The sequence below is a fragment of the Paenibacillus sp. FSL H8-0332 genome (genome assembly GCF_037963835.1).
Taxonomy (GTDB): domain Bacteria; phylum Bacillota; class Bacilli; order Paenibacillales; family Paenibacillaceae; genus Paenibacillus_AQ; species Paenibacillus_AQ rhizoplanae.
On sequence record NZ_CP150145.1, the window covers coordinates 4,727,043 to 5,188,415 of the forward strand.

Sequence of the window (461,373 nt, forward strand, 5' to 3'; positions counted from 1 at the left end):
CACACACATTTGGTCCACGTGCCTCACTGCTGCTCATTGTGTTCTGTTTTTCGCATACATTTGGTCCGCTCACCTTCGCGCCAGCACAGTGCTTCCCAACCTCATACTCTCCTTACCCACTACAGACGGATATTACAATTACTGTGTGTACAAAAAGCACCCCGACGTATCGGCGATTGGGGCATTTGTGCTTCATTTATACACATATAGACTTAACCTTAAAACTAACAACAGTAATCTTGCACAAATTGCAGCATTTCCCCCAACTTATACACTCATAGCTGGAATTGTTGCACAAAAGGTAGGAATCCTCCTCTAACTAAGCATCCTGGCCTGCACATTCCTGCATTTCCTGCAACAATCCCCTGGCAAGCCCCGGTTTCGGGGTAGCCAGGTTGCATAACCTGCAACATTTGAGTTATTTGAGGGCATTTGCTCTAAACGAGTGCTCCCGTAAGCGGGCACTTTAGAAATAGCAATAAGACCGCCCATAGTTAACCGGGCGGTCCGTTGCTTCATGCTGCTATTCCCCGGCCTCGGGGGAAATCACACCTTTTTTGAGAATAATATTCCCGTATAGCGCTTCTTCCCCTGTAATTAGAATGGCGTAGCTGTGCTTGGAGCGGGCATAGAAGTCAAAACGCTCTTCATACTCCACCTGCACCGCAGGATCATGCCGGGTGAGAATCTCCTTGTACGTGTCCCATATCACAGGGACTGTGGGGTCTCCCTCCACTACGGCCATGAAGGCCGCCTGAGCCGGAGCATAATGATCCAGCGGGAGCAGCTCCAGAATCGCATCAAGCAGCCGGGGGATACCAATCCCGTCAGCCCGCAGCACCCGGGAATGCAGCGCATGTCCAGGATAATTGGCATCCGCCAGCACCAGCTCATCCCCGTGGCCCATCTCCATCAGGGTGCGTACGAGCTCGGGGGAGAGCGATTTGGGTATTTTTTTGAGCATAGCTAGGTCTCCTCTCGGCTTCATTACATCCCGTAGAATGATCTCAGCGCTACCAGCTCCTCAATCCGGTGCGGCGGCAGCTCACGCTCTCCCCCGATCATGCGGGTCAGGAAGGTTAGCTTCGCCGTATACTCAAGCCGCTCCATGTTCATATAAGCAGCCATTACATCCTTACCCCAGGTCAGGGCCCCGTGGCTCTCCAGCAGCACTGCGGTCTTCTTGCCCAGGAAGGGAGTCAGCGAATCCGGGATCTCTTCGGTCGAAGGTGTCCCGTATACCGCCAGTGGAATGTCCCCCATGGCTATGACGGATTCCGGCATCATCATTTTGTCCAGAGCTTCGCCCTTGATGGCAAAAGCGGTAGCATACGGCGGATGTGCATGAACCACCCCGCCCATCTCCGGCAGCTCGTTATAGATCTTCAGGTGCATCTTCACTTCCGTGGACGGCCGGTAGCCCTCCGCTGCATCCAGGATCTCTCCCTGCAGATTGACTTTGACCAGCATATGCGGCTGCAGATAGCCTTTGCTGACTCCTGTGGGCGAAGTAATGACTTCTGTGGCCGACAGGCGCGCGGAGATATTGCCGTCATTGGCCGCGATGAAATCCTTGTTGAACAGATTCCGGCCGATATCGCAGATTAAGCGCCGTAGTTCTTCTTCATGATTATTCATAATTGCCCCCTTGATTGCTGCTTGATTGCTGTATGAAGCTTGTCAGTTCTGATGTGAAAAAGACGGCTGGTAACGGAGCGTTGAGCAGGACCGGGCTGCCACCCTGCGGACCTCTGCGGGATCGACAGCACCAAGCGCCGTCAATTGCACCAAAATGTTGCCGATCGCGCTCGCTTCTACCGGTCCGGCAATAACGTCTTTGCCGGTGGCATCTGCCGTCAGCTGACATAGCAGCTTGTTCTGAATACCGCCGCCGACCATGTGAATGCAGCGCACCGTACAGCCGGTGAGCACCTCCAGCTCGCGGATCGTATCCGCGTAAGACCGGGCCAGGCTCTCCAGAATCGAGCGGATGATCTCCGCCCGGGTCTGCGGCACCGGCTGTCCGGTGCGGATGCAGTAGGATTCAATCCGCAGCGGCATATCGCCCGGTGTGCTGAAGAGCGGATCGTTCGGGTCCAGCACGGCAATGCACGCCTTGGACCGGTCCAGTTGCTCCGCCAGCCCGGCGGCTTCCTGATGGCTGAGCGATTCCCCCGCTTCGGCCCAGCTCCGCTGGGTCTCCTGGAGCAGCCAGAGGCCGGTGATATTCTTCAGCAGCCGGTTCGTGCCGCCGAAGCAGCTCTCGTTGGTGAAGCCGCTGGCCCGGGCGGCATCGCTTAATACAGGCTCCGCCGTCTCTAGGCCCACCAGCGACCAGGTTCCACAGCTGATGAATGCAGCATCCTGCAGTGTGGGGCTGAGTCCGGCGGGCCGGTCAGGATCGGCGGGGCTTGGGTCTGGGGAGCTTGGATCGGCGTTGCAAGGATCAGCGCTGCCAGGGCCGACACAGCTGGAATCGGCATAGCTGGAGCCGAAGCCGCCGTAAGGAATGGACGCCACGGCGGAAGCCGTATCATGCGAGGCTCCAGCGATGATCTGGAGCGGGCCGCTGCCCAGCTCTTCCTGGAGTGCGGGCCGGAGCTCCCCCAGCACCGTGCCTGCCGGAACCAGCCGGGGCACAAGCGTCACCGGCAGCCCCAGCCTGCGCAGCACTTCGGCTGCAGGCGCTGTGGACTGCGGATTCAGCAGGCCGCTGGTGCTCCAGATGGTCTGCTCGGCCACGGCCACACCGCTGAGCATATAATTGAACAGATCCGGCATCAGCAGCAGCTGTCTGGCGGTTGTCCGCAGCTCCGGCTTCGCCATAAGATCGGCAAACAATTGATACACCGTATTAATCGGGCTGGACTGGTTGCCCGTCAGCTTGAATTGCTCTGCCGGAGGCAGCGCAGCCTCTAGTACTGAGGCGAAGTCCGCCGCCCGCTGATCCCTGTAATGATGCGGAGCGTCCAGCAGCCCGCCCTGCTCATCCAGCAGGCCATAGTCGACTCCCCAGGTATCCACGCTCAGAGAGCGCAGAGGGCCATACTTTGCCGCAGCTGCTGCAATCCCTTGCTTGATCTCCTCAAGCAGCCGCTGCACATCCCAGTGCAAATGTCCGTTGACCTCTACCGGTCCGTTAGGGAAGCGGTGAATCTCCTCCACCGTCACCTTTCCGTCCCTGTAGCATCCCAGCATCACTCTGCCGGAGCTGGCTCCCAGGTCGATGGCCAGCAGCCGGATTCCTTGGTTACCGGTTACCTCCATAACTTGCGTCTTCGCCTCTGTCATCTTCCCACCTCTTCACGTGGAGGATTAGTAGAGCGGGCCAAAGTTGCGGCAGGCTCTGTAATCGGCACTCTCCAGATTCTCTGTGCCGAACAGCGACCAGACGCGCGGGCGGAAAATCCGCGTTTCTTCCACGTTATGCATACTGACCGGAATCCGCAGGATCGAGGCCAGCGTAATGAGATCTGCGCCAATATGTCCGTAGCTGATCGCCCCGTGATTGGCACCCCAATTGTTCATCACATCGTAGACAGACTGGAAGGAGCCATGACCGGTCAGCTTCGGAGCGAACCAAGTTGTCGGCCAGGTAGGGTCTGTGCGCTGGTCGAGCGTGTCATGAACCTCTCCCGGCAGCTCAACAGTGTAGCCCTCTACCAGCTGGAGTACAGGTCCCAGCCCCTTGACCAGATTGAGCCGGGCCATAGTGACCGGCATGCCGCCTCGTGTCAGGTAGTCTGTGGAGAAGCCGCCTCCGCGGAAATATTCCTGGGAAGCCGGACGGAACTGGGTCTGCGCGATACAGGCCGCCGCCTCTTCATCCGTGATGTCCCAGAACGGCTTGATCGCCGGCTTGCCATCAATACTCTGCTCGCCGGTGCCGTCCAGCGCTGCCGAGCCCGAATTAATCAGATGCAGCAGACCGCCTGCCGCCGCGCCTTCCAGCTCATAGCCGGTCACGCGTTTCACGGCAGCGGGACTCCAGAAGGTGCGCACATCGGCAAAAATCTGCGCCGTATTCGTCAGCAGATAATTGAACAGCATTGTCACCCCGTTGAGGCTGTCATTCTCGGTGGCAACGATATAAGGCGCCCGTCTGCCGTTCCAGTCGAACGAGGAGTTCAGAACCGTCTCCATGAAGTCGCCGTTCGGGAAATGGTCGGTCCATTGCCGCTGGCCCTGGAAGCCGCCCAGCAGGGCATTGTGACCGCTGGCTTCCTCCTCGAAGCCGAGCTTCGCAAGCTGCGGATTGCCGGTCATGAGATCACGGGCAATCAGCGTCATTTTGACAACCGTCTCCCACTGCTCTTCCTTAACCTCTTCACTGAGCTGCAGATGCTGCGGGTTATTATCCGCCCCCACACGGCAGTTGTCCTTCACCCAGGCCAGCGCCCGCGCGAATTCCTCGGGATCATAGATCCCTTCCTCAAATCTGCGTACAAATTCAGACATATCGATGTATTCATTGCGCATGCCGAGATATTCCTGGAAGAACTGCTCATTCACGATGGAACCGGCGATCCCCATAGACACGGAGCCCATCGACAGATAGGATCTCCCCTTCATCAGAGCGGCCGCCAGCGCTGACTTCGCGAACTGCAGCAGCTTCACCTGCACATCCGCCGGGATTTCCTCGCTGCTGGATTCCTGGACATCCTCTCCGTAGATGCCGAAGGCCGGGATGCCTTTTTGCGCGTAAGCAGACAGAACTGCCGCCAGATATACCGCCCCGGGGCGCTCCGTTCCATTGAATCCCCATACCGCATGCGGAATTGTTGCATCCATGTCCATCGTTTCCGAACCATAACACCAGCACGGGGTAACTGTAATAGATACGCCTACACCTGCACCCGCGAACTTCTGCGCCGCAGCCGCAGCCTCCTTCACGCCGCCAATCGTAGAATCGGCAACGATACATTCCACAGGTGAACCATCAGGATACCTTACATTCTCCTGCAAAAATGCCGCCACGCGCTGCGCCATGCCCATCGTCTGCGCCTCCAGCGATTCGCGCACCCCGCGTCTTCTGCCGTCAATCGTCGGCCGGATTCCAATCTTCGGATATTTTGCTGTCACTGCTGTTCCTCCCCGGATCATGAGTTAATGGTATGAGAACATTACACTGGAGCTCCAGCTCCGATTAGTAAGCGCTACCAAATACAGCCTCTGCAGTCTGCACACTTTTGTCTTTCGCCGCAGGTTTTCCATTTCTTCTACATCATAGAATCACTCACCTTCAAAGTCAACACTATTCCACACTTTAAATTTGTTTTTTGTGTGGTTTTATGTGATATAATTACGATAAACTGTGGAATCGTTTTTGATTGTGGGATTTATGTTAGGCAGCAGATTATAGTAAACTGTATACAACTACATAACGTAAGGGTGGGCATGATATGAAGGCTTTTGAACGGCGGGATCTGGTCATTAATGAGCTCTACAGGCATAGGAAGGTTCACGTTGCGGATCTGGCGCAGAAATTCGGTGTATCGGAAGAGACGATCCGGCGCGATCTCGACCGGCTGGACAAGGAGGGCATTGCCAAGAAGAATTACGGCGGGGCGATTCTGAACGCTCACACCAACGAGGACCCCTCCTACTCGCACAGGCATCAGGTCAACATTGAAGCGAAGCGGATGATTGCGGTAAGGCTGCTGGAGCTGATTAATGACGGGGACAGTGTGATGACGGACACCAGCACTACGGCTTTTGAAGGATTGCGGAGAATCGTGGACGACAAAAAAAATCTGACCATCATCACCAATTCCCTGGCGGTATTGTCAGAATTTCAGCATTCCGGGCAAAAGCTCATCTCCACGGGGGGCCTGCTTGGGCCGGAGACCAGCTCTTTCGTAGGGCCTACGGCCTCGCAGACCATTCTGAAATATAATGTGGATGTGGCGATTTTCAGCTGCAAGGCACTCTCCATGACCGGCGGACTCTGTGATTCCAACGAAGCGGAGACCGAGCTTAAGGTGCTGATGCAGCAGCAGGCGAGCAAGGTGGTCCTTCTGGCTGACCATTCCAAGTTCGACCGGATCGCCTTCATCCGGCTGTTCAGCTTCGACAAGGTCGATTATATCGTCACCGATCAGCGGCCGTCTGAGGAATGGATCGAGTTCCTTGCCAAATATCAGATTTCCCTGCTCTACCCTGCTGATTCACAATAAGTCTTAACGTTCACTTTTAAAAGCTTGCGCCGACACGTACACGAACCTTTCCGCTCTGGCCATCATATGGAACTTCTGCTCCGGAAAGTGGCGGTACAGGTGATCCACGAAATAGCCCGGATTCTCGGCGTTGCCGGCGAACAGGTCATAATGCAGCGGTACCACGGTCTCAAAACCAGAGGTCGCCGCGAACTCCGCCGCTTCCCGGTAATTCATATTGCCGACGATATTGCGGCTGCCCCGGTAATAATCGCGTCCATTAATCGGGAGCAGCGCCAGATCGATCTTCCGGCTGCCTACCTCCTCAATGAGCTCAGGGAACAGCACGGTGTCCCCGGCATGATACAGCGTGACCCCGTTCAGCTCCAGAATGTAGCCCACGTACTTAGGATGACCCTGTTCATCGCGTTCAAGCTGTTCGTGCGCCGCTGCCACCGGATATACCTTCAGCCCTGCTGCGGGCTCTGCCTCCTGACCGGGCAGGGCAGCAGCCAGACGCTCCTTGCCGATGCCCAGCTCCTGCAGACGCTCCAGGCAGACCGCCGGAGCCATGAACTGCGCCTGCGGATTCAGTCCGGCAAGCACGGGGAGGGCCTCCTCATCCAGATGATCCGAATGGTCGTGGGTAATCAGGCAGACCTCCATATTCGTAATCTCCCCGGGCTGGACCGGCGGCGGGAAAGTGCGGTCCGGGTTCGGCGATACATAAGGATCAATATAGACGGTCACCTCCGCCCCCTTGACAATGACGCTGGCTTGTCCGAGGAACCAGACCGCCAGGCAGCCGTAAGGCACCTCGGTGCTGCGGATTTCTTCGATCAGTGCTTGTCCTGCTAATGGCATAACGGGTTGCTCCCTTCCTCTTCTATCTCTCATTCTTCACAGCTGTCTGTTACATCCCTGTTTAGTTTATACCCGGCTGAAGCCAAATGGAAGCGCTTGTCCAAATCCCTGCTTGTTACCGGTGCCAAATGATGGGTACAATTATTAGATAATGTACTTCACATAAGGAACAGGTAAAGGACAGGTGAAATGAATGCAGAATTACGGATTCGCCAGAGTCGCCGCCGCTTCCCCGGAACTCCGGGTGGCTGACTGCGTATTCAATGCAGACCAGATTATAGAAGTGATTAAGACCGCGCATGCCCAGGAGGTGGAGTACCTGGTACTCCCTGAGCTGTCCATTACCGGCTACAGCTGTGCGGACCTGTTCCTCCAGCCCCGGCTGCTGGAATCCGCGATGCAGGCGCTGCTGCGGATTACAGCCGCGACGGCAGAGTACCGGATGATTGTCGTTGCCGGTCTGCCGGTCTCCATCAAGAGCAGGCTGTTCAACTGTGCCGCTGTCCTCCAGCAGGGCCGGATTCTGGGGATTGTGGTTAAGACCTGCATTCCCGGCTACAGTGAATTCTACGAGCCGCGCTGGTTCGCGGGAGCCGAGGAGCTGGAGGTGTCCGAGCTGCGGATCGGCGGATCGGTGGTGCCGGTGGGTAATGATCTGATCTTTGCCTGTGAGAGTGACGGGAACCTGTCGTTCGGTGTGGAGATCTGCGAGGATCTCTGGGTGCCGGTGCCGCCAAGCAGCCTGCTGGCCCAAGCTGGTGCGACGCTGCTGTTCAATCCGTCGGCCAGCAACGAGCTGGTCGGCAAGGCCGATTACCGCCGCCAGCTGGTCGGCGGCCAGTCTGCCTCCTGTGTGGCCGGTTATGTCTATGCCGGCTGCAATACCGGCGAATCGACGACAGACGTAGTCTTCGGCGGACATTCGCTGATCGCGGAGAACGGCCAGCTGCTGGCCGAATCGGAACGCTTCACCCATGAGAGCCGGATGATTAGCGCCGACATTGACCTGCCGCGGCTGCAGTATTCCCGCACCGTGATGGGAACGTTCCGGGCAGGCAAGGGCGGACGCAATTACCGCGAGATTCTCTACGCTACGCCGCTCAGCGGCAGCACCCGGCGGGAGCTGAAACGGAACGTAGGCGTCAACCCGTTCGTGCCGGGCAATCCGCTGCAGCGGGACGAACGCTGCCAGGAGATTCTCTCGATCCAGACCTCCGGCCTGATGAAGCGCATCCGCCACATCGGCACCAAGCAGGCTGTGATCGGCATCTCCGGCGGCCTCGACTCTACGCTTGCGCTGCTGGTTGCTGTGCGCGCCATGGAGCTGCTCGGGCGTCCGGCCAGCGATGTGCTGGCAGTCACGATGCCGGGCTTCGGCACGACCAGCCGCACGTATGACAACGCCGTAGGCCTGATCAAGGCGCTCGGCGCCTCCATGAAGGTCGTTGACATCAAGGCGGCCTGCCTCCAGCACTTCGAGGACATCGGCCACGACCCTCAGGTGCATGACCTGACTTACGAGAACGTACAAGCCCGCGAGCGTACCCAGATTCTGATGGACCTCGCCAACAAGAACGGCGGGATTGTCATCGGTACAGGCGACCTGTCCGAGCTGGCGCTAGGCTGGTGTACCTATAACGGCGACCATATGTCGATGTACAGCGTGAATTCGGGCATTCCGAAGACGCTGATCCAGTATGTTGTCGCCTGGTATGCGGACCATGAAGCCGACGAGACGGTCAATAAGTACCTCTACAGCATCATTGAGACCGGAATCAGCCCGGAGCTGCTGCCGCCGTCGGCAACCGGAGAGATTGTCCAGCTGACCGAGAATATCCTGGGGCCTTACATTGTGCATGACTTCTTCCTATATTACATGCTGCGTACAGGCGCTTCTCCCGGCAAAATGCTCTACCTCGCCCAGCACGCCTTCGGCGGTGCTTATCCCAAGGAGCAGCTAACCGCCTGGCTGAAGGTGTTCGTCACCCGCTTCTTCACCCAGCAGTTCAAGCGCTCCTGCCTGCCGGACGGACCTAAGGTCGGTACGGTCAGCCTCTCGCCGCGCGGCGACTGGCGCATGCCAAGCGATGCCTCAGCCGCACTCTGGCTGCAGGAAATCGAAGAACTGTAGCTCCTGGCCGGTGCAACACGGCCGAAGACAAAGAGGCGTCCCCCATCATCGCAGGATGATCAGGGACGCCTCTTTTTGTCAGCAATCAGCTTCACTCGTACTTATTATCCAGAATCAAAACTTCATCGCTGCCGAACGGGGTCTGAATCGTTACCGTCTCTCCCGGACACGCCAGAATCAGCCCTCTGCCCATGGGCGACCAGAGTGAGATGCAGAATTCATCCAGCTCAGCTTCACCAGGAATTACAATCCGGTACGGCTCATCAAGCGTCTCCTGCCCGATCCGCAGCGACACCCGGGACCCGACCAGCACCATAGAACGTTCAAGCGCATCGTTGTCACCGGACAGAATCCGCTCCACCGTCTCCTGATAGCTCTTGATCATCGTCTGTACCTCTACCCGCTCAGCCGGAGAATCCCACGTTCCCCTGTTCAGAATGGAGAATTTATGCTCATCGAAATAGACCAGCTGTTTCACCAGCTCCTCGCGCAAGGACACTGTTCCGAGACTATGGCTCATAGTAGATTTCACCTACCTTCTTCATCAGGTCATGCTCGAAAATATGCTTGTTCCTGCTCATAGCCCTCAGTCCTCCCATATAAGAAAATAGATCCCGCGCAGGGACCTATTCTCTATGATAGCATCTTTCTATGGAAAGACAATCTCATGTACAGGAGATTGCGTGATCCGGTTCAACGCTTCACAGAATCGGCAGATTTCCCGGACGTTACAGCAGCGGCCCGGCTGTACATATTCAGATCCTGCAGCTTAATCAGCACCTTGCCGAACCGTCCGCCTTGGCGGACAACGACTTTGTGCTCCGGGTAGGCGGTGTGCAGATAGTCCGTAACTACCTTGCGGGTAGCCTCTCCCCCGTCCAGATGATGCAGCGGCAGCATCTCCATCACCTCAGCTGCTGCTGCTTCCAGCGATAGCTCCTTGCTTTTCGCTTCGCGGGTAATGATCGTCTCATAGGAATAGCCCTTCAAATATAATAATTGGGTCAGATAGGCCATATCCGAGGATTCCGCATGAACCTCCCGGCCGGTCAGCAGCGGCAGCACTTCATTCATCAGACTATGCTCCTGCACGCCTGCCGAGGTGCTGATATAGCAGTACTGCCGGGCACAGCTGATCACCTTCTCCGTGCTCTCCCAGTCGAAGACCGCCGGACACATGGACACGAAGACCAGATCGAAGGCGTTCAACCAGCCGCGTGCGGCAATGTCTATATTCTCGAATGCTTCATGCACCAGCTCGACCTGGCCCGGAGCCGCGCCGGCAGTGTTCTTCAGAAACAACTCTGCTAAGGGAACATTCGGCTCTACCGCTGTAACCTTGGACCCACGCTCGATAAAAGGAACCGTGAACCCGCCCGAAGCCGCGCCCACATCGAGGACAGTCAGCCCGTTAAAGTCCACGCCCTGGCCTTCCATCCAGCCGATAATCCGCTCGCTCCGGTCCCGCCCGGCACTGCTGAAGACCTCTTCATTGAACACCTGCGCTTTATGATCGAAGCTCGTGTGCGGGTTCATGCCCATCGCCTTGAACTTGTTAGCCATTGCCTTGGGATCTTCCTTCCAGGCCTTCTCCCAAACGCTTGCATCGAATAATCCTTTATTCATTACTAATTCATCCTCTCCTGATTGTCCTGATTGTCTTAACTGCACTGCAATTACACAAACTTAAAAGACTTTGGATATCTATAATACCCGCTAAGTTGCAACGGCTATACCGCCCCTGAAGGGACGGTATCCGTTACAGCGGGAAATAGCGGCACACAGAAAGACACAGCATAATTCCAGAGCTTAATGGCTGGCCAGCATCTTCGCGGCAAGCTCGGACATCATTTTGTTACGCAGATAATCCTCCATCTGCCCTTCGGCCTTGACCATCTCCTGCTGAATCAGACACTCACTGGGATGGTCCAGGGTGCAGTCGAACAGCGATGCTGTGCCTTCAATGGCATGGATGATATCCAGGAACGAGATTTCGTCCCCCTTGCGCCGCAGACGATACCCGCCATTCGCCCCGGATGCAGACTCGATGAGCCCGGCCTTGACCAGCTTGGTCAGAATCTTGGACAAATACGTAGGCGATACATTCTGCCGCTCGGCAAGCTGCTGCACGCCCATCGGCTTATCGGGAGTGTGCGCCACCAGGAACAGCATCGTGTGCAGAGCGTAGTTCGTTGCTTTGGAGTATTTCATGTCTTATTCCACCTTACCTATGGACTATGTCCGTAATTACAGACTTCATTTATCTATGATAGCCCTTATGCGGGGAGATTGCAAGGGGCAGGAGAGGGGATGGGGGAAGATAACAAGTGAATAAGGCTTTGTTGTCCTTTAGGCAGCCCGCTTACGTCCGCACCGGCACATTGTGTTCACACTTTCCAGTACAACAAAAAAAACAGAGCCCCGTACTTCCAAAGGCTCTGCATCACAGCAGTATTAGTGGCTGAAATAGCCCTATCTACACTCCGCTTACTTTTGCATAGGATACTGGAATCTGTATTCCCCGGAGCCGAGTGTAACCTTCACCGTCTGTACCAGCTGCTCAGCGGAATGAATGCCGGGGACCTGCTCAAGCTGCTGTCCATTCTGCATCCCGCTCTCCGACACTTCAGCCAGCAAGGCATCCGGCAACAGCACCGTAGCTGAGGTATTTGGTGGAACCACGGCGGTCAGCTCGATTGTCCCGGAGTCTATTGTCCATTCAGAACGGATCGTCCCGTACATGGATTCCAGACTGGCGGCAGCCGAAGTGAGTCCGCCTCCCGGATGTGGCTGGATCAGGAACTGCTTATAGCCCGGCCCCTCCTCTGTCTGCTCGATCCCGGCCACATGGCGGTACAGGAAATCCCCTACTGCCCCATAAGCATAGTGGTTGAAGGAATTCATCTCCTTGCTCCAGAAGCTGCCATCCTCCTTAATCCCGTCCCAGTGCTCCCAGATCGTAGTTGCGCCCCGGGTAATCGGGTACAGCCAGGATGGATAGTCCGTCTGGAGCAGCAGCTTGTAGGCAGCCTCGTAATGTCCCGCATCCGCCAGCACCAGATTTAAGTAAGGCGTGCCGACGAAGCCTGTCGTAAGGTGATAGCCGCTCGCTTCCAGCAGCTGAATAAGTCTCGCTACCGTACGCTCTTTCGCTTCCCCCTCCACCAGTCCGAACATTAACGCCAGCACACAGGCTGTCTGGGTAGCCGGACCTTCCTCCCCTGCTGGTAGGATATACGCTTGGTTGAACGCATCCTTGACCCGGCAATGAAGCTGCGAGTATTTCTCCACATCTTCGGTCCGGCCCAGCACCTTCGCCGTCTTCTCCATCAGCCGGACCGAATAAGCATAGAAGGCGGTTGCGATATAATTCCGGTCCGTAGCACCCACATGACTGTCTGCCTTGGCATCCAGACCCAGCCAATCTCCGAAGTGGACGCCGGTATTCCACAGCAATCCCCCGCTTCCCTGGCGGTGGATATATTCCACCCAGCCCTGCATACTGCTGTACTGCTGCTCCAGAATCCGCTTATCCCCATAACACTGGTAGATCGTCCACGGACAGATGACCGCCGCATCGCCCCACGCCGCAGAAGAATGTGCCTCCTCCCCCAATACATGCGGAATCACGTAGGGAACGCCGCCATCCTCCCGCTGATCCGCAGCCAGATCCCCCAGCCATTTGCTGAAAAAAGGTGCCACATTCATCAGATACGCCGCCGTGCGGATGAACATCTGTGCGTCGCCGGTCCACCCCAGCCGTTCATCCCGCTGCGGGCAATCGGTCGGCACATCGACGAAATTGCCCTTTTGCCCCCAGAGGATGTTGTGCTGGAGCTGATTCAGCAGTGCACTTGCGCAAGAGAAGGTGCCGGTCGGCTCCATATCGGAATGCAGCACCACGCCTGTGAAGTCCTGCAGATCCAGCGGGTCCGGGAAGCCGAGCAGCTGGACATACCGGAAGCCCTGGAAGGTAAAACGCGGCTGGAAGCTCTCCCGGCCTCTGCCACCAGCGATATAAGTAACGGTCTGCCTGGCCGTCCGGAGGTTGTCGGTATACACATTGCCCCCCTGGTCCAGCACCTCGAAATGCCGCAGCTGATATTCCTGACCCGCCGCGCCATCTACGGTGAACCGCAGCCAGCCGACCATATTCTGGCCCATATCGAGTACCGTCTCCCCCGCCGGAGTGCGGATGAGAGCAACAGGTGCCAATTCCTGGACCGCCCGGACCGGATCATTCTCCTGTGCAAGCAGAATATTCTTGTCATATGGAAGAATCTCAGCCGGTGTCCACAGCGTGTCGTCATATCCCGGCAGGCTGAAGCCGTGCTGCGCCAGGCGGGCGTCATAGGTCTCGCCGTGATACAGCTCCGACATCAGAAGGGGGCCGGGCAACACCTTCCACTGCGGGCCGCTCCCTATGATATGCTCCGTGCCGTCCTCATAAGTGAGATGAAGCTGCAACAGCAGCGCTGTGCGGTTGCCATAGATATGCTTCCTGTGCTCCCAGCCGAGATTCCCTTTGTACCAGCCGTTCCCAAGCCAGGCACCAGCCGCATTGTCCCCAAGGGTAAGCAGCGGGGTCACATCATACGTCTGGTATTGCAAGCGATGGCTGTAACTGGTCCAACCAGGATTGAGATAAGTGTCTCCGACCCGTGCTCCGTTCAGCTCCAGCTCATACAGCCCGAGACTGGTCACATAGATCCGGGCCCGGGCGACCGGCCGGTCCACCTGGAAGTTCCCGCGTAGCAGCGGGCTTTGCTCTGCGTCTTCCGCAAGGCAGGCCAGCGGAGCCGTAATCCATTCAGCGGTCCACTCCTCCGGCGAGAGCAGCCCCATCTCCCACCAGGCCGCCCCGGACCACTCCGTGGGACGATTGTGCTGATCCCATATTTTCACCCGGTAATAATAACGTTCCTTAGACTGCAGCTCCAGCTCCTTCAGCTCAATGTGCAGGGAGTCCCCGGACTCCACTCTGCCCGAATCCCACCATACGCTCCCGAAGTCCGCCGCGCCTGCCACCTGTAATTGATATGCCTGCTGCCTTATATCCCGCTCATCCGCACTCACCTGCCAGCTGATTCTTGGATTACGAATATCCAGCCCCAGCGGATTCTCCTTATACTCCACACGTAATTGCCCAACTGCGATCATGAATTCCACCCCGTCCTATTCTAAGATTGGCCTTATACATAGGAAACGCATTCCATTCCAATTATAGAACCCCCGATTGCCCCTGTAACCTGTATAATAGGGAAGAGTTACTATTCCAGCTACACAGAAAGGTAGTCCTATGATTAAAGTTCAACACCTATCCTTCTCCTTCCCGCAAAAAGAGCTCTACACTGACATTTCGTTTACGCTCGAAGAGGCGCAGCATTGCGCTTTTATCGGAACCAGCGGCAGCGGGAAAAGCACCCTGATCGACATCCTGATGGACCGGGACAGATATTTGTTCGACGGCAGCATTGAGATGGAGCCTGATTGCAGCATCGGGTATGTCAGCCAGTTCGCCAAGCCGGATCTGTCTGCCGACACCACCGTGTTTGAATATATAGCCGGACCTTTCATTAAGCTACAGGAGGAAATACAGCTAATCTGCACAGAGATGGAGACCTCGGCGGATATTGAGCCGCTGCTGGAGAAATATCAACTGGCTCTGGACGCTTTTGAGGCCTTGGGCGGAGATGATTACGAGAGCCTTATTCACAAAAAGCTAAATCTGGCTGACCTCATGAAGCGCAGGGAGCTTAAGGTATCCGAGCTGAGCGGCGGGGAATTCAAGCTCGTTCAGGTCATGAAGGAAATGCTGAACCGTCCTGACTTCCTGATTATGGATGAACCGGATGTATTCCTGGACTTCGAGAACCTGAATGCGCTCCGGCAGCTGATTAACTCTCATAAGGGAATTCTGCTGGTGGTTACGCACAACCGTTATCTGCTTAACCATTGCTTTAACAAAATCATTCACCTCGAGAATAAGGAGCTTCAGGAGTTTGACGGCCGCTATCTGGAGTACAACCTCTCCCTGCTTCAGACCAAAATAGAGCTGCAGGAGCTGGCCCTCGCTGAACAGGAAGAGATTGAGCGCAACGAAAACATCATCGACAACCTCCGGGCGATCGCCACGTATAATTCAGAAGCCTCCAGAGGGAGAGCGCTGAAAGCGAGAGTAAGGTTCCAGGAAAGACTGGAAGCCCGCAGAATCAAAGCGCCGTTCGTGGACATTAAGCAGCCGCAGATTCATTTGGGGATGGTGAATGAGCCGCAGGACGCCGCCGCTCCTGTTGTGACAGTCCAGGAGTACCGGGCGGCCTTCGATGAGCTGCTGCTGGACAAGGTTAGCTTCGAGATGAATGCCAGTGATAAGGTCGCCCTGATCGGTCCGAACGGTACCGGCAAAACAACTCTGCTGCGCGATATTGCACGGGGCCAGCACGACTCTATAACACTCAGCCCGGAGACTAAGGTAGCTTATCTGTCCCAGCTTCAAGGCGAAGTGCTGACGGATTCCAACACCCTGCTTGAAGAATTCATTGAGGCCGGTATGGCTACCTATGATGAGATCCGCTCCCATCTGGCAGGCTACGGCTTTGAAGGCGAGATCGTGAACCAGAGAATAGAATCCCTGTCCGGCGGCGAAAAAAACCTGCTGCAGCTGGCCAAGGTATCTGCCCTGAAGGCCAATGTCCTGCTGCTCGATGAGCCGACAAGCCATCTGGATACCTACACGCAAATCGCTCTGGACCAAGCCATCCAGGAGTACAAGGGCGCGGTTCTCATGATCTCCCATGACTTCTATTCCGTTGTCAACGGGATGGATTATGTACTGATCATTGATGATAAGACGGTCCGCAAGATGACGATCAAGAAATTCAAGAAGATGATCTATGCCCGGCATTTCGATAAAGATTATCTGGAGCTGGAGCAGAAGAAAAAAGCTGCCGAAACCAGAGTAGAACTGGCGCTGAAGGATAACAATTTTGAGCTTGCCAAAAGTCTGGTTGCTGAGCTTGAAGAGCTGATTAAGCTGATGTAAGCGGACAGGAACAGTTATATGTTCAAAAAAGGCCGCCAATTTCGGCAGGGTGTATGAAAACTCCCCTGCCGAAATGGCGGTCTTTTAGATGTGCATTATTCTGCCTGGACGGGCAGATCAGACGCAAGAATTAGGCAAAAGCTACATGAACCGTATGGATCTCATAAGGCTTGAAATCAAGCCGGATGGCGGGTCCGTCCATTGTCTCTGTGTCCAGCGGGCGTTCCATCAGATCGCGCAGCTGCCAGGAGGAGACGGCATAATCGCTGCTGACATTCGCCGTGCAGCGTGTTCCGGTGAACTCATGCAGCCGGACGATACAGCCGCTGCCGTCTTCGGCCAGCTTCACGGCATCGATGGCAATGTTCGGGGCATCGCAAGTGATCAGGGATTTGCCGGCTCCGGCGGTGTAGGCTCCTTCCACGGCCAGAAGCGGCTGGTTCAGCGCCCACGCTTCCTGTACCGTGCCCGCAGCCACCCAATCCCCTTCATGCGGAAGCAGGGCATACGTAAAGTTGTGCTCTCCCTGATCCGCCAGCCGGTCCGGGCTGGTTGCCGATTTGATCAGCGACAGCCGCATCGTATGATCTTTGATGTCATAGCCGTATTTGCAGTCGTTCAGCAGGCTGACCCCATAGCCCCGCTCAGACAGATCGGCCCACTGATGGCCCACACTTTCGAACCGCGCGTAATCCCAGCTTGTATTCCAGTGGGTCGGCCGCTTCACATTGCCGAACTGGATATCATAGGTCGCTTCCGTAGCCCGCACGGCAACCGGGAAGGCCGCCTTCAGCAACTGGTGCTGCTCATGCCAGTCTACATAGGTCTCGAAATCAATCCGCGCGCTTCCGGCATAGACCTTGACCTTCTGGACAATGGTGGAATCCATGTAGTTCCAGACGAATTCCAGCACCGCCTGAAGCGGTCCGTATTCGGTCAGCTTGACGGAGCGCAGCTCGCTGATGATCCGCATCTTCTCCTGGTAGAACAGATCGATATCCCAGGCATCGAACATCTTTGGCTTATCCTCAAAGACCTGCAGCACATTGCCGCATTCACCCGGTGCCAGCACCTCGCGTTCTGCGCTGCGGTCGAAGATCCGGCTAAGCTGTCCAGATGCATTCCACTCCAGAATATAATAAGGAGTCGTTAGTGTGGAATCCTGCCAGTGGAAAGGAACGGTAGGTTCTGGCTGAGCAGCTTCGGAACCGCCAGACTCAGCGGCCACAATCACTGCGCTCCCCATTGCCGGGACCGCCGACGTCTCCACCAGCCACTGCCCGCCGGAGCGCTGTGCAGTAAGCCGGTTACCTTCAGCGTCTGTCCAGACCGCATTCTCTGCACCATGAGGTACGGCGGCCAGCCGGGGAGCGGTGAAGAAGGCGCTGTTAAACAGCGTGTATTCTGTCTGCACCGGGGTTTCCGCCGGAGTGAGGCCGGCTTGCACCGCAGGGGAACCCTCGGCAGACGCCGGAGAGAGAACAGCAGATGCTGCAGGCGAACCCTCGGCAGACGCCGTAGGAAGACCAACATGCGCTGCAGGCGAACCCGCAGACGTCAGGCCGACAAGCCCTGCTGCCGCAGCCTCCCGCGCTGCCAGGCCAAGCTGCTCTGCTTCGGCATATTCCACCCGGGAATCCTGGTACACCTCATGAATGGAGGAGCCGGGAATAATATCGTGGAACTGGTTGCGCAGAATGATCTGCCAGCCTTCCAGGAGCGCGTCCGCAGGATACTGGCCGAATCCGCCGCTCTCCGCCGCCCAGAGCATCTGCAGCCATTCCGATTCGCGGTATAGCAGCTCCAGCTTGCGGTTCATTTTTTTATTATAGGCCTGGCTGGTATAAGTTCCCCGGTGGTACTCCAGATATAGCTCCCCGTCCCAGGTATGCACATACTCCTCCGTAGCATCTATCGTCTCATGGAGACGCTCGAAGTACTCCGCTGCCCGGCCCGTCTTCACCTGCGGAAGACCCGGCATCGTATCCAGCCGCCGCCGCATCTCCAGCATCTCACGGTTCACACCGCCGCCCCCGTCCCCGTAACCATAGGACAACAGCAGCTCACGGTTCAGGTTCTTGTCCCGGTACTGTTCCCAGATGCCCTGCACAGAGAAAGGCTCGATCAGGCCGTTATAGGTGTAATACCAGGCACCCGAATCCGGGCCCTCCGGTGTGGTGATGAAATGGGTCAGCACCTCGCTGCCGTCAATCCCTCTCCAGTTGAACGTGTCATGCGGCATCCGGTTGTACTGGCTCCAGCTGATCTTGGTGGTCATGAAGGTGTCAATACCCGACTTGCGCAGAATCTGCGGCAGCGCCCAGCTATACCCGAACACATCCGGCAGCCATAGGTATTTGCACTCCACCCCGAACTCCTCACGGAAAAACTTTGTCCCGTAAAGAATCTGCCGCACCAGCGACTCACCGCTCGTCAGATTGCAGTCCGCTTCCAGCCACATTGCCCCTCCGGCTTCCCAGCGTCCCTCTTCCACACGCTCCTTAATCTCCTGATAGATCTCCGGGTAGTCCTGCTTGATATACGCATAGAGCTGAGGCTGCGTCTGCAAAAAAATGTACTCCGGGAACTGCTTCATCAGCCGGAGCACCGTCGAAAAGGAACGGGCCGCTTTCTCCCGGGTGTGAGTAAGCCGCCATAGCCAGGCCACATCGATGTGTGTATGGCCGATGGCGGTTACCGTTACCGGATGCTCCTGCTCCAGCCGGGACAGGTCTGCGAGCAGGCTTGACTCGGCCTCCTGAACTGAAGCATAGAACGCTGCGCTTCCGGGTCTGGACCAGTCCAGCAGGTTGAAGGCCTTGTTCAAAGCGGTTAGCAGCTCATGCTTCTGAATCTGGCTGTCTTGCAGCTGCTTGATCGTACCCAGCGCTGCCCGGCCGGTATAAAAGAGATTGTCAGTGGACTCATCCAGATAGGCCAGCTCCGACCGCTTGATCTTGTGCTCCTGCGGGATCAGCTGACCGTCACCGTTCAGTCCCGACCATAAGCGGAACGTGAGCTCCAGCTCCCGGCCGGCCGCGCCGTCTTCCAGGAACACTTCCTGATGGTTGGAGTCCACGCCCTGATAAGGCTTCCCGTCCAGGTACAGCAGCGATTCGAACCCGCTGTTATTGCCCCCGCCGGTGCGCCCGAAATCGAATAGCCCGACAACACGTTTCCCCTGCCATTCGGCAGGCACGGTTACCTTGCGGTGCAGCCACAGATAAGCATCATAGCCGGTCCAATGCTCCCCGGTCCGCAGCTTCCTCCCCCCGTCAAGTGTAGGCGGATAGGCACCATTAGCCCCCTCCAGATCCTCAGTAACCTGCCAGTCTTCAAGTGTAATCCCCTCACGGTACCTGTAACTCTCCAGCTCTCTCAACCGCGCGCCAAGCTTCTCTTCTGTCCAAAACATATTCGTTCTCCTCCTTCTTTATAACACGTGTTATTAAACAAGCAGAAAATGGGGGCGGGGTGAGATTAGGTGCACTTGTGCTCCTCATTCCAGCGCATAAGCCCACTTTCGGCTAATTCAGGGGCACTAATGCACCTCATTGGCTCACCGCACTCCACGCCACCAACCAGACTATCTCCACTACCTCCAGCAGCTAACGCTTTAGTTTCACTTCCACCACAATCTACGCGCTTTCTCCCGCCCTCAACACGGCCGGGAGCCAGATTTTCCCGGCCTGACCAGCCTTGTTGCCGTTCCCTCCGCTCATCTGCGCGAGCAGGCAGCGGACGGCTTCCTCCCCCATGCTCACATAGGGGATCTCTACGCAGCTTAAGGAGGGCAGGCTGAGCCGGTCGCCTTGAATCGTGTTGTCTGCTGCCATAATACGTACGTCTTCACCGATCCGCAGGCCTAGCTTATGAGCGGCCCGATACAGATCGGGAATTGCGCTCGACCAATTAACCAGGAGCGGGGCATGGGGCTGGCCGCTTCCCACCGTAAGCTGCTGGAGACAATGTGCCCACGCGTCTCCATGCTCCTCCAAACGAATGATCACCGGCTCCATCCCACGTGATGTACACCAATTTGTATAGGCCTCCCGGCGGTTCCGCTCTGCCCAGTTATCCGGGTCAAGCGCATGATATACCTCGGCGTAGACCGGACCCGGCTGCTGTACCGTACCTTCCCGCATCAAATAATTCATTGCGGTCTCCACACTGCCTGAATAATCAGCCAGTACAGAGTGTACATCCGGCACTTCCGCATACCCTTCCACGGAGACGTAGGGGACTCTGGCAGCGCTGACACTAGAGGCCCATTCCTCGCCCTGGTAGCTGGTGTGGTCCAGGGTGACAATTCCGTCGATCTTCCGCTGGTGATACAATTCCAGCAGCTCGGCCCTGCCGCCCGCATTCCCCCTGGGGCGGGGGGAACAGAGAAGGATGTGATAACCGCTCAGCTCACATTCCCGCTGCATGCCTTCCAGCAGCCGGGTGAACAGCGGGTGGCGGGTATCTCCATAAGCAGCCAGCGTCATGCTTCTTCCTGTCTTCATGCTGCGCGCTCCGGCATCCACATGATAATTCAGCTCACGGATGGCTTCCAGCACAGCTTCGCGCGTATCGGCTCCAACGCCAATGCCGGGCGTATCATTCAGCACCGCAGAGACTACACTGCGGGACACGCCCGCCCGTTTGGCTACATCGAAGCTGGTTACTCTTTTTTTGCTCATACTAATCAGCACCTCAAGGGAAGTATAACACGTGTTATAAAACAATGTATAGCGGCTTAATCCGCTTACCCATCCGCACAAAAAAGCCCCGCAGCCCATCATCAACATCATTCATGGCACGGGGCAACTTATTTATTTCTGCAGCTCCTGATCCTTTTGCTTCAGCAGGTCGGCGTATTCTTCCTTGTACTGCTCCAGCTTCTGCTTGAGCTCAGCATTGCCGGGACTCGTCTTCAGCAGGCTGCTGGTGGTGAGGATGTTAGTGACCACGGCATCGATTTTGTCGTCAATAATATCAATTTTGCTCTTGGCCGCAGTCAAGGCTGGATCAGGTGTGCTAACCGGCACAGGACCAACCAGCGAGCTTTTCTCGTCGGACAACGGAGGAGCGGCTTGACCTTTATCATCCAGGCTAATCGTTTTGCCTTTCACTGTCACTTGGAATCCGGCCAGTTCGCCGATGGCGCGCACGGGCGCATAACTCTTGCCGTCAATAACAATAGCCGGATCGGCCAGCTTCTTCCCATACACATTTACCGTATACTCCGCCTGAATGGCCTTTCCTACCAGGGTTGCCGAAGCGCCCAGCGCCTGCGCACCCACCATTAGTATCGCTCCGGCAATGACTCCGGCGACAATCTTTTTCATAAGAAATTCACTCCCTGTATAAGACTATGACTATTATTCTATCATTTTATTGCGGCGGGTGCTTCTCTTCGGCAGAAAACAGCCAACTGTTATTTTTTCCAAGTGAGCTAAAAGCAGCTTAAGGATTGACAACGCGGCTATTCCTCTCTATCATACATAATTAAATGATAATGATTATCATCGTCATTAAAATACATACTCTCTTAAGGAGCACTGCACATGTCTAGCATTACTAGCGCCAAAAAATCATTACTCCCGTTAACCCTGCTTCTCTTCACCTTGATCCTGGCCTCGTGCGGCCTGCCAAACAACACAACTACTGCGACAGCTCCTTCAGCCGCCGCCACAAGTCAGGCAACCGTAGCGCCTGAGGCCAGCCAGGCAGCTGTCACGGAAGCGGCTGCTGCAACACGGATGTATACCGATTACAAGAAACGGGAGGTTAAGATTCCAACCCAGCCCCAGAAGATTGTGTATGTAGGCAGTAATCCGGGTGACCTGCTTGCACTAGGCATTAAGCCTGCGGGAGCTTCGCTAAGCGTCATCGGCACACAGGTGGCTTACCCCGATCTGCTCGAAGGGATTGAAGATATCGGCTACCCTTTTTCCCCTGAGAAAATCCTTGCCCTATCACCAGACCTGATTATCTTCGACGACTGGGATGAGACCGGTATTGAATCACTAAGCCAGATTGCTCCGACCGTGGTTGTTGGACTTGACGGCACCTTCCCGACGGAGGAGCGTGTCCGGCAACTCGCTGACTTGTTCGGCCGTACGGAAGCTGCGGACCGCTGGTTCAATGATTATAAGACGAAGGTTGCCTCCGTGAAGAAGCAGCTCAATCTAACTGAAGGTGATACAGCTACTTCCCTGCTGGTGCTTGGCTCCGAGCTCTACATTATGGGCGGCAAAGGTCTGAACGAAACGCTGTACGGACAGCTTGGCTTCAAGCCGGCAGAAGGCGTCCAGAAGCTGGTCGATGCCGGCGAACGGTTCGTAACTATCTCCGATGAGGTGCTGCCACAGTATATTGGAAAGCATATGTTCCTCCTTACCGACACCAGCAGCAAAACAGTTGCGAGACAGAACGCACTTATGGACAGCGGCCTATGGAAAGCGATCCCTGCCGTCAAGGAAGACCGTGTATACACCTTCGACAGCAAATATAACTTCGATGATCCGATTACCCTCGACCGGCTGCTGGATGAGATCGTGGAGATTTTCAGCAGCAAGGGTACAGAGTAATTAGAAAAATATCGCGCTCGAGAATTGTGTTCGGTTTTTCGATCATAATTCACTGTACAGCAACGCAAAAAGGACAGGCTGCCCTGTCCTTTTTCACGTTTCACTGCCTATGCTTGGTCACACTATACCTCGATCCCGCCTACCCTCACCGAAACCGCACCCTTCGCAGCGATGGCAAGGGTCAGCAGTTCTTCCCCCTCCAGCCGCACAGCCACGGTCTCTGGGGTCTCTCCGTCGTTGAACAGGACGACTACGATGGACCCGTCGCGGTTGCGGAACGCAACGGAGCGCACCTGCTCATTGCTGGCGGCAGACTCCAGGCGCAATGCCCCGGGGCGGATCACCTTGCTGAAATGTGCCAGTGCATAGTAGTCCAGGGTATACGTCAGCTCCCGGGTCTGCTGGTTGACCGTCACTACCCCGCGGCAGGTGCTCTCCCCGAAGCCGGGCACCGTAGGGCCGTTCTGTTCATCCAAGGCCATATTCCATAGCACGAATGATTTGCTGTGATTCCGCAGAATCTCAATCCCCGTGCGCATCACATTGGAGAAGGCCTGCTCGAACGGGGGAATCCATTCCCCGCCGGAGCCTTCGGTGAAATGGACCTCGTGCTCCGGGTAGGCCGCCTGCACCTCTGACTGCGCGGACGCCGCACCGCCGTACCAGTGCCAGGCTACGCCGTCCACGTCTGCCCCGGCTTCCTCCAGCACAGACAGCGGATAATCCGGCCGGTCCCAGTTATGGTCGTAGCAGAAGATTTTGGCGGCCACCCCGTGCTGTCTGAACGCAGGCTTCAGATAGTCCCGGATGAACTCCCGCTGCTCCTCCGGCAGCATCAGCATACTGGGGTAATGCTGCGGCTCATAGAGCGGCTCGTTCTGCACAGTGACAGCATAAACAGGTAAGCCATGAGCGGCATAGGCCTGAATATAGCGGACAAAATAATCCGCATATACTCCGTAATACTCCGGCTTCAGCCGCCCGGCGATCATCGAACCGCTGGTCTTCATCCAGCCCGGCGCACTCCAGGGTGAGGCCATCAGCTTCAGCTCAGGATTAAGCCTGAGTGCCTCCTGCACTAGAGGAATGATGTCCGTCTCGTCGTGGGCGATGGAGAAGCGGGCTAACTCCGGATCGCTCCCGCCTTCAGGCAGGTCGTTATAGCTATAGACCGTTCTTGCATAATCCGATGCGCCCATGGGATTACGGAGGAAGGACAAGCCGATTCCCGCCTGCGGATCGAACAGCTTCTGCATAACCTCAGCCCGCTGCCCGGCGTCAAGCACCTGATGGATCAGGTAGGCGGACGAGTCGGTGAAGGAGGCCCCGAAGCCATCCATCTCCTGATAGGTCTTGCTCGCATCAATGTCTACGGTGACCGTAACTCTACCAGCAGGAGCCTGCGGCAGCGCCGCAGCGGGCTGTTCCACGAACAGCCGGTCCTCTCCGCTGGACTGGTACACGATAATTTCATTCATGTTCTTTCCCTCCATCCTGTTATTTTAAGAAAGGGCCCAAAACGGGCCCTCCCTTGCGCCTTGCCTACTTAATGCCCAGCTTTTCCTTATTGGCCTTCATCTTCTCACTGCGAACCTCTACTATCTTGCTCCAGTTGTTCTTGTCGAGGAATGCTTTATGATCGGCCAGCGTACTGTCAAAAGCAGCCTCGTCCTTGGCACGGATCATACTGACCAGTGTGGTGTTCCAGTTCGTATTAATGGCCGTCTGGCCGCGGGCCTCCGGCGTTCCCTGATCCGGGTTAATGTTCTCCAGGATGAAATGCGGCTTCAGCTTGCCCTTGCCCCATTCCTGCATCTGCTTGATCGACTCGGGGAAAGCATCCTTGCTCAGCGCTTTGTGGCGGTCATGTCCGAAGAACATGAATTCGCCCATCCGGTAGTCCTTCTTGAACTTATCCGCATTATTAAGCTGCAGGTCCTTCACTTCCGGCAGCAGCTCAACTGTACCGTCCGGGTTCGATTTATATGTCACGCCTTCAACCCCGTAGTTCATCAGCTTCTGTCCTTCTTCGCTCAGCAGGTACGTGAAGATTTGAATCGCTTTGGCCGGGTCCTTGCAGTTCTTGGTGATGTAATTGATCATCCAGCCGGTAATCCCGGATTGATTCAGGGTCGGCTGATGCCCTACGGTGCTCTGCGGCCCGTCAACAGCCATGTACTCCTTACCAGGATTGGCGCTCATGAAAATCTGCAGATTGCCGCCCTGCTGAGGTGTACCGTCGAGCAGCATGGCCGCATATTTGCCGGATTTCACCTTTTCCTCAAAGCCGGTTCCGTCATCCGCGAAGCTGTCATCACTGATCGCCCCGTCTCTGTACACGGCATTCAGCGTCCGCAGCCAGGTCAGATAATCCTCATCCAGATTGCGGTTGTAGAACTTGCCATCCTCCGTCTCCAGCGGAACGCCGATGAAATCCTGCAGCGCATCCCCGAGCGAGCCGGTCCCTTCCCCGATGGCATTGAACCCGAAGGGGATCATGTCCGGGAATTTGCTCTTAATTTCATTCATTGTCTTCTGGAAGGCCTCCGGGGTCCCGAAGTCAGGGCTACCCAGCGCTTCATACACATCCTTGCGGATGACAAAAGCCGTCTTCGCCGGAATATTGCCGCTGTCATAATCTGCCTGTGTATTGGAATAGTTCGGATAACCGTAGGTTTTGCCGTCCTTCAGCTGGAACCAGTTCAGCGTGTCGGCAGCAGCCACCTTGTTGAAATACGGGTCATACTTCTCCGCCAGCTCATTGAGCGGAAGCGCCCAGGTGGAGGCCTTTTGCACAACCGGGGAATTGGAGTCGAAGATCGTCAGCAGATCCGGCATATCGCCGCCCGCGAAGAACGTATTCAGCTTCGTATCGTCCCCGGTAATGAACTTGATATTGATGTTCAGATCCTCTTTGATCTTCTTGGTGACTACATCCTTGCCGAAGTCCGTATTCCACCAGTCTGCGTTCACATACCAGGTTAAGTCCGTAGTCTCCTCTTTCTTATCGAGCTGCCAGGCCGGAGTCTCCGGGTCTACCGTATACCGATTGTCCAGGGACACCTCTACCGCCTTAGTGGAGCCGCCGCCCGAGCTGCAGCCTGCCGCCACCAGCATAGCCGCCATCAGGAGCAGCGCGGGTTTTAGCGTTTTTGTGCCGAGAACTTTAGTCATCTTGATCATCTTCTTGACCTCCTATAATGTAGTGAACCTCTTCTACTCCTTGACCGCTCCCAGCATCATGCCCGAGATGAAGTACCGCTGAAGAATGGGATACATCGCAACAATCGGCAGTGTGGTAATGACAATGGTGGCCAGCTGAACTCCTTTGGTGGTGGTCTCAATGACGACGGAGCCTCCGATATTCTGCATGGACTGGGTCTGCGACTGCACAATAATCTCATACAGCTTCATCTGCAGCGGGTAGAGCGCCTGATCGGTGATGTACAGCTTCGTGGTCATGAAGTCGTTCCATTGTCCCACCCCGTTGAACAGGGCGATCGTTGCCATCGCGGGCATGGACAGCGGAATGAAGATTTTGAGGAAAATATGCCAGTCGCCTGCGCCGTCAATCTTGGCCGACTCCTCCAGCGAATCCGGCACGTTCCGGAAAAAGTTCATCAGAATCACCACATCGTAATAACTGAATAATGCGGGGATAATATAGACCCAGAAGCTGTTCAGCAGCCCGAGCGATTTGATAAGCAGATACGTCGGAATCATTCCGCCGGAGAAAAACATCGTGATCACGCCCATCGCCACATACAGCTTGCGGCCGCGGATGTATCTTTTGCTGAGACCGTAGCCGATCATCGCGCAAAAGAATACGTGGGTGATCACCCCGAGGAACGTCTTGGCGACCGAGACAACGAAGGATTGCCCGATCGTGCTGTCATTGAAGACCGCCCGGTAATTCTCCAGCGAGAATTCCTTGGACCAGAAGATGAATCCGCCCTCGGCAAGCGCCTTACCCGAACTAAGGGAGGAGATAATTACGTTCCATAAGGGAACGAGGATAATAACCATGAAGCAGACCAACAGCATCTTATTCACCGCATCAAAGATCCGGCTGTCGAGACCTTCCCGTATGACCTTCCGATTCACTCTAGCGCCCCCTCTACAACACGGATTGATTATCGTTCAATTTACTGGTGACCTTGTTGGCCATAAGCAGCAGGATTACCGACACAATGGAGACACCGAGGCCGACAGCCGTAGCATAGGAGAAATCGCCCTGCGTCATCCCCATGCGGTAGACATAAGAGTTGATAACCTCTGCTTTCTCCCGGTTCTGCGAGTTCATCAAGACCAGCGTCTGATCCAGATTCGAGCCGAGTAGTCCGCTTACCGTCAAAATCAGATTCAGGCTGATGATCGCCTTCATGTTCGGAAGGGTGATATTCCAGATCTGACGCAGCCTGCCGGCTCCATCAATCCGGGCCGCTTCGTAGTAGGTGGGGTCAATCTTAGCCATAATGGCCAGATACAGAATGGTGCCCCATCCGGCTTCCTTCCAGATATCGGACAACGTGGCAATCCACCAGTACTTGCCTGCATCGAGCAGGATGTTGGACGGCTTCGAGATCAGCCCGAGGTTCAGCAGCAGCTCATTGAACAAGCCGGAAGTGGAGAACCAGGTAATCAGCATCCCGCCCAGTACGATCCACGACAGGAAATGCGGCAGATAGGAGATCGTCTGGACGATTTTTTTGAAGCGGCCCATGTTCAGCTCATAGATCATAATGGCGAGAATAATCGGAATGATGAACCCGATCCCAAGCTTAAGGAAGCTAATGCCCAGCGTATTGATGACCGCATCCCAGAAGTATTCGTCCGACAGAATAATCCTGAAGTTGTCCAGACCCACCCAGGGTGCAGTAGACAAGGTATCAATGACCGTGTAATTTTTGAAGGCAATGCTCAGACCGTAGATCGGTATGTAGCAGAAAATGATCATAAAAATAATGCCCGGCAGCACCATCGACTGAATCTCCCACTGTCTTTTGTAATCGGTTACAAATTTTTTGATCCGCTGCCCCATAGGTTTCTTGGCGGACGGCGGGAACGCTGGCGGGATGGAAGCTGATGTAGCAGACGCTGATGTTTTATTCATGATCTTGTCCCCCTCTCCATTGAGATATCCAGTTGGTGCTCAAGTTGATGCCCAAAGCAATAAAAACGTTTTTATTTTGGCGCAAAAAATCCCCCTCCTGTAAAATCAGTTTCACACGCAGCCCTCTATTTGCGGTCCTTCCGCTCCAGCTTCACATGACTTGAGCCTCTTACGACAAGCTCGCCCTGCAGCTTCTGTGCTGAACCCTGCTCCTTGTCTTGAATCATGCGGACCAGATGATCAATCGCCAGCATGCCCTGTCTTGCAATCTGATTCCTTACCGTTGTGAGCGGCGGCGAATAATAAGGGGCGATATCAATATCATCGAAGCCCATCACGCTGACATCCTGCGGCACTTCGTAACCGTAGCTCTTGAGCGCTTGAATACAGCCCATTGCACTGATATCATTGCCGGCCAGGAAGGCGTCAGGGACTCTCGCGGGATGCAGGCGGAGGTAAGACTTCACGGCATTATAGGTGCTGTCCTCCTCAAAATACCCCTGAAGGATAAAATCCTCCTCCACCGGAAGCTGGTATTCACGCAGCGCGGCCAGATATCCTTCCTTCCGCTGCACGCTGTCGAACATCGTATCCACGCCGGAAATATAGGCAATCCGCTTATGCCCCAGGCTGATTAAATACTTCGTAGCCTCATAGCCTGATTCATAGGAATCAAAGATAATGCTGCCCATCCCCTCATCCTCCAGCACCCGGTCCAGAAACACCGCCTTAATCTTGTCTTTCTTCATAGCGATAATGTCCTGTTCGTCGATGCCCAGCTCCTCATAGATAATGACGCCATCCACCCGCCGTCCGAGGATATTGCTCATAATGACTTGTTTGTCCTTGGTGACGAATACATTCAGGCCATAGCCCAGGCGGTCGCATTGACGGGACATGGATTCTACCAGCTTGTAGAAGTACGGACCGGACACACTTGTTGTGAAGAACCCCAGCATCTTCGTGGTCCCTGATTTCAGCAGCTTGCCGTTCAGATTCGGCACGTAATTCAGGCGCTGGGCCACCTTCAGTATATGGGCTTTGGTCTCCGGGCTCAGCACATCCACATCATTCAGGGCGTTGGAGACCGTCGAGATGGAGACCCCGGCTTCCCGTGCGACATCTTTGATCGTTATCTTAGCCATATCAATATTCCTTTTTGATAAAAACGTTTTTATTGACTCTAAAGTAACATGAAACCGCTTTAAATACAACACTTTTTCTCATTAGCTATATTCAGCCACCTTTTCATCTCATTTTACTATAAGACAGCGGGATTTAGCTATGCGGGAGTGAGGGTACGGCGCTGCTTCATGCCAAAGAAAGGCCTTGCTTAGCTTGGCAGGCCTTCCTTTGGCATATCATATTATTGGGTCAAGCCCACACGCCGGTAACGCATCACTCTGCGGTACATGGATTTATCCTTGAGCTGATTAAAAATATAGGGATCGGGATTCATATTTACTTCAATAATCCACGGCTTCAGTGAGCGGTCTAGTCCGACGTCTACACCGAACTGCCGGTGGTGCGGATAAGTCTTCTTCAACTGCTGCGCTATGCGTGTACCCAGCCGGTTCATTTCCCCCTTAAGCTGCACAAGCTGCTGCGCAGACAGATGGGTGGAGAGCAAATGCTCCACTGCGGTCGGTTTGCCGCCGCTGTGGTAATTGGTCACAATTTTGCGCGGATGCCCCAGCCGCCCGATAATCCCCGTAGCTTCCCATACGCCCTTGGGACTGAGCTGCACCATCACCCGGATATCGAAACGGCGCCCGTGATGCTTCAGCAGGTGGATGCCTTTTTGCAGCAGATAGCTCCTCTTCCCGATTCTTGTCGCCAGACTGTGATGAAAAGCCTCAAACGTAGCGAACCGGCGCACGGTCTCCTCATACTGATACATATATCCCTGCCGGTCCTTCCGCTCCGCGCGGATCACACCCATGCCATACGTTCCTCGTTCCGGCTTGATATAGATCATTCCATAGCCGTGTATCATCTGCTCCAGATTACGCCGGTTAAATCTCCGGGTATCGGGGATGAAAGCCTTGATTGTCTCGTTCTTAAGCAGCAGTTGTGTCTTATACCATTTGCTCTGACCTGACTGAACCTTTTTGGCTGTCACTTATGCACTCTCCTGTCCGGGCTGGGAGCCAACGCTCCGTTTTAACATAAAATTACATATTCACTGCATCCTATGCCGCCGGAGGTGCCGTGGAATATATCATTTGCCCCGTATAGAAAGATTAACTTGTGCAGGATAATTGCCCTCTCCATAGCAGCTCAGCAGGCATACGCTAGTGAAGACGATCAAATGTCAATATATGTATGGAGATGAATCTATGTCCCTTGCTGCTGTAAGTGTAACCTCAAGCGCTCCACCGATTGATGTCCTGATTCCTGCTATCGAAAAAGATCTCGCCACCCTCCCTTATGTGATTGATAGTCTTCGCCGTTATGTCCAGCATTCTATCAGCAATATCTATATTGTCTCGCCGGAGAATAGTAGAATCAGACAGCTGTGCTCCCGGAAAGCTTGCGTCTTCGTCAATGAAACCACAGTCCTCCCGTTCACCAAAAAAGCGATCCGCTATTCCTCCTCCCGCTGGAACCGGTCAGGCTGGCTGTATCAGCAGCTGCTCAAGATGAACGGGGATCAGGTGTGCCGTGAGAAGTATTTCCTGGTCATTGATGCAGATACGGTGCTCATCCGTCCCCATCGCTTCCGTTCCGGCGGGAAAAGCATCTTCTATTGCCGCAACTGGAGCCAGCCGGAATATTTCCGCACCTACCGCAAGCTGCTCGGTACCCCTGCGCCTTCGCCCAAGTCGTTCGTGACCCACTACATGCTGTTTGATTCCGCGAAGCTGGCCAGTCTCAAACGGAAAATTGCAGCCCGTCACGGCATGTCCTGGCACGCGGCTATTCTGCACTCTATCAACAAGAAGCGGCAGTTCGGCTTCTCTGAATTCGAGACCTATGCCAACTACGTGTACAGCTTAAACCGCACCTCTGTGCTGCTCAAAAATGCCAATAATAAAGCGCTGAAAACCCCGGCGGGCTCGCTGACGCAAGCCCAAATCCGCAAGTACGCCGGGACTTACCGTTCGCTCTCCTTCCATCAGCGCAAGGGATACTCCACTCCGGGCAAGCCTTAAGGAGGCAAGAAACGTGATGCATACTATTCTTCTGTGCGGCGGCTCCGGCCAGCGGCTGTGGCCCCTGTCCGGCAGCATCCGCTCCAAGATGTTCCTGCAGCTGCTGCCTGCACCGGGCGGGGGCACAGAATCCATGATCGGGCGGGTATGCCGTCAGCTCAGACAGGCCGGACTGGATGAATCCCTGTTGCTCGTTGCCCATCAGGAGCAGGTAGCCCTCATACAGCGGTATACCGGGAGTAAATATCCGATAATCGGAGAGCCGTGCAAGCGCGGCACTTTTACTGCTGCCGCGTTAGGCGCTCTGCACTTGCTTGCCGCCGGAAAGGCACAGCCGGAGGACATCATCTGTATCGCTCCGGCCGACATGTTCGCGGATGATGATTTCTTCCGGCAGTTCCATCAATTCGAGGCTATTCTGGCAGATTCTGAGGCCGAACTCCTCCTGCTTGGAACTAGTCCTTCTTATCCCTCAGAGCAATACGGCTATATCGTGCCAGTACAGGAGGACGCTGGCGGGTATGCTCGGGTGTTATCTTTTGCAGAGAAGCCGGATGCGTCTACTGCCCTGGAGCTGATGCGGAAACAGGCTTTATGGAATTGCGGGGTATTCGCTTCGCAACTAAGCTTCCTGCTGGAGCATCTGGAGAGGCTGGGGCTGCCCGTGGAATTCGCAGCATTAACCGGGCAGTATCCAGGGCTCCCGGTCCGCAGCTTCGACAACGAAGTGGCAGAGCGAAGCACCAAGGCTGTTGTCGTCAGGCATGAAGGAGAATGGTCCGACCTGGGAAGCTGGGATACGCTAACGGCGCGGCTGCCATCACAGGTCATTGGAGTAGGCGGGCTATGGGGAGAATGCGGAGACAGTCACCTTATTAACGAGCTGGAGGTGCCGCTGCATGTCATTGGTGTCTCCGGTATAGTCGCCATTGCCGGTCCCGAAGGCATCCTGATCGCTGATAAGAAGGACGCTAACACCATCAAGGATATTCTGGCGGAGAATTCAGTAACGGAGCCGAGGTATGGTGAAACGGGCTGGGGCAGCTATACTGTTATAGGCCGGGAATCAGACGGCTCCCAGCTTGTCCTTACGGTAATGCTTACCCTGCTTCCGGGCCATGACCTCCCTGAAATGACCTGTGAGCATTGTGCCAAGTCCTGGATGATTGTGTCCGGTCACGGAGAGGTATGGGTGGATGGGTGCGCAGCCGAAGCAGCGGCAGGCGGGATCTATACAATAGCCCGGGGGCAACGGCATACGGTCAGCGCCTGGAGCGCAATGAAGCTCATTGAGGTGCAGATAATCGAAGCGGAGGATAACCAGCGGAGGCAGGACTGCTGACACAACAAAGAGATATCCTAAACGGCCTTGGCAGGCGGTTTGGGATATCTCTAATCTACGCTAATTATAGGATTTGAAACACCGGCTGATCCTGAATGTAATGCACCGGCACCTGCGGGAACTGCCCGGCCAGCCGCGCTGCCAGCAGCTTCATTCCCGGCGCTTCGCTCTCGGCATGGCCTAGCATGATAAGTGCCCTGTCCTTGCCCTGGCGGACCGCATCGCGGATATACTCAGGCACCTCCCATTCGGGGCCTTCACCTGCGATGACCAGATCAAGCGACTCCTGCTCATACATCGGAATGACTGCATGTCCATTCCCCCGGTAACCGACCAGTACACCCACTCTGGAGCATGTCGCGGAGAGGTTCCCGGCAGCGCGGACATAAGGGATATTCAGCTTCTGCTTCAGATACTCTGCAACCTCTGAAACGGTCATCTCAGGAATAGAGAGGATCGACACCTCGGGCAAATGCCGCTCTACATATGCTTCCCATTCCAGCTCCTCCAGCAGCCCTTCGACGATTCCGTCCAGCGTATAACGGTGTATCGTGTCATGGAAGCGGTAGATGCCTACCCCGCTGCTTGTAATCAGTGCAGACTTCTGCCGGTAGACGGAATCCTGCTCCAGAGCGCTCCCGTGACCTTGGTGGCTATAAAATACACCTTCATGCGTGATCACCAGATTGGCGCCAAGCTGGGCCGCCTGCTCCACCACATATTGCGAAGCGGCGAAGGCAGTCACGATTCCCTGCACTTCTGTTCCCGCAGCGTCCGGCGTAAGCTTATCCACCGTATTCACGGGCAGCTGTACGCCTGCATTCAAGTGCTCCATCACATCATTGAAAGTCAGTGCCATGAGATCTTATCCTCCTTGGTGTTACTCAAATGAGTTCATGCCTCACCCTGTCAAGAGACAGGACATTGCCGTCCGGTACGCAGACGCTCCCTTAGTAGATGGTCCGGCCTAATGCATCTGCAATCCCGCTCTTGCGGTAGAAATACGTATTAATCTGATCACGCCATTCCTTGGCATGAGCCGCCTGCCCCTTCAGGCGTTCCTCCACCTGAGTGTACAGGCCGTCTGCGATACTGCCCTTCAGTCCGCCCCAGGCGTCCAGCAACCCTTCGGCACGCTCTGCACCTTCGAAATGCGTATCGTAGATATGCTGGATCACGGTTTTGCCGGAATGCAGCACATGAGTGTACGGCACATGGTGGAAGAACAGCAGCAGCTCATCCGGGCAGTCCTCCAGCGAATCATAACGCACGGCGTTGCTGCCCATGTACTGCGCGCAGTAGCCGGTGCCGGTCGCCACGGTACGGTCTACCCCGATGCCCTGATGATCGGCATAGTGATAAGTGCCCCACATTGAATATTCATAGCCGTCCACATTCGGGCCGTAGTGATGCTCGGGATTAATCATCCAGCCTACGCCAAGCGGCGATGTATAAGACTCATAGATCTCCCAGGAATCCAGCAGAATCCGGCTGATCACTCCGGCAACCACTGTGTCCGTGCCAAATGTCAAGGCGATCCATTCGGCCGCAATCTCCTCCGCACTCAGCTCAGGATTCCAGGCCAGCCGGCCGAAGCCGTAGAGATTCGCCTGGGACAGCAGATGGCCGGTCCAGTTGCGGTCATTGCCCACATTGGATACCGCTGCAATCCCGCTCAGGCGGTTGCCCCACAGCGATCCGTCCACGATCCGCTTTACCGGGGCCGGTCCTCCCTTGGCCTGCGTATCGAACTCCATAATCTCCTTCCACTGCGGAACGAGATAGCAGACATGGCGCTGCTGTCCGGTATATTCCTGGGCGATCTGGAATTCGATCACCTGGTTAGTCCGTTCCAGCGCGCCGAAGAGCGGGGATACCGGCTCTCTGACCTGGAAATCCATCGGGCCGTTCTTGATCTGCAGAATAACGTTATCATGGAACTGGCCGTCCAGCGGCCTGAAATGATCGTAAGCCGCTCTGGCCCGGTCCGTCTTACGGTCACGCCAGTCCTGCTTGCAGTTGTATACAAAGCAGCGCCAGATGACAATGCCGCCATAAGGCTCCAAGGCCTCCGCCAGCATGTTGGCCCCATCTGCATGGTTCCGCCCGTACGTGAACGGGCCGGGACGGTTCTCCGAATCGGCCTTGACCACGAAGCCCCCGAAATCGGGAATAGCAGCATAGATATCGGCTGCTCTCGACTTCCACCATTCCTGCACCCCTGCATCCAGCGGATCTGCCGTACCCACTTCCCCTTCATGCATAGGTCCTGCAAAGTTCACGCACAGGAACAGGCGGATGCCATAGATGCGGAAGATATCTGCGATTCTTGCCACATCAGGCAGATAGGTAGAGATAAACAAGGTCTCCAGCGCATGAACATTCACATTGTTGATCGCTATCGCGTTAATACCGGCGGTGGACATCAGCCGCGCATAGTCTGTAATTCTGTCCATATCCTTCGTGAACTGGTTATTCTCATACAGGAAGGATCTGCCGGAATAGCCGCGCTCCACGCTGCCGTCGAAATTATCCCAGTGATTAATCATCCGCAGCGAATTCACAGGATTCACTACTTCATCCAGATTCTCAATGTCTTTCCCGCTGGCGATCAGGCGCAGAAGATGGAAGACGCCGTATAACACACCTGCCTGGGAGGAAGCCCCTACGGCGATGCACTTACGGGACTGGCTGGTACGGATGGCGAACCCTTCTGCTCCTACAGATTGGACGGTCTTGTCCTCGAACAAGCCCTGGATCAGAGGGTGCCCCCCCGTGAAGGTACCAAAAGCCACACCGAATTCTTCCGGCTGCGGCTTGGAGACTGCTTCAAGGTCCAATAGCGAGGCAATGCCTCTTGTCCATTCCTGAAGTGCAGCCTGGAGGGTCTCCCCGCCTTCTGTAACGGATACCGCTCCGCACCATTTCGCATATTGCTTATATAAGGGGCCTTGTTGAAGCTTAGGATAGCTTAACCACGCATTGTATCCGCTGTCATATTGTGCAGCCTGCTCATTCCCGGATTGTTGTCTCATATCCATATCTCCTTTGCATCTATCTTGTATACTAGATTTCATTCAGGTTCATCCTACCACGCAGCCGCAGCCCCGGAACATTGTCAAATCACGCTAATATTTACCCAAATCAAGCGGAATCCTGTATACTAATAACAAGTATACATCCCTATCAAGAGAACGCAAAGTATCAGGGGGCGATCCTATTGGTTGCAGCTTTTGAACCGCCGGTCCCGGGGCAAAGCCTTAGTGAAACTATCATCCCGGATGTGAAAACCACGCTCAACCTGTTCGGCATGCATCTGCGCAAGGTGAGCGGGGAATGGGATTATCCGCAGCACGCCCATCCCCAGTATGAATTCAATTATGTGCTTGAAGGAGAGCAGCAGCTCACGGTCAACAACCACAGCTACCTCCAGCACGCCGGGGATCTGGTCCTCTTGAGGCCGGGCGATATCCACTCCAGCCGCAGCGGAAACGGCGGAGCCTTTACTTATTTCTGCATCCATTTCGATATCGATGACAAGCTGTTCATTTCACTTCTCAGCCGGCTGAATCATGTATTGTTCACCTCAGAGAGCAATGTTGCCCACAGATTAGGACCGCTCCTTAGCAGGCTGGTGGAGATTTCCACCTCCGGCTCCGGCAGCATCACGATCTCCCAGCGCATGAGGCTGCAGTCCGCCGTCTTCGAGCTGTTCGCCCAGCTCTGGGAGGTCTTCTCTCTGGAGGCTGACAATTCCTCCCCGGGTACTTATGAGCGAATCGAGCTGGCCCACCAGATCCGCAGCCGCCTCCAGAGCCTGGTCTATCAGCAGTTCAAGCAGGAGGTACCCTATGACAGCCATTATGGCGTTGACGACATCGCGGCTGAGCTGGGGATCAGCCCCTCGCACTGCTACCGGGTCTTCCGCCAGGTATTCGGCCTCTCCCCCCGCGTCTACCTGTCTGAGCAGATGCTACATGAGGCCAAGGTGCTGCTGGATGACCACAGCCTGAGCGTCAGCCAGATCTCCGGCCTGCTCGGCTACCGCGATATCGCCCATTTCAGCAGACAGTTCAAGCGCTGGAGCGGCCAGTCGCCGCGGGAATACCGCGAGGGCAGGAGCTAATTGCGGAATTCCCCGCTCAGAGGGCAGCCGCAGGAGTAAGTAGAGCGCGAAGCCTCTACAGCCTTATATTTAGTAAAAGCCTGCCTTCATGGATCATGAGGGCGGGCTTTTTGCGCTATTGCGGGCGATGCTTGATGAAGGCCCGCCCTATTTTTTGATATACGTGGCGAAATGCTCCTGGAGGTTCTTGGAGTCGATATCCGCCCGCAGATGGTGATGCAGCAGCTCGTCGATCCCGGCGGTGTCTCCCTGCACAATATAGTCGAGAAGCTGCTGATGCTCCTGCTGAATCGCCGCCAGCTTCTCGTCCTTCAGCATATGCAGCTTGCGGTAGCGGATGTAGTGTACATTGAACTGCTGGAGCACACCCCACAGGAACTCACGCCCGGCCAGCCCGAACATCGTGCGGTGGAACTGGTCATCGAGCTGCAGGAATACCTCCGCCCCCTCCGCCTGCTCGATACACTTCTGCTGCTGCGCGAGGTTGTCCCTCAGTTCATGCAGCCCTTTTAGCGGGATATTCCCGGCCAGCGACTTCATGATCTCCTTCTCCAGTACATTGCGGAGATAGATGATCTGCTCCACCGACTCCAGATCTATGTACGATACGAGATTGCCCTTCTTAGGATAGATATCGACGTATTGCTCCAGGGACAGCTGCTTCAGCACATCACGGATCGGCGTCCGCGACAGCTGGAAGCGCTCGGACAGAGCCGTCTCACTGATCATCGCCCCCGGCTTCAGCTCAAGGGAGAGAATCTCCTGCTTGAGATAGGCCATTATTTCTTTTTTGGAAGTCATGGAATAGACCAACTTTCTGTACGGGATTGTTCTTCCCCCCATTATATAGAAAAGGGATATGAATTTCATTGACAAAGATGAACACATATTCTATGATCATTACGAATCGAATCTTGTATACAAGATTATCGCATATGAACCGATGTTTTTGTAAGGTCAATTGTCACAAGGCTTCGGATAGTTATCATTTGTATTTATGCTTATCTACTAAGGAGGAAAATGACAATGAATATGACTTGGAGATGGTACGGCGAGGGCAACGACAACATTACCCTTGACCACATCCGTCAAATCCCGGGCGTTATGGGCATCGTCTGGTCGCTGCACCACAAAGTGGCCGGTGAGGTCTGGGAGATGGAAGACATCCAGAAGGTTGCCGATCAGATCACAGCTAAAGGCTTCAGCACAGCGGTTGTTGAAAGCGTCAACGTCCATGATGATATTAAGATCGGACTGCCGTCCCGCGACAAATACATTGACATCTATATCGATACGATCCGCAAGCTCGCCAAGGTTGGCGTGAAGGTCATCTGCTACAACTTCATGCCGGTGTTCGACTGGACCCGTACTGAGCTGTACAAGGAGCTGCCGGACGGATCGAACGCCCTCTTTTATGAAAAGGCTGCCATTACCGATAATCCGCGCGAGATGGTGGACCGCATCCTGAAGGGTGCCGGACAATTCACGATGCCCGGCTGGGAGCCGGAGCGTCTGGCGAAGCTGGATGAGCTGTTCGCGTCCTATGCCGATGTGACCGAGGATGTGCTGTTCGACAACCTGAAGTATTTTCTGGAGCGCATCATTCCGGTATGTGAAGAAGTGGATATCAAAATGGCAATTCACCCGGACGACCCGGCCTGGCCGATCTTCGGACTGCCGCGCATTATCCGCAGCCGCGATTCCATCCGCCGCTTCCTGGACATGGTGGACAGCCCGTATAACGGCCTGACCTTCTGCACCGGCTCACTGGGAACGAACCCGGAGAATGATCTGCCGGCGATGATCCGCGAGTTCCATGACCGGATTTATTTTGCCCATATCCGCAATGTGAAGGTATTCGAGAACGGAGATTTCATTGAGGTATCCCACCGGGGCCGCGATGGCAGTGTGGATGTTGCGGAGGTTGTTAAGGCGTATCATGAGAGCGGCTTCACCGGTTATGTGCGTCCGGACCATGGCAGACATCTCTGGGGCGAAGAGAAAAACTGCCGTCCGGGTTACGGTCTCTACGACAGAGCGATGGGCATCATGTATCTGCTCGGCGTATGGGACAGCCTGGAGAATGTCAAGGGGGCCAAGTAAATGCTGAGTCTGAGCAGAAGCAGCATCGCGGACCGGGAAGCCTGGGAAGCCGCAGGGGTAGAGCTGCCGCAGTTCGATTTCGCAGCGGTAGCGCAGAATACGTTAGAGAAGCCGGAGTGGGTTCACTTCGGGGCGGGGAATATCTTCCGGGGCTTCGTGGCGAATGCGCACCAGAAGCTGCTGGACAGCGGCAAGGCCGACACGGGCATTATCGCCGCCGAGACCTTCGACTTCGAGATGATCGACAAGGTCTATAAGCCTTACGACAATCTGACCCTGCTGGTCCTGATGAATGCGGCCGGCGACTTCCAGAAGCGGATCATCAGCAGCATCGTCGAAGGCATCACCGCAGACAAGACGCGGGAAGCGGATTACAGCCGTCTGACTGAGATTTTCGAGAATCCCAGTCTGCAGATGGCCAGCTTCACGATTACGGAGAAAGGTTATTCCCTAACGGGGCCGAACGGCCAGTATCTGGGCATCGTGGAGAAGGATATCTCCGGCGGCCCGGAGCAACCGGTTCATGCCATGAGCATCGTGGCTTCCTTCGCCTACAAGCGTTATCTGAAGGGTCAGTATCCGATGACCTTCGTCAGCATGGACAACTGCTCGCATAACGGTGACAAGCTGAAGAACGGCATGGTTACGATCGCTAAGGAATGGGCGGCGAAGGGTCATGTAGAAGAGGGATTCGTGGCTTATCTGGAGGATGAGCAGAAGATCACTTTCCCGCTGTCCATGATCGACAAAATCACCCCGCGCCCGTCCGAATCCGTCCAGGCAGCATTGCTGGAACAGGGCATCGGCGGCATGGATGTGATCGTCACCTCGAAGAATACGTACACTGCTCCCTTCGTTAACGCGGAGATCAGCGAGTATCTGGTCATTGAAGACAAATTCACGAACGGCCGTCCGGCGCTTGAAGCAGCCGGTGTGATCTTCACGGACCGTGATACGGTCAACAAGGTGGAGACCATGAAGGTAACTACCTGCCTCAACCCGCTGCATACGGCGCTGGCGGTAACCGGCTGTCTGCTCGGTTACACGCTGATCGCCGATGAGATGAAGGACGCTACACTGAAGAAGCTCGTAGAGACCATCGGCTACAAGGAAGGCCTGCCGGTTGTTGTCGATCCCGGCATTCTGAGTCCGAAGCAGTTCCTGGATGAAGTGCTGCAGGAACGGTTCGCCAATCCGTTCATTCCGGATACCCCGCAGCGGATCGCTACCGATACCTCACAGAAGGTCGGTATCCGCTTCGGCGAGACGATCAAGTCGTATATCCGCCGCGAGGAGCTTGACCCGGCGCAGTTAACGGCCATCCCGCTGGCGATTGCAGCGTGGTGCCGGTATCTGCTCGGCGTGAACGATGAAGGTGCTGCGTTCACGCTCAGTTCGGACCCGCTACTGGATTCGCTGCAAGCGCGGCTTGCGGGAATTACGCTGGGCGCGGATGCTGCGAAGGCCGTTGGCGTGCGCGCGGTGCTGGAGGACCAGGCCATCTTCGGCGTAGATCTGTACGCCGCCGGACTCGGCGGGACTATCGAGGGCATGTTCACCGAGATGCTGGCTGGTCCGGGTGCGGTAAGGGCTACGCTGGAGAAGTATACCGCCTGAGAGTGGGCGGGGGGGCGAGCCGGCGGCTGAAATGTCGGGGACTGGATCGGTCGGAGGCCCGCCCGCCAGGTAAATCAAGGGCATTAATGCTCCTCATTTCCGCATTTGAGCTCGATTTGGGGAATTCAAGTGCATTTATACACCTCATTTCCGCGATTGGGCTCGATTCGGGAAATTCAAGTGCATTTATGCACTACATTTCCGCAGTTTGGCTACCCGGCCAGGTAGCCTATATCTATATCACACCAAAAAGACCAGGCAAAATCACCTGGTCTTTTTGGTATTTATGTTTCATCAGCCGGAAGGCGGCTGTAAGAAGGGTCTGTTCTACTCCTGCTCCAGATACTCAAAATAATCAAAATCCGCCGGATGCAGCGTGCCGCTGAGGTCCTGTGCACACATGCCGATGAAGGTGCCGGTGAAGCGGATGTAGGCCGGGAAATCATCGGACAGATGATAGATTTCCAGGGCTGGGCCAATCTTCTCCCAGGAAGTTTCGCCAACCTTATAATAGAACTGGGCGAATTCGCCGTCGATGACGACCTTAAGCGCAACACTTACTCCGGCAGGCAGCGGGACTTCTGGAGTAAGTGTATCTTCATAGACCCCGTCCTTGGAGCGGATGATGCCTAAGCATCTCCCCAAGATTTCATCGTGCGTGATCCGCAGATAGAGGTAATCCTTCGTATCATAATAGACGATCAGGCCGGCCATCTGCTGGAAATGCTCCGGCTCGAAGTCAACCGAGGTCTCGGCGCTGCAACGGAAGGCCTGCTGGCGCAGGGCGACCAGGCTCTGGCGGTGCATGGAGCTCATGGATTCCCTGCCCCGCAGGCGCAGGTATCCCGGACGCTCCTGAAGCGAGAGCCAGGACTCATCCGCAGGCACCCGCAAGGTGCTCCAGCGGACATCCAGCTGCGGAGCCTCGAAGTCGTCGCGCGGAGCAGCTGCAGCAAAAGGATGCGCCGGGAGATCCGGGCCTTCCACCGTCAGCGCCGGAGCATTCCCGCCCCCGGACAGGGCCAGCCAGCCGTCTTCTGTAAATTCGACCTGCTGGATCGCCGTCTCCCGGCCCAGGTTGCAGTAGTTATCCTTCACAGGACGGCCGCACAGATGCACCATGTACCATTCGCCGGTTTGCGTCTCGACCAAACTGGCATGACCCGCCTTTTGCAGCGCCAGCTCCGGGTTACCGGCAGAGGTTAGTAGTGGATTAAACGGAGCGGTCTCGTAAGGACCGCCGATCTGCCTCGACCGCGCTACGGTTACCGCATGATTATACTGCGTACCGCCCTCAGCCGTAATCAGATAATACCAGCCGTCCTTGCGGTACAGATGCGGGCCTTCGGTTAGGGCCAGCTCTGTTCCCTTGTAGATCGGAGTAACCGGTCCGACCAGGCGCTGCTCTACCACCGAATATTCCTGGAGCACAATCCCGGCGAAGCTGTTGCGGCCGGTGCGGTGATCCCACAGCATATTGACCAGCCATTTGCGCCCGTCCTCGTCATGGAACAGCGAGGGGTCGAAGCCGCTGCTGTTCAGATAGACAGGCTCAGACCAAGGGCCTTCGATATTTTCGGCCGTCACCAGATAATTAGGCGTATCCTTGAAGGCACCCTGGCGGCTTTTGACATCGGTATAGATTAGATAAAAGAGTCCATTGTCGTACGTGAGGCAAGGTGCCCAGATGCCGCCGGAATCCGGGTCCCCTTCCATATTGAGCTGCGAGCTGCGGGTCAGTGCATAGGTCAGCGGCCGCCAGTTCACCAGATCGCGCGATTGATGAATCCGCACACCGGGGAACCACTCAAAGGTTGAAGTAGCAATGTAATAGTCATCTCCAGCCCGGCAGATCGACGGGTCCGGATGAAATCCGCGCAGAATTGGATTATGAATCAGATTTCGGCTCATAGTTTCTCCTCCAATGCTTGCCGTCCTGCTTCCAGTAAGGCAATGATTTTGTCAGTATCGTAAATGCAGCCCTTCCAGGTTCCGCCGCTGGCCGCTTGAAGCGCTGCCCATAGCCGGGTATCCTCCGGCAGACCCGGATCTACCGCCAAGCCCGGATGCGGCGTCCGCGAAGCCAGAATCAGCGTCCCCGCTTCCTTGGTCAGCGGCTCATCTCCCTCGCCCACCAGATTCACGCTTCCCTCCAGGTTCACCGTATCAATGCGCACCTCCACCCAGTCATTATCGCGCAGCTTGCCGAGCGGGCCGCCAGCCAGCGCTTCCGGACCCATGTGACCGATGCAGGCGCCGGTGGAAACGCCAGAGAAGCGGGCATCCGTGATCAGGGTGACATACTTGCCGTAAGGCAGATGCTTAAGTGCCGAGGTGAGCTGGTAAGTCTCCTCCATCCCGGTTCCGCTCGGTCCACGGCCGATGACGGCCAGAATATCCCCCGCTTGGACCATGCCCAGCTTGATGCTGCGGATGGCGGCTCTCTCTGTGGTGAACACCTTCACTCTTCCGGTATGGCGATAGACGCCCTCGCTGTCCAGAACGGCAGGGTCAATGGCTGCCGATTTGATGACCGCTCCCTCCGGGCAAAGATTCCCGACCGGGAACGTCATGGTAGACGCCATACCCTGGCGCTTCGCTTCCTCCGGGCTCATGATGACAGTATCCGGGTCCACACCATCTGCTTCCAGCAGCCGCTGTCGCAGATCGGTCCGCCGCTGTGAGGTCTCCCACCAGTCCAAATTCTCGCCCAGTGTCCGTCCTGTAACCGTGAGTACAGATTCGTCAAGCAGCCCCAGCTTCCGCAGATGCAACATCACCTCAGGAACGCCCCCTGCCAGGAATACCCGAATTGTTGGGTGAGGCACCGGACCATTCGGCAACACGCTAACGAGGCGCGGTACCATCCGGTTCACCCGGTTCCAGTCCTCGACGGTCGGGACCTTCAGCCCGGCGGCATGGGCGATGGCCGGCAGATGCAGCAGCAGATTCGTTGAGCCGCCGAAGGCAGCATGCAGCACCATCGCATTCTGTATGGACTTATCCGTAAGAATGTCGCTCATGACGATTCCATTCTGATCCAGATGCTGAAGGGCCCGGGCCGACTGGCGGCCGATGTTCTTCCAGATCGGTTGCCCCGAAGGAGACAGGGCCGAATGCGGCAGCGCCATGCCCAGCGCCTCCGCGATCACCTGGGCGGTTGCAGCGGTGCCGAGGAACTGACAGCCGCCGCCCGGCGTCGCGCAGGCCCGGCAGCCGAGATCCGCCGCTTCTTCCAGGGACAGCTCCCCGTTACTGTAGCGCGCCCCAATGCTCTGTACCTTACCCGCGTCCTCCCCTTCCACCGGCGGCAGAGTCACGCCGCCGGGCACGATAATTCCCGGCAGCTTATGCATACCGGCAAGGGCCAGTAGCATAGCTGGCAGTCCCTTGTCACAGGTGGCTACTCCGAGCACACCTTTACGGGTAGGGAGTGAACGGATCAGCCGCCGCAGCACGATGGCCGCATCATTGCGGTAAGGCAGGGAATCGAACATACCTGTGGTTCCCTGGGAACGGCCGTCACAGGGATCACTGACATAACCGGCGAACGGAATCCCCTCATTCGCGGTAAGCTCCTCCGCAATCTCCTCCATCATCACGCCAATCTCCCAGTGACCGGTATGATATCCGAGCGCCAGCGGAGTACCGTCCTCGCGCCGGATGCCGCCCATCGTTCCGAGAATCAGATACTGGGGCCGGTTCAGCAGCAGCGGATTCCAGCCCATCCCGGCATTCTGTGTCATACCAAAAATCTCCCCACTCGGCGCATTCCGCAGCACCTCCCCGGTGATCGGCAGCTGGCCTGCCGGCCCTTCCGCAGCGGTATGTACCGGAACAGCTTCAATGATGTCTTCCTTCATAATCTCTTGTACGGTCAATTTCATATGAATCCCTTCTCTCCCTCAGAATGAATGTGCCCAGATGCCTATGACAACGAGAGCTTCCCCGCAAGTAGGGTCACCTCCCGGATTGCCGCTTCCTGCTTCGCGGTGAAGGCATGCTGAAGCATCGAAGTGCTGACAGCGGCAACGGCCTTGCCTGCGGCATCCAGTACCGGCGCAGCGGCGCAGCTGATGCCTTGAATGATCTCCTCCTGATCCAGCGCATAGCCGGTCTTGCGGATCGCAGCCAGGGCTGCGGTGAACTTAGACCAGTCTGTGAGCGTGCGGGAAGTGACCGCAGGCAACATTTTACCCGGATAACGCCGCTCCAGCTCTTCCTCCGGCAGCAGCGCCAGCATCATCTTGCCCATCGCCGTCGCATGTGCCGGAAACCGCATCCCGGGACTGGACTCCAGCCTTACCAGGGACTGCCCCTCCTGCTTGGCCAAGTAAATAATCTCATCGCGGTCCAGCACCGACAGCTGAAAGGTCTCCCCCACCGCCCCGACACTCTGCGCCGATTCTGCCAGGAACCGCTCTACCAGATTCATATTTTGCTTAAGCGAATCATTGTAGACTGTATTATAGTAGGAGATCCCGGCGCCAAGCACATACCGCTCGCCCGCATCCTTCACCACCCACCCCAGAGTCTCCATTGTGCGCAGCAGCGAGAACATCGAGCTTTTGTTAATGCCGGTCTCCTCGCAGAGGTCTGTCATTTTGAGTGCTCCGGTCTGTCTTGAGATGGCCTTAAGAATCAGATCAGCCCGTTCCAATGCCGGAACCCAGTACTTCTGGTCCACACCTTCATTCCCCTCTCATAAATCCATTGATTAAGCCTTCCAAGTTCACTATAATAATCATATGTTTATAATACCAAACCAGGAGGCAAAAATAAAATGAAACTTAGCCACCCGAATGCAGGTGTCATTCCTCCCGTTCCGACCATTCTGGATTCCGCCGGAAAATTCGACCGTGACGGAATGAAGCTGCTGATCGACAGCCTGATCGCCAAAGGGGTTCACGGTCTGTTCTTCCTTGGAACGGCCGGAGAATTCACCCTGTTCACCGCAGAGCAGCGTGAAGAGATCGCAGAGTTATGTCTGGAGTATACGAACGGCCGTCTTCCGGCCTGGATCGGCACCGGCAGCAACACGGCCCCTGAGACCCTCCGGCTCTCCCGCCATGCCGCTGAGCATGGTGCTACCGGCATCGTCATTATGAATCCGTATTACTACAAGCTGAGCGGGGACGCTCTGTTCGCGCATTATGCCGCTGTTCTGGAAGCGGTCGATATGCCGCTCATGTTGTACAACTTCCCGGCCATGACCGGCCAGGATCTGTCTCCGGCCTTCGTGGCCCGCCTTGCCGCACATTATCCAAATGTAGCGGGCATCAAGGATACCGTGGACCAGCTTAGCCACATCCGCCAGATGATCATGCAGGTTAAGGCGGTTAGTCCGGACTTCTCCGTCTTCTGCGGCTTCGACGAATATTTGCTGCCAACACTGGCTGCCGGTGGAGAAGGGGCGATCGCTGCCAGTGCGAACTTCGCTCCGCAGCTGATGCTTGGCGTGTACGACAGCTTCAAGAAGGGAGACCTGGCAGGCGTCCTTCAGTTCAACCGGCAGATTATTGAAATTCCGGCGCTGTATACCATTGATGACCCATTCATTGCTTCTATTAAAGAAGCTGTCCGCTTGTCCGGTGTTCCGGTATCTACCTTCAGCCTGGCTTCGCCTGGGGTATGGAGTGCGGAGCACGAGGAGAAGCTCAAGCAGATTTTCAGCCGGGCGGGTATTGCTCAAGGGTAAACGATATTTATAGTGCGGACTCATTCATTCATGTTTTTCAAAGTCAGCCCATCTATCAAGGTCAGTGATAAATGGATTTAGTACATCTAATTTCTGGTTGATGGGTATGCTGGGGAATCTAATTGGAAAAAGGGCATTTAATTCAGCCCATCCCCCCACCAACCGCAGGTTTCCGGGTGAACAAATGTACTTTCTCCATCTAAAATCCCCCAATGTGCGGTTTAGTGAGAATTAAATGCCCTTTTTCCACTTCTTACCTTGGGAGTAAGGTTGCGGCACCCCGTCAATAAAAGAAATTGCCCCGGAGGATCATATCCACCGGGGCAATTCTATGCAACGCAACTATTAGCTACATTCCAATATTCACTTACCTCTGCTATTCACTAGGTTCCGCTACATTAAACTCCGCTGCTCCATTCACTTAACTAATCTTACTGCCCGCTAAGCTTCAGCAGCCTGGCGATATTCTCGCAGGTCCGCTCGACGTTGGCGGGGCCGTCAGCCAGCAGCTTCTCCAGGCTCGAAGCGCCGGGAACGATGCCGAAGACGGCATCGATTCCCTCGGCGTAGAGCGTCTCGATGCCCTCGCCGATGTAACCGGCCAGGGCGATGACTTTTTTGCCGCTGGCCTTGGCGGTGCGGGCTACGCCGTACGGCGTTTTGCCGAATTTGGTCTGGAAGTCAATCCCGCCTTCACCCGTGAAGACGAAGTCCGCCTGCTCCAGCTTCTGCTGAAGCCCTGTGTATTCAATCACGATCTCGATTCCCTTCTGCAGCGTGGCCTGCGTGAAGATCATCAGACCCGCGCCCAGTCCCCCCGCTGCACCGGCTCCAGGAAGGTCGCGGACATCCTTGTGAAGCTGCTGCTTCACCACCGCCGCATAATGGGCCAGATTGGCGTCAAGCTGCTGCACCATGCCGGGCGTGGCCCCTTTTTGCGGACCGAATACGGCTGAAGCCCCCTGCTCCCCGCAGAGAGGATTGGTCACATCGCAGGCAACGATGAGCTGAACCTGCTGCAGTCTCTCATCAAGCCCGCTAACGTCAACACTCGCCAGCCGCCCCAGGCTGCCTCCGCCGCGCGGAAGTAAGTCCCCCGCATCATCCATGAATCGGGCGCCGAGCGCTTCGGCCATTCCGGCACCTCCGTCATTAGTGGCGCTGCCGCCGATGCCGATGATGATTTTGCGGATACCACGGTTCAGACATTCCAGAATCAGCTCGCCCGTTCCATAGGTGGTGGTAATTAGCGGATTCCGCTCCGCCTTGTCCACCCGCTGAATACCGCTGGCCGAAGCCATCTCGATTGCCGCCGTCCGGCCGTCACCGAGAATGCCGAATTGTGCCATCACCGGCTGCCCCAGCGGTCCTGCAACTTCTAAATCATGAATCTCTCCGCCGGAAGCGTCAACAAGGGACTGTACAGTCCCCTCCCCGCCGTCAGCCATCGGAATATGGATGTAGGTTGCTTCAGGGTAAATCTTGCGGAGTCCGGCCTCCATCGCTGTACATACTTCTTTCGCGGTCATGCTCTCCTTGAAGGAATCCGGCGCCAGCACAAAGGTTCTCTCTCTCATTTCCACACCTCATCTATAATATTGATCTTAGAGAAAAATCCGTAAACCAGCGTGGCCGTGCCCATATTCAGAATGGCCTGCCCGAAGGAGCCGGTAGCAACAATAACACCCGTGGATGTTGATGCGGTAGCCGCAGCCATCAGTATCCCGGAGATCGGTACCAATCGGGTTGGGAGAAAAAGAATATTGATGAACGGACGAAATGCATTGTGCAAGTGACCAACGGATTAAGGGGTATACGGGATCATTGCTCCATCAGTGTGGTTAACAGTTTTTGCTGATTGCGGTACTCCAGCGGGCTTACGCCTTCGCTTTCTCTGAATACTCTGTTAAAATTCTTGGTGTTCCCGAAGCCTGACCTACCGGCAATTTCATAGATTCTATCCTCCGTATCCCGCAGCAGCTCCTTCGCCTTATTGATCCGCAGCCGCTTCAGATAGCTTACAAAATTCTCTCCGGTGTAATCCTTGAAAGCCTGGCTGAAATACGAGTAGTTAAAGGACACTTTGCTTGAAACCATCATCATGTTGATGTTATGCGAATAATTGTCGTGGATGTATTGTAGGGCATGCTCTATCCCCTCATTCTCCTTCTGTATGGGTATGATATCGGAAGTAGGCGAAAGAAATGAATCTTCCACTGTAGGACGTTTTTGGATTCTTGAATTTGTCACAACGGGAGTAATCCATTAATAACAAGACTACATAGAAATTAACGCTAATTCTCTAATTAACTCCATTAGATTACCGCAACTCGTCACACTATCTGATGATTTTCTCATTCGGTTAAATCTTTGAACAGGCATGAAAAGTTAGCTTAACGACGGTGCTTAATGCGCATGAGTGGCGGTAAATAAAAAACAGGTCAATCATGGTAGCATCTGACCATAATGACCTGTTTGATGTAACGGAATAGGGATATTTAGGTTAGTAAAACTTCATATGGGGCTGATCAGGGTTAAGTCTATTTGAGCATTGCTACCCATTTCACTCGGCACTGGTAGCCAATTCCTCTTAGCCACTTACTTCACATTTTTCTAACATCCATTTCTTTGCTTCACCTGATTTCAACAAAATCGGCTTCTCCAACGTACCAATATTAATACTTTTAATATGAGCTTCTTCTATACCTTTAATATTTTTTAAAGTCACTCCGCTTAATAATGTTTCTTCAAATGTCGCTACACTTATATCTATATTTTCTAGTCTTGCACAACTAAAATCCGTTAAGTAAAACGATACATTAATCAAATTACAATCTAGTAAATATGTATTTCTAAATATTGCTTCCCAACAATCACCTTTACTAAATCTGCTGTTTTTAATGACGCAGTTGGTAAAATCAGTATATCTAAGATCTGATTTATAAAAATCACATTTATCTAAATATGCATTTTTAAATGTTGACGAGGCTAATAATGATGTGTGAAAATCAATATTTTCCAGTCTGAGATCATCAAAAGTACACTCAATTAAATATGCTTGTTCAAGCAATATATCGGATAAATCAATACTCCTTAAGTCCACTTCATCTAACTTTAACATTTCGCCTTCTTTACCAATTGTCTCAACCCACTTTTTATGCAAATCAAACTTCCTATTAAGATTCCCTTCCATTTTCCCACTCCTTAAGGATACCATATTATTTTATCTGTTACTCCTTCTTCATCAATTGCTTTCTTGAGTTGTTCAACATGCTCAGGCTCCATTTTTCTTGTGTCAATAATTACGTTGTTCCCATTATCAAATTCTTTTTGTAGCTTTTTCATACCTTGTTTGATAGTAAAGGCACCCTTTTTGGGATTTGTTATAGGAATTCCATTGTCACCACTTGGGTATGATTCAAAGCTTTTCACGTCCCACTTTAAACCTGAAGAAGTATCAATAAACTCTGCTCCATTTTCTGCTTGAGGATCACGTACTAGCTTTCCCAATTGACCTCTTTCTTCTACTGCTAATCCAACTTCCTTTTCCCTGATATTTTTAGGTTCTATTTTCCCATTACTTGCTGGATCTCGAGCTAAGTCATCCAATTCCTTCTGAGTTCTACCGCCCGTATAATTTTCAGCCTTATCATAAGGGTTAGGTTTGTTACCTTCTCCCGTCCCCTCAACTCTACCCCCAGTCCCCTCCAACCCATCCACATACCGCTGCTGCACCGGCGTCTTCGGCAAGGCTGGAGTACCCTGAATCTCCCCTATCTTGAAAACAAACCCTTCCGGCGTCTGTACCACCGGGCCCAGATTCGGAAGCTTCTGCTTGATCCCTTGCAGGGTATCCTTCGCCGCTTGGCTGACGACGTCTTCTACCTCGCCCAATACTTTTCCTACTTTGCCGGCCTTCGTGACCTGTAGTCCTGGGACAAGGATGGATGCGACTGAACCCAGCATTTTCGCTTTCTCTTCCGGGGTGCCTTCGTCAAATTGATGATACGCCATCTTCGCCGCTTCCACCAGCACTTCCGGGTGTTCGATGAGATATTGCGCTTGCTGCTTCATTTCTGTGGTGGTTTTGACCGGGTCTACCACTAGTTTGAAGGCAAAGGTTGCCGTGTCCGCTACACCCATGACAACCTCTTTCACCAAGCTTTCGGTAAAAGCCAGCACCACATCCCCCGACTGGCGTATCCGGCTCTCCACTGTCGTAAGCCCGTAAGTCTCATCCAGCCACCCCACATAACTGGTGTACATCGGGGTGAGATATTCATTCGGCACATAGACTTTCGCCTGATAAAAGTCCCAGGTGGTCTCATTTTCCTTGTTGTCTGCGGTAATTGGCGTGCCATCCGGCAGGGTAAGCGGCGGCCCGTTCAATCGCCGCTCCGCTTCGATCTGCTCTTGAACCTGTTTAAGAGCCGCTGCGAGCTGGATCTCCTGCCGCTTGGCTGCAAGCTGACCCCGCGCATAGGCTCCAGCGGCGGTCTTCTCCATCGCCAGCCGCAGAAGCAATAAATATTCTTCGTTATGTAGTAACGGTACCTTGTCCGCTGTAATCGACGGATCATACTCACAGGCTGTAACCGCTGGTTGTCTGTAGTGGGCGCTTAGATCCTTACCGGCTTCATAGTAGATCTTGGCTACGCCTAGAGAGGCCAGCTTCTGCCGGGCTTCTTCGGCCTGTGCATGAACAGCCTCCATCTGCGACTGGTTTCCAAATGCCTGATACACCTTGAAGGCCATCTGTGCCTTGGCGATCTGATTCCGCGCCGTAAAGATATCCGTCAGCTTACTTTGTGCAGCTATACTCTCTACGGTCAGCAGGCTGGAGGTCTGAATGACCTTCCTGAGCTGCTGCACCACCGGGTCCCTGCTGAGCTCATCTTTTCCTGATAGAGCGGCAATCGAAGTGATGAGGTTCGTCGCACTTCGCTGCACAAATTCGGGGATGGAGAACCGTCCGGCGGCTGATTGCAGCCCCAAGCTTCCGAAGGCCGAGAGCAACAGGTTAAATTGCCCTGTCAACTTGTCCGCCTGCCGTTTATTCTCTTCCTGCAATTCCGAGACGCCTCTCAGGGCGACCCGGATAATATCCTCTAATTTCTCTGCTTCTACAGTTAATTCATTGATCAGGACCTGGGCCCTAACCATATGATCGCCCATGGGAATGCCACCCCAGCTACTGGACTGGCCCTTCAGTTGGAGATATAGCCGGTTGGTGTCCTGGCTCACCTGGCCGATCTTCGACTGCAGGCGCCTGACTTCATCTTCGTTAAATACTAGCTTCGTGGAAGACACGATGGTCCCCCTTCCTTCTCCAGAATGGAATTCCAATATCCCACATAAGGATTCAATATTTATCCAATATTGCTGTGCAGATCCCTTTATTATCGGAATTCGGAGCGGTAAAGTTTATCAAAAAAATATTTTCATGACATATATTGGCTGCCGATTTCGCGCTATACTCTATTGTAAGCGTTATTACAAATGTGCTAACGGAGGGGATTTCATTCGTGTATACCCGTATCATCACCTTCATGAACAATCTGAAGCTCAGGACCAAGTTCTCCCTCTCCTTCGAATATGGAAATGAACAATGCACTGAAGCAGATAACGGCGAATGTCGACCGTGTGAAAAAAACGACCAGCGAAATGCTGAACGTTCCCGTGGATATCGTCTACCGCCTGTCCAATGACAACCGTCTGGAGAGAGCTTAGAACCATTATCGTCGATGAAAACGATAATATTGTCGCCTCCAACCGGGCGGGCACCCTCGGCAAGCCACTGCATGAAATCAACCTTAAGCCACTGTCCACCCTTGTCGGGCACGGGCCTGCAGATATCACGATTGACGGGCAGTCCTTCAAAATGCTGATCGACGACTGGCACCCCGAGGGCAGCCTGAACAGCCTGCGGATTATCTCTATTTTCTCCGTTGAGAGTATTGTGAGTGAGCCTAACCGGATTATTTCCCTGGCTTATTCCGTCATTATCTCCTCCCTAATTCTTGCAATCATCCTAATCTACTACTTCTCCCGCCTGCTCACCGGACACATGCTGCATCTCAGCAAACTATCCTTCTGATTAATTCATCAATTTTGTGTACATGGGGCTACCCTTAATCCGTTCTTCCTGATAAATAATCGGCCATAGCTCGCTGACCCGCGGATTGTTCACGAAGAAACGGACACTCGCAATATAGGGATTATTGAACAATACGCTCTGTAAGTAATTTAACGAATAGTCCATAAATTGCTTGATCTCTTTGACTCCGGGTTCCGCTTCAGCGGTCACATACTCCCCCAGACTCCGGTCTGAAATGAGCATATGGAATGACTTTTCCATCACCTCAAGCTTGCTCATGATCGCCTGCTTCTCGTTATGGATCTGGTAGCGGTTCTCTTCAATGATGTCATCGACCGTATCCTGATAGAAATCAGCAAACAAATAGTTAGAGATCACAATGACCGGGACCAGAATAATGACAATATACGCCCCGATTAACTTCATATGAATAGATAAATCAGCAAACCAACTTTTCAACTTCCCTGCCGAGCTTCTGATGCTGGCCATCTCCTGCCCTCTTCTCCTCCAATTGTTCTAATATCATTATTATATTTCATTACTTTCCTCATCATAAGGCTTCAAAGTTCAGTCAGGGTTGCAGGATTTTAGGTATATTGCTTATAGGGAGGGAATGGGGGTAGACTTTTTAAGACCAGAAAGGGGACAAAAAAAAGCCAACTATGGCTAAAGGGCCGTAGTTGACTTTCTTTATAATTTTAAGAGGCGGTTATCCCTTTCCCTCTACCCCCTCCATAAACCGCTGCTGCACCGGATTCTCCGGCACTGGGTGGGGGATACTCATTAGAAACTGCGTTAAGAAAAAGGTCGCACGACCGCTTTTAGCTCGTATTGTGGCGTTGTTGATTGTACTTATTCAATGTTGAACTTTTGTTTGACTTCCATTAATCTAGCTTCAACCTCATCCTTAACCATTGGATTCCGTACTAAGTAATCCATACTTGCTTCATTTAGATACTGATAGAAAGTTGGGTAATCCAATACAAGGGTCTGATCTCCCTCTACCGCAGGGTAGTCAAAAAAATAACAAACTCCCGCATCTCCAAAATAACCCTCTTCCCACTCCTCTAACTCACCAGCAAAAACACACCAAACACACTCACTACCCCCAAACCCATTTCCATTGCAGTAGTTTTTAAGTGCATCTAAAAAAATTTTCCCCTCCAGGTGTCGATAATACATATCCAATAATTCTTTCTCTGTTAATTTGACACTCATCAAATCATCCTCCTAGGAATCATTCTGATAGGTTCGGAAAGAAATTAGTCACCTTTCCATTTTCATTAAGGTATCCTGTGAATTTCAAGCCATTCGATGCTGTCCCTCGAATTTCCCTACCCACAACTTCTCCGTTCATCATTGCTTCTTTTCCCCATTGTATGATTTGATCATTCGAAATTAAGGTTGAATCATATACAGTCTTAGGATGTGGAATATTTTTATACTGATCAGGTATTACTTTCAATTCCCTATCAAGTGCCGGAAGTCTATACTGAATTTGATAGACTCCAGGAATTTTGGGGTGTTGCGTTTTAGAAACAATAAGGTCATCAAGTTTCCAACCTTGATCTGTTAAAATCTTTTCAAAACTAGCTAAATTGTGACCTCCAACAACGCCCTTATTCCCTTTCCTTACAATACTTTGTCCATTTATTAGATGATCGTCAAAACCGTTTACATACTCGAATTTATTTTTGGTCAACCATGTAACATTATCATCGACATATTTTGACCGAAAGTACTCGTCCCATTCTGTCCCTGTTCGAGGGATCTTACTAACATTCCCCGTACCCTCAATCCCACCCCCACCACCCTCCAACCCATCCATATACCGCTGCTGCACCGGCGTCTTAGGCAAGGCTGGAGTATCGGGGATCTCCCCTATCTTGAAAACAAACCCTTCCGGCGTCTGCACTACCGGGCCCAGATTCGGAAGCTTCTGCTTGATCCCTTGCAGGGCATCCTTCGCCGCTTGGCTGACGACGTCTTCTACCTCGCCCAGCACTTTACCTACTTTGCCGGCCTTCGTGACCTGTAGTCCTGGGACAAGGATGGATGCGACTGAACCCAGCATTTTCGCTTTCTCTTCCGGGGTGCCTTCGTCAAATTGATGATACGCCATCTTCGCCGCTTCCACCAGTACTTCTGGATGGTCAATCAGATATTGCGCTTGCTGCTTTATTTCTGCGGTGGTTTTGACCGGGTCTACCACTAGCTTGAAGGCAAAGGTGGCCGTGTCCGCCACGCCCATGACGACTTCTTTCACCAAGCCTTCGGTAAAAGCCAGCACCACATCCCCCGACTGGCGTATCCGGCTCTCCACTGTCGTAAGCCCGTAAGTCTCATCCAGCCACCCCAGATAACTGGTGTACATCGGGGTAAGATATTCATTTGGCACATAGACTTTCGCCTGATAAAAGTCCCAGGTGGTCTCATTTTCCTTGTTGTCTGCGGTAATTGGCGTGCCGTCCGGCAGCGTGAGCGGCGGCCCGTTCAACCGCCGCTGCGCTTCAATCTGCTCTTGAACCTGTTTAAGAGCCGCTGCGATCTGAATTTCCTGCCGCTTCGCCGCAAGCTGACCCCGCGCGAACGCTCCAGCAGCGGTCTTCTCCATCGCCAGCCGCAGGAGCAGTAAATATTCTTCGTTATGTAGTAACGGAACTTTGTCCCCCGTGATTGAAGGATCATACTCACAGGCGGTAACCGCTGGTTGTCTGTAATGGGCGCTTAGGTCCTTGCCGGATTCATAGTAGATCTTGGCTACGCCTAGAGAGGCCAGCTTCTGCCGGGCCTCTGCCGCCTGTGCATGAACTGCCTCCATCTGTGCCTGAATTCCAAACGCCTGATACACCTTGACAACAAAATAAGGGCCATTGACGCTTACTTTATTCTCATCCTCCATCGAAGTGGTGCATTATACAGGAGCGATTGATTACATGTGAGTGAGAAAATGAATTTATCAAAAAACAGGTCAGTAATGTGTGATATCTAACCATAATCAACCTGCTATGTATTTGGAATAGCGTTATTATACATAGGTTATATGTGTTATTCGTTGAATGATGGATACATTAGACACTGGGGGTGATCTATCTCATTTACCCGTCATACACATAGAGGATAAAAAAGACCACAACACGGGGGCTAGCTCGCATTGTGGCATTGTTGGTTGTATTGCGCGATCTTGTTAGTGGAGTTGTAAATTTGCTCACATAAAATACTTTGTTGAAAACAGTGAAGAGCTAACCTTTAGTATAAATTATCAAAGAAATCGTTAAAACTATTAGATAAAAAATACATGTTGTCCATTTCTTCATCTGACTCCATATCATGCATCCATAAATATATTTTTCCAAAGTACTCCTTACTAACCCCTATACAAATCTCATTTCCTCCTGGATCACTACCGATTGAAACAAATCCTTCAGGTAATTCACCATCTAAAACCTCAAACACTTTCGCCAAGTTTCCTTTCATATCACCGATTCCGTAAAATTTATTTACTACACTTTCACCCTCTTCATCAGAAATCTTAAAAGTTGATGCTTCAGGATACCCTCCATTATACTTAAGTAAAAAATCAATATACTGCTCAGGAAGACTAAGAACATATTGACCTTCAAATTCACGGATTTCATTTATATTTATTTTCTCGTTTGTTCGATCCATATTCGCCATAATTACTCTCCTTCTTTATTTTTTCCATTTACTGCAGACTGACCTCCAATATGTCTAAATTCTCTATGAATGTCTTCATCGACAAGAATCAGTGTCTTTCCATCTTCATGATGATGCCACGTATAACCTTCGGGGGGCTTATTCATTGCTGGCACCGGTGGATCAGAATTCTTATTAAGCCCTGCTTCTAGATTTGCCTTTTTGAAATCTTCTTGAGGATTTTTTGGTACAGTAACATCAATTGTTTGTGGTTTAACAGCAGGGTGAAAATATGGTGAAAAATCAGGATATCCATTGGGATAACTTACTGATTGTCCCTCTTTATTGGTATAAGTCCACGTTCCCTTCTCATCAATCGAGATTTTACCACCTTTGTTCAACCATTTCTCAGGGATAGGCGAATTCATAGGTTTGGTTGCAATTATTTCTTTAGTAAAATCTGACAGTTCTAATCTACCTGTCTTTTTACCCGTCCCCTCAACCCTATCACTCTTCCCCTCCAACCCATCCATATACCTCTGCTGCACCGGCGTCTTCGGCATGGCTGGAGTACCCTGAATCTCCCCTATCTTGAAAACAAATCCTTCTGGCGTCTGTACCACCGGACCCAGATTCGGAAGCTTCTGCTTGATCCCTTGTAGGGCATTCTTCGCCGCTTGGCTGACGACGTCTTCTACATCACCCAGCACTTTCCCTGCTTTGCCTGCTTTGGTGATTTGTAGACCGGGGACGAGCATGGAGGCGACCGAACCCAACATCGCTGCCTTCTCTTCAGGTGTGCCTTCGTCAAACTGATGATACGCCATCTTCGCCGCTTCCACCAGTACTTCCGGGTGTTCGATGAGATATTGCGCTTGCTGCTTCATTTCTGTGGTGGTTTTGACCGGGTCCACCACTAGTTTGAAGGCAAAGGTTGCCGTGTCCGCTACACCCATGACGACCTCTTTCACCAATCCTTCGGTAAACGCCAGCACCACTGCGTCCGCCTGACGAACCCGACTCTCCCATTTCGTTAGCCCGTAAGTCTCATCCAGCCACCCGGTATAATTGGTGTATACTGGGCCGAAATGTTCACCAGGCACGTAGACTTTGGCCTGATAAAAGTCCCAGGTGGTCTCATTTTCCTTGTTGTCTGCGGTAATTGGCGTGCCGTCCGGCAGCGCGAGCGGCGGCCCGTTCAACCGCCGCTGCGCTTCAATCTGCTCTTGAACCTGCTTAAGAGCCGCTGCGAGCTGGATTTCCTGCCGCTTGGCTGCAAGCTGACCCCGCGCATACGCTCCTGCAGCGGTCTTCTCCATCGCCAACCGCAGGAGCAGCAAATATTCTTCGTTATGCAGTAACGGAATCTTGTCTGCCGTGATTGAAGGATCATACTCACAGGCGGTAACCGCTGGTTGTCTGTAGTGGGCGCTTAGATCCTTACCGGCTTCATAGTAGATCTTGGCTACGCCTAGAGAAGCCAGCTTCTGCCGGGCCTCTGCCGCCTGTGCATGAACAGCCTCCATCTGTGCCTGATTTCCGAACGCCTGATACACCTTGAAGGCCATCTGTGCCTTGGCGATCTGATTCCGCGCCGTAAAGATATCCGTCAGCTTACTTTGTGCAGCTATACTCTCTACGGTCAGCAGGCCGGAGGTCTGAATGACCTTCCTGAGCTGCTGCACCACCGGGTCCCTGCTGAGCTCATCTTTTCCTGATAGAGCGGCAATCGAAGTGATGAGATTCGTCGCACTTCGCTGCACAAATTCAGGGATGGAGACCCGTCCGGCGGCTGGTTGCAGCCCCAAGCTTCCGAAAGCCGCGAGCAACAGATTAAATTGGCCTGTCAGCTTGTCCGCCTGCCGCTTATTCTCTTCCTGTAGCTCCGAGACGCCTCTCAGGGCGACCCGGATGATATCCTCTAATTTCTCCGCTTCTACGGTTAATTCATTGATCAGAACCTGGGCCCTGAAGATATGGTTACCCATGGGAATACCGCCCCAGCTACTGGACTGGCCCTTCAATTGAAGATATAGCCGGTTGGTGTCCTGGCTCACCTGGCCGATCTTGGTTTGCAGGCGCCGGACTTCATCTTCATTAAATACTAGCTTCGTGGATGCCATCTTCACCCTCCTGCCGTACACCGCACTTAACAGTAATTTATGTTACACAATTTCATATTCACAGAATCATAGACTTACAACTTCTTGCAAATATACGGAGTTCTAAGATGATTCATTAACTCGCTTGAAAGATACTTTTTCTGGTATTGATCGAAGTTTGTATTTATGATTACGTTACCATCCAAGAAGATGTCGTCGGGCCAAATGTATGTGGAAAACCGAACACAATGTGCTTCCGCGAAGGGAATCGAACCAATGTATGCCAAAAACAGTATACATTGTGCCGGTGCACAGGCGTGTGGTCCGAATGTATGCCAAATACAGCATACATTTGCTGGTGCGCAGGCTTGTGGCCCGAATGTATGCGGAAAACAGCATACATTTGCTGGCACGCAGGCATGTGGCCCGAATGTATGCGGAAAACCGAACACAATAGATGGCCCCCCTTCCTTCTCCAGAATGGAATTCCAATATCCCGCATAAGGATTCAATATTTATCCAATATTGCTGTGCAGATCCCTTTATTATCGGAATTCGGAGCGGTAAAGTTTATCAAAAAAATATTTTCATGACATATATTGGCTGCCGGTTTCGCGCTATACTCTATTGTAAGCGTTATTACAAATGTGCTAACGGAGGGGATTTCATTCGTGTATACCCGTATCATCACCTTCATGAACAATCTGAAGCTCAGGACCAAGCTCTTCCTCTCCTTCGGCAGTGTTGTCCTGATCCCGGTGCTGATTGTGGGGGTGTTCCTGACCAGTGAACTGCGGAATATGGCGATGAATAATGCGCTGAAGCAGATTACGGCGAATGTCGACCGTGTGAAAAAACGGACCAGTGAGATGCTGAACGTTCCGGTGGATATCGTCTACCGCCTGTCTAATGACAGCCGGCTGGAGGAGGCCGCGAATCACCGGTACGAATCGGTCTATGATGTGGTGCAGGCCTACTGGGATTATCCCGACTTCCGGGATTTCGTCCGCCTCTACAAAGAGGTCTCCAGCATCCGGCTGTATATCGACAACCCGACGGTGCTTAACAACTGGGAGTTCCTCCAGGCTGACGAAGCAGTTACCAGGGAGCCGTGGTACCAGCTCGCCCTCGCCCAGAAGGGGCTGGCGTTCTGGAGTTACATTCCTGACAGCCGGAACGGCCAGTATTATCTCAGCCTGATCCGCAAGGTCGACTTCCTCAAGCAGCGCACAACCGGTGTGCTGGTCGTGAATGTCAATTCGGATCAGCTGAGCAGTATCCTGAAGCAGGAGACCTTCGAGACCTTTATCGTCGATGAGAACGACAATGTTGTCGCCTCCAACCGTGCAGGTACCCTAGGCAAGTCGCTGCAGGAAATCAACCTCAAGCCGCTGTCCACACTTGCCGGGCACGGGCCTGCGGACATCACGATTGAGGGGCAGTCGTTCAAAATGCTAATCGACGACTGGCATCCTGAGGGCAGCCTGAACAGCCTGCGGATCATCTCTATTTTCTCGGTAGAAAGTATTGTAAGTGAGCCGAACCGGATTATTTCCCTGGCTACTTCCGTCATTATCTCCTCCCTATTTCTTGCAATCATCCTAATCTACTACTTCTCCCGCCTGCTCACGGGACGCATGCTGCATCTCAGCAAGCATATCTCCAAGGTTGCCTCCGGCAATCTGGAAGCCCGGCTGGTCATTGACGGTAAAGATGAGATCGGCCAGCTGGCCCGGCAGTTCAATCACATGGTCCGCAATGTCAACGACCTGATGAGCGAGGTTCAGGAGTCCAACCAGCAGAAGAACGCCATCCTGCTGAAGCAGAATGAGATCAAATTCAAAATGATGGCCAGCCAGATCAACCCCCATTTCCTGTTCAATGCGCTGGAGTCGATCCGGATGAAGGCCCATACCCGCGGCCAGACCGATATTGCGCAGGTCGTCCGGCTGCTGGGCAAGATGATGCGCAAAAACTTAGAGGTCGGCGGAGGCAGAATCACCCTGCAAAGTGAGCTGGAGACCGTGAACTGCTATCTGGTCATCCAGAAATTCCGCTATAATGACCGGCTGGCCTACGAGCTGTATGTAGATCCGGCAGCGAATACCGTAAGGATTCCGCCGCTTATTATTCAGCCGCTGGTGGAGAATTGTGTCATTCACGGCCTGGAGAACCGTATGGACGGCGGAATGGTCCGGGTAGACATCCGGGTAGAGGAAGCCCTGCTTAAGGTTCAGGTCTCCGATAACGGAACCGGAATCTCACCGGCCCGGCTCGCAGAGCTGCGGCAGATGCTGGACAACAACGATGACTATGAGACCCACAGTATCGGTATGCGTAACATCCATCTGCGGTTGAAGCTGACCTATGGCCCGGAATACGGCCTGGTTCTGGCCAGCCAGAGCGGATATGGCACACAGATCAGCTTCGCCATCCCTTTTAAGGAGTGATTCCTATGTATAGTGTGTTAATTGTTGATGATGAATTGTCGATCCGCGAAGGACTTGTCACTCTGCTGGATTGGGAGAGCCTGGGCTACCGGGTGGTAGATACAGCGGCCAATGCGGTTGAAGCCCGGCATAAGGCTAAGCTGTATTCCCCCGATCTGATGATTGTCGATATCCGTATGCCCGGAAAGGACGGCCTGGAGCTGATCGGCGAGCTGCGGGAGGATCACGAGGAGCTGCATATTCTCATATTGAGCGGCTATGCCGACTTCAGTTATGCCAAGCGTGCGCTGTCTTACAATATCGATAACTATCTGCTTAAGCCAGTCGATGAGGAGGAATTGCAGCTGTATCTTACCGGCCTGGCCACCGTACTGAATGCGCGGCTGGCACACCGCAAGAATCATGAGGCGGTTAAAGTCTGGAGCCGGGAGATGCTGGTTCAATCCCTGCTGATGGAGAGCAGTCTGCATCCCGCCCCGGCACTGATGGAGTCGGCGCTGGAAGCAGGGCTGCTCTGGGAATCCTACCAGATCGTGCTGATCCGGCTACTGCTGCAGGATCATGCGGACAATGGACCTTCCAGTAGCGTCAAGTCCCGGCTGACGTCCAGCTTCGAGGACAACCGCCGGGGTATCGTCTTCGCGCTCGATTCTTATCTTGGGGTGCTGCTGGAGCCCTCTTACCAGAAGGAGCTGATAAGCAAACGGATGGCTGAGCAGATCCGTGAAGCCGCTGCCGCAGAGGGACTGGAGTGCATCATCACCGCCGGGGATATGGTGGGCAGTCTGAGGGAGCTGCCGGTCTCCCATCAGTCGGCGCTGGCGCGGATGAAGGATCACTTTTTCTATGATGAGCCGGGGATGATCGGCCCCGATTCCCTTAAGCTGAAGCAGGGGCTGCCTGCGAACCCCCAGGATACGGAGAGCAGGCTCGCCCCGGTGATGGACCGGTTGTATTTCGCCCTGGATACCGGCAATCTCCTTGTAATCTCTGCCCTGATCCAGGAAGCAGGAGACCTCATGGCTGCTGCCGGCTCATCCGAGATGGCGGTGAAATCCTACTATGTCCGGGCTGTCACTTCCATGTCTGGCAAGCTCTCCGTTCATTATAAGGAGCTTAGCGCTGCGCACAGCCGGATGGAAGAGCAGATTCAGCAGATCTACAGGCATACCTCCCTCCCCCAGCTCCAGCGTTATATCACAGGTCTGCTGGAGGAATATGCTGGCGGGATTATCCGCGACGATATGGATGTCCTGATGAAGCGGATGGTCGATCTGATCCACCGGCACTATGACGAGAATCTGAAGCTGGAGACGCTGGCCGATGTGTTCACCTATAGCAGTGCCTACCTGGGCAAGCTGTTCAAGAACACTATGGGCTGCTCCTTCAACACTTATCTGGATACGATCCGCATCGAGAAGGCCAAGGAGCTGCTGGACCAGGGCTGCAAAATCCATCAGGCAGCCAGCAGCGTCGGCTTCAGCGATGTCGATTATTTCCGCGAGAAGTTCAAAAAAATCGCAGGCATTTCCCCCTCCGCTTACCGGAGAAAGGAGCCGGAGGATGCTTTTTCAGAAAGCGCTTACGAAAAGGACTGATTTCCCCCTGTTTTTACACTTAAATCTTCGGGTGTTTCCCGGCCTGGCGGCAGATTATGATAAAGCTATATCGAAGGAGGGACATAAATGAAAGCGATTACCACCACGATGAAGCCGGAGCCGAAGAGATCCTCCGCCAGCTTCTGGGGGAAATTCCGGCAGCAGAAATACCTCTATCTGATGGCTGTTCCTTTTGTCCTCTGGGCCTTTGTCTTCAGCTATCTTCCGTTATGGGGGTGGATGATGGCCTTCCAGAAGTATAAGCCGGGCAAATCCTTTTTCGAGCAAAAATGGGTCGGCCTCCAGTACTTCCGGGAGCTGTTCCAGGATGAGCAATTCTTCAACGCCCTGCGCAATACGCTGGCCATGAGTATCATGGGACTGCTGGCAGGCTTTATCATTCCGATTATCTTCGCTATTCTGCTGAATGAGGTACGGCTGCAGGTGCTGAAGCGCTTCGTTCAGACGGTGTCGTATCTGCCGCACTTTGTGTCCTGGGTGGTTGCTGCCGGGATCATTACCAAGATGCTCTCCACGGACAACGGCGCAGTCAATGACCTGCTAATGGGCCTTCATATCATCAGTGAACCGATCCAGTTCATGGCCAAAGGCAATCTGTTCTGGGGCATTGTCACCGCATCGGATGTCTGGAAGGAGACGGGCTGGAACACCATTATCTATCTCGCCGCCATCTCGGGCATCGGGCCGGAGCTGTACGAGGCAGCCAGGGTGGACGGAGCCAGCCGGCTCCAGCAGGTGCGTCATATCACTTTTCCGGGCATCCGGGGGACCATCGTTATCCTGCTAATCATGTCCATCGGCCATCTGATCAGCATCGGGTTCGAGAAGCAGTTCCTGCTCGGCAACAATCTGGTGCGTGACTACTCGCAGACCCTTGACCTGTATGCGCTGAATTACGGGCTGGGGATGGGACGATTCTCCTTCGGGACGGCGATTAATATTTTCAACTCCGTGGTGAGTGTGATTCTGCTCTTTACTGCCAACGGCATCTTCAAAAAAATAACCAAGGAAAGCATCATATAGGAGGCCCTGCTCATGATTAAAAAACTGGCTGCGGCATCCTGGTCGGACCGCATCTTCGATTTGGTTGTTTATCTGGCGATTACGGTGGTAACTGTTGCTACGCTGTACCCTTTTCTGAACGTGCTGGCAATCTCCTTCAATGACTCGACGGACAGCATCAAGGGCGGGATTACGATCTACCCCCGGGTGTTCACCTTCAAGAATTATGAGACGATCTTCGCCTTCTCCGGCCTGATTACCGGGTTCAAAATTTCGGTGCTGCGGACGATTATCGGGACTCTGCTCGGACTGGTCAGTGCGTCCATGCTGGCCTTCACCTTAAGCCGGGTAGACTTCCAGGCCCGTAAGTTCGTCTCCACCTTCCTTGCATTGACGATGTATGTATCGGGAGGTCTGATCCCCTTTTACATTCTGATCAAGGATCTGCATATGATGGGCACCTTCGGCGTGTATGTCCTGCCTGGTCTGGTAAGCGCCTTCAATGTGTTCGTGATCCGCTCCTTCATCGACGGTCTGCCGTACGCCCTGCAGGAATCCGCCAAGCTGGACGGAGCCAATGACTTCACCATTTACTGGCGCGTCATTCTGCCGCTGACCAAGCCTGCCCTGGCGACCATTGCCCTGTTCCTGGCCGTCGGCCAGTGGAATGCGTGGATTGATACCTATCTGTACAACGGCTCGAAGGACTCGCTGACTACCCTGCAGTTCGAGCTGATGAAGGTCATCCAGAGCACCACGACCAACGCGGATAATTTCCGCGGGCGCAATATGACTGAGGTCATGGCCCAGATCTCCCCGGAATCGGTCAAAATGGCAATCACCATTGTCGTCACCGTTCCCATTCTGATTGTCTATCCGTTCCTGCAGCGCTATTTCGTCAAAGGCATGACGCTGGGTTCAGTTAAAAGCTAATCTGCTAAAGCGGTATCATCAGGCTGACGCCTGTGAATACAATATGATTTTCACCAGACAAAGGGAGGGTTTCTATTCATGACAAGAAAGACGGCGAAACCGGTTGTGGCGCTGATGGTACTGACCTTGCTGCTCAGTGTGCTGGCAGGCTGCGGCGGAGGCAATAATAACGGCAACAAGAATACGGCTGAGAATACCGGGGCCAAGGCTACGAACAGCGGCAATGCCACGGCAACAGCTGAAGCTACGGCAGCGGCTGAGGACTTAAGTCCCCTGACACTCTCCTTCTTCGCGGAAGACCCTAATCCGAACTGGAACAATATGAAGGATGAGGTCAGCACCGTCATTACGCAAAAGACCGGCGTCACCCTCGATGCCGAATTCGCTGTCGGTGATCCGCAGCAGAAGATTGCTCTCATTGCAGCTGGCGGGGAATACCCCGACATTATCTCGGCTAAAGGCGACATCGGCAAGCTGGTGGACGCCGGCGCGGTCCTGGATCTGACCGATCTGATCGATAAGCATGCCCCTAACATCAAGCGAGTGCTCGGCGACAATCTCGCCCGGGCCAAGTATACGAACGAAGACCAATCGATCTACGCGATCCCCACCTGGGCAGCGGTGGATGAGAAGAAATTCGTAGCGGGCGGCGGCTTCGAGCTGCAGCACCGGGTCGTGAAGGAAGCCGGATACCCTGAGATTAAGACCGTCAAGGATTATGAGAACGTCATTAAAGCGTACCTGGATAAACACCCTACCGATGAGAACGGCAACAAGAACATCGGCGTCTCCCTGAACGCAGATGACTGGCATATGTACATTTCCGTAACCAACCCTGCGGTAGCCACTACCGGCGGCTCCGATGACGGTGAATATTACGTCGATCAGGAGACTCACGAAGCGATCTACCACTTCCGCCGTCCGGAAGAAAAGGAATATTTCCGCTGGCTGAACCACATGAACGATATCGGCCTGCTTGACAAGGAGAGCTTCGTGCAGAAATACGACCAGTACAAAGCCAAAGTAGCGACTGGACGTGTGCTCGGCCTGATTGACCAGGACTGGGACTACAATGACGCGCAGCAAGCCCTCAAAACAGCCGGCAAATTCGAACAGACCTACGGACACTATCCGGTCACTCTGACGGATGAATACAAGGAAACCAGCTTCTGGCCTACCGGCTTCATGGGCGGCTACGGCATCTCCATCTCCACCACCAACCCCGATCCAGTGCGGACGATCAAGTTCCTGGATTTCCTGGCTTCTGATGAAGGTCAGATCCTGAACAATTGGGGGATTGAAGGCAAGCACTATAAAGTGGAGAACGGTAAACGCGTAGTTCCGCAGGAAGTTCAGGACCGCATTAATAACGACAACACCGCCTTCACGAAGGAAACGGGCATTGGCTTCTACTGGAACATGATGGTTCACTATGGTGATGGTGCCAAGGATTCCACGGGCAACTACTACACCAAGAACTTCCCTGAGCAACTGGTGCTGGGCTATAGCGATGTTGAGAAGGAGACGCTGGCAGCTTACAAAGCTACTACTTGGAAGGATCTGTTCCCGAAAGAGGAAGAATTCAAGGAAAAAGCGTACGGCGCTGCCTGGAACATTGCTATCCCGGGTGAGGATGAGGTCTCCATCTTGGGCAACAAAATGAAGGATATTACGTGGAAGCGCATCCCGCAGGCGATTCTGGCCAAACCGGCTGAATTCGATAAAATCTGGGATGATTACATGGCCGATCTGGAAAAAGCCGGCGTTAAGAAAATGGAAGCTGGCTATACCAAGTATGTCCAGGATCGTGTGGAGCTGTGGAGCAGCAAATAAGATTCCATAAACCTTGATCGAAAAATCTTAGTAATAGAGTAATCGCCACTGCGGAGATTTTGGACTTCCGGTCGCTGTTGTTTCCAGATTTCTTGATTTATGCCGCTGGTTGCGGTAGAAATCCGGAAACAAAGGCGAACGCTACGCTCCTACAGTTCCAAATTCTCCTCCGTCGCTCCCTCCTATTTACTAAAGTTTGTAGTTCAACCTATATTCCATAGCAGAACAACACCCGTGCGGGAAATCGCACGGGTGTTGTTTGCTGCGCTATAAGGACAGCTAGTAGAGTATCAGATTTAATTCTGTGAATAGGATAGGGTTGAATCCCGGAGGTTCCGAACCACAGAACTACGCCGCCCGGCCGAGTTTGCTCCTAACGGACCTGAGAGACCCTATTCCCAGGAAAACGCCACTTTTTGCGGGTTAACGGACGGAGTGGACCTTATTGTCTCTCTAAAGAACGTTTAGGAGTGGAATATTAGTTAATAAGGGCCGTGTCCGCAGCTTGCCCAAGTTGTGACTCTCCTTCGAAATAAGCGCGTCTCAGTCCGTAACGCCGAGCCAAACGCCCGAATGAACAACTCCCCTCTTCCTCTGGGAATGGTACTTGAAGGGGAGACCTCCACTCCTGTACTCCTTCAGGCATTATAGAGCTTCGTCCACTAGTTTAAATCTGATGCTCTACTAGCTATGCAGCTCGCGGTAAGTTTCGTTGATCATTTCGGTGTATATGGAAGGCGGGTATTCCTTCACCTGATTATAAGCGATTTGGGCCAGCCGCAATGCTTCCTCCTTCATGCCCCGGCGCATACAAATCTGTGCGCGGTAAGCATAAGCTGTCAACAGGTTGGCGCGGTCAAGCGGGTGGTAGACCTGATCCCCCGGCTCTGCCTTGGACAGGCTGATCAGCGCTTCATCGTCCCGGCCGAGATGAACCCAGGCGATGCCGCACATGAGCTGGACGCTGGATGCATACGGTCCATCCTCCTGCGGGTACTGCTCCGCCAGCGCAAGAACCTTGCTGTATTCTCCCTTAGCTACCGCAAGTCTGATCTCACCGATCTCCACCAGCTTCAGCGAATCCTGAGATTCGGTGAATTCTGCGAATGCTCTGGCCTTCTTCATGGCCTGCTCTGCCGCCAAGGTCTCTCCTTCGGTCAGCGCCAGGATGCCGAGCACCCGGTACAGATGATCTGTCATATAGTAGATTCCCTCTTCCCGCGATACCTGAAGCGCTGCTTGTGCAGCTTCACGGCTTCCCACATAATCTCCCAGGGCAGACAGACTAATACTCTCGGCATACTGAAGATCGATTTCAAAGATAAAATCATTCCCCACCTTATTATCCTCGTACTCCTTGCGGACCCGGCGAATAAGCTCCAGCCCTTCCACGTATCTGCTCTGTGCGAAATTCAGGGCATAGGAAATATACTGTACCTTCGCCCGTTCCACGAATAAGCCGAAGCGTTCATAGATCAGCGCTGCCCGCGCAAGCTCCGCTTCCCCGCCTCCGGCGCCTGTATAGAAAAGGGAGCTTACATAGAACTCCAGCAGACGCGCAGCGTCAATCGTCATCGGAAGCGTACGCTCCGTTAGCGGCTGGAGCCGCTGGATGACCTCTCTGTAATTCTTCGCCTTAAACTCCGCCTCCATCTCCCGGACAAGCGGGGCCAGCTCCGCCTCCTCTTCGCCTTCAAGGAAGTAGCCCGGATCAACTCCCAGCCGGCCGGCCAGAACTTGCAGGCTGTTCATTGAGGGCAAGGCCCGGCCATTCTCGATTTGACTCAGCATGCTCTTGGTCATATGGTCTCCGGCGAGGTCCGTCTGCGTAAGCCCCTTAGCCTTGCGCAGTTGCTTGACTTTCTCTCCGATGGTTTGTCTGGTGGTCATCTGCTTGCCAACTTTCCAGGTAGCTTTTCTTTTCAGTATAGCTTACCTATACCCTAAGAGAAAGCTGGAAGTACATTAAAGTTAAATTATATTAAACTTTTTGTTGCATTTCTGAACTTGTACTCATACAATAAGTTTAATTAAATTTAACTTTTGACCAAGGGAGTGCTAGTATGTCTCAAATAACATCCGCAACCCATGATAAGACAGCGACTAACCGTAACATATTCCTCTTCTTCGGCAGCAAACTGGTCTCTGTTCTCGGCTCCAGTATGTACACCTTCGTAGCCGGTCTGTACATTCTGAACGAGACCGGTTCTGGGAGCAGCTTCGCTGTTACACTGCTGTGCGGTCTTCTGCCCGGCATCCTGATGTCCCCCTTCGCCGGTGTGCTCGCCGACAGAGTTAGCCGCCGCAGGCTGCTGATCGGCTCGGATCTGGCGAGTGCCCTGATTATGTCCCTGGCCTTCCTGTTTGTCGCGCTGGAAGGAATGTCTGTATGGCCTATCTATCTGTCACTCATTCTATTATCAATCTGCTCTACCTTTTATAGTATCTCTGTCTCCTCCTCGATGATGATGCTTGTAGACAGCGGCTCCGTCCAGCGGGCCGGATCACTGAATCAGATTGCCGGATCAGCAGGCCACCTGCTGGCTCCGATTCTCGCCGGCCTGCTGTATGCCTTTCTCCCGCTACAGGATTTCATGCTGTTGAATGCAGCAGGCTTCACCGTTTCGACTGTGATGGGCTGCATGCTGAGATACAAGCCGATTCCACGGCTTCGAGCTGCCAGTGAATCCGCCGAAGCCGCAGGTCCCCGGCCGCTCCGCGAACGTCTGGGCACTGCTGTTAACGGGGTCCGCACGAATCTGAAGGAAGGCTTCGCTTATGTGATCCGCCGTCCGGTCCTCCGTTCCCTGATGGGGATTGTGTTCTGGATTAATTTCTTCGTCGTCGCCCTGAATGTTGTGCTGCCCTACGTTGCAATACAGACGCTGGGACTCTCCTCAAGACAATATGGAGTCCTCGAAGCGATGCTGGCGGCAGGCGTACTACTGATGTCGCTGCTGCTTGCTATACTTCCCCAGAGCAAGAGTCCGGTGAAGCCGATCCTCGGAGGCTTAAGCGCGCTGGGAGTGTTATTCCTCGCACTGGCGGTTCCGCTGCTGCTGCATTTCACCCCGAAGGCCACCTTCCTTCTCTTCCTGCCGCTGCTGGTCCTTATCGGCGTCATGATTATGTTCATTAACATTCCGATTCAGGTCTATCTGCAGCAGACCATCGAGGAAGAGTACCGTGGACGCGTATTCGGGCTGGTGGAGGGCATCGCCGGTTCCATCGCTCCGCTCGGAATGCTGCTCTATGGAGTCCTCCTCGACCGGATTCCAGGCTCGCTCATTTTGCTCGTCTCCGGTGCAGCTATTCTGACAGTCACGCTGGCCGGACGGAGAGGTTTGCTCCGCAGCGGTACCGCCGAGCAGCAGGCTGCTCAGGGGAAGACAGAGCAGGCGGAAGCCTGAATGTCTGAATTGACCATAGCTGGCAAGCTGTCCAATTGATACGCTTAACGCAGCGGAATTCATTCAAGGAGGCGGAACGTTATATGTACGCACACCACAGGCAGACGCTGGAGAAGCTGGCGGAGAAGCTGGAGCAGGACCCTTCTTGTCTGGCGGCAATCACCAGCGGATCTGTAGCCAAGGGAACCGCCAGCGAGACCTCGGATGTAGATGTTCATTTGGTCTTGACCGATGAAGCCTATGCAGAATATGAGCGAAACGACAGGCTCTCCTACGTGGACCGGGAAGTCAGCACCTATGAAGGCGGATATGCCGATATCAAGGTGATCAACCGCCGGTTTCTGGAGCTTGCCGCCCGGCGCGGCAATGAGCCGACGAGGTATGCTTTTACCCGTGCAGAGGTGCTGTTCTCCAGAATTCCGGAGCTGGATGAGCTGGTGGCCCGGATTCCCGTCTATCCCGAGGAGAACCGCGAGCGTAATTTGCGGGAATTCTGCGCTCAGATCTACCTGTACGGGCTGCATTTCGCCAAGCAAGCGGGCCAAAAAAATGACGCCTACCTGCTCGCTCATACGGCGGGCCAACTGGTGTTTTTTAGCGGGCGGATGATTCTGGCGTATAACCGGCTGCTTTTTCCAAGCCACAAAGGGCTGCTGGATGCAGTCGATACTGCGGAAGCCCAGCCGAAGAATTTCCGTACGCTGGCAACAGAGCTGCTGCAATCGCCCAGTGCACATAAGAGTGTGCGCTTCGCCGCGAAGATGCTGACTTTCTATAATCATGGCTTGTCCTTCGAGCAGGCACTCGGGATCTATGTGCTGAACAACGAGCGTGCCTGGATGGAGCAGCCCATTTCCTTACAGGACCGCTAGTGCAGCGCCAGAATTATATTTATGGATTGGATCAGTAAAGCGGAACTAAATAGTGAAACAGCAAACAGCGACCCCCGCAAAGGGAATCGCTGTTTTTTGTTGCTATAATGAATGCACCTCAGAGACCCGGCGCCGCTGCGCCTCGGCCATGATCCGGGCTTGCAGCTGTACCCGTTCCCAGGTAGCATCAAGGCCCTCGGCCTGTTGCCCGTTCATGATTGCTGCAAAAGCCTCTAATTGCCCCACATAATAGTTCAGCGGAGCGAATTCGCATAGGGTGGTGCGGTTGTCCGGCAGATCATGCCGGATTTTGAGCTTGTAGAACCCTTTGATCGGCCGGAAGAAATCCGGGACCGTCAGCACGGTATGGTCGAAATACAGGGTATGTGAGGCCCGGTATGGCAGCTCAAAGGAAGTGAGACACTCGGCCCTCAGCCCGTTCTTGTATTGCAGCGCTGCCTGAAAGGTCCAATCGCAGCCATCCGGCCCGTCAAAGGCCGACTGCGCCAATATCTCCTCCGGCTGAAGACCGGCAAGGGTCTGCACGAACTGCAGCCAGTAGCAGCCCAGATCGGCAAAAGCGCCTCCGCCCTTCCCCCTGACACTCCGGTAATTGTCGGCATGCCCGTTCTTGGCAGGAATGGAGATTCGGGTGCTGATCCTGCGCAGCGCGCCGAATTCGCCAGAATCGACGATGCCCTTCAGCGCCTGCTGCCAGGGGTGACAGGCAACCATCAGACCCTCGGCGAGCTTCGGAGCCGCAGGGTTATTCTTCGCCAGCCTTAACTGCTCCGCTTCTTCAGGATGGAGACAGATCGGCTTTTCCACCAAGACATGCTTGCCCGCATTCAAGGCCCGGATCGCCCACTGCGCATGAAGCTCATTGCTGAGCGCAATATACACTCCATCCAGATCGTCTAGCTCCAGTAGCTCATCCAGGCTACCTGCCACATAGGGAATCTGGTACGCCTCCGCCATGGCCTCCGCTTTCGCCAAGGTACGGTTGGCAATCGCCGTGATCTTCACCTTGTCTACCATCCGTGCCGGCTCCAGCATCGCTGGAACAGCGATACTCGAGGCACCCAGAATGCCGAGCTTATAGGCAGGCTGCTCTCCCCCGCTGCTCATATCTGCGCCAGCGCAGCATAGGTGTTCAAGTACAGCACATTGCATTTGGAGCAGGCCGGGGACAAGCCTTCATCCAGAATCCGCCGCAGCCGGTCGTAACGCGCTGAATTCCATATTTCGGTCAGCGTCAGCTCATTCACATTGCCAATCGCCAGCTCACCAAAAAATTTACATGCACTCACCATGCCGTTCGGGGCAATATCCACACGGGTGCTGAGCGCCAGACATTTGGAGGTACTGCGGGATAGCATCGGCTTCCCGGCCACGAAGTCCTCAATCTCATCAAAGTCCAGCCCCGGCTGATAGCGGATTCGGGTATTGTGCCAGGTGTTGCTGTTGATCCGCCGCAGATCTTCGGTCAGTCTGGTGATATTCTCCGGCTGGATATGGTATTTGAACGCATGCCAGCTGCTCCGGTGATCCGGCGGTAGCTCGGCCAGCCACTGGAAGTGTTCATCGTAGAAGCGGTCCATCGCAAGGCTCGTGTCTTCCGAGATATACCAGGGGAAGCAGAGGAGAACCAGATCTACACCCTTGCGCTCAAAAAACTCCACCAGCTCGTACAATCTGCCGATCATATTATCATTTATGACGTTATGAATCGAGATCCGGCCACGAAAGCGGCCCTGCTCGCGCAGCTCCAGCAGCCGTTCGACAGTTTGGACCACCTTGTTAAAAGACCCTTTGCCGCGCAGAAAATCATGCTCCTCCTCGAACCCCTCAATCGGAATCAGCAGCTCCAGATTGTCGGAGATGGCACATAGCTCCTCTTCAAACTTCGGAATCATATAGGCATTGGTGCAGATTGTGGTGTCCCGGGGATGCTCCTGTAGCAGCTCCAGAATCTCCTTGGCCTTCCGGTGAAACAGAGGCTCGCCTCCCCATAAATACAGGCGGGACTGCGCTTCATCCGTCTCCTCCAGCAGCCTCTGGATCATTCCCAGATCCATATCCAGGTTCTGCTCGGCGGTATCCATATCATGATGGTAGCCGGATTCATTCCATTGATAGCAATGCTTGCAGCGGAGATTACAACGGTTGGTTAGCTTGAGGGACATAATCTCCGGCATAACGGTCCGGAAGCCCGGATCAAGCTTGCGTTCTCTATGCGGGACCACGACATTTCGAATCGTACGCTTCAAAGCTTCAAAGGACTTGGCGTCCAGGCTCACTCTACTGGTAGGTTGCATTAGCTTCTCCCTCCTGCTGTGGATAATTGTTCGGCATAGCTTGCCGCATAATCCGGGTATTGGCCTCTGGCGGCTCTGAGGTTATCCGCCAGCTTGCGCAGTTCATCATAATCATATCCTGACGCGGCCCACTCCCCGTAAGTGATGCCGTAACCAAGCCCGACCCACAGATCACTGTTGATCTTCTCGTGCGGGCCGAAGGGATCGAGCAGCACCAGCGGTGTACCCGAAGCCAGGGAATCAATCAAAGCGCCGCCGCCCGGCTTACTGATGACTGCGGACGCCTGCCGGATGACTCCGTACATCCCCTCCCCGTAGCTCTGGCAGGGCGGGAAATGCCCAGTCCGGTTACCGGTTACCTCTGCAAACGGCGGGAAGGTATACTGCCCGCTGCCATCCTTCGTCCAGGTGCGCCACTGCGGATCATTCATATAATAACGTCTGCCGCGGACAGCGCCGCCAATCTCCTGAATGCTGTAAGCGGCGATATCCAGCTCGTACCCCGCCGACTCCAGCGCATCAAACTTCTCGCGGAAGGTTCCGATTCCCCAGCCTCCCCCATGTACGACCAGCCGTCCGTTCCTCGCCGCAGCAGGCAGGGCTTCCGCAGATCCGGCATCGATGCTGTACAGAATCTCCTGCTTCCCGGAATCATACAGACCTACTTCATGGTAGCCTTCCGCGTAACCCGGATTCAGTTTGCGGAGATTCTTCCACGATGGCGACAGGTCAACGTCGATATACAGCAAATCGGCATATACCGTCATACCTGCCATCTCACGGTACCGGTCCATGACATGTACCCAGTGCCCGGACAAGACGATGAAGCGCTGCCGTTCCTCTTGCTTCCATCGCTCCAGCAAATGTTCAACGGCTGCAGGGTCAAGGCTGCTTCTTATATCGGACGGTATTTTCTGTGAGGTCAGGGCGACAGCAAAGCTCTGCTGGTATGCCCTGCGGCTGTTGTCTGTCTGCTCCTTTTTGTGGTCAGGCATTAAGGCCTCAAACACCTCAACCTCTGCCTGAAGGCCCATCGCTGTGAACTTCCGTTCCAGCAGCAGACCGGGGACATAGAAGCCCAGGCCAAAGCCTGAGCATAGAATCGTCACGGTGTTATTCATTGGAGGGCTCCTTTCTTTATCGCAGGATAGTATAGCCTGTGCGCATGAGAGACTCGTCCAGCGTACGGATGAGGCTCTGCTTGCTGTCTTCACTCCGGTAAGTCAAGGCCGCATACAGCTTGCCCTTCGTGGAACCGGCAGTACGGGCCGGGTCCAGCGGCTGGAGCGCGCTTGAAGTCAAGGGCATCACACCTTCACCCGCACCCAGCTTGAATAAAATCCCCGTCTCCTCCATCCGCTCCAGCAGCTCCTCATAATGAACTTTGCCCTTAGCCGCCAGCGGCACCTGTATCAGGCAGGTGTGCATACCCTCTTGCTTGAACCGGCGGTCCACATGATGCTTAATCAGACTCATCGACTTGCGGGCATTGATCTCTACCAGAGGCGCCAGGCTTCCGTCACGCAGCTGCATCGAATCGACACATACCTCACCGTAATATCCGTCAGAGTACAGCTCCCGCCCTATGCTGTGCATAGTCTCCCAGTAGCCTTCCTTATCCAGCTTGTCCAGCAGAGACGGCTGCGGGGAGTGGGATTCGCCGAAGGCGAAGCCCTGGTTCACCAGCTGCTGAACGGACAACAGGGTGATCCGGCCTTCCGGATCAATCTGAAACTGGCAGGAGAAGTCTGTCTCCCGGTCCAGCAGGGGCTCAAGGACAAACCGGATTCTTTTGCCCTGATTGCGGCTTGACTCCAGATGCCCGGCCATCCGGCGCAGCATACGCTCCGAATCCACCAGCTGATTTCCTTTACCGGATACTCCATACTCGTCCTTGATCAGAAAAGCTCCCTTCTCCAGCAGTGCTTGTCCCGACTGCAGCAACTCCTCCATACTGTGGACCACTACCGCAATATTCGGCAGCCCGAGCCGGTCCCGCATCGATGTAGAATAGCTCTTGGTATTCACTGCCCGTACAATCTCTTCATCCGGCAATGTGGGCAAAAGCTTGTACCGGCTAACCGCCTCCTGCGTCCCGGGAAGCACAGCAAAGGGCTCCAGCAGCGATCCTTCCGGTATTAAGCGGCCAGGTTCCTGCCCGGCGTCCATCCGGCCCAGCAGTTCAAATACATTCAGCGTCTCCTGTGGGGGAACGGGCTCCTTTGCCTCAAGACTGAGCGGCTCCATATTGGTGCTGAATGAATAACCGAGCGATTGCAGATAGTCATATTGTGCCCGGTTCATCCCCTGGCGGGTTAAGAGAACATCGCCGCTCCCGCAAAAGACAAACAGCATTTCATCCATCGCCTGCACGATAGCCAGCGCCTTCGCATCGGGAATGGCCGGCAAGGAGGCCAGATCCTCCTCCCGCCAGTACCGCTCCGACTCCAGGCTGCCGCAGTGCACAGCGTTCCTCATTGTACGGCAAGCCCGGCCACGTAAGCAGAGAACCGGTCAACCGATTTCAGGTGCTCCAGATCAAAGGTGTCGAAATCTACCTCTATATTGAATTCATCCTCGACTCTCAGAATAAAATTAATGATCTGCAGGGAGTCAAGCGCCGCGTCCAGCGTCAGGTCAGAAGCTCCGTTCAGCGTCTGAAGCAAACCAGGCTCCTCCTTGATTTCGGCGATAATCTCAATCACTTTTTGTTGCATTGTGTCTACCCCTTTCAGGTTGCATAATTGGAATGAATATCATGAATATACCAAATTTTAAGTTGTTAATATATGGTTGAATGCGCCAAAATATTGAGATATACTAGGATGGATTCCAGTTGCTAACATAAGGAAGCAGGAAACGGAGGTTTGTTTATGGAAGCTTTTCCGGTATTTACGGGGGACTATTTATTCGACTCCTGTTCCCCCGTACAAATGCTCCTGACTCAAAATACGGTCACTTCCGTACGTCATCAGCACGACTTCGTAGAACTGGCCTACGTGGTTCAAGGGACAGGCATTCATCTGGTTGGTGAGGATAAAATGCAGGTGACGCAGGGGGATGTGCTAGTGATTCCGCCGGGGGTGTCCCATGTCTTTCATCCGCAGGATATGAGCGGTACCGAGCCGCTGCTGATCCTGAATTGTATGCTCAGGCCCGGGCTTGACAGGTTGCTCAGAGAACTGCCGGAGCCCTTGCCCGAAGAGGTCCGCTTGCCGCTGCTGAAGCTTCTGAAGGTGCGGCAATGGTTCGGATACAGGGAGAAGAACAAGGAAATTCTCTTCCTGCTCGGGCGGTTGCAGGGGATGCTGAACTCTGGCCTGCTCATGAATGAGCAGCAGCTATACCCGCCGCTGCTGGAGCTGGCGAAGCTCATTATGCCCGCAGCAGACATCCCCTTCGCCGAACGCCCGGGGCCTCAGTATGACCCGCTGCATGATGTCATCTTATATATGATCAGTAACTATAGTGAGCGGATCACGCTGAATGAGATGAGCTGCCACCTTGCGATAAGCTCCCGCCAGTTCCAGCGGCTGCTCAAGAATAAGACCGGCAAATCCTACATCCAGATCTTCCAGGAAATCCGGATGAAATACAGCTGCCTCCTGCTCCTGTTCACGAAGCTTGGCGTGCAGTCCGTCGCCCTCGAGGTCGGCATTTATGACATGAAATATTTCTACCGGCTCTTCCGCGAATTCAGCGGCATGACTCCCGCTTCTTATCGTGACCAGCTGCACAGCCACTTCAGCTCGGCGAAGGAGATGATGAGCAGTGTTGAACATTGCTCCTGTTAAGAGTACCCACTACCCTAAGCTGCGCAGCTGCATTGATGACTGCATCCAGTCTGTAGCGCAGTGGCAGGGACTGGACAGCAAAGGCATGTACGGCGATGCCTGGCAGATGTTCCTGGATGAGCCGCAAGCCCCGGACCAGCCGCTGATTGAGCGGATACGGCTGCCCCGGATCAACACCGGCTACCTGTCTGCGTATCATGGCCTTACCTTCAGTTATATAGAACGGACTGAACCGGCAATGGATAGAAACTATATGACTGGCTTGCTGGAGAATCAGCTGTCCTCAGGCATGCCGGTTCTGGTCGGCTTCGATTCCTATGACTGTCCCTGGTGTGTAGCCTACCGCAGACTGCATACGAGCCATGCCTGTCTTGCCGTAGGTCTGGACCGGGAGAAGAACCTGATCTATCTGACGGATGCTTACTATGAAAAGGAACTTGAGGTGGTGGATTTCAGCATCCTTGAAGGGGCTTGTCATTTCTACGCCTTATTCGGGCGGTGCGAAACCTCCCGTTCCTTCATAGACTGGCAGACCATCCTTCAAGAGGTGCTTACCAGCCCTGCCCAACAGATTCGGCCGGATCAGGTGGGCGTCCAGCTCAGAGCGTATGCCCAGGCCTATCTGGAGACCGGGATACAGCCTGATAACACAGCCGAAGCCAGTTCAGCCTTCAAAATCTATGCCAACGCCCTGCCGATCAGCCGAATCCGGTTCAGCCAGTTCCTGCAGCTGCTGGAACGCGAAGGCCCGGCGCCTGCTCTCTCCCGGGCGGCTGAAGGCTACCGTCAGGCAGGCGAAAAGTGGGATCTGGTGAATCAGTTCATGATTAAGGGGATGTGCTCAGGCAACAAGCCCGCCGCACGGGTGAAGCTTCACAGGAATATGAGTGAGATCATCCGCCTGGAGGAGCAGCTTCTGGAGGAGCTGGTAGATTTGACGATGACGGCTCTGCCTCGCAGATAGATCCTCTACCCTACGACACAAATAGAGCAGCGGCCCCCCAACCGGGAACCGCTGCTCTTCTTTTTCAACCTAACTATCCTGTTATTCTGCTACTTGCGCACCGAGAGGACGAACCGCTCCAGCGCGCTTATATCCGTAATGCTCTGATTGCAGCCCTGACTATCCATACATACGTACTGGCCCACGAACGCAAAATTATCTGCCGCCGCAATCTCCGGCTTGGTCTTGACGGTCAGGAAGGCAAGCTCCTGCTGCCGGTTGCAGAACAGGCAGTAGCCCTTCTTGTGCTCCGGCAGCATCCGGCCTTCCACACCAATGAACTGCCCTTCATGCGGATAGACGATGAACAGCTTGTTCGTTGCGATATCTGCCCAGGCCAGATACGTGACATAGCGGAAATCAAACGACTGCAGGTCAGGCAGCTTCATCTTTTTATTCTTGGGAAACAGCTTCTGAATCTGCTTGAGCGTAATCGGCGGAAACGGCTCCAGATAAGGCTCCAGCCCGCTGGTATACTGCTGGAAGTCCTCTGCCTTCTCGAAGGCGGAGATTGCCCGCAGCATCTGCTCCTGACCCTCGGTCAGTGAAGCGAAGGCCCCCGTCACGTTGAGCTCGGCGCTGTATCTTACGGTCTCCAGGACACGGCGGTCCGCTACCGAACGCAATGTTTTCAGCACAAAATCTGCTTGTTTCTTAATATAATTATATTGATGGTTTCTAATAAATGTTGGTTTCACAGCTCTTCAGCCCCTTATTATGATTGATTAAAGCAATAAGGTGCAGAGCCTGCGATTAGAAACGATAATATCTGTTTGGGCGATCAAGATTGTCCTGCCGCACCCCACGCAAAGTATCGCCCCGGATCAGGCTCTGCATGAGGACTCCCTAGCTAATGAGCAATTCGTTGCCATCCGTGTAACCCCCTGTCCACTAACCTGCCAAAAGTATAGCAGGAAATTACGGACGGAACAATTCCAAATCCTATAGGGGTGCACAGCAGATACCATGGGATGACGGCGGCATGGTGGAGCTATTTTATAACAGGAGTGTATTGAAAGATTCCGCATCCAGCTTCAGCTTGTAATGCGTGCCGTCATTCGAGAGGGTGACCGTCCGCGATTCCTTGAACGGATTGGCAATGACGAGGACCCGTCTGCTCTCCGGCGTCTCGAAGGCGACTGCATTGCCGGTCCATTTGCCCTTGAGGCCGATTCTGCTGGAGCCGGGACCCACGAAATGAGCGAAATGCTTCATGACATAGAACTCGGGATTGTTCACTGCCTTAACGCCGCCCGGGTCTACAGTAATCATGGCGTTCTGTTCCCAACCCCACGTACTGCGCCCCTTCGGCAGCAACACCATATTCCAGTAAATATACGCGTTCACACCATTAGTGAAATAATGCTGGTACAGGCTGAATATATATTTGGCATAGAACCAGGTGTTCTCCCCGTCCCCGCATTCGTTCTCCGTCTGCATATAACGCAGTTCAGGATAAGCCTGTACCGTACGCTGAATGCCGTATTTGCCCGCCCACTGGTAGCCGACTCCCTTCACATACTTGTAAGCTTCAGGATCACTTAATACGGTATGTGCATAGGCATCGAAGCTGCTGTCCTTCTGCTTCATCCACTCGTCCCAAGGCTCCGGCGCATTGATCGTGCCCAGCCAGATCTCCGTAGCAAGTCCATGCTGTTCAAAAGCCGGCCCCAGATAATCACGGATGAATTCCAGCAATTGCTCGCCGGTCCATACACAGGACGGGAATTTCTGATCGGCCACTACCTCGTTCTGCACGTGCACCTGATGAATGGTAATTCCCTCTTCGGCATAAGCCTGGACGAACTTCACGAAGTAGAGCGCATAGGCCTCCAGAATATCCTTCTCCCAGCGCAAGGTGCCGTAATTGTAGGCGCGCGGGAATTTCATCCATGTGGGCGGACTCCAGGGGGAGGCGAATAATTTCAGCTCCGGGTTCAGCTTGAGGGCTTCGCGGATATAGGGGATCAGATACTTGCGGTCCCGCTCGATGGAGAAATGCTCCATGGCGTAATCGCCATCGGTCTCATTCAGGCTGTACCATTCCAGGGCATAGTCGCTGGCCCCGATCGGCAGGCGGCAAATGCTGAACCGTTGATCCCCGTCCGGGTGAAACAGCGAATGCAGCACAGCGCTTCTGTCCCCGTCTGCGAGGAGATTCAGCGCCTCGAACCCCAGCTCATTGAAGCATCCGCCGAACCCTTCGATATTCTGATGCAATTGTCCGGTGAACGCCAGATCCACTGCTTCGGCAGTGGTGGCTTCCAGGGGATGGGATACCCAAGGCTCATTTTCTGTACTCGATATCCATACTTGTCCTGTTCCGTCCACGCTTCTGCCTCCTAATGCTGTAGATTATTTAATAATCATAACGCCCCAAGCACCAATCGTAAGTTCCTGATCCTGCGCCACCGGGTTCCCGGACAGCAGTTCCGTTCCGGCTTCGTACGGATATTTGAAGCTGAGCGGCTGGGCGGAGTAGTTGTAGTAGTAACGGATGGTATGGCCCTGGCGGTTCACACCGGACTTCACGATGAGCGGGAACGACAGCTGCTGGTCCGCTCCCCATAACTCGGCCAGCTGGAGCGTATCGCGCAGGATCTCCGCAAGTGCGGCAGGTCCGGTCATACAACCAATGTAGGTGGCTGTTCCTTCGCCGAAGGTATTTCGGGTGACGGCTGCATATTCGCCCCACTGGGGATGATCGTAGCTGGCCAGCACCTCTGCTGAACCGGGAATGATCATCTCCATCCAGATGCGGACGGTGTGAACGCCTGCTTCGGCTCCCTCAGGGAACAGCTTGCCGGTAAGTCCAGTAACCGCATTCGGCGTGGCAAAATGACTATAAGCAATCCCGCAGGCCTCATGAATAATCCCGGGCTGTGCGGTATGACGAACCTTCACCTGTTCATCGGTGAACCCGCTCTTGAAGGAATAAACCACATGGCCGCCGCTGCGAACGTAGTCATTCAATTGCTGGAGCGCCTCATCCGAGACAGCGTATAACGCAGGAACCACAACCAGCTCATACTCGCTGAGGCGCGGGCTGCCCGGCTGGATGAAATCGCAGGCGATGTTCATTTTATAGAGTTCATCGTACATCCAGCGGACCACATCGTTATAGATCAATCCGCCGGGCAGCTTGAACCATTCGATCGCCGACAGTGCTTCATTGCTGACCATAACAGCCACCTTGCTGGTCTTCTTCAGTCCGATCAACTGGTCGCTTAACCGCTTGAAGTCCGCGCCGATAGTCTGGGCTTCCTGATATACCGGATTCGGCAGGAAGTCATGGCTGAGCAAGCCCTTCCAGTAGGTCTCGAAGGAATTATGAATCGAATGCCAATGCCAGTAGGCGACCATCGAAGCGCCTGAGCCCAGATGGCTGAACGCCAGCTGCCGCAGCTGTCCTGGATATGGCGTCCACTCCGGGAACGCTTGCGCCTGGGTCTCCAGCACGAAGTAGTTATCCTGCTTCAGCGAGCGGATTAGATCTCCCCCGAAGGCAATCTCTGCACCTGTAAGCTGATCCTGGGACGGGTGATAAATATCTGTACCGGCAATGTCAAAAGGCTGCGAAGCCGCAAAATGATCCACCGAAGGCTGAACACCGAACGAATAGCCCCGCCACTCGAAATCGAAGTTATGTGTGGTGAACTGCCCCGGCTGCTTATACTCATTCACAATTCCGACCTGCCACGCCAGGAACTCATTCACCAGCCCACGCTGGAATCGGGCGAATTCCGCCCCCAGGCTGCCGTTGATTGTCCCTACCATGGACGGGAAGTCCTCCCAGCTGTCGATCCGGTTACTCCAGTAATCCAGACCGAACTGGTGGTTGATGGCTTCGAGCGTTCCGTAGGTTTCCCTCATGTATTTAATGAAGCTAAGCTGGACGTTCGGTCCGGCTGTCTCATAATGTTTGGTCTCATTATCGATTTGGTAGCCAATTACCGCAGGATGTCTATGTACCACAGCCATCAGCTTGCGGATGATACGCTCCGCGTAGAACAGATACGCCGGACTCGTGATATCCATAATCTGTCTGGCGCCATATTTGCCTTCCCCGTTCACAGTCACGGCCAGCACCTCCGGGTGCTCCTTGACCATCCAGGCCGGCACCGCATAGGTAGGCGTTCCGACAATGACATGTATTCCGGCCTCATGCATCGCATCCAGCACTCTACGTACAGAGGAGAAGTCGAATACCCCGTTCTGCGGCTCATGCGTGCTCCAGGTGGACTCGGCAATCCGGACGGTATTAATGCCCGCATCCTTCATCATTTGGATGTCCTGCGTAAGACGGTCATAAGGCATGTATTCATCATAATAAGCAACGCCGTATAACAAGTGATCCATTATAAGCCTCCTAAGAGTTTTGATAGCATATACATCCTGAATTTCTTCGCAAAACTGGCTTCGGAAGCATACGCTTAGAGTTTTGATAGCATACGCTTAGAGTTTTGACAGCATACGCTTAGAGTTTGGTCCGCTTTAAGATCAGCCTTTTACCGCGCCCGCTGTCACGCCCTTGGTAATCTGTTCGTTGAAGAGAGCGTAGATGACAATGGCCGGGATCGATGTCAGCACCATAACCGCAAATTGTGAGCCGTAGTCTGAGGAATACTGGCCGGCGAAGTTCATGACCGAGAAGGGCAGCGTCTTCAGCGCATCCTTGCTGAGGAAGGTCGATGCCATGATGAATTCATTCCAGCAGTTCAGGAACGTTGTAACGATGACCGTAACCAGTGCAGGCGCGGTAAGCGGTGCAATGATCTGGAAGACAATCCGGTAAATATTCGCGCCGTCTACTACAGCGGACTCTTCCATAGCTTTTGGAATACTCCGCATGAAGCCGGTCAGGATGAAGGTCCCCAGCGGTACAGACACTGCGGTGTAGGGCAGGATCAGCCCGAGATAGGAATCCGTCAAGCCCAGCGCCTTGAAGATGGCAAAGTTAGGCAGGAGAGTCGCATGGATCGGAATCATAATCCCCAGCAGGATAATGGTGAAGAAGATGGGACGCAGCTTCCACTGCATACGGGTAAAGGCATAGCCCAGCGTAAGGGACAGAATCACCGTTAACAGAATGGTCACTGAGGTAACCAAGACACTGTTAATGAAGTAACGCAGGAATTTGCCGTCCACCCAAGCATTGATATAGTTCTGCCACTGCGGATCACTTGGCCATTTCAGGACGCTGGAGGAGTAGAACTCATTGCTGCTTAAGAATGAGAAATCAATCAGCCAGATGAGCGGGAACAGCTGGACCAGGGCGACGATCAGGAAGAACACCCATAGTATGGTTTTTGTGCTTTTTGTCATGGTGATTCCTCCTTAGAATTCCGTCGCATCACTGCGGGTCAATTTATTACTGAGATAGGTGGCTAGCAGGCAGACAATGATGAACAGAATCGAGATGGCGTTGGCATAACCATATTGGCTGGCCGAGAACGCCTTGTTATAGAGATACACAGCCAGGAATTGGGTGGAATCGCCGGGACCGCCGTTAGTGGTCAGGAACACGGTTTCCATCTGTTTCAAGGCGGTAATCATAGCCAAAGTAATCTGCACCGTAATAACCGGTGACAGCAGCGGAACGGTAATCCGCCAGTGCAATCGGAAGCCGGAGGCTCCGTCCAGTGAAGCGGCTTCATACAAATCATCGGGAATGCCTTTGAGTCCTGCATAATAGAACAGCAATCCCCAGCCGAAGCCGGCCCAGATCAGGATGAACAGCATGGAGATCAGCGCGGTGCTGCTATCCCCCAGCCAAGCGTGCTTAAGGAAGCCGAGTCCCAGGGAATCGAGCATTTTGTTGAAGGCGCCGAAGGTAGGGTCCAGCAGGGACAACCACATTTTTGAGATAACGACTACAGAAATGACGCATGGGATGAAGAAAATCGTTCTGAACCACTTCTCTGCCTTACCGCCCAGGCGGTCCAGCATTATGGCAAAAAAGATGGCAATCGGATGTTGGATCAGGATAAAGCCCAGACCGAGCAGTACGGCATTTCTAAGTGCCAGCCAGAACCGTGAATCGTGGAACAGCAGCTCCGTATAGTTGGCGAATCCGATGAATGCCGAGGGCGTTCCCGGAGACAGGGTGTCTCGGAACGAGTAATACGCGCTGAGTACAATCGGCACGAGAAAGGTCAGGGAGAACAGGAGAATCCCCGGAAAGACGAATAGAAAGATTGCCATTTTGTTATTAAATACTTTTTGCATGGAAGTCACAGCTCCATCCTTAAGATTAGAGAGGGGCAAGAATGCTTCCCGCCCCGTCTCCTTTCACTCTCTATAGTGGTGATCTATTATTGGTATCTGTTATTGTGTTTCCGCAGCCTTCTGAAGATCAGCCAGCAGCTGCTGCGGTGTTGATCCGCCAGCGAAGAACTTGCCGAAGGCATTCTGTGCATCATCCTTGAACTTAGGCGTTCCGGAGTCAAGAGCGATAGAACCTGCTGTGCTGGTTGCTCCAGTCAGAACCTCTGTCAGTTGCTTCTGCAGCTCGCTCTCTTTGCCGCTAAGCTCATACTTCTGTGCCGGTACAGCCGCTCCGGTATCCCATACAATCTTGGCCCACTGATCGGCGGACATCATATAGTCGAAGAACTTCTTGGCTTCTTCAGGATGCTTCGAGCTGCTGACCAGCGAGTATCCGCCGCCGTTCCAGGCCAGAAGATCGGTGTCCTTGCCTTTGCCGCCCTCGACAACCGGGAATTTCAGCACATTCACATTGTTGCGGAAGTCTTCCGGCAGCTTGTCATTGGTAGCCATACCCGCTTCCCAGGAGCCCATATACCACATGGCTGCACGGCCTTGCGTGAACAGGTTCTGCGAGGCGCCGTAGTCTGCTGTCATGAACGATTCCTGGAACAGCTTGGTGTCTCTGGCTTCTGCCAGCAGCTTAGCCGCAGCTAGGAAGTTCTCATCTTCGGTGAAATTCTTCTTCTTCGCTACCGCATCCAGCATCAGGTTCTGATCACCGGTGAGGCGTACGACAAGATCCTGGAAGAAGGCCGCGAAGCTCCACAGGTCCTTACCATTCATCGACATCGGCTCAATGCCTTTGGCGCGGAACTGCTTGCCTGCTTCCAGTAACTCGGCGTAGGTAGTCGGAATCTTGATGCCATTGTCATCGAACAGTTTTTTGTTATAATAGATCACTTCATAATCACTGTTGCGGGGCAAGCCATAGAGCTTGTCGTTGAAGGTGAACGATTTGTACACGCCCGGCAGGAATTTGTAAGTATCTCCTTCGTATTCCGCAGGGTTCAGCTCTTTCACATAGCCGGCTTGTACCAGTGTATTCAGCTCTGCTCCGCCGTGAACCATCGTGACGTCCAGCGATTCGTTGGAGGCCATGTACGCCTTCAGCTTGTTTTTGAACGGCTCCTCGGCGAGGGTTTCGATATCGATCTTGACATTGGGATTCGCTTTGATATAGTTGTCGATTACCATTTGCTCTGCCAACCCCTGGCCGGATTTACGGTCGGGAAGGTTCGAGAACAGACGCAGCGTTACTTCCTTGTCCGCAGAGCCGGTTGTGCCGCCGTTCGTGCTGCTGCCTGCATTATTGTTCTTGTCATTGCCGCCTCCGCATGCGCTAAGCACCGAGACTGCCGCAAGGGCCGTAACCAGCAGTATATTACGTGTGGACTTTGAATTCATAACCATGTGATTTCCCCCTATTTGTTATTGATCGTGGGTTGCCTTCTTTGTTTCTGAACACATCGTACCAGAGCACCTGAGTCAGGGTCAGTAGAGAAAAAGAGAGTAATGTTGAAAATTGTCGACTTCGCTTGCCAGCTCCCTTGTGTATACCCGGCATTGCGCATAAGATAAAAAACAAAAAGGTTAGTGATCCTGTGCTGCGCTACTACTTGAATATGAACCTGCGATACAAGATAACCATACTGATCTTCCTGCTGATTACCGGGGTGGCCTGCACGCTGGGCGCCTACTCTTATAACATCTCCAAGCAGCAGATCATTAACAAGGTGAGCAACTCCAACCAGAGTGTGCTCAAGCAGATTGACAGTAATCTCGCCCGTATGCAAAAGACGTTAGCCGACTGGGTCACCGTATTCAGCCTCGCTCCAGTCGTCCAGGACACGCTGAGAAGCAATCCCCCGGATTCGGCGAAGATCGAGAACCAGCTCTATAACGGACCCACCGCATCAATCATGAACCAGATGCTGGTGACCGGAAACTTCGACTATCTGGCTCTGTACGGCAGCTTGTCCGAGCCGTTGTTTCAGGTTGCTACCGATGACAGCAGCGGTGCGTATAGTTTGAGCAAAATTACCTCAAATGATACTTATAAACAGACCGTTGCCTTAAACGGTGCCTCCTACTGGTTCCCGCTGACGGAAGAGAATAATGTATTCATTCAGAGCAACCGCAATGACAAGCTCGGCATGACCCGGATTATCCGCGATATTGTGAACGGAAACCGGATCGGCTTTGTGTTCGTCGGCATTAATCTGGAGACCATCCGCAGAACCTATCTGACGAATCTGTATGACAAGGATCACGGCATCCTCATTCTGAGTGAGCGGGGCGAACAGCTGCTGTCGGCAGGCAAAGAGACCTATAGCCCCGAAGCTGTAGACTTCGTGATGAAGCAGGCCAAGGCCGGTATTCTGTCCGGCAACACCATCGTCAGCCTGGAGGGCAAGGATACGCTGCTGAATTACAACATCAACGAAGATGGCTGGATCACCCTATACAGTGTTCCGCTCCGTTCGCTGACTGGGGAGCTTAATTCCATCAAATCGGCAGTGCTCGTGATGGTATTAGCCAGTCTGGTGCTTAGTGTTCCTCTGCTGATGTTATTCTCCTCCTTCCTGACAGCGCCGATCAAGACGCTGCTGCTGTCCATGCGGCGCTTCCAGAACGGGCAGTTCGAGGAGAAGGTGGAGATCAAATATTGGGATGAGATCGGCCAGCTGAGCCGGGGCTACAATAATATGGTCGGCAACATCAAGGCGCTGGTCGACGATGCCTATCTGCTGAAGCTGAAGGAGCAGGAGGCAGAGCTTAAGGCGCTGCAATCGCAGATCAATCCCCATTTTCTCTACAACATGCTCGACACGATCTTCTGGGAAGCAGAGGCGGCAGGACAGGACAAGATCAGCGAGATGGTGATCAACCTCTCCCGGCTCTTCCGGTTAAGTCTCAACCAGGGCAAGAGCTTCACCAGCGTAGCCAAGGAAAAAGAGCTGATTGAGCTGTATCTGTCGCTCCAGAAGATGCGGTTCCAGGAATCTCTCGACTATGTGATTGACATTCCTGAGGAGCTGTACTCCTATGTCATCCTGAAGCTCAGCCTGCAGCCGTTCATTGAGAACGCGCTGATCCACGGCATTGAACGCAAGCGCGGCGGCGGACGGGTAAGCATCAGCGGACAACGCACCGGAGATCAGCTGAGGTTCGTGATTGAGGATAACGGGGGCGGCATGAGCAGTGAGACGCTGCAAAAGATTCTGGCCATGCCTGACGAGACCGATGTGTACACTGCCCGGGATGTCGGCGGCTATGCGGTACAGAATGTCCAGGCACGGCTGAAGCATTTTTATAAAGGTGACTATGCCTTGAACTATACCAGTGTCCCCGGAGAGGGTACGCGCGTGGAGATCGTAGTTCCGGTTATAGTAAATGACATGCAAGAATAGACAAAGCAGGGTGAATAAACAATACGTATACAGATCGGAGGGGATGTCCCTTGTATAATATGATTATTGTGGACGATGAGGAGCGGGCGCGGGTAGGCATAAGGACTCTGATTGACTGGCAGTCGCACGGCATCCATATTGCAGGCGAAGCCAGAGACGGCCTGGAGGCCCTTGAACTCCTGGATACCTATGCCGTCGATATCATGCTAACGGATATCCGGATGCCGCAAATGGACGGCCTGGAGTTAATCAAGGTTGTCTCCGAGAAATACCCCAGCGTCAAATCGGTCATTATGAGCGGATTCGATGATTTCGCCTATGCCCAGCAAGCCATAAGATGCGGGGTCAGCAACTATCTGCTGAAGCCGAGCCGCCGGCAGGAGATTCTGAGCACCGTTCTGGCCATCACGGAGCAGATTCAATCGGAGAAGCTGGAGATTACTACGCTTGAGCATCTGCGGCAAGGCTTCCGGGAGAGTCTGCCCCTGCTGAAGGAGAAGACGTTAAGCCAGCTCATTCTCACCGAGAGTCCCGCGTATTCCCGGCTGCTGGCTAATCTCAAGATGAACCAGCTGGTTTTTCCCTATCTGCTGTACGGCATCATTCTGCTGCGGATCGACAATTTCCAGCTGCTGCATGAGAAGTATATGCATGAGGATACGGAGCTGCTGAAGTACGGGCTGAAGAATATTTGCGAGGAGTCGCTGCCGGAGGCTGTGCTATGTGTTGCCTTCGAACATCAGGACGATATTGTGCTAATTCTGAATATGGACGAGCTGCCGGATCAGGAGGAATTAAGTGGTTTTATCCGGATTATTCAGGAGAATATCGCCAGCTTCTTGAGGTTCACCGTATCCGCCGGGATCGGAAGTATCGACAAGAATATTGAGCATCTGCGCCACTCCTTCGTGGAGGCCTGCCTGGCCTTGAATACAACCAACTATACCGGCATCGCTAAAATCGTGGAGTACAGCGGAGAATTCGATGCCGAGTCCTCTCAATCCTCCTATCCTCTGCATGAGGAGCAGGAGGTGCTGAAGGCGGTACGCGGCGGTTCCCCAGCGGACATCGCCGATAAGCTGACGCTGTTCAACGTGGCCCTGCAGCCTGAGACGGTGTCCAGGGACCAGGTGATCAAGTCGAGCTTCGCGCTGTTCTTCGCCCTGTATAAATTATGTATTGAGAACAACGTCAACGTGAACAAGGTGTTCGGGCAAAATCTGACTGAGCTGATCCATGTCCTGTCCCGCTCCAGTCTGGATAACCTGTTCCAGTCGCTGTTGGAGACGGCCCAGCGGGTCAGTGAGCATCTGACGTCCAAAAAGAACAGCAACAAGCTGCTCGAAGCAGCCAAGAGCTATATCGGCGAGCACTTCATGAAGGATATCAACCGCGAGATCGTCGCCAGGGAGATCTATATTACCCCCGGATATTTAAGCCTGCTGTTCAAGCAGCAGCTTAAGATCAGCTTCATCGATTATCTGCATAAGGTCCGCATCGAGCATGCCTGCCAGCTATTCAAAGATCCCGGAATGAGGATCGAGGATATCGCTCTGCAGTCCGGGTATAACGATACGAAATATTTCTATCAGGTGTTCAAAAAGTATAAAGGCGTCACGCCCAATCAGTTCCGCAGCAATACGGAATGAGGGGAGCGGTTACAAAGGGTTCGCCGTGTCCCGATTAAGGCACCGTTGATAAGTGCTCGCCAAATGTATTCGGTTTTCCGCATACATTTGGTCCATGAGCATTGAAGGCCAGCTGCCTCTCCAACCGGAGCAGCAGCTGGCCTTCTTGCATGATGACGCTAAGAAGCCGATGCTGAACTATTAACCAAACTGCTGTGCTATTTACCAGAATGCTGTGCTATTGTACCGGAATGCTGATCTCTGTTCCGCTAGAGGTGAGCACCGTAATTCGCTCTCCGGCGAACTTGACCTTAAGCAAGGCTTCAGGGGTCTGCCCCAAAATCAGAGCGGGATTGCCTCCCCCATCCGCTGGCAGGTTCGCCGAAGGGTCGCCGTACACAGCCGAGGCCAGCCAATGAACCCCAGGCTCTAAGGAGACCGTTAAGGTTGGCAGTACCGTACGGGGACGAAGCAGGTTCGTATTCGCACTCGGCCAGATCAGCTCGGCCTTGGAGTAGCCGATCAGCCCCTTGATGCCGCTCGTTCCCCATGCTGTAGCTGCCGCTACGCCGATTCCGCTGAGCTGCTGGGCAGGCTCCGCTTCCTGGCCCAGCGCGAACCCGCCCTCGGCGGCATCCAGCGCCCGCCCTGTCTCCAGCCGATGAATGCGAATATGCCAGGGCAGACCCGCGATTACCCACGTGCGCACCTCAACGTCAGCCCAAGGCTTCCAGACCGACCGCAGGACGTTGTCCGTAATCTCCGATTCCAGATTCCGGCGCCGTACCCGGTAGAGGTTATCTCCTCTTTCGCTTAGCGCAAGCATGGAATCATAGGCTCCCTGTGACAATCCCCATTCTGAGCGGGGAACGCTGAACCCGAAGCCCGTGGAATAGACGAATTTCTCGTATTTGGCCGAGGTATGGGTATGCTCATTGGTGGACAGATGCCCGCTGTTGAAGGCGGCCACATGACCGGAAGCCGCTTCGCGGACCAGAACCAGATGCGGCGGATGCTGCACACTCACACCCGGAAGCTCCGGCAACGGCAGCTCCGGTTCGCCCCAGAACGGATGCTCCGTGCCAAGAGCGAGCGGCAGGAAGGTCTTCATCGCCCAGTAAGGCGAACCGGGAGCATTATAATTCTCTGCCACGACCAGATTCGGATACGTGTATCCTATCGTCAGCACACCTGCTGCATCGAAGATGGGCTGGCGGAACCACCAGCGCAAGTTACGCAGGATGATGCCTTTGACCACACCGGCAGGGAAGCCCTCCACCTCTGCATATGCCAGGGCACTCCAGAATGCAGACTGGGCGAACCGGTAGGCCAGACTGCGGCCGTAAGGAAGCGCTGCGCCGTCCGGGGTGAACCAGCCTATGAATTCGGCGGCGAACAGACGGGCGCGTTCTTTGAACAGATTGGAACGCTCCGGGTCTTCCCGTTCCATCAGCTTCGCATACAGCAGCGAATAGTAATGAATAGCGAAGGGTCCATAATAATCACAGTGTCCGTTAACGCCGTCGCTGTACCAGCCTTCTCCCAGATAGAACGCATCCATCCGTGTCAGGTTCTTCTCTAGCTGCACTGCATCATAGGGCCGTCCTACCGTGCGGAAGCCGACATTCACCAGCACATTGAAGAACAGCCAGTTGCAATCGTAGCAGGGACGGGAATTGATCTGGTTCAGCCAGTTGTATAAATGCTCCTGCTCCAGCGGAGCAAGCGGGGACCAGATATGCTCCGGTACAGCCGCCAGCGCGAAGCCGAAGGCGGCCATCTCGACCAGACGCTGGTCATAGTCCCTTACATCGCCCCAATATTCCTCATGGGCCGGATCGGTGCCGTGCCGGATGCCGTCCAGCACAGTGGCCCATAGCTCACTGTTCCCGCCTCCGGCGAGCAGTGGAATTAGTCCCCAGAGCACCCGGGAGAAGCCCTCCATTCCGGCGGTGGCTGACGGATAGCTCGCTCCCGTAATCCCGATCTCAAGTCTGGCGCTTCCGCTGCTATAGAGCGGCCGAAGCGGCTCTGTCAGCTGCTCAAGGGCAGCCAGCAGGTCGTCCCGGGTCTTCAGCGGATTGCTCTGAATCCCCAGCTTGCCTATCGCCGGATCGCCTGTCCCCAGATTTCCAATTACCGGAGTCAACTTGTTGTTCGTCATTATCATACTCCTCCTACTCCCAATAGAACGGGCCTGCTCCCTTGATCCGGGCCAGTGCCTCAACATAGAAGAAATCGCCGTAGATCAGCGGCACATCAATGTTCCGGTCCTCAGGATAGTTACTGGTGCCGTGAAACAGCAGGCCTTGTTCGCCGGGATTGTCCCAAGTTCCGTAGTTGCGGTAGAGAGATTCCGTAATTCTAAGCGCCCCGTTCCGGTAAACATGAGCCTCTGATTCTTCCACCAGCCCGGCCAGCAGCAGCAGACCGCTCGCCGCGCAGGAACCGGCTGAAGTATCGCGGATCTCGCCAACATCGCCGGGAGCGCGGAAATCCCAATGCGGCACCTGATCCTCCGGCAGCCGGGTCAGGAAGAAATGCGCAACCTGCTTGGACGCATGCAGGTAGCACAGCTTGCCCGTATGGTGATAGGCCAGCGCCAGCCCGTATAGTGCCCAAGCCGCGCCGCGCGACCAGGCCGATTCCGGCGCATAGCCCTGTCCGCCCAGCTTCTCTACCACTTCGCCCGTCTCCGGGTTGAAGTTGACAATATGATAGACGGAGCCGTCCGGCCGGATGAAATGCTCCAGCACCGTATCCATATGCGCCTCCGCGATATGCCGGTAACGCGGGTCTCCGGTGACCTCGGAGGCCCAGAACAGCAGGCTGGTGTTCATGCTGCAGTCAATAATGGCAACCCCGCTGTTGTCCTCGCCTTCTCTCCAGGGATTCCAGGCCCGGATATATCTGCCCTTCAGGTTGAAGCGGGCGGCCAGATAGTTGGCGGCCTTCAGCCCGCGGACCCGTGATTCTTCACTGCCCGTCAGCTTGTAATTGGCAACGCTGGTCAGCAGCCACATGAAGCCAAGGTCATGGTCCAGCTTCACATAGCCGTCCAGCACCTCATCCAGCCGCTCCTCGCAGCGCTCGGCTACTGCCTTCAGGCTCTCATCGCCGCTCCCGGCATAGAGCTGCCAGAGCAGGCCCGGCCAGAAGCCGGCGGTCCACCAGCTTGGTACCTCCAGGACATACTTGCCGCCTTGACTGGCATGCGGGAATTCGGCCCCGATGCTGATACTGTTCGTTCTCGTCTTCTCCAGCGCCTTGCTCCAGGCCTCATCTACCCATGTCTGATCTATGGTTCTGCTCATTTGAATCCCGCCTTTGTGTGAGTAATGTACCCGTGCCGTGCGTCTTACATAAATTCAAAAGTAAACACCAACACGCCCTCTGCTCCGGGCTGGAGAACCTGGAAGTCCAGGCTATGCCACACTGTGTCCTGGCCATAGTGGTCCTGGTACACATGTGCGGTAATCTCCGGCCGGACGATCTGCGGATCGTAGGTTACCTGGACGCCATGTCCATCAGCGCCCGGTAGCAGTACTTGCCGTGGACCGGTCAACTCCGGTCTGCGCCACGTTACGAAGCGTTCCGTCCAGCTTGCCGGGGTTCCGTCATAGCGATAGGTGTCGGTCAGCTCAAGACGGGGCAGCTCCTCCTTATGCCAGACCAGCGAACGGACCAGGGATTGCAGTCCGGCTACCGGGTACGCCCGGGCCAGCTCCAGCGTCAGCTCATCCTTCACCGCCGCTGCTGATGCATGCAGCACTGTAGTCTGGAACTCCCGTCCTGCCCCCTGGTACTGGCCGTCAATAATCGGCACGCTGTGGCCCTGCGACCCGTTGCAGTCATAGCCGTAACGGCCGGTCCCGAAATAGTCCGCCGTGTACTCTCCGCTGCCCAGATCGGCCGCAAAAATCTCCCCCCGGCCGCTCAGAATAAATTGGCCCAGGTCATTATGGTTATGCGGCTCGTCGTTGTGGCCGCCCTTGGCCGCGAAGCCGAAGGCACCCGCAGCAGAGACATGACGCGATACGAGCCAAGCGGCATCGGGCAGATAGCTGCTGCCAGCCTCCCAGGACTGGTTCTCCTTCCCGGCTCTTGTCCAGATCAGATTGCGCAGCGCCGGTGCGAAGCGGCTGCAGTGATCCTCCGTGAACGGGGCACGCAGTGCAGACGGCGGGCGCAGGACATCCGGATAGACATCCGCCAGATAATGGGAGAGTCCCATATGCACCCGCACGCGGGGTACTGAATCGGAGAAATTGGCGACATAGCTGCCATCAATGAAGCATTGCTGCTGGAAGCGGGCGATCTGTGCCACCTTCTCCTGCTTGAACCAGTCCAGCCTGCCTCCGCTTCTTGCACGGAGCAGATCGCTGTAATAAGTGAAATAACCAAACCCGTAATTCCAGTAGCCCAGCCCCTCCTGGCAGGCCCCGTCTTCCCCAAATCCATGCAAATAATAATTCATACTGCTCTCTGTCTTCAGGAGGATCTCCGCCAGCATATCCTTATCCTTCACTAGCAGTAGTGCAGCCGCACCCACAGAACCCGCACAGACCGCCGCCCAATTGTGAGTCGAGGTCTCCCAGAAATATGGGCCATGCGCCAGGAACGGCCGGAAAATTCTACGCTCCACCTCACTCCGTATCCGGGAGCGGAGCAGCAGCGGGAGACGCTCCCCGAGCAGCAGCAAACACTCGCTTAAGGTAAAGCCTGTCTCGGAGGAGAACAGATCGATATGCCGGTTGATCTCAGCAACATCATGCTTCTCTGGAAGATGGGCGGGAACACACCACGTGTACTCATCGCAGATCGCCCATAGAATATCTGCAAGCTTCTCCAGAGCTGCTGCGTTCTCCGGCTCCAGCAGACTAAGGAACACATACGTATTCAGCCTTCTTCTCCGTTCAAAATAAGGCCGCTCATACTCCAGTCTCGACCCCGTCTGCCGGAAAAGGGTAAACAAACTATACGTCAGCAGCGGTATAGGCTGCCCTTCCAGCCGCTGTGCTTCTGCACGAATCTCACTAACACTGGCCTGCAAGACTTCAGAAGATGCCGCCTTACTCCAAAAAGCTGCCGAATCCCCTTGCGGATAATATAAGCTGAGATCTGCCGGCTTCATGTTCTCTACGATTGCCTTAAGTTCCTGTACGTTCATGCCTGAGCTTCCTCTCCTGTTCAGTCTGGCTGTATCCCTTATTCCAAAGCATGGTCCCGCATCACATTCTCGCCGTCTGCGATTCTCCGTGCCGTCCATTTCATGTCCTCTCCCGACCAGAAGGGATCAGCAGGAGGCAAGCCCAGCGGCAGGAAGACAGCAGCGCACAGATACAAACTGCCCGTATTAATGTAGCTCTCGGCCAGTTCCGGCTGATAACCGTAGATGCCCGGACGGAGCCAGCCGTTCTCATCCAGTGTGCCCGGATATTCCATGATCCGGCGGATCACGGCGGTCAAAGCGCAGCGCACCTGGGCCGGAGGCAGCGAGTCTTCGAGAAAATGCTGGAGCGCCGCCTGCGACAGCAGCTGAAATGCCCCGAACCGGTAGACAATCGAGCGCCCGAGGAACGGATATGTTCCGTCCGGGGCGATGCTGCGCTCCAGCACGGATGCATATCTCTGCGCCCGCTGCAGGACCAAGGGTCTAAGCCGGGCATACTCCTCATTCTCTTGTTCGAAAAGGGTAACAACATCCACCAGCATCGGCTGAATCACGAAGCTGTTGTAATAATCCCAGTGGAAGTCCTTCCCGTCCCCGTAGACTCCGTCACCCTTGTACCAGTCCATGAACATGTGGACTGCGTAACCGACCCGCATCCGGTCATACTCCGGGTCCTCCAGCAGGTATAAGGCTGCCTCCACCATCGCACTGAACAGCAGCCAGTTGCTGCCGCTGGGAGCGGTCCTCCGTGTCTGCTTAAGTGCAACAATCAGATGGCCTTTGACCCGTGCGTCCAGTCTGGATGTAATCGCTTTCGGTGCACGCACCAGAGCATGAGCCAGAAATGCCGCATCGACCAATGGCTGGCCTTCAGTCTTGAATTCCATATAGTCAGGCGACTGCGGATCGACCGCCGCATCGATCGCTCCCAGCATCAGCCCGGCATAACGGGCTCTTAAGCGCTCTTCTTCACCCTCAAGCCCCTGAAGCTCCAGCCAGGGAGCCATTCCGCAAGCCAGCCTTGCAAAAGCTTCCAGATGCGCAAACTGGCTGCGCTCGCTATGAAACTCCGTAGGTAACCACTCTTTCAGTTTCCGTGCGGCGAGCGCCTCCAGGACCGGCGTTCCAATCCGCAGCATCGTATCCAGCCAGTATTTACGCTGTTCTATCCCACTCATCCTAGTTCCACCCTCTCAGGTATTCTTCTTCTCTAGTGTATTGTGGTATTATTGCAATGTCTTTGCGAATAATGATGATTTATTGCGTATGTTGTGATCAACAAGAAAGGGGCTGTGACAATGAAGCATGCCCGGTATTATGAAACGTTCGACGGCGATATTCTGGCCGGTATCGGCAATTCTCCGATCTCGCCGACGAGGGATTTCCATATCCATGACCACTATGAAATCTTCCTGTTCCTGGGCGGCAGCGTGAACGGCTTCGTGGACCAGTACAGCTATCCGCTGGAGCGCGGCGACGTCCTGTTATTCAACAATCATGAGATTCATAAAATCATCAACCGCTCTCCCGAGCCTTATGAGCGGCTGACCATTCATTTCAAGGCACCGCTGGTCTATCCATTCTGTACGGCGACCACGAATCTGCTGGCCTGCTTCCAGAACCGCCAGCCCGGGGAGAATAACCTGGCCCGGATGGAGGAGCCGCTGCTCTTGGAGTATACCGCCCTCTCCTCCCGGCTGATTGCAGCCCTGGAGCGCAAGCAGTACGGCAGCGAGGTGCTGGCCCTGACGTATCTGATTCAGATTCTGGTGCTGATCAACGAGTTGTACAGCCGCACCCGTGCCGCCGTGCCCAGTATGATCTCCTCCCATATTCAATCTGCGATGAGCTACATCGACAACCACCTGCACCTGAATCTGTCGCTGGCGCATATCGCCGGGGAGCTGAATCTGGATAAATACTATCTCAGTCATCTGTTCAAGCAGCAGACCGGCGGAACCGTCTACCGTTATGTCCTGCTCAAAAAGATCGCGTTATCCAAGCAGCTTCTGTCCGCCGGCAACTCCGTGTCCGATACCTGCTACCTGTCCGGCTTCAATGATTATGCCAATTTCATCCGCACCTTCAAGAACATCACGGGCATCCCGCCGGGAAAATACGGCAAATAAAGACGGCAGCGCCTCTATTAGCTGCGCTGCCGTCTATGCGTAAGAATTACTGATTTTGTTGTTGCGGGATTAGCCGTGACTCCAGAGAAGTTTTGGACTTCCGGCCGCTGTTGTATTAGGATTTCCTGATTTGAACCGCTCTTCGCGGTAGAAATCCTAATACAAAGGCGGTCGCTATCGCTCCTCCAGTTCCAAAATTCCCCTCCGCCACTTTTCCCTTGACTCAAATTTTTAAAATCGATCTTTATACCGGCTGCCGCTACCGCTCCCCTCCCTTATACTCTGTAGGGCTAACGCCCGTATACTCCTTGAATACCTTGGAGAAATAGTGCTGGTCGCCGAAGGACAGCAGCTCCGACAGCTCCTTCACCTTCAGCTCCGGCCTGAGCGTGATCAGCCGGCAGGCTTCGGCAATCTTCAGCTGCATCGTGTAATGCACGAAGGTCTGGTGCGAATATTTCTTGAAGATCCTGCTCACATAGGAGGGACTTACATGAAACTTAAGCGCCACATCGGTGATGGAGAGCTGGGAGTACCTATGCTGCTGTAAGTACTGCTCGAGCTGCCCGAACAGCTCCTCGCCGCTCTTCTTCCGCTGCCGGAGCTCGGCAATGCCATCCGGCAGCTCCTTGGCAGTGCTTTGCTGCTCCTCCTGCTGCTCCTCCAGATGAGCGACCAGCCGCTGCATCACTTCGGCAAGCTGCTGCCGCTCCACCGGCTTCAGCAGATAATCGAATACCTGCAGATTCAGCGCTTTGCGCGTATACTCAAAGTCGCTGTAGCCGCTGATCAGCACCGCCTTAAGAGCCGGATTCACTAGCCTGCACTCCCCGATCAGCGCCAGCCCGTCCAGCTTAGGCATGCGGATATCGGTCAGCAGGATATCCACCGGGTTAGCCTTGATGTATTCCAGGGCATCCAGCCCGTTCGAGGCGGTAGCGGCGATGCGGACAGGCAGCTCCATGGACTGCATAAGAGCTTCGATATTCCGCAGAATCGGCTTGCTGTCCTCGGCAATGATAGCGGTATACATAGCGGTCCCTCCCCGGTTCTAGTAGAAGTCTTTACTCATAGATGCGATAATCTGGACCGTAGCCCCCTTTTCCCCGTCCAAGTGGTTGTAGATGTTGAAGAACAGCCGGTTCCTGTACATCAGCTTCAGCCGGTTCACCGTATTCACAATCCCCATATTGCCAATTCCTGAGGTATCATGCCGAAGCTCATTGACCCCGGAATCCGAGTCCTCAATATTGTCCAGAATCTCCCTGATCCTGCCCGGCGCGAAGCCTTCCCCGTTATCCCTGATTTCGATGGCCCACAGGCCGTTATATACCTTCACCCGCACCTCAATCCGCCAAGGAGGGTCCGTATTCTTAAAAGCATGCTCGATACAATTCTCCACGAATGGCTGAATCACCAGCCGGGGCAGCTCAATCTGCTCAAGCCCCCCGTACCCGTCAATCTCCCACTCCAGGTCATCCTCGAAATTATGCTGAATCAGGGACAAATAATGCTGCGTATGCTTCAGCTCCTCCGTCAACGCCACATGCTGATAAGGAGAGGACACAATATAGCGCAGACTGTCCGAGAGATGCTTGCACATTTCGGTCACCACGCTATTCTTCCCTTCCTGGGCGGCAATGCTGATCAGATACAGGACATTGTGGATAAAATGGGGCGCGATCTGGGCCTGTAAGGCGGAATTCCGCGATTTCACTTCTTCGTGCAGCGCAAGCTTTTCCCGTTCGATAGATTCCTGTAACCGTTCCAGCAGCTCCTGAAAAGCGCTATTCAGTTGAATCAGCTCATTGTTGTGGGTACGCGGGCCCGCCTTCATATTCAGGTTGCTGTAGTTCATCCGCAGAATCTGGCTGCGCAGCTTGCGGATCGGAAGCAGCAGGTTCCGGGTCGAGAAGTAGATGAAGATGAACGAGAACAGAATCAGCGCTGTGATCAGCAGAATAGAGATGTATTTCACCGAATTGACCGGGCCCAGCACCACACTCCTGGGATTAACCACAAAGGTAGTCCAGCCCGTCTCGGCAGAGCGGTGGTAAGCCACATAGTTCTGGCCGCTGCTCAGATAGATTCCGTTAGCTGCTGCAGATTCAGAGGGAGACGCTGCGAATTCCGGGACCTTCTCCCCTTCACGTAGTGCCGGAGAGCTGGAGACCAGCCGCTGCTCCTGATCCATAATATAGACCTTGCCGCCCGCCAGGCCCGCAGCAGATCTGTTCAAGTACCGCTGGTCCAGCTGCACCGCCAGATAGCCGAACACCTGACCATTCTGGTTCCTGATCGCCCGCACAAAAGATAGGGTATCCGCCCCCTGCCGGTACAGCGCGTAACCGCTTGCATTCCAGGTCGGCAGCTTGCTGCTCTCTTCCAGAAACGGCCTTAGCGACGCCGGGCTATCCGCGTATCCGATATAAGAGGCAACCCGCTCCCCTGTCAGATCATAGATCATCATATCCTCAATGTTCAGACTCGGCCCCAGTGCCTGGAACATGATGTCTTTAAGCCTGCGGCTTCGGGTCAGCCCTTCAAGGGTAAGCTGTGAATAATCACTGGCAGACAGGAGCGTGAACACCTCTTTGTTCGACAGAATCCGCTGAGAGAGCTGGTTCTGGTTATTGATATAGAGGTTCAGCTGATCGCTGACCTGGACAGCCGCCAGCTTCATTTCGTTCTCTGTCTTGTCCTTGAGCGGCTGGATCACCATATAATTCACATAGACCAGGAAGCAGCCCAGCACAATCAGCAGGAGCACCATGAAGGTGAAGAAGAACTTCGTTTGCAGACTGGCCTGAACCCTGCCTCCGCGCAATTTCTGAACAATAGTCGCCAAACCCGAGCCCTCCTTGAACCTTATGATGCTCTACTTTACAACCAAACCGGCAAATCGACAAGCACCCCTACGAGTTCAGAATATTACACAGAAAGTGTCAAGTACAAACATGTACCTTGCGCGGTACTCATTCTATAATCAAAAATGTAAACGGATTCAATCCACAGAAAATTTCACTACGGGGGCGATCACATGAGTACGCAGATGAAGAAAATCGCAACAGGCCTGCTTGCTGGAATCATGACCTTATCGCTGGCGGCATGCGGGTCTGACAATTCAGGCTCCGGCAATGCTTCGGCTACCAACAGCGGCGGAAACGGAAACAGCGGCAGTGGCAGCAGCAGCGGCAAAAAGGTAACCATCGAGCTGGCCATCTCCAAAAGCTCGCAGGATTCGGCGTTCGTGGCCCAGGATGTGCTGGATGAGTTCGAACAGAAAACCAATATCAAAGTGAATCTGCAGCTGCTTCCGGCAGAGCAGACCGCCACCGTACTTCAGACCAAGCTGGCCGTTGACGAGGTGCCTGACCTGATTCAATACAATCTAGCGAGTGCGACAACAGACCTTAACCTGGAGCGCAATTTCGAGATTCTGGATAACGAGCCTTGGGTGAGCCGGCTGCTGAATAAGGATGTGCTCTCGGCTTACGATCATGTCTACAGCTTCCATTACAGCCAGGATACAGGGATGCAGGGAGTCGTCTATAACAAGGATATATTCGCAGACCTGGGTCTTGCCATACCGAAGAATTATGAGGAATTCCTGGCTGTCTGCGAGAAAATCAAGGCCAGCGGCATCACGCCGGTCTTCATGCCGTTCAAGGATAACTGGGCGGCGAATATCTGGCCGGCTGCCGCTTTTGCCGACTGGGCGGCCAAGAACGAACCTTCCCTGTTCGAGGACATTAATGCCGGCCGCAAAAAGTGGTCCGATGTTCCCGAGTTCGCCACCTTCCTGGACCAGCAGTATGAGGTCTACAAGAAAGGCTACACCAACACTGACATCCTCAGCGACAGCTACGATATGGCCGTGGGCAAATTCCTGAAAAAGGAAACTGCCATGATGTTCATGGGAGACTGGCTGATCGTGAATGTGGCCGAGAAAGATCCGAATGTGCATCTGGGCCTGTTCGCCATCCCTTCCTCTGAAGATGCAAGTCTGGGCGCAAGCCCGCTGGGCGGCCAGTTGTTCATTCCGAAGAAAGCCAAGCATATGGATGAAGCGAAGAAATTCCTGGAGTTCCTCGCCACCAAAGAAGTTGCACAGAAAATGGTTGACAGCCAAGGTTCCGTCTCCAACTTCAGCGATGTCACTACGCCGAAGCTTCCCGATTACAAGCAGGAAATTGTCGATCAATATATCACACCGAAGAAGACTACGCTGACTACCGATGCTTACATGATCGTGGACCGCAGCGAGCTGTACCGTCTGCTTCAGGATGAGTTCGCCGGCGGTCTGGACGCTGCTGGCGTACTCAAGGCCTGGGATGAGAAATTCAGCCAGCTGATGAAGGACAAAGGCGTAGAGGGCTTTTAATTAGAGCGGATAACCATTACAACAGGCAGAATAAAGTCCGTCCGGGGCTTTATTCTGTTCCTGGCTATAGAGGAGTGTGAAGAGATGAAAGTATCCAAGAGACTATACTCGTATTACCTGATCTGGCCTGCGCTGTTGATCTATTCTGTGTTTTTCGTGCTGCCTGCGCTAACCGGACTCTTCTATTCCTTCACCGACTGGCGGCTGGACCGGGAAGCAGTCAAGTTCATCGGCTGGGACAATTTTGAACGGATTTTCACAGATAGAACACTACTACTTGCTATGAAAAATACAGCGATCTTCGCCATCGTTACCGTGCTCGGCAAAAATCTGCTCGGCATCGTGCTTGCGGTCGGCTTGAACATGAAGCTAAAATCCAAAAATCTGCTGCGGGCTATTTTTTACTCTCCGTCGATCCTAAGCGTTTTGGTTATTAGCATTGTGTTCACGCCCATGCTGCGCTCCGACGGAACGATTAACCGTATCTTCGAAGCTGTGGGGCTGCCTTCGCTGAGCCAGGCCTGGCTGACCAATCCGGCTATCGTCATCTGGACCGTAGCCTTCGTGTCCATCTGGCAGCATACCGGCTTCCAAATGGCGATCTACCTGGCCGGACTCCAGTCGATCTCCAAAGAATATTATGAAGCCGCCACCATTGACGGCGCCGGTTCCTGGCGCAGCTTCCGCAGTATCACGATTCCGCTGCTGCTCCCTGCGATCAACATCAATCTGATGCTTACCTTGATCGGCGGCCTCAAGGTGTTCTCCGAGGTATTCGTCCTCACAGGCGGGGGACCCGGCAACGCCTCCCAGGTGGTCGGTACGATCATCCTGCGCTCGTTCGGAGAGGGAAGCTGGGGGCTGGGCACAGCCGTCAACACCCTGCTCTTCGCTGCCGTAACCATCATCGCCATTCCCCTGCTGATCTTCATGCGGCGTAAGGAGGTATCGGAATAATGAGCTTTTCACGTAAAATGGCCTGGCGCAACTATGTGGTTGAAGGCCTACTGATCCTGGCCTCCCTGCTGATTATCCTGCCGCTGCTGATTATGATGTTCGGAAGCTTCATGACAAGCGCCGAGGTGCTGAAGTTCTCCTTGCGGCTCCCGGAGAAGTGGAACTTCTCCAACTATACAACGGTCTTCCGTGAAGGGGGACTGGGACGCGCGTTCCTGAACGGGATGCTGATTACCGGCGTCTCTTCTATTCTGAATATCTTCACCTCGTCGGCGGCCTCCTTCATTCTGGTGCGCCGGGAGACCAAATGGTCGAATTTCCTGTACATGTTCTTCTTCATGGGCTTGATCGCGCCGATGTCCACGATTACCACGATCCGTGTCGTACAGTGGATGGGCTTCTACGGCAGCATCACCAGTGTTATTCTGATCTACGCCTCGCTCAACACGGCGTTCAGCGTGTTCCTGTACAGCGGATTCATCCGCTCCATTCCGAAGGCGCTGGATGAGGTTGCTTTTCTGGAGGGCGCAAATACGTTCGATGTGTTCTTCAAGATCGTCACCCCGCTGATCGTCCCGGTGAACGCCACCGTAGCGATTATGGTCTTCATGTCCGTCTGGAACGATATCACCATTCCGCTCTATTTCCTGACCGACAGCTCGGACTGGACGATGCCGCTCTCGGTATACAATTTCTACGGTAAGTATAGCCGGGACTGGAACCTGATCTTCGCGGATCTGGTATTAACCTCCCTTCCCGTGCTGATCCTGTATATATTCTGCCAGAAGTACATTGTTAGCGGACTTACTGCGGGTGCGGTGAAGGGGTAACCTCTGCCCTTTTTGTGGCTTTCTTGGACGAATGGATTATTCGGGCCGGAGCATCAAGACATAACATACAGCAGACAACCTGATGCGGCCTCCGGACAAACCGGCGCGCCTGCCCATCCGGTTGTCCGTACGCCGGGCCCGGCGAGTCCACTAACCAGAAAGACATGAAAGGGGTTTTCATTCGTGAATACGAATATGGCAAACCGCAGAAGAAATCTAGCATCAAATATTAATCCTTACGTGTTTGCGAGTTATGAACTTACCTACTATTTTGGCTATGTCGCTGTCATTGATCCTGTATACAATAAGGTCATCAAACGGATTCCAGTAGGCCTTAACCCTGGTCCTATGTGCCTGAATTCAAGTGAGGATAAGCTTTACGTAGTAAATACGGGCCAGGATTCGGTCACTATCATTGATGCGTATACCTTTGACATTATCAAAACCGTTCACATTGGCTCTTCGTCCACCTATAGCGCTCCTGTTGCTATCTTCGCTGCTCCTAACGTGAACAAAGTCTATGTAGCCCATTCGGGTGACAAGGCCGTTACAATTATTGACTCCGTCACAGATACGGTTATTAAGCAAGTGGATTTGCCTAGCGGAAGCGGATACCCTTTTGCCTTTGCCGGTAAGGTGAACAGTCTCTTTGTCTTTGTTGCATGTAAGTCTAAAGATAATGATAAAGGCAATGTTGTCGCCATTGCTGTTGACGATGACACCGCCCATCCAGTTGGGGATGATACTCCGCTTGAATTTGACGGGATCCACAATCCCTTGACCGTGTACCCAGGCGGAGTGGAGCTAGTCACACTTGGGCCGACTGGCATGTTGACTCATTTTGAACCACTTACAATTGGTCCCTCCAAAACTTCAAGTCTGCTGGACAATACGGTATCCGGGATCTATCTGGATAATGATATGTTATTTTGCACCTCGCGAGAAGATAGAGCCTATCTGAAAAAATTCAACAACCTGTTCATGGACCAGCAAGGAAACATCACCCATGATCAATTCACAGAAATCCCCAGTTACAAAGGCCAGGATAAAATCCGTGTTACAAGTGATCAAAGTACGATTTGCATCACCATTCAACCCACCACTTTCCCGACAGGTGGTCTGCAAATTTACGATGTAAACGCTGCTAGCTCACGGTTTGTTCCGCTCCCTTATGTCGGTGATTTAGCACTTTACGATTACATCATTGCCTATGTAGGACAACTGACTTCGATTCAACCGATTGATTTGGGAAATCCAAGTAATCCCATTCCTGCTATTCCGATTGGCACAAGTCCCTCAGACCGCGTCAACGTGAAGAACATTATTTCCGGTTATAGCAATGAATCCTTGTAATGCACATTTAGTATAAAAATTGAGCTGTCGCTTCAAGTCGAGCTGGACTTGGGGGCAGCTCTTTTTTTTACCTTACTGGACATTAGGACTATTCGGGCCGGAGCATCCAGACATAACCTACAGCAGACAACCTGATGCGGCATCAAGGCACAGGACCGGTTCGTCTGCCCATCCGCTTGTCCGTCCGCCGGGCCCGGCGAGTCCACTAGCCAGATCTGCATGAAAGGGGATTTTATCTATGAATATGAATCGAACAGCAAACCGTAACCGAAATACACGGAGCGGCCTTTCTTATGTCTATGTGTCTTATGTAAGTATTAATAATAATGGATATGTCGCTGTTATTGATCCCACTACCGATCAGATCATCAAACGGATCTCGGCAGGCTATAATCCTACCGCTATGTGCTTGAGTCCCTCTGGAGATAAACTTTACGTGGCGGATGGCCTTGCGAATATGGTCTATGTCTATAGTACAGATACCTTTAACCTTATAGGTTCAGTTCCAGTTGACAACAAACCTGTTGCTATCCTCGTAGAGCCTAGCGGCAAAAAAGTCTATGTAGCCAACTATGGATATCCCTGCCTGACGATTTTTGATGCCATTACTCTTAGTTTCATTGGAAATCTTTATTCTGTAGACACGATGTCTTTCGCCATTTCGTGCAATGAGAATAGCCCTTACGTCTACGTTGCCTGCAACGAAATTCATCCAACAAGAGATTCTACTCTTGCCATTAGAATTATTAATAATGGACCTAATGTGGCGCTTGGCCCAGCAGGACCGGGCACTATACATGACTCGACCCGAAACTTCTTGACCGTTCACCCCAATGGACACACACTGGTCGAGCTTGGAAATATTGGAGCCCTTGATTTTCTTAGTCCTGATAATGGTTTAGTTGCAGCAGCACCGACTAGTTCGCTGGACAATACGGTATCCGGGATTTATCTGGACAACGGCTTGTTATTCTGCACGATGCGAGAAGAAAGGAACTTTTTGAAATTATTCAAGAACCTGGATATCGATGTGAATTCGAAAATCACCTATGATGATTACAAAGAAATCCCCAGTTACAAAGGTCAGGATAAAATTCGCACTTCGCTTACGCAAAAGTATATTGGCGTCACCATTCAAGCCACGGATCACCCGACGGGCGGGCTGCAAATCTACGATGTAGACCGTGCCACTTCCCGGTTTGTTGAGCTTACTTCCATTGGCGATCTTGCATTCTTCTCAGACACCAAAGCTTATGTGGGAGGATCTACCTCGGTTCAACCCATTGATCTGACCAGTGCAAGACCTCTAAATCCGATTACCATTGGGACAACGTACTTCAAAGTGAAGAATGTTATTTCCGGTTATAGCAATCAAACCTAAGGGTCATGTACGTTAACGTGGAGCTGTCTCTTCAAGTCGAAACTGACTAGAGGACAGCTCTTTTTTTGCCAGAAATGCATTGTTAGCGGACTTACGGCGGGAGGGGTGAAGAGGTAATCTCTGCCCTTTTTGTGGCTTTATTGGACAAATGGATTATTCGGGCCGGAGCATCCGGACATAACATACAGCAGACAACCTGATGCGGCATCCGGACAAAAACGGCGCGCCTGCCCATCCGGTTGTCTGTCTGCCAGGCCCGGTGAGTCCACTAGCTAGAAGCATATGAAAGGGGTTTTTCATTCGTGAATACGGATATGGCAAACCGCAGAAGGAATCTATCATCAGTTCATCCTTATGTGTATGCGAGTTATGAAGTTGGCTTTGATTTCGGATATGTCGCTGTCATCGATCCTGTACAAGATAGGATCATCGAACGGATTAGGGTGGGCAGCGTGCCTGGTCCCATGTGCATGGACCCCTCTGAGAAAAAGCTGTACGTCATTAATACCCGTGAAGATTCAGTCAGCATCATTGATCTTGATACCTTTAAGGTTCTCAATACCGTTCACATTGGCAATCCGTTCGTCAAGTTCTATCCTAATTCTATCTTCGCTGCTCCTAAGGGTAACAAAATATATGTAGCCCAATCAGATCCGGGCATTACCATTATTGACTTCCTCACAGATGAGGTTATTAAAGATGTGCAACTGGCAGGAGGGATTAATTGGCCTTTCGCCTTTGCTGGAAATGAGAACAGCTCCTTTGTCTATGCTGCCTGCCGGAGTAATGATGTTATCGCCATTTCCATTGACGACGATACCGTTCATCCCTATACAGACGGAATGGAGCTTACCTTTGACGGGAGCCGCAATCCCTTGGCCGTTCATCCCGATGGACACACCCAAGTCACGTTTGGACCTGCCGGTATGCTTACCTATTTTGACGAGGATTCTATTGGGTACTCCAGTACGTCAAGTCTGCTGGACAATACGGTATCCGGGGTCTACACGGACGACAAAAGATTATTCTGCACCATGCGCGAAGACAAAAACTATCTGAAAGTAATCGGTAATCTGGCCATTGATAAGAATGGAATCGTCACCCATAAGAGTTTTGCGGATTTCCCCAGCTACAAAGGGCAGGATAAAATCCGTCTTTCACGTACACAAGCTTATCTTGGCGTTACCGTTCAACCTACGGATTCCCCATTAGGCGGTGTGCAAATCATTGACTTACATGAAGGCTATAACCATTTGGTTGAACTTCCTTATGTCGGCGATATGGCGTTCTTCGATGATACCAAGATCTATGTGGGAGAAGGGACCTCCATTCGTCCAATTGATGTGGCAACCGCAACGGCGCTGCCTGCTATCGTGCTTGGGGTCGTCACGGATCGCCTCAAAGTCAATAATATTATTTCCGGTTATAGTAATCAATCCTTACAGTAAACAATTATACGGGTCAAAGAAAGGGGATTTCATCCATGAATCCGAACAAGGCAAACAACAGGAATTTACCCCCAGGTGACCCTTACGTCTATGTGACTTATGAAATTGACTATGCATTTGGATATGTCGCTGTTATTGATCATTGATACGGATACCTTTAACATTATCAAAACCGTTCGTGTTGGTACTGTTGGCAGCAGGGTTACCAATCCTGTTGCTATCTTCGCTGCTCCTTACGGTAACAAAGTCTATGTTGCCAATTCCGGAGATCATAACGTTACGATTATTGATACCAACACGGATACAGTTATAACCAATGTGGACGTCGGCCAAGGCAGACCTTTCGCCTTCGCGGGCAATGAGAATAGCGACTTTGTCTATCTTGCCTGCAAGGTTGCCGATAAAAAAGATTATGTAATCGCCATTACCATTGACGATGACAACTTTACCCGGTACAATTTGGGATTTGAACTTACCTTAGAAGAGACCCGCAACCCCTTAACTGTTCACCCGGATGGACACACGCAAATCACCCTTGGAACGATTGGCATGATTACCTATTTTGGAGATGATGAGATTGGCTTGCCTAACACGTTAAGCTTGCTGGACAATACGGTATCCGGAGTCTATCTGGACAACCAATTGTTATTCTGCACCACGCAAGGAGAAAGAGCCTATCTGAAACGATTTACTAATCTGGACATTGATTGGGAGAATCACATCACCTATGATAATTTCAGAGATGTCCCCAGCTACAAAGGTCAGGATAAAATTCGTGTGTCGCGTACGCAAGGCTATGTTGGCATCACCATTCAGCCCACTACTCTCCCAACCGGTGGCCTACAAATCTATAATGTAAACAGTGCCAGTTCCTGGCTTGTTCCGCTCTATTATGTCGGCGACCTGGCGTTCTTCTCAGACACCAAGGCTTATGTGGGGGAAGCAAATGCGATCCGTCCGATTGATCTGGCAACCGCTACGGCCCTGCCCGCTATCCCGATTGGGTTCCCGAACGACACTCGTATCACCGTCAAGAATATTATTTCCGGTTATAGCAATCAATCCTTATAGCGGATTAATCGACAGTAGGTACAACTTTCAAGCAACCGCTACCCACTTTCGGCGGATTCGGAGGGATTTATCCCTTTCATTTCAGTATGTATACGCAGAGCAGCGGTTCCCCAATACTGGAGAACCGCTGCTCTGTTTGACTTGTATAGTTAGTATGGAGTTAAGCCGGTAACTTAGAGATGCAGCTTATACACCCAGCTTACCTATGCCCCAACAGATTAGCGATGACTTGCGCACTCTCGGCGCGGGTCATGGTCTCCTGCGGCGCGAATTGCTGGTTGCCGCGTCCTTGGATCAGGCCGGCCTGTTCAGCGGTAACGGCAGCGTTCTTCGCCCAATCCTGAATCCGGGAATAGTCACTGAACGAGCTTCCGGCTGAATCGCCTGTCTGGCTTCCCGGGAGGGTGGCGTACGCCCGGACGATCATGACCGCCATCTCCTCGCGGGTAATGCGTTCATTAGGAGCGAAGGCATCCTTGCTGCGTCCGAGCACGATGCCCGCTTCATGTACTGCCGCCACGGCTTCGGCGTACCAGGACTTGGCATCCACATCAGCAAATGCGGATGGGCTTGCCGCCTTAAGGCCAAGCGCACGTGTAATCATCGCGGCGAATTGCGCCCTTGTAACTTCTCCATGCGGCTGGAACTGGCTGCTGGAAATCCCTTCGATGATATGCTTTGCAGCCATAGACTTAATAACACCGCTGGCCCAGCTATTGCCGCTGACATCCGAGAATGTCTTGTCATACTCCAGCACCGCATACTGGCTGAAATGCTGCACACCAGCGGTAAGTTTACCGTCTGTCAGCGTGCCGCCCATGTATTCCACGGCACCGCTGGCAGCAATATAGTAGACGCCGAGTAAGCTGCGGTTAGCATTAGGATCAACCGTGAAGGTAATCGTCAGCGGCTGGTTAAACGTTGTGACCGGTACGGCAGTGCCGTCCGCAGCCACAGCCTCCAGGCTGAAGCGGATTACATCGCTTGCCGCCGATAACCGGACGGACCCGTTAACCGCCGGGTTGTTCATCAGCTGCTCCGCAGCTGCTCTCGCTGTCTTCACGGCAGAGAGTCTGATTGCCGTTCCCTCCGGCTGTCCTCCAGCTCCGGCGGCCTTCTCCCGGATGCTCTTCAGCACTTCCGGACTCAGCTCAACGGCAACTGTGTTCCAGGCAAAACGCAGGGTATTCTCTCCAGTCATTCCGGCTAAACCCGCTGGAAGCAGCACGGATTCTGTAGCATCTGTAAGGTGAACGGTTATAGCTCCGCCAGCCGGTGCCGGGAAATCAGCCGATGTAAGAACCTTCTCCGTCTGCGGAGAAGGGGACGGTGCTGCAGTTGGCGAAGGCGTTACGGCCGGTTCCGCTGTCCATACCGGCGCCTCTGTAGGAGCCGGTGTTGCTGTCGGAGCGGGAGTTGGCGTCGGGGTTGGAATTACTTCCGGCGGCAGCTCCGCTTCTTTTACAGTGACCGTTCTTGTCACTTCAGCAGCCGTATTGCCCGCTGTATCAGTCACATTATAATGATACACATAGCTGCCTGCTGCTGAAGTATCCAGCGTCAGCACGGTCTTCCCATCCTGCGTAATCGTTGCAACGATACGGTCTGTAATATCGCCGTCACGGTCATCTGCCGCTGTAGCTCCGGCATCCGTATAGTTTGAACCCTTCACCAATTGAACGGATGCTTCACCAAGTAAGGTAATTACCGGCTTCGTTACATCCGGATCGAGCGCAACCACTACCCGTCTTGTCACTTCAGCAGCCGCGTTGCCCGCCGTATCACTGACATTGTAATGGAAGGTATAAATACCGACCTTGGACGTATCAAGTTCATCAAGTTCAGTCAAGCCATACACTTCGCTGGTGACCGTTGTCGAAATACGGTCCGTTATATCTCCGTCCTGATCATCATAGGCTGTTGCTCCCGCATCGGTATATTCCGCACCAACCGGTAGATTAACTGTCGTCTCACCATTCAGGGTAATCACCGGCGGAACCCTATCCGGTACCGGCAGCGTGATTGTACCGCTGGCAGTACCTTCTGCCGATGCTTCTCCCTTGCTTAAGGTTACCGAGAAAGTGAAGCTGCCCTCTGTGTCCTCCGTTGCTCCCCGGAATGCAGACAAGGTAATGTCCCCCAGGGTAACCCCGGTGTCCTTGAAGCCCGGCATCCCGCTAATGGTCTGCACCAGCCAGCTCCTTACAGCTTCTTCACTATTCGCTTGCGCCTTCTTGACGCTGTAAGACGCTCCTTCAATCATGCTCTTCGCTTCAGCAACAGCTTGCTCATTGTCCACACTGGTCTTATCTCTTGCTACAGCCAGATAGCTGATCAGAGCCGCCTGACTGAACGTATTGTTCACCGAATATTTCACTGTACCGCTGGCCGGCAGCGTGAAATCATGCTGAGCCATGACCCCATTCGGGCCTGCTACCAGGTTGGTCTGGGCGGTCTCATTCACGGTCTTACCCCCGGCATCCACATAGCTGAGTGTAATATCCATGGTCCGGCTGGCATTGTTCCACCAGTCCAGATGGTAGGAAGTAATTGTGTATTGGCCCGCAGAGAGCGGCAGATTGTAGACGAGCGGCGTATTCTTCGTATTTGAGCTGTATACCCCTGTCTGGGCCTTATCGGTAGTGACTACAGCACCGCCCAGCCCCTTAGGGTTATAGTTCGCCCCCGTGTTGGTATGTCCCCATACCGTGTCATCTGCCGACAGCTGGTCTGCTTTGTTATTCAGCAAGCCCTCGCCTGCGAAATTCCTGATCGTCGTATATGGCGGGGTGTCGCCATCCGCCGAGACTCCAGGGTCCAGGAAGTACACAAGCCCTTGTGGCACAACCTCCACATAAGCCATGGTCTTCAAGCTTCCGTAGGAGCCGGTTACAGCCACCCTTTCAAAAGGATTGTTGAAGCTGACCGCTTCCAGATTCCACTTCACGGCCACCTGTAATTTCGTGCCGTCTGCACGTGTGGCTTCCACCTTGGCGGGAAGCTCCGGCAGCTGTCCTGCATAGGTTGCCATATCCGCGATAGCGGCAAGCTCTCTCACATCTCCCGTAGTCAGCAAATTCCGGGCAAAGGTCAGGCGGGCTTCAAGGTGCTCAGCTCCTTCCTGATCCAATCTGTACAGAACCGGATCACTTAGTGCTGCCTGGGCTGCGCCCAGTGCATGAACGAAGATATTCCAGTCCTTCTCGGGGGAATCATCCTCCCTGCTGATCTCCAGCGCAGCATTTACCGCCTGCTGAAGTCCCGCTGTATCCGGGCTGCCTGCTCCTGCCCCGCTGATAATCCCTACGGAATCCACGGCCAGGGTTCCGCTCAGCACTTTGATCTGAACGGTATGCTCACCGTATTTCAGTCCACGGAGCGTGAAGGCCTGATACAGCTCCCTCGCTGCCGCCGTACTGCCCGAGACCACTTGGGTCTCCCCGTCTACTACAGCTTCCAGCTTGGCTGAGCCGTCATTCGGTCCGAGAATATCAAGTCCTGTGCCGGTAAAAGTATACTTCAGCACCGCACCAGCCCCTTGGCTGGTAGAGAGGGACCGCTGATACACATACATGCCTTTGCCATTCTCATGGGCCCAGGCACCCTCGTATGCCAGCTTCGCCCCAGGTGACTGCGCCAGATCAAACATCTCCAGATTATCCAGTTGTTCGGCATAGTAAGGGGTATAACCGTCTACTTTCTCTACCTTCAAGTTATCGAAGCGCACATGATAGAAGCCGCTGGCGAGCTGTATGCGCCCGGAGAGCTTCGGATTCGGATCGGTATAGGAGGCAAGCTCAACCTGATCCAAATAAGCAGTCACCGTGTCACCGGCCACCTGAATGGCAATGTTATGCCACGCGTCATGTGCGGTATCAAATCCGTCAATCTTCACGCCGCCAGAGCCGGTGGCCGCATTGCCGCTGGCGACCACGGTGCCGCTGGACAGCAGCTGCCATCCACCATCGAACCAGAATTTGAGCGCATAAGGCGTGCCGTTAATCGTCTGCGGACCGCCCTGATATCTGGCTCCGACCGCTGCGTAATTGTTCCCGCCATAAGTGCTGTTCTGTTCAAAAGAAACATCAGCGCTGGCCTTATAGTTAGTCCAGCGGTAATCGCCGATGACCGTGACCGGATCTCCTCCGTTCCAGGCCCCGCCCACGCCGGTAGTTACCTGGTCCAGCTGCTGTCGCAGCACATAGTTATCCGTGCCGTCTACCAGATACCCCTCGAATGCGCCGTTGAGGTCCTGGGTATAGCGCGGAATTACACTCTGCGGCCCGCCGCGTGAGCTGACATAACTCTCTTCATCTGTAATTGCACCGCCCTCTCCGATAACAGGCACGGTTCTGTCTCCATAATTGAAGTCATCCGCATACAGGATCTGATCCTCCGTATTCTGTACGAACCCGGTTGCATCGGTGTCAAGCACCGTACGTTCTCCTTCAACCGGAAGCGGCGTAACGAACTCTTCATCCGTGCGGTTATCCAGTGTGGTTACGGTTACAATCGAGAACGGCTTCACACGTATGGTATATAGGCCGCTGCCATCGGCATGGGCATCACCAAGAGGCTTCATATAATTGCTGTTAAAAGCCTGACCTTTGTCCGCCGCGCGGGTCTCCCACACCTCCAGCGAAGGATTTCCGGTATAGCCCATGTTCACGGCCTGGAGCTTGTAGATCTTCTCATACTGGCTGTCATTGATGATTACAGTCGAGAAATCCTGCTTGTCAGGAGCGGCAAGCGTCATATAACTCGGAGTACCGTTGCGTCCGCTGACCGGATTCGTGCCCGTTGCTCCGGTATAGCTGGCCGCAGGAACGGCTCTCCAGATGGCAGCCGTATTGTCTTCATTCTCCCAGCCGGTCTTGGCGAATCCGTTAAAATGCTTCAGAATGACCAGCCCCGCGTCATAATGAATGAAGCCCGACCACGGGTCACGCGCACTGAGCAGCTCTTTGAAGGAATATTGTCCGCCTTCATAGAAGGAGCCAATCGCCGGCTGATAGATGAAATGCGTCCGGCGGGAATTCACGAAGCCCTTGATAATGGTATTGCCCATCTCCAGCGGCCCGCCGGTGCCGCCAATTCCTGTCCCTGCCTCTGACGGGTCCTTCATATTATTATTAGGACGGAAGGCCGAGTTGCTGAAGGTGGCCTGTGCCTCACTGTTCCAGATTTCCTTGTCGAACTCATCGGCAAGCCGTTTAAAATTTCCTTTGCTGTCATCATCGGTATTGTAATGGAATCCGGCAGCAGCTACCGCCTCACGCAGCGACAAATCGTTCACCATGGCATCCCCGAAGGAGCCGATGCCGACCTCGTCGGAAATCACCAGCTGGATGCTGTGGTACAGCTCTTTCTCCTGATCGTTTTTGAAATCTTCAGTATCATTCTTGACCCTCTCGCCATACTGCTTCGTCCAGGCCAGATCCGGCGCGTGCTCATTGATATGGGGATTCACATAATCCACCATATAGCCGTATTCGCGATATGCGGCCAGAATGGTCTTTTTGTACCAGGTATAAATCTTGTCGTTATTGTTAGCCCAGGCTGGAGCATTCCAGCGCAGGAAGCTCACCTTGACCGCCGGATTGACGGCCTTGGCATCCGCCGCAAGCTGGAAGCCGGGATGCCGGGCCACATTGGCCTCTTCATCCTCCGTACGCATCGTTGAAGGGTCAGGACCGGTAGAGTTATTGCGGTCATTGCCCATTTCAATCTTGACATGGTCGATCAGCGGGCGGTCACCGCCGAACAGAATCTTCAGCATTTGGGCATAGGCCTCTGGCTGCTCAGACTTATAGTCCATTAGCAGGGCACTGGTGCTGTTGCCGCTGAGTACGCCGAACCCCTTGAAGGTCAGTCCGTTGACATTATCCGGCCGGATATCGTTCCCATCGAGCAGAATCTTGGTTGTAGAAGCTGCGGTCTGGCGGGCGTCATCCATCACTTGCTTGATCGCGCCTCTGGCAACAGCGAACCAGCTAAGAATCGGCTTCTCGCCGGAGACATTAGCATAGGTCAGCGTCATCGGACTGCTGGTGTCAATATCTGCGGGAATGGTAAATTCACCGGAAATAAATTTTGTCTTATTCGTGTTGAACTGAGCAAACGGGATCGTCCTGGTCTCCCCGCTGCTATTCTGGTATTCCAGCCGGGGCTGAATGACCCGGTCACGGCTGCCGTACCAATCATAGAAACCGCTGTTAAGTGTATAGGTTCCGGATTGAAGCGCTTTCAGTTTATAAATAATATCGTTGCTGGCAGGGTCTGCGCGCAGCCCGACAACCCATAGGCTTGGATCAGTGGCAGGATCGGTAAGATTACCGTTCTTGGAATTTTTCACTTTATGGATAGAATCATCGAATCCCCAGTCTGTGGTACCGGCGACATACTTCTGGTCCGGTGACAGGTTAAGCAGCTCACTGCCGGTCAGTGTTCTGACCGCTTCGTATAGAGGTGAAGCAGAAGGACCATTGCCAAAAGAATCGCCCCCTCTGCCGCTGTCCACAAAGTAGACCAGCGGACTGCTGGCTGGCGGAACCACCTCCACACTGGCAACCACCGGTCCGCCGTTCGCGGTTCCGGTAACTGCCACCGTATCATACGGTACATCGAAGGTATCTTCGCCGATGTTCCAGTTCACCGCCGCAGCCTGACCTGCAATCTCGATGCTTGCCGGAAGTGTCGTACCTGCGGTAGTCTTGGTGCCCATATAAGCCGCAGCATAGACCGTATCGACGACAGCCGCCGACGCCGACGGTAGACCGAGGGCAGGGAACATCCCGGCTACGAGTGTAGCGGACATCAGCACGGAGAATAGCCTTTTCTTCACGCGGTTCTTTCTGTTCATTCATTAATCCTCCTCTTTCTCAATTAAGTAAGCGCATTCAACATGTCGGTAGAAGAATGTTTGACCTGGGCAGACCTTCGTCTAAATTCACAATGCGGGTATACAAATACCTGGCAGACTGCGAAAAACTGCAACTGCCAGGCTGTTACTCTAACCAGTACAACGTCAGATTTAAACGGGTGGATGGGGCGCTATGATGCCTGAAGGACTACAGGAGTGGAGCCAAGGAGTGGAGTCAACCCCTTCAGGTGCCATTCCCAGACGAAGACGGGAGTTAGTCCATTTGGGGCGTTTGGCCCGGCGTAACGGACTGAGGCGCTCTTATTCCGGATGAAAGTCACCACTTGGGCAAAGTAACGGACCCCATGGACTTTATTCTTGGAATTTCTACTCTAAACTTCTCGTAGAGAGACGATAAGGGCTCCTCGGTCCGTTAACCCGCCAAAAGTGGCGTTTTCCATGGAATAGAGTCTCTCAGGTCCGTTAGAAGCAGACTCGTCTGGCCGGTCGTCTGGCCGGTATAGTTTCGTTTTACGGAACCTCCAGGGTCTGACCCTATTCACAGAATTACAGCTAAAGCAAATTCATTCAACAATACAGTAATTGATGTGTTCAGTTCTAAGAGAACAAGTTCAATCTCTATAGTTCAATCTAACGCTCCACTATCCCTTAATCCCCGAAGCAGCAACGCCCTGCACAAAGTACTTCTGAAGCGCCAGGAACACAATCACTACCGGAATGATCGACACCACACTCGCCGCCATAATTAAGCCGTATTCCGCCGAGTACTGTGAGATGAACATCCGCAGACCGATCTGGATCGTCTTGAGCTTCGTGTCTGTCAGGTAAATCATTGGCCCCAGGAAGTCATTCCAGGTGGCGACGAAGGTGAAGATGGTGAGTGTGGACAAGGCCGGCTTGGACAGCGGCAGCATGATTCTTGCCCAGATTCCGTATTCACTGAGTCCGTCGATCCGGGCGGCTTCACACAATTCATCAGGTACACCCTGATAGAATTGACGCATCATGAACACGCCGAAGGCTGAGAAGGCTTGCAGCAGAATGATTGCCAGGTGGGTATTATTCAGCCCCATGTAGCGCATCAGAATGAATTGCGGCACCATGTAGGCCTGCCAAGGAATCGCGATGGTAGCGATGTACCCCAGGAAGATCACATTTTTGCCCCGGAAGTGCAGCTTGGAGAAAGCATACGCCGCGAAGCTGGAAGTCAGCAGTTGCAGAATGGTAACAATAATTGATAATTTCGCTGTATTGTAGATGAAACGTCCGAGCGGAATCCGTGTCCAGATATCCGCGAAATTCTCCCAGCGCGGATTCGCCGGAATCCACTGCATCGGGAAGGAGAAGACATCCTTGTTCAGCTTGAGCGAAGACGACAGCATCCAGATATACGGTACCAGCATCGCCAGCACGGTCAGAATTAACAGGGCATATACAAGCACCATTAAGCTGATTCTAAGTCCTTTACTTTTACCAACCATATCTTATAGATCCCCCTATTGTCCGTATTTCTTCTCGCCGCGGAACTGGACGATGGTGATGCCGAGTACCAGCAGAAAGAGTACAATCGCCATGGCACTGGCATATCCGTAATCAAGCGAGCGGAACGCCGTGTTGTAGATCTGATAGACCATAACCCTAGTAGAGTTATTGAGCTGGTTATCGGCGCCGGCAAACAGGTTGATAAAGATATCGTAGACCTTGAACGAGTTGATGACCAGAATCATCAGGACAAAGAAGGTGGTTGGTGCCAGCTGCGGCACAGTCACGTTGCGGAATCTTCTCCACGGGCCTGCCCCGTCCAGCTCTGCTGCCTCGTACAGCTCCGGGTTAATACCCTGGAGGCCAGCCAGATAGATGACCATGTAGTACCCCATATTTTTCCACACTGTGAAAAGCACTACCGTAAACATCGCCCACTGCTTATCGGCCGCCCAGCGGGGCAGGTCCTCCAGCGGAATACCGGTAATCGTATGCAGAATGTTGTTAATCGGACCCATGGTCGGGCTGAAGATGAAGTTCCATACCGCCGCAACGGCTACCAGCGAAGCCACGTAAGGGAAGAAGAAGACCGTTCTCATGAAATTACGGCCCATAATCTTCTGATTGAGCAGAATGGCCAGCGCCAGCGCTACAATCATGGTCAGCGGCACGACTCCGATGGTGTAGACAATCGTGTTCCACAAGGCTTTGTGGAAGGTGGTATCCGAGATCAGCCGGGTGAAGTTGTCCAGCCCGATGAACTTCATTGGATTGGCCCCGTCCCATTTCACAAAGGCCAGAATAAAGGCAAAAATCATCGGTACCAGGGTGAACAGGGCAAATCCGATAAAGTTCGGCGCAATAAAGCTATACGCGACCAGGTTATCCCGGAGGCCGCGCGACAACCGGCTTTTTGGGCTCTTATTTGTACGCAATAGGGTTTCGTTCTGCATTTGTTCTCCTCCAAACCTTATATAACATCCCCGCAAAGTAGGGATTACTTCGAAGCCTGTTAATGTGAGTGCTGTGATGTCCTCTATTTATATGGAAGGCGGGCCTTCGCCCGCCCTTCATTCAGGACACTAACGTTACACGTTCACATTAATTGTTCAAAAGCTGGCCAACACGGTCATTCATATCCTTCAAGCCTTCGTCAATCGTAGCGTTCTTCGTCATGATGTTGTCATGCGCTTCATTCAGAATAACCTCAATGTCCGCACTCTTCTCATGAATCGGCATTTCCAGATAAGTCTGAACGGTATTCAAAGCAGCCTTGCTGTTCTCGTCAGCCGGGAAGCCTTCGATGGAAGTGATAGAATTGATAACCTCATCATTCTTGATCGCAGGAATCGTACCGGTCGAAGCAATCACCTTGGCACCTTCTGCCCCGGTTACGAAGTTCATGAAGTCAAGCGCTGCTTCTTTGTGTTTGGACTTCTGGTTTACGGCCAGGGAAGTAATCGTTCCCAGCGTAGTTCCGGCTTCGACGCCGTCAGGGTGAGGGTATTTCACGATGCCCCATTCCGCAGATTGGGATTCGCCGCTCTTCACCTTCTCAATCTGGGTGGCAATGAACCAGCTGCCCATGTTCATCATGGCTACGGAGTTGTTGTAGAATACGCCGGAGTAATGCGTGCTGGAGGTCTTCAGGGTAGCATAATCCATGACGATGCCGTCTTCCTGCTCTTTGAGAATCCGCTCATAGGTAGGCTTCAGGAAATCATAGTTGCCGCCGACCACGGTGTTCTTGCCGTCCAGAATCCCGAACAATTGAACTGCGCTCCGCCAAGTATGGTAGTGGGCGCCGTATACTTTTTCCGATCCGCTGCCGGAGGTCATCTTGCGGGCCAGCTCATCATATTGGTCGAAGGTCATATCATTAGTCGGATAATCCACGCCTGCTTTATCGAACAAGGCTTTGTTGTAGTAGATCAGCCAGAAGTCACTGCGGAACGGAAGCGCATACACCTCGCCGTTCACTTCAATCTGTTCTACCGTACCGCCGTATAACGAAGGATCGATAGATTTGTCACCCATATAGGTCTTCAGCGGCTCCAGGTGATTCTGCTTCACCAGGTTCGAGTAGCCGGGAATGTCCTTGATCGTCAGGACGTCCAGATCTGCCCCGCCTGAGAGCTGTGTGCTGAGCATGGTCATATAGTCGGTGGACCCAAGATCCACGTATTCAATGGTCACGTTCGGATGTGCTGCCTTGTAGGCATCGATCAGCGGCTTGTAGTATGCAGTCGCTTCCCAGTCCCACAGCGCCCATTTCAGCGTCACTGGCTCCTGGCTTGGTTCGGAGGAAGCGGTTGCAGCGTTGCCCGAAGCAGGTGCGGCAGTGGCAGCTGCGTCTTTCGTATTGTTATTGCCGGAGCATCCGGCCAGCATGCTCACGGAGAGCGCGGTGGCAAGGGTCATGCCGTAGAATCTTTTCAAGTTCATGTAAGTATCCCCTTTATCTTCTGATGGTCTATCCATAACCGGCCCATTTGTTTACCTGGCCTTAGTTCAAATTGTAAGCCTTTTCAGATCCCATGGGGATGCAAAATCAAACACAGTTCATTCACTATTCTGTGCTCTTCTCCGCACGGCCTGCCCCAAACCTGTAATTTCTTATCCGAAACCTGTAAAATCCTCAGCTTCTCCCCCCGGCTCTATAATGAAACGCAGGAATATGCTATGGTAATTGAAAACGCTTTAAATAGGTCCTTATTCATGAAGGAGTGTTCACCACGGTACGTAAATCTACTATTAAAAGCCGCATTATTCTGCTCATGACCGCTTTTGCGCTGTTGATTGCGACACTGCTGTCTTGGTTCAGCTACGAACTGATTACATATTATCAGCGCAAAACGACGATCCAGGCGACGGAATTCAACCTCCAGCTCGTCTCGCATATTATTGAACAGGATCTGATTGACCTGACTACGCTGGCGATGACCAGCAGCACGAACTCGTCCACGAACACCCTGCTTACCGAATATTTCGGTTCAGTGGAGGCCAGCCCCAAGCAGGCGCTTAATGTGTTCAACGCTATGCAGGAGGATCTGCGGATCAACCGTTCGTATAGCTATGTACGCCGCCTGATTGCTACGGATAACAGCGGAAAGTTCCTGCAGGTGGAGAATTTCGGCACCTCCATTCCGCTTACGATCCACAATATCGGTCAAGTGACCGGTCTGACGAATGAGGCTGAGGAGCAGTGGAACCGGGTCATTAAGGACCCGCTCTCCAATTCCTACGGAATTCCCTTCGTGTTCCCGATCTATGGCCGGGGGGCCACCCGGGTGGGAACCGTCTACCTGCTCGCGAATACCTCCGTCATTACGGACAAGCTGAAGGGCTATGCCCTGCCGGAGCACTCCCGGCTGCTGCTTACGCTCGGCGATCATCATTATCAGCTAACCGGCGATCAGGTCAAGGCCATTGAGGAACCCTATGAGCCGGTAGCCTATACCAGTGACAAGCCTGTCGGCCCCGATACCGAGCTGTCCATGGTGAAAATGCAGGATGATGAGGAAAGCCATATCGTGGTATCGTATCCGGTACGCAGCGGTGTCATGCTCTCTCAGACCTTATCCAGCGACCAGTTCGCGCCCCGGAGCAATATATGGATTCTCGTCCTGCTCGGCGTCTGTCTGCTCGTGCTTGTCTTAAGCGCGATCATTACGCTGTATTTGACCCGCACGATCAGCCTTCCGGTGGAGAAGCTGAAGAAGCGCATGGACAAGATTGCCCAGGGCAACTTCCTGCTGGACCGCAATATTGAATGGAACAGCGAGCTGGGCGATGTCGGCCGGGGCATTAACCGCCTGTCCCAGGATATCGTAGCCCTCATGGACAGCCGGCTCGCGGACGAGAAGCAGAAGCAGGAGCTGGAATACCGGATGCTCCAGAACCAGATTAATCCGCACTTCCTGTACAATACCCTGAATTCGATCAAATGGATGGCTACGATCCAGAACGCCACCGGCATTGCGGAGATGACGACCTCCCTGTCCCGGCTGCTCCGCAGCATTGCCAAGGACAACCGGCGGCTGATGCCGCTGAAGGATGAGCTGAGCCTGCTGGAGGATTATTTCCTGATTCAGAAATACCGGTACGGCAGCACGGTTACCATGATCACAGAGATTGAAGAGGAAGCGCTGCTTGGCGGGCTTATTCCGCGCTTCACGCTCCAGCCCCTGGTGGAGAATGCGATCTTCCACGGCATCGAGCCCAAGGGCAGAGGTGATATTGTTGTCCGGGTCACGAAGAGCGGATTCACGGATCTGCTCATCACGATCGAGGACAATGGGGTCGGAATGACGGCGGAGCAGATTGCCACCATTCTAACCGTTCCCGGGGACGAAGCTACGGGGATGCTGGAGAATATCGGGCTGCGCAGTGTGAACGAACGGCTGCAGCTCGCTTTTGGCGGGGAGTACGGCTTGTCCATTGAGAGCGAGGTCGGCCGCTACACCACGATGAAGCTGCTGCTGCCCTTCCGGCAGAGAGAATAGCTAAGAATCCCCCACAAAGTGAGGCCTTAGCTTCGATGAGTACTCAGGTACTTTGCGGGGACCCCAAAACAATAGCATACTGAGCAAGGATGTGATGAGCTTGATCAAATTATTAATCGCAGATGATGAAGCCCTGGTCTGCATCGGACTCCAGTCCATGCTGAAATGGGAGCAATATAATATTGAAATTGTCGGCATCGCCCACAACGGCGCGCAGGAGGAAGAGATGATCGACACCCTCCGCCCGGACATCGTGATCAGCGATATCAAAATGCCGATTAAAAGCGGCCTCGAGGTCGCCGGCTCGGTCCGCCGCAAGTACGGGCGGCTTCCGCTGTTCATCATGCTGACCAGCTACGAGGAATTCCAGTATGCGCGCGGAGCGATTGAGGTCCAGGCCACCGATTACCTGGTGAAGCTGGAGCTGACCCCGGAGGCGTTGGCCGAATCGATCCGCCGGGCCATTAGTATCCTGGAGGAGTACCAAACCATGGAGAGCTATCCGAAGCTGGTCCACCGCGGCAATCTCCAGGCCCAGCGCGATAAATTCTTCGTCCGGCTGTTCAACAATCTGTTCGAGAACAAGAACCAGTATCTCCTGCAAAAGGAGGATCTGGAGGTGGACCTCTCCGCGCCGGCCTATCTGGTCTGTACCTGCCGCATTCTCGGGCCGGACACCGTCCCGCCGCGCGGGGATAAGCTGGTGGCCTTATGCTCAAGCACTGTACAGATGGCGAAGGATACGCTCTCGTCGCTCAGCGCCTGTTATGTAACCAGTCTGGATCTGCGCAACTTCGCGCTGACCTTGCCTGTGCCGGGCCCGGACCCGCAGCTCTGGATGCCTGACATCCAGAAGCTGCTGGCGGACATGGCCTCCGTGCTGCATAATTACTTCAATGTGACCATTATCGGGGCGATTGGCTTCGCGGCGGAAGATCCTTATCTGCTGCAGGGGAGCTATCTCGCTGCCCGGAAGGCACTGCCCGCCGCTGTGAAGGAACGCTCCTTCGTCTTCTTCACGGAAGGCGAAGCCCCCCTGCAGGAGCATCTGCTGTTTGATTTCTCGGAATCGCGGCTGGAGATCCGCAGAGCTTTTGAAGAAATGGATACCCGCGCCTTGCACAGCATCATCTCCCGGATGATCGAGATCTTCGACGGACGGGCCGATCTGCTCGTTCCCGCCACCGATGCCGCCTGCAATATTCTGTATATGGCGACCTCCCTGCTCGCGGACGGGGAGAACATGGTGGAGCAGATCTTCGAGCAGGAGCCGGAGGGCTACCGGGCGATCTACCAGATGCATACGATTGAGGAGATTACCGGCTGGCTCGTCCAGTTCCGGGACGGCTGTGTCCGAATGCTTGCCACCCGCAGACAGAGCTATAAGGAGCAGGTGGTGAAGAACGTCCAGGAGTATATCAAAAGAAATCTCGGCACCAAGCTCTCGCTCCATCAGGTGGCGGATGTGTTCAACTTCAGCCCCAACTATCTGAGCCACCTGTTCTCCAAGGTCGCCGGGGTGAACTATGTCGAGTATATCACAGAGACCAAAATCACCGCCGCCAAGGAAATGATGGTCCGCGGCGAAGGCCGGATCTACGAAATCTCCCAGAAGCTCGGCTATGAGAGCGCCTTCTATTTCAGCAAGGTGTTCAAGAAAGTCACCGGGCTCTCTCCCCGGGATTATATACAGCAGATTGATGGGAATACGGGAGGAAATTAAACGAAGGACGAAAGGAAGAAAATTCAAATGAACAAAGGGCAAATCGTATTTCTAAACGGAGTGACCAGCTCCGGCAAAACCTCAATAGTTGAAGCGATACAGTCGAGATCGCCGGAATTTTTTTATGTGGTAGCCAATGATCTTTTCGAAGAAACGATCGGGGAGCGTTACCTGCGTGAAGATTACTGGAAGTATCTTAGTGAAGCTATTATCATGATGTATCATACCGCCAAATTATTCTCGGATCATGGCAAGCATGTGCTGATTGACGGCATCCTGGTGGAGCGGCCCGGACTTACGCCTCATTATGAGAAGGTGAAGGATATTTTCGCCGGCTATCCGTTAACTGTGGTAGAAGTATTCTGTCCCTTGGACATCTGCCGCCAGCGCAATCTTGCCCGTGAACACAGAGGTGAAGGCCAGTCGGAGGAGCAGCACAAGCTGATGGCCCGTGACATCGAATATGGCTTTAAGGTGAACACGCATGAGAACACTTCTGAAGAGTGCGCAGATCTGATTGTGGGGCATTTATTCGGTGAGCGTACCGCAGAATGATAGGGATAAGATAACGTAATAATGTGGAAAAGTGGACAGGGCTGCCGGTATAGGCAGCCTTTTTTTATTTGCGTACAAACGGAATAATAAGCTGAGGCCTAGCTGTTTCCGAAGAACAAGAGCTGAACAACAAAGCAAAGCCCGCTTCGAGCTTGTTCCAAACTCCTCTTAAGCTTAATCGGCATCTGGCGGACTCAGATGACGCTATAATGCGAAAAAACCAACTTTTCTTGTATTTGCGGACTCAGGAGCGCTTATGTTGCCATTTGAAGCTATAAATGAGGAGTAATGGGTTAGTTAACGGCCTCTGAGTCCGCCTAGCCTGCCTAATGGTGTAATTTGGCGCTGATAAGGGCTTTCAGGTCCGCGAGAATGGGGCGATCAGCTACATCGATACGGCGATACAGCGATATGGCAATACGGCGGTACGGAGATACGTAGATGGGCGGCGGGGCGGTGATCCTGCGTCCAATCCCCTCCCAATGTAAGCGCTCCTCAAAATCTGCTTGAAAGAACCTTCAGCTGATGATAAGATAAATGCGAAGATTTAGTAAATTTATTAACTAAAAAGGCGTGATCAGCATGGCAACGATTAAAGACATCGCCCGGGAAGCCGGCGTATCAGCCGCAACCGTATCCAGAGTGCTAAATAACGACCTGTCCCTGGCTGTCAGCGAGGAGACACGCAGCCGCGTATTCGCCGTGGCCGGGCAGCTGGGCTACAAGCCCTCACGGGTACGGCAGCTGAAGCGGGAGAATGAGCTGGGCAGCAAGACCGTCTCGCTTCTGCTCTGGTGTTCACCCGAAGAGGAACGGGACGACCCTTATTATGGCTCCATCCGGCGCGGCGTGGAGCTGCGCTGTGAGGAGCTGGGCATCCGGCTGGGCCAGACGCTGCGCGGTCACAGTACGCCAGCCCCGCTCCGGCCTGCGGGTGACGGGCTTATCGTAGTCGGCGGGAGCTTCCAGCCGGGAGAGCTTGCGAAGCTGCACGCGGACGGGGGCACCACGGTGCTTGTCGACCATTACTCGGAGCGCACGGAATATGACTCCGTGCGGACACATTTCCGGCAGGCTGTCGATCAGGCACTGGGCCATCTGCTGGAGCTCGGTCACCGCGAGATCGCCTTCATCGGAGGCGGCAGCGAGGAGGAGCGCCGCAGGCATCATTACACCCGGATTATGCAGAGCCAGGGCTGCTATGATCCGGCGCTGATCCGCACGGGAAGCTGGACTAGTGCTGACGGCTACCGGATGATGAGCGAGCTGCTGGCAGGGGTAAAGCGGCCTACGGCCTGCTTCGCCGCCAGTGATCCGCTGGCGGTCGGCGCTCTGCGCGCCCTGCATGATCACGGGATACAGGTGCCTGCCGGGATGGCTGTCGTCGGCTTCGATGATATCGAGATGGCGGCCTATGTTCAGCCTCCGCTGACAACGGTCCGCGCCTATCCCGAGCAGATGGGCAAAGCTGCGGTTCAGCTGCTCGCCGAGCGGTTCGAAGGACGCGAAGCCCCTTCGCATTCGCTGATCGGCACGAAGCTGATTGTCCGCGAGACCAGCGGCGGAACAATGGATTAACGCAGCCCGGCTGCACAGCAATCTTGATTGCCTTTTCCAAGATATCCGGACCTTATCCCATCACACAAGGAGTGTTAAGATTATGAACATTTATGCAGATGAATCGCAAGGGCTGTTTCACCTTCAGTCCAAAGACACCAGCTACATCATCCAACTGGTAGAGGGTTACCCTGCCCATGTCTACTGGGGCGCACGGCTCCGTCATGATGACAGTCTGGCCGGAGCACTGGAGCTGCGTGAACGCGCCTCCTTCTCACCAACCCCGCTGCCGCAGAAGCCCGCCCTCTCGCTGGATGCCCTGCCTCAGGAGTATCCGCAGTATGGGACGAGTGATTTCCGACGGCCGGCTTATCAGGTTCAGCTTGCGGACGGCACGCGGATCTCAGAGCTGCAATATGCAGGCTATGTAATCACGCCGGGCAAACCGGCACTGGATGGTCTGCCTGCGGTCTATGCAGAGAGCGAAGCAGAAGCGCTCACGCTTGAGCTCACCCTGAAGGATGACTACGCCGGTCTGACGGTCAGACTGCTCTATACGGTGTTCGCTGACCATCGGGCGATTACCCGCTCTGTGCGCTTCGAGCATAACGGCGATGCCCCGCTCCGGCTGGAGCAGGCGCTTAGCGCATCGGTGGATTTTGCCGATTCCGCTTATGACACCCTGCATCTTAGCGGCGCATGGGCCAGAGAACGCCATGTTCAGCGCCATCCGCTTAACCCCGGAGCCGCGCTGTCCCTGGAGAGCCGCCGCGGATCAAGCAGCCATCAGGTCAACCCGTTCCTCGCACTTCTGCGCCCGGGTGCAGATGAAGACCAGGGTGACGTCTATGGCTTCAGCCTCGTCTACAGCGGCAGCTTCAGCGCTACGGCCGAGGTGGAGCAGTTCGGACAGACCCGTGTAAGTATCGGGATTAATCCGTTCGACTTCTCCTGGCTGCTGGAGCCGGGCCAATCTTTCCAGACCCCGGAGGCCGTGCTTGTCTATTCCAGCGAAGGCATCGGCGGCATGTCTCGCACCTATCACCGGCTGTACCGGACCCGGCTCTGCCGCGGTGTTCACCGTGATCAGGCCCGGCCGATTCTGGTCAACAACTGGGAGGCGACTTACTTCGATTTCGATGCGGACAAAATCGTAACCATCGCCAAAGCAGCAGGCCCGCTCGGCATTGAGCTATTCGTCCTTGACGACGGCTGGTTCGGCAGACGCGACAAGGATAACAGCTCACTCGGCGACTGGTTCGAGGACCGCCGCAAGCTGCCTGAAGGTCTGGCGGATCTGGCCGGCCGGGTCAACAAGGAAGGCGTACAGTTCGGTCTATGGGTGGAGCCGGAGATGGTCTCGCCGGACAGTGAGCTATACCGCAAGCACCCGGACTGGTGCCTGCATGCCGAAGGACGCCGCCGCACGGAAGGCCGCAACCAGCTGATCCTGGATCTCTCCCGCCCGGAGGTATGCGACTATCTGTATGAGACGTTAAGCGCGGTCTTTTCCAGTGCCCCGATCCGCTATATCAAGTGGGACATGAACCGCAATATGACAGAGATTGCTTCGGTGAAGACCAGCCCTGAGCGGCAAAAAGAAACCGCCCACCGCTATATGCTCGGCCTGTATAATCTGCTGGAACGCCTGACCTCGCGCTTCCCTGACATTCTGTTCGAGAGCTGCTCCGGCGGCGGCGGCCGGTTCGATCCGGGCATGCTGTTCTATATGCCGCAGACCTGGACCAGCGACAACACCGATGCGGTTGAGCGTCTGGCGATTCAGTACGGCACAAGCATCGTCTATCCGGCCAGCAGCATGGGCGCGCATGTATCTGACGTTCCGAACCATCAGGTGGACCGCATTACCTCCCTCGCTACGCGCGGTGATGTGGCAATGAGCGGTAACTTTGGCTATGAGCTGGACCTCACCAAGTTCACCGAAGCCGAGAAGGACCTGGCCGCCCGGCAGATTGCCCAGTACAAGGAGATCCGCACACTGGTACAGCAAGGGGATATGTACCGTCTGCTGAGTCCGTTCGAGGGCAGCGGTGAGACCGCCTGGATGTTCGTCAGCGAGGACAAGACCGAAGCCTTCGTGGCTTACTTCCGCGTACTCGCGAGACCTAATCCGCCGATCTCACGCCTTACGCTCAAGGGGCTGAACCCGGAGCTTGATTACGTAATCGAAACCGGAGCTGCCGGCAGCAACGAGCATGTCCACGGCGGCGCAGAAGCTTCTGCGGACGCTGGAGGCGACAGCTCTGCTCCGTTCCAGACGGCCTTCGGCGGCACACCGCTCGGCGGCGACCGCCTGATGCGTATGGGTCTGGTAGTCTCCGACCTGCGCGGAGATTACGCAAGCTGCACTTACCGCCTGAGAGCGGTGCAGCGCTGATCTACAGCTTCAGACATACCACAGGCGTCAGCCTCCTTTTGGAGATTGACGCCTGTTTTTTGTGGAGAGATGCAGTCAGGAAGGCGGCTTGCTGCCGGTTCATTAACTACTTACTACCTGCCTCTCCTCCTACTCCTATTCCTGCTCATGCTCCCGGCCAAGTAACCCGCTAAGCACCTCTGTGACATTCATGCCGGTCAGCGTCTTGGTCAGCTCAGGCACCTGCGCCATGATTTTGGCGATATCGCCGGTAATTTTGTTCACGCCTGCGGACGCCCCATCCTGGGAGATGACGGTGATCTTATCTACCTTGGCCAGCGGGGAAGCGATTTTCTCAGCCAGCTCGGGCAGGATTTTCAGGAATTCCACGGTTAAGGCGGCTTGGGTGAACTGTTTGTACGCCTCGGCCTTCTTCTGCAGCGCTCCCGCTTCCGCAGCTCCGGCGAGCTGGACGATCTCCGCATTCGCCTTCCCTTTTGCCAGATCGGCCTCCGCTGTTGCCAGTCCGCGCTTGGTCGTAGTAGCTGCTTCGGCTTCCGCCTCCAGAATCTGCCGCTGCTTGGCGGCTTCCGCTCTCATAATCGTCGCCTGATTCTCCGCCTCCGCAGGCTTGATCACCGTTGCCTCCAGCTCCCGCTGTCTCAGCTCGACCTCGATCTCCCGGACTGTGCGGTTGGCTTCAGCCTCCATCTGAGTGATTTTCACCTGTTCCGTAACCAGTGACTGCTTGATCTTGTTCTGCTGCAATTCATACGCCAGATCCGCCTGCGCCTTCTTCACCTCGGTCTCCAGCTTGAAGTCCGCCTGCTTAATGTTAAGCTCCTTCTCGAACAGGGATTCCTTCGCACGGGCAGCGGTTCCCGCTTCTATGGTCGCCTGATGGGCATTGGCTTTGGCAATGGAGGATTCCTTCTCCGCTTCGGCCTGTTTGATCTGAATGTCGCGTTCGGCTTCGGCCTTGGCAATACTGGCGTCGCGGCGGATACGCTCAATTTCGGGCACCCCCATATTGTCGATGTACCCTTTGTCGTCGGTAATCTTCTTGATGGTGAAGCTGACCACCTCCAGCCCCATTTTGTCGAGGTCCTCCGAGCAGGTCTCCCGCATCTTGCTGTTGATCTCGTCAGGGGTCTTGAGTATAGATTCTACGGTGAGCTGGCCGATCAGGCCGCGCAGATGACCCTCCACCGAATGCAAAATAATCGTCTCACGGTCCTCTTCAGGCCGGTCAATGAACTGCTCACTGGCGGTTAGAATGGCCGTTGGATCGCTTTTAATCTTAATCTGGGCTACCGCCTCCAGGTTCAGCTTGATGCCCTGGCGGGAAAACATGGCCTGCGCCGGGATAACATCGAAGCTCATCAGCATCATGGAGATGGTTTTATTGTTCTGAAAGCCGGGGATGACGAACGTCCCGCCACCCTGGACCACTCTTTTGCCGCCGAGGCCGTATACGATCATGGCCTGATTGGGCGGAACCTTTTTATACGCGGTCACAATACTGGTTAACGCCAGCAGAATCACTACAACAATAGCTCCGGTTATATATAAAATTAACATTTGCTCCGACACTCCCCGTTAGTTATGTTCCATTTCCCGTTCGAACAGGGTGACCGCTGCGATCCCCTTATCCGTCTTCACAATAATCACCCGATCGCCCCGCAGCAGCGACTGACCGGATTCGGCCCGCACGCCGATGGAGCGCATGGTTCCGTGCAGCACATACTTCATCTCTCCCACGGCCCCATCCGCTGCGGCAATGCTGATATAGCCGAGCTGGCCGGCCGGCTCATAATCGAGTTCACTCATACTGCTGTCATACCGGGTCATCACCCGGGCCAGCACCGTGTAGAGCAGGATGCCCGGCAGCAGGGCGATCAAGGTACAGACCAGCACCACGGCGAGCAGCTGCATCCCGCTGTACTTGACAAGCATATACCCCGTGCCGCCCCAGACGGTGACAAACACCATCAGTGGTAGAATCGGCAGAAAGCCCGGCCCCCCGGCATCCCCTCCCCCAACATGCAGGTGGCCTACCAGGCCGTGTCCATGAATGCTGCCACTGAGGATAAGCAGGAGGCCCACCCAGAAACAGACGATAAATACAGTAGCGATGGTAACCCCTCCTTTCAATGAAATATGACTATAAGAAAACTGACTGTAGTGGCGATGCGGAAACTGACTATTGTGGTAAATAAAAAGACTAATTCGAATTTAAAATGACTAATTAATGTTGTTATATGATTTAATTGTGCTTCTCTCCGTCACAATTGCACCTAATTTCCACTTTGGGCTGCTTGGTCAGTTGGGGGCAAAGACGCATACTTGGTTCAGGTGCACTAGTGCTCTTCATTCGCTCGTTTAGCTAACATTTCCGGGATTCTGGTGCACTTGTGCTCTTCATTCGCTCGTTTAGCTAACATTTCCGGGAATCAGGTGCACTTGTGCTCCTCATTTACTCGTTTAGCTAACATTTCCGGGATTCTGGTGCACTTGTGCTCCTCATTTACTCGTTTCTCTTAAGCCCCCTAATCAAAGTGGAGACCTTGACATGTAAGAGGTACACTAAGAAGAGGGAGTGGAGCCGATGAGAAGCAACAAGTTGTATGACGAACAGCGGATCAAAGTAGCCCAAGAAGCGATCAATGGAACCAAGGTTTCCTTCCTGGCCCGAAAGTATTCCGTCTCTCCCAGCACCATTGCCAATTGGGTGAAGTTCTACAAAGAACGATTTGGAGAAGAGGCCACTCCGTCCGTCCAAGAACGGATTGAAGATGCGGAGCGTGTCCAAGATCTGGAGACGAAGATGGAGACGGCCATTAAGTTATTGGGTGAAAAGGATCTGGAAATCGAACTGCTGCGTGAACTCTTAAAAAAAGCCAACCCCGCTTACAAGACAAACTCGAACTGGCCGACGAAGCGATAAAGCGGGGTTATTCGGCTACACTGGTTCTACGTATCGTGGAGGTTCAACCTTCCACCTATTATGCGCATAAAAAACGTTTCCTGGGGCTTTGGAGTGCCCCGGATGCGGTCGTGACTTCGGGTCGTCCGATCCCCGCCTATTCCCTCACTACCGGCGGTCTGCGGGTCAGTGACCTACAGATCGAGGAGTGGCTGAGTGAGCTGGTAGAGGGCGAGGAGAACGGCTATGGCTACCGGAACCTGGCGTATGCCCTATCGGTCCAGCAGGGCTTAATCCTCAACCACAAGAAGGCGTACCGGCTGTGCAAGAAGCTCGGATTGCTTCAGAAAAAGCCGGTGAGGAACCTAAAATACCCTCGACGTTTAGCGCGAAATCGAGTGGTCACCGGCCCCAACCAACTCTGGCAGATTGACATTAAATATGGATACATTCATGGCTACGACCGCTTCTTTTTTATCTTTGATATGATTGATGTGTTTGACCGCTGTATCGTCGGCTACCACGTGGGCGCGAGCTGTACAGCGAAGCAAGTCTGTGCCACGTTAAGGGAGGCGCTGGGCCGACGTTTACAGCCTGGAGATCCCTCACCGGTGATCCGTTCCGATAACGGCCCGCAATTCCTAAGCGACGTCTTTGGCGAGCTGTGTGCGGAAACGCAGCGTCCTCTGGAGCATGAGCGGATTCCTCCAAAAACGCCGAATATGAACGCCTACATTGAGTCGTTTCACAGTATTTTGGAGAGAGATTTGTACACGAAAAGGTACTTTGAAACGTTTGAAGAAGCCTATGAAGCGGTCGCAGTTTATATTAATTTTTACAACGAGCGCCGTTTTCATGGCAGTTTGCAGCGCATGAGCCCCAAGCAATACCACGCCGCATGGAAAGCAGGCAAGCTAAAACCGATAGAAATAAAGCTGTAAACAAGATCCTGCGAAAACACGAGTTTTTAGCAGAATGTCTCCATAATTAGGTGGCCGAACCGGTTTAGCTAACATTTCCTGGAATCAGGTGCACTTGTGCTCTTCATTTGCTCGTTTAGCCAACATTGCCGGGAATCAGGTGCACTTGTGCTCTTCATTTACTCGTTTAGCTAACATTTCCGGGAATCAGGTGCACTTGTGCTCTTCATTTACTCGTTTAGCTAACATTGCCGGGAATCAGGTGCACTAGTGCTCTTCATTCGCTCGTTTAGCTAACATTTCCGGGATTCTGGTGCACTTGTGCTCTTCATTTGCTCTCGCACCTGCCTGCTCTTCGCCTCCCAGCAAACTCTCGCCACCATCAGAGGGATTTATCCCTTCATTTCCACCTCCAGCCCACTTCCAACTGATTTAATGGGATTTATGCCTTTCCTGCACAGCAAAAAGACCACAGTAGCAGCAGGGCTCTCCGTGGTCGGTTAATCGATCATGGCGCTCATCCTCTCTCTTCGAGGCTTACGGGGTTAGCTGACGGATTCGGGCAGCGAGATTGCCCTACCTCACCGGAGCCATAATAGCACACTGGCAAGGATTCACCCCGGGTACTCAGCAGCCAATCCTTAAGCCGTTTGCACCAGTTGGTTCCCCCGTTCCCGTTACGGAATTCAGCCATTTCAAGAACAGTGTCATTTCATTCGGTTGTTGATTGAATCTTACGCCTGCAGCCATTTAATGTAAAACCTCACGGATGACAAAAGAAGTCAAAAATGCTGTCCCTTCACGAATGAAGGCGCATTCTTCAGCTCTGCTCTTATCCGCCCGGGGATTTGCTCGTGCTATCGTCTGTTTACACCAATGTTACTCTTCCTCTCACGTACTACTCACTTACTCACCTATTCTTCTCCTACTCTCCTACTCTCCTACTCTCCTACTCTCCTACTCTCCTACTCTCCTACTCTCCTACTCTCCTACTCTCCTATTCTCCTACTCTCCTACTCTCCTACTCTTACTCCCACAGTAACTCTCACTCACTCATTTGCTCACTCATTTACTCAATTGCCTCCCACTAACTTCTCATTATCCTCACAACTATTTCCCACTCCACTCCCTTCCCCACGCCCTCCTACCTTAATCCCCTAACCCCCCACCTTTCTTCCCCACTCCACTACTCCAAATTTGAAACATTCACATTTCCGTCACTCGATGCTCATTGTGCAATCTTTCCCTTTGAGCAATAATAGAACCTATAGATTCTATAGAGCTTATAGATCCCAGAGAAAGGAGGAACATTGAAATTTGAATTCCAAACTGAATCTGCGGGACAAAAAAAAGGAAGCCACCGCCTACGCTTTATCCGTTGCGGCCTTCGAGCTTGCGCTTGAGCATGGCATGGACGGCTTCATTGTGGATGATGTTGTTCAGAAGGCCGGTTATTCCCGGCGGACTTTTGCGAATTACTTCTCCTGTAAGGAGGAGGCAGTCGCCGCCTACTTCATCGGCAGTGCCAACAAAGAAGATGATAAAGCCCTGCTTGCCGGGCTTCCGGCGAATGCTACACCGCTGGACGCTCTATACAATCTGCTACAGCTGCAATTTACCTCTGAGTTCCTGCATAAATTGCGGCAGTTCGTCTCGCTGGCGAATCAGTACCCATCCCTGGAGCCTTATATTCTCAGCGTATTCCGTCGTCTGCAAATCGCAGCACAGGAAGTGCTTGAGCAGTTCTCCCACGGGCGCTATTCCGACGGGTATACCCATCTGCTGGCTGGTGCCGTCTATGGTGCCTTCGTACCTATAGTGGACGGACGGCTCAATGTTATGCTCCCGGGTGAACAGCAGAGCGAAGGCTCCGATGCCATGCCTTTTGATCAGTACCTGAATTCCATGTTTGCTTATTTACGCAACGGCTTCTAAATTCACAGATAAAGAGGAGAAACCACTACATGTCTACCTTTCTATACCGCTTAGGTAAATCGGCTTATGCCAAGCCTTGGGCCTTCATTGCAGTCTGGATCATTGTACTCGGAGTTGTAGGCACCCTGATTGGAGTCAACGGCATTCAATCCAGCTCCGAGATGAAAATTGAAGGCACAGAGTCGCAAAAAGTGCTGGATAAGCTGACAAAAGAGCTGCCCGCTGCGGCCGGAGGCCAGGCTAGTATCGCCTTCACGGCTCCGGACGGAGAACGTCTGGATACGCCTGAGCGTACAGCTCTGCTTCTAAAAGCTATTAATGATGTATACAACATGGAATATGTCATCAATCCTGTAGAGCTGGCAGCACAAGCAGCTGCTGATCCTGCCGCCGCTGCTGATCCTGCCGCCGCCGCTGGGCAAGCTGCCGCCGATCCTGCCGCTGTTTCGGGCCAAGCCGATCCTGCCGCTGCTGCTCAGGCAGCACCGTTCGGTCCGCTGATCGTTGACGGCGCTCCCGTTCCCGGCGTGATGCTGTCGGCTAACGGCAGTATTGCCCTATTCCAGTTCCAGTTCACGGTTCAACAGACATCTCTGCCATCGGAGGTGCCGGATAATATCATCGATACCGTAACTGAGGTTGAACAGTCCGGTTCAGGCATTACCGCGATTCCAAGCGACTCGCTCAAAAGCATGCCGGCCATTGGTTCCACGGAAGCGATCGGCGTAGCCGTTGCTGCCATCGTATTGTTCCTGACGCTGGGCTCGGTTGTCGCCGCAGGCTTGCCGCTGTTGACCGCGCTTCTCGGAGTCGGCATCAGCGTCGGAGGTGCCTTTGCCCTCGGCAGCCTGATCCAGATGAACGATATTACACCGGTTCTTGCCGTGATGATCGGTCTCGCGGTAGGGATCGACTACTCGCTCTTCATTGTGAACCGGCAGCGCCGTCTGATCCTGGATGAGAAATTAAGCGCAGCAGAAGCAGCAAGCCGGGCACTCGGCACCGCCGGCAGCGCTGTATTCTTCGCCGGTCTGACCGTAATTATCGCCCTGTGCGGCATGCTCGTCATTGGCATCGGCTTCTTATCGACAATGGCACTTGTGGCTGCGGCCAGTGTTCTCATCAATGTATTGCTGGCATTGTCCCTGCTGCCTGCGCTGCTCGGCCTGGTCGGTGAACGGATCGTAACCGCCAAGGCCCGGACCAAGCACAGCATAGCCGCCAAAAAATCCCAGAACAGCTTCTCTCACCGCTGGGCAAATGCTACGGTGAAATATCGCTGGGCCATCATTATACTCGTGGTGCTGGTTCTGGGCACAGCCGCAATCCCGGTGACCAAGATGGAGTTGGGTATTCCATCCGGCGCCTCGGCGAACCTGGATACTCCGGCCCGCCAGAGCTATGATGTCATCTCCAAAGGGTTCGGCGAAGGCTTCAATGGCCCGCTCCTGCTCGTAGCAGAGCCGAAGAATCCGACTGATACCCTCTCGATGCAGGTCGTAGGCAAGCTGGTGCAGGAACTGCAAATGCATGATAACGTTGCACTCGTGTCCCCGTTGGGCTTGAATCCCACCGGCAAGCTCGCCATTATCAGCCTGATTCCGAAGACAGGGCCCACAGATACCGCAACCAGAGACCTTGTACAGGAGCTGCGCGATCCAGCATCCAGCCTGACCACCGGCAACAATATTAATCTTGGCGTGACCGGCTTCACGGCCATCAATATTGATATGTCCTCGAAGCTGTCCGATGCCTTCCCTGTGTACATCGGGATCATCGTTATCCTGTCGCTGATCATACTGCTGCTGGTGTTCCGGTCGATTATCGTACCTATCAAAGCAACCGTCGGCTTCGTGTTAAGTATTATTGCCACCTTCGGCGTAACCACCGCCGTCTATCAATGGGGCTGGCTGCATTCGCTGTTCGGCTTCGATACCGGCGGACCGCTGCTGAGCTTCATGCCGATCCTGGTCACCGGTATTCTGTACGGACTCGCTATGGATTATCAGGTCTTCCTCGTCAGCTCGATGCGAGAAGCTTATGTCCACGGCCGCCATGGCAAGGAGAGTGTTATTCACGGCTATGATCTGGCCAGCCGGGTCGTACTGGCCGCAGGTGTGATCATGGTATCCGTCTTCGCCGGCTTCATCTTCGCCCCGGATGCAATGATTAAGCAGATCGGCTTCGCCCTGGCCTTCGGTATCCTGATCGATGCCTTCATCATCCGGATGACGCTCGTTCCGGCCGTCATGGCCGTCTTCGGCGACAAAGCCTGGTGGCTGCCGAAATGGCTGGACCGCCTGCTGCCGAATCTCGATGTCGAAGGCGATAAGCTGATCGCCAAGCTGAATGCTGAGAGCGGACAAAACAAGTAGAAACGGCTTTGCCGTCCTAGTAAGGACGGTACCGTTTCAGCGAGAAATAGAAGGATAAATTATCGTGTAAAACATATAAATTCTTCTATTTGCACTAAAATCGCCACACAAAGTGGAGACCTGGCTTCGATGAATACTCAGGTACTTTGCGGGACCCCAAGACCTGTACATCTCCCCGGAATAACGGACGGCACTCCAGCCGTTGTCCCGGTACAAATAGAGCCTGCGGCATCGTCCGCAGGCTCTATTTTGATATAATGGCTATAATTGAATTCAGATACTAAGGAGGTATACCCATGAACATCATAGAACTGGATCTTGCTCAGAATCAGCAGGAAATCTCCAGACTGCTAGAGGAACACAGCCGCCGCATGGACAGCAGCATTCCGCCTTATCAGCGTGAGGTACTCTCCCTCGCCGCTTACGAGAACGGCATCTTCGTTGGCGGCATTACCGGGGAACTGGTCTGGAATATCCTGAACGTGCACTTGCTGGCCGTTGACCCCGGATACAGGGGGCATGGACTCGGGAAGGCTCTGCTGGAAGAGCTTGAAGCCAGAGCAGCGGGGCGCGGCTGTAAGGTTAGTGAATTAACCACCATGAGCTGGCAGGCACCGCATTTTTATCAGAAGCAGGGGTATGAGATCTTCGGTGAAATCAAGGATTGTCCGCATGAAGGCCAGACGAAATATTATCTCCAGAAACGACTGAAGACCGGGTCCCCCTCTTAAGGAGGTCCCGGCGCTTCGTGCCATCCCGTTCAAGCCACACTGAAAATAACATGTTTCCCGGCGGCCAGCGCCTTCCCGTAGAAGTCCAGCAGCCCTCCAAATTCACCCTTCACTCCCTCTCTCAGCTCCTCCGCTACACCACCCGTCTTCAATTGATCCAAGTCCACCTGCTGCATCGCCGCAATAATGTCCTCCAGTTCATCCTGCTCCGTGCAGGCGAAGAACCCGTCCTCCTCTTCCAGCTCAAACACATGGACGCCGACAACAGCTTCACTTAACGGGTCGCCTTCGATAGGTTCACTGGCCGAGACTCCGGTTAGCGCAAGATGCAGCTCCTCCCACAGCTTGTCGATATCGTAGTATTCACTCCCGCCTTCAATCAGCTTCTCCAGCGTATCCATCAGCTCCGGCCCGTCCATCTCCATCATGTGCTCCAACGTATCCTCATCCACCATGACATATTGACCCAGCATCCCCATCTGTCATTCCTCCCTCAATAAAATACAGCTGTCCACGCTCCACTCTCCTTACAGAATAGGCGACAGCAGCCGGGAAATCCCCTCTTTCAGCTTGATCATCAGTGAGCGCTGCGCATAACGTTTGGCGGTCAGCTCCGAGCACAGTCTGACATCATTCAGGAAAATGTCCTGGAGCTGCTCGGCAATCGCCCGGTCATACACAATGGCATTGACCTCGAAGTTCAACCGGAAGCTGCGCGAATCGATGTTCATCGTCCCGACAGAGGCAACCTCCCCGTCTGCGACAATCGTTTTGGCGTGCAGGAAGCCGTTCTCGTAGAGCAGGATTTTGGCCCCGTAGTTCAGCAGATCTCCGGCATACGCCCAGGTGGCCCAGTACACGAACGGATGGTCAGGCTTGCTCGGGATCATGATCTGCAGATCGACTCCGGAGAGCAGGGCGATTTTGCAGGCATCCATGAAGCTTGTGTCCGGTATGAAGTAAGGGGTCTGAATATACACGCTCTCCTTGGCTGACAAAATCAGCTTAATATACATGTTCTTAAGATGCTCCGTCGCCGAATTGGGGCCGCTGGTAATGATCTGGACGGGGCTTGTCCCTGTGTGCTGCTCCATGTTGAAGACGAATTCCCCGTAATCCCCGCGCTCATGACTCCCGGCCTGATGCCAGTCGAGGATGAATCTGCCCTGGATATGGCTGACTGCGTTTCCGGTGATCCGGAGATGAGTGTCCCGCCAGTAGCCGAACTTCGGAACCTGCCCGAGATATTCATCCCCCACATTGAAGCCGCCGATATAGGCGATGCTTCCGTCAATAATACACAGCTTGCGGTGATTTCTGTTGTTGATCCGGAAGTTCAGCGGCTTCAGCAGGGACGGGAAGAACACTTCTACCTCCCCTCCTGCTGCACGCAGCTCCCTGAAAAAATGCCGTGAAATCCGCTTCGAGCCGACTTCATCATATAACAGCCGCACCTTCACGCCTTCACGCGCCTTCAGGATCAGCTCGTCCCTCAGCTTCGTGCCGAGCTGGTCCGGCTGAATGATGTAATACTGAATGTTGATCTCTGCGCGGGCGGAGCGGATATCCTCGAACAACGCGGCGAACTTCTGGTGGCCGTCACTGTAAATGACAATCTCATTATCGCTGGATAACAGGCCGTGCGACGAGCGGATATTCATGTTGATGAGCTGGGCATAGTTCTGCATCAGCTGCGACCTGTCATCCACCCCTTCCGCAAAGGCCGCCAGTTGCTTGTCCGCTTCGGCCTGGACATATTCCTGCTCTTCGATGAAGAGCTTGTAGAAATTCTTCTTTTTGAGATTGCGCCCGAAAAAGATATACAAGACAAATCCCAGAATCGGGATGAAAAACAGCACCATCAGCCAAGCCCAGGTATACCCCGCCTCCCTGCGCTCAATGAACAGAAAGCCCAGTGCCAGAACGATGTTAATGAGGGTAACGACTGTGGTTAGACTTGCAAACTCCATGCTCTTACCCCTTTCCTCTCTGTCTCTCTCTGCTGCCTAAAAATCCTCCAGCACCTTGGACCTGTCGCCATGAATCCTGTCCAGGTGCTCCTCTCCCCAGTAGCATAACAGGTCCAGCGCGGGCTTCAGCCCCCAGCCGTAGGCCGTCAGCTCATACTCCACTCTGGGTGGAATCTCCTGGTAGATGGTCCGCGAGATAATCTCATCGCTCTCCAGGCCTCTTAACTGGGCGGTCAGCACCTTCTGGGTTAAGCCGGGAATGAGCCGCAGCAGCTCGGAGGTGCGCTTCTGTCCGGTCATAAGATGGTAGATAATTAACGGCTTCCACTTGCCGCCCATCACTTCCAGCGCCGCCTCAACGCCTACTTTGTACTTTTTGGGAACGCTATCGCCATTCTGTTCAGTCATTGCTTCTGCCTCCATTATGTAGGGTACCTCAAAGTTCCTATGGAACATACACCTTCCTATAGAACAGCAAAGTGCGTACTTCCAGATTATTTTATTCCTGTTTATAATAGCATCAGCCACGGAACATGGCTACAAACCTGCTGTTAAGAAAGGTAGTGAAGATACAAGCATGAGCGTATTAATCGTCGTATCGCACCCAAGACAAGATTCCCTGACCTTCCAGGTCGCCCGCCGTTTCGCAGAGGGACTTACCGCAGCCGGACACGGCTATGAGATATTGGATTTGCATGGAATTGGCTTTGACCCTGTTCTGCAGGGGAGGGAGGAACTCAATATGACCGCAGGTGAACAGGAACAGCCCTATTCTCCTGAATTAGAGCGGGAAATGGAGCGGTTGCGGCAGCATGACGGCCTGGCATTTGTTTTTCCGCTGTGGTGGTGGCATCTATCGGCCATGCTGAAGGGGTATATCGACCGGGTGCTGAACAACAGGGTTGCCTACGGCACAAGTAACCTGCATGGTTATCGTGCCCTGTGGCTGGCTCTGGCAGGCGTATCGGAGGAGCAGATGAAGAAACGTAATTATGATGAGGCCACCACACGTCTGCTGAACGTGGGAATTGCCGATTACTGCGGAATCACAGACTCCAAGGTCGAATTCTTTTACGAGACCCTGGATTCGCCGCCCGCGCATTATGAAGCACTGCTTGAACAGGCCTATCAGGCGGGATTACATTATGGCAAGGGGGAGAACTGACACATCACAGGAATGAGGGAAATCACAGCATCACATCAAATTCACTAACATAAACTGCGTTGCCAGTCACTTCTATAGTGTTGCCGTTATCTGACACGGACACCTGCACTCTACCGTCCCTGCCGATCTCAAGGCCCTGCTCAATCAGCAGCTCGAAGGAGGAGGCTTGTCCTTGTCCGCCGATGTACCTGGAATAATAAGCCCCCATCACCCCGGAGGCGGTGCCAGTAACCGGGTCCTCAACCGTCCCTGAGAAGGGGGAGGAGAAATGGCGGGCGTGCATATGTGCCTCAGGATCATACGTCTCCAGGCAGAACGGGTGAATGGACGAGCGGGGCATCTCCTTCAGCACCTCAGGGAACCGCTTGTTGTCCGGCTGCATTCGGGTGAAGGCGTCAAGGCTTGTGATCGGGACCAGTAAGGTCCACGTTCCGGTGCTGCCGTACAACACGGGGAGCGTCCCGTCTATATCACAGGGTTCGAGGCTGATCAAGCGGGCCAGGTCTTCAAGTGATCCGTTGAAGGGTTGGAACTGCGGGCTGGCCTGCCTCATCGTCATATAAAATCCGCCGTGGTCTTCTGTGAAGCGGATGGGCAAGATTCCTGCCTTGGTCTCAATGGTCAGCTCTCTGGCGTCTCCAAGCAGCCCCTTTGTCTTCATGGCATACAATAACGCCATGGTCCCGTGGCCGCAGAGATTAATCTCATGCCCTGGGGTAAAATAGCGGATTCTGAGATCCGCCAGGTTGGATTTTAACGGAAACGCCGTCTCATTGAAACCCACCTTCGCTGTGACCTCCTGCATTTGCTGCTCCGTGAGACCCTCGCCGTCCAGGACAACCCCTGCCGGGTTCCCCTTGTTCGGAATGCTGCTGAACGCATCGTAATGATAGACTTTGATGTTCTGCACACCTGCACCGCCTGTCTTTTTTGAGTAATATGATAGCATAAATGTATATAAAGTGAATTTAAGATATTTAGGCATTATGATATGTTCGGTTTTCCGCATACATTCGGTCCTTGGACGCTGCGTGTGCCCAATGTAGTCGGTTTTTCGATTACATTTGCACCACGCGCCTCCACCACGCCCAATGTGGTCGGTTTTTCGATTACATTTGGACCAAGCGCCCCCGCCACGCCCAATGTGGTCGGTTTTTCGATTACATTTGGACCAAGCGCCTACGCCCCTGCCCATTGTGTTCGGTTTTCCGCATACATTCGGCCCGCGCATCCCGTCCCTGCCCATTGTGATCGGTTTTTCGCTTACATTTTTCCCACGAACCCCGCGCTAGCTCATTGTGTTCGGTTTTTCGCATTCACACACAAAAACAGCAACGGATCTCCTAAAGACTAAATAGGACGATATCCGTTGCTGCAATCATAGAAAGCTATTCGATTTGTCTACTCAGCCGCATCTTGCTTCCCCAACCAAGCCAGCTCCGCCATCGCCCGCAGCGGGCCGCGGAGGCCTGCCGCCACTTCCGCTTCGGTCTGCGCCTCCGGCTTGTCACTCCAGATGGAGAAGGTGGTGCCGATGAGCTCACGCGGATACACTCCAGTATACTCCTGCTTAGCTTCCCCGGTACGGGCCGGGAACAGGCCGGGATGCCAGGAGGCGCGGATTTTCTCGCCTGTCGGATACGTATAGCCCGCATGTTCACCCAGCACGTAATACAAGTAGCCATCGTTGTAGTTGATCACCTGATGACCCTTGGAGAGAATGTCTTCCACCGGGGCCATCATCGGGTGCCACTTGGTCCAATACGTGATTTGAATGGACGGCTTGGGCGCGACCCGCTGGGTCTGATCCGCACGGTACAGGCCGTCATTCCAGGCGCGGACCGTCCAGCCTTTCGACTCCAGATGCTCAGCGACCTCATTAAGGTAATCAATATACGTGTCCACGCCCGTTCCGCCGCTGATGTTCAGCACATTCCGGGCATACTCGGCGAGCTGCGGATACTTATCGAATTCCGCGAAGTTGATGAATTCATCCCCGCCAATATGAAAATAGCGGCTGCCCGCAAACAACTCGGCGTATTCGTCAATCAACTCCAGCACGAACTGGCGGGCAGCTGGATTCGTAATATCCAGCGCCCCCGGAGCCGGGGCTCCGGCTGCATCCTTAAGCAACCACTCGGGATGAGTGCGGAGCGCCTGTCCCAGATGCCCCGGTGAATCCAGTGAAGGGATAATGTCGATATGATACCGCCGGGCGGCATGGATAATGGCTGCCATCTCCTGTTTGGTTAGAGCTTGCTCCGACACTACCTCGGGATGGCTCTCACTCATCAAGCGGAAGCCTTCGTTCTCCGAGAAATGAAGCTGCAGCGTATTGAGCCGGAGCTGAGACATCTCTCTGATTCTGTCCAAGATCCAATCTTCGGTATAGAATTTACGGCCGATGTCGATATGCAGCGCCCGTTCCGCCACTGCAGGAGAATCGCTCATGGTTCCGCAAGGCACGAAGCCGTCTGCCGCCAGCCTCTGCAGCAGCATCCGCAGTCCATACATCACCGCCCGTTCACTTGACGCGGTAATCTTCGCATAACGTCCGATGTCAATGACGTAAGCTTCCTGGCTGTCCAAGTGGCCCGCTGCTTCATGCTCCATGAGCTCAATGACGATATCTCCTGAAGCGGCTGACTCACACTGTCCATAGAGAACAGCCATAAGCTGATCCGCCGGCGTCAGACTGCCAATGAATTCCGTGAGAACAATGAAGAGGGTGTCATTCAGAACCCTGTTATCCTCTGATCTGGCATTGTCTGCAATCCGAACCCTGGACTCTGCAGACAGACGCCATGGCTCCCCGGATGCCGCCGATATATGCTGCTGCACAACTGTGAGCGGGCCGTTATTCGAGGAGTACTTATCTAATGGTTTATCCATATTATCCCACCTCTTCCCCTTCGCCTGGATCAGCGCAGCCGGATGCCAACCGTTGTAATCTCATGCCCGCCAAGCGGAAGCTTAAGCGAGGCGTTTCCTTCAGGCTGAAGCTCCTCACCTTCTGCTTCCAGTATATTCGAAGTATAGAAGGCAGCGGCCGGCAGCGCGGATTCCAGCTCCAGCTCACAAGGTTCAGCGGTCAGGTTGAACCAGCGGAGCAGCACATCGCCGCGCTCTTTGTTCAGCTTCATAGAGGAGAACGCAGCAGTCCCGCCACTCCAGTGGACAGCCGAATATACGGCGGGAATTGACCCTGCATGAACCTCTGCCTGCGCACAGGTCCACGGAATCTGGAACTGGTAGGCAGCAGCAGCGGCACCGGAGGTTACGGCATCCCCGCTATGCGGCAGGAGCAGCAGATCTGCTGTTTGTTCTCCCAGGCACTGGGCTTCAGGCGTAGGGAACCAGCCCCAGTCACCCATCTCACCGACACTGCGGAGCAGCGTCACGGCGATCGTATTGCGGCCATCCCGCAGAATCTCGTATTCATGTAATCCGAGGTTAGCGACCGTCAGGCCTACGTTCTCCCCGGCAACATCCACGAAGCACTGCTGATGCTGCGCATTGCTAGGATTCTGCCATTCCGGCGCCGGCTCGTTCGGACGCTCCGCCAGCTCGAACATCGAATCTACGCGGTGTGAGACTGCGGCCAGATCCGCAGGGAAAAGCATCCGCAGACGGTGGTCCTTAGCCGCATTATCGATGAAGCTCTTCACTTCCAGCCCTTTGCCGTTGCGTTCCAGTCTTAAGACGGTCCGCAGCTTCAAGGTTACCGTGGCGGCAGCGCGCTGCGCCAGCCGCTCCGGGTAATAGACCAGCGCCCGCTGCTCTTCTTCCAGCAGGGCATCGGCCGAAGCCGGAATCTCCCATTCACGGGCGATTTCGATGGAAGCCCGGTATGGCGTATCTTCAATAACAGCGATATCTGCGTTAAGGCCGAGAGTCGTCAGCGGTACTTCGCCCGCAGGCTGTCTGTACATATATTCGTTCCCGATGTCACCTGTGTTCTCATAGACACCAAGGTCACGGTAGATCTTGCCGCTCGGCTTATGCTCCAGTGTGAAGGAGCCGTCAGCCATAACCTCTACCCGCAGCGTATCGTTCTCCAGCACGCGCGCGCCGTGAACCAGCGAAGCCGGAACGGAAGCCATAGCTTCCAGGTTCGCCGCCGGAGCGCTTCCGGCAACATCAGCGGCGTTCGCTCCAAGAGGGCGAACCCAGGCATAGGTGCGTAGCCCTAAGGCAGGCACAGCCGCCGCCTCGAAGGTCAGCCGCACCTTGCGGCAGCTATAAGGCTGGCGGAATCGGTCATCTGGCAGATCATAGCCGAAGGACAAGCCGAGATCCTCAACCGTACAAGGAATCGGCTGGCCTTGTTCATCGACCAGGACCCGTCCGTCCAGCTCAACAGCCTTCATCCGCCGGGCATTCTCATCCAGCGGCAGACCGTCACGCAGATACTGGCGGGCTGCATCCAGCTCCACGGTCACGGTACCGGTGCGGCTCCAGCCGCTGGTATTCGTTACAATGAGCGGAAGTGCCTCTTCGCCGTAAGCGGCGAAGCCGGAGGTGTCCACCGCTGCGGTGATGGCCTGCATACTGCCTTCCACAATACCTTCGGCCGTGTGATAGCTTTTGTCGAAGCGGGTAACCATCTCGCGGTGCACCTCATCCACGCTGCAGCCGCAGATGGAATCATGCGGATGGTTCTGTAGCAGCGTCTTCCACGCATAATCCAGCAGATGATGCGGATACTCCCCGCCGTGCAGTCCCGCGATAACGGCCAACGGCTCGGCCACCTTCTCCAGCATGGCCTGGCCGCGTTGGTTGAGCTGCTTCAGATATACCCGGGCGGAAGCGGTATTGACCAGCGTGCCCCAGCCGTCCGTGCGCTGGCTCCGCAGCTCGCCCTTCACCGTGGACAGGCTGCGTCCAGCCAGCGAAGCTTCCACAGCCCGGATGTAGTCCGGGAAGTTGGAATGAACGAAGTTGACCTCCGGGTGCAGCTTCTCCGCCATGCGGATGGCCTCCGGCAGGTCGGTCTGCAGCGGCTGGTGATCACAGCCGTTCATGAACAGCAGCTGATCGGTCGCCGCATACTGCCGGGCATCGCCCAGCTTGCGCTCCCAGAAGCGGCGTGCTTCCTCTTCATCCACGGGAACCTCATTCCCGTTGGAATACCAGTTGGCGAACAGGATGCCCAGCACCTGCGAGCCGTCCGGCCCTTCCCAGACCAGCTCCGAGAACGAGGATTCATAGCCGTCATCGGAGACCATATTGTTGAAGCCCGTAGGCTTCACTCCGCGCCCGAAGAAGGCGTTAGTGATGCCAGCCTGCTGCATAAGCTGCGGAATCTGTCCGGTCAGGCCGAAGGTGTCCGGGAAATAACCGATTTTGGACACTTCCCCATAGACTGCCGCGTCCTGATGTCCTAGCTGTAAGTTACGTACATTGGCTTCCGGGCTGGTGAGATAAGCATCCTGCAGAATGTACCAAGGTCCGATAAATATCCGGCCCTCACGGATCTGCCGTACCAGCCGCTCCCGGTTCTCCGGGCGGACCTGGAGATAATCCTCGATGATAATTGTCTGGCCGTCGAAGAAAAAGCTGCGGAAGTCCGGGTTCTGCTCCAGCGTGTCCAGCAAAGTGTCCACCAGCTCAATCAGCCGGATGTGATGGCGTTCATAAGGCAAATACCATTCCCGGTCCCAGTGCGTATGCGAGATAATATGTGCCGTCTGTTGTTTGGTCATAACCTGTTACCCCTCAATCTCCAGCGGATATTCATCCATATAGCTGATCAGCTCATCCACAGTCGTGAACGCCAGTCCTGTTACGGTATCCGCACAGCCGTAATAGATGGCAATCCGCCCGGTAGCCGCATCAGTCAATGCCGCGCAAGGGAATGTTACATTTGGCACATCGCCTACACACTCATACAGCTCTTCCGGGCCGAGAATGTAGTTGCGCGAACGGGCCTTCACCTTCCAAGGCTGATCCAGATCCAGCAGCGCGACACCCATGCGGTATACGAATCCGTTACAGGTGTTGATAACGCCGTGATAGATCAGCAGCCAGCCCTTGTCAGTTTCAATCGGAATCGGACCGGGGCCAATCTTCTTGGACTGCCATGCCGAAGCATCACCATCCACCGTACCCATCACATAGCGGTGCTTGCCCCAGAAGGTAAGGTCAGGACTCTCACTGTAAAAAATATCGCCAAACGGCGTATGCCCGGTATCACTCGGACGGCTGAGCATGGCATAATTGCCGCCGATTTTACGCGGGAGCAGCACTCCGTTGCGGTTATACGGCAGGAAGGCATTTTCCAGCTGGTGGAAGGTTTTGAAATCGAATGTGTACGCTAGTCCAATCGTTGGGCCGTGATAGCCATTGCACCAGGATACATAATATCGGTCGTCAATCTTGCAGACGCGTGGATCATAGCGGTACTCGCGCTTGATGATCTCTTCATCGCCCTCGAATACGATAGGCTCATGATTGATGTTCCAGTTCACGCCGTCTTCACTAAATCCCGCAAAGATATCCATGCTGACCGACCGCGAATCACAGCGGAACACCCCTGCAAAGCCGCCCTCAAAAGGAATGACCGCCGAGTTAAACACACTGTTCGAGTTCGGAATGGCGTTGCGCGGAATGATCGGGTTAGCGGAATATCTCCATACCGGGGAATTCGTGCCTTCAGGCTTCTCCTGCCAAGGAATGTTCGGTAGTGCTTCTCCAATAATTGTACTCATGATCAGGTCTCCTTTATCTGTGAAAAAGTATGTTTGTCTTAGAGAATATCTTCCTTCAGCGCCCGCAAAATAAGCTGCGAGAACAAGCTGTTCGACCAGGCGAACCACTTGCGGGTGAACACGGACGGATCGTCGGCGTGGAAGCCTTCATGCATATAGCCGGTATCGGCATCGGTCGCTTCCAGCATAGCAATCACCGCCAGCCGCTCTTCCTTGCTGTCTGCCGTGATGCCTTGCATCGACAGCGCCATATGCCAGATGTAGCCCGCAGGGGTATGAGGACTGCCGATTCCCTTGGCGGCCTTGCCCTCGAAGTAGAACGGATTCTCGCTGCTCAGCGCGAACCGTCTCGTATTCTGGTAGACCGGATCGTCATTGTTCAAATAACCCAGGTACGGAATGGACATCAGACCCGGCGTTCCGGCGTCATCCATCAGGCTGTAATTGCCATACCCGTCTGTCTCGTAGGCGTAGATCGGTCCGAATTCAGGATGGCGGTAGGTGCCGTACAGCTTGATGCCGTGATCGACCTCCTGCTCCAGTTCCTTCAGCTCAGCCAGGAAATTCAGGTCCCGGAAGACCCACTCGGCAAAATCCTGCATCTGCCGCAGCGCCACCACGGCGAACATGTTCCCCGGAATGTTGTAATGGAAGTCGCAGGCGTCATCACTGGAGCGGAAGCCGGACCAGATCATGCCGGTGTAATTCACAGGCATTCCCAGGCCGCCGTTACGGATGGAATCCTCCATAATCCCGTTATTCCGCGTGAAGCGGTACGGGGACTCTTCGGCATGATGCTGCTCGCGCTTGAACAGGTCGGTGATGACGCGGAGCATTTTTTTGAAATCAGAGGTGAAGAAATCGGTCTGCTTCGTCTCTTCCCAGTAAGCATGGGCCAGCCGGATCACGAAGCACAGCGAGTCGATCTCGAATTTGCGCTCCCACACCCAAGGCGACATCTCCGTTACATCGGCGGCATTCCAGTGCCAGTCATTGGCCGATTCATTGAACGCGTTGGCGTAAGGATCGATCAGCACGTACTCCGTATGGCGCTTGATCAGCCCGCCGATAATCCGCTGCAGGTCAGCATCTTCCGCGGCAAAAGGCACATAATGAATGACCTGCTCCACCGAATCGCGCAGCCAGCAGGCGGGGATGTCCCCCGTAATGACAAAGGTGGTTCCGTCATCAAGCAGCTTGGTAGTGGTCTCCAGTGTATTCGGGAAGCAGTTGCGGAACAGGCGCTGCAGCTTAGGCCGGTGGGCCAGCTTCGCTTCGGCGTCGGCCAGCACGGCCTGAATGGATGACGGCAGCGTAAGCTCCGGCATCTCGATGCGGGGAAGTCTGAATTGTTCCAAGGTAGTAGTCTCCTTCTCGCTTAATCTATAGTAGGATGAATAATCTTAATCGTCTTAATCTCGAACGGATGGAAGGCCAGCGTCAGCATGCCGTCTTCATCCGGCAGCAGCTCGGTCTCTTCCTCCAGCGCATTGGACAGATAGATAGCCGAGTGCGGCAGCGGCCAGCTGATCCGCACGGTCTCGCGTCCACCGGCTGATTCATACAGCCGGAGGATGCTGCCGCTTCCGTCTTCCGCCAGCTTGACGGTATCCAGCACTACCTGCTTCCCTTCGTAGGAAAGGAAAGAACCAGTGGACGGATGTTGGCCTTTACTTGCCTCACAGGCTACAGCATACGAAGCATGGTTCAGCTCAGCGGCTTTGCGCTGGGTATGCGCCGAACGCCAGTCTCCGGTATGCGGGTAGAGCGAATAGGTGAATTCATGCTCTCCCTGATCGGCCGAATGATCCGGCCAGCGCGGTGCGCGCAGCAGAGACAGACGGATGGTGCTGCCCTGCGTGTCGTAACCGTATTTGCAGTCGTTCAGCAGGCTGACGCCATAGTCATGCTCCGACACATCAGCATACCGGTGCCCGCAGACCTCATACTGCGCCTGCTCCCAGCTCGTGTTGCGGTGCGTGGTCCGCTCCAGTGCGCCGAACGGAATCTCATAAGTAGCCTTGCTGGTCACTACATCAATCGGGAAGCCAACCTTCAGCAGCTTGTGGGCTTCGTGCCACTGGACCTTTGTCTTGAAGTCGATCCGCTTGTCGGTGTGGTACAGGATCAGCTCCTGGTGTATTTCCGATTGGCCTAGACTCCAGCGGAAGCTCAGCACATCGCAGACCGGACCTGCGGACATGAGCCGCTTCTCCAGCAGAACTGCTGCTCCGGCAGGCTGCTCCTCATAACGGCTGTCGATATCCCAGGCATCCCATAGAATCGGACGGTCATGGAAGAAATGCAGCCGGTTCAGCGCTTCGCCGGACTTCACAATCTCACGCCCGGCTTCCTTGTCGTACAGGCTGATAATCTCGCCCAGCTCATTGAACTGGAGCCGGTAGTAGCCGGTCTCCCAGCGATCATCGAACGTAGCGGAGTCCGCCGCAGAAATTGAGTTATTGCCTGCATCCGATGCGTCCGCACCCTGCTGCTCCTCTTCCCGCAGCCATACGGTTGCATACCCGAATGCCGGAACCTCCGGCACCCGCACACGCAGCACCATTTGCTTTCCTTCTGTAGTCATCTCTGCCGGAAGCTGTGTTCCGTTCCCGTCATATATAGCCGGAGCGGTTAGCGCTGCTCCAGGAGCAAAAGCAAGCTCGGCCACCATATCCCGGGTCCAGCCCAAGCCGTTAAGGATGACATAAGGCTGTCCCTCTCCACGGGTATCAATATCCGATACGGCTGCCTCCATGACGGACTTCAGGCTGCCCTCCCCAAGGGCGAAGATGTTCTTGTATTCCTTATCCGAAGTCTCATAGACCTCGGGAATCGACGAGCCGGGGATTATATCATGGAACTGGTTCAGAAGAATCAGCTTCCAGCCTTCATGCAGGGCCTCGCCTACCTCTTCCCGCCGCTGCGGGGTCAGCTGGTGTCCAGTCAGAGTCTGCCATAGCTCCGCTTCCCGGTACAAAATTTCAGCCTTGCGGTTATTGCGCTTGTTCCGTGCATGGGTCGTATAGGTTCCCCGGTGCAGCTCCAGATAGAGATCGCCCTGCCAGACCGGCAGCTCCGGTGCTGCCTGCTCGATGCCGGCGAAGAAATCTGCCGCCGTGCTGTAGCCGGAGGCAGGCTGACCGACCATCAGCTCCGAGCGCGACAGGTATTCAAGCATCTCCCGCGTCACGCCGCCGCCGCCGTCTCCGTGTCCGTAGAGCAGCATCTGTTCGCTGTGAACGGCTTTTTCACGATAGGACTGCCAGTGCTCGTGGATATCCTTCGGCAGCGTATTCTCATTCACGCCATGGTTCATATAAGATAATAGCGCTGTCCCGTCGATGCCGACCCAGTGGAACAGATCATACGGGAACAGGTTGGTGTCATTCCAGCCGAGCTTCGTGGTCATGAAGTAACGGACCTTGCCGTGCTTCAGGATCTGCGGCAGGGAAGCGCAATAGCCGAAGGTGTCCGGCAGCCATTCAATCTCGGATTGCTGTCCGAACTCCTCCTGGTAGAAGCGCTGCCCGTACAGCATCTGCCGCATCAGGGATTCCCCGCTCGGAATATTCAGATCCGGCTCGACCCACATGCCGCCGACCAGCTCCCAGCGGCCTTCCTGAATCCGCGCCTTCACCTTCGCGTACAGCTCGGGATCATTGTCCTTCAGATAAGCGAATAGCTGCGGCTGGCTCTGGGCATAGCGGTATTCCGGGTACTCCTCCATCAGGGCATGTACCGTAGAGAAGGTCCGGCTGGTCTTCCGCACCGTCTCCCGGGTAGGCCATAACCAGGCGATGTCGATATGCGACTGCCCGATCATATGAATGAAGCCTTCGCTGTTGCCGCCGATGGCCTTTACTTTTGCCGCCAACTCCTGCTCAATCGCCTGTATTCCACTGCTGTCCACCGCGCCTGCCGGTCCCAAATTCACATAAGCATCCATCGCCTGATGCAGCGCCTCCAGCATGCGGACGCGCCGGAAGTCCTGCTCCGGCAACAGCAGCATTGAATCCCGGATGACGGTCACGGTGTACATCAGCGACTGTACAGGCAGGTTCACTCTGACAAGCGCTGCGGTGATCGACCGGACTGGCGGCTGAATGACCGCCTGCTTATTGAGCGGATCATCCGGCTCAGGGATCGGATCATAGAGCTCAATCTCAATCTCAGGGTGTCTGCCGCCCGTCTCCGGGTTCAGCGTGGCATAGGTATGATTGCGGTCAATCCCCTGCTGCGAGGCTCCGTTCACACGCAGCAGCCCTTCGCCGCCGGAGTGGAAGATTAACCCGGTATCCGCATCGGTCCAATCCGCCGGGATATCCAGGGTCGTGCGGAAGTAATAGGTGGTGCCTTGCACGCTCGGAAACAATCCGAACGATTCACTGCCCGAATACGGCTGTGATTCGTCGTAGTGGCCAGGCTGCCGGTAGACGGTGGAGAAGACCTTCCAGTCATTAAGCACCCGGTATTCCAGCCACTGCGCTTGCGAACATTCCCGAATGAACCGGTTAATCCGTTCGATGTTTATCTGCTCCATCTTTAGTCCTCCATGACCGCAAGATCGGTATCCAGCGTATCATTCACATTCCTGCCGACACCGATGCGGAAGCTTCCCGGCTCGACCACCAGCTTATAGTCCGTCCCGATATAGCTCAGATGCTCTGCACTCAGCGTGAAGCTCACCTTCTGCTTCTCTCCCGGCTCCAGCACGATTTTGCGGAAGCCCTTGAGTTCCTTGGCCGGTCTAGTCACCTTACTGACCAGATCGGAAATATATAGCTGCACGACCTCCGCACCGCTGCGGGAGCCTGTATTCTCCACTTCCACTGTAACCTCAGCCGTTCCGTCTGCTGTGATCACCGCTGGCTCTACCTGTAGTCCGCTATAGCTGAATTCGGTGTAGCTGAGTCCGAAGCCGAACGGATAACGCGGCTGCGAATTCCCTTCCAGATAGCGTACTCCCCGGGAACGTTTGCCTAAGTAATATACTGGCAGTTGTCCTACATCCTCAGGGAGGGAGAGGGTCAGCCTGCCGGACGGATTGACATCCCCGAACAGAATGTCGGCAATGGCGTGGCCGCCTTCCTGCCCCGGATACCAGGCTTCCAGAATAGCATCCGCCTGCTCATCGATCCACGGCTCGGCAATGGGACGGCCGTTGATATACACGACGACTACCGGCTTACCGAGCGCCTTCAGTTCCTTCATCAGTTCCAGCTGAACGCCGGACAGATGAAGCGACATGCGGTCGATGCCTTCGCCGCAATCCATATCGCTAAGTGCATTTTCCGTCACCTTCGAGGCTCCGGTCCGCAGATCAATGCTGCCTTCGCCGAAGTCACGGGCACTCGACCCGCCCAGGGCCAGCACAATGATATCCGCTTCGGCTGCTACCTTACGCGCAAGCTCGAAGCCCTCGGTGGAGCTGTCTTTGATCCGGCAGCCCGGCGCATAACCTATCCGCTCCGGCTGCGAGGCAAGCTTGGCCCGTATCCCGGCCAACACTGTAACCACCCGGTCACGCGGCTGAGGGGAGGTGTAATCGCCAAGCTGATTGTAGCCAATATCCGCGTTCGGCCCGATAACCGCAACCGTCCCCTTGTCCTTAGACAGCGGAAGCACTCCGTTATTCTTCAGCAGCACAATTCCCTCTGCCGCCACGCTACGTGCCAGCTCCGCATGCTCTGCACTGCCGATTACCTGCTCTGCCACATCGGGATCGGCATAGGGCTGTTCAAACAGGCCCAGCCGGAACTTCAGCTCCAGCACACGCGCTGCCGCCTGATCTACCAGCTTCTCGTCGAGCCGCCCGGAGCGCAGTGCCTCCAGCAGATATCCGCCGAACATGACGCCAGACATCTCCATATCAATTCCGGCGGTGAGTGCCTGTACGGCTGCATCCTCCCCGCTGTCCGCTGTATCATGGCCCGAGGCCAGCATATCGATCGCGCCGCAATCAGTAATGACCATGCCCTGGAAGCCCCATTCGCCGCGCAGAATCTCTTCCAGCAGCTCCCGGTTCGTGGTACAAGGTACTCCGTCAATCTCGTTATAGGCCGGCATGATGGAGACCGCACCGGCTTCCACCGCTTTGCGGAATGGGTACATATCGACTTCGAGGAGCTCCCGCTTGCCAATATGTGCCGGACCGGCATTGCGGCCGCCCTCTGAGCTGCCATAGGCTACGAAGTGCTTGAGGGTCGCTCCCACACTGGACGCGCTGTCAAGCCGTTCGCCCTGTAGTCCTTCCACCGATGCTACGGCATATTCACCGATGAGATACGGATCTTCCCCGAAGCATTCCTCGGTCCGGCCCCAGCGCGGATCACGCACCACATCCAGCACAGGGGAATACGTCACGGCTCCGCCTTGAGCACGGGTCTCCCGCGCAACTGCCCGGGACATCTCCCGGTACAGGTCCACATTCCAGGTGCTGCCGATCAGCAGCGGAACCGGGAATACCGTGGCCCCAATGGCCATATGCCCATGCGAGCATTCCTCGCCAATCATGAGGGGAATGCCCAGCCTCGAGTGCTCCAGCGCATAACGCTGGATCGAATTCACAGCCTCCGCTCCGGCCCGCGCATCCAGCCCGCTCTCCAGTGTAACTCCTGTCCAGGGATCGGCCCGCAGGGTTCCGTATAATGCGCCGACACCGCCTTCGCGGATCTGGCGCTTGAATTCTTCAGTCAGTTCAATCGTTCCATCTGTATGATCATAGGTCTGCCACCCGAACAGCTGTACCAGCTGGCCGACCTTCTCTTCCGGCGTCATCAGCCCGAGCAGATGCTTCGTCCGCTCCTTGACGGGCTGTGTACGGTCTCTATATAACATCCTGGCTCCACCCTCTCCTGTAGGTATCATTCTATATAAAATTGCATTCAAAGCTTGGTCGTTACTGCGGTGAACATTTGGACTTCCGGCCGCTGTTGTCCCCAGATTTCCCCTTACTCTTTAACCGCCCCGACCGTAAGACCCTGAATGAAGTAACGCTGGAAGAACGGATACGCGAAGATAATCGGTCCGGTTGCTAATACCACCATCGCCATACGCGAGGTATCCTGCGGCATGTTGCGGAGGGCCTCCAGGCTGAGCGAGCTGTTCTGCGAGTTCTGCAGAATGAACTGCATACTGGTCTCAATCCGCATCAGCATCGACTGCAGCGGCACCAGATTCGGATTATCAATATAGAGCAGGGCATTGAACCAGTCATTCCAGTACCCCAGGGTACTGAACAGCCCGATTGTAGCGAGGCCCGGCAAGGACAGCGGCAGCACGATTCCCAGGAAGGTGCGGAACTCTCCGGCGCCGTCGATTTTGGCCGATTCGATCAGCGCATCCGGCACACTTGTAATATAGAAGGTACGCAGAATCATAATGTAAAAAGCATTCACCGCCAGCGGCAGCACCAGCGCCCAAATGCTGTCCTTCAGGCCCAGCATCTGTGTTACCACAATATAGGTCGGAACCAGCCCGCCGTTAAACAGCATGGTGAAGAAGGAAAAAAACGCGAAGAAATTGCGGTATTTGAAGCTTTTACGTGAAATGGCATAGGCATAAAGTGAAATAATAAGCAGGCTGACAATCGTACCAATGACCGTTACCGCAATGGTCACTCCGTAAGAACGGAGCAGCGTGTCCCCTGAGCTAAATACATATTTGTAGGCTTCCAGACTCCATTTGGCCGGGATTAACCGATAGCCGTCCCGCGCAAGCGCCCCTTCGTCCGTGAACGAGATGAGGACAACGAACAGGAACGGGAAGATACACAGGATGGCAAAGCCTCCGGCGATACAGTTGAAGATGGTATTGAGCACCGGCGACAGCCGATGGAAATCGCGCGATTTCACAGGATTAGCAGACATTTGGATGACCTCACTTTCCTTCATTTTCCCTAGAATAATGCACTGTCCTTATCGAATTTGCGCACGATGTAATTAGAGGTAAGAACCAGCACGAACCCGACCACTGATTGATATAAGCCCGCAGCTGTACTCATCCCGATCTCGCCGGTAGTCTTGAGTCCACGGTATACATACGTATCGATTACGTTGGTCACGCTGTAGAGCGTCCCCGAATCTCTCGGCACCTGATAGAACAGCCCGAAGTCGGCATAGAAAATCTTCCCGATCGCAAGCAGCGTCATAATGATAATGATCGGCTTCAGCATCGGCAGCGTGATACTGCGGATCTGCTGGAGCTTGCTGGCTCCGTCGATCATCGCGGCTTCGTACAGGGACTTGTCTATGCCCATAATGGCGGCAAGATAGACCACGCTGTTATAGCCGACGGCCTTCCAGAGGAATACGAATATAATAATGAACGGCCAGTATTTCGATTCCGAGTACCAGGAGATATTACTGCCGAACATAGCGTTAAGCAGGCCCCGCTCCGAGCTCAGGAAGCTGAACGCGAAGTATCCCACAACGACCCAGGACAGAAAGTACGGCAGGAACATGCCTGTCTGATAGAACTTGGCCAGTTTCTTATTGGCAATCTCGGACAGCACCACCGCCATCAGCACGGACAGAATCAGGCCCAGGATGATGAAGGCTATGTTATATAAAAGAGTATTGCGTGTGATCAGATAGGCATCATTGGTGCTGAACAGAAACTTGAAATTATCCCAGCCGACCCACTTGCTGTTGATGATGCTGGCCCAGAAGCCATCCCGGCTGAAGCGGTACTCCTTAAACGCAATAACCGTACCCACCATCGGCAGGTAAGAGAAGAATAAAAACCACAGCGTGCCCGGCAGAACCATAAACAGCAGCACTTTATTTCTCAATATATCCTTGGCGGACTTTCCTATTTTCCCCATACTTCTAGTTCCTCCTATGCCGGAAAATTCTTCCGTTAGTACAAAAAGATCGGGCCAAGTCTAATCACCCGCCCGATCCTTTAATAGAATGCTACTTATTATTCGCTGCTTTCCAGGCGTCGATCTGTGTTTGAGCTTCGGCAATAATTTTATCCAGACCGGCTGCTTTGAGTTTCTCGTTAGCCTTGGTCAGGTACTCTTCCGAATCTACAGATCCGGTCATCAGCGGTGCCCAGAATTCTTCCTTCACGTTCTGGACGGCGGCGATTTCATTCGTCACCTTGGACGTATCGAAGTTGAAGCCGAGCAGCGGTGCGTTGATACCGGCATCATTGAACTTCTTGAATTCTTCCCATTTGTTCTCAGGGTCGCCTTCATTCAGATAGTTGATCATGATGTTACCCAGGGAGAATGTAGGCATATCGTAGTTCTTCGCATCCGGGAGGTTCTTGATCATGTTGTCGCTGATCTTCTCGTAATGTACTCCTTCGATACCAGAGTCAATCATGTTGCGCAGCTTAGGATCAGTGTTAAGCAGGTTCAGGAATTCCATCGCTTTCTCAGGATACTTGGAGTTGGCCGAGATAGCCTGCATGGAGCCCATTACCGACCAGTTGTAGATATAAGGCTGGCTGGCTGGTGTGGACACGACCGGATACCCGTAGCTTACGGACCACAGATTGTCGGCCATCGGCTGGGTGGATGCACGGTCAGTGAACCATTTGCCGGCTTTGTACAAGTCATCTACCGACGAGGTAGTCGCTACTTCAGGGGAGATATAACCCGCCTGATAGAATTTGCGGACCGTCTTAAGCGCTTCCTTGAGCTCAGGTGTATCCAGGATGTTGACCACTTTGTAGTCCTTGGTGTCCATATAGACAGCCATCGGCATCTTCTCGATCACATAGTCAAAAGGCATGATCGGCATGAAGTCTTTGACCATCGCGTAAGGAGTGATTCCAGGCTCGTTTTCCTTGATGGTTTTGAGCAGCGGCTCCAGATCGGCCATTGTTTTCACGCTGGTCAGATCAAGCTTGTGTTTGTCGAGCAGCTCTTTGTTGAAGCGGAAGACTTCTTGCGCCGGAAGCTCTTTATTGGCCGGAATCGCATAGTTATGTCCGTCTACCTTGGAGCCTTCCAGGAAGGCCGGATCAATCGTATCCACAATGCCCTTGCCCTGATTCTTCAGCAGCTCATCGAGCTCCAGGAAGGCACCCTTACGTGCATTCTGCACATAATCGAAGGCCCAGGAAGAGGTGAACAGAATATCCATTGGCTCGCCCGAAGCTGCCATAACCTGCATTTTTTGCGTGTAGTCCCCGAAGTCGAGCATTTTGATATCGAGGGTTGCGTTGATTTTCTCAAGCGTGTATTTATTTACTTCTGTGAGCACCTTGTCCATATCTTTCTGCGGTGGCCCGATCGTGTACCAGATCAGTTCTACTGGCTTTTCGGTAGCCTCCGAGGCTTTGTTGCCGCCTGAAGCTGCTTCCCCGCCTGCATTGTTCTTACTGTTTCCCCCGCACGCCGTTAGCGCCAGTGAAACGGTTAAAAGCGTTGTCAACAACAAGGAGAAGTGTTTCTTTGTCTTACTCATTTGCCGTACCCCCTTTTAATTAGCCGTCCGGAAAGTTCAGGTCTGCCGGTCATTTCCGGCTGCTGGTTTCCTTGGGCTATACCTTAACTTTATAAGATGAAAGCAGTTTCAAATAGAAGAGAAACTATATATTTTCAGGTATGAAATAAAGAAAAATAACTCCGTACCTAACATATAATTTCTTTTCTTTTCAAAAAGAGCCGCCTTCAAAGGAGCCCCTTGAATTCCGTCGGCGAGATCCCGACATATTTCTTGAATTGCTTGTAGAAGTATCCCATTTCCCAGTATCCCACGCTTCTTGCGATTTCATGCACCTTCAGGTTCGTCGTGCGGAGCTGTTCCTTGGCCTTATCGATCCGGTAGCGGTTCATATATTCCGCAAAGGATTCGCCGGTCGTCTTATGAAACAGCTGTCCCAGATACACCGGATGAATGTTAAACATAAAGCCCAGCTTCTTCAGCGACAGATCCTCACTGTACGATTTCGCGATATAATTCAGCACCTGGTTCACCACTGGGCTCTTCAGCTCCCGGTCCAGCAGCTCGATGATGCCTGCCGAGGTCTGCCTGAGCGCAGCGGACAATGCGGGCAGCGAATTCGCCCGGCGGATCGCCGTCAAGCCCTCGGCAATACACTCCCGCTCCGTTTCACTGCGGATATCCTTAATCAGCACGCGGAAGAACAGAATCCATTCCAGCGAGATCTCCTCCAGCATTGCTGGTGTTAACCCGTCCATACTTGGGGCTGCAAAGTATAGCTCCAGCTGCTCCAACAGCCCCGCCACATTCTTGGACATAATGAGCTTGGCATAATCGCTCCAGTCCCCGGGCAGGACCGATTGCAGATCCTCCTTCCGGTCCCTCAGCTGCTCATAATAGATAATGCTGCGCTCCGGGTGAATCTCCAGGAACTCCTGTGCCTGCTTCGCCTGCTCGTAGCTGGAAGGAGCCGCGTCCACCCCGTATACAGGCGAGCCTACTGCTGCGCGCAGCTTCTCTCCGCCGGTGCACCAGCCGGTAATCTCCTCCAGCATGAACGCCATCTCCGCCGCACCGGCGGAGGCTTCTTCATAGTTATGTATCAGCACCAGATCATTGTCCGAATCCCAGAACATGAAGAACGAAGCCTCGGCTTCGGCCAGTTCGGATACCCTCTTCCTGAAGGTATCCGTTGCCGGTTCTACCTGTAGCAGGGCAACCTGCACATAACGGCTTGTGAGCGGCAGGCCGATCAGATTCAGCCGTTCGGAGCGCTCCTGCGGATCAATCTGCCCCCGCAGCCAGCGCAGCAGCACATTATCCTTCAGCACGGAATTCGTATATTCCCACCACTGCATATCCAGCCTGGAGACGTTGAGCTTCTCCACAATCGTCTCCAGCGTCTGCTGGAATTCCTCCAGATTAATCGGCTTCAGCAGATAGTTCTCGATCCCGAGCGACAGGCCTTCCTTCACATACATGAATTCATCGAAGCCGCTCAGCACCACCACCTTCAGATCCGGGCGGAATTCCCGGACGGCGCGGATCAGCTCAAGGCCGGTCATCACCGGCATGGAGATGTCGGTAATCAGAATATCGGCGGGAATCTCCCGCAGCTGCTCCAGCGCTTCCTGCCCGTTCTCCGCCTGCCCCGCAATCGTGAGGCCCAGCTCCTCCCAATCCAATATATCCTGCAGGCCGCTCAGAATGAACGGCTCATCATCCACAATAAATACCTTATACATCTGCGTTCTCCTCCTTCAGCGGGTATGGAAAAGTAATCGTAACCACTGTTCCGCTGCCCTCCTCACTCTCCAGCTCTACGCCGTAGGGCTTGCCGTACATCAGTCTCAGCCGCTCATGAATACTTCGCAGCCCGAACGACTCGGACCCGGACAATTCGCCGTGATCCTCCAGCACTTCGCGGAGCCGGGCCAGCCGCTTCTCCGCAATCCCCTTGCCGTTATCCGTAACCGTGACCCGGATATTCTCCGGCTCCGCTGTGATCCCAATATGGATCACATTATCAGTCTGCCCTGTCCGCATGCCGTGCAGAACATAGTTCTCGATGACCGGCTGCAGCGACATTTTGAGCACAGGAAGCTCTTCCAGCTCCGGGCTGCATTCGATGGTATAAGCGAACCTGTCCTTGTACCGGATACGGAATAATTCCAGATACAGGCGGCAGGCCTCCAGCTCATCCTTGAACGTATATTTCAGCTTCGGACGGACGTACGACTTGAACAGCATGGACAGGCTGTAGATCATTTCCCCCACATCCTTCGCTCCGCTCGAAATCGCCCGCATCCGAATAACCTCTAATGTATTATACAGAAAATGCGGATTCACCCTGGCCTCAAGCGTAGCGATCTCCGTATGCTTCTGTTTGATTTCCGCCTTATAGACCTGGTCGATATACTGGTTCAGTTCATCCAGCATGCTGTTGAAGCTTTTGGCAATCTGGCCTAATTCATCTTCCTTGCCGTCCACAATCCGGGTGTTCAGATCCCCGTTCTTGACTTTGCGGGTGAAGCGGATAATGCGGTGGGTCCGTTTGGCAAAATTAGAAATGAACATCGCCGGCAGCAGCACGGCAAACAGAATACAGACGAGTGCGATGGACACAATGGTGCTCCGCGCACTGCTATAGGTCTCGGCCAGCTCCTTTTTCGAGATCAGGCTGACCACCGTATACCCCGCCTGACTCTGCGTCTGACTCGTAACGACCATTCCTTCTATCGTAAAGTCCTCACCAGCGTTAATCCCTTGCAGCTTCGGCAGCTTCCGGCCGTACCCCTTACCCGAGGAATCGAAGATGACTTCATTCTGGGCCGAGAGCACGAGGAGATCGCCTTTGAAATCCTGTTTATAGTTATTCATGGCTTGCCAGATCGCCTCGGAGTCGAAGTAGACCAGCAGCTGGCCGATATTGAGCAGCGAGGACTTATTATTGATGGGTATTTTCACAGAGAACAGTGGAGCTGTCGGCATCCCTATACTTTTCAGCACCCAGATATTCGGAACAGAGACGACACTCTCCTCACCCAGCACCATCGAATCGGGGACAAAAGAATGCGCCGCATTGGTCGAGATCCGCTCGAACTGCCTGCGGTTGTCGTAATAATACATCACCTGCTGGTTGGCGCTGTACAGGATCAGGCCGCGGATGTCGGGATCATCGTCAATCTTGTTCTGGAAATACTGAATGGCGTTCGAGGCGGACTGTTCTCCCAGCAGATAACGGTCCAGCCGGTGCTCGATATAATCACTTAAGGGATTCTCCAGCAGGAAGGTCGTATTACTGGCCAGACTCGCGTCCCTGTACACATCACGGAGCATATCCTGAACGGATTGATATTTGTTCTCCACATAATTGCTGATGCTCTCCATACTCTTGCGCTGGATATCCATCTGGCGCTGCACTGCCGAATCCGAGATTAGCAGCAGCACCAGATAAGAGAAGGCGATAATGGTGGCTATGAAGATGCAGGACACGATCAGCGTGAAGCGCAGGAACATATTGTCTTTAAAATATTTGCGGTACAGCGAAAGGCTTCGCATCATTCACCTCCTTACATAGTTGATAGCCTTGCAGGCACGGCTGGCCGGGATACACAAGAAGCGCTCCCCCCTGCTAATTTTGCCAGAGGGTGAGCGCTTTGTGTATGTTGTGCAGGATGGGCGGTACCTATTCCCCGTTACTTAACATTACTGGCCTCTAAGATATACAGGCTGCGATTTGTTGCCGCTGTAATCCTCCATGACCACTGTAACTACTGCTGCGGTAGAGGTGAAGCTCAGCGCGGCTTTGGTCGTGCGGCCACGGATAATCATCGGCTTCATGCCCGCAGTACCGGACAGATAGGTGACCGGGAACGACCGGTTCTGGCCGTCTTCCTTAATGTACATATACCGCCAGTCCCGGGTGCTTGGCATCGGCAGATTCAGCGTATTGCCGTTCCACGACCAGTTCTCTGCATAAGGCTCGGACACCTTGTCGGTGAACGTTCCGTTATAGGTTATTTTATCGGTATTTCCGGCTTGAACGGTAACCGTATACTCATCCCCGTTCACCGGCATATTCTGGAACAGCGCTGAGGTCGCCCCCTGCGGCACGGTCAATTCCTTCGATACCGGCTGCGGTGTGGTAGTCCAGTTCACCGACTTCACTGTAACCTTGATACTGCCCTGAGCTGCGGCGGGATTCGTCCACTTCACCAGGAAGTCTCCATTTGCAGCGGATTCGGCAGTCACCTTGGATACCGCAGCATTCAGGTCGAAGGACAGCGTCGCCGGATCACCCTCCAGCCCGTCTGCACCTACCGCCGCCACTTTCAGCACGCCGGATTTGGCCGGAAGCTTCTTGATATAGAAGGTCTCATCATATTTTCCGCCCATATAGATATCGTTCACGTAGACGTTATATTGCTTCACCTTAGAGTAGTCGGTGTCCATACTCCATTTCACGATCATCTCATCCGTGCCCGGCAGCGCCTGGGCTATGGAGAGACCGGCTGGAGCCGCAGGCCGGACTGCCGAGCCGTCATGAACCCGCAGCTGACCGATGTTCATCTGGTAATTGGCTATTGGAGTGGCTCCAGGGGCGAATACCAGGCCGAAGGCCGCAATCTCCCGTCCGGCATAAGCGCCAAGATTAAGCTCGGCCGTGGTCCAGCCCGTGGTATGCTTCCCGCTATTCGCAACAGGAACCTTCACTACCTGGGCAGGCTGGTCACGGAAGATCAGTCCGGCACTCAGGACAGAGCCATCATCGGCAGACGGCTTATTGTAGACGATGGACAGCTTAGAATCAGCTTTTACGGCAAGATCGCTCTTGTAGAGACGCAGGAAGTTCTCGCTGTTCAGATTCCCGCTCACCGCCAGCGAGCTCCCGCCGTTGTAACCGCCAAGCTGCTGGTAGTTCATACGCGAATTGGCGGTCTGGTTATAACCCGGACCATAATCGAAGTCCACGTTCAGGCGGTTGCCTGTAGTATCCTGCCACCATTGCCAGGTGACCGGAACATCCTGCAGGCTCACGTTCGACCACTCCGCTGCGCTGGATACCGCTCCAGCCTTGTAATAGGAGAGGCCGTGGCCGGTATTGAAGCTCGTATAGAAGTTTGAATCCTTCACCACCGAGCGCTCGGCAATGACCGAAGCAATCCCCGGCCAGTAGCGGTTATCGGCATACACATCGGCTACCGTATTATTGGAAGACACCGCTGTATTCTTCGGATTCACCTGTGGTCCTGACCACCATAGCTGCTCGCGCAGGTTCGTCATCCATTGGTAGTTATTATCCGTACGGTTCGAGATCGGCCAGGACTTGTTCATATCCTCATCCAGACCGGCATGGACAAAGTCCGCGCCCAGTGTCGCCAGGCTGGTCCGTGGAATTCCCCCGGACAGCTTGCTGCTAAGCGCTGAGCCCTGCACGCTCTTGAAGCGGTCGCGCCCGGCTTCAAGGCCCGCGAAGCCGGTCTCAAAGAGATTGTAGCTCGTCCCCTGAGCTGCGTTGAGGGTATTCAAGTAATTCGCTGCTGAGGTAATCTGCGAGCTGCCCATGCCATAATCGAAGAAAAACGAATTCGAGACTGGCTTGTTGGCCGCTTTATCGTAGAGCATGGAGATATTATTGTTATTGAAGGTTCTGGCGAAGACATTGGCTCCCGTGGCGGTATTCAGAGAATCATACCACTGCACATACAGCCCGCCATCCTGTAGCGCTTTCATAAAGGCGATATAATCGGGAATATCCGCTGTCGCCACATTCGGATTCTGCTCCTCCTGATTCAGGAAGTACCCGTCATACCCGAAATATTCGGCCATTTCAATCATTTTCTCAGCTACCGGGAACTTCCCGGCTGCGTCCTTGACGATCATCTGCTTATAGGTCTGCTGCCCCCGGTCATTGTTCGAGAAGAACACCCCGGCCAGCGACATAACCCCATTCTTGTGCGCGGCATCCGTGTACGTGGGATTCGGAATGTTCAGCATGCCGAACTCGAACCATTTCTGCTGCCAGTCGGACTGGGCCAGATCGTCGTAATATTCCGGCGGTGTATACGCCGTTGCTGTTCCATGCCAGTAGGAATAATAGTCAATGTATTGCCAGAAGTTGAAGTGATACTGGGCGAACTTGTTAGTGTACGGGGCATTCTCGATAAAAGCATTACCATAATCGCCCGCAACATTCATCATCTGCACCGCCGGATTCAGCGCCGGATTGGCCTGAGTCTGCTGGAAGGGCGCTATCCGCTGCTGCAAGGGTACCCTGGAGCGCAGCAGTGCCGCGTCCTGATCTCTCTGCGGACTCCAGTCCGCAATGTGCTGGCTGGTATAGCCATGTACGCTAGGCTGATTTGCACCGTGTGCGCTTTCACCTTTGAACGGCCAGGTATCTCCGGCCATGGCTGTCTGCGGCAGCAGGGTCACCAGCAGCGCTGTGCCTAATACCGCTGAAGTCAGCTTACGAATTCTGTGTGTTCGGGATGTAGCTACCATTGTTCACTCTCCTCATTCTTCAGATTAATGAGAACGCATTCATAACAACCGGCTTCTTGACCATCGAAATCATCACACTAACTACTCGCACTAACTGATTACACATACTAAATAACATTGCAACTTACTAATTAACAATAAATTCCATTATCCTCCTATTTATTGTTCATCCAAGTTTACTATATAGCAGCTCAAACCCAATTTAATAGAAGCCAAATTAAAGATTCGCGGGTCAAATTAAAGGAAAGTAGTGTGGTATCTCGTAATGAGTGATTGGGGGCTGGCTCTGCTGATTGCTACTCTACACCTCTTCTCCTGCGATCTGCTCTACTCCTACCCTCCAGCCTTAGTACTTGCCGGAAGCAAGTGGAGAAACAACAACTAAAATTGGCACTTTTGCTGTTTTGGGAGAATTAGCAGGAATTAAGTGACGTTTTTCCAACTATTGTTCTGGAATGTTCCATTCCTCAAACAGCAAGTGGAGAAAATCCAACTGTATCCCGTATAGCCGAACCCGACTAACATCTCCTCATGCCAAACACACCCACGCTGCCCAATGTATTCAGTTTTTCGCACACATTCGCTCCACTCGCATCTTGCCCACGACAAAAAGCAGCCCGCCAGGAGCTGCCTCATGTCTTATCCTATGTTACCTCATTCCACGCTATTCTTGTAACCCTATCTACTCTGCTAATCTATCCGCCAGCTTACTCCGCATCCGGATAAGGATTGATACTCTGGATCGTGCCGTCTTCGTTGTATTTCAGCTCGGTGTATTTCACGCAGCGCTTGTGGTTGACGCCTTCCGACAAGGAGCTGTCGTGATAGAACAGATACCATTTGTCTTCCACTTGCACAATGGAATGATGGGTTGTCCAGCCGATAACCGGTGAGAGAATCTCGCCCTTGAACGTGAACGGTCCCATCGGATTCTTGCCGATTGCATACACGAGCTTATGCGTGGTTCCTGTTGAGTAGGACAGGTAGTAATCGCCGTTATATTTGTGCATCCACGGGCCTTCAAAATATCTGCGCTCCTCATCCCCGGCCAGAATCGGATTCCCCTCTTCATCCACAATAGAGATCTCGGCAGGCTTGCCCTGGAAGGACAGCATATCGTCGCTAAGCAGCGCAACTTGCGGTCCAAGCGCCGGCTGGTCGGCAGCCGGTCCTTCCGCATCCGACACGAAGCTGCCGGTCTGCCATTTCTCCAGCTGGCCGCCCCAGAGTCCGCCGAAATAGATATACGCCTGGTTGTCCTCATCCACCAGTACGGCCGGGTCAATACTGAAGCTGCCTTCCATATAATTCGGTTGCGGGGAGAACGGGCCTGCGGGAGACTCCGACGTTGCCACACCAAGACGGAAGATGCCGTCATGGTCGCGGGCCGGGAAGAACAGATAGTAGGTGTTATTCTTATAAGCGGCATCTGGTGCCCAGAGCTGCTTGGAAGCCCATGGAATATCTCTCACATGCAGCGCTTCGCCGTGATCAACCACCGGGGAATCGAAGCTGTCCATCGAGAGAACATGGTAGTCTTCCATTTTATACTGGTCGCCGTTATCATTGCTCGGCTCGTCATGATCCAGATCGTGGGAAGGATAGATATAGATTTTACCTTCATAGACATGGGCGGACGGGTCCGCTGTATAGATGTGAGTTACGATCGGTTGATTAGGCTTAGGGGGTTGTTGCTGATTCATAAGGCATCTCCTTTGATATGGGAATAATAGAATCCTTCATAATAAGCAGGGCTGGCATCCTCTGTACCGTTGCCCGAGGCGTGTACGCCGAGGCAGACACCGGTGAAGCCGCCGTTGACCTCCGGGGACAGGACCGATACATGAACCTTCTCCGGGACTTCATGCCAGGACACCCCATCTGCCGAATAGGAGCAGTGGTAGTGATGGCCGTCGCAGCGGAGGCGAAGCTGAACGGCACCTTCACCGCTTACCTCATACTGGTGAACCTGCCGCTCCTCGCCGTTCTTCACTACAAGCTCCATCACCCGGCGGCCGCTGCGGCAAGTAAGTCCCCAGAAAAGATATCCGCGGTTGTTAAGCCGCGCAGCCAGTCCGGCATGCTCGCCTTCGGTCACCGGCGTGAAGTCAAGGCTGACGCCCAGTTCCATCCGGTGATGCTGCTGGCGGAGGCACGCGAACACAGCCGGTGCTTCATCGTCCAGCGTGTAAGCATTCCCGCGCACGGTGAGGCTATCTTCCCGCTCGGTCCAGGAATACCGTTCCGCTTCATAGGCGCGGAGGAAGGCCCACTCCGGCCCGAAGCCGTCCCCTGGCGTAAAGCGCAGCACAAGGCTGTCCAGGCTGGATTCACCCTCTGCAATAACGGTGCCTTCATTATTGTCAATCATCGGCCAGCCGTCCTCCGTCCAGGTGACCGGAGCCAGGAAGGTCTCCCGGCCCAGCGGGGAATAGCGGCCTTCCACCGGGCGCATGCCCAGGAAGACGGCCCACCACTGCCCGGACGTATCCTCCACCAGATCGGCATGTCCAAGGCATTGTACCGGGTGGTCATTCAGTCCCCGGTGGGTCAGGATCGGCTCCGGCTTGTCCTCGAACGGGCCGTAAGGGCTGCTGCTGCGGGCAATAATCTCGCGGTGATCGCCCGCCGTGCCGCCGGAGGCGGTCATCAGGTAGTAGATGCCCTTGATCTTGTACAGATGCGGGCCTTCGACCCACGGGCCGTCATCGCCGCTCCAGATGTTAACCGGCTCCGACAGCACTTCACCGGACAGCGCATCAATCTCATACTGGATAATGTGCGACTCATAGCCTGCACCGTTCTGCACCGTAACATAGGCACGCCCGTCATCATCGAAGAACAAGGAAGGGTCAATGCCCCCGTGCGGCAGCAGAATCGGATCAGACCAGGGCCCTTCAGGCTTGTCCGCAGTCACATAGAAATTGCCGATGCCTCTGACATCTGTAGTAATCATGTAGAATCGCCCGTCATGATAACGGATGGTGGCGGCGTAGATGCCAGATGAGCTCTTGGTCGCCCGCAGATCCAGCTGGGACTGGCGGGTCAGCACATGCCCTATCGGGGTCCAGTCGATCAGGTCCCTGCTATGGAAGATAGGCACACCCGGAAAATATTCAAAGGTGCTGTTAATCAGATAGAAATCTTCATTCACACGGACCACACTGGGGTCCGGATAATACCCGGCAATAACGGGATTCCGCACATTCATGGATTGCATCATACCCTCCTCTGGAATGAAAGCAAGCGTTTACAATCGCTAGTGTTATTTTACAAGCCCGAATTGAACTTTCCTATGCGCAGACTAAAGAACTTCCCCTGAAAAAATGTACAATTCCCGTCTACAATCGATTGTACTGGAAAAAAGCACCGTTTGCTCGTCATTTTGCTTGAGGAAATGGTCATTTTTTGCGGAGTTTACCGTCTGCCCTATAGTAGTCTCAAAAGTTAACAAAAAGCCGTCCCCCAACCATAATCTGGATTGAGGGACGACCCTGATCTTGCTTATTTAATGGTTATGTGATGCTTATACTTACGGATTAATCAGATTCGATTGAATCAGCAATCTGCGGATCGCCGCCGATGCCTCGGCACGAGTAATATTCTCGTTCGGCGCAAGACGCTGTTCGTCTCTGCCCAGAATAATGCCGGACGCCAGATTCTGCTTCACATTAGCAATCGCCCATTTGGCTACGGATGCAGAATCGGCGAAGGACTTCAGCAGCTGCTGAGTCTGCTCTTCGCTGCGCGAAGACTTCAGCTCTGTAATACTTAAGGCTCTGCTGACAATCGCCATAGCTTCCTGTCTGGAGATGTTGTTGCCTGGTCTGAAGGTTCCGTCCGGATAACCGGTAATCAGGCCGTTCTCGATGGCAACCTGAAGCTCCAGCCCGTACCATCCGTCTGCGGAGACATCACTGAACGTGACTGGCTGCTCCCCATGGGTAACAATGCCAAGCGCTCTTGCCAGCATAGCAGTGAACTCAGCCCGAGTGATCGCCCGCTGCGGTTCAAAGACCGCTTCCTTCGTGCCGCTCGCCACCAGTCTTGAGCCTATATCATTCACATCCGGCTTGCTCCAGTGCTTCACCACATCCGGGAATTCGAGCGGATTCCAGATCAAGCCGAATTCCCCGCTCTCCAGACTGTTGATCCTAGCGTAATAACGTCCGTCTTTAACGGTTACATAGGTTGGCTGATGATAGATTCTACCATCCCGGTACAGTACGCCAGTCGTAATCTTCATATCTGCTGGCACTTGAAGCTCGTACTTCGCCCAGCCGTGGCTGGTTACCTGTACCGTCTGTCCCTGATACTTCGCCTTAATAGAGAAGTTCACCAGAGTGTTACCAGGCTGCACCTTCTGCTTCGCGGCTGCAAGCTTGAAGGCCTCCAGGTTGCCCGGAGCAGAGGCTGCCAGCTCGACATAGAAGACAATGTCTTCCGTCTTCATATTCGCAAGGCCAAACTGCTTGCTGACCTCTGTCAGATCGATAGCAGCAGCATCCAGTCTAACCTTACCTTGACCAGACTCCACCACGATCTCTCCGCGCTTATTCTGCAATTCCTTCACTTGATCCGCAGTCAGCTCTACACTGGCCCAAGGAACTATCTCGCCTTTTACCCCAGGGACAGTTGCAGGTGCAGTTGTAGGTGCGGGTTCAGTTTCTTTAACAGGCTCCGCAGCCTTATCTGTAATCCGCACAATCTGGAAGGTACTGAATTTGTTAATCTGAATCTCCAGCGCTACAGGCTCGCCGCCCCGATTATACACAACTTCTGGAGTGTAGAATGTAATCTCGCCATCGCTGTGTTCAACGTACACCCGCAAGCTATCCAGGAAGGCGTCGCGCACCCCGGAGCTTTGCAGCGGAATCTGCTTAGCGAACTCGGATAACGGCAGTTGAATCTGGGTATTGATCTTGCTATAGTTCGTCTCAATCTCGCGAGGCGAACCCAGATTCTGAAGTGTCTTGTCACTGGCCAGCCCCAGCTTGGAGGTACCATTCAGGATCGCGTTGCTCTGGACGTTCGCCTTCGCCTGCGCGTTCTTCACCGGTACAATCCGGAAATACAAGTCGGTAGTGGTGGCATCGAGCTGTGCCAGGCTGGCTGCATCCAGATGGATCGAACCGTGTGCAGTTACAATGTCCAGTGAAGCCTTACGCCCGGCCAGAATCGAAACGGCGGTGGATGGAATTTCAACTGCAATCTCATCCGCACGAGCAGCCATATCGTCCACGTGGGTGATAGTTACACTCCGGTTGGCTGCATCCGGGTCATCCGGATTCACGCCTTCCACAAGGTTATATACTTCATTCTCATCAATCACAATGGTGTCAATCTTCGTTCCATCTGACAGGTTCGTTCTAAGAATCATCACGCCCTGCTCCAGCGGCTTGCCGTCATTAAGGGTGGACAGTCCAGCTTGTCTGGACGTTGCTTCACGAACGGCACCTTCCTTGACTACGCCTTTCGCCTTCACAATCAGCAGGTATTGCTTCACTGCACTCTTACCGTTCCGGGTGAAGGTAGCGGTCAGAATGACATTCGTATCCTGGGCCGGAGGCGTTACATTGCCCTTGGCCTCTTCCGCATCCTGCTGGACGGCAATCACCGAAGGCAGGCTTGAGGTCCAGGTAATCTTAGTGTCGTATTTGCCAGTCTGAAGCAATACGAAGGCTTCAGTGACACTCTCCCAGGTATCTCCCTCAGCGAACGTTGCCGCAGGATGGATTCCTGTAGTTCTGGCCGCTTCCTCTGCCGCTTCCTGGTCACTGAGTTTTTTGATCAGAAGGGTAAACTTCTTGACTATGGTCTCGCCCGGATGCTCCGGGTCTGCGAGCTGTACAGTAAGCTCTACCGTAACATCCTCTTCATCCGGCCCCGGTCGCTTAACCCGTCCGGTATTCGTCAGAATATCCGGCTTGTTCGAAGTCCAGGTCAGCACAGATCCGGTGTCACCGGTCTTAGGCAGGAACAGATTCCGGGTCACCGACTCCTCTGAATCTCCAGGAGCATAACCGATCTTGATATTCACCTCATCCTGAGGAAGATCGACCGTGCTCGTTCCTTTGACCGTAATGTAGAAGTCCTGCTCCCGGAAGAAGCCTTCCTTCGCAACACGTGCTGTCAATCTTACCACTGTATCCTTGAGCGGACGCTGAACTTCACCAGTGCTGCTGACAATATCGCTGCGGTGGCTCGTCCATACGACCTCGGAGTCATAGTAGCCCTTCGAGATCAACTCAACATCCTGCGTTACACTCTTGGCCGAATCCTGTCCTTTATAGCCGATTCTCAGCAGCTTCATAGCTTCATCAAGCTGATCGTCGATGCTCTCCCGCTTAGCCTTCACGGTCACTACGAACTCTTTGAGATAGGTCACACTGCCTTTGGTCACCGTTGCTGTCAGGGTAACCTTCTGGTCTCCATCTGCATAGGCAGGGCGCTTCACGCCACCGTCCGGCGTAATAACCGATTCCTGGGAGGAGGTCCAGGTGATCGTGCTGCCGCTGGTGCTTTCGGTAATCAAGTCAAGATCCGTCAGGACCTGCTCCTGCTTCTCATTATCTGCCCGGATCATGTCCCAGTTCAGCTTGGCCAAGGTCTCATTTACAGACTCTTCGTCCGTCATTGGACGCTTGATGACCGTGAGAACGAATTCTTTGGTCAGCACGCTGTCTCCCTTACGGATGACCGCTGTTAAGGTTACCGTCTGGTCCCCTTTTGAAAAGGAAGGTGGTGTTACCGTTCCGTCAGTGGCAATCACCTCTTCATCCGAGGAGGTCCAGGTGATCGTGCTGCCATTCGTCCCATTCTTCGGCAAATACACCGCAGAGGTTACGGATTCCTGCTTCACATTCTCCTCGCGGATCGTATTCCAGGTAAGCAGGTAAGTGTCTTCGGTTACCGATTGTTTGTGGGTTCCGGCCTGCTTTTTGACAATCAGCTCGAAGGTCTTCGTTAGCTCGGATGCCCCATTCTTCAGCACCGCAGTCAATGTAACCGGCTGATCGCCTGTATTGAACAGCGGTCTTGTCACCGTCCCGTCTGTGGCAACGACCGTTCCATTGGTGGAGGTCCAGGTAATCGTGCTGCCGCCCGCTCCTTTTAGAGGTAAATCTAATCCGCTCAGCACAGAGCTCTGCAGGGCATTGTCCTTACGGATTAACTCCCAGGTTAAGGCTTCCATATCGCGTTTCACCAGTGCACCAGCACCCGGTAACTGCAGATCAACGTTATTGGAGGTCACCAGCTTAACCCCGTCTACAATAATAGAAGGATCTACCGTGACTGAAGCAAAAGCAGATGCCTCGTATTTTCCAGCCGCCTGACCGCTGAAATGAATCTCCAGTACCGTGCCGCTAATTCGCACCACGCTGAAGCTTAAACCTTCAGGCATATTATTGACGTTTACGCCGCCTTCGACCTCTTCAGTAAATAATCCGTTACGCAGGGTCACCGTCAGCGTCTCTGCCGCTGAGCCGTCACCTGCATCTTGAATTACATCAGGAGACGCGGCAATCGCGGCCGGAGGAGAGCGGAACAGAATAGCGAAGGTTCCCGACGGAATGCCTGCTAGCGTAACCGCTGCCCGATCCACGCTGTCAGCAGATTTATGGCTGGTTGCCTGTCCGGCAATAGCTACCGTAATCTGTGTCGGAGAATCCACGGTAATCTTGCCCGGCGTAAGGCCCGGCGGCCAATTCACCGCTTCGATGGCATCCATAACCGACTCATCGAAAGAACCGTTCTTCAGTTCAAGAACAAGCACATCCCCGATCGTGCCATCATTCAGATCTGATTCATAGAGCTGCGGTGTCTTGACCACCAGATAAGGCTCTTTGTCCATGAAATCTAATTTGAAGGTGTTCGTGCTTAAGTCCGCCGGGCTTCCTGCAAGCTTGCCGGAAGCTACGGTTACATAAGCTCCGTAGACATCGCTGGTCACCGTAGCTGAACCTGTGAACTTCAGTGTAAGCTCCGTATCAGAGACTCGGGTCACTTCCGTGCCAAGACCGGCTGGAAGACCATGAATCAACACATCCTCTGCACCAACCGTTTCGGCGAATTTTCCGCCAGTCAGCGTCACGCCAAGCGTTTCAGTGATTTCACCCGAGCCATAGACCGATTCGGATACAATCCCTTTATTCAGGCTAAGCGCCGCAGGATCTCTGAACGTTACACTGAAGGTCTTGGTCGTCAGACCGGAGGAGATCCCCAGCAGATTCTCCTTATCAACCGTAACGGACAGGTTCTTCGTTGTCGCATCCTTGCCGTGATCAACCGCCGCACCAGTCAGTGTGAAGTTAAGCTCCGTATCACTTAGCCGGGTTACTGCGAAATTAAGTCCTTCCGGCAGATTGTTGATACGGATATGGCTTGGATCAATAGGAGCAACAAGGGTTGCACCGACTATTTTTACCTTCTGGTTACCGGTAACTGTCCCATCATTCGCCTTGGCTTCCACCAGCTCGGTGCTGGCGCCTTCATCCAGCTCAATGTCAGAGATGACTTCACTGAAATCCCTCTCATCGAGACTCGTGTAATAGGTGAATTTCTTGCTCGCGTTCGGAGCCAGCGTACCGGAATCCCAGGTCATGGTAATCCCTGCATCAGCCTTGACTTCCTCGTTCTTCGCCTTCGGACTGTTGTAAGCTTCCAGCGCATAAGGGTTTATATTGGTAAACCCGAAGACGGAAGCCTTAGCCCGTGGATCACTGGAATAGAAGAAGATTGGGGCTCTTGAATTAAAGGCCTTGTACAGCGGATCATTATCAGCAATCGTACTCGCCTTCACGACTGCAGCGCGATCTTCCTCAATGGTGTGGGTCACAATATTAGAGGTGACATATGCCCCTCCTTGATCCACCGTATTATCCGGGTCCATTGAGCGCATATACCGCGCCCCGTCCCAATTCTTATCTGTAAGATTGGTAATAGTCACATCATTGCGGTAGAATTTCTGGTTCTCCCCAAAGCTGATTACCTGCTTAATCTCCATAGTGTCAGTCCATGTGGATACCGTAGTCGCACTCAGAATTCCTTTATCCGTCTGCGAGGTATTTACAACGGTGGTCGGCATATCCATCGAGCGCATCTGCGCTGAATTGGACTTCGCATATGTATTGTCGCCGATCTGGTAGCCTACCGCGAACCGTTCTTCAGGGGTGCCCGGCAAATAATAATCGACTGGCAGATCTTTGCCTGTTCCATATCCGTCATGATCCGCACTCATTCCCAGATAAGGTCTGGAACTCGTTCCACGGAAATTAGCGGGCTTACTGCCCATCGTACCGAAATTCCCCCAGTTGCTTATCCCCAGTTCAATGAATTTGCCTCCCAGGAAAAGCTCTGTTCCGCCTTCCCCGCCATAGGCAGCCCTTGCTCCCCAATCTGTTGAATCTGCATGTACAGCCAGGGGTGCAGGAAACATAGACAGGATCATTGTGGGCACCATTAGCAGTGCGAGCAGCTTCTTACGCTTCATTGTCTCACTCCATTCTTCATCATTGAAATGCAAGCCTATACCTAATAAAAGCAAATCATTCTCACAAAATTCTCACAAACGATCGAAAATTGTCGGCAATTCCTACAAAAAGTCATAAAAAAGAAGCAGAGCGCACGATTATACGTGAACGCCCTGCCTTATGGTGCTTCATATTCAGCTAGGTCAGGAATGCTTATCCGCCAGCCTGTTCCTGAGCATTCACCGCCTAACCCTTCTGGCAAAATCCACAAATTGAAATTTGTCCAGCCGGTGCCGGGATTCCGTATATTGAAACAGCACCGTATTCTCCAGATACACATAGTTCCGCACCACGACGATATGCAGGTATTGCTTCAGGTCCAGCAGGCGCTGATCCTCCCCGGTCGAGGGCTCAACGGAAATCAGCTTTTTGGCATAACTGATCTTAAGACCCAGATCCGTCTCCAGATATTCATAAATAGAGCCTGCTGCGATCTCCTTGCTGAGGAAGGGAACGATATCGGACCGGAAATAGTCCTTGTCCAGAATAATCCGCTCGCCTTCAATCTCTCTGGCACGGATCACCTTCCACACCGGAGTCTCTTCGGCGATATGCAGTTGTCTGGCCAGCAGGGAGCCTGCCGGCTCCAGGACCGTCTCCTCCACCAGTGTCCGCGAGGGAACCCCCAGCGTCCCGGACATTTCCTGAAATGAAATCAGTCCGGTCACCGGGAAATCCAGCCTCGTCATATCCAGCACGAACGAGCCTTTGCCTTTGATCTTGTTAATATAGCCCTCACGGAACAAGAGATTCAGCGCCTTGCGCACCGTCTCCCGCGAAGTCTTATAAGCCTCCGCCAGCTCACTCTCGGAGGGCAGCTTGGTTCCGGGCGCAAGCTGGCCGGAATGAATACGGTTGCTATATTCCGTATAGATCTGTAAATATATATTCTCTCTCATTTATAATCACCGCCCTATATTGTAACACGCCCTGGCTGCAGGACAGAGTATATAATTCTTATAATTGTAGAAAAACAGCCCCGCAGGGCTGTCCTCCATTCCTTATATTGTATGCCTGATCCGCTCAGCTCAACCCTTCAGGTGAACGGTCAGAATGCTTGTCTGTTTCGCGGTGGCAGGTCCGGTCCGCTCCTCAATCCGCTCCACCATCTCCTGCCCGGCAGGGATAATGATTGGAGTGATTAATGGATATCCTGCGGCGCGGATGGCCTCCATATCGAATTCCAGGAGAAGCTCCCCGGCTTGTACCTTATCGCCACTCTCCTTGCGCGCTTTGAACCCTTCGCCTTTTAGCGACACGGTGTTAATCCCGACATGGATCAGCACCTGGACTCCGCTGGCGTGCTCCAGAATCAGCGCGTGCTTGCTCTTAATCACATGGGCAACGGTAGCATCGAATGGAGCGAATACCTTGCCCTCCGATGGTTCAATGGCAATCCCGTCACCCATTTGCTTCTCGGCAAAAGCAGGATCAGGAACCTGCTCCAGCGGTACCGCAGTTCCGCTCAGCGGTGACGCCAGCTCCAGAATATTCACTGGCTCCTGCTCCTGCGAGCCTTGAACGGAGCTGCGGCTGTTCAGTTCCCCGCTTTTGGCCGCAGGCTTAGCATCCGTCAGGTCTGTTGTCTCTGACGGGCTTTTCGCTGCACGCTGCACAACTGCCCGGCCATACAGCACCGTGGCAACAAACGGCACAATCAGTACAATCGCCATCCCGATGAAGAATACGCCCCACTGGTTAGGGAAGATCGACAGGAAGCCGGGAATCCCGCCTACCCCAATGGAAGTGGCCCGGACCTGATTCACGGTGAGCAGCACACCGGCTATTGCGGAGCCGATCATTCCGAAGATGAACGGATAGCGGTAGCGGATATTCACCCCGAAGATCGCAGGCTCAGTGACTCCAAGGAAGGCCGAGACGGAGGAGGTCACCGCCAGCCCTTTCGTCTTCTGTTCTCTAATCACGAACATCATAGCGAGTGCGGCCGCCCCCTGGGCAATGTTGGAGAGCGCCAGCATCGGCCAGAGGAAGGTACCACCTTCGCTGCCGATTAGCTGAACATCCACGGCCAGGAAGGTGTGATGCATGCCCGTAATGACCAGCAACGAATAGAATCCGCCGTAGATTAAGCCGCCGAGTATGGCGAAATGATCGAAAACATAGATCAGCCCGGAGGTAATGGCATTCGCAATGCCGAACGTAACCGGTCCGATGATGGTGAAGGCTAGGAACCCTGTAATCAGCAGAGTCACGGGTGCGACCACGAGCAATTTGATCGAATCATGGACCCGCTTATCCAGGAATTTCTCAATGCTGGCCAGAATATAGGCCGATACCAGGACCGGCAGGACCTGCCCCTGATAACCGATCCGCTCCAGATGCCAGCCGAACAGATTCCAGGTTGGAACCGTCCCTTCCGTAGAAGCGTTAGCATAGCTGTAAGCACTTAATAAGTCTGGATGCACCAGAATCAGACCCAGCACAATCCCAAGCAGCGGACTGCCCCCGAAGCGGGTCACGGCGGCCCAGCCGATCAGCGCAGGCAAGAAGGTAAACGCCGTGCTGGCAATCGTATTGATGATCGCTGCAATATCTTTCCACTGCGGATAGACATCCACCAGTGACTGGCTGAAGAAGATCCCCGGGCCGGTCAGCAGGTTATTGATCCCCAAAAGCAGACCCGCCGTAACGATGGCCGGAAGAATTGGAATGAAAATATCGGCCAGTGTCTTGATCGCCCGCTGAAGCGGGTTCTGCTTGCGGGCAGCGGCTGATTTCACCTCATCCTTGGAGGAGCGGGAGCCGCCGGTCAGTTGAATCATCTCGTCATATACTTTATCTACCGTGCCCGGACCGATTACAATCTGGAATTGCCCCTGGGAAGAGAATTGTCCTTTCACGAGGTCATTTGCGTCCAGCGCCGCCGAATCTACCTTACTCTCGTCATAGAGTGAGAATCTTAGCCGGGTCACACAATGCGTCGCAACCTCAATATTCTCCTTGCCTCCAACCGCCCGGACAATCTCTTCAACATTTTTGCGGTCTATAGCCATATTTTCACTCCTCGCGTAGTTGATAAATGCTTAGTTGATATTGCTTTTGTTGATATTGCTTCTATAAGTATATTTCCTTAGGAATGGCTTCCTCAGTTCTGACTAATCAGCCACATATATGAGGCGTACGGGCTTAACCGCAGCTCTTGCGTGAATGCAAGATCCTCTCCCGTATTGCCGAGCAGAAGCTTGTCTTGACCCGCTGCGCTTAAGTCTGCCCAGTGATGATCCGCGAGCCGGAAGGTGATTTCCTTACTGCTGAAGTTCGAGACCACCACCAGCGCCTCGCCGTCCCCCATCCGTGCATAAGCGAACACCTCGGGATGTGCTTCGTCCAGTCTGCGGTAGATGCCGTCGGTGAAGACCGCATGCGCCTTTCGCAGAGCGATCAGCTTGCGGTAGTGATGGAAGATGGAATCGGGCAGTTCCCGCTCCTTCTGCACATTGATGTCCGGATACCGCTCATCCACTTTTAGCCAAGGAGTCCCGGTGGTGAAGCCTGCATTCACGCTGTCATCCCACTGCATTGGCGTCCTTGAGTTGTCCCTTGAACGTTCCTGCAGAATCGCGAGGGCCTCCCCGGGGCTTGCTCCCTGCTCACACAGAATCCGGTACATATTCAGCGACTCGATATCACGGAATTCTTCAATACCCCGCCACTTGGGATTCGGCATCCCGATTTCTTCACCCTGATAGACATACGGTGTCCCCTGAAGTCCATGCAGTGTGGTCGCCAGCAGCTTGGCGCTCTCCTCGCGGTACGCCGTGTCATCTGTGAACCGGGAGAGCGCGCGAGGCTGATCGTGATTGTTGAAAAATAAAGCGTTCCAGCCCCCGCCCTCCTGCATCCCGCTCTGCCACTCGCTGAACAGCCGCTTGAGTGCTTCGAAATCATAAGGCATTAGCTCCCACTTCCGGCCGTTCGGATAATCCACCTTCAGATGATGGAAGTTGAAGGTCATAGAGAATTCACGCCGCTCAGGATTGGAATAACGAATGCACTGCTCAAGTGTCGTAGAGGACATCTCACCGACCGTAACCAGCTCATGCGGGCCAAATACCTCGTCGTACATTGCCCGGATGTATTCGTGGACCCGTGGACCGTCTGTGTAATACTTCCGTCCGTCGCCCGGCGGCACACTCCCGTCATCATCCGGGAAACGCTGGTCCTTGGAGATTAAGTTAATGACGTCCATACGGAAGCCGTCCACCCCTTTGCGGGCCCAGAACAGCATCATCTCGTTCACCGCTAGGCGGACCTGCTCGTTCTCCCAGTTCAAATCCGCCTGAGTCTTGTCGAACAGGGTCAGGTAATATTGGCCTGACGCCTCATCGTACTGCCAGGCGGGACCGCCGAACTTCGACTGCCAATTGTTCGGTACTCCTCCGCCTGGCGCCGGGTCCTTCCAGATATAATAATCGTGGTACGGATTATCCGGGCTGGAGATCGCCTGCTTGAACCACTTATGCTCTGTCGAGGTATGGTTGACTACGATATCCGTCATGAGCTTCATTCCGCGCCGGTGCAGCTCCTCCACAAGCTCGTCAAAATCCTCCATCGTACCGAAATCCGGGTTAATCCGCTCATAGTCGGCAACATCGTAACCGTTATCATGTCCGGGCGAGACATATACCGGCTGCAGCCAGACGATATCAATCCCCAGCTCCTGCAAATAATCCAGCTTCTCCGTCAGACCTCTTATATCTCCTGTTCCGATACCCGTCGTATCCTTGAAACTCTTCGGGTACACCTGATACACTGTGGACCGCCGCCACCATTCCGAATGCCGGGCTTGGCTCAAAGTTAGCACCTCCATGTAGATTTCTGTGTTGTCCTCCAGCAAAAATCGCTTTATTGTCATTCATTACACTTGTATATACAAGATCAAACACCTCACACAGTGTAAACCTGTATATACAGGTTGTCAATATGGCTGACTATTGGAAGATGTTGCAGAGTTGACTAGCTGACTATTGGAGGATGATGCATAGTAATACTGACTGCCATGAGCGAACTGCAGTCGCAGCATTGCTGCCGCCAGCTCAAATCAGGTTACCAATTATCCTTGCGGAGTATAATTAGCAGGTGAATTAACGGGTGATTTAGTGGGTGGATCAGGGAGTGGATAAGTAGCTGGCCCAGCATGGGATTAACGGGTGATTTGGTAGATGGTGGAGTGGTAGATAGTTAGTTACTGGGTAGGTAGTTGATTGGTAGTTGGCGGCAGGAAGCTCGCGGATATAAGGTCAGCAGGTGGAAATTGTACATTTAAATTCCGTCAAATAGGCTTCAGAGGGAATTTAATTGGATAAATAGGGCATTTGAAGCAAAATTAAATGTACTTTTTCCACTCGTTGTCCTACTTTTGTATTTCTGCGTTAAAGCAAGTGCCCTTTTTCCACTTGCTTCAAGCAGGCCGCAACGGAGCGGTGGCGAGGCGAGGGACAACGACTTTGTTCCGCAGTTGGCGCGACGAAGTGCACAGCTGATTGCCCTCCCCCTTCTCCATTCGTCTACTTCTGGCGGCATCCGGCATAATGAGGTGCACTATTGCTCTTCATTGCCTCTTTTAGCCCGCTCTCACTGAATTCAGGTGCACTATTGCTCCTCCTTAGCTTATTTAGCACGCGTTAGGTGAATTCGAGTGCACTCTCATAATTTCCCAAACAATAAAAAAACAGCGCCCCCTCCCCGAATGCCGGAGACAGAAACGCTGCCTATTACTAGCCCTCTTTACCTCACCGTACCTCTTTATACCTCTTTGAATCTCTTTGAATCTCTCTGTATCTTTCTATACCTCTTTTATCTCTTTATAACTCTATAACTCTCTTACTCTCGTTTACTCCAAATATCCCTTAATCAGTCCCGGAGCCAGCGGCTTCGGCTGCTCGCAGGTGGTGGTCAGCTCGGCATAGCGCTTCGAATCGGAGCTGGTATGGAAGGCGTGCATGATCTCCAGCACATGATTCGCCAGCTCGCCATTTGCGCGCGGGGTCTCTCCGGTCTCGATGCAGCGGGCCATATCTGCCACGCCAATGCCCCGGCTGTTGCCTTCATAGCTGTGAACCACCGGGATTTCCTTGAATTCCGGACTATGGGCCGGACGCAGCAGGATGGGTCCGCTGAAGGTATTCGGGTCCGGCACAATCAAGGTGCCCAGCGAGCCGTAGACTTCGATTCGCGGCAGCGTGCTGTGCCAGACATCGAAGCTGGTAATCATCGTAGCCACGGCACCGCTGGCGAACTGAATCGTTCCGGCCACATGCGTAGGCACTTCGACATCCACCACCTTGCCGAACTTCTTCTCACTCGTAATCGTCCGGGTGGGGAAGGAGGTTTTGGTCATGCCGCATACCGTAGTGGCCGGACCAAGCAAAGATACCAGAGCCGTCAGATAATACGGTCCCATATCGAACATCGGGCCGCCGCCGGCCTGGTAATAGAACTCAGGGTCCGGGTGCCAGCTCTCATGTCCGTGGCAGAGCATGAAGGCTGTCGCCGCTACCGGCTCTCCGATATATCCGTCCGCGATCAGCTTCGCGCAGGTCTGCAGGCCGGCTCCGAGGAAGGTGTCCGGCGCGCAGCCGATGAACAATCCTTTTTCCTTAGCCAGCTCCACCAATTCGCTCCCATGTTCAAGCGACAGGGATAGCGGCTTTTCCACATATACATGCTTGCCTGACAGCAGCGCCTGCTTACACACCTCGAAGTGGTAATTGGGCGTGGTCAGATTCACGACAATCTCAATCTCCTCCGAAGCCAGCAGCTCCGCTGTCGTCCACACATTCGGAACCCCGTACTGTTCTGCGGCCTGCTGCGCCCGCTCCAGGTTAAGATCCGAACAAGCGTAGACCTCTGTATTCTTGAAGGTTCCCGTCAAATTCTCAAAATAAATGCCGCTGATATTCCCGCAGCCGACAATCCCGATTTTTACTTTACGCACGCTGTTTCCCACCTTGTCCTTCGTTTATTTGGCTGCCCACAAGAAGCCCCGGCGCATCAGTTCCTTGGCCTCCGGGATATCGAACACATCCGCATGATGTCCAAGCGCGTTATAGAATACCTTGCCCTGGCCCCATTTCTTCGTATAGACCACCGGCATTGTGATTACACCATTGGCCGAATGCTCCCCTTCACTCATTACAAAAGTAGTGGTAGCCAGTACATTCACCGCCGGATCGACATGCAGATAATACTGCTCCGACTTCACCATGAAGTCCTGCATGCCTTCTACAATCGGGCTGGAGCCGGATTTCACGATGTTCACTTCATAATCCACCCCATCGTTGAAGGGATGTGCCACCCATTGCGATCCGGTCAAAAATTGCCATTCCGTATTGGTACGGAAGGAGTCGCACATCCCGCCGTGACAGCCCGCGATGCCTACACCGGAAGCCACAGCCGCCAGAACCGCCGAGCACTGCTCCCCCTTGATTTCGCCCATGGTCCAGACCGGTACAATCAGGTTCAGTGCCTTCAGCGCCTCCGCATCATTGAAGCTGTCCAGCGTATCAGAGACTTCAACCTCGAAGCCTTCATTCGTAAGGATATCTGCAAAAAGCGCCCCTACCTCATTCGGTTCATGCCCGTCCCATCCACCTTTTACAATCAATGCCTTCTTTGCCATATCAAACTCTCCTTTTTGTCCTATTTATCCAAGTTTGGGTTATAGATTGATTCAGATCAGGTCTTCCTGAAGAAATTGTAATCCATTACGAGCCTTCTTGCTCGTCATTTTGCTTGTAGGAATGGTCATTTTTTGCTAAATTTAAGACTACATTATGCACAAAGCATCTAATCACTGAAACCGCTTCCTGCTGAACATCCGGGAAGGACGAGAACAGGAGTAACCATGAGAGCTTTTCACGAGAACCGGACGTATGGAACAGCGTTCCCCTTCACTGCCTTTGTGAGCCGCAATATCGATTTCCTGGCCCACTGGCACCATGATCTGGAGATTGTCTATGTACTGGAGGGTTCGATCCGGATGGGGATCAACTCCGAGACACGGGTGCTGACCGCAGGAGATCTGGCCGTATGCAGCAGCGGAGATATTCATTATTATGACAGCAAGAACAGCGAGTCCAAGCTGCTGCTGGTGATTTTCAATCCTTCACTGATCGGGTTTCCTGCGGGCTGGCCGCTGAATATGCGGCTTACCTCCCCTTTTGTGGACAAGACCCAATCTGACCCTGTTGAAGGCAACCCCCGGCTGCCCGCGATTATGCAGGAGCTGCTTAAGGAGCATCTGGAGAAGCTTCCGCATCACGAACAGCTGGTGACCGGCCTCCTGCACGAGCTGTGTGCGCTCATTCTGCGGCAGATGCCGCTGGATATCGTCAATCCGCACAAGGATAAGCGGCGCATTACCAATATGAAGATTATGCAGGAGGTGCTGGAGTACCTGGATGTCCATTACATGCACCCCATCACCCTGGCCGATGCCGCCCGTCACGCCAATATGAGTCTGTTCTACTTCTCCCGCTTCTTCAAAAGCATCTCAGGCATGAGCTACGTAGCGTACCTGAACAGCATCCGCGTCAACCAGGCGGAACGGCTGCTGCTGGGCACCGATAAAAGCATTCTGGATATCGCCCTGGAATGCGGCTTCACCAATATCCGCACCTTCAACCGTGTATTCAAGCAGGTCAAGCAGCGGACACCGAGCGAGCTGCGTTAACTTGAAATAGGCTAAAGAAAAAGTAACAGCCTGCACAGGAGAGTATCCTTGCGGGTTTTTTGCGGTTATATGGGGTTTCCTAAGTCCACACCAAACCAGTAAGTCTGAATATTACTATATTAATCATTAAGTGTGCTGCTGATGGAACGAAATTCAAATATACGGACAGGAAGTGATCAAGCAATGGCCTTTTTATCAACAGGACCGATCGAAAATAACCCGGTTAGCGGAGTGAGGCCTACTCAGCAGGTTACCGTTAAAATCGATAATCGCAGCGTGAGCTCGGCGTTCTCTGTATCTATTCAGGGGTATTATCTAAATGCGGGAACAAGGGTCTTGTACGTTAGCGAAGTTGTCCAGCTTGCAGCAAATCAAGTCATTACGAAGAATTATTATGCTGATTTTAATGGTTTTGAATTTATATTTGTTACATCTGATAGTGTGACTGAGTTGAGCAATGTCGTTCAAATTTCGGTGTGGGGCAAGAGTAGTACTGGTCAACTGGTCACCGCTCACCGCTTAGTATCTGAAGAACTGCTTGGAGAACATAACGGTGGAGGGACCACGGGGCCAACCGGACCTACCGGTCCAGGGGGAGGGGCTACGGGGCCAGCCGGAGTGACCGGACCTACGGGGCCTGGGGGAGGGGCAACGGGGCCAGCCGGAGTGACAGGACCTACCGGTCCAGGGGGAGGGACCACGGGGCCAACCGGAGTGACCGGACCTACCGGTCCAGGGGGAGGGGCTACGGGGCCAACCGGAGTCACCGGACCTACCGGTCCAGGGGGAGGGGCTACGGGGCCAACCGGAGTCACCGGACCTACGGGGCCTGGGGGAGGGGCAACAGGTCCGACGGGAGTCACCGGAGTCACTGGTGCTACCGGCCTTACCGGCGCTACCGGAACCACCGGATTCACTGGGGCTACCGGCCTTACCGGCGCTACCGGATTCACTGGCGCTACTGGCCTTACTGGCGCTACCGGCCTTACCGGCGCTACCGGATTCACTGGCGCTACCGGATTCACTGGCGCTACCGGCCTTACCGGCGCTACTGGCCTCACTGGGGCTACTGGCCTTACCGGCGCTACTGGCCTCACTGGGGCTACCGGAATCACAGGGCCGAATATATTGGCCACTCATGGTCGATTTGTACCGGTCAATAACACAACAGTAACTAATAACACCACGGTTAATATCCCGTTCAATACGGTATTTGCTCAGGGGATTACCCTTGGAGGTACCGGAGGTAACCAAAGTGTAGTGATACCAGAAACAGGCATTTATTTTGTTGCCTACAACATTCGATTGTACATTAGTGATACCTCTGCAAGTGCTGATATTATAACTGTTTTACCTACCTTGAACGGTACAATTACTCCCTTCCCCTCTTATCTGTATAAAGCAGACGGAGGAACTACAGGACCTGGCGGCTTGGCGCTGGCGGCCAGTGGTCTGATAAATGTAACCACGGCCGACTCAGAGCTTATTTTCCCAGTCTTAGCACAAGGAATTACGGGATTAACCTTGCAAATCACAGGACAATCTGATACTTACAGTAATGTAAGCATATTTAGAATCTCTTAAATGTAGGGCTAGAAAATGAGCAAAGGCGGTTCAACCGGTCCAATTCCTCCAAATGCTCGTACACCGCAGGAAAGTTATCATCCCCTGCCTGTGCGGGCTTTCTTTATGTAGGGAGATTGAACAAGTAACCCTTGCCCTTTCCCCGAAAACTAACTACAATACACGTATTCCAATAAGCAATGACTCAGGAGGCACTCTACCTTGAAGGCTCAGTCCCGCAACTCTGCAAGCAAACGCAATACCGTTTATATCATGCAACTTGTCACTATCTTCTTGGGCTTTGTCGTCTTTGGCATCTCGGAGAATATTAAAGGGCCCGCCATCCCGCGGATTCAGCTCGCCTTCAACCTTAATGAAGGCCAGCTCGGCACCCTGCTCTCGCTGAACGCGCTGGGCTATCTGATCGCCTGCTCGTTCACCGCTGTTCTTGTCCGCAAATGGGGGATTAAGGCAGTCACTATTATTTCATTCGCTTCCATGGTCCTCTCGGGGGTATTGATCTACCTGTCGCACAGCTATCCGCTGTTTGCTTCCTCTTACTTCCTGATGTATATCGGGAACGGGATGCTGGAGATTGGACTGGCGATTCTGGGGGCACGCATATTCGTCAAAAACACGGGGATGATGATGAACCTCTCCCACTTCTTTTATGGATTAAGCTCAACCGTTGCACCGCTGTTGGCTACCGGGGTAATGTCGCTGAGTATATTCGGGCATACGCTGGACTGGCGGGGGATGTATCTGGTCATGCTGTCGCTATGTCTGCTGCCGATCCTGTCGGCGCTGCGCAGCACGTTTCCCGGCGATGATCTGCCGAACGAGGACCGTACCTCCTTCCGTACCCTGATGCGTGATCCCGCGCTCTGGATGATGGTGATGATCCTGTCCTTCGGCGTGGTATCAGAGCTGGCAGTGGGCGGCTGGCTGGTTAACTTTTTGGAAAAAGCCTATGCCTGGGACACCGTCCGCGCCTCCGGTATGCTGTCGGCCTTTTTCCTGCTATTCTCTCTGGGCCGGCTCTTGCTCGGCGCGCTGACAGACCGGATCGGCTTCGTGCTCTCGCTGATTATCTTCTCCTGCTTCTCGGCGGTCTGCACCTTCGCCGCCCTGGCCGGCGGGGAGCGTCTCGCCTTTCTGTTCGCTCTATCCGGGGCCGGGATTGCTATTATCTATCCTACGGTTATGGCCTTCATCGCACGCCGGTACCCGAACGGGAGCGACACCGCGATTACCTTTGTCGTGACCTTGATGGGCCTCGGCAGCGTCATCGGCAACTACATTATCGGCTGGGTGATTGAAGCCGTCAAAGCATTCTACGGCTCCACTACCGAGCTTGGTCTGCTACGCGGACTCCAGGCGGGGTACGGGTTCATCGGTTTATGCGCCGCCGTCTGTTCCCTGTCTGGCATCGCGCTGTATGTGTATTTGAAGCGGCGGCGGGAATTGATCTGATAGATTTATAAAGAGAGTAATGGCCCTGCAAAGGAGAGTCTCCGCGAAGGGCCGTTACTTTCTTTTATATGCATTTATATCAAATGTCACCAACCCCAAGAGTAGGCCACTATACGTTTCCGCAAGAAACGCTGCGCATATATTGAATAGTGCCCTAATCCTAAGGAGGTGCCTCATGTCCAATCCCAATATCCCAAACATCACGCCCTCAGTCACATTATCAAGGGATGATGTCGTTAGTTTGCTATTCTCTTCCATTGCCATGGAAGAACTTGGATTAGCCCATATTCTAAATGCAGAAGGTGAGAAAATCCAGTTCGCTCTGGGTACATTGCCAGGGCTCACCGGTCCACCTGCCACACTCGCTCAGATCCTTGAAGTAAATGATAGTACGCGAGCCATGCTGAATACCATTTCACGCCAGGAAATGCTGCTGGATTCCAGACTGACAACCGCTGCTAATCTTCAAACACTGTATGGACCTACCGGACCTACAGGTGTTACCGGGCCTGCCGGGGCCGTCACCAGCGTTAACGGCCAGACCGGAGATGTCGTACTTGATGCGGAAGACGGTGTCTTCCCTATTAACAATAAGGAATTTTCCGGAAGTTGGCTGAAAGATTTCAACCAGCCCGGCGTTTACAGCTCGGGTAACTCGGGCGGTCCGTCACCCCAGGACGGCCCGCCAGCCCCAGGAGAACCACCTCTGCCTCACCCCGCTGTCTGGACGATTTATGTCTCTCGCGTCGGCGACTTCGTACAGCAGCTCTATATTTCCAATCCAGCGCTCTATTACCGCAGCAGCCAGGATGGCGGTAACAACTACGGGCCATGGATTCCCATCGGTGAACAAGGACCCACAGGCCCGACAGGGGCTGGAACCACGGGAGCTACTGGTTTTACAGGCTTCACTGGATCCACCGGAGAGACCGGCGCTACAGGCCTCACCGGCGAGACCGGCGCTACGGGACTCACTGGAGAGACCGGCGCTACAGGCCTCACCGGCGAGACCGGCGCTACGGGACTCACTGGAGAGACCGGCGCTACGGGACTCACTGGAGAGACCGGGGCTACAGGCCTCACTGGGGAGACCGGGGCTACGGGACTCACTGGAGAGACCGGCGCTACAGGCCTCACTGGGGAGACCGGGGCTACGGGACTCACTGGAGAGACCGGCGCTACAGGCCTCACTGGGGAGACCGGGGCTACGGGGCTCACTGGAGAGACCGGCGCTACAGGCCTCACTGGGGAGACCGGCGCTACGGGGCTCACTGGAGAGACCGGCGCTACAGGCCTCACTGGGGAGACCGGGGCTACGGGGCTCACTGGAGAGACCGGCGCTACAGGCCTCACTGGGGAGACCGGGGCTACGGGGCTCACTGGAGAGACCGGCGCTACAGGCCTCACTGGGGAGACCGGCGCTACAGGCCTCACTGGGGAGACCGGGGCTACGGGGCTCACTGGAGAGACCGGCGCTACGGGGCTCACTGGAGAGACCGGCGCTACAGGCCTCACTGGAGAGACCGGCGCTACAGGCCTCACTGGAGAGACCGGCGCTACAGGCCTCACTGGGGAGACCGGGGCTACGGGGCTCACTGGCGTCACCGGACTCACCGGTGTCACTGGCCTTACCGGCGTCACCGGACTCACCGGCGTCACGGGACTCACCGGTGCTACGGGACTCACCGGTGTCTCAGGAACCATGCATCCTCCAATGTTGTATGTAGGATCTAATGGGACTAATAAATATGTGTCTGTTATTAACGCCTTAACGAACGAAATCGTTACAAGCTTTGCAATTACAAGCACGTACTACGGAAGTGCGACTATAGATACTCAGCGTCATCTTCTTTATTACTCTAACGCCACCAACATTATTCAATATGACGAAATTATGAACCAGATCACAGCAACTTATCCTGTTGGAGGACAGCCGCGAGGGATGGCAATTGACACGCTTACGAATACGCTATATGTGGCTAATTCCCAAGCTGCATCAAATAATATTTGGCAAATAGATATTACCACAAGTCAGGTCACAACCATCGCTAATGTCACATCTTTTCCTGTTCAGATTGATATCAATCCACTGAACAATAGAATTTATATTGCGGGTGACTATGTTTCAGTTATTGATGGAAACAACAATACAGTTGTTACGACATTCTCTCTCCCTAGTACCGGCAGACCTCATGGAATTATAATCGATCCCCTGCGTGACCAGCTGTGGGTAGCCAATTATGCAGACCCCGGCATTGTGAATGTTATTAACTCGAATACACATGCCATTATAGGAACAATTACTGTTGGACGGAATTGTTCTAATATTGCCGGGAATTTGCTGACTAACCGCTTCTATATATCCAATTACAGTAGAGATTATGTTAGCGTCATAGACGGAAATGCTCCATATGCCGTCATCGGCACGATAACAGCAGGTACCAATCAAGACTCTCCTGCCGTGAATCCATTCATCACCTTATTGCGGAACAGTGTACAATCTAATCTGGTCTATGTAAGCATTGGTGCGTCTAATAATGTTGCAGTTATTGATCAGAATACCAATAAGTTGCTTGCTACCATTCCGGTTGGTAACACCCCTCTCTGGAGTGTTATTGATCCGTTTATGTCTTAACAGCGGAGGTTAAGGTATGGCATCAATCAGTTTATGTCTAATCGTCAAGAACGAAGAACAGAACCTGGATCATTGCCTCTCTTCCATTGAAGGTATTCCCGATGAGATTATTATCGTCGATACCGGCTCCACAGACCGCACCAAGGAGATTGCAGCGAAGTGGACGCAGCATATCTACGATTTCGAGTGGATTGACGATTTCTCTGCTGCCCGGAACGAATCCTTTAAATATGCTACCCAGGAGTATATTCTGTGGCTGGATGCCGATGATATTTTGACTCCCGAGGACAAGGTCAAGTTGGAGCATTTAAAAAACACGCTCACGGAAGACATAGACGCCGTCTCCATGAATTACGAAATTCCGCAGGACAACAGCCGGAAACTCATCAGTAATACCACGAGGCTGCGGCTACTCAAGCGTACCAAAGGTTTCATCTGGCAAGGCATCGTACATGAGGATTTAGCTACAGATGAGACGTATCATTTTATAAAATCAGATATCACTGTTACCCATACTAAAGTAGTGAACGCTTCAGGTGGCAATTCCTCAAGCAGAAATATGGACATCTATGAACGCCACTTGGCGAAAGGCTACACTTTCAGCACATCTGATATGCTAAATTATGCCAGGGAATGTCATTCCCGCAAGCAATATAAGCAAGCCATCCATTATTATGAGCTGTGCAAGGATCACCCTGAAATAACTCTGGAGAACAGAATTTTCATCCTTCACAAGCTGGCAACCTGTTATGTATACAACAGCCAGACGGAGAAAGAACTCGAACTTACGCTTGAAGCTCTGTCCATGGATGTGCCCTACCCCGCCTTCAGTTGCCGGATGGGAGAGCATTTCCTGAAAGCAGGTAATCTGGAGGCTGCAATATTCTGGTATCGTTCGGCTTATTTGTCCCCGCCGGGTGAACGATACGACTGGTCTGTTGTTGATAACGTCTACCACACCTGGCTTCCCCATCAACAGCTCTCCCTATGCTACCAGGCGCTAGGTGACAAGGCCCAGGCGTTACATCATCAGCAATGGGCTGAATTTTATAGTAAAAGATAGTGCTGTGTGTAAGGCTGTTTAAGTCTTAACACAGCTATAGAGACAATCCCGGAAGCTTAATTATTCCTGGACCTGTCTCTTTTTGTTGTCCATCTCCCCTATATTGCAGTTTCAACCCCTAAGTCCGCACCAAACCGTGAAGTCAGAATATTACTATATTAAACGTTAAGTATGCTGGAACGAAATCCAAATATACGGACAGGAAGTGAAGAATCTTGGCCTTTTTATCAACAGGACCTATCGAGAATAATCCGGTAAGCGGAGTAAGGCCTACTCAACAGGTTACCATTAAAATTGTTAACAGCAGTGGTGGCTCGGCTTCCTCAGTAACCATTAAAGGTTATTATCTACAAGCTGGAACAAGGGTCTTGTATGTCAGCGAAGCACTCAACATTGAAGCAAATCAAGTCATTACAAAGAATTATTACGCTGATTTTAATGGTTTTGAGTTTAATTTCCTTACACCTGATGATTCAACTAGTGTGAGCGATCCAATTCAAATTTCGGTCTGGGGCAAAAATAGTGCAGGTGCGCTGGTAACCGCACACCGTTTGGTCTCTGAAGAGCTGCTTGGAGAACAGGACGGCGGGCAGGCAGGAGCCACAGGGCCAACCGGACCCGCTGGACAACAAGGCCCTCCCGGAGTAACGGGACCGACCGGGCCAGGGGCAGGAGCAACTGGAGCCACCGGACCTACAGGAACGGCGGGGCCTGGTGGTGCGACTGGGCCGACTGGTTCAGGAGCTGGGGGTACGGGACCTACGGGAACGACTGGGCCTCGTGGTGCGACTGGGCCGACTGGTTCAGGAGCTGGAGGTACAGGACCTACGGGAACGACTGGGCCGCGTGGTATGACTGGACCAACCGGTACAGGGTCTGGGGGCACTGGCGCTACCGGCCTTACAGGCGAAACCGGCGCTACGGGCGAAACTGGGGCTACAGGCGAAACCGGCGCTACGGGTGATACTGGGGCTACAGGCGAAACCGGCGCTACGGGCGAAACCGGCGCTACGGGCGAAACCGGCGCTACGGGCGAAACCGGCGCTACGGGTGATACTGGGGCTACGGGTGATACTGGGGCTACGGGCGTCACCGGACTCACCGGACTCACCGGCGTTACCGGCGTTACCGGCCTTACAGGACTCACTGGTGCCACTGGTCTCACCGGTGCTACGGGCGTCAACATCATTAATAATAATGCCCTGTTTTCTCCAACGGGTACAGTGCCACCAGCTCCAACTGCGACACCATTTGTTGTAGATTTTATCAATGGAACTGGTATCCAATTTAATGCCGGTAACGATACGCAAATTACGCTTTCACCTAACAGTTTATATTTTATTTCTTATACAGTCAGAATTACTTATGCACCCGGAAATGCTGATATTACCGGTGCACAAGCTCTTCTATTCCTCAATGGCAACGCGGTACACTTGTCCGCACTCGACAAATTCGCAGCTCCGACTGGTGCTCCAACAACCCCCACAGCTCTCTCATTAAACAGCAGTGGATTATTGCAAACCGGTACAGGTACTCAAACCTTGAGCTTAAATTGCAATATTAGTTCAGGGACTACTTTAACTAGTCATTATATCAATGCAGATTGGTCCAACTTAAGTATCATTCAAATTATGTAATGGACACGCAAAGGAGCGGTTCTCCGTTCTTGGAGGATCGCCCCTTTGCCTTTTCAGGTCGTGCGCCATCGCTCTTCCCTTTTTACAAATATGCCTTAAGATTATCCAGCACTACCGCATACCCGTTAGCATACATATGCACACCGTCCATCGTATACTCTTCCTTCAGATTCCCTTCCGCGTCGGTCAGTCCCTCATTCACATTAATGAACTCATATCCGTGCCTGAGCGACAGTTCCTCCACGGCACGGTTCGCTTCCAGCAGCGCCGCATTGGTTCTCGTTCTGAAGTAATTCTCTCGCATCTCCTCATCCATTCCGGGGAAGTCGGCCTTGGCATTCACCGGATAATACGCCATGACGTACACCTTGCACTCCGGCAGCCTCTCTCTAATCCGGGTCAGAATCTCATTGTAATTCGCAAGCAGCTTCCCGAGCTCATACTCCCCATCCGCTGAGCTGATGTCGTTGGTGCCTATATTAATGAACAGCCTCGAAGGCGCAAGCGCAAGCACACATACCTCCAGCGCTTCGAGCAATTCCCGGGTCACATAGCCCGCAATCCCGCGGTTATAGATAGCCGTCTGCTTCTCCAGTGTCTGCTGCAATTCATTTACCGGAAAAAACTCCATCAGCGAGGAGCCCGCCAGTACGGTCTGCCCTTTTAGCGCCAAGGTGTTCAGGATGCTGTACTTCTTCACCTTCTCCTCTTTCTCTCTCTGCCACTGAATCTCCATCATCTCGTCAAGCTCTTCCTGATTCAATCTAATCTCCTCCGTTTCTGCTGCTCTGTTATTCTACCATTGTTATCTTTTATCCCTCAGCTTGCAGCCCGCCCAAATTGTGTCAGAAATATGGAAATTGATCTTCATGTAAGGTTTATGTTCTATGCACACGTGTTCTGAATAGGTTAGATATCGGGTGCTGTCAGAGGTGTACATCTGGCTGGTATGCCCGCAAGGGACCGGTGCGCCGGACCTAATTCTACAGTTGAAGGGCGGAATGTTTTTGAAAAAGGTAGTTGGCTTGCTCCTGTCGGTTGCATTGTTGTCTTCGTTCTATGTTGCCAGTCCCCCCGAGGTATCTGCCGCAACGCCCATTGTGGTGAATTCGACGATTGTCGTACCGGCCGGTGAGACGTATAACGGCAATGGCCAGACGTTCGTCGCCAATCCGAATACGCTGGGAGACGGCAGCCAGGCAGAGAACCAGAAACCCATCTTCCGGCTGGAAAAGAATGCTACACTCAAAAATGTAATTATCGGTGCTCCCGGCGCAGACGGGGTGCACTGTTACGGGAATGCTACCATCTCCAATGTGACCTGGCAGGATGTCGGCGAGGATGCCCTGACACTGAAGGCTTCCGGCACAGTCAATATTACAGGCGGAGGTGCGTACAAAGCCTACGATAAAGTGTTCCAGGCGAACGCTGCGGGCACCATCAACATCAAGAATTTCAAAGCGAATGATATCGGCAAGCTGGCCCGCCAGAACGGCGGCACCTCCTATGCCGTGAACTTCACCCTGGACAACTCGGATATCTCGAATGTCAAGGATTCCATCTTCCGCACAGACAGCAGCAGCAGCGCCGCCCGGATCACCAATACCCGCTACCGCAATGTGCCAACCCTGTTCAAGGGTTTTGCCTCGGGCAAGACCAGCCAATCGGGCAACACGCAATATTAAGGTAAAATAAGGTCAGGGAAGCTAGTGTGAATACACCAGTCTGATTCCTGCAGCAGACCACCTTTAACAGTAACCGTCTCCATTTCCGGCTCCGCCGGGATGGAGGCGGTTTCAGTTCAGACGGACGGCCAAGCACACATGAACACGATAATATCCGGGACGGAGGAATAGATTTATTTTGGACACATCTGCCTTTCTCAACTCTATCGACATACGCTCACATGATATGCTATTATGATAGCCTGATAACGTATTAACGAACTAAAGTAATCAATGCGCCAGGCAATCTACTAGGGGGATTAGAGAGATGAAGAGACAGGGAATATGGGTTCTATTAACCATCATGGCTATTGTACTAATTACAGGCTGCTCAGGATCCGGTTCAGGCGGCAAGGACGGGAAGCTGGTGATCGGCATAGACGACAAGTTCGCCCCGATGGGCTTCCGGGATGATGACAATGAGCTTGTCGGCTTCGATATTGACTATGCGCGAGCGGCTGTCAAGAAGATGGGCAAGGAGGTTACCTTCCAGCCGATTGACTGGTCCGCCAAGGAATCCGAGCTGAACAGCGGCCGGATTGATATGATCTGGAACGGATACACCATCACGGACGAGCGCAAGGAGAAGGTGCTGTTCACCAAGCCTTATCTGGAGAATAGCCAGGTGGTAGTCGTGCTGGCGGGTTCATCGCTGTCTGCGCTTAAGGATCTGGCCGGCAAAGAAGTCGGATTGCAAAGCCTCTCCTCTGCCGCCGATGCCCTGGATGCCAGTCCGATCAAAGCCGAGCTTAAGGACGTGTCCGAATACCCCGACAATGTCCTGGCTCTGACAGACCTCAAGTCCGGCCGTGTGGATGGGGTAGTTATTGATGAGGTTGTCGCCAGATATTACATAGCCAAAGAGCCGGATACGTATAAGCTGATGGAAGAATCACTGGCTCCTGAGCAATATGGTATTGGAATCAAGAAGGGCAATGATGAACTGCTGAAAGAGCTGCAGAAGGCGCTGGATGAGCTGAACAGTGACGGAACCGCCGCTGAGATCTCAACCAAGTGGTTCGGAGAGAACAAGGTATTGAACTAGATGCTATCGTTTAGGAGCCGGTTAAGACATGGATATCGATTATATTATTAGAATTTCCGGACCGATGCTTGAAGGCGCCCGGACCACGGTGCTGCTGTTCCTGATCGTGATCGTGCTGTCCATTCCGCTCGGGATGGTGGTCACTCTGATGGCCAAAAGCACGCTAAAGCCGCTGGCCTGGATCGCACACGCTTATATTTACGTCATGCGCGGAACGCCGCTCTTGCTGCAATTGTTCTTCTTCTGCTTCGGTTTGCCGCAGATTCCCGTAATCGGGCAATATCTGGTTATGGACCGTTTTGTAGCGGCCAGCCTGGGCTTTATTCTCAATTACGGCGCTTATTTCGCCGAGATTTTCCGGGGCGGGCTGCTCTCGATCGATAAAGGTCAGCATGAGGCGGCCAAGGTGCTCGGACTTAGCCGGTGGCAGACGCTGCGCAAGGTCATTCTTGCCCAGATGTTCCGCGTGGCGCTGCCTGCGGTTGCCAATGAGTCGATTACACTGGTCAAGGATACCGCTCTGCTGTATGCCGTGGCCGTACCGGAGCTGCTGAATTTCGCCAAGACGGCGGTGAACCGTGATTTCACTGTCACTCCTTTTGTCGTAGCGGGCGTCATTTATCTGCTGATGACACTGGTGCTGACCTTATTCTTCAAGCTGCTGGAGAAACGTTTCAAATTTGAGTAGAAGGGCTGTTTGGCTATGAGTAGCATGATTGAAGTACGGCAATTGAAGAAGGACTTCGGCAGCCTCAGCGTGCTGAACCAGATAAGCTTTGACGTGAAGCCCGGCGAAGTCGTTGCGGTGATCGGACCCTCAGGCTCCGGCAAAAGCACCATGCTGCGCAGTCTCGTACATCTGGAGGAAGTCACCGGAGGCAGCATTTCAATCTGTGGGAAAACCCTGGTTCAAAACGGGCGCTACGCCAGTACAGCGGAGATTAGAGACATCACTTCAAGTATGGGGATGGTGTTCCAGCATTTCAATCTGTTTCCGCATCTCAGCGTAAGGGACAACCTGGAGCTTGCCCCCAGAACGCTGAAGCGGGAGAGTGTGCAGCAGATTACGGCGAAGAGCCGGGAGCTGCTCTCCAAGGTAGGCCTCTCCGACAAAGCAGACGTCTACCCCTCCACGCTGTCGGGCGGGCAGAAGCAGCGGGTCGCCATCGCCCGGGCGATGATGCTCAGCCCGGACATTCTACTGTTCGACGAGCCGACCTCGGCGCTCGATCCCGAGCTGACCGGCGAGGTGCTGCGTGTCATCCGCCAGCTTGCCGAGGAGAACATGACGATGATGATCGTCACCCATGAGATGAGCTTCGCCCGCGATGTCGCCGACCGCGTCTTCTTCATGGACAACGGGGACATTGCCGAATCCGGCACACCCGACGAGATCTTCGGCAGTCCGAAGCTGGAGCGGACACGGGCCTTCCTGACCCGGGAGTAAGTATAGTGGATGCTTATAAGGACTTGGTTAATGCGAGTCCTGATTAGAACGCGGCGAGCAAAACGTGCAGCTTGAACGCCTTATTTAATCATCCCCAGTTCGATCACTTGGATAATCAGGAATGGATCTGGCAGGTTGTTCATCTGTTGCAAGAGCAATCTACCGATGAACGTGTATTGAGTAAGATGTTTAAGAAAACATCGAAGTAGCTAATTACATTTCAAAGGAACTTATAAAAAAACAAACACACCGGAAATCATCATTTATGGATTGATTTCCGGTGTGTTTGTTTTAGTTTGTCGCATTAACGCATAGCTATGGGCGCAGCGGAGGATGCAAGTGGATTTAGTCCATCTAATTTTGCGTATAGATACACTTTTCAAACATTAGTTGGATAAACAACACTTACTCGAGCCGACTTTCGGCGAATCCTTATAATTGGGAAGATTAGATGTACTTTTTCCAACTGCTTCCCCGTAACCGTCCATTCGGCGCGAAATAAGTGCCTTTTTTCCATCTCTGTCCCAAGCTCGGCCCAACCCCACTCTTACTTCAACCTACTCGCTCTTACTTCACCCGACCCACACTTTCTCTGTCACACTCACGCGCTAATCCGCCCTTAATCTACCTTATTTCACTCCACATTCTCCCCCGCATCCGAAGGCGGCGCCGTGCCCCCGGGCACCGGCTCCAACGGTCCCATCGGCGCTGCCGGCTCCGGCTCCTCCTCCCAGCGCGTGCGGATGAAGAGCTGATAGAGCTTGACGATGATGATTTTGAGCATCATATAGACCGGAATAATGACCAGAATGCCGATAATTCCGCCGAAATCGCCGCCGGCCAGGACGAGGATGATCGTGGTCAGCGGGTGGATATCCATGCTTTTGCCGAAGATATATGGGGCCACCAGGTTATCCTGAATCTGCTGCGCAACGAGCACGACCACAATTGACCAGACCGCCGTAGACGGGGACTCGATCAGACCGAAGATGAAGATCGGCACGGTAGACAGAATGGCTCCGATAAAAGGGATGAAGTTCATCAGCACCGCTACCATTGTCAGCAGCAGCGCATACGGCAGGCCGATGATCAGGAACCCGATGTACATCAGGACGCCGAGCGCCAGATTGACCAGCACTCTGCCGACGATGAAGCTGCCCATCACGCCGTCAATCTCGGCAATCACCCCCGCGCCCTCCTCGTGATACCGTTTGGGGAAGAAGCTCACGAGCTTATCGCCGAACTTCCCGCCTTCCTTCAGCATGTAGAACAGCAGGATCGGAAAGGTGAACAGCACAATCGCAAAATTAGAGACAAAGGAGAACAGCCCGGACACATAGCCCGTTGCCAGCGAGAAGCCTGTATTCAAATAGCCCATTAATTGGCTGGACAGGTTCATATTCTCGGGAATCAGACCCGACAGCAGCTCAGTGTTCTCCAGCTTACTTAACTGCTCTCCAACTGCTCTCAGCACCCCCGGCATATTGTTGCCCAGGTTCAGCAGCTGACTTTGCAGCGATGGCCAGACGCCTACCGTGAAGCCCAGCAGCAGAATAGCAATGACCAGATAGACCAGCAGGATCGCCAGCGTCCGCTTCAATTTGCGCGAGGACAGGAAGTCGATCAGGGGCCGAAGCAGATAATAGAAGAATACGGCCAGCATTAACGGCACCATCACAACATTGAACAACGAGATAATAGGGGTAAAAATAAAGTCTACCAGTGAGCTGACATAGATAATTCCCAGCACCAGCAGCACGGCAATACAAATGCGGATGAACAAATTCAATTTGGCCATAGTGGGCTCCCGTTCCGTTATTTTGAACAGCGTTTCTTGTTCACTTAAATATAGCCGGGGTTTCTTAATTCAAACTAAACCAAGTCTAAAGATAAGCTAAAGATTCGGGATGGAGTGAACGCATGATCACAATCGAAACGGAAGTCCCGCTAGAATGAAGCAGCCGTCAGTGCAGGTTAGCCGATGGTCTCCACCACGTTACCCTCTTGGTCTTTGATGTAGGTCTTTCTTACCTGCACCTTCAGTTCTTTGGCGGTGGACAGCCGGAATTCGCCTTCCTTGGGCTGGAGCTTCGTTTCCAGCTCCAGGATAGCTGCTTCACTCAGGCTGATACGGACGATCTCCCCGTCCTGTACACAGCCAGTCTCTTCAGCCGGTTCTAGCAAGATCTGTAGCTTCGGGCAGGTTAACCTCAGCGGCTTCCCCTTCAGCAATCGTCCGCGCAGCAGGCTGGCTACTGACGCGGCCTGCCGAGCCCCAATGGTCAGGACCGCCGGTGCGGTGCCCAGCAGACGGCTTTTTGCAGGCTCGAAGCCCAATTCATCTACATACAGGATACCCGTCTGGGACCCGTCACGCTCGATGCCCAGGCGAACTGCTTCCTTAATAGCCGGAAGCCGGAGCAGCGAATCCCGGGCAAGATCAGTGATATATGCGGGGAGCATCTCCTCGCTGGCGTGCAGGAATGAGGTCGTATTCCAGGTCATCATGGCTTCCAGTTCATCTGCTGTAATTCCGACCATCTGCAGAAATTCAACCCGCCCATTGGGCGTATCCACAGCTGGAAGCTCCGGGTCATCAATGAAAGCCAGCGCAGTCAGCCGGGTGTCCGCGCCCAGACAGATGGGACCGTTCGCATCCAGATAATGACCAGAGGCAAAAATATTCCCGCTGGAGAATACATACCGGGCCATATTCTGGAGCAGACTGATCCCCCAGGCCGGAGGCTCCTGTTCTCCGGCACTACGAGCCAACCGGAAGGTCAGCTCGAAGCCGTACCCGCTGTATTCGAGGTTCTCCGACTCCTTATCGTACAGCTCAGAGAAACCGAAGGTTACGAAATGCCAATGCGGATAAGGCTGCTGCGCTTCATAGGCGCTGATTCCGCTCAGCGGGTCTTTACCCCCCAGCCTATAAGGCAGCATTGCAGCATAATGCTTCGGCTCCTGCTGTCCGTACAACCTCTTCATCTGATCTTCAATGGCATCCCAGCCGGTTGCTTCCACTTCTTCCTCGCTCATGTTCGTACCCTCCAGTCTAAGATTTATGTATAGCCGGAGCACCCGCCCCCGGCCTTTAATCTCCCATTGATTACCCGTAATTCCGCTGGCATAACCAGCGCAGCCTCCCCTATAGACGCGGCAAAAAAACGGCAAGCTCATTCGTTGAGCTTGCCGTTTCAGTAATTAGTTAATGCCAACCAGCAGGTTCTTGCGGGCTACGCCGCTCTTAACTGCCGCTTCGGCTACAGCCATGCGAATTCTCTCTACTACACGCGGATCGAAGGCGTCTGGGATGATATATTTCTCATGCAGCTCAGACGGGTCAATCACTGAGGAGATCGCCTCTGCTGCTGCCAGCTTCATGTCTTCATTGATATCCGTAGCTTCACAATCCAGCGCTCCTCTGAATATTCCAGGGAAGCACAGAACATTGTTAATCTGATTCGGATAGTCAGAACGTCCGGTCGCCATGACTCTTACATGCGGCGCAGCAATCGCGGGATCAATCTCCGGCATCGGGTTCGCCATAGCGAACACAATCGGATCTGTAGCCATGTTCAGCACATCTTCCAGCTTCAGCACATCCGGTGCAGAGACTCCGATGAAGACATCCGCGCCTTTGATCACATCGGACAGACTTCCGATTTCAAGATAAGGGTTCGTAATCTGGGCGTAATCGCTCCAATGGCTGCGCTCATAATCCGCAAGCCGGTTAATCGCGCCCTCCCGGTCCACGCCGATCAGGTTCACCGCTCCGGCATGCAGCAGCATTTTGGAGACGGAGATGCCTGCTGCACCTATGCCGTTGACTACGATTTTGACATCCTTAATATCCTTGCCGCATACCTTGAGTGCGTTCAGTAGTCCGGCAGTTACGACAATTGCCGTACCATGCTGATCATCATGGAAGACCGGAATGTCCAGCTCGGCTCTTAGTCTGGCTTCAATCTCGAAGCAGCGCGGAGAGGAAATGTCCTCCAGGTTAATGCCGCCGAACGTCGGGGCAAGTGCTTTTACAATCGCAATAATCTCTTCAGTATCCTTGGTGTCCAGGCATATCGGCACGGCGTCGACGTCTGCGAACTGCTTGAACAGCGCCGCTTTGCCCTCCATAACCGGCATGGCTGCCTTCGGCCCGATATCGCCAAGCCCCAGTACAGCCGTGCCATCAGATACGACAGCTACGGTATTCTTCTTCGTGGTTAGCTCATAGGCCTGGGACTGATCGTCGGCAATCGCCTGACAGACCTTCGCTACACCCGGCGTGTAGACCTTGGACAGGTCGTCTTTGCACAGAATCGGATGCTTCAGGGTAGTTTCGAGCTTACCGCCTTTATGCAGCAGCATAATTTCTTCTAATAGTTCCATGAGTAACTCCTCCATTCAACTGGTTAACCGTTTGTTCCATTCATCTCAGATCTTTCTATATATAGCGGAGCTTCCTGCATCCGGAACCTTACCAGACCCGTATGCAGGCCCGTCAACTTTGCATTACATATACTCCCTTAGTCATTCTCCGCGATAAGTATCGGATTGGCAAGATAAAAGCTGACACCTGAAAATTGTCCACGATTTCGACACGATTGGATGCGATTTCATGTGATTCAGGCGTATCGTCTACTGATTGAGCACCCTGATCAACCGCCCCATACAGAGATGAGCAGCGTGGCTACAACTACTGTAATCGCTCCGCCGATACGGGTGGAGATCTGTGCGAACGGCATCAGCTCCATGCGTCCCGAGGCAGACAGAATAGCTACATCGCCTGTTCCGCCAAGGCCGCCGCGGCAGCCGGTAACAATGGCCGCTTCAACCGGGTACATGTTGACCCATTTGCCGGTAAAATAGCCCGTGATCGTCATCGCCACGATAACGGTAGCACAGACAATAATATAAGGAAGCGAGATCAGGGCTGCGACATCCTTCAGCGGAATGTACAGCATCCCCAGGCCGACCATGAGCGGCCAGGTTAAAGTGCCGGACACAAGCTTGTAGAGCTGATAAGCGCCCTGCTCGATTTTGGACGGGAGCAGCTTGGAAATCTTGAGTAGTGCCGCTGCGAAGATCATCAGGATCGGACCTGGAACGCCGACAAACGGCGACAGCAGATGACCGGTGATGAACAATCCGCAGGCGAACAGCAGGCCCGCGCCCATCAGCAGGAAGTCCGGCTTTGCACTGTCATACGTGCTGCCCGCCAGCTTCTGGCCATCCTTCGATTTCACCAGGACACCGTTCCCGGTGATGGACGGATTTTTGTCAGCCATTCGCTTGAGCAGTCCGGCAACAATAATTGCAAACACATTACCGATAACCGCCGCTGGAATCATCTGAGCTACATAAGAACCAGATTCCCCGCCTAGGATCTGCGAGAACGCGATGGACAGCGGGAGAATGCCTTCACCGACGCCGCCGCCGATAATAGGTACGATAATGTAGAACAGTGTCCGGTGTGCACTATAGCCGAGCAGCATGCCCACGCCCATCCCCGCAGCCACTGCGGCGAGGGTTCCGGCCATCATCGGGATGAAGATGCGGATGAAGCCGTTAATCAGCGTGGTCCGGTTCATCCCTGTAATACTTCCGGCTACCAGAATCGAGATGTACAGGTAGAGGAAGTTCGACGTTTTCATCAGCGTGTTGACCGATTCGAGCACCGAAGGATCAAGCACATTCCAGAAGACCAGGAAGGATGGGATCATTAGGGAGAGGATCGCGGGACCGCCGATATTTTTCAGAATCGGAAGCTTGAAGCCCAGATCACTGAGCAGCACCCCCAGTACAATAATTACTGCAAAGCCGCCGATCATGTCGTTTGGCAGTTCACCAAGCACAGAAGCCGCAAAAATAACGAGTGCAAAAACCACATACAATGGGAGCGGAATAACGCCTACCTTTAAGTGCAGAACCTTCTGGACCAAATTTGGTTCACCTTGCTTCAGTACATGCTGCTGTTCCGGTACCGAAAGTGGGGGTTGAATTGCTTTTTGCATGTTTACCTTACCTCCTTAACTCTTTTACAAATTCATCATAGCTGCTTTGAAAGCGCTTTTGTTTTTATGAAAGTAATAAAGGGATTTTGTAAATTATTAAAGTAAGCGCTATCAGGAGAGGGCAGGTTACTTCAGGTGCATTAGTGCCCCTCATTTCGGGCTTCCGCCCCACTTTTGGCCAAGTCAAAGGGATTTATCCCTTTCATTTCAACATCCAGCCGACTTTCAGCCCCCAGCCCACTTCCGCTGTCTCCGCAACACAAAAAGCTCCGCCGCAGGTTGTGCGGCAGGAGCTCCAGAATTAGTTAGTATTCTCAAATATACTTAGTAATTAATCCCTTACCGTTCGGAGCGAGCCGGTATTTCTGCACAGGCCTGCCGATACTCCCGTAGACGAGGTCCATCTCCAGCACGCCCATCTCGGTTAACCCGATCAGGTATTTGCCGGCGGAGACGCGGGAGATGCCGGATACCGCCGAGATATCCTCAGCGGAGAACAGCTCGCTGCCGCAGGCCTCCACGGCACGCCAGATGGTCTGGAGCGTCTGACGGGTGAAGCCCTTGGCCAGCTCCTGCGAGGACGTCCGTTCCTGCTTGAACCGGGACAGCCTGTCCAGCTCCGACTGGTTCAGCCGCTCCTGGCTGCGGAACAGCTTGTTCTGCTCCCGGTATCCGTTCAGCGCGGCCCGGAGCCTGGAGAACTCGAACGGCTTGATCAAGTAGTCCACCGCCCCGTTCTGCAGCGCTTCTTGGATGCTCTCCTTGTCGCTCGCCGCCGAGATCACGATGACATCGATCTTCACACCTCTGCGCCGGATCTCGGACAGCAGCTCCAGCCCGTTGCTCTCCTTCATGTAAATATCCAGCAGAATCAGGTCGTAGGCCTGCTTCTCCAGCATACCCAGCACTTCTTCCGCCGAGCTGGCCCAGCCATCGGCACGGAAGCCCTCCACCTGCTGCAGATAAAACTTGTTCATCTCCGACACCATGGGATCATCTTCAACAATAAGTACTTTTATCATAATGGCTTATCATCACTCTTCATGGGCTCTCCACCCTTTTTATGGTTTATCTTAATTCTTCGCTCTATACGGGATCTCCACCGTGAATTCGGTGCCTTCCCCTTCCCGGCTGTTATACGTAATCGTTCCGCCCAGCTTGTCTACACTTCGCCGTACCAGATACAGCCCTACGCCCCGGTCGCCGCCTTTGGTCGAATAGCCCTGTTCAAACAGGTGAGCTCCATTCTCCGCAGCTATGCCTGTCCCGTTATCACTGACCTCGAGTGTAAGCTGGTTGTCCTTATGCCGGAACCCAATCTCGATCTGCTTGTTGTCCGCACCTTGGAGCGCTTCCAGCGCATTGTCCAGCAGGTTGCCCGCTATCGTGACCAGCTCCCGCGCCACCTCGTGATCCGCCGCTTCAGGCAGCATGCCGTCATCCCGGATAACCAGCCGTACATCGGCCTCCCGGATTCTGCTGAGCTTGCCGAGCAGGAAACCGACCATCACCGGGTCTTTGACCTGCCGGACCACCGAATCAGCCTCTGTCTGGATGCTCTGTACAATATCCGTAAGATATTCCTCCAGCCGGCTGTAGCTGCGCATATTGGTCAGCCCCATGATGACATGGAGCTTGTTCATGAATTCATGGGTCTGCGCGCGCAGCGCCTCGGCGTACAGGGAGATGCCGGAGAGCCGCTCCATCAGAATACTGATCTCGGTCTTATCCCGGAACGTGGCAATAGCGCCTTCGATAATTCCGTTCACCCGGACCGGAACCACATTCACCAGCAGCGTGATGCCGCTCTGCTCCACTTCCTTATCCTGCAAGGCTTCCCCTGTCTCCAGCACCTTCTCCATCCGCAGCAGCGGCCAGAACTGCCCGGCCTGCCTGCCTACCGGTTCCTGGTTCAAGCCGACACTGCCCATCAGCCTCCGGGCTTCGGCATTCACCAGGGTAATCCGCGATTCCTTATCGACGGCCAGAATTCCCTCCTTGGTCGATTGCAGCATAGCGCTGCGCTCCTCCAGCAATTTGGCAATTTCTCCCGGCTCCATGCCGAACATCATCCGCTTGATTTTGCGGGCCAGCAGGATGGCACCGAATATCCCCATCAGCCCGCCGACCAGGATGCCCGAATAGATAATCCAGCGGTTCTGCTGAACAGCAGAACGGACGCTGCCAAGCGATATGCCTACAGCTACTGCTCCAACCTGCTTGCCGTCAGGGGCGAAGATCGGTGAGAACGCTCTCACAGAATAACCGAGCGAGCCTTCAGCCACGGATATGGTCTCCTTGCCATGCAGCGCATCCGTCTCATCCCCGCCCATGAAGTGCTTGCCGATCAGGGCCGGATCGGGATGGGAACGGCGAATACCTCCCATATCCATCACCACCACGAATTGAACGTCATTGATGGCGCTGATATCGGTTGCATAACGCTGGATGCTGCCGGAATATGCCTCTGCAACCAGTTCGTCCACCACCCCCGGTGTACGCGAGACCGTGCGGGCAATGGTGATGGCCTTGTTCTCCAGAGAAGCCCGGGCCTCTTCGGAGAATCTCATGCCGAACATCACATACACAATCAGCAGCACCAGCACGACGATCAGGCAAATCATCAGGGTGATGGTGGTCTGAAGGCGCAATCTTTTTGTACCAATTCTCACAATGCTCCACCTTCAGGAAATTTTTCTCGATTATAACGCAAAAGCACTCAAAGCGCGATAATCACAATTCTAAGTAAATTCTGCTATGACTCCGTAATCACCGACTGGTTCCGCCCTCTGCTCTTCGCCAGATACAAGGCCTGATCCGCCTTCACAAGCAGTCCCGTAAAGTCCGCAGCATGCGAAGGATAGTGGGCGATCCCCTGTGAAATCGTAAGCTGCGCCGCAATCGGCGCCTGGCTCCGCTCGACAGCAAGACGGATTCGCTCAGCAGCGCTGAAGGCCTTCGCAGGCGTAGTCCGGGCCAGCAGGATAACGAATTCCTCCCCGCCGTAGCGGTAACAGACATCATCCGGGCGAAGCGAGGTCACAATAACCCGGACAACATGCTTCAGAACTTCATCGCCCAGCTTATGGCCATACGTGTCATTGACAAGCTTGAACTTGTCTACATCCAGCATCACCAGTGAAAAAGGAACCCCGGAGCGCATCCGCTGGCTGATCGTATGCTCCAGGGACCTGCGGTTCATCAGACCAGTCAGCACATCCGTTTCGGCTTGATGAGTCAACTGCTCGGTCTGCTGCTGGATATTGGCCAGGGCAAGCAATACACCGTCTGTCAGTAAATATGCTTCCCGGCTCCAATACCGCTTCGCTTCCTGTAATTCTATCTGCTCCTTGCCCATTCTGCTCACGACATCTGCCAGATAGACGAAGGGACGCGCAAACTTGCGCGCCAGCAGGATAACGCCCAGCAGTAGCAGAATGAACGGTATGGAGGAATACCCGATCAGGGTACGGAAATGCCCTATCAGCTCCTGATGAATCCGGCTAATCGGGGAGACAACCACAATGCCCCAGCCATTAGCGGGCACACTGGAATAACCGGCCAGCATCTCGATGCCCCGGGTGTTCGTGACACTCTGTTCTCCGCTTTGCTTATTCATCAGCTGCTGCACAACCTCATTACTGCTGACATCTGTGCCAATCCGCGCCTTATCCGGGTGATACACCAGATGCCCTTCGGAATCCACAATATAATAATAAGACCCCGAGTCATCCTCCTGTCCATTGTCAAAAATCTCAGACAGAACGTTATTCTCCTGAAGGTAGATGGTGCCGCTAAGCATTCCGGCGTAGGTCCCCGCAGTATCGAAGATGGGCTGGCTCAAAAATACAATTAACCGCTTGGTATTGGCCGTCAAATAAGGGGAAGAAATATACGGCTTGCGGAGCGCTAATGCTTCCTTACTGTTCGTTGAGGTGATGTGCTTGCCTGTAGTCCCTAAGCTGGCAGGTGAAACATTGCGAATGAGTCCGCTGGCATCAACCACCGTGATGGAATTGAAGAAATTGCTGCTGCTGCGCATCAGATCCAGAGAATCATTCACTTCCTGCGGCGGCATAGCTTCTATGTCAGACAGTCTGGCGGCGTTGTATTCCAGAGTCCCGTGCATGGACTGAAATAAGGAATCCATCGTCTTGGACATCCGGTCAGCATTGAGGTAATTCAGATGAAGCGTGGTCTCCATTAAGGACCGCTTCTTGGACTCATACGAACCGAGCAGAAGAATACTTGAAGTTAGCAAAACCACCAGCGTCACCAGACCTGTGAGCAGCGTGGTAAGGCTCAGCTTTTGACTTTGACGAAGCTTGCGCTTCAACCTTATATACAAACCCGCAATCCTCCTTGGAACAAAAAACGCAATGATATATCCATCATACCGCAAATACTGATAATGTTCGACAGCGGATTTATGGCAGAACAGGCGGCGAATATCACCCGGACATAGCAGAATAAGCCCGCAGCAGCAGGGCTCATCTTCAAGCTTTTAGTTACAGTTCAGGTTCACCCTGCGCCTGCAAAATCTCATCCACCCGTTCCTTGGCACCCTCCCAGGAGGTCATCAGCGGAAAAGAGTATTTCTCCCGTGCCCTCAGGTTCCACGGATGCGGAATACAGAGCACCTTCTTCCCTGCCTGAACGGCGGGCAGCAGGTTATGCGGGCCGTCATCAATCAGCAGATCGTAGCCGATCAGATGCTTCCGCTTGCAGGTGAAGAAATTGTCGGCCGGGATGTACGGCATGTGCTTTTGCAGCCAGTTCCATTTCTCCAGCACCGTCTTCGGGACAGCGGCCGTCACAATAATAACGTCATAAGCGTTGTGCAGCTTCTCCATCTCTTCCACCACATATTCGTCGAACAGCTCCAGCTCCTCGTAGAGGCCGGGTCTGCCGAAGAACAGGTCCATGGTGCTCTCCGGATGACGCAGATGGTCCGTGTTCCAATCCATCATATCTTCGTAGCGTAGCGGATGTGTAGGAAACTCAATGTTATTGTGGTATATCGCACGCTTCACGAGATGGCAGATCGTATCGTCCATATCAACGGCGATGATCGGTTTGCGCATTGAATCTCCTCCATGTACACTTTCATTCATTTTCATTTATTATAGGCAACCGGGGAATAAGTGTCCAGACATCAGCCAGACTCAACATCAAAAAGCACATGCCTCCTTCACAGGGACACATGCTGTGCTGCCTATTCCTATCCACTTTTTTCCCCTTTATCTCCGCGACCGTCCCTTGACCAGGTTGATCACGAACAGGACCGCTGCGACAAACAGCAGAAGATGAATCATGTTGCCCATGAAATTAAAGATAAGGCCTAACAGCCATACTACCACTACAAGTCCGATTAATCCCCACAGCATATGCTTACCGCCTTTCTCTTCCGGTTTGATTTGTATGTACTTTACCCTTGTGGAGGGGAATTTAAACGGCTGGTCCGGCAGATCCGTCTGTGGAGACAGCTGTTTTTTCAGGTATTAGGACATTGCTTAATTGCGGGACAGGCTGTTATACTGTTTCTTAAATAATACAACTGTATTGTAAAAAAGGAGACGAACCTATCCCCATGACCCACTCTTCAAGTCACCCGAAGAACACAGCCCCGAAACTGCGGAGCAGACTGCTTAAGCTGCTGCTGTTCCTTCTATCTGCCGTCCTGCTTCTTGCAGGATCAGGGTTCCTATATGAAGCCATTGCCGCAAGCTCCGCTCTTAAAAGCTATCCTGCACCGGGTCAGCTGGTGGATGCCGGAGGCTATAACCTCCATATTCGCCAGTTAGGCACAGGAGCTCCCACTATTATTCTTGAGGCAGGCAGCGGTGAAACCAGCCTGTCGTGGGGAGATATTCCTGAACAGTTAGCTGAACATGCTACCGTTGTCACTTACGATAGGGCCGGGTATGCCTGGAGTGAGCAGGCGGATACGGAACGCTCAGGCGCCAATATCGTGCGTGAGCTGCATACGGCACTGAAGAATGCAGATTTTCCCGGCCCCTACTTGATGGTCGGCCACTCTCTCGGCGGCATGTATGCCCGGCTGTTCACTCAGACTTACCCGGACGAAGTAACCGGACTGGTGCTGATCGATGCCAGACCCGAGAATGACGACCGCGAGACGAAGCCGATTCTGGCTGCCGAGAATATGGCCGGCAACCCCAGCGCTTCCCTGCTGAGCCTGCTCAAGCGATCCGGGGCGCTTCGGCTGTTCCAGGACCAGCTCCTCGCAGGCCTGGTTGCGGAGCAGGACCGGGCACAGTTCATTAACGTTATTTCCACGCCTGCCTATTTCGCTGCCAAGGAGCAGGAAGCAGCGCTGGCAAGCTCTACCGAGGATGTGATCCGTGGACAGCACTTCGGCTCGCTCCCGGTGAAGGTGATCGCCCGTGGCCTGCCCCAGGACTATGCCTCCTTCGGAATCTCCGGGGAAGGCGGCCGCAGGCTCGAAGCCATCTGGCAGGAGGGCCAGCGTAATATGCTGAAGCTCTCTTCCAATAGTGAGCTTATAGTCGCCGAGAATAGCGGCCATATGGTCATTCACGACCAGCCGGAGCTGGTCGTCCAGACCATCCGCAGGATGCTCGCCACAGGGAAGTAACCTTAATTGAAGCAAATTGTATTCAGCAGGATATTTCATGCTGTACTCATTAAGGGTACATCGGCTTGATTGCATTCCAGTTGGCATGCATATACGAGGTTACCGGAGAACAGCCCTTGGGCATCAGAATGCCAAGCCCATAGCTATGCTCGAATTGAACTGCATAGTACTGCATCTGAAGCTCTCCCCACAGGCGGTGCACGCCGAAGTCGTCTTGCATAGCCGCAATATCATGGAACAGAATAACGCCGTTATCTGCCAGCTTCGGCAGCCATGACTCATAATCATGCTTGACCGCCTCATAAGTATGGAGACCGTCAATATGCAGCAAGTCGATGCTTCGGTCTGCAAATTGAAGCAATGCCTCGTCGAAGGTCATGCGCAGCAGGTGGGAGATTCCAGAGTAATAGGTGTTTGACGAAGATTGTACCGACTGATAAATAGATTCATCATAGAGCCCCGAATGCTGGTCGCCTAGCCACGTATCGACTGCGTAACATACCGTTGCAAGCCCATGATCCTTAACGGCCTGACAGAAGGCGAAGTGAGAAGCGCCATAATACGTCCCTAATTCTACGATTTTACCAGGCAGCATATGACAAACCAGGTCGTAAGCGAATCTGCGATGTCCTTCCCAGGCGGTATTCAGATTTGTTCCCCGCTCATCCGTTTCAAAAACAGGTCTTCTGCTATTCCATACCGTCATGTATGCTCCCCCCGCCCCAATAGATATACGTTAGTGTATTCGGAGCGAGTGGGATTGGCTTGGATATCTGTAACCGCCAAATCTGCTAAATTTTCAGATTGTCCGGATTCCCGCGCCAAGTAGAAACGGTACCGTCCTTTAAAAGGACGGTACCGTTTCAGCAAGAAATTCTACTTCGCTACCCGTAATCCGCAATAATCCATAATCAGTTCACTGAACAGCATATTCGACCAGGAGAACCACGGACGGGTAAATGCTGTGGCATCGTTGACAGAGAAGCCTTCATGGGTCAAGCCTGTGCCTCCATCCGTATCCTGAATCAGCCGCAGTAAGCGCTCTTTCTCGCTGCGCTCCGGTGACGTAAGTCCTTGCATGGACAAGGCGATGTGCCAGATGTAACCCTCCGGGGTATGCGGACTGCCTATTCCTTCAGCAACCTGCCCTTTATAGTAATAAGGATTGTCCTCGCTAAGGATAAATCTGCGGGTATTCCTGTACACCTCGTCATTCTCGTCGGTGTAGCCCAGGTAAGGCAAGGACAGCAGGCTTGGAACATTGGCATCATCCATAAGGTTGTAATGACCTAGCCCGTCTGTCTCATAAGCATAGATTCTCCCATAGACCGGATGATTATAGATACCATGCTCCTGTATCCCCTGATTGATCTCCTGGCCCAGCTTCTGCGCCGTTGCCGCAAGCTCCTGATCCCCGTATATCTCTTGAGCGATCTCTTTCAGATAGCGAAGGACCACCACAGCGAACATATTGGACGGCACCAGATAACCATACTCACAGCAGTCATCACTTGGCCGGAAGCCTGACCAGGTCATCCCGGTATAAGCGGTTTCGCTTCCTTTGCCCTCCCGGGTCAAGGTATCCGTGAGCGGTGCATCCAGCCTCTGGAACCGGTAGCCCGACTCCGTCTCATGACGCTGCTCCACTCTCCACAGCTTCATAATTTCAAGCGCTGCGTTGCGGAAGGTCTCATCGAACTGCGTGACGCAGCCGCTGTTCTTCCAGAGCAGATAACTGAGCTGAATCGGATACGCCAGCGAATCAATCTCATACTTGCGCTCCCAGATCCATGGGCTCATGGCGGTAAGATCCGATTGGTGTCCGTGTCCGTTCGCCTCTTCATTGAAGGCATTGGCATACGGATCAAGCAGAACATAATTCATCTGCCGCTTCACCAGACCCGCAATCATTGCCTCCATATTAGGGTCTTCTGCGGCAAGCAGCAGATACGGGCGAACCTGGGCGGCGGAATCACGCAGCCACATAGCTGGTATATCACCTGTTATAACGAAGGTGGTACCATCCGCTTTCTGCGAAATGGTGGTGCCAATAGTATTGATAATGCACTCCTCGAACATCTTGGCCAGCTTGGAAGAGTCTGGCAACTCCCCTTGCACCTTGCCGATCAAATCATACACAGACTTCGGGATTTCATTCTGTAGCTTCACGGGTGTATGCTGCACCTCTAAATGGTATATATCAGTATTTCAAACGCTTTCATTATAGTAAACAATTAATATTAATATGTCAATATATTAATGGTATATTTATAGAGTTTAATGTCCTTGGTATATATAGTATATTCAGTCGAAAACTGAACAAAAAAAGCCCCCGCATTGGAGGCTTTGATCTTACTCCCGCAGTTGGGCTTTCAAGAATTCCAGGTACTTTACTCTGACAGGTCAGTCCTTGCGGACCGGTGCTGTTGACTTGCCCTCCCCCACTCTATATTCATGATTAGGAATCCGCTCACGCAGCGTATGAAAGATCATTTCGTACATCGGCCTCGAGCCTGAGTCATTGGCCATATCAAGCACCTCCATTACCGCTTTCTCTTGGAAAGGCACAACCTAATATACCATGTTATATTAGTGATGTGAAGAATGTTATTTCCGGGACACCGGATAGTAAGCCTTCCCTCCTAACATAATAAGCATACTGATTAAAGGAGGAGCGTCACAATGTCAAAAGAACGTCTACGGATTGCCGCCTTGGGCGGCGTCCATGAGATCGGCAAGAATATGTATATCCTGCAATATGGTGACGATATTATCGCCATAGACTGCGGGTCCAAATTCCCTGATGAGAGCCTGCTGGGCATTGATCTGATTATCCCAGATATCGCTTACCTGCTGGATAACCGGGATAAGGTCCGGGCCCTGATTGTTACCCACGGGCATGAAGACCATATCGGCGGCATTCCCTACCTGCTTAAGCAGATGAACCTTCCGCTCTATGCCTCCCGCCTGACCCTTGGCCTGATCAGGACTAAGCTCAAGGAGCACGGTCTGCTCCGGGATGCCCAGCTTCACCGTATTGATGCCGATTCCGAGCTCACCTTCGGTGAGGTGACCGCCACCTTCTTCCGGACCAACCACAGTATCCCGGACTGTCTGGGAGTGGTGTTCGATACCCCTGAAGGAACGGTTGTCCATACGGGAGATTTCAAATTCGATATGACTCCAGTGAACAAGCAATACCCGGATATTCACAAAATGGCTGCGATCGGCATGAGAGGCGTCCGCTTCCTGCTCTCCGAGAGCACGAATGCGGAACGTCCCGGCTTCACCCCTTCCGAGCAGCTGGTCGGTGCGCATATGGAGGAGGCCTTCAAGCAGGCGGAGCGCCGTATCTTCGTCTCCACCTTCGCCTCCAATGTCCACCGGCTTCAACAGATTGTGGATGCTGCCGGAGTGACCGGACGCAAGCTGGCCTTACTGGGCCGCAGCATGGTGAATGTTGTGGGCGTGTCCAGGGAGCTGGGGTATCTGATCATCCCTGATGGAATGCTGGTCGAGCCTGTAGAGGCCGCGAAGCTTCCGCCGCAGGAAGTGGCTGTTCTGTGCACAGGCAGCCAAGGTGAGCCGATGGCTGCGTTATCCCGGCTGGCGAATGCAAGCAACCGGCAGATGGAGATCCAGGCCGGAGACACCGTGCTGCTCGCAGCGAATCCGATACCGGGCAATGAACGCAATGTATCGCGGATCGTGGACAATCTCTATATTCTCGGAGCTAAGGTCATCTACGGCTCACGCAGTGAGCTGCATGTCTCCGGCCACGGCAGCCAGGAGGAATTGAAGCTGATGCTGACCCTGATGAAGCCGGAGTACTTCATTCCGATCCACGGCGAATACCGGATGCTGCACCATCACCGGCTATTGGCTGAAGGGGTCGGGGTGGAGGGAGATCATATTTTCCTGCTTAAGAACGGCGAGGTTGTAGAGTCGGCAGGCGGAGTGGTGCGCCAGGCGGGACGGGTCACAGCGGGGCAGATTTTCGTGGACGGGCTGGGGATTGGCGATATCGGCAATGTGGTGCTGCGGGACCGCCGCCAGTTGTCGGCAGACGGGGTGCTGATTACTGTAATTACCCTAAGCCAGGCTGATGGACGGCTGCTCAGTGAGCCGGATACCATCTCACGCGGGTTCATCTATGTCCGCAATTCAGACAGCCTGATGGATGAGATTAACCAGCTCGTTAAGGCCACTCTCCAGAAAATGAGTCCAGCGGATCTCGGCCAATGGAATCTGATCAAGCAGACGCTGAAGGATACCCTTAGCAAGTTCCTGTATGAGCGGACGAAGCGCCGTCCGATGATCCTGCCGATAATTATTGAGGTGTAGGGGAGAAGAAAATACTAGATGTTTGAAGTCGAGGCGTAATCGTCACTGCGGTGAACATTTGGACTTCCGGCCGCTGTTGTCTCCATTTCCTGATTTAGACCGCTGTTTGCGGTAGAAATCCGGAGACAAAGCGGACGCTACCGCTCCTACAGTTCCAAATTCCCCCTCCGTTCCTTTCGCTTGTCGCATTTTTCTTTAGTGTTTTTTATTTTATGGTGTAGAAGAGAAATCAAATCACCTTACGAGTGAAGGATGCTGGTGCCTTCTCTCACCGACCGCTTGTATGGAGCATTGTTGCAATTATTGCAGGAATCCTCTATACCTATTACTGGATGAAGTGGAATGTTGCATGAATTGCATAAATTTCGGTGATTAGAGCAAGTTTGCGCTGGATTTGTTGCATTTTGTGCAGGAGTTCAGCGTAGACCGCTTCTATGGGGCAGGATTGTTGCACTTCGTGCAGGATTTCTCTACAATTGTTACTGGCTGTAAGCATGGAGCCCATCGCTCATCGTGGCAGCATCCACTGTATTCAGTTTTTCGCATACGGTACCGTTTCAGCGAGAAATAGAAGGATAATTTATCGTGTGAAACATATAAATTCTATTTCAAATAAGGGGCGCCTCATATGGGGCGCCCCTTCAACCATAAAAACATACACACATGCCTTACTTACCACCTACCGAGCCCGTTGGCGCAAAGGACTTCCTTTCTTCGCCAACGAATTCCGCTCTGTCCGGCCTTCCCCTTCGGAATCCTCCTTGTTGGGTCTTACCGCGAAGAAGCTCAACAGTCCGCCGACGGCCCCGACGCCCGCCATAGTGAAGAACAAGGTCCAGTGTCCCCGGTTCATCAAGAGGGACACCACCGGCGGGCCCAGCGCGACCCCGATGAATCTCATGCTGCTGTAGAGGGAAGTAATCGTGCCCCGGTTCTCCTTCTCGATGCCTTCGGTAATCAGCGCATCCATGCAGGGCAGGACCACCCCGATCCCGATTCCACTTAGACTCAGGAATCCGACCATGTAATAGATGTTCTCATTGAAGCCGGTAATCAGCGTGGCAGCGGTCAGTAAGGCCATGCCGCCGAAGCCGAGCCATTTCATGAGCAGCTTGTTTTTGCCGATGATCTTACCGCTTCCGTAAGAGGCCAGACATAGCAAAGCAAGCGGAATGGCCAGTACAAAGCCTTTGTACGCCCCGTGCAGGTTATATTTCGATTCGAGGATTTCAGATAAATAGAACAGTACCCCGAAGGTGGCGAACATGCAAATGCCGCCGATGGCGAAGATGGCGTACAGCCAGCGGCCCTTCTCATGCAATACACTCTTAATGCCGCCTAGGAATTCCTTAAGGCTGGTCTTCTCCGCTTCCTCCTCCGCCTTGGGCTTCTTAACGAGGAAGGTCACAAGAATACAAGAAAACAGACACAACACAGGAATGGCGATAAAAGGCGCATACCATAGCAGCGTCCCCAGATAAGCACCCAGGATCGGGCTTACCACTTTTCCGAAGGTATTGGAAGTCTCAATAATTCCGAGCCCTTTGCTCACCTCCTTCTCATCCTTGAACAGATCACCCACGAAGGGAATAACGATGGGAAAAGCGCCTGCGGCACCGATCCCCTGGACGAAACGTCCGGCAAGAATGATCCAATACGCGCTCACTCCTGTGAAGAACCAGGCAGCGGCGACACAACCGGCACCGCCCAGGGCGGCCAGGATCAGGCTGGGCAGAATTACTTTTTTGCGCCCGAAGCGGTCCGATAAATAGCCGGCGATCGGGATCATTAGGATGGCGATTAGGCCATAGACCGTGATGATCATGCTGACTTGAAACGCGCTCACCCCCAGCTCCTTGGAGATCTGGGGCAGAATCGGCAATAGCATCGAATTGCCCAGTGTCATAATTAGCGGAATGGAGGCAAGCGCGATTAATGCCCCTTTTGAACCTTTTCCCCCTTGGGATTCTTTTGACCCGTTCATGGACGAACCACCTTCTTTTATATTCGCATCCTGCTTATTGTCGGTCTAACGGCTGTATTTATACCCCAAGAACTCTGCCCTTTACAATCAGATACCAGCCGTAACACAACGAACAGGCCAGTACATAGGATACGAACGTCCAGCCCAGGTTCCAGCCGTGAGCATACCTTACTTTGCCGCTAATGACTAAACAGAACTCAAACAAGGTTTTGCCGATCGTGAAGAGCAGAATCAGCAGCAGCGGATTTAGGGAAGACCTCCTTACCGTATAGATGAGCAGACAGGAGACCACCGGAAATACCCCCAGATTATAAGGAAGATACGAAATAACACCAGGCCCGGTCGGGGTGATGCTCCACCACTTCATGTGGTACCCGATCTCATCGAAGGCAAAGGCGATTACACTGGCAATCGGTGCGATATGAAGGATAACTGCGCTGTCTTTTCTGAGAAAATAACTGCCAATCCTCCAGGGAATGATCCAGCCGATAATCACGTTGATAAGCATTGGGTTCGATTCCTCCATCCGGCTTCACATCTGCTTATTATGGCATAACGAGGTGCCCCTTATCCGTGTAAAACAATTCACAACAATGCGCTGTAATATCTCCGTTTCCGGCAGGACATGCTACTCCATGTTCAAATCCAACCGTAAAGGAGCTTACACTTATGACAGGAATTCTAGGCGGCAACCCCAAGGATGAACCGATGCATTATGGAGAGATCTTCACTCTATGGGAGACCTCAATGGCAGCGAAGGGCGCTTTATCTGGCTACAGAGCTCATATGTATCATGCCGGAGACAGCGATCTGAAGAAGATTCTGGCTGCCATGATCGACCAGGCGGAGCTGGAGATCAGCGAATGCGACTCGCTGCTGGCTGAGCAGGGCATTGCTGCTGCTCCGGCGCTCCCGAACCGGCCTGAAGCGAGACTGGAGGATATTCCGGTGGGCGCACGGTTCACGGACCCAGAGATTGCGGCCATGGTTGCAGCCAGTCTGGCGGTTGGGATGGTTGCCTGCAGCCAGGCTATGGGGCAGTCCATCCGTGAAGATATCGGCGCATTGTTCGCCAAATATCATCTGACCAAGGCAGCCATCGGCGTGAAGAACCTGCATCTGCTGAAGAAAAAAGGCTGGCTAATCCCCCCGCCGCTGCTCGTGAAGAGACCTGAAACGGTCCACGCGTAACGCAGCAGTCCCCGGATTGATAGAGAGAAGAGGCCCGCAGTCATGCCGCGGGCCTCTTGCCTTGTCATATTGCTCAAACCGTTCTAGTCCTCCACACATTTCTTCACTGCTTATCTACGCCGTGAATCCACTGTAATTGGGTATACGCCTTCATAGGAATGCCCGATGTATTAAATACATCCTTGTCATTCACATATTTATGTTCATAAGTCACCGAATACTGCTTCTCCTGCTTTCCATTGAATTCTGCGTAGGTTTCAAGCTTCACTGGCAGACCCAGATCTGTATCGAGCGTTGCATATTCATGGACAACCACTTTGCTGCCTTCCGGCTGCCGGTCATCCTCCAGCATGTCCTTGCCGGAGAGCTTCACCAGCTTAGTCCCGTCCTTGGCTGTTGTAACGCCTTCGTTCTTCCAGCCCGCCCGGGCGAATTCAGCTTGCCGTTCAGCGAAGGATTTCCAGGTGTCCACACTAAGGGCTTCCTCAGTCGTCAGTTTAACGAATTTCCCGCTTACCGCTTTCCCGCTCTTGTCTCTTGACACCTCTACCCATTTCGTTCCCTTCTCCTGCAGATAATGGCTGACCGGATGGATCGTGCCATCGTCTTCTTTGGCCATCATGTCGATTCTCTTGTCCTGCGTGAGCGGATCAATCCAAGTCTCTACTACGGCGTTGACGCTGCCATTGTCCAGATAGGAAATTTCCTTGGTGTATTCAATCCCCTGATGCGTCTGCGCTGCGGCGAGCCGGGGAGCGGTGATTGCTTTTTTGACAGGCTGAGCTTCGGTCACAGCGTGCATTGTCAGATCTGCTGAGGCTGCGAAGGCTCCTGTTGCTGTAACCGCCAGGGATGCCATAATCGTGGATGCAATCAATATTTTTTTCATAATTCTGATCTCCTTTGAGTGAATGTATCAGAAACGGCCGGCCGCCTCTGTAATCCAAGAATATCAGGCGTCTGCATCCAATCCTCATCATAAGCCCATCATTTTAGCATCATTTGCAAGGTATCAGGGTGAGGACAAAATGATCGTGAACTGCTTACCATCATTGGCCAGAAAAAAAGAATAGGAGACACTATGCGTACCATCGGTATACTTATGAATTGCCAAAGGCTCAACCTGCGAGTCAGGGGCCCTGGGTCTGATTAACTCACCGGCGGAAGCCTCTGCATCGGACGTTACAAGCGTTAGCCCTGTATAAGTCTGCCAATGCAGATAAGCATTGCCGATATCGATAGCCAGCGCCTCGGCGTCCGAATTGATGTTCAGCTCATATATTGTATGGGTCTCCGCGTCCATCGTAAAAGAAATCCGGTACGAGTTAACCGGCATGGTTATGGCATAGAACGTAACGACCCGCTCCGGCTTCGTCGTATCGTAGACCGTAAAGGAAGACCCCTCGTATCCGCTATTGCTCAGGCCATCCGCAAGCCCCGGCAGCACCTTCGCTTCGCTCAGCCTCTCTAGTTCAGCCAAGCACTCCGCACCAAGCTTCTTCATCTCTGCCCCGGATAACTGTGTATTCTGAACGACTACGATGTTCGGGGACCCCATACTCTTCTCATAGAGGAGATGCATCTTGTCTATCATGCTGTAGGACGCGGTCTGGCCGCCTCCTTGATCTTCAAGGGTTCGGATATGGATCTGTCCCAGCACCCGCTGATCATTGATCGTGGTGAACAGCAGCGGAAGCAGGGCAGAGCAGGCCATTAATAACAACGGCACAAGATACAGGCTCAGCCTTCTGAAGGCTCTCATCGGGCACCTCCCTTAAGCAGAATAGAGACGGAGGTTCCCTGACCAGGGACACTGTTAAAAACCATCTCAGCCTGATGAATATCGATAATCTGCGAAGATAGGGTCAGCCCCAGTCCCGCGCCCCCCTTGGCTCTGGACCGCGATTGATCCGCCATATAGAAGGCTTCTGTGATTCTGGACAGCTCTTCCGGCTCCATCCCTGTCCCGTTGTCCGCAATCGTGATCCTGTACCCGCCCTGATCAACCTTGCCTGTAAAAGAAATACGTCCGTCACGCTCGACCGATTTCCTTGCATTATCCAGCAGGTTAAGGCACACCGTCTTCATCAGATCCGGTTCGATCAACAATGGCGCCTCCTCGGCAGCCAAGGTCAATTCTATCCCCTCGCGGCCAAGTATAGGTGAGATTACCGTTTGCACGGATTCAAACAAGTGGGAGGCCGGGACTCTTTTCATCGTGAACTCCTGTTTCTTCAGCACGATCAGCTCCATTAAGGTAAGCGACAGGGCTTCCAGTCTTCTTCCTTCCTGAAAAATATGATTGGCATAACGGATCACCAGCTCCTGATCCATATTCCGCGAACGGAGCATATCGGCGTATCCGATGATAGAAGTCATGGGCGTCTTCAGCTCATGCGCGAAGCTGGCAATGAAATTCTCCTGCCGGTGTGCCGCCTCCTCCAGCTCCCCCATCATCCGTTCCAGACTCTTCGACATCCGGCCGAAGGCCTTGGAGAGCTGACCAATCTCGTCATTGCTGCTAGGGAAGGACGGAAGCTGGAAATCCCCCTCTGCAATCTTCAGGGTAGCCTTGGCCAGCGTATGGATCGGCCTTGTCAGCCAGTAAGCAACGAACGAGATCAGAAGGAAGCTGAGACCAATCATCCCGGCGATCAAGCCGTAGAATATCTGGTATTGATTCTCCCGGCTAGTGAAGATGGAGGTGATATCGCGGTAGGTCTCCAGATAATAAGTCTCCCCGCCGGATTCCAGCGAGCTGGCCACCCGGATGAAGTATTGCCGCTCGCCCGCAGGCACGACCTCATGCGCTTGGGTATTACGCTCCAGCTTGCGGAGCAGTTGATGGTCCATTGCCGGCGCCCCGGTTGAATACAGGGTTTCATAATTACTGTAGCTGATGCGGAACGGTACGATGCCGCTCGAAGTGCTTACGGTAATGGACTCCAATGCGCTTTTCATCCGGCTGTCCGGCTGCCCCCGTACTGCAAGCTTCAGGGCCGCCCGCAGAATATCGTTCTCACGGATGGAATAGCCGGTCTCCTGCTTCAAGGCAGACTGAAAGAGGGTGTTGATCATAATGGTGCTGCCCAGGCTGAACAGGAACAGCGCAATAATGCTTGTACTGAAAAAAAACTTCCAGAACAGCTTCATGGATTCACCACAAACCGGTAGCCTACCTTATAGACAGCAATGATTTTATCCTCCCAGCCTATTTTTTTGCGCATTCGCTGCACATGGAGGTCAACGGTCCGGCTGTCGCCCATATAATCGTCGCCCCATATTTTCTCATAGATCTGCTCCCGGAACAGGGCGATGTTCTTGCTCCTTACGAAGAGCAGCAGCAGCTCATACTCCTTCAAGGTCAGAGAGATCGTCTCCTCTCCTCTGTTCACAGTCCTCGATAAGGTGTCGATGGTGATATCGGCGATTTCGAGGTAGCGGTCACTTTTTTTGTTGCGGCGCAGCACGCTTTCGACACGGGCCAGCAGCTCAATGATCTCAAAGGGCTTCACCAGATAATCATCCGCTCCCAGCTTAAGCCCCTTCACCCTGTCCTCCACGCCCGCTCTTGCCGTAATGCAGATCACGGGAATATCCCGGGGCTGGATATACTCCAGCAGCTCATACCCGTTAATCACAGGCAGCATAATATCCAGCAGAATCAAGTCGAAGCTGCCGCTCTCGATCAACTCGGCCGCCGCAGCCCCGTCATAAGCACAGATGCAATGGTACCCGGCATCGGTCAGATTAATTCGGATCAGCTCGGAGATATTCTTCTCATCTTCCACAATAAGGATAGTAATCATTCATCGTTCCCCTAACGCCACAGAATAAGTATAGTTATACTTCAGAATTGTATCATAGTTGCATCACGTAGCCGCCGCACAGAGCAAGATAACCCCACAAAGCATATAAATTTAGCAAGAGGCCCGCGATTCTTCGCGGGCCTTCTTCGGGTCTGGTTGTCCTATTATCGCCTTCTGCGGAATATGCTAATTATAAAAAGGAGGAGGACAACATTAACATATTCATAGGTTATATGGTTCTCGGGCTATCCCTGTCAGCCCCCATCGGGCCTATTAATGCCGCCCAATTGGACAAGGGGCTGCGCGGAGGCTTCCTTCCAGCCTGGGCGGTGGGCCTCGGGGCGGTCTGTGCCGATGTAGTCTACATGCTGCTGGTGTATTTCGGCATGATTCACCTGCTGGATGCCCCGTTCGTGAAGGCCTTCCTGTGGCTGTTCGGCTTCTTCGTCCTGGTCTACAGCGGTATGGAGAGCATCAGGCATTCGGGGGAACTCTCAGCAACAGAGGTGCGTCGAAGCGGAGCTTCCTTATCCAAATCCTTCGTGTCCGGGTTCCTGATGTCGCTGTTCAATCCCCTCTCCATCCTGTTCTGGCTGGGCATCTACGGTTCCATCTTAGCCAAGGCGGTTAACGAGTACCCGATGCAGCAGCTCCTGATCTACAGCGGCGCCATTGTCCTTGGCATTCTGCTATGGGATGTGACTATGGCCGCTGCCTCCAGCATGTTCCGCAAATTCCTGACTCAGCGGGTGCTGAAGGCCATCTCTGTCTTGTCCGGTCTGTCACTGGTCGGCTTCGGCTTCTACTTCGGGATTCAGGCGGCCCGGCTGCTGTTCTTTCATTAGATTTTGTTCTTCCGCAGCCGGATGCCCTTAATCCGGAAGCCTGGTCCACCCGGCAGCGTGTGGAAGCTTCCCTTATGCGCATCTGGGCGCTGTTCTTTCCCTGCTGCCTCGTGCTTGCTGCGGTAATGCTGCACGATCCAGTCACTCAGCGCAATCAGCGCTACGATAAGCAGGCTGATATAGAAGCCAGGGCGGCTGAGCTTATGGAACAGCGTTCCGCTGACCGCAGCCAGAATCAGCACCAGCCCGCTCCAGCGCTTCACGCCGCTGAGAATGCTTGGCTTAAGCAGCTTGGCAGAGGAGAGCAGGATGAACGCCCAGTTATAGAGAATCATCAGCCCGGCGGCGGTGGTGATGTATTCGTACACTTTTCCCGGCAGCAGCAAGGCCATAATTACCGTACCCGTCAGACCACCCGCAATCAGGCACAGCGCCAGGAACGGATACTCGTCCTTCCACTTCTTCGAGAATACCTTGGGCGCATCCCCCTCCTGGGCCAGCGTAATCATCATCGAGGTAATCGCATACAGCGACGCAGTCATCGTGGAGAACCCAGCAATAATCAGCACGCCGTTGAACAGATGCGGCACGAAGGCTAGATGGTCGCTGCGCAGAGCCAGAACGAAGGGACTCTCCTTCGGGTTAAAAGCGCTAAGCGGTACCATAATGACCGCCAGTCCAATCGATAAAATATACACCGATGCCAGTCCCAGCAGCATTACCTTCCCCGCCTTCGGCGCTTCCTCCGGCTTCTGTAGCCGGTAAGACATAATCCCGAGCACCTCGATCCCGCCATAAGCATAGAAGGCAAAAATAAACGCAGACCATAACCCGATTCCCCCCGAAGGAAACAACGCCTTATAGCTCATTGGCACCTTCGGGGTGAACTTGCCGCCGCCAATCCAGCCCGCCAGCAGCGCGGCCGCAATCACCAGGAACATAAGAATAGCCGCCACCTTGATGACGGCCAGCACGTTCTCCACCCGGTCGAAGCCCTTGTTGCCGAAGAACACAATCCCCAGAGCGACCACCGCATACCCCGCTGCAAAAATCCACATCGGCACGCCCGGGAACCAGAACCGCGAGAAGATCGACAGCGCCGTAAGCTGGCTGCCCATAATCAGCAGCTCCGAGAACCAGTATAACCAGCCACTGCCGAACCCCGCCCAGCTGCCGAAGGCCTGCTTGGCATAGGAGCGGAAGGAGCCTTGCTCCGGCTGCGCCGCCGTCATCCGCGCCAGCGCATCGAAGACCGCATAGGTTCCAACCGCTGCAAGCAGGTAGACCAGCAACACCGCTGGTCCGCCCATCGAGATCGCCAGCCCCGAGCCGAGGAAATACCCGGTCCCTATCGTCCCCGCAATGCCCAGCAGACTGAGCTGCCACCACTTCAGTTTCTTGTCGTTCTCTGCCGAACCAGAAGTCTTCTTCATGAATTCCGTCCTTATCTTGTCAGTATTAGAGAGGTCTCTAAGACTCTATAATTCCCTCCGGCCGGAGATTCATGAATTTTTATTTCGGCATAGTTGACCGTAACCGGACTCAATGCTCTGTAGTGATGTGTAACGGGGCTGATAACCAATTTGTGAAGCTCGATCGTTAAGCGAATAATAATTATTTTTGGAGCCTGTAATAGAGTTATGGTTGGGGTTATCTTGAATTCCATACTTCAGCCCATGGTGCTCTGCGAAGTAATCCAGAATCTCGAACTTCAATGCAGGCTTCAGCGAATATACATCATAGGCATCATTCCGTATCTTTTCTTGCATACACAGCTTGATGAGCTGGACGAAATCTTCCGAATGCACATAATCTCTTACAATGTTGTCTGCTGAAGTCTGTAGAGTCTCTCCCGTCTTAAGGTGATGAATGATATCCGTCAGCAAATAACGGGATTCCAAATCAATGAACGCGCTGAAAAAACCGAAGATCCGTAAGTCCACAATACGGTACTGGCTCAGACTTCTGTGCTTAGCCTCCATGTTCAGCTTGGTGATTCCGTAAAATTCCTGAGCGGACAGATGGTTGGGATCAAGCTTAAGCCACTTCCCGTCTATAGCAGGCTGATCGAAGTCAGACCCGTACACCGCTCCGCTGCTCAGATTGATGTATACAGCCTCCGGGTTCTTGTGCAGATAGTCCAGAATCAGATTGTCGTATTGCTCGGTAATCTGAAAGACCTGGAACGGATGGCGTATGAGGTCACGCGGATCTCCGATACCTACCCCGTTAATAATCACATCGTAGGCCGCCAAATGAGCAAATTCATTATATTCACAGAGCGTGGCCCCTTCCTCAAGCTGGTTCTCCTCCAGGAAAAGAGCCATCCTGTCCCTGGACCGCGAGAATAGATACAACTCATACTCCTGCGTCGCTCCAAGACCGAGAATCAGATTTTTGGCGATATGACCAGTGGCTCCCAGAATGGCAACAGGCTTACGCTTATGGTTCATCATGACTGCAGCACCGAGATCTCCCGCAGCTTCAGCAGGCCATCCTCATAATAATCTTCATTTGCATAATAGTCCGTGTAATACCGCTCCAGGTTGGACACATCGCTGTGGAATTTATTTCTTACAATGGTTCCATACAACGGTAGAATCACATTATAAAAGCGTTTCTTTTTTTCCTCATGGATGGTCTCTCTCTTCAGAGTACGACCTTCATAATGGTGTAATGCATCCAGGAAATGTTTAATGCATACCTCACCTATGTTGTATCCCTCCGGAGCTATACCTGCATTAAGATGAAAATTATGATTGATCATACAAAATTTAGGATCAATCATTAGAATTTCATAGAACCAGTAGATTTGATTAATACTTGTATAAGCATATTTGCTTTTATCCTCAATTTGATCCCACACTGATCTTTTCATAGTATTCATAGAAATTTGCATTGCATTATTACTCGTATGAGCCAGGAATAAGTCACCGCCCTCTAAAGTATATACCCGGTTATCAGGAAGGAATGGCATCGTGTGAATCAGTGCACAATCCAAATGCTCCAGAAGAATTCCGATGAAATCAATCAGCGCTCCATTCAGCCAGTAATCATCATCTCCTTGTAGTTTAATGAAGCTGCCTTTAGCCAGCGTACTGACATAAGCGATGTTCAAGTCACCGCCGATATTCTGTTCATTGCGGCTATAATGAAAACTGGAGTACAGGTTAGCGTAGACACGGCCTACTTCCAGTGTATGATCTGTCGAGGCATTATCGGAAACCACTACTTCCACTAAATCCTCATTCGAGACCTGTTTATAGATGGATTGCAGATTATTACTAAGATGTTGGACGCGATTGTAGGTTGGAATCACGATCGACAGCAATGGATGTTCTATGCGGCGGGCAAGTGCGGACTCTCTCTCCGTATCACTGTTCACTTTAACCCACTCCAGTAACTCAGGAACGAATACTTGGGTAACAACAGCCGGATTACCCGAGACTCTGCAAAAGCTTGGAATATGATCCACCACAACACTGTTAGGCTCAATAATACTGAATTTCCCGATCTTGACCGCTCTGTTAATTACAACGTGCGCACCGATTATGCTTCCATCACCCACTATCAGTTCTCCACAGGTATTACTATTATTCGCGGGCTGTGCCCAGGCTGGATAACCCGGTTGATCCGCATCCGCTGTACTGTCCGTTAAGCTGACATTAGGTCCAATCTTCACATTCCGGCCGATGTGGACTTTATGGCTGCACTGCACATGTAAACCTGCCTCTATCCGGCTCCCATCCCTGATTGTAAGCTCTGGAGTGCTGCCCGAAGCCGATTCAAGAATGTTCCAGTAATACCCGCCCTGCACCGTTACATTTCTGCCTATTGAAATACAAGATGGATTCGATATGTAACCCGGCTCTTTGAGAAGTGATGGTGAATTAGTCAAGAGAACCCCTCCTTTTTAAGACACTTTACATATACGTACTCACTACCGGCACAAGTTATGAGTCCAACTGAACCGGCAGGGCAATAGCGAATTTCAATACATACTATAAAGCAGGCAGCTGTAATCACGGCTGCCTGCTTCTGCGTTACTCTGACCTGCTCCGTCCTTCTTCCAGTACCTGCTGTAATTGTCTTCTTGTGCCCAGCAAAACCTGATTACCCGGCAGGTAAGCCAAGGCCTGCTCATTATGCTGCCAGGCCTGCTGCCACTCTCTTGCGGCTGCGAAGCAGCGGCTGACCAAGACATGGGGCAGCCAGGTGTAATAAGCTTGGGAGACAGGACGTTCCCCCAGTCCTGCCGTCTGCCGGTTGATCGCCTGGAGATACCAGAAGATCGCGTTGTCCCACTCCCGGCGTTCCTCGAAGAACCCGGCAATACCACAGCAGACATCGGGCTGGGGCAGTCCATAGCCGAAAGAACGAAAGAGGCTGTTCAGCCTAAGCTCTGCTTCGCATTTCTGCCGGTAACACTCGGACAACCGCAGACAAGCTGTAATCTGTTCCCCTCTGAAGCCGCTTGGTTCACGCAACAACTGTTCATAAGAAGCCTCTGCTGCTTGATAATCCCGGGCGTTGAAGCATTCATTCGCATAGTGGAAGAGAAGCTTTCCTTCGGCCTTGCCTTCTTCAGTAATCCAGCGCTTCAGAATCTGCAGGTTGCGTTCCGTATGGATAGCCGACGGCCGATGGTCAATATAGATATCTGTATTCATGGCTGTGCCTGCTCCAATATCCAGCTCCTCATGGACCCGCCCTTGCCAACAGAAATGCCCGCGTCTGACAACCCGGGGGCGGATCTCAGAATGCACTGGCACTAAAGCAGAATCACCTTGGGCAGGCAGGGGAGATAGCCGGGTTCCCATTCGGATTACATCTACCCCCTCCTGTTCCTGCGCCAGCTGTTGCTTCAGCCGGGCCAGCTTCTCCGCTTCTGGAGCAGCCAACAGCTCATCCGCATCCATCCAGATCACATAGGGCATCGTCGCCTGTTCGAAGGAATAGTTGCGGGCGGCTGCGAAATCCTCATCCCACGGATATGTGAATACCTTCCCTGTATACCAGCCCGCAACAGTCATGGTCCTGTCCGTTGATCCCGTATCTACAATAATGATCTCATCCATCAATTCTCTGACCGAATCCAGACAGCGCCCCAGCACAGCTTCTTCATTCCTCACAATCATACATAGACTGAACAGCCCCTGCTGTTCTGCTTCCATCTCCCTAGCCTCCTGGCTCTAATCAGATATATAAAAAAGAAGCCATCCTGCAAAGGATGGTCTTAAGCTTGTAGAAAAGAAAAGTAAAACAGGTCCCTTCCACGATCAGGTTAGACGGTGAACAGACCATATAACGCCTGGAGTTGCAGCACCTAGATTCACATCAAGCGCTACTCCAGCCGATTGATAGACGAGGGTGATCACATCATTTGCCGCAAGTTCTACTTCTCCCGCCAAGGTGACAGTACCGCTTCTAAGGAGTGTTCTAAGGGTTAACGTTCCTGTAACAGCCACATCCAGTACCGGTAATAATCCGGTGACCAGATCAGTAGCTGGAGTTGGTGTAGTTCTTCGGACCACTAATGAAGGATTCACATCTGCACCTAATGCAGCAGGGATAGCTGCAGTAAAGGCAAAGTTGACAGTAGCCTCAATAGAATATCTACCCGCCTCTGGAACGGTATATTGACCCAAAACAGCATCAAATGCTGCATTGCCGTAATAAGGTGCCGTCTCTTCCCAACCTCCAACTGTGGCCGTGGTGCCTGTCACCAAGGTTGGCAGAAATACTGAGAATCCTTCAGTTGCCAAGATTGGACCTGTCATGCCCGTAGCTCCGGTAGCTCCAGTTTCCCCTGTAAGACCAGTTACTCCTGTAAGACCAGTTACTCCTGTAAGGCCGGTAACTCCTGTAAGGCCGGTAACTCCTGTGGCTCCCGTTTCCCCTGCTCCTGTAGCTCCTGTTAAGCCAGTCACTCCTGTAGCTCCTGTGTTTCCCGTGGCTCCGGTTTCCCCTGCTCCTGTAGCTCCGGTTAAGCCTGTCACTCCTGTGACTCCTGTAGCTCCTGTGACTCCCGGGTCTCCTCCCCCTGGGCCCGTTGGTCCTGTTCCACCTGTAGCTCCCGTGGCTCCGGTTTCTCCTGCTCCTGTAGCTCCTGTAGCTCCTGTTGCCCCAGTAGCTCCCGGGTCTCCTCCCCCTGGGCCCGTTGGTCCTGTTGCCCCAGTAGCTCCCGGATCTCCTCCCCCCGGGCCCGTTGGTCCTGTTACTCCTGTAGCTCCTGTAGCTCCCGGATCTCCTGCCCCCGGTCCTGTCGGCCCTGTTGGTCCTGCTGGTCCTGGCTGTCCATTTAATCCTGGAGACCCGGCCGGTCCTGTCGGTCCCGTCGGACCTGTCCCCCCTCCGGCCCCGCCGCCGGAATTCTCTCTAAGCAATTCTTCTGCTACCAGCCGGTGTGCTGTTACCAGTTGACCCGACCCGTTCTTGCCCCACACTGAGATTTGTACAGAATCAATCAGATTAGCTGAACTCGGCGATGTAATAAATATGAATTCAAAAGCATTCAAGTCAGCATAATAATTCTTCGTAATGACTTGATTCGCTGCAACATGGAGTAATTCACTTACGTACATCACTCTTATGCCGCCGTTCAGCTGATAACCCTGAATTGTTAAGGAGTATGCCGAGTCTGCGCTGCGGTTATCAATCTTAACGGTAACCTGTTGGGTCGGTCTCACCCCGTTGACCAGATTGTTCTCAATAGGTCCTGTTGATAAAAAGGCCATTATGTGATCACTTCCTGACAGATTTAGATTTCATTCCAGTATGCGCCAGGATTAGTGCGGTATCGGCAGATGAACTTTCCCCCTTCAGGCCTCCGCATTCATTCAGCAGCATACTTAATGATTAATATAGTAGTATTCAAGCTTACAGGTTTGGTGTGGACTTCGTGGATGGACTCCCTAGAACGGGCTTCATCTCCCTTCACCAAATCTCCTCTGCTCTGTGTATGCCACTATATGCATCAAGTCCGGAAGTTGTTCTTGTATTACGTTGGAATGTCTTCCTCATCCAGAAGGCCGATGCACATGATTTGTCTCAGCTCTTCCCTGTCCAAATAGGGATACATATCCTCAATCGGCCGGTTCACCACCAGCTTAGGATGGACATTCGTATCCTTATCCAGCTTCACTTCCAGAAATGCCGGTCCTTCCGTACTCAGGAACTGATCAAGCGGATGAGTATCAGCCATGGTAATCATATGATAGGCCGGAATTCTATAAGCACTAACAATATCCAAGAACGAAGGATTGGGATTCACCGTCGATTGTTGTCTGCCTGCGAGATATAAATCCTGGAACTGTCTTACCATCCCTAGTGAGCTATTATTCATAACCACGATCTTAATGGGCAGATTCAGCCGGACCACCGTGTCCAGCTCCTGTATATTAAGCTGGAACCCCCCGTCTCCTGCAATCACAAGCGTCTCCTCTCCTGAGGCCAGACAGGCACCGATGGCAGCAGGCAAGGCGAAGCCCATAGCCCCCATTCCGCCGGAATTCAACAGCCTTTGATTCGCGGACAGTCTGAAGGATTGCGATGCCCACATCTGATGCTGTCCTACATCCAGACATATCGCATGGAACTGCTCAGCTCTGGAGGATAACAGGCTCATGAACCGGTTCGGTTCAATCTCATCAGCCTGCGGAGTGAAGGAATAGGTGGGATATTGTGCCTTGAGCCGTGTAATATACGCTAGCCATGCTGTAATGTCCGGCTTGATATACCCGGTTAGGGAAGTATTCATCCGCTCCAGAAAAATATCCAGACGGGAGTGAATAGCCAGGCTTACGCCAACCTTACAGTTAAGCTCATTAGGATCAATATCCACGTGAATCTTGTCAGCACCGCGCCCGAAGGTATCCGGTCTGGTTCCAGTCTGTCTGCTATCCAGCCTTGAGCCGAGGATTAGCAGCAAGTCACAATTCGCCAGGATCAGATTGCTATAGCGGTTGCCGTATGACCCGATCAGACCGGAGTATTGCGGATGGTCATGCGGGAGGGCATCCACCCCCATCAGGGAGGTAACCACAGGGATTCCCGTAAGATCAGTGAACCGGGTTAATGCCGCCGCTGAGTTACCGGCCCTCACTCCGCCGCCAGCCAGAATCAGCGGCCTCTTGGCTGCCCTAAGCCGCGTCAAGACATCTGCAGCGACGGCGTCACTTATGTCCCCGGCATCTTGCATAAGTAGCCGGTACTCTTCGCTATCGTTGAAGCTGGGTAACCCGTCTGGCTCTACATCTGCCCGCTGAAGATTCATCGGAAGATCTAACAGCACCGGACCGGGCCGGCCGCTCTGCGCCAGCGCCACAGCCTTTTCCAGCTCATATCTGATCTGATCCGGCTCCGTCACCATAACTGCATATTTGGTTAACGGCTTCGCTACACTGACAATATCTGTTTCTTGGAACCCAATCTGCCTTACCGGAGTATCGAATTTGTACTCATACGTATTCACTTGTCCGGTGATGAACAAGCAAGGGACGGAGTCGAAATAACAACTCCCTATACCGGTCAGCAGATTCAAGGCCCCCGGCCCGCTCGTAGCCATCGCCACACCAAGCTTCCCATTCATTCTGGCATAAGCTTCTGCCGCGAAGGCGCCTGCTTGTTCATGACGCACAGAGACGCACTCGATGTCCTCCCTAACCGAGATGGAGTCAAGTAAATGGACAATTGCCCCGCCGATGAACTCGAAGACATGCGAGACACCTTGCTGCTTGAGATAATCAATGACATAATCGGATACCTTCAATGTATGCTCCCTCCTTCATATATCTTATCCGCCCGCAACAAGAGATTCTTCCGCTATGCTGGACAAGTATTGTCCGTAGGCCAGCTTACGCAGCGGCCGGGCCAGCTCCAGCAGTTGCTCTCTGGTGATGTAGCCTTTATTGAAGGCAATCTCTTCGATGCAGGCCACGTAGAGCCCTTGCCGCTTCTGAATGGTCTCGACCAGATTGGCTGCCTCCAGCAGGGAATCCGGCGTCCCGGTATCGAGCCAGGCCATCCCCCGGCCGAACAGCTCCACGTTCAGTTGCCCCCTGCTTAGATATTCCTGGTTGACATCCGTAATCTCAATCTCACCTCTCCGGGAGGGCTTAATCTGCCTGGCGATCTCCACAACCTGCTGGTCATAGAAGTACAAGCCCGGTACTGCATAATGGGAGCGGGGATACAGCGGCTTCTCTTCCAGTGCAACCGCCTTTCCTGTGTTATCGAATTCCACAACACCGTAGGCGGAAGGGTCTTGTACCCGGCATCCGAAGATCGTAGCACCTTCCCCCCGCCGGACAACCCTCTCCAGAATGGAGCTGAAGCTCTGTCCATAGAAGATGTTATCACCCAGAATCATGCATACATGATCCGTGCCGATGAACTCTTCCCCGATCAGGAACGCCTCGGCAAGCCCGCGGGGCTGCTCCTGCACTGCATATTGACAGGATAGTCCGAGCTGTTCGCCGCTCCCCAAAAGATCCTGAAATAGCCGGATGTCCCTTCCGGTGGAGATAACCAGAATCTCCCGGATACCTGCCAGCATCAGGACAGACAGCGGATAATAGATCATCGGCTTGTCATACACCGGCAGAATCTGCTTGGAGATCGATTTCGTCAGCGGATGCAGTCTCGTTCCCGAGCCACCCGCCAGAATGATGCCTTTCATCCGTCCACGCTCCCAGTTCTTATCATTTCTACCCTTATCCACTTGTTATAGAGTTGAAGATCAACACCCTGGTTTCTGGAACCGGAAGGGTTGATCTTCATTAACATTATTAAATCACTGTGCTATGCTTCTATTTGCTCTGTGTCTTGTATCGCCCGTTAGAAAGACTGTAAAATACCGCTGAAATATCAATGTTATCTGGATTATAATTAATAGTTCGGACCGAGAAATCCGCTATGCTAATTAAATAAAAGGTATTAAATCCCATAAAAACTAAATATTTGCTATCACTAGTAAAATTCGCAAAACCTATTAAGACATCATTCAAAGTTGTCGATGGAATCTGCTGTATCATCTGATCGCTGGTCGAGATCAGTCTAATCTGAAAAGACCCAGGAGGTGTTCCCAGTACACATATCCATCGTTCATCCGGTGACATAATGATCGAATACGAACTGAAGGGACCCGGCAAACTGTTTGTTAAGTTACCCTGTCTGTCGAAAATGCTAACATTCATCGGGATAAAGGCATTCTGATTTTCAGGAAAGCCATTGTCCAGGATATAGGTTTCGCCGGATTTTAGCTGCCGAATCCCCCATGTGCTGTTATTACTGTTCGATGGCTTTAAGCCGGTATTACTGAAATTCCCAATCTCTGCGTAGATGTAGAAAGTGTTTCTCATGGCCGGGGTCATCCGCACTTCCATACTATCAGATGTAACCACTAGCGGATTGGATAAAGCCGGCGTTTGTAACAACGCAACCGGATAAGCTCCGAATATATCCTCGGTAGTCTCCCCCGTTCCAATCTCATACGCATGAACCTGATTTCCGAGGGTGAAGAAAAAAGCGTACCGGCTGTCAGGAGAAACTGCTGAGTACTTCACAGAGGAGGTCATGGAGAGAATATTAATAGGACTCCCATTGGACAGATTAAAGACAATCGTCTGCGAAGTGTTAGTGGATATAAATAGATAGCGCTGATCAGGTGTCAACAGCAGATCAACTACAGATGCGTCCAGGTTTAAAACCATGGTCCAATCGACGGCACGGGACTGAATATTGAACCGGTACAATTTATCTTGTAGCCCATAGTAAATGTATTTGCTGTCCGCTGAGGCGGCAAAAGTCGCTATCCCTGCGTCAAAATTGATACTAGGATCCACGGGAATATACTGTACGGTACCCGATTGAGCCTCCACGACACAAACCCCACCATTAAACAGAAAGTAAGCCGTTGCCTCGCTGACAACATAAGGTGTCCCGCTGCCCATTACCTCTGCCGCCAGATACCGGTTCTCCATGATCAGCGAGAGGGCACTCGGTATACTAAAGTCGATTTGCACTTGAACAGAATAGACTCCCGGTCCGGCTTCGGGGATATGCGTCAGGCTGAACGGGAATTGTACACTGGCTCTTTTGCCGGGATCAGCTTCACCGCTGCCGTAGCCTTGGACGATGGACCGGAATTCAAATGAGCGGATCACTGCATTATTGTAGAGAACATTGATTGAAAGAGGAATTCGAACAGCTTCTGCCAGCGGGAGATAGGAGACGCGGAGCTCCCCTTGCAGTTGTACGCGTTGTCCGGCCTTCGTCTGCAATGTATCCAGGGTAAGAACCGTTTGTAGCTCAGAGGTCAATACCTGTGAATCAGCACGATATTGATATAAGGGAGAGGGCACGGATTCTCCTGTCGATCCGGTTGCGCCGGTAGAACCTGCCGGTCCCGTCGGGCCTTTGCTGCCGGTCCCTGTCGGTCCCAGTGCGCCCCGCAGACCTTCCGCTCCTTGTAAGCCTGGTGATCCTTTGACACTATACCCTGTAGTCCCTGTTACGGCTATTCCGGTTGCACCGGCAGGGCCAATTCCGGTGAGCCCTGTCATCCCGGTCGGACCAGTCGGGCCGTAGCCTGCTGGGCCTGTGAAACTTGCGGGAAGCCCCGGTTCGCCTGTATCTCCTGTCGGACCGGTCGCTCCGTATCCTGTTGCCCCTGTCACGCCCTTGTTGCCGTAATCACCGCCGCCGCCTCTCGTACCTTGGGTGCCCGTCGTTCCAGTCGGGCCGGTCGGACCGGTATGCCCAGTGGCGGCTCTAACGGCATGAACAGCAGCTATCCCTGCTACGGCTCTGCCTATAGATGGATCGGCCTTGACGTTAATGTAGCTGACGACCCGGGCCCGTATAGTGTACGCATACGTTCCCGGATTCGCCGAATGATTGACCGTAACTTGTAAGGTTCTGGCAGTCTCTTCCGTTCCGGTATGGGACAGCGTGACCAGTTGAGTCTGCAGCACACTTCCAGAGAGCATCGTCAACAGTTCAATCCGCAGCAAGGATGGACCGGAAGACACTGCCTGGAAGACAACAGGAATCTGGAACGTTACATGCGCCTGAGGCTGCACTGCAACTATGTCAAGGGTCTCCGCCAGGTGAATAGCCGGTCCCGGTGTTCCCAGGGGAAGAGTGGTTAGATTCGACATCACTTCACCGCCTTTGATATTCTCTGCAACATCAGATGCTGTCAGGTATTACCGTTGAAGATAAGGTGCTTTGATTAATATAGACATTCCCTTGGTCTTGTTGATCACCAACAACCAGTATTGATAACGATATAGTCGTTGCTGGGCCATCATACATAACGTAGATTGGTAAAACCTGTGCAGTTCGAAATAAATCCGTTTGTTTCTGCCAATAATCTGTATACAGATACAATGTGTTCTGGGCAGTATCCGTAAGTGTAATTGTCATTTCCAATCCATTATTCTCTATAATTGAGTTACTCCAATATTGGATTTCTACCATCCCCTCTATTTGGCAACGGCTGCCTCCAGGATCTACCGGGAGAGATGCAATCAATACATTTGTATTGAAATTCACCGTAATAAAAGGACTGCTCCTTGTGTAAGTTAATATTGGAATATATGCATCACTTACTCCCGCTCCAGTTGGGCCTTGGGCACCTTCTGGTCCAGGTTCTCCCTGCTCACTGCCCTCTCCGGGCGGACCCGTGAAGCCTGTGGGCCCAGTTCCACCATCGGGCCCAGTCTCCCCTGTTATTCCAGGACCGGTGGCTCCGACGTCCCCCATACCTGTAACTCCTGTTGCTCCTGTGACTCCTATTCCGGTGGCTCCGGTGGCTCCGGTAGGTCCATTGAGTGCTCCTATATAGGCTGTTGCCCCTGTGGGTCCGGTAGGACCTGTCAGGCCGGTTGGGCCTGTATTCGAGGAGCCATCCTCTCCCATTCTCCCGTCGCCACCAGACAGACCGGTACGTCCGGTGAGGCCAGTGGGTCCTGTTGGGCCTGGAGGACCTATAGGACCGTTAAATATAACAGGCCCTGGTCCCGTCTGGACCAGAGGGGAGCCGACCCGAATATCCGAAGCGATGTTCTGATAATGCAGCAGTTTCATTCTCAGCTCGTATTGGTGAATACCTGCAGGCAGTTCATCGGTGAATCTGACGGTGGCTTCAGTCTGAACAAGGCCGGCTGCCAAGGCTGTTGATTCTATCGATACACCCCGCGTTTCAACAAGTGCATTAGCCCTCCATAGTTCAACATTTAAATGCAAATGATAATAACCAGGGGACAGCATATCTAGAAGCATTGGAATCGACATCTGCACTTGCGCAGATGCATACGGCTGTTCCACATCCGTCCGGATATCCGTAAGCACAAGCTCATTGCCGCTTTCAAGAGGAAGCGACGAATAGATGGCCATGTATATTCAACTCCTTTATTACTCAGATGCTGTTCTTTTGTACGATTCTTGAACAGATAGTTCAGTTCCCTCTTAGGAATACCTTCGCAGTTGCATTGAAGGATTCATAGCTGATAGTTGTGTTGGGAGTTATCGTACTAGCTGTAGCCGACAATGTGTAGCTGTGAAGGCCTAATGGCGGATTATCATCAATGGCGTAGAAGAACAGCGATTGTTCGGAAGGAATGGAATTAGCTGATGGATCATTCGAATAATTATAGAACAACATCCAATTAAACAAAGCGCCTTCAGGAAGGTTGACTCCATCACGTTGTATCACATAAACAATATTATTGCTGTATTCGTAATCAGGGGGATTCCCGTAGCTGATCTGTAGAGTGCCAGCTACAACTACACATTGATCAGTCGAGGTAATCAGTACTGGCGGAAGTTGGCCTACAAGTTCACTCTCTTCTGGACTGCCCGACAGCAGAGCATCACTCACAACTACCGGCAATGCACGGCTGGGTCCGGTTACACCTGTGGGGCCAGTTGTCCCTGTTCTTCCGGTAAATCCTGAACCAGGGCCTGTGTACCCGGTCTCCCCCCTTGCTCCAGTCGTTCCTGTCGGGCCCTGCAGTCCATATCCGGTCATACCCGTGGCTCCGATTCCTGTCATTCCGGTTGGACCGGCAGGTCCCACCCCGGTAGTTCCCGTAGGGCCCGTTGGTCCGGTTGCGCTTCCCGATCCGGTTGCCACAACCACGCCCGTAGCTCCAGTAGGTCCCTTAGGTCCCTTCGTTCCCATGATGCCAGGGCCGGTTGTACCGGTCGGACCGGTGCTCCCAGTCAGACCTTTAGGCCCCCGTGTACCACGTGGACCTTGCGGACCCGTTGATCCGGTCGGACCGATATCATCCTCGTCAGCCGCGACTCCTTGTACAGAGACTGTAGGGAGACCTGCCAGCGGATTCGCCGCAATATTCTGTGAAGACAGAACCCGCAGCTCCACTTCAAAGGATTGCCCCCCTTGACCGAAGCTCCCTGTAATACTTGCATTCACATCCGCAATTAGCGCTTCCCCTGCGTTGCCGCTGCCGATATAAGGCTCGGTCAGAGTCTGAAGCATCGTTCCATCTTTCAGAACAGATAGCCCGATGATCAGATGATAGTTGCCGGACAATGCCGGCTTGAACGATAGAGGCACACTGAAATTTATTTGGAAGGAGGGATGACTCTCTTCCAGCAATACCGGACTTCCCAGCCGGATTGCCGGTCCCGGACTTCCCAGTTGCACCGGAATCAATGATGACATGTGAACACAACCCTTCTATCCACTTTATAATTCACCTTGTCCATTTGGTGTAAAATGGATCAATCCCCACCGGTTCCCTAACCGTAGGGATTGATCTGAGCATTACTCGGGCAGCATGATCCACATTTTACTTACTTTGCGTTTTGTACGCTCCACTGGATAGGGTGTAGATCAGCGGCTGATTAGCAGGTTCTGGCGGAAGGTCAAAGGTTCTGACTGAACGATCCTCCAAGCTTATCGTGTAAATATGTTGAGTTCCTATAACAACTAGAAAACGGCTGTTTCTTGTGAAGTTGACTCCTCCCCGGAAGTTTTGATCCGTTAGTAAGGGGAGTGTACCTCCAAATAAATTATCGGTATCAAGTAAAAAGAGCCCATCTTCACTTTGGATGCAGACAAACTGCTCATCCGGTGATAGAACCAAGGAATATACTAGTGTGTGAAGTGCTGCGTAAGAAGGAATATCGCTGTCAGAGGGACCAAGAAGACTGGCTTTAGAAATTTGCGGCAAGGTATTTGGATCTGCCCCGTTATCTATTGTTATAAATTTTCCGTTCTGCAACTGCACAATTCCCCATGCGCCGTTGCTACCAATTAATGTCTTGAGACCTTTGTTACTGAAGTTGCCAACCTCTGCGTAGGCATAAAAGACATCTGGCAGACCTGGAGTAAACCGTACCTCAGTACTGTCAGGTGACACTACCAGCGGGTTGGAGTAGCCTGGATACAACTGAGGCTGAATAGTATACAATCCATTGAAGATATTCCGCTCCAGTGTTCCCAGGGCAATGTTATAGGCATGAACTTCACCCGTATAGATATAGAAGAAAGCATAGCGGCTGTCTGGAGAAGCAGCGGAGAAGAGAACATTCGATTCCAGAGGCAGCGTTCGGACGGTAACCCTGTTCACCAGATCATAGATCTGCACCTGAGGACTGGCTTCATCCGAGATGAATAGATATCTCTGGTCAGGCGTCAACAAGAGATCTGTTGCCTGCATATCCTGATTCAGATCGATTCCCCAGTTCACCACTTGAGCCTCTGTATCGAACTGGTACAACCTGTCTTGTACCGCATAGTAAATCTCACTGCCTGCTGAAGCGGCATAAGCTGCGTTCCCGTGGTACTGGATATTGGGGTCCATCGGAACCGATTGGGTGGGACCAACCAATGCATTGATAGTCTGTACCCCGCCCGCAGCCAGAAAATAAGCGGATTCTTCATGGAAAAACGAGGTATCGCCATCGGTCACCTCTGCCACAAGATACCGGTTCTCCACCGTCATCGACAAATCATCTTGCACTTGCAGTTCAGTTGAGTTCTGCTTTAAATTCACAGTATATACTCCTGTACCGGGTCCAGGGTTATGCGTCAGGCTAAAAGGAATCTGAATGCTCGCCCGTTCTCCGGGATCAGCTGTGCTCCCATAACCCTGGACAATAGTCTGGAAGTTAAACAAACGAAAAATGGACATACCGTTTCCAGAGTTATAAGCAAAACCAACAGTAATAGAAATTCTTGAACCTGTTGAGCGCGGGAGATACGTGATACGGAAATTCCCCTTTAATAGAACGCGTTGTCCAGCCTCGGTATGCACCGAGTCTAGTTCGATAAAACTTTGCGTGGAGTAACTCAACGCCACCGGATCGGTACGATATTGATATTGAACAGGAGGTAGCGGTTCGCCAGTTGAGCCGGTTGCACCTGTCGGGCCAGCCGGCCCCCTTGGGCCCGGGCCCATGGTCCCTGTCGGTCCCGGTGCTCCTTGCAGACCTTGCTCTCCTGGCGCCCCCCTCTCTCCCTTCACACTCGTACCTGTCGTTCCTGTCACAGCATTACCGGTTGCACCTGTCAGGCCTACTACGGTCAAGCCCGTCGCCCCGGTTGGACCAGTGGGCCCAGTGCCGATTCCGCCAGTGACGCTTGCGGGAGGGCCTGGTACACCTGTATCTCCTGTAGGACCGGTCGCTCCATATCCTGTAGCTCCTGTCACGCCCTTGTTACCGTAACCGCCGCCCTGACCCCTCTGACCTTGCGTACCGGTCGTTCCAGTAGGACCCGTCGGACCGGTAATACCCGTGGCGGCCCGAATTGCCTGAACAGAAGCTATCCCTGCAACGGCTCTGCCTATAGAAGGATCGGACTTGATGTTAATATAACCGACTACCCGAGCTCGTATAGTGTAGGCATACGTTCCCGGATAAGCCGGATGGTTGACCGTAACTTGTATCGTTCTTGCAGTCTCCTCAGTTCCATTATGGGACAACGTAACCAATTGAGTCTGCAGCACACTGCCGGAGAGCATCGTTTCCAGTTCAATCCGCAGCATGGATTCGCCTGGAGAACTGCTCTGGAACACAACAGGAATATGAAAGGTCACATGTGCCTGAGGCAGAGCTGCAGTGATTTCGAGCGTCTCCGCCAGGTGAACAGCCGGGCCCGGCGCCCCCAATGGGAGAGTAGTTAGATTCGACATTATTTCACCGCCTTAGATATTTTCCGCAATACTAATTGTCATTTGGAATAACCGTGGAAGTTAGGACAACAGGGAGTATATTGATACTCCATTGGTCCTGAACATCGCCAGTAATCACTTCAGTTAGTGTCAAGGTAGTCTGGGGGCCATCATACATAACAGTAAAGGGGAAAGCCTGCGCGAATGTAAAAGTATCAGAACCTGGACTCGGCCAATAATCAGTATACTCATACAATTTGTTATTAGCAGTATCAGTAAGTGTGATGGTTAAACGTATTCCAGCAGTATTTGAAAAATCATTTTGCTTTAAAATAACTATGTTTACAATTCCTTCCACTTGGCAACGCCCGTTTCCGGGATTAACCGGGAGTGTGGCGAGCACTTGAGGGGAATTCACATACCCTACATAATGGTCTGATACTTTGTAAATTAATGTTGGAATGGATGCTCCATTCACCAGGGCACCTGTAGGTCCCCTGGCACCTTCGGGCCCAGTTTCCCCCGCTTCACCGCCTGATCCAGGCGGACCGGTGACGCCCGTGGGTCCTGTCAGACCCTCTGGTCCGGTGTCACCTGTAATTGCCGGACCGGTCGCTCCGGTACTTCCCACACCAGTAAGTCCGGTTGCCCCTGTAATCCCTACTCCGGTGGCTCCTGTTGCACCGGTGGGTCCAGCGAATCTTCCTACATATCCGGTTGTCCCTGTTGGACCCGTTGGTCCCGTTAGCCCGGTCGGGCCTGTAAGCGAGACGCCATCCTCTCCCATTCTCCCGTCGCCACCAGATAGACCGGTACGTCCGGTTAGACCAGTGGGGCCTGTTGGACCTTGAGGACCTATAGGACCGTTTAATATGACGGGTCCCGGACCGGTCTGTAACCGGGGGGAGCCCACCCGGATATCAGAAGCGATATTCTGATAATGGAGCAGCTTCATTCTTAGCTCGAATTGATGAATGCCTGCGGACAGTACATCACTGAACCTGACCGTGGCTTCAGTCTGAACCAGTCCTGCAGACAGTGCTGTGGATTCTATGGATACATCACGCATCTCAACAAGCGCGTTAGCCCTCCATAGTTCAACATTTAAGTGCAGATGATAATAACCAGTGGACAGAATATCCAGCAGCAATGGAATCGACAACTGCAATTCCGCAGATGTATACGGCTGTTCCACGTCTGTCCGGATATCGGTAAGCACCAGCATACTGCCGGCTCCAAGGGGGAGCGATGAATAGATGTTCATATTTATATCAACTCCTTTATTTCTCAGATGCTGTTCTTCTGTTACAGTTTCATATCGGGGCAGTCTCAGTTCCCTCTTCGAAATACCTTCGCAGTTGCATTGAATGTTTTGTACGCAATTGTTGTATTGTCAGACAGCGTATTGATCTGAACAAACAACGTATAGTTGTGAAGACCCAGCGGCGGGTTCTCATCAACCGCATAGAAGAATAGATTTTCTTCGGAGGTAAAGGAACCAATCGTGGGAATAAGCGAATATTTGTAACCTTTGGCCCAAAGGAAGGAACCGTTGGTTTCAAGTTGCTGACCATCTCGATACACTCTATATGAAAGCGTGTTGTGGTAACGGTCGTCAGGAGGATTCCCGTACCCGAAATGAAGAGTACCCTCTATTACAATACATTGATCTGTTGAGTTGATCTGTATTGCAGGAAGTTGGCCCACTATTTCACCTTCGATGGGACTGTTCACCTGCAGAATATTGCTCACAACGATTGGTAACGCCCTGCCAGGTCCGGTTATACCAGTGGGTCCTGTCAGCCCCGTATCTCCGGTAATATTTAATCCGGTCCCTGGATTCCCAGTCACGCCAGTGGGTCCGGTAATTCCTGCCGGTCCTGGCACCCCATATCCGGTCATACCAGTGGGTCCGATTCCGGTCATTCCGGTTGGACCGGCGGGTCCTATCCCGTCAGGTCCTGTATGGCCCGTTGCGCCTGTCGCGCTCCCCGCTCCGGTTACCACCACTTCACCCGTAGCCCCTGTGCGTCCCTTTGGTCCCTTCGTTCCCATGATGCCAGGACCCGTTATACCGGTCGGACCGGTGTTTCCCGTTGGACCTTTCGTACCTTTCGTACCATACGGACCTTGTGGACCGGTTGGTCCTGTTGGACCGATATCATCAGCAGCAACTATATCATTTTGCACAGAGACTGCCGGGAGGCCAACCAGCGGATTCGCTGCGATATTCTGGGAAGACAGAACCCGGAGCTCCAGCTCAAAGTGTTGCACCCCTTGGCCGAAGCTTCCTGAAATATTTACATTCAGATCAGCAATAAGAGCTTCCCCGCTGTTACTGCTGCCGATATAAGGCTCAGTAAGGGTATGAATGATATTGCCGTCTTTCAAAACAGATAACCCGATGATCAGGTGATAATTGCCGGACACTTCCGGCTTGAACGACAGAGGCACACTGAAATCGATTTGGAAGTAGGGATGACTTTCTTCCAGCAATACCGGACTTGACAGCCTGATTGCCGGTCCCGGACTTCCCAGTTGCACCGGAATTAATGATGACATGTGGACACAACCCTTCTTTCACTTTCATATTTGCTTGCCATTTGCGAACGGCAGAACTATTCAATCAACACCCCAATACCAGTGTATGCTGCCTATAGTTTGTCCAAGTCCATGTTATGCAGAATACTTCATGGACCTCTGAGGTCTGGCAGCACTTAATATCCTATGCTGATGAATCTATGGGGGTCTGGATTATTCGGTCAATAGCTCTAAAAAGGCGGATTACTGATTAATTATCAATTTCCACACGCAGGAAAGCGCCAGAATTAAATTCTGGCGCTTCTCACTACAAATAGAATGATTTAATTAATCCTGATCAATTGAATGTTGGCAAAGAAGACGCCCTCACCTATAACGTCATTAGTATTATTAACTAACGCCACACCCTGTTCGGCTGTTGTCCCTATGATACCGGCTCCCGCTACGGTTGCAACTGCCGTATTGTTTAGTGTTGAGGACGCTATAGAACCAGTAACACCTTCTATGAGAGCTCCAGACGCCAGATCTACGGTCCACAATTGAAATTCCATGGTGTCCAGGCTATTATTCTGAGCATTGACATAGTATTGGACCAGAACTGTTGAATCAGCAGGCAAAGTGAAAAACTGATTTGTATCATTTATAGTAATAGCACCGCTTTCCGGTCCGGTTACGCTCCAGGTCACCATTTCATCAAATCCAACTTGAAACTCAGTAGAGACAGCAGAGAAGAAATCTGCGAAGAAAGCAACCCCCGTTAAGCCAGTCATCCCGGTCATACCAGTCATCCCGGTTTGGCCCGTTACACCAGTCAGCCCGGTAACTCCCGTTAAGCCGGTCAACCCTGTAGCTCCCGTTAAGCCAGTGGCACCCGTTATACCGGTTATGCCAGTCTCTCCAGTTAATCCGGTCAGTCCAGTTAATCCCGTAGCTCCGATAGCACCCGTCTCCCCGGTTAGCCCTGTTAATCCGGTCAGTCCGGTTAGTCCGGTCAGCCCTGTAGCTCCCGTTAAGCCAGTCTCTCCTGTCGGACCCGTTATGCCGGTCACTCCGGTCAGTCCCGTCATTCCCGTAGCTCCGGTCTCTCCGGTCTGGCCTGTAATTCCTGCCGGACCTGCGATACCTTGAATTCCCTGTTCTCCTTGAGGTCCTGGAGGCCCGCCCGGATTCCCCGTAGCCCCCGTTGCACCCGTAGGCCCTACCATTATTGAAGCATTAAGCACCGTCTCCAGCTTGTTGGTAAGAATGAACTCCTTCTTGACAATGTCCCGCATCATATTTCTCACACTTTCGTTCATAGCAAGCACATCGCCTATTGTTGCATCAGGAGCTGTAACTCCAGGTAAGGTACCCAGGATATATTGCAGCTTCTCCCCTTCTGCATTGATAATATGGCTGAGTCCCAATTCTTCCATTGCAATGGAGGACAGCAGCAGGTTAACGGCATCATCCCTCGCAATGCTTATAGTGGGGGTGATATTAGGCAGATTCGCCTGAGACATGTAATCAACTCCTCTATGATTAGTAGGTTACAACAATTTAAGAATGGATATCGAGGCATTAACATCTGTAATTGTACCGGCACCACTATTAATCATAACTAGTGTATTAACTGCTTCAGCAGTAACGGTGGGAAATACACTCCCCCCCAATACCAGATTTGAAGTGGGAGCAACTGCTGTATGATAGGATATTGCGTCACTTGCCGGAAGGGTAGCCCCATTAAGCGTAAGGGCAACGCTAAAATTCTCCCCTGTCGGAGTAGAAGCATTAGCTGAATAATGAACGTAGTAGGTTGCCGGTTCCTCCACGCCTAAAACAACGTTATTTTGCAGATTGAAACCGCCTATGCTACGGTTGATGCTGGAGCCTGTGGCATACGCATCGGCATCAAAGACTATTGGACCTCCTGGACCTATCGGACCTCCTGTTGTAAGAGTAGATAACCACCGGTCGATAGGCGGCTCTCCTGTTTCTCCGCTTGCTCCGGTCAAACCGGTTACTCCTGTAACTCCTGTTAGACCTGTCAGGCCAGTAGCGCCAGTCGCTCCCGTTTCCCCTGTAACTCCGGTTTCCCCTGTAACTCCTGTCAGACCCGTCAGGCCAGTAGCACCTGTCGCTCCCGTTTCCCCTGTAACTCCGGTTTCCCCTGTAACTCCTGTCAGACCCGTTAAGCCGATCGCACCCGTCTCCCCTGTAAGGCCGGTAGCCCCGGTCAATGCAGTCAACCCAGTGGCCCCTGTAATACCTGTAGCTCCCGTTACTCCTGTAGGTCCTGATATGCCTGTGAAGCCGCTAACGCCCGTGGTACCGGTCGGGCCATCGTCTCCAGTCTCTCCTATTTCACCTGGCAGACCTCTTGGACCTACCGGTCCCTCGTCTGGACCTGTTACTCCTGTGGCTCCGGTACCACCATAATCAACCGGTGCTGCAAGCAGACTCTCTAACTGGCTGGTCTGCAGCCAGGCGCTTTTCACCGTCTCCCCCAGCAAACTACGGACGCTATCAGTGATGTCCTGAAGATTAGAGATGTTCACCACAGGAGCAGTTACTCCAGGCAGAGTGCCAAGCGCGTATTGCATCTTCTCCCCTTCTGCATTAATCACATGGCTAAGCCCTAACTCTTCCATGGCGATGGCTGACAGCATCATATTAATGGCATCGCTACGAGAGAGTGTAATGGTAGGTGTAATGTTAGGCAGATTAGCTTGAGACAAATCAATCCTCTCCTTTCCTGTTTAGAATAGTCCATCATATGCTGTTCGCTTCGATTGGTTCGGCAATTCGTCCAGGCTATGTAAGAAAAACTGATATGTGTTACAGTTCTTATTATGGAAACAAAATCACCCTTACGGGTGAATGAGATTACCTGCGTGCCACTTATCCACAACAGAAGAAGATCATAATTTCCTATACAATGAGAAAAGACCAGCCCGAATCAGGCTGGTCTTCGTGAAAGTCACATTCATTAATCACTCATTAGAGGAAGCTCAACTCAACTGAACGATAGTAACCTTAGCAGGGAAGAAACCATAAATGACTTCATCCATATTAACAGTCACAGCAGTCCCTTCATATACAAGTGCAAGTTGGATTGCTACTGGTTCATCCGCTTCTAAAATATATGTTCCATTAAGATTAGAAGGAACAGTGTTTATTGGAGCGGTAACGATTGATGTAGATTCTGGTGTACCATTATTAATCAATTCCAGACCTGCTGGTCTTGTATCAGAGGATAGGATAGTGGCTTGATACATTATCAAATAGTTTCCGGATTCTACTACAAACTCATTAGTATCAGTAATTCCCGGTCCTATAGAAGTACCACTGCTTGATGTATAAACGATGCTAAAGTGTGGAATAGGGAAATGATCACTTGTTGCCACCGTATTTCCCTCTGTCAGAACAAACTGAGCGTAATTCTGGGACAGAACACCAGTAGGACCTACAAGACCAATACCTGTTGGTCCGGTTGCTCCCGTTAACCCAGTGACACCAGTCGCCCCTGTTGCCCCTGTAAGACCCGTCGCTCCGGTATCTCCCGTAAGACCTGTTGCTCCTGTTTCTCCCGTGGGACCAGTTGCTCCCGTTAACCCAGTGACACCAGTCGCTCCTGTTGCCCCTGCTAATCCTGTAACCCCTGTTACACCAGTATTACCATCCTCACCTTTTGAACCTGGGCCTCCATTTATTCCATCTTTACCCGCTTTCCCTGTTGTGCCCGTCACTCCGGTCATACCTGTTGGACCTGTTGGACCAGTCGCGCCTGTATGACCAGTCGCACCTGTTTCAACAACACTTAATCCAGTAACTCCTGTTGGACCAGTCACACCTGTAACTCCAGTGGCTCCCGTCTCACCTGTAAGACCCGTTGCCCCACTCTCTCCAGTAAGTCCTGTGAGTCCTATTGCTCCGCTCTCTCCTGTAAGCCCCGTCGCTCCCGTTTCACCCGTAAGCCCCGTTGCTCCAGTCTCTCCCGTAAGACCTGTCGCTCCACTCTCACCTGTAAGACCCGTCACCCCAGTCGCTCCTGTGAGTCCGGTCGCTCCGGTCTCTCCCGTCAGACCCGTTGCTCCCGTTTCACCCGTGAGCCCCGTTGCTCCAGTTTCACCCGTAAGCCCCGTTGCACCGGTCTCTCCTGTAAATCCCGTCAGCCCCGTCGCTCCACTCTCTCCTGTGAGTCCCGTTGCTCCACTCTCACCAGTCAGCCCCGTTGCTCCCGTTTCCCCGGTGAGCCCCGTTTCTCCTGTAAGACCTGTCGCTCCACTCTCGCCTGTAAGACCCGTCGTTCCGGTCTCTCCCGTCAGCCCTGTCGCTCCACTCTCTCCTGTAAGACCCGTCGCTCCGGTCTCTCCCGTCAGCCCTGTCGCTCCACTCTCGCCTGTAAGACCCGTCGCTCCGGTCTCTCCCGTGAGTCCAGTTGCTCCAGTCTCTCCTGTAAGTCCTGTTGCTCCAGTCTCTCCTGTAAGTCCTGTTGCCCCGATCTCACCAGTCAGACCTGTCGCTCCGGTCTCTCCCGTGAGTCCAGTTGCTCCGGTCTCTCCCGTGAGTCCTGTTGCCCCGATCTCTCCTGTAAGACCCGTTGCACCGGTCTCTCCTGTAAGTCCCGTTTCTCCTGTGAGCCCTGTCGCTCCAGTCTCACCGGTCAGCCCCGTTGCTCCAGTCTCTCCGGTGAGTCCCGTCGCTCCAGTCTCACCAGTCAGCCCTGTCGCTCCGGTCTCTCCCGTGAGTCCCGTCGCTCCAGTAGCACCAGTAAGCCCAGTCGCTCCCGTTTCTCCGGTGAGCCCCGTCGCTCCGGTCTCTCCCGTGAGTCCTGTCGTCCCAGTCTCTCCGGTCAGCCCCGTCGCTCCAGTCTCTCCTGTGAGCCCCGTCGCCCCAGTCTCTCCCGTCAGCCCCGTTGCACCGGTCTCACCTGTCAGACCTGTTGCTCCGCTCTCTCCTGTAAGTCCCGTCGCTCCAGTCTCACCAGTCAGCCCCGTCGCTCCGGTCTCTCCTGTCAGCCCCGTCGCTCCAGTCTCTCCGGTGAGTCCCGTCGCTCCAGTCTCACCAGTCAGCCCTGTTGCTCCCGTCTCACCTGTAAGACCTGTCGCTCCCGTTTCTCCGGTCAGCCCTGTTGCTCCGGTCTCTCCGGTCTCTCCCGTGAGTCCTGTCGCCCCAGTCTCTCCAGTCAGCCCCGTCGCTCCAGTCTCTCCTGTGAGCCCTGTTGCTCCGGTCTCTCCTGTGAGCCCTGTTGCACCAGTCTCACCTGTAAGCCCCGTTGCTCCCGTTTCTCCGGTCAGCCCCGTTGCTCCGGTCTCTCCCGTCAGCCCCGTCGCTCCAGTCTCACCTGTAAGACCTGTCGCCCCCGTTTCTCCCGTGAGCCCTGTCGCTCCAGTCTCACCCGTAAGACCCGTCGCTCCAGTCTCTCCGGTGAGTCCTGTCGCTCCAGTCTCACCCGTCAGCCCTGTCGCTCCAGTCTCACCTGTCAGCCCCGTTGCTCCAGTCTCTCCTGTGAGCCCCGTCGCCCCGGTCTCTCCTGTAAGTCCCGTCGCTCCAGTCTCACCAGTCAGCCCAGTCGCTCCCGTTTCTCCGGTGAGTCCCGTCGCTCCAGTCTCTCCTGTGAGCCCCGTCGCCCCGGTCTCTCCAGTAAGTCCCGTCGCTCCAGTCTCACCAGTCAGCCCAGTCGCTCCCGTTTCTCCGGTGAGTCCTGTCGCTCCCGTTTCTCCGGTCAGCCCTGTTGCTCCGGTCTCTCCTGTGAGCCCTGTTGCACCAGTCTCACCTGTAAGCCCCGTTGCTCCGGTCTCTCCTGTGAGCCCCGTCGCCCCCGTTTCTCCCGTGAGCCCTGTCGCTCCAGTCTCACCAGTCAGACCTGTCGCACCAGTCTCTCCCGTGAGTCCCGTCGCTCCGGTCTCTCCTGTAAGCCCCGTTGCTCCGGTCTCTCCCGTCAGCCCCGTCGCTCCAGTCTCACCTGTAAGACCTGTCGCCCCCGTTTCTCCCGTGAGCCCTGTCGCTCCAGTCTCACCCGTAAGACCCGTCGCTCCAGTCTCTCCGGTGAGTCCTGTCGCTCCAGTCTCACCCGTCAGCCCTGTCGCTCCAGTCTCACCTGTCAGCCCCGTTGCTCCAGTCTCTCCTGTGAGCCCCGTCGCCCCGGTCTCTCCTGTAAGTCCCGTCGCTCCAGTCTCACCAGTCAGCCCAGTCGCTCCCGTTTCTCCGGTGAGTCCCGTCGCTCCAGTCGCTCCTGTGAGCCCCGTCGCCCCGGTCTCTCCAGTAAGTCCCGTCGCTCCAGTCTCACCAGTCAGCCCAGTCGCTCCCGTTTCTCCGGTGAGTCCTGTCGCTCCCGTTTCTCCGGTCAGTCCTGTTGCTCCGGTCTCTCCTGTGAGCCCTGTTGCACCAGTCTCACCTGTAAGCCCCGTTGCTCCGGTCTCTCCTGTGAGCCCCGTCGCCCCCGTTTCTCCCGTGAGCCCTGTCGCTCCAGTCTCACCAGTCAGACCTGTCGCACCAGTCTCTCCCGTGAGTCCCGTCGCTCCGGTCTCTCCTGTAAGCCCCGTCGCCCCGGTCTCTCCCGTGAGTCCCGTCGCTCCGGTCTCTCCCGTAAGACCTGTCGCTCCCGTCTCTCCCGTGAGTCCCGTCGCTCCGGTCTCTCCGGTGAGTCCTGTCGCTCCGGTCTCTCCCGTCAGCCCCGTCGCTCCAGTCTCTCCTGTAAGCCCCGTCGCTCCGGTCTCACCAGTCAGCCCCGTCGCTCCGGTCTCACCTGTAAGACCTGTCGCCCCGCTCTCTCCTGTAAGCCCCGTCGCTCCAGTCTCTCCCGTAAGTCCCGTTGCACCAGTCTCACCTGTAAGACCTGTCGCTCCCGTTTCTCCGGTGAGTCCCGTCGCTCCAGTCTCTCCGGTCAATCCCGTCGCTCCGGTCTCTCCTGTAAGCCCCGTTGCTCCGGTTTCTCCCGTGAGTCCTGTCGCTCCCGTTTCTCCCGTCAGTCCCGTCGCTCCAGTCTCTCCCGTGAGCCCCGTCGCCCCGGTCTCTCCGGTGAGTCCTGTCGCTCCCGTTTCTCCCGTCAGCCCCGTCGCCCCGGTCTCTCCGGTGAGTCCTGTCGCTCCCGTCTCTCCTGTAAGACCCGTCGCTCCGGTCTCTCCGGTGAGTCCTGTCGCTCCCGTCTCTCCTGTGAGCCCTGTCGCCCCGGTCTCTCCTGTAAGTCCCGTCGCTCCAGTCTCACCCGTAAGCCCCGTCGCTCCAGTCTCACCAGTCAGCCCTGTTGCTCCCGTCTCACCTGTAAGACCTGTCGCTCCCGTTTCTCCGGTCAGCCCTGTTGCTCCGGTCTCTCCAGTCTCTCCGGTCAGCCCCGTCGCTCCAGTCTCTCCTGTGAGCCCTGTTGCTCCGGTCTCTCCTGTGAGCCCTGTTGCTCCGGTCCCTCCTGTGAGCCCTGTTGCACCAGTCTCACCTGTAAGCCCCGTTGCTCCGGTCAGCCCCGTTGCTCCGGTCAGCCCCGTTGCTCCGGTCTCTCCCGTCAGCCCCGTCGCTCCAGTCTCACCTGTGAGTCCTGTCGCACCAGTCTCTCCTGTGAGCCCTGTTGCACCAGTCTCACCTGTAAGCCCCGTTGCTCCCGTTTCTCCTGTGAGCCCCGTTGCTCCGGTCTCTCCCGTCAGCCCCGTCGCTCCAGTCTCACCTGTGAGTCCTGTCGCACCAGTCTCTCCCGTGAGCCCCGTCGCTCCAGTCTCACCAGTCAGCCCTGTCGCTCCCGTCTCTCCCGTCAGCCCTGTCGCTCCAGTCTCACCAGTCAGCCCAGTCGCTCCCGTTTCTCCGGTGAGTCCCGTCGCTCCCGTCTCTCCGGTCAATCCCGTCGATCCGGTCTCTCCTGTAAGCCCCGTCGCTCCCGTTTCTCCGGTGAGTCCCGTCGCTCCCGTCTCTCCGGTCAATCCCGTCGATCCGGTCTCTCCTGTAAGCCCCGTCGCTCCCGTCTCTCCTGTAAGTCCCGTTGCTCCAGTCTCACCAGTCAGCCCCGTCGCCCCAGTCTCTCCCGTGAGCCCCGTTGCTCCCGTCTCTCCTGTAAGTCCCGTTGCTCCAGTCTCACCAGTCAGCCCCGTCGCCCCAGTCTCTCCCGTGAGCCCCGTTGCTCCGGTTTCACCAGTCAGTCCCGTTTCTCCTGTGAGCCCTGTTGCACCAGTCTCTCCCGTGAGCCCTGTCGCTCCCGTCTCTCCTGTAAGTCCCGTTGCTCCAGTCTCACCAGTCAGCCCCGTCGCTCCGGTCTCTCCTGTGAGCCCTGTCGCTCCCGTCTCTCCTGTAAGTCCCGTTGCTCCAGTCTCACCAGTCAGCCCCGTCGCTCCCGTCTCTCCCGTGAGCCCCGTCGCCCCGGTCTCTCCGGTGAGTCCTGTCGCTCCCGTTTCTCCCGTCAGTCCCGTCGCTCCAGTCTCTCCTGTAAGCCCTGTCGCTCCCGTCTCTCCCGTAAGACCCGTTGCTCCCGTCTCTCCGGTCAGTCCCGTTGCTCCGGTCTCTCCGGTGAGTCCTGTCGCTCCCGTTTCTCCCGTCAGTCCCGTCGCTCCAGTCTCTCCCGTGAGTCCTGTCGCTCCCGTTTCTCCGGTGAGTCCCGTCGCTCCGGTTTCTCCCGTGAGTCCTGTCGCTCCAGTCTCTCCGGTCAGCCCCGTCGCACCAGTCTCACCCGTAAGACCCGTCGCCCCGGTCTCTCCCGTCAGCCCCGTCGCTCCAGTCTCTCCCGTAAGTCCCGTCGCTCCAGTCTCACCAGTCAGCCCTGTTGCTCCCGTCTCACCTGTAAGACCTGTCGCTCCCGTTTCTCCGGTCAGCCCTGTTGCTCCGGTCTCTCCGGTCTCTCCCGTGAGTCCTGTCGCCCCAGTCTCTCCAGTCAGCCCCGTCGCTCCAGTCTCTCCTGTGAGCCCTGTTGCTCCGGTCTCTCCTGTGAGCCCTGTTGCACCAGTCTCACCTGTAAGCCCCGTTGCTCCCGTTTCTCCGGTCAGCCCCGTTGCTCCGGTCTCTCCCGTCAGCCCCGTCGCTCCAGTCTCACCTGTAAGACCTGTCGCCCCCGTTTCTCCCGTGAGCCCTGTCGCTCCAGTCTCACCCGTAAGACCCGTCGCTCCAGTCTCTCCCGTGAGTCCTGTCGCTCCCGTTTCTCCCGTAAGACCCGTCGCTCCGGTCTCTCCTGTGAGCCCTGTTGCACCAGTCTCTCCCGTGAGCCCTGTCGCCCCAGTCTCTCCGGTGAGTCCTGTCGCTCCCGTTTCTCCCGTAAGACCCGTCGCTCCGCTTTCTCCCGTAAGCCCTGTCGCACCAGTCTCTCCGGTGAGCCCCGTCGCTCCGGTCTCTCCCGTGAGTCCTGTCGCCCCAGTCTCTCCAGTCAGCCCCGTCGCTCCAGTTTCTCCTGTGAGCCCTGTTGCTCCGGTCTCTCCTGTGAGCCCTGTTGCACCAGTCTCACCTGTAAGCCCCGTTGCTCCCGTTTCTCCGGTCAGCCCCGTTGCTCCGGTCTCTCCCGTCAGCCCCGTCGCTCCAGTCTCACCTGTAAGACCTGTCGCCCCCGTTTCTCCCGTGAGCCCTGTCGCTCCAGTCTCACCCGTAAGACCCGTCGCTCCAGTCTCTCCGGTGAGTCCTGTCGCTCCCGTCTCACCAGTCAGCCCCGTTGCTCCCGTCTCACCAGTCAGCCCCGTTGCTCCCGTCTCACCAGTCAGCCCCGTTGCTCCCGTGAGTCCTGTCGCTCCCGTTTCTCCCGTAAGACCCGTCGCTCCGGTCTCTCCTGTGAGCCCTGTTGCACCAGTCTCACCTGTAAGCCCCGTTGCTCCCGTTTCTCCGGTCAGCCCCGTTGCTCCGGTCTCTCCCGTCAGCCCCGTCGCTCCAGTCTCACCTGTAAGACCTGTCGCCCCCGTTTCTCCCGTGAGCCCTGTCGCTCCAGTCTCACCCGTAAGACCCGTCGCTCCAGTCTCTCCGGTGAGTCCTGTCGCTCCCGTCTCACCAGTCAGCCCCGTTGCTCCCGTCTCACCAGTCAGCCCCGTTGCTCCCGTCTCACCAGTCAGCCCCGTTGCTCCCGTGAGTCCTGTCGCTCCCGTTTCTCCCGTAAGACCCGTCGCTCCAGTCTCACCAGTCAGCCCTGTTGCTCCCGTCTCACCTGTAAGACCTGTCGCTCCGGTCTCTCCTGTAAGCCCCGTCGCCCCGGTCTCTCCCGTGAGTCCCGTCGCTCCAGTCTCACCAGTCAGCCCCGTCGCTCCAGTCTCTCCCGTGAGTCCTGTCGCTCCCGTTTCTCCCGTAAGACCCGTCGCTCCAGTCTCACCAGTCAGCCCTGTTGCTCCCGTCTCACCTGTAAGACCTGTCGCTCCAGTCTCTCCTGTGAGTCCTGTCGCTCCCGTTTCTCCGGTCAGCCCCGTCGCTCCAGTCTCACCTGTAAGCCCCGTTGCACCAGTCTCACCTGTAAGCCCCGTTGCACCAGTCTCTCCCGTAAGCCCCGTCGCTCCCGTCTCACCCGTAAGCCCTGTCGCTCCCGTCTCACCCGTAAGCCCCGTCGCTCCCGTCTCACCCGTAAGCCCCGTTGCTCCCGTCTCTCCGGTCAGCCCCGTCGCACCGCTCTCTCCTGTAAGCCCAGTCGCCCCAGTTTCTCCTGTAAGACCTGTTGCTCCGCTCTCTCCTGTAAGCCCAGTCGCCCCAGTCTCTCCCGTGAGTCCCGTCGCCCCAGTCTCTCCAGTAAGACCTGTTGCTCCGCTCTCTCCTGTAAGACCAGTCGCCCCAGTCTCACCCGTGAGCCCCGTCGCCCCACTCTCTCCCGTGAGTCCCGTCGCACCAGTCTCTCCTGTAAGTCCCGTTTCTCCTGTGAGCCCTGTCGCTCCCGATTCTCCCGTGAGTCCCGTCGCCCCAGTCTCTCCAGTGAGTCCCGTCGCCCCAGTCTCTCCTGTGAGTCCAGTTGCTCCACTCTCTCCCGTAAGACCCGTCGCTCCCGTCTCTCCAGTAAGTCCTGTCGCTCCAGTCGCTCCCGTAAGACCTGTCGCCCCAGTCGCTCCCGTAAGCCCCGTTGCACCGCTCTCTCCCGTGAGCCCTGTCAGACCGGTTTTACCTGTGAAGCCTGTCGATCCAACGTTACCTCTTGTACCTTGGCTTCCGCTCGCGCCTCTAAGGCCGGTTGTGCCCGTTGGTCCGGTTGGTCCTGTTACTCCGGTTGGTCCTGTACCCATTAGTTGTCAACTCCTTGCTGTCATGGATTTCCAATGATTTCAAAAAAAATATTCTTAACCTTATTTCTAATTCCCAAGAATAGTAAGAAACGGGTACACACCCTTAGATAAGGATGGTATCCGTTTCAGATTTCATTTTACTTGAGAGGAAAGTACATTCCGCAATTAGATTATGGCCATAATAGTCACAGAAGCAGCTACAAAACCATTCGGAGAATTAATAATATCCGTTGATATTCTTGTACCAGTTTCAATGAGTACTACCTGCATGTTTTTACCTCCGTCTAAAGCATCTATAATTACCACCATAGTCACCGGAGTGACAGGTCTGGGGCTTCCTGGAACTTCAGCTCCTGAATAAACTATATGAAAAGGATCAACAGAACCATCTATTGATATTCCAATACCCGGCGACACACTAGATGTATATTGAACAGAGGCTTGAACGGAGACATGATACATATGCCCTCCAGGCAATACAAAAGTATCGCCGCCCTGCAACCCAATTGACTCTGCAGGATCAGTTACCAGCGCATTAAAAAATCCAATAGGGGTATTGGGGGTACTTGCAACAGAGTAACCATTAACTACATATGTTCCAAAAATAGAAGTGATTGAACCGGTAAGCCCGGTCATCCCCGTTTGTCCTGTTACTCCAGTTAAACCAGTTAATCCCGTAACTCCAGTAAAACCGGTTAATCCGGTTAATCCCGTGTTCCCTGCTCCTGTTGCTCCAGTCATTCCCGTGTTCCCTGCTCCTGTTGCTCCGGTCATTCCCGTGTTCCCTGCTCCTGTTGCTCCGGTCATCCCGGTTACTCCCGTGTTCCCTGCTCCTGTTGCTCCAGTCATTCCCGTGTTCCCTGCTCCTGTTGCTCCGGTCATTCCCGTGTTCCCTGCTCCTGTTGCTCCGGTCATTCCCGTGTTCCCTGCTCCTGTTGCTCCGGTCATTCCCGTGTTCCCTGCTCCTGTTGCTCCGGTCATTCCCGTGTTCCCTGCTCCTGTTGCTCCGGTCATTCCCGTGTTCCCTGCTCCTGTTGCTCCGGTCATTCCCGTGTTCCCTGCTCCTGTTGCTCCGGTATGACCCGTAAACCCTGTTACTCCTGTACTTCCATCGCTACCTTTTGAACCCGGGCCTCCATTTATTCCATTCTTACCTGCTTGACCTGTAGTCCCTGTTGGTCCTGTTGGTCCTGTAAATCCAGTTGCCATAATCTGTAATCCCCTTTCGATATTATTAATTTAATTTTCCTAGTATTGCTCCGGCGGATATCTTCAGGTATTGCTATAAGCTCTCCAATGATCGGATTACAGCCAAGAACAGCCTCCCGTACCGCAAGACGATTCCTCTCTACCTCCCAGTGTTCCTGTTCTACTTCACCAGCCTGCAAGCATAGATTAAGAGAGAACATGGAATACGGACTGGCTTGTGAAGTCTTCATTGCAGATAGTGCTTCCCTGTCCTCTTCCCTCACTTCTTCGTAGGGATTCAGCCATAGTACGTGGGGGGAGGTAAGGACCCCTTCCAATCTTCCCCATAACTGTGACTGTTCTTCATCAGAGGGGAGAGGAAGGACATGTGCACTCAGTACACTGGCAAGCTTATCAGCGTCTGCGCCTATTCCACCGTCGAGCACGATCCATTGATCGGCGAACGGCTGCCACTTGGCCGCCCATTCCCGCAGAGCAGAGAACGGACCATCTCCCTTGCAGAGCATTACGATTACTGACCAGGCATTAGCAGGAGTCGTATTACAACGAAGGGAATTTTTCCGATGAGAAGGTACAGAGAAGCTGCGCACACCCGAAGGATCCTCTTCCACCGCTTGCAGCTCATCTTCCAGATGAGCTAGCTTCTCCGCCGCTTCCTTGAATGAGGGGGAATACTCCAGCGCTCTGCGGTACCAGACTCTGGATTCACCAGACATCCCCCTTAGCTCATAACAGTTCCCGATATAGTAACAGGGGTAAAAGGTTCCAGCACCCTTGAGAACCATATAATGAAGAGCATTCTCTCCAAGCGTCAGACAATGCTCGAAAGCGGAGATCGCAGCCTCTACCTGGTCGGTATGCATAAGAATGCAGCCCTTATACAGATGCAGGTCCACATAATCCGGGTAGAGACTGATGGCCTTGTCAATGCCGGGCCAGCCTTCCCTGAAGCTGCCCATCGCCAACAAACAGCCATACTTGAGCTTGTAAAAAAGCGATGGCGGCAATCTTCTCTGCCCCAGCGAAGCAGCAATGGCCTGATTAACCTGCTCGAAGGCAAGTGCATACTTCCCCACCCGCTGATACTCACTTGCTATATGGTAAAGACTCCACGGATCGGGGTTCGGATTGTCTGTTACAGCTTCCTGCAGCAGCTTCAAATTGCGTTCATGTTTCGATTTAAGAGTAGTCACGGATTGGAGATATCCATAATGAAATAGCCGGACCGGAAGCTGGAACGGAGTGCTGGTATCCTCCCGGGTATAGGTGTCGGGCCAGCTCAATTGTTCATGAATGCCTCCAGTGAAATGAAACCCCTCCCCGTTACGGAACAAGCGGCACTGAGCCAGCCGGTAAGCTTCATCCGCCTGAGGCCTGAACGGACCATTGAAATGGATCGTTTCCACAGAGGCCAGCTTGTGTTCCTGAAGAGTGCTCACCATTCGAAGCTTCAGCGCATCATTCACAGCGAGCTCTTCGTCAGCATCCATCCATAGTATCCATTCCCCTGTTGCATGAATGAGGCTATAATTGCGGGCTTCCCCGAAGCTCTCCTTCCAGGGAAATTGAAGAATGGTTGCGCCGAAGCTGCGGGCAATGTCCATCGTCCTGTCACGGGAGCCCGTATCCACAATAATGATCTCATCTACCCCTGCGCGTACGCTTGACAGACAGCGTGCAATCCAGGGCTCTTCATCCTTGACGATCATGCACAGGGAGATTAGTGGGACGGTCGCCCTCGCTGTGTTCTGCCATAACGGACTGCCTCCTTCCATAATGGATTTACCGGACTATGCGGACGAATCCGGTCAGGTGATTATACACATTGATTGACATCACCTCTTAACCTTATGACGGTTTCTGCCCGCATAGAACATTGTCGGATAAAGTCGGACAATCTAAATATGAAATCCTTGGGCGTTACCGGCATCAATCGCCGGGAATGTATTCCTTCCGTTTTTCCTGGTCCGATGCTGGAAGCAAATGCTTCAGATGATCTGCAGCATCTTTACGGGCAACCAGAATGCCCCCGGGACCTGCCGCTACGATCACATCATCCAGCCCGACAAGGATGACCGGAATATCCAGCTCGTTGACAATCTGGCAATTCAAGGAATCCGCACTGATGTGGCCCCATCCCAGAACCGAGGAGGCCAATTCTTCAGAGAGCGTGTTCCAGGTTCCCAAGTCCTTCCATCCGTCGTGATAGGGCACACAGATCAGACGGTTGTTGCCTTCCAACACCTCTACATCGAAGCTGCTCTTGGGAAGGCGGTGGTATTGCCTCTGCAGCTCTGCATAATCCCTGGGGAAGCCTGCTGCTTCCAGCCGGTTGAGCTGATCGCATAACCGGAAAGCGAAGATGCCGCAATTCCACATCGCCCGCTGCTCTAGCAGTGCCTCTGCCGCCTGCCTGTCTGGCTTCTCCACGAAGCAATCAACCTGCACATAGGCCGGATTTTCCAGCTTCCCTGGTGTAGCAGCGGCGGGAAGCGCCGGAACAATATACCCGTATTTTCCTGACGGACCATCCGGATTTGCTCCAAGCAAGGCGATTTCCGCACCGGATTGCCGGAGTGCCTGATCCAGCTCTGTCAACTTGAAGAAGAAATCGTCGTTGACGTAAGCATCCACGGGCAGCACAATGACCGTCTCCTCAGGGGAAATCTTCTCCACCGAGTAGAGATAGGCCGAAGCGAGGCTCACTGCCGGAAAGGTATCTCTGCGCCGTGGTTCAATGATGACCTTCGGAGCCGTTCGGAGCTGCTTGCGGATTAGCGTCTCTTGTCCGCTTGACGTTGCAATATAGACTTCATGACCGAGTCCCGCAGCCGATAACTGCCGCCAGATCCGCTGAAGCATGGACTCTCGTCCGCCTCCCGGAGCAGGCAGCACCTGAAGGAACTGCTTGCTCCGGATACTGCTGGAGAGCGGCCATAGCCTTGTGCCGGAACCGCCGGATAGAAGCACCAGCTTCATGGTTCATTCCTCCCTTCCTTTACTGGAAGTCGTCTGCAGTAAGATTGACTGCATTGAACTGCTCTTCGGTATCGCAAAAGGTCAGTTTTCCGTTCTTTGTACGAGTATCCAGATATTGAGGGACTCCTGCTTTTCTCAAGCCGTCGCTCATGATGACATATTCGTAGCGGTCGGTGCCATCGTCATACCGAACATGCTCCAGAATTTCACGACGCATCAGATAGGTGCAATGAATGACGTCAACCTGTACCAGACCTTTCACGGTCTGATATAAGTAATTGAAATACATGTCGTTGCTCTTGAAGTAACCATCTTCGTGCACCATATTATGATAGTTGGAATACAGACTGAGCGGAGCCTCAGCCACAGAAAGCAGTGGCCCGACAACTGGAAGATTCGTAGATAGCAGGCTCTCCAGCGTATCTGGAGCAATGAAATTGTCGCAATCTGCAACAAAATAATGAGTATCTCTCGATTTAGCCCATTCGATCGACTCTTGACGCACTCTGCCAATCACCCTTAGGCGGACAAAATTCCATTCATGCGGAGCATAATTCTGTACAGGTTCTTCCACATCGCTGGTATCGAAATGAACCTCATGGTATCTTTCGCCCACCCGCTCTACCCATTCTCTAAGAATCTCTTCAGTCCGGTCATTATTGTTGTTGGTCCGAATATACAGATTGATCCTTGAAGCCGGATAGGTCTGCCGCTCTATAAGTTCCAGATAGAGCGGCAGCACATGTGCCTTGTCCTTAGCTAATATAGCAACCGTTACCAGATCGCGTTCCATGATATCCCTCCAAGTTAAGAATGTTCTTTGCCGCCTTATATTTCTATTGCCTGGACGCAGCAGTCTCACGATCTGCGGCTGTTAACCGGGTGCTGATGGTAGCACGGCTGACTATTCCGAAGAATGGACTCTGCCTTGGCTGTTCAATATCCTCAGGATAGAGCTTGCTGCTATCCTGTCTGATCATATAACGGGCACCTTCCGCACAGCGGAGGGATACCACTTGATATTGGTGGAATAAGGACAGCTTAAGCCCAATGAATCTCCGGCGCTCATCCGCACTCAGCACATCACCTTCCTGAAGCCAGAGAATGTAATGTTCCGTTGTCATATGGATGACCCATTCCCGTAACTTTCGCATATCCACTTCCCCTTTCACGGTGTAGATCTGCCGTGTATAAGGGGCAGCGGTTTGCGCAATGCGTTCATTGCCGGAAGGGTCCACGACAATTATTTGTTCCGTTACCTCTGCAAACGAAGCGAGCGTCTCTTCCAGTGCAGCTTCATTGCCAGATGCAATAATTCCTGCGCATACGCGCACTGGCGGAGTATAGATCAAGCTGTGGATATCCGCGCCCCATTTCTGAAATGCCTTCTGTTTGTTCCGTTCCAGAAGTGTCTTGAGATCAAAGGAAGGGGTCTGCCCCATGCTGGCATGACCGATATGGTGGATGAATGAATCCAAGGCAATCAACAGCTTGTAGCCATACTGAATCGCCCTCAGGCACAGATCGTCATCCTCGTAATTCCCCAGGCCGTATCGTTCATCGAACCAGCCGATCTCATCCAGAACACTGCGCTTGACCAACAGACAGAAGCCGATCAGGCGGCGGACTTCCTGCACCTGACCACGCTTCGTTTCACAGTACTCTGCCGCGAATGTCTCCATATCCTTAAGTTCACTGTAAGTCACCGGAATACGCTGATGTCCGCTGATATAATTCGTAACAGGTCCTGACATGCCGACCCTGCTGTCACTGTTCAGGGCATGAAGCATGGGAGCCAACCACCCCGGAGGAACAACAGTATCATTATTGATGAACAGTATCGCTTCGCCTTCCGACACCTCTACCCCTTGATTGCACCCTTTGGCAAACCCCAGGTTCTTCTTGTTCTCGATCAGCTTCAGTTCAGGATAGTGAGTCTTCAGGAATGGCACGGTCTCGTCACTTGAGCCATTGTCAACAATGATAATCTCGTGCTCTTCAGGTGTATTTCGCTTGATGCTCTCCAGACATTGAACCGTTAAAGTTAACTGATTAAGGGTGAGAATGATAATGCTCGTCTTCACTGGACCAACTCCTTTTGTTCTTCAGGTGCAGGGCAATTAAACTCGACATGATTGTCTCCGAGCAGGTTCGTATAATAATCGCGGTTGTATATCGCACTGGGATTAGCCGGATAGTGTGCGAAAGAAACTTCATTGCAGTAGTCGGCGTACCGGTGGTCCCCAAGCTTATCGTAGCAGACACAGAGCTGCAGATTCGGGAGCCATGTACCGGCGGAATAAGCCTCTGTTCCCGGTTCACTGACCTTAGGGAGGGACACCGCAATCTTGAACCAGTACACCGCCTGTTCGTATTGCTGTAATTCCATGAAGTAAAAACCTATCTTACAGCAGGTTTCCGGACGCGGGAGATCATAGTCGAAGGTGCGGCACATGGACAGCAGCTGCTCCTGCTTCTGTCCCAGCGCCGCATGACTGTCCGACAACCTCAGACAGGCCTGAATATTATCCTCTACCCAGCCTTCGCCGTCTGACAAGAAGCGCTCATAGTTCTCCACCGCCTCAGGATAGAAACCATGATCGTATAACTCATTAGAGTAGTAGATCCGGTCTCTGGCGGTAAAAGGTCTGCCCTCGGCTATCATTTTGCGGAAGATATCAAGGTTACGCTGTGTGTATTCCTTGTCTTTCTTATGCGTAACGCATACATCGCTCTCAAGTACAGGCGGTGTGACCTCTATATATTCATGAACAGCTCCTATCCACCTGAACCCGCAATCACGTCTAATTAGACGGTTACGCCTGAAGCTGTAGAGCGACTTCCCATGCTCATCCGTTATGAGAATATAAGACATGGATACTGCATGATATTCGGAAGTCATCGTGGCTTTCAGAGCCTTGAACCGCTCCCTGTCAATCTCCTCAATGACATCATCTGCATCCAGCCACAGTATATATTCACTGGTCGCTTGAGCGAATGCATGATTGCGGGCGGCTGCGAAATCATCGATCCATTCAAAATCATAGATATTTGCGCCATACTCGGCTGCAATCTCTTTGGTACGGTCTGTTGAGCCGGTGTCCACGATGACGAGTTCATCCATAAGATCCGCGACGGATGACAGGCATCGCCCCAGGCTATTCTCTTCATTGCGTACAATCATACACAAGCTGATCGTCGGCAAGTCTTCTCCTCCTTATTGCAGATTCTGAATATCCGGACTTACCGGATTTCTCGTATATATATATGCCGGTCATGGCGGATCATTCGGCCAGATTTGCCCGCATGAATTCCATTCCGGTTCATAAGCTAGTACAGACACCCCTGCAAAGGATCTTGTGACCAAGATTGAAGGAGGAGCATATGCATACGATCCCCCCCTCGCTATACTATCGCTTTTACCGTTATGGCCGCGGCTGCAGGATTGCCTCAGACGGTGTGTTATCGTTGCCAGAGCAGACGGCAATCGGCACTGGCGTAATGGTGCGGGAGGGCTACCGGTGGGAGATTCCCTCTCCCTCCAAGGACGGCTCACCCCGCATCTTAATCGGAGACCGCTGTGAATGCAGCCGGTTCCTGACGATCATCGCATCGGGCAAGGTGGAACTGAAGGCGGATGCAATCACAGGTCCGCATGTGTATATTAATGACGCCAGGCAAGATTGGGAGAAGGGAGGTAATCCTTCTGACACGTTAATAATCGGTGAAGGCTCATGGATCGGAGCACACTCCTCTATTCTGGGCCCTGTGAAGATTGGTAAAGGCTGTGTAGTCGGTGCCGGCAGCGTAGTTCTTCGGGATGTGCCGGATTACTGTGTCGTTGCCGGCAACCCTGCTGAATTTCGCCGCATCTATGAGCCGTCCAGCGGAGAGTGGATCAGGGTAGATAGCGAAGCGGAGGCCCGAAGGGTATTGGAACGCAGAAGCAGGGAACCTCTGCTATCCATTTGCATACCCGGACGGAATCAGGCTGTAGAGCTAAAACGCTGTCTGGAGTCGATTTATGCACAGATGGATGATGATGGATTAATCGAGGTCTGCGTCCTGGACGATGCTTCGTCCGAGGAGACCGCAGAGGTGGGGCACCACTATGGACAACTGCACCGCAGCTTCCGGTATCACCGCGACCCAGATCTTGCAGCAGGAGGCTCTGTTGCAAGTCAAGCTGCTGATAGGGGGCGCGGGAAATTCATTATGCTGCATGAGCCGGGAGACTCCTTCATGCCTAACACTCTTCTTCCATTTCTGAACGTGCTGCATACTCATCCTGAGTGTGCGATCATCCTGATTCAGCCCACACTCATCCGCAGCAATCCACAGACCGAACGGCTGGAGGGACTATCCGAATTTTTCAGACTTACAGCGTCATCTTCCTCCCCTCCTCTCCCTGTTGTTCTGAACCGAAAGGATTGGGAGCGTACTGCCGATTCTGTACAAGCCACAAATTTTCTGGACCCATGGGTATCCCGGCAACATGCATTATTGCAATTGAATCCGCAGTTCTGCCTGTGCCGGTATACCATGACCGAAGCCGGGCGGCACATCGGATCAGCTCCGTAATTACGGCTATTGCCAAAAAAAATGATCTTTGACCATTCACCGAATATATATAGACTATGAACAGGCAGAGATCTTAAGGCGTAAACTTCGGGTCCATGAAGTCCGGTAAATGACAGGGATGCCTGGTACTGAGGACAAAGGAGAGGATGTCAGCGACATGGATGAACGTAAAATTTGTTTTATCATGTGTGTGAATAATGAGGAATTAGCGGAACGCAGCCAAAAAAATCTTAAGCAATTACTCAAACCGGATGGATTCACCGTAGATCTGCAAATCGTCAGGAATGCCTCCGGCCTGGCAGCGGGGTACGATCAGGCCATGCGCCAGTCAGATGCCAAGTATAAGGTGTATATTCATCAGGATGTCCATATCCTAAATCCCCAATTTCTTGAAGACATCGTCCGGCTGTTCTCCCGTTATCCATCACTCGGCATGTTAGGAACCGTTGGCGCTAAGACGCTTCCGTCTTCCGGTATATGGCAGGACGCATCACAGAAGTTCGGTAAAGTGATTGATAGCCATACAGGCGCACTTCAGCCTCTTGAATTGATGCAGCCAGTGGACGAATATGAAACGGTGGAGACGCTCAGCGGACTGCTGATGGCAACACAGTACGACCTTCCCTGGCGCAAGGATTTGTTCACCGGTTGGCACTTCTATGACGCTTCACACAGTCAGGAATTCATCAGCAGCGGCTATGAAGTAGGGGTTCCCAAGCAGCCTCTGCCCTGGTGTCTGCATAACTGCGGTATCCCGGACCGAACCACTGCTATTGAGAAGGCCCGGCACATTTTCCTTGAATATTACGGCTACGGCAAACACCATGGCCAGCACCGGTTCCACCGGCTCGGCAGCGGATGCAGCATTCATCCATCCTGCGAATTGTCGGGTACGGTCGGAATTGCTCTGGGCAATGAAGTCAAGCTGCAGGCAGATTGCTGTCTTACGCTCCCTTACAATAATATTGTCAGCGAACCGCGCATCCAGATTGGTGCCGGAAGCGAGATCGGACGCCGGTGCAGCCTGTCGGCAGTCAACCGGTTAGTTATTGGCGCCAAGGTAGCCATATCAACTAATGTGCATATATCCGATCACAATCCTGCTTATGAGAATATTCATCTGCCCGTCATGAAGCAGGGGGTGAGCTCCTGGAGTCATACTGTGACCATCGGCTCCGGAAGCTGGATTGGAGCGAACACCATCATTGCCGGTCAGGTATCCATCGGTAAGGGCTGTGTCATAGGCGCGGGGTCAGTCGTTGTATCCGGCACGGTAATTCCTGACTACTGTGTAGCTGCGGGTACACCTGCCAGAGTAATCAAGCAATTTGATCCCGACTCCCGGAAGTGGCTGAAGACTAATGGATCGCCCAGCGAGGAAGCTGAGCGTCACGCTATAGAGACTGTTTCGCAACCGCTTATAAGTATTTGTATCCCTGCCTATAACTGCGAACAAGAGCTCGATCTTTGCCTGAAGAGTATTTACAGCCAGAATGCCAGACAGGAGGATTTCGAAGTCATTGTATCGGATGATGGCTCCACAGATCACACGGAAGAACTGGTGCGGAAGTATCAGGCCCGTTATCCCAACCTTCACTACTACCGCAATGAACTTAATGAAGGAACTGACCGCAATACCCTGAAATGTGCAGGCTATGCCAAGGGTGAATTCATCAAGCTTCACGGCGGCGATGATTACTGGCTCCCCGGTTCGCTCGAAGCCTTGTATAACCTGATCGAACAGAACCGGGACTGCAGCCTGTTCTTCCTTGATATCCTTAGTAACACAGGAGTGATGAACCGGGGATCAGGAATCAGCAAGTATGTTGAACAGGTCTCGATCTACAGTACATTTCTGTCGGGAATCATTATGCGCCGGAAGGAATTTGAACAGATTGCCGCGCCTGGGCGGTTCATCGATTCGAATCTTATCCAGGTCTATCTGGAGCTCTCTATTCTAGAGATTACTCCGGATTATTGTGTGTATCACCGTAAGCTACTGACCAGCAGCGACAAGATTGCAGGAGGTTACAGCTTCGCACAGACATTCATTCAATCATACCTGGGAATACTTCATTATTTCCTGGACAACGGATTAGATGCAGCCGTATTGGCAGCCGAGAAGAAGCAAATCTCCCATACCTTCTTGCTCTGGTGGTACAACTACATGCTGGAGAAGAATCTTCAGCAGCTGCAGCCCGAAGATTTCCCGCAGATTTTTGTTGCAGCCTACCAGGATGAATCCTATTATCCAGAGCTGCATGAACGGCTGCACAAAATTCAGGTCAAGCATCTAAATATATGAGGCAATATAGCCGCCGGGCAGGCCGCAGCAGCAGGCTTGTCCGGTCCATGACAAGGAGGCATCAGAGTATGGAAGGTATCAGCCCGGAATTTCAACAACGCTTCAGCACTTTCGGACCCGGAAGTCTGATCGTGCTGAAGACCGATATCAACTGTCCGGAGAAAGTCGCTATCGGCCGCAATGTGCTTATTCAGGAGAATAGCTGGTTCACGGTAGTTCACCCCGGTAAGGAAGAACCGCCAGCCATTTCGATCGGAGACGGCTGCAGCTGCAGCCGCAATCTGATCATTACCGCTGCGAACAATGTGACTCTGGAAGATAATGTTATCGTCGGGCCAGATGTCTATATTGCAGACACTAACCATCAGTACCGCCAGATCGGCATTCCCATCCGCGACCAGTGGATCACCACTGCCAGCCATCAGGTCAGGATCGGTGCAGGCAGCGAGCTTGGTGCCCACTGCGTCGTTGTGGGTAACGTAACGATTGGCAAGGGCTGCCGGGTCACACCTAACAGTGTGGTAACCCGGGATTTGCCGGATTACTGCATCGCGGCGGGCAATCCCGCCAGAGTGGTGAATGCCTATGATCCCGAAGCAGGAGTATGGCAGCTGCCTGGCGAGGGCAGATGTTGATCGTAGAATAAGAAGTATATTACAGGGAGTACTTCAGGTTGGACGAGATTCTGATCCCTTGATAGTCAACGGACGGCTGGCTATTCATAGATTGCATACTCTTCGGCTGCTGCCGTTCCACCGACTTCTTCGGCTGCTGCCGTTCCGCCGTCTTCTTCGGCTGCTGCCGCTCCGACGCTTTCTTCGGCTGCTGCCACTCCGCCGCCTTCTTCGGCTGCTGCCACTCCGCTGCCTTCTTCGGCTGCTGCGGCTCCACTACCCCCTTCGGCTGCTGCGGCTGAATAGCAGGCTTCAGCTGTTGCCGCTGCTGCCGCTTGCGTTCGCTGGCTGCGCGCACTCCTACTGTCCGTCCTCGCTTCTTGTGGGACGTCCGCTTGCGCGTGGCCTGCGCGGAGCGCCGCTGGATGAACCGGACGGACTTACCCGTATTATAGAGATACTTGCCCCCGGATACATAGGCATCTGCAGGACGGATGGTCTGCTTGATAACGGTGGATACCTGCTCCCGATGCTCCGGTTCTTGCCTCTCAGCCTCCCGGCCTGTGGACTGAGCTCGTTCAAGCAGCCGTTCTGTCTCGCGCATGAACAGCGCCAGCTCGTCATCCGCATTGACCGAGAGCCGCAGACAAGCCTGCTTCAGCTGCTCCATCTGTCCCATTGTTTTATGAATCGCCTCTACCAATAGCTCATCCTCCGATTTCCGGGCTTCAGCCTTCATACCCGTTCACCTCTCGCACCAGCCGTCTGCTGGTTTCCAGTGTCCGGCAGATCATGGCCTGATGCTGGGCCAGGGCCGTGATGATTCTGGCCACCGCCGCCTGCAGGGCGTCAAGCCCCCCCATCTCTGGTTCTTCTTCCCAGCTGTATTCATCATCATACATATATTCCAGCTTGCGGATTTCAACCGCGATCAGAGCCGAGACCGCTTCTTCCTCCAGCGCCGCAGCCAGAATAATCGCTTTGATCAACCGTTCCCGCTGTAGCATCGCTTCATCCCCCCCGCTGCCTGCTTTGATTTAGTTACTGTTATATATATGTGCTTTTGACTTGTCCCTATCACCATTTGTCCCAGGTATATCGGATTTGGCGGATTTCAGAGAATAACAGGAATAGGACAATCTGTGCCTGAAGTATACATAGCTATGACTAGATAATTAAGCGCAAAGCAACCTTTCACGTTTTGGAGGAGATCTGCATGTCAATGCCCCACATCCCCAATATAACTCCCGATATCTCGCTTACGCGGGAGGAAAGCATCTCTCTCCTGCTCACCTCTATTGCGATCAACGAGATGTCTTTGTCTCACATTATTAATGCAGAAGCGGAAGCGATGCAGGCCTTCGTGCTTTCTAATCCCGGAAACATGAATTTCCTCAACATGATCCAGTTGAATAACACAACCGCCAGACTGCTCGAAGAGATTACCAAGGGCCAGTGGCTTAGTCTCAGTAAGATGGACCGGATTCTGCGTTTGCTGAGTGACTCTGGTGCCTTATCCGCACGATTGCTGGAAGAAGAACTAACTACTGAAATTGAGGAAGATGAGGAATAACAGGCAACTGCCATTCTTCAGCCAGACGGACATAACAACATATTGAGGGTGGCGGCACAGCCGGGAGGAACTTGGTGCTATGTACAGGGCAATGTCCTGTTCGCTGCTTGCTGAAACCCTCTGTCTAGGCATATAAGTTGCAACTGGTACCTTCCGCGTAAAAATGGACAAGCCCAAATCATATAAGCTCCGCCTACTGCAACTTCAAGTGATTCAGATGATCCGCTATCCGGAGCAGCTCATTGGCCAGTGAAGAAAGGGAAGCCACAAGCTGCTGCTGTCTGTCCTGCTCCGGGGCCTCGGTCATACGGTTTTCCGTTCGCTCTGGTACGGGAAGCTCTTGTTCACTTTTGCTGTACATCGGGAAGCCCTCCTCGATCAGCAGGCGTACAATGGTGCTTAGATGATAGCGTTCCATACGCAGCTCACTGATTCTTTTTAACAGTTTCAGAGTTTCATAGGGATAGAGCACCTGATCTCCTTGCCGGGTCCCCGGTACGAAGTAAGAGAAATATTCCAGCCATCTCTTCACAGTAGTCGGAGGCAATTTCGATAAATTAATGATTTCCAGTTGGGTGTAATGGCGTACCATAACATCGCTCCTCTATTTTAGGTGGACTTATTTACTTTAATGGTATTCATGTGCCTCGTAATAAATGTGTAAAAATACCTATTTCTCTAATTATCGTCCCGCAAAATAAATAGACAGGCCCGTTCCGGAGAACGTTGCCTGTCTATTAAGCTGCCCTGGAAGCGGCAGATTACCTGCTTAAGAAACTTTAAATAATTCGCTGAAGGATTCACCTAGGAGTTCTTTATAATATTTCCGGTTATGCAGCATACTTGGATGTGTAGGATAATAGAATAGAGCTGACTCATTATGATAATTAGCCTTGAGGTACTGACCCATCCGGTCGTAGCATACGCATAATTGCAGATGCGGCACCCAAGTGGTAGAGGTCATATCCTGTAGTCCCAGAGTAGATCTTCGCGGCAGCGAAATCGCCTGTTCGAACCAGTAGATCGCCCGCTGGAACTCTCCGGCTTCCACGAATTCACTACCCAGACGGCAGCAGAATTCCGAACGGGGGATATCATAATTCAGGGTACGGTACAGCGCGTTCATCTTTCCGGCCTTATTGTTAAGATTCCCATGGCATTCCGCCATTTTCAGGCAGGCCTGATAGTTATCCTCCACCCAGCCCTGGCCGGTCTGCAGGAATTTCTCGTAATATTCCAGCGCTTCTTCGTGTATGGCATGATCCCGGAGCTCATTGGCGAAATAGTAGAGATCGCGCGGCGAGAACTCCTCGCCACTGGCCTGGCGTCCACGGTAGATGCGCAGGTTGCGGTCCGTATGGACCTTATCCTTCTTGTGAGTAATGCAGACATCGCTGTCAAAAGTATTGCCGGCAACCGCCAGATACTCATGCACCGGCCCGACCCACTGAAAGCCGCAGTCCCGGCGGACCAGCCGGTTACGTCTAAGGCTTGAGGTCACTTTGCCTTCACTGTCGAAGGCCAGATTGTAGGGCATGGTCACAGACTGGTACTGCGGCGACAATGTCTCCTTCAGCTTCTTGAAGCGCACCCGGTCGATTTCCTCAATGGTATCGTCCGCATCCAGCCAGAGAATATACTCCTTCGTCGCCTTGCTGAAGGCTTCGTTACGGGCCGCCGCGAAATTGTCAATCCATTCAAAATCATAGATCACTGCCCCATACTCCGCAGCAATCTCTTTGGTCCGGTCCGTGGAGCCGGTATCGACAATAACGATTTCGTCCGCAATATCCTTCACGCAATCCAGGCAACGGCCCAAGCCGTTCTCTTCATTGCGCACAATCATACATAGACTGATAGTAATCATTAGTGCCCTCCTATAGGTTCTGTGTCATGTATTCGCGAATCTGCTGCTCGCTGATGTTCCCCATATCCTGCCCTGCATCCAGCGCTCTGTGCCAATCCACTGTCTTCTGCAGAGCCTGCTCCACACTCCAGCGGGAGCGCCAGCCCAGCAGGCGGCGGGCCCTGGTGCTGTCAAGCTGCAGTTCGCCCGCCTCATGCAGCCCGGAGATACCGGCGATATCAATGCCTGCTCCCTCTCCCCAGAGTGCTGCGAGCCGGACGGCCACCTTCTCGACACTGTGGACGCTCTGCTCCTCCGGGCCGAAATTCCAGGCGGCGGCATACTCCGCCCCCACCTGCACCAGCTTCTCGGCCAGCAGCAGATAGCCGCTAAGCGGCTCCAGCACATGCTGCCAAGGCCGCGTCGCCGCCGGGCTGCGCAGCAGCGGCCTTAAGCCAGCGGCGAATGACCGCAGGCAGTCCGGCACCAGCCGGTCCTGGGAATCATCGCCGCCTCCGACAACATTGCCAGCCCTGGCGGTAGCGACAGCAACACCATGCTCGGCATAGCGAGCCGGATGGAAATAGCTGTTGCGGTAAGCCTGCGTCACCAGCTCGGAACAGGCCTTGCTGGAAGAATAAGGATCGTAACCGCCCAGCGGATCCGTCTCCCGGTAGCCCCAGATCCATTCGCGGTTGTCATAGCATTTATCTGTCGTAACGTTAACGACAGCTCTGACCGGTGTTCCTGAATCTACCGCACTTGCGACTGCCTCCAGCAGGTTCACCGTTCCCATCACATTTACCTCGAAAGTATCGGCAGGGAACTGGTAAGAGGTACGAACCAGCGGCTGGGCAGCCAGATGGAAGATTACCTCCGGGGCCGCTTCCCGCAGCGCCGCATCCAGGCGCTGCCGGTTCCGCACATCCCCCCAGACCGTATGGACCTCCGGCGCAGCTCCAATCAGCGGGAAGAGCTTATGCTCATCCCGGTCCCAAGCATAGCCGCTCACGCTTGCGCCCAGCATCGTCAGCCAGCGGGTGAGCCAGCTTCCCTTGAAGCCGGTATGTCCGGTCACGAAGACACGCCGCCCCTTCCAGAATTCCGCCGTGGTCATTTCGTTCTTATCCACGGGAGCCCTCCCTCCCGCCACAGCTCCTCCAAGTAACGCTTATCACGGAGCGTATCCATCGGCTGCCAGAAGCCATGGTGCTTGTAAGCCCTCAGCTCATCCCGCGCGGCCAGCTCCCGGAGCGGCTCTTGCTCCCAGACGGTGCTGTCGCCCCCGATCAGGGAGAATACCTCAGGCTGAAGGACGAAGAAGCCGCCATTCACCCAGCCCTCATCACCTTTGGGCTTCTCTACGAAGCCGGTTACCCTGACATCCTCCTTAATATCCAGCGCTCCGAAACGGCCTATCGGTTGTACAGCCGTAACCGTCGCTAATTTTCCGTGGGACCGGTGGAAGTCCAGCAACTCCGGTACATTGACATCCGCAATACCGTCTCCATAAGTCAGCATGAACGGCTCATTGCCGGTGTATTTGTGGACTTGCCGGATTCTTCCGCCAGTCATCGCCTCTCTGCCTGTATCCGCGAGTGTTACCTTCCAGTTCCGCAGCTGGCGGTTATGGCGGGTCATCTGATTGCCGTTGCCGAAATCAAACGAGACATCGGAGCTCTGCAGGTAGAAATCGGCAAAATATTTCTTGATGACATGGCCCAAATACCCCAAACAAATGACAAAATCATCGAAGCCATACGAAGCATAATGCTCCATAATATGCACCAGTAGCGGCTTATCGCCGATCTCAATCATCGGCTTGGGCTTCACATCGGTCTCCTCGCTGATGCGGGTCCCGTAGCCTCCGGCCAGAATGACTACCTTCATCTTCTTACCTCCTTACCTTTCAGCAAGCCCAGCAACACCTCGGCAGTATAATCCAGCATCTCCGTAGTAAGTCCCGGATAGATTCCTACCCAGAACGTATCGTTCATGATCCTGTCCGTCTGAATGAGCGGCGCGGCCATCCGGTGTGCCACACCGGAGTACGCAGGCTGCTTGAGCAGGTTACCGGCGAACAAGAGCCGGGTACCGATACGCGCTTCCTCCAACTTGCGCACGATTTCATTGCGTGAGAGGGGAGCATCCTCCCTCACAGTCAGTGGAAAGCCGAACCAGCTCGGATCACTGCGCGGCGTCGCTTGCGGAAGAATAAGCCATTCCTCCGCCGGCTTCAGCGCTGCCTTCAGATAGTCAAAGTTACGTCTGCGCGCAGCATGGAACCCTTCCAGCTTCTCCAGCTGGGAGACCCCAATGGCCGCCTGCATATCGGTAGCCTTCAGATTATAGCCGATGTGGCTATACGTATATTTGTGGTCGTATCCGGCAGGCAGCTCGCCCTTGGTCCAGTCAAACCGCTTGCCGCAGGTATTGTCGGCTCCCGGCTGGCACCAGCAGTCCCTGCCCCAGTCACGGAGTGATTCGACAATTTTCTTCAAGCGGGCACCCGAAGTCAGCACTGCTCCTCCCTCACCCATGGTCATATGGTGGGCAGGAAAGAAGCTGACGGTTGCCAAATCGCCGAAGGAACCGGCTGGCCTACCTTCATACATGGACCCGACAGCATCGCAGGTATCCTCAATCAGCCACAGTCCATGCCGGTCCGTAAATGCCTTAACGCTGGCCAGATCGAAGGGATTGCCGAGTGTATGCGCCAGCATGACCGCTCTGGTACGCGGACTCAGCGCCTCATCAAGCTGTGCCGTATTTATATTGTAGGTAGGCAGCTCCACATCCACGAATACCGGAATCAGACCATGCTGAATCAACGGATTGACCGTGGTCGGGAAGCCTGCGGCTACGGTAATTACCTCATCGCCCGGCCGCAGCCGCCGTTCACCGAGCAGCGGCGAAGTAAGTGCTGCGACGGCAAGCAGATTCGCACTAGAGCCGGAATTGACCAATAGTGTATGCTTTTTCCCCATGATTTGGGAGAAACGACTCTCGAACTCAGCGGTATACCTGCCTGCGGTTAAATGGAAATCCAGGGAAGCGTCAACTAGATTGATTAACTCCTCCCCGTCGAATACCTTACCGCTGACAGGTACATAATCCCGGCCTGCCACGAATGACCGGCCCGGCCAACGGCTGCCGTAGAACTGGCCCGTCAATTCAAGTATTTGCTCGCGCAAGGTTGAAGCTTCAGTAGGCAATGCCTCTCCTCCTTTACAAGGGTGACTTGTTTGGTTTTATGGATTTATTGGACTCGGTACATCATCTATATGCAATGGGAACGAAAAATACGTTTCAAAAAATAATGGAATTTAAATTCCATTTTTGTTCAGTTCTTGTCTATGAGGGTTCTCTATAATGGGCTTGACTTGACACGAAACCTTTATGGAGGGATGCATACATGGGAAGACTCAGAGCCGCCAACGAAAGAAAATGCACGAAAGAGGACTGTAACAGACGGCATTATGCGAAAGGGTTATGCAAGCAGCATTATTGGCCGGCCTGGAAAGCAGGACAAAAGAACGAAACGGAATCCGAGCCCCGGCGCCAGAATCTTTCGTGAATCTTTCGCATAGACCTCTGTTAATTGTTCAATAATATATTTAATTTTTATGCAGGTGCTTCCTCTCCTCTGTCGAAATCTTTAATTTATGATGAATAAAAATTCCAGATATTACTTAAAACATCTGACCTTAGTGGTTATATATATCTCTCTGCTGCTAGGTATGCAAAGGGTATGGCAGCAGATTTTTGCATTGCCGGAGCAGCCCAGTGCGGATGCAGGCGTGCTTGATCTACGCGGCTGGACCTTCAAGCATGCCCACTCGCTTGTCCTTGACGGGACATGGGACTTCTACCCGAACCGTCTGGTCAGCGAAAGTGATATCCGCTCCGGCACCGCCGGAGACGCTGTCCCAGTAAAGGTACCCGGCAACTGGAAGGGAGCGATGTCCGGTTCCCCCCTAGGCTATGGTACCTATGCCCTGCATATTCTGGTCGATCAGCCGCTGGATGAGCCTTACACCTTCTGGGTCCAGCAGATCCAGGCGTCTTCAAAAATCGAGATTAACGGCCGCACCCTTCAGGCTATGGGTCAACCCGCAGCAACTAAGGAACTATACCGTCCTATGGCCGTTCCCTATTATGTTCACTATCTTCCGCCGGAAGGAACGAAGGACCTGCTCGTCCTGATCCAGACTGCCAATTATGAGCATGGGGAGAAGGCGGGCATCTCCTATTCCATCCGTTTCGGCGCCCAGTCCTCGGTTCAGAAGGAACGCTGGTACTCTACCTCGTTTCAGCTGGCAACCATCATCATCCTTCTTCTCCATGCGCTATACGTCTGCATTCTGTACCTGTTTGACAAAGAACAACCGGCCCTCCTGTTATTTGCGCTTATGCTGATCATTCTGGCCGTCTCCATCTCAGCGGATAATGACGTCCTGCTGTTCATTGTGCTGCCGCTCAACTACACCTGGGGAATCAAGGTCAAGCTGCTGTCTTATGTATGGATGGTTTTTTTCATGCTGCTGCTGACCTACAAATTCTACAGCGCACAGGCTGTCGGCCGGGGCTTCAAGGTGTATAGCTTGCTTCTTCTTCTCTATACCCTGTGCCTATGCATACTTCCGATTCATATCGTTCTGTCCAATGCTACTATTTATTTCAGCCTTCTGTATATGCTCCCCCCCTGCTGGATGTTTGTGCTGTTCGGAATTATGGTCTATAAGCAAAAAAAGGATGTCGGATTCCTTACCTTCATCGGCTCCTCCATTGTATCGGGGGTAATCTGGGGAACAACAGTGAATAGTTACCGGAAGAATCTGCCCTTCTACTCTGTAGATATTCTGGCTGCGATCGTCGGATTCTCCGCTTATGCCCTGAAGCAATATACCCGGCGCTCCAATGAGAACAAGCTGCTCTACGAACAGCTGTTGCAGGCGGACAAGCAGAAGGACCGGTTCCTGATCAATACCTCGCATGAGCTGCGGACTCCGCTGCACGGCATGATGAGCATTGCCCAGTCGGAATACGACAAGAAGCGGGCAGCCTCTCCGGAAGAAGACGCGGGAGATCTGGAATTGCTGGTGCGGATCGGGCGGCAAATGTCCCAGCTGCTGGATGATCTGCTGGATCTCACTTTGCTCCGGGAGAACCGGATGGTCCTTCATCCTGCACCGCTGTCCGTCCATACAATCGCCGCCGGAGTGGTGGACATGCTCCGCTACTTAACAGACGGTAAGAACCTGACGCTTCATGTAAGCGTATCCGCTTCACTGCCGCGCGTGTGGGCCGATGAGAAGCGGCTGATTCAAATCCTCTTCAACTTGATACATAATGCAGTAAAATGGACAGAGAACGGCGGCATTCTTGTGACTGCCGAAGAAGCGGACGGGCAGCTGCTGGTTAGCGTGGCCGACACGGGTGCGGGGATGGAGGAAGAAGCCCTCGCGCGCATCTTTCTCCCCTATGAACAGGCAGGCGGACAGGACCGGGGGGGACTGGGTCTGGGCCTCGGCATAACCCGGCAGCTGGTGGAGCTGCACGGGGGCAGCCTGACCGTGGAGTCCAGCCTTGGGGAAGGCTCAGTCTTCCGCTTCACCCTGCCGCTGGCGCACGAAGCCTTCTTCATAGATGAGCGGTTCGGCAGGGTAGAAGCAGTGGAAGCACCGGATGCCGCGAACACCGGACGGAGTATCCGTCTGCGCCATAAGGACGATGAGCCGTTCCTGGCGGGGGTGCCGCCGCCCCCGTCCGGCTTGGGTACAGATGAAGCTGTCCTAAGGATATTGGCCGTTGACGATGATCCTGTTAATCTCCGGGTGCTCTCGACTATTTTGCATGAAGATATCTATCAGCTGACCTCTGTGTTAAGCGGGCAGGAAGCCCTGATGCGGCTGGAGGAGGAATCCTGGGATTTGCTCATTACCGATGTGATGATGCCCGGGATGTCCGGCTATGAGCTGACCCGCCGGGTAAGGGAGCGGTATCCGGTGTCAGAGCTGCCGGTGCTGCTGCTGACGGCGCGGGCTATGCGCGAGGAGATCTACTACGGATTTCAGCAGGGGGCTAATGATTATGTGACCAAGCCGGTAGACAGCCTGGAACTCAAATACCGGGTTACCGGACTGGCACGGCTGAAGCAGACCATCGACCACAGCCTGCGGCTGGAGGGGGCTTACCTTCAGGCGCAGATCCGCCCACACTTCCTGTTCAACGCCCTGAATTCCATCGCCACGCTCAGTACCATCGATATCTGCCAGATGCAGCAGCTCATTGAGGCCTTCTCCTCCTATCTGCGCTCAAGCTTCGACCTGATGAATACCGGCAGACTGGTTCTTTTGAAGCAGGAGCTATCGTTAGTAGAAGCCTACTTATACATCGAGCAGGTGCGGTTCGGCGAACGGCTGGAGGTCAAATGGCAGCGGAATTATACCGGACTGCTGCGGGTTCCCCCGCTGATTCTGCAGCCGCTGGTAGAGAATGCCGTCCGTCACGGGCTGCTCAGTCTTATAGAGGGAGGCACGCTGACTATCCGCATTGAAAAGGAGGGGGAGCAGGTCCGGCTTACGGTGCAGGACAATGGCAAAGGCATGGAGCAGGGGCAAATTGAACGCCTGCTGATGAAGCACAAGGACAAGAACTCCGGTATCGGGATATGGAACACGAACCGGAGGCTGATTGAACGCTACGGGCAAGGCTTGTTCATTCAGAGCCGCCCCGGCTTTGGAACCACCGTCTCCTTTATGATTCCTCTCCGGCCTATGGAGTGAATCCATCCTCCATCTGCTATATCCTGTACAAGGAGGTGCTACAATGCTTCGGGTAGTGCTGATCGATGATGAACGACTCGCCCTGATTCAGCTGGAATCCACGCTCAGGGCGCTGGGATCGACCATTGTAACGGCAACCTATACCAATCCCCTGCTGGCTATGAGCGAAGCGGCCGGCTGGGAGGCAGATATTATTTTTCTTGATATTGATATGCCGGGGCTGAACGGCGTGGAGGCTGCGAGGCAGCTCGAAGAGTGCTGTCCCGGCTCAGCCATCGTATTCGTCTCCGCCCATAACAGCTTCGCGCTGGAAGCCTTCGAGGTTAGCGCGCAGGATTATCTGCTCAAGCCGGTCTCCAGGGAACGGCTGAGCCGGACCCTCCAGCGAATCAGGAGCCGGAAGGTCAACCAGGATGACACGGACAAGCCAGGCTTGCTGCTGATACGCTGCTTCAATGCTATCCAATTCGAACGGGGAGGCATCCCTATCCGGGATTTCCGCTGGCGCACATCCAAAGCCCAGGAGCTGTTCGCCTTCCTGCTATACCACCACGACCGGATCGTTGTGAAGGACAAGCTGATCGAGCTGCTCTGGCCCGAGGCCTCATTCAAGCGTGCCTCTACCCATCTGTATACGGCCATCTACCAGATCAGGCAATCTCTGAAAAGGGCGGACATCGGCCTTGTGATCAGCAATGCGAGCGTGGGTGAAGGGTATATGCTGGAGAGCGGCGATGCGCAGATCGATGCGGTACTGTGGGAGGAAGGGGTCGTCTCCCTGGACCCGGTCGATGATTATAACGTAGCGGAGCATGAAGAGCTGCTAAAACTCTATACCGGTGATTACTTGGGAGATTATGAGTACCTGTGGGCCGAGAGTGAACGGCAGCGGCTAAGGAACCTCTCCTTACAGCATGCCACAGAGCTGGCCGATTATTATACCGTCAAGGATAATATCACCAAGGCCGTCAACACCTATCAGCGGATTGTGGAGCTGCATCCCTACCACGAGCCGGGTTACCTGGCGCTCATGGAATTCTATAACCGGCTGGGTGAGCTGAGCTTCGTACAGGAGCAATATGAGAAGCTGCGCAGCCTGCTCTGGCGGGATCTGAAGCTCACTCCGTCCGCGAAGGTTGAGCGCTGGTATGCGAATTGGAAGCGTCTATATACTTGATTCCATGCCGGAACTTCGGCGATAACAGAATCCATACAAAAACGGTATGCCGCCCCCCGGTCAGGGGTTAGGCATACCGTTTCTTGTTGCACCCGCAGCTTTCATTATAGCGGCAGGACCTGCGCATCCGCGCTGTCCCGTCCTTTCAGTGAAAAGCTGCAGGACATGCGAATCCGCTGACATAACCGGTGTACACTGGTTCTCGTGCAGTAGCTACCCATGTCAGACGGACCTCACTCTTTCAATGTACCCATTACGGGGAACTTAAAACGCTCTGGCGAAGGTTCAGAAATTCATATAGACCACTGCGTAATCAGGAAAATCCTCCATCCATTTCACAATAGTCTTCGGCAGCTTGCTGGTGCCGGGAACATTCGTATAGAACCGCACGAAGGTCTCAGGAATCTCCTCTGAATCAGAGGCTTCATCCGAATCAAGCGCAGCCGCCCAGAAATGGCCCTGCTTATCATACATGATGATGGCTTCCGTAAGGGTGAACAGCCCTCTGACGCCGCCCTCTACCACTTTTGCCCCTTTACCGTCCAGATCCTTCGGCTCATCCAGCAGCTGCATACTGTACAGGAACAGATCATAATCTTCCCCTACCAGCTTACGGAAGGCCTTATCATCTGCGGCCGTCTTGAAGACACCCGTGTCACGCAGTGTGTAGACCGTCTCTTGCGAATCTCTTGTATATTGGCCGGTGTAGGTTACATTCGCCCCGGCAGAATACACCGGCGAAGGGCTGGTGACATATAGATTGCCGTTCAGCAGATAGAAAAAGACTACGGAACCGTCCTCTTCCTTGTAGACGGCCATCCGTTTGCGGACCACTGCCGACTCTTCATACAGCTGGCCGGAATGGGCGCCATCGTAGGCATCCATCGAGAAGACCAGCTTATCGCTCTTCACATTGCTGAATTCAACATAAGATCCGAAGAAGGGCGAATACGTCTCCATATACCACTCCCCGCTCCAGTCCGCTGCTGCCGGAACCTTGGCGCTGGCTGCGGCGGCAGCTGTCAATGCTTCTACCGGAAGCTGGCGGGTGCCGTCCGGGTTGCTCCATACTCCGGCGAAGCCGGTGCCGGGGATCCACCAGCCCTCGAAATGGCCGGTTTCCTTGCCCTTTGCATCGTATTCATACATATTTGCGTATTTGCCGCTGACTGTACCGGTGAGTCTAATTGTCTTCTTGTATTTATCATAATAATAACTTCCGGTCAGCTTCCCGCCGCTCTCCACCTTAATGGACATATGAATCGGCAGATTCCCGTTGATGGCGCCGGTCAGCGGCACCAGTCCGTTCGTGGCCGGACTCTGGGCGGGTGAAGCGGCAGCGGCCACCGTCCCGGCTGACGCAGCCTTCGCCTGTACGGAAGCAGCCTTTGCCCCCGGCGGCACCAGAATGGCAGGCAGCAGCAGCGCGGCCGCCAGCAGGATACTGATTTTACGGATAATTCTCACTATAACCCCTCCCTTTCACAACCATCTATAACAGCTATGTTACACTGTATGCCATCAATTACCCTTTTACAAGCAGGTAAAGCACAGGAAATAGAACCATTCACAGAAAAAATTCCCGTCAATAGAATCCATGGTGTGCAGTACTAGCATCAGGGTAATTCTATATACAAAGGAGATGATCCGCTATGCCAGAACATAACTATATAGGCCGGGAGCAGGATGAATCTATAATGAAGCTCAGTTTCCAGCCGGATGGCCTGCTGCCGAACAACCCGGAGCTTCCGGTCCTGCTGTATAAGGGTGTTCTCCGGGACCACCCGGAAGACACCGAACAGATCTTCAATAACAATGGCTGGCTGAACAGCTGGGTGAACGGCGTCTTCCCCTACCACCATTATCACAGCAACGCACATGAGGTGCTGGGCGTTATCTCCGGCAGCGCCAGCCTCCAGCTTGGCGGAGATGCCGGATACACCGCCAGCGTGGAGGCCGGTGACGTTGTGGTGCTGCCTGCCGGGACGGCACACAAGAAGCTCACGGCTTCGCCGGACTTCCGCATCGCCGGCGCTTATCCCGGCGGCATGGACTATAACACCCGCCGGGCGGACCCGGATGACTTCGCTGCGGCGCTCCCCGAGATCCGCGAAGTTCCGCTGCCGGAGCGTGATCCCGTATACGGCGAGGCTGGGCCGCTGTTGCGGCTGTGGAAGTAGATTACATTACACGCTTAAACAGCGGAGCGGGCGGAACGACCCGCGTAAAAGCGTAGCGCTCGCCCTGGTCTCCGGATTTTCACCGATTCGCTTTTGCAGTCCAGGGATTAACTTATGCGTTTGACCCTCCTGATTCGCTCCTTCCCCTGGACAATGCTATATAATGTTGTGTACAAATATCTGCTTAGGCATGGAGCCGGAATGAAGGGGGACCCTTGGATGTATCGGGTAGCGATATGTGAGGATGAAGAACAGCAGCGGGAGCTGGTGAAGAGGATTCTGGTCGGCTTATCCGTCAAGACAGATACCGAATTTGAAATTGAGCTGTTTCCTTCGGGAGAGGACTTAATCTCCCACTATGAACAGGGCGGAGCCCCCTTCCATATCCTGATTCTGGATGTGGAGATGGGCGGTATGAACGGGATTCAGGCGGCGCGCCGCTTGAGAAGCCAGAAGCATTTTGACGAACAGATTATATTCCTGACCAGCTATCCTGAATATATGGTGGAGAGCTTCGACGTGATTACCTTCCAGTATCTGATCAAGCCGGTCGCCCCGCAGCTCCTGGAGGAGAAGATCCTGAAGCTGTGTGATTACTTCCAGGCCCAGACTAAGAAATTCATGGTCATCAAGTCCGGGTATGAGGAAGTCGTCTTGCGACATGATGATATTATCGGGATTGAGGCGGCCAAGAGCCTGACAGTCAAGAGCAAGCTGAATGTGATTACCACCACGGAGATCTATGAGACCAGAGGGATTATTGCAGAGTACGCTTCAGCCCTACGCGACAGCCATTTCCTGCAGATCCACCGTTCGATTATTATCAACCTGCTGCATGTCCATAAGTTCGCGGGCGGCTCCGTGCTGATGTCAGGCGGGCAGGAGTTCCCCATCGGCCGGTCTAAAATCAAAGAGGTTAAGGACTTCTACACCAAATTCATGATCATGAAGGGCAGCTCCTATGACTCACTATAATCTGACTCTCGTCGTCTGTGTGGTACTGGTGATGTGCTTTCAGACCCAATTCTTCTTTGCCTCCGTGTTTGATAAGTCCGCCAGAAAGCCTAACCGGATCATATATTTCCTCATCTACGGGGTACTCTGCTTTCTCTACCTGGTCACCCCGCTGTCCCCTATATTCTCCTCCGGCGTAGCCTTGCTGATGATCTTCAGTATGGCGCAAGCCTATAAGGTGGAGATGAAGACCCAGGTGATCTTTTCCATGCTGTACGCTGTGCTGATGACGGTGGTCAGCTTTATCTCGCTGTATATTTTCTCAATGATAGATTCGGTAGACTACACCAGCATGGACACGGGTACGGGGATTGACCGGCAGGCCTTCATCAAGGGACTGATCCTAAGCTGCATTATTATGTTCCCGGTGATTCAGATCATCCGGCTGATCTCCAAGCGGCGAAGCGTCTCCCTGCCCTACCGGTATTATGTGATGTTCCTGATTGTCCCGCTCATCAGCACCTATCAGATCAACATCCTTACCGTTAACAGCACGAAGGATTTCTATTATTTTTTTGCGATTCTCGGCTTCCTGTTCTTGAATGTGATGATCGTCTATATCTTCGATACCATCACCGACAAGTTCCAGTTCATGCATGAGAACGCCCAGCTTCAGCACCAGATGAACTATCAGGACGCCAACTATGAGAAGACGGTACACAGCTTCAAGTCGATCAAAAGAATCATCCACGACACCCATCAGCAGTTTCTCTACATTGAAGAGTGTATCCGGCGGGATGATCCGGCGGCGGCTCTGGAGCATATCAAGCTCACGCTGAATAAAGTGGAGGATGCCTACCAGCGGGTCAACACCGGCCATCTGGTGGTGGATGCGCTGGTCACGAACACGCTGAATATCGGACAAGCGAACGGCATCCGAATCGACACCCGCCTTAAGCTGTTGTCCCGTGAGCTTCACATCGACCGTTATGACCTGTGCGTTGTGCTGGGCAACATGCTGGACAATGCCATTGAAGCCTCCAAAAAAGTACGGCTCGCCGAGGACCGCTACATTCTGATCCAGATGCACTCCAGTGAATCCGCCCTGTTCATCCATATCCTAAATCACACAGCTCCGGAGACCGCCCCATTGCAGAGCCGGAAGCCCGACCCGGAATACCACGGCATCGGCCTGACCAATATCTCCAGAATCTGCGAGAAGTACGGCGGGAATATGACGATTGAAGCCGGGCATCGGGAATTCAACAATATGGTGGTCCTCCCCTTCTCACGCGAATCATTTATATAAAATGCACTTTAGGGATCGTTATTAGCGTTTCAGGGTTGTTCAAGCCACGTTCCTCTCTTCTGCCTGTATGATAACTTCAGGAAGATTACCTAAGAGACACAAGAGGAGGAATTCAAGATGAACAAGTTAACTTCAGTCGTACTGGCTGCCATGTTAGTGATTCCTGCGGCCCCGGCTGCCGCGCGGGAGAAGGAGAGCCCGGTGCAGACAACAGCCCGCCTGCTGGGCTCGAAGATCGTATCCGATTACGGGGTAAGCGGCATGCAATATGCGATCAGGGATAGAGGTGCGATTACGGTATCCGGCGGCTTCGGTGTATCCGATAAGGCAGCCGGGACGCCGATCACCAAGGATACGATGTTCGGCATCGGCTCGGTCAGCAAAATGCATGTCTCCGCAGCCACGATGATGCTCGCAGAAGATAAGATCATTGACATTGATCAGCCGCTGACCACGTATCTGCCGCAGTTCAAGATGGCCGATGAGCGGTACAAGCAGATTACCCCGCGCATGTTAATGAACCACTCCTCGGGCCTGTACGGCAGCCACTACGGGAACAGCATTCTGATGGACGATGCCGATACACAGAATCATGATGAGCTGCTGACCAGGCTTCAGTCCGAACGCCTGAAATCCGATCCCGGCGCATATTCCGTATACTGCAATGACGGCTTTCAATTACTGGAGCTGATGATTGAGCAGGTGACGGGCAATAGCTATACAGAGTTCCTGGATCAGCACATGAGCAGCCCGCTGAAGCTAAGCTCCACCAAGACGCCGCTGGATACCTTTAACCGGCAGCGGCTCGCCAAGACCTACTTCCCTGGTCTAACGCAGGCATTGCCTAGCGAGAACGCCAATATCCTCGGAGCGGGTGGCCTCTATTCCACAGCCGAAGATCTGACCACATTCGCCGAGATGCTGAACGGAAAGCATCCAGACGTTCTGTCGAAAGCCTCCGCTACAGCGATGCAGCAGCCCGAATACAAGAACGGGATCTGGGTACCTGAGGAGAGAAACAGCTTCAATTACGGTCTGGGCTGGGATGCCGTAGTTCTGGCGCCGTTCAGTGATTACGGAATCACAGCCTTATCCAAAGGCGGAGATACCATCATGTATCACGCTGACCTGATTACCCTGCCGGAATCCGATATATCCATCGCGGTGCTCTCGTCAGGCGGAAGCTCAATCTATAACACCATTTTCGCCACCAATGTGCTGCTGGCCTACCTGAAGGACACCGGGAAGATTAACAAGATTCTGCCGGATGCTGCCTTCAAGCCTCCTGTTAAAGCGGCTATGCCTGCTGAGATGCAGTCCTTTGCGGGATTATATGGCACTGTCGGCGCAACCACAGCCATAACCATTAAGGACGGAGCGATTGATCTGCCTGCGCTTGAAGGGGGACTCATTCCTGCACAGAAGTATATCTATACCGGCAAGGGGCAGTTCACGAGCCCGGACGGCAGCGCCGCCATAAGCTTCGATAAACAGAAGAACGGCAAAACCTATTTGAAGCTGAATACCCACCTGAGCATCCCTGGTGTTGGTCAAATGCTAATGGTCACATATGAATATCAGAAGCTTGCGGTAAGTCCGCTGAATGCTTCTACGAAGCAGGCCTGGGCGCAAAGAGACGGGAAGCATTACTACGCTGTGGATGAGAAAATCAATTCCTTCTTCTACCTCTCCCCTTCCATCTTGACGAAGACTATTGAGGTTGAACAAGGCTATGCCACCGGGACGCGGATTGTGGACGAGAACACCGCCGTCAATGCGGCTGAAATTCCAGTGATGAACGGAAGAGATGCCTTCGATCTGACCTTCTCCAAGCAGAACGGTGCCGAATATTTAACCATTGACGGCAATGATTATATTAGCGAGAACGCCGTGAAGCCGATCTACGGAGGCCCTGCCTCTACCAGCACCGTTCCTGCGGGCGGCGAGAGTGTATGGTTCAAGATTGATAAGAAGGCTGCCGGCAAAACCATGACCGTTACCGCTCCCCCAAGCGGCGGTTTCGTTGTCTATGATGCCGACGGGATGATTGTAAGCCACTTCAAGGTAAGCAAAGACCCTTCGGTCCGGTTGCCGGAAGGAGGAATGGCCGTATTCGGCGGGCAAGCGGGCGATGTGTTCAGGATTGAGCTGCGATAACGCTTTCATATTTTATACACAGTTTCTCCCACTCTCTCAAACTTGCTTAATGGGTGACAGGTATGTTTTAATGTTATCAAATTGAATAATACTCTTATCCAGAGTTCGGTGGAGGGCTTCGCCCGATGATACCGCTGTGCCCGGCATGCTATAAGCATTAAGGCACAGCACTAGAGGCATCCCGGATGCCTTGCACAGATGAGAGGGTGCTGACAGTTGATGAGACTGCCCCCTTTAATTAGGGGGCTTTTTGTTTGAGAAGGGAGAGAAACGCATGACAGAGTGGATTACGGAATTTATACTCTTTTTCAAAGATTTGTCCTATGCAGGTATCGTCATCGCCTTGTCGTTTGAATTCGTACCTGCTGAAATCGTGCTGCCGCTTGCCGGATATTGGGTGTATCTTGGGGACATGAAGCTCCTGCTTACGATCCTGGCTGGTACTGTCGGGGGCACCTTCGGCCCGCTAACACTGTATGCCTTGGGCCGGTATGGCGGCAGGCCGATGGTCGATAAGTACGGCAAGTATCTGTTCATCCGCCCGCATCATCTGGAGGCCTCCGACCGTTTTTTTGAGAAATACGGCAGCGGTGTGGCCTTCTACGGACGCTTCATCCCCGGTGTAAGAACGCTGATCTCCATCCCTTGCGGAATCGCCAAAATGAATGTGTTCAAGTTCAGTCTGTACACCTTCCTGGCCATGCTTCCGATCACCTCGGTCTATGTCTATCTGGGCTTCAAGCTGGGCTCGCAGTGGGAGCATGTGGACGAGATCGTCAAGCCTTACCTTATTCCGGCGGCAACCCTGTTCCTGCTCGGCTTCGGACTGTACGTCTTGTCCAAGCGGCTAAGAAGAAGACAGGCTTAACGAATTTGCAGTTGATATTCAGGAGGAACTCATGGAGAATTGGTTCGAATGGCTGAAATACTTATTGCTGGGTCTCGTGCAGGGAGTGACGGAGCCGATTCCCGTCTCTTCCAGCGGGCACCTGATCATCGTACAACGACTGCTCGGCATGAAGCAGAATGGGCTATCCTTTGAAATCTTAACGAATACGGCATCCCTGATCGCCATCTGTTTTATTTTCCGCAAAGATATTCTGGATCTGATTACAGGTGCCTTCCATTATATGCGCACGCGCAATGCCAAGTACCGGTCGGAGTTCATGTTCTGCCTCTATATTGTGATAGGTACGATTCCTGCAGCCGTGGCTGCTGTGTTCTTCAAGGATACGATCGAACGCGTCTTCACCTCCGTACATACCGTATCCATCAGCTTACTTGTTACCGGGGTGGCCCTCTGGCTGATCCGCAATCTCCGCGGGCAAAAAAGAGACGGCAATCTTACCGTGCGGGATGCCATTCTTGTCGGACTGGCTCAGGCAGTGGCCCTGATTCCCGGTATCAGCCGTTCCGGTTCAACCGTGATCGCCTCGATCGCCGTCGGGATGAAGCAGGAGACCGCACTCAAGTTCTCCTTCATGCTGTACATTCCTATTAGTATCGGCGGTCTGATCCTGGGTGCATCCGACATCGTGCATGATCCTAACCGCTCCGCGCTGGCAATTCCCTTTATGATTGCCTTCCTCACCACACTGGTCGCCACTTATTACGCGATGCGCTGGTTCATCGGCATTATGGCGAAGGGGAACCTGATCTACTTTTCGTACTACTGCTTCGTGGTGGGCACGCTACTGCTGATCTTCCAGTAACAGAAACGGATGCCCTTACTATTCGCTCCAAGGCAACAGACGGGGATGCTCGTCAAGGATGGACTGATACTGCTCCTTCCAGCCGTACTTGCCATTCGGGTCCAGTTGCATATAACGCATATACTTCTCCAGCCGAAATTCCTGCTTCGACCAGCCGAGATGCTTAATCCGCAGGTTGCTCAATTGATGAGGCAATTCCCAAATATTCTCTGGCAACCGCCCGGAGTGTTGCGGGAGATCATTCCAGAGATAGGTAAAGTCTTCGCGGTAGCGGACCAGGAACGGCCGGTATCTCATGTGGGCCCGCCAGTACTTATCCTCGCGGTAATGGTTGTCATCCCATAGATCGTAGAGGCGGAAGCAGAATAAGTCGCAGTTCTCCGTTCTCAGCAGGGAGTCCACTTCTTCGGCAAAGCTGGGTTCAAAGATCTCATCCCCATCCAGATTAAGAATCCATTCCGGCTGGGTCGCAACCACCGCCTCCCACTGCTGCTTGCGCAGCTCGGATTCATTGTTGAAGCGGGAGACCGGATTATAAATCAACTTAAGCGGAATTCCCCCCAGAACCTCCTTAACTAATTCTGCTGTTTCATCTGTGCTGCCATCATCGATAATAACGGCCTCATCGATATATTTGCGGTGCTCTTCCAGAATCTTCCGCAGGAACCTTGAGGCTTCATTCTTGACGATCATCGTGAGAGTCAGCTTGTGCCGGCGTTGTGCCGCTGCCGGGGTGACAACATGTTCCGCATCAGCAGCTTGCAGCTTAATTAGATTAGCTTCTGCATCTGTTAGTTTTACGAACTCCTCCACTTTGTCAAGATCACTGTCTCTGTAGATATGCAGCGCCGGATAATGAGTATCCACGAAGAGGGGAATATCAAGTGCTGCTGCACGGATACAGAAATGGCGATCCTCTCCCCAATAGGAGAGGTTTCGGACCTTCTTGTAACTAATACCGGACTTGATGGCCTCGATGCTGATCAGAGTACAGGCACCAAGTCCGCCGACTTCATAGGTTCCCGGTTGCCTCATCTTAAGCAGAAAAGCATGCAGGCGGCGCTTGATCTCCTCAGGTGAAAGCTTTTCTCCCGGCAACGCTTCCCATTGGTTGTATTCGTCATGCATCCACACCTGCGGCTGTTCCAGCTTGCCCGGCTGCCACTGGGTCCAGAACACTTCAGCGATAATGTCCTTGCCTGAATTGATCAGCTGTTCCAGCGTACTTGGATGAAGAATAAGATCGGAATCCACCAGAAACAGATAATCATAGCCGAAAGCTTCCGCGCGCCGGATCATCTTATTTTTGAACTCGGCCACCTTCCAGACAAGGCTGATACGCCAGGCATGGGTATTATCATCGCGTATATAGTCATCATGGTAGCCAGAGGATTCCAGGAAGACTGTTCTCCCGCTTTGGGCGAACTGCTGCAGGAGTTCACTGGAAGCTGTATCCCGATTATCATCAATCAGATAGTAATGCAGCTCAATATTGTTAAGGTTGAGCCGCTGCAGCGACTTCAGAAAATGCTCCAGAATCTCCGGTTTCTGATGGATCGGGCTCCCAAGTAGCACTCGTTTTATCTTCTGATTCATATGAGCCCACTCCAGAATAAAGTTATCATGACTAGAACACCCCTTTGATTTGAAAATAATTGATATAACACAATATATATTAAGTGAGTTATCTAGATAAGCCTATTTTCCTGAAATTACAACCTTCTAGCCCGCCGGGCAAAACGACAAACACCCCTTAGAATCAATTGATCCTAAGGGGTGTTTGTCATTCAGCCTATTTATTTATTGCCCATCAGTATCTTCGCATAAGGCGAATCGATCGGGATCATGATGACCGGCTCATTCTTCAGCGTGGTCACATAACTCTGCAGCGTGCGGTAGAAGCTATAGAACTCAGGAGATTTGCCATAGGCCAGGTTATAGATCTTGGCAGCTTCCCCTTCGCCTGCGGCGATAATCTTCTTGGAGTCGGCTTCAGCCTGGGCCATCAGCTCCCGGGAGGCGCGGTCCGCCTTGGAGGTGATCTTCCGGGATTCCTCGTCCCCTTCGGACAGATAACGTGCAGCAATGGATTGACGGTCCGAGATCATCCGGTTGTACACGCTCTGCTTGTTCTCTTCCGGCAGGTCGGTACGCTTGATCCGTACGTCAATGACTTCAATTCCGTAATTATCCCGGGTCAAAGCCGCTACTACATCCTTAGTAATCTCATCATTAATATTGCCCCGTCCGGTATCCTCACTGATGATATTCTCATAGTTGACCTCCGACAGTTTGCGGCGCACCGAGTTGTAGACAGCTTCATCGATACGCTGGACCCCACCGCTGACCGATTGAACGGTTCTCAGGAACTGCGAGGCGTTGGTGATTCTCCAGACCGTATAATTATCAACCACAATCGGCTTCTGGTCCTTGGTCAGAATGCTGGTCGGCGAGCTCTCGTACGTCATCTGATACTTGGGCAGCTCCGAGACATTTTCGATAAAAGGAAGCTTGAACTTAAGCCCCGGCTCCTCCACCGCACGCATTGCTTCACCGAAACGGAGAACGACCTTATATTCCCCTTCCTTCACGATGTACATAGAGCCAGCCAGCAGAATAATCAGAACGATAGATGATATCAATAAGATGATCGGGTTTCTTTTCACTTGGCATCTCCTCCTTGCGGTGCGGCTGAAGGCGCCGGATTCACAGCGGCAGGAGCAGAGGGGCTATCCTTGGTGCTGCGCATCAGCTCATTCAGCGGCAGATAGTTCACAGTGTCACTGTTTGAGTTCGTAATGAAGATTCTGGCGTTAGGCAGGATCGTCTCCAGTGTCTCCAGGACCAGCCGGCTCTCGGTGACGCTCTGATTATTGGCATATTCGGCAAAAATCGCATTGAACCGCGCCACATCCCCCTGCGCATTCAGGATACGCGACTTCTTCTCGCCTTCGGCCCGCTCCAGCAGGGCCTGTGCTTCACCGCGCGCCTTCGGAATGATATCGTTCTCGTACTTCTTGGCGTTGTTGATCTTCGTATTCTTCTCTTCACGGGCATTCGTGACCTCGCGGAAGGCTTCCTCCACCTGGCCGCTTGGCGGCTCAATATCCTGGAACTTGATATCGATGATCTGAATGCCGGTGTTGTATTTCTTCTGCAGATCCACCAGCAGCACGCGGACTTTATCCTGAATGACCGTCTTCCCGTCGGTAATCGCATAGTCCAGCTTCTCGGAACCAATGACCGCACGGATCGAGGAGCTGGCCGAGTTGCGCAGGAATTTGTCCGGGTCATCAATGTTATACAGGTAATCACGGATATTGCTGATCTTCCACTGGACTACCGCATCGGCAGAGACAATATTCTCATCACCCGTAATCATCATAGCTTCATCATCCACCGGAACTGCTCCATCCGACTCTTGGCGGTACCCGATATGAATCCGCTGGGTCAGCTCGGCAGGCACGGTAATTACATCCTGGATGGGATAGGGCCATTTGAAATGGAGCCCGGCTGAGCTCTCACTCGTATACTTGCCGAAGGTCAGAATAGCCGCACGTTCCTGCTCCTGCACAGTATAAAATGAGGTGGCGCCGATATACAGCAACACAGCCGCAGCGGCTACCCCCACCCCTATCCTCTTGTACATGCCCGGCTTCAACTTCGGCAGCTTGAACCCTGGGATATTATCGCCATTCTGGTTCATGAAATTCAAGATGCATCGCTCCTTTTGGCGTATTTTAGTCTTATTAAAGGTTTATATACGTGAATAAATCAAAAAAGTCGCAACTATTTCAGCTTTGTTCAAGCTTTCTGCATTTTGCTGCGTTTCTCTCTGTCAATTGCCACTATTTCACGGTTTGGACTCATATCCCCTACCGGACATATGCTACAGAATTTGGTGAATACAATCAGTTAATCATATCAGACCAACACACCCGGTTCCTTGATCAGGACAGTAACCTGCAGGTACTATTTACTCCGTAGCAAACACTAGTACTCAAATGTTGATGCAATTTATGGAGCACAGTACGGACTAGGGCTGAAGCTTTATTGTACAGCAATGATTTGAGGTCATTTTCCTCCACTGCCCTTCGTTTTCACCGAAGGGCGCACACCAAAAGACGTTCCCGGCAGGTCGGGAACGTCTTTTGGTAACTCATATCCTAAGCGTAACGGACTCAGGAGTACTTATCTCTGCTGAAACTCCACGTTGGGACAAGTTACGGACCCCACAGTCCTTATCGCCCGCTCTTTCACCCAAAAACGTCTCTCAGACAGACTCTAAGGTCCCCTCGGTCCGTTAAGCCGCAAAAAGTGGCGTTTTCTTAAAAATAACGGCGCTCAGGTCCGTTAGAAGCCGATTTGGTTACTTCCGCTCCGGTAGGAGCCTACTCGGCTCTTGCAATGGTGCTTATCTTAATTACCCGACTTGTTACGGAAATAATTCTGCAGGAATTCCTTGGCCCGCTCGGACTTCGGATGATTGAACACCTCGTCCGGCGTCCCCTCCTCGACGATTTTCCCTTTGTCCAGGAAAAGCACCTTATTCGCTACTTCATAGACGAAGCTCATCTCATGCGAGACGAGAATCATCGTCTGACCTGTGGCGGCGGTCTTCTTGATCGTCTGCAGCACCTCGCCCACCAGCTCAGGATCAAGCGCAGAGGTGGGCTCGTCCAGGAGCAGCAGCTTCGGATTCATCGCCAGGGCGCGGGCAATGCCCACCCGCTGCTGCTGGCCGCCGGACAGATGCTTCGGATAATAATGCGCCCGCTCAGTAAGACCTACCTGCTCCAGCTGCTCCTGTGCAATCTGTGCGGCCTCGCGGTCGTTCATCCGCTTCACAATTTTCAGGCCTTCCTTGACATTATCCAGCGCCGTGCGGTGCTGGAACAGATTGAATTGCTGGAAGACCATCGCCGTCTGCTTCCGCAGCTCCAGCCGCTGCTTGTTCGTGATCGTGCTGAAATCGACCTTGAAGCCTTCGAGATCAAGCATCCCCTGATCCGCCTGCTCCAGGCAGTTGAGCGCACGCAGGAAGGTGGACTTGCCTGCACCGGATGAACCGATGATCGCTACAACATCGCCCTTCTCAATCTCCACCGACAAATCATCCAGAATCAGATTGCCGTGAAAGGACTTGGATAAATGGCTTACCTTAATCATCAGATCTCTCTCCTTCCCCAAGAGAACCAGCCGCGGTTCATGGCCCCGGCAGCGGAGTCCGGAATGGAGAATCTTTTCTCCAGGAATCTCAGAATCTGCTCAATCAGAATCGTCATGACCCAATAGATGATCGCCAGCGCGAGATACACCTCGAAGAAGCGGAAGTTGCTGCCGGAGATGATTTTACCCTTGGCTGTCATTTCGATTACACCCGCCACAAAGGCCAGGGAGGTCCCCTTCAGCAGTCCGATCAGTGCATTGCCCAGCGGCGGAATAGCCACCACCAGCGCCTGCGGAACGATGACTCTTCTGAGCACCTGAAGATACGTCATCCCCAGGGATTCAGCGGCCTCGATCTGGCCCTTGTTGACCGATTGCAGCGCAGCGCGGATCGTCTCCGAGTTGTACGCCGCTTCATTGAATGCGAAGGTGACCAGCACGAAGATCATCGCCGGAATGGCATTGATATTATAATCCGTCCCGTACTGCTGATTAATGAATTTGAGTAACAACGGAATTCCGTTATAGGTCAGATACAGCTGCACAATGATCGGCGTTCCCCGAATGAACGAGATGAAGACTGTGACTAGCTGGCTTAGCACGGGAATTCGGCGCATACGGATAATGGCGAACAACAGAGCAAACACAAGGCCGACGATCATCGAGATGACCGTAATCTGCAGACTCACAGGAAGGACCTCTAACAGACGAGGTATCGCTGTGAACACCGCGTTAATATCAAAAATCTCTCCCATGCAGACTACTTCCTTCCACGTTCAATTTACAGGGCGACGCTCTAACACGGTCTGACAGTCAACCGTCTGCCCTCATAGATAATTTCAGTATGATACCGTTCGTTGCTTACCGCATTAAGCCGCTCCACCAGGGAAGCCGCAGCTTCATCCGAAGCCAGGACCGGAAGCCCGCGCTTCGTCACCGTCTCATGAGTGAGTCTAAGATCAATCGGAATCAGCTCGTAGTCGAACCGCTTGTCCTCCACACTAAGATCGAACATGACCAGGAAGTTCTCGGAGAACTTGCGGTCGCTATAGAACCCCTGCCAATTCCCTTCGCTGTCCTTGGTTCTGTTCTTATGCAGGGTAGATGGAGCTTCATTCTCGGCATACCCGTAGGCGGTGAACATCTCGGGAGATACAATCGACTCTCCGGCTTCGAACTCCATGAACAGACTGCCTATGTTATAAAAAATAGGCTGGCCCTTATACAGCTCCACCCCTCTGGTGAAGTGGGCACCATGTCCGAAGACACAGCTCGCCCCGGCATCCACCGCCCCCCGCGCGAAGGTCTCAATGAACTCTGCGGGATAATCGGAGTACCAGTTCTCATTCTCCCCTTCATGCGTGTGCAGGCTGACAAAGACATAATCACTGCGCTCCGCAGCATCCTGGATGCTGCGGTAGATTTCCTGCTGATCCTGCTCATGCGCTACCGTTTTGACACGGGACTGTTCTCCCTTTTCGAAGGTTAAATAGCCTTCAAAAAATGAACCGAATTCATAGTAATTCTCCGATTTGCTCTTGAAGGTCTCAATCCGCTTGCCTTCCTCCATGCTGGAAGCGATGCCGATGCGCTCACTGATCTCCTTCAAGGTGCTGAAGTCCTGATCGTTCACGACATACGTACGCGACCAGCGGAGCGGGTTGACCCCCGGACGGGCTGGAACGCCGTTCCCCGGATTTGAGGCAGCGAATACTTCGCTTCTCGTCACATCGATAGTGATGATGGCGATCCGGCCATCTGCCGTATCCACGAACACCGGTTTACGCGCTTCATGCAGGCTCATGCCCACTCCAAGCGGGGTCAGACCGCGGGCTTCCGCCTCTTCGATCGTATCTACAAGGCCCTGGGTCCCGTAGTCCCCCGTATGATTATTCGCAAAGCTCACATAACGGATATTGAGCTTCCCGAATTCATCCAGCGCCTTGGGGCGTACACTGGTCTGGTAGCCGCGGCCTGCCGCCGGAGCGGTATTCAGGCGCGGGGTCACGAACTCTGCATTGGTAAAAGCTTCATCGGCCCCTTGCAGCAAAGCAAGCAGCTCCGGGTCCATCGTCTTATCTAAATTACTGCTGGAGAATAATGCATCTCCCGAGACTAGAAATTTCATGCGATCACCTTCCTTCGGTTACTCCATTAGCTCTTTTTTAGGCAAATAGTCGCCGCCAAGCTGCTCTTGGCTAATTTTCAACAGAGTACCATCCGCATACATTTCCTTGATTCTCTTGTTAACGGTATCCAACAGGGTGCTGTCCGCAGACTTTGAGAGCAGGATATAAGATCCTGGATCACTGTTCTCTGTAGAGAACGCAACGACCTTCAGATTGGTGAAGCCATGCTCCTTGATGGCCTTCTCGGCAGAGACACGGGAAATGATGCGCACATCGTATTTGCCGGCTTCAATACCTTCGAACTGCTTCACGAAATTCTCGTCAGTGTAGATAATCTCTGCTTTGGCATCCGGGTTCGCTTCATTATAATTCTCCAGCAGTGTGGCACCGGAGTTGCCTACTTCTGTTACGGCTTTATAGCCCTTCAGGTCTTCTACCGCCTTAAGGGTGTTATCGTCCTTGCGGACTACGAATACATTCGCATTCTCGATAATCGGGAGAGAGAAATTGTATTTGCCGCGTCTCTCGGGGTTGGAGCTGAAATTGTTCGCCCCCAGCTGGAAACGGCCATTATCCAGGCCAGTCAGAATCCCTTCGAATTCAATCGCCTGAACCTCTAGCTTATATTCCGGAAGGTCCTTGAAGATCGCCTTCATTACTTCCACATCGTAACCTGTCAACTGTCCGTCTTTCTCGTAGCTAAAAGGGTTACTTACCCCGCTCGTTGCCGCAACGATGGTCTTCGTACCGGCTCCCGCGCCGTTTGTCTCTGCGGAGCCTGCGTCATTCTTAGTTCCATTACCGCAGCCTGCAATGACCAACCCGAGCAACACCATCAGAACGCCTGGCACAAATTTCTTCTTCATTATAACTTCCCCCTCGTCTAGTAAAAGATCTCTCTTGTTGTCTACGATGTCCAACTTATCATAGTCATTTAGTCTGGAATTATTATGTCACGGGGTATACACGGTGTCAAGGTGAACGGGTAAAGGATTTGACGAATGGTGGCGAATAAAGTCGATTGGAGGCTAAGCCTCCAGCATAATATATGTATCCCCCAGGCGGCTGGGGAGTATTCCCCAGATGTTTCTCACAAATGAAACACGTAGTAGTCATGCGTATCGCCTCTTTCTATTCGGATAGTTAGCTGACTGCTCGCGTTTAAAACATCCACAACGTCCAGCAAATCCGGTATTTTTCGGTACACTCATCATACTTTAGGAATCGGCCCCATATGCATTAAAAGACAGCTTAACGGGTACGAAGCCAGACCTGAAGGATGGAAGGAGAATCTGCCTTGACCTTAAATATACCGCTTGAATTCGCTGAGCGATTTGCTCAGCTTGGAAGCAACACTTACATCGGGCAAGGGGGCGTAATTGAGTCTCCAGAGCTAATATCTATAGGCAATAATGTTTCTGTTGAAGCTCCGCACTATATCAAGACAGCAGCCATAGACCAACAGCTTCCTCATGAGGGTCCAGTTATCTGTATAGGAGACGGATGTCAGATCAACAGAGGGGTACAGATCACAGCATCCCCCAAGATTATCTTAGAGCCAAATCTTCTTATCTATTCCAATGTTCAAATGGAAGGTGAAATCGCCATTGGCGAAGGCTCCTGGATCGGAGCAAATTGCCGCCTGTCAGGGAATATACGTATTGGAGCTGGGAGCGTAGTTAAGGCAAACAGTACGGTCTTGGACAATGTTCCCGACTACTGCGTGGTTTCAGGTAATCCCGCATCGATTGTGCAGGTCTATGAGACTGCCTCCGGCAGTTGGGTGGATGTGTCTGATCATGACCAAGCCCAGGCCGTTCTTACTGCCCGAAGCCGTCTCCCCCTGTTATCTATCTGCATCCCGACTTACAACCGTGCGCCTTATCTGGACACCTGCCTTCATTCAATTTACTCACAGATCGGGAATAACGAACTGATCGAAGTAGTGGTATCCGATAATGCCTCTACAGATGCCACACCAGATGTCATAGACAAGTATATGTCCCTTTACTCCAATATGAGAGCAGTTCGAAATGACACTAATGTTGGTGCAGACCCTAATATTTATTTTGTTACAACATTGGGAAGAGGAAAATTTGTGAAAATGCATGGAGATGATGATTATTTTCTCCCCGGCAAGATCATGCCCCTCCTTCATGTACTGGACAGTCATCCGGAATGCGGAGTCATTCATATTAGTATAATAAACGGAAATGGGCCTCCCCGCTTAGACTCTGGGATTAGCAATTTCCTGGCCGCCACCACTCTTTATGGAGCGTTTATCAGTTCAGTTGTATTAAGGCGTGAGGATTTGGAGAAGATCGAGAATCCCACCCTATTTATGGCTTCTAAATTCAATCAATTATATCTGCAATATTCCATATTAAAGGATAACCCGAACTTCTGCATCATGTACGATAGTATGTTCAGTTATGGCGGTGCTTACAATCCTAAATACAGTTTTGCTGAAGTGTTCTTCAACGGTTATCCATCTATCCTAAGCCACTTCTTGAGCTCTGGCTTAACTGCTGAAGATATTGCCAGAGAGAAAAGACAAACTCTCTATCATTACACCATACCATGGCTACGGAATAATAAAGCAACTGTGACCACTGATGAATTTGAAGGAATCTATACAAAATACTATCACGAAGAACCCTATTATGAGGATGGCTTAGCCATCATGGAAGCAATACGCCAATCATAACTCATATTTCAGAAAGGAAGTTCATATGTCACACTCCTTAGAGTCTGAAACAGTATCCAGCTTCTATTACTATGGCAACAATACAGAGATCGCTGCCAACGGACAACTCAAGCATCCCGAACTCATTCTGATTGGTGATAGGGTAACCATTAAGGGAGATTACTCCATACAGCCTGAAGCACAAGCTTCTTTGCCTCTACCCAAAATTATTATCGGGGATGATTGTAAATGTGAACAAGGGCTCACTCTTCATGCCATCAACCGTATTGAGATTAAATCTAATGTGACGATAGGCTCTAATGTTAGTATATCGGATGCCAGACAGGAGTACCGCCAGATTGGAATCCCGGTAAAGGCACAAGGATGGATGGACGGCGCCGGAGAGGTTATCATCGGGGAAGGAACGCAAATTGGAGAGGGAACGGTTATTGCAGGTAATATCCGAATAGGCAAGCATAGCGTGATCTATCCGGGAAGTGTCATTGAACAAGATCTTCCGGATTATTGTGTGGCAGGAGGGTCCCCCGCACAGATTCAGCAGCATGAACCAATTGTACACCCTATCTCACCGGATGCTACTCCGCTTCTCTCCATTTGTATTCCAACCTATAACCGCGCAGCCAACCTTGATCTATGCCTTTCCTCTATATTCAGCCAATTACAGGACGATAGCCGGGTTGAAGTCATTGTCTGTGACAATGCCTCTACAGACGCCACCCCTCAGGTGATCGCACGTTATGCCAGCCGCTATCCAAGACTGAAATCATTCAGAAACAGTTCGAATATCGGGGGGGACCGCAATATATATCTTGTAGCTCAATTAGCGAAGGGGACGTTTCTAAAATGGCAGGGCGATGATGATTATTGTGTGGAGCATTCCATCCCCTCCCTGCTTGAGGTCATCCATAATCATACAGAGTGCGGAATTATATATTTGAATGTTCATAATCATGATGGCCAGGTTTATACTGCAAAAGGCGCATCGGCTTATCTTCGAGCCTCAGGTATTATGTGTACTTTTATTTCCGGCATCATTTTGAGAAGAGAGGATTTTGAACAAATCGAAGAACCCTTCCGGTATATCGATTCATCGCTGAATCAAGCTTACATGCAATATGAGATATTAACCAGAAATCCTCACTTTTGCGTGGTTAACCGGAGAGTGTTCGATTTTTCCGGGAATCCTCCTGCAGGATACAATTTCGGTGAAGTCGTTTTTAGTAATTATCAGACAATTTTGAGTCATTTTATTGGCAAAGGTTTGACCGCAGAGGACGTCCGGGAAGAGAAACGAAATTCTCTCTTTAATTACATTCTCGGTTGGTATTGGGGAATCATGCGTGATCACGCCCCTGTTTTTACCGATGATTTTGAGGATCTCTTTAGAAAATTTTATGGAGATGAGTCCTATTTCGAAGATGTCCTGCTGCAAATTGCAAGTATAAAAGCTCTGGCACAAAGCTAAGGAGGGATTTAGTATGCATAAACCGGATACACTTCAGGCAAACCATAAGCCAGATTCACAGGAATCTCAGATGTCCAATTTAATGAATTACGCCAACTTTCTATATAACCAGAAAAATTATGAGAACGCTGCTGTGTTCTATGAAAAGTTTCTTTTGGAAGCAAAGACGATAAATGAAGAAACCTATGAAGCCTACGGGAGACTCTCGGATTGTTACGTTGCTGCCGGGGATGTGAATAAAGCCTTGTTAGCAGCTTTCCAATCCTTTGCTTCTGGAGTTCCCCACCCCGTAATCTGTTACAAAATCGGTACTTCATTCATGCAGAAAGGTCAAGTGAACCTAGCAATTTTTTGGTTTGATATGGCTACAAAAGAAACGATAGTAAATGGGCACATTAACTATGATGCCTCTTTTGCAAACTGGCTACCCCATTTACAATTGTGTGTATGCTATGAATTGCTCGGTGAACATGAGAAAGCCTATCATCATCACAAATTAGCTCAAAAATATTATCCCGATCATCCAAGTATAGTGTACAATCAAAAGTATTTTGAATCGTTGTTCTACAGAATTGCTCCCTCCTCGTCAAGTGTTCTAAAAGAGGCTGAAGTATTGGGGCGAAACGACACAGATTCCATAGATATCAACTCCGAAATACTGAATACAGAACAAAACGATGTAGTTTTCACAGGAGAACGGGTTGTCATTAACGATGCCGTCAAGAAGAATCATGGAGATGTACTTGAGGAGCACCTGAACAGATACAGATTAGCCCAAAAGTTCGTCAAGGATAAACGGGTGCTGGATGCGGCCTGCGGGGCAGGGTATGGCAGTAAAATGCTGCAGGTGGCCGGAGCAAGTCATGTCCTTGGCGTAGATATTGATGAAGCCAGCTTGGCCAATGCGCGTAAAACATATGGTCATGATCAGATTGATTATGCTTACGGTAATGTAAATAAGCTTGAACTTGAAGATAACAGCTTTGATGTCGTTGTTTCCTTTGAGACTATTGAGCATATCGATGACGGCAGCGTATGGATTAAAGAATCTGCCAGGCTTTTAAAAGATGATGGTATCTTCATTGTCTCCACGCCTAACCGTAGTATTGCAAACCCTGCCGCCTACTTTGTGGAGCAGCCAAGAAATCATTATCACAAATATGAATATACGATTACTGAGCTTGTGGGGGAGTTACTGAAAGAATATGATATCCTGGAGTTGTACGGGCAAACCTTCGTCTCGGATTATTCAGCCTTCCAAGCCCAAGTTGTCAGAAATGCGAGAGCGATGCCTCCTACAACCACGCCTTATGACAATCCCGTCATTAACGGATACGAGCTAATGGATCTCGGAAGAGTTAAAGATATAAATCCCTTGTATGTGGTGGTCGTGTGCAGAAAAAAACGAGACCTTCCTGTAGACAAATAAATAGGATGGAATTCGAACAGGACCGGCCCATTGAGGCTGGTCCTGTCTTTGTTTGATGAAATCATTACCTCTTGCAGACTGTTAGGTAGCAGTAGCAGGCAAGTTGGGGGTACCCCGGTGGTGTCATTATTGTCTACAATAACCTCTTCACCAGGAAGGGTCGGCGGGGTACCGCTGCCCAGATCAAAAGAAGCCTTGAACGCCTTGCCCTTGGCCGCGCTGACATTCACCGTTAACTGGATGGTCGGGCTGAGCTGTGTCACCGTAATTCCGGCATCTGCCGTATATCCGCTTGCTGAACGGTCCAGTTCTACCTCAATTACGCCGGTTCCCGCTTGGGTCGGATCGCTTACGGACAGCTCCAAGGTATCCCCGGCTTCCCGGGTCATCACCGCCGCTTTTTTGTTAACGGTGATCAGGTCGGCGGAGTTTGCCCCATCCTCCCAGAAATTCGCTGCGGTGATGCCGAGTTTTGTTTCTTTTACCGCCTGAACACTGGATGAATTCGCAAGCACTTGAATGTCTGGAGCAGCAGCATAAGCGGCTACTTGGGCGGCTGTCTTGCCCGGCAGCAGAACATATTGAACTTCCGCGCCATTCGGATTGACGCCATGCTCCAGCCATAAGGTCATATAATTGCGGGTGATCGGCGTGGAAGGTGTGACCGGACGGGGGTTGATCTGCTTCCAGTTGCCAGTTCTGGCTTCTATCTTAGCGGCAAGCGATACCGTCTGTGGAAAATAATACCCCGTATCCGCACCGGCGGTACTTCCCGACAAATGAGCCCACTCCACCTGATCCAGGGTCGATGCCCCGCCCAAAATGGCAGGCTGCACTTCACCGTTCACAGTTAGCGTATTGCTGCCCGCCGTGTTCAGCTTCCGGTTCTCAACGATCGTCTCCACAGCAATATTATCCGTGCTGCTGATGCCCGCGCCGAGAGCAACCACTTCGTCATCGAACATAAACCAAGATTTCTTGGCTCCAAGCGTACGGCCTGCATACTGCAACTCCATGCCCGAGCTTCCATATAGATTCTGGATATCGGTGCCGCCAGTCCATGGCTTGGTGCTGGTGTGGCTGCTTGAAGCGGTCTGGGACAGCACCGTTGTTCCCGGCAGGCGGTAACTATCGACTGTTGGCCAGTAATCCTCACTGTATTGTCCAAGATCACTGTTATATAAGCTGGTCATACCGGCCGAGGTATACCAGGCTTTGGCGTTCTCGCTGTTGATCGCTTCGTAGCTGCTGATGCGGCTGGAATACATCGCAAGCCCGAAGCTATAGCCCGGACGATGCTGAACGGCCCGGTCCATCGCCGAAAACTGCTTATAACCTATAAGCTCTGCCGCCGGTTCAATCAACGGGTCCCCGGTTATAGTCTTGGCCTGAGCGATAGCGGGTACGGGAGCATCGGTATAGAAGGATTTGAACGTATCTGACAGAATCCAGCCCTTAAGCATCTTCTTAAAATCGGCTGATGGAGCGGGCGGCGCAATTGCAGACAGCAGCAGAATCCCTTGCATCACCCGATGCCCCGCTTCATGGTCCTGACTGTAATGCCTGGAGATTTCCCGGCCCCGGACCATGTCCATGATCGCCCCCTTGTACATCACCGGCTGATAGGAGTTATACACCCATTCCCACACATTGGACTGCTTGGGATCAGCGACCTGCCAGGAAGAGCCGTGAAGCATCACCATCAGATCACTCACGGCCAGCAGCAGATCAATTCCATAACCTCCGGTATAGGGGATATTGTTATGCTGAATGAATGAACCATCCAGGTAGAATCCATCCCCGCTAAGCGTATAGTTGAAAATGGAGGACAGACCATCGCGCGCGGCGGCGATTTTGGCCCCGTCTTTGACGAGGATTCCCCGCTCGCCTACAACTATCGCTTTCCAGGCACGGTTGGCTCCGGTCAAGGTAACTGCGGGCGAGAAGCGTTCCACCGCTGTCATATAATTAGTGACTTGAGCCGGGCTCAAAACGTCATACATCAGCACCGCCGTATCATTAAGCTGCATGGGAATGCCGATTTGCCAATCCCACCAGTTACTCGTTCCGCTGGCCGTCGGCGTTACCGCCTCATGATATCGGGTGGTGTACATATAATCGAGTGCAGCCACGATATCGCTCCCGAGCTGACTATCCCCATGCAGCGCCGTGCCGGCCGTGGCATACGCGAGCGCCATCGTCTTCAGCCGTTCATAGGTTACCCGGATCTGAATCGAGTTCCCGATGCCCGGGTTATCGCTCCACAGATAGGTACGGCTGGGCGCGGTATTCATCGTCTGCCAGTAACCGTTCGCTTCGTTCGCCAGCTTGGTGAGGGCTGCGGCAATATCAGCATCCGCCGTATTCAGGGTGGCCCCTCCTGTAAGCATCACCTTCCGGTTCTCCCGCATCCCGTCGAATTCATCCGCCGCACGGGCACGTCCCGTTACTCCCCCCAACCCGCTGATCGACAGCAGCAGCACTAACGCCACCAAGCCGCTTTTCATGAGTAACCTTCTCGTTAACGTACCTCTCATTCCCAACCTTCTCATCCATAACCCCCCCTTTTCGTCAGATTCAACCTTTTCACGAAACAGATAGTCTGGCTTTCTGGCATAGACAAGCTTGCTGTTCCTGCGCTCATGTTGCGGCTTTCCTTCATACGAACTTGCTTACCCTGCTCATAGTTCGGCTTTACTCACACAAACATGCTTTCTGCACCCACGCTCAAGCATTCCCCACTCATAAAGACACTCGTTGTAAAGCGCTTACATTTAATAGTATAGATAGGGTCTGGTAGTAAAAGAAACTGCCTGCATTCGAGAAAAGGTATGAGATTTCGAGTGTTACGGTGAAGATGTGCCTTATTTACGCCTGCTGACCACTTTCTGCGGATTGAGGTGCACATTTACTCCTCATTCACGCCCACCGCCCACTTTCTGCGGATTGGAGTGCACTTTTACACCTCACTCCCGCCTGCCGCCCACTTTTGACGGATTGAGGTGCACTTTTGCTCTTCACTCACGCCTGCCGCCCACTTTTGACGGATTGAGGTGCACTTTTACACCTCATTCACGCCTACCGTCCGCTTTTGTCGGAATAAGGTGCACTTTTACACCTCACTCACGTATGCCGCACACTTTCGGTCTACTCAAAGTGATTTATGCCTCTTATTTCCTCCTCTAGCCCACTTCCACCCAATCAAAGGGATTTATACCTCTCATCCCCTTATTTAACCAACTCCTAGCTAATTCAGAGGGATTTCTCCCTCTGAATCTTCCAAAAAAGCCGCAGAAGCTTGCGGCCTGCGGCTTGCAACTTACCGCCTACAACCTGCGGTTACGATTTACGATTTCTGGGTTACGGTTTACGGTTTACGGTTTACGGTTTACGGTTTACGGTTTACGGTTTACGGTTTACGGTTTACGGTTTACCACACACAGCTAACCAGCTCAGTACACTTCATAACTAAGCTGGTCGTCTAGTTCATCCTCATGGTCAAACACTGCATAGATGCAGAGCTGACCGGCCGGTGTATCCCCGGCATCGTAGCCGATACGGAAGGAGTGGTCTTCGGCAAACGTCAAGTCGGCCAGCACCAGCTCATTCACATCTTCATCAGGATGAGCGGCCGCAATTAGCTGCAATACCCGGTCAAGCCGACCCTCCAGCTCTCCCCATACCTCCTGAATCCGCGGAGTCAAGCCGCTCATGGCTGCCTGGGTGGGAACTTCCGCTGTAACGGTAAGCCCGCTCTCCTTGAAGTGAAGCTCCGCCTTATAACAGGTGAAGGCAGTATCATATTGAAAAATCCCTACTCCCTCTACCCTATGATCCGGCTGCGTGATGAGGTTATTGGAATAATCCAATTGTACAAGCTGCGAATGCAGGCTCGTATCGACTACGGTAAGTTTGTTCTGAGAACAATAGAGTTCGGTTAACTGGCTATTGTGACTGAGGTCCAGACTCGTAATATGATTATTGAAGCATCGCAGACTCGTAAGAGACGGATTGCCACTGGTGTCGAGACCTGTTAAGTGATTATGATTACAGCGGACTTCCGTCAGCTCTCTACAGCTTGCTATATCCAGGTCAATTAGATAATTGCTGCCACAATCGAGCCGCTCCAGTGCCGTATTGTCTTGAAGCCGCAATTCATGCAGCGAGTTATAACTGCCATTCAGTACCTTGAGCCAGGGATTGCTGCTTAACTCCAGTTTGGACAACATATTCTCATGACACTCCAGCTTCTCTAGCGCAAGATTCTGGCTGAGGTCCAGAGTACGGATATGGTTCCTGCTACAGTCCAGTTCCTTCAACAGCCGATTCGGCTGAGTATTCAGCTCAATCAGCCGGTTGCTCCGGCAGTTCACAGTAACCAGTTCCGCATTCTGGCTAAGGTCAAGCACGGTTAACTCATTATACGAACACTCCAGCTCCTGAAGCGCCGTAAAGTGTTCGATCCCCTGTAGACTAGAGAGCTTGCAGCCCTCAAGCTTCAGCGTAGCCACTGTGTCAAGATCGCTCCTGAAGATGGATTCACGGCCACCGCAGAAGTGGTCCCTTACGAACTGCCGGAAACGTTCATCTGCGAAATCATCGGTAATTGAAATCTGCATGGTACTCCCCCTCTAAAATCATTGGGATTATTCTACCATACTCCGCAGAGTCATTCATTTGAAGTGCATATTCATAGATTCGTCTCAGGTCGCCAGCTCCACATGGAACGAGGCGCCCCCGGCACCGTCAGGTTCGAACACCAGTCTAACCTTTCCGGGGATTCCGGGGACTCCAGGGGTTCCGGGGGTTCTTGAGTTCCCGGGTTCACCTGAGTCACCTAGGCCACCTGGATCACCTGAGTCACCGGCTTCCCCAGTGTCTCCAGCTTCACCAAGGTCAACCGTGATCCGCTCAGACCTGCGGATCACCCTGGTAACAGGCCGATCGAGTTCAAGCTCCACTTCGATGGGACGGCGCTGCAGTTGTGTCGGATCGGCTATAGCCAGACTCCAGCCTGCCGGATTCTTTTGCAGCACCATAGAGGCCTCACTGCTGCAAGCAATCCCCCCGCTTCTATACCAGCCCGGCTGCCAGAAATGCACAGCTAACAGCCCTGCTTCCGTATCTTCCACCGCGTGCACCCGGTCATTCAATTCCACAATTCGTATACTTGAAGCCCCGGCGAACCCGGCCGTTGCTTCTTCACTCCAGCCGGGCAGCAGCACATAGGCATAAGTATCCCCCTGCGGCGCTGCTCCATGATCGAACCAGAGCGTCTGATAGAATCGCTCGATTTCCGCAGAGGGACCGGCGTCGTTGATGGCCTTCCAGCTCCCTTGCCGGGCCTCGCGCAAGGCATGGACGCAGCAGCGTTCAGGCAAATAAATCCCCACATCTGCACCCCCGGTACTCCCCGTCATATGAATCCACTTAGGATGAATCGTATCTGCGATTCCCGGCGTCCGGCAAATCTCTGTTCCATCTGCGGTAATCTTATGGTCACCGAACGGAGTCAATCTCCGGTTTTCTATAATCGTTTCCACTCTGGCGGAATTCCGGCTCTGAATACCCGAACCTAAGGCCACGATGCGGTTACCGCATAACAACCAGCTTTTGAGCGCGGTCAGTCCATCGGCTTCGTTAACGACATCCTGAAGCTCCATCGCAATTGCTCCGTATTGGTTATGAAGCACAGCCCCGCCAACATAAGCCTTAGTGCTTAAGCAGCCTTGCCCGGCCCCATCCTCCTGCAATGTCTTCGTTACCGTGGTTCCAGGCAGGCGGTATGGATCAACGGTCGGCCAGTAGGCATCCGCAAATTGTCCCAAGTCACTATTGTACAGATGGCTCATGCCATACGCTGTATACCATCCCTTCAGATGCTCTCTGTTGATAGATTCATAGGTGAAGATCCGGCTGGAGAACATACTGATCGAGTAGGCAAAACCCGGACCCTGCAGCACCGCCCGGTCCATATGGGCAAACAGCTTGCAGAAGCTCTCTTCCCGGGCAGGCGGCACGAGTTCATCGTCCAGCAGCGCACCAGCCCCGGCGGCGGTATCCGGCGGCGCTTCGGCGATGTACGGTTTGTAGGTGTCGGCAACAATCCACGCTTTCACTCTGGAGAGCAGCCGTGCCTGTTCCGCTACATCCAGAATGCACGAGAAGCGTAAGCAGGAGGTGATCACGGAATGTCCGCTCTCATGATTCTGCGAATCCTCCCGCGAGATCTCCCTGCCGCTGGCCATATCCAGCATAGACCCCCTGAACATAAGCGGGACAAAAGAATCCTCAATCCACCGCGCTGTCAAATCCCGGGCTTCACCTGGCAATTCCCAGGAGGTACCGTGCAGCCATGCCATCAGGCGGACCACATCATGTAGCAGCGAGACTCCATATCCGCCAGTATAGGCATATCTGTCATGCTGAATGAATGAGCCGTCTTCGTAGAAGCCGTCTCCTTCCTTCGCATACCTGAACAGCGGAAGCAATGCATTCCGGGCGGCGGACAGCTTCTGCTTGTCGTCCCGGATAACGGCCGCCAGGGCAGCCGCCGTAGATTTCCAGACCAGATTCGCTCCCGTTGCAGGCGGGGCCTGAGCTACGAACCACTGCGCGTGAAAGGCCGGAGCACCCACATATTTGTCTACGGGGAGGAGCAGATGCTCTATAAGCTCTGTATCCAACAGTTTCTCCATGAGCAGCAGAGTCTCCAGCAGCGCAATCGGCACGCCAATCTCCCAATACCACCAGTTGCCATAGGGCTTACAGGTTTCGTTGTATCTATGCTCAGACAGCCATTCTAATCCATAAATGATCCTTAGCCTTAATGAATAGTCCATATAATAGGGACATTTGGGAGACTTCAGCGCGATGGCCATCTCCTTCAAACGGAGAATGATCTGAAATACATCCGCAGCATTCTCCTGATACGGGATGTCCGCCCACAACAGCTCCTGATGATAAAGCATCTTGTCCTGAGCATCGCGCACCCGTTTCAGCGGTTCAGGACGAAACGTATCTCCCACGAGATATTGCAGCCATTTGTTTTTTAAGCTCTGCATGGACATTCTCTCCTTGAGCCTACTGCCCTACCTTGACAGTTGTTTGCCTTGTTCCCATTCCGCGAGCGGAGAAGGTGGAATCATACTCCCCCACTCCCCGGGTTCAGCCCCCAGCTCCAGAAGAAGCGTGCCTCCTCCGGCAATTTCTTCATGGCGGACCCACGCGCGGTCCAGCTCCTGACCATTGAGCGAAGCAGACAGAATATACCTTTTGCCGGACCCGCTGCCTGCTCCTTGGGTCTCAATCGTCAGAGGAACCGGGTTCGCCTGTGCGCCCAGCAGCAGCGTTACCTTATTGAATACCGGAGGAACCAGGAAATAGAGGTCCTGACCCATCAACGGATACAAGCCCATGGCTGAACAGATGTAGAAGGCACTCTGGCAGCCCATATCCTCGTTATCCCCCAATCCGTCACGTTCAGCCTTGAAGTAGGTCTCCAGACATTCGCGGACCCGGTCCGCTGCACGGTCCGGCCTGCCCGCATAAATATATAAATAAGGAATATGCAGCATAGTTTCTTTGGAGTTATAGAATCCCCCGTCAAAAAAATAGTCCAAATGCCGGATGAATGCTTCCTTCCCCCCATGCCGTTCAACCAGTCCATGAAAATCATGATGTGTGCTAAATGACCATTGCAGACTGGTGCCTTCGTAGAAATACGGATCATTCCACGAATCCGGCAGGCAGGATTCCGGGTCAAATGACGTTACCCATTCGCCGCCGGGCAGCCGGGGCGCAAAACACTTCAGATCCTCGCGCCATAGATTCCACAGCTTCTCCGAGCTGTCGTAGTACTCCGCCGCCGTCTCCTCCTGCCCAAGCTCCTCGGCCAACCGGCCGATGCACCAATCCTGATACGCATATTCCATATGGCGGGACACACAGTTCTTCTTCACATCTGTGGACAGATACCCCAGAGTATGATAATCCTTAAGATGACGGCCATAGAGCCAGGTATCCGGTGACGGAACCTCATTATTCTTGCGCATCTGCTTCAGGGCCTTACCATAGTCGATGCCCTCCAGCTTCTTCAGCGCCGCTTCACAGAACAGAATATCTGCGGAGCTTCCCCCTTGAATCATTGCGCTATGCCCCATAATCCAGGCGTCCGGCAGCCAGCCGGTATGGTCCGCGATGTCCAGCAGACAATTCAGGATATCCACTTCAAGCTGCGGGTCGAGCAGTGTAATCAACGAATTGGCATTCCGCACACTGTCCCAGAGCGCGTACAGGTCGGTATAATGCCGTACTCCTGATTCCCAGGCGAAGTTCTCGTCGTCTACTCCAAGGTCACTCGGCATACAGAATAGCCGGGTCATCAGGGTATAGAACAGCCGGGTATGCTCCCTGCTCCCCCCTTCCACCGTGACTCTGCTGAGCTTATCCTCCCAGATGTTACTGGCCGCCTGACGGATGTCATCGAATCCGGCGGAGGCTTCCCGGTCCACACTGGCTCTGGCCTTGCCTGCACTTACATAAGAAATGCCCGTCTTCGCCACCAGGACTCCGCAGTCACCGAAGCTAAGGGAGGCCTTGCAATTCGCACCATCCACAGACGGCCCTTGGCGTACTCCGCCCGCATCCATCAGCATATAGCTCTGCATCGGCTGATCGAAGCGGATATAGAAGTAGACGGAATAAGGGAATTCATGCCCCCAGCCGCCGCGCAGGTCGCTGCGGCCCGCCAGCTCATATTCGGACAGCACTTCAATATAGCCCCCGGTCGATATTCCGGTGGTCTTCCCTGGTTCATCCCCGCCAACCTGAATGACCGCACCGCCATCAATCAGCAGGCCCGCCAATTCATCCGCCGGATAGGTATAACGGTGGACTCCGGTCCGCATCGTGCTGGTCAGTTCAGCCTGGATGGCGGCAGGCAGCAGCTTCACGCTGTAATAGCCTGATTCGGCATGTTCTTCCCCCTTGTCATAGGGGTCCAACTGAAACCGCGGCATTCCGGTATAGGGGGTGAAGCCGACATTGCCATAACGCCCGCCGCCCCCGGTTCCGCTGACATGCGTATGACTGAACCGGATAATCGGCCGCGAGCTGTCGTAGCCGTGGGATAGGTGCGGCGGCAAGGTATCCGGTCCCAGCCTTACGATGCTGTTGGGCAGATAAGGCCCGCACAGGCAGTTATTCTCCCCGTCCACCCCGATGAACGGATCTACATCCTCCACTCTTCTTCTCTCCAACTTTGCTCCTCCTTTCCCGTGAATCCATTTCCTCTACCAAAAGATTTCGCTCTCTCCCTTAAGCTTCAGCAAGGCCTCCAGGAAGAAATAGTCGCCGTAAATGATCGGCACCTCGACTTCGGCACCAGCCGGGAAGCTGCCGGTTCCCTTCGTAATGAGCGCTTCTTCCGCCGGGTCTTCCGGCGCGTAATGGCGGAACAGCGATTCCGTGATGGCTGCTCCGAGCTTCCGGTACCGTTCAGCTTCTTCACCCTCCAGCAGATAGGCCATCTCCAGCATTCCGCTGGCCGCGCAGGCAGCAGCGGTTGAATCTTTGGCCCATAGCTGATCGGCAGGCGCCCGGAAATCCCAGGGCGGCACCAGATCCTCCGGCAGCTCAGCCGCGAAGTAATCCGCTGCCGCTCTCGCGGCATTCATGAACCGGATGTCACCCGTATACCGGTACCCGATCGCGAATCCGTAGATCGCCCAGGCCGATCCGCGTGACCAGGCGGAATCCGGACTATACCCTTGTCCGCCCAGCGCTTCGATCCGCTCTCCCGTCTCAGGATCGAACCGGACGATATGATGCACCGAGCCGTCCTCGCGGATGAATTCCCGCAGCGCCATTTCCGAATGGGCGACGGCGATATGACGGTATCTCGGGTCCTGCAGTTCCCCGCTGGCCCAGTACAGCAGTCCAAGATTCATCATGCAGTCGATGATCGCCAGACCTTCACTGCCTTCATGCAGCCAGGCACGGATGAAATTCCCCTTGAGATTGAACCGGCTGGCCAGATGGCTGGCAGCGATCAGCCCTCTTCTCCGGGACAGCCTGTTACCGGTGAGCTTGTAATCGGCAACCGCTGACAGACTCCAGAGGAAGCCGTTATCGTGATGGAGCTGTTCATATTCCTGAAGAGGTCCGTCCAATTGCTCCTCGCAGCTCTCGGCAATGCGCCGGTATTCCTCATCCCCTGTGGCCCGGTAAGCCAGCCAGAGAATGCCCGGCCAAAATCCGTTGGTCCAGCAATCCGGGTCACGCGCATCATATTGTCCGCCGTAAGTGGCATTCGGGAAGGTGGCTCCGATCCGGCTCCGTGTACGGCTTAATTTGTGCTGGGCATAGTCCCAGGCTTCGTTGATCCAAGTCTCCATAGTCTCTAGTTCTTCCTTTCTCGTCTACAAATTAGATGGCAGGACGCCCGGAAACAACGGACCTCCTGCCATCCCTTCCACTGTCAGTTATTGCGCTGCTTTCCAGGCATCAATCTGGGTCTGAAGTTCAGTCTTGACCTTCTCAATGCCGGCCTTCTTCAACTTCTCATTGCGTTCCGCAAGCATCTTGGCAGGGTCAGGAATAGCACCGGTGCTCGCCGCCCGGTATTCACCGATGACCGAGGTAAGCTGGGTAATCTCGTTCTTCACCGGCGATTCGTCGAAGACGAAGCCTAACAGCGGCGAACGTTTGGCCTCATCATTGAATTTCTTCCAGCTTGTATACAGATCGTCAGGCTGGCCCGGCTTCAGATAATTGATCAGCTGATTGCCGACCACCCAGAACAGGGCAGAGCTGCCATACCCGGAATCGGCAATCGGCTCGATCCGGTTCTCGCTGATCTTCTTGTAATGGGTTCCTTCGATCCCGTTCACGAACAGGTTCACGGCATACGGATCGGTGTGCAGCGCATTCAAGACCATCATCGCCCGCTCCGGGTCCTTGGAGGTGCGGGAGATGGAGAACATGGATCCGGCGGCAAGGTCCGTGGTCACGATAGGCTCCTCGATCACCTTGGAGACGAAATCATATTTATTGTCTGAAGCAATCTTCAGCTCAATGTCAGCCCCCGGCTTCCAGACGGCCTGCTGCATCCAGATTTTACCCTGCTTCCGTAAGTCACCGATCTCTGTCGTTGTGGTAGCAGCATCGCTGTTGATGTAGCCTTTCTCGTAATAGCTGCGGTTCAGCTCATACTCCGCTTGGGCAATGGATGAAATCTCCGGATCAATCACTGACTTAATCTGGATGTTATCTGTATTTGTGTAGTCATAGAGGAATAAAGGAATCTTGTTCGGCGTCGGTCCGATGGCGCGGAAGTTCGAGCGGGTCTCATACATCATCCCTTCTCCCGATTCCTTAATGAAGTCCAGGATCAGCCCCGGTTCCTTCTCCTTCAGCAGCTTGAACCAGGGTTCAAAGTCTGACATCGTCTTAATATCCTCAATCGGAATACTATACTTGTCGATGATATCCTTGCGGTACGTATAGGCCTTGCCTTGGGTAATCTCTTTGTTGGTTGGAATGCCGTACAGCTTGCCTTTGTAGCGCGGAGCCTCCAGATAGATCGGATTCAGGTTCTCCGTAATCCCCTGCCCGTATTTGGCCAGCAGGTCATCCAGATCCAGGAAGGCGCCCTTGGCCACGTTACCGAAGAAATTAAGCCAGGACGCGGTGAATACTAGGTCCATCGGCTCTCCGGCATTGAGCATCAGCTCGGTCTTCTGCTTGTATTCACTGGAGGCAATCGGCTGCAGATCCACAGTGGCATTGAATTTCTCTTTGAAATATTCACTGAGCTTGGCTTCGACCAGTGCGTCATCCCGCTGCGGCGCCCCGAAGTAGATAATGGATACCTCGTAGGGCTTGAGTGCTTCCGCACCGCCGGCAGGCTCTGGACTGCCAGTACTGCTCGTGCTGTTCGTACCAGCTGCGCCGCTTGAAGCCGACGGTTCGGCAGAACCCCCGTTATTACCGCCTGAGCACGCTTGCAAGGATAATGCCAGAATTAGAGCCATCGCCGTGAATAGCGTTCTGCGCCCTTTTAACTTTGTCATATGAACCCTCCCTGTATGATATTGCTTATATAGAACGGCAGCCAGTTGTGCTGAGTGCCGGTTCCACCACGCTTTACCCTTTTACTGCCCCGACCGTCAGGCCTTTGACAAAATACTTCTGAAAGAACGGATACGCAATCAGAATCGGTCCCATCCCGATCACCGCCATCGCCATCTGCAGAGATTCGTTCGGAAGATTCTTCATCATATTGGGATTCTGGGCGGCCAGCTCCACATTATTGCGCAGGTACTGCACATCGTTGAGGACACGCATCATCAGATACTGCAGCGGATACTTATCCTCGCTGGTGATATACAGCAGCGCATTGAACCAGTCGTTCCAATAACCGATGGTACTGAACAAGGCCATGGTCGCCAGGACCGGCAACGAGAGCGGCAGAACGATCCGCAGGAAGATTCTCAGCTCCCCCGCACCGTCAATTCTGGCCGATTCAATCACCGCAGGATGGATGGTCGTCTGGAAGAAGGTCCGCATAATAATGACGTTGAACGGCACAATCAGCATGGGCAGAATCAGCGCCATATACGAATCCTTGATATGCAGTGCTTGCGTGTAGATCAGGTATCTGCTGACCATCCCGCCATTGAACAGCATCGTGAAGAACAGGAAGAAGGTGAACACATTACGGAACGGATAATCCGCCCGCGAGATGGGATAAGCATACATCGCCATAAGAAGCACGCTGAGCGCTGTACCTACAATAGTGATAGTGAAACTCACGCGATATCCCGACACAATCGTCATCCAGTCCTTGAAAATCGACTCATAGGCAATGAAGGACCATTTATTCGGAATGAAGCTGTACCCCTCAGTCAGAATGGACTGCCCGTCGGTGAAGGAGACGATAATGACAAGCAGAACAGGCATGAAGCAAAGGAGTGAGAGGATCACAAAGGCCAGATTTAAAAGTACATTTGACAAAGCGGAGTTTCCGCCGATCGAGCTGCTGGTGTCATTCGCCATGAGGATTCTCCTTTGATTAGAATAGTGCCTGTTCCCGGTCAATTCGTCTGACCATACTGTTCGTGGCAATGACCATAATGAAGCCTACCACCGATTGGACCAGCGCCGTTGCCGAGGACATTCCGATATCATTCAATTGCATCAGGGCACGGTAGACATACGTATCAACGGTATCTGTTACCGGATACAGCGCTCCTGAATTCATGGGCACCTGGAAGAACAGTCCGAAGTCAGAGCTGAAGATGCTGCCCATGGATAGAATCGTCATAATAATGATGACCGGCCGGATAAAAGGGAGCGTGATATGCGTAATCTGCTTCCACTTGGAAGCCCCGTCAATCAGCGCAGCCTCGTAATATTCCGGATCAATGCCGGCAATCGCCGCGATATAGATCACTGCGCCGAAGCCTGCATGCTTCCAGGCGTTGACGAACACCAGGATGTAAGGCCAATATTCCTTCTCCGAGTACCAGAAGACCGGGTCTTGCCCGAAGGCCTTAAGCACTGTGGCATTGATGAAGCCGTGATCCGGCTGCAGGAAAGCGTATACGAGATAACTCACCACTACCATGGACAGGAAGTGCGGCAGGATGATGAAGCTCTGGTACACCTTCGCCAGCAGCCGCCGCCGGATCTCATTGATGGCTACCGCAATGGATACCGACAGCACCAGGTTCATAATCATGAAGGTCAAGCTGTACAAAAGCGTGTTTCTTACAATTCTCCACATATCCCCCGAGGAGAACAGGAACTGGAAATTATCGAAGCCTACCCAGGGGCTGCCCCAAATCCCGTCCAGATAATTCACATTCTTGAAGGCAATAAAGATGCCGAACATCGGCAGATAGCTGTGCGCCAGCAGGACAAGCACCGCTGGCAGCAGCATTAGTGTCAGCGCCTTGTACTTCCACATGGCATGGATGAATCTTGAGAATCCGGTGGTTCTGCTCATGTCCATTACTCCTTTCATGGACTAATTATAGAACCATCCCGCCACCGCTTCGATGATGGATTCCCGTAAAAATGTGATCTTTTATCACTCAGTTACCGGCAGGTTCAGTCTTCGTCCGCCGCAGCGGCAAGGTGATGACGGCCCGTGTCCACCCCTCGACGCTTCGCTCATAGCTTAACCCGTAGGCCTCCCCGTAATGGAGCTGGATTCGCTGGTGCACGTTGCGGATGCCGTAACCTCTTGCACTATGCTCTTCCCGCAGAATGGCGGCAAGCTCCTCCAGATCTACCGGCAGATGCCCGTTGTCCTCTACGATGAAGCGGAGCGTTCCTTCCGTTTGAACCGCAGATACCCGGATCTCTCCTTCTCCGTCCATCCCGCGTACGCCGTGAAGAATGGCATTCTCGATCAGCGGCTGGATGATAACCTTCGGCGTCTCATAGTCCCTCAAGGAATCACCAATCTGCCACCAGACCTCAAAGGTACCCGGATAACGTTTGGTTTGCAGCCGGGTGTACGCCTGGGCATGCTCCAGTTCTTCCCCGGCAGTAATCATCGTCCGGCCCCGGCTAAGGCCGATGCGCAGCAGCATGGACAAGTCCCTCACCATCTCGCCCACCTCGCTATTTCCGCTATCCAGCGCATACCAGTAGATCGAGTCCAGGGTATTGTACAGATAATGGGGGGTAATCTGGGATTGGAGCATCAGCAGCTCATATTCCTTCTGCTTCAGCTTCATCCCGTAGTTCTCTTCAATCGAATGATCCAGCCTGCGGGTCATTTTCACAAATGATCCCTGGAGAATGCCGAATTCATCATGCCGGAGCGGCTCCTCGGATAGTGGCAGCTTGATGCCGGGCTCATAAATTTTCATCACAGAGACGAGCTTCACGACCGGTTTGACGACAAGTCTGACCAGATAGAGAACAAACATCAGGACAAAAGCCAGAAACACAAAGGAGATCAGCACCAGCAGCTTTTGAAACCAGACTTGCTTGCCGGTAATGGATGCCAGCGGGATTTTGTACAATAACCGGGTGTGGAATCTGGAGCTGTCCGAATACGCATAGAGCCACTCCTCCCCGCCTTCCTGGGCGAAGGTATAACCGTAAGCGGCGTCCGGTTGGATGTTCTTGCTGATCTCGGCCGCAGAAATACTGCCTGACCCGGTGGACATCAGCAGCTCCCCGTTATCATTGAATAAGAAGGCTCCGGCCGCCGCAGGCAGCTCCACCGAGACCATATCCCGGGTCAGCATCACCTCGACCTTATGGACGACCAGCAGCCCGATTACCTCATTATAATTCCGGGGGTTCAGAATACTGCGCATGAAGGAGACCGTCCGCTCGCCCTTCCCTGAAGGAATGACGCGCAGCGCCCCTGCCCCGCTAATATCCATCTGCTTGACCATCACGTCCGGCAATCCGCTGTTCACCTGGTTCAGATATTTGAACCCTTTGGTCTTGTGGGACAGATCGAACGGCGTATCCCTGCGCTCAATGTTCTTCATATATATCGCATATTCCGTGCCGCCGGTAGACCAGCTCTCCAGAATATTGTCGGCCTGCTGGATCTCATTCAGGGTATCAATTCCCGTCCAGAAGCTGTACCCCACCGGATTACTGAAAAAATGATTATCCAGCAGCGTAATCGTCCGGTCATTGATCGCCGATATCGTTTTGTCCAGCGTGACATGATTCTGCTTCACCAGCTGCAGGGTGGTACTGCCGACCTCTTCCTTAATCGTGTGAAGTGCCACATACGCTGAAATCCAGCCCACCACCAGGAAAGGGAGCACGATACAGAGCAGGAAGGCGAGGATGACCTTATGTTTGAGCTTGAGTTTGAGCTTGAGTTTAAGTTTGAGTTTCGCCTTCAGCCCGGTCCCCTCCTCTGGCCTGTTTGCGGAATTCTGCCGGAGTGAGGCCCAGCACCCGCTTGAACATCCGGCTGAAGTGCTCCGGCGATTCATACCCTACCGCATAGGCAACTTCATACCGCTTCTTGTCCGTAGCCATCATAAGGCGCTTGGCCTCTTCCATCCGCAGGGCGGTCACGTAGTCCCAGAGGTTGGTCTTCATCTCGCGTTTGAAAATATAACCCAGATGGGCCGCGCTGAAATGGACCTCCTCGGAAATATCCTGGATCTTCAGCGCCGGATTCCGGTAATGGTTCTGGATGTAGCTTGTAATCCGTGAGATTACACTCGGGTCTCCGTCCGGGTCCTGCAGTGGTTGCTGTTGCGCCGAATCCGGCTCCTGCTTCCCTCTGCTCAGCTGCTCCTGCATGGCGATATCGCCATAATAGAACACCTTTTGCCCGGGATGAACAGTGCTCCGCCCGGCAGCCGTATCCGCTTCTTCCAGCAGTCCGGGAAGTGTGGAGATACCCCCGCCAAGTGTGCTGAGTCCGATAATGGCCTCCGCATTCAAATGCTGCTTCAGGTTCATGGCGATCATCTGCCCGATCATCTGGATCTGCGAGTGCACTCTAACCTGGGGATCACCCATATCCTCAGCGGATAACTGGATGATGCTGATGATCGAATGGCCGAAGCCGTTGAAGGTGATGCCATCCCATTCGGATAACGTTTCGTTCATAATATTGAGAGCCGCATATTTCAGCAGCTTGCGGTCATGCAGCGTAACCTGCTGGCGGCTGAATCCGGCCTGGCTGTAATCTATACGGATGGAGATCACTCCGAAAAAGGGCCCTTGCAGCAGGCCGCCCAATTCGCCGGTGATCTCTTCAATATCCTGCGGCGTCAGATTCCGCTCGGTGACCAGCTCCATCAGCCACTCCTCGCGCCGGGAATGCTCCCGGATGTGATGGTGCTCCGCCTGCGGGCTTTTCTCAGGAAGCTCCTTCTGGGTTAACGCTTTGCGCACCACCCGCAGCAGCTCCGTCCGCTCCACCGGCTTCACCAGATAATCCTTGGCTCCCAGCCGGAGCGATTTTTTGGCGAAATCAAACTTCTCATGGGCTGAAATGACGATCACCGGAACATTCCACTGCTCCATATAGATATTCTCCATTAATTCAATCCCACTCATCCGGCCCATCTGAATATCGGTCAGCACCAGATCGAAATGGTCCATCCGTAAATAGTCAATCGCTTCAAAGCCATTGATGGCCGTCTCCACCTCCGTGATGTTCATATCCGAAGTGAGCAGGAAATTCCGGATCCCTGCACTCACTCTCGGCTCATCATCCACAACGAGAATTTTATACATGATGTTCCCCCTCTTTCGATTGCCAATTCATCGCCAGGCAGCTTCAGGTCCTTCTGTGTACCACAGTACACTTGCAATAAATAAGCGTAGATGATCTATTTCCGCTTTTCTGTGATCTATTTCCGCATGTTGTGCCGCCAGCTTCTATTCGTCCCCCGATCCGTAGGTACCGCACCTTTACACCCCTAGTATAGATCACATATTTCCTGTAATTCATCATGGATTAGTGATAGTAACTCTTTTATGCTACTTTTGCAAGCGTTTTCATATAAAAGAAAGGAGAGCCGGGTTAACGATATTCCATTATGAGGAGGTTCTACGATGTTCATCCAAAGTCCATTCCCCCAGAGATTTAACAAGTTCGTATCTGTAAGCCTCAGTCTGTTGTTAATTCTGTGCAGTGTTGCTCTGTCCCCCCGGCCTGCCGCCGCTGCTGTGGCCCCCTTGCCGGGTCCCGCTCACCCTCTCTTGTATGATAATTTCGCCGGCGGAGGCGTCTTCAAGCAGAACTGGACCAACTGGTTCAATCAGAGCGGCGGGAGCGGAACCTTCACCAAGACCACACAAGGCACCCGCACCATTGGCAAATTCACGCAAACCCCAAGCTCCTCCTCCTCCTGGGCCAAGTTTCAGCCGATGAACGAGACCTTCGACCTCTCGGGCTACCGTTATATGAATCTGTCCCTGAACAATGCAGGGTATGCCCAGTCCCTCATTCGTGTCGTGATCAGCGACGGGATTACCAATTACAATCTGACCGGAGGGTATGTTCCGGCCACGGCGGCCTGGACCGATCTCCAGTTCGATCTGGATGCCTTGTCACCCAAGATTCAGAAGAAGAAGGTGAAGCTGGAAATCTGGCTGAGACAAGCCGGCGGAACTTACGGGGAGATGCTGGTCGATGATATTGTGTTCACTACCGCATCCAGCGGGTCTGCTCCCGGGCTAAGCCCGGCAGGGATGACAGCCAATACGGACGGCAGCTACAACCAGAATACTAATTTCACCTTCGAAGCCACATATACCGACCCGGATAATGAGGCACCCTTTGCCGTCCAGGTCATCATTGATGACACAGCCTATGCTATGCGCGAGACGGACCCCGCCGATGTCACCTACACCGACGGCAAAAGCTACAGGTACATGACGAAGCTTCCGGCCGGGTCCCACTCCTACTATTTCCGCACTACAGATACGACCTCGGATGAAGTCGCCACCGCGGTTCACAATCTGAGCGTAGTCCAGGCTGCTTCGGTGATAGACATTGTTGTGAGCCAGGCCGGTTACAGCGCAGACGATGTCAAGAACGCCAAATTCATCTCCGACACCACCGTTACAGACGCCACTTATGAAATACTGGACGGGACGAACGTGGTCTATTCAGGCACCATGACCTACCAGGGTCTGCATTGGAACAAGCATGTCTACTCCATCGGCTTCACCCCCGTCACTGATCCGGGGAACCACTATCGAGTGCGGAGTAATCAGGTGTATTCCTACTCTTTTGAGATCGCTCCGAATCTGTGGGATCAATATAAGGATGAAATGACGGCCTTCTACCGGCTTCAACGGGCCTCCGTAGCGACCAGTGATGCTTATCCGGCAGGCTACAGCAGCGTCGCTCCTTCCGCCAAGCTCTACCATGCCGCCGGTCATCTGGATGATGCCCAGTCTGCGGACGGCCTGACCCATTATGATCTGACAGGAAGCTGGTATGATGCCGGGGATTACGGCAAATATGGCGGCAACCAATGGGTCGGCGCGGAGATTGCCTTGGCCTATACACGGTATGCTGACAAAGACAGCGTGAAGTACGATAACGACAGCAATGGTATCCCGGATCTGGTCGATGAGGCGGTATTCGGCAGCGAGTACCTCATTAAGTTCGCCGATCAGCTCGGCGGGGCGATGTATAATCTGCGGAACAACGCTTCATTCGTCCATCCTGAGAAATCTACCGACAATGTGTCCGGCACCGCCGATGACCGGAAGCTGACGGACCTGAGTGTCGGCGGCTCCGCCAAGTCCTCAGGGACGCTGGCCGCCACCGCGCGGGCCATCCGCACCGCCATAAGCGAAGGCGATATCGCTTCCGCTCAAATTGCAGCGCTGACTGATTTCGCCAATCAATGCGAGATCGCTGCGGTCACCTTTTATGAATATGTGGTTGCCAATCCTGACGGTCCGATCGGATCTTATTCCACCAGAGGAGGCATCCCCAATTCCAAGCTGCTGGCTGATGTGGAGCTGTACCTGCTGACCGGTGATACCCGATATAAGCATGCAGCCACAAATACGATTAACGCCTTAACCCTGGGCGACATCTCTTCCACGAACTACTGGGATATGAGCCCGCTGTCCATGGCTGAATTCTATCCGGTTGCCGAGGCTGCAACGCAGTCTCATATTCATAGCTTGCTCAAGGGGCAAGCCGACTTCTTCCTCTCCATGTCCGATGATACCCCTTATGGAGTCCTGAACCAGTTCAAGAACTTCGGGGTCAACGAACCTCATGCTTCTTATCTGGGGGACCTGCTGCGGTATTATGAATTATTCGGTGATCCGGCAGCGCTTCAGGCAGTGGTGAAAGGAATGTACTGGGTGTTCGGAGAGAATCCGTGGAACATCAGCTGGGTATCGGGCATTGGCACCCATCACGTGATGTTCCCGCATACCCGTTACAATGAGGAATCCAATACTGCGGGTGACACCGGGATTATCCTTCCGGGGGCGATGGTCAGCGGGCCCAATATGAAGGACCCCAAGAATAAAAGCAGTGTAAGTCCATGGTATGAGGACCGTTCCCTCTATCTGGATGATACCAATCAGTGGCGGTACAACGAATTCAGTATTAGCATTCAAGCCGGACTGCTCTATACGGTCATGGGATTAAGCGCCACTCCGGGGACAGGTGCAGATCAAGCAGAGGTACCGCCTGCCTTGCCGGTCCTCTCTCCGGTGATTGGAGAATGGGTGCGCGGAGAGGTCACTGTTTTTGCCGAAGGAGGGGATGGGCTGAGTGATGTGGAGTATGCGGCAACTGGATTACCTTATCAGCCGATGACTGTATCCGGGAATGTGTATTCTACTGTAAGCGGTGCGGTGTATACTGCGGTCATTGATGAGAGTCAGTCCTTGCCTTATACCAACCGGAGAGTGGGTGTCCGCGCCAAGGCTCCTTCCGGCGGGTACACCTACAGTTCCACCCATTACACCGTAGCTCCACCGTTGCCGGACCCTTCTACTCCGCTGTTATATGATGATTTCGGCGGGGCCGGGTTCTGGGGCGGTTCTGCGGCCAACACCACCTGGGTCAACTGGTATAATCAGAATGGCGGCACGGGAACGTTCACCAAGCTTACCGCCGATGGTCGCTCTGCGGGCCAATTCGCCCAGACGCCGGCCAGTGTGAATTCAGCAGCCAAATTCCAGCCGTGGAACGATGTGGTCGATCTGAGCGGCTATCAATATCTGAATATTACGCTGAAGAACCCTGCCTCTCCTGATCTCAGGACCCGGATTGAGCTCAGTGACGGCAAACGCACCTACAATCTGACCGGCGGCTGGATGGAGGTCCCCTCCACCTGGAGTGATCTTCAATTCGATCTGAACGCCCTAACCCCGGCCATCGACAAGAAAACCGTGAAGATGTCGATATGGCTGAAGCAAAATACCGTCACTCCGGGGGAGATGCTGATTGATGAGATTAAGGCGACCAACAAAGTCAGCGGAAGTGCGCCGACCTTAACCGCAGGAGGCGTGGATCTTACCGCAGGCACTCCGCAGACCGAATTCACCTTCAATGTAACCTATACCGATGCAGACAATCAGCCTCCCTTTGTAATGGAGCTTGTTCTGGACGGCGTTGTCCGTAAAATGCAGCCTGTGAATCCGGCAGACACGAATTACGCCGACGGCCGAATCTATCAATACAAGACCAAGCTGCCTCCCGGCCAGCATTCCTATTCCTTCAACACCACCGATACCTTCACCGATGCGGTAAGTACCGGGGTGCTGGGTGGACCTGAGGTCAGTGAAGAGCCATAGGAGTTGCGGAAAGCGGCAGGATTAGCGGAGTGCCGTAGGATTAGCGGGGATACGTAGGATTAGCGGGGATACGTAGGATTAGCGATGAGTACAAATTTAGCGAAGAGCCGTAAGGATATCCCACGCTTCAGCGGGAGGAAATATGCGAGTTTGAAGGCAGAATAGAGAAAGGATATACTATATTCATGTACAGCGGTGCAGTCTGACAGCACTGTTACCAGAGTGCACCGCTGTAACATCAGGGCTGTCGCAGCTATGAACCCGCAGACTGTTGGCAGGATGTCGGAGATTGGGAGGACAGCGGATGAATGGAGGGAGTTCTACGATGGGCGATGAAGATATCATGTGGCTGACTGTTGATGATCCGCTGGCGAAGTCTGTTGTACAGGCAATTCGTACCGGCGATGTGCCGGGGTTGACTCAATTACTTGCCGGAAACCCGGGGCTGGCTACAGCCCGAATTGCCGGGACTGAAGAGGGACGTGCAAGTAACGAAGGGGCCGGCAGCGGGGAGACTGACGGTGCTGGGAATAGTAGCGGGGGCTATGGCAATGCTGATAGTGGCGGCGAGGGCGTTAGTAATACTGGGGCTGGCAGCGGGGACACTGGCAATGCTGAGACTGGCGGCGAGAGCGTTAGTAACACAGGAACTAGTAGCGAAGGCCATGGCAATGCTACTAGCGGCGGCAACGCTGGGGCAAGCGCAAACGGCGACAACTCTGGCGGAACTAATCGCGGGATGTCCCGCACGCTCCTGCATATTGCCACCGATTGGCCGGGGCATTATCCCAATAATGCAGTGGTGGTTGGCGCGCTGATTGAGGCAGGCGCGGAGGTAAATGCGCAGTTCAGCGGTCCGCACAGCGAGACGCCGCTGCACTGGGCAGCAAGCTGCGATGATATCGAGGTGCTCGACCTCCTGCTCGATGCCGGGGCCGACATCGAGGCGTCGGGTGCAGTCATCGCCGGCGGAACCCCGCTGGACGATGCTGTGGCATTCGCGCAATGGCGGGCGGCGCAGCGGCTGGTGGAGCGCGGCGCGCAGCCTGCGCTGTGGCACGCGGCGGCACTCGGTCTGCTTGATGCGATTGCGGCACACTTCGCCGGAGATCCGCTCCCGCGCCGCTACCCTTGGGGCGCAAGCTCCGTTTCAGCAGCACCAGACGAGGTAAACGTCGCTTTCTGGTGCGCCTGCCACGGCGGACAACTCGCCGCCGCCGAACTCCTGCTCGGCTGGGGAGCCGAGCTGAGCTGGCCCTCCCCATGGGACGGCCTCACGCCCCTGGACGCCGCGAGGCGCAGCCATGCCACAGAACTGGCCGCATGGCTGGAGAGCCTGGGCGCTCAGTCCGCACATCTGTAAATTGCGCTGGGCGGAATCAGGTGCATTTATGCTCCTGATTCACTCATTTCGCCCGCTTTCAGCAGAATCAGGAGCACTAGTGCTCCTCATTTACTCATCTCGTCTGCTTTCGGCAGAATCAAGTGCACTAATGCTCCTCATCTCAGCATATCGCTCGCATTCGGCGGAATCAGGTGCACTAGTGCTCCTCATTTACTCATCTCGTCTGCTTTCGGCAGAATCAAGTGCACTAATGCTCCTCATCTACTCTCCTAGCCCACTTTCAGCTTAACCAAAGGGATTTATCCCTCTCATCTACTCATCTAGCCCCATGCCCGCTCTTATACGGCATGGCAGCCCACAACGAAACAGGACCAGCCCAAGGCTGGTCCTGTATTCATATTCGCCGGAAGCTTCGACTAGACTGCTTCATAAATCATCATCCCAAAGCTCCGGCACACTATTCATACCTGCTGCAAACCGCAGGTTCTTACTTCCCACCCTGCGCCGACAGCTTGCTGACGATCTGATCGATCGGGTTCGTGAACAACGCATACAAGATGGCGGCGTTCTCCTTCTTGCTCAGCGCAGCTCTGGACTTGTAATCCATAGCGCCCTTGGCATCAGGCTTGAAGTCCGGTCCGTACAGGCCCAGGGCCACAGCCATCTTCACGGCCGGAACAGCCCATTTGTCTGTATTGCCGGATAGCTTCACGTTCTGGAACGCTTTATCCGGATATTGCTTATTGTACATTCTCCAGATCATGACTGCCGCCTCCTGACGGGAGATGACCCGGTCCGGCTGGAACTCTCCGCTGGCCGTTCCTTCAATCATTCCCAGTTCAACGGCCTGCTGAATATAAGCGGCATCGGGATGGCCCTGGAGATCAGGGAAGGCCAGCTTCTCGCTATTGCTGCCCTTGAGCCCGCTACTCTCCATCATCAGCCGCACATACTGGGCGCGCGTAACGCCTGCTTCGGGCTGGAAGCTCATCGTGGCATCATTCGTCAGATACCCCAGCGACTGGAGCATCCGCACCGGAGTGGCATAAGGATGGCTCGCGGGAACGTCGGCATAACCAACGCCATCCGGTCCCTTCTGGGCATAACTGAACGGATTGAGGTAAGGCTCCTTCATATACGCGCTTTGTCCGCCATCCTTCATGGCGAAGCCCGTTAATTTGCCAGTCAGCTCATCCTTGAACAGATTATCATCTATCTGGATCAGCTTGCGGGAACCCAGGAAAGCATCATTAATCGTTAGCGCACCATTCTGCACAGACACTGTAGACACCATACTCTTGATACGGAGATCCGCATAGTAGCCGGTGAATGCCTTCAGTGCATCAGCGCTCATCGGCTTGTAAGCATCCAGCTTCACCGGTGCGGCATATTGCGGGAAGAACGTCTGGATAAAGGCCGGGTAGAACAGCTCACGCAGTGTACTTTGCTGATTATAGCCAATGAACACCCCGGTATTCTGCTCGGGAATAAGAAACATATAAGAGCTGAATCCAATCAAATCACCGGCCTTGGTGATAATCTTCGGGCTGCTGCCAGCGCCGGGAAGCTGGAAAGCCGATTCAAAGCCGTAAGTGGTATTCGGCAGCATCGGATGAATGGAAGAATGGTATTCCTCCATCGATTGTACGGTATCTGCCTTAAGGATGCGGTTCGTACCCGCTGCTCCCCCGTTCAGAAAAGCCGTCATGAACCTCCCGACATCATCGCCGGTGGACAACATGCCTCCATGCGGCATCACGGTTGGCGTCACGTTGTAGAGATCAACCTCTTTGCCCGTGGCGTCATAGGCTGTAGCAAGATTGTCCTTCAGCTTGCCTTCCAGCAGGAAGCCGCTTGAATCCATCTTCAGCGGGGCGAAGACATGCTGCTGCATATAATCCTCATAAGGCATGCCGCTGGCCTTCTGCACCACCAGACCGAGCAGCAGTGAAGCGAAATTGTCATACATGTAGGAAGTGCCGGGCTCACGCACCACCGGAGGCATATGCTTCACCACATAATCCTCAATGGACACCTTGGTGGTGAAATCCTGATTGATGTCTTCCGGCAGCGGGTCTTGAATGCGGAAGCCGGTGGTGTGGGTCAGCAGATCTCCCACAGTTACCGGAACCCCGAAGGGGTTGTCGAAGGCCATCGGACCGGTATAGACTTGAAAATCCGCTTTCAAATCTAGTTTGCCTTGCTCAACGAGCTGCATGGCGGCAGTCGCAGTGAAGGTTTTGGATACCGAGGCCAGACGGAAGACTGTTTTGTCAGGGTCTACCTTACTTTTGGCATCCTTATCCGCGAATCCGAAGCCTTCTTCGATAACCGTCTTGCCATCCTTCACCACCACAACAACCGCACCGGATAGCTGCGCTTTCACCGCATCCGAACTGAAGAATTGCTTGAGGAAGGCCGCAGCATTCTCTGTTGTCAGCGGCTTGGCCGCTGCGGTGGCAGCTGCCGGAGCGGTAGAAGCAGGGGGAACAGCGGCGGCCTGAACAGCCGGAGCCGTAAGTGTCAGAACCAGTGCAGCCGAAAGCACGGTCCTCGTCCAAAAGGCAGAGCGGCGTCGCAACAATGATAGTTTCATTCAATTCACTCCATTTCCATAGAATAACACGCACAGTGATAATACGTCTTATCCTGGAAATAGGTTCATTTAAATCGCAGCACCTCTTCCATCTTCTTCAGCTTTCTGTAGATTACCGACCGGTCAACGTTCAGGCGCTTGGCCGCCTCCGTCCCGTTCCCGGCACAATCCTGCAGCACTTTTTTGATATAATGGCCCTCCGCTACAGCAGTGAAATCCTTCAGACTTGCGAGCTGATGCTTATTCTTCTCAATGAAGTGGTCGAGGGAGAACCAGTCGCCAATCTGCTCCTCTTCCTGTATGCTCTGGCCCACATGCTCGGTCACCACCAGCCGCTCGATGTAATTCCTTAATTCTCTAACATTTCCATGCCAGGGCTGGTTCAGCATCTTATCGAATTCTTCGGCACTCAGCACATATTTCTTGCCGTACATCTCATTGAAGCTGGTGATGAAGCTGGAGATTAACCCTACCAGGTCCAGCTTCCGGTTACGCAGCGGCGGAATATGAATCGGAATCACATTAATCCGGTAATACAGATCTTCGCGGAACAGCCCCTTTTTGACCAGACTCCACAGATCCCGGTTGGTAGCTGCGATCACGCGGCAATGGACCGGAATATTCGTAATCCCGCCCACGCGTCTCACTTCATTATTTTCAAGCACCCGCAGTAATTTGGCCTGCATCTCCATCGGCAGATCGGCAATCTCATCGAGGAACAGCACGCCGCCATTCGCAATTTCGATCATACCCGCCTTGACCTCGGTCTGACCTTCAAGGACGCCCTTCTCATATCCGAACAATTCGTATTCGAATAGAGCCGGAGCAATCGCAGCACAGTTAATCGGAATGAACGGCCCCTTCCACTTCTCGCTCTTCAGATGGATATACTTGGCGATCACCTCTTTGCCTGTGCCGGATTCACCATAGATTAACACCTTGCTGTCATAGGAGGCGATCTGGTTGCAGACCTTGATAATCTGCTTCATCGCCAGACTCTCGGCCACGATGCCTTTCTTCTTCTCCGCCGCCATACCGCCTAACTGCTTATGGATCTGCTGGGCCACAGGCACATTCGCTTCATAATAGTTATGCTCCTGGCTGAATTCATTGGAGGTGGTAACTACCAGCTGTACCTCCCCGTCCTTATCCAGAATGGGAATCGCCGACGAGAACACATGGAAGCCTCTGGAGGTATTGACGGTATTGGTTACCTTTTGCTTCGTCGCAATAGCCTCCATCGTGATGGAATGACTGTAATAGCCCGCCTTCACCAGATCCTGGACGTTCGCCTTGAGCAGCTCCTCCAGATGGATGCCGATGGTTAGAGCGGTGAATTCATTGGAAATCAGGATATTCCCGTTCTGATCGGTAACAAATAACGTTGACGGATATTCTTCCACGAATTCGTCGAGCGCGGGTTTCCCTGTATTTTTGTTTTTTTTGGTCACATTCATCAGTCCTATACCATAATATGAACGCTTACATTCCGGCTAGACAAAAAGCCAAACAGCATCATTATTTAAATGATACCACTTGGCTAATGCAGATCAAACTTTAATTAAGCATGAACTACGGATTCAAAGGTTACTTTCCCCATCTTCTCCATCACTTCCTGCGCCTCAGCGAACATGGTGGTGATCATCTCTTCCACGGTGGTAATCTTGTTGACCATCCCGCAGATCTGTCCAGCCATGACGGATCCGGTATCGGTATCTCCTTCAAATACGGCTCTGCGCAGGGAGCCCAGGCTTAAGCTCTCCAGCTCTTCGCGCGAAGCCTTCTCATTCTCCATTCTGAGGAATTCGGCAATCATGCTGTTCTTAATGCTTCTTACCGGACCGCCAAGGCTGCGGCCAGTTACGGTTGTGCTGGTATCATCGGCGTTGATGACTGCCAGCTTGAAGTTCTCATGTGTCGGGCATTCCACGGTCGCGAGGAACCGGGTTCCAACCTGAACACCCTGGGCTCCGAGGGCAAAAGCAGCGGCAATCCCGCGTCCATCGGCAATCCCGCCGGCCCCGATTACCGGAATTGATACCGCGCTGGCGACTTGCGGCAGCAAGGCCATCGTCGTCGTTTCACCAACATGTCCGCCTGCTTCGGTTCCCTCGGCTACAATCGCATCCACACCGAGCGCTTCCATTTTCTTGGCGATTTTGACCGAAGGGACTACCGGAATCACGATAATACCATGTTCCTTCAGAATGGGCATATAGGGAGCAGGTGTGCCTGCGCCTGTCGTTACGATCTTCACGCCTTCTTCGATAATAACCTGGATCAGCTCAGGAATATTGTTCATCATCAGCATCAGGTTGACGGCAAACGGCTTGTCGGTGCTTGCTTTGGCCTTGCGGATCTCGTCACGGAGACGGTCAGCGGTGAAGCCGCCGGAGCCGATAATCCCCAGCCCGCCCGCATTGGAGACCGCGCCCACCAGTGGAGACACAGCAATCTGAGCCATACCGCCCTGGAAAATTGGATATTTAATTCCTAACAGTTGTGTAATCGACATTATAATTACCTCCATATATTAATTAATGTTGTTTTTAAGCTTATCCGGCGCTGCGGTAAAATTTGAACTTCCGGCCGCTGTTGTCAACAGATTTCTTTAATTTAATCCGCTTTTCGCGGTTGAAATCCGTTGACAAAGGCGGACGCTATCGCTCCTACAGTTTCAAATTTCCCCTCCGCTTCTTTTTGCTTTTCGTATAAATCTTAAATGCTTCTTATACAACTATTTTAAGCCGCCTTAGCCACTTCCGGCCCGGGCTTCTGCTTCTCCATAGCCTTGTAGACGAAGGTCAGGGCGAAGCCGACCAGGGAGATGACCAGCGCGATGTAAAAAGCATTCGTGAAGTTTCCGTCATTGGCTGCGGCTACACTGCCGGCAATTCTTGGTCCGAAGAACGCGGCTCCCGAGTAGCCGATGAAGGTGACACCGTAGTTCACGCCGTAATATTTCATGCCGAATTTCTCACCGACAATGGACGGGAAGATCCCCATCGTTCCGCCGAAGCATAAGCCGATCCCGGCAATGGCAATGGCAAACCCGGCTACAGAAGACGTTAGAGCAATCGTAAGCATCATAGCTGCAATAACCAGATAGATCATCAGCAGGCATTTCACGCGGCCGATTCTATCGGACACTGCACCCCAGAACACACGGCCCAGGCAATTGCTCAGTGAGTACAAGCTGACGTAGAGCGCAGCGGCGGCGGCAGTTAAGCCGAACATTTTTTGACCGATTACCGATGCATTCGCGGTTACCATCATACCAGACAGAGCGCCGATCAGGAACAGACAGGCAATCACATAGAATATCGGCTTCTTGATCATCTCATTCCATGGTACATTTACTCCCGCCTTGGCTGCTCCGGTTACCGGAGGGGTCCAGCCTTCAGGAGCATAACCGGCCGGGGCGGGTTTGACGAGCAGGCCAAGCCCCAGAATAATCACCAGGAAAACCACGCCGAGTGTAATTAAGGCAGACTGTACACCATTGCTGGTGATCAGCGCATTAGCGATAGGAGCGATAGCAATGGTGCCGCCGCCATATCCGGCTGTAACGATCCCCGCTGCCAGACCTCTTTTATCCGGAAAGAGCTTCACGCTGTTGCCGATGGTCGAGGAATACACGATTCCCTGGCCAATCCCGGTAATGACACCGTAGGTGATATACAGCATCCAAGGTGCAGTAGCCAGGCCCGAGAGAATGAAACCAATCCCGAACATCGCACCGCCGATGAAGACCGCCTTCTTGGCCCCCCCTTTATCCACCAGCTTACCGCCTAGAATCATCGGAATCGGGGAAATCGCTGCATTAATGGTAAAAGCAATCATAATATCCGGCATGCTCACGCTGAAAACCTTCGTTAATGGCAGTGCAAAAATACTGAAAGCATAAATGGCGCCTACACAGATATTAATGATCGTTGATGCAATCAAGATCCTCCAGCGGTTCAACTGTACGTTCATGGTATCATCCCTCTTTTAGTTGGTTTATAAGTTCAGCTTACGGTACTTACGGTACTTACGGTACTTACATTAACTACACTTCCTGCAGCACCCGGTTCTTATCGGCGATAATCGACTTCAGCATGCCCCAATTCTCCTGGAACATGGCCGCGTCCATCTCCTTCAAATTCGGTGAAATGACCGGCTCGAAGTCCATCTGATCCAGAATCTCTGTCTGCAGGTCGATGCCTGGCGCGATTTCGGTTAAGGTCATTTTACCGTTCAGCAGTTCAAAGACGGCGCGTTCCGTAACATACACAACCGGCTGCTGGACCTTGGCGGCATAAGATCCGCTGAAGGTGATCTGCTGTACCTTTTTGATGAATTTCTTGGCTTTGCCCTCTTGAATGATGTGCAGCTTGCCATTCTCTACCTTAATCTGCAGCCCGCCCGCTGTAAAAGTACCCGCGAACACCAGCTTTTTCGCCGCCTGAGAGATATTGATGAATCCGCCGCAGCCTGCTACCCGTGTGCCGAATTTGCTGACATTCACGTTCCCCGACTCATCCGTCTGGGCCAGGCCAAGGACCGACAGGTCAATGCCGCCGCCGTCATAGAAATCGAACTGGGCATCATGATCTACAATCGCCTCAGAGTTGTACGCATGACCGAAGTCCTTCAGCCCTGCGGGAACCCCGCCGATCGAGCCTGCCTCTGTGGTCAGAATCAGTTGGTCGTCCACACCCTCTTCAGCAGCAATGTTCGCTACATTCACCGGGATGCCGACGCCGAGATTCAGAATGGTATTCGGCTGAAGCTCTACGGCAGTGCGGCGGGAGATGATTTTGCGCTCATCCAGCGGCAGGATTTCAATCGAATCCACAGGCACTTTGACATGACCGGAGAAGGCCGGATTATACTGCGTATTCTCGGTCTGGTAATGATTCTCCGGGGTGGACACGACGAGGTAATCTACCAGAATGCCCGGAACCTTCACATCCTTGGGATTCAAGGTGCCGTTCTTGGCCACGGTCTCTACCTGGGCAATCACGATGCCGCCGGAGTTGCGGACCGCCTGGGCGATCGGCAGAACCTCCATGTGCAGGCCTTCTTTTTCCAGCGTCAGATTGCCGTTCTCGTCCGCTACGGTTCCACGGATCAGGGCGATCTGAATCGGGAAGGTCTTGTAGAACAGCCACTCTTCGCCTTCTAGTTCAATCACCTTCACGATGTCTTCCTTCGTAGACGGGGACATCTTGCCGCCCTCAACGCGGGGATCGACGAAGGTCTCCATGCCTACCTTAGTAATCACACCCGGACGCTTGGCCGCAATCTCGCGGTAGAGCTGGGTAATGACCCCTTGAGGCAGGTTATAGGCTTCGCATTTATCCTCTTCAATCAGCTTGGCCATTCCTGGGGAAGCGATGGCGATACCGCCAATCCAGCGTTTGATGAGGCCTTCATGTCCCAGGTGGCTCATGCCCTTATCGCGGCGGTTGCCGACTGCGCTGGCATGCATCACGGTCAGATTCTTCGGATGTCCAGTCTGCACGAAGCGCTCTTCAATGGCGATCCCCATCTCTTCTGCCCAGCAGGATAATCCGAATCCACTCGCTGCTACTGTGTCCCCGTCCTTGATAAGTTCTGCTGCTTTGGCTGCTGAAATTACTTTACTCATTTCATCTGCTCCTCTTTATGTGAATTATTTCACTACGTTTGTTAAAAAAAATATTCGCTGATCTGTGTGCCTCATTCTTGCTGATCTATGAGACTGAATTTCCTTGTGAAAGTTTTCTCAAGGTCATCGTAATACAGAAAAAAGGACCGGTCAATAGCTCCAAAACACCTTGAATTCAAGGCATTTTTCTGTTGTTTTTTTGCGACTGGCTTGTTTGAACTCAAAGCTTGGTCGTCGCTGCGGTGAACATTTGGACTTCCGGCCGCTGCCCAATTTAGATTTCCTGATTTGAACCGCTCCTAGCGGTAGAAATCTAAATACAAAGGCGGACGCTACCGCTCCTCCAGCTCCAAATTTCCCCTCCGCTTCTTTTTGCTTTTCGTTAATTTCTTTAGTGCTTCATCTGTATTCCGGCGGGACCCGCCAGTCGCAAAATAACCACACTATTTTCTCCAGCCAGGTTGGATGGGTATTAAATCAAGGGAGCCAGGGCATATCCTGTCCGGCGGATCAGACAAAGGGTTGGAGATGGGACTTCAAGGCATTGTAGCGCGGCTAAAAAAAATAAAATATTTTTCTTACAGGGGGTGAATTGCAGATTTGCAACAGCCTATCCGGGTAAAGACAGTTCAAAAAAGAGCCGAAGGGTTGTACACTATCGCTTGTATATGTTATATTTTGGACAATTTTAGCTGAAGAGGGGAAGCGCTATCATGGGGTATTCTGTGAAACAAACGATTGTCCGGGGAGAAACGTCGCTTGGGATTGAGTTCGGGTCTACGCGAATCAAGGCTGTGCTGATCGATCACCATTTTGAAACGATCGCCTCCGGCACCTATGAATGGGAGAATCAATTCAGTAATGGTTACTGGACTTACGATCTCAGTGAAGTGGTTCAAGGGCTGCAAGCCGCCTATCAGCAATTACAGCAAGCGGTTCAGCAGACCTATGGCGTCACACTGCAAACCGTCGGCTCCATAGGCTGCTCGGCCATGATGCAGGGGTATATTGCGCTGGATCAGGCGGGAGAGCTGCTCGTTCCCTTCCGTACCTGGCGCAATGCTACTACTGGCGCAGCCGCAGCGGAGCTAAGCAGCATATTCCAGTTCAAAATTCCCGAGCGCTGGAGTATCGCCCACTTGTATCAGGCTATTTTGAACGGTGAAGAGCATGTAGCCCGGATAGATTATCTTACGACGCTATCAGGTTACATTCACTTACTGCTGACGGGCCGCAGGGCTCTCGGGATCGGGGATGCCTCCGGGATGTTCCCCATCGATGAAGCCACGAAGCAATACAATGAAGATATGGTGAAGCAGTTCACCGGTCTAATTGCCGGCAGGGGCTACCCATGGAAGCTGCAAGATATCCTGCCTAAAGTGCATACGGCCGGTATGAATGCCGGAAATCTCAGCGAAGCAGGCGCCCGGCTGATCGACCCGTCAGGCCATTTGCAGGCCGGTATTCCGCTATGCCCGCCGGAGGGCGATGCCGGAACAGGCATGGTAGCGACGAATAGCGTGAGGAAACGTACCGGCAATATTTCTGTAGGGACATCGGTTTTTGCCATGTTTGTACTGGAGAAGAATTTAACAGCGGTCTACCCTGAGATTGATATCGTGACTACTCCGGAAGGCAGCCCGGTCGCTATGGTTCTTGCCAATAACTGTTCCAGCGATCTGAATGCCTGGGTCGGCTTGTTCCGTGAATTCTATGCAGCCATGGGGCTGACGCCCGACATGGATCAGTTATTCAGCGTCCTGCTGAACCAAGCACTGGAAGCGGATGCGGATGGCGGCGGCTTGCTGAGCTATGGCTACTATTCAGGCGAGAACATCACCGGACTTGCTGAGGGGCGTCCGCTGTTCGTCCGCTCTCCGCAGAGCCGCTTCACTCTGGCTAATTTCATGAGAGTTCATCTGTATAGCGCCTTTGCTGCGTTAAGACTCGGAATGGATATTTTGACCGGACAGGAACGGGTAACGTTTGACCATATTTCAGCGCACGGCGGATTGTTCCGCACCCCGCAGGTCGGACAGCGGATCTGTGCGGCTGCACTGAATGTTCCGGTCTCAGTCCTGTCTACGGCTGGTGAGGGCGGCGCATGGGGGATAGCGGTTCTGGCCTCTTATATGATGCATAAGGAGCCGGATGAGAGTCTGGCGGATTACCTGGCCTCTAAGGTGTTCTGTAATGTGGAAGGACAGGAGGTATCGCCTGACCCTACAGATGTGGACGGCTTTGCCTTATATATGGAGCGTTACACCAGGGGGCTGCCCATCGAGCAGGCGGCGGTAGATCATTTACTGGAGAACCGGAAGAGAGGAGATTTCGTATGAAAATAGATATGGGCAGGCTTACGGTATTGCTTACCTCCCTGCTGCTGGTATCCTCCGCCCCTTCGGCTTATGCTAAAGCGCCGGATGCCAAGGCAGGTAAGTGCAGAGCTACGGGCAATTACGTCTTGCAGTAGTATAAAAGGCAGCCATCCTCCCGTAGCGGGGGATGGCTGCCTTTGATTTATGCCAGGCTTGCGGCATAACTCGCCTGGGCCAGGCCCAGCATCATTTGCATTTGACTCTGCGGGATCTGCCCGGCGGACTGAGAGGTGCTTATTCCGCGAAAAAGCCACTTTTCACGCAAGCAACGGACTCCAGGGCTCTTATTGGTGGTAATTCCACCGATTAACATCACTTAGTGGACGAATAAGCGCATCTCAGTCCGATAGGCGGTGTAAAGTAGGCTTTTCCTCAAAATAAGGGCCCTACAGTCCGTTAGAAGCAGGCCGGAGGGTTCCGGGGGCCACCCGGGGTCAGAATCATTTCACGGAACGATTGTAACTCGCTCCATCCTCACCTCACAAATACACAAACGGCTCCTTCGCATCCACGAAGGTAACCGGAAGCCCGTCCACCAGCGGCGCCAGCCACTCGGCCATATACTTCATGCCCCATTCCTCAGAGCGCTCGTGGCCGATCACGATCATCGCTTTGTTCATGCCCAGCATGGCGGCATCATTCACGTAAGCGCATAAGGTCCACTCCGTTATATCGCCGCAGATCATCACATCCAGGTTCTTCTCCTGCATCAGCTCCATCGGCATTTGCTCTCTGCCCAGCCCGAGGCTGCCGCCTCCCACCAGAATGCCGATACGGGCACAGGCCGCTTGCGGGTTGCCGACAATCTGAATGACCTTCATGCCCAGCCGCTGCTTCAGGAAGCCGGCCAGCTCACCGACGGTGGTCTCCTCAATCTGATATCCCCAGGCATCCTTATCGTCCAGCTTCTTGTCCTCCCACTCCAGTTCCTTGAGCAGACCGTCATAGATCCGGTCGGTATCTGCCAGGTGCATATGGTCATGGAACCGCCAGATCGTGATTCCGTGTTCATCAATCAGCTTCTTCTTGGCCAGATATACCGGGTCCTGCTGCAGCCAGTCCAGCGAATCCATCCCGGTATAATAGGTTGGCTCATGGGTGATAATCAGGTTCGCTCCAAGCGCAATGGCTTCCTTGATCACATCCACAGTCGCCATGAACGTTGTGACAATTCCTGTGACCTCCATGTCTTCCTTGCCGCTGGCAAGCACATCACAGGTCTGTTCCAGCTTGCGTCCTCCGCAGCAATCGAGCAGAATCCGGTCAATAACCTCCTGCACATTCATCGCGCATTCTCCTTTTCATCTATTTATTGTCAGCCTGTCAGCCTTTGACAGCACCAATAATCACACCGCGGGTCAGGTATTTCTGCATGAACGGCAGGACGAACAGCACGGGCACAATGCCCAGAACCGCCATCGCCATCCGCACGGCCGTGCTTGGCAGCGATACGGACTCTGCCCCCAGTACGTTGCCGGCCTGGCCGGAATTGAGGAATTGGATGTTGCTCATCAGCTGCATCAGCAGATTCTGAATGCCGTATAATTGCGGCTTCGATACAAAATATAGCGCATTGATCCAGTCATTCCAATAGGCCAGGCCCATAAACATCCCGACGGTTGCCATGACCGGCATGGACAGCGGAAGCATGATGCGGAAGAAGGTCCGCAGCTCCGAGGCCCCGTCGATCTGGGCAGCTTCGATAATCTCCAGCGGCACATTATTCTTGAAATAGTTGCGGACCAGCAGGACGTTGAAGCCGTTCGCCAGCAGATTGGGCAGAATCAGCGCCCACAGCGTATTTTTGATATGGAAATATTGGGTCCACATGATATACGAAGGCACGATTCCCCCGCTGAACAGCATGGTGAAGAAGACGACGAACGCCAGCAGATTATGATATTTGAAATCGGACCGCGACATCGGATAAGCAAGCATACTTGTTATCAGCAGTCCAATGGCAGTTCCCAGGATCGTAACCAGGAAGGAGACGCCATAGGCTCTGATGAAGATGTACGCCGAGGACTTAATATACCGGTATGCGTCAAGACTTAGATGCTCCGGGAAAAAGCTGTACCCGTTGCGGATCAGAGTCGTCTCATTCGTGAACGAGGCAATGACAATCAGCAGGAAAGGTAAAAAAGCAAAAACTGTCAGCAGGAACATCACGACCGCAGAAAACACAGTAAACGTCCGTTCTCCTCTTGTTTGGATCATCTGTATTTCCTCCTAGAACAATGCGTTTTCTGGATTAACCTTCTTGACGATGGCATTAACCGTAAGCACCAGGGCAAAGCCGACCAGCGACTGATACAGACCGGCTGCCGCCGACATTCCAATATCATTGAGCTGCATCAAGGCGCGGTAGACATACGTATCAATCGTCTGAGTCGTGCTGTACAGCGCACCAGAGTTCATAGGCACCTGATAGAACAGGCCGAAGTCGGAGTTGAAAATCCGTCCCATGGACATCAGCACCAGCACGATGATCGTCGGCTTCAGCAGCGGCAAGGTAATCATGCGGATCTGCTTCAGCTTCCCGGCCCCGTCAATTTTGGCAGACTCGTAGATGCTCTTGTCGATGCCTGCAATAGAGGCGAAATAGATAATGGAACCGTAGCCTGCCGTCTTCCAGATCTGAATAAGCACCAGCAGATAAGGCCAATATTTCGCCTCCGAATACCAGTTAATCTCCGGAATCCCCAGCGGCCGCAGAATGGAATGATTCACGAATCCGCTATCGGCGTTCAGAAAGGCGAAGACGAGCAGCGAAAGCACGACCATCGAGATCAGATTCGGAAGAATCAGTCCGGTCATGAACAGCTTCGAGTAGAGCTTGTTCAGCAGCTCCGACATCAGAATGGCGATGATAATTGAAACTATGGTACCAAGCGCGATAAAGGCCAGATTGTACAAGAGCGTATTCCGGGTCATAATCCAGGCATCGCTGGTCTGGAACAGAAAGGTGAAGTTCTTGAAGCCGATCCAGTCACTGCCGAAGATGCCCTTCGCATAGTTAACATCCTTGAACGCGATGAACACCCCGAACATGGGAAAGTAGCTGTTGATGAGAAAGTACAGCAGGCCCGGACCCGCCAGAATCAATAAAGGAAGTGTTTTTTTGAGCGGTTTAGATTTAGGTTTGGCTGTCATGCCGGATTCACCTCCATTGCCGAAGGCAGAGCTTCCATAGCGGCTCTACCTTCAGCAGGCTTATTTAAGATTACTATTTTTGCGCGGCTAGCCATTGATCCAGTTGTTGCTGCTTGCTGTCTATAATGTCCTGCGCACCCGCATCCTTCAGCGCACTGTTGAACTTCGCAATAATGGTATCAGGGTCTACCGATCCGCTGACCAGTGCCGGCAGGAATTGACTCACTACGTTGGTCACCGCACTCATCTGCGTCTTCACCTGACCTTGGTCAAAGATAAATCCGAAGTATGGGGATCTGGCGGTATCCTTGTTCTCCTGGAGCTTCAGTTCCACATCCGACCAGTTGATTCCCTCCATCTGATACTGGAGTGACTCGGAGCCTACGATCCCGGAGCTGAGCATCGAGGTATAAGGAACCGTATTGGCGTCCATGCCCTCAGGGAATTTCACATGATGCTCATCCACCTTGAGATAATCCTCCCCTTCGATTCCGAAAAGAATGGTGTTAATCAGCTCTTTGTCGGTATACAGCAGGTTCAGGAACTTGACGGCAGCTTCCGTCTCCTTGGAAGTGCTGGAGACCATCCAGGTTACAGAGTTCACGGCACTGGTATCGAAGTAGAACGGGGCGATCCGCTTGGTCTCAATGTTTTTCCCGACTTGAGCACTCAGCTGCTTGCCAACCTCCATACCGCTGTACCCTCCCAGGAAAGAGAAGCCGCGCCCGGAGGAGACCATCTCCATCGCTGTAATCGTCGTGGTCGCGGTATCCTTCTGCAAGTAGCCCGCATTGAACCACTCCCGCATCATCTGAATCCCATTCTTGAACACATCGGATTCGTAGAAGTTCACGACCTTGCCGCTGTCCCCGATGACCACACCGACTCCGGTGGTATCGGTCAGGTAATCCACCTTGCTGGCACCCTTCATCCAGTTCACAAGTCCCGTATCTGTCGGATTCACATTAATCGGGCCAAACGGAACTACATCCGGTGACTTCTTCTTCACAGCTGCGAAGACCGCAGGCAGATCCTCCACCGATTGGATCGAGTCAGCCGACACTCCTGCGTCTGTCAGCATATCGGCGTTGAAGATAATATTGGTAGGCAGCGCCATGCCTTTATTCACAGGAATCCCGTAGATATGTCCATCCATCGTGGTGGTCTTGAGAATATCCGGACCGAAATCCTTGTCCAGAATGGCGGTTAGCTCCTTACCATGCTCGGGAAGCAGCTCTTCGAGCGGAGCCACCTGACTCTTGGACACATAGTTGGAGAACTGTCCGAGCGTGGTGAAGACGTCCATTTTCTCCCCGCTCTGGAGCGCCAGATTGACCTTCTGGGCATAATCCGCCGGACCGAAGAGCCGGAAATCTACTTTGACACCGATCTTCTCGGTTGTAATAGCATTGATCGCATTCGTCACCTTGCTCAGATCATCGGGAATCCGGTTGAAGGACGGCAAGGCAAACACAATCTCAGCCACCTTGGCCTTAGCTTCTGTATTCCCGGAACCCTCGGATGTTGTATTGGAATTGCCGCCGCAGGCGGAGAGCAGGGAACCGCAGATTACCATAGACAACAGCAGTGAACCTAACCCCTTTTTATTATTCATGATCATGCCTCCTGTTCTATATTTACATTCTCATTGTACTTGCCCTGGAGGGGGGCGGGCTTTCAATAATACGGGCTATTTTTATAAAAAAACGTGCTCAGCAAGAAGCTCCGCTTCTCTCATCGAAAAGCGGAGCTTCCTGCTATAGAGCGGCCTTGTGCTTGGCACGATAGGCGGCCGGTGTTTCGCCGGTCCATTTTTTGAATACCGTCGAGAAATAAGAAATGGTATCAAATCCGGTATCCATCGCGATCTCCCCTATACTGGCCGTACTCTCCAGGAGCATCTGCTTCGCCGCCCGGATGCGGCAGTCGTTCAAATACTCCTTGACCGTCTGCCCGGTCCCGTTCTTGAAGACCTTCGCCAGATAATCCGCTGTCAGATAGACGCTTGCGGCAACATCCTCACGGCTGAGGTCTTGAGTATAGTGGTCCTGGATGAACCGTTTGGCCCGCTCGACCACCCCTTCGGACTGCAGCACCTCCTTGATGGAATCCACCGTCTTGTCTGTCAGCGCCTGCGCCCATTTCATGAAGTCGAACACGCTGCTCTCGGCATCCTGGGCCAATTGCTGGCTGAGCTCGCCCTCAAAGAGGCGGTGTGCCTGAATGTGATGCCGCGCAAGCAGCGAATAGACCACCTGAAGCAGATCCTCACGGATCGAATGGAGCGTAGCCGCATCCAGCTTGTTCAGACTCGTCAGCAGCTCCAGCTCCTTCTTCAGCCGGTTCACAATCTGCGCCTTCTCCTTCTGGACGAACAGCAGGGTGAATAGCTCCGTATCCAGTGTGAAGCGCTCGGTCAGATCCACATGGAAGGGCTTATTCGGCAAATGCAGCTTGCCCCGGAAAATAATATTCGACTCGTCGGCCTGCTCCAGCTCCGTCTTAAGCTGCGCCAGGCGGGAGATCACCCCAGGCTCACTGAAGTAACAGGTAGCCGTACATTTCAGATACTGCCTGGACAGCCGGATGATCTCTCCGGCGCTTGCCTCCAGCTCCTGCATATCCGCCGGACTCTCCACAATGATCGCATTGTAGAATACTTTATCGACCTGATAGGCAATCATCCGGCCGCTGCCCACCCGGCTGCTGAGAATTTCTGAGACCAGATTCGAGAGGGCGTAATGGAAGATGCTCTCGTCCCATTCCCGTTCAATCTGGGAGCGGGGAACACTTACCAGCAGCAGCCTGTACTCCGCATGCGCCTGAACGGCCAGCTCCCGCTTTTGCACCTCACTCTGGATCAGCTGGGGCCGGGGAGAGATCGTCGCCGTCAGCACATCGCTCCAGAAGCTGCGTTCTATCAGATCCTGGTTCTTCAGCCATGCATGGCCCAGCTTGCTGTATTCGCCTAACATGATTTTGTTCTTCAGCGTATCCATCGACTTGCGGAGCGCTGCTTCCAGCTCCTGCTTGTCCAGCGGCTTGACCAGATACGAGTCGGCGTCATACGAGATCGCCTTGGAGGCGAAGGTGAAGCTCTCATGACAGGTCAGGAAAATGAATCCGCCTTCATAGTGACGGTCTCTGGCCCACTTGATCATATCAATGCCAGATCCGCGCGGCATTTCAATATCGCAAATAATCAGATCCGGATCGCCGTTCTCGAAGAGTTGCTTCGCATCCTGTATATTATGAGCGGTGAGCACTTCCGTAATTCCGAATTCCTCCCAATTCACAATGCCGCGCAGCGCTTCAATTGTAGGAATATCATCGTCAATCAGCATACAACGCATATTATCCTCCCTCTAAGCCGGGCTGGCCCCATTCGAGCGGCTTCACAGGAATCCACAGCTCAACCCTGGCACCTGTAGACTGGTTGTTGGACAGCTTAAGCAGATCCTCCCGTTTGTAGAGCAGTCTGAGGGTCTTGCGGATATTGGCAATGCCCACTCTGCCCCCGTCCTCTCCTGCCTCTTCGCGTTCCGGCTGATCCAGCCATTCAGAAGCGAAGCCCGCCCCGTTATCTTCAATGACAATGCTGACAAATGAACTATCGTCTCGCTGCTCCATCCGCACCCTGATGAAGATGGACAGCAGCTCCTGAACGAACATGGCATGCTTGAACGTATTCTCCACAAAGGTCTGAATCATGAACTGTGGAATCGGCACCTGCCGCGCTTCCTCCTGGATCTCGATCATGAAAAAAATCTGTTCAGGATAACGGATCTCCTGCATCCGGATATAATTCTCAGTGTGCCGGATCTCCTCCTCCATCGTCACTTCCATCAGCCCCCCTTTGAACATATACCGGAGATGCTCAGAGAGGCAGTGGATCAGGCGGCGGATCTCCTCATTTTTATTCTGATAGGTTAAGCTGGTGATCGTTGAGATCGCATTCAGGAAAAAATGGGGCCGGATCTGCATCTGCAGATACTTGATCTCGGCGCGGCTGATTTCGATCTGTTCTTCATAGGACTGAATCTTCAGATCCTTGATCTCACTGACCATGGACTCCAGCGCATGGAACAGCTTCAGGAATTCCAGGGAGTAGGGGGTATTCTGCGGAATCTGGTATTCCAGCTGCCCCTGCTCGACCGCCTTCGCCGCCTTCACCAGCTCCAGAATCGGCCTCAGCACATCCCTCGTCAGGAATCTCAGCACCAGCGGCACCACAATGACCGAGAGAACCGCCAGCAGGGCAATCCCCCACTGAATCAGCTTCAGGCCTGAGAACAGACTGCCCTTGGCAACCATTTGAGTCATCTGCCCGAACTCGCCGATCGGTTCAGATACAATCAGGTAATCCCGCTGATACTGCCTGCTTAAGCTCTCAAGCGTCGTCTCTCCCTCCTGCAGAGGGATATTACTCGCTGCCAGTATATTTCCTTTCGAATCACTGAGCACATACCGGTTCTGATCATTCCCTCCCCTGTCGACCATGGCCAGCAGAGTGTCCGCTTTCACTAACGTTCCGAAGCTGACCCCGGAATAAGTAATATATTTGAACAAGTAGGACTCGCCGCGGATCTGGAAGACCTTCCACTCCCCGCTTGATGCTGCCGGAGCCGTACTGAATTTATGCATATTGATAAAATCCACCAGAGCCAGCTTATCCTCCGATTGAATCCGGCGGTTGAACTGCTCCAGCACCAGCTCATCCGAGAGCCTGATGAACATGCCGTCGCTCGAATTATCGCCTGCTATTTTCGACTGCAGGCTATTCTTGAGCTGCTGGACCTTGAAATACCGGTTGTTCTCATCCATTCCCGCCGAATTCACGGCGGCATCCACGTTATGGTCGAACACCTCAATGAGGTCCTTGGAGAAATTGTTGAAATTATTATGAATGTTGGCCTGATAGAGGGCCAGTGTATTACGCGAGCTAGTCAGTGCATTGCTTCGCACAACCTCCAGGGAGTAGATGTTACTCAGAACAAGGATAGACAGCAGGATCGCAAGAATCACTGTCATTTGCAACGAAAATTTGAACACGATACTGTTGGTTCGGATCATCCCCGCCTCTTCCTTTCCCCGGAATTCAGCACGCCCCTGAGCCGATACCTTCTTAGGCCAGACCCAGGGGCGTATAAGTATGCATTTTCTTAAGTGCTTCTTATAAAGTCAATTACCCGCCCAATCCAGCGCAGCTTCGATATGCTTATCCCAGTACACCCAGTTATGGTCGCCCGGGCCCTCTTCATAGTAATGGGCAGCCTGCTCGCCTTCGAGGAACTGATGGAACCGGCGGTTCACATCCAGCAGCATGTCCTCGGTTCCGCACGCTATGTACAGCTCCGGCAGGGCAAGTCCTTGCGCCTTCACGTCACGCACCAGTTGCTCGGGGTCTTTGTCGCTGCCAAGCAGCCTGCTCAGATCACCAAAGACGCTGACATAGTAGGAATAGCTGGCAATTCCGTCTTTATAGTCTGGGGCAATATTGGCCACTCTATACGGAATTAAGGCCGAGGATAAGGCGATGATCCGGCCGAAGCGCTCCGCGTACTTGAGGCCGTTGCGGATCGCACCGTAGCCACCCATTGATAAGCCGCCGATCCAGGTATCCTCTCTGGCTGCTGATAACGGGAACAGCTTGCGGGTGAAGTCTACCAGCTCCCTGCCGATATACTCACCGTAGTATTCTTCCCTAAGCTCATCATTAACATAGAAGCGGTTCTCCCCGGCCGGCATGAATACTGCCACCTGATGCCTGTCTGCCAGCTCCCTGATCCTGGAGAAGTTCAGCCAGTCGTTCTGGCTGCCGGAGAAGCCGTGCAGCAGATAGAGCGATCTCAAGGGCTGGCCCGACCAGGCCGGCAATCCCCAGCCCTCCGGCAGATCCACCGGCAATATGGCCTGGATCGTGACCTCCCGCTTCAGACTTGCCGAGAACAGGCTGATTTGCATTGTAGCCATCATCATTCCCCCTTAACGAATTAGAATCAGACCCAGTATACCGCTTCTTGTCCCTGCTGATCTATATATTCGATAACAGTCTTATAATTCTGAAGGTTAATATGCAACCGGCAATATGCTGTTCCTTGTTCCCACATCAGCCTGATTTCATCCGCCTCTGCCTCCAGCACCCGGAAGGTTCCATGGAAGGCGCTATACTCATTGCGGAAGCGGATCAGCTTCATCAGCCGCTGCACGACCTCCCGCTCACTCTCCGCTGCAATCTCCTCCAGCGTATAGTTATGGCGGTTAATCTCCCGGCCTTCCCCCGTCAGGGCAACCTGCTCCAGATCATTACGGCCAGCCAGCAAGCCTACATAATAGACCTGCGGAATACCCGGTGCGAAGAATTGAATCGCCCTTGCTGCCAGGTACGCATCGTCATCCTCATTCAGCGCACTGTAATACGTGCAGCGGATCTGATGGACATCGAAGCCATCCGGCGCCTTATGCTCCTCGGACAGAATCAGGCTCAGGTTCGCCCCGCGCTCCACGCAGAGATCCACCAGCTCCCGTGCTTCCTTCGTATCGATCAGATCATCCAGATCCGGCTTCACCGGAACCCCGTCATGACAGTCCAGCATCGTGAACTGCTTAGGCGAACGGGTCCGCAGATAGTCGTACAGCGCCGTATTGGATCTGCCGGTAAGCGCCTCAAGCACGCGGTAAGGCAGAATAAAATCATAGATCCAGCAGCCGTATTCCGATAGCTTGGTCTGGATACTGTGATGCGCATGTACCTCCGGCAGCAGCTCTATGTCCAGCGAATCGGCCATCTCCTTAATCCAGTCCAGGAATTCATAGATCTCCGGCTCCACATAGAAACAACTGGTGCCCAGCTTCTTGATCACGTACCCGACCGCATCCAGCCTGACGATCTTGACATTCTGCTCTTTGAAGTTCAGGAAGAACTGCCGCAGCAGGTCGCGGGTAAGCGGAGAATGGATATCCAGATCAATCTGCTCGGAAGGGTCGGTTTTGCCAAAAGTGGTCCAGACCTTCTCTTTCCCCCCTCCAGAAGTTGTGAAGGTAGAGTACGGCAGCGGCCGCCGCAGGAACATCTTCTCGATATCCGCACGCACAGGCTCGCCATGCTCCCAGATTTTGTCCAAGGTAATGAACAGATCCGCATATTTAGAAGCCCGGCCATGCTCCAGGAAGTCCTGGAAATACGGCGATTGCCTGGAGATATGATTGACCATCAGATCCACCAGCACATCGAATTCTGCCCCGATGCTGCGGATATCCTCCCAGGTGCCGAATTCCGGCTCGATCTCCAGATAAGTCAGCGGCGCAAAGCCGCGGTCCCCCGAAGAAGGAAAGGGCGGAAGGATGTGAATCCCCCCGGCAAACAGCCCGGCGAAGGGGCCGCGCAGCACCTGATGAAGCTGCTTCAGGTCTCCGCCCAGCGAATCGGGATAGGTAATTAACTGTACTTGATTCTTCAGTGTCATCTTAAGAAGCCTCCTACAGGTTGAATTGTTGCTTAATGACCGCAAGCGCAGGCAGATCGACTACCGCACCCGTGAATTTCAGTTTGTACGCGCTGACAGCAAATCCAAGCTCCAGCGCCTCTGTGAGCGTATACCCTTTGATAATAGCTGTATAGAATCCGGACCAGAAGGCATCTCCTGCTCCCGTCGTATCTTCAATCTGCGTCGCCTTGGTGGCAAACGACATCGTTTCGCTTCCGGTGGAGACGAGTGCCCCGTCCTTGCCCAGCGTCAGAATGACCAGCTTCGCGCCAAGCGCAAGGAATCTGGCGATCTGCTCCTCCGGCGTGCCGGGACCGAACAGACGCTCAGCATCATCCTCGGAAGGCTTGATGATATCCACCTTCGGGATGATGCTTTTGACATAGGCTACCCCGTCCTCCCCCTTCTGCCAGATCGAGGGATGGTAGTTGGGATCGAAGCCGATCAGCACCTTATGCATCCTTGCCGTCTTGATCACCCGCTCCACTGTCTCACGGGACGGGTTCCTGGAGATCGGCCAGCAGGAGAAGTGGACAATTCTGGAATGAATCAAGGCTTGCTCCAGCGCCTCATTGTACTCCAGCCGGTAATCCGCCGCACGGTAAAAGATCGGAACCGGCGTAGCCTGACTCTTGGTAATCACCACCATACTGGTAGAATCATCGACCTGCTGGATGCCGCTTGTCGCCATTCCGGCGCTCTGCAGCCGGTTCATCAGATAGTTGCCCAGGCTATCCCTGCCCACCGCCGAAGCTACATGCGACCGGATGCCCAGCTTCCCCGCATTAATGGCAATATTTGAAGGCGATCCGCCAAAATACCGGGTATATCCATCACCTACCGTATCCTCGCCGTACTCATTGGAGATCATATCCACGAGCAGCTCGCCCACTGTTAACACATCGTTCGCCTGATCTTCAAACTGTATTGTCTCTCCGAGTCTAAACACCCGCACTCCCCCTTGGTACTCCAGTATCCTTGTGTCATATCCATTCTATGGTCTCTGTGTACACAATACTTTCAAAAACCCGTCCTCTTTTTACAATTTAAGAGTTCAAGGCTCTTGCCAAGGCATGGATGTATCCCTCTCTGGCTCTGCGGCTGACTTCGGCTGCAGGGACAACATGCTCGAAGCCATGATAGCCGCCCGGGTAGAGATGAAGCTCCACTTCTACACCGGCCTGTGCCAGCCGGGCCACATAGTCTATCGTCTCATCACGGAACGGGTCGAGCTGTCCGACACAGGTATAGGCGGGCGGAAGTCCCGCCAGCTGTTCCGCACGGCCGGGTGCCGCATACGGGGAGGTGTCTGTGCCCCCGGCAGGACCGCCCAGGTACATCTCCCATGCCACCAGATTGTTAGCCCGGTTCCACACCGCAGGGTGCGTCACCTCATAGCTGGAAGGTGTAGTGTTGCGGTCATCCAGCATCGGATACAGCGGAAGCTGGAAGCAGAGGGCAGGACCGCCCTTGTCTCTCGCCATCAGCGCCAGTGCAGCTGCCAGACCGCCGCCTGCACTTGCTCCGCCGACGGCAATCCGGGTCAAATCAATGCTCAGCCCATTGTTGATATCGGCCAGCCACACAAGCGCTGCATAAGAGTCCTCAATGGCTGCCGGGTACGGATGCTCCGGGGCAAGGCGGTAATCGGGCGACACGACCACACAGTTGGCCGCGAGGACGAAGCTCTCGCATAACGCATCGTCACCGCTCGGCTGGCCCAGAATATAGCCGCCGCCATGAGTCCAGAGCAGGGCAGGCAGCTTATGCTTACTCCGCTTCGCCGGTTCATAGATTCTGATCCGTACCGGCCCGGAACCGGCAATCAGGACCCGCTCCGTAATGCGGACACGGTCCGATCGTTCTGTAAGCAACGGAATCATATTCCGGGCTGCGGCCAGATCCTCTGGCAAATGCAGCGGCGGCAATCCGGCAATCCCCTCTCTTAATTCCGGGGCCACGCGGTGAATGAAATCCATCTATATTCCCTCCATATCGTTCGAATGTGAATGAATCCTGCGTACTTTAAGTGGTCCCCTTCTCCGATAACCGGACGGGAAGAATCGTCTCCAGCGGGACCGGCTCGCCGGCAATCTGCTGAAGCAGATATTGAACGGCCAGCTCGCCCATTTTCTTGATCGGCTGGACGATGGTCGTCAGATCCTCCGCATCCAGGGCGGCAATTCCGTCATATCCAATGACTTTGACTTGGCCGGGCACGGCTCTGCCCAGCCTTCTGCACTGCTTCAGCACCTGTAGCGCCAGCATATCGCTGCTCGCGAATACGCCGTCCAGCTCAGGACGTTCCTCAAAAAGACTACTGACCAGCTTCTCGTAATCCTTATACTTGAATCCGTTCAGATCGGTTTGCCGGACGGTATATTCAACATCTTGCCCCCTGACCTGCTCCAGGAAGGCGTCATGCCTTTGCTTGGCCAGCAGATTCAGGCGCAGATTCCCGCTGAGATAGGCGATGCTCCGGCATTTTTTACGCAGCAGCAGCCGGGTGGCCAGCACTCCCCCCTGATAGTTATCCGAGGCAATGAACGGAATCGACTTCGAGATCTGCCGGTCCAGCGACACCAGCGGCAGGTTGATCGACTTGTAATCGTTCACGCTCATCGTATGGCTGCCCATGATGATCCCGTCAACCCGGCTGGCCCGCAGCAGATCGATGTACTCTTTCTCTTTTTTCTTATGATGCAGGGAATTGCACAACATAAGCTTATAGCCTTGTTCATAGGCATAGGCCTCAATATGCTTGGTTACCTCTCCGAAGAACGGATGGGAGATATCCGGCAGAATCAGGCCGATAATATTGGACTTCTTGCGCAGTAAGGAGCGTGCCACCTCACTCGGATGGTAATTCAGCTCCTCCATGGCATCGTTCACCTTCTGCTTCAGACTCTCACTGAGGTATCCCCGGTTATTAAGCACACGGGAGACGGTAGTGACGGAGACGCCGACCTTCTCGGCAACATCTTTGATGGTTACAGCCATCCGTACCTCCTGACCCGGGTCAGCCTACTTCCTCTGTTCAGCGGAACAGGGCATGGCTCTGTGTTAACCGGTTAATATAATAGGGCAGCAGCAGCTTTAAAACTATAAGCATGAACCTCGAGCTAATATTAAGCTGATAGGCTACCTGTTGCCGACTTCTACTCTTGGATTCATGTAGGTAATTGTATTTCCTGCAATAGAAAATGCATAGCTAGCCATAATATGAGATTCTATTGCATTTCATACAGTGGAATGTTGTGTTTAGGGTGGAAAATGGCCTCTTTTCAACATTCAATTGTACGGAATACAATAGATTCTATTTTGAAGGCATTTTTACAGCATTCTAATGTACAAAATGCAGCTGCTACCGTTCCAGCACCTACAGCATCCGAAGGACTGCTGCGGGAATATTCACAATATTAAACCTGATGCTCTACTAGGGCAGACGCTGGCAGGGAAGCTGCCAGTCCGGGGTATCAGGTCGTGCCGCGCTCCACAGCCGTTACCGGGAACGTATTCACCATCGCCACCGTCTGGCCCTCGATCTGCTGGACCGCCAGCTCCATAATGGCTTCGCTCATCTCCTGAATCGGCTGCCGGACAGTGCTTAGACGCGGTGAGATCAGCGAGGCAAGCTGCACATCATCATAGCCCACAATGCGCATCGCTGACGGAATCTCCTTGCCGAGCAGGTTGCATGCATGAATGACCTCGGCGGCAATCACATCACTGCTGGCAAATACGCCGTCAATCTCAGGATGCTCCTGAAGGTAGGCGGCAATGGCAGTGTCCCCTCCGGTGTAGCTCCCCTCTTCAACCTCCAGCTGTAAGTACATTGGCGCAAGCCCGGCATGCTTCAGCGCCTCTTCGTACCCCTGCCTTCTCAAGCCGGCCAGCATGAAGTGATGCTGGGGACCGTCGATCCCCCGCTGGATATAGACCGTGTGCCGGCAGCCCTTGCCGATTAATAGCCGGGCAGCCAGCCGGCCGCCCTCCAGATTATCCGAGGTGACCACTGGTATATCCTCTGAGATTACACGGTCGAAGGAGACGATCGGCAGGCCCAGGTGAAGGTAATGCTGCACATCCAGCACGGCACTGCCCATGATGATGGCATCGACCTGGTTTTTTTTGAGCATCTCGATATAATCTACTTCCTTGGAGACGTTGCGGTTGGAATTGCAGAGCAGCAGCTTGTAGCCCTTAAGGTCTGCATAATATTCGAGATAGCCGGTCAGCTCGGCAAAAAAAGGATGGGAAATCGCCGGGATGATCAGCCCGATCATATTCGATTTTTTGCGGAACAGGGCCCGGGCCATTTCATTCGGCTGATAATTCATTTCCTTCATCACCCGGTAGACCTTCTCCTTCGTCTTGTCACTGATATACCCTCTATTGTTAAGGACTCTGGACACTGTATTGACAGAAAGTCCTGCCTGCTTTGCGACGTCCTTCAGATTCGCCATAGGAACCACCTTGCTTTTTAGTTCCAATTATAGATGAATTCGGGTTAGATTTCAGCTATAACGTCAACCTCCCCTATTTCAGCGCTCCCTCCGTGATCCCCTTGATGATCTGTTTTTGCAGGAACAGGTAGATGATCAGCACGGGAATGATCGTCATAATCAGCCCGGCCATCAGCGGCGCATAGTCCACAGAATAGGAGGAGAAGAAGGTATACGTGGACAGCGGCAGTGTCTTCTGATCCGGCGACAGCAGCACCAGACTAGGCAGAAGATAGTCATTCCAGATCCAGAGCACATCGAGCACCAGCAGGGTGACGAACACCGGCTTCAGCAAGGGCAGCACAATACTGAAAAACGTCCGCAGCGTGCTGCTCCCTTCGATAAACGCCGATTCTTCCAGCTCATAAGGAATCCCCTTGATAAAGCCGTGGAACGTGAAGACGCCGAACGGCACTCCGAAGCCGAGATACATGAACAGCAGCGTCAGCTTGGTATTCAGCAGCCCCATATTTCCGTACAGCATCACCATGGGAATCATCAGCACCTGGAAGGGCAGAGCCATGGAGGCCAGCATGAGGAAAAAGAAGATGGAATTCACCTTCCATTTGTAGCGTACGAACAAGTACCCGGTCATCGCCGAGAAAATAATAATGATCGTAACGGAAATCCCCGTAATGATCAGCGAGTTCATGAATCCCTGCATAAAGTCCATATTGTCGAAAGCGCTGGCATAGTTCTTGAAATTAATCGTTGTCGGCAGTGACAGCGGGCTCTCGAAGAATTGCTGGGTGGTCTTGAAGGAATTCATAATAATCAGCAGAAACGGTGTTAAAAAGGCGAACAGCAGCAGGTACAGGAATCCTGTCCGCAGGCCCGAGAGGATGCGCCGGTTAGCATTCATTAAGATTCCACCTCCAGCTTCTTCAGCAGATAGGATTGCGTCAAGGCGATAATCGCTACGACAGCGAACAGAACGACTGCCTCTGCCTGGCCGACACCGTATTGATTGGACAAGAAGGCTTTTTGCACGATATGGTAGGTGGCCAGCTCCGTTGAATTGAACGGTCCGCCCTTGGTTAAGGCCAGGTTGATGTCATACGTTAAGAAGGATCGGGACAGGGAGATGAAAATACAGATGACGATCGCAGGAACCGTCAGCGGCAGGATGATTCTGCGAATCACTGAAGTCCGTCCCGCTCCGTCGATGCTCGCCGCCTCCAGCACATCATTCGGAACGCCGGTGAAGCCCGCGATATAAATGATCATCAGATACCCGACCAGCTGCCAGGCAGTTGCAATGATCAGCGCCCAGAATGCCGTCCCCGTATTCGTCAGCCATGAGGTCTGAAACAGCTCCCAGCCGTATTTCGCACCAAGGTAAGGCAGCACCTGTGAGAAAAGCGTCTGCCACAGGTATCCGAGTACGATCCCGCCGACCAGATTGGGTGTGAAGAAGCCTGTGCGCAGCCATTGTTCCCCTCTCCCGCCTCTCGTCAGGGCGAGTGCGATGAAGAAAGCGAACACATTGGCAATCACCACGGTGAAGAAGACATACTTCAGGGTGAACCACAGCTGCTGAAGGAACACCTTATCCCTGAATACCTCCAGATAATTCGTGAAGCCGATCAGGCTGCTGTCGCCTGTCCGGACATCCCAGTTCGTGAAGGTCAAATATAAGCCGACGATGAACGGTATAATCACAACGGCGGCAAAAGCGAAGATCGAGGGACCTCCGAAGACCAGAAACGTCCCCGCATTCTTCAGTGATAGCTTTTTGTTCATAGTGCTGCCCCCTTTCCTCTTAACAGGCTGAACTGGAGAATGTCCCGGTTCAGCCTGTTCTTTTAGCACAAACGGAGAGATTCTCTATTTCCCTGCATATGATTTCCAGTAATCCTGAACCTCCTGCGCAAGCCCCTGGCGGTCGATATTGCCTACCAGATACTTCTGCATCGCAGCGCCGGTCTTGGCCCAGTAATCCTGCGGCAAGTAATTAATCACACCGATATTGATGATGTTCCCTTGCTTCACATATTCGCTGACGGCATTGGACATGATGTTGGTGCTCTGTGCCTTGAGATCCTTATACGGCATGGACAGCCCCATATCGGTAATAATAGCCTTCTGGCCGTCCTCGCTGCTGACCATCCATTCGATGAACGCTTTGGCGGCTTCCTGCTGCTCCGGCGTAGACTTCGAATCATCGATGGCGAACAGCTTAGGCTCGCTGTAGGCGACTTGCGCGTTGCCGAAATCCTCTGGATTATTGCTAATAGGCAGCGGCAGGATACCGAAGTCAGCATCGCGGCCTTCCAGCGTTCCGATGACCGCCCAGCTCCAGTCTCCCATGAAGTAGAAGGCGGCAGCTCCCTTGGCGAAATCTGCGCTGTCACGGTTATAATCGGCAACGAGCGGGTCGCTCTTACGTGCGTTGTATTTTTTCAACAGATCGAAGGTATCCATCAGTCCGGTAAACTGCGGATTCTCCGTCAGCTTAACCTGCCCGTTCTTCAGCTCCTCCACGAACTTCCGGTTGTCCTCCACCTTCTGCGACTGCAGGGAATAGGTCAATCCCAGATAGTGGGCGCCGAGCGACCAGTCTGCCCCGTGAAGCATGACCGGTGCTTTGCCGGAGGCTTCAATCTTCTTGAAGACCGCTTCCAGATCATCACGGGTCTTCACCGATGCTGGATCAAAGGCACCGCCGATACCCTCTTCTACCGCACGCTTGTTGTACAGCAGACCGTAGCCTTGGGCAGTCCAGGGAATACCCAGGAATTGTCCGTCCAGCAATGCGCCGTCGATGGCTCCCGGATTGGTCAGCTCTTCATACTTCGCCTTCTCCGGCTCTAAATCCAGAAAATCATCCTTATATTGAAGTATGGTGCCTGCATCCAGATTCACGATTGTCGCCGGATTGCCGGAGGCCAGCAGGGATTGGAACTTCTCAAGCTGCGCGCCGCCGATCGGCGTAGGAATCAGTTCAATCGTCACCTGCGGATTCTGCTCATGATACTTCTTGAACAGCTCCTCGAATACTGTATTGACTTCTGCAGAAGTATTGAAGAAAGTTAGCTTAACGTCCTTGGAGGCTTGCTCTGTTTGTGTTCCCCCATTCCCCTTGTCTTCCTTGACAGCACTGTTCGTTGAATTCCCCTTGGAACAGCCTGCGAGTAATCCGGTGACCACCGTCAGAGCGATAGCGAAGCTTGCAGCTTTTCTCAATTTCAACTGAAATCCCCCCATACTTATGATTGTTTTGAATGCGCATACATTTCGGATGCAACTTTATGATAACCGGTTAACATATCTATGTCAATCGGTTATCATATTTAAATTTTAGCTAATTAAAAGGGGTGAGTGCGGCGCTGGCGGCGGTGTGTTCGGTTTTCCGACTACATTTGGACCACGCGCCGTTCCCAGTCGAATTGTAATCGGTTTTTCGATTACATTCAGTCCAAGCACCACGCCCAGGACAATTGTAATCGCTTTTTCGATTACATTCGGACCACGCGCCTCCGCCGCGCCTAATGTGGTCGGTTTTTCGATTACATCCGGCCCAAGCGCCCTCACCGCTGTCCAATGTAATCGGTTTTTCGCATACATCCGCCCCCCCCCCAGCGCTCGCTGCTGCCTATTGTATTTGGTTCTAGCAGGCCAGCAGCAAAAAAGGCTTCAGCTCGAATGAGCCGAAACCTTTGATATCAGGGGATAAGGCATAATCATTTAGGGAGAAGCTGTGCGGAGAAATTGTAATACCAAAGATATCTCCTCGGCGTTCGCTAGACTGTTGGTTAATCTATAATGAATACTCATGCTCCCACCCTTATCATTGCTCTCCCACGATTCTGTCACTAGCTTAACCTCCGGCTTGACGGGAAAAGTCTTGTCATCGACGGCATGGATAGAATCAAGCACCTTCTCTTTTTCTTCCTCAGAAGGGCTATAGTGTCCCATGAAGGCCTCCACAATTCTCCCTGCTTGCTGGTATCCAATCTCGGATCTCGGCAATCGTGTCACCAATTCATAACCTTCAATCAATTGATTATTGTCGAGTCGTATTCGTTGTCCGTACTTTTGATCCTCTGCCGTGAGTTCTTCATTCAGAGTAAGCGTGTTATTCTTATCTTCGTAATCGACCAAGTCCAGAGCGGCAATCCCTTCATCCTTTGTCATGGCAAACACAGTACGATGCTCCTCCACATGGTGAAACAGAGAATCGTAGGGATTGTCTTTTTGACAAGCACTCATAAGAAGCATGAACAAACCTATGAAGACCGCCATTAGGTATTTTCTATTCATCTTTAGTCACCTTCTCCAACAAAAGCATGTTTTTAAAGCCCCACTGCACCTCCATATTATTTTATTCTCTATAATCCTATATTACCCATTCCGCATTCCAAAATATCTCTTTTAAGTTGTTCTCTTTACATTTTTAGAAGAAATTCGACTACAAGTCAATATATCTTCGTTTAACTCTCTTCCTATTTAATTTAGCTAATAAGTGATTGATAGAGCCTGAGCCCCTTCTGCTCACGGCTCTATAGAATAGCATACCTTACAGCTTCCCCCGGTAATCCTGGGGCGTCATGCCGAACTGCTCCTTAAACACTTTGATGAAATATTGGCTGTTGGCGTAGCCGAGCTGCTCGGAGATCTCATAGATTTTCAGTTCGGAATCCCGGAGGCTTGCTACGGCCTGCTCCATCTTCCTATTCAGGATATACTCACTGATGCTGATCCCGCTGACCTGCTTGAACAGTCTGGAGACATATGCCGGATGGAGCGAGACCGCGTCCGCAACGAATTGCTGGCTGGCCTCTGCCAGATTAGCCGCGATACAGCTCTGCATCTCCTTGACGATGCCCATCCGATTATTCTGTGTATCCCGTTCGAGCTTGCCCTGCAGGGTATCCACCAGCGCCTCACCCCAGCTGACCAGTTGGGACATGGAACGGAAGAGAGTCTTATCCAGCAGCTCCCGCCCGACCAGATCGGACAGCAGGCTATGATTCTTATGGGCAATATAGTGAAAGGAGCCGAGAATCATGGTGCGGATCTCCTCAATATATTCTTCATTATAGGCCGGAAGGCTGTTGCTGAGCTCTCTCATCTGCTGCAGCCGTTCCTTATACCCCTGCCACTGGCCGGTCTCCAGCAGATGCATCAGTGTCGGAGAAGCATATAAGTCCTTGAGCGGCTGGACCGGCGAGCTCTTCTGCTTGTCTGTCAAGGAGATGAAATAGCCCTGGTCATTGCCCACTTGCTGTCTTAACGCCGACTGGGAATCCTCATACATGGCGCGGAGATCCAGCGGGAATTCGCCCGGGTAGGACAGAATCACCGAGATTCCACCATTCAGATATTCATTCACACTGCTGTGCAGCTGATGGGTATTATGGGTTAGCTGCTTCAGAATCTTGCCCTGGTCAACCGCCCCAGCTTCATTGCTCTTCACAATAAACACCAGGTTCTCGTAAGCATCCCGGCCATGCCACATCTCGAAGCAAGGGCCCAGCAGCTCGCAGGCAATGTTCGTCACCGCGTATTCAAAGAGCAATTGGCTATCCAGCCCGAAGTTCGTGAAATGCTCCTCCAGACGGATCAGAATCAGGAAGACCCGGTCGTTCACTTGAAAATCGATCTGATACCCGCTCAGCTTGTCCTTCAGCCGTTCCTGCGGATAAGACTTGCCCTGAATCAGCTCGGCCAGCAGCTTATCCTTCAGCGCCGGAAGATGCTCACGGAAGGCCAGCATCGCCTGCTCATAAGATGCCGTCCGGTCGATTTCCTTCTTAATAGTCTTAATTGTGCTCTCCAGAGCCGTCCGCAGCTTCTCATGATCCAGCGGCTTGACGAGATACTCTACCACCCCATACTGGAGGGCTTCCCTTGCATATTCGAACTCGGCATAGCCGGTTAGCAGAATACACTTGATTCTCCGGTGGGTCCCCCGTACCTGCTTCACCAGCTCCAGCCCGCTCATCCCCGGCATGGCAATATCCGTAATGACTATATCCACCGGGTATTGCCCGATCATCTGCATGGCCTGGGCGCCGGAGTAGGCTTTGTATACTTTGTCAATCCCGAAGTCCTGCCATGGAAAAGCAAGCTCCAGATCATCTACGACATATTGTTCGTCATCTACCAGCAGAATTTGCAGAATGAGCTTCTCCCTCCTTTTCAATCCGAATCCGGTAACAGGTGCCTTCGGACAGCACGGAGTCTACGGATAACCCGGAGTCTTTGCCAAAATACAAGCGCAGCCGCTGATTCACATTCCTTAGCCCCGTTCCGAGCTGTTCATTGCTGATAATATTATCCTCGATATGGCGGCGGACCGCGCCGAGCCGTTCCTCCGTCATGCCGATTCCGTTATCCTTCACGGTAATCAGAAGATACGAATCCACTTCTTCCGCTGTGATCGAGATAATTCCGGGCCTTAAGTTCGGTTCAATTCCATGCTTAATACAATTCTCAACGAGCGGCTGCAGAATCATCCTTGGCAACCGGTATCTGCCCGCCTCTGCCGTGACACCGAACTCGAAGGTGATTTCTTTTTTGCGCAGATGTACTATATGAAGATAATGCTCTACAAATTCCAGCTCATCCTGAAGGGAAGACTCCAGCTGTTCGATCTTGTGAATATACCGGCAGTACGAGGCCAGATGAAGCGTCATCGCGGTCACCGCCTGATAGTCTTCAATGCTGGCTTTGCTCTGGATGAAATTCAGGCAGTTATACAGAAAATGCGGATTAATCTGCGCCTGATACTGCTTCAGCTTCGCTTCCTTGACTTCAATCTCGCCCAGCAAGACCTGTTCAATCAGAATCTGGGTATTCTCGGCCATCCGGTTAAAAGAATTGCCAAGCACCTTGAACTCATTGACCTGCAGATCGACGGCACGGCTGGAAAAGTCGCCCCGGTCGAACCGGTCAATCGCCTTCCGTAGCATGATCACAGGCTTCTGGACCTGCTTGCGGAGCAGCAGTGTGTAGAACATAATGCCAACCAGCACTACCAGCACCGCATACAGGAACAGCCGGTTATTGCGGTTAATCGGTTCGATATACTGGCGCTTGGGATAGGCATCAATGAAATACAAATCCAGCATGTCCGACTTCATATAGTTAATCTGATACTCTGTACGGTTCACTGTAGCGGAGATTGTGCCCCGGTTCCCGCTGATCCCAGGGCTGATCGACTGTAACAGCTCCTGCGGAAACGCCGCCCCCGGCTGGATAAAGGCCCGCTCAGAGGCATCGTATAACAGCGGCATACCGGAGACATACTGATCCATCATTTTCACCAGATTATCCAGAGAAATCCTGACTTCAATTAACAGCGAGCTGATATGACTGCGCATGATGTTGGAGTAATATCCCTTGCCTTCCTTATCCGTGTGCAGCACCCAGCGGTTCCGCGCCTGCTCCGGGGGACTGAAGGTGCTGAAGGAGAAGGAGGAATCTGAGGATACCGTCTCTTTCTCATCCTCATAATACAGAATCACTGTATTCTTCCAGGAGGTAGAGGCCGTGTTCAGGGCCAGCTTATCGATGATGGTCAGCTTCATCTCATATTTGGAATATTGATCCCCGAACTTCAGAATATAAGGATATCCACGCACAGACTGGTCCTGTGACAAAGTAATGGTATTTGTCAGCACCTGTTCAAATTGCGTGGATAGCTGGGAGGTCATGAATTCAACCTCGTACATTTTGTTTTTTCTCAGCTCATTCTGAATGTCCTTCACGTTCAGCCGGTAGATGAGCCAAAACGCACCTACAATGATCAGCAGCATCAGCATCAGGACAAACGACAGCCACTGAAAGATAGACAGACGATATTTCACATTGCCCTCCTCCAAATGAAAGGACGGCCTAGGGGCCGCCCTTATTCTTTATATCTTTATTTCTGCAGAGATTGATACCATTCATTGACCTCTGTGGTCACTTTGTCGCCGCCTGTAGTTTTCCATTTCTCTACAAAGGTATCGAATTCGTCTACCGGCGCTTTGTCATAAATAATTTTGTTCAGAATTTCCTTCTCCAGCTTCTCCAGCATATCTCCACGGGCGAGCTGAGTTTCAGTAGGTGTACCTGTGAACATCTCAGGCATTACACTGTCCTTCTGGTCGACGATGATCTTAGCTGCTAAGATCTGCTCAGGAATACGCTCGGACAGATTCTTCTCATACTGGTTAGCAGGCTCAGCACCGCCGGCCAGCTTGGCCAGTGTATTCATCATCAGGTTAGGAATAATGGCTCCATCGTAAGTCAGAGTATAACGGATCGCATCCACCCAGCCGCCTGGAATCTTATCCGTATCCTGCTCTTTCAGGACGGTTCCGTCTTCAGCGATATCATAATCGTAGCCTTTGGCGAAGCCGTTCACGAAGGTTGTGCTGTCCGGGTTGGCCCAGTTATCAAACAGATAGTTCTGGTAGACGAAGAATGCGTCTTTATGCTCCATATCCTTGTTGATCAATACAGCACCGGAGGCGATCTTCGTGCCGTGTCTGCCAACCTTGCCATCCGGGCCTGCCGGAAGCGGATAAGCCTTATGCACTGCACCTGGAACGTTCTTCTGCAGATCCGGCAGCGGCCAGCCTGTCATCCAGTAAGGGCCGACAATGATACCGGATTTGCCTGCTGTAAAAGCTTCTGTTGCTTTGTTCTCATCATACAGACCGGATTCGGAGGAGATATAGCCTGCCTTCATCCATTTCTGCATCGTTGCCAGACCTTCCTTCATCTCCGGCTGAACAGAACCGTAAGCGAGTTGGTTGTCCGCTGTCTTGTTCCACTGGTTAGGCATAGCGCCGAACATCCCGAAGACCCATCCGGCTTCCGACATCCATGTGTTCAGGTTGTTTTTGAAGCCTACAGCCAGTCCCGTTGTATCCTTCTTGCCGTTGCCGTCAGGGTCCTGGTTCGTGAACGCATCCAGCACAGTTTCCAGCTCAGCCAGATTCGTCGGAGCCTTAAGGTTCAGCTTCTTCAGCCAATCCTCACGGATATACATAACCGGATCATTATTATAAGCGTTTTCCAGAATCGGGATACCCATACGCTTGCCGTCTCTCATGTAGGGATTCCATACGGTTGGCTCTTCGGCCATCGCTTTTTTGTAGATATCGGAAGCATATTTGTCGAACAATTCGCCCGCATCGGTGAACTGGCCGCTGTCAATCAGATCGGAGATCAGGGAAGGACTGCCACGGAAAGAGATGATGTCCGGCATTTTCTCACCTGAGGTCAGCATCAGGCGCAGCTTGGTTTCATAGGCGTTGTTCTGGTCACTTACGGTCCAGAGATACTTGATGTCAATGCCCAGCGTATCCTTGGCCCATTTGGTGTGCACGTTATTTTCAATATTTTCGCCATTCTTGAATTTCAGGCTGCTTGCGATGGGAAATACCGTTGAAATGGTTACCGGTTCTGTATATTTGCCATTCTCAAAGGGAGCCGAATACATAGCGTCTTCGCTTGCTGCCGGCTTGTTGTCCCCTTCTGCCTTCTTGTTGTCAGCATTTCCGCCGCATCCGGCCAGCAAGCTGCCCAGCATGACTGTGGATAACACTGCCGCCGCAGAGAATTTCATTTTCTTTATCATTTAATCTTGCACCCCTTTAATTAAAATTTAATCATATTAATTATATGAGTCAATCTTTTTTCGCTTCCAGCGCGTGCATCACCCCCTTTAAGTAGGAAGGACGGCTATTCCTTAACCGCCCCGAGGACAATTCCCTTCACGAAGAAACGCTGCAGGAATGGATACACGATGAGGATCGGTGCCATCCCGATGAAGATCTGAGCGGCTTTGACCGTTCTTTGCGAGATATTCTCCAGATCCTCCGGCCGTACGGTCACCTTACTGAAGTCCTGCTGGACAATGACCGACTGCAGGAAGGTCGCCAGCGGATAGTTGCGGTGATCCGTCATATACAGCAGTCCGTCGAACCAGGAGTTCCAGTGACCGACAATCGTGAACAGTGACAGTGTCGCAATGGCCGGCATGGATACCGGGAGATACACGCTGAACAGTGTTCTGAAATGACCTGCGCCGTCGATGAAGGCGGCTTCTTCCATTTCTTTGGGCACGGCCCGGAAGAAGTTAAGCAGCAGAATGATATTCCATACCGAGACGGCACCCGGCAGAATCAGTACCCATAAGGAGTTCATCAGGTGCAGCTTCTGGATCAGAATGTACATCGGCACCAGACCGCCGCTGAACAGCATGGTGAAGACCAGCAGCCAGATATACATGTTCCGGCGTCTGAACCGGGCGTTCTCTTTGGACAGCGCATAGGCGGCCAGAATGACTATTCCCATGCTAAACAGAGTGCCCAGCACCGTGCGCTGCAGCGTCACCCAGATGGACCGGATGAAATTCTCGTTGGCGACGGTCTTGGTATATGCGTCCACTGTGAAATCTACCGGCCACAGACCCACCAGATTGGCATTGGCTGCCGATTTCCCGCTGAACGATACAGCAAGCACGTGAATCAGCGGGACAACACACATGATCGAAACTGCGATCATCAGGATATAGTTGAACACGGTGAAGATGCGGTAAGGTTTTGTTTTATGATACATGCCCTATTAGCCTCCATTCTAGAAAATACGGTAGTTAGCAAATTTATACGAAAGGCGGTAAGCTGTTACGATCAAGACAAAGCTGACAACGGATTTGAACAATCCGACCGCTGTGGAGAAGCTGAACTTACCGTCAACAATTCCTAGTCTGTAGACAAATGTATCGATGATGTCCCCTTTATCGAAGACAAGCGCGTTATACAGGTTGAAGATCTGATCAAAGCCTCCGTTAAGCACGTTACCAAGCGCCAGTGTTCCTACCACAATGGTAATCGGCAACATGGCCGGCATCGTAATAGACCATGTTTGCTGCCAGCGTCCTGCTCCGTCTACCTCAGCAGCTTCATAAAGTGCCGGGTTAATTCCCGCCAGGGAGGCCAGGAAGACGATGGTGTTGAAGCCGAACTCTTTCCAGACATCACTCACTACAACGACAAACCGGAACCAGTTCCCGTCACCCAGGAAGAAGATCGGCTGGATGCCGAATACACTGACCAGCACCTGGTTGATCAGGCCGCCGTCTCTGGCCAGCAGGTCGGAGAGGATACCGCCCAGGATCACCCATGACAGGAAGTGGGGCATATAGACAATGGTTTGTACCATTTTTTTGAATGCCATCTTGCGGATCTCATTCAGCAGCAGTGCGAATAAGAAGGGAACGATCAGGTTAGCGATCATTTTCAGACCGGCAATAATCAGTGTGTTCCAGATGATCTGAACGTTCTCGGGAATACTGAACAGATATTCAAAATGCTCCAGCCCCACCCACTTGGAGGCATTGAACCCTAAGCCCGGCTTGTAATTCTTGAAGGCAATCGCAAGGCCTGTCATTGGAATGTAGGCGAAGATCAAGGTAAGGATCAATGCCGGCAGAACCATCAGATCGAGACTAATCGTCGATTTCCATTTCGATTTTTTTCGGGGACTCCCCGCATTTACATCCAGTTTCTCGCCTTTTACGCTGGCTGGCGTAACCAAGTTTTTCATGCTTCTGCTCCCCTTTGCTGGTCAACGTGTATCCGTTTACTTTGTTTATAAATTAATAATACCTAGCCGGACATGACAGATACATGATAAATACAAAGCATCGATAACAAAATGATAACTATGTTAAGCGGGGTCAAGGTTACTACAAAAGGACAATCCGTTACGGACATGACATCGTGGATTCTAGCTTAGAATAGGTTCAAACAACTTCAAACAGCAATGAGAAACTTCGGCAACTCTGAGGTACCCCGGCAACATCGAGTAACTTCCAGTTGTGCCGCCGTCCAAACGATGGTTGCACAGCCTACTACAGAATTAGTTGGAAAAATGTATCTTAATTTAGCCGGTTTGGAGCTTTTGAGGAAATTAGGTGGATTTATGCTATTTATTTTTGTGAAATTCTTCTTTTTGTTCCGACCCCGGCGTAACAAGTGCCTTTTTTCCACCTATTGTCTGGCCGGGTCTCTTCCGCGCGCGAACAAGTGCCCAAAATCCCACTATTTCCTGACGCAGAAGTCAGACTACGCGGGCAATGCAGATAAAACAGTCCCCCAAAGCAGACATCGCAGGCATGTTACTCCCATCACTAACATCCACCCGCTCCAGGCACTACTCTCCAATCATCAATGTCCAACCGCTCCAAGCGGCTCACTCTCCCCATTGACATCCACTCGTTCATACCGACACTCTCCATCCTTCGATTGTCCTCCCACATGGTACGCTCCCTCTATCCCAATACAAAAAGCAGCGGGTCCCCCTTATCGGGAGAACCGCTGCTCGATGAATGCTATATACTCGCGGACATGAATCTACTGATTGAGGCTGATTATCCGGTACACTACCACAGCAGCCTGTTCCTTGGTCATCTGGGCCTTCGGCAGGAAGTTGCCGCTGCGCGCGCCTTGGATGACTCCGGCAGCCCGCAGCTTCTCAATAGCGCCTGAAGCTTCCGCGCTCAACTGGTTCAGATCTTTGAAGCTTTGAACAGCAGCGGAATCGCCCTTCAGCATGATCTGCTCCAGCTGGACGAGCCGGTTCAACATGACCGCCATTTCTTGACGGCTGAGTGTATCGTTGGGACTGTAAAGTCCGTCCGCTCTACCTTTTACAATGCCTAAAGCTCCAGCAATGTGGATAGCCTCGGCATATGGGGAATTCGTACCGACATCCTTGAAGCCTGGAGCGGCTGCGGCAGCTTGAAGGTCAAAAGCATCGACCAGCAGCTGGGCAAATTCCGCCCGGTTCATCAATACCCCCGTCTCATAGGAAGCCTCTGCTCCCAGAGGAAGTATTCCTTTTGCAACCAGAGCTTCAACGCTCTCGGCAGCCCAGTTGCTGCCCTTGTGATCCGGCAGCTTCACTGTTGCAGCTGCATATTGTCCAAACTCCTTGGTCTTAAAGGAGACATAGCCTGTAGCCGGATCATATTGACGATCCTTCACAACTGCAAGCTTGCCATTCTCCAGCACCCGGTAGACCGCAAGCTGGTGCGCCCGCTCGCCTGACTTAAGCTCATAAGGCAGCAGCAGGGTAAGCGCAGCAGCGTCAACCGCTGTAATCTTGGCTCCATGGATAGCAAGCGAGAAGTCAAGTACTGCCGCTCCATCCAAGCGGGTCTTCACCGCTGCCGGCCAGCCGTCCTGGCCCACACGCTTCACGTGAAGCTGAAGAACATCCCCGGCCTGCGTATCCTGCAATTTCAGCAGCTGTGTGTTCAGGCTCAGCACTGCCCCGAAGCTGCTCTCCATTTGAATCTCCTTAATCTTCGGCTGTGCGGCCAGACTCTGCAGCGGAAGCTTAAGCTGCAGCGCTGCGGCTCCAGAGGCAGGCTTAACGGCAATCTTCAGAATGCCGCTGTCCAGCGACTGAAGCACGGCCTGACTTACTGCATCCGGCGTGAGATCAACATTCAGCATTCCAGCCTTATCCGGGGATGGCTGAACGGTAAGCTTGCCGTCCGTGAAGACCGCTGCCGGAGCAGGTGACTTCACAGATGGTGCAGAGCCAGGCGATGGAGACGAAGAAGTGCTATCTGTAGGGGTTGGCGGTGCCGCCTCAGGCGCCACAAAGGTCAAAATCCCGAAATTGGAGGTATCCCGCCACGTATCCTCGCCCCTGTCATTCCATTTACTCGTACTGCGGGTGCCATCGCCCCGATCATCATTGATCTGGAGATCAAGCCCGATAGAGCTTCCCGCCAATGCCTTGATGGTGCCGAAATTTATCTTAGCTTCGACGCGGTACCCGGTGTCCGTATGGACCACAGCGCTGGTCAATCTGCTGTCCGAGGCTCCTCCGCCAAAGGAGGCCACATTATTAATATTAATCCGGTATTGGCCGTCATCTCCCTCATAATACGGGGTTCTGCTGAAATTCTCATCGATGAAGATCTCCACGGAATCCTGGTCCCATGGATTCGCGGCATCCGCCTTCAGCAAGGCGTCCTTCACATCTACGATCAGATAGAGGCTGTCCTCCGTCCACATCGATCTGGCTTCTGCGGTGGTGCTGTAAGGCGCGGCAGACATTTTCACCTGAAAAGGCTTCGCCTTCTCCCACTGCGCATCCATCTGTCCGTCAATCTTCACCTGACCCTTCAGCGATTCCGCTGAATTAGGCATTGCAGAGAGCCTGAGAACCCCGTAATGGCTGGTGTCTGTGTCCTGGGACCGGCTTCTGTCATTCCAGTAGGCAGGAACAGCACCCGCAGCACCGGCATCACTGACACGGATATCGAGACCCAGCTCCGCACCTGCGGCACCCTTGACGGTTACGAGCGGAATTCGCGCTTCAATGATATAACCGACCTCACGTTCTGTGCTGGTGAAGCTGACTCCCTCGGTCCCGGGGCCCGAACGCGGCAAGCTGATCTTGCGGTCATCCGGCTGATAGGCCGTGGTCTTCCCATTGTTCTCATCCAGGAAAAGCTCAACCTTGTCTTCCCCGTTCAGACTTGCATCGGTAACGTCTACCTTCACATACAGGTTATCTGTATCCCAGAGCGTATGAACCTTGGCCGTTACTGTACTGCCCTGTTCCAGTGAAATCCCTGCTGTTTTACTCCACAGGGCTTTCCCGGCTGCGCCTGCCTGAGGCGTACCCTCAAGCGCCACGGCTACATTGTGAATGGCCGGCAGCTTGGACGGGTCCACCGCCCCCCAGAAAGCAGGCTTCGCCTTCAGCTGCTCATCGAACAGCATGGCATGGTTGTTGTAGCTTTTCTCATCCTGCACGCCCCAAATGGAGACCGAGGAAATCGTGTCCTTGTACTTCTTGTAGAGCTCAAACAGATCATTATAGCGTTTGCCCTGCCGCGCAGCGATATCTGCTGGCAGCGGAGCAGAAGGGCTGATGCCCGAATCTACGTCCAGCTCAGTGATTTGAATGTCCAGATCAAGCTGCGAGAATTGCTGAATCGTCTTTTCAATCTCCGAAATGGAGGGGGAGAACAGTCCGTGATGAGACTGGAGGCCCACGCCGTCAATCAGCTTCTTCGCCTTGAGCGTCTTCAGCAGCTTGTAGATATGCTCACGCTTTTCCGGTACCTCTGTGTAATAATCATTGTAATAGAGCTTCGCTTCCGGGTCCGCCGCACGGGCGAATTCGAACGCCTTCTCGATATAATCCGGGCCGATCAGGGTGTACCAAGGTGTTATTCTCATGCCATCCGGACCGCCGCCATTGTCGGCAATCGCTTCGTTCACTACATCCCAGGCATAGATTTTGCCCTTATAGCGGTGCATAACGGTCTCGATATAACTTTGCAGACGCGTAAGCAGCAGCTCTCTGCTGGCCGGCTGGCCGTCAGGACCCGTGAACATCCACTCCGCAGCATCGGTGTGCCACAGCAGCGCGTGTCCGCGAAGTCCCATTCCGTTCGCCTGGGCAAAATTCACATATTTATCCGCCCCGTCGAACACATAAGTGCCCTCGGAAGGCGCAAGGAATTTGGGCTTCATTTCATAGGTGGCTGTGATGCTGTTGAAATGCTTCTTCAGCAGTTCCCCATAGACCCCTTCCATCTGCCAGGAGTAGGCAGCGGCACCAATAGCGAAGTCGTTCGCATAGATGTCTTTTAGCGCAGGAATATCCTGTTCAATGCTCATCTCAGGCGCAGGCTGGGCAACCACATCATCTACATAAAAAGATAACGTATCAACAGTCTCCTCTGTAATATAAGGAGTCTCCACGAACAGGTTCACCTCAGACGGCTGGTCGCTGTACTGGAAAGTCCCCTTCAGCAGATGCCATTGATCCCACTGATCGGCCTTAATGTCAACCTTATCAATCGCATTCCAGCTCTCGGAGCCGGCCTTCTTATACACCGTCATCTGCAGACTTTTGTCGGCCTCCGGCTTCTCCTTCAGGCGGACATACAGCGAGAACTGGTAGCTCTTGCCCGGCCGCAGATGCTCCTTCACACTCAGGCTTGGCCCATGGAAGCTGCGCTCTCTCCCCTCTACCAGCATACTGTGAGTTCCGGTATTAGCCGTATCCTGACTCACCGACAACGATTCCGGGCCAATCCGGTTCTTCCAGCCCTGAAGCGTTCCGTCTTCAAAATCCGTACGCAGCCCTTCCTCCCCCTCCGGGACTTCAGCTGCTGCGATGGTAATCTTGATATCATCCACGTAGAATGCGGTTCCTGCTGCGGCTTCTGCATAAATCTCCGTGAAGCCTACCTTATCGCCTGTAATAAAAGTACCTTCCAGATACGTCCAGTCCCCGGACCACTTCGCTCCGCTAAGTTCCGCTACAAGCGTCCAGTCCTCTTTTTCGCCGATTTTGGTATGTACCGTGAATTTGACCGGCGCCGGAGATTTCACCCATGCTCCCACGGTGTAGGCTGTGTTCGGAGTCATGTGGTCCGTCAGAACCTGATTGGGCCCTTCCCAATCCTTGGTCCGGCCATCCACGTACAAACTGTAGGAGCCTCCATGATAGACCTCCTTCGTTACTGTAAGCTGTTCGTCGCCTTTCTTGGTCCAGCCTTGTGCGGTGCCGTCCTCATAGTCCGAAGCAAGAACAACTGCCGGGCCTCCCTCAGCGGCAGCATAGACCGGTGTCCGCATCGGCAGCACCGAAGCCGCGAAGACGACCAGCGCCAGCGCGAGGCTCATCATTCGTTTACGCTTGAGCATCTGTACCCTCCTAATTTTCATCTTAATTAAGCGCTTACATAATGAATTATAGCTGATTGGAAATCGTTTACAAATAACAATTTGATAGGATTGATAACAAAATGATAAGCAGAGCGGGAAAAATTAGCTTGCTGCGCCTGTCGCCCGCTCCCCTTGCGCCAGCACATGTTGCGCTGTAGTCGGTTTTCCGATTACATTCGGCCAGCACAGCACCATCCGGCGCAATGTAGTCGGTTTTCCGATTACATTTGGTCCGCACAGCACCATCCGGCGCAATGTAGTCGGTTTTCCGATTACATTTGGTCCGCACAGCACCATCCGGCGCAATGTAGTCGGTTTTCCGATTACATTCGGTCCGCACACCTCCGCTGCCGCCATTGTGTTCGGTTTTCCGCATACATCGCGGCCCCTCGTTTACCATCCGGTCAATGTCCAATACAACGCAAAAAAAACAGCACACTCCATCCATCTGAAGTGTGCTGCAAACTGTACAGTCTATGATTCACTCTCCTTATTTACTTCGCCTGCTTCACTCCGCATACCGTACAACGACACGTTCCCCAGCCTGCATCTCAATACTCACCTGCCCGTCCGAATCCGGCTCTACCAGTTGCCGTTCTTCTCCGCGCGTAATCTCCAGAGGGCGTTCTGCCAGAACCCGGCAGACTCCCCCGAGATGAGCGGTAACCTCCGCTTGCCCGAGAACGCCAGCGCTCCAGGCCAGGTTCACCTCATAGCCGCCGCGGGCGCGTAGTCCCTTCACCCGTCCTTCGCTCCAGCTTGAAGGCAGGGCGGGCAGAAGCTCCAGAACTCCCTGGTGGGATTGCAGCAGCATCTCGGCAATACCGGCTGTAGCCGCGAAGTTCCCGTCAATCTGGAACGGCGGATGAGCGTCGAACAGGTTCGGATAGACCCCGCCGCGTTCATTGTTAACGGCCTCCGGCTGAACCAGCGTCAGCAGGTTGGAGATCAGCTGCTTGGCGCGGTCACCCTGTCTGAATCTGGCCCATAGTCCGATTTTCCAGCCCAGACTCCAGCCGGTTCCACCGTCTCCGCGAATCTCAAGCGAGGTTCTTGCTGCTTCATACAGCTCGGGAGCTAACTTCTCCGTGATCGACCTGCCGGGGTAGACCCCGACCAGATGGGAGACATGGCGGTGATGCACATCCTCATCCTCCATATCCGCCGACCATTCCTGAAGCCGGCCTCCGGCACCCACCTTGAGCGGCAGCAGCCGTGCGCGGGCGGTCTCCAGCTCAGCTGCGAACTCCCCGTCCAGCTCAAGCAATCCGGCTGCAAGGCTGCAGTTCGTGAACAGCTCCGCGATCAGCGACAGATCCATGGTTGCCGCTTCGCTGACGGCATACTTCTTGCCGCCGTCTACGATTTTGTGCTCAGGAGAAGTGGATGGTGAGGTAATCAGGTGCCCCTCCGGGTTCTCAATCAGCCAATCCAGGCAGAACAAGGCCGCTTCCTTCATCACCGGATACGCGGTCTCCCGCAGATAAGACAGATCGCCGCTGAAGGCATAATGCTCCCACAAATGCTGGGTAAGCCATACCCCGCCCATCGCCCAGGATGCCCAGACCGGATCTCCGTCGCCGTAGCCGCCAACGGGAGCCGACTGCGCCCAGAGATCGGCGTTATGATGGGCTACCCAGCCGCGCGCGCCATAGTTAATCCGGGCCGTCTCGCTGCCGTTGACCGCCAGCCTCCGGGTATAGTCAATCAGCGGCTGGTGCAGCTCGGACAGATTGCAGATCTCCGCCGGCCAATAATTCATCTCCGCATTGATATTCAACGTGTAATTACTGCTCCACGGCGCCCGGGTGTCCTGATTCCAGATGCCCTGGAGGTTCGCCGGCTGTGTGCCGGGACGGGAGCTGGCAATCAGCAGATAACGGCCGTAATGGAACAGAAGCTCTACCAGCCCCGGATCATTGCTGCCGTAGGCGGCAATTCTCTGATCGGTCGGCATGCCCTCTGGGGCCAGGCTCTCTCCCAGATGCAGCTCTACCCGGTCAAACAGCTCCCGGTGATCGTCAACATGACGGCTTAGTAGCCCAGCATAAGGCTCATTGATGATCCGCTGTACCGCCCCAGCAGTCTGCTGCCGTACATCATAATCCGCCTTCACTGTACCGGACTGCGCATCGAAGGAGGTTGCCGCACTGAAGTATAGAACCGCTTCCGTTGCGCCGGTAACTTGTATACCATCAGCACTAGCTTCCAGTCGGCCTCCAGTCTGGACCGCAGCCAGACGGCCGTGGAACTTCAGACTCCGGGGGGACTCTCCACCGTAACGAACCGGCTGATCGACTTCGTAATAGTTCGGTGCCACATATTCAGGAGCATGTCCGCTAATCGTGTAGTGCTCTCCATCTGCTTCCGAACGGTGACGGAGCGGACTGTCCAGCTTCGCCCGGAAGCTGAGCCGGTGCGCCTCGCTGGCCGTTAAGCGGACAATGATCGCCTGGTCCGGGTGAGAGGCGAAGACCTCCCGGGTATACCGGACACCACCGATTACATAAGAGACGGTACCTATACCCGTGGACAAGTCCAGCTTCCGGCTATACTCCCCGTCTATGGTCTGCCCGTGCTCCATCGTAAGCAGCAGATCCCCGAACGGCAGATAGGACTGGGCGTAGGGGCCCATCATTTTTTTGCATAGTTCATCCGCTTCTTCATTCCTACCTTCTGCAATCAGCGCCCTAACCTTAGGGAGAACCTCAAGGGCCCCCGGATTATTCCAGTCTGTCTTGTACCCGGACCACAGCGTGTCCTCATTCAGCGCCAGACGCTCCTTCTCAATGCCGCCAAAAATCATGGCTCCCAGCCGTCCGTTCCCCACTGGAAGCGCCTCCACCCAAAAAGTGGCAGGGGTATTAAATGAAATATTCATTGCGCAGCTTACCTCCATACACCGTAATTTCTAATCTGGCTGAACCCTTCCATCCTGATAAATCCTGATAACCCTTTCATTATATAGGCATCTGTCAGGAAAGACGAATCCGCAGGGTATACTCAAGCGGAGTGATGAGCGTTACGATGACCTTAAGGCAGCCGTCCGGGTAGCTCATCCCGCGGATATCGGCCAGGTGATGCTCATGACAGCCCTGCTCTAGCTCCATCCAGTCCTCCCCGGAGCTGTAGCGCAGCGTCCCGGCAGTCCAGAAGGAAGTCTCGCTCATCCCCGGCACCGGCGTCAGCGCGGAGCCTTCGAGTCTGCCCTCGCTGGCGAAGAGCAGGACGATCTGGGTCAGCACATCTGCTGGAGACGGCGCTGAGAAATGCAGATCCCAGCCTGCTTCCCACTCGCTTACCTTCACGCAGACACTGCTGGTCTGGTTATGGGTAAGCGGCCGCTCGCCATGAGGCAACAGATACCACGGGCTGGTAGGCAAGCCGGTGCGCGGAGGCAGCTTATCTGCGGGAATAGTGCCGTAATACCCCTTCCCAGCTACAGACTCCAGACGATAGCCGCCTGAAAGCTCCGTCAGCGTATCCATCGTAATCAATCCCGGTCCGAAGCTTGAAGCCAGCTGAACCCCCAGCAGCCTTGCCCGGCCATGCCGCAGCGAGAACAGCGAAGAAGCCTCGGTCATCACGCTTACACTGGTCTCCCCGCTGCGCACCCGGGCAACCGGAGCGCCGAATTCCGTATGCTGCTTGCTGTGGCGGACGGATCCGCCGTAGCCGTCCTTCCCGATACGGCCGATCAGCTCCTGACGACCCCACGCGCCATTGATTACCTTACGGTAGCTGTCCGGCAGTTCTCCCGGTATGACTGAAGCCGCCTGCATCTGCGGATAGAGCAGGAACCCCAGCATAATCTGATTGGGCAGCGAACCCGGATGCATAACCGAGCGGCCTGCCAGCTCCGCAAGAGCTGCGAATTCCGGGTCACGGTCATGCTCTGCCATCAACTGATAGCACAGATAATAGTCAGCCAGCGAATAGACGCTGCCGAAATCCTGCCGCCCCGAATAATCGGTGACCACCTCACCGTCCGGGTGAACCAGATATTTCATCATCCGCAGATTCAGGCGCACAGGCTCCAGAAGCTCAGGACGGTTCAGATCCTGCGCGGCGTAATAGAGCATAATGTCACTGACCGTATTGTAGATTCCGTTACTCCGCTCCGTCCATTCGCCGTCCGGCGTAATGTCCATCCCCTCCTGAAGCCATTCCCCGGCTCTCGCCTGTAACTCCTCCAAGGCAAAAATCCGGTATAAAGACCCCAGCGCAGCAGTCAGCACCCAGCGGTGATTCGGGGTATGTACACCCCCGGTCAGCATCGCCGGAATCGTCCGCACAAGGAAGACTCTAATCTGATCCGCCACCGGCTTCAGCGGCGGCCAGCTTTCCCGCTCGAGCAGCGTGAGGATATTGGCTAATCCGACCACCACGAACGCCGTATCCGGCGGTGAATGATAATTCGTCCAGCCCGGCGAGATCGTGCCGTCCTCATGCTGGAACCGCAGCATGAACGCCATCCCCTCATGCAGCTGCTCCAGCAGCACCAGATTCCGGTAATACCGGGACTGCGGATTCACCAGCGCAGCCGCCCATGCCGCCAGATACTGGGCTGTGCCCGTGTGATTCGGCCAGGCTACGCCGCTCAGCGGATCACGCACGCCCCCGAAGTACCGGCTCTCCCGGTCACTGATCTGCAGCTCCATGGATTCCTCTGTCCATTTGTCATTAATGTCCGTTATCTTCTTGAACATCTGCTCGACTCCCCTATCTGCCAGCCCTGTTTGGGCGTGAATTATACTGCACCTGCACCAGCCAATACAGCACCAGTCAATAGCCTCAGCCCTTCACGGCTCCGGTCATCACACCCGAGACGAAGTATCTTTGCAGCCATGGATAGACGAGTAGAATAGGCACTGTGGCGAACACTACCGTAGCCGCCTTCAGACTCTCCGGCACAACCGTGCTGATCGCATTCCCCTCCATTCTCATCATATCGGTTACCTGGCTGTTCTGGATCATATGATAGAGCTTAAGCTGGAGCGGATACAGCTCCGGCTTCGTGATATACATCAGCGTATCCTGGAATCCGTTCCATCTGCCGACTGCATAGAACAGGCTTAGGGTAGCAAGCACCGGCATGGATAACGGCAGAATGATACGGATCAGCGTCCCGAACTGGCTGCTGCCGTCGATCTCAGCGGACTCCTTGAGCGCGTCTGGAATACCGGCCAGAAAAGAAATCAGGATAATCATATAGAAGGGGCTAATCAGCCCGGGCAGAACCAGCGCCCAGATCGTATTCAGCAGATGCAGCTCCCGTGTCAGAATATACTCTGGAATAATACCGCCGCTGAAGAACATGGTGACGACAATGATGAACATGAAGATTTTACGGCCCTTCAGATCCTTCTTCGACAGGGCATAGCCCGCCGCAATAGTCATCATCATGCACAGCGCTGTGAACAGTACCGTCAGGAATATCGTGAAGGCCAGCGAGCGGATCATCGCGGCATCACTGAACACTTTTTTATACGCCTCAATATTGAAGTCCATAGGGAACAAAGTAACTTTGCCCGAAGCAATCGGGACCGTTCCGCTGAAGGACACCGCGAGAATATGCACGAACGGAATCAGACATGCCAGCACCGATAAGGTTAAGCAGATCACAATCCATGTATCAAACGCCTTGTTAGCTGCTCTTTCATTCATAATGTACACTCCCGATCCAAAGGTTGATTAGAGGATGCTCTCGTCTGTAAGCTTCTTGGAGATATAGTTCGCCGCCAGCAGGAACAGAAGTCCGACCACCGCCTGGAACAATCCAACCACCGTAGCCAGCGTATACTGCCCCGATTCCAGACCGATCCGGTAGACAAAGGTACTCAGCACATCCGAGTATTCCATAACCGCAAGGTTACCGATGACGAACGGCCGCTCGAAGCCAATCGAGATCATGTTGCCCAGATTAATGATCAGCAGCGTAACAATTGTCGGCTTGATCCCCGGAATCGTAATATGCAGAATGCGCTTGATTCTTCCGGCCCCATCGACCTCCGCCGCATCGAACAGCTCTTTATTGATGCCCGCGAGTGCCGCCAGATAGAGAATCGTCCCCCAGCCTGCGCTTTGCCAGACACCGGTCAGCAGGTAAGTGATCAGCCAATAATTTTTGTCAGAGAGAAAAGGAATCGCATCCAGTCCCAGACTCGTTAACAGGTTGTTAATCATCCCGGACTGCTGGCCAAAGAGCTGATACACAATCCCGCCGATGATTACCCAGGAAATAAAATGCGGAATATACAGAATCGTCTGAGACAGCTTCTTGAACCAGACCACCTTCAGCTCAAACAGCATAATGGCAATAATCAAGGGGGCGGGAAAAGAAACGATCAGATCCAGAAAGTTCAGCATCAACGTGTTGCGTAAGGTTATATAAAAGTCCTGATTCGCAAATACCTCGCGGAATCCGTCAAGACCAATCCATTCACTGCCACCAATGCCTTTGAAAAAGTTGAAGTCCTTGAACGCAATCTGCACACCATACATTGGACCATATTTGAAAATAATAAAGAACAGGACGGGCAAGACCAGCAATGCGTACATCTGCCAATTTCTGCGAAAATAACGGGTGTATCCCACAACGATTCCTCCTCCACTGTGCCCCTGAGGCTGAAAGAGGAGCAGCCAAGACCGGCAGCCCTGCCGCTCCCCCTCCCTCACGGACCTCGAATTCAATTATTTCTGCTCGCTGTAGGCAGCCTTGCGTTCATCCAGAATGGCCTGTCCGCCGCTTGACATGTAGTCCTTCAGCATACTCTCATAGGTGACTTCGAATTCGCCAGGGGAGACCATTGTAGATTTCACCATCAACTGCTTGATTTTATCGCTAAGTGTCGTGCCGTATTTGCTCTCGGCCTCAATCGGACGGCTGGTGAACACCGGCTCAATCGGGTTAGTGGTGGAAATATTCAGTGATTTCGCGATGATCTCCTGATACTGGGTGCGGAAGCTCTTCACAAAGGCCTCATTATTCTTCTCCTGGCTCTCGAAAATCCGTCCGTTCGCGATAATTCCGATATCCCCGCCGCCTGACAGCTTGTTGGAGGATTCGACAGACAGATCCGGAATGGAGACCGGCACGCCGTCTTCCAGCTTGTAATGCTCGCCTTCAATTCCGTTCTGAATATATTGCAGATGACCATCCGCAGACATCCAGTCCAGATACTTGATAGCTTCCACCGCATGCTTGCTGGACTTCGGAATCATAATATACATCCCGTTCGGAGCAGATACTGGCTTGGCCGTCTTCCCCTCGCTGTTCGTGAACGGATCAATGGCGCTCAGTACCGCCTTCGGGTTATTCTTCGTCATAACATCATAAGAACCGTCAGGGTAGAAGATCGCATCGTTATCATCGCTGAATGCGCCCACAAGCCCGTTCCCGATATTCTGTGTAAGGGTCTCTTTATTCTCATCCAGGGCAAAATCCTTGCTGATCAGCCCTTCGTTATACAGCTTGTTCATATATTGAATGGCATCCTTGAATCCGGGCAGCAGAATCGGGTAGTCCCGGGAGCTCAGGCTCTGTGTAAACTCGAAGCGCTCCTGCTCACTAACCGGCTTGATGAAGGACCAGACCAGCGAATCATACTGCGCCGCAGCAATCGTCATGCCCAGTGGAATCACCTTGCCGCCGGTCTCACCCGGATCTTTGGTCTTGAAGGCGGTCAGTGTATTGTATAACTCCTCTGAGGTAGCCGGAACGGGAAGCCCCAGCTTATCCAGCCAATCCTGACGGATGAAGGAAGCATATTTACCTATCGTAGAGCGTTTGGCAGGAATGCTATACTGAACGCCATCGTATTGACCGTAGCGCAGAGTATCCTCGCCAAGGAACTTGGTCAGATTCTGTCCATGCTCCTTCAGCAGCGGAGTCAGATCCGTCAGCCCGCCTTGTTCGGCATATTTGTTGAAGGTTCCGGAGTCATAGGTGAAGACGATATCAGGGACATCGGTTCCGCTGGCCATCAGGACATTAAGCTTGGTCACTTCTTCCGAGCGGGGGATAGGGACGAATTCCACATCGATATTATTCGCCTTGCCGAAATTCTCTTTAACATAATTGGTGAGGAAATTATCGGATGCCGTAACACCGGCCGGCGCATTGCCACGGTCAAAAATTTCGATCTTCAAGCTGCCGGCTGGTGCTGCACCGTTGCCGCTTGCCTCACTGGAATCTTTAGACGAGCATGCAGACAATACCATAGATGACATAAGAACCGCTGAGAGACCGAGAGCCAACTTTCTTTTACCGTTATCATTTGTCATATTTCCTACCACCTATCCCTTTCGATTTCTGATTTCAATCAGCCTGTTGTCTCTGTATGATGCTTACGGCTTGACCATGTGATGAATTATTACATCGTTTGCGTAATTCGACAATATACATGTTTCTTATTGAATTTTCATGAAAAAACCAATGAAATTGCAGCATTTTTCATTTCGAATATACAATTATCGCAGGAACGCTTCACGAGAATTGTATCCTTAAACCTAATTATATAACATATATATAACACTATTTGTTATATAACTGCCGGATCGTAGAACCCTGCCAACCCCAATAATCAAAAAAAGCGCAAACCCGGAATCAGCTGAAGCCGGATTTACGCAGTGCTTATTCATCTTTATGGAGCTTCGATTTGCGGTAATCCCCCGGGGTCATGCCCGTAATACGCTTGAAGACCCGTCCGAAGGTAATGGAATTAGCATATCCAATCTGCAGGGCAATATCCTGTATGCTCTCTGAAGTCGTCTCCAGCAGTTCCTTGGCCTTCATCAGCCGCTGCTCTGCGAGAAAGTCCACGAACTTCATATTGAATTCTTCCTTGAACAGGTAGCTGGCGTATTTCGCAGAGATCTGGAACCGTTCGCTCAAATGATTCAAGGAGAGATCAGGATTGGCAAAATGCTCTTCAATATAATGCTTAACCTCGGTAATCATCACCCGGTGGCTCTTCAGCTCATTGACTGACACATAGACATGGTAGGTTTCATTCAGCCAGCCGGTCAGCAGCTCCCGGATCTCTTCAAGATCGGTGCTGCCCCGAATGCGTTCCCGCAGACCGCCGGTCCATGCTGCCGCGAGCTGACGGTCGAGTGTCTCCGCTATGCCCTTAAGCTCCTGCTCCAGTGCCTGGAGCAGCACTTCCAGCAGCATATAGATCTCTTCGTCCTTCAAGCGGTCCTTGCGGAAGGAATCGAAGATTTCGTCCAGCCGGATACGCCAGTTCTCGTCCGACAGACGGAATTCACGGACAAGCTGGGTGAAGCTCCCGAAGTATTTATAGCTCTGTAGTCCGGAATCGTCCTGCCCGTCCACCATATGGACTGCCGCAATCTCTGTTCCAAGTGCCAGCCTGTGACTCAGCACCTCAGCCGCAGCCGCGTAAGAATTCCGGATCTCCCGCCAGTCCCGGACGACCGTACCCACTCCGAAGGTCAGAAATACCCGCAGATTATCCATAATCCAGCGGTGGCAGTCTCTTGCCAGCTCCAGCATCGTATCGCTGTCATCCTTCACCGGCTGGAACCGGAAGCCAATAATCATCCCCAGCCGCTCCCCGCTGATCCATTCGGCCCACGCATGAAGCTGCCTATCTGCCATCAAGTCCCCCAGTACATTGGTTAGGGCGAATTTCAGCAGATTCTGATCCTGAGCAGGCAGCGCATGCCAGTCCTTCTCCCGGTTCAGCTCGGCTGCGAATACAACGAAGGCTTCGAACTCCCTGGTGCCCTCAAAAGGGTCCAGCGACTCCAGCCGCTCTGCCGCATCCTCCAGCCGCTGTCCGCTGAGGAAATCCTGGAACAGCTCCCGGCGCTGAATGACCAGATTCTCGTAGCGTTCCCGCTCATAATCGGTAGTGATCTGCACCAGACGGTCCAGCGCGTTATGCATCAGGGCCAGCTCATCGGAAGCTACGGCAGGCGCGGCATTCTGGGCCGCAGGCTGAAGTCCTTGAATCCGCACCATCAGCTGATGGATGGGCCGGTAATTCCGCCGGGTGATGTAGATGATGTACACTATGCCCAGCGCAATCGTCAGCAGCCCGAGAATGAACCAGATGTAGGAGATCACCGAGATCCAGTCGAATAAGCGCCCGGCCCGCAGCCCGCTCTCGAAGGTCCAGCCCAGATTCTTCGCCTCGACCTTCGAGAGCGTTCTGTTATTCTGACCGTCTGCGGCGGGAGCAGAATCATAGATCGGTGTCCCCGAGACATCCTTGATCCGCAGGAAGGACAGTTCCCCACTCGTTAAGCTGTCCACCAGACGCTCTATGCGGTACACACTGACATTAATAACAATGTAACCGTCGGAGCCCCAAGGAATCGGCAGCCTGCTGGCCTGGCTGATCACCGGCCGCAAGTCCTGAGAGTTCCTGGGCTGAACCATCCGTACAGCGCTCCACCCCTGCTGCTGCTTATTCGCGGAGAGCTGCTGCAAATATTCCGCCTCCAGCCCCTGGCCCTGTCCCGGATTCACGTATCCGCTCTGGCCCAGCATCAGCTTGTCCTTGTTACGGTAGACATAGATCGAATCAATCAGGCTGAAGCGTTCAGATAGCCGGTTCATGCTCTGCACAATTTCATACGAGCTTCCAGCCGGTGAGTCCGTGCCGGAGGGCGCATCCAGGAAGTCATTATAGGAATAGTTATTTCCGATCTCCTGCAGCACGCCCAGCTCTATATCATTCAAGGTCCGCTCCACCGTATCCGCCACATAGCGGGTGGATATGTAATTGGCCTTCTCCGTCTCGCTGCGGGACAGCTCCGTAATGACCATGAAGGCCAGGAAGATTAGAACAGTGACTACAAGCAGGAAGACAGGGAAGTATGAGAATAGCATCCGACTATACCAACTGCGCTTCATAGAGCTTCCCCCTTCTTCTTATTCAGACTGCTGCTTCTTATGTGAAATGGAGCTTACCTTGTACAGCAGCAAAGCGCCGAGCGCGGCGCTGACCGTACAGGAGAAATACATTAGTCGCGGGCCGCCGCTATCCAGCAAATACCCGTTCAGCAGGTTCCCGGCAATGCCTCCAAGCCCCACAAACACCATATTGAACAGGCTTTGTCCTGTGGCCTGCAGCTCTTTGCCCGTAATGGAGGCCACATATTCCACAGCTGCAATGTAAAAGAAACCAAAAGACATACCGTGCAGCGTCTGGACACCTATCATAACACCGGGAACAGGAATGAGCCATTGGATCGCCCAGCGGAGCATGTAGACAACGGAGGCCAGCATCAATGTTTTCTCATAGCCGTACTTCTTCAGAACGCTTGCGGCCACGAGCATGGCCGGAACACTGGTAATGGAAGCAATCATCAGGGCGATGCCTGACCATGCGAAGCTCCCGCCCGCCATCTGGAAGGTCAGGACAAAGAAGGAGTTGAAGGCCGTAAGCGTCTGGTTCACCAGAAAACAACCGGCGAGAAACAACAGAAAGACCCGGTTGCCCAGCAGCTGCCTGATTCCGCTGGTGAAGGTTACGTGCTGCGTCCGCCGCTCCACATTCACCGGGATGGTAATCACGAGCAGAAGGGCAAGCAGGTTGAAGAGCAGGAAGGGAATCCACAGCTCTGTAACTCCCATCCAGTTCAGATACAGTCCTCCGAAGTACCCTCCCAGCGCCGTACCGATACTGCCGAACAGCCGGATGGTCCCGAACGAGGTGCCTGCGGCTGAAGCTGCATTCACAGCATAAGCGTCGGCAATCGGCGTCTGGGTGCTCTGAAAAATCGTATACAAGCTGTATACCAGCACAATGACGACAAGCCATTTTACATTGTAGAAATAGACTATGGTGCCGGGAACAATTAGGGTAAGCATTAGTACCAGTCTTGTTCGTTGATAGCGGTCCACCAGAATTCCCCATAACGGCTGAAACAGAATCGCCAGCAAGGTGCCGAATGCCATCATCACTCCAATCCTCTGGCTCGTCATGCCCTGATGGACCAGAAGAGAGGTGACATACGGGTTGAAGCTGCCCCCGGCCAGACCTGTGAACAGATACAGCCCGCGCATCTTCAGCAGGACCTCGCTCTCCTTGCTCCCTACAGAGAATCTCATTATACTTGTTCCGCGTCTCATCTTCATACCCTCAATTCTGCCCGGTTCCTGCGTTCAGCCTGCTTCGGGCCGCCGCAGCAGCACCTATCGCTCCCGCCTGATTGCCGAGCACCGCCTGCCGGATCGTTAAGGCTTGCTCAGGCGTGTACCGGCTGACCCGCGCTGCAACCTCCTGCACATAGCCCGGGTTCTTCTCCACGACACCGCCGCCGAGAATGACCAGCTCCAGATCCAGCGTAATCGCAATATTCTTGACCGCCGCCGCCATCTGTTCATACGCATGATCCAGCAGCGCAAGTGCTGTCTCATCCCGTTGCTGCGCGGCTGCAAATACATGCTCCGCCCGGACCGCATCGCCCTGCGCCAGCTCCCGGATCAATGAACTACTGTTGTTCCCGTGCAGCCTTGCAGCCGCCTTCGCTCCAATCCCCGTGCCGGATACCTCCATCTCAAAAGGACCGAACTCACTGTACTCCGGATCGGCAGCAGCATGAACCGCTCCCGGCTCAACGATGAGATAGCCGATCTCACCCGCAGCGAAGCTGGCTCCCCGGTAGAGCTGGCCGTTCAGGAACAAGGCGCTGCCCACCCCCGTCCCGACTGTGATCATAATGAAATGCTCAGATCCGGCAGCCGAGCCCGCTGCATACTCGCCCATAGCCGCCATATTCACATCATTGTCCAGCACGACCAGTCCGGGATAATAAGCGGCAATTACCGGACGAATATCCGTGGTTGCAGGCCAATTGAGCGCCGGTGCGCTGGTCAGTGTGCCAGTGCGCTCATTCATGACTCCCGGGAACCCGATGCCCACTCCCTTCAGAGAAGTGAGCGTAGTGCCGTTACGCTTGCAGAATTGCTCCAGTTCGGCGAATAACCAGCGGAAGAATACCTCCGGCTCCCGGCTCAGCTGCGTCTCCACCTTGTACTGTTCAAGCACCGTACCTTCTTCATCTGTGAGGCATAGCAGTGTCTTGGTGCCGCCCACATCAATTCCGGCAGTTAACATATTCATCTAGGATTCCCCCGTCATTCTATAAAATATATGCTTATGCTCCTTATGCCCGCAGCTCACGAAAAGCCAACTGGACCGCGGTCTGCACCGCTCCAAGAACCACATCCTTGTCACCGTGGCTGGAAGCAGCCAGCCGGGGCTTCCGTTGAAGCCCGCCCAGCCTGGCTTCCAGCCTCTCCAGCAGGATCTCTCCATGGCTGCCCAGTTCGCCTCCAAGAACCACAGTCGCTGGAGCCATCACTGTACAAATACTGCCCACCGCCTCTGCGAGCAGATTGCAGTAAGCTTCCATAATAGTCAGTGCAAGAGGCTCGCCTCTGCGCACTGCATCCCATATCTGCGCTGCCGTTCCTCCAGGTGTGGACAGCAGATGCGCTGTATCACCTGCGCCTGTGTATTCTTTTGCCATCCGATTGGCCAGTTGCCTTAATCCGTCTGTAGACAGTACATCCTCCAGCCTGCCTGCGCTCAGCATCAGATTCGCTAGCTCGCCTGCACCGCCGCCAAGCCCCCGGTAGATCTCCCCGTGGATAATAAGGCCGCCCCCGGTTCCTGCGCCGATGGAGAAGTACAGCAGAGAGCCGCTTGCCGCCATACCCGAAGAGGCATACTCCGCCAGAGCCGCGAGGTTGACATCATTCTCCGTCACTATGGGCACGGGGAACAGCCGGGCTAGATTAGCCCTTGCGAGCACCCCTTCACACCCGCGCAGCGGGGCAACCAGGTCAGACACGCTGCCATCTGCCGGGTCCACTACGCCAGGAATCCCGAAGGCGGCAGCCCGCAGCTTCTCCCGGGAGATCCCGGAATCCGCAAGCAGTCCCTCTATGCTCTGAACCAGGAAGTCTTGATATACCGCCTCTGTCAGCCCGCCCTCCGGCATAGACAGCTGCTTGTAATAGCAGATCTCTCCGCTCATATCTGCGAGTGCTATGCGCAGGCTGCTTCCCCCCACCTCAGCCCCCAGGGTATAAAAGCATTTCGGGTTGAATTCCACTAGAGTCGCTTTGCGGCCCTGAGTATTCTCTGCTCTGCCGGTCTCTCTGACCAGTCCGCGTTCTATAAGATGAGCAATGGCCGAGGATACCGTAGGCTTGCTTAAGCCGGTATACCGGCTAAGATCCGCCCTGGATTGCGGTCCGCCGCCGATCATCTGGTCCAGAATCAGAAATTCATTGAGATTGCGCATGACCTTGGGGGTCCCGGCCGTTTGAATTCTCACGATTCATACTCCGTTCTATACATAGTTAATTAAGTTTACTAACTTAATATACAGTCTAATATACAGTCTTTCGGGCGATTTATCCAGCACCTAAAAAAATACAAAAATCCCCAATCCTCCTGCGGATCGGGAACGAGTGTCAGGCTATTTCAGCATTTTCTCCATATGCAGCACTTTGTGGAAGCCCGCCTGCGAGGAGAACAACCGGGTATTCTCCACCTTGAAGGTCCGGAAGCCTACCCGCTCATACAGCTTCTTCGCCAGCGGATTGGTATCGACAACCTCCAGCAGCACCTTACTGCGGTTCGCCTGCCGGGACCAGGTGAAGGCGGCTTCCAGCAGCCGGGTTCCGATTCCAAGCCCTCTGGCTTCACCAGAAACAACAAGCGGGTCAATGTGAATCGTGTCCTTAGAGATACCACTGTGGAACAGACGGTATACGCCGTAGGCTGCATACCGCCACACACCACCGAAGATACCGAATGTCTGCCTGAGCGACGCATAGTTTAGCGCGGCGAAGAAGCCGTCACCTTTTTCCAGACCGATGAATCCTATAACCCTTCCTTCACATAGCGCGTATAGACCGTTGTCATAACGCAGGCTGCGGCAGAGCACCTCCACAACCTCCTTCTCTTCACGGGTAAATATCCACAGGGCGCTGAATTTGAGGGCAAAAGCCTGGTAGTACAGCCTGGCGACCTCGCTTTTCTGCACTTCATCCAAGCGGTCTACGATCTCTACTTGCAGTGTTGACATACCGGTTCCTCCTTATTGTTCCACTCCAGATTCTATCCGTCTTGGTGAACGATCCCTCTTCACGGTTACCTGCCGTCCCCTTGCCCTGTTCTGCCAAAGCCTTGGAGGACTGTATTAACCAGCAGCTGCGGAGCGTCATTCTTCGCAAGATTCCCCTTCTGGATCTCCTGCCAGGCAACGAACAACAGATTATACATGACCGTGATGATCCAGTGGGCGGTCATTCCGGCATTCAGCAGACCGCGTGCCTGCCAGCCCTCCACCGCTTCCCGCAGTGGCTGCTTGATCCGTGCTTCCTCGGCTACAATATGCGGGTTCTCGTCCACTGAGGCTGCAGAGCTGAGAAAAGACACCTTGCTGCCCAAAGGAATCAGCACCTCGAACACTTCCATCAGGAATGAGAGCATATCGCGCTCCTCTGCGGTAACGCCCCCAAGCGCTTCTTCCACCAGCCCGATCGCATTCAGCGCCAGCGCATCCAGCAGCAGCTCCCTGGTGGAGAAATAACGGTGCAGCGTCGCAATGCCGATCCCTGCGTGATCCGCTATCTCCTGCAGCGTAGCCGTCGGCTTGAGCGCAAGCAGCTCCGTGGACGCATCCAGAATGGCCTTGCGTTTGTTATCTTTAACACTGGTTTTCATGAATATAGGCCTGCCTCTGCTGTAGGATGAGTGATAGTTTTTTTATTATAATGATATTTTAGTAATCTAAATGATACATTTATCTATCATTTAGGTTTATTTTATACCGGGAGGTGGGTGGTGTCAAACCTCCAATGCGCGTTGGCGGAGGGTTAAGTGTAATTCGTACAACTAAAATGAACAATACAGGCTCTATGTGCGGTTTAATTGTATTTGATACATCTATTTATAAGTAAATGATCTAAAAGTCTGCTTTCGCCTCATTTTAATTGTACAGAATGCAGTTAACTCAGCTTATCCGGGCTTTAGGCTACTTTTAGCTGTACGGAATACAATTAAACTCACTCCTACAAAAAGAAGGGAAGACGACAACCTCCCGTCTCCCCCATATTCCTTATATTTGATCTTTCGAGCATTACTTTCGCCCACATTACCTTACATTACCTTACATTACCTTACCCCGCACTCCATCCGCAGCACATGGAACGACTTGGGCTCAAGCGTATATACCATGGAGTTCGCGGTCTCAAGCGGCTCACGCTTAGGCGCGATGTTGCGCGGAGCCTCAATAGAGTTCACTTCCGCTTCCTGTCCCTGCATGACATACGCCTCGCCGATTCCGTTCAAGGACAGTGCTGTCTCCAGCTCCACCTGAACGGTACGGTCCAGCGTGTTCACCAGCTTCACATAAAGGACTTGCTGCTCCTCATCATAAGAGACAGTGTAAGGAATCTCCTCCTGATCATGTACGGTCTGCAGCACCTTCGTTCCCATCAGTGTACTGTACATTTGCTGCACATAATAGCTTGGTGTACCGTAGCTGCTCTCCCCGTCGAACCAGATCATATCCGGCGACCACTGGGCATAGCCGAGTCTGGCGAACAACGGAGCATAAGAGGCCAGCACAACGATATCGGCATTGCGCTCAAGGCCTGTCAGGAATGCGGCTTCTGCCAGCGCAGCGCCCCAGCTGTTGAAGTGCGGCGCATTCATCCCGTTGCCATAGTGACCCGCATATTCCCCGGCGAACACCTTGATGTCTCTCGGATACTGATCATAGAAATGCACATTTTCGCACAGCCATTCCGGCTTCACGTAGTAATGCTCATCGATAGCGTAGACGAAGTTTGGATTACCCTCGGCCCGCTTCCGGTAATATTCCCACGCCCGGGTGTAGTTGACCGAACTGACATCCGGCCCGGCGGAGCCGATGAGCTGTACAGACGGGTACGCCGCATGAATTGCCTGCTCGAACAGATCGTATCGGGTGAAAAAGTCCGCATGCTCCGTCTCCCACTGCTCGTTGCCGATCCCGATCATCTCCAGACCGAACGGTTCAGGATGGCCCATATCACTCCGCAGGCGGCCCCACTGAGAATCCACTGGCCCGTTGGCGAATTCCAGCAGATCCAGCGCATCCTGAATATACTCCTGGAAAGCCTCATCATGCACGCCCACATGCTCTGTAGACTGGAACTGGCAAGCCAGCCCGACATTCAGCACCGGAATCGGCCGCGCTCCCAGGTATTCACACAACAGGAAATACTCATAGAACCCAATCCCCAGACTCTGATTATAATGACTGTATTCGCTCGTGTACTGATTCTCTTCATTATTCCCGTGCAGCGCCCAGCGGCTGCTATTATTCCTGCGCTGTTCGGCGGCACCCACACTCCGCTTCCATTGGTAACGGTTCTCCAGGTTATAGCCTTCAACAATACATCCACCCGGGAACCGCAGGAAGCCAGGCTTCATCTCCTCCAGCAGCCCGACCAGATCCCGGCGGAACAGACCCCGCACCGCATCGGAGGGAATCATGGAGACGAAGTCGAAGCAGACCGTACCCGGAGCATCCAGCCGGATGACGAAATGCCCATACGATACAGGCCCACTGCTGCTAAGCTGCGCTGTATAGCGTGTCCACTCTTCCCCTACCGCTGTCGCGATGACGGCCTGCGCCATAACTGTGCTATTTTGCTCAACCGAAACTTCAATGCCCCCTGTATACCCCTCCGCTCTGGCATAGAAGGATACCTCATACGTAAGTCCCGGCTTCAGGGAGACACCATCATAGGCTTTATTGGTAAAAGCATTCTGCGTCTCCCCGGCGGTAAACGCCAGGTAATGGGGATTGACCTCATTCTGCGGATGCTCCGTCTGAATCTGAAGCGTGGCTTCGTATGCCTCTGCGGGATAAGCCGTCCAACCATAAAGGCCGTCATGACTCTCGCTGTAGCTCCCCCTGTCGCCCTGCGCCTTCATGAACTCAAAGGAACGGTTCTCAATCATCTCGGCATGCAGCCCGCCGTCCAGACCATAGTTGATATCCTCGAAGAAGAGCCCAATCATCCCCTTGGAGATCGATACTCCGGGTTTATCTGTAATTTGTATTTTCATTTATAAGACCTCGCTTCATAAAGAGTATTAACCCGCTCACAGATAAGAAATAATCGCAGAAGTAATGCTGCTGTCGTAGCGGTCGGAGATGCCGAAGTCCATCTTTTTATAGGTCCAAGCGGCCCGGCCTATCTTGTATTGCTCGAACACTCCATGCACATCCTTATACCAGTTCACCACGCTCTGCGAAGGAGCTTGCTCAATAACGCCGTATTCCCCGCAGTACAGATACACATTCCGCTCCGCAGCGACATCGATGGCATTCTGAATTAGGCTGGTCATGTACGCCGGACCCATCTCGTGGATACCTTCTGTATGCAGCCCCGAGCCGAAAGCGCCAATGGCCGCCGAAGTGCTGCGGTAGTTCTCCAGATCACCCGGATAGTCCATGCTGCTCTTAGGCATCTGCTCCACCCAAGCCGCACGCTGGTGCGTGAACAGGAACGGCTCATAGAAGTGGAAGGTGTAGACGATATTCTCATCAAAAGGCTGGTCCAACAGCTCCAAGGTGTGCACGCTGTTCCACTGGATACCGCCGACAACGATTTTGGTCTCCGGCGCATGCTTGCGGATTTCAGTAATCGTCCGGTGGGCCAGCGCATTCCAGCGGCTGCTGTCCTTCTCCACAATCTCATTCAACAATTCAAAAGCCACAGTGTCCTTGTAGCTGGCATACCGGCTGGCAATCGCCTTCCACAGATTCAAGAACCGCTCTTGGAGCGCCAGATCGTCGAACAGGGAATTCTCGGCCACGCTGTTGAAGGAGAAGCCCGGCGTCTTATGCAGATCAATAATGAGATTCAGCCCATGGGCAGCGCACCAGCGGATACAATTGTCGATATGCTTGAACCCGGCGTAAGTCTCGGCATTCCCCGTATCCTCTATCACTTCATAATCTACCGGCAGCCGGACATGGTCCAGTCCCCAGGATGCAATCGTCTCGATATCCTTCTCCGTAATGAAGCTATCATAATGTGTATGCTGATACGGACACTGGGACAGCCAGCCTCCGAGATTCACCCCTCTTGAATAACCGGTCCACTCTTTCATCATTATCATCCTCTCCGGCCTCAGCCTTCAATGTATACTCCTCTTGCTTACCTGCCTTAAGCATAGATAAACCCTGGCCCCAGGACAATTACACATCGTGCGTAAGTACTAACTTATTGTGCAATCCTCATTTACAAAAGGCACCCTTAGCTTCTACAATAGATCTATCTGCTGCGCAGGAGGTTCATATGAACATACACAATATCGGCTACAATCACAGCCATGACGCGGACTTCATCATCAACAGGCCCCAAGGGTCGGGAGACTATATGCTGCTGTTGCTGAAGACGCCGGCCATCTTCACTTTGGAGGGAAAGAGCCGGGTGACAGGTCCAGACTCCTTCATCCTGTACAGTGAGCATACGCCTCAGTTCTACCGGGCATACGGGTCACAGTTCACCAATGACTGGTTCCATTTCCGGCTGGACAAGCCGGGGAATGAAGCGCTGCTGGACCGTCTGGCGATCCCCAGGGATGAAGTCATTCCGATTGGTGACCTGAACGAGCTATCGATTATCATTAACAATTTGTGCTATGAGGCTTATTCCGAGAACCCGCATAAGGACGAGACCATCGAATTATATCTGCAATTATTCTTCATTAAGCTCAGCAACCGGATTCATTCGACCCAGAAGGAAGTCGGCAACACGCATTACAACAAGATGTCCATTATCCGCACCAAAATCTATAACCAGCCCTTCCTGAACTGGACCATCGATGGACTATCCCACGAATTAACCATGAGCCGCTCCTGCTTCCAGCACTTGTATAAGGACTTCTTCGGTGTAAGCCCGATGGCCGACGTCATTACCAGCCGGATCGAACATGCGAAATACCTGCTCACCACCACGGACACCTCCGTCAAAAAAATCGCAGAAATGAGCGGCTACGCCAGCGAGATTCACTTCATGCGCCAGTTCAAGCAGCAGACAGGGCAGACGCCGTCACAGTACAGGGAGCACAAAAAATAACCCCACAAAGTGGGGCATTGCTTCGATACGTATAACCAACCAGACTGCTTATGGGCGGTCAGGTCGGGATGAAGCCTGAATACAGGCTAGATTTTGTACAAAGTGACTTCATAATCTTCAAACACTGTCCCGATGATCCGCTCCACCACACTCCACTCCCCGTTCGCCAGCCCGCAGCCAATGTTGTACGGGAGGGCGACAGACAGACCCTTGGCCTGTGCTTCTGTCTTCAGTCTAGTTACCGCTTGCTCCAGCGCAGCATAATCCGTATACCGGGTTTTGCTCCTTCCATAGTTAAGCTGGCCGAACAGATTCGACGTGTACTTCGCGCCCGTCTGCACCAGCTGGCAGTGTCCGAGCAGCTCGTCAGGCGTGTGCTGGTCGCAGTATTTTTTGTACTCAGGATATAAATTCGGATAACGGTCCCGCAGGATCTTCGCAATCCCCGACCCCATCACCCCCTGACAATTCACCTGATGTCCTAGAATATCTTCACTGGCTTCTAATAGATCGCCGTTTACGAATTGGATGGTCATGGTTTTCTCCTTGTTGTTGTGACTTGGGTGTTTGGCAGATAGATTGAACTTAAGGATGTCCGGTCCGGGATGGTCGTGACTCCAGAGAATGTTTGGCCTTCCGGCGACAAAGGCGGACGCTACCGCTCCTCCAGCTCCAAAATTCTCCTCCGTCACTCTTCCCTATCCGAATAGTTCCCCCCTACACATACCACTTCCGCTGCGCCTCATACATCGTCCGGTACTCGCCATCTATGCTCATTAACTCCTCATGCGTGCCATCCTGCACGATCCTTCCGTCCTTCATCACGAGGATTCGATCCGCCAGCTTCACAGAGCCTAATCTATGGGAGACCAGGACTGCGGTTTTATCCCGGCACAGGGCGGCGAAGTCGTTATATAGACGGGTCTCCTCCAGGGGATCGATGGCCGCCGTGGGTTCATCCAGAATCATCAGGTCGCTGTCCCGGAACAATCCGCGCGCAATCGCTACACGCTGCCACTGACCGCCGGATAGATCCGTGCCGCCGAACTCCCGTCCCAGCATCGTATTCAGCCCTTCCTTAACCCCTTCACCGGATAAAAGCACCCCGGCCTCCTCACACGTGGATACTACTGCGGTATCATCTGCTGGTTTGGAATATTGGCTGATCCGCACATTCTCCCGTATAGTCTCATTATACTTGCGATAATGTTGAAAAACAGCCGACGTTCGCTCATAGCTAGTCCGCGAGGCCTCCACTTTCCCGTACCACACTTCCCCTGCCGAAGGCGGGTATAACCCCATAATGATGCGGCACAGCGTGGTCTTCCCGCTTCCATTCTCGCCTACAATCGCCAGTGTCTGCTTATTCGGGATGATCAGGTCAATCTCCTCTACCGCATTTCGGGTCGCCGTCGGATAGCGGAAGCGGACAGCTTTTAGCTCAATATCACTGTCTGCGGGCCTTGGCATGTTGCTGGTCCTCTGAACAGGTTCGTCGATGAAATCCAGAAAATGCTCAGTAGACCCGATATTCTCCGTAGCCCAGGCGATTCTCTCGGTGATCAGCTTGTTCATGAACCGGTATAGACTGCCAATCGAAGCCAGCACCGCCGCAAAAGCTCCAATCGAAATCTCCTGCCTCATCACAGACACAAACAGCATATACACGATCAGGCCGTAGCCAATAACCGTCACTATATTCAGAATGAGCTGAACGAGATGCTTGCGTACCTGCGTCCGAAGTACAATAGCGTTCAACCGTTGCAGGGCAGAGGTATACAGATTCTCGAAAAATGCAGTAGCCCCCAGCAACCGGGTCTCTGAGAGATACTTTTTGTCCGTTAAGCACTGTTCATAGTAGTCATTTTCCCGCCGGATCGGAGCAGCTGCCGCCTCCAGATTCCTGAATGCTGACATCAGCACCCACTCAGAGAGCATCACCGGGACAAATACGACGACAATGCTTAGCGCAAGCACCGGCTTGAGCGTGAACAGATACCACCCGATGAACACGAAATAAGTCGTATAGTAGAATAGAATGTCCAGTAAGGTCGTCCCGATCCAGATCAGCTTGCCGCTCCCGTTCACAGCCTTATCGATATAATCCAGCCGCTTCGTGTCCTCGAATTCAGAGACCTGTAACGAATCTACTCTTCTAAAAATCATCAGGTTCAGGTGCTTGCCCACGCTTAGCCCGTAAATCTCCTCATAACAGTTCCCGAGTCCATCCATGACATGATAAAACAGATACATAAGTGCCAGCGCGCCCAAGGACAGGAGAATCATCCTGAAGCCTATTCTACCAGTAGCATATGCAGCCGCCGCATCCAAAAACCTTTGCAACAATAACACCTGCAGCACCCAGGACAACGCCTGGAGCAAGGCAACACCGATGTACGTATAAGACATCCCGGGATTCACCTGGAATAAAAGCCGCAGGCATCTGACCCCGTTGCTCAGGAATCCCTTCCCCTGTATTCTATCCATGCTGCACCATACTCTCTGCTTCATACCACGACTTCTGGCTGGCGAACATCTTCCCGTATATCCCGTCCGGGATTTCCAGCAATTGCTCATGGGAGCCCTGCTCCGCAATCCGCCCGTTACGCACCACCAGGATCTCATCCGAGATTCTCGCAGCGCCCAGCCTGTGGGTGATGTATATGGTGAACCGGTCTGCGCGGATGCTGCTGAACATTTCATATAGCCTGCTCTCTTCGAGGGGGTCAAGGGCAGCCGTAGGCTCATCCATAATATGAATAGCTGAGCTGGAGTACAACAGTCTGGCTATCGCCAGCCTTTGCCACTGCCCGCCGGAGAGGTCCAGGCTGTTATCTTTAATTTTTCCAACATAAGTATCAAGACCGGATTCCAGCCCCTGGACCATCCCGTCCAGATTCATCTTGCTTATGCTGTGCCGGACACGCTCTTCATCCAGCCTCAGGATATTCCCCAGCCGGACATTATCCTGGATCGACAGCGCGTACCTGGCGTAATTCTGGAAGACCACAGCGATGATGCTTTTCAGCTCCGGGTAGCTGTACTCCCGCAGGTTCCTATTATTAATGTAGATTTCACCTTCGTAGGTATCGTACATCCCGGAAAGCAGTTTGATCAGGGTAGACTTACCGGCCCCGTTCTCACCGACAATGGCATAGCTCTTCCCGCTAACCATGGTGAACGAGCATTGATTCAATATGTATCTTTCCGTATCCGGGTAGCGGAAGCTCACCTGCCTGAATTCCAGCGATTGAAAGACGAAGCCGTCTATCTCCACAGGTAGAGCAGCGGCATCCTTCTTCTCACTGAGTCCGGCAAAAGCTGAAAAATCCTTCAGATACTCCTTCATCCGCGCATGCTCCTGCATCGTCTCGGCTAACTGCCAGGACATCCTCTGCACGAGACTGAAGATCGCGGTCACCAGCGAAATGAACAGGCCGATCGATAGCTCGCCCAAGTGCAGCGCAGGCAACAGCAAGGCCACTATAATGATGCCGATCAGCAGGGCGATGATCGAGCCGCTTTTTAGATGAATGAAGCTGCGGATCTGTATCTTCTTCTCCACCGCGTACGTCTGATCATATAGCTTGTCGTACCGATCCCTGAGCGCCGGACTATATCCGAATAACGTGCGTTCCTCCGCATTTTCTCGGCTGGTCAAAATATGCGCCAGATCTGCGCTCCTCCTCCGTATCCGCTGCGCATCCATCCCCAGCACATAATTCGCCTTGCCCGTCTTCATGGCAATATAGAACAAAGGCACCGCAACCAGCACAATCACAATCCCCGTAATGAACGTGGACGACATCACAATCACAAGCAGCGAAGCGGTCCCGATCAGCAGATTGAGTCCACTCATCATATTGTTGAAGCCGCCCATGAAATGACCCACCGGATCGCCGCACACCCTATGGATTAACTCTGTGGTCTCCTTATTCTCAATATGCTGATACGCAAGCCGCGCCCGCTTGAGCACCATCTCCCGCTTCAGCCGCACATTCAGCCGGTTGCGACCCGTCAGCTCAACCAGCTGCATCAGGCTGGGAAGCAGATGAGTAACGATCACATAACCCATAATCAGCGCAAGCGGCCTGTAGATTAACGAATACTCCGCCCGGCCATTCACAATATGGGTCGCCGTATTAATGAAATAAGCCATCACCAGCGTCTGATACGCAGGCATCAGGGCATCCACCAGCATATACCCCACCGCCGCCACCGTCTGCACCGGAATCACCCTAAGCGGAATCCCGATCAGATCGAATACTGTATATTTTCTTGAAGTAAGCATGTAGTCTCCTTGTTGGAATGAATTATAAGCACGCCCCAACTCATAGTATCATTTCCATCCGGGAGGAATAACCTGTCAGATTATAGGGGTTGGGTGGAAAATAAAAATGACTGTGCCGGGGTGGGCAGCAGTCATTTTATTAGAGCCGAGTATGATATTCCCGCTAGGGCTGAATACTTACCTTTGTCGCGTACCACTTCCCGGCTTTCAATTTCAGCGTTAGCTGAACAGGTTCTTTGAATGCAAAATTATCATCTTCATATTTCTGAGTTACATATACTTTTGACCCTGCGAAGTAATGCAGCGGCAATACAAAACCGATCTGATGAGCGCTTGAATTGTACTCAAAGCCATCAGATGTCATCCTACGTTCAACAGGATTAATTTTGCTGTATACCGAAGGACTCATGTAATTCATATCAGCGTCCTTCTTCATCGCTTCTTCTAATATGATCTTGGTATCATGCGATATCCATGCACCAAACGAGATGTAGGCAATAACAAATAGAAGAATGAATAAAAGGAGTAAGTTTCTCTTTTTCATTGGTACCTCCGAAAAATAAATTAATGTTGAAAGATTCAGAAAACAATTCCATCGTTCTGTAGAGTATACTCCGTGGATTTAAGATTATATATCTTTTATTGTTGGAACACAAAGTACTTTAACAATGAAGGAGATGAGCAAGTGGATAGTATCCTAGAGAGCCTGTATCACGGCAACTTGCATCCCGATGAAAATATCATACCCGATGACCCGCAGTACTCTATTTTAAGAAAAAGAACATCTGACATCATAGAGGTTTGGAAGGACCGGCTTTCAGCGGAAGAATTCGACGAGTTAGAAGCGCTGTTAGACTTATATGGTCAAACTCACGGTATGGAGTTGGCAGCTAGTTTCAAGTATGGATTTCGCCTTGGGGCAGGGATTATGGTTGAGATTTTAACCGGGGAGGAGGAGCTTGGTAGTAGGTTAATTAGTGTGGGTGATAAGACTTAATAATAAACAGAATGAATTCTGCGTGTTTCATAGCTATTGCAATGTTCTGATGAATTTTAATCCCTTCCTATGGCGTAAATTCGGGGAGTTAGAAGAGATTGAGCCAGCGAATGTTATAAAAATCGATCAGATTGTGGAATATGAATGGGACTTTTAAATATTAACTTAGTAATGAATTACTTCCAGTAGAACTGAAAAAAGCAGCTCCTTTATCGTGAGCTGCTTTTCAGTAATATCATTGTGTATATTTTTCCAGTACACTTTTCTTCAGTTCGCTATATTGATCATTCGTAGCTTGCATTGTTTTTTCTGCCATATCCGCTCCGGACAATTCAAATTTACCTTGTTCCAGAGAACTAACCCAATATGCACCCTGTTTTTCATTCCACTTTAGAAATAAAAAACATATTCATTACCTTCTTGCATTTGTGTAATCTTCATAATTCATTCTAATGTTACCTTCTTTACCTTCAATCACATAGGAAGGTTCGAAGGTTACAAGCTCTGAACTGATTTCCTGTTTTGGTGAATCTTTATATAACTGGACTACTTTAACCTTAGTTTCTGTTCTGCCAGTTGGCCCCCAATCAAAGTTTTCAATGACATTTTTGCTCTCACCAGTTGCAATGACTCTAACTACAGCATCTGATTGGGATTCTGCATCATCGGCATTTATGAAAATTATATGGTCAGCTTCGATTTTATCTGTACTCACTACAGATAGAGCCGATTTTTTAGCGGTTAAATCAACTTTGCTTTGAACATTCTTACTTATTACAGTAAGATTGTTCTGATTATCTTCAGAAGAGCTAGTTGAATATGAGACTATTCCTATCCCGATTGCTAAGGAAGCAACGGTTGTCCATTCTCAAAGTGATTTGTTGCTTGCCCCACCTGATATAGAACCTATTTTAATGTGGGCGGTTCCCGTATCAGCGCTTGCCGTTGCTGCCATTAACGATATTGCGACCGTCATAGATGTAACAATGTTTTTCCTCCTTTAATTTTTTGTTAAAAATTACAGGCCTACTATATAGACGTATAAATAATCTAAATGTTTACAAATTTATATCTTTTCCTCATTTTTTTGCAAAGCTAAGCCTCCCTGAACTTCCCTGTCAGATCGTATTGAACTTGAAAACTCAACAGATCGAATTATATTTGCGGATGTATTTTCGCCTCCATATTAGGAAACGGCGGCTAATAAATCCGTCACAAAAAATTGTACTATCCCAAAATAGATGAGCGATGCTGGGAATGCAGCAGGATGTTTTCGGACTGATCGCCCGGCTCTTTTAAATCTTGCAATACTGCAATAACACACTTCTTTCAATCCACCACCAACACCCGCGGCGAAGCACTCTGTATAGACTTGGAAGCTGCCCAGCAGCCCAGGCCTGCGGCGATGACACTTAAGGGAATCATCGAGGCGATACCTCCCCCGTTCATAATCAGCGGAACTTTAACAATCCCGTAATCTGACAGGATGACGTTAAGCAGAGGAGGCAGGCCTAACAAACCTATAGGAATTCCTACCAGCGCACCGATCCCCGATACGACTAGGATGCCGGTGGTTTCCGACAGTCGGATCTGGCGGGAGGTCATGCCGATGGACTTGTAAATGCCGTAGGTACGGCTCTCTTTCTTCATATTAATCCGGCAGATGCTGTAGATGATCACGAACGTAATGACGATAAACATCAGCGCCATAACGGACATTGGCAGAACGATGATTTTGATCGCCTGCGAGAATACCTCATCCACTAACGAAGCCTGACTGGCGATCCCAAGTACACTTCCATACCGCTCTTGCAATTCATTTACGAATGAATCAACTGGAGTGCCCGCATTCAGATTAATAAAGGTTGTGCTCATCGCACTTCCATAGCCCGGATTACTTCTTCTGATGACGTCGGCGGTAATCCGCCCCGAATTGGACATGTTCGCGATTGCCTGGTAGATCCCGGTGACGGTCAGCGTATGTTTTTCCCCTTCAATATAAATATCCATTGTATCGCCTGCCTGGATACCTAGCGTTCTGGCAACATTCACTCCAACCGAGATTTCATTGGCAGACACAGGGTTATGGCCGTTCACATTCTCATAGCCTATTTCATCATAGTTCCCATCCGCGACCGTCAGTAAGATTCCCATCGTATCCTGTTTCACGGCAGCCCCGTTCTTCGGAGGAATCGGCACCACCGCATTGGCATCCCCGTACCGCGAGTAATTGTTAACCCTTGGGTCGGAGAGAACTTCTTCCTGAAGCTGTGCAAAAGTCATTTTAGCCGGGTTATCGATTCTGATGGACAGATCGGCCGAATCATACCCCCATTTGGCAATGGTTCCATGGATGGAAGCAATGCTGTATACGAACAGGAACCCGAAGACGAGTACAGCGGTGGACAACGCCGAGATCAGCACAATCAGCAGCGAACCCCGGATATTCTTGGTGACACTTCTTAGCCCGATAATCATTGAAGTCGGAAGAGCCCCCAGTTGCAGGAGCTTTCTTTTCCATGTTCCAGTTCCTCCTGATTGGTGGGAGTACTCCTTCTCGGACATGCCGTAACGAACGGCTTGGGCAGGCTCCACATGGCGCGCCTTATTCGCAAACAGCAGGGCCGAGAGGAAAATTACTGCAACAACAGCCACGCTGGTCCCCACGCCTGTAACTGATAATAGATCATTCATCCCTGATGAACCTGTGTTGAGATAAGCCATAGAACCCGCAACAATGGTGCCGGAGAGGATATTGCTGACCAGCATCCCCGGGATGACCGAGACGAGCGCCAGGAAGGTATATTGCGCAACATAAGCCATAATGACTTTGCGGGAGGATAATCCGACGGATTTAATAATCCCGATCGTTCTGTAGTTAGAGAGGATAGCATCGGCAATCGTGAATCCCAAGGTATACAAGGCAACACAGATCATGACAACAGCCAGAAAAATCATCACGAAGCTAATCACCTGGTTCGCAATCATATAATAGGAAGACAAGCTCTCGAAGTCTTTGACTGACTCCAGATAGGGGGTCCCAAGATACTGTTCGAATCTCTCCCAGTAGGCTCTCTGTTGACTGTAATCCTCAAACCGTAGTCCGGTCATATACTTATCTTCACCCGGCAACAGGGTCATATGCTTAGTATAATCCTCATGATTCAGCCAGATTCTCCCGCTCGTCGCAAATGGCGAACAGTAGGAAATATCCACGACGACGGCCGCAACGTTCAACCGGATGGTCCCTTCATCTGTCTTGAATTCAACCGAATCGCCCACATGAATATCATTGGGATACGCCAGCGAGGTGGGAATCCAGGCGGTTCCTGCTTCCGTTGTGCTCTGTTCTTCCCCTTCCACGAACTGCAGCCGGTCCACGGGAAAAGGTCCTGTTGGCGCATCCATCATGAACAAGTCCACATTCGGAATCTCTTCTCCAGCGTGCGACATACTAGACAGATAGCGGTAGCGCATCAAATTCGAGACCGTTACGCCTTGCTCCTCCTCCCACCATTTATGTATCTCGACCGGATCGTGGATGCCATTCTCCATCTGCAATATTTGGTGAGCGCCACGGGACTGATCATGAATACTCTCATACATCCGGTTGGTGTTGTTGAGAACGGACACGGCGGTCGAGAGGAGCAGAGCTGCCAGCATGATGATGATCGCAATGAAGCTGTTTTGCACTTTTTTGTGCTTCAGATTCGTCCAGCATAGTTTCCATACCGCATACATCCGCTACCTCTCCTCCCCTGACATGAACATGAAAATTTGGTTTTCTCTCGCTTTCAACTGATCCGGTGCGTATTTGCCAAGCTCCAGAATCCCGTCGATCGTGCCATCTTTGACCAGGATTAACCGGTCCGCTCTGCACGCAGCCTGGATATCATGCGTCACCATAACGATCGATTGATCATTCTGGTTCATCTCCGTCAACAGATCCAGAATCACTGCGCCCTGCTCCTGGCTTAATGCCCCTGTAGGCTCATCCGCAAAAATCACCTCCGGCGAATTGATGAGCGCCCTGGCAATCGCCGCTCTCTGCTGTTGTCCTCCAGATACCTGGGACGGCAGGCGTCCGGCTTGTGCCCCGATCCCCATCTGGTGCAGCAGGCTTAATGCCTGCTCGTTCACCCCGCTTTTGCTGCGGCCAGCCACGTACCCCGGGAAAGCCACATTCTCCAGCAAAGTGAAATCAGGAACCAGATTGATCGATTGATACACATAGCCGATTTTGTTGGACCGGAAATCCGTAAGCTCTTTCTCTGTGTATGCATCGATTCGCTGTCCCTTGAACATCATTTCTCCGGAAGTAATCCCGTCCAGACCGCTGAGGAGGTAGAGCAGCGTAGACTTCCCCGAGCCCGAACTGCCCATAATCACCGTAAAGTCACCTTGGTATACTTCAAGATTAATGCTTTTGGCTGCGAGAAATTGTTCATTGCCTGAGGAGTATACTTTGCATAAATCAACAGTCTTGATTAGAACCTCTTTGCTAGGATTTTTGGTTATCACCCAAGGCCGCCTCCTAAAATCATCCTATTCTTCTTCCTGACCTTCGCCTTATTGCTGTTACTGTTCGATCTTAAGATTACCAGTGTCTGAAATCAGCTTGACGAGTGGCCCGCCCTCACCGATATAACCATCCTTATAACCCGGCAGCGTCACCTGTACGGTTCCAGAATCCGCAGAGAATTGAGTGCGGAGTGCCTTAGGCGCTTCAACTGTCTGGATGGTGATATCTCCAGTATCCGAGGTGGCGTAGATATCTTGACGGATGCGCTCAAGCGAGGCAGTGATTTCACCAGTATCCGTCTCCGCATGAATGATCCCCTCCTCTATATCCAGCTTGATGGAACCCGTGTCGCTTACCGCCCGATATTCCTTTGCCATGATGGGGCCAACCTCAATATTTCCGGTGTCTGTGACAACCTGTAGCTGGTCTAGTTGAGTCTCAGGAATCCCTACCGTGAGCTTAAGATCCGTATAGATATCAAAAAAGCGGAGCCGGCCGTCCTGAACAACCTCAATGCTGGTCTGTCCCTGATCCTGCGTGATATTCAGCCGGTAATCCTTCTGCAACGACTTAGTCGTCTTCCCCCCCAAAGTTGCCTTGATTTCATCTCCTTGAACAGGAATCACATCTATCGTTCCCGTCTCTGTATGGATAAGGAGCTTGGTGGTCTTGTCCATCTGTATAGGCTGTTCAACCGAAAGCTCAACCAAATTGAATGGTGAATTGCCTAACAGATACAGCACTACATTTCCAATGACTCCAACAGTAATCAGTAGAAGAGCAAGTCTGGTTACGTTGCGGGATCTATTCTTCAAAAGAGGTCACATCCTTCCTGATGACAGTCAGATTATATTTCAGGTACCGGATCACAAGATTGTAATATACCCGGGTGAACTTCAATGCTCCAATGACGATCAGAAGTCCTCCGCCGACCAAAACAAGCATCAGAAATATTCCATTGAGGATTAGCATGGCCGACTGATACTGAATCATTAACACAACCGGTGACAGGATCAAGAAAAATCCAAAGCCGAATACCCCGGCCAGGACCGCTAAAGAAGCGACAAAGGGCAGCAGAACGATAACCAAGTTGAACAATCCCAAACTCACCGTTGCCTTAACCGCCCTAGTTACGTTTAAGAGCGTTGGGGATTTATCCGCTTTTTCAATTTGCGACTGGGTCAGTAATTCACGAGCGATCAACCGGGGATGGCCCAGCTTGGAGATGATCTCTGCTTCAGACCGCCCGCTTAACCGGGCAAATTCGAAATGCTCCTTGAATTCACCCATAAGTTCAGCACATTCCTCAGGAGGAAGCAGCTTCAGATACCGTGCCAATTCATTCAGATAGGCCTCTTTATTCAATCCGATCCCCCCCCAATGATCTCCTGCACTCCTATGGCAAAAGCATTCCATTCCTCTATCATGTCGTTCATGACTCTCCTTCCCTCATCGGTAATCTTATAGTACTTCCGGGGCGGCCCCTCACCCGATTCAGATAAATAGGTGGAAAATAGCCCTTCCGCAGCCAGCCTTCTTAATAACGGATAGATGGTGCCCTCGGCTATGGCGAATTTCTGCGAGATCTGTTCCACCAGTTCATATCCGTAACGGTCTTTCTGCGATGTCAAAACAAGAACACAAAGCTCCAGCACACCCTTCTTGAACTGAACATTCAATACTTATCACCACGCTTTATTTAGTACTGTGTAATACACAGTAGTTACTAATACAAAGATTACCATCCACTACTGTTTATTGCAAGGTAGCTGGAGGTAATAGTTGTATTTCACGTTTACTCATAATTTTCTCACTCCTTAACATTAATCCTTCAGATGTAACTATCGGAGATCAATTCTATACTGTTGGGACTGCTCAAGGCTATTGTAATGATTGCGTTCATATCCATCCTCATCTTTCATCTCTCGTTACAATGGGCTTAATTCATTATGAATTTTTTAAGCTATGGGCATATGCCGTGATGGATATAGGTTATAGTCCATAGACTGTTGACGAGATATTATTTGAGGAGGTTACCCATGGAAACGAATTATCAACAAGTTGCCTGGAATTGTATGAATAAATATGTTGGTATTACTACAAGCGATGGTCAGTCTCACGACGGGTTTGTTGCTCATATCGATCAGAACTACGTTACACTTGCCATTCCCACCAATGAAATCATGGGCCAGATGAACGGAATGCCTGCTAACGCAACAACCTACAGACAATTCGGATACTATCCGGGTTTCTACCCGCGCCGCCGCTTTTATCCAAGACCGATCCCCTTTGGGGCCATTACAGCTTTGTACTTGCTTCCATTTTTTATTTAATAATGATTAGGGAATTCGTACAGGTGGTGCTCGAAACCACTCGCGGAGGGATTAGCGGCTGCTTAGTGGAAGTTAAGCCAGACCACGTTGTATTGGATACCAGGGGCCGGAAGTTTTTCGTACGAATCTGCGAGATTGTCTGGATTATGCCAGAATAGATTTTTGTGAAGAAGCTACGATAGTAGAGATCCCCTCAGTGTTACCCTAGCTTGGCGAGGAAAGCGTTAGCAGGACGCCTCCACAATGAGGACTTGGTAGTTTGCACTACAACTTAATCGCCCGCGAAGAAGAGAACGAAATGATCCCGCTCTGTGCCGACGAAGGGATTCAGACCATGTCCTTTTAAAACCTTTTCTACGCTCCGGGAAGATTGAGCTTAAAGCCTTTAGCCGTGCGGGTTAAAGGCTCTTTTTTATGTTCCGATCACCATTCGTTCAGGGAATTGGATACGGAGCCATGTTAGCACAGTGAAGGAAAGGTAACTTGTTCTCGTCGTGTAAGTTGAATAAAAAAAATTCCAACAGACATAATATAGAAATGGAATTTTCAGGGCTGATTGAATAGACCGAGGGGGATGGGGATATGAATACCTTTTGGCGGAAAAAGCTGTCTATGAAGTATAACCAATCAGAGCCGAAGCCGCAGGTCCAACCCCCCGCTTTGAATGATCCTCTCACTGGTATTTTGGAGCAAGATCTGTTGAAGATCAAAGAAACGTTTAAGAAAAGTAACGATGTGCTTTTTAGTGAATTCAACCTGGGGATAAATGAAGCCGTCCGGGCAGCTATCATCTATACCGACGGTTTAGCAGACACCACAATCATTCAGAACTCCATTCTGGATTCATTGATGCATGAAACCAGCCAAATGGAAGGCGGATTGGAGGGCCTGCCTACCGAATTTCTTTACAGGTGGATTAAGAAACGCAGCTTGACGGTTGGAGCAATGACGGAGCTCACGGATTTCGACTCTCTATATACCTCTGTCTTGTCCGGGAATACGGTTATTCTCTTTGACCGTTTTGTCCATGCGATATCTGTAAATACACCAGGCTGGGATGAACGGGGAGTCAGCGAGCCGGAATCACAAACCGTCGTTCGCGGTCCCCGGGATGGCTTTTGTGAAACCCTTCGAACCAATACGGCACTGGTGCGGAGAAGGATCAAGAACGCCAAGCTTTTTTGTGAACCTAAGCAAATTGGCCGGTTGACCAAGACTGACCTTGCTGTCATGTATATCCAGGGTGTCGCTAATGATAAAGTGATTCAGGAGGTTCATGAACGGCTGGATCGGATCGATATCGACGGCATTCTGGAGAGCGGTAATATTGAAGAACTGATTCAAGACGAAACCTATACTCCTTTTCCTACCGTGTACAATACGGAACGTCCTGACGTGGTTGCGGCGGCTCTATTGGAAGGTCGGGTTGCCATCATGATTGACGGGACTCCCTTTGTTCTTTTGGTTCCCGCTTTATTCATACAAAGTCTGCAATCAGCTGAAGATTATTACCAGCGGTCAGATGTAAGTTCTTTGATTAGAATTCTTCGATACCTTTGCTTTCTTATCGCGTTGTTGGGACCTTCCATTTATATTGCCCTTACTACCTTCCATCAGGAAATGCTCCCAACGCCGCTGCTGATCAGCTTGGCTGCGCAGCGGGAGGGTGTTCCTTTTCCCGCTTTCGTAGAGGCCCTTGTTATGGAGGTCACCTTCGAGATCCTTCGGGAGGCTGGTATCCGCATGCCAAGGGCTGTCGGACAAGCGGTCTCGATTGTAGGGGCTTTAGTTATTGGCCAGGCATCTGTAGAAGCAGGAATTGTATCGGCTGCCATGGTAATCGTAGTTTCTATAACTGCAATAGCCAGTTTTGTCATACCTGCCTTTAACATGGCCATCTCCGTAAGAATGCTGCGATTTGTGATGATGGCGTTGGCGGCCTCATTTGGATTGTATGGCATTACATTAGGTCTATTAGCCTTGTTGCTGCATTTGAATTCTTTGCGCTCCTTCGGTATTCCATATATGGCTCCATTAAGCCCATATATTGCAGATGATCAGAAGGACTCGATTCTTCGGTTTCCGCTAAAGAAATTATTAACGCGCCCCCGCCTAATTAGCCCAAAGAACCGGACTCGCGAAGAGAGCTCTTCTGCATCCAAACCGAAGTCAAACCAATAGAGTGTTGTATGGGAGGAGTTAGGTATGCGCAGAGCCTCAATCTTTTTCATGACTGCTCTTTGCCTGCTCTTGATTACAGGCTGCTGGAACCGGAGAGAATTGAATGATTTGGCTCTGGTAGTGGCCATGTCCATAGATAAATCAGACGACCAATATATGGTAACCTTACAAGTAGTTGATGCAGGAGAAGTATCCTCCAAGATAGGGACCAGTGGCAGAACCCCTGTCATCACCTATTCAGAAAAAGGAAAACACGTCTTCGAAGCTATCCGCAAAATGACGACGGGAACTCCAAGAAAATTGTACTTCTCCCATCTCCAAATGCTTGTCATTAGTGAGGACATTGCGAAAGAAGGGATTAGCAAATCTCTGGAATTTTTATCAAGGGATCATGAAGTCCGCAAAGATTTTTTCGTGGTCATAGCCAAAGAAGAACAAGCCAAGTCTATTCTGGAAAACATTACATCGCTGGAGAAAATCCCGGCCCAAAAAATGAAAACCTCCCTTGAAACATCGCAAAAAGTATGGGCTCCAACCGTTGCCATTCAAATAGATCAACTCATCGCTGACTTAACCAGTGAAGGAAGTAATGCTGTGCTTACAGGAATCATAATTACAGGGAACCCCACTACAGGTACAACGTTAAAGAACGTGACCAAAACGAGTTCTTATTCCAATCTGAAGTTTCAGGGTGTCGCTGTTTTTAAGAAGGATAAATTGGTTGGATGGCTTAATGAGGAGGAGAGCAAGGGCTATAACTATATTAAGGATAATGTAAAAAGTACAGTTGCTCATATTGAATGTCCTGGGGGCGGTGATCTGGTCATGGAAGTTCTCCGATCCAAAACTAAAGTGAAGGGTAAAGTGGTAAACGGTGAGCCGAGCATCGATATCCATCTAAGTGCCGAAATCAATATTGCAGAAGTAGAATGTCCAATTGATCTATCAAAAATTGAAAACATTATAGAACTGGAACAATCTATTAATGAAAAAGCAATTAGTGTTCTCGAAGCCTCCATCCGGAAAGCCAAAGAATTGGGATCAGATATCTTTGGATTTGGAGAAGTGATCCATCGCGCTGATCCACAGGCCTGGAGAACATGGAAAACGGATTGGAACAAGCACTTTGCAGAAACTGCCGTTACTATCCATTCAGATTTCAAAATTCGGCGAACCGGAATCGTTAGCAACTCTTTTCTCGATAAAGTGAAGGAGTAGAAGCCTGTGTTAGGAGCTATAGAGATACTGATGGTTTCTTCATTAATCAGCCTTTATGAAATCCCCCAACTGATTCAAGACAAGCGAAAAATGGATCTAATCATGTTTAGCCTGATTCTTGCCATCTCGACCGGATTAAGTATAGCGCTTGCTTTAAATATTCCAGTCCCTAATCCTGTGGATTGGTTAAGACCGATTTTTGATCCCGTCAGCAAGTGGATTGATAATCTATTAAAGTAAAGGGGGTAAAGTCATGCCGACGGTAAAAGAAAAGATATCCATCCGTCAATTTATCATATTAACAGTCATATTTACTATGGGCAGCTCGGTGTTGAACGGTACCACAATGCTTGTACGACTCGCCCATCAGGACGCGTGGCTGGCTAGTATCATCGGCATCATTTACGGTGTGCTGCTGGTACTGCTCTATGGATTACTAACCCAACGCCACCCTAACCTTAATTTAGCCGACTACATTGACAAGGTGTTAGGGAAATGGTTCGGCACACTTATGAAACTCTCCTTTAGCATTTATACCCTGTTGCTTTCATCAGCCTTGCTTCGGACCCTCGGTGACTTTTTAACGACACTTATTCTGCCGGAGACACCCATTCAAGCCGTTGAGATTGTTTTTATGCTCACACTCATTATGGGCGTACAGCTCGGGCTTGAAACGTTTACCCGAACTTCAGAGTTTTTATTTCCATTCATTATGTCTTTTATTATCCTTATCGCCTTATTTTTGTTACCCCAAATGAAGCTGGTGGACAATCTGTCTCCCGTTCTGGAAAATGGAATCAACCCCGTATTAAGTGCCTCTTACCGTTTGCTCGGGATTCCGTTTGCAGAATTGATCCTCCTGCTAATGATTACCCCTCATATCACCAACCGCAAAAAAATCCGTAAAAGTATGTTGCTTGGTGTGCTCGGCGGCGGAATTGTTCTAGTGATAATTAATGTGCTTTCGATTGCTGTTCTTGGAGCGGATGCCACTGCTGGACTCAGCTATCCGACTTATGAGTTAGCCAAAGAAATTAGTATCGGCAATTTCATTCAACGCATTGAAGTATTGGCCGGAGGGATCATATTCATCTCTCTATTCGTGAAGAGCATTATTGTCTTTTATGTAATGATTGTAATAGTAACGCATACCTTCCATGTTAGTAATTACCGCATAATCACACTACCTTTAGGAATGCTTGTTATGGTGCTATCTATAATCATATTTCCAAATGTTATATATTTCCGCAATCTTGCCTTTGTGTTTTGGCCTACGTTCACATTGCTGCACGGTTTGATCTATCCCGTTTTGTTGCTTGGGATCGATTCCTTTAGACGACGGTTGAATAAAACGAAAGCATCCCTGGAGAAGTAATTAAGACTCGCTATTGGCGGTTTTACAAAATAAATATCCATTTTGTCTACAAATATCCAAATGTTTAAATTGATCGTAATGAGTATGAACAGGCCCAATTCAATTATTCTGCTCGAGATGTTGGGATAGGTAACGTAATGAAGAAGGTCGTTCCCCGTCCGTATTCGCTCTCCACCCGGATGTCCCCTTGATGAAGGGATATGATCTGCTTCACAATCGCCAGCCCCATACCACTGCCTTCATACTTCTGGCTGTGGGAACGATCTGCTTTGAAGAAGCGGTCGAATATTCGTTTTAAGTCCTCCGGGAGAATTCCGATACCCGAGTCCGATATATGGACCGTCACGTTCTTGTAATCGGGTATAATCCTGACGTGAATCCGGCCACCCTCCTTGGAGAATTTGATGCCATTGCCGAGGATATTGGTCCATACCTGATTTAGCTGGTCCGGGTCGGCCGTGATCATGGCGGATGGCAAATCAAGCTCGAACTGAATGTTACGGGCTGACCATTGGGGCTGCATAGCGACAATTACCCGTCTGATCTGTTCATCCAGACTAAATGTGTCGAGTCGCATCTGTGATGACTGAGCTTCAAGCAAACTCAGCTTGAGGAGGCTATCACTTATTTTGGACATGCGCGCCGCTTCAGTGATGATAATATCGAGAAAATCGCTTCGTTCGGGCTCCGGGAGGTCTACCTGCTTAAGCGCTATAGCATAACCGGAAATGGAGGTGAGCGGAGACTGCACTTCATGGGACACGTTGGTCACGAACTCCCTGCGCATCTGCTCAAGCTGCCGTAAATCGCGCATCATTTCTTCGAAGCTGCGGGCCAAAGTCCCTAACTCACCTTTTTGTTTAATATTGAGCTTGACGTTGAAATCACCACCCGCGATACGCCGGGTCGCTTCCGTCAGTTTTTTTATCGGTCTCACCAGGAACATCGCGAAAATTAGAATCAATAGGCTGCCTGCAATTAACGAATAAACCCAAAAAGCTACAACAAACTTGATGAGAAATGAAGTGGAAGACGGATTGAGGGGCTCAACAAACATGGCCCTGTTGCCCATTTCCGTTTTTATCGGCAGTCCCAAGAAGATTGTATTGATTCCATTGACTCGCACCCTACCTCCCTCCAGCACTTTCTTCACTTGTTCCGTAGTCACAGGGAAAGGATGTTGCCCTTTAAGCTCTCCGTAGGACTGAAACTGATCCTTTGCTGTATAGATTCGGATGTGGTAGGAATTGAGTTGCTTCATTTCAGTTAGAAACCGGTCTGCATCCCTTAACGGCAAAGTCTCGTAGATGCGCACAGTATCCTGCCCAAAGTCAAGTAAGGTAACTTGCAGATTCTCGTTTAATCCATCTTTGTATATCAAGGTTGTTGCAAAAAAAGCAATGATGGTGCCCCCGATTACGGAGACCAGAAAGGTCAGAACTACACGATTATATAAGGAGCCGATCACTGCTGCACCTCTAGCCGGTAGCCAAGTCCGCGCACCGTTTCGATACGAAAATCGGAGATAGCTGCGAAACGTTCGCGCAGGCGTTTGATATGCACATCTATCGTCCGGTCATCGCCTGTATAATGGATTCCCCACACCTGATCAATTAATTGCTCCCGGGTATAGACTTGTCCCGGTAATTCGGCAAGTTTATACAATAATTCGAACTCCCTAAGCGGCAGAGTGAACGACTCTGTCCCTCTCATGACCTTATAAGTCTGCCGGTTCAGTGTGACATTGCCCAACTGGAGGATCTGTGTTGAACCTATACGGTATCGTTTCAACAATGCTTTGACACGTGCCATCAACTCAAGCGGATCGAATGGCTTCGTCAAATAATCATTTGTCCCGAGCTGGAAAGCTTGTACTTTCTCCCAGGTTTCGCTTCTCGCTGTCAACATTAGTAACGGAAGATCCGGGTTAGCTCTTCGCAACTCCTCGCATAATGCCCAACCGTCCATGACCGGCATCATAAGATCAAGAATAACCAAATCGACTGGCGTGGAGGTATAGATGGACAGTGCCTCCTTTCCATCTGCAGCATCGATAGTTGCAAATCCGCCTTTGCGTAAAAAGAAACTGACAAGTTTGCGAATATTCGCATCGTCGTCAGCAACCAATATTGTAGGCATCCTATCCACTCTCCTAAAGAAATATCCTTCTTTGTTATGTGCAAAAGCGAAGAATGTCTACGTCATTTATAGCTTTGATTTTACTTTAATGAAATTTCAAATGCGGAGCCAGCCTCACCTGCAAATACAATGCGGCCGTTGTCTGGTAAGACCACCTCATTCTTACCGCTGACCACGCTGTGGTTAATACAGATACCCGTCTGGTCATATACGGCAAAGCCTCCCTTTGCAGGAATCTTCACGGTCATGACTTTTCCTTTTACAGTCGCTGGTACCGAATACCATTTGGCATATCCGTCTGCTTGAATGGTTGTTACGGATTGTTTACCCCCATAGATTGGTTTCACTAGATCCTCACTGGCGTATACATAACCTGAGGCTTTCAGATACTCTCCTCCATCCTTTTTAGAGAAATGAATATCCATTGTATCCCGTCCGGCAGTACCAGGAATCTGCAATAGATTGGCTGCTTCGTTTGCTCCAAGAATCTTATTATTGGACATATACCCTGGATTCTCTTTATCCAGATGAATAGGCAGGATCGATGAAGCATTGAGATAGACCATGGATGTGGACTTTTCATTCAGCAGGTAATATTTTTTACCATCGCGCTTGTTCCATGAGGCGTTAATCTCCTTGGATAAGGCATTGGCTTCAAGCTTCTCTGCTTTATATTCTGAGAAAGCCAGTTGTCCGAGTCCTGGAATGGATATATAAGACCGGGACCAGAGGTAGGTATGCCCATTTTTCTCGACAACGAATTTCAACTTTTCTGTACCATCGCCGTTAACAAAAGTACCATCTGCTGTATAGGTGTATTCTTGAGCCGGAATACCCGGAGCTGCAGGTACGGATACAGTCATTTGTCCAGCCGCACTTATTTTGATCTTCATCACCGAATTGTTGCCGCCATACATGCCTTCAGACTTGGACAATTCTTTAGGCATTGCTGCTTTCACGGGTATGCCAAATGATTTTTCCGGCTTTCGTTCTGTAATCACGCCCTTTTCCTCAAGTGCGCTGAGTAATAATTCATTCGCAATGAAATTATTGGTTAAGCTTGACCCGCCTGAAGAGATAACGGCTGCAGCCATGTTGTATTCCGGAAGCACCACGAATGAAGACTGATAAGATAGCGTATCTCCGCCTTTCATGACGGCCTTAATGCCGTATTCGTTGAAGGGGAACAAGTTCACACTATCCCACCCTAACCCGTAAGACATGAGCGTATCGCTATCCTCTGGCCACATGCCTCTTTTATACTCTTCTTGCGCCATGGCTTCTACAGATTTACTGGAAAGAATGCCTTTTACCTCTCCCGTAAGGATTCTTGAGAATTTGACCAAATCTTCAGCGGTGGAATATAGACCTCCAGTACCGATAATATTATAATTCTCTTTTGGAAGCTGTCCCTCATAAAAAGGGGAATAGATTCCCGCCATTTCTCCCGGGTTAAGCACATCCTGTGGCGTTTTGGTATGCTTCATATCCAGCGGCTCTGTAAAATATTTGTGTATAAATGCCGTATAACTGATACCGCTAACCCGTTCGACCAGAATCTCGGCTAACGTAAAGCCATCGTTGCTGTAGACGGAGTATGCGCCGGGATCTGCCTTCAGGTGTTGACTCGCCAGTTGCTCCACAAACGTATCGTGTGAATACGTGTCATTATCTCCGTACAAGGTGGCATTATTGGTTGAGGTGCCCAGAAGACCGGAGGAATGGTTCAGCAGCATCCTTGGGGTGATCTGTTTGTAGCGGTTATCTTTCATCGTGAAGTCAGGCATATAGTTCACAACAGGCGTATCCAAATCGATCTTACCCTCGTCCACCAGCTTCATTACAGCGGCTGTAAGCATCACTTTACTGGTTGAACCAATGCCATAGACCGTGTTCGAAGTAAGAGGTACTTTGCCGTTCACATCATTTTTGCCCGTTTGACCGGACACCACAATCTTCCCGCTATCAATGAGCGCATACTGCAGACTTGTCGTACCGTACGTCTCAGTCAGTAATTTGGCTTTGTCCATCACGGTTGTCTTCGTTGTCTTATACGAAAGACTGTTATTATTCATGGCAGCCGGGGCGGCCATTGCAGACATTGGAGCAAGCATCGTCAGCATGAGAGTCACAGCGGCTACAGTATTTCTTTTATTTACTGTCCTCATACTCAGCTTCATTTTTGTTACCTTGTTTGGTTTCATTCTGCATCTACTCCTGTCTTCATCTTGGTGTGAAGCCACCTTATCGGGGCACTAAACACAGTATAACTAACCAAGATGTCCCCCTAATGACTACAACATGAACGGAGGATGAATAGGCCAAAAAAGGCTGTGCCATAATTAATACAAAAAGATCGCAGAAGATCAGTCCTAGAAGGAGGAACATAAAACCCGCAAAAAGCCTTGTAAAATCAAGGTTTTGTGCGGGTTTATATGTTGTATTAAGCCACGCTCCCTACCATTGACGAAGCAGCTGCCTGCAACGGATCGGCGTAACACCTCTCACATTCAAGAGGCTTGCGTCGCATACAATCGTGCATAAATGCCGCCGCTATGCAGCAGTTCCTCGTGCGTACCCCTCTCGGCAATCTCTGTGCCCTCCAGCACGACGATCTGGTCGGCATGACGGACCGTGGATAGCCGATGGGCAATCACCAGTGTTGTGCGATCCTTCGATATTTCGTCCAGCGCCTGCTGAATCTCTTGCTCGGTCTTGGTATCAAGCGCCGAGGTCGCTTCATCCAGAATGAGGATCGGTGCATTGCGCAGAATCGCCCGTGCTATCGAAATCCGCTGTTTCTGCCCTCCTGACAGCCGTACACCGCGTTCACCAATCACCGTATCATAGCCTTGCTCCATCTGTGCTATGAAATCATGTGCTTTCGCCGCTTTCGCTGCGGCAATCACGTCTTTCTCCGTCGCATCCGCCCATCCATAAGCGATATTGTCATACACCGAGCCATCAAACAGGAAGGTATCCTGCAGCACCATCGAGATATTGTCACGCAGGCTGGAGAGCGTCACATCACGAATATCGATGCCATCCACTTGAATCGAACCGGTCTGCGGATCGTAGAATCGGTTAACGAGACTGGCTAATGTGGTCTTTCCTACTCCGGTTGTACCTACAAGCGCCACCGTCTTTCCAGGATCAATAGTCAGGTTCAGCCCTTCTAGTACAGGGGCACCATCCGGATACACGAATGTGACATTTTGAAAGGATATCTGTCCTTGTATACGCGGCAAATGGACTGCATTTCGCTTCTCCTGTATGTCTTCCTCTTCTTCGAGCACATCATATACCCGTTTAAGGCCAGCGGCGGCTCGCCCGGACATTTCGACCAAGCTGGAAAAGGACTTTACCGGCTGATAGAACATACCTAGATAGGCGATGAATCCGATGATATCAGCAATACTTACCTCGCCTGTTGCCATTAATCTGCCGCCTAGTATCACGACAAGCACGGTGCCCAGCGCGGTCACAAATGCCAACAACGGTACAGAGGTCTCATAGAAAAGACTGGCGCGCAAATAGGTCTTCGTATGTTTCATAGCCAGACGAGAAACGTTGCCCCGCTCCTCCTCCTGCCGATTGAAAATTTGGATTTCCTTCATGCCCGACAAGTTCTCCTGCACCTTGCCAGCGATTTCTCCCCGCGCCTTGGAATTCTCTCCCCATAGCGGTGACAAGCGTTTGCTTTGCCATACCGTGATCGCAAGCAGCAACGGAATTGTGATCAGACTGATCAGTGCCAGCTTCACATTGATCGTCAAGAGCAGGATGCCTACTCCGATAAAGGTCAGCCCGTTGATGATAAAGTCAGGAATCGCATGGGCAATGTAAATTTCCGCTTCCATCGCATCATTCACAACGCGCCCGGTTAAGTCACCCGTCCGGCTTCGATGGAAATAGCGCAAGCTCATCTGCTGATATTTGCTATATAATCTTGTTCTTAAATCTGCCACATAGTGAAGTGCCGCATAATGGTTCATATAGCCGGCCAGTGATGTTCCGATGGCTTGCAGACAGGTGGCTCCAAGCAGCAACAGACCAATCTTCAGCGCTTCCGCGGCAAACCGGCTGCTACCTTCGGTCGCCAATTGTGTCAACGAGCGGAGCGCCCAGGGCAAATAAAACCCGGCAATCGTGGCCATCACGATACCGGCAAATCCAATGCCTAACTGCAGCCAGTATTTCCGTGCGCCCATCAGGACACGCCATGCGGTTCTCATGTGGCAATCGACTCCTTCTGTTCCTCAGCTTGCAGGAATCCTTGATCTACTTCTTGGTCTCTACGCTTATCACGCAATAGCTCGTACGTCACATACACCGGTCGCCCTGTTCGCGGTTCCAGCATAATCTCGGCATCAATGGCAAACACCTCACGCAGCGTTTGTACCGTCATTACACGCTCCGGCGAGCCATGCTCCACCACCTGGCCCTCACGAATCGCCACCATATAGTCGGAGAAACGCGCTGCCAGATTCAGGTCATGCAGCACCATCACAATCGTCACCTGCTGACTGCGGTTCAGTTCATAGAGCAGTTCCAGCACTTCAAGCTGATGGGCCAGGTCCAGATAGGTGGTGGGTTCATCCAGCAGGATCAGATCGGTCTGCTGGGTGAGCGCCATCGCAATCCATACGCGCTGACGCTGACCGCCAGAGAGCGTATCCACCTCACGATGCTCAAACGCTGTAAGCTGTGTAACCGATAGCGCCCAGGTGACTACTTGCTTATCCTCTTTGGAGAGCTTGCCGAAACCTCGTTGATGAGGAAAACGCCCATAGGCGACTAATTGACCGACCGTCAAGCCGCTCGGTGCGGTTGGCGTCTGCGGCAGAATCGCCATCTGCTTGGCGACTTCCTTGGTGGACAGTGTGCGGATATCGGCACCATTCAGATAAACCGTGCCATTATTCGTCTTGAGCAGCCGGCCGACTGCCTTGAGTACGGTTGATTTGCCGCATCCATTGGGACCAATAATCGAGGTGATCTGTCCACGCGGAATCTGCAAATCCAGTTCTTTGACGATAAGCGTGTCATTATAGGCAATATCAATTTGCTCTGCTGTAATACTTTCCATGACGTCCTCCTAATTGGCCTTCGCTAGTAAATAAAGAAAGTAAGGAACACTGATGACCGTAATAACGATTCCCGTCGGCACATCTCCCCCCAGGTTAACCGTGCGCGTAATCGTATCTGCCAGCACCACGACTAATCCGCCGGTCAGGCTGGCAGCCGGAATGAGCAATTTGTGATCGGGCCCGACCAGTTTCCTTGCCATATGCGGAGCGATCAAGCCAACGAAGAAGAAGCTCCCGCCAACAGCTACACTGCCAGAGGATAAAGCAACAGCAGCGATCGACAACCCCAAAAACTGCCGCTTCACGGAAAGACCCAGCCCTTCTGCGGTCTGATAGCCCAGATGGAGGGCGTTCAGCATCCGGGACTTGTAGAAAATATAGCCGATTAAAATCAAGACCCATGGTGCCAGTACAGCAATATAGCGCCAATCAGCGCCCCACAAGCTCCCCGCCAGCCAATTCAGCATGAAGTCCATCTGCGAATCATCCAGCTTGAGTGTCAGGAAGGTGGTCAGCGCCCCATACCCGCTTCCGAGTGCAACCCCGGTTAAGATCAGACCGATTGGCGAGAGGTTTCGCCCACGGTGATACGATAATAAGAAGATCAATCCTGCCGCCAGCAGGCCGCCGACAAAGGCCAGCAGTGGCAGGGCAATGAAGGAACTTTTTCCTGCCGATGCGAAAAATACGACGAAGAACAGGACAAACAAACCCGATCCTGAACTAATCCCCAGTGTCCCCGGACTAGCCATATCATTGCGCAGCAAACTCTGCATCACGACCCCAGCCGCTCCCATTCCCAGACCTACCAAGATCGACAGTACGATTCGTGGCATTCGAAAATCGAACAGGATCAGATTGTGCTTGCCGGTGCCGTTACCCAGGAGAACGTTCAGCACTTCCTGCGGTGAAAGATTCATCTTGCCGGAATTCATGCTAATGACAGCAAACATAAGGATGAGCACTATAAGCACTACATTGACGAGGATACCCCGTTGCACCGTATAACGCTGCTTGATCATTCAAATTCCCTCCTTTGCCTGCGGGCCAGGAAGAGAAAGTACGGCACACCAATGATGGAAAAAATAATGCCAATCGGTGTTTCGAACGGCCTATTGATCAAACGGCCAGCCAGATCCGCCGATACGGTCAGCAACGCACCATATAGCGCAGCTGCCGGAATAATGTACCTGTAGTCGACTCCGACCATATATCGCACAATATGCGGGGTAATCAGACCCACAAAACCGATTGGGCCAACCACGACAACAGCCAGTCCAGTCAGCACGAGCACGATAATCGTCGATAGTCCCTTGACCAGTCCGCTGCGAATACCGAGTCCACTTGCCACATCATCCCCCAGACTGAGCAGTGTAACGGAAGGAGCTAGCGCCAGCGCCAGCAGGACACCACCAACAAATAGAGGGGAGATAATCAGTAATTCCCCCCACTTGGCCCCGGCTGTACTGCCCGCTGTCCAGAATGCCAATGCCCGGCCCAGGTTGTAATTGATCGCCAAATACTGACTGAGTGCGCCAAACAGCATGGAGATGGACAGTCCTGCCAGCACCAGCCGCTGAGGTGTCATCCCACGCTTGCCCAGTGACGCGATAAAGTACGTGATCCCGGTCGCAAGTGCTGCTCCCAGACATGCAAACAGCATCATCTGCCCATACGAATACCCCGGTAGAAAGGCCAGGCACAGCGCAATTGCGAATGCTGCCCCAGAGCTGATCCCCATCAGCCCGGAGTCGGCCAGCGGATTGCGCGTTGTCCCCTGCATGATCGCACCACAAACCGCAAGGCTACACCCGACGATCAGATCGGCTACGGTACGCGGAAGACGTAGGGTTTGAATAATTTGATGTTCAGTGAGCGTTGGATCAAATCGGAAAATAGCCTCCCATGCAGTCGCTAACCTCATATCAGCGGCGCCAAAGCTAATCGACGCCGCTGACATGAGAACCGTTAATCCAAGCCCTACCACCATGTACATGGTGAAGTTCACCGCCCCACGGCGATTGTGTTCAGGCTTGTTATTCATCGTATTTCCCAATCCCCTTATTTAGCTAATGCCAGCAACTGATTGACAATATGATCGATCAATGCACTGGAGGTCATTATATCCGTGGACCAAGATAGCGATGAACCCACCGTTACAATCCGGTTATGTTGCACAGCAGGTAGTGATTTCCAAACCGCATGATCAGCAGGAACTTCCGTATCTCCTAAGGCGATCAAATAATCCCCCATGTAAGCGGGCAAGACCTCCATAGAGATCTGTCCCCAATATTTATCAGCGTCAATAATATCAGTTTGAACCTTTGACGGTGCCTTCATTTGAAGCTGATTATACATAAGCTCGCCAACCGCATGCTTGGCTCCAGCGATGGAGTTCGTTTTATCACTGAATTCTCCCATAGTAATCGTCACGTCTGAAAGGCCTGCATTCTTAAGGGATAGCTTCGCTTCTTCGATTTTGTTAGCATAAGCATCCAAAACAGCCTCAGCCTCTTTCGGCTTATTCAGAACATTGCCAATAAAATGGATACGCTCTTCTGTAGTCATATCACCATAAGGGACATAAATGGTCGGGGCAATTTTGGATAAATCCTCATAATTCTCTTCGCCCCAGGCTAATATGATCAGATCAGGCTCAAGAGTCATGACATCTTCCGGCTCCATTTTTATGTTAATTGAATCTTTAATCTCGTTAGAATAGACTGCCTCTGTCTCACCCTTTGTCGCTCTCGCCACACCTAGAGGAGTTACGCCCAAAGCCACCACATCACCAACCAGATAATCGACTACAACACGCTGAGGGTTGCCAGGCACCTCAACATCACCCTTTACTGTAGATATCGTTCTGGTCTGCGAGACTGCTTCTGAAGCCTTCGTCTCCTGTACTTCCGGTTGTGTCGTCTGCCCGGTCTCCGCAGGCGGATTCACCGTTCCCCTATTATTCGCTGGCGTCCCCGACGTACATGCCGTCAGCAGCAGCATCAGGCTCATCGCCGCCACTAAGATCATTTCTTTACTTCGTACTTGTCCAAACATGCTTGATTCCCCATCTCTATAAGACTTGACTAGACTCGCCAGTTCCCTCTCATTGTAATGAAGATGAGAATCATTATCAATACCATCAACCTGCATGGATGGTGCGTTTATTTTCCGGTAATCACTCGGCGTCATCTTGTAATACTTCTTAAACATCCGAAACAGGTTCTTCTCATCAGCAAATCCAGATCCGGTTGCTATCTCTTTAATGGTTGCTTCTGTATGCTTCAAGTCATGACAGGCAGCTTCAATCCTTCTCTGAATGAGGTACTCCTGTAAGCTCATCCCTTCCTTCTTTTTGAACAGCCTAGTCAATTGTCCACCGCTGATCCCAAACATAGCGGCAATATCCTGGAACATAATCGGCTCCCTGTAATGTTTATCAAGATATATTTTGGCAGAACTGGCTGGAAAGGGCTGGAGATAGCGAATCTCGCCACCCTCAAAATCTCTATACACCCTATGAATCAATTGATATAGAAAACCCTTAGCCTGAAGCTGATCCATCGCCTTGCCGCGGTTCCAGTCATTCAACATTTGTTGAAACCAATCGAGCAGCAAAATGGGATTACTTGGTGTATAACCAAACTGTTGAACAAATGGATTGACTTGCTCCAGTAATTGCTGCAGGTGCTTCTTGAACAAAAGAGGGGATTCTGCTTTATAAAAGACCATAAAGGTCTTCACAGTCTCCCTTTTAGGCGAAATACTGAGCAGGCTCCCCTTCCCGCCATGAACTAGACCGAAGCGTTCCATTCCAAATGTGGTTTCATTCAGTTGAATTTGCGCTTCCCCTCCACAGGCATAGATAAACATGCTGCTAGGCATTTTATACTGCTCCAAAGGGTATGCGGACGCTATATTCTGAAAGCGTACATCTATTAATGTAATGATCGAACGTGTCCAAATGCGGGCCATCGTATCGATCATCTCAGGTGTAAATACCTGGCTTGCTTCTGCTTCTGCTTGCATTAATCCGCGCTCCCTCATCTCACTTGTCCCAATTTATATACCTGCCTTTAATTGATTTTGATTATCATTATCATAATACTCAAGATTAGTATATCATCATTAAGTAACATTGGGGGAGCAGGCGTGATAAACAACCCCCAAACAAAAAAGAGCACCCCAAAGGTACTCTCTTACTCAGTATTCAGCATTTATAAACCGCCGTCTCAAAGTTTACCGCTTGCCACCGCCCTCCACTATGCGTAAGCGAAGATCAGAAATAAGAACAGCAGCATTGTACTGGCGCCACATGAATACCGGATCTTGTGGCTTGGACACAATTATGAAGTCTGCATCACTTTCAGGGAATTTGTTATGTAGCATTAAAAAATCATTCTTCAAAAGAAAGTAAAACATCTTCAAAGAATATCAATTAAGTCTCTACGATGATAAAAATTTTTAAAAAGATCATCTCTCATACTTCCCAATTGTTTTAAAAGATAAACCGGCATTACGGAGATATCTACTGATCCTGATCTAGTAATGATCAATACCATTGAAGGGCGAGACGGTTATTTTGATAACTATTAACATTTATTATCTTCCAAGCATGGCGGACTGACGATCTAGCAAACTAATTACCCGAGCACCGCCATCCATTTTAAACCTTACTGATACTTGATAACTTTTTAGATCATTATTTGAACTCTGCTCATCTATAGTTAGGTACTTTTTATTTGTGGAATCGTAAATATAGTCTAATTGTATTTCTGATAAACTGAGTGCTCCAGATTCTCCGTACAAGTTAATTAATTCTTGCTTTGACATCCCTACTTCTGCTCCTTGGATTGTTTTATACTTTCCCTTGGATTCTTCGTCAATAAAAATACATACTACTGCACCGTCTCTATACATGATTGAAATTCCAGAACTATATGTACTAAACGTGGTGGTTTTTTTCCCAGGACCAAGTATCTTTTCAGCATCCTCCTGGCTCATCCCATACTTTACAATTTCCTTTTCACTGTCCACTTTAACAATAGCGAGATCATCTGCATTAATTCCACTCGAAGATCCACAGGCAGTAATTACAGCTAAAAATAGTAAAGACAAAATGATTTTTCGCATGTCCATCCTCCGATATAATTCACGTAAAGTTTACTACAACAAAGTACCACACCGCCAATTCCTCAGTCTCGTGTAACTTACATAGGATATCAAATCCTGGGCATTACGTATGTGACGAAAATTTTCCTGAATGCAAAGAAATACCCCGCCATTGTTAGCGAGGTTGAGACATGGGGAACAGCCTGCCATAAGCATTGTACAGGATAAAGTTAAGCAGAGGAAAAGTCATAATAAACCTGCACAAAGGCCCAATGAGCTTTTATTGGCCCGCAGGCGACAGCCCTGCCGGAGTAAAATCTATTAGCAGTTCGCCGAGCGCCACTGTATCGTATTTCATCGTTATTCCCTTTCCTTTCATTACCCTTTCACACCGGACATCGTAATGCCCTGAATGTAATAGCGCTGCAGGAACAGAAACAGGATCAGGATCGGAACCGTGGAAATGGTGCTTGCGGCTAGAATCTTAGACCAATCGGTTCCTTCCACCGAGGAGAACGTGGCAATGGCTACCTGGATCATCTGTTTCTTTTCGTCATTGATAACGATTAGAGGCCACAGATAGGAATCCCAGTTGCCAAGAAAGGTCATCAGCGCAAGGGTGATCATCGGCGGGACAGCCGCAGGCAAGACAATACTGGAGAACGTCCGGGTCATCGAGGCTCCGTCGATTTTGGCCGCCTCCAGAATTTCATCGGGAATTTCCGCGAAGAACTGCCGCAGCAGAAAGATTCCGAACACAGACAGCATCGAAGGAATCACCAGCGCCTTATAGGAGTTCAGCCAGCCGAAATAATTCATCAGCAGATAGTTCGGGACCAGCGTTACTTCACCAGGAATAATCATTGCCGACATGAACAGGGCGAAGACAATCGCTTTGCCACGGAAACGCAGCTTGGCAAAAGCAAACGCCGACATCGAATTCACCAGCAGCACCAGCAGGGTTACACTCCCTGCAACAAACAGTGTATTCGCGATATAGCGGAGAAACGGGTTGCCCTCACTGAAGATAACCTCTTTGAAGTTAGCCAGCGTTGGCTGGACAGGAACGAACAAATGAATATTCAGACTGGAGGAGTACTTGAACAATTCCTCATAAGGGCGTAGTGAACCCGAGATCATCCAGAGGATTGGAATAATTGAAATAACAGCCAGAACGGTCATCACCGTATACTTGGCAATGCTTGCAAAGCGGTTCATGTGGATACCTCCTAGTAGTCTCATTAATGTTCCGCGTTCCGGAACAGTCTCATTTGCACGAGCGAGATGGCGAGAACAATCGCAAACAGAATAAAGGCGGCAGCGGTGCCGTAGCCCATCTGCATCTGCTGGAAGGCCATTTTATAGATATAATAGACTGCGGTTTCGGTAGCCCCGTTGGGTCCTCCACTGGTCAATACAAACACAAGGCCGGACAGCTTAATGGCATCAATGGTCGTCATAATCACCACGAAGGCCGTGGTACGGTTCAGCAAAGGAAGCGTAATGCGGAAGAACTGCTGTATCTTGGTAGCACCGTCTACCCGGGCCGCCTCGTATAAATCTTGCGGAATGTTGTTCAATCCGGCCAGGAAGATAATCATGAAAAAACCTACGCCTTTCCATATTCCCAGCATGATCACACCGTTCATCGCCGTATCCGGGTTGGACAGGAAATTGGTCGTGGGCAGATGAAGTGTCTTCAGCACATTGTTCAGAATCCCGAATTCCTTGTTGTAGATCAGTTTGAACACCGTTGCGGCCACTGCCGTAGAAATGACTACCGGAATGAAATAGAGTGTGCGGAACAGACCGGTAAGCTTGAACTTTTTCTGGATTAATAGTGCCAAGCCCAGTGAAATCGCGGTCTGAATCGGAATCACTACGATGGCAAAATGAAACGAATGCCTGAGACTGGCCAGGAAATCCCTGTCCGTCACCAGAGACTTGTAATTGTCGAGCCCGATGAAGCTGCGGGTCGATCCTACCAGGTTATAATTCTGAAAGCTGATCACAAAGGCTTGCAGCATCGGATAGAACACAAAGATGAGCAGCAAAGCAAAGGAAGGCAGCACGAACCACCAGGCGGTTATTTCTTCTCCCCGCAGAAACCGGCGGGGCTTTTTGCTGGATGGGGCAGTTTTGGAGGCAGACTCAGCTGCCGCTGTAACGCTTGTCATGATCTTTTCACTCCATTTCAATCCGGTTTATAGACGTACACATTCATTACGGCATATATTTGCCCACCCGGGGCAAGAGCTTTAATCTCCGTCTGGCCTTCCTTCAGCCCCTTCACGACAGCGGATGTTCCGGCATGGCTCTCCACCTGGGCAACGGCCTCATCACTCGACACCCAAGTAAGCTCCTGGGAAGCTGTTAGCGGAACCACCGCCGCTGCCGCTTCCACAGTGCCGCCAAGCGGAACATCCACACTGGATTGGCTCAGCAGGACGCGAAGCGGTTCGGGGCCGTCCGGCGCCTCATTCCGCCATACACTGGCCATCGGATACATAACGGCCTGGTCCAGCATCACGTCCCCTTGTTTCACATACAGCTCCAATCCATTGCTGGTAGCCTCCGGGAAAAGAATACTGGAAATCACCGTCTCGCCGTCTGCGCCGAACACCTCCAGCGTCGATTCATCCACATAGATATGCAGCCTGACTTTACCGTTCACCGCTCTTAAGGGAGCCTGGACCGTTTCGGCAAACCCGGCTTCAAATGAACTGTCGCCTGATCGGGTTCGATCCACCGTAAGCATTGAATTTGCGTTGTTATACGATATATTGGTCTCCTGATCTGCACCTTTTCTCAGTTTGATTCCGAATTCCGCCTCCCCCTTCACGGTGAACTCGGTATCGAGTTCATAGGAGGTCCCGTGCAGACCGGCCAGTGGATTGCTGCCTGGCTCTAGCCGCTGGGGTTCCAGCTTGACCGCTTGGCCACGCAAGGCTTCCAGCTCTTGCACCGGCTGCTGGACGAGGCGCAATCCCTCACCGGGAATGTCGCGCAGCTTCAGCTCCCGTGGCAGCGACAAATTCCCTTTCCACGGAGCGCTTGGCATCGAGAACGGATAACGCCAATTGGACATCCAGCCGGCATAGATCCGGCGGCCGTCACTCTGCGGAATATCCGAGTAGGACACTGCGGCGTAGAAGTCTTTTCCGTAATCGGTCCACAGCACTTTGGAGGGCTCATTCTCGTTCTTGAATGTCTGTCCGTCGAAGCTGCCGATGAAATATTGCGCCGCCGAGCCACGGGTTGAGCTGTTATTGCCGATGCTGAGCGCCAGCACCCACCGGGTCTCCTTGCTGCCTTCCACGGGAAGCTCAAACAGATCCGGACATTCCCAGACGGCGGCATGTGAGCCCTGATCGGCGCCGAATTCGCTGGTCATCTGCCAGGCCTTCAGGTCTGGAGAGGAATAGAATCTCACCCGGTTGTCCACCGAGACAACCATCACCCAAGCGTGCGAAGGCTCATGCCAGAACACCTTGGGATCTCTGAAGTCCTTGAGTCCCGGATTAGGAATCACGGGATTGCCCTCATATTTGATCCAGGTGCGTCCTTTATCAGAACTGTACGCCAGGCTCTGCGACTGCATTCCACCTTTGAAATGGGTGAAGATCGCAACCAGTCCCGCTTCATCGCCAAAAAAACCGCTCGTATCCTTCCAGTCCACCACGGCGCTGCCTGACCAGATCTCCCCGAGCGAATCGCGCAGGAGCGCTACCGGCAGATGCTGCCAATGAATCAGATCCGTGCTGACGGCGTGACCCCACTGGCCGCTGTTCTGGTAGAACTGGTGATATTCACCTTCGAAATAAACCATTCCATTCGGATCACTCATATTCCCGCTTTCCGGCGACAGATGATACTGCGGGCGGTATAGCTCCGTGTAGTAATTGGGATCATCAGAAAACTGAAAGGCCGCAGGTTCAGTAGAGATGACATCGGACGGAGTTTTAGCATCAGAAGTATTGCTGCTATGATTGCCGTTGCCGCCAATAGTGCACCCTGCGATAACCAGCATTACTGCAGCCGCACACGCCAGTTTGCTTACAGTTTTGCTCTCTTTATGCGCTTGCTTCTCCCCCGAAACATTCATGCTGCATGCTCCTATTCCTTGTTTGGTTGACACTATTGTAGCTGAACGGCCAGAGAAATCCTTTCAATATGATCGGCTCGGAAGTTGTGATGTTCTCAGGGGTGATTCTTCAAATACCATTCACGGTATTCTTTGGGGCTTTTGCCGCTGTTTTTCTTGAAAGAGGTGCTGAAATAGCTGGAACTGGAGTAGCCGACAAGCATGGCAATATCGGTCAGCTTCAGTTCATTCTCTTGCAAAAGCTGCTCTGCCTTGGTCATTCTCAGCCGGGTGACATAGTCGCTGAACGTTATGCCCACATGCTGCTTGAACAGCCCGGATAAATAGGTCTCATTCAGATGAAACATTTCGGCGAGGGAAGAAAGCGCCAGCTCGTAAGAGAAATTCTCCTCCACGTATTTCCTGACCGCTTCGACCATATGCTGTCCGCTGGAGAAGCGGAGCTTCTTCACTTCGTCCATGACAAGCTGCGCCAGCTCATCAATCTGCCCCCGCACACCTTCACGCGACTGGTAATCGGCAATGGTCCTCTGACAGTTCCACAAATACTTCTGCAGGGCGGAGCCGCCGAGCTCGAACTTTTTGGCGATGGAGCTGAACATCAGCAGCATCCGCAGGGCCAGAAAGGTAAAAGCAAACATCGGAGTATCTCTCTCGCTATTGAAAATAGTGTCAAGCTGCTGGCGGAAGGTGCTCATGTCCAAATTTTCAATCGCCTGCACCAGCTTCCGCTCCACCTCCGGGGTAAAAGCCTGCATAAGCTCCATCACTTGGCTCCGTTCGCCCGTTCCATCTTTATACACGGTGTTTTGGCTCCAGGACAGCATGCACGAAGCATAACCGTTCTTCAGCCGCTTGAGTCCATTCACTTCCTCGCCAATCCCCGTCACACATTCCAGCTTCAAGTAACTGGCTATGTTTCGCTTCAGCTCTTCTACGAACCTGTCCGTTCGATCGGCATACTCCGGCTCCGGCTTCATAATAATCAGCAAATACATCATCGCGGAATTGGCGACATCGCGGAATGGATAGATTCCTTTCCGCTTGGCAGCCGTCTCCCGGCATAACATCTGAAAAGCCAAATTGAGCAGATCCCGGCGCTCTTGCCGGTCCGCCATCCGCCCCGCCGGTACTCTCATCTCCACAGCGACAAACTGCAGCTTCAGATCATCCGCCGTCAGCGGGGTCAGCTGGAGCTGCTGCAGCCGTTCCTTGATCGCCGCCAAGCTGTACCACTCGTCCTTGACCATTTGCAGCAAAAAATTCTCCTGCAGCAGCCGCAGCTGCTCATTTTTCTGCAGCAGAGCCTGCCGTGAGGCCTGCAGTTTTTGTTGCTCTTGTCTAATATCTTCAGCCAGTTTGCCAAGCAGCTCATTCAGTTCTGCGCGGGCTACCGGCTTCAGCAAATAATCCTTCACTCCAAGCTGTATGGCCGATTTCAGATAATCAAAGTCAGAGTATCCCGACAGCACAACCGTCCTCAGCAGCGGATACTTCGTTTTGCAGATGCGGATAAATTCAATGCCGTCCATCTGCGGCATACGGATATCGGAGATGACGAGCTGCGGCAGCGGTCCCTGCTCCAGCAGCTGCAGCGCTTCATTGCCGCTTGAGGCCTCCGAGACCACCCGGAAGCCGGCGGCTTCCCAGTCGATTTTGGCTTTGATGCTGTTGCGGACCCCCTTCTCATCATCCACCAGCATAATGTCATACATGATAATCACCTCTCTATCAGCGGCAGCTTCAGTGTAATGGTTGTTCCTGTATTTAGCTTCGAATCAAGCACGGCTTCAAACTGTTCGCCGTAATACAGGCGGCAGCGGGAGAGCACATTGCGTAGTCCGATGCTGTCCCCTTTATGATTTAAGATTCCCACACTGTCCCTAAGCTCCGTATCGGCAAGAATGCTGGCGATCAGTTCCGGTGTCATTCCTGAACCGTTATCCTGGATCTGCAGGTGCAGGCGCTCTCCGCACACACTGGAGGTGATGGCCACCTCGGCGATTCCCCCTTTTTCCAGGCTGTACTTCACCGCATTCTCTACCAGCGGCTGCAGAATGAACTTGGCGATGAGCAGCTGATCCGCGGCGGAATCCTGCCGGACCTCCACCATCAGATGATCCTCATGCCGCAGCTTTAGGAGGAACAGGTAGTCACGGATATAGCCAAGCTCCTCGCTGACTTGTACCAGATCCGTATCTAGACTCAGCGAATACCGCATCATTTTACCCAGTGCTTCCGTGGCGTCCATGACCAGATCCTCCCGCTTCATCGCCGCCAGACCGCTGATGATCTCCAGTGTATTGTTGTAAAAATGCGGATTGATCTGCAGCAGGAGCGCTTTGTATTCGGCATTTTTCCGGCGCAGGTTGGTCTCGAATTCCGTCTCGATCAGATACTTCAGCTGACGGGTCATCTGCTCAAATACACCGGCCACATAGTCCACTTCGCTCTGCCGCGATCTAACCTTGGGCATATCCTTCATCGCCAGCTCGAACTGCCCGTTTCTCACATGCCGCATGGCCCGGGCCATGGCACTTAATGGCTTCGTTATGCCGGTAGAAAGCCACAGCGCCACAATAATGACAAGGATCAGCAGCACAAAGCTAGCAAGGAGCAGCGTTTCTTTGAGCTTGGTGATGGTGGCATACAGCTCCGCCTCCGGCACCTCGCCGACGATCAGCCAGTTCTGTGCAGGCAGCCTGCGGTAAAAGAACAGATAGTCGGTCCCCCCCTGGTGAAGCGGGAAAATGCCGCTGGTCTGTCCGCCACTCTGTTTCTGCACAGTTGCAAGCCCGTCTTTAAGCAGCCCCTCAGCTCCTCTCAAATCCTGATTGAGTACACTGAGACCTTCAGCCGTCAGCAGGAAGGCTTTGCCGCTTTTGCCGAAGCTGATTTTATCCAGATCCTGGCGCAGCAGCACCGTAGGATAATTGAGTTTGATTACTCCAACATCCTTAAAGGACTGGAGCTGCACCAAAGGAAGCACAAGGCTATTGATCTCGCGCGATCGTATGCTGTCATCGGCCTGATCCTTGTCCTTATGAGCCTGCGTCCAGCGTACGTCCTGCTCCTTAAACTGGCTGTACCAGCTGCTCTTCAAGTAGCCCAGGTCCTGTGTCCATAACCCGCCCTTTCCCTCCGCAAAGGTGGAAATGGAAATCACATTCGAATTATTGATCGCATAAGAGGACAGCAGCTCCCGCATTTTTTGCTTGGCCAGATACTGCTCCCCCTTAGTGCTCTCATCGTTCAGGTCGGCGGTTATCCATTCCTGTGTGATGTCGCTGCTCAGCACCTGGTTGCCCATATCCTCAATCTGCGTCAGCAGTGTGCTGACATGGGAGGCAAATTGGTCTATGGTTTGCAACGTGGACGTCTGGGTAGATGTACGGATCTGCTCCGACGATTCCTTGCTGAGGATGAAGACAACCGCCGTAATCGGAAGGATCAGCAGGATCGAAAAAGCCCACATCAATCTGCTGCGTAACGAGTAGAACATGACAACCGCACCCCTTGCTACAAGTGGAAACGGCTTAGCCGCCCTTTGGATAAAGGGCGGCTGCCGTTTCTGTAATGTTTGGAAATTGTATTATTTTTGCGGCAGATCTGCATATGCCTTGTCAATCTTTTTGATGGCGTCGGCAATGGCTGCATCCGCGTTGCGTCCGGCGATGGTCACTTCCTCAATCATCTTGTTTACCGCTTCGGACATTTGCGGGAAGACCGGTGTAATCGGACGCGGTCTGCCGAACTTCTGATTCTGTACCACAAAGATATTCTTCGGATATTGGCCCAGCTCAGGGAACTCTTTGGCTACTGAATAGCGGGCCGGAATATCTTTTGTGATAGAGCAGTAGGTCTTAGCCCCTTCAGAGCCCGTTACCCAGTTTACAAACTGCCAGGCCGCATCGGCATTCTTACTCTTCGAGGAAATGGCCAGCGACCAGCTTCCGTTCGCGACAGCCTGCTGGGTTTCCTTCGGAAGTGGCGCGATATCATAATCTTCGCCTAATTTGAAATTAGGGAACTTGTCGGCATAATTACCCAGTGACCAGGAGCCGTCCACCGTCATCGCCAGCTGGCTGTTCGGGAACGGGTCTGGCGGGTACTCCAGGGAGGACACTTTATCTTTATTATACAGGTCGGAGAAGAATTGCAACGCCTTTTTGGTCTCTGGCTTATCCAGGTAACCTTTGGAAGTTGTTCCATCCGGACTCATGATCTCGCCGCCAAACTGCCAAATTATCGGATATTTAAAGTAGGCTGCTGTTCCTGCATTACCGAAGCCTTGCGCCGGATCAATGCCGTACACGCCTTTGGCCGGGTCGTTAAGCTTTTTAGCTGCATCCAGCACCTGATCCCAAGTCCAAGGCTCTTCCGGGTTCTTGGAGGGAAGAGGAATTCCCTTCGCTTCAAACATTTTTTTATTATAGAAAAGAGCAATGGAGGATTCGGTGAGCGGAGCCATGTAAATCTCATTATTATAGGTATACGTGGCAATGGTCGATTCCGGAATATCCTCCAGATTACCATCCTTCTTGAAAAAGGCGGTCAGCGGCTGTAAAGCACCCGCCTGGGCGTAGGAAGCCATATTCGGGCCGTCGACGGCCATAATATCAGGGGGACTGCCCGAAGCAATGGATGTTCTCAGCTTGGTATCGTAATCGGCATACGGAATCGGGCTCATCTCAACCTTGATATTAGGATGCGCTTCATTAAATGAGGCCACCAGCTTGTCATAGGCCGAATTCTCGGCGTCATTGCCCGAGTTTCTCCAGAACGTGAGCGACACCTTCTCTTCTTTGGGTGCCGACGAAGCTCCCGCCTCCGGCTGCGCGTTATCCCCTTTGCTTCCACATCCGGCGAGCAGTCCGCATGCCAACATCGCGCTTAGTACCACTTTACTCTTACTGTTCAATAATGCTCTCCCCTTTCATCTACTGTCTACGCTTACAACTGAATATTATCAAACCTGCCCGATGATAAAATTCATTATCCTCTGCACTGAACTTTTAAAATGTTCGGTATTTCTATCAAAAGCAATCACTTTTCATCATATGTTCTTCTCTATACTGGCCGGGACTTACACCCACAACCTTCTTGAATACCTGGCAGAAATACCGCTGGTTATCATAGCCGACACTTTGGGATATTTTGAAGATTTTGAAGCTGCTTTCTCTCAGCATCTTTTTCGCTGTCTGAATGCGCAGCAACGTGATATATTCCAGAATGGTCTGTCCGGTCGACTTGGAATACAAGTTGCTTACATAGGAAGAATTGAGCCCGAACCGTTCGGCCAATTGATCCAGCCCAATATTTTCATGGTAATGGGCTTCAAGATACGCTTTGATTTCCTGAACCACTTTTTCCTTCATGGTAGTCTTGGTTATACTCAGATAAAATTGCACACTCTTCGCTAAATCCTGCAACTGTTGCTGCAAAGACGCCCAGTCCGGCGTGTCCAGTATCCTGTCCATCAGCTGCGGGCGGGCGCCGATCACTTTCTCAATCTTGATTCCATAGTCCTGTTCAATCAGATCGAGCATCCGGTTCCCCCACTCTATGCCTGCCTTCTTAAGCAGAACAGGAGCCATCAGCCGTCCCGTCCCCCATTCCATCCAACGTTCAAGCATCTCCTCGAACTCCTTCTGTTCGTAACGGACGAAGGACTGGAGGTAGTCAGACCACTCGCTCAGCCACTTCCAGGATACGCGGGTAATCTCCTCTACGCGGCCCCCCTCCATAACCGGAACCCCAAAGAACACCCCCATTTCACATGCCTTGTCAGCGGCTACAAAAGAGAGATTTGCTTCTATAATTCCAGCTACAACCGGCCCCAGTCCAAACGACAATGAAATATCGTCCGCTGAGCTGTCCTTCGAGAAGGCTTCGGCTGCAGCCAGCACAATTTCTGTTAACGGCTCATTGTCCTCCATGGCCGCCATACACAATAAGATGACTTTCTGCTGCTCGTAGAGCAGGTCCACAACGATTCCGCGATTCGTCAAAAAGCTGAGGAGCGCATCCGTAGCGCCATTATTCTTCATTCGTTCAAGCCACAGCGTCTGCGTACTTCCAATCACGAGGACCGCAAACTGGTTATACCGTTCGTAGGGCGTCTGATCGAACGATGAGCGTTTGGCATGGACGATTAGATCTGTAAACGCCGCCCGGTCCAAGGTTGCCACATTCCGAAGCTCAGGGCGATTCTCCGTGGCATCCGCTGTACGTTCAAGACGCTTGAGCGCTCTTGAGACCGTCTTGGCTACTTCCTCCAGCTCTGCCGGCTTGATCAGATAATCCACAGCCTCCAGCTTGATGGCTTCTTTGGCATATTCGAACTCGGAATACCCGCTAATGATGATACATTCCGCCTTACGGCCTTTCTCCTTCAAGGCACGGATCAGCTCCAGCCCATTCAGGCCGGGCATCCGAATATCTGTCAGCACAATGTCCGGATCGGACTGAAGAATCCGTTCCAGGGCTTGCTTGCCGTTAGTTGCCGTCCCCACGATCCCTATCCCATACGCGTTCCAGTCGATCACAGCCGACAATGTCTCCACCACCAGCTGTTCATCATCCGCTATAAACAGTTTATACATGATGTAATCCCACCTTCATAGCCGGTCTTCATCCATGATTCCGATCCTTACGGTAACTTTGGTTCCAGTGCCTGGAATGCTGTCTATGCGCAGCCCGTGGTTCTGACCATAATGCAATTGAATCCTCTCCTGGATATTCCTTAATGCATATCCCTTAGGCTGCGTAACCGCAGGATCAAAGCCTACGCCGTCATCCTCGACTTCGAATACAAGCGTCTCTCCTTCGATACGTCCCCGAATGTAAATATTCCCTTGGCTCTCCTTCAGCTCGATCCCATGAAAAATCGCATTCTCCACCAGCGGCTGTAACAGGAGCTTAAGCATACGGATATGCTCAATTTCCGGTTCAAGCTCAATGGTCACCTCGAACTTTCCGTTATAGCGGATATTTTGAATCTCCAAGTAATTTTTCACCTGGTCGATCTCATTACGGACAGTGGTAATGTAGTCCCCATTATTCAAGCTTAACTTAAACATGTTAGACAGCGACATGACCATTTTCGAGATGTTTTTGGCACTGATTCGTTCAGCCATCAGATAGATGGAATTCAGCGTATTGTACAGAAAGTGAGGGTTGATTTGACTTTGCAGCGCGTGCAGCTCTGCTTCCCGCTCCTTCAGCCTGGCTTCTATTAATTTGTCCGATAATTCAGAGTTGGTGCGGAAGGTCCTTAAGAACTGATTGCCTATTTTCCCGATTTCATCTTCCTCCTGAAAGAGGATTCCTTCGATCCTCTCCCGTTTGGCAGCCTTTCTGGCAACGGAGGAGAGTAAAGTCAATTGCTTCGTGATACGCTTCGAGATTAAATACGAACCATAGGCAGCCAGCAGGAAAGCCACCATTGTCAGTGTTAGCGTAATATTACGTATCCAGACAATTTCCGAGTTGATATTAGAATACGGGATCATGCTGACCACTTTCCACTGGGTTACCGGATTAGTATCGAAGGTGATGACATACCGCTCTCCGCCCATCGTCTCGATGCGGGTGCCCCGTTCAGGCAAGCCGTAGAGCAGATCCATTTCTTTGGGAGGAAGCTGCTTCAGGTCGGCAGTGCGGGAGTTATAATAAATGACTTTATTTTGCTCCAGGATCATCAGATTCCCGTTTTCCGCATTGGAAATATTTCGAAACATTTCATCGAAGACCCGCCTGTCGATTGAAATAATTAACATGCCGATCGGTTCGAGCGTCTCCAGGTTGTTTAACTGTTTACCATACAGCAGCAGGTTCGGAGTATCCTTGACAAGCCGGACTTCATCGCTGTTCAGCCACAAGCCCCGCCCGCCCATCCCTTCCACCTGTTGATACCATTTCGTCCGTGAGACCGCCTGATAGATATTGTCGTACGTTAACCTGTCCCATTGGTTTGTGGTAATCAGTTCCCTTTGCCCGCTGCCCACGTAAACGTAACGTATATAGGATTTGTTGTTGGTAATATTGACGATCAGACTGCGGGTCGCATTTTGAAGGTCATAGATCTCCTTGAAATCATTCTTGCTATAGGCAAGGAAATTCTGAACGTCACGGGAGGACAACATCAGCTTAGAGATCGCCTCCACATCGTTCACGAACGTCTGGATATTCCAATTGATGGAGCCCAGCAGATTGGAGGTGGTGTCGGACATCTTGTTTTCGATCACTTTGCTTAAATAGACGAAGGTTAAGGAAGCAATCAGCACAAGCGGCAGCAAGGAACAGGCGATGGACAGTATAATGATTTTGCTGCGGATGCTGATCGACAGGAACAGCCGGTGTATTTTCATGAGATCCCCCTGACCCTGCAAAGTTGCAGCCTGGTACTTTCAGTATACCCTCTGGCCAAGGGATGCGGGAGATCAACCTTTCGTTGCTCCTGCCGTCATGCCGGAAATAACACTCTTGTTGAACATGAAGTAGACCACCATCGTCGGAATGGTCGTGATGCTAATGGCCGCAAAGGTCGCTCCCCAATCCGTCAAACCGTACTGCCCGATATAATCCATTAAGCCAACTGGGATGGTCCGTGATTTCAGATCATGAATAAACGTATTGGCGAATATAAATTCATTCCAGACAAATATCAGATTCATAACGACAACTGTGACGATCGTATTCCGGGATAGAGGGAAGATCATCCGCCAGAACACCTGGTACACACCGCAGCCATCCATGACAGCGGCCTCCATGATCTCATTCGAAATGTATTTATAGAAGCTCACGAACAGATAAATCGAGATCGGCAGGGCAAAACCTACTTGGGGCAAAATAAGAGAAGCGAGCGTATTGATAATTCCTATTTTGTTATAAAGAATGAACAGCGGGATGAGCACGACCTGAATCGGGATCATAATGCCGCACAGAAATAAGAACAGCACACTTTGACTCCATTTAAACGACATCTTCTCGATCACGAAAGCAGCCATGGCACTGAATAAGATCACAAGCACGATGGTCGTCACGGCGACTATGATACTATTGGAAAAATAAGTCCCCAGGTTCCCTTTGCTCCACACATTGAAATAATTATCGAAGGTGTATTGGCTTGGCAGGCTGAGCGGATTATCCCCTGAGAAATCGTTAGGCCCCTTAAAACTGGAGATGAACACCCAAACCAGCGGATACACTTGAATGACAAGCAGCGCAAAGGAAACAACTAGAAGAACCGCCTTGGAATATCCAGAAATTTTCATCATCAGGTCTCCTTACTGTCCATCATCCGTCTGATAAAGGCAACTGCAATGAGGCTTTCAATGACGATAAATACAGCCATCGCGCTGCCATAGCCGAAGTCCAGACTGGAGAATGCGGTTTTATACATATAGGTTGGCAATAATTCTGTTACGCGGCCAGGCCCCCCGTTCGTCATGATATACGGGATGTCGAACCCTTTCAGCGCCCCTGTAGTCGCCATAATGATTGAGACCATCAGAACCGGCTTAATCAGCGGCATTTTGATCGAACGAAACAGCTTCCACGAAGAAGCTCCATCCATTCTGGCCGCCTCCTCGATATCGGCAGGAATGGAAATTAACGCACTATACAGGATAATCATATAAAGACCGATATAACGCCAGCCTTCGGGTACCGATACCGCAGTCAGAGCCCAATTGAGGTCGGACAGCCAAGGCTTGCTCCAGTCGCCAAGACCGATCTGCTGCAGGCAATAGTTCAGGATTCCGACCGGCTCGAACGAGTACACATTTTGGAACAACTGGGCTATCGCTACTGAGGTGATGATGGCAGGGGCAAAAAATAAGGTTTTGAACAACTCTCTCCCTTTGGTGATGCTGGTCAGCAGGATGGCAACCAGCAAACCGAGCAAAACCTGCATGGCTACAATAATGGAGACATAGATCAGATTGTTGCTGAATGCCTTCCAGAAGGTCTTATCTCCGCCGAACATCTTGGTGTAATTGTCAAAGCCGATATAGAGCATATCGGATACTCCGTCCCAGGAGAAGAAACTGAAATACATCGACCAAAGGATAGGCGCCAGCACGGTGAGCAAATACACCAGTAATGCAGGCAGCAGAAAGACGAGAGCGGCTTTGCGGTTGCGCAGGACTTTATCCATAGGCTTGCTCATTCCCTAATTTTAGTTTTTTTATTGTACTTACAGCAGCCAACCGGCTTGCGGCTGGCCGCCTTGTTTAGAATCGCTACTTGAAGTATTTCGGCGCGTTTTCTTTAATCGCCTGATCCATTAGTTCGGCAAACTCTTCCGGAGTATGGGCTCCCAGAGCCAGGGCATTCAATTCATTGCCGAGCAGCTCATTCGTGGCCGGATCAAGACGCGTATCCCACGGGACCGCAAACACGTTGCCGGATTTCGCGATTTCGTCCTGAATTTTATAGAAGAGCTCCGGCATCCCCTGTTCTTGATCAAGTGAATAATTGAAAGGCGAGAATTGGCCTTTTTCCGTATAGGCCTTAGGGTATTGCTCCAGAAGGAATTTGACGAATTCCTTCATCGTATTATCGAAAGTCTCCTGGTTGAAGGCAACGCCGATGCCCGAGTTGATAAAATAATCATTGTCCGCCGTTGTGGCGCCTTCCATCATGGGAAGCCGGAAAAACCCGATATTGTCCTTCATTTCCGCGCTTACTTTATCATTTACGAAGTTCATGGTCTCCCATGAACCCATGTAATACATGCCGGCTTTGCCGCTCAGGTACAAATCTCGCGCTGCGGTGTAATCCGTTGCAGTGAATCCTTGCTGAAAGTACCCTTTGGTGCCCAGGTCATGAACAAACTTAATCCCTTCCATGCCGGCCGGGTCCTTGAAGGATGCTTTGCCCTGCTTTACATTCTCGATGAAATCATTGCCTGTCATGCGGAACGGTTTGTACGCCAGGTACCGGAGAACCGGCCATTTATCCTTGCCGTCGACAGCAATCGGCGTAACCCCGCTTTGCTTCAGCTTCTCGGCAACCTCCATGAACTCATCGAACGTCTTCGGCGGATCCAGGCCAAGATCCTTGAACATCTTGATGTTGTACCAGAATACCTCGATGCCATATTCCAGCGGGAAAGTATACATGCTGCCGTCTGCGAACTGCTGATATTGCAGGGCCACCGGACGGAAATCCTTATATTTCCCCAGCTCCTCCAGCAGTTTTTTCATATCGACCAGTTTACCTTGCTCCACCAGCTTGGAAGCATAGGCATCCGAATCTGTATCGAACATGGCGGGCATCTCATTGCTGGCAATCAATGTCCGCAGCTTCTGCAGGTAGGACGGACGATCCCCCGTGCCTTCCAGAACCAGCTCGAATTCAGGATGCGTCCGGGAGAACTCCTCTGCAATCTCCTTTACAGTAACAGCCGGAGGGCTGTCTACGCCGCGGGCCACGAACCACTTGTATGTTTTCTTGTCCACCTTCTGCGGATTTGCCGATCCGGTTTCTGAAGCGCCCTTATTCGTATTTGTGCCTCCGCATGCGCTCACCGTCGCCGCCAGGACAACCAGAGATAACGAGAGAGTCAGCCTTTTGACATAACGTTTCATTTATAAGACCTCCTGTTAGTTGGGAACTGAAAGGGATGCCTGTTCAAAATTCGCCCGGCCTTCCTGAACAAAACAGCCCCAGTTGCCGGTTTTTAAATTATACAAACGTGTAGTCATGGCGACCTGATCGGCCAAGTATACGACGCACACCGAATTCTCCACAACGATCTCGAGATTATAATTCGTGTCGGCATGCAATTCTACGGGCACTTCCAGCTCCACCGCATGCGGGTGGTCTCCTTTGATATGCCACTGCATTTCCCCCTCGATCCGGCGGGGCCACATGTCGAACACCAGGCGGTTATGAAGGGGTTCAAGGCGAATATAATAGGCATCGTTATTGTCCTCACTTGCACGAAGCATAATACCGCAGCTTCTCGTTCCTTCGGAGAAGGATAACCGGGCCGAAATTTTGCAGGTTTCCGGCATGGAACCCGCAGATATGCAAGAGAAGGTCTCGTCAGCCTCCGCTGCTATCCCTCCCTCTAACTCTTTCCAATCTCCAAGCCGGGAACCCCACACGGCAGCCTTCTCCTTGGCAAAATGACGGGAGACTGTCTCCGGGATACGGACCGTCAATGCTCCATCCTGTTCCTGAACGAGTTCGTGCACGACCAGATTCCCGGCCCATTGCCAATCACCGTAATCATCTCCGTTTTCTTTGCTGGGGTCCCAGCCAAACGCATAGCGCTTGTTTCCGTCACTCCATGTTTTGGCGGCATAGAACGCTCTGGCGTCAAACGCATCGTTTCTCGGCGCCGTCCAAGGTCCGCTTAAAGATTTACTCATGCGGTAATGGGTGACAAACCGTTCCGAGAACGTGGAGTAGACCAGATACCACCATTCGCCGATTTGAAATAAGTCAGGGCATTCGTGCGTCACGTACAGGTTCGGATTCCAGAACGGTTCTCGGATTTCCCATTTCTTGAGATCCTTCGAAGCACAGAGTCCGATGCTTCCCCGGCGCCGGGAAGGACCTTCTTTGTTCCTGGCGGCGAGAAGCATCCAGTACTCCCCCGCCTCTTCGTTCCAGAATACAAAGGGATCGCGCCAGTCATGCCTTTCATATTGAATTCCGTCGGAATAGAAGGTATCCTCGGGGATTTTCCGCCACTGCTCCATATCCGTGCTCACGGCGTGCATGACGCATTGGAGCGGCACTCCGTTCTCTACGAATTCCGGATTCGGATTGAGGCCGGTGTAGAACAGATGATATTCTCCCTGGGCTTCGATGATCGAGCCGGTGTAACAGTTGAGATCCTGCTCGCTCACACTTCCATGCTTCAGCATTTCGCCCATTTCTTCGTAGTGTACGAAATCACTTGTGCGGAGCTCGAACCAGGAAGTTCCCTCCCCATGATTACTCTTGTTCTCCCTCCAGTCATGAAGATAGAACAAACGGAATGTACCGTCTTTATAGTAGGGAATGAGGTCTCCCACCCAGGCTCCTGCAGGCCTGTAGAACAAATTCGACACTGTTTGCAACCCCTTTCTTTTAACGTGCCTTGAGTATATAACATTAAGAAAGCGCTTTATATTCCAAGTTCTTTATCCTTTGTTCAATATTTTTGGCTTTCAAAAAAACCTCCGTCTGCCATCACAAAGTGGCAAACGGAGGTTCTTTTGAATTATTAAATGCTGGACCTTACATTTGTACGTGAATCCAATGCTTGTACTCCCAGTGCTAAGGACCCACACAAGCCAGCATTATCGCCGAGCTTAGGGGCGACAATATAATGTTCGATATCCGATACAATAGGCTTGGCACTCACGTATCCATTTAGAATGCTGCCTACCTGCTCGCGGATCATCGGGAATAACTGGGCTTGCTTCATCACGCCCCCGCCGAGAATGACTTTCTTAGGGGATAACGTCAGGATGACATTCGATATGGCCTGCGCGATGTAGAATGCCTCCATCTCCCATGCCGGGTGGTCTTCCGGCAGTGTATCACCCTTAGCCTTCCATCTTGCTTCCAGCGCCGGGCCGGCGGCCATGCCTTCCAGACAATCGCCATGATAGGGACAATTGCCACCAAAGTCATCGTTCGGATGCCGTCTTGTGAGGATATGTCCACCCTCTGGATGAACAAGTCCATGTACCAGGTTACCCTCGGTATAGACGCCGACTCCTACGCCAGTCCCGATCGTATAGTAGACACAGCTATCCAATCCTTGTGCTGCACCCCATGTGGCTTCGCCCAACGCGGCAGCATTGACGTCCGTATCCCAACCGACCGGAACATCGAAGACGGATTTTAGCGTACCCACGAAATTATATCCGGACCAGCCGGGTTTTGGCGTTGTCGTCACATAACCGTAAGTCGGACTGGAGTGTTCGAGGTCGATCGGACCAAACGATCCGATTCCTATGCTATCGACTCTCTTATCGCGGAAGTAGGCGATGACATTCTCCATCGTCTCCTCGGGTCGACGCGTCGGAAAATGAACCCGATCTTCAATCTCCCCTAATTCATTCCCGACACCACAGACAAACTTTGTTCCGCCTGCTTCAATTGCCCCGATTCGCATGAACTTCCTCCTTGACCTCATCTCTCCATATGCTTCCCAGCTCATTGATCTGGAGCGACACCAGCTTTACATTTCCGCCTACCGCGTAGAGCTCAAGTCCGTTGCTTTCGGAAGCGGGGAAAATCATGTCCGAGATGACTGCTAGACCCTCACCACCGAACACTTCAATCGAAGACCAATCCATGAAGATGGACATGCGTACACGGTTATCAACAGGCAGCAGCGGTGCCTGGTGCTTAGCTGCGAAGTCCGGATGGAAATTCGTAGTGCCTGAATTCGTGCGATCGACAAACAACTCCATGTTCAGGGTATCGTACCCGACCACCGTTTCTTCATCTGCAGACTTTCTAACCTTCATTCCGAACTCCGTTGCGGTTCCAATTTCGAATTCCGCGATTAATTCCGCTCTATCTGTGGTGATGTCCGCCAGCGGATTCGTATCTGGAACCAAGGTTACATTCTCCAGAGCCATAAGCGGTGAACCTGTCTTTCTCAATTCTTCTACCGGTTCTTGCACCAGACGAAGGCCTTCCCGATAGGTTCTCAACTTCAACTCTCGTGGAATGGATGCATTTCCCCGCCACTTGTCAGTCGGAAGCGTCCCGGCATACCGCCAGTTGTTCATCCAGCCGATCCAGAGCTTGCGGCCGTCTCCTTCCGGTATATCACTCCAGGTGACGGCTGCATAGAAATCGGACCCGAAATCAATCCATTTCACATCATGAACCGAAAGAATAGGCTCGTCGGGTGTAAATGTCTTACCATCGAAGCTGCCGACGAAGTACATCATACCGGAGCCTCCTGCCGGTGGTTCAGGCTCATTCGGGTTCACTCCATTACAATCGCCTACACTTAGAATGAGCACCCACTTCTTCTGATTGGGATCACCATCGACATGAATCGAGAATAGATCCGGACATTCATAAACGCCGCGATGTGTTCCGATGACGTCAGCGCCAAATGCACTGGCTAATGCCCATTCCTTCAAATTTGGAGAGGTGTAGAATTCCACACGGTCTTGAACAGCCAGAGTCATAATCCAACTAGATGTATCCTCATGCCAGAATACCTTCGGATCGCGGAAATCAAGCGTCGTCTCCGGGAACAAGACCGGGTTCCCTTCATATTTCGTCCAAGTCCGTCCCTTGTCTCTGCTGTAGGCGATGCTTTGAACCTGCGGCTTACCTGGCTGCGCCTTGTTGTCGTTATTCGTGTAGATCGCCACAAGCCCTGAACCATAATCATCAAAAAAACCACTTGTATTCTGTGTATCGACTACCGCGCTTCCAGAGAAAATCGCACCGTCCTCACCTGGCGGCAAGGATGCTTCAAGCTCCTCCCAATGGACCAGATCGGTGCTTACCGCGTGCCCCCAATGCATTCTACCGAAATCAGGTTGGCTTGCGAACGGAGTGTGCTGATAAAATAGATGGTACTCATTCTCGTAATATACCATTCCGTTCGGATCGTTCATCCAGTTCTTTTGTGGCGAATAATGATACTGCGGACGGAACTTCTCTGTATAATTCATGTTTCTCCCACTCCTCCAGAATAATAATAGCCGGAGCATGGCCCAGTGCAGCATGAACTCACGCTCCGACGGTATGCATTATAATGTAACTGGCTATTTCCCCGCTCTGTCGTAACCTGTTTGTTTGATTTTCAGCCAATCCTGCATGCCAAGACGATCAAGCTCTTTGATGAATGCGTCCCACTCTTTGTCCACGTTCGCGCCTTGCATCCATTCCGTACGTTTCTTCAGAATATAAGGCCACAGGTCAGCTTCGGTTTGGGTCAGGCGCTCCGATTCCTCTTTTGAGAAAAATACTCTTGGATACATATTCTCAGCTTTCATGTCCGGCACATAGATCTTCTTCAAAATATCAATGCGATAGGCCGCATCGTCCGGCATCGTTGTTACCTTACCGTAATAGGAATCGAGAATAGCTAACGGTCCACCAGCGCTCGTTTTGACACGCAGTTCGTTCGGTGAAGCACCGTTCAGCGGCAAGTGCTTCAGCATTTTAGTAGCTTCGTCCATTTCAAAAATATTCTGCTGCGCTTCGTCGCCATAAGTTCCCCAATTGTTCTGTACAGACTGGGACGGATCATACATTGCGTCTATCCATTTAATCGTCGCTTCGATGTTCTTGTTATCGGCGGTGAGCACCATTCTGCCGCGGTCAAATCCCATACCGTTCGCACGGGCTACATTCTTCCAGCCGTTCGGCCCTTCCAGTGCCGGCATCGGTTCAAACGGACTGTCCATGCCGCTCACATTCGCCTTGTCCCAAGTGAAGTACAAACCGTAGCGGTCATCTTTAGCTTTGGCTATAAATTTGTTCCAGTCTTGGGTAATGAATTCGGGATCGACCAGACCCGCTGCGTACAGTTCCTGGAAGTACTTCATGCCTTCCTTATAGCCCGGCGCCAATACAGCATTGTTCACTTTGCCGTCATTGTCGACCAGCGTTAGATCCCCGTTAAAGCCAGCTCCGAAGGAACCGAGAAGGAAACTTAAATCCTCGTTGGCCCCGTCATCATTAATAAAAGAAATCGGAATCTCGTCGGCTTTGCCATTGCCATTCGGATCCTTCGTTTTGAACGCGATCAACACTTGCTTCAGTTCTTCCGTCGTCTTTGGCATTTGCAGGCCAAGCTTATCCAGCCATGCCTTGTTAATCCACGGAATATTGTTGACAGAGTGAATACTCTCCTTGCCTTCACCAAGCTCCTCGATCCAAGGGAATGCGAGGATGTGCCCGTCCGGTGAAGTCATCATACCTTTGTATTGGGGCGCCTGCTCCAGCACCTTACTGAGGTTCGGCATTTTCTCAGGCGTAATGTATTCCTCGACAGGAATGATTGTGCCGTCATTGGCCAATTTCAACAAATCGAAATCACTCAAGCCGGCGTTGAAAAGCGCATCCGGAAGCTCACCTGTGGCCAAAGCCAGATTCCGCTTCTCGACATAAACATCCTCCGCATAGACTTTCCAGTCAATATGAATGCCGGTCTTTTCTTCCAGGCGTTTGAAGATCAGCTTCTCATTCGGGTCTTGAGGAGCAAGCGGTGAGTTCGGCGTCATGAAGGTTAGGGTTTGATCACCGGAATCCCCCTTTTCTTTGTCGCTTCCTTTATCGCTGCTGCATCCCGTAATTGCCATAACAGCCGTCAGAGAAATAATGGATACTGTTTTCTTAATATGTTTCATACTAATTCTCCCCTTTGTTGTCTTCATTTAAATAACTGTAGGCTCTCTACTTGAGGGAACCGACCATGACACCTTTTTCGAAGTATTTCTGGAAGAAAGGATACATTACAAGAAGCGGTAGACTGGAGACTACGATGGCTGCATACTTCATCAATTCGGACAATCGTGCTAACTCAGCCTGTTCCTTAATAGAAGAGACAATATTCGGATCAACCTTGTTCAGAATCAGAATACGCCGAAGTACGAGCTGTAGCGGATATTTATCTTGATTCTCCAAGTAGATCAGAGATTGAAAGAAATCGTTCCAGTGACCCACGAAAGCATATAACGCAAGGACAAACACGATAGGCTTGGAAAGCGGTATGATAATGCTAAAGAAAATTGTGAAATCCGAGGCACCGTCAATCTTAGCCGCTTCATTCATTTCCTTTGGCAAGCCCCGGAAGAACGTACGGGCCAGAATAATGTTCCAGACGCTCACTGCACCCGGGATCACGAGCGCCCAGATGGTATCAAGCATGCCCAGACTCTTCACCACGAGATAAGTCGGGATCAGACCACCGCCAAAGAACATGGTGATAATGAAAAGCGTCATAATCACTTTTCTTCCTACGAAGTCGTCGAGCGCCAATGGATATCCTGCAAAGACGCAGACAGAAACCGTTATCACTGTGAAAACGGAGGAATATAGCAACGCGTTCAGAAATCCACCAATGATTTTGTCATCCGATAAAATCATTCTATATCCCTCAAGGCTATAATCTGACAAGTCGAAGGATAACCCCTTATTCAGAAGTGCCGTCGGTTCCATGAACGAAGCCACGACCATATAAATCAGCGGACCAATAATCGCTACAACGAGGAGAACTAGCAGGGTGAAGATAACACCGAGCACGACCTTGTCCATCTTAGTTGGTTTAATACTGTCCATGATGATCTCCTTTCCTATACAATTCCATCACCATCGTTAACCCGTTTCACGATAAAATTCACCGTAAACAGCATAATGAGGTTAATGACGGTGTTAAACAATTCCACGGCAGCGGAGAACGAATAGTTCGCCTGCTGGAAGCCGATCCGATAGACATAAGTACTGATTACATCCGATTTCTCCATGTTCATTTCGTTCCACATCAGAATGGCTTTGTCACCGCCGCCGGCCATAATACCGCCTGCCGCGAGAATGATCATAATCGCAATAACCGGCCTGATCGTTGGTAAATCGATATGCCGGATACGCTGAAGCAGGCTTGCACCGTCAAGTGTCGCCGCATTGTGCAGTTCCGGATCTACACCGGCCAATGCAGCCACATAGATAATGGATGACCATCCAGCACCCTGCCAGATGCCCGAGAGGATATACATCGGACGGAAATATTCCGGTTCTGACATGAACGAGAGCGGCATCCCGCCAAAGGCCACCACTAATTTATTGACCGGGCCTGTCGGAGAGAATAAGACAAAGAGCATACCCACAACAACAACAACAGAAATGAAGTTCGGCGCATATAAGAACAATTGAATGTTCTTTTTCATCGCGGCCTTGCGTACCTGATTCAACATTAATGCCAGAATAATCGGCACCGGGAATCCCAGTAAAAGACCGTAAATGTTCAACTGAAGTGTATTGAATAACAATTGCTCGAAATTGGGTGCATTAAAGAATCGTTCGAAGTGATGAAACCCAACCCAGTCACTCCCCAAAATACCCTTGCGAAAGCTGTAGTCTTTAAAAGCGATCAGAACACCATACATAGGGAGATATTTAAAAATAATAGTCAATACGACTGCGGGAAGCACAAAAAGGTAAAGCCAATAATTGTTCTTGATATACCTGAGTTTCTCCATAAGTCCTATGCGATTCCGGGCTTCCGGTCTTTTATTTTGTGTAATTCCAGAAGTTTGTTGCAACTTCTCCTCCCCCTCAATACTCATTTGCAAAACATAAATGTGATTTTGGATACTTCTCGCGCGAAAGTAAGTGCTTCCATAAGTCACTGTCAACGGCTTAGCAAATTCAATTTACAACATCACGATTACTTCGTCAAGACTTTTCATGAATAAAAAAGTAAACATATGCACACAACAAAACACTATTTTATTTTATTAACGTAAAATTCATTGGTTTTCCAGCATTAAACAATGAAATAATAGCTTTTTTATTATGAAAAACCCATAACCAGGTGAATGTTCATCGTCCACTTTTATTGTTCATTTGTTTACTTTTGCACAAATTGTAAACCGTATTAATCTTTCTTTTTACTTTTTCTTCTATTGTTCATTTGTAACAATTAAGTTGACAATTTCATTAATTTGTACTACGATTATTTTGGTCAAGAATGCAATACTTCTGCTAAAGGAGCCCTTCTCTTTGAACAAAGAAAAAGTAACCATTCAAGATATAGCCGATTCGCTTGGACTTTCTAGGAATACTGTATCCAAAGCATTAAATAATAATCCCTCTATACCGGATGAGACACGCAGTAAAGTGGTTAGGAAAGCTATCGATATGAATTACAAGCAGTTCGCCTTGTTCGAACAAGAAGGCACTCCTGCCAAAAAAACCGGTAATATCGCCCTGCTTACAGCAAATATGCCGAACAATTCACATTTTGGCACATCACTGCTAAGCGGCCTCGAACAAAAAATCAGCTCCGAAGGCTTTAATTTGTCGATACATATCGTACGGGAGAATGAACTCGATTCGTCGGCTCTTCCTGTCAATTTCGACAAAAGTAAAGTAGATGGCATTGTCTGTATCGAATTGTTCGACAAGAGCTACTCGGAGTTTATTACGTCATTCGGGATCCCGACATTATTCATTGACGCTTCAGCAGAACTGACGTTTTCTGAGATGAAGGCAGATCTACTGCTGATGGAGAACATTCATAGTACTTCCAGTCTCACGAAGAAGCTCATTGATGAAGGAATTACGGAGATCGGGTTTATCGGCGATTCCCGCCATTGCATGAGCTTCAACGAGCGTTGGGACGGGTTCACCAAAGCCATGAATGCCGCCCGGATTGATCTTGATGAATCCTTCTGCATTCTCGAAGACGACCGGTATATCGCTGACTATATGTGGCTTAAGCAGCGACTAGCAAGCATGACGAATCTTCCACCCGCGTTCGTATGCGCCAATGACTACATTGCGATTAATGCCATTCGAATCTTAAAGGACCTGAATATTCAAATTCCTGGTGAGGTTAGAGTCTGCGGATTCGATAATTCCCCGGAGTCGCGAATCGTCGAACCCCACTTGACCACCGTTCATATCCACCGGTCCGAAATGGGCTTCCTTGCCGCCGAGATGCTTCTGTCCAAAATCGAAAACCCCGGCAGACCTCCACTGGTTACGCATGTGAAGACCATGCCGGTTTTCCGTCAATCGACGGGGCATGAGGAGTATTGAATGTGTCGTAAAGCTTAAAACAAGGAACCCTTCCAGCAAATGCTATGCTGAAAGGGTTCCTTGTTTTTGATTCCATGCAGCAACTAGCCGCTGCCTACAATTGAAACGCCACCGTAACCTCGGTACCTTCACTAAGTGTTAATTGAATGTATTTCCCGCGTAAGTCCTGTTGTACATCCGCTCTACCCCCGTTGATCTTGGCCTCAGTCCAAGATAGTCCTGCCCTTATTCGGATGGCATTCTCATTCTTGCTGGAACGTAGTACTACATGCACCGTTTTGGCGGTAAGATTCCAGGATAATGCCTTGACTTCGACCCAGGTTCTGGCCATAAGCCCATGTATAGAACCCTTTGTCCAATCGGAAGGCAAAGCCGGAAGGACCTCTATTTCACCCGTATTCGAGAATAGCAGCGCTTCATTAATGGCTCCCACAGTACCGAAGGAGGTATCCGTGCAATAACAATTACATCTTCTGTTTGAATCATGATCTGTCATTAAGGAGCTGTAATAACCCGCATCCCTCATCATGGGAAGAAGTGCCGCGAGCACTCCGTCACCATTGTTCAGCCTGGCTTGAACTAGCGCCTTATGCATCCAACCATGCCCGGCGGTATCGTCGGCAGTATTAAATCGTTCTCTATTGTCAACCGCAATCTTTGCAGCCCGCTTTAACTCCGGATCGGTTTGTGTTTCATAGGCTGGCCATGCCACATAGAGATGGCTCAAATGCCGATGATTGTTATTTTCCGTGTAATCACTCATGGCCCATTCGCGCAAAGCACCATCATAGTCATATTTATAATCCGGCAGCAACCCAAGCAATGCGGTCCACTTAGCTATGGCTGTCTCATAACCATCGCGCTTGACTGCCTTTTCCAGGGAGATAACCATAGATAGACCATCCCGTGCAGCTGAAATGTCCATGGTGGCATTCGCCGTGATTGTGCTGTTATATCCGATGGGGTGATTCTCTGGAGAATATGTGGGAATAATCAGGTATTTCTCTCCTGAATGCAAAGTCTTTTTGTCATCCTGGTAGCATGCCTTGCCGTTGACGTCCATGTAATATTCCGGTGTGCAGAGCTGCTGCCAAAAGTTTGCCTGCTTGGTAAGCAAGGGAAGCAGAATATCCTCTGCAAGATCCAGATAGCCTTTGTCCAACAGCTGTGTGAACTCCTCATCACTCATGCCTCCATCTTGTACACTCAGGATGGTCTGTAGTTCATGAATGCGCATATTCTCATGCAGCGGTATCTTTTGGTTGCCGTAACACTGCCAGTATTCATAGATGGGCAGAAGGCACCAGCTTGCCCCAGCGTTCCAGTATTCGAACGGATAATCATTGTCATATTCCACATGCATCCCGCGGTCGCCGTCAGAGTTAACGGAAACCTGCAGTGCATCGTGCATCCCGTACGCCATCCGCGCATTGTATTCAAAGTCGGGAGTGTTTCTCAGGAAAAATGTAATATATCCGAGCTGTGCTTGCGTTAAATGGCCTGTATTCATGGAAGCAACCTGCAGGTTCACATTAGCATCAAGCGTATAAATACCACGCCAGCCAGGATTCCACTCCCCGGTCCACATTCCATATAAGCGTGGTGCACTGGTACCGCTGCAACAGATCATGGCATACCGTCCCTGGTTATACACCTGCTCCAGAAAAGCATGATTGACTCTTTCCGGAGTTGATTTTTGCGTAGTGATTAAGGTCTGGTTGTCTGAATTTTTGTAGTGCTCATCGCCATCAATACTGAAGCTCACTGCATTAAACTCTGCTGAATGCTTCCTCGCATGGGCTGCCAGAGCCGCATCATAATTGAATTGACCGTCTGAGGCCAAATATTTGTGCACAACCGCATTGATATCTTGATAGAGCTGGTCTACGATATTGTATTGTGTCATTTCAGCAAATTCTTCGATTCTTCCCATAGAATGAGTTCTGCTTGAGCGCGTAATTAAATATACGGCATCAGCGTTCATAATCTGAATTACCGGATTGGGTTCTCGCCCAACATTGATCCGTTCATGACTGCCAGCCATCAGCATTCTCGTCCGGGTTCCGTTGACAACAACAATTTGAGTCAAGCCGGCATATCCGCCGTAAGCTAGTTCACTTCCCTGATACACAGGATAGTGTGCAACCTGGGCGAGATAATTCGCACCGGAGTCCACCAGCTTCTTATATTGCAGCTCCTTCAGCTCGATATGGCCTTCGTTCGCTCCGCTTATTGTGGAGATGTCATCAATGGAGAGGGTTAGATTAATTTTTGTGCCTATAGAAGATGCTGTGATCTTGGTAAAAGTCACATTATCCTCACGGGACGTAAAGGAGGTGCGGACCCATTCCCCATTCTCATCGCTGTAGCGTATCCCAGTCTCTGCTGTTTCATAATTCGTCCATCTCTCATAACCACTCAGACTTCCTTGGGAAGGTATACTGAACCGGAGTTGGTGTCCAGGATGGTAGCTATAATAGAAGGTTCTTCTCCTTGTGGCTCCGGTTTTATTCGTAACCTTCCATTTATCGTTCTGCTTAAAAACATTCTGTCTGGCATCAGCCAGCTGCTCCGTCAATTCTTCCGGAATCACTCTTGGATCCTTGGAAGGATAGTTAAAGGACATATTCTGAAAAATAAAACTGTCCGTATACGGCGAACCTGAAGTAATATATCCGTTCTCCCCGTTTCCGCTAACCATCCCCTCCCGCCATGCATTTCCGGGATTAACAGCGGGTACTTCCGTGTAGGCGTTCGCATAATTTCCTTTCTTATACAAGCGTATTGTTTCAGGTAAACTGGTCATAAGGTCTCCTCCTGATCTGTTTGGGCTGCAGTTATTAACATTACGCCGAATTTCAGTAATAATTATATCAATCGAGACTGGGATTCGTTATCCTGAGAGATGACAAGGAAGAGGGAAGCATGTCGCATTTTTACAAGGGGAGAGTTAGATCGCATGAAATTACCTCATATTAACACCGGAAATCTGGATATCAAGCTGACTCTTGGCGCAGTAGTATTGAACGTATTGTATGTTAGGTTCGGGTATTTCCACAGTCCTATGCCTGAACACAGCCATAGCCAGGGAAGCTACGAGCTGCATTTTATTCCAACCGGCCAAGGTATTCTGAATGCACAAGGAAACCGTTACGCAATCACACCCGGCACGTTATTTGTAACCGGTCCAGATGTCGTTCACGAGCAGATTCCGGATCTGGAAGACCCGATGGCGGAATACTGCATTTTCTTTGAGATATTGCCCAGCAATTCCATATCGCCGAATGTCAAACGTTCCTCCGCAAGCGAGCCGTCTCTCCCCGAATTGTTGGTATCCACCCCCTTCTGGATTGGGCAGGAGGATGGAAAAACGCTCAAATTGTTCCAAATGCTTGCTGAAGAGCTTTCCCTTCAACAAATCGGCGTCCATCATATGGCGACCAACATTCTTGAGATGATTGTCATTTGTTTGTTAAGACATTACAGCGAGAATCACACGACCCTACCGTCCCTTCCACTGAAGACTCTGGATGACAGCAGACTGCTTATGATTGAGAACAGCTTTTTATACCGCTACAGCTCCATCAGCCTGCAACAGCTTGCTAACGAACTGGGGCTAAGCACAAGACAGACCGAACGAATGGTTCATAAGCAATACGGCATGTCCTTCAAAGATAAGAAGCTGCAAGCACGAATGGTCGCCGCTTCAAGGCTTCTACTCTCAACGGAAACCTCCATCGGCCTAATCGCAGCACAAGTCGGTTTCGCAACACCGGAACAATTCAGTAATGTATTCAAAAAATATTTTGGAATGACAGCCACTGCATACAAAAGGAGGCGTTGAAACGAAGCTAACACCAGTTAGATTACAGCATTCTTCGAATGATTTAGCATCTCCACCGGTTTCATTCCTGTACAAAGATGCCCTTTATCTCTTCAATGAATTACAGTTTTCGTCTCCTGCTTAATTCGATTCTTCATTTACATTATCTTTTTTCAGTTCTGTACTAGAGTAAAGGGCTGGTGTAACCCAGCCCCTCCTCATCAAACCGTACGTGAGGTTTTCCCTCATACGGCTTTCCGATGTTCGTCATTCATGGGCATGCAGATTACAATAGCGTTTTGAGTCCACACTTATTGGCCATATACTTGACCTCCGGGAATACACTCATCCATCTCCTCCGGTGTCTCTTCTTTGCATACCACCGGGTGAAACGCTGCAAAATATACCAATCCAGTTTGGCTAACCTCTTTTGGCTGTAGTTCGTGTAGTAATAATTTCTCCATCCCTGTATCTTTGGATTGAGCCATTCCACGTGTTCCTCAAACGATTTCCAGCGCATTCCGGGCGGGGCTAATCTGTCTTTGACCACGCCTCGGATTCGTTCCTCTGCTTTCTTCGTTAGCCACTGCTGAGTGGTATAGTACACCTTTCCTTGAGAGGTTTCTGCTTTTGTTTTCCGGTGATGCATCCCTAAGAAGTCGAAGCCTTCGTCTCCTGTCCATAAGCCGACGATGCGGGTTTTAGTTGGATGTAGGGTGAGCTCCAGACGTTCCATAATTCTGCGTATGAGTTCATACGCATGTTCGGCGTCCTTTTTCGTTTTACAGACCACCACTAGATCGTCTGCATACCTTGTCAACTCTCGTACTCCACTTCCGTGTTTCTCCCACATTCGGTCAAAGTAGTTCAGATAGATATTTGCCAGAAGCGGAGAAATCACTCCACCTTGCGGTGTGCCTAAATCGGTTCGCCTTACGTTTCCTTCTTCCATAACCCCCGCGTGAAGCCACTTACGTATGAGTTTCAAGATCCGCCTGTCATTGATGCGCATTTGGATCAACTTCATGAGCTTCTCTTGATTAATGTTGTCAAAGTAGCCTTGGATATCGACGTCGACTACCCAATTTCCTTTGCGGTTGCAGGCTTTCCGGATTCGCTCCAGCGCTCCTTTGGCACTTCGTTTCGGACGAAATCCGAAGGAGACTTCTTCGAAATCTGCTTCAAAGATCGGTTCAATAACGAGTTTGGTTGCCATCTGCACCACTCGGTCGCGCACGGTGGGGATGCCCAGCGGTCTTGGTTTCCCGTCTTTCTTTGGGATATAGTGCCGCCGTACAGGCTGTGGGTGGTAGTTACCATCCTTTAATGCTCGCTCGCAGTCTTTGAGAAATTGCACTTCTCCTTGTTTCTCAATATCCGCCAGCGTCACCGCATCTACTCCGGCAGCCCCTTTGTTCGCTTTCACCCGTTTCCAGGCTTCGCATAGCACATCCCAGCGGTAGACTTTGTCGTACAGCGCATGGAATTTACGCTTGTTGTTCTCCTTGGCCGCATGACCTAGCTTTTCTTGGAGTTCTTGAACTTTTTCCTTGGGTGTCGTTAGCCTACTGGCATTCACTCACTCGTACCTCCTCCAAAAAAACACAAACAAAGCAGGGCTCCTTCCCTACCTAAGGTTATGTTGTCCTTAGGTTCTTCGGTACTATGAGCCCCTCGGACTCCCTTCCCACAGACGGTTCACTTCGTCTTCTGGACTTATAGAGCGTCTCTTTACGGGTTCCTAAAAAAAAAAATTCTCCCGTGTGGGGGAGGGTCTCCCCAGTTCACTGCACTATCTTTCAATCCATGCCGTTCCCCTTACGCCGGAGGGTTCTTCACTGTTGTTCCAAGTTCTGCACAGTTTCCTTGGCCTTCGTCTATATTCACGAGACTCGGCATCCTCTTTTCCCCTTTGCAGGGCCTTTTTGACGACTCGGCAGGATTCACTTCATGTTGCGGCCTGGATTGTCGCTCGCCCTGTCTCAGACAGGTACTTTTGTCGATGCGCTTTTACACACAGATTTCGCCATGTGCAAGCATCCTAGCTACCAAGATGGCTTGGCCCCTCCTTGGGTTGGACTTTCACCAACTAGATAATGCGTGCCTCTGGGCACGCTGTATAGAAAAGACGCATTCAGTTGAATGCGCCCTTCACTATGAATATGGATGCCGAGGACGGGGGTCGAACAAGTAATGTACTCACTTTCCGCAGGATTTTAAGTCTTGAAGTAGCTACTTTAGCCCCTTTTCTACACCACAGAAAGATCGCACATAAATCCTTTAACCACGCGGGTTAACGGCTGTTTTTTGTTCAAAACACTTCTACGTTCAGGGAATGGGATATGCAGCCATGTTAGCAAAAATGTTAGCAGAAAGATTCAATTAGGTGCATTGTACTTTTGCTCTTTTTTCACATCCTATTCAAATATTTTTTGAGTGATGTCCAAATGAGCACACTCGAATGTAATCCACAGACATATGCTAGCTTCTTCCCTAAGAGAAAAGCCCAATAGTTACTTTATTACTTTATAAACAATAAAATGGCCTCATTATCTAATTTAATCACATAGGAGCTAATGAATATCAAGGTATTGTGAATCCAGATCAAAACGAATTATGTACATGGCTAAAACTTGTACTTTCACCGCACATCTTACCCCTATGATTAAATTTTTGATTTTACAATTTTATCTCCATTAACAAAGTATACTGATAATGAATCTTTCAAATCCAAATATACCATTTTAACTCCACAATCTACCCAATCTTCTGTATCATTGGAGTATTTAGGATTAAACAATAATATTTCTTTTTTATCACTCTTATTAATTTCAAAAGTTGTTCTAGAAATTTGTCCAAAATAACTAATATTTTCGAAATGCACGATTACATTAGGAATAACTTTAGAGTCGTTAAAAACAAACATGATCTCATCCCACAAATTTTCGAAAGGCGTGTGATGAAAACCAAAAAGACTCTTAATTCTTATTAACCAAGCAATATCTTTAAAATATGCAAGAGTAATTCCTAAAATAAATGAAACGAGTAATAATATAGGGAGATAAATAATCAATAATTTAGATGATTCAAAAGACCATTTATGATTTGTAATATCACTTAAAAGTGTATTTACGCTTTTATTGTAAATATAAAGCATTAATGTTGTATAAATCCCATGAATAAATAAAGTAAACGCTATACTAGAAACAGTCATATCAAAAGCATTCTGTTTTTTAGTTGGTATAAGGTAAGTAAACGTCTTTATAGTTATAAATCCAGGGACAAGAAGGACCACAATAAATACTAACTGCGCAAATGTTGGAGTCATTCATTTGGCTCCTTATCGTTCTCAACTGTAGTATCTTTTTCCTTTTTAAGATAAGGTCGTTTAATAAAAATAAGCTTTTTTTCTTGTTCCTCATTATCCTCTGTTACGTCAAATTTAATGCTTGAACCAGTTGCATGTGAACGTTTTTCTTTGTCATCTTTCACACTCGTCACCCTCATTCTGCTTCGATTTTTATATTGATCCTTTGTTGAATTTCATTTGCAATTCTTATCTTAGAATAAATTTCTATATCTTTTTTTATAGCCTCAAATGAAACAGTTAAAGAATAAGGTACCTTAGCGTCAGGTTCAGTATTCCAACCGACGTGACCAATTACTGCAAGACAAAAACCGCTAGTAAACTCATCTGCCTTAATTATTGTCCAGTCCTTTTGAAGCGTTCCACTACTCCGACTAACTCCCTTAATCTGTCCATGCCTTTCTTGCTCACCTATAAACCAAGACATAGAGCTAGCTTCAACTTCATCTTCTGTAGAGATTTCATCATCAGATAGTTCAGTCACTCTTTCAAGAAATGCATCCATAGACTCATTTTTTTTACTTGTTTTCCAATCAAGCCATGTCGATAAATATCTTCTTTTATTTCTTCTCGTTCTTCTTGGCTGTGCTTTATAAGATAGTGTAACATCAATTCTAATATCATAATCTCCAGCAGGATTTCTAACATCTTCTGGAATTTTAATCTCATAAATATGTACTTGTCTAGCTTTTATGTAAGTAATTCCATTCGTAATAAGCGTGATTCTGTAAGGTGAATTTCTTGTTGCTCTATCAATGTCCGGTATTCCATAACCAATATGTCTTATTACATTCAATTTATTAGGACTCTTCTCAGCCCAATCTGGCCATTTTGCCGATTGAATTAAAAGTGCTCTATATAAAAGAGTAGACTCGTTGGGAAAAAGAGAAGCAATTTGTGCTACAATATGAGTGGCTTTAGGAGCTGCAAAGGAAGTCCCAATACCATCTCTCCCTATCATACTGCCACCAAATTTAGTAGATCTAACAAGTTCAGGGCTTAAGTCTTTCTGAATAGTTAAACTCGGAGGAGAGCTATTATCATAAGCGAAGTCTCCACCATATTCTACAATTTCTGGTTTTATGACATTCCAAATTCCCAATCCTGAACATGAAAACGCGGAAGGTTTGGTTCTACTTGCATATGAATTTATAATGCCCTTCATTTCTCCAAGAGCTACAGAACCCACAGTAACAGCCTGTAAACTTTGGCCAGGGTCTGCTATTCTACTTGAATCTTCCAATAAGTATTCTGGATATAATCTACCTGCAATATGATGGTCAATAATTCCAAGTCTTTGATTACTTGTTTTTTTTGGTCTATATCTATCAAGATTACCTCCAGAAATAATAAAAAGAACATCATTGTTCCAAGATATATTATCAATAGAAGAAGCCCATGAACTCATGTGAACCAGCCTACATGGGAAGAGAGAGTTAATTGATTGATTGTAAATCCTAGTTCTTCCTTCACCATTATAATAATAATCTACAATTTCCTCTAAAAGTCTTGGAGGAAATAAATTTCTGGGAAGATTATTATCATCGTCAAGAACTCTAGCATTTTGAATCCAGCATACAGGTGTTACTTTAGGCAATACTGGTAAGCCATTAGGATATAAAATTGCTCCTGCTACTCTAGTTCCATGACCGCTTGGCTTTACTCCATCAGAAACTTGAGTTGGTGAATCAACCCAACTTTTCGATGATATGTCGTGTATTGCTTTACGTAGCAGTATATGTCTTTCTTGAATACCACTATCGATAACACAAACGTAAGGTGCTTCTGCTTCAGGAGCAGTTATTATTAGTTCCTCAGTTTCATCTTCATTTTCCTCAACGTCAGAAAAATAAGGTAATCCAGTATCATGAACTTCGGCTACATCAAAGCAAAATGGATAGTTTAAAACTATGTCACGCAATCCTTTACCAGAAATTGAAATTCTACAAGTAAAGCTATCAGGAAGTTGAGAGGTGCTTTCTGAACAGCCTTCATATAATTCAATAAGATTCCCTTTATATTTTGACACAATTGATTTTATTTGTTCAGCTCTTTCAATAGCAATCCTGTGCCAGTTATTATAAGCAATCTCTCTTTTCTTTTCCCATTTCTGTAATGATTTTTCAAAATTTTTTAATTTCAATTTATTGGGATATGCTGGAATGATCTCTGTTCCAAGACATGCTATACCTAAATCGATAGTAAATACATCACTATCCTTTATTTTCGGCCATTCTTCATAAAGTTCAGGTGAAAGAATATTTTCAGGTTTCCATCCAACTCCGTAGGATATTTCCCATAGACCAGCTGCCTTATTTTCTTTTTTTGAAATAAAATTTTGAATTTTTATATTCAAATCATGAAGAGTGACGTCTGCCGAGGCACCAAGTATGAATCCTTCTTCCAGTTCACTAATAACCTCTACTCCAAACACTCGCAAATCTTCAAGGGGCAAATTAACAGGATCAATTTTCAAGTAAAGAGAAATTGCTTCTGGTAGATCAGGAAGATTGCCCTTAATCCTATCGTTTTTTGAATCTTGAAAATCTTTCTTTATGCTCAACAAAGAATTATTTAGAGTACCTGCATGTTGCATTCTGTTAACTTTATTGTATTCTGTTATAGGATTTTCTTTTCTACCCCCACCGGGAGGTTTTTTTGGTTTCGCATCCTTTATAAGTTTTATTGCTACATGTGAAAATTCACCAGCATTCCTCATCTTGCTCCTCCATTATCAACAATTGCCTGAACCAAATCTTTAGTTGTAATAATGTCTTTACCTTCTATAATTACTTTTTTTGCAGCATCTTTACTAGATCTTACCATCTGTGCAGAGGAAAATCCATTAGCTTTTTCAATAACATCTTCCCAATTAATTTGGTGAGCACTTATTGATGTTAATGTCATTTTGACTAATCTAATTAATTCGTCAGGGCCTGGTTTCGGTATCTCAAAAACATCGTCGAATCTTCTCCAAACAGCTGGATCTAATTGTTCATCTAAATTAGTTGCTGCAACAAGTAAACCTGGGGCATTATATTCATCCAGAAGTTGTAAAAAGCTGTTTACTACTCGCTTAATCTCACCGACTTCTTGACTTGTCTTTCTAGATTGTGCTAACGAATCAACTTCATCGAAAAATAAAAGGCATGGGGCAGCAGTAGCCACGTCCATTATTTTCCTTAAATTAGTAGATGTTTCACCTAAATATGAAGAAACAATTGAGTCAAATCTAACTTTTATAAAAGGCAACCCAGTATTCCACGCCAATCTTTGAGCCCCAAGGGTTTTTCCACAACCTGGTAATCCATAGAGTAGAATCTTTTTTCTTGGTTCTAATCCATACAAGGCTAACCTATCCCGTGCTGCATACTCTTTTTCTATTCTGATGAATCGTTCTTCAATCTCACTCGGAAGTACCATCTCATGTTCCAATTTATCTGTTTCAATGTAAGTCCCTAATGGAAGATCCTGTCTATTGCTATTAGGAAGTGTACTAAGCTTTTTCTCAGAAACTCTGTCACTAAAGTCATTGGCTTCATTATTTGAGGAAACGTCTTTATTAACAGACAAAATAATATTCAAATCTCTTGCAAGGTTAGTATGACCTTTTTTATTTTCATCATCTATTATCAATTTAGCAATTTTACGGAGGTCTTCTTTATTCCCATTTGATATTGTTTTAAATAATCTTTTTAATAACGCAGCATTCATAGAAAACATGCTCCTTAAAGTACATTTTTGAACAATTCACTTTAACTGTACATTTAGTAAAAATGAAATCGTATGCTATAAACAAATCCCCCTCCTTAATAAGAAATAATTAAGTTGTCCCTAAATAATTCTTTACATATCGCTGATTTTTAAACTTAAAAAAAGTAGAAACCTTTAAACGTAAAATACTCTCTCTTACTTATATATTATAACCATAGAAGACAAGAAGTTCTTACAAAAGTTTCTATCACTAAGTTGGATATTTAAGGAAAGAGGAGAGCAAAATGAAAGAATACTCATTTAACGAGTTGGAGAATTTATTATCATCTTCACTTTGTGAAAAAAAAGGCAGTAATCTAATAAGGGAATTACTCGAGAGATTTCCAACTCTTTCAGAATTTCTTACTGTAACAGAACAGCAACTCTTAATTATTAAAGGTATTGGGCCTACAAAAGTACGTCAAATTTTATCCATAATCGAGTTAGCAAAGGTGCTGAATACGCCTACTCAAAAAAAGCATCATATAAGATGTCCAAAAGATGTATTTGATTATCTAGTATCAGATTTTAGATTCACTTCAAAAGAACACTTCATTTGCCTCTTCCTCAATACCAAGAATCGTCTTATCTATAAAGAAGTCATCTCCATAGGCTCACTTAACGCCGCTATTGTCCATCCTAGGGAAGTATTCCATGCAGCGATAAGACGCTGTAGCGCCTCGCTCATTTGCGCTCACAACCACCCGAGCGGAGACCCGGAGCCGTCCATAGAAGACGTTAATTTAACAAAACGACTCATAGCTGCTGGGGAAATCATAGGAATAGAAGTCCTTGATCATATAATTATCGGTGGTAATCGCTTCTACAGTTTGAAAGAACATGGGCATTTCTAAAGTTCACTAAACAGCTTTTATTAGCATGTCCTTCAAATAATCAGATGTAAAAACCTCTCTTAAGTGTTTTTATCCACGGTTTAACCACACTCCGTATCAATTCTCTACTATAAGCATTGATATCCATACTATATCCTGTTGAGACTCCTACCAAAAAATTCTATCGTTTGATTAGGGGTGAAGGGAAATGAACAGCATCGAATCAATTGGGGAAAATATCAAGATTTTACGGTTAAAAAATGGTTTCAGTCAGGAGCAGCTTGCACTAAGTGCAGGGGTAAACACATCTTACATTGGGCAGATCGAACGTGGAGAAAAGAACCCTACGATCAAAATACTAGAACAAATCTCGGCTGCTCTGGAGATCACCTTAGTTGACTTATTGACTTTGTATGATCCGAAGGGAGGTGTGAGAAGCGGTTGCCATCCGTCAGCTTTAACTATAACCCCTGAAACCATTAAGCAGTGTCTATTGGAAGTATTGATGGACAACACAAATATGATTATTGAAAACAAGAAAGGAACTTAATTGGAGGAAAACAATGACGAACTGGGCTTCAGGCAAGCGTACATTTGCCCAAGAACCTAAAGTCTTGGATAACCCTATAAAGGGTTATCCTTCTAACTTCCAACCTCCCAGTAGCTTCGGAGATGCCAATCTTGTACCGAACTCATCTACGAAATAAACAAAAACCCTATCCTCACCCGTGATAACATAAATGGAATCCAGTATCACCTGCGAAATTAAAGTTCCGTAAGATTCAACAAATCGCTCTTTCTGAAAATCTTGAGAGTAATACCATGAATCTGAAACTGTGACGTCAATCTGACTCCAGCTGTTATCACGCGGTTTTATCTTCAGAATTGCACCGTCTGCCTCTTTATATATTTCTTTCAGCTTTGCTGTCATTTTCTCAGCGCTTTGTTTCAACCTGTCGAAGGTATACACGACTTTATTATTGTTATCTACCACTTTATAAACAAAGTAGTTTGTGCGCCCTTCGTTATAGGTAAGGCTAGCTACAGCACCTGAAATGGACTGAGCTTTTTCTTTGGGAACTTCCTTTTTCCCCTTGTTCAGAATGATTTTAATTGTCCTGTCCTCATCAGATATTAAATAGTAGTTAATCAGAGGATACCATGACGTTTCACTGAAATTGTATTCCATTTCATTGTGCAACGTATCTGGAGTAAACAAAGGGATGCCATCACTGCTGCTCCTAAGATTTATTTCTGTTTCAGGAGACTTCATACCATTTGTACCAAAATAAACGCCCAGGAGTATTACCACTAATACACCAAACAGTGAAATCCCTTTTCCTTTATTACTCTTCATGTTCACTCTCCTAAGCTCGCATACAAAAGTGTAAGAAAAAATAAACAAAAAGAGCACCTACATAGGCACCCTCCCGGCTAATTCCCAATAATATCCTATTCCCCCGGCACATACTCAATCAACTCCGACAACCTACATTGAAACGTATCACAAAGTTTAAACAGTGTTTCCAGCTTGATAGTCTCCAGATGGGTTCCTCTATACAGCTTATTGATTGAATTCCGGCTTAACCCTGATTTCTCCATTAATTCAGTAATGTCGTCGATCTGATGCTCGGCCATTAGCATTCTTAGATTACTTTTCAACAAGAAGTTCCCCTCCAGCTATTAGTATGATTATTACAGACCACGGATTGACCTTACAGAGTTAAAATTTAACTTTACAATTAACTTCACAGAGTTATATAATAACCTTATAAAGTTAATTATTTGGAGGTGCATGGTTTGTATGAATCTTTAGAATCCTTAACCGACCCACTAATCCGTATCCGGCTTGAAAGGATGTACCGTGAACTGTTGGACCATGATCCTATTTATAAACAGCTTCTTCTAGAAAGTAGTGAGTGCTTCCGGCAACTTAGGATTGCTCTGCCAGAGGAGCAGCAAAGGACTTCATTCCTGTACGAGGATGCCCAATTATCACTTCAAGCCATTCTTGAGCGCTCCATCTATCTGCAAGGATTCAAAGATGCCCTTTATGTCTTCAATGAATTACAGATTTCGTCTCCTGCTTAAATTCGATTCTTCATTTACATTATCCTTTTTCTGTTCTGTATGTATAGAAAAGGCGCATTCGGTTGAATGCGCCTTTCACTACTATTAATATGGATGCCGAGGACGGGGGTCGAACCCGTACGGTAGTCACCTACCGCAGGATTTTAAGTCCTGTGCGTCTGCCTGTTCCGCCACCCCGGCATGTTATTGCGCGTTCTAACGCGACAAGAAATATAATAGCATGTATTAGGTGGATACGCAATAAATATTTCCTGTTTGTCCCTGTCCGCAAAAAAAATGGGCCCGGTCAGCCAAAGCTGATACGGGCCTTGCGACTCAATACTTGACTAGTGACGATCACCGGTTCTGCTTCGCATGCCAGCCAGACCCAGGAGACCGACGAGACCGAGCCAGCCCCAGTTGGAGCCTTTACCGGTGTTGCTTGTGGTGGTCGTACTCTGCGCCCGATATCTGCCGGTAGGCATGTCGTTGGACAGCGGGGAGACAGAGCTGTTGTCTCCGGTACGGATTTTGTCCTTCATGATGGATTCGGTCTTATGCATGGAATCTCTGGTCTCATTCATCATGGTGTTGCCCCGGCCGTCCATCATCCGGTCATCCATATTCCCCATGTTGCCCATCCGGCCGTCAGTAGACATGTTGTTCATGCCCGGAGCGGTGGTGCTCATAACGCCCGGAGTCGTAGTAGTCATACCGCCGGGCGCTGCGGAGATGCTACCTGCTCCGAGCAGACTCATGGACAGGACCGTACCGCAGGCAAGGCTTGTAATCAGCTTGTTCAAAATGTTGTGCCCCCTTTATGGATGTGGTTAATCGCTGATAATTTCCCCATCCGGGACAGCATCTATGCAGAGAAGTTATTCCTTCACAATGTTCACGGTCTTGCTGGACGCATTATACGTGACCTTGGCTCCAAGTGCTTCCGCAATCGCACGTACAGGCGCATAGGTTACCGCATCGTCCATGACGCCGGTCGTCAGCTTCTTTCCATTGAGCGTAATATTTACCGGGATATCCTTGTTCACCTCTGGCTCACCTCCGGTTATACGGTTTAGTGCGGCTGCACTCTGCTGGGCAGTAGGCCGTCTGCCTGCCTTCAGGTCTTGGATGCTAAGGCCGAAGCTCATTTGCAGATGAGCGTAATCCTTGAAGGAGGTCCAGTCCCCGCCCCATTCGAACCCCAGCTTCTTCCCCTCCTGCACCACCTCTTGCCAGTCTGCTACCTTGTCGCCATCCCCGTCACGTTTCATATCCCAGGACACATTCCTGCCGTCCGGCAGGAGCAGCGCAAAGTCTATTGCCAGTCCGTAATTATGGTAGCTGTCGCCTCCCCGGGCATTAGTCACTATGTCGCCCTTCTTCGTTCTTCCCTGAGCATACAGCTCATTCTGCTGCGTTATCGTACGCATTCCCTGCGTAATGAGGATCGGTACCCCCCGGTTATAACTCCGTCTAATCAGCTCATTGGCCCCCGCCAGCACAGCCGGATGCAGATTGCCAAGCTTCCCGGCCGATTTACTCTTCACTTGTTCAAAAGTCAGCATATACTCACCCCCTTATATAGTTAATGCCCCCTTTTCCCGTATTGCTTGTATGAATAACCTATATAGCCCGTAAAATTCGGATGTACTATCCGTATAATCAGAAATAAGACCCCCGGTATTCCAGGGATCTTGTTCAGCCGGATGGATTCCGCCATAACAGGCCAGAATAAGTTAGCGGACCTGTAGGTCTCAATACATGAAAGGTGGTTGAACATGGATATTCACAGCGACAGCTACAAAATAGCCGCACTTAGCGGCCAGGAGGATGTCGTGGAGGTGATCCGTCAGGCGGAATCGCAAATTGCCCGAATGACCGGGAACCCGGAAGTGACGCTGATTGCCTATGAGAAGACGGACCAGTCCAGGAACGGGAGTAACTAAGGACGCTGCTTACAGGCAGAGCCTTCATCCCTCAGACAATATAAGCCTCCACAATGTCATCTACGAGCAGCCACTTCCATTCCTCCGCCCACTGCAGCTTGAATTCCCGCGTGTGGGTGTGAATGGAGGTCACGAACCCGCTCAGCTTCCTCTGCTCCAGAGGATCATACAGCACTAGCGTTACCCGCACATGACTCCTTAGCGATAAGGCCAGTGTATGCTCAATCTCCTCCAGCTTCTGCTCGTCCAGAACCGGCTTCAGGCTATGCTAGGTCTCCCGTTCGTCCCTCCTGATCCCGCGCTTATGCTCCGTCAACATGATTCGGCTGCTCTCCCGCAGACCGCCCACTTCAAGCTTTTTGCCCATTGCAATTCCCCCACTCCGTGTGTGTATACCCCGACTGCATCATCTTGCTGCCTATGTACCGAACGTATGTTTGTATTATATCCGCAATTCTTCTTGTTAGGCAAGCAGAAATTAATGTCAGTCCAAGGACGCAGAAGGAGGGCTTTCGCTGATTAAATAAGGTTGAACTAGCACCACACCTGCATTGAAACAGCCATACTGCGGTTCTGGTAATTTCGGTAATTAGATGCCATCATTAAGGTGAAGAGTGAGAAAAGGAGTGGAGACGAAATTTATGATTAGGGCTGCAAATGTGGAGGATCGAGAGGATATTTCCAGACTATTGACGCAGTTAGGTTACCCGGATACCAGGCTTTTTATGAAAGAGAATATAGAAAGACTTCTTGCTGACCCCAATGAAGAGTTAATGGTCTATGAAGCGGAAGGATGTGTTATCGCCTGTCTTTCCCTACATTATATCCCGCAACTGGGCATGAGAGGAGATATCGCCTCCATTAGTTATCTGGTTGTGGACTCCTCAGCTAGAAGTAAGGGAATTGGACAGGAATTGGTGGAATCCGCTTCAGCTTCTGCCCGCCAAAAAGGATGTGCCAGTATCCAGGTTCATTGCCATGCCAGAAGAATAGAGGCTCATACATTTTATGAAAGACAAGGCTTCAAGGAGGCCCCTAAGTACTTCTCAAAAAGGTTGGACAAATAATTCAATCGTCAGCAAAAAGACGCCTACAGTAATGCTGTACAGCGTCTTCATCTGAATCCTTTTGCCTATAACAAGTCTTGTCTCTGCTTATTTCACTGACGTAGTCCCTGCGCTTCCAGTACCCGGTTCCTGCTTGACATCTGTGCCTGCATCTGACACGGTGCCTGTCACGGCTTGCTCCGGATCAATCAGTCCGGCGGCTTCTCTGGCTTCATTCAGCTTGGAGATGCCGTAGAGCATAGCTACGTCCGCCTGCTGATTCATCGCGTCGAATTCCTCGGCGGTCACATCGGGCGATACTGCGCTCTTGGAAGCCTTCTCCTTGATCTGATAGGCACTCTGGAAAGCGATCACCGAATCTCTAAGCAGCTTCTCGATCGTATCCGGCAGGCCACCCGCAATCTTGATATCGCTCACATGCTCTGCAAGCTGAGATGCGGTATCCTGGAAGCTGTCCACAGCCTTCTGGAATTCTTTGTCTGTCGCTTGTCCGGTGGAATAAGAGGTTAGCGTGGTGTTGAAGTTCTCTAGCGAGGATTTGCCCATTTCGTCGAATTTCGACATTTCATTGTAAAAGCTCTGTACCGTCTCCTGTACCTCTTCCGGGGACGCCGGTTCAGCACTGTTATTGCCGCAGGCACTGAGTATCATGACGGCCACTAGCAGTCCTGCAAGTAAAGCTTGTCTCATAGTTAATATCCCTCCACTTAACAGAATAATATCGATTTTTGTTAAGTGCAAATGAAATTAATGTAAAATTCGGCGTAATGAAACATATGTCAGCGGTTAAGCGTATTCACAGGGGGAAAGGGCGGTCAAGAACCCGTTGATGACTGGCAATTCCTGTTATACTATAATGAATTTATCCGTTCAAGGAGAGGAAGATCTACTTATGACTTATTGCACAGCATGTGGTGCGGAATACAAGCAAGGTGCCAAATTCTGCGGGGAATGCGGGGCAGGTACAGAAGAGGCCGGTTCTCCGGCAGCAGCACGGCGTCCGGCGGCTGGCCATAGCTCCGGTCCCGAAAAAGAATTATGGCAGGGCAAGCCTGCCGGCATCTCCGACCGTCTCAAGGGGCTGATCGGGCTGAATACCACCAAGTATACGATTACGTCCCAGCGGATTATGGTGAAGAGCGGACTGATCGGCAAGGATGTCGAAGAAATCGAGCTGCTGCGGGTCAATGATTTCTCCGTCACCCAGTCGGTGTTGCAGCGTATGCTGGGCATCGGGACGCTGATCATTTTGTCGGATGATGCTTCATCTCCACAGCTCCCCTTCTATAGAATCCGTAAGGTTCAGTCTGTCAAGGATATCCTGCGCCAAGCCGTGCGTGACGAGAAAATCGCCAACAACATCAGCTACCGCGAGCAGATCTGACGCTTCGTTGCACTTGTTAGGGAAGATAGAGGGCTCCTGCCGGAATTACGCCTTTGGCCTGGCTGGGGCTCTCCCACATCAGTACCGCCCGCGCATCCCCCTGGTTCTCATAGTACTCCACCTTCAGCTCATGCAGCTTCCCGGCAATCAGACTCACTGTGCCTTGCCGCTCCTGCCCGCTCTGCTTGATCCAGCTGTCAATAATCAGCTTCCCGTCGATCCATACCCGGATTCCGTCATCTGAATACGAATAGATCGTGTAGGTCTCACTGTAGGCAGCGCTTATTTTGCCGCTCCAGCGTACGGAGAACAGATCTGCGTGAACAGCCGGATCAGGCGCCGCCTGCCTCCAGGCGAAGTTAATATTGGCATCTGTCCGGGTGAGGGCAGGCGTACCGCTAAGCGTAATATTGTTATAGTACTGTCCATAAAGGCCCGGCTTGGGGAGTACCCCTCCTGAAGAAGCATACGCCGCAGCCTTGGCCGCATAATCATCTCTGGAGAATACGGCACTATTCCTCATAAAAGCCTGAATCACTGCATCCTTATTGCGCTCGTACAGCATCTTGCCCCAGGTCATCTGGTAGCTCCATTTGTTCTGCGTGCCTGCCAGCACAGCTGGCGGAGGAAGCTCCCCGTTCTCGCCGATGGCGATCAGCTTGCCGCGCCCCAGGTCCCAGAGTGTATCATGATGGCCCCCCTTGTAATCCCCCTCGAAAATATCCGCCGCCAGCACATCCACTCGGCCGCTGCCCGGATAATACTTCGCCGGCTCCTGACTCCACTGGTTCTTGGCATTCGGACTCCATACCCACAGCAGATTGTGCAGCTTATGATAGACGGTGTACCGCTCGAACATGATCTCCCAGAGGGTCACGAAGGAGGACTTCTGCCCCCACCAGAACCAGCCGCCGTTCATCTCATGGTACGGTCTCCAGAGTACGGGGACACCGGCGTCATTGAGCTTTTTCAGGAAAACAGCTACCTTATCCAGCTCGGCAATCATTGCCGTATACTCTGGCGTTCCCGGTGTGATGTACTTGCTGAAATTAGCTTCGCTGAGGCTCATGGAGACATTCGTCCAAGCCGGAGCCGTTCCCGGCAGGTTAGCATGATAGGTCATCGCTACGATGCCCCCGGCCTTGTGCCAGCGGATCGCACTGTCCGTTACTCCCTGCCGCTGACTGCTGATGAGCTTCTCCGTCTGATTGCCGATCGGCCCCATCTCATAACCGTGTAGTCCGGCATAGCTTCCAGCCGTATTCTTCAGCTTGTTGTTGATATCATCCGGGCTCTCCAGGTAATCATGCTGACCGCTGATCATTCCCTGGCCCTGCAGCCAGTACAGCGTCTCCAGCAGCTTCCGTGCGGGCGCCCCCAGCTCCGCGTCAGCGGGAGACATCTGTATTTTGCGAAAAGCCGCTTGCCACTGCACATCACCAATCAGCCGTGAGGCCGAATCCAGCAGGTCCCTGAGGTTACGCTGTTCCACATTTTCCACCATCCTTTTCTTGTGTTTGTACATATTATGACGAATCGTGGAACTTCAGCACGGCAAATGCACAGAATTCGGACTGTCACAATCCGGTATTCTTACGCTATACTATTCTGGGCACAGGCATTATACCCATACCCACTTACAAAGGAGCAGATATGAAAGCCAAAAAGTCCATCATCAGTCTCATTATTATTGCCCTGATCAGTCTGTCCGCCTACCTGCTGGAGGAGAACGGGCAATGGCTGCCGCAGACCCCTTCTGGTCATACTTCAGAGGTCGTGAAGCTGAAGTTCCCGGCAGACCGCTACCCGGAGACCGCAAAGCACATCCAGAAGGCCATCCGCAAGGGAGAGTCAGCCGTCTGCACCATCAACCGCAAGGAAGCGGAGGAGAACCGCAAGGCGTCTCTGAAGGGAGTCCCCACCAAGAAAGGCTATGACCGGGACGAATGGCCCATGGCCATGTGTGCAGAAGGCGGAGCCGGGGCACATATTGAGTACATAACACCCAGTGATAACCGCGGAGCGGGAAGCTGGGTCGGCAATCAGCTGGAGGCGTTCGCAGACGGTACGCGTGTGGAGTTTATTTTCAGATAAGCCGGCATGTGGGGGATGTTGTTCAATTTCACTGCGATAAAGCGTAGAATGAAATGGGATAATATAACTTAGATGGAGAGCCGGAAGTGTTCTATATCTGTTATCGGGGCAAACGGCTGTACGGCCCAATGTCCGAAGCTGAAGCCTTACAGGAATGGTTCGCGCTTGCAGGAACAATCAAGGAGCTCTATATCATTGAAACCGATTCAGCTACAGGCAGAATCAAACGCCAGATCGGGCCAACGGTCCGTGCTCATAAGAAGAAAAAGAAATAGCCCTATCCGGCACAGGCCGGACAGGGCTACACTAGCTATAGGCTGTTTCTAGAACAAACAGGCTTTTGTGATGATAACCAGCAGAATGAACAGTACCAGAATTGCACCCGTCGAAGTCCAAGGGCTTGCTACCGGAAGGATTGGAGGTCCCTGATTCACTCCACCTACGTTATTTCCACAACCGCAACCATACTCTGCTCCCATAATTAATTCCTCCTCTTGAATATTGAATACAGCACAGAATATGTGGAAATCCGCTCTGTTGCATGGGCCAATCGGCAAAGATATACCATTCACCTAACGGACAGGCGTCTAGGGGTCGATATAGAGTATGAAGCAATAGCTTCAAAACAAATGGAGGGAGGAATGCCGGATGGATATAGCTGCACTATCCGTAGTGATGAGCCAGTCATCCTTACAGCAGGCCGCAGGGCTGCAGGTGATGAGCCTTGCCAAAGAGCAGGCGCAGAGCAGTGCCCAGGATATGGTTCAGATGCTGAGTCAGGCCACGCACCCCACCTTGGGAAAAACACTTGATATTCGGGCGTAATTCCTTTATGCTTACATACATAGGAACACCCGTTCCATATTTCAGCCGGTGAAGAGTGCGCGCTGAACTGCTGCTTAGCCCTTACGGGCTTTTCTTTTGGCCAATAACACGAACATACGATCTTATATATGAGGTGATTTATTATGCAAGGCTATTATCAGATGACCGCATTAGAGAAATGGACAGAGGATCTATACCAGCGTATTGGTGTCAGCAAGCCGTCCGACATTTCCATTGATTACATAGCGAAGCGGCTCAATATCTGGGTACACTATCTCGATGTCCGCAGCAAGGCGATTGAGGCTACAGCCGGAATGTACAGCATGTTCATAGACAACCGTCTCCCTCCCGAGCTGCAGCGGCTGGAATTCCTACACGAGCTGTGTCATCTGCTGCGGCATGCCGGCAAGTCCACGCTTATGCCCGGAGTGTTCACGCAGGCGCAGAGAGATGAATCCGACCGGTTCATTCTGTATGCCTCCATGCCCTATGTCATGATCTCCGCCAATACGCTGCCCGAACTCCGTGAAGATGCCATTGCCGAGCTGGCTGTAGCATTTCAGGTGCCAATCCCCCTCGCGCTCCAGCGGATCGACCAGATCCAGCGGCGTATTTTCCAGGGGCAATTAATGGCTGTTATGGAACGTAACGAAGACAGAAATATAATCCACAGACATATTCGCTAAGCGCTGCGGGGATAATACAGACTATAGATCAGAACAAGAGATTCTACTGTAAAGGGGAGCAAGATCAACGTGGAAGCCCTGAAAGTCATTCAATTATTGCTGACTCATCCTGAATACAGCGTGGATGCCGTTCATCCTGAAATTCCGGATTTTGTGGGTATCGAGACGATTGAAGTGGACCACGTAACCCAGACCTTCTCCATCCTGCTCCAAGAGCCTAAGGAATACGGCTGAGAGCAGGATTCTACAGTATAACAATTACATAGAACAGCCCCGCTAACACGAACCGGTACAGCGCGAACCATTCCAGGCGCAGCCGCTTAATCAGCTTGATGAACGTGACTACTGCAATCATGGCTACGAGGAAGGACGTCACGAACCCGATCAGCATCAGGGTCAGCGTATCTGAACTGAGTAGATCCCTGCTGTCATAGAGGTCCAGGAGGCTTGCTCCGAACATCACCGGCACGGAGATCAGGAAGGTGAAGTCCGCAGCGGCTTTCTGGCTGGTCCCCAGCAGCAGACCGCCTGAGATCGTCGAACCGGATCTTGAGAACCCGGGCCACAGCGCCAGACACTGGAACAGCCCGATGCCGAAGGCTTGGGTATAATTAAGACCGTCTACCGTCTCTGACGTTACGGATCTCCTGCTGCGTGCAGCGAAGATCATCAATAGGCCACCGGCGATCAGACCAATGAGGACCGGCTTAGGGCCGAATAGCTGGCTCTTGATCGTGTCTTTGAAGAGCAGATACACCACCAGTGCCGGAACCATAGCCAGGATCATATGGATGGCATTCAGTCCCTTGCTCTTGGAGAAATCCAGCTTCAGCATATTTATCCCGATGTTCACATACTTTTTCCAATACAGCAGCAATACGGCCATTACCGCACCCAGCTGAATTACGATTTTGAAGGTAACCGCAGCCTCCCCCTCGAACTCCAGCAAATCCCCTGCCAGGATAAGGTGCCCGGTAGACGAGACCGGTAAGAATTCAGTCAACCCTTCAATAATCCCTAATATAATTGCTTTGATAGCTTCTGTCATTGGTGAATAGCCCCTTTCGGAAGTGAATCAATATATTTCCAGTATAAGAGGCGGAGACGGAATTCCCCATCGAATGAGCTAACAATATGGATGTTGATGTGACATAAGTGTCACGTGGGACTGGAGTCTCTTTAGTTAGTGGTTTGAGGGGCGTTCCTGTGATTTACGTGATAACCATGATAACCCCCACTCTATGATCAGGCCAAAGGCTAACCAGGAGACAAAATGAATCCCATACAGAATGAACTGGAACGCTTGCTCATTCTCCATAGAATAATGCAGTGTTGTTAGTTCAGGGTTAAAGATTAGGAGCAATGGACTGGTCAGGAACAGCAATAAGTTCTTGTCGTCTTCTCCTGACAGATTATAGAGACAGACCAGCAAAGACAGCACGGGTAGCCAGAAGCTTAGTTTTTTGAATATCGCCTTCATGGAAGACCTCCTCATTTACAAAATCATACTATCTACTTCCATAAATGTGCAACTTCACGCAATGGGCTTTCGTAAATGGATAAAGGAGCTGGTAAAAATGGTTGTTATTTTCGCTGTTCTTTTCATACTGCTTGCGATCCTGAATATCTTCTTCCCGGCCATGGGCTGGCATATGCGTTACGGCTGGATGGTCAAGGGCGGCTCCGGCCCCAGTGAAGCCTACCTCATAATGAGCAGAATCACTAGTGTGATCGTTCTTATTATCTTTTTCTTGTTCTTTTTGCCTTCGATGTTTGGTTAGGGGGATAGCAACAATTATTGAGCATTTGCGAACGCTATAAAATAAACCCGCCGGGCTTAATGAAGTGCCGGACGGGTTTATTATTTGCAAGTGTTTGAGAACGGCTTATAAAAGGCCCTTTTAAAGACATAAGAAATCATCCTAAGGTGCTTAATTAAATTTCTCAACTAATCATGTTCACAATTCCCCATTCCCACTGTTAACTGGTAAAAGCCCGTCAACCAATTAAGGTTGACGGGCTTTTGAGAATAGCACAGAGTTCTCTATACTATATTCCAAATAACAATGACTCATTTAACCCATGAGATCTTCCTGAAATTAACGAATCCTCTTGGTCTACAAAATAAAACTGTTGAATGTCTAGTTCATATTTGATTTCATTAAGGACACTCTTTATACCAGGAACCCACAACAAGGTATCTTGGCGTATGTAATTCAAAACCAATTCGTAACTGTGCTCAAACTTCTCAATATTTAGGCTATCATCCTTTTTCAGTACTGTGCGTACCTTTTCTGCTAATTCCATGTAATCAGCATCAATATGCTCTTGTCTACTAATAGCTACTGGTTTTAATTTTGACCATGCGTAGGCTCCACCAGCTACCACTTCTTCCGACCCTTCTACATATTCAATGCATGAATCATCATTAATAAAATCATTAATCCGTTCCTCTAAATCTTTAAAAGCTTGAACGAGCGTTATTATTTTTTTCATAAAGAACTCTCCTAACAAATAGTCCGTTTAATTTTTTCAATTAGCTATTACACTCTGTTACTTTTGCGAATTCAGTATATCGCATTTTGAAACTTAAATACAATTAAGAAAAGTTCACTAAATTCACATCATTATCACTGACAATCGGTTTGAAAAAAAGGTCAGGTTGGTATTGTATAAGTAAGACTTGTGAAGGAGTTGCCTTTGCATGAAACCAATTGAGATTCGCTCTATTTTAGAAACAGTTAATCCTTTACGTTTTCACTTAATTAGTGGTGAAAATTACTCCGGAACATTTACTAAAGACGAACAAACTGGGCGCTTGATATCTTAATTAATTTTGGTGTATATCCTTCCACGATGCCCCCATCAAGCCTTCATTATCTTCTCTTTTGGTTTATAATTTATGCTAAGATTAGAACATACGAGTTTTTTTGTATGTTCTAATCTTATTTTTTAGAGGAGATATAATGAAACATAAAAGAATAAGCTTACTTGTTCTGGTTGTAGGTACGCTCTTTGTAGGATTTCTGGCTGTACGTTATTTCGGGTGGACAAACAATCCTGAAAAAGCAACTATGCCTGAACCAAATATTGAAGTTCAAACGAAGATAGTGGAAGGCGTAACTTTTGCCTTACGAAATGCCAATTATGCTGAAAATGAAATAAAGGTTGGTTACGAGGTAAATGGAATTGCTATTATCAAGGACTATAATATAATCTGCAAATTCTATAATAATGGGAAAGATATAACAGATTCAAATACATCTGGCGGGGGATTAGTAAGTTTAGGCGATAAGCATTATTACCTGACAGGCATAGAGAAAGTTAGCAATGATGCTCTGCCCGATCTGCTAAGCTTAACGGTCGAGATAACGGCGGTACCTTCTGATTCCCGCTTAAACCATATTACTGCATCATTTGACTTGTCCTTAAATAAAGAAAAGAATTAAATTCACAGTGTATGAGTGTTCACACTGCATTGAGGAGTAAATATTCTTAGAAATTAACCCCAGGAGATCATCCTGGGGTTTGTTCTGTAGCTTTGTTCATTTGGATACTTTAGCTCTCTCTTTTAAAAGTCCCTCAACCTCACTTACGTATCGCGTCAGCTGCAGACCCTCTCAGTTCGCATTACTTCCGCGTCATGAAAAAAACAGTTTCTTATAACCTCTGCAATAATATTGGTGATGAACAATAAACTTCGTTTGATCATCCTCTCCCAAGACTCGAATGTCGCGTTGTTTCGATTCCAGGCGTAACTAGTTTAAATCCCTTATAATCTGGTCTAGTACGTTCTGCCTTGCAATAAGGCACTCTTTATTGGTTGGGACTCGGTCCGGCTCCAGACGAAACCACACTCACACCTGGGATTAAGATAGCGTTGCCGCTAGAATATCCTTATCTCACTCAAGACCTTGTATGTAGTGCTCATATATTCACTTCCTTTGTTGCTCAATTAAAATTCGTTTCTCAGCTTTAACATCCTTCTTGATTACTTTATCTCCATTCATGTAGTTATCCCAGGAATCAAAAATCATATGTGCATCTGCTTCTATGATATCCTTCACCTTATCGATCTGCCCCGTCTTAAATAAATCCATAATTACAATAAGATCTTTTCTATTATGAAGTTTCACACCGTTATACCCAGCAAGTTCTTCGCATGCAACTGTATATTGATTTGATGCGATCACCATAGCCTTCTTGGCTCGGTAATACCTCATTGAGCTATACACCTCTTGTACAGCACCTAGCCCTACCGAATAGGAATAACGTTTTGCTTGAACTACATTTCGATACCCGTCTCGATCAGTAAAAACTAAATCAGTCCCGAAATCTCTGCTTCCTTGAGTCTTATATGCGTCCTTATATCCCAAGGCCAAAAACAACCGGTATAAGTATTCCTCAAACTCCGAACCATCTGCCATTCGATCAATATCTTTTATTGTAATTTTCAATGGATCAATAATTTCATTATGTGAGTACTGTGGTTTCTTCTTAGACAAAGTAAATAGCACTATACCAGCAACAATGATTACGATAAGTATTGCTGCATTAAAAATCCCAAGCAATTTTAATCCCCCTAAATATCAATTTACCGACATTGAAATCTCCTTCCAATATAAATGATTTGGAACATTATGTATATATAGTTAAAGAAAACTTCCCTTAGCGCAAGAAATACCCTACCAATAATGGCAGGGTACGGCACTTCCGTTATATCTATTTCACTTGACTGCAACAATATGTAGAGGCTATTGACAAACGTTGATCTATTCTAAATTTCATGCACTGATGCTGATGAAGGCTACCCCAAGGCCCACGCATTACGAGTGCGACCCAGCATATATTTATTAGGTTTTCCTGGGGTCTGTTGGGCAATAAATCGCGTGTTTTAAGCGTATAGTTACTTCTAAAGTTTGTTTGATATTTGGTTGTTGTTAGAAGATTGGTCAGAAGTTTTGTTAGAAGAAAAACCGCAACGTAATGCTACCTTAATACCACGTTCCCGCTGGAATAATACTGAGAATTAGGCCAGCGTATCACTTCTTCCTAAGTCTCCTTTTACATGGGCGTCCTTGTGTTTACACGTTTATTATAGACGTCTTTAACCTTCCATTGAAAAGAAGGACGAAGCTAATTGAAAATTTCTTATGCTTGGCTTCTTTAGGCTCCAGCCCATTTTTGCAGGTTTTGCACTCCTTTATATAGGCAGATGCATATACTAAAGTACACACAAAATCGTAAGAGGAGAATGAGTATGTACCATAATTCATGCCATCAGTATCAATTGCATTACCCTATGCATAACAATTGGAATAACAATTGGAATAACAACTATCAGACAAATCAGCCTCAACATTATTATAATTGTTACCCCTATGGAATAATAAACTTAAGAGATTATGGACAATGTCCACTTGTAGTGAATATTGACCAGGTAGCAAAGCAAAACCAAACTTACCGTACCGCTTTATGGACAGGGAAACATTTTCAAGTGACTTTGATGAGTATTAATGTTGGCGATGATATCGGTTTAGAAGTCCATCCGACAACAGATCAATTTATACGTATTGAAGAAGGTCAGGGACTTGTTCAAATGGGCGATAGGAAAGACAATTTAGATTTTCAAGTGATGGCCTACGATGACTATGCAATTATGGTACCTGCTGGAAAATGGCACAATTTAACGAATACAGGAAACAAACCACTTAAACTATATGTTATCTATGCACCGCCTGAGCATCCATATGGTACAGTTCATGAAACAAAAGCAAATGCCATGTTTGCAGAAGGTTAGAACGTTCAGATATAAAAACAATCTTATTTTGTCCTGGCCAGAGCCTGCGGCCAATCTATTCATCTTATCACAGCATACGATTAATTCAGATAAGTTCTGATGCAAATATGGTCAAATCATTACTGAAGGAGAACTAAACCCCACTGAAAAGTTCCTCCATTACAGTATTTACATATCATTGTAAATTACCGATAGTTCGTAAGCGTCAAACAGCCCACACCTTGACACCAAGATGAGGGTTGTTTGACGCTTACTCTTTTATTAATTCATGTTATTATTATACTTCGAGCGCATTATTTTGAATTGGAGGGTAATTTATGAAATGGTTGGCAAAATCACTACTTGTTCTACTTCTAGCTCTTCCACTATGTTATTCCGGGCAAACTTACGCTGAGGGTGCTCCTGTAGAGAAGCCTTTACCACCTGAAAACAAATTTGTACTGGATTGGTCTCTACCCATGTTTGAACAGGGAATGTCGCCGGTTTATTTCGTCTCCAACACCATCTATGTCAATAGCAGGTCAGATGTTTATTACAGTGTCCCTATTACAATCGCCTCGGGAGATACATATTTTATCGGGCATAATAATAAAGACATGGATACACGAAGTATATTTGTTGTAGGCAATAACGGCAAAGTGAAGTGGCGCTATACGCCTCCCGGTAAGCTAAACGCAATGATTCATCCGTTCGTTGACCCCGAAGGTAATGTATATCTGCTGGTTCCTCCAGCCAGGGGTAATGAGAGAAACTACCAGACAATCAGCCTAAGCAATACAGGTAAAGTTCGTTGGTCTACTGCTATTGATGCGCTTGGAGCATATGACTTTATGCTTACGAGCTCAACTTTCGCAGCCTGAAATCGGCAAGTACGCCTTGATGTAATTGGGCAGAGCGGCGATCCAGTGCTGGAGTTGACTTTTAATCATAGCGGATAGCTTTTTGCCGACTTGATTGGCGATCTCGTTCATCAATTCCACCAGTTGTTGTAAAGCTACTGCCCAATCCAAGGTACCCACTTCATCGCAAAGCAAATAAAACAGTCCACCGAGCGTCCGTTGATCGGTACTTTGCCGATGCTGCCAAGCCAGCAGTATATAACGGGAAAAGACAATGGTGGTATGGCTAATGAGCAGATCGTACGAACGACCTTGGAACTCTTTTTGCAGGCGTAGCAAGGATTTCGTGCATTTAAAAAAGACTTCGATATCCCAGCGTAAAGCGTAGATTTGAATGATTTCCGGTGCCGTCAGTGTGAGATCCGTCGATAGAATCGCGAGCCACTCGTTTTTCTTGGAGCGATGGCGAACAAAGACCACAACGACCGGAATACCAGGAACCAGTTCCGTATGAATCTGACGCAAAATATTCCGCTGCTTCCCTTGCACTTGTGTAGCGGATCGGTAAAGACCTTTGAGATCGACCCGCTTGCCATGAACGAGATATCGCTTGTTGTCGTTTTTCACCATGCCAATGACATGAAGACCTCGTTCCACCACTCGCCCGATTAAGGGCGCATGAGTGAACCAGCTATCCATGAGTACGTAAGTCGCAGAAACACCCGAGGCGATGGCCCGATCCAGCAGTTCAGAAACCAGATGTGGGGCCGAAAGAAGAGCTTCTTTTCGGCGTTTGTACCCAGAGGATCGCTTATCGATTTCCGGATGAATACCGGTTAGTCCAGCCTTCACGGAACTGAGCAAGGCGAAGTCCAAAGGGAGAAACGTATGGCCGTCCGACCAGCCTAAAGTCAGCATACGAAATCCCTTATAATAAGCACCGGTGGCGTGATCCTTGAACCGAGCCAGAAGTTCTACGGCTTTGCTGCGATTTCGTTCAAACATGGAATCGTCGACGATGAACACGG

The 461,373-nt window shown here is 52.2% G+C and carries 344 protein-coding genes, 1 tRNA gene, 3 pseudogenes and 1 riboswitch (1 of these 349 cut by a window edge); of the genes and pseudogenes, 102 read left to right on the forward strand and 246 right to left on the reverse strand.

Features of this window, described 5'->3' with window-relative positions; translation table 11 throughout:
* Window positions 1–523: 523 nt before the first annotated feature.
* The 4 genes from fucU to NST43_RS20650 are packed head-to-tail and all read right to left on the reverse strand — an operon-like array spanning window position 524 to window position 5,082.
* Window positions 524–964, reverse strand: a complete 441-nt coding sequence (fucU, locus tag NST43_RS20635; protein WP_339219068.1) for an L-fucose mutarotase — start codon at window positions 962–964, stop codon at window positions 524–526.
* Between the two features lie 23 nt (window positions 965–987).
* Complete coding sequence (locus tag NST43_RS20640) at window positions 988–1,638, reverse strand: class II aldolase/adducin family protein (RefSeq protein WP_036731751.1); 651 nt, start codon at window positions 1,636–1,638, stop codon at window positions 988–990.
* A 42-nt stretch (window positions 1,639–1,680) separates the two neighbouring features.
* Entirely contained in the window at window positions 1,681–3,291 is a 1,611-nt protein-coding gene (locus NST43_RS20645) for a rhamnulokinase family protein (protein ID WP_339219069.1), read from the reverse strand.
* A gap of 24 nt (window positions 3,292–3,315) precedes the next feature.
* Window positions 3,316–5,082, reverse strand: coding sequence for an L-fucose isomerase (locus NST43_RS20650; RefSeq protein ID WP_339219070.1), 1,767 nt, complete (start codon window positions 5,080–5,082; stop codon window positions 3,316–3,318).
* A 320-nt stretch (window positions 5,083–5,402) separates the two neighbouring features.
* Between NST43_RS20650 and NST43_RS20655 the strand changes: the two genes are divergently transcribed.
* Window positions 5,403–6,176, forward strand: a complete 774-nt coding sequence (locus tag NST43_RS20655; protein ID WP_339219072.1) for a DeoR/GlpR family DNA-binding transcription regulator — start codon at window positions 5,403–5,405, stop codon at window positions 6,174–6,176.
* A 3-nt stretch (window positions 6,177–6,179) separates the two neighbouring features.
* Here NST43_RS20655 and NST43_RS20660 read toward each other — a convergent pair whose 3' ends face one another.
* On the reverse strand, window positions 6,180–7,019 hold the full coding sequence (locus NST43_RS20660; RefSeq protein WP_339219074.1) for an MBL fold metallo-hydrolase: 840 nt from the start codon (window positions 7,017–7,019) through the stop codon (window positions 6,180–6,182).
* Window positions 7,020–7,212: 193 nt separating this feature from the next.
* On the opposite strand from NST43_RS20660, the gene NST43_RS20665 reads away from it, so the two are divergent.
* The gene (locus NST43_RS20665) at window positions 7,213–9,150 is read left to right on the forward strand and encodes an NAD(+) synthase (protein WP_339219076.1); all 1,938 of its coding nucleotides are present in this window, start codon (window positions 7,213–7,215) and stop codon (window positions 9,148–9,150) included.
* A 91-nt stretch (window positions 9,151–9,241) separates the two neighbouring features.
* Here NST43_RS20665 and NST43_RS20670 read toward each other — a convergent pair whose 3' ends face one another.
* From NST43_RS20670 to NST43_RS20685, 4 genes are all read right to left on the reverse strand, one after another.
* A complete protein-coding gene (locus NST43_RS20670; protein ID WP_339219078.1) occupies window positions 9,242–9,670 on the reverse strand; it encodes a GreA/GreB family elongation factor in 429 nt (142 codons plus the stop codon).
* Window positions 9,671–9,843: 173 nt separating this feature from the next.
* Window positions 9,844–10,776 (reverse strand): class I SAM-dependent methyltransferase, encoded by a 933-nt coding sequence (locus NST43_RS20675; protein ID WP_339219080.1) that lies wholly within the window; start codon window positions 10,774–10,776, stop codon window positions 9,844–9,846.
* 183 nt (window positions 10,777–10,959) lie between these two features.
* Window positions 10,960–11,361 carry an RrF2 family transcriptional regulator gene (locus tag NST43_RS20680; RefSeq protein WP_209984640.1) on the reverse strand — a complete coding sequence of 134 codons (402 nt, stop codon included), beginning with the start codon at window positions 11,359–11,361 and terminating at the stop codon, window positions 10,960–10,962.
* Between the two features lie 276 nt (window positions 11,362–11,637).
* A complete protein-coding gene (locus tag NST43_RS20685; RefSeq protein WP_339219082.1) occupies window positions 11,638–14,310 on the reverse strand; it encodes a glycoside hydrolase family 78 protein in 2,673 nt (890 codons plus the stop codon).
* A 139-nt stretch (window positions 14,311–14,449) separates the two neighbouring features.
* Between NST43_RS20685 and NST43_RS20690 the strand changes: the two genes are divergently transcribed.
* The gene (locus NST43_RS20690) at window positions 14,450–16,195 is read left to right on the forward strand and encodes an ATP-binding cassette domain-containing protein (protein WP_339219084.1); all 1,746 of its coding nucleotides are present in this window, start codon (window positions 14,450–14,452) and stop codon (window positions 16,193–16,195) included.
* Between the two features lie 130 nt (window positions 16,196–16,325).
* On the opposite strand, the gene NST43_RS20695 is transcribed toward NST43_RS20690, so the two are convergent.
* The 3 genes from NST43_RS20695 to NST43_RS20705 form a co-directional block, all read right to left on the reverse strand.
* A complete protein-coding gene (locus tag NST43_RS20695; RefSeq protein WP_339219086.1) occupies window positions 16,326–19,610 on the reverse strand; it encodes an alpha-mannosidase in 3,285 nt (1,094 codons plus the stop codon).
* A 223-nt stretch (window positions 19,611–19,833) separates the two neighbouring features.
* A complete protein-coding gene (locus NST43_RS20700) occupies window positions 19,834–20,880 on the reverse strand; it encodes a LacI family DNA-binding transcriptional regulator (protein WP_339219088.1) in 1,047 nt (348 codons plus the stop codon).
* Between the two features lie 132 nt (window positions 20,881–21,012).
* On the reverse strand, window positions 21,013–21,528 hold the full coding sequence (locus NST43_RS20705; RefSeq protein WP_339219089.1) for a hypothetical protein: 516 nt from the start codon (window positions 21,526–21,528) through the stop codon (window positions 21,013–21,015).
* Window positions 21,529–21,747: 219 nt separating this feature from the next.
* Between NST43_RS20705 and NST43_RS20710 the strand changes: the two genes are divergently transcribed.
* Complete coding sequence (locus NST43_RS20710) at window positions 21,748–22,773, forward strand: ABC transporter substrate-binding protein (protein WP_339219090.1); 1,026 nt, start codon at window positions 21,748–21,750, stop codon at window positions 22,771–22,773.
* A gap of 122 nt (window positions 22,774–22,895) precedes the next feature.
* On the opposite strand, the gene NST43_RS20715 is transcribed toward NST43_RS20710, so the two are convergent.
* The 6 genes from NST43_RS20715 to NST43_RS20740 form a co-directional block, all read right to left on the reverse strand.
* A complete protein-coding gene (locus tag NST43_RS20715; protein WP_339219091.1) occupies window positions 22,896–24,251 on the reverse strand; it encodes a glycoside hydrolase family 30 beta sandwich domain-containing protein in 1,356 nt (451 codons plus the stop codon).
* Window positions 24,252–24,315: 64 nt separating this feature from the next.
* A complete protein-coding gene (locus tag NST43_RS20720) occupies window positions 24,316–25,956 on the reverse strand; it encodes a sugar ABC transporter substrate-binding protein (protein ID WP_339219093.1) in 1,641 nt (546 codons plus the stop codon).
* A gap of 33 nt (window positions 25,957–25,989) precedes the next feature.
* Window positions 25,990–26,817: a carbohydrate ABC transporter permease gene (locus NST43_RS20725; RefSeq protein WP_209985146.1), complete on the reverse strand. Its 828-nt coding sequence runs from the start codon at window positions 26,815–26,817 to the stop codon at window positions 25,990–25,992.
* 73 nt (window positions 26,818–26,890) lie between these two features.
* Window positions 26,891–27,886, reverse strand: a complete 996-nt coding sequence (locus NST43_RS20730; protein WP_339219095.1) for an ABC transporter permease subunit — start codon at window positions 27,884–27,886, stop codon at window positions 26,891–26,893.
* A gap of 125 nt (window positions 27,887–28,011) precedes the next feature.
* Window positions 28,012–29,031: a LacI family DNA-binding transcriptional regulator gene (locus NST43_RS20735; RefSeq protein ID WP_339219097.1), complete on the reverse strand. Its 1,020-nt coding sequence runs from the start codon at window positions 29,029–29,031 to the stop codon at window positions 28,012–28,014.
* 221 nt (window positions 29,032–29,252) lie between these two features.
* Window positions 29,253–30,008 carry a YheC/YheD family protein gene (locus tag NST43_RS20740; RefSeq protein ID WP_339219099.1) on the reverse strand — a complete coding sequence of 252 codons (756 nt, stop codon included), beginning with the start codon at window positions 30,006–30,008 and terminating at the stop codon, window positions 29,253–29,255.
* Between the two features lie 217 nt (window positions 30,009–30,225).
* Here NST43_RS20740 and NST43_RS20745 point away from each other — a divergent pair, with 217 nt between their 5' ends.
* Window positions 30,226–31,041, forward strand: a complete 816-nt coding sequence (locus tag NST43_RS20745; RefSeq protein ID WP_339225485.1) for a DUF6492 family protein — start codon at window positions 30,226–30,228, stop codon at window positions 31,039–31,041.
* A 16-nt stretch (window positions 31,042–31,057) separates the two neighbouring features.
* A complete protein-coding gene (locus tag NST43_RS20750; RefSeq protein WP_339225486.1) occupies window positions 31,058–32,383 on the forward strand; it encodes a sugar phosphate nucleotidyltransferase in 1,326 nt (441 codons plus the stop codon).
* 64 nt (window positions 32,384–32,447) lie between these two features.
* Here the strand turns inward: NST43_RS20750 and NST43_RS20755 are convergent, their stop codons facing one another.
* Both NST43_RS20755 and NST43_RS20760 read right to left on the reverse strand, forming a co-directional pair.
* Window positions 32,448–33,242, reverse strand: coding sequence for a Nif3-like dinuclear metal center hexameric protein (locus tag NST43_RS20755; protein WP_339219101.1), 795 nt, complete (start codon window positions 33,240–33,242; stop codon window positions 32,448–32,450).
* 91 nt (window positions 33,243–33,333) lie between these two features.
* On the reverse strand, window positions 33,334–35,418 hold the full coding sequence (locus NST43_RS20760) for an alpha-glucuronidase family glycosyl hydrolase (protein ID WP_339219103.1): 2,085 nt from the start codon (window positions 35,416–35,418) through the stop codon (window positions 33,334–33,336).
* A 185-nt stretch (window positions 35,419–35,603) separates the two neighbouring features.
* Here NST43_RS20760 and NST43_RS20765 point away from each other — a divergent pair, with 185 nt between their 5' ends.
* Complete coding sequence (locus NST43_RS20765) at window positions 35,604–36,509, forward strand: AraC family transcriptional regulator (protein WP_339219105.1); 906 nt, start codon at window positions 35,604–35,606, stop codon at window positions 36,507–36,509.
* 147 nt (window positions 36,510–36,656) lie between these two features.
* On the opposite strand, the gene NST43_RS20770 is transcribed toward NST43_RS20765, so the two are convergent.
* The gene (locus tag NST43_RS20770) at window positions 36,657–37,289 is read right to left on the reverse strand and encodes a GntR family transcriptional regulator (protein ID WP_339219107.1); all 633 of its coding nucleotides are present in this window, start codon (window positions 37,287–37,289) and stop codon (window positions 36,657–36,659) included.
* Window positions 37,290–37,535: 246 nt separating this feature from the next.
* Between NST43_RS20770 and uxuA the strand changes: the two genes are divergently transcribed.
* The gene (gene uxuA / locus NST43_RS20775; RefSeq protein WP_339219109.1) at window positions 37,536–38,612 is read left to right on the forward strand and encodes a mannonate dehydratase; all 1,077 of its coding nucleotides are present in this window, start codon (window positions 37,536–37,538) and stop codon (window positions 38,610–38,612) included.
* The gene (locus NST43_RS20780) at window positions 38,613–40,229 is read left to right on the forward strand and encodes a mannitol dehydrogenase family protein (protein ID WP_339219110.1); all 1,617 of its coding nucleotides are present in this window, start codon (window positions 38,613–38,615) and stop codon (window positions 40,227–40,229) included.
* A 327-nt stretch (window positions 40,230–40,556) separates the two neighbouring features.
* Here NST43_RS20780 and NST43_RS20785 read toward each other — a convergent pair whose 3' ends face one another.
* The 3 genes from NST43_RS20785 to NST43_RS20795 form a co-directional block, all read right to left on the reverse strand.
* On the reverse strand, window positions 40,557–42,140 hold the full coding sequence (locus NST43_RS20785) for a glycoside hydrolase family 43 protein (RefSeq protein ID WP_339219111.1): 1,584 nt from the start codon (window positions 42,138–42,140) through the stop codon (window positions 40,557–40,559).
* On the reverse strand, window positions 42,137–44,092 hold the full coding sequence (locus NST43_RS20790) for a YjhG/YagF family D-xylonate dehydratase (RefSeq protein WP_339225487.1): 1,956 nt from the start codon (window positions 44,090–44,092) through the stop codon (window positions 42,137–42,139). Before NST43_RS20790 ends, NST43_RS20785 begins: the two co-directional genes overlap by 4 nt.
* 65 nt (window positions 44,093–44,157) lie before the next feature.
* On the reverse strand, window positions 44,158–44,916 hold the full coding sequence (locus NST43_RS20795; RefSeq protein WP_339219112.1) for an IclR family transcriptional regulator: 759 nt from the start codon (window positions 44,914–44,916) through the stop codon (window positions 44,158–44,160).
* Window positions 44,917–45,012: 96 nt separating this feature from the next.
* On the opposite strand from NST43_RS20795, the gene NST43_RS20800 reads away from it, so the two are divergent.
* Complete coding sequence (locus NST43_RS20800) at window positions 45,013–45,927, forward strand: dihydrodipicolinate synthase family protein (RefSeq protein ID WP_339219113.1); 915 nt, start codon at window positions 45,013–45,015, stop codon at window positions 45,925–45,927.
* A gap of 431 nt (window positions 45,928–46,358) precedes the next feature.
* Here the strand turns inward: NST43_RS20800 and NST43_RS20805 are convergent, their stop codons facing one another.
* The 5 genes from NST43_RS20805 to NST43_RS20825 form a co-directional block, all read right to left on the reverse strand.
* A complete protein-coding gene (locus NST43_RS20805; protein ID WP_339219114.1) occupies window positions 46,359–47,504 on the reverse strand; it encodes a glycerate kinase in 1,146 nt (381 codons plus the stop codon).
* Window positions 47,501–47,719, reverse strand: a complete 219-nt coding sequence (locus tag NST43_RS20810) for a hypothetical protein (protein WP_339225576.1) — start codon at window positions 47,717–47,719, stop codon at window positions 47,501–47,503. Before NST43_RS20810 ends, NST43_RS20805 begins: the two co-directional genes overlap by 4 nt.
* A 29-nt stretch (window positions 47,720–47,748) precedes the next feature.
* Entirely contained in the window at window positions 47,749–48,177 is a 429-nt protein-coding gene (locus tag NST43_RS20815; protein WP_339219115.1) for an AraC family transcriptional regulator, read from the reverse strand.
* Window positions 48,178–48,517: 340 nt separating this feature from the next.
* Window positions 48,518–49,120, reverse strand: coding sequence for a pentapeptide repeat-containing protein (locus tag NST43_RS20820; protein ID WP_339219117.1), 603 nt, complete (start codon window positions 49,118–49,120; stop codon window positions 48,518–48,520).
* An 11-nt stretch (window positions 49,121–49,131) separates the two neighbouring features.
* Window positions 49,132–51,237, reverse strand: coding sequence for a hypothetical protein (locus NST43_RS20825; protein ID WP_339219119.1), 2,106 nt, complete (start codon window positions 51,235–51,237; stop codon window positions 49,132–49,134).
* 285 nt (window positions 51,238–51,522) lie between these two features.
* Here NST43_RS20825 and NST43_RS20830 point away from each other — a divergent pair, with 285 nt between their 5' ends.
* Together NST43_RS20830 and NST43_RS20835 are read left to right on the forward strand one after the other, a co-directional pair.
* Window positions 51,523–51,657 (forward strand): hypothetical protein, encoded by a 135-nt coding sequence (locus tag NST43_RS20830; RefSeq protein ID WP_339219121.1) that lies wholly within the window; start codon window positions 51,523–51,525, stop codon window positions 51,655–51,657.
* Window positions 51,632–52,024: a hypothetical protein gene (locus tag NST43_RS20835; protein WP_339219123.1), complete on the forward strand. Its 393-nt coding sequence runs from the start codon at window positions 51,632–51,634 to the stop codon at window positions 52,022–52,024. Before NST43_RS20830 ends, NST43_RS20835 begins: the two co-directional genes overlap by 26 nt.
* On the opposite strand, the gene NST43_RS20840 is transcribed toward NST43_RS20835, so the two are convergent.
* From NST43_RS20840 to NST43_RS20860, 5 genes are all read right to left on the reverse strand, one after another.
* Window positions 52,025–52,450 (reverse strand): hypothetical protein, encoded by a 426-nt coding sequence (locus tag NST43_RS20840; RefSeq protein WP_339219124.1) that lies wholly within the window; start codon window positions 52,448–52,450, stop codon window positions 52,025–52,027. It lies immediately after the preceding gene.
* A gap of 426 nt (window positions 52,451–52,876) precedes the next feature.
* Window positions 52,877–53,242 (reverse strand): ribonuclease toxin immunity protein CdiI, encoded by a 366-nt coding sequence (cdiI, locus tag NST43_RS20845; protein WP_339219126.1) that lies wholly within the window; start codon window positions 53,240–53,242, stop codon window positions 52,877–52,879.
* Between the two features lie 19 nt (window positions 53,243–53,261).
* Window positions 53,262–54,926 (reverse strand): CdiA family toxin C-terminal domain-containing protein, encoded by a 1,665-nt coding sequence (locus NST43_RS20850; RefSeq protein WP_339219128.1) that lies wholly within the window; start codon window positions 54,924–54,926, stop codon window positions 53,262–53,264.
* 347 nt (window positions 54,927–55,273) lie between these two features.
* A complete protein-coding gene (locus NST43_RS20855) occupies window positions 55,274–55,702 on the reverse strand; it encodes an SMI1/KNR4 family protein (RefSeq protein WP_339219129.1) in 429 nt (142 codons plus the stop codon).
* Window positions 55,703–55,704: 2 nt separating this feature from the next.
* A complete protein-coding gene (locus NST43_RS20860) occupies window positions 55,705–57,804 on the reverse strand; it encodes an HNH endonuclease (RefSeq protein WP_339219130.1) in 2,100 nt (699 codons plus the stop codon).
* Between the two features lie 650 nt (window positions 57,805–58,454).
* On the opposite strand from NST43_RS20860, the gene NST43_RS20865 reads away from it, so the two are divergent.
* From NST43_RS20865 to NST43_RS20885, 5 genes are all read left to right on the forward strand, one after another.
* Entirely contained in the window at window positions 58,455–60,233 is a 1,779-nt protein-coding gene (locus tag NST43_RS20865) for a sensor histidine kinase (RefSeq protein WP_339219132.1), read from the forward strand.
* A gap of 5 nt (window positions 60,234–60,238) precedes the next feature.
* Window positions 60,239–61,831 (forward strand): response regulator, encoded by a 1,593-nt coding sequence (locus NST43_RS20870; protein WP_209984713.1) that lies wholly within the window; start codon window positions 60,239–60,241, stop codon window positions 61,829–61,831.
* A gap of 87 nt (window positions 61,832–61,918) precedes the next feature.
* Window positions 61,919–62,875, forward strand: a complete 957-nt coding sequence (locus NST43_RS20875) for an ABC transporter permease subunit (RefSeq protein WP_209984716.1) — start codon at window positions 61,919–61,921, stop codon at window positions 62,873–62,875.
* A 12-nt stretch (window positions 62,876–62,887) separates the two neighbouring features.
* Window positions 62,888–63,787 carry a carbohydrate ABC transporter permease gene (locus NST43_RS20880; RefSeq protein ID WP_051478569.1) on the forward strand — a complete coding sequence of 300 codons (900 nt, stop codon included), beginning with the start codon at window positions 62,888–62,890 and terminating at the stop codon, window positions 63,785–63,787.
* A 78-nt stretch (window positions 63,788–63,865) separates the two neighbouring features.
* Window positions 63,866–65,620 (forward strand): ABC transporter substrate-binding protein, encoded by a 1,755-nt coding sequence (locus NST43_RS20885; RefSeq protein ID WP_209984718.1) that lies wholly within the window; start codon window positions 63,866–63,868, stop codon window positions 65,618–65,620.
* 684 nt (window positions 65,621–66,304) lie between these two features.
* On the opposite strand, the gene NST43_RS20890 is transcribed toward NST43_RS20885, so the two are convergent.
* Window positions 66,305–67,510, reverse strand: a complete 1,206-nt coding sequence (locus NST43_RS20890; protein WP_339219135.1) for a helix-turn-helix transcriptional regulator — start codon at window positions 67,508–67,510, stop codon at window positions 66,305–66,307.
* A 173-nt stretch (window positions 67,511–67,683) separates the two neighbouring features.
* Between NST43_RS20890 and NST43_RS20895 the strand changes: the two genes are divergently transcribed.
* Both NST43_RS20895 and NST43_RS20900 read left to right on the forward strand, forming a co-directional pair.
* Window positions 67,684–69,030: an MFS transporter gene (locus NST43_RS20895; RefSeq protein WP_339219137.1), complete on the forward strand. Its 1,347-nt coding sequence runs from the start codon at window positions 67,684–67,686 to the stop codon at window positions 69,028–69,030.
* 83 nt (window positions 69,031–69,113) lie between these two features.
* Window positions 69,114–69,902, forward strand: coding sequence for a nucleotidyltransferase domain-containing protein (locus tag NST43_RS20900; protein ID WP_339219139.1), 789 nt, complete (start codon window positions 69,114–69,116; stop codon window positions 69,900–69,902).
* A 102-nt stretch (window positions 69,903–70,004) separates the two neighbouring features.
* Here NST43_RS20900 and NST43_RS20905 read toward each other — a convergent pair whose 3' ends face one another.
* From NST43_RS20905 to NST43_RS20925, 5 genes are read right to left on the reverse strand one after another with little or no spacing between them, the layout of a single operon-like run.
* Window positions 70,005–71,030 carry a Gfo/Idh/MocA family oxidoreductase gene (locus NST43_RS20905; protein WP_209984730.1) on the reverse strand — a complete coding sequence of 342 codons (1,026 nt, stop codon included), beginning with the start codon at window positions 71,028–71,030 and terminating at the stop codon, window positions 70,005–70,007.
* Window positions 71,027–72,220, reverse strand: coding sequence for a radical SAM protein (locus tag NST43_RS20910; protein WP_339219141.1), 1,194 nt, complete (start codon window positions 72,218–72,220; stop codon window positions 71,027–71,029). Before NST43_RS20910 ends, NST43_RS20905 begins: the two co-directional genes overlap by 4 nt.
* Window positions 72,220–73,341: a UDP-glucuronosyltransferase gene (locus NST43_RS20915; protein ID WP_339219143.1), complete on the reverse strand. Its 1,122-nt coding sequence runs from the start codon at window positions 73,339–73,341 to the stop codon at window positions 72,220–72,222. Before NST43_RS20915 ends, NST43_RS20910 begins: the two co-directional genes overlap by 1 nt.
* 16 nt (window positions 73,342–73,357) lie before the next feature.
* A complete protein-coding gene (locus NST43_RS20920) occupies window positions 73,358–74,686 on the reverse strand; it encodes a hypothetical protein (protein WP_339219145.1) in 1,329 nt (442 codons plus the stop codon).
* Between the two features lie 8 nt (window positions 74,687–74,694).
* Window positions 74,695–74,937, reverse strand: coding sequence for an acyl carrier protein (locus tag NST43_RS20925; RefSeq protein ID WP_209984742.1), 243 nt, complete (start codon window positions 74,935–74,937; stop codon window positions 74,695–74,697).
* A 156-nt stretch (window positions 74,938–75,093) separates the two neighbouring features.
* On the opposite strand from NST43_RS20925, the gene NST43_RS20930 reads away from it, so the two are divergent.
* Together NST43_RS20930 and NST43_RS20935 are read left to right on the forward strand one after the other, a co-directional pair.
* Window positions 75,094–76,014, forward strand: coding sequence for an AraC family transcriptional regulator (locus NST43_RS20930; protein ID WP_339219147.1), 921 nt, complete (start codon window positions 75,094–75,096; stop codon window positions 76,012–76,014).
* Window positions 75,992–76,978 (forward strand): hypothetical protein, encoded by a 987-nt coding sequence (locus NST43_RS20935; protein ID WP_339219148.1) that lies wholly within the window; start codon window positions 75,992–75,994, stop codon window positions 76,976–76,978. The genes NST43_RS20930 and NST43_RS20935 overlap by 23 nt, the downstream gene beginning before the upstream one ends.
* Before the next feature lie 89 nt (window positions 76,979–77,067).
* Here the strand turns inward: NST43_RS20935 and NST43_RS20940 are convergent, their stop codons facing one another.
* The 6 genes from NST43_RS20940 to NST43_RS20965 form a co-directional block, all read right to left on the reverse strand.
* Window positions 77,068–77,715, reverse strand: coding sequence for a FusB/FusC family EF-G-binding protein (locus NST43_RS20940; protein WP_209984751.1), 648 nt, complete (start codon window positions 77,713–77,715; stop codon window positions 77,068–77,070).
* Window positions 77,716–78,013: 298 nt separating this feature from the next.
* Complete coding sequence (locus NST43_RS20945; RefSeq protein ID WP_339225488.1) at window positions 78,014–79,285, reverse strand: glycoside hydrolase family 30 protein; 1,272 nt, start codon at window positions 79,283–79,285, stop codon at window positions 78,014–78,016.
* An 87-nt stretch (window positions 79,286–79,372) separates the two neighbouring features.
* A complete protein-coding gene (locus NST43_RS20950; RefSeq protein WP_339219149.1) occupies window positions 79,373–81,376 on the reverse strand; it encodes a beta-galactosidase in 2,004 nt (667 codons plus the stop codon).
* A 141-nt stretch (window positions 81,377–81,517) separates the two neighbouring features.
* The gene (locus NST43_RS20955; protein WP_209984762.1) at window positions 81,518–82,342 is read right to left on the reverse strand and encodes a carbohydrate ABC transporter permease; all 825 of its coding nucleotides are present in this window, start codon (window positions 82,340–82,342) and stop codon (window positions 81,518–81,520) included.
* A 12-nt stretch (window positions 82,343–82,354) separates the two neighbouring features.
* The gene (locus tag NST43_RS20960; RefSeq protein ID WP_209984765.1) at window positions 82,355–83,245 is read right to left on the reverse strand and encodes a sugar ABC transporter permease; all 891 of its coding nucleotides are present in this window, start codon (window positions 83,243–83,245) and stop codon (window positions 82,355–82,357) included.
* Window positions 83,246–83,344: 99 nt separating this feature from the next.
* Entirely contained in the window at window positions 83,345–84,697 is a 1,353-nt protein-coding gene (locus NST43_RS20965) for an extracellular solute-binding protein (protein ID WP_339219152.1), read from the reverse strand.
* Window positions 84,698–84,909: 212 nt separating this feature from the next.
* Here NST43_RS20965 and NST43_RS20970 point away from each other — a divergent pair, with 212 nt between their 5' ends.
* On the forward strand, window positions 84,910–86,697 hold the full coding sequence (locus tag NST43_RS20970) for a sensor histidine kinase (RefSeq protein WP_339219153.1): 1,788 nt from the start codon (window positions 84,910–84,912) through the stop codon (window positions 86,695–86,697).
* A 59-nt stretch (window positions 86,698–86,756) separates the two neighbouring features.
* Entirely contained in the window at window positions 86,757–88,346 is a 1,590-nt protein-coding gene (locus NST43_RS20975) for a response regulator (protein ID WP_339225489.1), read from the forward strand.
* Window positions 88,347–88,563: 217 nt separating this feature from the next.
* On the opposite strand, the gene NST43_RS20980 is transcribed toward NST43_RS20975, so the two are convergent.
* The 4 genes from NST43_RS20980 to NST43_RS20995 are packed head-to-tail and all read right to left on the reverse strand — an operon-like array spanning window position 88,564 to window position 94,676.
* Window positions 88,564–90,489: a DUF2264 domain-containing protein gene (locus tag NST43_RS20980; RefSeq protein ID WP_339219154.1), complete on the reverse strand. Its 1,926-nt coding sequence runs from the start codon at window positions 90,487–90,489 to the stop codon at window positions 88,564–88,566.
* 13 nt (window positions 90,490–90,502) lie between these two features.
* Complete coding sequence (locus NST43_RS20985) at window positions 90,503–91,639, reverse strand: glycosyl hydrolase (protein WP_339219156.1); 1,137 nt, start codon at window positions 91,637–91,639, stop codon at window positions 90,503–90,505.
* Between the two features lie 44 nt (window positions 91,640–91,683).
* Window positions 91,684–93,495, reverse strand: coding sequence for a heparinase II/III family protein (locus NST43_RS20990; RefSeq protein WP_209984784.1), 1,812 nt, complete (start codon window positions 93,493–93,495; stop codon window positions 91,684–91,686).
* 38 nt (window positions 93,496–93,533) lie between these two features.
* Window positions 93,534–94,676 carry a DUF2264 domain-containing protein gene (locus tag NST43_RS20995; RefSeq protein ID WP_339219157.1) on the reverse strand — a complete coding sequence of 381 codons (1,143 nt, stop codon included), beginning with the start codon at window positions 94,674–94,676 and terminating at the stop codon, window positions 93,534–93,536.
* 120 nt (window positions 94,677–94,796) lie between these two features.
* On the opposite strand from NST43_RS20995, the gene NST43_RS21000 reads away from it, so the two are divergent.
* A complete protein-coding gene (locus NST43_RS21000) occupies window positions 94,797–95,627 on the forward strand; it encodes an AraC family transcriptional regulator (RefSeq protein ID WP_339219159.1) in 831 nt (276 codons plus the stop codon).
* A gap of 259 nt (window positions 95,628–95,886) precedes the next feature.
* Here the strand turns inward: NST43_RS21000 and NST43_RS21005 are convergent, their stop codons facing one another.
* Window positions 95,887–96,660, reverse strand: a complete 774-nt coding sequence (locus tag NST43_RS21005; protein ID WP_339219161.1) for a response regulator — start codon at window positions 96,658–96,660, stop codon at window positions 95,887–95,889.
* 18 nt (window positions 96,661–96,678) lie between these two features.
* Window positions 96,679–98,475, reverse strand: coding sequence for a cache domain-containing protein (locus NST43_RS21010; RefSeq protein WP_339219162.1), 1,797 nt, complete (start codon window positions 98,473–98,475; stop codon window positions 96,679–96,681).
* Between the two features lie 192 nt (window positions 98,476–98,667).
* On the opposite strand from NST43_RS21010, the gene NST43_RS21015 reads away from it, so the two are divergent.
* The 7 genes from NST43_RS21015 (at window position 98,668) to NST43_RS21045 (ending at window position 107,051) form a co-directional block, all read left to right on the forward strand.
* Window positions 98,668–100,011, forward strand: a complete 1,344-nt coding sequence (locus tag NST43_RS21015) for an ABC transporter substrate-binding protein (protein WP_209984793.1) — start codon at window positions 98,668–98,670, stop codon at window positions 100,009–100,011.
* Window positions 100,012–100,095: 84 nt separating this feature from the next.
* Window positions 100,096–100,968 carry a sugar ABC transporter permease gene (locus NST43_RS21020; RefSeq protein ID WP_209984795.1) on the forward strand — a complete coding sequence of 291 codons (873 nt, stop codon included), beginning with the start codon at window positions 100,096–100,098 and terminating at the stop codon, window positions 100,966–100,968.
* Window positions 100,968–101,798, forward strand: coding sequence for a carbohydrate ABC transporter permease (locus NST43_RS21025; RefSeq protein WP_209984797.1), 831 nt, complete (start codon window positions 100,968–100,970; stop codon window positions 101,796–101,798). Before NST43_RS21020 ends, NST43_RS21025 begins: the two co-directional genes overlap by 1 nt.
* A gap of 183 nt (window positions 101,799–101,981) precedes the next feature.
* On the forward strand, window positions 101,982–103,151 hold the full coding sequence (locus NST43_RS21030; protein WP_209984799.1) for a hypothetical protein: 1,170 nt from the start codon (window positions 101,982–101,984) through the stop codon (window positions 103,149–103,151).
* 238 nt (window positions 103,152–103,389) lie between these two features.
* The gene (locus NST43_RS21035) at window positions 103,390–104,532 is read left to right on the forward strand and encodes a YncE family protein (RefSeq protein WP_036731609.1); all 1,143 of its coding nucleotides are present in this window, start codon (window positions 103,390–103,392) and stop codon (window positions 104,530–104,532) included.
* Window positions 104,533–104,846: 314 nt separating this feature from the next.
* On the forward strand, window positions 104,847–105,980 hold the full coding sequence (locus NST43_RS21040) for a YncE family protein (RefSeq protein ID WP_339219164.1): 1,134 nt from the start codon (window positions 104,847–104,849) through the stop codon (window positions 105,978–105,980).
* Between the two features lie 99 nt (window positions 105,981–106,079).
* Window positions 106,080–107,051, forward strand: coding sequence for a hypothetical protein (locus NST43_RS21045; RefSeq protein WP_339219166.1), 972 nt, complete (start codon window positions 106,080–106,082; stop codon window positions 107,049–107,051).
* 199 nt (window positions 107,052–107,250) lie between these two features.
* Here the strand turns inward: NST43_RS21045 and NST43_RS21050 are convergent, their stop codons facing one another.
* The 4 genes from NST43_RS21050 to NST43_RS21065 form a co-directional block, all read right to left on the reverse strand.
* Window positions 107,251–113,913: an S-layer homology domain-containing protein gene (locus tag NST43_RS21050; protein WP_339219168.1), complete on the reverse strand. Its 6,663-nt coding sequence runs from the start codon at window positions 113,911–113,913 to the stop codon at window positions 107,251–107,253.
* 662 nt (window positions 113,914–114,575) lie between these two features.
* Complete coding sequence (locus tag NST43_RS21055; RefSeq protein WP_173129975.1) at window positions 114,576–115,415, reverse strand: carbohydrate ABC transporter permease; 840 nt, start codon at window positions 115,413–115,415, stop codon at window positions 114,576–114,578.
* 15 nt (window positions 115,416–115,430) lie between these two features.
* A complete protein-coding gene (locus NST43_RS21060; RefSeq protein ID WP_339219172.1) occupies window positions 115,431–116,369 on the reverse strand; it encodes a sugar ABC transporter permease in 939 nt (312 codons plus the stop codon).
* Between the two features lie 148 nt (window positions 116,370–116,517).
* Complete coding sequence (locus NST43_RS21065; protein WP_339219174.1) at window positions 116,518–117,861, reverse strand: sugar ABC transporter substrate-binding protein; 1,344 nt, start codon at window positions 117,859–117,861, stop codon at window positions 116,518–116,520.
* A 281-nt stretch (window positions 117,862–118,142) separates the two neighbouring features.
* Between NST43_RS21065 and NST43_RS21070 the strand changes: the two genes are divergently transcribed.
* From NST43_RS21070 to NST43_RS21090, 5 genes are all read left to right on the forward strand, one after another.
* Window positions 118,143–119,921: a sensor histidine kinase gene (locus tag NST43_RS21070; protein WP_339219176.1), complete on the forward strand. Its 1,779-nt coding sequence runs from the start codon at window positions 118,143–118,145 to the stop codon at window positions 119,919–119,921.
* Between the two features lie 100 nt (window positions 119,922–120,021).
* Entirely contained in the window at window positions 120,022–121,644 is a 1,623-nt protein-coding gene (locus tag NST43_RS21075) for a helix-turn-helix domain-containing protein (protein WP_339219178.1), read from the forward strand.
* Window positions 121,645–121,671: 27 nt separating this feature from the next.
* Window positions 121,672–122,199 (forward strand): AAA family ATPase, encoded by a 528-nt coding sequence (locus NST43_RS21080; protein WP_339219180.1) that lies wholly within the window; start codon window positions 121,672–121,674, stop codon window positions 122,197–122,199.
* A 582-nt stretch (window positions 122,200–122,781) separates the two neighbouring features.
* Window positions 122,782–123,777, forward strand: coding sequence for a substrate-binding domain-containing protein (locus NST43_RS21085; protein WP_339219182.1), 996 nt, complete (start codon window positions 122,782–122,784; stop codon window positions 123,775–123,777).
* Window positions 123,778–123,859: 82 nt separating this feature from the next.
* A complete protein-coding gene (locus NST43_RS21090) occupies window positions 123,860–126,154 on the forward strand; it encodes an alpha-galactosidase (RefSeq protein ID WP_339219183.1) in 2,295 nt (764 codons plus the stop codon).
* A gap of 135 nt (window positions 126,155–126,289) precedes the next feature.
* Here the strand turns inward: NST43_RS21090 and NST43_RS21095 are convergent, their stop codons facing one another.
* Together NST43_RS21095 and NST43_RS21100 are read right to left on the reverse strand one after the other, a co-directional pair.
* Window positions 126,290–127,714 (reverse strand): SPFH domain-containing protein, encoded by a 1,425-nt coding sequence (locus NST43_RS21095; RefSeq protein ID WP_339219185.1) that lies wholly within the window; start codon window positions 127,712–127,714, stop codon window positions 126,290–126,292.
* An 18-nt stretch (window positions 127,715–127,732) separates the two neighbouring features.
* Complete coding sequence (locus NST43_RS21100; protein WP_339219187.1) at window positions 127,733–128,287, reverse strand: hypothetical protein; 555 nt, start codon at window positions 128,285–128,287, stop codon at window positions 127,733–127,735.
* A 454-nt stretch (window positions 128,288–128,741) separates the two neighbouring features.
* On the opposite strand from NST43_RS21100, the gene NST43_RS21105 reads away from it, so the two are divergent.
* From NST43_RS21105 to NST43_RS21125, 5 genes are all read left to right on the forward strand, one after another.
* Window positions 128,742–129,080, forward strand: coding sequence for a helix-turn-helix domain-containing protein (locus tag NST43_RS21105; RefSeq protein ID WP_039310863.1), 339 nt, complete (start codon window positions 128,742–128,744; stop codon window positions 129,078–129,080).
* 20 nt (window positions 129,081–129,100) lie between these two features.
* Complete coding sequence (locus tag NST43_RS21110; RefSeq protein WP_339225321.1) at window positions 129,101–130,000, forward strand: IS3 family transposase; 900 nt, start codon at window positions 129,101–129,103, stop codon at window positions 129,998–130,000.
* Between the two features lie 498 nt (window positions 130,001–130,498).
* Window positions 130,499–130,681: riboswitch (cyclic di-AMP (ydaO/yuaA leader) on the reverse strand.
* Window positions 130,682–131,296: 615 nt separating this feature from the next.
* Entirely contained in the window at window positions 131,297–131,914 is a 618-nt protein-coding gene (locus NST43_RS21115) for a TetR/AcrR family transcriptional regulator (protein ID WP_339219189.1), read from the forward strand.
* Window positions 131,915–131,943: 29 nt separating this feature from the next.
* Window positions 131,944–134,289, forward strand: a complete 2,346-nt coding sequence (locus NST43_RS21120) for an MMPL family transporter (protein WP_339219191.1) — start codon at window positions 131,944–131,946, stop codon at window positions 134,287–134,289.
* 296 nt (window positions 134,290–134,585) lie between these two features.
* The gene (locus tag NST43_RS21125) at window positions 134,586–135,020 is read left to right on the forward strand and encodes a GNAT family N-acetyltransferase (protein WP_339219192.1); all 435 of its coding nucleotides are present in this window, start codon (window positions 134,586–134,588) and stop codon (window positions 135,018–135,020) included.
* Between the two features lie 29 nt (window positions 135,021–135,049).
* Here the strand turns inward: NST43_RS21125 and NST43_RS21130 are convergent, their stop codons facing one another.
* Genes NST43_RS21130 through NST43_RS21140 form a run of 3 tightly spaced genes read right to left on the reverse strand, consistent with a single transcriptional unit; the run spans window position 135,050 to window position 137,398 of the window.
* Window positions 135,050–135,499, reverse strand: a complete 450-nt coding sequence (locus NST43_RS21130; RefSeq protein ID WP_339219193.1) for a DUF1877 family protein — start codon at window positions 135,497–135,499, stop codon at window positions 135,050–135,052.
* Between the two features lie 48 nt (window positions 135,500–135,547).
* Complete coding sequence (cls, locus tag NST43_RS21135; protein WP_339219195.1) at window positions 135,548–136,990, reverse strand: cardiolipin synthase; 1,443 nt, start codon at window positions 136,988–136,990, stop codon at window positions 135,548–135,550.
* 36 nt (window positions 136,991–137,026) lie between these two features.
* On the reverse strand, window positions 137,027–137,398 hold the full coding sequence (locus tag NST43_RS21140; protein WP_209984855.1) for a helix-turn-helix domain-containing protein: 372 nt from the start codon (window positions 137,396–137,398) through the stop codon (window positions 137,027–137,029).
* A 169-nt stretch (window positions 137,399–137,567) separates the two neighbouring features.
* Here NST43_RS21140 and NST43_RS21145 point away from each other — a divergent pair, with 169 nt between their 5' ends.
* Entirely contained in the window at window positions 137,568–138,155 is a 588-nt protein-coding gene (locus NST43_RS21145; RefSeq protein ID WP_339219197.1) for an NAD(P)H oxidoreductase, read from the forward strand.
* 22 nt (window positions 138,156–138,177) lie between these two features.
* Here NST43_RS21145 and NST43_RS21150 read toward each other — a convergent pair whose 3' ends face one another.
* From NST43_RS21150 to NST43_RS21250, 21 genes are all read right to left on the reverse strand, one after another.
* A complete protein-coding gene (locus NST43_RS21150) occupies window positions 138,178–139,065 on the reverse strand; it encodes a PhzF family phenazine biosynthesis protein (protein WP_339219199.1) in 888 nt (295 codons plus the stop codon).
* Between the two features lie 491 nt (window positions 139,066–139,556).
* Window positions 139,557–141,047 carry a glycoside hydrolase family 20 protein gene (locus tag NST43_RS21155; protein ID WP_339219200.1) on the reverse strand — a complete coding sequence of 497 codons (1,491 nt, stop codon included), beginning with the start codon at window positions 141,045–141,047 and terminating at the stop codon, window positions 139,557–139,559.
* Window positions 141,048–141,076: 29 nt separating this feature from the next.
* Entirely contained in the window at window positions 141,077–143,860 is a 2,784-nt protein-coding gene (locus NST43_RS21160) for an alpha-mannosidase (protein ID WP_339219201.1), read from the reverse strand.
* A 6-nt stretch (window positions 143,861–143,866) separates the two neighbouring features.
* Complete coding sequence (locus tag NST43_RS21165; RefSeq protein ID WP_339219202.1) at window positions 143,867–144,865, reverse strand: glycoside hydrolase family 130 protein; 999 nt, start codon at window positions 144,863–144,865, stop codon at window positions 143,867–143,869.
* Window positions 144,866–144,903: 38 nt separating this feature from the next.
* Window positions 144,904–146,223: a glycoside hydrolase family 125 protein gene (locus tag NST43_RS21170; protein ID WP_339219204.1), complete on the reverse strand. Its 1,320-nt coding sequence runs from the start codon at window positions 146,221–146,223 to the stop codon at window positions 144,904–144,906.
* Window positions 146,224–146,243: 20 nt separating this feature from the next.
* Entirely contained in the window at window positions 146,244–149,393 is a 3,150-nt protein-coding gene (locus NST43_RS21175; RefSeq protein ID WP_339225490.1) for an alpha-mannosidase, read from the reverse strand.
* 17 nt (window positions 149,394–149,410) lie between these two features.
* Window positions 149,411–151,705: a glycoside hydrolase family 3 N-terminal domain-containing protein gene (locus tag NST43_RS21180; RefSeq protein WP_339219206.1), complete on the reverse strand. Its 2,295-nt coding sequence runs from the start codon at window positions 151,703–151,705 to the stop codon at window positions 149,411–149,413.
* 113 nt (window positions 151,706–151,818) lie between these two features.
* Window positions 151,819–152,736 carry a carbohydrate ABC transporter permease gene (locus NST43_RS21185; RefSeq protein ID WP_339219208.1) on the reverse strand — a complete coding sequence of 306 codons (918 nt, stop codon included), beginning with the start codon at window positions 152,734–152,736 and terminating at the stop codon, window positions 151,819–151,821.
* Between the two features lie 29 nt (window positions 152,737–152,765).
* Window positions 152,766–153,692 (reverse strand): ABC transporter permease subunit, encoded by a 927-nt coding sequence (locus tag NST43_RS21190; protein ID WP_209984881.1) that lies wholly within the window; start codon window positions 153,690–153,692, stop codon window positions 152,766–152,768.
* Between the two features lie 91 nt (window positions 153,693–153,783).
* Window positions 153,784–155,289 carry an extracellular solute-binding protein gene (locus NST43_RS21195; protein ID WP_209984885.1) on the reverse strand — a complete coding sequence of 502 codons (1,506 nt, stop codon included), beginning with the start codon at window positions 155,287–155,289 and terminating at the stop codon, window positions 153,784–153,786.
* 206 nt (window positions 155,290–155,495) lie between these two features.
* On the reverse strand, window positions 155,496–157,013 hold the full coding sequence (locus NST43_RS21200) for a response regulator transcription factor (RefSeq protein WP_339219210.1): 1,518 nt from the start codon (window positions 157,011–157,013) through the stop codon (window positions 155,496–155,498).
* Window positions 157,006–158,832, reverse strand: a complete 1,827-nt coding sequence (locus NST43_RS21205) for a sensor histidine kinase (protein ID WP_339219211.1) — start codon at window positions 158,830–158,832, stop codon at window positions 157,006–157,008. The genes NST43_RS21200 and NST43_RS21205 overlap by 8 nt, the downstream gene beginning before the upstream one ends.
* Window positions 158,833–158,976: 144 nt before the next feature.
* Window positions 158,977–161,775, reverse strand: a complete 2,799-nt coding sequence (locus tag NST43_RS21210) for a hypothetical protein (RefSeq protein WP_339219212.1) — start codon at window positions 161,773–161,775, stop codon at window positions 158,977–158,979.
* Window positions 161,776–162,482: 707 nt separating this feature from the next.
* Window positions 162,483–163,478: a glycoside hydrolase family 43 protein gene (locus NST43_RS21215; RefSeq protein WP_339219213.1), complete on the reverse strand. Its 996-nt coding sequence runs from the start codon at window positions 163,476–163,478 to the stop codon at window positions 162,483–162,485.
* A complete protein-coding gene (locus tag NST43_RS21220) occupies window positions 163,475–164,998 on the reverse strand; it encodes a glycoside hydrolase family 43 protein (RefSeq protein WP_339219214.1) in 1,524 nt (507 codons plus the stop codon). Before NST43_RS21220 ends, NST43_RS21215 begins: the two co-directional genes overlap by 4 nt.
* Window positions 164,999–165,307: 309 nt before the next feature.
* On the reverse strand, window positions 165,308–171,268 hold the full coding sequence (locus NST43_RS21225) for an S-layer homology domain-containing protein (protein ID WP_339219216.1): 5,961 nt from the start codon (window positions 171,266–171,268) through the stop codon (window positions 165,308–165,310).
* A 219-nt stretch (window positions 171,269–171,487) separates the two neighbouring features.
* Window positions 171,488–172,207, reverse strand: coding sequence for a trehalose operon repressor (gene treR / locus NST43_RS21230; RefSeq protein ID WP_339219217.1), 720 nt, complete (start codon window positions 172,205–172,207; stop codon window positions 171,488–171,490).
* Window positions 172,208–172,336: 129 nt separating this feature from the next.
* Window positions 172,337–174,322: a PTS system trehalose-specific EIIBC component gene (gene treP / locus NST43_RS21235; protein WP_209984915.1), complete on the reverse strand. Its 1,986-nt coding sequence runs from the start codon at window positions 174,320–174,322 to the stop codon at window positions 172,337–172,339.
* Between the two features lie 92 nt (window positions 174,323–174,414).
* Entirely contained in the window at window positions 174,415–176,139 is a 1,725-nt protein-coding gene (treC, locus tag NST43_RS21240; RefSeq protein WP_339225491.1) for an alpha,alpha-phosphotrehalase, read from the reverse strand.
* 1,023 nt (window positions 176,140–177,162) lie between these two features.
* Window positions 177,163–178,266 (reverse strand): Gfo/Idh/MocA family oxidoreductase, encoded by a 1,104-nt coding sequence (locus NST43_RS21245; RefSeq protein WP_209984917.1) that lies wholly within the window; start codon window positions 178,264–178,266, stop codon window positions 177,163–177,165.
* 24 nt (window positions 178,267–178,290) lie between these two features.
* A complete protein-coding gene (locus NST43_RS21250; protein WP_209984919.1) occupies window positions 178,291–178,950 on the reverse strand; it encodes a ThuA domain-containing protein in 660 nt (219 codons plus the stop codon).
* 225 nt (window positions 178,951–179,175) lie between these two features.
* Here NST43_RS21250 and NST43_RS21255 point away from each other — a divergent pair, with 225 nt between their 5' ends.
* The 6 genes from NST43_RS21255 to NST43_RS21280 all read left to right on the forward strand — a co-directional run bounded on the left by NST43_RS21255 (window position 179,176) and on the right by NST43_RS21280 (window position 188,374).
* Entirely contained in the window at window positions 179,176–180,003 is an 828-nt protein-coding gene (locus NST43_RS21255) for an AraC family transcriptional regulator (protein WP_339219221.1), read from the forward strand.
* 441 nt (window positions 180,004–180,444) lie between these two features.
* Window positions 180,445–181,587 carry a collagen-like protein gene (locus tag NST43_RS21260; protein WP_339219223.1) on the forward strand — a complete coding sequence of 381 codons (1,143 nt, stop codon included), beginning with the start codon at window positions 180,445–180,447 and terminating at the stop codon, window positions 181,585–181,587.
* 252 nt (window positions 181,588–181,839) lie between these two features.
* The gene (locus tag NST43_RS21265; protein ID WP_339225492.1) at window positions 181,840–183,039 is read left to right on the forward strand and encodes an MFS transporter; all 1,200 of its coding nucleotides are present in this window, start codon (window positions 181,840–181,842) and stop codon (window positions 183,037–183,039) included.
* Window positions 183,040–183,214: 175 nt separating this feature from the next.
* A complete protein-coding gene (locus NST43_RS21270) occupies window positions 183,215–185,674 on the forward strand; it encodes a collagen-like protein (RefSeq protein WP_339219224.1) in 2,460 nt (819 codons plus the stop codon).
* 16 nt (window positions 185,675–185,690) lie between these two features.
* Complete coding sequence (locus NST43_RS21275) at window positions 185,691–186,737, forward strand: glycosyltransferase family 2 protein (protein WP_339219226.1); 1,047 nt, start codon at window positions 185,691–185,693, stop codon at window positions 186,735–186,737.
* Window positions 186,738–187,219: 482 nt separating this feature from the next.
* Window positions 187,220–188,374, forward strand: a complete 1,155-nt coding sequence (locus NST43_RS21280) for a hypothetical protein (RefSeq protein WP_339219228.1) — start codon at window positions 187,220–187,222, stop codon at window positions 188,372–188,374.
* A gap of 82 nt (window positions 188,375–188,456) precedes the next feature.
* Here NST43_RS21280 and NST43_RS21285 read toward each other — a convergent pair whose 3' ends face one another.
* On the reverse strand, window positions 188,457–189,137 hold the full coding sequence (locus NST43_RS21285; protein ID WP_339219230.1) for a GDSL-type esterase/lipase family protein: 681 nt from the start codon (window positions 189,135–189,137) through the stop codon (window positions 188,457–188,459).
* Window positions 189,138–189,375: 238 nt separating this feature from the next.
* Here NST43_RS21285 and NST43_RS21290 point away from each other — a divergent pair, with 238 nt between their 5' ends.
* The 4 genes from NST43_RS21290 (at window position 189,376) to NST43_RS21305 (ending at window position 192,590) form a co-directional block, all read left to right on the forward strand.
* A complete protein-coding gene (locus tag NST43_RS21290) occupies window positions 189,376–190,059 on the forward strand; it encodes a pectate lyase (protein WP_209985194.1) in 684 nt (227 codons plus the stop codon).
* A 307-nt stretch (window positions 190,060–190,366) separates the two neighbouring features.
* Window positions 190,367–191,143 carry an amino acid ABC transporter substrate-binding protein gene (locus tag NST43_RS21295; RefSeq protein ID WP_339219233.1) on the forward strand — a complete coding sequence of 259 codons (777 nt, stop codon included), beginning with the start codon at window positions 190,367–190,369 and terminating at the stop codon, window positions 191,141–191,143.
* Between the two features lie 28 nt (window positions 191,144–191,171).
* Window positions 191,172–191,831, forward strand: coding sequence for an amino acid ABC transporter permease (locus NST43_RS21300; protein ID WP_209984930.1), 660 nt, complete (start codon window positions 191,172–191,174; stop codon window positions 191,829–191,831).
* A 15-nt stretch (window positions 191,832–191,846) separates the two neighbouring features.
* Entirely contained in the window at window positions 191,847–192,590 is a 744-nt protein-coding gene (locus tag NST43_RS21305) for an amino acid ABC transporter ATP-binding protein (RefSeq protein WP_339219235.1), read from the forward strand.
* Between the two features lie 634 nt (window positions 192,591–193,224).
* Here the strand turns inward: NST43_RS21305 and NST43_RS21310 are convergent.
* The 9 genes from NST43_RS21310 to NST43_RS21350 form a co-directional block, all read right to left on the reverse strand.
* Window positions 193,225–194,388: an AI-2E family transporter gene (locus NST43_RS21310; RefSeq protein ID WP_339219236.1), complete on the reverse strand. Its 1,164-nt coding sequence runs from the start codon at window positions 194,386–194,388 to the stop codon at window positions 193,225–193,227.
* A gap of 176 nt (window positions 194,389–194,564) precedes the next feature.
* Complete coding sequence (locus tag NST43_RS21315) at window positions 194,565–195,629, reverse strand: suppressor of fused domain protein (protein ID WP_339219237.1); 1,065 nt, start codon at window positions 195,627–195,629, stop codon at window positions 194,565–194,567.
* A gap of 165 nt (window positions 195,630–195,794) precedes the next feature.
* Entirely contained in the window at window positions 195,795–196,979 is a 1,185-nt protein-coding gene (locus tag NST43_RS21320) for a malic enzyme-like NAD(P)-binding protein (RefSeq protein WP_209984938.1), read from the reverse strand.
* A gap of 269 nt (window positions 196,980–197,248) precedes the next feature.
* Complete coding sequence (locus NST43_RS21325) at window positions 197,249–198,604, reverse strand: 2-hydroxycarboxylate transporter family protein (RefSeq protein WP_339219240.1); 1,356 nt, start codon at window positions 198,602–198,604, stop codon at window positions 197,249–197,251.
* 314 nt (window positions 198,605–198,918) lie between these two features.
* Window positions 198,919–199,626 carry a response regulator gene (locus tag NST43_RS21330; protein ID WP_209984943.1) on the reverse strand — a complete coding sequence of 236 codons (708 nt, stop codon included), beginning with the start codon at window positions 199,624–199,626 and terminating at the stop codon, window positions 198,919–198,921.
* Window positions 199,627–199,677: 51 nt separating this feature from the next.
* On the reverse strand, window positions 199,678–201,276 hold the full coding sequence (gene dcuS / locus NST43_RS21335; protein ID WP_209984946.1) for a DcuS/MalK family sensor histidine kinase: 1,599 nt from the start codon (window positions 201,274–201,276) through the stop codon (window positions 199,678–199,680).
* 83 nt (window positions 201,277–201,359) lie between these two features.
* On the reverse strand, window positions 201,360–202,952 hold the full coding sequence (locus tag NST43_RS21340; protein ID WP_339219243.1) for a sensor domain-containing diguanylate cyclase: 1,593 nt from the start codon (window positions 202,950–202,952) through the stop codon (window positions 201,360–201,362).
* Between the two features lie 160 nt (window positions 202,953–203,112).
* Entirely contained in the window at window positions 203,113–203,688 is a 576-nt protein-coding gene (locus NST43_RS21345; RefSeq protein WP_339219244.1) for a hypothetical protein, read from the reverse strand.
* Window positions 203,689–203,844: 156 nt separating this feature from the next.
* Window positions 203,845–203,991 (reverse strand): lmo0937 family membrane protein, encoded by a 147-nt coding sequence (locus tag NST43_RS21350; RefSeq protein ID WP_143804202.1) that lies wholly within the window; start codon window positions 203,989–203,991, stop codon window positions 203,845–203,847.
* 203 nt (window positions 203,992–204,194) lie between these two features.
* Here NST43_RS21350 and NST43_RS21355 point away from each other — a divergent pair, with 203 nt between their 5' ends.
* Window positions 204,195–205,223, forward strand: a complete 1,029-nt coding sequence (locus NST43_RS21355; RefSeq protein WP_339219245.1) for an alpha/beta hydrolase — start codon at window positions 204,195–204,197, stop codon at window positions 205,221–205,223.
* A gap of 49 nt (window positions 205,224–205,272) precedes the next feature.
* Here NST43_RS21355 and NST43_RS21360 read toward each other — a convergent pair whose 3' ends face one another.
* The 3 genes from NST43_RS21360 to NST43_RS21370 form a co-directional block, all read right to left on the reverse strand.
* Window positions 205,273–205,929, reverse strand: coding sequence for a class I SAM-dependent methyltransferase (locus tag NST43_RS21360; protein WP_339219247.1), 657 nt, complete (start codon window positions 205,927–205,929; stop codon window positions 205,273–205,275).
* A gap of 170 nt (window positions 205,930–206,099) precedes the next feature.
* On the reverse strand, window positions 206,100–207,392 hold the full coding sequence (locus NST43_RS21365; protein ID WP_339219248.1) for a glycoside hydrolase family 125 protein: 1,293 nt from the start codon (window positions 207,390–207,392) through the stop codon (window positions 206,100–206,102).
* A 234-nt stretch (window positions 207,393–207,626) separates the two neighbouring features.
* Entirely contained in the window at window positions 207,627–207,752 is a 126-nt protein-coding gene (locus NST43_RS21370) for a hypothetical protein (protein ID WP_339219250.1), read from the reverse strand.
* Window positions 207,753–207,905: 153 nt separating this feature from the next.
* Between NST43_RS21370 and NST43_RS21375 the strand changes: the two genes are divergently transcribed.
* Window positions 207,906–209,567: a ribonuclease J gene (locus NST43_RS21375; protein WP_339219251.1), complete on the forward strand. Its 1,662-nt coding sequence runs from the start codon at window positions 207,906–207,908 to the stop codon at window positions 209,565–209,567.
* 679 nt (window positions 209,568–210,246) lie between these two features.
* Here the strand turns inward: NST43_RS21375 and NST43_RS21380 are convergent.
* Together NST43_RS21380 and NST43_RS21385 are read right to left on the reverse strand one after the other, a co-directional pair.
* Window positions 210,247–211,551 (reverse strand): MFS transporter, encoded by a 1,305-nt coding sequence (locus tag NST43_RS21380; RefSeq protein WP_339219253.1) that lies wholly within the window; start codon window positions 211,549–211,551, stop codon window positions 210,247–210,249.
* Window positions 211,552–211,609: 58 nt separating this feature from the next.
* Window positions 211,610–212,059, reverse strand: coding sequence for a CBO0543 family protein (locus NST43_RS21385; RefSeq protein WP_339219254.1), 450 nt, complete (start codon window positions 212,057–212,059; stop codon window positions 211,610–211,612).
* 161 nt (window positions 212,060–212,220) lie between these two features.
* Between NST43_RS21385 and NST43_RS21390 the strand changes: the two genes are divergently transcribed.
* Entirely contained in the window at window positions 212,221–212,742 is a 522-nt protein-coding gene (locus NST43_RS21390) for a DUF3231 family protein (protein WP_339219256.1), read from the forward strand.
* 103 nt (window positions 212,743–212,845) lie between these two features.
* Here the strand turns inward: NST43_RS21390 and NST43_RS21395 are convergent, their stop codons facing one another.
* The 4 genes from NST43_RS21395 to NST43_RS21410 all read right to left on the reverse strand — a co-directional run bounded on the left by NST43_RS21395 (window position 212,846) and on the right by NST43_RS21410 (window position 216,551).
* Window positions 212,846–213,631: a hypothetical protein gene (locus tag NST43_RS21395; RefSeq protein ID WP_339219257.1), complete on the reverse strand. Its 786-nt coding sequence runs from the start codon at window positions 213,629–213,631 to the stop codon at window positions 212,846–212,848.
* A 123-nt stretch (window positions 213,632–213,754) separates the two neighbouring features.
* Window positions 213,755–214,504 carry a hypothetical protein gene (locus NST43_RS21400; protein WP_339219258.1) on the reverse strand — a complete coding sequence of 250 codons (750 nt, stop codon included), beginning with the start codon at window positions 214,502–214,504 and terminating at the stop codon, window positions 213,755–213,757.
* Window positions 214,501–215,895, reverse strand: a complete 1,395-nt coding sequence (locus NST43_RS21405) for a HAMP domain-containing sensor histidine kinase (RefSeq protein ID WP_339219260.1) — start codon at window positions 215,893–215,895, stop codon at window positions 214,501–214,503. Before NST43_RS21405 ends, NST43_RS21400 begins: the two co-directional genes overlap by 4 nt.
* Complete coding sequence (locus NST43_RS21410; protein WP_339219262.1) at window positions 215,892–216,551, reverse strand: response regulator transcription factor; 660 nt, start codon at window positions 216,549–216,551, stop codon at window positions 215,892–215,894. The genes NST43_RS21405 and NST43_RS21410 overlap by 4 nt, the downstream gene beginning before the upstream one ends.
* Window positions 216,552–216,784: 233 nt before the next feature.
* On the opposite strand from NST43_RS21410, the gene NST43_RS21415 reads away from it, so the two are divergent.
* Window positions 216,785–217,396, forward strand: coding sequence for a LysE family transporter (locus tag NST43_RS21415; RefSeq protein ID WP_339219264.1), 612 nt, complete (start codon window positions 216,785–216,787; stop codon window positions 217,394–217,396).
* On the opposite strand, the gene NST43_RS21420 is transcribed toward NST43_RS21415, so the two are convergent.
* The 16 genes and pseudogenes from NST43_RS21420 to NST43_RS21495 form a co-directional block, all read right to left on the reverse strand.
* Window positions 217,393–218,829, reverse strand: a complete 1,437-nt coding sequence (locus NST43_RS21420; protein ID WP_339219265.1) for an amino acid permease — start codon at window positions 218,827–218,829, stop codon at window positions 217,393–217,395. The genes NST43_RS21415 and NST43_RS21420 overlap by 4 nt on opposite strands.
* Before the next feature lie 69 nt (window positions 218,830–218,898).
* On the reverse strand, window positions 218,899–219,852 hold the full coding sequence (locus NST43_RS21425; RefSeq protein WP_339219266.1) for an NAD(P)-dependent oxidoreductase: 954 nt from the start codon (window positions 219,850–219,852) through the stop codon (window positions 218,899–218,901).
* Entirely contained in the window at window positions 219,849–221,294 is a 1,446-nt protein-coding gene (locus NST43_RS21430) for a glycosyltransferase (RefSeq protein WP_339219267.1), read from the reverse strand. The genes NST43_RS21425 and NST43_RS21430 overlap by 4 nt, the downstream gene beginning before the upstream one ends.
* 145 nt (window positions 221,295–221,439) lie before the next feature.
* The gene (locus NST43_RS21435) at window positions 221,440–222,570 is read right to left on the reverse strand and encodes a glycosyltransferase family 2 protein (protein ID WP_339219268.1); all 1,131 of its coding nucleotides are present in this window, start codon (window positions 222,568–222,570) and stop codon (window positions 221,440–221,442) included.
* Between the two features lie 105 nt (window positions 222,571–222,675).
* Window positions 222,676–224,133, reverse strand: coding sequence for a collagen-like protein (locus NST43_RS21440; protein ID WP_339219270.1), 1,458 nt, complete (start codon window positions 224,131–224,133; stop codon window positions 222,676–222,678).
* A 263-nt stretch (window positions 224,134–224,396) separates the two neighbouring features.
* Window positions 224,397–226,166: a thiamine pyrophosphate-binding protein gene (locus NST43_RS21445; RefSeq protein ID WP_339219271.1), complete on the reverse strand. Its 1,770-nt coding sequence runs from the start codon at window positions 226,164–226,166 to the stop codon at window positions 224,397–224,399.
* A gap of 24 nt (window positions 226,167–226,190) precedes the next feature.
* On the reverse strand, window positions 226,191–227,075 hold the full coding sequence (gene rfbA, locus NST43_RS21450; protein WP_339219272.1) for a glucose-1-phosphate thymidylyltransferase RfbA: 885 nt from the start codon (window positions 227,073–227,075) through the stop codon (window positions 226,191–226,193).
* Between the two features lie 130 nt (window positions 227,076–227,205).
* Complete coding sequence (locus tag NST43_RS21455; RefSeq protein WP_339219273.1) at window positions 227,206–229,557, reverse strand: hypothetical protein; 2,352 nt, start codon at window positions 229,555–229,557, stop codon at window positions 227,206–227,208.
* Window positions 229,558–229,588: 31 nt separating this feature from the next.
* Entirely contained in the window at window positions 229,589–230,797 is a 1,209-nt protein-coding gene (locus NST43_RS21460) for a hypothetical protein (protein WP_339219275.1), read from the reverse strand.
* Window positions 230,798–230,858: 61 nt separating this feature from the next.
* On the reverse strand, window positions 230,859–232,091 hold the full coding sequence (locus NST43_RS21465; protein ID WP_339219277.1) for a hypothetical protein: 1,233 nt from the start codon (window positions 232,089–232,091) through the stop codon (window positions 230,859–230,861).
* Between the two features lie 1,684 nt (window positions 232,092–233,775).
* Window positions 233,776–234,174, reverse strand: a pseudogene (locus NST43_RS21470) (collagen-like protein); the annotation flags it as partial.
* Between the two features lie 424 nt (window positions 234,175–234,598).
* Window positions 234,599–235,810, reverse strand: a complete 1,212-nt coding sequence (locus tag NST43_RS21475) for a hypothetical protein (protein WP_339219279.1) — start codon at window positions 235,808–235,810, stop codon at window positions 234,599–234,601.
* A 65-nt stretch (window positions 235,811–235,875) separates the two neighbouring features.
* Entirely contained in the window at window positions 235,876–237,108 is a 1,233-nt protein-coding gene (locus tag NST43_RS21480; RefSeq protein ID WP_339219280.1) for a hypothetical protein, read from the reverse strand.
* A 302-nt stretch (window positions 237,109–237,410) separates the two neighbouring features.
* Entirely contained in the window at window positions 237,411–238,589 is a 1,179-nt protein-coding gene (locus NST43_RS21485; RefSeq protein WP_339219281.1) for a collagen-like protein, read from the reverse strand.
* A gap of 27 nt (window positions 238,590–238,616) precedes the next feature.
* A complete protein-coding gene (locus NST43_RS21490; protein ID WP_339219282.1) occupies window positions 238,617–239,804 on the reverse strand; it encodes a hypothetical protein in 1,188 nt (395 codons plus the stop codon).
* A gap of 273 nt (window positions 239,805–240,077) precedes the next feature.
* Complete coding sequence (locus tag NST43_RS21495) at window positions 240,078–245,750, reverse strand: hypothetical protein (RefSeq protein WP_339225493.1); 5,673 nt, start codon at window positions 245,748–245,750, stop codon at window positions 240,078–240,080.
* Between NST43_RS21495 and NST43_RS21500 the strand changes: the two genes are divergently transcribed.
* Complete coding sequence (locus NST43_RS21500; RefSeq protein WP_339225494.1) at window positions 245,665–248,256, forward strand: DUF4573 domain-containing protein; 2,592 nt, start codon at window positions 245,665–245,667, stop codon at window positions 248,254–248,256. The two genes, NST43_RS21495 and NST43_RS21500, sit on opposite strands and share 86 nt — an antisense overlap.
* A gap of 554 nt (window positions 248,257–248,810) precedes the next feature.
* Here NST43_RS21500 and NST43_RS21505 read toward each other — a convergent pair.
* From NST43_RS21505 to NST43_RS21530, 6 genes and pseudogenes are all read right to left on the reverse strand, one after another.
* Window positions 248,811–249,428, reverse strand: a pseudogene (locus NST43_RS21505) (hypothetical protein); the annotation flags it as partial.
* Complete coding sequence (locus NST43_RS21510) at window positions 249,359–251,137, reverse strand: glycosyltransferase (RefSeq protein WP_339219283.1); 1,779 nt, start codon at window positions 251,135–251,137, stop codon at window positions 249,359–249,361. The gene NST43_RS21510 and the pseudogene NST43_RS21505, both read right to left, overlap by 70 nt.
* A 220-nt stretch (window positions 251,138–251,357) precedes the next feature.
* On the reverse strand, window positions 251,358–252,407 hold the full coding sequence (locus tag NST43_RS21515) for a sugar phosphate nucleotidyltransferase (RefSeq protein WP_339219285.1): 1,050 nt from the start codon (window positions 252,405–252,407) through the stop codon (window positions 251,358–251,360).
* Window positions 252,408–252,426: 19 nt separating this feature from the next.
* Window positions 252,427–253,200: a hypothetical protein gene (locus tag NST43_RS21520; protein ID WP_339219287.1), complete on the reverse strand. Its 774-nt coding sequence runs from the start codon at window positions 253,198–253,200 to the stop codon at window positions 252,427–252,429.
* A 43-nt stretch (window positions 253,201–253,243) separates the two neighbouring features.
* On the reverse strand, window positions 253,244–254,491 hold the full coding sequence (locus NST43_RS21525; protein WP_339219288.1) for a glycosyltransferase family 2 protein: 1,248 nt from the start codon (window positions 254,489–254,491) through the stop codon (window positions 253,244–253,246).
* A complete protein-coding gene (locus NST43_RS21530) occupies window positions 254,488–255,612 on the reverse strand; it encodes a glycosyltransferase family 2 protein (RefSeq protein WP_339219289.1) in 1,125 nt (374 codons plus the stop codon). The genes NST43_RS21525 and NST43_RS21530 overlap by 4 nt, the downstream gene beginning before the upstream one ends.
* A 179-nt stretch (window positions 255,613–255,791) precedes the next feature.
* Here NST43_RS21530 and NST43_RS21535 point away from each other — a divergent pair, with 179 nt between their 5' ends.
* From NST43_RS21535 to NST43_RS21545, 3 genes are all read left to right on the forward strand, one after another.
* A complete protein-coding gene (locus NST43_RS21535) occupies window positions 255,792–256,988 on the forward strand; it encodes a glycosyltransferase (RefSeq protein ID WP_339219290.1) in 1,197 nt (398 codons plus the stop codon).
* 157 nt (window positions 256,989–257,145) lie between these two features.
* Window positions 257,146–259,293 carry a glycosyltransferase gene (locus tag NST43_RS21540; protein WP_339219291.1) on the forward strand — a complete coding sequence of 716 codons (2,148 nt, stop codon included), beginning with the start codon at window positions 257,146–257,148 and terminating at the stop codon, window positions 259,291–259,293.
* 68 nt (window positions 259,294–259,361) lie between these two features.
* Window positions 259,362–259,928, forward strand: a complete 567-nt coding sequence (locus tag NST43_RS21545; RefSeq protein WP_339219292.1) for an acyltransferase — start codon at window positions 259,362–259,364, stop codon at window positions 259,926–259,928.
* A gap of 19 nt (window positions 259,929–259,947) precedes the next feature.
* Here the strand turns inward: NST43_RS21545 and NST43_RS21550 are convergent, their stop codons facing one another.
* Together NST43_RS21550 and NST43_RS21555 are read right to left on the reverse strand one after the other, a co-directional pair.
* Entirely contained in the window at window positions 259,948–260,646 is a 699-nt protein-coding gene (locus tag NST43_RS21550; RefSeq protein ID WP_339219293.1) for a hypothetical protein, read from the reverse strand.
* Window positions 260,636–260,914, reverse strand: coding sequence for a hypothetical protein (locus tag NST43_RS21555; RefSeq protein WP_209985045.1), 279 nt, complete (start codon window positions 260,912–260,914; stop codon window positions 260,636–260,638). Before NST43_RS21555 ends, NST43_RS21550 begins: the two co-directional genes overlap by 11 nt.
* Before the next feature lie 209 nt (window positions 260,915–261,123).
* Between NST43_RS21555 and NST43_RS21560 the strand changes: the two genes are divergently transcribed.
* Window positions 261,124–261,480, forward strand: a complete 357-nt coding sequence (locus NST43_RS21560; RefSeq protein ID WP_209879878.1) for a hypothetical protein — start codon at window positions 261,124–261,126, stop codon at window positions 261,478–261,480.
* Between the two features lie 193 nt (window positions 261,481–261,673).
* On the opposite strand, the gene NST43_RS21565 is transcribed toward NST43_RS21560, so the two are convergent.
* The 5 genes from NST43_RS21565 to rfbH form a co-directional block, all read right to left on the reverse strand.
* Window positions 261,674–262,072: a MerR family transcriptional regulator gene (locus NST43_RS21565; RefSeq protein ID WP_209985048.1), complete on the reverse strand. Its 399-nt coding sequence runs from the start codon at window positions 262,070–262,072 to the stop codon at window positions 261,674–261,676.
* Between the two features lie 177 nt (window positions 262,073–262,249).
* Window positions 262,250–263,347, reverse strand: coding sequence for a glycosyltransferase family 2 protein (locus tag NST43_RS21570; RefSeq protein WP_209985051.1), 1,098 nt, complete (start codon window positions 263,345–263,347; stop codon window positions 262,250–262,252).
* A 10-nt stretch (window positions 263,348–263,357) separates the two neighbouring features.
* Window positions 263,358–264,458, reverse strand: coding sequence for a CDP-glucose 4,6-dehydratase (gene rfbG, locus NST43_RS21575; protein WP_339219294.1), 1,101 nt, complete (start codon window positions 264,456–264,458; stop codon window positions 263,358–263,360).
* On the reverse strand, window positions 264,440–265,216 hold the full coding sequence (rfbF, locus tag NST43_RS21580) for a glucose-1-phosphate cytidylyltransferase (RefSeq protein ID WP_339219295.1): 777 nt from the start codon (window positions 265,214–265,216) through the stop codon (window positions 264,440–264,442). The genes rfbG and rfbF overlap by 19 nt, the downstream gene beginning before the upstream one ends.
* Window positions 265,213–266,541, reverse strand: a complete 1,329-nt coding sequence (rfbH, locus tag NST43_RS21585; RefSeq protein WP_339219297.1) for a lipopolysaccharide biosynthesis protein RfbH — start codon at window positions 266,539–266,541, stop codon at window positions 265,213–265,215. Before rfbH ends, rfbF begins: the two co-directional genes overlap by 4 nt.
* Window positions 266,542–266,991: 450 nt before the next feature.
* Here rfbH and NST43_RS21590 point away from each other — a divergent pair, with 450 nt between their 5' ends.
* Together NST43_RS21590 and NST43_RS21595 are read left to right on the forward strand one after the other, a co-directional pair.
* Window positions 266,992–270,114 (forward strand): ATP-binding protein, encoded by a 3,123-nt coding sequence (locus tag NST43_RS21590; RefSeq protein ID WP_339219298.1) that lies wholly within the window; start codon window positions 266,992–266,994, stop codon window positions 270,112–270,114.
* A 43-nt stretch (window positions 270,115–270,157) separates the two neighbouring features.
* Window positions 270,158–271,291, forward strand: coding sequence for a response regulator (locus NST43_RS21595; RefSeq protein ID WP_209985061.1), 1,134 nt, complete (start codon window positions 270,158–270,160; stop codon window positions 271,289–271,291).
* Window positions 271,292–271,576: 285 nt separating this feature from the next.
* Here the strand turns inward: NST43_RS21595 and NST43_RS21600 are convergent, their stop codons facing one another.
* Window positions 271,577–272,758: a hypothetical protein gene (locus NST43_RS21600; RefSeq protein WP_339219299.1), complete on the reverse strand. Its 1,182-nt coding sequence runs from the start codon at window positions 272,756–272,758 to the stop codon at window positions 271,577–271,579.
* Window positions 272,759–272,988: 230 nt separating this feature from the next.
* On the opposite strand from NST43_RS21600, the gene NST43_RS21605 reads away from it, so the two are divergent.
* From NST43_RS21605 to NST43_RS21630, 6 genes are all read left to right on the forward strand, one after another.
* Window positions 272,989–273,471 (forward strand): cupin domain-containing protein, encoded by a 483-nt coding sequence (locus NST43_RS21605; protein ID WP_209985210.1) that lies wholly within the window; start codon window positions 272,989–272,991, stop codon window positions 273,469–273,471.
* Between the two features lie 219 nt (window positions 273,472–273,690).
* Window positions 273,691–274,446, forward strand: coding sequence for a LytTR family DNA-binding domain-containing protein (locus NST43_RS21610; RefSeq protein ID WP_209985066.1), 756 nt, complete (start codon window positions 273,691–273,693; stop codon window positions 274,444–274,446).
* Entirely contained in the window at window positions 274,433–275,734 is a 1,302-nt protein-coding gene (locus NST43_RS21615) for a GHKL domain-containing protein (protein WP_339219301.1), read from the forward strand. Before NST43_RS21610 ends, NST43_RS21615 begins: the two co-directional genes overlap by 14 nt.
* Window positions 275,735–275,851: 117 nt before the next feature.
* On the forward strand, window positions 275,852–277,891 hold the full coding sequence (locus tag NST43_RS21620; protein ID WP_339219302.1) for a serine hydrolase domain-containing protein: 2,040 nt from the start codon (window positions 275,852–275,854) through the stop codon (window positions 277,889–277,891).
* A 274-nt stretch (window positions 277,892–278,165) separates the two neighbouring features.
* Complete coding sequence (locus tag NST43_RS21625; protein ID WP_209985076.1) at window positions 278,166–278,759, forward strand: DedA family protein; 594 nt, start codon at window positions 278,166–278,168, stop codon at window positions 278,757–278,759.
* 31 nt (window positions 278,760–278,790) lie between these two features.
* Complete coding sequence (locus tag NST43_RS21630) at window positions 278,791–279,603, forward strand: undecaprenyl-diphosphate phosphatase (protein WP_339219303.1); 813 nt, start codon at window positions 278,791–278,793, stop codon at window positions 279,601–279,603.
* 18 nt (window positions 279,604–279,621) lie between these two features.
* On the opposite strand, the gene NST43_RS21635 is transcribed toward NST43_RS21630, so the two are convergent.
* From NST43_RS21635 to NST43_RS21665, 7 genes are all read right to left on the reverse strand, one after another.
* A complete protein-coding gene (locus tag NST43_RS21635; RefSeq protein WP_339219304.1) occupies window positions 279,622–281,199 on the reverse strand; it encodes a glycosyltransferase family 2 protein in 1,578 nt (525 codons plus the stop codon).
* 200 nt (window positions 281,200–281,399) lie between these two features.
* Window positions 281,400–282,269, reverse strand: a complete 870-nt coding sequence (locus NST43_RS21640) for a protease modulator HflC (protein ID WP_339219306.1) — start codon at window positions 282,267–282,269, stop codon at window positions 281,400–281,402.
* Window positions 282,266–283,309, reverse strand: coding sequence for an FtsH protease activity modulator HflK (gene hflK / locus NST43_RS21645; protein WP_209985217.1), 1,044 nt, complete (start codon window positions 283,307–283,309; stop codon window positions 282,266–282,268). Before hflK ends, NST43_RS21640 begins: the two co-directional genes overlap by 4 nt.
* Window positions 283,310–284,022: 713 nt before the next feature.
* Window positions 284,023–284,772 carry an amino acid ABC transporter ATP-binding protein gene (locus tag NST43_RS21650; RefSeq protein ID WP_339219307.1) on the reverse strand — a complete coding sequence of 250 codons (750 nt, stop codon included), beginning with the start codon at window positions 284,770–284,772 and terminating at the stop codon, window positions 284,023–284,025.
* Window positions 284,772–285,527: an amino acid ABC transporter permease gene (locus NST43_RS21655; protein ID WP_339219309.1), complete on the reverse strand. Its 756-nt coding sequence runs from the start codon at window positions 285,525–285,527 to the stop codon at window positions 284,772–284,774. Before NST43_RS21655 ends, NST43_RS21650 begins: the two co-directional genes overlap by 1 nt.
* A gap of 41 nt (window positions 285,528–285,568) precedes the next feature.
* Window positions 285,569–286,900 carry a CapA family protein gene (locus NST43_RS21660; RefSeq protein ID WP_339219311.1) on the reverse strand — a complete coding sequence of 444 codons (1,332 nt, stop codon included), beginning with the start codon at window positions 286,898–286,900 and terminating at the stop codon, window positions 285,569–285,571.
* An 18-nt stretch (window positions 286,901–286,918) separates the two neighbouring features.
* Window positions 286,919–287,767, reverse strand: a complete 849-nt coding sequence (locus NST43_RS21665) for a transporter substrate-binding domain-containing protein (RefSeq protein ID WP_339219313.1) — start codon at window positions 287,765–287,767, stop codon at window positions 286,919–286,921.
* A gap of 431 nt (window positions 287,768–288,198) precedes the next feature.
* Between NST43_RS21665 and NST43_RS21670 the strand changes: the two genes are divergently transcribed.
* From NST43_RS21670 to NST43_RS21680, 3 genes are read left to right on the forward strand one after another with little or no spacing between them, the layout of a single operon-like run.
* Window positions 288,199–289,608, forward strand: coding sequence for a glycosyltransferase (locus tag NST43_RS21670; protein WP_339219314.1), 1,410 nt, complete (start codon window positions 288,199–288,201; stop codon window positions 289,606–289,608).
* A gap of 25 nt (window positions 289,609–289,633) precedes the next feature.
* Complete coding sequence (locus NST43_RS21675; protein ID WP_339219315.1) at window positions 289,634–291,073, forward strand: glycosyltransferase; 1,440 nt, start codon at window positions 289,634–289,636, stop codon at window positions 291,071–291,073.
* Between the two features lie 13 nt (window positions 291,074–291,086).
* Window positions 291,087–292,502, forward strand: coding sequence for a class I SAM-dependent methyltransferase (locus tag NST43_RS21680; protein WP_339219317.1), 1,416 nt, complete (start codon window positions 291,087–291,089; stop codon window positions 292,500–292,502).
* A gap of 332 nt (window positions 292,503–292,834) precedes the next feature.
* Here NST43_RS21680 and NST43_RS21685 read toward each other — a convergent pair.
* The 10 genes and pseudogenes from NST43_RS21685 to NST43_RS21730 form a co-directional block, all read right to left on the reverse strand.
* Window positions 292,835–295,054, reverse strand: a pseudogene (locus NST43_RS21685) (polysaccharide lyase 8 family protein); the annotation flags it as partial.
* A 900-nt stretch (window positions 295,055–295,954) separates the two neighbouring features.
* A complete protein-coding gene (locus NST43_RS21690; protein WP_339219318.1) occupies window positions 295,955–297,121 on the reverse strand; it encodes a leucine-rich repeat domain-containing protein in 1,167 nt (388 codons plus the stop codon).
* Between the two features lie 84 nt (window positions 297,122–297,205).
* Window positions 297,206–299,566: a polysaccharide lyase family 8 super-sandwich domain-containing protein gene (locus NST43_RS21695; RefSeq protein ID WP_339219320.1), complete on the reverse strand. Its 2,361-nt coding sequence runs from the start codon at window positions 299,564–299,566 to the stop codon at window positions 297,206–297,208.
* A gap of 27 nt (window positions 299,567–299,593) precedes the next feature.
* Window positions 299,594–301,762, reverse strand: coding sequence for a GH92 family glycosyl hydrolase (locus tag NST43_RS21700; RefSeq protein ID WP_339219321.1), 2,169 nt, complete (start codon window positions 301,760–301,762; stop codon window positions 299,594–299,596).
* A gap of 33 nt (window positions 301,763–301,795) precedes the next feature.
* On the reverse strand, window positions 301,796–302,899 hold the full coding sequence (locus NST43_RS21705; protein ID WP_339219322.1) for a glycoside hydrolase family 88 protein: 1,104 nt from the start codon (window positions 302,897–302,899) through the stop codon (window positions 301,796–301,798).
* Window positions 302,900–302,986: 87 nt separating this feature from the next.
* On the reverse strand, window positions 302,987–304,576 hold the full coding sequence (locus tag NST43_RS21710; protein WP_211720478.1) for an ABC transporter substrate-binding protein: 1,590 nt from the start codon (window positions 304,574–304,576) through the stop codon (window positions 302,987–302,989).
* Window positions 304,577–304,649: 73 nt separating this feature from the next.
* Window positions 304,650–305,561, reverse strand: a complete 912-nt coding sequence (locus tag NST43_RS21715) for a carbohydrate ABC transporter permease (protein WP_339219325.1) — start codon at window positions 305,559–305,561, stop codon at window positions 304,650–304,652.
* Window positions 305,562–305,577: 16 nt separating this feature from the next.
* Complete coding sequence (locus NST43_RS21720; RefSeq protein ID WP_216857130.1) at window positions 305,578–306,513, reverse strand: ABC transporter permease subunit; 936 nt, start codon at window positions 306,511–306,513, stop codon at window positions 305,578–305,580.
* A gap of 88 nt (window positions 306,514–306,601) precedes the next feature.
* Window positions 306,602–308,272 (reverse strand): sensor histidine kinase, encoded by a 1,671-nt coding sequence (locus NST43_RS21725; protein ID WP_339219327.1) that lies wholly within the window; start codon window positions 308,270–308,272, stop codon window positions 306,602–306,604.
* A gap of 97 nt (window positions 308,273–308,369) precedes the next feature.
* A complete protein-coding gene (locus NST43_RS21730; protein ID WP_339219328.1) occupies window positions 308,370–309,746 on the reverse strand; it encodes a response regulator in 1,377 nt (458 codons plus the stop codon).
* A 321-nt stretch (window positions 309,747–310,067) separates the two neighbouring features.
* Between NST43_RS21730 and NST43_RS21735 the strand changes: the two genes are divergently transcribed.
* Together NST43_RS21735 and NST43_RS21740 are read left to right on the forward strand one after the other, a co-directional pair.
* Entirely contained in the window at window positions 310,068–313,793 is a 3,726-nt protein-coding gene (locus NST43_RS21735; RefSeq protein ID WP_339219330.1) for a glycoside hydrolase family 9 protein, read from the forward strand.
* A gap of 304 nt (window positions 313,794–314,097) precedes the next feature.
* Complete coding sequence (locus NST43_RS21740) at window positions 314,098–315,156, forward strand: ankyrin repeat domain-containing protein (RefSeq protein WP_339219332.1); 1,059 nt, start codon at window positions 314,098–314,100, stop codon at window positions 315,154–315,156.
* A gap of 469 nt (window positions 315,157–315,625) precedes the next feature.
* Here the strand turns inward: NST43_RS21740 and NST43_RS21745 are convergent, their stop codons facing one another.
* The 5 genes from NST43_RS21745 to NST43_RS21765 all read right to left on the reverse strand — a co-directional run bounded on the left by NST43_RS21745 (window position 315,626) and on the right by NST43_RS21765 (window position 323,369).
* Window positions 315,626–317,734: a serine hydrolase gene (locus tag NST43_RS21745; protein WP_339219333.1), complete on the reverse strand. Its 2,109-nt coding sequence runs from the start codon at window positions 317,732–317,734 to the stop codon at window positions 315,626–315,628.
* A 65-nt stretch (window positions 317,735–317,799) separates the two neighbouring features.
* A complete protein-coding gene (locus NST43_RS21750; protein ID WP_339219334.1) occupies window positions 317,800–319,185 on the reverse strand; it encodes a sigma 54-interacting transcriptional regulator in 1,386 nt (461 codons plus the stop codon).
* 110 nt (window positions 319,186–319,295) lie between these two features.
* Window positions 319,296–320,249: a DUF561 domain-containing protein gene (locus NST43_RS21755; protein WP_209994621.1), complete on the reverse strand. Its 954-nt coding sequence runs from the start codon at window positions 320,247–320,249 to the stop codon at window positions 319,296–319,298.
* A gap of 227 nt (window positions 320,250–320,476) precedes the next feature.
* On the reverse strand, window positions 320,477–321,712 hold the full coding sequence (locus tag NST43_RS21760; RefSeq protein ID WP_339219336.1) for an OFA family MFS transporter: 1,236 nt from the start codon (window positions 321,710–321,712) through the stop codon (window positions 320,477–320,479).
* 73 nt (window positions 321,713–321,785) lie between these two features.
* Window positions 321,786–323,369 (reverse strand): acyl CoA:acetate/3-ketoacid CoA transferase, encoded by a 1,584-nt coding sequence (locus NST43_RS21765; protein WP_339219337.1) that lies wholly within the window; start codon window positions 323,367–323,369, stop codon window positions 321,786–321,788.
* A 713-nt stretch (window positions 323,370–324,082) separates the two neighbouring features.
* Between NST43_RS21765 and NST43_RS21770 the strand changes: the two genes are divergently transcribed.
* Both NST43_RS21770 and NST43_RS21775 read left to right on the forward strand, forming a co-directional pair.
* Entirely contained in the window at window positions 324,083–325,708 is a 1,626-nt protein-coding gene (locus NST43_RS21770; RefSeq protein WP_339219338.1) for an FGGY-family carbohydrate kinase, read from the forward strand.
* On the forward strand, window positions 325,705–325,842 hold the full coding sequence (locus NST43_RS21775; RefSeq protein ID WP_339219339.1) for a hypothetical protein: 138 nt from the start codon (window positions 325,705–325,707) through the stop codon (window positions 325,840–325,842). The genes NST43_RS21770 and NST43_RS21775 overlap by 4 nt, the downstream gene beginning before the upstream one ends.
* Window positions 325,843–325,889: 47 nt before the next feature.
* Here NST43_RS21775 and NST43_RS21780 read toward each other — a convergent pair whose 3' ends face one another.
* From NST43_RS21780 to NST43_RS21965, 38 genes are all read right to left on the reverse strand, one after another.
* Window positions 325,890–326,012: a hypothetical protein gene (locus NST43_RS21780; RefSeq protein WP_339219340.1), complete on the reverse strand. Its 123-nt coding sequence runs from the start codon at window positions 326,010–326,012 to the stop codon at window positions 325,890–325,892.
* A gap of 214 nt (window positions 326,013–326,226) precedes the next feature.
* Window positions 326,227–327,033 carry a Nif3-like dinuclear metal center hexameric protein gene (locus NST43_RS21785; RefSeq protein ID WP_339219341.1) on the reverse strand — a complete coding sequence of 269 codons (807 nt, stop codon included), beginning with the start codon at window positions 327,031–327,033 and terminating at the stop codon, window positions 326,227–326,229.
* A gap of 37 nt (window positions 327,034–327,070) precedes the next feature.
* Window positions 327,071–327,964 carry a carbohydrate ABC transporter permease gene (locus NST43_RS21790; protein WP_173127825.1) on the reverse strand — a complete coding sequence of 298 codons (894 nt, stop codon included), beginning with the start codon at window positions 327,962–327,964 and terminating at the stop codon, window positions 327,071–327,073.
* A gap of 12 nt (window positions 327,965–327,976) precedes the next feature.
* Entirely contained in the window at window positions 327,977–328,900 is a 924-nt protein-coding gene (locus NST43_RS21795; RefSeq protein WP_209994627.1) for an ABC transporter permease subunit, read from the reverse strand.
* A 73-nt stretch (window positions 328,901–328,973) separates the two neighbouring features.
* On the reverse strand, window positions 328,974–330,515 hold the full coding sequence (locus tag NST43_RS21800) for an extracellular solute-binding protein (RefSeq protein ID WP_209994628.1): 1,542 nt from the start codon (window positions 330,513–330,515) through the stop codon (window positions 328,974–328,976).
* A 142-nt stretch (window positions 330,516–330,657) separates the two neighbouring features.
* Complete coding sequence (locus tag NST43_RS21805) at window positions 330,658–332,253, reverse strand: helix-turn-helix domain-containing protein (protein WP_339219344.1); 1,596 nt, start codon at window positions 332,251–332,253, stop codon at window positions 330,658–330,660.
* 1 nt (window position 332,254) lies between these two features.
* On the reverse strand, window positions 332,255–333,973 hold the full coding sequence (locus NST43_RS21810) for a histidine kinase (RefSeq protein WP_339219345.1): 1,719 nt from the start codon (window positions 333,971–333,973) through the stop codon (window positions 332,255–332,257).
* 108 nt (window positions 333,974–334,081) lie between these two features.
* Window positions 334,082–334,873: an alpha/beta hydrolase-fold protein gene (locus NST43_RS21815; RefSeq protein ID WP_339219347.1), complete on the reverse strand. Its 792-nt coding sequence runs from the start codon at window positions 334,871–334,873 to the stop codon at window positions 334,082–334,084.
* A 26-nt stretch (window positions 334,874–334,899) separates the two neighbouring features.
* On the reverse strand, window positions 334,900–336,366 hold the full coding sequence (gtfA, locus tag NST43_RS21820; protein ID WP_339219349.1) for a sucrose phosphorylase: 1,467 nt from the start codon (window positions 336,364–336,366) through the stop codon (window positions 334,900–334,902).
* A 13-nt stretch (window positions 336,367–336,379) separates the two neighbouring features.
* The gene (locus NST43_RS21825) at window positions 336,380–337,336 is read right to left on the reverse strand and encodes a sugar kinase (RefSeq protein ID WP_339219350.1); all 957 of its coding nucleotides are present in this window, start codon (window positions 337,334–337,336) and stop codon (window positions 336,380–336,382) included.
* A 97-nt stretch (window positions 337,337–337,433) separates the two neighbouring features.
* Window positions 337,434–338,366, reverse strand: a complete 933-nt coding sequence (locus NST43_RS21830; protein WP_339219352.1) for an alpha/beta hydrolase — start codon at window positions 338,364–338,366, stop codon at window positions 337,434–337,436.
* Between the two features lie 46 nt (window positions 338,367–338,412).
* Window positions 338,413–339,387, reverse strand: a complete 975-nt coding sequence (locus NST43_RS21835) for a LacI family DNA-binding transcriptional regulator (protein ID WP_209994635.1) — start codon at window positions 339,385–339,387, stop codon at window positions 338,413–338,415.
* A gap of 476 nt (window positions 339,388–339,863) precedes the next feature.
* Window positions 339,864–340,853: a LacI family DNA-binding transcriptional regulator gene (locus NST43_RS21840; protein ID WP_209988461.1), complete on the reverse strand. Its 990-nt coding sequence runs from the start codon at window positions 340,851–340,853 to the stop codon at window positions 339,864–339,866.
* 73 nt (window positions 340,854–340,926) lie between these two features.
* Window positions 340,927–341,754: a carbohydrate ABC transporter permease gene (locus tag NST43_RS21845; RefSeq protein ID WP_209988458.1), complete on the reverse strand. Its 828-nt coding sequence runs from the start codon at window positions 341,752–341,754 to the stop codon at window positions 340,927–340,929.
* Window positions 341,754–342,635 (reverse strand): sugar ABC transporter permease, encoded by an 882-nt coding sequence (locus NST43_RS21850; protein ID WP_036699404.1) that lies wholly within the window; start codon window positions 342,633–342,635, stop codon window positions 341,754–341,756. Before NST43_RS21850 ends, NST43_RS21845 begins: the two co-directional genes overlap by 1 nt.
* An 84-nt stretch (window positions 342,636–342,719) precedes the next feature.
* Entirely contained in the window at window positions 342,720–344,084 is a 1,365-nt protein-coding gene (locus NST43_RS21855) for an ABC transporter substrate-binding protein (protein ID WP_339219355.1), read from the reverse strand.
* 108 nt (window positions 344,085–344,192) lie between these two features.
* A complete protein-coding gene (locus NST43_RS21860; protein WP_209988453.1) occupies window positions 344,193–344,459 on the reverse strand; it encodes a hypothetical protein in 267 nt (88 codons plus the stop codon).
* 120 nt (window positions 344,460–344,579) lie between these two features.
* Window positions 344,580–345,155: a hypothetical protein gene (locus NST43_RS21865; protein WP_209988450.1), complete on the reverse strand. Its 576-nt coding sequence runs from the start codon at window positions 345,153–345,155 to the stop codon at window positions 344,580–344,582.
* Window positions 345,156–345,411: 256 nt separating this feature from the next.
* Window positions 345,412–347,040, reverse strand: coding sequence for a response regulator (locus tag NST43_RS21870; protein WP_209988448.1), 1,629 nt, complete (start codon window positions 347,038–347,040; stop codon window positions 345,412–345,414).
* A complete protein-coding gene (locus NST43_RS21875) occupies window positions 346,994–348,706 on the reverse strand; it encodes a sensor histidine kinase (RefSeq protein ID WP_209988446.1) in 1,713 nt (570 codons plus the stop codon). Before NST43_RS21875 ends, NST43_RS21870 begins: the two co-directional genes overlap by 47 nt.
* A 56-nt stretch (window positions 348,707–348,762) precedes the next feature.
* Window positions 348,763–350,469 carry an extracellular solute-binding protein gene (locus tag NST43_RS21880; protein WP_209988442.1) on the reverse strand — a complete coding sequence of 569 codons (1,707 nt, stop codon included), beginning with the start codon at window positions 350,467–350,469 and terminating at the stop codon, window positions 348,763–348,765.
* 104 nt (window positions 350,470–350,573) lie between these two features.
* A complete protein-coding gene (locus tag NST43_RS21885) occupies window positions 350,574–351,452 on the reverse strand; it encodes a carbohydrate ABC transporter permease (protein ID WP_209988440.1) in 879 nt (292 codons plus the stop codon).
* An 18-nt stretch (window positions 351,453–351,470) separates the two neighbouring features.
* Complete coding sequence (locus NST43_RS21890) at window positions 351,471–352,331, reverse strand: ABC transporter permease subunit (RefSeq protein ID WP_339225495.1); 861 nt, start codon at window positions 352,329–352,331, stop codon at window positions 351,471–351,473.
* Window positions 352,332–353,248: 917 nt separating this feature from the next.
* Window positions 353,249–357,580, reverse strand: coding sequence for an endo-1,4-beta-xylanase (locus tag NST43_RS21895; RefSeq protein WP_339219360.1), 4,332 nt, complete (start codon window positions 357,578–357,580; stop codon window positions 353,249–353,251).
* Window positions 357,581–357,703: 123 nt separating this feature from the next.
* Window positions 357,704–357,958 (reverse strand): hypothetical protein, encoded by a 255-nt coding sequence (locus NST43_RS21900; RefSeq protein ID WP_339219361.1) that lies wholly within the window; start codon window positions 357,956–357,958, stop codon window positions 357,704–357,706.
* 151 nt (window positions 357,959–358,109) lie between these two features.
* Entirely contained in the window at window positions 358,110–360,482 is a 2,373-nt protein-coding gene (locus tag NST43_RS21905; RefSeq protein WP_339219362.1) for a glycoside hydrolase family 95 protein, read from the reverse strand.
* 94 nt (window positions 360,483–360,576) lie between these two features.
* Complete coding sequence (locus NST43_RS21910) at window positions 360,577–362,310, reverse strand: hypothetical protein (protein ID WP_339219363.1); 1,734 nt, start codon at window positions 362,308–362,310, stop codon at window positions 360,577–360,579.
* Between the two features lie 85 nt (window positions 362,311–362,395).
* The gene (locus NST43_RS21915; protein WP_339219365.1) at window positions 362,396–363,268 is read right to left on the reverse strand and encodes a carbohydrate ABC transporter permease; all 873 of its coding nucleotides are present in this window, start codon (window positions 363,266–363,268) and stop codon (window positions 362,396–362,398) included.
* Between the two features lie 27 nt (window positions 363,269–363,295).
* Entirely contained in the window at window positions 363,296–364,162 is an 867-nt protein-coding gene (locus tag NST43_RS21920) for an ABC transporter permease subunit (RefSeq protein WP_339225496.1), read from the reverse strand.
* A 132-nt stretch (window positions 364,163–364,294) separates the two neighbouring features.
* Complete coding sequence (locus tag NST43_RS21925) at window positions 364,295–365,833, reverse strand: extracellular solute-binding protein (protein WP_339219367.1); 1,539 nt, start codon at window positions 365,831–365,833, stop codon at window positions 364,295–364,297.
* 403 nt (window positions 365,834–366,236) lie between these two features.
* A complete protein-coding gene (locus tag NST43_RS21930) occupies window positions 366,237–368,489 on the reverse strand; it encodes an AraC family transcriptional regulator (protein WP_339219368.1) in 2,253 nt (750 codons plus the stop codon).
* An 18-nt stretch (window positions 368,490–368,507) separates the two neighbouring features.
* On the reverse strand, window positions 368,508–369,689 hold the full coding sequence (locus tag NST43_RS21935) for an MFS transporter (RefSeq protein WP_339219370.1): 1,182 nt from the start codon (window positions 369,687–369,689) through the stop codon (window positions 368,508–368,510).
* 31 nt (window positions 369,690–369,720) lie between these two features.
* Complete coding sequence (locus NST43_RS21940) at window positions 369,721–370,704, reverse strand: ROK family protein (protein ID WP_339219372.1); 984 nt, start codon at window positions 370,702–370,704, stop codon at window positions 369,721–369,723.
* A gap of 43 nt (window positions 370,705–370,747) precedes the next feature.
* Window positions 370,748–371,926, reverse strand: a complete 1,179-nt coding sequence (locus tag NST43_RS21945; protein ID WP_339219374.1) for an ROK family transcriptional regulator — start codon at window positions 371,924–371,926, stop codon at window positions 370,748–370,750.
* 144 nt (window positions 371,927–372,070) lie between these two features.
* Window positions 372,071–372,682, reverse strand: coding sequence for a GNAT family N-acetyltransferase (locus NST43_RS21950; protein ID WP_339219376.1), 612 nt, complete (start codon window positions 372,680–372,682; stop codon window positions 372,071–372,073).
* 65 nt (window positions 372,683–372,747) lie between these two features.
* Window positions 372,748–373,323 carry a TetR/AcrR family transcriptional regulator gene (locus tag NST43_RS21955; protein ID WP_339219378.1) on the reverse strand — a complete coding sequence of 192 codons (576 nt, stop codon included), beginning with the start codon at window positions 373,321–373,323 and terminating at the stop codon, window positions 372,748–372,750.
* A gap of 450 nt (window positions 373,324–373,773) precedes the next feature.
* Window positions 373,774–375,720, reverse strand: coding sequence for an alpha-L-arabinofuranosidase C-terminal domain-containing protein (locus tag NST43_RS21960; RefSeq protein ID WP_339219379.1), 1,947 nt, complete (start codon window positions 375,718–375,720; stop codon window positions 373,774–373,776).
* Between the two features lie 36 nt (window positions 375,721–375,756).
* Window positions 375,757–376,773: a cellulase family glycosylhydrolase gene (locus tag NST43_RS21965; protein ID WP_339219381.1), complete on the reverse strand. Its 1,017-nt coding sequence runs from the start codon at window positions 376,771–376,773 to the stop codon at window positions 375,757–375,759.
* A 185-nt stretch (window positions 376,774–376,958) separates the two neighbouring features.
* Between NST43_RS21965 and NST43_RS21970 the strand changes: the two genes are divergently transcribed.
* Window positions 376,959–377,741, forward strand: coding sequence for a helix-turn-helix transcriptional regulator (locus tag NST43_RS21970; protein WP_339219383.1), 783 nt, complete (start codon window positions 376,959–376,961; stop codon window positions 377,739–377,741).
* An 86-nt stretch (window positions 377,742–377,827) separates the two neighbouring features.
* Here NST43_RS21970 and NST43_RS21975 read toward each other — a convergent pair whose 3' ends face one another.
* The 4 genes from NST43_RS21975 to NST43_RS21990 form a co-directional block, all read right to left on the reverse strand.
* The gene (locus NST43_RS21975) at window positions 377,828–378,277 is read right to left on the reverse strand and encodes a macro domain-containing protein (RefSeq protein WP_339219384.1); all 450 of its coding nucleotides are present in this window, start codon (window positions 378,275–378,277) and stop codon (window positions 377,828–377,830) included.
* Between the two features lie 181 nt (window positions 378,278–378,458).
* Window positions 378,459–380,228 (reverse strand): ABC transporter ATP-binding protein, encoded by a 1,770-nt coding sequence (locus tag NST43_RS21980; protein WP_339219385.1) that lies wholly within the window; start codon window positions 380,226–380,228, stop codon window positions 378,459–378,461.
* Window positions 380,221–382,032 carry an ABC transporter ATP-binding protein gene (locus tag NST43_RS21985; protein WP_339219387.1) on the reverse strand — a complete coding sequence of 604 codons (1,812 nt, stop codon included), beginning with the start codon at window positions 382,030–382,032 and terminating at the stop codon, window positions 380,221–380,223. The genes NST43_RS21980 and NST43_RS21985 overlap by 8 nt, the downstream gene beginning before the upstream one ends.
* Window positions 382,033–382,195: 163 nt before the next feature.
* Window positions 382,196–382,576, reverse strand: a complete 381-nt coding sequence (locus tag NST43_RS21990) for a hypothetical protein (RefSeq protein WP_339219389.1) — start codon at window positions 382,574–382,576, stop codon at window positions 382,196–382,198.
* 141 nt (window positions 382,577–382,717) lie between these two features.
* On the opposite strand from NST43_RS21990, the gene NST43_RS21995 reads away from it, so the two are divergent.
* A complete protein-coding gene (locus NST43_RS21995) occupies window positions 382,718–383,029 on the forward strand; it encodes a DUF6809 family protein (RefSeq protein WP_339219390.1) in 312 nt (103 codons plus the stop codon).
* Between the two features lie 412 nt (window positions 383,030–383,441).
* On the opposite strand, the gene NST43_RS22000 is transcribed toward NST43_RS21995, so the two are convergent.
* From NST43_RS22000 to NST43_RS22025, 6 genes are all read right to left on the reverse strand, one after another.
* Window positions 383,442–383,744, reverse strand: coding sequence for a hypothetical protein (locus NST43_RS22000; protein ID WP_339219392.1), 303 nt, complete (start codon window positions 383,742–383,744; stop codon window positions 383,442–383,444).
* Between the two features lie 614 nt (window positions 383,745–384,358).
* Window positions 384,359–386,770 carry an FtsX-like permease family protein gene (locus tag NST43_RS22005; RefSeq protein ID WP_339219394.1) on the reverse strand — a complete coding sequence of 804 codons (2,412 nt, stop codon included), beginning with the start codon at window positions 386,768–386,770 and terminating at the stop codon, window positions 384,359–384,361.
* A 3-nt stretch (window positions 386,771–386,773) separates the two neighbouring features.
* Window positions 386,774–387,550, reverse strand: coding sequence for an ABC transporter ATP-binding protein (locus NST43_RS22010; protein ID WP_339219396.1), 777 nt, complete (start codon window positions 387,548–387,550; stop codon window positions 386,774–386,776).
* Window positions 387,551–387,607: 57 nt separating this feature from the next.
* Window positions 387,608–388,366 (reverse strand): DUF4097 family beta strand repeat-containing protein, encoded by a 759-nt coding sequence (locus NST43_RS22015; protein WP_339219397.1) that lies wholly within the window; start codon window positions 388,364–388,366, stop codon window positions 387,608–387,610.
* Window positions 388,356–388,916, reverse strand: coding sequence for a DUF1700 domain-containing protein (locus NST43_RS22020; RefSeq protein ID WP_339219399.1), 561 nt, complete (start codon window positions 388,914–388,916; stop codon window positions 388,356–388,358). The genes NST43_RS22015 and NST43_RS22020 overlap by 11 nt, the downstream gene beginning before the upstream one ends.
* Window positions 388,913–389,230, reverse strand: a complete 318-nt coding sequence (locus tag NST43_RS22025; RefSeq protein ID WP_339219400.1) for a PadR family transcriptional regulator — start codon at window positions 389,228–389,230, stop codon at window positions 388,913–388,915. Before NST43_RS22025 ends, NST43_RS22020 begins: the two co-directional genes overlap by 4 nt.
* 360 nt (window positions 389,231–389,590) lie before the next feature.
* On the opposite strand from NST43_RS22025, the gene NST43_RS22030 reads away from it, so the two are divergent.
* The 6 genes from NST43_RS22030 (at window position 389,591) to NST43_RS22055 (ending at window position 394,658) form a co-directional block, all read left to right on the forward strand.
* Complete coding sequence (locus NST43_RS22030) at window positions 389,591–389,884, forward strand: phosphatidylinositol kinase (RefSeq protein WP_339219401.1); 294 nt, start codon at window positions 389,591–389,593, stop codon at window positions 389,882–389,884.
* A gap of 2 nt (window positions 389,885–389,886) precedes the next feature.
* A complete protein-coding gene (locus NST43_RS22035) occupies window positions 389,887–390,042 on the forward strand; it encodes a DUF2642 domain-containing protein (RefSeq protein ID WP_339219403.1) in 156 nt (51 codons plus the stop codon).
* Between the two features lie 424 nt (window positions 390,043–390,466).
* Window positions 390,467–392,065, forward strand: a complete 1,599-nt coding sequence (locus NST43_RS22040; RefSeq protein ID WP_339219404.1) for a spore germination protein — start codon at window positions 390,467–390,469, stop codon at window positions 392,063–392,065.
* Window positions 392,066–392,089: 24 nt separating this feature from the next.
* Window positions 392,090–393,283 carry a Ger(x)C family spore germination protein gene (locus tag NST43_RS22045; RefSeq protein ID WP_339219406.1) on the forward strand — a complete coding sequence of 398 codons (1,194 nt, stop codon included), beginning with the start codon at window positions 392,090–392,092 and terminating at the stop codon, window positions 393,281–393,283.
* Window positions 393,284–393,289: 6 nt separating this feature from the next.
* Window positions 393,290–393,523, forward strand: a complete 234-nt coding sequence (locus NST43_RS22050) for a hypothetical protein (protein WP_209988306.1) — start codon at window positions 393,290–393,292, stop codon at window positions 393,521–393,523.
* A gap of 13 nt (window positions 393,524–393,536) precedes the next feature.
* Window positions 393,537–394,658, forward strand: a complete 1,122-nt coding sequence (locus tag NST43_RS22055) for an endospore germination permease (RefSeq protein WP_339219408.1) — start codon at window positions 393,537–393,539, stop codon at window positions 394,656–394,658.
* A 103-nt stretch (window positions 394,659–394,761) separates the two neighbouring features.
* Here NST43_RS22055 and NST43_RS22060 read toward each other — a convergent pair whose 3' ends face one another.
* The 26 genes from NST43_RS22060 to NST43_RS22185 form a co-directional block, all read right to left on the reverse strand.
* Window positions 394,762–396,126, reverse strand: coding sequence for a HAMP domain-containing sensor histidine kinase (locus NST43_RS22060; protein WP_339219410.1), 1,365 nt, complete (start codon window positions 396,124–396,126; stop codon window positions 394,762–394,764).
* Window positions 396,123–396,797 carry a response regulator transcription factor gene (locus tag NST43_RS22065; protein WP_339219411.1) on the reverse strand — a complete coding sequence of 225 codons (675 nt, stop codon included), beginning with the start codon at window positions 396,795–396,797 and terminating at the stop codon, window positions 396,123–396,125. The genes NST43_RS22060 and NST43_RS22065 overlap by 4 nt, the downstream gene beginning before the upstream one ends.
* Before the next feature lie 80 nt (window positions 396,798–396,877).
* Window positions 396,878–398,965, reverse strand: coding sequence for a serine hydrolase domain-containing protein (locus NST43_RS22070; RefSeq protein ID WP_339225497.1), 2,088 nt, complete (start codon window positions 398,963–398,965; stop codon window positions 396,878–396,880).
* Between the two features lie 342 nt (window positions 398,966–399,307).
* The gene (locus NST43_RS22075) at window positions 399,308–401,032 is read right to left on the reverse strand and encodes an ABC transporter ATP-binding protein (RefSeq protein ID WP_339219413.1); all 1,725 of its coding nucleotides are present in this window, start codon (window positions 401,030–401,032) and stop codon (window positions 399,308–399,310) included.
* Window positions 401,029–401,886, reverse strand: coding sequence for an ABC transporter ATP-binding protein (locus NST43_RS22080; RefSeq protein WP_339219415.1), 858 nt, complete (start codon window positions 401,884–401,886; stop codon window positions 401,029–401,031). The genes NST43_RS22075 and NST43_RS22080 overlap by 4 nt, the downstream gene beginning before the upstream one ends.
* 9 nt (window positions 401,887–401,895) lie before the next feature.
* A complete protein-coding gene (locus tag NST43_RS22085; protein ID WP_339219417.1) occupies window positions 401,896–402,909 on the reverse strand; it encodes an iron ABC transporter permease in 1,014 nt (337 codons plus the stop codon).
* Window positions 402,906–403,931 (reverse strand): iron ABC transporter permease, encoded by a 1,026-nt coding sequence (locus tag NST43_RS22090; protein WP_209988284.1) that lies wholly within the window; start codon window positions 403,929–403,931, stop codon window positions 402,906–402,908. The genes NST43_RS22085 and NST43_RS22090 overlap by 4 nt, the downstream gene beginning before the upstream one ends.
* Before the next feature lie 17 nt (window positions 403,932–403,948).
* Complete coding sequence (locus NST43_RS22095) at window positions 403,949–405,916, reverse strand: AraC family transcriptional regulator (RefSeq protein ID WP_339219420.1); 1,968 nt, start codon at window positions 405,914–405,916, stop codon at window positions 403,949–403,951.
* Between the two features lie 573 nt (window positions 405,917–406,489).
* The gene (locus NST43_RS22100) at window positions 406,490–407,020 is read right to left on the reverse strand and encodes a hypothetical protein (protein WP_339219422.1); all 531 of its coding nucleotides are present in this window, start codon (window positions 407,018–407,020) and stop codon (window positions 406,490–406,492) included.
* Window positions 407,021–407,377: 357 nt separating this feature from the next.
* Entirely contained in the window at window positions 407,378–408,217 is an 840-nt protein-coding gene (locus NST43_RS22105) for a carbohydrate ABC transporter permease (RefSeq protein ID WP_209988275.1), read from the reverse strand.
* Between the two features lie 23 nt (window positions 408,218–408,240).
* Window positions 408,241–409,176, reverse strand: a complete 936-nt coding sequence (locus tag NST43_RS22110; RefSeq protein WP_209988272.1) for a sugar ABC transporter permease — start codon at window positions 409,174–409,176, stop codon at window positions 408,241–408,243.
* A gap of 17 nt (window positions 409,177–409,193) precedes the next feature.
* Window positions 409,194–411,104, reverse strand: coding sequence for a GH32 C-terminal domain-containing protein (locus NST43_RS22115; RefSeq protein WP_339219423.1), 1,911 nt, complete (start codon window positions 411,102–411,104; stop codon window positions 409,194–409,196).
* Window positions 411,105–411,199: 95 nt separating this feature from the next.
* On the reverse strand, window positions 411,200–412,819 hold the full coding sequence (locus tag NST43_RS22120) for a helix-turn-helix domain-containing protein (protein ID WP_339219425.1): 1,620 nt from the start codon (window positions 412,817–412,819) through the stop codon (window positions 411,200–411,202).
* 5 nt (window positions 412,820–412,824) lie between these two features.
* Complete coding sequence (locus NST43_RS22125; RefSeq protein WP_339219426.1) at window positions 412,825–414,606, reverse strand: histidine kinase; 1,782 nt, start codon at window positions 414,604–414,606, stop codon at window positions 412,825–412,827.
* A gap of 90 nt (window positions 414,607–414,696) precedes the next feature.
* Complete coding sequence (locus NST43_RS22130; protein ID WP_209988268.1) at window positions 414,697–416,025, reverse strand: sugar ABC transporter substrate-binding protein; 1,329 nt, start codon at window positions 416,023–416,025, stop codon at window positions 414,697–414,699.
* 115 nt (window positions 416,026–416,140) lie between these two features.
* Window positions 416,141–417,709 carry a response regulator gene (locus NST43_RS22135; RefSeq protein WP_339219427.1) on the reverse strand — a complete coding sequence of 523 codons (1,569 nt, stop codon included), beginning with the start codon at window positions 417,707–417,709 and terminating at the stop codon, window positions 416,141–416,143.
* 15 nt (window positions 417,710–417,724) lie between these two features.
* Window positions 417,725–419,476, reverse strand: coding sequence for a sensor histidine kinase (locus NST43_RS22140; RefSeq protein WP_339219428.1), 1,752 nt, complete (start codon window positions 419,474–419,476; stop codon window positions 417,725–417,727).
* 72 nt (window positions 419,477–419,548) lie between these two features.
* A complete protein-coding gene (locus tag NST43_RS22145; protein ID WP_339219429.1) occupies window positions 419,549–420,385 on the reverse strand; it encodes a carbohydrate ABC transporter permease in 837 nt (278 codons plus the stop codon).
* Window positions 420,385–421,278, reverse strand: a complete 894-nt coding sequence (locus NST43_RS22150; protein ID WP_339219430.1) for a sugar ABC transporter permease — start codon at window positions 421,276–421,278, stop codon at window positions 420,385–420,387. The genes NST43_RS22145 and NST43_RS22150 overlap by 1 nt, the downstream gene beginning before the upstream one ends.
* Window positions 421,279–421,351: 73 nt before the next feature.
* A complete protein-coding gene (locus NST43_RS22155; protein WP_339219432.1) occupies window positions 421,352–422,701 on the reverse strand; it encodes an extracellular solute-binding protein in 1,350 nt (449 codons plus the stop codon).
* Window positions 422,702–422,716: 15 nt separating this feature from the next.
* Window positions 422,717–424,177 (reverse strand): glycoside hydrolase family 32 protein, encoded by a 1,461-nt coding sequence (locus NST43_RS22160; protein ID WP_339219434.1) that lies wholly within the window; start codon window positions 424,175–424,177, stop codon window positions 422,717–422,719.
* Window positions 424,178–424,332: 155 nt separating this feature from the next.
* Window positions 424,333–425,232 carry an ROK family protein gene (locus NST43_RS22165; protein ID WP_339225498.1) on the reverse strand — a complete coding sequence of 300 codons (900 nt, stop codon included), beginning with the start codon at window positions 425,230–425,232 and terminating at the stop codon, window positions 424,333–424,335.
* Entirely contained in the window at window positions 425,213–426,763 is a 1,551-nt protein-coding gene (locus NST43_RS22170) for a glycoside hydrolase family 32 protein (RefSeq protein WP_339219436.1), read from the reverse strand. The genes NST43_RS22165 and NST43_RS22170 overlap by 20 nt, the downstream gene beginning before the upstream one ends.
* Before the next feature lie 93 nt (window positions 426,764–426,856).
* Window positions 426,857–428,446, reverse strand: a complete 1,590-nt coding sequence (locus tag NST43_RS22175) for an ABC transporter substrate-binding protein (RefSeq protein ID WP_339219437.1) — start codon at window positions 428,444–428,446, stop codon at window positions 426,857–426,859.
* Window positions 428,447–428,492: 46 nt separating this feature from the next.
* Complete coding sequence (locus NST43_RS22180; RefSeq protein WP_339219439.1) at window positions 428,493–429,377, reverse strand: carbohydrate ABC transporter permease; 885 nt, start codon at window positions 429,375–429,377, stop codon at window positions 428,493–428,495.
* A 14-nt stretch (window positions 429,378–429,391) separates the two neighbouring features.
* Complete coding sequence (locus tag NST43_RS22185) at window positions 429,392–430,294, reverse strand: ABC transporter permease subunit (protein ID WP_339225500.1); 903 nt, start codon at window positions 430,292–430,294, stop codon at window positions 429,392–429,394.
* A gap of 523 nt (window positions 430,295–430,817) precedes the next feature.
* Here NST43_RS22185 and NST43_RS22190 point away from each other — a divergent pair.
* Window positions 430,818–431,858: a LacI family DNA-binding transcriptional regulator gene (locus tag NST43_RS22190; RefSeq protein WP_339219440.1), complete on the forward strand. Its 1,041-nt coding sequence runs from the start codon at window positions 430,818–430,820 to the stop codon at window positions 431,856–431,858.
* 94 nt (window positions 431,859–431,952) lie between these two features.
* Here NST43_RS22190 and NST43_RS22195 read toward each other — a convergent pair whose 3' ends face one another.
* A complete protein-coding gene (locus NST43_RS22195) occupies window positions 431,953–434,664 on the reverse strand; it encodes a glycoside hydrolase N-terminal domain-containing protein (RefSeq protein ID WP_339219442.1) in 2,712 nt (903 codons plus the stop codon).
* Window positions 434,665–434,817: 153 nt separating this feature from the next.
* Between NST43_RS22195 and NST43_RS22200 the strand changes: the two genes are divergently transcribed.
* A complete protein-coding gene (locus NST43_RS22200; protein WP_339219443.1) occupies window positions 434,818–435,702 on the forward strand; it encodes an AraC family transcriptional regulator in 885 nt (294 codons plus the stop codon).
* A 265-nt stretch (window positions 435,703–435,967) separates the two neighbouring features.
* Here NST43_RS22200 and ltrA read toward each other — a convergent pair whose 3' ends face one another.
* The 5 genes from ltrA to NST43_RS22225 form a co-directional block, all read right to left on the reverse strand.
* A complete protein-coding gene (gene ltrA, locus NST43_RS22205; RefSeq protein WP_339219445.1) occupies window positions 435,968–437,260 on the reverse strand; it encodes a group II intron reverse transcriptase/maturase in 1,293 nt (430 codons plus the stop codon).
* Window positions 437,261–438,346: 1,086 nt separating this feature from the next.
* Complete coding sequence (locus tag NST43_RS22210) at window positions 438,347–439,009, reverse strand: DUF6338 family protein (protein WP_339219446.1); 663 nt, start codon at window positions 439,007–439,009, stop codon at window positions 438,347–438,349.
* Window positions 439,006–439,173 carry a hypothetical protein gene (locus NST43_RS22215; protein ID WP_339219447.1) on the reverse strand — a complete coding sequence of 56 codons (168 nt, stop codon included), beginning with the start codon at window positions 439,171–439,173 and terminating at the stop codon, window positions 439,006–439,008. The genes NST43_RS22210 and NST43_RS22215 overlap by 4 nt, the downstream gene beginning before the upstream one ends.
* Window positions 439,174–439,184: 11 nt before the next feature.
* Window positions 439,185–441,767: a S8 family peptidase gene (locus NST43_RS22220; RefSeq protein WP_339219448.1), complete on the reverse strand. Its 2,583-nt coding sequence runs from the start codon at window positions 441,765–441,767 to the stop codon at window positions 439,185–439,187.
* On the reverse strand, window positions 441,764–442,762 hold the full coding sequence (locus tag NST43_RS22225; RefSeq protein WP_339219449.1) for an ATP-binding protein: 999 nt from the start codon (window positions 442,760–442,762) through the stop codon (window positions 441,764–441,766). The genes NST43_RS22220 and NST43_RS22225 overlap by 4 nt, the downstream gene beginning before the upstream one ends.
* A 284-nt stretch (window positions 442,763–443,046) precedes the next feature.
* Here NST43_RS22225 and radC point away from each other — a divergent pair, with 284 nt between their 5' ends.
* Together radC and NST43_RS22235 are read left to right on the forward strand one after the other, a co-directional pair.
* Complete coding sequence (radC, locus tag NST43_RS22230; RefSeq protein WP_339219451.1) at window positions 443,047–443,655, forward strand: DNA repair protein RadC; 609 nt, start codon at window positions 443,047–443,049, stop codon at window positions 443,653–443,655.
* Between the two features lie 187 nt (window positions 443,656–443,842).
* Complete coding sequence (locus tag NST43_RS22235; protein WP_339219453.1) at window positions 443,843–444,184, forward strand: helix-turn-helix transcriptional regulator; 342 nt, start codon at window positions 443,843–443,845, stop codon at window positions 444,182–444,184.
* Window positions 444,185–444,268: 84 nt separating this feature from the next.
* On the opposite strand, the gene NST43_RS22240 is transcribed toward NST43_RS22235, so the two are convergent.
* Entirely contained in the window at window positions 444,269–444,991 is a 723-nt protein-coding gene (locus tag NST43_RS22240) for a hypothetical protein (RefSeq protein ID WP_339219455.1), read from the reverse strand.
* Window positions 444,992–445,086: 95 nt separating this feature from the next.
* The gene (locus NST43_RS22245; protein ID WP_339225501.1) at window positions 445,087–445,278 is read right to left on the reverse strand and encodes a helix-turn-helix transcriptional regulator; all 192 of its coding nucleotides are present in this window, start codon (window positions 445,276–445,278) and stop codon (window positions 445,087–445,089) included.
* A 156-nt stretch (window positions 445,279–445,434) separates the two neighbouring features.
* On the opposite strand from NST43_RS22245, the gene NST43_RS22250 reads away from it, so the two are divergent.
* A complete protein-coding gene (locus NST43_RS22250) occupies window positions 445,435–445,725 on the forward strand; it encodes a hypothetical protein (protein ID WP_339219456.1) in 291 nt (96 codons plus the stop codon).
* Window positions 445,726–445,819: 94 nt separating this feature from the next.
* Here NST43_RS22250 and NST43_RS22255 read toward each other — a convergent pair.
* From NST43_RS22255 to NST43_RS22265, 3 genes are all read right to left on the reverse strand, one after another.
* Window positions 445,820–445,905, reverse strand: a tRNA-Leu gene (locus NST43_RS22255).
* A 146-nt stretch (window positions 445,906–446,051) separates the two neighbouring features.
* Complete coding sequence (locus tag NST43_RS22260; RefSeq protein ID WP_339219457.1) at window positions 446,052–446,507, reverse strand: WGxxGxxG family protein; 456 nt, start codon at window positions 446,505–446,507, stop codon at window positions 446,052–446,054.
* Between the two features lie 75 nt (window positions 446,508–446,582).
* Window positions 446,583–447,269 (reverse strand): M15 family metallopeptidase, encoded by a 687-nt coding sequence (locus NST43_RS22265; RefSeq protein ID WP_339219459.1) that lies wholly within the window; start codon window positions 447,267–447,269, stop codon window positions 446,583–446,585.
* 213 nt (window positions 447,270–447,482) lie between these two features.
* Between NST43_RS22265 and NST43_RS22270 the strand changes: the two genes are divergently transcribed.
* Entirely contained in the window at window positions 447,483–447,650 is a 168-nt protein-coding gene (locus NST43_RS22270; protein WP_339219460.1) for a hypothetical protein, read from the forward strand.
* Window positions 447,651–447,681: 31 nt separating this feature from the next.
* Here the strand turns inward: NST43_RS22270 and NST43_RS22275 are convergent, their stop codons facing one another.
* Window positions 447,682–447,912 carry a YolD-like family protein gene (locus tag NST43_RS22275; RefSeq protein WP_339225502.1) on the reverse strand — a complete coding sequence of 77 codons (231 nt, stop codon included), beginning with the start codon at window positions 447,910–447,912 and terminating at the stop codon, window positions 447,682–447,684.
* A gap of 364 nt (window positions 447,913–448,276) precedes the next feature.
* On the opposite strand from NST43_RS22275, the gene NST43_RS22280 reads away from it, so the two are divergent.
* Window positions 448,277–448,717: a GNAT family N-acetyltransferase gene (locus tag NST43_RS22280; protein WP_339219462.1), complete on the forward strand. Its 441-nt coding sequence runs from the start codon at window positions 448,277–448,279 to the stop codon at window positions 448,715–448,717.
* Window positions 448,718–448,804: 87 nt separating this feature from the next.
* Here NST43_RS22280 and NST43_RS22285 read toward each other — a convergent pair whose 3' ends face one another.
* Window positions 448,805–449,407, reverse strand: coding sequence for a hypothetical protein (locus tag NST43_RS22285; RefSeq protein ID WP_339219463.1), 603 nt, complete (start codon window positions 449,405–449,407; stop codon window positions 448,805–448,807).
* A gap of 202 nt (window positions 449,408–449,609) precedes the next feature.
* On the opposite strand from NST43_RS22285, the gene NST43_RS22290 reads away from it, so the two are divergent.
* Window positions 449,610–450,101 (forward strand): PH domain-containing protein, encoded by a 492-nt coding sequence (locus tag NST43_RS22290; RefSeq protein WP_209988226.1) that lies wholly within the window; start codon window positions 449,610–449,612, stop codon window positions 450,099–450,101.
* Between the two features lie 16 nt (window positions 450,102–450,117).
* Here NST43_RS22290 and NST43_RS22295 read toward each other — a convergent pair whose 3' ends face one another.
* Window positions 450,118–451,593, reverse strand: coding sequence for a glycosyl hydrolase (locus NST43_RS22295; protein WP_339219466.1), 1,476 nt, complete (start codon window positions 451,591–451,593; stop codon window positions 450,118–450,120).
* Between the two features lie 161 nt (window positions 451,594–451,754).
* Here NST43_RS22295 and NST43_RS22300 point away from each other — a divergent pair, with 161 nt between their 5' ends.
* The 5 genes from NST43_RS22300 (at window position 451,755) to NST43_RS22320 (ending at window position 453,940) form a co-directional block, all read left to right on the forward strand.
* Window positions 451,755–452,195 (forward strand): NucA/NucB deoxyribonuclease domain-containing protein, encoded by a 441-nt coding sequence (locus NST43_RS22300; protein WP_339219467.1) that lies wholly within the window; start codon window positions 451,755–451,757, stop codon window positions 452,193–452,195.
* 86 nt (window positions 452,196–452,281) lie between these two features.
* Complete coding sequence (locus NST43_RS22305) at window positions 452,282–452,470, forward strand: hypothetical protein (RefSeq protein WP_209988216.1); 189 nt, start codon at window positions 452,282–452,284, stop codon at window positions 452,468–452,470.
* A 373-nt stretch (window positions 452,471–452,843) separates the two neighbouring features.
* Window positions 452,844–453,020 (forward strand): YjfB family protein, encoded by a 177-nt coding sequence (locus NST43_RS22310; protein WP_076076056.1) that lies wholly within the window; start codon window positions 452,844–452,846, stop codon window positions 453,018–453,020.
* A 143-nt stretch (window positions 453,021–453,163) separates the two neighbouring features.
* A complete protein-coding gene (locus NST43_RS22315; RefSeq protein WP_209988212.1) occupies window positions 453,164–453,706 on the forward strand; it encodes an ImmA/IrrE family metallo-endopeptidase in 543 nt (180 codons plus the stop codon).
* A 69-nt stretch (window positions 453,707–453,775) separates the two neighbouring features.
* Window positions 453,776–453,940: a hypothetical protein gene (locus tag NST43_RS22320; protein ID WP_155991360.1), complete on the forward strand. Its 165-nt coding sequence runs from the start codon at window positions 453,776–453,778 to the stop codon at window positions 453,938–453,940.
* A gap of 10 nt (window positions 453,941–453,950) precedes the next feature.
* Here NST43_RS22320 and NST43_RS22325 read toward each other — a convergent pair whose 3' ends face one another.
* On the reverse strand, window positions 453,951–454,754 hold the full coding sequence (locus NST43_RS22325) for an undecaprenyl-diphosphate phosphatase (protein ID WP_339219471.1): 804 nt from the start codon (window positions 454,752–454,754) through the stop codon (window positions 453,951–453,953).
* A 135-nt stretch (window positions 454,755–454,889) separates the two neighbouring features.
* A complete protein-coding gene (locus NST43_RS22330; protein WP_339219473.1) occupies window positions 454,890–455,186 on the reverse strand; it encodes a hypothetical protein in 297 nt (98 codons plus the stop codon).
* A 97-nt stretch (window positions 455,187–455,283) separates the two neighbouring features.
* On the opposite strand from NST43_RS22330, the gene NST43_RS22335 reads away from it, so the two are divergent.
* A complete protein-coding gene (locus NST43_RS22335) occupies window positions 455,284–455,487 on the forward strand; it encodes a DUF6199 family natural product biosynthesis protein (RefSeq protein WP_339219475.1) in 204 nt (67 codons plus the stop codon).
* Between the two features lie 268 nt (window positions 455,488–455,755).
* On the opposite strand, the gene NST43_RS22340 is transcribed toward NST43_RS22335, so the two are convergent.
* Window positions 455,756–456,202, reverse strand: coding sequence for a hypothetical protein (locus tag NST43_RS22340; protein ID WP_209988200.1), 447 nt, complete (start codon window positions 456,200–456,202; stop codon window positions 455,756–455,758).
* 208 nt (window positions 456,203–456,410) lie between these two features.
* Between NST43_RS22340 and NST43_RS22345 the strand changes: the two genes are divergently transcribed.
* On the forward strand, window positions 456,411–456,536 hold the full coding sequence (locus NST43_RS22345; RefSeq protein ID WP_339219478.1) for a hypothetical protein: 126 nt from the start codon (window positions 456,411–456,413) through the stop codon (window positions 456,534–456,536).
* Window positions 456,537–456,672: 136 nt separating this feature from the next.
* A complete protein-coding gene (locus NST43_RS22350; RefSeq protein WP_339219480.1) occupies window positions 456,673–457,155 on the forward strand; it encodes a hypothetical protein in 483 nt (160 codons plus the stop codon).
* Between the two features lie 486 nt (window positions 457,156–457,641).
* Here the strand turns inward: NST43_RS22350 and NST43_RS22355 are convergent, their stop codons facing one another.
* Window positions 457,642–458,211 carry a restriction endonuclease gene (locus tag NST43_RS22355; RefSeq protein WP_339225503.1) on the reverse strand — a complete coding sequence of 190 codons (570 nt, stop codon included), beginning with the start codon at window positions 458,209–458,211 and terminating at the stop codon, window positions 457,642–457,644.
* A 755-nt stretch (window positions 458,212–458,966) separates the two neighbouring features.
* Between NST43_RS22355 and NST43_RS22360 the strand changes: the two genes are divergently transcribed.
* Window positions 458,967–459,506, forward strand: coding sequence for a cupin domain-containing protein (locus NST43_RS22360; protein ID WP_339225504.1), 540 nt, complete (start codon window positions 458,967–458,969; stop codon window positions 459,504–459,506).
* A gap of 317 nt (window positions 459,507–459,823) precedes the next feature.
* A complete protein-coding gene (locus NST43_RS22365; RefSeq protein WP_339219481.1) occupies window positions 459,824–460,366 on the forward strand; it encodes a hypothetical protein in 543 nt (180 codons plus the stop codon).
* Here the strand turns inward: NST43_RS22365 and NST43_RS22370 are convergent.
* Window positions 460,349–461,373 carry the 3' portion of a transposase gene (locus tag NST43_RS22370; RefSeq protein WP_339219482.1) on the reverse strand. It continues 334 nt past the right edge of the window, so only the last 1,025 of its 1,359 coding nucleotides appear in the window; its start codon lies off the right edge, out of view; it ends in the stop codon at window positions 460,349–460,351. The genes NST43_RS22365 and NST43_RS22370 overlap by 18 nt on opposite strands.

Coding starts and splice junctions, on each gene's coding strand:
- NST43_RS21710 (WP_211720478.1), bottom strand. CDS start 304,576: ATGACAAAGTTAAAAGGGCGCAGAACGCTATTCACGGCGATGGCTCTA.
- NST43_RS21940 (WP_339219372.1), bottom strand. CDS start 370,704: ATGAATATGTTAACTGCCGGAATTGATGTGGGCGGCACCAAGACACTG.
- NST43_RS21850 (WP_036699404.1), bottom strand. CDS start 342,635: ATGAACAAAAAGCTATCACTGAAGAATGCGGGGACGTTTCTGGTCTTC.
- NST43_RS20835 (WP_339219123.1), top strand. CDS start 51,632: ATGACAACCGTCTGGAGAGAGCTTAGAACCATTATCGTCGATGAAAAC.
- NST43_RS21200 (WP_339219210.1), bottom strand. CDS start 157,013: ATGTATAAGGTATTTATTGTGGATGATGAGCCGTTCATTCTGAGCGGC.
- NST43_RS21905 (WP_339219362.1), bottom strand. CDS start 360,482: ATGAATATTTCATTTAATACCCCTGCCACTTTTTGGGTGGAGGCGCTT.
- NST43_RS22120 (WP_339219425.1), bottom strand. CDS start 412,819: ATGTATGACATTATGCTGGTGGATGATGAGAAGGGGGTCCGCAACAGC.
- NST43_RS20660 (WP_339219074.1), bottom strand. CDS start 7,019: ATGCCATTAGCAGGACAAGCACTGATCGAAGAAATCCGCAGCACCGAG.
- NST43_RS21145 (WP_339219197.1), top strand. CDS start 137,568: ATGAGCGTATTAATCGTCGTATCGCACCCAAGACAAGATTCCCTGACC.
- NST43_RS21055 (WP_173129975.1), bottom strand. CDS start 115,415: ATGGTTGGTAAAAGTAAAGGACTTAGAATCAGCTTAATGGTGCTTGTA.
- gtfA (WP_339219349.1), bottom strand. CDS start 336,366: ATGACACTGAAGAATCAAGTACAGTTAATTACCTATCCCGATTCGCTG.
- NST43_RS21755 (WP_209994621.1), bottom strand. CDS start 320,249: ATGTCGATTACACAACTGTTAGGAATTAAATATCCAATTTTCCAGGGC.
- NST43_RS21480 (WP_339219280.1), bottom strand. CDS start 237,108: ATGTCATCATTAATTCCGGTGCAACTGGGAAGTCCGGGACCGGCAATC.
- NST43_RS22245 (WP_339225501.1), bottom strand. CDS start 445,278: ATGCTAATGGCCGAGCATCAGATCGACGACATTACTGAATTAATGGAG.
- NST43_RS21045 (WP_339219166.1), top strand. CDS start 106,080: ATGAAATTGACTATGCATTTGGATATGTCGCTGTTATTGATCATTGAT.
- NST43_RS21020 (WP_209984795.1), top strand. CDS start 100,096: ATGAAAGTATCCAAGAGACTATACTCGTATTACCTGATCTGGCCTGCG.
- NST43_RS20805 (WP_339219114.1), bottom strand. CDS start 47,504: ATGAGAGAGAGAACCTTTGTGCTGGCGCCGGATTCCTTCAAGGAGAGC.
- NST43_RS20995 (WP_339219157.1), bottom strand. CDS start 94,676: ATGAGTGGGATAGAACAGCGTAAATACTGGCTGGATACGATGCTGCGG.
- NST43_RS21680 (WP_339219317.1), top strand. CDS start 291,087: ATGCATAAACCGGATACACTTCAGGCAAACCATAAGCCAGATTCACAG.
- NST43_RS21965 (WP_339219381.1), bottom strand. CDS start 376,773: ATGATGAAAGAGTGGACCGGTTATTCAAGAGGGGTGAATCTCGGAGGC.
- NST43_RS21615 (WP_339219301.1), top strand. CDS start 274,433: ATGACTCACTATAATCTGACTCTCGTCGTCTGTGTGGTACTGGTGATG.
- NST43_RS22360 (WP_339225504.1), top strand. CDS start 458,967: ATGTACCATAATTCATGCCATCAGTATCAATTGCATTACCCTATGCAT.
- treR (WP_339219217.1), bottom strand. CDS start 172,207: ATGAGAGAGAATATATATTTACAGATCTATACGGAATATAGCAACCGT.
- NST43_RS21455 (WP_339219273.1), bottom strand. CDS start 229,557: ATGTCGAATCTAACCACTCTTCCCCTGGGAACACCGGGACCGGCTATT.
- hflK (WP_209985217.1), bottom strand. CDS start 283,309: ATGAACCAGAATGGCGATAATATCCCAGGGTTCAAGCTGCCGAAGTTG.
- NST43_RS22325 (WP_339219471.1), bottom strand. CDS start 454,754: ATGACAGAAGCTATCAAAGCAATTATATTAGGGATTATTGAAGGGTTG.
- NST43_RS20770 (WP_339219107.1), bottom strand. CDS start 37,289: ATGGCCTATCTCAAGCAGGAGATTCTCTCCCTTGAGCTGAAGCCGGGG.
- NST43_RS20730 (WP_339219095.1), bottom strand. CDS start 27,886: ATGAATAAAACATCAGCGTCTGCTACATCAGCTTCCATCCCGCCAGCG.
- NST43_RS21360 (WP_339219247.1), bottom strand. CDS start 205,929: ATGACGGTATGGAATAGCAGAAGACCTGTTTTTGAAACGGATGAGCGG.
- NST43_RS20910 (WP_339219141.1), bottom strand. CDS start 72,220: ATGCAACCTACCAGTAGAGTGAGCCTGGACGCCAAGTCCTTTGAAGCT.
- NST43_RS22040 (WP_339219404.1), top strand. CDS start 390,467: ATGAATACCTTTTGGCGGAAAAAGCTGTCTATGAAGTATAACCAATCA.
- NST43_RS20705 (WP_339219089.1), bottom strand. CDS start 21,528: ATGAAAAAGATTGTCGCCGGAGTCATTGCCGGAGCGATACTAATGGTG.
- NST43_RS20665 (WP_339219076.1), top strand. CDS start 7,213: ATGCAGAATTACGGATTCGCCAGAGTCGCCGCCGCTTCCCCGGAACTC.
- NST43_RS21015 (WP_209984793.1), top strand. CDS start 98,668: ATGAGTACGCAGATGAAGAAAATCGCAACAGGCCTGCTTGCTGGAATC.
- NST43_RS21625 (WP_209985076.1), top strand. CDS start 278,166: ATGACAGAGTGGATTACGGAATTTATACTCTTTTTCAAAGATTTGTCC.
- NST43_RS22220 (WP_339219448.1), bottom strand. CDS start 441,767: ATGAGGAATGCTGGTGAATTTTCACATGTAGCAATAAAACTTATAAAG.
- NST43_RS21955 (WP_339219378.1), bottom strand. CDS start 373,323: ATGAAAACCAGTGTTAAAGATAACAAACGCAAGGCCATTCTGGATGCG.
- NST43_RS22125 (WP_339219426.1), bottom strand. CDS start 414,606: ATGTTCTACTCGTTACGCAGCAGATTGATGTGGGCTTTTTCGATCCTG.
- NST43_RS21810 (WP_339219345.1), bottom strand. CDS start 333,973: ATGATCCGAACCAACAGTATCGTGTTCAAATTTTCGTTGCAAATGACA.
- NST43_RS20755 (WP_339219101.1), bottom strand. CDS start 33,242: ATGGCACTGACTTTCAATGATGTGATGGAGCACTTGAATGCAGGCGTA.
- NST43_RS20965 (WP_339219152.1), bottom strand. CDS start 84,697: ATGGTTATGAATTCAAAGTCCACACGTAATATACTGCTGGTTACGGCC.
- NST43_RS21935 (WP_339219370.1), bottom strand. CDS start 369,689: ATGAGATTCTCTGTAGGGAGCAAGGAGAGCGAGGTCCTGCTGAAGATG.
- NST43_RS20695 (WP_339219086.1), bottom strand. CDS start 19,610: ATGTTTTGGACAGAAGAGAAGCTTGGCGCGCGGTTGAGAGAGCTGGAG.
- NST43_RS20855 (WP_339219129.1), bottom strand. CDS start 55,702: ATGGCGAATATGGATCGAACAAACGAGAAAATAAATATAAATGAAATC.
- NST43_RS22045 (WP_339219406.1), top strand. CDS start 392,090: ATGCGCAGAGCCTCAATCTTTTTCATGACTGCTCTTTGCCTGCTCTTG.
- NST43_RS21610 (WP_209985066.1), top strand. CDS start 273,691: ATGTATCGGGTAGCGATATGTGAGGATGAAGAACAGCAGCGGGAGCTG.
- NST43_RS22330 (WP_339219473.1), bottom strand. CDS start 455,186: ATGAAGGCGATATTCAAAAAACTAAGCTTCTGGCTACCCGTGCTGTCT.
- NST43_RS20905 (WP_209984730.1), bottom strand. CDS start 71,030: ATGAGCAGCGGGGGAGAGCAGCCTGCCTATAAGCTCGGCATTCTGGGT.
- NST43_RS22185 (WP_339225500.1), bottom strand. CDS start 430,294: ATGGAGAAACTCAGGTATATCAAGAACAATTATTGGCTTTACCTTTTT.
- NST43_RS21845 (WP_209988458.1), bottom strand. CDS start 341,754: ATGAATGCTAACCGGCGCATCCTCTCGGGCCTGCGGACAGGATTCCTG.
- NST43_RS21265 (WP_339225492.1), top strand. CDS start 181,840: ATGCAACTTGTCACTATCTTCTTGGGCTTTGTCGTCTTTGGCATCTCG.
- NST43_RS21830 (WP_339219352.1), bottom strand. CDS start 338,366: ATGGATTTCATTCACCGCGTGGCCCCGGAATTAAGAGAGGGGATTGCC.
- NST43_RS21950 (WP_339219376.1), bottom strand. CDS start 372,682: ATGTCAACACTGCAAGTAGAGATCGTAGACCGCTTGGATGAAGTGCAG.
- NST43_RS21655 (WP_339219309.1), bottom strand. CDS start 285,527: ATGGGAGAGATTTTTGATATTAACGCGGTGTTCACAGCGATACCTCGT.
- NST43_RS21860 (WP_209988453.1), bottom strand. CDS start 344,459: ATGTATGCGAAAAACCGATTACATTGGACAGCGGTGAGGGCGCTTGGG.
- NST43_RS21400 (WP_339219258.1), bottom strand. CDS start 214,504: ATGAGAGCCTTCAGAAGGCTGAGCCTGTATCTTGTGCCGTTGTTATTA.
- NST43_RS20840 (WP_339219124.1), bottom strand. CDS start 52,450: ATGAAGTTAATCGGGGCGTATATTGTCATTATTCTGGTCCCGGTCATT.
- NST43_RS20675 (WP_339219080.1), bottom strand. CDS start 10,776: ATGAATAAAGGATTATTCGATGCAAGCGTTTGGGAGAAGGCCTGGAAG.
- NST43_RS21560 (WP_209879878.1), top strand. CDS start 261,124: ATGTCAATGCCCCACATCCCCAATATAACTCCCGATATCTCGCTTACG.
- NST43_RS20890 (WP_339219135.1), bottom strand. CDS start 67,510: ATGACCACCAGACAAACCATCGGAGAGAAAGTCAAGCAACTGCGCAAG.
- NST43_RS20800 (WP_339219113.1), top strand. CDS start 45,013: ATGAAACTTAGCCACCCGAATGCAGGTGTCATTCCTCCCGTTCCGACC.
- NST43_RS21675 (WP_339219315.1), top strand. CDS start 289,634: ATGTCACACTCCTTAGAGTCTGAAACAGTATCCAGCTTCTATTACTAT.
- NST43_RS20880 (WP_051478569.1), top strand. CDS start 62,888: ATGATTAAAAAACTGGCTGCGGCATCCTGGTCGGACCGCATCTTCGAT.
- NST43_RS21990 (WP_339219389.1), bottom strand. CDS start 382,576: ATGAAAAAGAGAAACTTACTCCTTTTATTCATTCTTCTATTTGTTATT.
- NST43_RS21290 (WP_209985194.1), top strand. CDS start 189,376: ATGTTTTTGAAAAAGGTAGTTGGCTTGCTCCTGTCGGTTGCATTGTTG.
- NST43_RS21795 (WP_209994627.1), bottom strand. CDS start 328,900: ATGACAGCCAAACCTAAATCTAAACCGCTCAAAAAAACACTTCCTTTA.
- NST43_RS21225 (WP_339219216.1), bottom strand. CDS start 171,268: ATGAAGCGTAAGAAGCTGCTCGCACTGCTAATGGTGCCCACAATGATC.
- NST43_RS21465 (WP_339219277.1), bottom strand. CDS start 232,091: ATGTCATCATTGATTCCGGTGCAACTGGGAAGTCCGGGACCGGCAATC.
- NST43_RS22335 (WP_339219475.1), top strand. CDS start 455,284: ATGGTTGTTATTTTCGCTGTTCTTTTCATACTGCTTGCGATCCTGAAT.
- NST43_RS21410 (WP_339219262.1), bottom strand. CDS start 216,551: ATGATTACTATCCTTATTGTGGAAGATGAGAAGAATATCTCCGAGCTG.
- NST43_RS20790 (WP_339225487.1), bottom strand. CDS start 44,092: ATGAAGGAAGACATCATTGAAGCTGTTCCGGTACATACCGCTGCGGAA.
- NST43_RS20980 (WP_339219154.1), bottom strand. CDS start 90,489: ATGACGAACAACAAGTTGACTCCGGTAATTGGAAATCTGGGGACAGGC.
- NST43_RS21910 (WP_339219363.1), bottom strand. CDS start 362,310: ATGTTCAAGAAGATAACGGACATTAATGACAAATGGACAGAGGAATCC.
- NST43_RS20725 (WP_209985146.1), bottom strand. CDS start 26,817: ATGCTGTTGGTCTGCTTCATGGTTATTATCCTCGTTCCCTTATGGAAC.
- cls (WP_339219195.1), bottom strand. CDS start 136,990: ATGGAGTTTGCAAGTCTAACCACAGTCGTTACCCTCATTAACATCGTT.
- NST43_RS20975 (WP_339225489.1), top strand. CDS start 86,757: ATGATTATTGTGGACGATGAGGAGCGGGCGCGGGTAGGCATAAGGACT.
- NST43_RS21000 (WP_339219159.1), top strand. CDS start 94,797: ATGAAGCATGCCCGGTATTATGAAACGTTCGACGGCGATATTCTGGCC.
- NST43_RS22180 (WP_339219439.1), bottom strand. CDS start 429,377: ATGGACAGTATTAAACCAACTAAGATGGACAAGGTCGTGCTCGGTGTT.
- NST43_RS21475 (WP_339219279.1), bottom strand. CDS start 235,810: ATGAACATCTATTCATCGCTCCCCCTTGGAGCCGGCAGTATGCTGGTG.
- NST43_RS20915 (WP_339219143.1), bottom strand. CDS start 73,341: ATGAATAACACCGTGACGATTCTATGCTCAGGCTTTGGCCTGGGCTTC.
- NST43_RS20985 (WP_339219156.1), bottom strand. CDS start 91,639: ATGAGCAGAACCATAGATCAGACATGGGTAGATGAGGCCTGGAGCAAG.
- NST43_RS22070 (WP_339225497.1), bottom strand. CDS start 398,965: ATGAGGACAGTAAATAAAAGAAATACTGTAGCCGCTGTGACTCTCATG.
- NST43_RS21555 (WP_209985045.1), bottom strand. CDS start 260,914: ATGCTACAGCGGGAACGGTTGATCAAAGCGATTATTCTGGCTGCGGCG.
- NST43_RS21925 (WP_339219367.1), bottom strand. CDS start 365,833: ATGTCATCTATGGTATTGTCTGCATGCTCGTCTAAAGATTCCAGTGAG.
- NST43_RS21895 (WP_339219360.1), bottom strand. CDS start 357,580: ATGCTCAAGCGTAAACGAATGATGAGCCTCGCGCTGGCGCTGGTCGTC.
- NST43_RS22035 (WP_339219403.1), top strand. CDS start 389,887: ATGATTAGGGAATTCGTACAGGTGGTGCTCGAAACCACTCGCGGAGGG.
- rfbF (WP_339219295.1), bottom strand. CDS start 265,216: ATGAAGGTAGTCATTCTGGCCGGAGGCTACGGGACCCGCATCAGCGAG.
- NST43_RS22055 (WP_339219408.1), top strand. CDS start 393,537: ATGCCGACGGTAAAAGAAAAGATATCCATCCGTCAATTTATCATATTA.
- NST43_RS21095 (WP_339219185.1), bottom strand. CDS start 127,714: ATGTTAATTTTATATATAACCGGAGCTATTGTTGTAGTGATTCTGCTG.
- NST43_RS20785 (WP_339219111.1), bottom strand. CDS start 42,140: ATGAGCCGAAATCTGATTCATAATCCAATTCTGCGCGGATTTCATCCG.
- NST43_RS21515 (WP_339219285.1), bottom strand. CDS start 252,407: ATGAAGCTGGTGCTTCTATCCGGCGGTTCCGGCACAAGGCTATGGCCG.
- NST43_RS21395 (WP_339219257.1), bottom strand. CDS start 213,631: ATGAAAAAAATATTGATTGCATCCACGATTATGGCATCCCTGGCGGTT.
- NST43_RS21720 (WP_216857130.1), bottom strand. CDS start 306,513: ATGAGCAGAACCACCGGATTCTCAAGATTCATCCATGCCATGTGGAAG.
- rfbA (WP_339219272.1), bottom strand. CDS start 227,075: ATGAAAGGCATCATTCTGGCGGGTGGCTCGGGAACGAGACTGCATCCG.
- NST43_RS21375 (WP_339219251.1), top strand. CDS start 207,906: ATGTCAAAAGAACGTCTACGGATTGCCGCCTTGGGCGGCGTCCATGAG.
- NST43_RS22270 (WP_339219460.1), top strand. CDS start 447,483: ATGGATATTCACAGCGACAGCTACAAAATAGCCGCACTTAGCGGCCAG.
- NST43_RS20930 (WP_339219147.1), top strand. CDS start 75,094: ATGGAAGCTTTTCCGGTATTTACGGGGGACTATTTATTCGACTCCTGT.
- NST43_RS21035 (WP_036731609.1), top strand. CDS start 103,390: ATGAATATGAATCGAACAGCAAACCGTAACCGAAATACACGGAGCGGC.
- NST43_RS21405 (WP_339219260.1), bottom strand. CDS start 215,895: ATGAAGCTGTTCTGGAAGTTTTTTTTCAGTACAAGCATTATTGCGCTG.
- NST43_RS21740 (WP_339219332.1), top strand. CDS start 314,098: ATGAATGGAGGGAGTTCTACGATGGGCGATGAAGATATCATGTGGCTG.
- NST43_RS21355 (WP_339219245.1), top strand. CDS start 204,195: ATGACCCACTCTTCAAGTCACCCGAAGAACACAGCCCCGAAACTGCGG.
- NST43_RS22175 (WP_339219437.1), bottom strand. CDS start 428,446: ATGAAACATATTAAGAAAACAGTATCCATTATTTCTCTGACGGCTGTT.
- NST43_RS21140 (WP_209984855.1), bottom strand. CDS start 137,398: ATGACTGAACAGAATGGCGATAGCGTTCCCAAAAAGTACAAAGTAGGC.
- NST43_RS21695 (WP_339219320.1), bottom strand. CDS start 299,566: ATGCAGAGCTTAAAAAACAAATGGCTGCAATATCTCGTGGGAGATACG.
- NST43_RS22285 (WP_339219463.1), bottom strand. CDS start 449,407: ATGAGACAAGCTTTACTTGCAGGACTGCTAGTGGCCGTCATGATACTC.
- NST43_RS20655 (WP_339219072.1), top strand. CDS start 5,403: ATGAAGGCTTTTGAACGGCGGGATCTGGTCATTAATGAGCTCTACAGG.
- NST43_RS20680 (WP_209984640.1), bottom strand. CDS start 11,361: ATGAAATACTCCAAAGCAACGAACTACGCTCTGCACACGATGCTGTTC.
- NST43_RS21220 (WP_339219214.1), bottom strand. CDS start 164,998: ATGATGCAATCCATGAATGTGCGGAATCCCGTTATTGCCGGGTATTAT.
- NST43_RS21595 (WP_209985061.1), top strand. CDS start 270,158: ATGCTTCGGGTAGTGCTGATCGATGATGAACGACTCGCCCTGATTCAG.
- NST43_RS20670 (WP_339219078.1), bottom strand. CDS start 9,670: ATGAGCCATAGTCTCGGAACAGTGTCCTTGCGCGAGGAGCTGGTGAAA.
- NST43_RS21880 (WP_209988442.1), bottom strand. CDS start 350,469: ATGATAAAGAAAATGAAATTCTCTGCGGCGGCAGTGTTATCCACAGTC.
- NST43_RS21050 (WP_339219168.1), bottom strand. CDS start 113,913: ATGAACAGAAAGAACCGCGTGAAGAAAAGGCTATTCTCCGTGCTGATG.
- NST43_RS21215 (WP_339219213.1), bottom strand. CDS start 163,478: ATGAATCAGCAACAACCCCCTAAGCCTAATCAACCGATCGTAACTCAC.
- NST43_RS21085 (WP_339219182.1), top strand. CDS start 122,782: ATGGCAACGATTAAAGACATCGCCCGGGAAGCCGGCGTATCAGCCGCA.
- NST43_RS22030 (WP_339219401.1), top strand. CDS start 389,591: ATGGAAACGAATTATCAACAAGTTGCCTGGAATTGTATGAATAAATAT.
- NST43_RS22115 (WP_339219423.1), bottom strand. CDS start 411,104: ATGAATGTTTCGGGGGAGAAGCAAGCGCATAAAGAGAGCAAAACTGTA.
- NST43_RS21865 (WP_209988450.1), bottom strand. CDS start 345,155: ATGAATAGAAAATACCTAATGGCGGTCTTCATAGGTTTGTTCATGCTT.
- NST43_RS21985 (WP_339219387.1), bottom strand. CDS start 382,032: ATGCTTACTTCAAGAAAATATACAGTATTCGATCTGATCGGGATTCCG.
- NST43_RS21275 (WP_339219226.1), top strand. CDS start 185,691: ATGGCATCAATCAGTTTATGTCTAATCGTCAAGAACGAAGAACAGAAC.
- NST43_RS21350 (WP_143804202.1), bottom strand. CDS start 203,991: ATGCTGTGGGGATTAATCGGACTTGTAGTGGTAGTATGGCTGTTAGGC.
- NST43_RS21205 (WP_339219211.1), bottom strand. CDS start 158,832: ATGATGCGAAGCCTTTCGCTGTACCGCAAATATTTTAAAGACAATATG.
- NST43_RS21590 (WP_339219298.1), top strand. CDS start 266,992: ATGATGAATAAAAATTCCAGATATTACTTAAAACATCTGACCTTAGTG.
- NST43_RS21060 (WP_339219172.1), bottom strand. CDS start 116,369: ATGCAGAACGAAACCCTATTGCGTACAAATAAGAGCCCAAAAAGCCGG.
- radC (WP_339219451.1), top strand. CDS start 443,047: ATGAAAGAATACTCATTTAACGAGTTGGAGAATTTATTATCATCTTCA.
- NST43_RS21915 (WP_339219365.1), bottom strand. CDS start 363,268: ATGAATGAAAGAGCAGCTAACAAGGCGTTTGATACATGGATTGTGATC.
- NST43_RS21120 (WP_339219191.1), top strand. CDS start 131,944: ATGTCTACCTTTCTATACCGCTTAGGTAAATCGGCTTATGCCAAGCCT.
- NST43_RS20645 (WP_339219069.1), bottom strand. CDS start 3,291: ATGACAGAGGCGAAGACGCAAGTTATGGAGGTAACCGGTAACCAAGGA.
- NST43_RS21765 (WP_339219337.1), bottom strand. CDS start 323,369: ATGAGTAAAGTAATTTCAGCAGCCAAAGCAGCAGAACTTATCAAGGAC.
- treP (WP_209984915.1), bottom strand. CDS start 174,322: ATGGCTATAGACCGCAAAAATGTTGAAGAGATTGTCCGGGCGGTTGGA.
- NST43_RS21080 (WP_339219180.1), top strand. CDS start 121,672: ATGAACAAAGGGCAAATCGTATTTCTAAACGGAGTGACCAGCTCCGGC.
- NST43_RS21040 (WP_339219164.1), top strand. CDS start 104,847: ATGGCAAACCGCAGAAGGAATCTATCATCAGTTCATCCTTATGTGTAT.
- NST43_RS22100 (WP_339219422.1), bottom strand. CDS start 407,020: ATGCGAAAAATCATTTTGTCTTTACTATTTTTAGCTGTAATTACTGCC.
- NST43_RS20690 (WP_339219084.1), top strand. CDS start 14,450: ATGATTAAAGTTCAACACCTATCCTTCTCCTTCCCGCAAAAAGAGCTC.
- NST43_RS21980 (WP_339219385.1), bottom strand. CDS start 380,228: ATGGATAGAATACAGGGGAAGGGATTCCTGAGCAACGGGGTCAGATGC.
- NST43_RS22350 (WP_339219480.1), top strand. CDS start 456,673: ATGAAACATAAAAGAATAAGCTTACTTGTTCTGGTTGTAGGTACGCTC.
- NST43_RS20960 (WP_209984765.1), bottom strand. CDS start 83,245: ATGCAAAAAGTATTTAATAACAAAATGGCAATCTTTCTATTCGTCTTT.
- NST43_RS21775 (WP_339219339.1), top strand. CDS start 325,705: ATGAAAATAGATATGGGCAGGCTTACGGTATTGCTTACCTCCCTGCTG.
- NST43_RS21315 (WP_339219237.1), bottom strand. CDS start 195,629: ATGAGCGAGGAAGAAGTGGAAGCAACCGGCTGGGATGCCATTGAAGAT.
- NST43_RS22095 (WP_339219420.1), bottom strand. CDS start 405,916: ATGCAAGCAGAAGCAGAAGCAAGCCAGGTATTTACACCTGAGATGATC.
- NST43_RS21930 (WP_339219368.1), bottom strand. CDS start 368,489: ATGAAGCGCAGTTGGTATAGTCGGATGCTATTCTCATACTTCCCTGTC.
- NST43_RS21105 (WP_039310863.1), top strand. CDS start 128,742: ATGAGAAGCAACAAGTTGTATGACGAACAGCGGATCAAAGTAGCCCAA.
- NST43_RS21785 (WP_339219341.1), bottom strand. CDS start 327,033: ATGAATGTGCAGGAGGTTATTGACCGGATTCTGCTCGATTGCTGCGGA.
- NST43_RS21155 (WP_339219200.1), bottom strand. CDS start 141,047: ATGGATAAACCATTAGATAAGTACTCCTCGAATAACGGCCCGCTCACA.
- NST43_RS22135 (WP_339219427.1), bottom strand. CDS start 417,709: ATGTATAAACTGTTTATAGCGGATGATGAACAGCTGGTGGTGGAGACA.
- NST43_RS20850 (WP_339219128.1), bottom strand. CDS start 54,926: ATGGAGGATGAGAATAAAGTAAGCGTCAATGGCCCTTATTTTGTTGTC.
- NST43_RS22170 (WP_339219436.1), bottom strand. CDS start 426,763: ATGAATTATACAGAGAAGTTCCGTCCGCAGTATCATTATTCGCCACAA.
- NST43_RS20990 (WP_209984784.1), bottom strand. CDS start 93,495: ATGAACGTACAGGAACTTAAGGCAATCGTAGAGAACATGAAGCCGGCA.
- NST43_RS22150 (WP_339219430.1), bottom strand. CDS start 421,278: ATGAGCAAGCCTATGGATAAAGTCCTGCGCAACCGCAAAGCCGCTCTC.
- NST43_RS21770 (WP_339219338.1), top strand. CDS start 324,083: ATGGGGTATTCTGTGAAACAAACGATTGTCCGGGGAGAAACGTCGCTT.
- NST43_RS21250 (WP_209984919.1), bottom strand. CDS start 178,950: ATGGCAAAGAAGGCATTGATTGTAAAAGGTGGATGGGACGGGCATGAA.
- NST43_RS21370 (WP_339219250.1), bottom strand. CDS start 207,752: ATGGCCAATGACTCAGGCTCGAGGCCGATGTACGAAATGATCTTTCAT.
- NST43_RS20685 (WP_339219082.1), bottom strand. CDS start 14,310: ATGATCGCAGTTGGGCAATTACGTGTGGAGTATAAGGAGAATCCGCTG.
- NST43_RS21125 (WP_339219192.1), top strand. CDS start 134,586: ATGAACATCATAGAACTGGATCTTGCTCAGAATCAGCAGGAAATCTCC.
- NST43_RS21270 (WP_339219224.1), top strand. CDS start 183,215: ATGTCCAATCCCAATATCCCAAACATCACGCCCTCAGTCACATTATCA.
- NST43_RS21485 (WP_339219281.1), bottom strand. CDS start 238,589: ATGTCTCAGGCGAATCTGCCTAATATCACCCCCACTATAAGCATTGCG.
- NST43_RS22200 (WP_339219443.1), top strand. CDS start 434,818: ATGAAATTACCTCATATTAACACCGGAAATCTGGATATCAAGCTGACT.
- NST43_RS21180 (WP_339219206.1), bottom strand. CDS start 151,705: ATGTTATATAGAGACCGTACACAGCCCGTCAAGGAGCGGACGAAGCAT.
- NST43_RS22140 (WP_339219428.1), bottom strand. CDS start 419,476: ATGAAAATACACCGGCTGTTCCTGTCGATCAGCATCCGCAGCAAAATC.
- NST43_RS20860 (WP_339219130.1), bottom strand. CDS start 57,804: ATGGCATCCACGAAGCTAGTATTTAATGAAGATGAAGTCCGGCGCCTG.
- NST43_RS21545 (WP_339219292.1), top strand. CDS start 259,362: ATGGAAGGTATCAGCCCGGAATTTCAACAACGCTTCAGCACTTTCGGA.
- NST43_RS21300 (WP_209984930.1), top strand. CDS start 191,172: ATGGATATCGATTATATTATTAGAATTTCCGGACCGATGCTTGAAGGC.
- NST43_RS21745 (WP_339219333.1), bottom strand. CDS start 317,734: ATGAAACTATCATTGTTGCGACGCCGCTCTGCCTTTTGGACGAGGACC.
- NST43_RS21320 (WP_209984938.1), bottom strand. CDS start 196,979: ATGGAACTATTAGAAGAAATTATGCTGCTGCATAAAGGCGGTAAGCTC.
- NST43_RS21005 (WP_339219161.1), bottom strand. CDS start 96,660: ATGTATACCGCTATCATTGCCGAGGACAGCAAGCCGATTCTGCGGAAT.
- NST43_RS21165 (WP_339219202.1), bottom strand. CDS start 144,865: ATGAGTACAATTATTGGAGAAGCACTACCGAACATTCCTTGGCAGGAG.
- treC (WP_339225491.1), bottom strand. CDS start 176,139: ATGGAGGTGCTAACTTTGAGCCAAGCCCGGCATTCGGAATGGTGGCGG.
- NST43_RS20745 (WP_339225485.1), top strand. CDS start 30,226: ATGTCCCTTGCTGCTGTAAGTGTAACCTCAAGCGCTCCACCGATTGAT.
- NST43_RS21730 (WP_339219328.1), bottom strand. CDS start 309,746: ATGTATAAAATTCTCGTTGTGGATGATGAGCCGAGAGTGAGTGCAGGG.
- NST43_RS21520 (WP_339219287.1), bottom strand. CDS start 253,200: ATGGAACGCGATCTGGTAACGGTTGCTATATTAGCTAAGGACAAGGCA.
- NST43_RS22310 (WP_076076056.1), top strand. CDS start 452,844: ATGGATATAGCTGCACTATCCGTAGTGATGAGCCAGTCATCCTTACAG.
- NST43_RS20715 (WP_339219091.1), bottom strand. CDS start 24,251: ATGAATGAAATTATCGTGTACCAGTCCAGCGGAGAGGACCGGCTGTTC.
- NST43_RS21025 (WP_209984797.1), top strand. CDS start 100,968: ATGAGCTTTTCACGTAAAATGGCCTGGCGCAACTATGTGGTTGAAGGC.
- NST43_RS21535 (WP_339219290.1), top strand. CDS start 255,792: ATGCATACGATCCCCCCCTCGCTATACTATCGCTTTTACCGTTATGGC.
- NST43_RS21385 (WP_339219254.1), bottom strand. CDS start 212,059: ATGCTTATCAACGTGATTATCGGCTGGATCATTCCCTGGAGGATTGGC.
- NST43_RS22265 (WP_339219459.1), bottom strand. CDS start 447,269: ATGCTGACTTTTGAACAAGTGAAGAGTAAATCGGCCGGGAAGCTTGGC.
- NST43_RS21420 (WP_339219265.1), bottom strand. CDS start 218,829: ATGAAGAAGACTTCTGGTTCGGCAGAGAACGACAAGAAACTGAAGTGG.
- NST43_RS20970 (WP_339219153.1), top strand. CDS start 84,910: ATGAACCTGCGATACAAGATAACCATACTGATCTTCCTGCTGATTACC.
- NST43_RS20830 (WP_339219121.1), top strand. CDS start 51,523: ATGGAAATGAACAATGCACTGAAGCAGATAACGGCGAATGTCGACCGT.
- NST43_RS21665 (WP_339219313.1), bottom strand. CDS start 287,767: ATGAAGAAGAAATTTGTGCCAGGCGTTCTGATGGTGTTGCTCGGGTTG.
- NST43_RS20900 (WP_339219139.1), top strand. CDS start 69,114: ATGTACGCACACCACAGGCAGACGCTGGAGAAGCTGGCGGAGAAGCTG.
- NST43_RS21190 (WP_209984881.1), bottom strand. CDS start 153,692: ATGGGGAAAATAGGAAAGTCCGCCAAGGATATATTGAGAAATAAAGTG.
- NST43_RS21195 (WP_209984885.1), bottom strand. CDS start 155,289: ATGAGTAAGACAAAGAAACACTTCTCCTTGTTGTTGACAACGCTTTTA.
- NST43_RS21460 (WP_339219275.1), bottom strand. CDS start 230,797: ATGGCCATCTATTCGTCGCTTCCTCTTGAAAGCGGCAATGAGCTTGTG.
- NST43_RS20700 (WP_339219088.1), bottom strand. CDS start 20,880: ATGAGCAAAAAAAGAGTAACCAGCTTCGATGTAGCCAAACGGGCGGGC.
- NST43_RS21885 (WP_209988440.1), bottom strand. CDS start 351,452: ATGTATCATAAAACAAAACCTTACCGCATCTTCACCGTGTTCAACTAT.
- NST43_RS21565 (WP_209985048.1), bottom strand. CDS start 262,072: ATGGTACGCCATTACACCCAACTGGAAATCATTAATTTATCGAAATTG.
- NST43_RS21325 (WP_339219240.1), bottom strand. CDS start 198,604: ATGCAAAAAGCAATTCAACCCCCACTTTCGGTACCGGAACAGCAGCAT.
- NST43_RS21920 (WP_339225496.1), bottom strand. CDS start 364,162: ATGTACGCATTGCTGGTCTTGCCCGTCCTGTTCTTTATTATTTTCAAA.
- NST43_RS21840 (WP_209988461.1), bottom strand. CDS start 340,853: ATGGCGAATCTGAAGGACGTCGCAAAGCAGGCAGGACTTTCTGTCAAT.
- NST43_RS22155 (WP_339219432.1), bottom strand. CDS start 422,701: ATGAAACGTTATGTCAAAAGGCTGACTCTCTCGTTATCTCTGGTTGTC.
- NST43_RS21800 (WP_209994628.1), bottom strand. CDS start 330,515: ATGAATAATAAAAAGGGGTTAGGTTCACTGCTGTTGTCTATGGTAATC.
- NST43_RS22225 (WP_339219449.1), bottom strand. CDS start 442,762: ATGAATGCTGCGTTATTAAAAAGATTATTTAAAACAATATCAAATGGG.
- NST43_RS21435 (WP_339219268.1), bottom strand. CDS start 222,570: ATGGAAGCAGAACAGCAGGGGCTGTTCAGTCTATGTATGATTGTGAGG.
- NST43_RS20875 (WP_209984716.1), top strand. CDS start 61,919: ATGAAAGCGATTACCACCACGATGAAGCCGGAGCCGAAGAGATCCTCC.
- NST43_RS21970 (WP_339219383.1), top strand. CDS start 376,959: ATGAACATACACAATATCGGCTACAATCACAGCCATGACGCGGACTTC.
- NST43_RS22145 (WP_339219429.1), bottom strand. CDS start 420,385: ATGATGAAAATTTCTGGATATTCCAAGGCGGTTCTTCTAGTTGTTTCC.
- NST43_RS22005 (WP_339219394.1), bottom strand. CDS start 386,770: ATGTATGCGGTATGGAAACTATGCTGGACGAATCTGAAGCACAAAAAA.
- NST43_RS21130 (WP_339219193.1), bottom strand. CDS start 135,499: ATGGGGATGCTGGGTCAATATGTCATGGTGGATGAGGATACGTTGGAG.
- NST43_RS21295 (WP_339219233.1), top strand. CDS start 190,367: ATGAAGAGACAGGGAATATGGGTTCTATTAACCATCATGGCTATTGTA.
- NST43_RS20925 (WP_209984742.1), bottom strand. CDS start 74,937: ATGCAACAAAAAGTGATTGAGATTATCGCCGAAATCAAGGAGGAGCCT.
- NST43_RS21815 (WP_339219347.1), bottom strand. CDS start 334,873: ATGGCTACAATGCAAATCAGCCTGTTCTCGGCAAGTCTGAAGCGGGAG.
- NST43_RS21345 (WP_339219244.1), bottom strand. CDS start 203,688: ATGCGCAAACCGATCATCGCCGTTGATATGGACGATACGATCTGCCAT.
- NST43_RS20780 (WP_339219110.1), top strand. CDS start 38,613: ATGCTGAGTCTGAGCAGAAGCAGCATCGCGGACCGGGAAGCCTGGGAA.
- NST43_RS21440 (WP_339219270.1), bottom strand. CDS start 224,133: ATGGCCTTTTTATCAACAGGACCTATTGAGAACAATCTGGTCAACGGG.
- NST43_RS20640 (WP_036731751.1), bottom strand. CDS start 1,638: ATGAATAATCATGAAGAAGAACTACGGCGCTTAATCTGCGATATCGGC.
- NST43_RS20885 (WP_209984718.1), top strand. CDS start 63,866: ATGACAAGAAAGACGGCGAAACCGGTTGTGGCGCTGATGGTACTGACC.
- NST43_RS21605 (WP_209985210.1), top strand. CDS start 272,989: ATGAAGCTCAGTTTCCAGCCGGATGGCCTGCTGCCGAACAACCCGGAG.
- NST43_RS20950 (WP_339219149.1), bottom strand. CDS start 81,376: ATGGATCACTTGTTATACGGCGTTGCTTATTATGATGAATACATGCCT.
- NST43_RS21805 (WP_339219344.1), bottom strand. CDS start 332,253: ATGCGTTGTATGCTGATTGACGATGATATTCCTACAATTGAAGCGCTG.
- NST43_RS20955 (WP_209984762.1), bottom strand. CDS start 82,342: ATGACAAAAAGCACAAAAACCATACTATGGGTGTTCTTCCTGATCGTC.
- NST43_RS21900 (WP_339219361.1), bottom strand. CDS start 357,958: ATGGCGGCAGCGGAGGTGTGCGGACCGAATGTAATCGGAAAACCGACT.
- NST43_RS20760 (WP_339219103.1), bottom strand. CDS start 35,418: ATGAGACAACAATCCGGGAATGAGCAGGCTGCACAATATGACAGCGGA.
- NST43_RS21390 (WP_339219256.1), top strand. CDS start 212,221: ATGACAGGAATTCTAGGCGGCAACCCCAAGGATGAACCGATGCATTAT.
- NST43_RS21065 (WP_339219174.1), bottom strand. CDS start 117,861: ATGAACTTGAAAAGATTCTACGGCATGACCCTTGCCACCGCGCTCTCC.
- NST43_RS21210 (WP_339219212.1), bottom strand. CDS start 161,775: ATGGTAGCTACATCCCGAACACACAGAATTCGTAAGCTGACTTCAGCG.
- NST43_RS22315 (WP_209988212.1), top strand. CDS start 453,164: ATGCAAGGCTATTATCAGATGACCGCATTAGAGAAATGGACAGAGGAT.
- NST43_RS20750 (WP_339225486.1), top strand. CDS start 31,058: ATGCATACTATTCTTCTGTGCGGCGGCTCCGGCCAGCGGCTGTGGCCC.
- NST43_RS22085 (WP_339219417.1), bottom strand. CDS start 402,909: ATGATCAAGCAGCGTTATACGGTGCAACGGGGTATCCTCGTCAATGTA.
- NST43_RS22340 (WP_209988200.1), bottom strand. CDS start 456,202: ATGAAAAAAATAATAACGCTCGTTCAAGCTTTTAAAGATTTAGAGGAA.
- NST43_RS22290 (WP_209988226.1), top strand. CDS start 449,610: ATGACTTATTGCACAGCATGTGGTGCGGAATACAAGCAAGGTGCCAAA.
- NST43_RS22240 (WP_339219455.1), bottom strand. CDS start 444,991: ATGAAGAGTAATAAAGGAAAAGGGATTTCACTGTTTGGTGTATTAGTG.
- NST43_RS22165 (WP_339225498.1), bottom strand. CDS start 425,232: ATGCGAATCGGGGCAATTGAAGCAGGCGGAACAAAGTTTGTCTGTGGT.
- NST43_RS21630 (WP_339219303.1), top strand. CDS start 278,791: ATGGAGAATTGGTTCGAATGGCTGAAATACTTATTGCTGGGTCTCGTG.
- NST43_RS20720 (WP_339219093.1), bottom strand. CDS start 25,956: ATGATCAAGATGACTAAAGTTCTCGGCACAAAAACGCTAAAACCCGCG.
- NST43_RS21160 (WP_339219201.1), bottom strand. CDS start 143,860: ATGACCAAACAACAGACGGCACATATTATCTCGCATACGCACTGGGAC.
- NST43_RS21305 (WP_339219235.1), top strand. CDS start 191,847: ATGAGTAGCATGATTGAAGTACGGCAATTGAAGAAGGACTTCGGCAGC.
- NST43_RS20870 (WP_209984713.1), top strand. CDS start 60,239: ATGTATAGTGTGTTAATTGTTGATGATGAATTGTCGATCCGCGAAGGA.
- NST43_RS20820 (WP_339219117.1), bottom strand. CDS start 49,120: ATGGAAGGGAATCTTAATAGGAAGTTTGATTTGCATAAAAAGTGGGTT.
- NST43_RS21090 (WP_339219183.1), top strand. CDS start 123,860: ATGAACATTTATGCAGATGAATCGCAAGGGCTGTTTCACCTTCAGTCC.
- NST43_RS22210 (WP_339219446.1), bottom strand. CDS start 439,009: ATGACTCCAACATTTGCGCAGTTAGTATTTATTGTGGTCCTTCTTGTC.
- NST43_RS21890 (WP_339225495.1), bottom strand. CDS start 352,331: ATGGTTCTGCCGGCATTGATCCTTACCTTGATCTTCGCCTACATTCCA.
- NST43_RS21620 (WP_339219302.1), top strand. CDS start 275,852: ATGAACAAGTTAACTTCAGTCGTACTGGCTGCCATGTTAGTGATTCCT.
- NST43_RS22080 (WP_339219415.1), bottom strand. CDS start 401,886: ATGGAAAGTATTACAGCAGAGCAAATTGATATTGCCTATAATGACACG.
- NST43_RS21540 (WP_339219291.1), top strand. CDS start 257,146: ATGGATGAACGTAAAATTTGTTTTATCATGTGTGTGAATAATGAGGAA.
- NST43_RS22110 (WP_209988272.1), bottom strand. CDS start 409,176: ATGACAAGCGTTACAGCGGCAGCTGAGTCTGCCTCCAAAACTGCCCCA.
- NST43_RS22075 (WP_339219413.1), bottom strand. CDS start 401,032: ATGAGAACCGCATGGCGTGTCCTGATGGGCGCACGGAAATACTGGCTG.
- NST43_RS22065 (WP_339219411.1), bottom strand. CDS start 396,797: ATGCCTACAATATTGGTTGCTGACGACGATGCGAATATTCGCAAACTT.
- NST43_RS21550 (WP_339219293.1), bottom strand. CDS start 260,646: ATGAAGGCTGAAGCCCGGAAATCGGAGGATGAGCTATTGGTAGAGGCG.
- NST43_RS21415 (WP_339219264.1), top strand. CDS start 216,785: ATGGTTCTCGGGCTATCCCTGTCAGCCCCCATCGGGCCTATTAATGCC.
- NST43_RS21975 (WP_339219384.1), bottom strand. CDS start 378,277: ATGACCATCCAATTCGTAAACGGCGATCTATTAGAAGCCAGTGAAGAT.
- NST43_RS21510 (WP_339219283.1), bottom strand. CDS start 251,137: ATGATCGTCAAGGATGAAGAGCCCTGGATTGCACGCTGTCTGTCAAGC.
- NST43_RS21635 (WP_339219304.1), bottom strand. CDS start 281,199: ATGAATCAGAAGATAAAACGAGTGCTACTTGGGAGCCCGATCCATCAG.
- uxuA (WP_339219109.1), top strand. CDS start 37,536: ATGAATATGACTTGGAGATGGTACGGCGAGGGCAACGACAACATTACC.
- NST43_RS21570 (WP_209985051.1), bottom strand. CDS start 263,347: ATGATTACTATCAGTCTATGTATGATTGTGCGCAATGAAGAGAACGGC.
- NST43_RS21425 (WP_339219266.1), bottom strand. CDS start 219,852: ATGATGAACCATAAGCGTAAGCCTGTTGCCATTCTGGGAGCCACTGGT.
- NST43_RS21330 (WP_209984943.1), bottom strand. CDS start 199,626: ATGATAAAAGTACTTATTGTTGAAGATGATCCCATGGTGTCGGAGATG.
- NST43_RS21660 (WP_339219311.1), bottom strand. CDS start 286,900: ATGAAATTTCTAGTCTCGGGAGATGCATTATTCTCCAGCAGTAATTTA.
- cdiI (WP_339219126.1), bottom strand. CDS start 53,242: ATGAGTGTCAAATTAACAGAGAAAGAATTATTGGATATGTATTATCGA.
- NST43_RS22090 (WP_209988284.1), bottom strand. CDS start 403,931: ATGAATAACAAGCCTGAACACAATCGCCGTGGGGCGGTGAACTTCACC.
- NST43_RS21650 (WP_339219307.1), bottom strand. CDS start 284,772: ATGATTAAGGTAAGCCATTTATCCAAGTCCTTTCACGGCAATCTGATT.
- NST43_RS21715 (WP_339219325.1), bottom strand. CDS start 305,561: ATGGCGAATGACACCAGCAGCTCGATCGGCGGAAACTCCGCTTTGTCA.
- NST43_RS22365 (WP_339219481.1), top strand. CDS start 459,824: ATGAAATGGTTGGCAAAATCACTACTTGTTCTACTTCTAGCTCTTCCA.
- NST43_RS21690 (WP_339219318.1), bottom strand. CDS start 297,121: ATGCAGATTTCAATTACCGATGATTTCGCAGATGAACGTTTCCGGCAG.
- NST43_RS21735 (WP_339219330.1), top strand. CDS start 310,068: ATGTTCATCCAAAGTCCATTCCCCCAGAGATTTAACAAGTTCGTATCT.
- NST43_RS21380 (WP_339219253.1), bottom strand. CDS start 211,551: ATGAACGGGTCAAAAGAATCCCAAGGGGGAAAAGGTTCAAAAGGGGCA.
- fucU (WP_339219068.1), bottom strand. CDS start 964: ATGCTCAAAAAAATACCCAAATCGCTCTCCCCCGAGCTCGTACGCACC.
- NST43_RS21255 (WP_339219221.1), top strand. CDS start 179,176: ATGAGAGCTTTTCACGAGAACCGGACGTATGGAACAGCGTTCCCCTTC.
- NST43_RS20710 (WP_339219090.1), top strand. CDS start 21,748: ATGTCTAGCATTACTAGCGCCAAAAAATCATTACTCCCGTTAACCCTG.
- NST43_RS22105 (WP_209988275.1), bottom strand. CDS start 408,217: ATGAACCGCTTTGCAAGCATTGCCAAGTATACGGTGATGACCGTTCTG.
- NST43_RS21310 (WP_339219236.1), bottom strand. CDS start 194,388: ATGGCCAAATTGAATTTGTTCATCCGCATTTGTATTGCCGTGCTGCTG.
- NST43_RS22300 (WP_339219467.1), top strand. CDS start 451,755: ATGAAAGCCAAAAAGTCCATCATCAGTCTCATTATTATTGCCCTGATC.
- NST43_RS20895 (WP_339219137.1), top strand. CDS start 67,684: ATGTCTCAAATAACATCCGCAACCCATGATAAGACAGCGACTAACCGT.
- NST43_RS21835 (WP_209994635.1), bottom strand. CDS start 339,387: ATGGCTGTAACCATCAAAGATGTTGCCGAGAAGGTCGGCGTCTCCGTC.
- NST43_RS21960 (WP_339219379.1), bottom strand. CDS start 375,720: ATGAAAATACAAATTACAGATAAACCCGGAGTATCGATCTCCAAGGGG.
- NST43_RS21760 (WP_339219336.1), bottom strand. CDS start 321,712: ATGAACGTACAGTTGAACCGCTGGAGGATCTTGATTGCATCAACGATC.
- NST43_RS21790 (WP_173127825.1), bottom strand. CDS start 327,964: ATGATCCAAACAAGAGGAGAACGGACGTTTACTGTGTTTTCTGCGGTC.
- NST43_RS22235 (WP_339219453.1), top strand. CDS start 443,843: ATGAACAGCATCGAATCAATTGGGGAAAATATCAAGATTTTACGGTTA.
- NST43_RS21705 (WP_339219322.1), bottom strand. CDS start 302,899: ATGGAGACTTGGATCAACGAAGCCTGGGACTATGCCCAGCACAAATTA.
- NST43_RS21185 (WP_339219208.1), bottom strand. CDS start 152,736: ATGTCTGCTAATCCTGTGAAATCGCGCGATTTCCATCGGCTGTCGCCG.
- NST43_RS22195 (WP_339219442.1), bottom strand. CDS start 434,664: ATGACCAGTTTACCTGAAACAATACGCTTGTATAAGAAAGGAAATTAT.
- NST43_RS20735 (WP_339219097.1), bottom strand. CDS start 29,031: ATGGCTAAGATAACGATCAAAGATGTCGCACGGGAAGCCGGGGTCTCC.
- NST43_RS22345 (WP_339219478.1), top strand. CDS start 456,411: ATGAAACCAATTGAGATTCGCTCTATTTTAGAAACAGTTAATCCTTTA.